Annotated in this window: 413 protein-coding genes and 6 tRNA genes (2 of these 419 running past the window's edge); 165 read left to right on the forward strand and 254 right to left on the reverse strand. The window is 68.9% G+C overall.

From position 1 onward, the window contains the following. The 8 genes from ACIOVG_RS03435 to ACIOVG_RS03470 all read right to left on the reverse strand — a co-directional run. Positions 1–726, reverse strand: the 5' portion of a protein-coding gene (locus tag ACIOVG_RS03435) for an ABC transporter permease (RefSeq protein ID WP_141873037.1). Its footprint begins 225 nt before the window's first position; only the first 726 of its 951 coding nucleotides appear in the window; the start codon lies at positions 724–726; its stop codon lies off the left edge, out of view. 34 nt (positions 727–760) lie between these two features. Continuing rightward, the gene (locus ACIOVG_RS03440) at positions 761–1765 is read right to left on the reverse strand and encodes an ABC transporter permease (RefSeq protein ID WP_400869055.1); all 1005 of its coding nucleotides are present in this window, start codon (positions 1763–1765) and stop codon (positions 761–763) included. 87 nt (positions 1766–1852) lie between these two features. Next, positions 1853–3526 (reverse strand): ABC transporter substrate-binding protein, encoded by a 1674-nt coding sequence (locus ACIOVG_RS03445; protein WP_400869057.1) that lies wholly within the window; start codon positions 3524–3526, stop codon positions 1853–1855. A 174-nt stretch (positions 3527–3700) separates the two neighbouring features. Further along, a complete protein-coding gene (locus ACIOVG_RS03450; RefSeq protein WP_400869059.1) occupies positions 3701–4585 on the reverse strand; it encodes a MurR/RpiR family transcriptional regulator in 885 nt (294 codons plus the stop codon). 13 nt (positions 4586–4598) lie between these two features. Further along, positions 4599–6083, reverse strand: a complete 1485-nt coding sequence (locus ACIOVG_RS03455) for a glycoside hydrolase family 3 protein (RefSeq protein WP_400869061.1) — start codon at positions 6081–6083, stop codon at positions 4599–4601. Continuing rightward, positions 6080–6913 carry a carbohydrate ABC transporter permease gene (locus tag ACIOVG_RS03460; protein ID WP_400869063.1) on the reverse strand — a complete coding sequence of 278 codons (834 nt, stop codon included), beginning with the start codon at positions 6911–6913 and terminating at the stop codon, positions 6080–6082. The genes ACIOVG_RS03455 and ACIOVG_RS03460 overlap by 4 nt, the downstream gene beginning before the upstream one ends. Then, a complete protein-coding gene (locus ACIOVG_RS03465) occupies positions 6910–7884 on the reverse strand; it encodes a carbohydrate ABC transporter permease (RefSeq protein WP_400869065.1) in 975 nt (324 codons plus the stop codon). Before ACIOVG_RS03465 ends, ACIOVG_RS03460 begins: the two co-directional genes overlap by 4 nt. A gap of 14 nt (positions 7885–7898) precedes the next feature. Continuing rightward, on the reverse strand, positions 7899–9185 hold the full coding sequence (locus ACIOVG_RS03470; RefSeq protein ID WP_400869067.1) for a sugar ABC transporter substrate-binding protein: 1287 nt from the start codon (positions 9183–9185) through the stop codon (positions 7899–7901). Positions 9186–9330: 145 nt separating this feature from the next. Here ACIOVG_RS03470 and ACIOVG_RS03475 point away from each other — a divergent pair, with 145 nt between their 5' ends. The 4 genes from ACIOVG_RS03475 (at position 9331) to ACIOVG_RS03490 (ending at position 12657) form a co-directional block, all read left to right on the forward strand. Continuing rightward, a complete protein-coding gene (locus ACIOVG_RS03475; RefSeq protein WP_400869069.1) occupies positions 9331–10587 on the forward strand; it encodes an LCP family protein in 1257 nt (418 codons plus the stop codon). Positions 10588–10624: 37 nt separating this feature from the next. Continuing rightward, on the forward strand, positions 10625–11491 hold the full coding sequence (locus ACIOVG_RS03480) for a spermidine synthase (protein WP_400869071.1): 867 nt from the start codon (positions 10625–10627) through the stop codon (positions 11489–11491). 94 nt (positions 11492–11585) lie between these two features. Beyond that, positions 11586–12113: a hypothetical protein gene (locus ACIOVG_RS03485; protein WP_400869073.1), complete on the forward strand. Its 528-nt coding sequence runs from the start codon at positions 11586–11588 to the stop codon at positions 12111–12113. Positions 12114–12168: 55 nt separating this feature from the next. Then, entirely contained in the window at positions 12169–12657 is a 489-nt protein-coding gene (locus tag ACIOVG_RS03490; protein WP_400869075.1) for a SprT-like domain-containing protein, read from the forward strand. A 34-nt stretch (positions 12658–12691) separates the two neighbouring features. Here the strand turns inward: ACIOVG_RS03490 and ACIOVG_RS03495 are convergent, their stop codons facing one another. The 10 genes from ACIOVG_RS03495 to ACIOVG_RS03540 all read right to left on the reverse strand — a co-directional run bounded on the left by ACIOVG_RS03495 (position 12692) and on the right by ACIOVG_RS03540 (position 21851). Beyond that, positions 12692–13195 (reverse strand): DUF3054 domain-containing protein, encoded by a 504-nt coding sequence (locus ACIOVG_RS03495; RefSeq protein WP_400869077.1) that lies wholly within the window; start codon positions 13193–13195, stop codon positions 12692–12694. 107 nt (positions 13196–13302) lie between these two features. Then, positions 13303–13926 (reverse strand): 2-phosphosulfolactate phosphatase, encoded by a 624-nt coding sequence (locus ACIOVG_RS03500; RefSeq protein WP_400869079.1) that lies wholly within the window; start codon positions 13924–13926, stop codon positions 13303–13305. 91 nt (positions 13927–14017) lie between these two features. Next, entirely contained in the window at positions 14018–15475 is a 1458-nt protein-coding gene (locus tag ACIOVG_RS03505) for an FtsX-like permease family protein (protein ID WP_400869081.1), read from the reverse strand. Beyond that, the gene (locus ACIOVG_RS03510; RefSeq protein ID WP_363551760.1) at positions 15472–16233 is read right to left on the reverse strand and encodes an ABC transporter ATP-binding protein; all 762 of its coding nucleotides are present in this window, start codon (positions 16231–16233) and stop codon (positions 15472–15474) included. The genes ACIOVG_RS03505 and ACIOVG_RS03510 overlap by 4 nt, the downstream gene beginning before the upstream one ends. A gap of 90 nt (positions 16234–16323) precedes the next feature. Continuing rightward, the gene (locus ACIOVG_RS03515) at positions 16324–16959 is read right to left on the reverse strand and encodes a response regulator (RefSeq protein ID WP_400869084.1); all 636 of its coding nucleotides are present in this window, start codon (positions 16957–16959) and stop codon (positions 16324–16326) included. Between the two features lie 28 nt (positions 16960–16987). Next, positions 16988–18181, reverse strand: a complete 1194-nt coding sequence (locus tag ACIOVG_RS03520; RefSeq protein ID WP_400869086.1) for a sensor histidine kinase — start codon at positions 18179–18181, stop codon at positions 16988–16990. A gap of 226 nt (positions 18182–18407) precedes the next feature. Beyond that, a complete protein-coding gene (locus tag ACIOVG_RS03525; RefSeq protein ID WP_400869088.1) occupies positions 18408–19568 on the reverse strand; it encodes an AMP-binding protein in 1161 nt (386 codons plus the stop codon). Positions 19569–19577: 9 nt separating this feature from the next. Beyond that, positions 19578–20489, reverse strand: a complete 912-nt coding sequence (locus tag ACIOVG_RS03530) for a 1,4-dihydroxy-2-naphthoyl-CoA synthase (RefSeq protein ID WP_400869090.1) — start codon at positions 20487–20489, stop codon at positions 19578–19580. After that, positions 20486–21517, reverse strand: a complete 1032-nt coding sequence (locus ACIOVG_RS03535; protein ID WP_400869092.1) for a permease prefix domain 1-containing protein — start codon at positions 21515–21517, stop codon at positions 20486–20488. The genes ACIOVG_RS03530 and ACIOVG_RS03535 overlap by 4 nt, the downstream gene beginning before the upstream one ends. A gap of 1 nt (position 21518) precedes the next feature. Beyond that, positions 21519–21851 (reverse strand): PadR family transcriptional regulator, encoded by a 333-nt coding sequence (locus ACIOVG_RS03540; RefSeq protein WP_400869094.1) that lies wholly within the window; start codon positions 21849–21851, stop codon positions 21519–21521. 151 nt (positions 21852–22002) lie between these two features. On the opposite strand from ACIOVG_RS03540, the gene ACIOVG_RS03545 reads away from it, so the two are divergent. Next, a complete protein-coding gene (locus ACIOVG_RS03545) occupies positions 22003–22983 on the forward strand; it encodes an o-succinylbenzoate synthase (RefSeq protein ID WP_400869096.1) in 981 nt (326 codons plus the stop codon). 18 nt (positions 22984–23001) lie between these two features. Here the strand turns inward: ACIOVG_RS03545 and ACIOVG_RS03550 are convergent, their stop codons facing one another. Continuing rightward, on the reverse strand, positions 23002–23622 hold the full coding sequence (locus ACIOVG_RS03550; protein WP_400869098.1) for a helix-turn-helix domain-containing protein: 621 nt from the start codon (positions 23620–23622) through the stop codon (positions 23002–23004). 77 nt (positions 23623–23699) lie between these two features. On the opposite strand from ACIOVG_RS03550, the gene ACIOVG_RS03555 reads away from it, so the two are divergent. Further along, positions 23700–25109, forward strand: a complete 1410-nt coding sequence (locus tag ACIOVG_RS03555; protein ID WP_400869100.1) for an MFS transporter — start codon at positions 23700–23702, stop codon at positions 25107–25109. A gap of 33 nt (positions 25110–25142) precedes the next feature. Here the strand turns inward: ACIOVG_RS03555 and ACIOVG_RS03560 are convergent, their stop codons facing one another. Further along, the gene (locus tag ACIOVG_RS03560; RefSeq protein WP_400869102.1) at positions 25143–25766 is read right to left on the reverse strand and encodes a TetR/AcrR family transcriptional regulator; all 624 of its coding nucleotides are present in this window, start codon (positions 25764–25766) and stop codon (positions 25143–25145) included. Positions 25767–25897: 131 nt separating this feature from the next. On the opposite strand from ACIOVG_RS03560, the gene ACIOVG_RS03565 reads away from it, so the two are divergent. The 3 genes from ACIOVG_RS03565 (at position 25898) to ACIOVG_RS03575 (ending at position 31383) form a co-directional block, all read left to right on the forward strand. After that, positions 25898–28693 (forward strand): efflux RND transporter permease subunit, encoded by a 2796-nt coding sequence (locus ACIOVG_RS03565; protein WP_400869104.1) that lies wholly within the window; start codon positions 25898–25900, stop codon positions 28691–28693. Then, positions 28690–30660 (forward strand): YhgE/Pip domain-containing protein, encoded by a 1971-nt coding sequence (locus ACIOVG_RS03570; RefSeq protein ID WP_400869106.1) that lies wholly within the window; start codon positions 28690–28692, stop codon positions 30658–30660. The genes ACIOVG_RS03565 and ACIOVG_RS03570 overlap by 4 nt, the downstream gene beginning before the upstream one ends. 144 nt (positions 30661–30804) lie before the next feature. Next, positions 30805–31383, forward strand: coding sequence for a 2'-5' RNA ligase family protein (locus ACIOVG_RS03575; protein WP_400869108.1), 579 nt, complete (start codon positions 30805–30807; stop codon positions 31381–31383). A gap of 14 nt (positions 31384–31397) precedes the next feature. Here the strand turns inward: ACIOVG_RS03575 and ACIOVG_RS03580 are convergent, their stop codons facing one another. The 7 genes from ACIOVG_RS03580 to ACIOVG_RS03610 all read right to left on the reverse strand — a co-directional run bounded on the left by ACIOVG_RS03580 (position 31398) and on the right by ACIOVG_RS03610 (position 38155). Continuing rightward, complete coding sequence (locus ACIOVG_RS03580; protein ID WP_400869110.1) at positions 31398–32966, reverse strand: alpha/beta hydrolase; 1569 nt, start codon at positions 32964–32966, stop codon at positions 31398–31400. A gap of 171 nt (positions 32967–33137) precedes the next feature. Next, positions 33138–33701 (reverse strand): hypothetical protein, encoded by a 564-nt coding sequence (locus tag ACIOVG_RS03585; protein WP_400869112.1) that lies wholly within the window; start codon positions 33699–33701, stop codon positions 33138–33140. Positions 33702–33729: 28 nt separating this feature from the next. Beyond that, complete coding sequence (locus ACIOVG_RS03590) at positions 33730–34134, reverse strand: SHOCT domain-containing protein (RefSeq protein ID WP_400869114.1); 405 nt, start codon at positions 34132–34134, stop codon at positions 33730–33732. A 77-nt stretch (positions 34135–34211) separates the two neighbouring features. Beyond that, complete coding sequence (locus tag ACIOVG_RS03595) at positions 34212–34472, reverse strand: SHOCT domain-containing protein (RefSeq protein ID WP_400869116.1); 261 nt, start codon at positions 34470–34472, stop codon at positions 34212–34214. Beyond that, positions 34469–34885 (reverse strand): hypothetical protein, encoded by a 417-nt coding sequence (locus tag ACIOVG_RS03600; RefSeq protein WP_400869118.1) that lies wholly within the window; start codon positions 34883–34885, stop codon positions 34469–34471. Before ACIOVG_RS03600 ends, ACIOVG_RS03595 begins: the two co-directional genes overlap by 4 nt. Before the next feature lie 25 nt (positions 34886–34910). Beyond that, positions 34911–36422: a leucyl aminopeptidase family protein gene (locus ACIOVG_RS03605; protein WP_400869120.1), complete on the reverse strand. Its 1512-nt coding sequence runs from the start codon at positions 36420–36422 to the stop codon at positions 34911–34913. Between the two features lie 71 nt (positions 36423–36493). Then, positions 36494–38155, reverse strand: a complete 1662-nt coding sequence (locus tag ACIOVG_RS03610) for an AbgT family transporter (RefSeq protein ID WP_400869122.1) — start codon at positions 38153–38155, stop codon at positions 36494–36496. Between the two features lie 88 nt (positions 38156–38243). On the opposite strand from ACIOVG_RS03610, the gene ACIOVG_RS03615 reads away from it, so the two are divergent. Next, positions 38244–39812 (forward strand): SLC13 family permease, encoded by a 1569-nt coding sequence (locus tag ACIOVG_RS03615; RefSeq protein ID WP_400869124.1) that lies wholly within the window; start codon positions 38244–38246, stop codon positions 39810–39812. 18 nt (positions 39813–39830) lie between these two features. Here the strand turns inward: ACIOVG_RS03615 and ACIOVG_RS03620 are convergent, their stop codons facing one another. The 7 genes from ACIOVG_RS03620 to ACIOVG_RS03650 all read right to left on the reverse strand — a co-directional run bounded on the left by ACIOVG_RS03620 (position 39831) and on the right by ACIOVG_RS03650 (position 46728). Continuing rightward, positions 39831–40466 carry a LuxR C-terminal-related transcriptional regulator gene (locus ACIOVG_RS03620; RefSeq protein WP_400869126.1) on the reverse strand — a complete coding sequence of 212 codons (636 nt, stop codon included), beginning with the start codon at positions 40464–40466 and terminating at the stop codon, positions 39831–39833. 84 nt (positions 40467–40550) lie between these two features. Then, on the reverse strand, positions 40551–41534 hold the full coding sequence (gene ccsB / locus ACIOVG_RS03625; RefSeq protein ID WP_400869128.1) for a c-type cytochrome biogenesis protein CcsB: 984 nt from the start codon (positions 41532–41534) through the stop codon (positions 40551–40553). Positions 41535–41538: 4 nt separating this feature from the next. Continuing rightward, on the reverse strand, positions 41539–43365 hold the full coding sequence (locus ACIOVG_RS03630) for a cytochrome c biogenesis protein ResB (RefSeq protein ID WP_400869130.1): 1827 nt from the start codon (positions 43363–43365) through the stop codon (positions 41539–41541). A gap of 19 nt (positions 43366–43384) precedes the next feature. Continuing rightward, positions 43385–44155, reverse strand: coding sequence for a cytochrome c biogenesis CcdA family protein (locus ACIOVG_RS03635; protein ID WP_400869132.1), 771 nt, complete (start codon positions 44153–44155; stop codon positions 43385–43387). Between the two features lie 16 nt (positions 44156–44171). Further along, positions 44172–44822 carry a TlpA family protein disulfide reductase gene (locus ACIOVG_RS03640; RefSeq protein ID WP_400869134.1) on the reverse strand — a complete coding sequence of 217 codons (651 nt, stop codon included), beginning with the start codon at positions 44820–44822 and terminating at the stop codon, positions 44172–44174. A 193-nt stretch (positions 44823–45015) separates the two neighbouring features. Then, a complete protein-coding gene (locus ACIOVG_RS03645; RefSeq protein ID WP_400869136.1) occupies positions 45016–45852 on the reverse strand; it encodes an alpha/beta fold hydrolase in 837 nt (278 codons plus the stop codon). Positions 45853–45999: 147 nt separating this feature from the next. Continuing rightward, complete coding sequence (locus ACIOVG_RS03650) at positions 46000–46728, reverse strand: YoaK family protein (protein WP_400869138.1); 729 nt, start codon at positions 46726–46728, stop codon at positions 46000–46002. Between the two features lie 160 nt (positions 46729–46888). Between ACIOVG_RS03650 and ACIOVG_RS03655 the strand changes: the two genes are divergently transcribed. Then, entirely contained in the window at positions 46889–48100 is a 1212-nt protein-coding gene (locus ACIOVG_RS03655; RefSeq protein WP_400869140.1) for a cupin domain-containing protein, read from the forward strand. 37 nt (positions 48101–48137) lie between these two features. On the opposite strand, the gene ACIOVG_RS03660 is transcribed toward ACIOVG_RS03655, so the two are convergent. The 4 genes from ACIOVG_RS03660 to ACIOVG_RS03675 form a co-directional block, all read right to left on the reverse strand. Then, positions 48138–49214 carry an FUSC family protein gene (locus ACIOVG_RS03660; RefSeq protein WP_400869142.1) on the reverse strand — a complete coding sequence of 359 codons (1077 nt, stop codon included), beginning with the start codon at positions 49212–49214 and terminating at the stop codon, positions 48138–48140. Further along, positions 49211–50824: an MFS transporter gene (locus tag ACIOVG_RS03665; protein WP_400869144.1), complete on the reverse strand. Its 1614-nt coding sequence runs from the start codon at positions 50822–50824 to the stop codon at positions 49211–49213. The genes ACIOVG_RS03660 and ACIOVG_RS03665 overlap by 4 nt, the downstream gene beginning before the upstream one ends. Positions 50825–50907: 83 nt before the next feature. Then, the gene (locus ACIOVG_RS03670) at positions 50908–51894 is read right to left on the reverse strand and encodes an NAD(P)H-quinone oxidoreductase (RefSeq protein ID WP_400869146.1); all 987 of its coding nucleotides are present in this window, start codon (positions 51892–51894) and stop codon (positions 50908–50910) included. A gap of 64 nt (positions 51895–51958) precedes the next feature. Beyond that, positions 51959–52510 (reverse strand): hypothetical protein, encoded by a 552-nt coding sequence (locus ACIOVG_RS03675; RefSeq protein WP_400869148.1) that lies wholly within the window; start codon positions 52508–52510, stop codon positions 51959–51961. Positions 52511–52740: 230 nt separating this feature from the next. Between ACIOVG_RS03675 and ACIOVG_RS03680 the strand changes: the two genes are divergently transcribed. Continuing rightward, positions 52741–55599 (forward strand): helix-turn-helix transcriptional regulator, encoded by a 2859-nt coding sequence (locus ACIOVG_RS03680; RefSeq protein ID WP_400869150.1) that lies wholly within the window; start codon positions 52741–52743, stop codon positions 55597–55599. On the opposite strand, the gene ACIOVG_RS03685 is transcribed toward ACIOVG_RS03680, so the two are convergent. The 3 genes from ACIOVG_RS03685 to ACIOVG_RS03695 all read right to left on the reverse strand — a co-directional run bounded on the left by ACIOVG_RS03685 (position 55596) and on the right by ACIOVG_RS03695 (position 58208). Next, positions 55596–56846 (reverse strand): NAD(P)/FAD-dependent oxidoreductase, encoded by a 1251-nt coding sequence (locus tag ACIOVG_RS03685; RefSeq protein WP_400869152.1) that lies wholly within the window; start codon positions 56844–56846, stop codon positions 55596–55598. The genes ACIOVG_RS03680 and ACIOVG_RS03685 overlap by 4 nt on opposite strands. Further along, positions 56843–57202, reverse strand: coding sequence for a UBP-type zinc finger domain-containing protein (locus tag ACIOVG_RS03690; RefSeq protein WP_400869154.1), 360 nt, complete (start codon positions 57200–57202; stop codon positions 56843–56845). Before ACIOVG_RS03690 ends, ACIOVG_RS03685 begins: the two co-directional genes overlap by 4 nt. A 64-nt stretch (positions 57203–57266) precedes the next feature. Next, positions 57267–58208 carry a Dyp-type peroxidase gene (locus tag ACIOVG_RS03695; protein ID WP_400869156.1) on the reverse strand — a complete coding sequence of 314 codons (942 nt, stop codon included), beginning with the start codon at positions 58206–58208 and terminating at the stop codon, positions 57267–57269. 203 nt (positions 58209–58411) lie between these two features. On the opposite strand from ACIOVG_RS03695, the gene ACIOVG_RS03700 reads away from it, so the two are divergent. From ACIOVG_RS03700 to ACIOVG_RS03710, 3 genes are read left to right on the forward strand one after another with little or no spacing between them, the layout of a single operon-like run. After that, positions 58412–59257, forward strand: coding sequence for a helix-turn-helix domain-containing protein (locus tag ACIOVG_RS03700; protein ID WP_400869158.1), 846 nt, complete (start codon positions 58412–58414; stop codon positions 59255–59257). Continuing rightward, entirely contained in the window at positions 59254–60573 is a 1320-nt protein-coding gene (locus tag ACIOVG_RS03705; RefSeq protein ID WP_400869160.1) for a PucR family transcriptional regulator, read from the forward strand. Before ACIOVG_RS03700 ends, ACIOVG_RS03705 begins: the two co-directional genes overlap by 4 nt. Positions 60574–60603: 30 nt before the next feature. Continuing rightward, entirely contained in the window at positions 60604–61797 is a 1194-nt protein-coding gene (locus ACIOVG_RS03710) for an MFS transporter (RefSeq protein ID WP_400869162.1), read from the forward strand. Positions 61798–61889: 92 nt separating this feature from the next. On the opposite strand, the gene ACIOVG_RS03715 is transcribed toward ACIOVG_RS03710, so the two are convergent. Then, the gene (locus ACIOVG_RS03715) at positions 61890–62294 is read right to left on the reverse strand and encodes a MerR family transcriptional regulator (protein ID WP_400869164.1); all 405 of its coding nucleotides are present in this window, start codon (positions 62292–62294) and stop codon (positions 61890–61892) included. A gap of 60 nt (positions 62295–62354) precedes the next feature. Here ACIOVG_RS03715 and ACIOVG_RS03720 point away from each other — a divergent pair, with 60 nt between their 5' ends. Further along, the gene (locus tag ACIOVG_RS03720; protein WP_400869166.1) at positions 62355–63260 is read left to right on the forward strand and encodes an NAD(P)/FAD-dependent oxidoreductase; all 906 of its coding nucleotides are present in this window, start codon (positions 62355–62357) and stop codon (positions 63258–63260) included. 108 nt (positions 63261–63368) lie between these two features. Here ACIOVG_RS03720 and ACIOVG_RS03725 read toward each other — a convergent pair whose 3' ends face one another. Together ACIOVG_RS03725 and ACIOVG_RS03730 are read right to left on the reverse strand one after the other, a co-directional pair. Beyond that, on the reverse strand, positions 63369–63998 hold the full coding sequence (locus ACIOVG_RS03725) for a histidine phosphatase family protein (RefSeq protein WP_400869168.1): 630 nt from the start codon (positions 63996–63998) through the stop codon (positions 63369–63371). A 1-nt stretch (position 63999) separates the two neighbouring features. Further along, on the reverse strand, positions 64000–64374 hold the full coding sequence (locus tag ACIOVG_RS03730) for a DUF5684 domain-containing protein (protein ID WP_247629214.1): 375 nt from the start codon (positions 64372–64374) through the stop codon (positions 64000–64002). Positions 64375–64516: 142 nt separating this feature from the next. On the opposite strand from ACIOVG_RS03730, the gene aspS reads away from it, so the two are divergent. Continuing rightward, positions 64517–66298, forward strand: a complete 1782-nt coding sequence (gene aspS, locus ACIOVG_RS03735; RefSeq protein ID WP_400869171.1) for an aspartate--tRNA ligase — start codon at positions 64517–64519, stop codon at positions 66296–66298. Positions 66299–66442: 144 nt separating this feature from the next. Here the strand turns inward: aspS and ACIOVG_RS03740 are convergent, their stop codons facing one another. After that, entirely contained in the window at positions 66443–67270 is an 828-nt protein-coding gene (locus ACIOVG_RS03740; protein WP_400869173.1) for a sulfite exporter TauE/SafE family protein, read from the reverse strand. 169 nt (positions 67271–67439) lie between these two features. On the opposite strand from ACIOVG_RS03740, the gene ACIOVG_RS03745 reads away from it, so the two are divergent. From ACIOVG_RS03745 to ACIOVG_RS03770, 6 genes are all read left to right on the forward strand, one after another. Continuing rightward, positions 67440–67952, forward strand: coding sequence for a GNAT family N-acetyltransferase (locus ACIOVG_RS03745; RefSeq protein ID WP_400869175.1), 513 nt, complete (start codon positions 67440–67442; stop codon positions 67950–67952). A 137-nt stretch (positions 67953–68089) separates the two neighbouring features. Further along, positions 68090–69232, forward strand: a complete 1143-nt coding sequence (locus tag ACIOVG_RS03750; RefSeq protein ID WP_400869177.1) for an ABC transporter substrate-binding protein — start codon at positions 68090–68092, stop codon at positions 69230–69232. Further along, positions 69229–70167 carry an ABC transporter permease gene (locus ACIOVG_RS03755; protein WP_400869179.1) on the forward strand — a complete coding sequence of 313 codons (939 nt, stop codon included), beginning with the start codon at positions 69229–69231 and terminating at the stop codon, positions 70165–70167. Before ACIOVG_RS03750 ends, ACIOVG_RS03755 begins: the two co-directional genes overlap by 4 nt. Continuing rightward, positions 70164–70955 carry an ABC transporter permease gene (locus tag ACIOVG_RS03760; RefSeq protein ID WP_400869181.1) on the forward strand — a complete coding sequence of 264 codons (792 nt, stop codon included), beginning with the start codon at positions 70164–70166 and terminating at the stop codon, positions 70953–70955. Before ACIOVG_RS03755 ends, ACIOVG_RS03760 begins: the two co-directional genes overlap by 4 nt. Beyond that, positions 70952–72043 (forward strand): ABC transporter ATP-binding protein, encoded by a 1092-nt coding sequence (locus tag ACIOVG_RS03765; protein ID WP_400869183.1) that lies wholly within the window; start codon positions 70952–70954, stop codon positions 72041–72043. Before ACIOVG_RS03760 ends, ACIOVG_RS03765 begins: the two co-directional genes overlap by 4 nt. Positions 72044–72146: 103 nt before the next feature. After that, positions 72147–72323, forward strand: coding sequence for a YegP family protein (locus tag ACIOVG_RS03770; protein ID WP_400869185.1), 177 nt, complete (start codon positions 72147–72149; stop codon positions 72321–72323). A 78-nt stretch (positions 72324–72401) separates the two neighbouring features. On the opposite strand, the gene ACIOVG_RS03775 is transcribed toward ACIOVG_RS03770, so the two are convergent. The 10 genes from ACIOVG_RS03775 to ACIOVG_RS03820 form a co-directional block, all read right to left on the reverse strand. Beyond that, positions 72402–73157 carry an amino acid ABC transporter ATP-binding protein gene (locus ACIOVG_RS03775; protein ID WP_400869187.1) on the reverse strand — a complete coding sequence of 252 codons (756 nt, stop codon included), beginning with the start codon at positions 73155–73157 and terminating at the stop codon, positions 72402–72404. Further along, positions 73154–73951: an amino acid ABC transporter permease gene (locus ACIOVG_RS03780; RefSeq protein ID WP_247629204.1), complete on the reverse strand. Its 798-nt coding sequence runs from the start codon at positions 73949–73951 to the stop codon at positions 73154–73156. The genes ACIOVG_RS03775 and ACIOVG_RS03780 overlap by 4 nt, the downstream gene beginning before the upstream one ends. Before the next feature lie 34 nt (positions 73952–73985). Next, a complete protein-coding gene (locus ACIOVG_RS03785) occupies positions 73986–74810 on the reverse strand; it encodes a basic amino acid ABC transporter substrate-binding protein (RefSeq protein WP_247629203.1) in 825 nt (274 codons plus the stop codon). A 148-nt stretch (positions 74811–74958) separates the two neighbouring features. Further along, on the reverse strand, positions 74959–75261 hold the full coding sequence (locus ACIOVG_RS03790; protein WP_247629202.1) for a Dabb family protein: 303 nt from the start codon (positions 75259–75261) through the stop codon (positions 74959–74961). Continuing rightward, positions 75258–75554, reverse strand: a complete 297-nt coding sequence (locus ACIOVG_RS03795; RefSeq protein ID WP_400869190.1) for a glutaredoxin family protein — start codon at positions 75552–75554, stop codon at positions 75258–75260. The genes ACIOVG_RS03790 and ACIOVG_RS03795 overlap by 4 nt, the downstream gene beginning before the upstream one ends. Further along, the gene (locus tag ACIOVG_RS03800) at positions 75551–75853 is read right to left on the reverse strand and encodes a rhodanese-like domain-containing protein (RefSeq protein WP_400869192.1); all 303 of its coding nucleotides are present in this window, start codon (positions 75851–75853) and stop codon (positions 75551–75553) included. Before ACIOVG_RS03800 ends, ACIOVG_RS03795 begins: the two co-directional genes overlap by 4 nt. An 83-nt stretch (positions 75854–75936) precedes the next feature. After that, complete coding sequence (locus ACIOVG_RS03805; RefSeq protein ID WP_003792170.1) at positions 75937–76035, reverse strand: 30S ribosomal protein bS22; 99 nt, start codon at positions 76033–76035, stop codon at positions 75937–75939. Between the two features lie 136 nt (positions 76036–76171). Continuing rightward, positions 76172–76363: a helix-turn-helix domain-containing protein gene (locus tag ACIOVG_RS03810; RefSeq protein ID WP_045279170.1), complete on the reverse strand. Its 192-nt coding sequence runs from the start codon at positions 76361–76363 to the stop codon at positions 76172–76174. A 75-nt stretch (positions 76364–76438) separates the two neighbouring features. Continuing rightward, complete coding sequence (locus ACIOVG_RS03815) at positions 76439–77362, reverse strand: cyclase family protein (RefSeq protein ID WP_400869194.1); 924 nt, start codon at positions 77360–77362, stop codon at positions 76439–76441. A 201-nt stretch (positions 77363–77563) separates the two neighbouring features. Continuing rightward, positions 77564–77980, reverse strand: coding sequence for an ArsR/SmtB family transcription factor (locus ACIOVG_RS03820; protein WP_400869196.1), 417 nt, complete (start codon positions 77978–77980; stop codon positions 77564–77566). Positions 77981–78083: 103 nt separating this feature from the next. Here ACIOVG_RS03820 and ACIOVG_RS03825 point away from each other — a divergent pair, with 103 nt between their 5' ends. Together ACIOVG_RS03825 and ACIOVG_RS03830 are read left to right on the forward strand one after the other, a co-directional pair. Further along, positions 78084–79514, forward strand: a complete 1431-nt coding sequence (locus ACIOVG_RS03825) for a TrkH family potassium uptake protein (RefSeq protein WP_400869198.1) — start codon at positions 78084–78086, stop codon at positions 79512–79514. Next, positions 79507–80178 carry a TrkA family potassium uptake protein gene (locus ACIOVG_RS03830; protein WP_042538973.1) on the forward strand — a complete coding sequence of 224 codons (672 nt, stop codon included), beginning with the start codon at positions 79507–79509 and terminating at the stop codon, positions 80176–80178. The genes ACIOVG_RS03825 and ACIOVG_RS03830 overlap by 8 nt, the downstream gene beginning before the upstream one ends. A gap of 14 nt (positions 80179–80192) precedes the next feature. On the opposite strand, the gene ACIOVG_RS03835 is transcribed toward ACIOVG_RS03830, so the two are convergent. Beyond that, on the reverse strand, positions 80193–80480 hold the full coding sequence (locus tag ACIOVG_RS03835) for a DUF1905 domain-containing protein (RefSeq protein WP_400869200.1): 288 nt from the start codon (positions 80478–80480) through the stop codon (positions 80193–80195). A 3-nt stretch (positions 80481–80483) separates the two neighbouring features. Then, positions 80484–81323 (reverse strand): pyrroline-5-carboxylate reductase, encoded by an 840-nt coding sequence (gene proC / locus ACIOVG_RS03840; RefSeq protein ID WP_400869202.1) that lies wholly within the window; start codon positions 81321–81323, stop codon positions 80484–80486. 59 nt (positions 81324–81382) lie between these two features. Here proC and ACIOVG_RS03845 point away from each other — a divergent pair, with 59 nt between their 5' ends. Then, a complete protein-coding gene (locus ACIOVG_RS03845; RefSeq protein ID WP_400869204.1) occupies positions 81383–82354 on the forward strand; it encodes a cation diffusion facilitator family transporter in 972 nt (323 codons plus the stop codon). A gap of 115 nt (positions 82355–82469) precedes the next feature. On the opposite strand, the gene ACIOVG_RS03850 is transcribed toward ACIOVG_RS03845, so the two are convergent. Beyond that, positions 82470–82925, reverse strand: a complete 456-nt coding sequence (locus ACIOVG_RS03850; RefSeq protein WP_400869206.1) for a nucleoside deaminase — start codon at positions 82923–82925, stop codon at positions 82470–82472. Between the two features lie 80 nt (positions 82926–83005). On the opposite strand from ACIOVG_RS03850, the gene upp reads away from it, so the two are divergent. Then, the gene (upp, locus tag ACIOVG_RS03855) at positions 83006–83638 is read left to right on the forward strand and encodes a uracil phosphoribosyltransferase (protein WP_400869208.1); all 633 of its coding nucleotides are present in this window, start codon (positions 83006–83008) and stop codon (positions 83636–83638) included. Positions 83639–83735: 97 nt separating this feature from the next. Here upp and ACIOVG_RS03860 read toward each other — a convergent pair whose 3' ends face one another. Together ACIOVG_RS03860 and nadE are read right to left on the reverse strand one after the other, a co-directional pair. Beyond that, on the reverse strand, positions 83736–87206 hold the full coding sequence (locus ACIOVG_RS03860) for a TM0106 family RecB-like putative nuclease (RefSeq protein WP_400869210.1): 3471 nt from the start codon (positions 87204–87206) through the stop codon (positions 83736–83738). Between the two features lie 132 nt (positions 87207–87338). Next, the gene (gene nadE / locus ACIOVG_RS03865) at positions 87339–88157 is read right to left on the reverse strand and encodes an ammonia-dependent NAD(+) synthetase (protein ID WP_400869214.1); all 819 of its coding nucleotides are present in this window, start codon (positions 88155–88157) and stop codon (positions 87339–87341) included. Positions 88158–88266: 109 nt separating this feature from the next. Here nadE and ACIOVG_RS03870 point away from each other — a divergent pair, with 109 nt between their 5' ends. Continuing rightward, positions 88267–88824: a nucleoside phosphorylase gene (locus ACIOVG_RS03870; RefSeq protein WP_400869216.1), complete on the forward strand. Its 558-nt coding sequence runs from the start codon at positions 88267–88269 to the stop codon at positions 88822–88824. A gap of 27 nt (positions 88825–88851) precedes the next feature. Here the strand turns inward: ACIOVG_RS03870 and ACIOVG_RS03875 are convergent, their stop codons facing one another. The 4 genes from ACIOVG_RS03875 to ACIOVG_RS03890 form a co-directional block, all read right to left on the reverse strand. Further along, entirely contained in the window at positions 88852–91842 is a 2991-nt protein-coding gene (locus tag ACIOVG_RS03875) for an AAA family ATPase (protein WP_400869218.1), read from the reverse strand. After that, positions 91842–93011 carry an exonuclease SbcCD subunit D gene (locus tag ACIOVG_RS03880; protein WP_400869220.1) on the reverse strand — a complete coding sequence of 390 codons (1170 nt, stop codon included), beginning with the start codon at positions 93009–93011 and terminating at the stop codon, positions 91842–91844. The genes ACIOVG_RS03875 and ACIOVG_RS03880 overlap by 1 nt, the downstream gene beginning before the upstream one ends. A 292-nt stretch (positions 93012–93303) precedes the next feature. Next, complete coding sequence (locus tag ACIOVG_RS03885) at positions 93304–93771, reverse strand: DIP1984 family protein (protein WP_400869222.1); 468 nt, start codon at positions 93769–93771, stop codon at positions 93304–93306. 55 nt (positions 93772–93826) lie between these two features. Continuing rightward, complete coding sequence (locus ACIOVG_RS03890; protein WP_400869224.1) at positions 93827–94135, reverse strand: GNAT family N-acetyltransferase; 309 nt, start codon at positions 94133–94135, stop codon at positions 93827–93829. Between the two features lie 325 nt (positions 94136–94460). Here ACIOVG_RS03890 and ACIOVG_RS03895 point away from each other — a divergent pair, with 325 nt between their 5' ends. The 3 genes from ACIOVG_RS03895 to ACIOVG_RS03905 all read left to right on the forward strand — a co-directional run bounded on the left by ACIOVG_RS03895 (position 94461) and on the right by ACIOVG_RS03905 (position 96499). Further along, positions 94461–95162, forward strand: a complete 702-nt coding sequence (locus ACIOVG_RS03895) for a winged helix-turn-helix domain-containing protein (RefSeq protein ID WP_400869226.1) — start codon at positions 94461–94463, stop codon at positions 95160–95162. A 147-nt stretch (positions 95163–95309) separates the two neighbouring features. Further along, positions 95310–96269, forward strand: coding sequence for a DNA-3-methyladenine glycosylase family protein (locus ACIOVG_RS03900; protein WP_400869228.1), 960 nt, complete (start codon positions 95310–95312; stop codon positions 96267–96269). A 23-nt stretch (positions 96270–96292) separates the two neighbouring features. Next, positions 96293–96499: a hypothetical protein gene (locus ACIOVG_RS03905; protein WP_400869230.1), complete on the forward strand. Its 207-nt coding sequence runs from the start codon at positions 96293–96295 to the stop codon at positions 96497–96499. Positions 96500–96508: 9 nt separating this feature from the next. Here ACIOVG_RS03905 and ACIOVG_RS03910 read toward each other — a convergent pair whose 3' ends face one another. From ACIOVG_RS03910 to ACIOVG_RS03925, 4 genes are read right to left on the reverse strand one after another with little or no spacing between them, the layout of a single operon-like run. Beyond that, the gene (locus ACIOVG_RS03910) at positions 96509–97264 is read right to left on the reverse strand and encodes an ABC transporter ATP-binding protein (RefSeq protein WP_400869232.1); all 756 of its coding nucleotides are present in this window, start codon (positions 97262–97264) and stop codon (positions 96509–96511) included. Beyond that, a complete protein-coding gene (locus ACIOVG_RS03915) occupies positions 97261–98286 on the reverse strand; it encodes an iron chelate uptake ABC transporter family permease subunit (RefSeq protein WP_400869234.1) in 1026 nt (341 codons plus the stop codon). Before ACIOVG_RS03915 ends, ACIOVG_RS03910 begins: the two co-directional genes overlap by 4 nt. After that, positions 98279–99265: an ABC transporter permease gene (locus ACIOVG_RS03920; protein WP_400869236.1), complete on the reverse strand. Its 987-nt coding sequence runs from the start codon at positions 99263–99265 to the stop codon at positions 98279–98281. The genes ACIOVG_RS03915 and ACIOVG_RS03920 overlap by 8 nt, the downstream gene beginning before the upstream one ends. Before the next feature lie 50 nt (positions 99266–99315). Then, positions 99316–100311: a siderophore ABC transporter substrate-binding protein gene (locus tag ACIOVG_RS03925; RefSeq protein WP_400869238.1), complete on the reverse strand. Its 996-nt coding sequence runs from the start codon at positions 100309–100311 to the stop codon at positions 99316–99318. A gap of 100 nt (positions 100312–100411) precedes the next feature. Here ACIOVG_RS03925 and ACIOVG_RS03930 point away from each other — a divergent pair, with 100 nt between their 5' ends. The 6 genes from ACIOVG_RS03930 (at position 100412) to ACIOVG_RS03955 (ending at position 108707) form a co-directional block, all read left to right on the forward strand. After that, a complete protein-coding gene (locus tag ACIOVG_RS03930) occupies positions 100412–101179 on the forward strand; it encodes a siderophore-interacting protein (protein WP_400869240.1) in 768 nt (255 codons plus the stop codon). Between the two features lie 69 nt (positions 101180–101248). After that, a complete protein-coding gene (locus tag ACIOVG_RS03935) occupies positions 101249–101653 on the forward strand; it encodes a VOC family protein (RefSeq protein ID WP_400869242.1) in 405 nt (134 codons plus the stop codon). A 268-nt stretch (positions 101654–101921) separates the two neighbouring features. Beyond that, positions 101922–103091 carry an RtcB family protein gene (locus ACIOVG_RS03940; RefSeq protein ID WP_400869244.1) on the forward strand — a complete coding sequence of 390 codons (1170 nt, stop codon included), beginning with the start codon at positions 101922–101924 and terminating at the stop codon, positions 103089–103091. Positions 103092–103257: 166 nt separating this feature from the next. After that, on the forward strand, positions 103258–105810 hold the full coding sequence (locus tag ACIOVG_RS03945; protein WP_400869246.1) for a LuxR C-terminal-related transcriptional regulator: 2553 nt from the start codon (positions 103258–103260) through the stop codon (positions 105808–105810). Positions 105811–106034: 224 nt separating this feature from the next. Continuing rightward, positions 106035–108251 carry a hypothetical protein gene (locus ACIOVG_RS03950; protein ID WP_400869248.1) on the forward strand — a complete coding sequence of 739 codons (2217 nt, stop codon included), beginning with the start codon at positions 106035–106037 and terminating at the stop codon, positions 108249–108251. 198 nt (positions 108252–108449) lie between these two features. Next, a complete protein-coding gene (locus tag ACIOVG_RS03955) occupies positions 108450–108707 on the forward strand; it encodes a hypothetical protein (protein WP_400869250.1) in 258 nt (85 codons plus the stop codon). A gap of 102 nt (positions 108708–108809) precedes the next feature. On the opposite strand, the gene ACIOVG_RS03960 is transcribed toward ACIOVG_RS03955, so the two are convergent. Both ACIOVG_RS03960 and ACIOVG_RS03965 read right to left on the reverse strand, forming a co-directional pair. Next, entirely contained in the window at positions 108810–110282 is a 1473-nt protein-coding gene (locus ACIOVG_RS03960; RefSeq protein ID WP_400869252.1) for an MFS transporter, read from the reverse strand. A gap of 52 nt (positions 110283–110334) precedes the next feature. Continuing rightward, the gene (locus ACIOVG_RS03965; protein ID WP_400869254.1) at positions 110335–111684 is read right to left on the reverse strand and encodes a M20/M25/M40 family metallo-hydrolase; all 1350 of its coding nucleotides are present in this window, start codon (positions 111682–111684) and stop codon (positions 110335–110337) included. Positions 111685–111833: 149 nt separating this feature from the next. Here ACIOVG_RS03965 and ACIOVG_RS03970 point away from each other — a divergent pair, with 149 nt between their 5' ends. From ACIOVG_RS03970 to ACIOVG_RS03990, 5 genes are all read left to right on the forward strand, one after another. Beyond that, a complete protein-coding gene (locus ACIOVG_RS03970; RefSeq protein WP_400869256.1) occupies positions 111834–112100 on the forward strand; it encodes a hypothetical protein in 267 nt (88 codons plus the stop codon). 52 nt (positions 112101–112152) lie between these two features. Further along, positions 112153–113163: an FUSC family protein gene (locus ACIOVG_RS03975; RefSeq protein ID WP_400869258.1), complete on the forward strand. Its 1011-nt coding sequence runs from the start codon at positions 112153–112155 to the stop codon at positions 113161–113163. A 38-nt stretch (positions 113164–113201) separates the two neighbouring features. Then, complete coding sequence (locus tag ACIOVG_RS03980; protein ID WP_400869260.1) at positions 113202–113600, forward strand: DUF1801 domain-containing protein; 399 nt, start codon at positions 113202–113204, stop codon at positions 113598–113600. Positions 113601–113667: 67 nt separating this feature from the next. Further along, the gene (locus ACIOVG_RS03985) at positions 113668–113940 is read left to right on the forward strand and encodes a thioredoxin family protein (RefSeq protein ID WP_247629171.1); all 273 of its coding nucleotides are present in this window, start codon (positions 113668–113670) and stop codon (positions 113938–113940) included. Positions 113941–113993: 53 nt separating this feature from the next. Next, a complete protein-coding gene (locus ACIOVG_RS03990; RefSeq protein WP_400869262.1) occupies positions 113994–114449 on the forward strand; it encodes a VOC family protein in 456 nt (151 codons plus the stop codon). 83 nt (positions 114450–114532) lie between these two features. Here the strand turns inward: ACIOVG_RS03990 and thrC are convergent, their stop codons facing one another. The 4 genes from thrC to ACIOVG_RS04010 form a co-directional block, all read right to left on the reverse strand. Then, positions 114533–115936 carry a threonine synthase gene (gene thrC, locus ACIOVG_RS03995; protein ID WP_400869264.1) on the reverse strand — a complete coding sequence of 468 codons (1404 nt, stop codon included), beginning with the start codon at positions 115934–115936 and terminating at the stop codon, positions 114533–114535. Between the two features lie 103 nt (positions 115937–116039). Continuing rightward, positions 116040–116534 carry a methylated-DNA--[protein]-cysteine S-methyltransferase gene (locus ACIOVG_RS04000; RefSeq protein ID WP_400869266.1) on the reverse strand — a complete coding sequence of 165 codons (495 nt, stop codon included), beginning with the start codon at positions 116532–116534 and terminating at the stop codon, positions 116040–116042. 46 nt (positions 116535–116580) lie between these two features. Further along, complete coding sequence (locus ACIOVG_RS04005; protein ID WP_363551666.1) at positions 116581–117183, reverse strand: response regulator transcription factor; 603 nt, start codon at positions 117181–117183, stop codon at positions 116581–116583. Next, positions 117180–118379, reverse strand: coding sequence for a sensor histidine kinase (locus tag ACIOVG_RS04010; protein WP_400869269.1), 1200 nt, complete (start codon positions 118377–118379; stop codon positions 117180–117182). The genes ACIOVG_RS04005 and ACIOVG_RS04010 overlap by 4 nt, the downstream gene beginning before the upstream one ends. Before the next feature lie 154 nt (positions 118380–118533). Here ACIOVG_RS04010 and ACIOVG_RS04015 point away from each other — a divergent pair, with 154 nt between their 5' ends. Continuing rightward, positions 118534–119076, forward strand: coding sequence for a small multidrug efflux protein (locus tag ACIOVG_RS04015; RefSeq protein ID WP_400869271.1), 543 nt, complete (start codon positions 118534–118536; stop codon positions 119074–119076). Between the two features lie 596 nt (positions 119077–119672). Here the strand turns inward: ACIOVG_RS04015 and ACIOVG_RS04020 are convergent. Next, positions 119673–120608: an alpha/beta fold hydrolase gene (locus ACIOVG_RS04020; RefSeq protein WP_400869273.1), complete on the reverse strand. Its 936-nt coding sequence runs from the start codon at positions 120606–120608 to the stop codon at positions 119673–119675. Positions 120609–120776: 168 nt separating this feature from the next. Here ACIOVG_RS04020 and ACIOVG_RS04025 point away from each other — a divergent pair, with 168 nt between their 5' ends. After that, on the forward strand, positions 120777–121112 hold the full coding sequence (locus tag ACIOVG_RS04025) for an ArsR/SmtB family transcription factor (RefSeq protein WP_400869275.1): 336 nt from the start codon (positions 120777–120779) through the stop codon (positions 121110–121112). After that, positions 121112–121777 carry a cation transporter gene (locus ACIOVG_RS04030; RefSeq protein ID WP_400869277.1) on the forward strand — a complete coding sequence of 222 codons (666 nt, stop codon included), beginning with the start codon at positions 121112–121114 and terminating at the stop codon, positions 121775–121777. Before ACIOVG_RS04025 ends, ACIOVG_RS04030 begins: the two co-directional genes overlap by 1 nt. A 29-nt stretch (positions 121778–121806) precedes the next feature. Here the strand turns inward: ACIOVG_RS04030 and ACIOVG_RS04035 are convergent, their stop codons facing one another. Next, a complete protein-coding gene (locus ACIOVG_RS04035) occupies positions 121807–122226 on the reverse strand; it encodes a hypothetical protein (protein ID WP_400869279.1) in 420 nt (139 codons plus the stop codon). Between the two features lie 45 nt (positions 122227–122271). Here ACIOVG_RS04035 and ACIOVG_RS04040 point away from each other — a divergent pair, with 45 nt between their 5' ends. The 5 genes from ACIOVG_RS04040 (at position 122272) to ACIOVG_RS04060 (ending at position 126295) form a co-directional block, all read left to right on the forward strand. Beyond that, positions 122272–122880 carry a hypothetical protein gene (locus ACIOVG_RS04040; protein ID WP_400869281.1) on the forward strand — a complete coding sequence of 203 codons (609 nt, stop codon included), beginning with the start codon at positions 122272–122274 and terminating at the stop codon, positions 122878–122880. Positions 122881–123000: 120 nt separating this feature from the next. Continuing rightward, entirely contained in the window at positions 123001–123615 is a 615-nt protein-coding gene (locus ACIOVG_RS04045) for a copper resistance protein CopC (RefSeq protein ID WP_400869283.1), read from the forward strand. A gap of 11 nt (positions 123616–123626) precedes the next feature. Beyond that, on the forward strand, positions 123627–124166 hold the full coding sequence (locus ACIOVG_RS04050) for a copper chaperone PCu(A)C (protein ID WP_400869285.1): 540 nt from the start codon (positions 123627–123629) through the stop codon (positions 124164–124166). Then, complete coding sequence (locus ACIOVG_RS04055; RefSeq protein ID WP_400869287.1) at positions 124166–125392, forward strand: Dyp-type peroxidase; 1227 nt, start codon at positions 124166–124168, stop codon at positions 125390–125392. The genes ACIOVG_RS04050 and ACIOVG_RS04055 overlap by 1 nt, the downstream gene beginning before the upstream one ends. 9 nt (positions 125393–125401) lie before the next feature. Continuing rightward, positions 125402–126295 (forward strand): SDR family NAD(P)-dependent oxidoreductase, encoded by an 894-nt coding sequence (locus ACIOVG_RS04060; RefSeq protein ID WP_400869289.1) that lies wholly within the window; start codon positions 125402–125404, stop codon positions 126293–126295. 76 nt (positions 126296–126371) lie between these two features. Here the strand turns inward: ACIOVG_RS04060 and ACIOVG_RS04065 are convergent, their stop codons facing one another. Both ACIOVG_RS04065 and ACIOVG_RS04070 read right to left on the reverse strand, forming a co-directional pair. Continuing rightward, positions 126372–127643 carry a hemolysin family protein gene (locus ACIOVG_RS04065; RefSeq protein ID WP_400869291.1) on the reverse strand — a complete coding sequence of 424 codons (1272 nt, stop codon included), beginning with the start codon at positions 127641–127643 and terminating at the stop codon, positions 126372–126374. Between the two features lie 94 nt (positions 127644–127737). After that, positions 127738–128751 (reverse strand): TerC family protein, encoded by a 1014-nt coding sequence (locus tag ACIOVG_RS04070; RefSeq protein ID WP_400869293.1) that lies wholly within the window; start codon positions 128749–128751, stop codon positions 127738–127740. A gap of 340 nt (positions 128752–129091) precedes the next feature. On the opposite strand from ACIOVG_RS04070, the gene ACIOVG_RS04075 reads away from it, so the two are divergent. The 3 genes from ACIOVG_RS04075 to ACIOVG_RS04085 are packed head-to-tail and all read left to right on the forward strand — an operon-like array spanning position 129092 to position 132402. After that, positions 129092–130459 (forward strand): PIN-like domain-containing protein, encoded by a 1368-nt coding sequence (locus tag ACIOVG_RS04075; RefSeq protein ID WP_400869295.1) that lies wholly within the window; start codon positions 129092–129094, stop codon positions 130457–130459. Next, on the forward strand, positions 130422–131840 hold the full coding sequence (locus ACIOVG_RS04080) for a hypothetical protein (RefSeq protein WP_400869297.1): 1419 nt from the start codon (positions 130422–130424) through the stop codon (positions 131838–131840). The genes ACIOVG_RS04075 and ACIOVG_RS04080 overlap by 38 nt, the downstream gene beginning before the upstream one ends. A gap of 55 nt (positions 131841–131895) precedes the next feature. Further along, the gene (locus ACIOVG_RS04085) at positions 131896–132402 is read left to right on the forward strand and encodes a hypothetical protein (protein ID WP_400869299.1); all 507 of its coding nucleotides are present in this window, start codon (positions 131896–131898) and stop codon (positions 132400–132402) included. Positions 132403–132437: 35 nt separating this feature from the next. Here ACIOVG_RS04085 and ACIOVG_RS04090 read toward each other — a convergent pair whose 3' ends face one another. Then, complete coding sequence (locus ACIOVG_RS04090) at positions 132438–132716, reverse strand: metal-sensitive transcriptional regulator (RefSeq protein ID WP_400869301.1); 279 nt, start codon at positions 132714–132716, stop codon at positions 132438–132440. 251 nt (positions 132717–132967) lie between these two features. On the opposite strand from ACIOVG_RS04090, the gene ACIOVG_RS04095 reads away from it, so the two are divergent. Then, positions 132968–134620, forward strand: a complete 1653-nt coding sequence (locus tag ACIOVG_RS04095; RefSeq protein WP_400869303.1) for an FAD-dependent oxidoreductase — start codon at positions 132968–132970, stop codon at positions 134618–134620. Positions 134621–134624: 4 nt separating this feature from the next. On the opposite strand, the gene ACIOVG_RS04100 is transcribed toward ACIOVG_RS04095, so the two are convergent. Further along, on the reverse strand, positions 134625–135032 hold the full coding sequence (locus ACIOVG_RS04100; protein ID WP_400869305.1) for an arsenate reductase ArsC: 408 nt from the start codon (positions 135030–135032) through the stop codon (positions 134625–134627). A gap of 26 nt (positions 135033–135058) precedes the next feature. Then, entirely contained in the window at positions 135059–136045 is a 987-nt protein-coding gene (locus ACIOVG_RS04105) for a metalloregulator ArsR/SmtB family transcription factor (RefSeq protein ID WP_400869307.1), read from the reverse strand. A gap of 81 nt (positions 136046–136126) precedes the next feature. Here ACIOVG_RS04105 and ACIOVG_RS04110 point away from each other — a divergent pair, with 81 nt between their 5' ends. After that, positions 136127–136300, forward strand: a complete 174-nt coding sequence (locus ACIOVG_RS04110) for a hypothetical protein (RefSeq protein ID WP_400869309.1) — start codon at positions 136127–136129, stop codon at positions 136298–136300. 70 nt (positions 136301–136370) lie between these two features. Continuing rightward, a complete protein-coding gene (gene nhaA / locus ACIOVG_RS04115) occupies positions 136371–137648 on the forward strand; it encodes a Na+/H+ antiporter NhaA (protein ID WP_400869311.1) in 1278 nt (425 codons plus the stop codon). A 56-nt stretch (positions 137649–137704) separates the two neighbouring features. On the opposite strand, the gene ACIOVG_RS04120 is transcribed toward nhaA (ACIOVG_RS04115), so the two are convergent. The 3 genes from ACIOVG_RS04120 to ACIOVG_RS04130 form a co-directional block, all read right to left on the reverse strand. After that, the gene (locus ACIOVG_RS04120; RefSeq protein WP_400869313.1) at positions 137705–138223 is read right to left on the reverse strand and encodes an RNA polymerase sigma factor; all 519 of its coding nucleotides are present in this window, start codon (positions 138221–138223) and stop codon (positions 137705–137707) included. After that, positions 138220–138855 (reverse strand): hypothetical protein, encoded by a 636-nt coding sequence (locus tag ACIOVG_RS04125; protein WP_400869315.1) that lies wholly within the window; start codon positions 138853–138855, stop codon positions 138220–138222. The genes ACIOVG_RS04120 and ACIOVG_RS04125 overlap by 4 nt, the downstream gene beginning before the upstream one ends. Positions 138856–138943: 88 nt before the next feature. Next, on the reverse strand, positions 138944–139408 hold the full coding sequence (locus ACIOVG_RS04130; RefSeq protein WP_400869317.1) for a MarR family winged helix-turn-helix transcriptional regulator: 465 nt from the start codon (positions 139406–139408) through the stop codon (positions 138944–138946). A gap of 93 nt (positions 139409–139501) precedes the next feature. Between ACIOVG_RS04130 and ACIOVG_RS04135 the strand changes: the two genes are divergently transcribed. Both ACIOVG_RS04135 and ACIOVG_RS04140 read left to right on the forward strand, forming a co-directional pair. After that, complete coding sequence (locus ACIOVG_RS04135; protein ID WP_400869319.1) at positions 139502–139873, forward strand: DoxX family protein; 372 nt, start codon at positions 139502–139504, stop codon at positions 139871–139873. Continuing rightward, the gene (locus ACIOVG_RS04140; protein WP_400869321.1) at positions 139864–140769 is read left to right on the forward strand and encodes a VOC family protein; all 906 of its coding nucleotides are present in this window, start codon (positions 139864–139866) and stop codon (positions 140767–140769) included. The genes ACIOVG_RS04135 and ACIOVG_RS04140 overlap by 10 nt, the downstream gene beginning before the upstream one ends. A gap of 15 nt (positions 140770–140784) precedes the next feature. Here ACIOVG_RS04140 and nhaA (ACIOVG_RS04145) read toward each other — a convergent pair whose 3' ends face one another. Genes nhaA (ACIOVG_RS04145) through ACIOVG_RS04160 form a run of 4 tightly spaced genes read right to left on the reverse strand, consistent with a single transcriptional unit; the run spans position 140785 to position 145020 of the window. Then, positions 140785–142647 (reverse strand): Na+/H+ antiporter NhaA, encoded by a 1863-nt coding sequence (gene nhaA, locus ACIOVG_RS04145; protein WP_400869323.1) that lies wholly within the window; start codon positions 142645–142647, stop codon positions 140785–140787. Then, positions 142644–143420: an SDR family oxidoreductase gene (locus ACIOVG_RS04150; RefSeq protein ID WP_400869325.1), complete on the reverse strand. Its 777-nt coding sequence runs from the start codon at positions 143418–143420 to the stop codon at positions 142644–142646. Before ACIOVG_RS04150 ends, nhaA (ACIOVG_RS04145) begins: the two co-directional genes overlap by 4 nt. Beyond that, positions 143417–144244 (reverse strand): SDR family NAD(P)-dependent oxidoreductase, encoded by an 828-nt coding sequence (locus ACIOVG_RS04155; protein WP_400869327.1) that lies wholly within the window; start codon positions 144242–144244, stop codon positions 143417–143419. The genes ACIOVG_RS04150 and ACIOVG_RS04155 overlap by 4 nt, the downstream gene beginning before the upstream one ends. After that, entirely contained in the window at positions 144241–145020 is a 780-nt protein-coding gene (locus ACIOVG_RS04160; RefSeq protein WP_400869329.1) for an SDR family NAD(P)-dependent oxidoreductase, read from the reverse strand. Before ACIOVG_RS04160 ends, ACIOVG_RS04155 begins: the two co-directional genes overlap by 4 nt. A gap of 122 nt (positions 145021–145142) precedes the next feature. Between ACIOVG_RS04160 and ACIOVG_RS04165 the strand changes: the two genes are divergently transcribed. From ACIOVG_RS04165 to hrpB, 4 genes are all read left to right on the forward strand, one after another. Further along, on the forward strand, positions 145143–146039 hold the full coding sequence (locus ACIOVG_RS04165) for an AraC family transcriptional regulator N-terminal domain-containing protein (RefSeq protein WP_400869331.1): 897 nt from the start codon (positions 145143–145145) through the stop codon (positions 146037–146039). A 282-nt stretch (positions 146040–146321) separates the two neighbouring features. Then, positions 146322–146750, forward strand: coding sequence for a MarR family winged helix-turn-helix transcriptional regulator (locus ACIOVG_RS04170; RefSeq protein ID WP_400869333.1), 429 nt, complete (start codon positions 146322–146324; stop codon positions 146748–146750). Between the two features lie 214 nt (positions 146751–146964). Continuing rightward, the gene (locus ACIOVG_RS04175) at positions 146965–148575 is read left to right on the forward strand and encodes an SPFH domain-containing protein (RefSeq protein ID WP_400869335.1); all 1611 of its coding nucleotides are present in this window, start codon (positions 146965–146967) and stop codon (positions 148573–148575) included. 202 nt (positions 148576–148777) lie between these two features. Then, a complete protein-coding gene (gene hrpB / locus ACIOVG_RS04180) occupies positions 148778–151330 on the forward strand; it encodes an ATP-dependent helicase HrpB (RefSeq protein ID WP_400869337.1) in 2553 nt (850 codons plus the stop codon). Between the two features lie 16 nt (positions 151331–151346). Here hrpB and ACIOVG_RS04185 read toward each other — a convergent pair whose 3' ends face one another. The 5 genes from ACIOVG_RS04185 to ACIOVG_RS04205 all read right to left on the reverse strand — a co-directional run bounded on the left by ACIOVG_RS04185 (position 151347) and on the right by ACIOVG_RS04205 (position 155870). Continuing rightward, positions 151347–152081: an ABC transporter permease gene (locus tag ACIOVG_RS04185; protein ID WP_400869339.1), complete on the reverse strand. Its 735-nt coding sequence runs from the start codon at positions 152079–152081 to the stop codon at positions 151347–151349. Next, positions 152078–152860: an ABC transporter ATP-binding protein gene (locus ACIOVG_RS04190; RefSeq protein WP_400869341.1), complete on the reverse strand. Its 783-nt coding sequence runs from the start codon at positions 152858–152860 to the stop codon at positions 152078–152080. The genes ACIOVG_RS04185 and ACIOVG_RS04190 overlap by 4 nt, the downstream gene beginning before the upstream one ends. A 39-nt stretch (positions 152861–152899) precedes the next feature. After that, complete coding sequence (locus ACIOVG_RS04195; RefSeq protein WP_400869343.1) at positions 152900–153496, reverse strand: TetR family transcriptional regulator; 597 nt, start codon at positions 153494–153496, stop codon at positions 152900–152902. 41 nt (positions 153497–153537) lie between these two features. After that, positions 153538–154290, reverse strand: coding sequence for an AAA family ATPase (locus ACIOVG_RS04200; RefSeq protein WP_400869345.1), 753 nt, complete (start codon positions 154288–154290; stop codon positions 153538–153540). Positions 154291–154367: 77 nt separating this feature from the next. Beyond that, complete coding sequence (locus ACIOVG_RS04205) at positions 154368–155870, reverse strand: L-serine ammonia-lyase, iron-sulfur-dependent, subunit alpha (protein ID WP_400869347.1); 1503 nt, start codon at positions 155868–155870, stop codon at positions 154368–154370. A 209-nt stretch (positions 155871–156079) separates the two neighbouring features. Here ACIOVG_RS04205 and ACIOVG_RS04210 point away from each other — a divergent pair, with 209 nt between their 5' ends. Further along, entirely contained in the window at positions 156080–156388 is a 309-nt protein-coding gene (locus ACIOVG_RS04210) for a hypothetical protein (protein WP_400869349.1), read from the forward strand. 93 nt (positions 156389–156481) lie between these two features. Here ACIOVG_RS04210 and ACIOVG_RS04215 read toward each other — a convergent pair whose 3' ends face one another. Then, the gene (locus ACIOVG_RS04215) at positions 156482–158212 is read right to left on the reverse strand and encodes an L-aspartate oxidase (protein WP_400869351.1); all 1731 of its coding nucleotides are present in this window, start codon (positions 158210–158212) and stop codon (positions 156482–156484) included. 77 nt (positions 158213–158289) lie between these two features. Between ACIOVG_RS04215 and ACIOVG_RS04220 the strand changes: the two genes are divergently transcribed. The 9 genes from ACIOVG_RS04220 to ACIOVG_RS04260 all read left to right on the forward strand — a co-directional run bounded on the left by ACIOVG_RS04220 (position 158290) and on the right by ACIOVG_RS04260 (position 169331). Next, the gene (locus ACIOVG_RS04220; protein ID WP_400869353.1) at positions 158290–159222 is read left to right on the forward strand and encodes a LysR family transcriptional regulator; all 933 of its coding nucleotides are present in this window, start codon (positions 158290–158292) and stop codon (positions 159220–159222) included. Positions 159223–159391: 169 nt separating this feature from the next. Beyond that, positions 159392–160864 (forward strand): GH32 C-terminal domain-containing protein, encoded by a 1473-nt coding sequence (locus ACIOVG_RS04225; RefSeq protein ID WP_400872673.1) that lies wholly within the window; start codon positions 159392–159394, stop codon positions 160862–160864. A 44-nt stretch (positions 160865–160908) separates the two neighbouring features. Further along, complete coding sequence (locus ACIOVG_RS04230) at positions 160909–162246, forward strand: ABC transporter substrate-binding protein (RefSeq protein WP_247629112.1); 1338 nt, start codon at positions 160909–160911, stop codon at positions 162244–162246. Between the two features lie 76 nt (positions 162247–162322). Continuing rightward, a complete protein-coding gene (locus ACIOVG_RS04235; protein ID WP_247630596.1) occupies positions 162323–163204 on the forward strand; it encodes a carbohydrate ABC transporter permease in 882 nt (293 codons plus the stop codon). Beyond that, complete coding sequence (locus ACIOVG_RS04240) at positions 163201–164121, forward strand: carbohydrate ABC transporter permease (RefSeq protein ID WP_400869355.1); 921 nt, start codon at positions 163201–163203, stop codon at positions 164119–164121. Before ACIOVG_RS04235 ends, ACIOVG_RS04240 begins: the two co-directional genes overlap by 4 nt. Beyond that, a complete protein-coding gene (locus ACIOVG_RS04245) occupies positions 164118–165140 on the forward strand; it encodes a LacI family DNA-binding transcriptional regulator (RefSeq protein ID WP_247629111.1) in 1023 nt (340 codons plus the stop codon). The genes ACIOVG_RS04240 and ACIOVG_RS04245 overlap by 4 nt, the downstream gene beginning before the upstream one ends. Before the next feature lie 8 nt (positions 165141–165148). Then, complete coding sequence (locus ACIOVG_RS04250; RefSeq protein ID WP_400869357.1) at positions 165149–166618, forward strand: glycoside hydrolase family 32 protein; 1470 nt, start codon at positions 165149–165151, stop codon at positions 166616–166618. A 98-nt stretch (positions 166619–166716) separates the two neighbouring features. Next, the gene (locus ACIOVG_RS04255; RefSeq protein ID WP_400869359.1) at positions 166717–168285 is read left to right on the forward strand and encodes a GH32 C-terminal domain-containing protein; all 1569 of its coding nucleotides are present in this window, start codon (positions 166717–166719) and stop codon (positions 168283–168285) included. 59 nt (positions 168286–168344) lie between these two features. Continuing rightward, the gene (locus ACIOVG_RS04260) at positions 168345–169331 is read left to right on the forward strand and encodes a carbohydrate kinase (protein WP_400869361.1); all 987 of its coding nucleotides are present in this window, start codon (positions 168345–168347) and stop codon (positions 169329–169331) included. Here the strand turns inward: ACIOVG_RS04260 and ACIOVG_RS04265 are convergent. Then, positions 169279–170316: a methionine synthase gene (locus ACIOVG_RS04265; RefSeq protein ID WP_400869363.1), complete on the reverse strand. Its 1038-nt coding sequence runs from the start codon at positions 170314–170316 to the stop codon at positions 169279–169281. The two genes, ACIOVG_RS04260 and ACIOVG_RS04265, sit on opposite strands and share 53 nt — an antisense overlap. 19 nt (positions 170317–170335) lie before the next feature. After that, a complete protein-coding gene (locus ACIOVG_RS04270) occupies positions 170336–171328 on the reverse strand; it encodes a DUF1852 domain-containing protein (protein ID WP_400869365.1) in 993 nt (330 codons plus the stop codon). A 126-nt stretch (positions 171329–171454) separates the two neighbouring features. Between ACIOVG_RS04270 and ACIOVG_RS04275 the strand changes: the two genes are divergently transcribed. Beyond that, complete coding sequence (locus ACIOVG_RS04275; RefSeq protein ID WP_400869367.1) at positions 171455–172396, forward strand: LysR family transcriptional regulator; 942 nt, start codon at positions 171455–171457, stop codon at positions 172394–172396. A gap of 66 nt (positions 172397–172462) precedes the next feature. Here ACIOVG_RS04275 and ACIOVG_RS04280 read toward each other — a convergent pair. Beyond that, positions 172463–172535, reverse strand: a tRNA-Arg gene (locus tag ACIOVG_RS04280). A gap of 66 nt (positions 172536–172601) precedes the next feature. Then, positions 172602–173183, reverse strand: a complete 582-nt coding sequence (locus ACIOVG_RS04285; RefSeq protein ID WP_400869369.1) for an asparagine synthase — start codon at positions 173181–173183, stop codon at positions 172602–172604. 130 nt (positions 173184–173313) lie between these two features. On the opposite strand from ACIOVG_RS04285, the gene ACIOVG_RS04290 reads away from it, so the two are divergent. Together ACIOVG_RS04290 and ACIOVG_RS04295 are read left to right on the forward strand one after the other, a co-directional pair. Beyond that, positions 173314–174153, forward strand: coding sequence for an SDR family NAD(P)-dependent oxidoreductase (locus ACIOVG_RS04290; protein WP_400869371.1), 840 nt, complete (start codon positions 173314–173316; stop codon positions 174151–174153). A gap of 58 nt (positions 174154–174211) precedes the next feature. After that, entirely contained in the window at positions 174212–174751 is a 540-nt protein-coding gene (locus ACIOVG_RS04295) for an MOSC domain-containing protein (protein WP_400869373.1), read from the forward strand. Positions 174752–174783: 32 nt separating this feature from the next. Here ACIOVG_RS04295 and ACIOVG_RS04300 read toward each other — a convergent pair whose 3' ends face one another. From ACIOVG_RS04300 to ACIOVG_RS04360, 13 genes are all read right to left on the reverse strand, one after another. Next, on the reverse strand, positions 174784–175656 hold the full coding sequence (locus ACIOVG_RS04300; RefSeq protein WP_400869375.1) for a hypothetical protein: 873 nt from the start codon (positions 175654–175656) through the stop codon (positions 174784–174786). Then, positions 175653–175898 carry a hypothetical protein gene (locus ACIOVG_RS04305; protein ID WP_400869377.1) on the reverse strand — a complete coding sequence of 82 codons (246 nt, stop codon included), beginning with the start codon at positions 175896–175898 and terminating at the stop codon, positions 175653–175655. Before ACIOVG_RS04305 ends, ACIOVG_RS04300 begins: the two co-directional genes overlap by 4 nt. 83 nt (positions 175899–175981) lie before the next feature. Further along, complete coding sequence (locus ACIOVG_RS04310; RefSeq protein WP_400869379.1) at positions 175982–178252, reverse strand: heavy metal translocating P-type ATPase; 2271 nt, start codon at positions 178250–178252, stop codon at positions 175982–175984. Beyond that, positions 178221–178430 (reverse strand): heavy-metal-associated domain-containing protein, encoded by a 210-nt coding sequence (locus ACIOVG_RS04315; protein ID WP_400869381.1) that lies wholly within the window; start codon positions 178428–178430, stop codon positions 178221–178223. Before ACIOVG_RS04315 ends, ACIOVG_RS04310 begins: the two co-directional genes overlap by 32 nt. 127 nt (positions 178431–178557) lie before the next feature. Next, positions 178558–179214: a GntR family transcriptional regulator gene (locus ACIOVG_RS04320; protein ID WP_400869383.1), complete on the reverse strand. Its 657-nt coding sequence runs from the start codon at positions 179212–179214 to the stop codon at positions 178558–178560. Between the two features lie 122 nt (positions 179215–179336). Beyond that, a complete protein-coding gene (locus tag ACIOVG_RS04325; protein WP_400869385.1) occupies positions 179337–179978 on the reverse strand; it encodes an NADPH-dependent F420 reductase in 642 nt (213 codons plus the stop codon). A gap of 73 nt (positions 179979–180051) precedes the next feature. Further along, positions 180052–180990, reverse strand: a complete 939-nt coding sequence (locus ACIOVG_RS04330; protein WP_400869387.1) for a GNAT family N-acetyltransferase — start codon at positions 180988–180990, stop codon at positions 180052–180054. 48 nt (positions 180991–181038) lie between these two features. Further along, complete coding sequence (sufU, locus tag ACIOVG_RS04335; RefSeq protein ID WP_400869389.1) at positions 181039–181482, reverse strand: Fe-S cluster assembly sulfur transfer protein SufU; 444 nt, start codon at positions 181480–181482, stop codon at positions 181039–181041. Beyond that, a complete protein-coding gene (locus ACIOVG_RS04340) occupies positions 181479–182786 on the reverse strand; it encodes an aminotransferase class V-fold PLP-dependent enzyme (RefSeq protein ID WP_400869391.1) in 1308 nt (435 codons plus the stop codon). The genes sufU and ACIOVG_RS04340 overlap by 4 nt, the downstream gene beginning before the upstream one ends. A 61-nt stretch (positions 182787–182847) precedes the next feature. Further along, positions 182848–184623, reverse strand: coding sequence for a malto-oligosyltrehalose trehalohydrolase (gene treZ / locus ACIOVG_RS04345; protein ID WP_400869393.1), 1776 nt, complete (start codon positions 184621–184623; stop codon positions 182848–182850). Beyond that, positions 184620–186968, reverse strand: coding sequence for a malto-oligosyltrehalose synthase (gene treY / locus ACIOVG_RS04350; protein ID WP_400869395.1), 2349 nt, complete (start codon positions 186966–186968; stop codon positions 184620–184622). Before treY ends, treZ begins: the two co-directional genes overlap by 4 nt. Beyond that, complete coding sequence (glgX, locus tag ACIOVG_RS04355; RefSeq protein WP_400869397.1) at positions 186965–189172, reverse strand: glycogen debranching protein GlgX; 2208 nt, start codon at positions 189170–189172, stop codon at positions 186965–186967. The genes treY and glgX overlap by 4 nt, the downstream gene beginning before the upstream one ends. Next, positions 189169–189453, reverse strand: a complete 285-nt coding sequence (locus ACIOVG_RS04360; RefSeq protein ID WP_400869399.1) for a hypothetical protein — start codon at positions 189451–189453, stop codon at positions 189169–189171. The genes glgX and ACIOVG_RS04360 overlap by 4 nt, the downstream gene beginning before the upstream one ends. A gap of 219 nt (positions 189454–189672) precedes the next feature. Here ACIOVG_RS04360 and ACIOVG_RS04365 point away from each other — a divergent pair, with 219 nt between their 5' ends. The 3 genes from ACIOVG_RS04365 to ACIOVG_RS04375 all read left to right on the forward strand — a co-directional run bounded on the left by ACIOVG_RS04365 (position 189673) and on the right by ACIOVG_RS04375 (position 191795). After that, complete coding sequence (locus tag ACIOVG_RS04365; RefSeq protein ID WP_400869401.1) at positions 189673–190569, forward strand: RNA polymerase sigma-70 factor; 897 nt, start codon at positions 189673–189675, stop codon at positions 190567–190569. Between the two features lie 53 nt (positions 190570–190622). Further along, a complete protein-coding gene (locus ACIOVG_RS04370) occupies positions 190623–190961 on the forward strand; it encodes a hypothetical protein (RefSeq protein ID WP_400869403.1) in 339 nt (112 codons plus the stop codon). 78 nt (positions 190962–191039) lie between these two features. Continuing rightward, positions 191040–191795, forward strand: coding sequence for an SDR family oxidoreductase (locus tag ACIOVG_RS04375; RefSeq protein WP_400869405.1), 756 nt, complete (start codon positions 191040–191042; stop codon positions 191793–191795). Positions 191796–191805: 10 nt separating this feature from the next. Here the strand turns inward: ACIOVG_RS04375 and ACIOVG_RS04380 are convergent, their stop codons facing one another. Beyond that, positions 191806–192186 carry a winged helix-turn-helix transcriptional regulator gene (locus ACIOVG_RS04380; RefSeq protein WP_400869407.1) on the reverse strand — a complete coding sequence of 127 codons (381 nt, stop codon included), beginning with the start codon at positions 192184–192186 and terminating at the stop codon, positions 191806–191808. 87 nt (positions 192187–192273) lie between these two features. Here ACIOVG_RS04380 and ACIOVG_RS04385 point away from each other — a divergent pair, with 87 nt between their 5' ends. Next, complete coding sequence (locus ACIOVG_RS04385) at positions 192274–192666, forward strand: nuclear transport factor 2 family protein (protein ID WP_400869409.1); 393 nt, start codon at positions 192274–192276, stop codon at positions 192664–192666. An 82-nt stretch (positions 192667–192748) separates the two neighbouring features. Then, positions 192749–193396: a LysE family translocator gene (locus tag ACIOVG_RS04390; protein ID WP_247629072.1), complete on the forward strand. Its 648-nt coding sequence runs from the start codon at positions 192749–192751 to the stop codon at positions 193394–193396. A gap of 3 nt (positions 193397–193399) precedes the next feature. Here ACIOVG_RS04390 and ACIOVG_RS04395 read toward each other — a convergent pair whose 3' ends face one another. From ACIOVG_RS04395 to ACIOVG_RS04430, 8 genes are all read right to left on the reverse strand, one after another. After that, positions 193400–194020 (reverse strand): GyrI-like domain-containing protein, encoded by a 621-nt coding sequence (locus ACIOVG_RS04395; RefSeq protein WP_400869411.1) that lies wholly within the window; start codon positions 194018–194020, stop codon positions 193400–193402. Positions 194021–194113: 93 nt separating this feature from the next. Next, complete coding sequence (locus ACIOVG_RS04400) at positions 194114–194977, reverse strand: GyrI-like domain-containing protein (RefSeq protein ID WP_400869413.1); 864 nt, start codon at positions 194975–194977, stop codon at positions 194114–194116. A gap of 112 nt (positions 194978–195089) precedes the next feature. Then, positions 195090–195224, reverse strand: a complete 135-nt coding sequence (locus ACIOVG_RS04405; RefSeq protein WP_400869415.1) for a methionine/alanine import family NSS transporter small subunit — start codon at positions 195222–195224, stop codon at positions 195090–195092. Continuing rightward, positions 195221–196837 carry a sodium-dependent transporter gene (locus ACIOVG_RS04410; RefSeq protein WP_400869417.1) on the reverse strand — a complete coding sequence of 539 codons (1617 nt, stop codon included), beginning with the start codon at positions 196835–196837 and terminating at the stop codon, positions 195221–195223. Before ACIOVG_RS04410 ends, ACIOVG_RS04405 begins: the two co-directional genes overlap by 4 nt. Positions 196838–196876: 39 nt before the next feature. Continuing rightward, entirely contained in the window at positions 196877–197761 is an 885-nt protein-coding gene (locus tag ACIOVG_RS04415) for an oxidoreductase (protein WP_400869419.1), read from the reverse strand. A 42-nt stretch (positions 197762–197803) separates the two neighbouring features. Further along, positions 197804–199189, reverse strand: a complete 1386-nt coding sequence (locus ACIOVG_RS04420; RefSeq protein ID WP_400869421.1) for an FAD-binding oxidoreductase — start codon at positions 199187–199189, stop codon at positions 197804–197806. Between the two features lie 16 nt (positions 199190–199205). Beyond that, the gene (locus ACIOVG_RS04425; RefSeq protein WP_400872677.1) at positions 199206–200069 is read right to left on the reverse strand and encodes an alpha/beta hydrolase; all 864 of its coding nucleotides are present in this window, start codon (positions 200067–200069) and stop codon (positions 199206–199208) included. A 5-nt stretch (positions 200070–200074) separates the two neighbouring features. Beyond that, complete coding sequence (locus tag ACIOVG_RS04430; protein WP_400869423.1) at positions 200075–201304, reverse strand: amidohydrolase family protein; 1230 nt, start codon at positions 201302–201304, stop codon at positions 200075–200077. Between the two features lie 97 nt (positions 201305–201401). Between ACIOVG_RS04430 and ACIOVG_RS04435 the strand changes: the two genes are divergently transcribed. Further along, positions 201402–201992: a TetR/AcrR family transcriptional regulator gene (locus ACIOVG_RS04435; RefSeq protein WP_400869425.1), complete on the forward strand. Its 591-nt coding sequence runs from the start codon at positions 201402–201404 to the stop codon at positions 201990–201992. Beyond that, a complete protein-coding gene (gene solA, locus ACIOVG_RS04440) occupies positions 201989–203206 on the forward strand; it encodes an N-methyl-L-tryptophan oxidase (protein WP_400869428.1) in 1218 nt (405 codons plus the stop codon). Before ACIOVG_RS04435 ends, solA begins: the two co-directional genes overlap by 4 nt. 24 nt (positions 203207–203230) lie before the next feature. Here the strand turns inward: solA and ACIOVG_RS04445 are convergent, their stop codons facing one another. From ACIOVG_RS04445 to ACIOVG_RS04455, 3 genes are all read right to left on the reverse strand, one after another. Further along, positions 203231–203617, reverse strand: a complete 387-nt coding sequence (locus ACIOVG_RS04445; protein WP_400869430.1) for a N,N-dimethylformamidase beta subunit family domain-containing protein — start codon at positions 203615–203617, stop codon at positions 203231–203233. Between the two features lie 85 nt (positions 203618–203702). After that, a complete protein-coding gene (locus ACIOVG_RS04450; RefSeq protein ID WP_400869431.1) occupies positions 203703–204539 on the reverse strand; it encodes an alpha/beta fold hydrolase in 837 nt (278 codons plus the stop codon). A 30-nt stretch (positions 204540–204569) separates the two neighbouring features. Then, entirely contained in the window at positions 204570–205391 is an 822-nt protein-coding gene (locus ACIOVG_RS04455; RefSeq protein WP_400869433.1) for an SDR family NAD(P)-dependent oxidoreductase, read from the reverse strand. Positions 205392–205560: 169 nt separating this feature from the next. Here ACIOVG_RS04455 and ACIOVG_RS04460 point away from each other — a divergent pair, with 169 nt between their 5' ends. After that, positions 205561–206286 carry a FadR/GntR family transcriptional regulator gene (locus ACIOVG_RS04460; protein ID WP_400869435.1) on the forward strand — a complete coding sequence of 242 codons (726 nt, stop codon included), beginning with the start codon at positions 205561–205563 and terminating at the stop codon, positions 206284–206286. A gap of 144 nt (positions 206287–206430) precedes the next feature. Here ACIOVG_RS04460 and ACIOVG_RS04465 read toward each other — a convergent pair. Beyond that, positions 206431–206519: transfer RNA gene (locus ACIOVG_RS04465), tRNA-Ser, on the reverse strand. 141 nt (positions 206520–206660) lie between these two features. Between ACIOVG_RS04465 and ACIOVG_RS04470 the strand changes: the two genes are divergently transcribed. The 4 genes from ACIOVG_RS04470 (at position 206661) to ACIOVG_RS04485 (ending at position 211843) form a co-directional block, all read left to right on the forward strand. After that, positions 206661–208037 (forward strand): hypothetical protein, encoded by a 1377-nt coding sequence (locus ACIOVG_RS04470; protein ID WP_400869437.1) that lies wholly within the window; start codon positions 206661–206663, stop codon positions 208035–208037. Positions 208038–208170: 133 nt separating this feature from the next. Next, positions 208171–209505, forward strand: coding sequence for a DUF2252 domain-containing protein (locus tag ACIOVG_RS04475; protein WP_400869440.1), 1335 nt, complete (start codon positions 208171–208173; stop codon positions 209503–209505). Beyond that, a complete protein-coding gene (locus ACIOVG_RS04480) occupies positions 209502–210236 on the forward strand; it encodes an ion channel (RefSeq protein ID WP_400869442.1) in 735 nt (244 codons plus the stop codon). The genes ACIOVG_RS04475 and ACIOVG_RS04480 overlap by 4 nt, the downstream gene beginning before the upstream one ends. Then, positions 210233–211843, forward strand: a complete 1611-nt coding sequence (locus tag ACIOVG_RS04485) for an MFS transporter (protein WP_400869445.1) — start codon at positions 210233–210235, stop codon at positions 211841–211843. The genes ACIOVG_RS04480 and ACIOVG_RS04485 overlap by 4 nt, the downstream gene beginning before the upstream one ends. Before the next feature lie 27 nt (positions 211844–211870). Here the strand turns inward: ACIOVG_RS04485 and ACIOVG_RS04490 are convergent, their stop codons facing one another. Continuing rightward, positions 211871–212875, reverse strand: a complete 1005-nt coding sequence (locus tag ACIOVG_RS04490) for a LacI family DNA-binding transcriptional regulator (protein ID WP_400869448.1) — start codon at positions 212873–212875, stop codon at positions 211871–211873. A 156-nt stretch (positions 212876–213031) separates the two neighbouring features. On the opposite strand from ACIOVG_RS04490, the gene ACIOVG_RS04495 reads away from it, so the two are divergent. The 5 genes from ACIOVG_RS04495 to ACIOVG_RS04515 all read left to right on the forward strand — a co-directional run bounded on the left by ACIOVG_RS04495 (position 213032) and on the right by ACIOVG_RS04515 (position 219033). Beyond that, entirely contained in the window at positions 213032–213430 is a 399-nt protein-coding gene (locus ACIOVG_RS04495) for an L-rhamnose mutarotase (RefSeq protein WP_400869451.1), read from the forward strand. Further along, entirely contained in the window at positions 213427–214593 is a 1167-nt protein-coding gene (rhaI, locus tag ACIOVG_RS04500) for an L-rhamnose isomerase (protein WP_400869453.1), read from the forward strand. Before ACIOVG_RS04495 ends, rhaI begins: the two co-directional genes overlap by 4 nt. Before the next feature lie 4 nt (positions 214594–214597). After that, positions 214598–215434 (forward strand): alpha/beta hydrolase, encoded by an 837-nt coding sequence (locus tag ACIOVG_RS04505; RefSeq protein ID WP_400869455.1) that lies wholly within the window; start codon positions 214598–214600, stop codon positions 215432–215434. 22 nt (positions 215435–215456) lie between these two features. After that, positions 215457–217493 (forward strand): bifunctional aldolase/short-chain dehydrogenase, encoded by a 2037-nt coding sequence (locus tag ACIOVG_RS04510; RefSeq protein ID WP_400869457.1) that lies wholly within the window; start codon positions 215457–215459, stop codon positions 217491–217493. A 139-nt stretch (positions 217494–217632) separates the two neighbouring features. Then, entirely contained in the window at positions 217633–219033 is a 1401-nt protein-coding gene (locus ACIOVG_RS04515) for a rhamnulokinase family protein (protein WP_400869460.1), read from the forward strand. A 127-nt stretch (positions 219034–219160) separates the two neighbouring features. Here ACIOVG_RS04515 and rhaS read toward each other — a convergent pair whose 3' ends face one another. From rhaS to ACIOVG_RS04535, 4 genes are read right to left on the reverse strand one after another with little or no spacing between them, the layout of a single operon-like run. Next, positions 219161–220204: a rhamnose ABC transporter substrate-binding protein gene (gene rhaS / locus ACIOVG_RS04520; protein WP_400869462.1), complete on the reverse strand. Its 1044-nt coding sequence runs from the start codon at positions 220202–220204 to the stop codon at positions 219161–219163. Positions 220205–220259: 55 nt separating this feature from the next. Next, positions 220260–221312, reverse strand: coding sequence for an ABC transporter permease (locus tag ACIOVG_RS04525; protein ID WP_400869465.1), 1053 nt, complete (start codon positions 221310–221312; stop codon positions 220260–220262). Beyond that, positions 221309–222340: an ABC transporter permease gene (locus ACIOVG_RS04530; RefSeq protein WP_400869468.1), complete on the reverse strand. Its 1032-nt coding sequence runs from the start codon at positions 222338–222340 to the stop codon at positions 221309–221311. Before ACIOVG_RS04530 ends, ACIOVG_RS04525 begins: the two co-directional genes overlap by 4 nt. A gap of 32 nt (positions 222341–222372) precedes the next feature. Next, the gene (locus tag ACIOVG_RS04535) at positions 222373–223899 is read right to left on the reverse strand and encodes a sugar ABC transporter ATP-binding protein (protein ID WP_400869471.1); all 1527 of its coding nucleotides are present in this window, start codon (positions 223897–223899) and stop codon (positions 222373–222375) included. 150 nt (positions 223900–224049) lie between these two features. Here ACIOVG_RS04535 and ACIOVG_RS04540 point away from each other — a divergent pair, with 150 nt between their 5' ends. Continuing rightward, positions 224050–225057, forward strand: coding sequence for a LacI family DNA-binding transcriptional regulator (locus tag ACIOVG_RS04540; RefSeq protein WP_400869474.1), 1008 nt, complete (start codon positions 224050–224052; stop codon positions 225055–225057). A gap of 176 nt (positions 225058–225233) precedes the next feature. Here the strand turns inward: ACIOVG_RS04540 and ACIOVG_RS04545 are convergent, their stop codons facing one another. Further along, positions 225234–227522: a glycoside hydrolase family 3 C-terminal domain-containing protein gene (locus ACIOVG_RS04545; RefSeq protein WP_400869477.1), complete on the reverse strand. Its 2289-nt coding sequence runs from the start codon at positions 227520–227522 to the stop codon at positions 225234–225236. Between the two features lie 94 nt (positions 227523–227616). On the opposite strand from ACIOVG_RS04545, the gene ACIOVG_RS04550 reads away from it, so the two are divergent. Next, positions 227617–228213 carry a TetR/AcrR family transcriptional regulator gene (locus tag ACIOVG_RS04550; RefSeq protein WP_400869480.1) on the forward strand — a complete coding sequence of 199 codons (597 nt, stop codon included), beginning with the start codon at positions 227617–227619 and terminating at the stop codon, positions 228211–228213. On the opposite strand, the gene ACIOVG_RS04555 is transcribed toward ACIOVG_RS04550, so the two are convergent. The 4 genes from ACIOVG_RS04555 to serS all read right to left on the reverse strand — a co-directional run bounded on the left by ACIOVG_RS04555 (position 228210) and on the right by serS (position 231770). Then, on the reverse strand, positions 228210–229448 hold the full coding sequence (locus ACIOVG_RS04555) for an LCP family protein (RefSeq protein ID WP_400869483.1): 1239 nt from the start codon (positions 229446–229448) through the stop codon (positions 228210–228212). The two genes, ACIOVG_RS04550 and ACIOVG_RS04555, sit on opposite strands and share 4 nt — an antisense overlap. 50 nt (positions 229449–229498) lie before the next feature. Continuing rightward, a tRNA-Ser gene (locus ACIOVG_RS04560) sits at positions 229499–229583 on the reverse strand. Positions 229584–229626: 43 nt separating this feature from the next. Beyond that, on the reverse strand, positions 229627–230448 hold the full coding sequence (locus ACIOVG_RS04565) for an HAD family hydrolase (protein WP_400869486.1): 822 nt from the start codon (positions 230446–230448) through the stop codon (positions 229627–229629). Further along, positions 230445–231770: a serine--tRNA ligase gene (gene serS / locus ACIOVG_RS04570; RefSeq protein ID WP_400869489.1), complete on the reverse strand. Its 1326-nt coding sequence runs from the start codon at positions 231768–231770 to the stop codon at positions 230445–230447. Before serS ends, ACIOVG_RS04565 begins: the two co-directional genes overlap by 4 nt. A 136-nt stretch (positions 231771–231906) precedes the next feature. Between serS and ACIOVG_RS04575 the strand changes: the two genes are divergently transcribed. Then, positions 231907–232287, forward strand: coding sequence for a YybH family protein (locus ACIOVG_RS04575; RefSeq protein ID WP_400869491.1), 381 nt, complete (start codon positions 231907–231909; stop codon positions 232285–232287). Positions 232288–232320: 33 nt separating this feature from the next. Here ACIOVG_RS04575 and ACIOVG_RS04580 read toward each other — a convergent pair whose 3' ends face one another. Then, positions 232321–232860 (reverse strand): RNA polymerase sigma factor, encoded by a 540-nt coding sequence (locus ACIOVG_RS04580; RefSeq protein ID WP_400869493.1) that lies wholly within the window; start codon positions 232858–232860, stop codon positions 232321–232323. A gap of 70 nt (positions 232861–232930) precedes the next feature. Here ACIOVG_RS04580 and ACIOVG_RS04585 point away from each other — a divergent pair, with 70 nt between their 5' ends. After that, complete coding sequence (locus ACIOVG_RS04585) at positions 232931–233929, forward strand: diacylglycerol/lipid kinase family protein (RefSeq protein ID WP_400869496.1); 999 nt, start codon at positions 232931–232933, stop codon at positions 233927–233929. A 15-nt stretch (positions 233930–233944) separates the two neighbouring features. Here ACIOVG_RS04585 and ACIOVG_RS04590 read toward each other — a convergent pair whose 3' ends face one another. Beyond that, a complete protein-coding gene (locus tag ACIOVG_RS04590) occupies positions 233945–234676 on the reverse strand; it encodes a hypothetical protein (protein WP_400869499.1) in 732 nt (243 codons plus the stop codon). A gap of 38 nt (positions 234677–234714) precedes the next feature. Continuing rightward, complete coding sequence (locus tag ACIOVG_RS04595; RefSeq protein WP_400869501.1) at positions 234715–235731, reverse strand: LacI family DNA-binding transcriptional regulator; 1017 nt, start codon at positions 235729–235731, stop codon at positions 234715–234717. 144 nt (positions 235732–235875) lie between these two features. On the opposite strand from ACIOVG_RS04595, the gene ACIOVG_RS04600 reads away from it, so the two are divergent. The 4 genes from ACIOVG_RS04600 to ACIOVG_RS04615 all read left to right on the forward strand — a co-directional run bounded on the left by ACIOVG_RS04600 (position 235876) and on the right by ACIOVG_RS04615 (position 241103). After that, positions 235876–237891 (forward strand): beta-galactosidase, encoded by a 2016-nt coding sequence (locus ACIOVG_RS04600; protein WP_400869504.1) that lies wholly within the window; start codon positions 235876–235878, stop codon positions 237889–237891. Next, positions 237888–238814, forward strand: coding sequence for a carbohydrate ABC transporter permease (locus ACIOVG_RS04605; RefSeq protein WP_400869507.1), 927 nt, complete (start codon positions 237888–237890; stop codon positions 238812–238814). The genes ACIOVG_RS04600 and ACIOVG_RS04605 overlap by 4 nt, the downstream gene beginning before the upstream one ends. Continuing rightward, positions 238811–239707: a carbohydrate ABC transporter permease gene (locus ACIOVG_RS04610; protein WP_400869509.1), complete on the forward strand. Its 897-nt coding sequence runs from the start codon at positions 238811–238813 to the stop codon at positions 239705–239707. The genes ACIOVG_RS04605 and ACIOVG_RS04610 overlap by 4 nt, the downstream gene beginning before the upstream one ends. Before the next feature lie 64 nt (positions 239708–239771). Continuing rightward, on the forward strand, positions 239772–241103 hold the full coding sequence (locus ACIOVG_RS04615; protein WP_400869512.1) for an ABC transporter substrate-binding protein: 1332 nt from the start codon (positions 239772–239774) through the stop codon (positions 241101–241103). A 307-nt stretch (positions 241104–241410) separates the two neighbouring features. Here the strand turns inward: ACIOVG_RS04615 and cls are convergent, their stop codons facing one another. Further along, the gene (gene cls / locus ACIOVG_RS04620) at positions 241411–242871 is read right to left on the reverse strand and encodes a cardiolipin synthase (RefSeq protein WP_400869515.1); all 1461 of its coding nucleotides are present in this window, start codon (positions 242869–242871) and stop codon (positions 241411–241413) included. A gap of 91 nt (positions 242872–242962) precedes the next feature. Then, positions 242963–243136 carry a hypothetical protein gene (locus tag ACIOVG_RS04625; protein WP_170198223.1) on the reverse strand — a complete coding sequence of 58 codons (174 nt, stop codon included), beginning with the start codon at positions 243134–243136 and terminating at the stop codon, positions 242963–242965. A gap of 124 nt (positions 243137–243260) precedes the next feature. Between ACIOVG_RS04625 and ACIOVG_RS04630 the strand changes: the two genes are divergently transcribed. Next, a complete protein-coding gene (locus ACIOVG_RS04630; RefSeq protein ID WP_400869518.1) occupies positions 243261–244397 on the forward strand; it encodes a DUF4192 family protein in 1137 nt (378 codons plus the stop codon). Here ACIOVG_RS04630 and lysS read toward each other — a convergent pair. After that, positions 244390–245931, reverse strand: coding sequence for a lysine--tRNA ligase (gene lysS, locus ACIOVG_RS04635; RefSeq protein WP_400869520.1), 1542 nt, complete (start codon positions 245929–245931; stop codon positions 244390–244392). The two genes, ACIOVG_RS04630 and lysS, sit on opposite strands and share 8 nt — an antisense overlap. Before the next feature lie 81 nt (positions 245932–246012). On the opposite strand from lysS, the gene ACIOVG_RS04640 reads away from it, so the two are divergent. Further along, the gene (locus ACIOVG_RS04640) at positions 246013–247863 is read left to right on the forward strand and encodes a DUF2207 domain-containing protein (protein ID WP_400869522.1); all 1851 of its coding nucleotides are present in this window, start codon (positions 246013–246015) and stop codon (positions 247861–247863) included. A gap of 30 nt (positions 247864–247893) precedes the next feature. Here ACIOVG_RS04640 and ACIOVG_RS04645 read toward each other — a convergent pair whose 3' ends face one another. The 10 genes from ACIOVG_RS04645 to hpt form a co-directional block, all read right to left on the reverse strand. Next, the gene (locus tag ACIOVG_RS04645) at positions 247894–248586 is read right to left on the reverse strand and encodes a DUF2520 domain-containing protein (protein WP_400869525.1); all 693 of its coding nucleotides are present in this window, start codon (positions 248584–248586) and stop codon (positions 247894–247896) included. 4 nt (positions 248587–248590) lie between these two features. Continuing rightward, positions 248591–250621, reverse strand: coding sequence for a PH domain-containing protein (locus ACIOVG_RS04650; RefSeq protein ID WP_400869528.1), 2031 nt, complete (start codon positions 250619–250621; stop codon positions 248591–248593). Further along, positions 250618–251199, reverse strand: coding sequence for a PH domain-containing protein (locus ACIOVG_RS04655; RefSeq protein WP_400869531.1), 582 nt, complete (start codon positions 251197–251199; stop codon positions 250618–250620). Before ACIOVG_RS04655 ends, ACIOVG_RS04650 begins: the two co-directional genes overlap by 4 nt. Then, a complete protein-coding gene (locus ACIOVG_RS04660) occupies positions 251150–251632 on the reverse strand; it encodes a DUF3180 domain-containing protein (protein WP_400869534.1) in 483 nt (160 codons plus the stop codon). Before ACIOVG_RS04660 ends, ACIOVG_RS04655 begins: the two co-directional genes overlap by 50 nt. Then, the gene (gene folK / locus ACIOVG_RS04665) at positions 251629–252168 is read right to left on the reverse strand and encodes a 2-amino-4-hydroxy-6-hydroxymethyldihydropteridine diphosphokinase (RefSeq protein ID WP_400869537.1); all 540 of its coding nucleotides are present in this window, start codon (positions 252166–252168) and stop codon (positions 251629–251631) included. Before folK ends, ACIOVG_RS04660 begins: the two co-directional genes overlap by 4 nt. Then, positions 252165–252560 (reverse strand): dihydroneopterin aldolase, encoded by a 396-nt coding sequence (folB, locus tag ACIOVG_RS04670; RefSeq protein ID WP_247629033.1) that lies wholly within the window; start codon positions 252558–252560, stop codon positions 252165–252167. The genes folK and folB overlap by 4 nt, the downstream gene beginning before the upstream one ends. 167 nt (positions 252561–252727) lie before the next feature. Further along, positions 252728–253549, reverse strand: a complete 822-nt coding sequence (gene folP / locus ACIOVG_RS04675) for a dihydropteroate synthase (protein WP_400869540.1) — start codon at positions 253547–253549, stop codon at positions 252728–252730. After that, complete coding sequence (gene folE / locus ACIOVG_RS04680; protein WP_400869543.1) at positions 253546–254181, reverse strand: GTP cyclohydrolase I; 636 nt, start codon at positions 254179–254181, stop codon at positions 253546–253548. The genes folP and folE overlap by 4 nt, the downstream gene beginning before the upstream one ends. A gap of 2 nt (positions 254182–254183) precedes the next feature. Continuing rightward, positions 254184–256184, reverse strand: a complete 2001-nt coding sequence (gene ftsH / locus ACIOVG_RS04685; protein WP_400869546.1) for an ATP-dependent zinc metalloprotease FtsH — start codon at positions 256182–256184, stop codon at positions 254184–254186. Between the two features lie 142 nt (positions 256185–256326). Continuing rightward, complete coding sequence (gene hpt / locus ACIOVG_RS04690) at positions 256327–256878, reverse strand: hypoxanthine phosphoribosyltransferase (RefSeq protein WP_400869549.1); 552 nt, start codon at positions 256876–256878, stop codon at positions 256327–256329. Between the two features lie 137 nt (positions 256879–257015). Here hpt and ACIOVG_RS04695 point away from each other — a divergent pair, with 137 nt between their 5' ends. Further along, positions 257016–257609 (forward strand): DUF937 domain-containing protein, encoded by a 594-nt coding sequence (locus tag ACIOVG_RS04695; RefSeq protein WP_400869551.1) that lies wholly within the window; start codon positions 257016–257018, stop codon positions 257607–257609. Positions 257610–257720: 111 nt separating this feature from the next. Here the strand turns inward: ACIOVG_RS04695 and tilS are convergent, their stop codons facing one another. Continuing rightward, positions 257721–258719, reverse strand: coding sequence for a tRNA lysidine(34) synthetase TilS (gene tilS / locus ACIOVG_RS04700; RefSeq protein ID WP_400869554.1), 999 nt, complete (start codon positions 258717–258719; stop codon positions 257721–257723). A gap of 76 nt (positions 258720–258795) precedes the next feature. Here tilS and ACIOVG_RS04705 point away from each other — a divergent pair, with 76 nt between their 5' ends. Both ACIOVG_RS04705 and ACIOVG_RS04710 read left to right on the forward strand, forming a co-directional pair. Next, a complete protein-coding gene (locus ACIOVG_RS04705) occupies positions 258796–259461 on the forward strand; it encodes a TMEM175 family protein (protein ID WP_400869557.1) in 666 nt (221 codons plus the stop codon). 82 nt (positions 259462–259543) lie between these two features. Continuing rightward, positions 259544–260035, forward strand: coding sequence for an inorganic diphosphatase (locus ACIOVG_RS04710; protein WP_105669436.1), 492 nt, complete (start codon positions 259544–259546; stop codon positions 260033–260035). Between the two features lie 102 nt (positions 260036–260137). On the opposite strand, the gene ACIOVG_RS04715 is transcribed toward ACIOVG_RS04710, so the two are convergent. Then, positions 260138–261511 (reverse strand): M23 family metallopeptidase, encoded by a 1374-nt coding sequence (locus ACIOVG_RS04715; protein WP_400869559.1) that lies wholly within the window; start codon positions 261509–261511, stop codon positions 260138–260140. A gap of 209 nt (positions 261512–261720) precedes the next feature. Between ACIOVG_RS04715 and ACIOVG_RS04720 the strand changes: the two genes are divergently transcribed. The 3 genes from ACIOVG_RS04720 (at position 261721) to ACIOVG_RS04730 (ending at position 262037) form a co-directional block, all read left to right on the forward strand. Further along, positions 261721–261793 (forward strand) — tRNA-Glu (locus ACIOVG_RS04720). A gap of 28 nt (positions 261794–261821) precedes the next feature. Then, positions 261822–261895 (forward strand) — tRNA-Asp (locus tag ACIOVG_RS04725). Positions 261896–261964: 69 nt separating this feature from the next. Continuing rightward, positions 261965–262037, forward strand: a tRNA-Phe gene (locus ACIOVG_RS04730). 102 nt (positions 262038–262139) lie between these two features. On the opposite strand, the gene ACIOVG_RS04735 is transcribed toward ACIOVG_RS04730, so the two are convergent. Then, positions 262140–262637, reverse strand: coding sequence for a hypothetical protein (locus ACIOVG_RS04735; protein WP_400869562.1), 498 nt, complete (start codon positions 262635–262637; stop codon positions 262140–262142). A 112-nt stretch (positions 262638–262749) separates the two neighbouring features. On the opposite strand from ACIOVG_RS04735, the gene ACIOVG_RS04740 reads away from it, so the two are divergent. Beyond that, entirely contained in the window at positions 262750–263670 is a 921-nt protein-coding gene (locus ACIOVG_RS04740) for an AEC family transporter (RefSeq protein WP_400869565.1), read from the forward strand. A gap of 20 nt (positions 263671–263690) precedes the next feature. On the opposite strand, the gene ACIOVG_RS04745 is transcribed toward ACIOVG_RS04740, so the two are convergent. After that, entirely contained in the window at positions 263691–265010 is a 1320-nt protein-coding gene (locus tag ACIOVG_RS04745; protein WP_400869568.1) for an FG-GAP-like repeat-containing protein, read from the reverse strand. 129 nt (positions 265011–265139) lie between these two features. Further along, the gene (locus tag ACIOVG_RS04750; protein ID WP_400869569.1) at positions 265140–265448 is read right to left on the reverse strand and encodes a hypothetical protein; all 309 of its coding nucleotides are present in this window, start codon (positions 265446–265448) and stop codon (positions 265140–265142) included. A 99-nt stretch (positions 265449–265547) separates the two neighbouring features. Here ACIOVG_RS04750 and ACIOVG_RS04755 point away from each other — a divergent pair, with 99 nt between their 5' ends. Beyond that, positions 265548–265853, forward strand: a complete 306-nt coding sequence (locus tag ACIOVG_RS04755; RefSeq protein ID WP_400869572.1) for a hypothetical protein — start codon at positions 265548–265550, stop codon at positions 265851–265853. Between the two features lie 233 nt (positions 265854–266086). Beyond that, positions 266087–267463, forward strand: coding sequence for a DivIVA domain-containing protein (locus ACIOVG_RS04760; protein WP_400869575.1), 1377 nt, complete (start codon positions 266087–266089; stop codon positions 267461–267463). A gap of 154 nt (positions 267464–267617) precedes the next feature. Here the strand turns inward: ACIOVG_RS04760 and ACIOVG_RS04765 are convergent, their stop codons facing one another. Beyond that, a complete protein-coding gene (locus ACIOVG_RS04765; protein WP_400869578.1) occupies positions 267618–268649 on the reverse strand; it encodes a fatty acid desaturase family protein in 1032 nt (343 codons plus the stop codon). Positions 268650–268871: 222 nt separating this feature from the next. Here ACIOVG_RS04765 and ACIOVG_RS04770 point away from each other — a divergent pair, with 222 nt between their 5' ends. After that, the gene (locus ACIOVG_RS04770) at positions 268872–269339 is read left to right on the forward strand and encodes a hypothetical protein (RefSeq protein ID WP_400869580.1); all 468 of its coding nucleotides are present in this window, start codon (positions 268872–268874) and stop codon (positions 269337–269339) included. Between the two features lie 30 nt (positions 269340–269369). Here the strand turns inward: ACIOVG_RS04770 and ACIOVG_RS04775 are convergent, their stop codons facing one another. From ACIOVG_RS04775 to ACIOVG_RS04785, 3 genes are all read right to left on the reverse strand, one after another. Next, positions 269370–269657 (reverse strand): hypothetical protein, encoded by a 288-nt coding sequence (locus ACIOVG_RS04775; RefSeq protein WP_400869583.1) that lies wholly within the window; start codon positions 269655–269657, stop codon positions 269370–269372. 212 nt (positions 269658–269869) lie between these two features. Continuing rightward, positions 269870–270844, reverse strand: a complete 975-nt coding sequence (locus ACIOVG_RS04780; protein ID WP_400869585.1) for an intradiol ring-cleavage dioxygenase — start codon at positions 270842–270844, stop codon at positions 269870–269872. An 84-nt stretch (positions 270845–270928) separates the two neighbouring features. Beyond that, positions 270929–272074: a low temperature requirement protein A gene (locus ACIOVG_RS04785; RefSeq protein ID WP_400872679.1), complete on the reverse strand. Its 1146-nt coding sequence runs from the start codon at positions 272072–272074 to the stop codon at positions 270929–270931. A 357-nt stretch (positions 272075–272431) separates the two neighbouring features. Between ACIOVG_RS04785 and ACIOVG_RS04790 the strand changes: the two genes are divergently transcribed. The 7 genes from ACIOVG_RS04790 to ACIOVG_RS04820 all read left to right on the forward strand — a co-directional run bounded on the left by ACIOVG_RS04790 (position 272432) and on the right by ACIOVG_RS04820 (position 283757). After that, a complete protein-coding gene (locus ACIOVG_RS04790) occupies positions 272432–273964 on the forward strand; it encodes a sugar transferase (RefSeq protein ID WP_400869588.1) in 1533 nt (510 codons plus the stop codon). 103 nt (positions 273965–274067) lie between these two features. Further along, positions 274068–275234, forward strand: coding sequence for a DUF1972 domain-containing protein (locus ACIOVG_RS04795; protein WP_400869591.1), 1167 nt, complete (start codon positions 274068–274070; stop codon positions 275232–275234). Next, positions 275231–276340, forward strand: coding sequence for a Gfo/Idh/MocA family protein (locus ACIOVG_RS04800; RefSeq protein ID WP_400869592.1), 1110 nt, complete (start codon positions 275231–275233; stop codon positions 276338–276340). Before ACIOVG_RS04795 ends, ACIOVG_RS04800 begins: the two co-directional genes overlap by 4 nt. Before the next feature lie 2 nt (positions 276341–276342). Next, positions 276343–277248, forward strand: a complete 906-nt coding sequence (locus tag ACIOVG_RS04805) for a hypothetical protein (protein WP_400869594.1) — start codon at positions 276343–276345, stop codon at positions 277246–277248. Next, positions 277245–278405, forward strand: a complete 1161-nt coding sequence (locus ACIOVG_RS04810; RefSeq protein ID WP_400869597.1) for a glycosyltransferase family 4 protein — start codon at positions 277245–277247, stop codon at positions 278403–278405. Before ACIOVG_RS04805 ends, ACIOVG_RS04810 begins: the two co-directional genes overlap by 4 nt. Positions 278406–278793: 388 nt before the next feature. Further along, positions 278794–279228 carry a DUF4352 domain-containing protein gene (locus tag ACIOVG_RS04815; RefSeq protein ID WP_400869600.1) on the forward strand — a complete coding sequence of 145 codons (435 nt, stop codon included), beginning with the start codon at positions 278794–278796 and terminating at the stop codon, positions 279226–279228. Between the two features lie 56 nt (positions 279229–279284). Beyond that, positions 279285–283757, forward strand: coding sequence for a PKD domain-containing protein (locus ACIOVG_RS04820; protein ID WP_400869603.1), 4473 nt, complete (start codon positions 279285–279287; stop codon positions 283755–283757). Between the two features lie 271 nt (positions 283758–284028). On the opposite strand, the gene ACIOVG_RS04825 is transcribed toward ACIOVG_RS04820, so the two are convergent. From ACIOVG_RS04825 to ACIOVG_RS04860, 8 genes are all read right to left on the reverse strand, one after another. Continuing rightward, positions 284029–286587 carry a right-handed parallel beta-helix repeat-containing protein gene (locus ACIOVG_RS04825; protein ID WP_400869606.1) on the reverse strand — a complete coding sequence of 853 codons (2559 nt, stop codon included), beginning with the start codon at positions 286585–286587 and terminating at the stop codon, positions 284029–284031. Positions 286588–286769: 182 nt separating this feature from the next. Beyond that, on the reverse strand, positions 286770–287354 hold the full coding sequence (locus ACIOVG_RS04830) for a CDP-alcohol phosphatidyltransferase family protein (protein WP_400869609.1): 585 nt from the start codon (positions 287352–287354) through the stop codon (positions 286770–286772). 128 nt (positions 287355–287482) lie between these two features. Continuing rightward, positions 287483–292828 carry a PKD domain-containing protein gene (locus ACIOVG_RS04835; RefSeq protein ID WP_400869611.1) on the reverse strand — a complete coding sequence of 1782 codons (5346 nt, stop codon included), beginning with the start codon at positions 292826–292828 and terminating at the stop codon, positions 287483–287485. Positions 292829–292909: 81 nt separating this feature from the next. Then, a complete protein-coding gene (locus tag ACIOVG_RS04840) occupies positions 292910–293524 on the reverse strand; it encodes a hypothetical protein (protein ID WP_400869613.1) in 615 nt (204 codons plus the stop codon). A 19-nt stretch (positions 293525–293543) separates the two neighbouring features. Continuing rightward, positions 293544–294854 (reverse strand): O-antigen ligase family protein, encoded by a 1311-nt coding sequence (locus ACIOVG_RS04845; protein ID WP_400869614.1) that lies wholly within the window; start codon positions 294852–294854, stop codon positions 293544–293546. Beyond that, positions 294838–296187 (reverse strand): hypothetical protein, encoded by a 1350-nt coding sequence (locus ACIOVG_RS04850; protein ID WP_400869616.1) that lies wholly within the window; start codon positions 296185–296187, stop codon positions 294838–294840. The genes ACIOVG_RS04845 and ACIOVG_RS04850 overlap by 17 nt, the downstream gene beginning before the upstream one ends. Before the next feature lie 58 nt (positions 296188–296245). After that, positions 296246–297457, reverse strand: a complete 1212-nt coding sequence (locus ACIOVG_RS04855; protein WP_400869618.1) for a lipopolysaccharide biosynthesis protein — start codon at positions 297455–297457, stop codon at positions 296246–296248. Between the two features lie 79 nt (positions 297458–297536). Continuing rightward, positions 297537–298706 (reverse strand): glycosyltransferase, encoded by a 1170-nt coding sequence (locus ACIOVG_RS04860; protein WP_400869620.1) that lies wholly within the window; start codon positions 298704–298706, stop codon positions 297537–297539. A gap of 224 nt (positions 298707–298930) precedes the next feature. On the opposite strand from ACIOVG_RS04860, the gene ACIOVG_RS04865 reads away from it, so the two are divergent. Further along, positions 298931–299386 (forward strand): adenylyltransferase/cytidyltransferase family protein, encoded by a 456-nt coding sequence (locus ACIOVG_RS04865; protein ID WP_400869622.1) that lies wholly within the window; start codon positions 298931–298933, stop codon positions 299384–299386. 33 nt (positions 299387–299419) lie between these two features. Here the strand turns inward: ACIOVG_RS04865 and ACIOVG_RS04870 are convergent, their stop codons facing one another. After that, on the reverse strand, positions 299420–299812 hold the full coding sequence (locus ACIOVG_RS04870; protein ID WP_400869624.1) for an SIP domain-containing protein: 393 nt from the start codon (positions 299810–299812) through the stop codon (positions 299420–299422). A gap of 84 nt (positions 299813–299896) precedes the next feature. On the opposite strand from ACIOVG_RS04870, the gene ACIOVG_RS04875 reads away from it, so the two are divergent. The 3 genes from ACIOVG_RS04875 to ACIOVG_RS04885 all read left to right on the forward strand — a co-directional run bounded on the left by ACIOVG_RS04875 (position 299897) and on the right by ACIOVG_RS04885 (position 303591). Beyond that, a complete protein-coding gene (locus ACIOVG_RS04875) occupies positions 299897–300160 on the forward strand; it encodes a glutaredoxin family protein (protein ID WP_400869626.1) in 264 nt (87 codons plus the stop codon). Between the two features lie 43 nt (positions 300161–300203). Further along, positions 300204–301583: an MFS transporter gene (locus ACIOVG_RS04880; RefSeq protein WP_400869628.1), complete on the forward strand. Its 1380-nt coding sequence runs from the start codon at positions 300204–300206 to the stop codon at positions 301581–301583. 241 nt (positions 301584–301824) lie between these two features. Then, positions 301825–303591, forward strand: a complete 1767-nt coding sequence (locus tag ACIOVG_RS04885) for an aldehyde dehydrogenase family protein (RefSeq protein ID WP_400869630.1) — start codon at positions 301825–301827, stop codon at positions 303589–303591. Positions 303592–303612: 21 nt separating this feature from the next. On the opposite strand, the gene pip is transcribed toward ACIOVG_RS04885, so the two are convergent. Both pip and ACIOVG_RS04895 read right to left on the reverse strand, forming a co-directional pair. After that, entirely contained in the window at positions 303613–304581 is a 969-nt protein-coding gene (pip, locus tag ACIOVG_RS04890) for a prolyl aminopeptidase (RefSeq protein ID WP_400869632.1), read from the reverse strand. Positions 304582–304648: 67 nt separating this feature from the next. Further along, entirely contained in the window at positions 304649–305527 is an 879-nt protein-coding gene (locus tag ACIOVG_RS04895) for a neutral zinc metallopeptidase (protein ID WP_400869633.1), read from the reverse strand. Between the two features lie 52 nt (positions 305528–305579). Here ACIOVG_RS04895 and ACIOVG_RS04900 point away from each other — a divergent pair, with 52 nt between their 5' ends. Together ACIOVG_RS04900 and ACIOVG_RS04905 are read left to right on the forward strand one after the other, a co-directional pair. Next, the gene (locus ACIOVG_RS04900; protein ID WP_400869635.1) at positions 305580–306569 is read left to right on the forward strand and encodes a malate dehydrogenase; all 990 of its coding nucleotides are present in this window, start codon (positions 305580–305582) and stop codon (positions 306567–306569) included. Between the two features lie 111 nt (positions 306570–306680). Next, positions 306681–307154, forward strand: coding sequence for a dehydrogenase (locus ACIOVG_RS04905; protein ID WP_400869637.1), 474 nt, complete (start codon positions 306681–306683; stop codon positions 307152–307154). Positions 307155–307169: 15 nt separating this feature from the next. Here ACIOVG_RS04905 and ACIOVG_RS04910 read toward each other — a convergent pair whose 3' ends face one another. The 28 genes from ACIOVG_RS04910 to ACIOVG_RS05045 all read right to left on the reverse strand — a co-directional run bounded on the left by ACIOVG_RS04910 (position 307170) and on the right by ACIOVG_RS05045 (position 345892). Further along, a complete protein-coding gene (locus ACIOVG_RS04910) occupies positions 307170–307871 on the reverse strand; it encodes a hypothetical protein (RefSeq protein WP_400869639.1) in 702 nt (233 codons plus the stop codon). A gap of 1 nt (position 307872) precedes the next feature. Then, positions 307873–309474 (reverse strand): alpha/beta hydrolase, encoded by a 1602-nt coding sequence (locus ACIOVG_RS04915; RefSeq protein WP_400869641.1) that lies wholly within the window; start codon positions 309472–309474, stop codon positions 307873–307875. Between the two features lie 71 nt (positions 309475–309545). Then, positions 309546–309842, reverse strand: a complete 297-nt coding sequence (locus ACIOVG_RS04920) for a hypothetical protein (protein ID WP_400869643.1) — start codon at positions 309840–309842, stop codon at positions 309546–309548. 85 nt (positions 309843–309927) lie between these two features. Then, the gene (locus tag ACIOVG_RS04925) at positions 309928–310215 is read right to left on the reverse strand and encodes a WXG100 family type VII secretion target (protein ID WP_028501988.1); all 288 of its coding nucleotides are present in this window, start codon (positions 310213–310215) and stop codon (positions 309928–309930) included. Positions 310216–310351: 136 nt separating this feature from the next. Then, entirely contained in the window at positions 310352–311017 is a 666-nt protein-coding gene (locus ACIOVG_RS04930) for a hypothetical protein (protein ID WP_400869644.1), read from the reverse strand. A gap of 159 nt (positions 311018–311176) precedes the next feature. Further along, positions 311177–311464 (reverse strand): WXG100 family type VII secretion target, encoded by a 288-nt coding sequence (locus ACIOVG_RS04935; RefSeq protein ID WP_028501988.1) that lies wholly within the window; start codon positions 311462–311464, stop codon positions 311177–311179. Between the two features lie 157 nt (positions 311465–311621). Then, positions 311622–312080 carry a hypothetical protein gene (locus ACIOVG_RS04940; protein WP_400869645.1) on the reverse strand — a complete coding sequence of 153 codons (459 nt, stop codon included), beginning with the start codon at positions 312078–312080 and terminating at the stop codon, positions 311622–311624. Then, on the reverse strand, positions 312077–312757 hold the full coding sequence (locus tag ACIOVG_RS04945; RefSeq protein ID WP_400869647.1) for a hypothetical protein: 681 nt from the start codon (positions 312755–312757) through the stop codon (positions 312077–312079). Before ACIOVG_RS04945 ends, ACIOVG_RS04940 begins: the two co-directional genes overlap by 4 nt. Before the next feature lie 33 nt (positions 312758–312790). Beyond that, the gene (locus ACIOVG_RS04950) at positions 312791–313399 is read right to left on the reverse strand and encodes a hypothetical protein (protein WP_400869648.1); all 609 of its coding nucleotides are present in this window, start codon (positions 313397–313399) and stop codon (positions 312791–312793) included. Between the two features lies 1 nt (position 313400). Further along, positions 313401–314717: a putative T7SS-secreted protein gene (locus ACIOVG_RS04955; protein WP_400869650.1), complete on the reverse strand. Its 1317-nt coding sequence runs from the start codon at positions 314715–314717 to the stop codon at positions 313401–313403. A 9-nt stretch (positions 314718–314726) separates the two neighbouring features. Beyond that, on the reverse strand, positions 314727–315089 hold the full coding sequence (locus ACIOVG_RS04960) for a hypothetical protein (protein ID WP_400869652.1): 363 nt from the start codon (positions 315087–315089) through the stop codon (positions 314727–314729). A gap of 75 nt (positions 315090–315164) precedes the next feature. Beyond that, on the reverse strand, positions 315165–315665 hold the full coding sequence (locus tag ACIOVG_RS04965; protein ID WP_400869654.1) for a hypothetical protein: 501 nt from the start codon (positions 315663–315665) through the stop codon (positions 315165–315167). Positions 315666–315733: 68 nt separating this feature from the next. Next, positions 315734–320233, reverse strand: a complete 4500-nt coding sequence (locus ACIOVG_RS04970) for an FtsK/SpoIIIE domain-containing protein (RefSeq protein WP_400869656.1) — start codon at positions 320231–320233, stop codon at positions 315734–315736. Positions 320234–320276: 43 nt separating this feature from the next. Further along, on the reverse strand, positions 320277–321698 hold the full coding sequence (locus ACIOVG_RS04975) for an RDD family protein (protein WP_400869659.1): 1422 nt from the start codon (positions 321696–321698) through the stop codon (positions 320277–320279). Continuing rightward, entirely contained in the window at positions 321695–322420 is a 726-nt protein-coding gene (locus ACIOVG_RS04980; protein ID WP_400869662.1) for a hypothetical protein, read from the reverse strand. The genes ACIOVG_RS04975 and ACIOVG_RS04980 overlap by 4 nt, the downstream gene beginning before the upstream one ends. Beyond that, a complete protein-coding gene (locus ACIOVG_RS04985) occupies positions 322417–324066 on the reverse strand; it encodes a serine/threonine-protein kinase (protein ID WP_400869665.1) in 1650 nt (549 codons plus the stop codon). The genes ACIOVG_RS04980 and ACIOVG_RS04985 overlap by 4 nt, the downstream gene beginning before the upstream one ends. Next, positions 324063–325472, reverse strand: coding sequence for an FHA domain-containing protein (locus ACIOVG_RS04990; protein WP_400869667.1), 1410 nt, complete (start codon positions 325470–325472; stop codon positions 324063–324065). Before ACIOVG_RS04990 ends, ACIOVG_RS04985 begins: the two co-directional genes overlap by 4 nt. Next, a complete protein-coding gene (locus tag ACIOVG_RS04995) occupies positions 325472–326284 on the reverse strand; it encodes a PP2C family protein-serine/threonine phosphatase (protein WP_400869669.1) in 813 nt (270 codons plus the stop codon). The genes ACIOVG_RS04990 and ACIOVG_RS04995 overlap by 1 nt, the downstream gene beginning before the upstream one ends. Further along, the gene (locus ACIOVG_RS05000; protein ID WP_400869672.1) at positions 326281–327618 is read right to left on the reverse strand and encodes an RDD family protein; all 1338 of its coding nucleotides are present in this window, start codon (positions 327616–327618) and stop codon (positions 326281–326283) included. Before ACIOVG_RS05000 ends, ACIOVG_RS04995 begins: the two co-directional genes overlap by 4 nt. Beyond that, positions 327615–330035 (reverse strand): transglutaminaseTgpA domain-containing protein, encoded by a 2421-nt coding sequence (locus ACIOVG_RS05005; protein WP_400869675.1) that lies wholly within the window; start codon positions 330033–330035, stop codon positions 327615–327617. Before ACIOVG_RS05005 ends, ACIOVG_RS05000 begins: the two co-directional genes overlap by 4 nt. Continuing rightward, positions 330032–331294: a DUF58 domain-containing protein gene (locus ACIOVG_RS05010; protein WP_400869678.1), complete on the reverse strand. Its 1263-nt coding sequence runs from the start codon at positions 331292–331294 to the stop codon at positions 330032–330034. The genes ACIOVG_RS05005 and ACIOVG_RS05010 overlap by 4 nt, the downstream gene beginning before the upstream one ends. Beyond that, the gene (locus ACIOVG_RS05015; protein ID WP_400869681.1) at positions 331294–332265 is read right to left on the reverse strand and encodes an AAA family ATPase; all 972 of its coding nucleotides are present in this window, start codon (positions 332263–332265) and stop codon (positions 331294–331296) included. Before ACIOVG_RS05015 ends, ACIOVG_RS05010 begins: the two co-directional genes overlap by 1 nt. Before the next feature lie 45 nt (positions 332266–332310). After that, positions 332311–338370: an Ig-like domain-containing protein gene (locus ACIOVG_RS05020; RefSeq protein WP_400869684.1), complete on the reverse strand. Its 6060-nt coding sequence runs from the start codon at positions 338368–338370 to the stop codon at positions 332311–332313. 170 nt (positions 338371–338540) lie between these two features. After that, positions 338541–339110, reverse strand: a complete 570-nt coding sequence (locus tag ACIOVG_RS05025) for a DNA-3-methyladenine glycosylase I (RefSeq protein WP_400869687.1) — start codon at positions 339108–339110, stop codon at positions 338541–338543. A gap of 74 nt (positions 339111–339184) precedes the next feature. Continuing rightward, positions 339185–340231: an NAD(P)-dependent alcohol dehydrogenase gene (locus tag ACIOVG_RS05030; protein WP_400869690.1), complete on the reverse strand. Its 1047-nt coding sequence runs from the start codon at positions 340229–340231 to the stop codon at positions 339185–339187. A 173-nt stretch (positions 340232–340404) separates the two neighbouring features. Next, positions 340405–342471: an acyl-CoA dehydrogenase gene (locus ACIOVG_RS05035; protein WP_400869693.1), complete on the reverse strand. Its 2067-nt coding sequence runs from the start codon at positions 342469–342471 to the stop codon at positions 340405–340407. Positions 342472–342821: 350 nt separating this feature from the next. Beyond that, positions 342822–344591 carry a glycoside hydrolase family 3 protein gene (locus tag ACIOVG_RS05040; RefSeq protein ID WP_400869696.1) on the reverse strand — a complete coding sequence of 590 codons (1770 nt, stop codon included), beginning with the start codon at positions 344589–344591 and terminating at the stop codon, positions 342822–342824. Positions 344592–344593: 2 nt separating this feature from the next. Further along, complete coding sequence (locus ACIOVG_RS05045) at positions 344594–345892, reverse strand: MFS transporter (RefSeq protein WP_400869698.1); 1299 nt, start codon at positions 345890–345892, stop codon at positions 344594–344596. Positions 345893–346025: 133 nt separating this feature from the next. Between ACIOVG_RS05045 and ACIOVG_RS05050 the strand changes: the two genes are divergently transcribed. Beyond that, a complete protein-coding gene (locus ACIOVG_RS05050) occupies positions 346026–347300 on the forward strand; it encodes a TetR/AcrR family transcriptional regulator (protein ID WP_400869701.1) in 1275 nt (424 codons plus the stop codon). A gap of 209 nt (positions 347301–347509) precedes the next feature. Here the strand turns inward: ACIOVG_RS05050 and recQ are convergent, their stop codons facing one another. Beyond that, positions 347510–349585: a DNA helicase RecQ gene (gene recQ / locus ACIOVG_RS05055; RefSeq protein ID WP_400869704.1), complete on the reverse strand. Its 2076-nt coding sequence runs from the start codon at positions 349583–349585 to the stop codon at positions 347510–347512. Between the two features lie 104 nt (positions 349586–349689). Here recQ and ACIOVG_RS05060 point away from each other — a divergent pair, with 104 nt between their 5' ends. From ACIOVG_RS05060 to ACIOVG_RS05070, 3 genes are read left to right on the forward strand one after another with little or no spacing between them, the layout of a single operon-like run. Further along, complete coding sequence (locus ACIOVG_RS05060) at positions 349690–350028, forward strand: GNAT family N-acetyltransferase (RefSeq protein WP_400869707.1); 339 nt, start codon at positions 349690–349692, stop codon at positions 350026–350028. Continuing rightward, on the forward strand, positions 350028–350963 hold the full coding sequence (locus ACIOVG_RS05065) for a pirin family protein (protein ID WP_400872682.1): 936 nt from the start codon (positions 350028–350030) through the stop codon (positions 350961–350963). Before ACIOVG_RS05060 ends, ACIOVG_RS05065 begins: the two co-directional genes overlap by 1 nt. Positions 350964–350968: 5 nt before the next feature. After that, complete coding sequence (locus ACIOVG_RS05070) at positions 350969–352096, forward strand: DUF6226 family protein (protein ID WP_400869709.1); 1128 nt, start codon at positions 350969–350971, stop codon at positions 352094–352096. Positions 352097–352115: 19 nt separating this feature from the next. Here the strand turns inward: ACIOVG_RS05070 and ACIOVG_RS05075 are convergent, their stop codons facing one another. From ACIOVG_RS05075 to ACIOVG_RS05100, 6 genes are all read right to left on the reverse strand, one after another. Next, positions 352116–353573, reverse strand: coding sequence for a cation acetate symporter (locus ACIOVG_RS05075; RefSeq protein ID WP_400869712.1), 1458 nt, complete (start codon positions 353571–353573; stop codon positions 352116–352118). Further along, the gene (locus tag ACIOVG_RS05080; protein WP_400869715.1) at positions 353570–353959 is read right to left on the reverse strand and encodes a heavy metal transporter; all 390 of its coding nucleotides are present in this window, start codon (positions 353957–353959) and stop codon (positions 353570–353572) included. The genes ACIOVG_RS05075 and ACIOVG_RS05080 overlap by 4 nt, the downstream gene beginning before the upstream one ends. Next, positions 353956–354675, reverse strand: coding sequence for a LytR/AlgR family response regulator transcription factor (locus tag ACIOVG_RS05085; protein WP_400869718.1), 720 nt, complete (start codon positions 354673–354675; stop codon positions 353956–353958). Before ACIOVG_RS05085 ends, ACIOVG_RS05080 begins: the two co-directional genes overlap by 4 nt. A 51-nt stretch (positions 354676–354726) precedes the next feature. Next, complete coding sequence (locus ACIOVG_RS05090) at positions 354727–355905, reverse strand: sensor histidine kinase (protein WP_400869721.1); 1179 nt, start codon at positions 355903–355905, stop codon at positions 354727–354729. Positions 355906–356039: 134 nt separating this feature from the next. After that, the gene (locus ACIOVG_RS05095) at positions 356040–356276 is read right to left on the reverse strand and encodes a YbdD/YjiX family protein (protein ID WP_400869723.1); all 237 of its coding nucleotides are present in this window, start codon (positions 356274–356276) and stop codon (positions 356040–356042) included. Positions 356277–356286: 10 nt separating this feature from the next. Beyond that, on the reverse strand, positions 356287–358587 hold the full coding sequence (locus ACIOVG_RS05100; RefSeq protein ID WP_400869726.1) for a carbon starvation CstA family protein: 2301 nt from the start codon (positions 358585–358587) through the stop codon (positions 356287–356289). Positions 358588–358887: 300 nt separating this feature from the next. On the opposite strand from ACIOVG_RS05100, the gene ACIOVG_RS05105 reads away from it, so the two are divergent. The 5 genes from ACIOVG_RS05105 to ACIOVG_RS05125 all read left to right on the forward strand — a co-directional run bounded on the left by ACIOVG_RS05105 (position 358888) and on the right by ACIOVG_RS05125 (position 363533). After that, positions 358888–359430, forward strand: coding sequence for an ECF transporter S component (locus ACIOVG_RS05105; protein WP_400869729.1), 543 nt, complete (start codon positions 358888–358890; stop codon positions 359428–359430). 92 nt (positions 359431–359522) lie between these two features. Beyond that, positions 359523–361244 carry an ABC transporter ATP-binding protein gene (locus ACIOVG_RS05110; RefSeq protein WP_400869732.1) on the forward strand — a complete coding sequence of 574 codons (1722 nt, stop codon included), beginning with the start codon at positions 359523–359525 and terminating at the stop codon, positions 361242–361244. Next, entirely contained in the window at positions 361241–362059 is an 819-nt protein-coding gene (locus tag ACIOVG_RS05115) for an energy-coupling factor transporter transmembrane component T (RefSeq protein ID WP_400869734.1), read from the forward strand. The genes ACIOVG_RS05110 and ACIOVG_RS05115 overlap by 4 nt, the downstream gene beginning before the upstream one ends. A gap of 11 nt (positions 362060–362070) precedes the next feature. Further along, positions 362071–362946, forward strand: coding sequence for a siderophore-interacting protein (locus tag ACIOVG_RS05120; RefSeq protein WP_400869737.1), 876 nt, complete (start codon positions 362071–362073; stop codon positions 362944–362946). Beyond that, positions 362943–363533, forward strand: a complete 591-nt coding sequence (locus ACIOVG_RS05125) for an ECF transporter S component (protein ID WP_400869740.1) — start codon at positions 362943–362945, stop codon at positions 363531–363533. The genes ACIOVG_RS05120 and ACIOVG_RS05125 overlap by 4 nt, the downstream gene beginning before the upstream one ends. A gap of 25 nt (positions 363534–363558) precedes the next feature. On the opposite strand, the gene ACIOVG_RS05130 is transcribed toward ACIOVG_RS05125, so the two are convergent. Then, entirely contained in the window at positions 363559–364062 is a 504-nt protein-coding gene (locus tag ACIOVG_RS05130; protein ID WP_400869743.1) for an Lrp/AsnC family transcriptional regulator, read from the reverse strand. Between the two features lie 160 nt (positions 364063–364222). Here ACIOVG_RS05130 and ACIOVG_RS05135 point away from each other — a divergent pair, with 160 nt between their 5' ends. From ACIOVG_RS05135 to ACIOVG_RS05155, 5 genes are read left to right on the forward strand one after another with little or no spacing between them, the layout of a single operon-like run. Further along, the gene (locus tag ACIOVG_RS05135) at positions 364223–365329 is read left to right on the forward strand and encodes a thiamine pyrophosphate-dependent enzyme (RefSeq protein WP_400872685.1); all 1107 of its coding nucleotides are present in this window, start codon (positions 364223–364225) and stop codon (positions 365327–365329) included. Then, on the forward strand, positions 365326–366297 hold the full coding sequence (locus tag ACIOVG_RS05140; RefSeq protein WP_400869746.1) for an alpha-ketoacid dehydrogenase subunit beta: 972 nt from the start codon (positions 365326–365328) through the stop codon (positions 366295–366297). The genes ACIOVG_RS05135 and ACIOVG_RS05140 overlap by 4 nt, the downstream gene beginning before the upstream one ends. A gap of 14 nt (positions 366298–366311) precedes the next feature. Next, entirely contained in the window at positions 366312–367664 is a 1353-nt protein-coding gene (locus ACIOVG_RS05145) for a dihydrolipoamide acetyltransferase family protein (protein ID WP_400869748.1), read from the forward strand. 19 nt (positions 367665–367683) lie between these two features. Beyond that, positions 367684–368823: an acyl-CoA dehydrogenase family protein gene (locus tag ACIOVG_RS05150; protein ID WP_400869750.1), complete on the forward strand. Its 1140-nt coding sequence runs from the start codon at positions 367684–367686 to the stop codon at positions 368821–368823. A 24-nt stretch (positions 368824–368847) separates the two neighbouring features. After that, complete coding sequence (locus tag ACIOVG_RS05155; RefSeq protein WP_400869753.1) at positions 368848–369603, forward strand: SDR family NAD(P)-dependent oxidoreductase; 756 nt, start codon at positions 368848–368850, stop codon at positions 369601–369603. Between the two features lie 37 nt (positions 369604–369640). Here ACIOVG_RS05155 and ACIOVG_RS05160 read toward each other — a convergent pair whose 3' ends face one another. The 3 genes from ACIOVG_RS05160 to speB are packed head-to-tail and all read right to left on the reverse strand — an operon-like array spanning position 369641 to position 372131. Beyond that, complete coding sequence (locus ACIOVG_RS05160) at positions 369641–370111, reverse strand: helix-turn-helix domain-containing protein (RefSeq protein WP_400869756.1); 471 nt, start codon at positions 370109–370111, stop codon at positions 369641–369643. After that, positions 370078–371163, reverse strand: coding sequence for a C45 family autoproteolytic acyltransferase/hydolase (locus ACIOVG_RS05165; RefSeq protein ID WP_400869759.1), 1086 nt, complete (start codon positions 371161–371163; stop codon positions 370078–370080). Before ACIOVG_RS05165 ends, ACIOVG_RS05160 begins: the two co-directional genes overlap by 34 nt. Next, positions 371160–372131 (reverse strand): agmatinase, encoded by a 972-nt coding sequence (gene speB / locus ACIOVG_RS05170; RefSeq protein ID WP_400869761.1) that lies wholly within the window; start codon positions 372129–372131, stop codon positions 371160–371162. Before speB ends, ACIOVG_RS05165 begins: the two co-directional genes overlap by 4 nt. 145 nt (positions 372132–372276) lie before the next feature. On the opposite strand from speB, the gene ACIOVG_RS05175 reads away from it, so the two are divergent. Continuing rightward, positions 372277–373329, forward strand: a complete 1053-nt coding sequence (locus ACIOVG_RS05175; protein ID WP_400869764.1) for a serine hydrolase domain-containing protein — start codon at positions 372277–372279, stop codon at positions 373327–373329. Positions 373330–373338: 9 nt separating this feature from the next. Here the strand turns inward: ACIOVG_RS05175 and ACIOVG_RS05180 are convergent, their stop codons facing one another. From ACIOVG_RS05180 to ACIOVG_RS05225, 10 genes are all read right to left on the reverse strand, one after another. Continuing rightward, a complete protein-coding gene (locus ACIOVG_RS05180) occupies positions 373339–374757 on the reverse strand; it encodes an aldehyde dehydrogenase family protein (RefSeq protein WP_400869766.1) in 1419 nt (472 codons plus the stop codon). Between the two features lie 38 nt (positions 374758–374795). Then, on the reverse strand, positions 374796–376352 hold the full coding sequence (locus tag ACIOVG_RS05185; RefSeq protein WP_400869769.1) for a GMC family oxidoreductase: 1557 nt from the start codon (positions 376350–376352) through the stop codon (positions 374796–374798). Between the two features lie 2 nt (positions 376353–376354). Next, entirely contained in the window at positions 376355–377491 is a 1137-nt protein-coding gene (gene menC / locus ACIOVG_RS05190) for an o-succinylbenzoate synthase (RefSeq protein WP_400869771.1), read from the reverse strand. Beyond that, on the reverse strand, positions 377492–378325 hold the full coding sequence (locus ACIOVG_RS05195; RefSeq protein WP_400869774.1) for a hypothetical protein: 834 nt from the start codon (positions 378323–378325) through the stop codon (positions 377492–377494). Beyond that, positions 378322–381651, reverse strand: a complete 3330-nt coding sequence (locus ACIOVG_RS05200; protein WP_400869776.1) for a serine hydrolase — start codon at positions 381649–381651, stop codon at positions 378322–378324. Before ACIOVG_RS05200 ends, ACIOVG_RS05195 begins: the two co-directional genes overlap by 4 nt. Further along, positions 381648–382460: an ABC transporter ATP-binding protein gene (locus ACIOVG_RS05205; protein WP_400869779.1), complete on the reverse strand. Its 813-nt coding sequence runs from the start codon at positions 382458–382460 to the stop codon at positions 381648–381650. Before ACIOVG_RS05205 ends, ACIOVG_RS05200 begins: the two co-directional genes overlap by 4 nt. Continuing rightward, a complete protein-coding gene (locus ACIOVG_RS05210) occupies positions 382457–384283 on the reverse strand; it encodes a dipeptide/oligopeptide/nickel ABC transporter permease/ATP-binding protein (RefSeq protein WP_400869782.1) in 1827 nt (608 codons plus the stop codon). The genes ACIOVG_RS05205 and ACIOVG_RS05210 overlap by 4 nt, the downstream gene beginning before the upstream one ends. Position 384284: 1 nt before the next feature. Beyond that, on the reverse strand, positions 384285–385301 hold the full coding sequence (locus ACIOVG_RS05215) for an ABC transporter permease (protein WP_400869785.1): 1017 nt from the start codon (positions 385299–385301) through the stop codon (positions 384285–384287). Next, on the reverse strand, positions 385298–386842 hold the full coding sequence (locus ACIOVG_RS05220; protein ID WP_400869788.1) for an ABC transporter substrate-binding protein: 1545 nt from the start codon (positions 386840–386842) through the stop codon (positions 385298–385300). The genes ACIOVG_RS05215 and ACIOVG_RS05220 overlap by 4 nt, the downstream gene beginning before the upstream one ends. A 160-nt stretch (positions 386843–387002) precedes the next feature. Then, the gene (locus tag ACIOVG_RS05225) at positions 387003–388616 is read right to left on the reverse strand and encodes a PucR family transcriptional regulator (protein WP_400869791.1); all 1614 of its coding nucleotides are present in this window, start codon (positions 388614–388616) and stop codon (positions 387003–387005) included. Positions 388617–388726: 110 nt separating this feature from the next. Between ACIOVG_RS05225 and ACIOVG_RS05230 the strand changes: the two genes are divergently transcribed. Beyond that, complete coding sequence (locus ACIOVG_RS05230) at positions 388727–389572, forward strand: M55 family metallopeptidase (protein WP_400869793.1); 846 nt, start codon at positions 388727–388729, stop codon at positions 389570–389572. Here ACIOVG_RS05230 and ACIOVG_RS05235 read toward each other — a convergent pair. Together ACIOVG_RS05235 and ACIOVG_RS05240 are read right to left on the reverse strand one after the other, a co-directional pair. After that, positions 389556–390719, reverse strand: a complete 1164-nt coding sequence (locus ACIOVG_RS05235; RefSeq protein ID WP_400869795.1) for a M20/M25/M40 family metallo-hydrolase — start codon at positions 390717–390719, stop codon at positions 389556–389558. The two genes, ACIOVG_RS05230 and ACIOVG_RS05235, sit on opposite strands and share 17 nt — an antisense overlap. Beyond that, the gene (locus tag ACIOVG_RS05240; RefSeq protein WP_400869798.1) at positions 390697–391938 is read right to left on the reverse strand and encodes an alanine racemase; all 1242 of its coding nucleotides are present in this window, start codon (positions 391936–391938) and stop codon (positions 390697–390699) included. The genes ACIOVG_RS05235 and ACIOVG_RS05240 overlap by 23 nt, the downstream gene beginning before the upstream one ends. A 233-nt stretch (positions 391939–392171) precedes the next feature. On the opposite strand from ACIOVG_RS05240, the gene ACIOVG_RS05245 reads away from it, so the two are divergent. Beyond that, positions 392172–392621 (forward strand): hypothetical protein, encoded by a 450-nt coding sequence (locus ACIOVG_RS05245; RefSeq protein WP_400869800.1) that lies wholly within the window; start codon positions 392172–392174, stop codon positions 392619–392621. 160 nt (positions 392622–392781) lie between these two features. On the opposite strand, the gene ACIOVG_RS05250 is transcribed toward ACIOVG_RS05245, so the two are convergent. Further along, complete coding sequence (locus ACIOVG_RS05250; protein ID WP_400869803.1) at positions 392782–393945, reverse strand: acyl-CoA dehydrogenase family protein; 1164 nt, start codon at positions 393943–393945, stop codon at positions 392782–392784. A 153-nt stretch (positions 393946–394098) separates the two neighbouring features. Next, entirely contained in the window at positions 394099–395028 is a 930-nt protein-coding gene (locus ACIOVG_RS05255; protein ID WP_400869806.1) for a M15 family metallopeptidase, read from the reverse strand. A 65-nt stretch (positions 395029–395093) separates the two neighbouring features. Between ACIOVG_RS05255 and ACIOVG_RS05260 the strand changes: the two genes are divergently transcribed. Continuing rightward, positions 395094–395900, forward strand: a complete 807-nt coding sequence (locus ACIOVG_RS05260) for an IclR family transcriptional regulator (RefSeq protein ID WP_400869809.1) — start codon at positions 395094–395096, stop codon at positions 395898–395900. Positions 395901–397285: 1385 nt separating this feature from the next. Continuing rightward, a complete protein-coding gene (locus tag ACIOVG_RS05265; protein WP_400869812.1) occupies positions 397286–397735 on the forward strand; it encodes an HTH domain-containing protein in 450 nt (149 codons plus the stop codon). A 316-nt stretch (positions 397736–398051) separates the two neighbouring features. Here the strand turns inward: ACIOVG_RS05265 and ACIOVG_RS05270 are convergent, their stop codons facing one another. Genes ACIOVG_RS05270 through ACIOVG_RS05280 form a run of 3 tightly spaced genes read right to left on the reverse strand, consistent with a single transcriptional unit; the run spans position 398052 to position 401498 of the window. Beyond that, complete coding sequence (locus tag ACIOVG_RS05270; RefSeq protein ID WP_400869815.1) at positions 398052–398801, reverse strand: helix-turn-helix domain-containing protein; 750 nt, start codon at positions 398799–398801, stop codon at positions 398052–398054. A gap of 40 nt (positions 398802–398841) precedes the next feature. Continuing rightward, the gene (gene alr / locus ACIOVG_RS05275) at positions 398842–400023 is read right to left on the reverse strand and encodes an alanine racemase (RefSeq protein WP_400869817.1); all 1182 of its coding nucleotides are present in this window, start codon (positions 400021–400023) and stop codon (positions 398842–398844) included. Next, positions 400020–401498 carry an amino acid permease gene (locus ACIOVG_RS05280; RefSeq protein ID WP_400869820.1) on the reverse strand — a complete coding sequence of 493 codons (1479 nt, stop codon included), beginning with the start codon at positions 401496–401498 and terminating at the stop codon, positions 400020–400022. The genes alr and ACIOVG_RS05280 overlap by 4 nt, the downstream gene beginning before the upstream one ends. Positions 401499–401789: 291 nt before the next feature. Here ACIOVG_RS05280 and ACIOVG_RS05285 point away from each other — a divergent pair, with 291 nt between their 5' ends. Beyond that, positions 401790–402845: a homoserine dehydrogenase gene (locus ACIOVG_RS05285; protein ID WP_400869822.1), complete on the forward strand. Its 1056-nt coding sequence runs from the start codon at positions 401790–401792 to the stop codon at positions 402843–402845. Next, entirely contained in the window at positions 402842–404251 is a 1410-nt protein-coding gene (locus ACIOVG_RS05290) for an aldehyde dehydrogenase family protein (protein ID WP_400869825.1), read from the forward strand. Before ACIOVG_RS05285 ends, ACIOVG_RS05290 begins: the two co-directional genes overlap by 4 nt. Before the next feature lie 57 nt (positions 404252–404308). On the opposite strand, the gene ACIOVG_RS05295 is transcribed toward ACIOVG_RS05290, so the two are convergent. Then, positions 404309–404776, reverse strand: coding sequence for an Lrp/AsnC family transcriptional regulator (locus ACIOVG_RS05295; protein ID WP_400869828.1), 468 nt, complete (start codon positions 404774–404776; stop codon positions 404309–404311). Between the two features lie 89 nt (positions 404777–404865). Here ACIOVG_RS05295 and ACIOVG_RS05300 point away from each other — a divergent pair, with 89 nt between their 5' ends. The 4 genes from ACIOVG_RS05300 to ACIOVG_RS05315 all read left to right on the forward strand — a co-directional run bounded on the left by ACIOVG_RS05300 (position 404866) and on the right by ACIOVG_RS05315 (position 407993). Then, on the forward strand, positions 404866–406068 hold the full coding sequence (locus tag ACIOVG_RS05300) for a trans-sulfuration enzyme family protein (protein WP_400869830.1): 1203 nt from the start codon (positions 404866–404868) through the stop codon (positions 406066–406068). A 69-nt stretch (positions 406069–406137) separates the two neighbouring features. Beyond that, on the forward strand, positions 406138–407178 hold the full coding sequence (locus ACIOVG_RS05305) for an Rv2578c family radical SAM protein (protein ID WP_400869832.1): 1041 nt from the start codon (positions 406138–406140) through the stop codon (positions 407176–407178). A 37-nt stretch (positions 407179–407215) separates the two neighbouring features. Beyond that, on the forward strand, positions 407216–407413 hold the full coding sequence (locus ACIOVG_RS05310) for a hypothetical protein (RefSeq protein ID WP_400869835.1): 198 nt from the start codon (positions 407216–407218) through the stop codon (positions 407411–407413). Positions 407414–407453: 40 nt separating this feature from the next. Further along, positions 407454–407993, forward strand: a complete 540-nt coding sequence (locus ACIOVG_RS05315) for a YaeQ family protein (protein WP_400869838.1) — start codon at positions 407454–407456, stop codon at positions 407991–407993. 82 nt (positions 407994–408075) lie between these two features. Here ACIOVG_RS05315 and ACIOVG_RS05320 read toward each other — a convergent pair whose 3' ends face one another. Beyond that, a complete protein-coding gene (locus tag ACIOVG_RS05320) occupies positions 408076–409407 on the reverse strand; it encodes a hypothetical protein (RefSeq protein ID WP_400869841.1) in 1332 nt (443 codons plus the stop codon). A 149-nt stretch (positions 409408–409556) separates the two neighbouring features. Continuing rightward, positions 409557–411770, reverse strand: a complete 2214-nt coding sequence (locus tag ACIOVG_RS05325) for a DEAD/DEAH box helicase (protein WP_400869844.1) — start codon at positions 411768–411770, stop codon at positions 409557–409559. Positions 411771–412125: 355 nt separating this feature from the next. On the opposite strand from ACIOVG_RS05325, the gene ACIOVG_RS05330 reads away from it, so the two are divergent. Then, positions 412126–413022 carry an aldose 1-epimerase family protein gene (locus tag ACIOVG_RS05330; protein ID WP_400869847.1) on the forward strand — a complete coding sequence of 299 codons (897 nt, stop codon included), beginning with the start codon at positions 412126–412128 and terminating at the stop codon, positions 413020–413022. Positions 413023–413140: 118 nt separating this feature from the next. Here ACIOVG_RS05330 and ACIOVG_RS05335 read toward each other — a convergent pair whose 3' ends face one another. The 4 genes from ACIOVG_RS05335 to ACIOVG_RS05350 form a co-directional block, all read right to left on the reverse strand. Further along, positions 413141–416347 (reverse strand): efflux RND transporter permease subunit, encoded by a 3207-nt coding sequence (locus ACIOVG_RS05335; protein WP_400869850.1) that lies wholly within the window; start codon positions 416345–416347, stop codon positions 413141–413143. A gap of 15 nt (positions 416348–416362) precedes the next feature. Next, entirely contained in the window at positions 416363–416950 is a 588-nt protein-coding gene (locus ACIOVG_RS05340) for a TetR/AcrR family transcriptional regulator (protein ID WP_400869853.1), read from the reverse strand. 87 nt (positions 416951–417037) lie between these two features. Next, positions 417038–417400: a fluoride efflux transporter FluC gene (locus ACIOVG_RS05345; RefSeq protein ID WP_400869856.1), complete on the reverse strand. Its 363-nt coding sequence runs from the start codon at positions 417398–417400 to the stop codon at positions 417038–417040. After that, positions 417397–417774, reverse strand: coding sequence for a fluoride efflux transporter FluC (locus ACIOVG_RS05350; protein WP_400869859.1), 378 nt, complete (start codon positions 417772–417774; stop codon positions 417397–417399). The genes ACIOVG_RS05345 and ACIOVG_RS05350 overlap by 4 nt, the downstream gene beginning before the upstream one ends. An 86-nt stretch (positions 417775–417860) precedes the next feature. Between ACIOVG_RS05350 and ACIOVG_RS05355 the strand changes: the two genes are divergently transcribed. Further along, entirely contained in the window at positions 417861–419390 is a 1530-nt protein-coding gene (locus tag ACIOVG_RS05355) for an FAD-dependent oxidoreductase (RefSeq protein WP_400869862.1), read from the forward strand. A gap of 24 nt (positions 419391–419414) precedes the next feature. Here the strand turns inward: ACIOVG_RS05355 and ACIOVG_RS05360 are convergent, their stop codons facing one another. The 3 genes from ACIOVG_RS05360 to ACIOVG_RS05370 form a co-directional block, all read right to left on the reverse strand. Next, positions 419415–420215: a nitroreductase family protein gene (locus ACIOVG_RS05360; protein WP_400869864.1), complete on the reverse strand. Its 801-nt coding sequence runs from the start codon at positions 420213–420215 to the stop codon at positions 419415–419417. Positions 420216–420219: 4 nt separating this feature from the next. Continuing rightward, positions 420220–420594: a hypothetical protein gene (locus ACIOVG_RS05365; RefSeq protein WP_400869867.1), complete on the reverse strand. Its 375-nt coding sequence runs from the start codon at positions 420592–420594 to the stop codon at positions 420220–420222. A gap of 162 nt (positions 420595–420756) precedes the next feature. Further along, positions 420757–421578 carry a MerR family transcriptional regulator gene (locus ACIOVG_RS05370; RefSeq protein ID WP_400869870.1) on the reverse strand — a complete coding sequence of 274 codons (822 nt, stop codon included), beginning with the start codon at positions 421576–421578 and terminating at the stop codon, positions 420757–420759. Between the two features lie 173 nt (positions 421579–421751). On the opposite strand from ACIOVG_RS05370, the gene ACIOVG_RS05375 reads away from it, so the two are divergent. Together ACIOVG_RS05375 and ACIOVG_RS05380 are read left to right on the forward strand one after the other, a co-directional pair. After that, a complete protein-coding gene (locus ACIOVG_RS05375) occupies positions 421752–422591 on the forward strand; it encodes a DUF4097 family beta strand repeat-containing protein (protein ID WP_400869872.1) in 840 nt (279 codons plus the stop codon). Beyond that, complete coding sequence (locus tag ACIOVG_RS05380; RefSeq protein WP_400869875.1) at positions 422588–423208, forward strand: PadR family transcriptional regulator; 621 nt, start codon at positions 422588–422590, stop codon at positions 423206–423208. Before ACIOVG_RS05375 ends, ACIOVG_RS05380 begins: the two co-directional genes overlap by 4 nt. Positions 423209–423460: 252 nt before the next feature. Here ACIOVG_RS05380 and ACIOVG_RS05385 read toward each other — a convergent pair whose 3' ends face one another. Next, a complete protein-coding gene (locus tag ACIOVG_RS05385; RefSeq protein ID WP_400869877.1) occupies positions 423461–424003 on the reverse strand; it encodes a universal stress protein in 543 nt (180 codons plus the stop codon). Positions 424004–424151: 148 nt separating this feature from the next. Between ACIOVG_RS05385 and ACIOVG_RS05390 the strand changes: the two genes are divergently transcribed. After that, positions 424152–424337, forward strand: a complete 186-nt coding sequence (locus ACIOVG_RS05390; protein ID WP_017204296.1) for a DUF3073 domain-containing protein — start codon at positions 424152–424154, stop codon at positions 424335–424337. A 100-nt stretch (positions 424338–424437) separates the two neighbouring features. Further along, positions 424438–425241 (forward strand): MOSC domain-containing protein, encoded by an 804-nt coding sequence (locus ACIOVG_RS05395; protein WP_400869880.1) that lies wholly within the window; start codon positions 424438–424440, stop codon positions 425239–425241. A gap of 108 nt (positions 425242–425349) precedes the next feature. On the opposite strand, the gene ACIOVG_RS05400 is transcribed toward ACIOVG_RS05395, so the two are convergent. Further along, complete coding sequence (locus ACIOVG_RS05400; RefSeq protein ID WP_400869883.1) at positions 425350–425874, reverse strand: DUF1772 domain-containing protein; 525 nt, start codon at positions 425872–425874, stop codon at positions 425350–425352. A gap of 64 nt (positions 425875–425938) precedes the next feature. Here ACIOVG_RS05400 and ACIOVG_RS05405 point away from each other — a divergent pair, with 64 nt between their 5' ends. Beyond that, positions 425939–426565 (forward strand): TetR/AcrR family transcriptional regulator, encoded by a 627-nt coding sequence (locus tag ACIOVG_RS05405; RefSeq protein ID WP_400869886.1) that lies wholly within the window; start codon positions 425939–425941, stop codon positions 426563–426565. Positions 426566–426714: 149 nt separating this feature from the next. Here ACIOVG_RS05405 and ACIOVG_RS05410 read toward each other — a convergent pair whose 3' ends face one another. Genes ACIOVG_RS05410 through purM form a run of 3 tightly spaced genes read right to left on the reverse strand, consistent with a single transcriptional unit; the run spans position 426715 to position 430680 of the window. Further along, on the reverse strand, positions 426715–428022 hold the full coding sequence (locus tag ACIOVG_RS05410) for a CynX/NimT family MFS transporter (RefSeq protein WP_400869889.1): 1308 nt from the start codon (positions 428020–428022) through the stop codon (positions 426715–426717). Positions 428023–428070: 48 nt separating this feature from the next. Further along, complete coding sequence (gene purF / locus ACIOVG_RS05415; protein WP_400869892.1) at positions 428071–429558, reverse strand: amidophosphoribosyltransferase; 1488 nt, start codon at positions 429556–429558, stop codon at positions 428071–428073. A 6-nt stretch (positions 429559–429564) separates the two neighbouring features. Next, complete coding sequence (gene purM, locus ACIOVG_RS05420) at positions 429565–430680, reverse strand: phosphoribosylformylglycinamidine cyclo-ligase (protein ID WP_400869894.1); 1116 nt, start codon at positions 430678–430680, stop codon at positions 429565–429567. An 85-nt stretch (positions 430681–430765) separates the two neighbouring features. Here purM and ACIOVG_RS05425 point away from each other — a divergent pair, with 85 nt between their 5' ends. Continuing rightward, complete coding sequence (locus ACIOVG_RS05425) at positions 430766–431371, forward strand: zinc-binding alcohol dehydrogenase (RefSeq protein WP_400869896.1); 606 nt, start codon at positions 430766–430768, stop codon at positions 431369–431371. Positions 431372–431386: 15 nt separating this feature from the next. On the opposite strand, the gene ACIOVG_RS05430 is transcribed toward ACIOVG_RS05425, so the two are convergent. Together ACIOVG_RS05430 and ACIOVG_RS05435 are read right to left on the reverse strand one after the other, a co-directional pair. Further along, complete coding sequence (locus ACIOVG_RS05430; protein WP_400869899.1) at positions 431387–431701, reverse strand: potassium transporter Trk; 315 nt, start codon at positions 431699–431701, stop codon at positions 431387–431389. A gap of 232 nt (positions 431702–431933) precedes the next feature. Continuing rightward, entirely contained in the window at positions 431934–436556 is a 4623-nt protein-coding gene (locus ACIOVG_RS05435; protein ID WP_400869902.1) for an HtaA domain-containing protein, read from the reverse strand. Between the two features lie 164 nt (positions 436557–436720). Here ACIOVG_RS05435 and ACIOVG_RS05440 point away from each other — a divergent pair, with 164 nt between their 5' ends. From ACIOVG_RS05440 to ACIOVG_RS05450, 3 genes are read left to right on the forward strand one after another with little or no spacing between them, the layout of a single operon-like run. Beyond that, positions 436721–437842, forward strand: coding sequence for a hemin ABC transporter substrate-binding protein (locus tag ACIOVG_RS05440; RefSeq protein WP_400869905.1), 1122 nt, complete (start codon positions 436721–436723; stop codon positions 437840–437842). Continuing rightward, entirely contained in the window at positions 437839–438912 is a 1074-nt protein-coding gene (locus tag ACIOVG_RS05445; RefSeq protein ID WP_400869908.1) for a FecCD family ABC transporter permease, read from the forward strand. The genes ACIOVG_RS05440 and ACIOVG_RS05445 overlap by 4 nt, the downstream gene beginning before the upstream one ends. Continuing rightward, on the forward strand, positions 438909–439682 hold the full coding sequence (locus tag ACIOVG_RS05450) for a heme ABC transporter ATP-binding protein (RefSeq protein ID WP_400869911.1): 774 nt from the start codon (positions 438909–438911) through the stop codon (positions 439680–439682). Before ACIOVG_RS05445 ends, ACIOVG_RS05450 begins: the two co-directional genes overlap by 4 nt. Positions 439683–439688: 6 nt before the next feature. On the opposite strand, the gene ACIOVG_RS05455 is transcribed toward ACIOVG_RS05450, so the two are convergent. The 3 genes from ACIOVG_RS05455 to ACIOVG_RS05465 are packed head-to-tail and all read right to left on the reverse strand — an operon-like array spanning position 439689 to position 440992. Continuing rightward, entirely contained in the window at positions 439689–440132 is a 444-nt protein-coding gene (locus ACIOVG_RS05455) for a GNAT family N-acetyltransferase (RefSeq protein ID WP_400869914.1), read from the reverse strand. 29 nt (positions 440133–440161) lie between these two features. Next, entirely contained in the window at positions 440162–440530 is a 369-nt protein-coding gene (locus tag ACIOVG_RS05460; RefSeq protein ID WP_400869917.1) for a sterol carrier family protein, read from the reverse strand. Between the two features lie 3 nt (positions 440531–440533). After that, the gene (locus ACIOVG_RS05465) at positions 440534–440992 is read right to left on the reverse strand and encodes a hypothetical protein (protein ID WP_400869920.1); all 459 of its coding nucleotides are present in this window, start codon (positions 440990–440992) and stop codon (positions 440534–440536) included. Between the two features lie 64 nt (positions 440993–441056). Between ACIOVG_RS05465 and ACIOVG_RS05470 the strand changes: the two genes are divergently transcribed. Both ACIOVG_RS05470 and purD read left to right on the forward strand, forming a co-directional pair. Then, positions 441057–441728 carry an NUDIX hydrolase gene (locus ACIOVG_RS05470; RefSeq protein WP_400869922.1) on the forward strand — a complete coding sequence of 224 codons (672 nt, stop codon included), beginning with the start codon at positions 441057–441059 and terminating at the stop codon, positions 441726–441728. Between the two features lie 243 nt (positions 441729–441971). Further along, a complete protein-coding gene (purD, locus tag ACIOVG_RS05475; protein WP_400869925.1) occupies positions 441972–443249 on the forward strand; it encodes a phosphoribosylamine--glycine ligase in 1278 nt (425 codons plus the stop codon). A gap of 120 nt (positions 443250–443369) precedes the next feature. Here the strand turns inward: purD and ACIOVG_RS05480 are convergent, their stop codons facing one another. From ACIOVG_RS05480 to ACIOVG_RS05500, 5 genes are all read right to left on the reverse strand, one after another. Beyond that, entirely contained in the window at positions 443370–444098 is a 729-nt protein-coding gene (locus ACIOVG_RS05480) for an amino acid ABC transporter ATP-binding protein (protein ID WP_247628866.1), read from the reverse strand. Then, the gene (locus ACIOVG_RS05485; protein WP_400869928.1) at positions 444095–445573 is read right to left on the reverse strand and encodes an amino acid ABC transporter substrate-binding protein/permease; all 1479 of its coding nucleotides are present in this window, start codon (positions 445571–445573) and stop codon (positions 444095–444097) included. Before ACIOVG_RS05485 ends, ACIOVG_RS05480 begins: the two co-directional genes overlap by 4 nt. A 181-nt stretch (positions 445574–445754) precedes the next feature. Then, positions 445755–446285 (reverse strand): GNAT family N-acetyltransferase, encoded by a 531-nt coding sequence (locus ACIOVG_RS05490; RefSeq protein ID WP_400869931.1) that lies wholly within the window; start codon positions 446283–446285, stop codon positions 445755–445757. A gap of 96 nt (positions 446286–446381) precedes the next feature. Beyond that, on the reverse strand, positions 446382–447941 hold the full coding sequence (locus ACIOVG_RS05495) for a DHA2 family efflux MFS transporter permease subunit (RefSeq protein ID WP_400869934.1): 1560 nt from the start codon (positions 447939–447941) through the stop codon (positions 446382–446384). Continuing rightward, positions 447938–448561 carry a PadR family transcriptional regulator gene (locus tag ACIOVG_RS05500; protein WP_400869936.1) on the reverse strand — a complete coding sequence of 208 codons (624 nt, stop codon included), beginning with the start codon at positions 448559–448561 and terminating at the stop codon, positions 447938–447940. The genes ACIOVG_RS05495 and ACIOVG_RS05500 overlap by 4 nt, the downstream gene beginning before the upstream one ends. A 137-nt stretch (positions 448562–448698) precedes the next feature. Here ACIOVG_RS05500 and ACIOVG_RS05505 point away from each other — a divergent pair, with 137 nt between their 5' ends. Together ACIOVG_RS05505 and ACIOVG_RS05510 are read left to right on the forward strand one after the other, a co-directional pair. After that, positions 448699–449577 carry a phosphoribosylaminoimidazolesuccinocarboxamide synthase gene (locus ACIOVG_RS05505; protein ID WP_400869938.1) on the forward strand — a complete coding sequence of 293 codons (879 nt, stop codon included), beginning with the start codon at positions 448699–448701 and terminating at the stop codon, positions 449575–449577. A 185-nt stretch (positions 449578–449762) separates the two neighbouring features. Next, a complete protein-coding gene (locus ACIOVG_RS05510) occupies positions 449763–451118 on the forward strand; it encodes a uracil-xanthine permease family protein (RefSeq protein ID WP_400869941.1) in 1356 nt (451 codons plus the stop codon). Between the two features lie 213 nt (positions 451119–451331). Here ACIOVG_RS05510 and ACIOVG_RS05515 read toward each other — a convergent pair whose 3' ends face one another. The 3 genes from ACIOVG_RS05515 to ACIOVG_RS05525 form a co-directional block, all read right to left on the reverse strand. Beyond that, positions 451332–452000, reverse strand: coding sequence for a TetR/AcrR family transcriptional regulator (locus tag ACIOVG_RS05515; RefSeq protein ID WP_400869943.1), 669 nt, complete (start codon positions 451998–452000; stop codon positions 451332–451334). A 262-nt stretch (positions 452001–452262) separates the two neighbouring features. Then, entirely contained in the window at positions 452263–453249 is a 987-nt protein-coding gene (locus ACIOVG_RS05520; protein ID WP_400869947.1) for a LacI family DNA-binding transcriptional regulator, read from the reverse strand. A gap of 56 nt (positions 453250–453305) precedes the next feature. After that, on the reverse strand, positions 453306–454643 hold the 3' portion of the coding sequence (locus ACIOVG_RS05525; RefSeq protein ID WP_400869950.1) for a GH1 family beta-glucosidase. The gene runs 114 nt beyond the window's last position; only the last 1338 of its 1452 coding nucleotides appear in the window; the start codon falls outside the window, past its right edge — the gene reads right to left on this strand; its stop codon occupies positions 453306–453308.

Genomic DNA, 454643 nt, shown 5'->3' on the forward strand with positions numbered 1-454643 from the left:
CGCGAGCGTCAGGGTTCCCTGCACGATCACGGGACCGATGGCGTTCGGGAGCACGTGCGACATGGTGATCGATCCGCGACCGAGGCCGAGGGTCTGGGCCGACAGCACGTAGTCGCTGGAGCGCTGCTGCAACATCGATGCCCGCAGCAGGCGGGCGAAGATCGGCACCTGCGAGGCCCCGATCGCGATCATCACCGCGTACGGGGTCTGCCCGAGGATCGCGGCGATCGACACCGCGAGGAGCAGGTTCGGCACCGACAGGATGATGTCGACGATGCGCATGATGAGCGTGTCGACCCATCCCCCGAAGGTTCCGGCGAGGAGGCCGAGGATCATGCCGCCCACCAGACCCATGGCGGTCGAGATCACGCCGATGAGCAGCGATGCCTGCGCGCCCCAGATGAGCTTCGACAGCACATCGCCGCCGAAGCGGTCGAGTCCGAGCGGGAACTCCGGCAGCTCACCCGGTCCGGGGATGTGCGTCGGGGTGATGAACTTCGCCCCGGGGAGCGCGGTCTCCGGATAGGGCGCGATCAGGGGTGCGAGCGCCGCGACCAGCACGAACAGCAGCACGATGCCCGCCCCGATCCAGGCGGTCGGGTTGCGACGCAGTCGGCGGAACACGTCGCGCCAGAAGCCGCCGGGGCCGTCCTTCAGATCGGCCTGGGCGATGGCGACGGTGTCGATGAGTCCGCCGCCCTGGGCGGGAGGAAGGGCGACGCTCATGACGCGACCTCCTGTGGAGCACTGGCGCGAGTCATCATTGGACCCTCACTCTCGGATCGATGAAGCTGTACGACACGTCGACGGCGAGGTTGATCAGGGCGTAGGCGATCGCGATGAAGATGATGAAGCCCTGCAGCACCGGGAAGTCGCGGGTGAAGATCGCCCGCGCGAGGAACGAGCCGATCCCCGGGAAGGCGAACACCGTCTCGGTGAGCACCGCCCCCGAGATGAGGAGCCCGGTCTGCAGTCCGATCGTGGTGATCACCGGGAGCATGGCGTTGCGCAGGATGAAGCGGTTGCGCAGCATCGAGGATCCGACGCCCTTGGCGCGGCCCGTGCGCACGTAGTCCGCGTTCTGCACCTCGAGCACACTGGCCCTGGTGATGCGGACGATGATCGCGAGCGGGATGGTGCCGAGTGCCAGCGCGGGCAGCACGAGATGCAGGATCGCATCCCACGCCGCGTCGAACTCCCCGGTGATGATGCCGTCCCACACGTAGAACCCGGTGGGATGCGTGGCGTCTATTCGTGGATTCTGGCGTCCGTCCGACGGCAGCCATCCCAGTTGCACCGCGAAGATGTACTTGAGGATGAACGCCAGGAAGAACACCGGGATCGTGATTCCGACCAGGCTCAGCACCACGGAGGCGTGGTCGCTGAACTTGCCGTGACGGCGTGCGGCCCAGTAGCCGAGCGGGATGCCGACGCCGATCGCGAAGATCAGCGCCATCACGCTCAGCTCGAGGGTCGCGGGGAACCGTCGCATGAACTCCTCGACGACGGGCCGGTTGGTCTGGATCGAGGTGCCGAAGTCACCCTGCAGGAGACGTCCGACCCAGATGAAGTACTGCTCGATGAGCGGCTTGTTGAAGCCGTAGAGCTCGTTGACTCTGGCGACGGCCTCCGGTGTCGCCTTCTCACCGAGAAGGGCGACGGCGGGGCCACCGGGGAGGGCCCTGACCCAGGCGAACAGCAGAATGCTGAGCCCGAACAGGGTGGGGATGAGGAATAGCAGTCGCCTGCCGATGGTGCGCAGCAAGAAGATCTCCGTTGATCAGAAGGTACGCCGTGCCCCCGGTCCCGCCGAGAACGCGGGACCGGGGGCCGACATGTCAATCGGTCAGACCTACTTGGTGAGGACGATGTCCGTGAAGACCTCGTCGTTCACCGGGCTGGCGGGGTAGCTCTTGACACGCGGGTCGAACGCGAGCGTCGGCGCCGGGTGCGCGAGCGGGATGCCCGGGATGAACTGGGCGACCATCTCGTTGATGTCCTCGTACAGCGCGGTCTGCTCCTCGAGGTTCGAGACGCCACGTGCCTCGGTCAGCTTCTGGAACAGCTCCGGGTTGTCGAAGCCCCACTCGGAGCTCTTCTGTCCGAAGAAGACGCCGACGAAGTTGTCGGTGTCGTTGTAGTCGCCGGTCCATCCCAGCAGGTGGATGCCGTGGTCGGAGGTCCCGGTGGTGCGGTCGAGGTACTCGACCCACTCCTCCGAGACCGGGGTGGTCTCGACGCCGACCTCGGACAGCTGCGACGACAGCACGGTGAAGATCTGCTCGGGGTCCGGCATGTACGGACGCGAGACGTTGACCGGGTAGTTGAAGGTCAGCTTCAGCGGGTTGGCCTCGTCATAGCCGGCCTCGGCGAGCAGCTCCTTCGCCTTCTCGGGGTCGTAGTCGTACGTCGTGACGTCGGGGTTGTAGCCGTTGACGACCTCGGGAACGAACTCGATCGCCTTCTGCGTGCCCTCCGGCAGCACCTGGGTGATCAGCGCGTCCTTGTCGACCGCGTACGACAGCGCCTCGCGGACCTTCGGGTCCTGAAGTTCAGGCACCGCCTGGTTGAAGGCGAGGTACAGGATCGTGAACGGCGGGCGCGACACCATGGTGAAGCCGTCGCCCTCGAGCGCCTTGGTGTCGGCGGGACCGACCAGGTCGTAGCCGTCGATCGACCCCGATTCGAGCGCCTGGCGGCGGGCGGTCGGGTCGTCGATCGTGCGGAAGATGATCTTGTCGACCTGGCCCTTGTCGCCCCAGTAGTCGGCGTAGGACTTCAGCGTGACCTGCTCACCCGGAGCCCACTCGTCGAACTGGTAGGGGCCGGTGCCGACCGGGTGCGCGGTCGCGTACTCGGAGAGCACCGGAGCCTCGGCGGAACCGCTCACGTCATCCGCTCCGAACTCCTGCATCGCCGACGGGCTCTGCATCGAGAAGGAGGGCAGGGAGAGCGACGCCACGAAGCCGGCGAACGGCTTGTTCAGTTCGATCGTGACCGAGTAGTCGCCGTCGGGCGTGCAGGACTTGTAGACGGCGTCGGCGGCATTGGAGGCGTAGCCCTTGAAGAGCTTGTTGTAGTAGTACCCGAAGGCCTCGGATGCCGCGAGACCGGTCCAGTTGTACCAGCGGTCGAAGTTGACGCAGACCGCTTCGGCGTTGAACGGAGTGCCGTCCTGGAACGTCACCCCCTCCTTCAGCGCGAAGGTGTGCGACATGCCGTCGTCCGACGACTCCCAGCTCTCGGCGAGCAGCGGTGCGGGGTCTGCCGTACCGGGCTTCGTGCCCACGAGTCCTTCGAAGATCTGACGCGAGACGCGGAAGCTCTCGCCGTCCTGGGCGAAGGCGGGGTCGAGGCTGGCGGGGTCGGATGATGCGGCGAACACGAAGGTGCCGTCGACATCCCCGGATCCCTCGGAACCCTCGTCTCCGCGGTCGCTGGCGACGCATCCTGCCAGGACGAGAGCCGCGAGCGTGGCTCCGGTGATGGCGATGAGTCCTCGCCGTCGCATGACTGATTGGTGCATTGTGTGTACCTTCCCTGTCGGGCGCTTCGTTGCGCGTTCCCGAGGCTTCGTCGCCTCTGGACACGGTGATGCCTCGACGCTACCCAGCGGATCCACAGATGCCAAACGCATCCAGGTTGCAATCCGGTATCGACGGCAGCAGACGCCTCAGGCAGCCGTCCGGATGCGGGGGCGTCAGTCCTGGGTGCTGGGCCGAGGCCGCTGCCGGGACGCCGCGGCATCGTGCGTACGCTGCAGCGGGATCACGACGGGCTCTCCGCGCAGCTGCACCACGCGCACGAACAGCACGTCGACCAGGGCGAGCTGCGCGATGCGACTCGACATCGCGGCCATGCGGAACGGCGACTCATGCGCGTGCGTGAGCAGCACCACGTCGGCGACCGCCGCGAGCGTGGACTCCTCCGCACTCGTCACGGCGACCACGAGCGCACCGGCGTCCCGGGCGACCTCGAGCGCCCGCACGGTCTCTTGCGTCTCACCGCCGTGCGAGAACGCGATCGCCACGTCCTCCGCGGTGCGCAGCGATGCCGTGGTGACGGCGAGATGCGGGTCGGCGGAGTGCGAGACCGAGCAGCCGATGCGCGAGAGCTTGAGCTGCAGGTCCTGCGCCGTCAGCGACGAGGCGGCCTGGCCGAAGAGGTCGATGTGCCGGGCGGCGACCACCGCGTGCGCGACACGGTCGAGGCCTGCGGCGTCGATGCCGAGCGCGGTCTTCTCGATCGCGTCGATCTCCTGGGCGGCGAGCTTCGCTGCGATCGCGGCCGGTTCGTCGCCCGGGTCGATCGCGGTCGTGTCGAGGCTGAAGCGTGCCTGCTGCGCCTGTTCGAGAGTCACAGTGCGGGCGACGGCGACGCGCAGCTCTCGATAGCCGCTGAATCCCAGCGACTGGGCGAACCGGGCCACGGTGGACAGCGACGTCTGGCAGAGCTTGGCCAGATCCGTGATCGCGAGATCGATCACGAGGGTCGGATCGGCCAGGATCGTCTCAGCCACGCGCGCTTCGGCGGCGCTCAGTCGTGAGACCGAGCGCCGCACCAGAGCGAGAACGTCTGCGTCCACCGTGCGGCCCGACTCAGCCGGCCCTGCCGAGCAGGCGCTCGCGGGCGATCTGCGCTCCGACCCGGCTCGCGGCGGCGACCTCGACGGTCGGCAGCGGCAGGGGCGTGCGTGCGGGGAGTCCGACGTTCACGACCACGGCATGCGGGTCGCGGACGGCGGCACGCTCCACGAGCGCGCGCTGGTCGGCGTCGGCATCCGGCCGATCGATGAGGATCACGGTGGTGCCGGCATCCGCCGTCATCTCGTCGAGCACACGATCCTGCTCCGCGACCTCGGTGCTCGCGACGTCGAGACGGATCCGCCGGTCCGCACCCGCCAGGGAACCGGCGACGTACGCGGCCGCGCTGTCCACCGCGAGCGTGGAGCGACGGCGAGCGTCGACCACCGCGAGGGCGCGAGCCGGTGCCGGCTGCTCCCCCGTGACCGTGATCACCCGACGGATGATCTCCGCCGCATCGAAATCGTCGGCCGGGGCTACCGCCGTGTCCGTGGCGGCACGGAGCTTGGCCGCCAGGGCCGCGACGCGACGCGACGCCTCCTCGACCCGCTCCCGAGAGAGCGATCCGTCCTGGAGGGCCGCGACGATGCCGTCGCGTGCGGCCAGGAAGTCACGCAGGTCCTGGTCGGGAAGCGCTGCTTCTCCGGGGTTGGTGGGGTTCCCGATGCAGAGCAGGTCGGCGCCGGCGGCCAGCGCCAGCGCGGCTCCTCCGCCGATGCCGACGGTCTCGCGGATCGCGGCCATGTCGAGCGCGTCCGTGATGATGACGCCGTCGAAACCCCAGCCGCGGAGGATGCCGAGGATACGCGGGTTCAGCGTCGCCGGGGCCTCGCCCCACGCGGGGACCACGATGTGCGCGGTCATGATCGAGTCGACTCCGGCCTCGACAGCGGCGCGGAACGGCTCGAGGTGCACGCGCTCGAACTCCTCGATGTCGAGCGATATCTCGGGCAGGGCGTGGTGCGAGTCGAGGTGTGTGTCGCCGTGACCGGGGAAGTGCTTGACGCACGCCGCGACGCCCCCGTCCTGGATGCCGTCGATCGCGGCGACCGCATGGCGGGACACCAGGTCCTCGTCGGAGCCGAACGAGCGCACGCCGATGACCGGGTTGCGCGGATCGGTGTTCACGTCGGCGACCGGGCCGAGGACGACGTTCGCCCCGACGGCCGCGACGCGTCGGGCGAGCTCGGCACCCGTCCGCTCGGTGGCGACCAGGTCGTCGAGCAGCCCGAGCTGAGCGGCGCCGGGGATCGTAGACCCCTCGGCCGACTCCAGACGGGTCACGCTCCCGCCCTCCTCGTCGACGCCGATCAGCGCATCCGGGTTCGCCGCCAGGATCGAGGCGCTCAGCGCCGGCAGCCCCGCACTGATGTTCTGCCCGAAGTACACGACACCGGCGAGACCGCCGCGCAGTTCGTCGAGCAGCCAGGCCGGAGCCTCGGTACCGAAGAAGCCCGGCCAGAGCACGCTGTTCGCGAGCCGCGTCAGATCCGCGCTCATCCCTTGACCGCCCCCGCCACCATGCCGGCGGACAGACGCCGCTGCACGATCACGAAGAAGATCATCACGGGGATCGTGATGATGGTCGACGCCGCCATGATGCTTCCCCAGTCGTTCGAGTGCAGACCGAAGAACGACTTCAGGCCGATCGAGACAGTGTACTGATCGGTCTGTGCGCCCAGGATCGTCATGGCGAAGATGAACTCGTTCCACGCCGTGATGAAGCTGAAGATGCTGGTCGCGACCAGACCGGGCATGACCAGAGGCAGCAGGATCGAGCGGAACATCCGCCACCAGCTGGCACCGTCGATGTACGCGGCCTCCTCGAGCTCGACCGGCACGGCCGCGACGAAGCCGCGCAGCATCCAGATCCCGAACGCGAGCGACAGGGCGACGTAGACGACCATCAGGCCGATGATGCTGTTGAGGAGCCCGAGGGTCTTGACCTGCAGGAACAGCGGGATCACGAGCGCCTCGAGCGGCACCATCTGCACCACGAGGATCATCATGAGCACCGTGGTGCGGAACTTGAACCGGAAGCGGGCCACCGCGACGGCGGCGAGCAGGCACACGACCGCGCTGACGAGGACCGTGACGAGCGCCACGATCGCCGAGTTGCGCAGGTAGGTGCCGAACCCGCCGTCGGTGAGCACGAACGCGAAGTTGTCGAACGTGAACTCCTGCGGCAGCAGGGACTGCCCACCGCTGGAGGCCTTCGCGTCGAAGGCACTGGAGATCATCCAGTACACCGGGAACAGGGTGAAGATCAGGACGGCGGCGACGGCGATGCCGACACCGATCCGCGAGGCGAGCGACGGGCGCGGGTTCACAGCTCGTCCTCCTTCATGAGCGATCGGATGTACACGATCGTGATGCCGATCAGCACGAGGGTCAGCAGCACGGCGAGCGCCGCACCGAAGCCGTAGCGGTTCTGACCGAACGACTCCACATAGGACCAGACACCGAGGTTGAGCACCGAGCGGTTGCCGCCGTTGCCTCCCGGCATCAGGTACACCTGGGCGAAGACCTTGAAGTCCCAGATCGTCGACAGGATGATCACCACCGAGAAGACGGGCTTCAGGGTCGGGAAGATGATCTTCCAGAAGCGGGTCCACGCGCCCGCGCCGTCGAGCGCCGCGGCCTCGAGCATCTCCTTCGAGACGCCCAGCAGGCCGGCGAGCACCGTGATGGCGACGAACGGGAAGCCGTGGTGCACGACGTTCAGAAGCACGATGGCGTAGAAGGACCACTGGTTCGTGAACCAGTTGACCGACCCGTCCATCAGGCCGAGGTCCTTGAGCACCGCGTTGAAGATGCCGCGGTCGGCATCGAAGATGAAGGTCCAGACGTAGGTGCCGGTCACCGCGGGCATCGCCCAGGCGACCATGATGCAGCTCGACACGATGACGCGCCAGACGCTGCCCAGACGGGCGAGCAGCAGGGCGACGAGCGTGCCGACGGCCACGGTCGCGAACACGGCGACGACCGCGAAGCCGACCGTGTTCGGCAGGACCACGGTCCACAGCGTCGGGTTGGTGAGCGCCTCTGCGTAGTTCTGGAGACCGATCCAGTTGTTCTCGCCGGTGTTGATCTCACGCAGGCCGTAGTCCTGCAGCGAGAAGATGAACACCTGGACGAGCGGCCAGAGCATGAGCACCGCGAGGATGATCAGTCCGGGGGCGAGGAGGAGCCAGGGGCGGGCCGTGAGGAGGGAGAACCCTCGCCGCGATCGGCCGCCGGCCACGGAGGCGGGGGTGGTCCCCGACTCCGTGGCCGGCAGTGGCGCTTGCACCATCGACATGAAGGGAATGTGCCTTACTTGTTGAGGAGGTCGGTCATCTCAGCCGCGGCATCCTTCGTCGCGGTCTCGACGTCCTTCTGACCACCGAGGATGGCCTGGATCATGGAGTTGGTCGTCTTCTTCGCCTGCACGGCGCCGAAGTTCGGGGTGACCGGCACGGATGCGCCGCCGTTGACCATCTGGTCGGCGAACGGTGCGACGAGCGGGTCGGTCGAGGCCAGGGCCTCCTCCATCGCGGACTGGACGCCCGGGAAGTAGCCGGTCTCGTCTGCCCACTGCTCGGCGAACTCGCCGGTGGTCATCAGCTGGACGAACTGCCACGCGAGGTCGGCGTTCTTGGTGGTGTTGAAGACCGAGAGGTGGGATCCGCCGAGCACGGACGGGGCGATGCCGCCATCCTGTCCGGGGATCACGGCCGCACCGATCTTGCCCTCGAGCTCGGGGTTCGCCTCGATGAGCGCCTTCGGCGTCCAGGAGCCGGACAGCATCATCGCGACGTTGCCCTGGGTGAACGCGTCACGCAGATCGGTCTCCTTCCACGTGGTGGCGCCGGCCGAGGAGAAGCCGTGCTTCGTCGCCAGGTCGGTGTAGAACTCGATGCCCGCCTGCGACTCGGCGCTGTCGAGCTCGCTCGTCCAGGTCTTGCCATCGAGCGTGGCGATCTCTCCGCCGGCGCCCCAGACCCAGGGGTAGACCTGGAACTCGGCGTCACCGGGCACCGGGAAGGGGAGCATGTCGGGGTGCGCGGCCTTGATCGCCTCGCCGGCTGCGACGATGTCGTCCCAGTTCTTCGGGGCGTCGAGTCCGAGCTCCTCGAACACGTCGGTGCGGTAGACCAGCGAACGGACGCCCGCATACCAGGGCATGCCGTAGAGCTTCTCGTCGTAGGTGCCGGCGACGGCGAGTCCCTCGACCAGGTCGTCGCGGAGGCCCTTCTCGGCATCGACGTAGTCGTCGAGCTCGAGCAGCGCGCCGGCGTCGGCGAACTCAGCGGTCCAGGTGGTGCCGGTCTCGGCGACATCGGGGGTCGTGCCACCCGCGATCGAGGTCACGAAGCGGTCGTGCGCATCGGCCCACTGGACCTCTTCGATATTGACCGTGGCGCCGGTCTTCTCTTCGAAGGCGGTCGAGACGGCATCGTAGAACGCCGACGAGTCGGGGTTGGTGCCCTTCATGATCCAGACGGTGAGCTCCTGGCCCTCTCCGTCGGTGCTGCCACCCGTGCTGCCGCCTGCGCAGGCCGCGAGACCGAGCGTGGCCGCGGCGCCCAGCGCCACGACCGGAAGAATGCGCTTGTGCATCAGAAAGATCTCCTCTTTGAAATGACTCGGCGGCAATCGAGTGCTCGCCCGTAGGAAAAGTATTTACGACTAACTAATTATCTGCAAGTTATTTCCGAGATTGTCATCCCCCCGTAACAATTTCTTCCAAAGGTAGGCTCGCGTCATGGCTCGCAGTAACGCGCGCGGTGATCGCACTCCGGTCGCCCGACACGCGCCACTCCCCACCCGCAGCGCTTTCTCGACGCTCCTGCGCTTCCTCGGCATCGCACTGGGAGTCGTGCTCGTCTCCGCGATCGCGGTCGGATCGTTCATCGTGGTAGACCTGCTCAACCGCGCAGGGCAAGATGCGGTCACACTCGAAGTGGCTCCCGAAGTCGATCCGCCGACCATCGGCGCCTACCCGGGGGACAAGGCGTTCAGCATCCTCGTCATCGGAACAGACGAGTGCAGCGAACAGACGACCGCGCTCCTCAAGGAGCGCTGCACCGAGGCCGACGGCGGCATCCTCAACGACGTGAACCTGCTCGTGCACGTCTCCGCCGAGCCGCGCAATGTCACGGTCGTCTCGCTTCCCCGCGACCTGATGATCCCCGTGCCGGAGTGCACCCGCGCAGACGGCTCTGTCGCGTCGCCGATGCAGAAGCAGTCGATCAACTCCCTCTTCCAGCACGCCGGCCTCTCGTGCGTGGTCAAGACCGTGAGCACCCTCGCCGACATGCCCATCGAGTTCGCCGCGAAGATGAGCTTCGATGGCGTGATGGCCATCACCGATGCGATCGGCGGTGTGGAGGTCTGCATCGCCGGCGACGGCATCCGCGATCCGTACACGAACATCGACTGGCCCGCCGGGCTGAAGACCATCTCGGGATACGAGGCCCTGCAGTTCATCCGCACCCGCCACGGCGTCGGCGATGAGAGCGACCTGGCCCGTATCTCGAACCAGCAGCAGTACATGTCGCGGCTCGCGAAGAAGGTGCTCAGCTCGGAGACGCTGACCGACATCCCCACGGTGCTGCGTCTGGCCGGTGCTGTCGCCGACAACATCGTGCCGAGCGAGGAGTTGAAGGATCCGCTGCGCCTCGCGCAGATCGCACTGGCCCTCAAAGACGTGCGCTTCAGCGACTTCGTGTTCGTCCAGTACCCGAACCTCACCGACCCGGATGACTCGAACAAGGTCGTGCCGAACTGGGATGCGGCCGAGGCCCTGTGGACCGCGGTCAAGTCCGGACAGCCGCTGGAACTCACCGGTGACGTCGCGACGCATGGCGGCGTCGAGCTCACGACGCCGGCTCCCGAGGAGACGACGGAGACCCCCGATCCGACCTCCACCGAGGTACCCGATGTCAGGACCACGTTGCCTCCCGACATCTCGGGGCAGACGCTCGAGCAGGAGACCTGCGCGGTCGGCAACCAGCGGTAGTCGATTCGGGAGGGATGCCACGGCGTAGGCTCGTGCCATGGGCCGGACGCGATCACGAGACACCGAGCATCCCGAAGCCCGGCTCGATCATGGCGGCCTGGCCCGGATCATGCCGTCGGAGTTCGCCGGCGGCTTCGAGCTGATCGTCGACGACACCCCGCAGTCGCACGTCGACCTCGACGACCCCACCCACCTGCATTTCGAGTACATCGTGCGCATGGGAGCCGTGATCGACCAGCTCACCTCCCCGGGAGAGGCGCTCACGGCCGTGCACCTGGGTGCGGGCGCGTTGACCATCCCGCGTTACATCGACGCCACGCGACCCGGCTCCCGTCAAAAGGTGATCGAGCTCGAGGCGCCGCTGGCACAGCTCGTGCGCGAGCACCTTCCGCTGCCGAAGGGCGCGGCGATCCGCATCCGCATCGGCGATGCCCGCGAGGGGGTCAAGCGGCTGCCCCCGGCTCTCGCCGGAAAGTGCGATCTGGTCGTGTCCGATGTCTACTCCGGTGCCCAGACCCCCGCGCATCTGACCAGCGTGGAGTTCTACCGCGAGCTGTCGGAGCTGCTCGGTCCGCGCGGCGTGCTGCTGGTGAACGTCGCCGACGGACCTGGTCTCGCCTTCGCCCGCCGACAGGTCGCGACGATCGCGGAAGTGCTGCCGGAGATCGGTGTCCTCGCCGACACCCAGGTGCTCAAGGGACGCCGGTTCGGCAACCTCGTGATCGCCGCCTCCGCTGCACCGCTGCCGACGGAGTGGCTCCCGCGCCTGCTCGCCGCCGGCCCGCACCCCGCCAAGATCGCGCAGGGTGCGGAGCTTGCGACCTTCGTGCAGGGGGCGCGGATCGTCACCGACGCGGACGCCGTGGCGTCACCCCGACCCGACGCCTCGCTCTTCCTGCGCTGACCTCGAAGCCGGGATGCCCGGTCACGGGCGCGCCGTCTGGGCGAGCGCGCACGGGCCAGGCACACTGGAGGAAGGGCGCTGCGGAAGGAGAGCAATGAGTTTCATCCGGGGATACGACCAGGAGAACCTCCGTGAGCTGGTCGACCTCAGTGAATGTGCGATGCGACTCGAGGAGATCGAGGGGCAGCGCAGTCTTCCCGCGCTGCTGGAGCGCGTCTGGCTGCTCAAGGTCCTCGGTCGGCTCGACGAGGCTCTGACTCTCGCCGACGAGGCCGTGCGGCAGGCCCGTATGGCGGGCACGCGCAAGGACCTGCTGCGGGCGCGAGTGCTGCACGCGACGATCCAGCAGTATCGCGGCCAGCATGCCGCCGCGGACCAGGAGCTGGCGATGTGCGCCGAGGAGGCGGAGGGCCAGGGATGGATCTCCATCGCCGCGTTCGCGCATCAGCACCACGGCAAGAACGCCTTCGACGCCGAGGACTACGACACCGCGCGTGAGAGCTTCAAGCGCTCGCTGTTCCTGCGGCGAGAGGCCGGCGCGGCCGATAGCGACCTCGAGACCGTGCTGCTCGCGATCGACGCCACCGAGCGCCGCCGCACGTCGCAGCTCGTCGCCGGCTGAGACTCCGCACCGACTGGTGCCACCCACTGTCGGTGGCATGGCTTACCCTGGGCCCATGGCGGATCTTGACCGTGTGCGCATCTGGGGCGAGGCGCTCATCAGGATGCATCTCGACGACACCTGGTCCTTCGGCTTCGACAATGCCAAGCGGCGTGCCGGGCAGTGCGACTACACGAAGAAGCGCATCTCGGTGTCGCGATACCTCGCCGCCCGTTTCGACGATGACGAGATCCATCAGGTGCTCCTCCACGAGGTCGCGCATGCTCTCGCCGGGCACGCTGCCGCGCACGGCTCCACGTGGAAACGGGTCGCGCGCGACCTGGGTTACGTCGGGGGCACGACGCACCGCGGCGAGACCGCGGTCGAGCTGGCTCCCTGGGTCGGCCGGTGCCCCGCCGGCCATGTGACCTATCGGCACCGACGTCCGACCAGGCCCACGTCCTGCGCGCGCTGCTCCCGCACGTACGATGCGCGGCACCTGTTCGACTGGACCCGTCGCGAGATCACGTCGGATGTGCGCCTCGCCGCACAGATGCCGCGCTGAGCCGCAGCGAGCAGGGCACTGCGACGACGTGAGATCAGGCGACGGGGTCGTCGTCTCTCCGCGTGGGCGCGACGTCATCGGGCGCGGTCTCATCGGGCGCGGTCTCATCGGGCGCAACGTCACCGGGCGCGACGTCCGTCGACGCGTCATCCGCGATCACGTCGTGCGTCGACGCGGCACGCGAACGGCTCCGGCGCACGAAGGCGGTGATGCCGCGCCACCCCACCAGGAAGACCCCGAGGGTCAGGGTGGCGACGATGATGAACGGCACCTGAGCCGTGTCGCCGCTGAGCACCCGCAACAGCATCCCGCCGCCGACGGTCACGACCCAGACGACGAGCCCCCACAGGAGCGACCACGGGCGACGCGGACGTGCGGGCAGCAACGCAGCCAGCAGATGCCCGAGCAGCAGCGCCACCAGGAACGGCCAGGCGGTGAGCAGGAATCCGGCAGGGCTCTCATCGTGCGATGCGCGGCCGATCGCCGCGAAGACGAGCACCAGCAGGGCATCGACGATGACGGCGGGAAGGTACCTCATGCCACGACCCTACGCGTGCGCCCCGCGGCCCGGAGGTTGCGCGCGGGCGTGGCGTCGCAGCATCACCCGATCATCGCCGCCGCGGCGTGGGGATCGCAGAGACGTCGTCAGGGGAAGGCGACGAAGACCCGGTCCCGGAGCACGGGGACCGTCGAGACGGCGTCCAGGCGCGCGGCCGCGGCGACCATCTCGGCATCCGCCCCATCACGCGCCGAGCCGCTCGCCGAGATGAGGTGCCCGAGCGCCCGTCGCAGAGCACGGAAGCCTTCGGCCGCGACGGCGGCATCCGGGGCGGTGTGGTCGATGCCGCGATCGGTCAGCGCGGCGATGATCGCCCCGGCGCCGAGGTGATCCTCGACGGCGAAGCGCAGGTCGTTCGAGCCGTCGCGCTCACCCGCCGCGATCACGACGACAGAGGTGCGTGCCTGACGCTGCTCCTGCACGACCTGCACGGCGCGTGCGACGGCGGAGGCGTTGCGGATGCCGCCGACCAGCACCGTCGCTCCCCCCGCGGCAGCCGTCACCGCGAGGGCCGGGGCGACGGCATCGACCGACCAGCTCGCCGCCTCGGCGAGGTCGACCTCGGCGCCGTCGAGCACGGCATCCGCAAGGCGCGAGGAGAAGTGCAGCACATCGACGATCACGACCACATCCGCGTCCGCGAGCCGCTCGAGGCCCGCGAGCCCCCAGTCGAGGCGAACCTGATAGATGGACTGATCGAACGGCGGCATCCGTCCAGCCTAGAGCGGTCGCCGCAGGCTCACGACCCGCCGCGAGCGGGTCGCACTCGCGGCGGGTCGTGGCTCCTCACACGTGCGGAACTCAGTCGGCGGCGAGCGCCTCGACCGGAGCCACGCGGGTCGCGAGCCGGGTCGGTGTGGCCGCGGCCACCAGCGTGAGCACGGCCGTGGCCGCCACGATGATCGCCACCGGCACCCACGGGATCTGCGGGGCGACCAGACCTGCCGGAGTGAAGTCGGGCAGCGTGGGCACCGAGCCCAGCAGCGACTGCGCCGCGATCCACCCGTAGGCGACGCCGAGCACGAGCCCGGTGAGCGTCGCTGCCACCGTGATGTGCGTCGCCTCGAGCAGGACCATCCGTCGCACCTGACGATTCGACAGCCCGATCGAGCGCAGCAGCCCGAGCTCCCTGCGGCGCTGCACCACCCCGATCGTCAGGAGGTTCACGAGCCCGACCGCGGCGATGACGGCCGAGACGGCGACGAGCAACATCATGATCGCGGCGAACGCATCGAACGGCGCGAAGAACTCCTCGGGCACATCGCCCGACTGGTTCATCATCAGCCGCTTCGCCGACTCCAGAGCGACCGCGAACATCGTCACGAGCGTCACGCCCATCACCACGCCGATCGCCATGCGCGAGGAGCGCTCCGGGTAGCGCAGCGCGTTCTCGGCGGCCAGACGCGCGGTCGCACTCGACCCGAACATCTTGCCCACCAGGCGCAGCACGGGCGGCATGAACAGCACCGCCCCCAGAGCCAGTCCGGTGAAGGACAGCAGTCCGCCCAGGAAGGCGACGACGACTCCGAGCGGAGTGATCAGGCCGATCACCACACCGGCGGCGAGCAGTGCGACCCCGGCGATCAGCAGCACCCACGCGCCGATGTGTCGTCCCTGGCGTCCGGCCACCTCGTCGTGCGCGCGCTCGACGGATCCGCCGAGGGCCTGCAGCGGGGTGACCGTGAGCACCCGTCGCGATCCCGCCCACGCAGCAGCCCAGGTCGTGAGCGCCACGCCGATGACAGGAAGAGCGATGAACGGCTGTGCGAGCGAGAAGCCCGAGGGGTCGTTGTCGAGCAGCATCGCCCCGATCTGCGCGCCGGCCACGGTGACCAGGAGTCCGGCCAGCAGACCGAGGCCGGCCCCGATGATGCCGACGATGAGCCCCTGACGCCCGACCTCGGCGCGCTGCGACCGCGCGGTGGCGCCGATCAGTCGCATGAGCGCGATCTGGCGCGTGCGGCCGGCGATGATCGTCGAGAAGGTGTTGGCGGTGACGATCGCGGCCACGTACATCGCCACAGCGGTGAGCAGCACCGACAGCAGTGCCACCACGAAGGCGAGCGTCTCGCTGTCGCCGATGAAGGGATCGGCCTGCAGCACGGCGCCGATGTAGGCGGTGACCTCGACCAACAGCACCCCGAACGCGGCCGAGAGGGCGGCGACCAGGATGCTCGCGCCCATACCCCGGTCGCGGAGCCAGGCCAGCCGTGGCGCGGTCGCCCGCGTCTCCGGGACGACCGTGGCGACGGCGCTCATGCCGCCACCTCGGCGGCGAGCATGTAGGCCGAGATCTCCTCGGCGGTCTGACGCGGGTGGTCGGCGACGATGCGGCCGTCGCCGAGGTACAGCACCCGATCCGCGTGGCTGGCGGCGATCGCGTCGTGCGTCACCATCGCGATGGACTGCCCGTGCTCACGGCTCGCACGAGCGAGCAGCTGCAGCACCTCACGGCCCGTCTGGGAGTCGAGGTTGCCGGTGGGCTCGTCGGCGAACACGAGGTCCGGCGCGGTGGCGAGTGCCCTGGCGATCGCGACGCGCTGCTGCTGGCCACCGGAGAGCTGGTGCGGGCGGTGGCTCAGCCGCGCGCCGAGGCCGAGGGTGTCGATGAGCCCGTCGATGCGGGCGCGCTCGATCGCGCTCGGACGACGGCCGTCGAGCTCGAACGGCAGCAGGATGTTCCCCAGCGCATCGAGCGTGGGGACCAGGTTGAACGCCTGGAAGATGAAGCCGACGCGGCGGCGACGCAGGATCGTGAGGTCGAGATCGGCGAGGCCGGTGATCTCGGTGTCGCCGATCCAGGCGCGCCCCTCGGTGGGGGTGTCGAGTCCGGCCATGATGTGCATGAGCGTGGACTTGCCGGAGCCGGACGGCCCCATGATCGCTGTGAACTGTCCGCGGCGGATGCCGACGCTCACGTCATCGAGCGCACGCACGGTGCCCTCGCCGCTGCCGTAGGTCTTCTTGAGGTGCTGGACGCGGGCGGCGAGCCCGAGGTCGGTGGTCGTGATCTCCATGCCTTCGACGCTACGGAGCAGCCATGCCACGGCGCGTCGCCCGCCCGACGCATCCCGCTACATCGCAAGGATGATTCGGGGAGGTCCGGGTCAGGCCAGACCGTGCTCGAACGCGAAGACCACCAGCTGCACGCGGTCGCGCAGCGCGAGCTTGGTCAGGATGCGGCTGATGTGGGTCTTGACCGTGGCCTCGCTGAGGAACTCACGGGCGGCGATCTCGGCGTTCGACAACCCCCGCGCGGCGAGGGCGAAGATCTCGCGCTCCCGCTCGGTGAGCGTGGTGTACTGCTCCGGAACCGGCTTCGGCGCCTCGGCGAAGTGCGCGAACAGGTCGCGTGTGGCGGAGGCGGCGATCACGCTCGAGCCGGCGTGCACGGTGCGGATCGCCGCCAGCAGGAACTCCGGGTCGGCGTCCTTGAGCAGGAATCCGCTCGCGCCCTGCCGGATGGCCCTGGCGGCGGCCTCGTCGAGGTCGAAGGTGGTGAGCATGACGATGCGCGGCGCATCCGGTTGCGTGAGGATCTCGGCGGTGGCGGTCAACCCGTCCATCACCGGCATCCGGATGTCCATGAGGACGACGTCGGGCCTGGTCGTGCGCACCACATCGAGGGCCTCGCGTCCGTCGCCGGCCTCGCCGACCACTTCGAGGTCGGGTTGGGAGGCGACGAGCATGCGGATGCCGGCGCGGAACAGCGACTGGTCATCGACGAGGACGACACGGATCATGCGGCAGAGCCTCCTGCGGGTGAAGACGTCATCCGGCGACGGACCCGCCGATCGGAAGGGAGGCGGCGACGACGAACTGCTCGCCGTGACGCTCCGCATGCAGGCTACCGCCCACCAGCTGGGCGCGCTCGCGCATGCCGATCACACCGTGCCCGCCGGCGGTCGGCGCGGCCTCGTGCCCGATGACGTTGCGCACCTGCAGGTCGACGCGGTCCGGCAGCCAGGCCAGGTGCACCGAGACGGTGCCGTCGCCATGACGGATGGCGTTCGTGAGCGCCTCCTGGAGGATGCGGTAGACCGCGAGCTGGATGGCGCCGGGCGGCTCCCCCGGGGGCATCGGATCGACCGTGATGCGCGGCTCCACCCCCGCCTGCCGCACCTGGGCGAACAGCGTCTCGAGGTCGGCGAGGGTCGGCTGCGGTCCGTCCCCCTGTCGATGACGCAACTGCGTGAGCAGCATCCGCACATCGGAGAGCGCACCCCGCGCCGTCTGGGCGATCGTTCCCAGGGCCTCCGACGCGATCTCCGGTTGTGCGGCGGCGGCGTAGCGGGCGCCGTCCGCCTGGGCGATCACGACCGCGAGCGAGTGAGCGACGATGTCGTGCATGTCGCGGGCGATCCGCACCCGCTCTTGCTCCTCCGCGGCGAGCATCTCGGCCTGCGCCCTGGCGACCTGGGTCTCGCGACCGTTCAGGATCACGCGCCACAGCAGACCCGCACCCCACGACATGACCATCGCGAGCACGAACACCGACGCCAGCAGTGCCGCGATCAGGGCGGCTCTGAGCGCGCTCGCGGCATCCGTCAGCAACTCTCCCGACCAGACCACGCCGAAGTACAGACCGCCGAGCACGCCGCCGCCGAGCGCCGAGATGCCGCCGATCCAGAGCAGTCTTCTGCTGCCCCACGCCGCGGTCGCGAAGAGCACGACCATGATCCCCAGGTCGTAGGCCGCGGGCGGCAGCCCCATGCCCATCTGGATCACGGCACCGAACCAGGCCACGCTGAGCGCGAGCGTGGGCGAGAGCCGCGCGATCGCGGCGGCACCCCACACGACGGCGCTCGCCACCACCGACGCGGTCACCGCCAGCGGCGACGTGCCACTCCACGCGCTCAACTGAGTGGCCGAGAAGAAGAGGGTCAGCGGTGTGGTGACGGCGAAACCGAGCAGCGCGCCGACGATGTCGACGATGAGCCAGGTTCGGGAGATCGGGCGGAACACCCTCTCACGCTACGCGAGCGGTGTGCGGGGCGCGTCCGTCTGCGGATGTATCCGCACGCTCAGACGCCGCCCCGCACGCGCCGCCTGTTCAGGCGCGGCAGAGGATCTCGCCATGCGGCACCAGGTACCAGCCGTCGTTCTCGACTCCCCTGCTCTCCGACTCATGATGTCCGTGCGTGTACGAGGCCATGATTCGTCCTGGCAGGTCGGCGCCGTCCGCAGATCCTCAGCGCAGCTCGGCGACTGCCCGGCGGATCGCCTCGCGGTCGGGCTTGCCCGATGCCAGCACCGCGAGCTCGTCGACCAGGATCAGCCGTGCGGGCCTGGCGTGCTTGCCCAGCTCCTCCGCCACGGCATCACGCGCCTGCACGAGCTGCTCGGACTCGCTGCGTCGCAGCACCTCCCCGCGGGCGGCGACGATGACGGAGGCCTCGCCCCAGCGCTCGTCGTCGACTCCCACCACGACCGCCTGGTGGAGCCCCGGCACCTGTCGCACCACGCGTTCGACGCGGCCGAGCGAGATGTTGATGCCGCCCGACACGATCACATTGTCGGCGCGGCCCTGCACCCGCACGACACCGTCCTCGACCATGCCGAGGTCGCCCGTGCGGTACCAGCGGATACCGTGCTCATCGCGCACGAATGTCCGCGCGGTCAGTGCAGGGTCATCGAGATAGCCGTCCGCGAGCATGGGCCCGGCCAGGCGGATCTCGCCCTCCACGACCCGCACGGCCACGGTGTCGAGCGGTACCCCGTCGTACACGCACCCGCCGCTGGTCTCGGTCGATCCGTACGTGCGCACGAGCCGCACCCCGAGATCCTCCGCACGCTCGCGTACGGGCTGCGGCAGCGCCTGACCGCCCACGAGAATCGCCTGATACGCCTGCAGCGCGGCCCGCACCGCCGTGTCATCCGCAGCATCGAGCAGCGTCGCCACCTGCGCCGGCACCAGAGACGTGTACAGGGCCGGGATGCCGGAGCCTGCGCCGGGCGCCGGGCGCAGCATCGACAGCGATGCCTCGGCGAAGGCGAGCGGTGAGAAGCGCCCCTCGAGCGACACCGGCTGCGTACCCGCGAGCACCGAGCGCACCAGCACCTGAAGGCCCGCCACGTAGCCGGCCGGAAGCGCCAGCAGCCAGCGACCGCTCCCGATGCGCTCGGCCGTGGCCTCGGCGCTCGCGCGCAGAGCCTCGCCGCTGAGCACCACGCGCTTCGGGATCCCGCTCGACCCGGAGGTCGCGATCACGGCCGCTGTCCCCTCCTCGACCGCGTCGGGGGTTCCGGCGACCATCCCGAACCCCAGGGCGGGTCCGCCGTCGAGCGCGCGGATGAGGTCATCCCGCAGCTGTGCCGGGTTCTCGGCATCCGTGGGGATCAGGGGGATCATGATGCGACCTCAGTAGTGCCAGGGGAAGGAGGACCAATCGGGGTCGCGCTTCTCGAGGAACGAGTCGCGTCCCTCGACGGCTTCGTCGGTGCCGTAGGCGAGCCGCGTGGCCTCCCCCGCGAACACCTGCTGTCCGACCAGCCCGTCATCGACCGCGTTGAAGGCGAACTTGAGCATGCGGATCGCCGTCGGCGACTTCGTGAGCACCGTGCGCGCCATCTTCAGCGCTTCCCGCTCGAGCTCCGCATGGGGCACGACGCGGTTCACGGCGCCCATCTCGTACGCGCGCCGCGCCGAGTACTCCTCGGCGAGGAAGAACACCTCGCGGGCGATCTTCTGCCCGGTCTGGCGAGCCATGTAGGCGGAGCCGTAGCCGGCGTCGAAGCTGCCGACGTCGGCATCCGTCTGCTTGAAGCGCCCGTGCTCCTCGCTCGCGATCGTGAGGTCGCAGACGACGTGGAGCGAATGACCTCCCCCGGCCGCCCACCCGGGGACCACGGCGATGACGACCTTGGGCATGAAACGGATCAGGCGCTGCACCTCGAGGATGTGCAGACGGCCTCCGCGCGCCGAATCGTGAACGGTCGTCTCGGAGTCGGAGTACTTGTAGCCGTCGCGTCCGCGGATGCGCTGGTCGCCGCCCGAGCAGAACGCCCACCCTCCGTCCTTCGCGCTGGGACCGTTGCCGGTGAGCAGCACGGCCCCGATCCGCGGATCCTGTCGCGCGATGTCGAGCGCGCGATACAGCTCGTCGACCGTGTGCGGTCGGAAGGCGTTGCGCACCTCGGGTCGGTGGAAGGCGATGCGCGCGACCCCGCCGTCGTGCGAGACATGCGCGGTGATGTCGGTGTAGTCCTCGGCGCCGGGCGCGAGAGTCCACTCGCTCGGGTCGAACAGGTCGGAGACGAATGCGGTGGTCACGGCATCCAGCCTATTCCTCGGCCTGCTCCGCCGACGGCGGACCTGCGGCGAGCGCGCGCCGCTTTGACCCAGCCGTCGACGATGTCCCACCCCACCCCGAGCGCGATGGCGAAGCCCAGCAGGACCGCGAGGATGCGGAAGATGCCGCCTTCGTCCGCCGCCTTCGCGTCGCCGGCGGCGAGCCCCTCTCCCCCGACGGCCGTGAGGTGCGAGAGGAAGTCCGGGTTGACGAGTCCGCCACGCAGAAGCAGGGTCAGCGCCCAGGCGAGGAAGACCAGCGCGAGCACGGTGTTCGCCACGGCGAGACCCACGCTCCATCGTCCTCTCATGAAGACGACGATCGCGAAGACCGCTTCCAGCGCGATCAGGGCGAACAGTGCCGAGATCCCCCACGGCCACAGCTGCGGATCGAGGATCGGGAGCGCCTCTCCGTCGACGATCACGAAACCGCGGAATCGGTCCCAGAGCAGGGCGCCCACCGCGATCCCGAGGAAGACCAGCGCGGCGATCAGCTCGCTCCGCCCGCCGCTGTTCTCCATCGGCTCGGGGAGCTTGTCGACGTTCCAGGTCTCGCCGGTGTCGGTGCCTGCCCGCTCCAGCACGACGAACACGAGCGTCGTCCAGAAGCACAGCTGGATGACCACCCCGCCGGCCGCGAGGATCGATGAGGAGATGATCTCGCCGACCGCCGCACCGGAGATGGTCTGGCCCAGCGCGACGACACCGAGCACGCTCACCGGCACGGCGAGCAGGAGCACCTTCAGCAGACGCCACCACGTCAGGTAGTACCGCGGGCCGATGAGGTGCAGCGGACGATCGGCGTAGCCGGCTGCCAGGATCCCCGGGTCGCCCAGCTCTGTGAGGACGGCGCGCTCCGCGTCGGCCGGGGCCTCGCCCTGTTCGAGGCGGGCCTCGACGGCGTCCGCGATGGATGCCTCCAACTCGGCTCTGACGTCGGCCTGCGCGTCGGGCTTCAGGCTGCGGATCGTCGCGCTGATGTATCGCTCGGTGAGCGTCGCGCTGGTCATGTCAGTTCTCCTCTGCGGTGAGGCCAGCGATCGCGGTGGTGAGCGATCGCCATTCTTCGGTGAGGGTGTCGGCGAGACGGATGCCGGCATCCGAGGTGCGGTAGAACTTGCGCGGTCTGGCCTCGTCGGTGTTCCACTCGCTGGTGAGATACTCCTGCTTCTCGAGTCTCCGCAGCAGGGGGTACAGGGTGTTCGCGTCTGTCGCGAATCCTCGCCGCTCGAGCTCTTCGAGCAGCCCGTAGCCGTAGCCCGGGGTCCGCAGCAGCTGCAGGCAGGCGAGCACGATCGTGCCGCGTCGCAGCTCCTGCAGATGCGTATCGAGGACTTCGTTCATGCCACAGACGATAGTGTGCGTCGCACACTATCGTCAATCGCACATTTATGTGGTGGACGCGTCTCGTGCAGCGGCCTCGGCCGAACGCGTCGGCGCGACTCGCCTCGGCGCGGGATGACGTACACGGGTGCGCAGAGAGCAGAATGGGCACATGATCCCGCCGCTCGCAGAACTGATCGACTCGGCCAGGGTCGTCGCCCTCCCGATGCACAGCCGCTTCCGCGGCGTGGACACCAGAGAAGCGCTGCTCTTCGAAGGCCCGCAGGGGTGGGCGGAGTTCTCCCCGTTCACGGAGTACGAGGATGCGGAGGCCGCGACGTGGCTCGCCGCCGCGATCGACTTCGCCTGGAACGTCCAGCCCGAGCCGCTGCGTGAGCGCATCGGCGTGAACGCGACGGTGCCGGCGATCGACGCCGCCCGCGTGCCCGAACTGCTGGCGCGCTTCGCCGGATGCCGAACGGCGAAGGTCAAGGTCGCCGAACCCGGCCAGACGCTCGCCGATGATGTGGCACGGGTCCGGGCGGTGCGCGAGGTCATGGGACCGGAGGGGCGGATCCGCATCGACGCGAACGGGGCCTGGAACGTCGATGAGGCCGAAAGAGCGGTGCACGCGCTCAACGAGTTCGACCTGGAGTACGTCGAGCAGCCCTGCACGACGGTGCCAGAGCTCGCCGAACTCCGTCAGCGCGTGAAGTACCTCGGCATCCCGGTCGCCGCGGACGAGAGTGTGCGCAAGTCGTCCGACCCGCTGGCCGTTGCCCGCGCCGGCGCCGCCGACCTGCTGGTCATCAAGGCGCAGCCGCTGGGCGGCGTGAGGCACGCGCTGCAGATCGTGACCGCCGCCGGGCTCCCCGTCGTCGTCTCGAGCGCCCTCGACACCGCGATCGGCCTCTCGCAGGGCGCGGCACTCGCCGCCGCACTGCCCCGTCTGGACTACGACTGCGGACTGGGCACGTCGTCACTCTTCCTCGACGATGTCGCCGAGCTCCGCCCGGTCGACGGCTCCATCCCGGTCGGCCGGCTGACGCCGGACCCTGCGGCGCTCACCCGTCTCGCCGCATCCGATGAGCGCAGGGAATGGTGGACCGCGCGACTCGCCCGCTGCCACTACGAGCTCGCCGCCGCGCACTGAACTAGCGCACTCCGCCGCTCACAGCTCCCCCAGCACCTCGGAGAGATGACGAGTGGCCAGCTCGGCGCTGCGGTGCTCGCGCTCACCATACGTGCCGAAGATCGTCAGGATCTCGGCATCCTGATCACCCGCCGCCCCGAACCAGTGCGGGGTCCGCGTGTCGAACTCCGCGACCTCTCCGCTCTCGATCACGACATCGCGGTCTCCCACGATCAGTCGGATGCGGCCACTCAGCACATACATCCACGAGGAGCCCTCGTGGGAGGTGAGGCGGGGCTCCTGCACCGAGTGCGGCACGAGGATCTTCCACGCATGCCTCTCCCCCGGCTGCCGCGTCAGCGCGACCACGGTGCGGCCGTTCACCGTGCGCGGCCGCAGTCGCACTCGGGGGTCCCCCGTCTCGGGTGCTCCGACGAGATCGTCCAGCGATACCCGGTACTCGCGGGCCAAGGGCAACAGGAGTTCGAGACTCGCGCGCCGCTGTCCGGTCTCCAATCGGGAGAGCGTGCTCTTCGAGATGCCTGTGCTGGCCGCGACCTCGGCGAGAGTCACGCCTCGGCGCAGACGCAGGGCCTGCAGCCGAGGCCCTATCCGCTCCAAGGTCAGATCGAGTTGTGCGGCCGTTTCCGTCTCATCCACGCGGCAACTCCAGCACATCATCCCTGTTTCAGCAACTCAAGTTGCCGAATGAGCACCGGCGCGAGGAAGCTCTGAGCATGGCCGAAGCCCCACCCACCCCTTCCCTCGTGCGCACAGGAGTCGGCGCACTCGCCCTCAGCGTCCTGGTCGCCTCACTGGGCACCAGCGCGGCGAACGTCGCCCTGCCGACGATCGCGGTCGACCTGGAAGGCACGTTCGCCCAGACGCAATGGGTCGCCCTCGCCTATCTGCTGGCGATGACGGCGACGAGCCTCACGGTCGGACATCTCGGCGACCTGCTCGGACGTCGGAGAGTCCTGCTCGGGGGGATCGCGGTGTTCAGCTTCTCCGCCGTCCTGTGCGCGATCGCCCCGACACCGGGGATGCTGGTCGCCGCCAGGGCGCTGCAGGGCATCGGTGCCGCCGTGATGATGACCCTGCCGCTCGCGCGCGCTCGCGACACGGTGCCCCCTGAGCGACTCGGCGCGATCATGGGGCTGCTCGGCACGACCGCCGCGGTCGGCACCGCCTCCGGCCCCGCGCTCGGCGGTCTCCTCATCACCGTTGCAGGGTGGCCGGCGATCTTCGCCGCCATGGCCCCGCTGGGACTGCTCGCCGCGCTCCTGGTCGGCCGGTCGGCGGGAGAGACCCCGCACACCACACCCCGCCAGGGCCGGTTCGACGTCGCAGGAGTCCTGCTGCTCACCGGCGCCGTCGCACTGTACACGCTCGGAGTGACCGATGCGGGAGCCGCCGACTCCTGGCCTTCCACTTTCCTGCTCGCCGGTGCCACGGCGATGGTCGCACTCTTCGCCGTCCAGGAGAGTCGCGCGGCGCACCCGATCCTGCCGCTCTCGCTGCTCAAGGTGTGCGCCGTCTCCCTCGGAGCCGTCCTCAACCTGATCGTGGGCACCGTCATGATGAGCACCCTGGTCGTCGGCCCGTTCTTCCTCGCCGGGGCGCTGCACCTGCCCCCGGCCGCGATCGGCGCGACCATGGCGGCGGGCCCCGTGGCCTCGATCCTGAGCGGAGTACTGGCCGGACGAGCCGTCGACCGATTCGGCGCTCGCGGCATGACCACGGTCGGACTCACCACGATGATCGCCGGCTCCCTCGCACTCGCGCTGCTGCCCGCCACGTGGGGGCTCCCCGGATACATCACCGGAACCGTGCTGCTGGCGCCGGGGTACCAGCTCTTCCTCGCGGCCAACAACACCGGCGTGCTCGGCGCGACTCCACCCGGACGTCGCGGGGTGACATCGGGACTGCTCGGGCTCTCGCGCAACCTCGGGCTCGTCACCGGCGCCTCGGTTCTGGCCGCGCTCTTCGCCTCGACGGCGGGTGCCACCGAGATCGACACCGCGTCAGCGGATGCCCTCATGACCGCCCTGCGCACGACATTCCTCACGACGACCGCGATGCTCGGGGTCGCCGTACTGCTGTCGCTCTCGCCCTCCCGGCCGGATCCGCAGGCCGTCGACCGCTGAGCTGATCCGCCGGTTCGCTACCGCTCGATACCCCTACGGCTCGATCAGCAGCTCCACGAGACGCGCGAGCTCCTCGCTGCCGGAGTGGCGAAGCCTCTCGTCGTCCTGACCCGCCATCGCTCCACGCACCGTCATGCCCTCCCACAGGATCATGAGCATTCGGGCTGCCGCGGCGGCCGGGATGCGCAGCCGCAGGGAACCGGCGACCACGATGTCCTCGACGATCTGAGCGACGCTCGCGACCAGCTCGTTCTCCTGGGCGAGGTAGGCCTCGCCGAACTCCGCGTCGCGCAGGGCGCGGATGCGGATCTCGCTCATCAGCATGACGCCGAGACGATCGTCGCCTCCGAGTTCCATGACCCGCTGCACGAGTTCGACCGGATCGCAGCCCTCTGCCAAGGCGCCCTCGGCGGTCATCTCCTCGACCCGCGTGCGCACCGCGCTCACGCGCACGTCGGCGACGCTCGCGGCGAGGGTCAGGAACAGCTCGTCCTTGGACTCGAAGTTCGAGTAGAACGCGCCACGCGTGAAGCCGGCTCGATCGCAGACCTCCTCGACGGAGGCGCCGTCGAGGCCGACCTCGGCGAAGACCTGAGCTGCCGCGTCGAGCAGGCGCGCCCGCGTGTTCTCCCGGCTGCGGGTTGCGGGTGTCGTCATCGAAACCTCCTGGCCCTTCACTCTCGCATGATTCACACCCCGCACACAGACTCCACCGCGCGGGTCACCTTACGATACATCTATGTATTGGATACACCTGTGTATCCGCATGGCATCCCTCGGAGGAACGCGTGTCCACATTCCTGTCCTCGCTCGGCCGCTGGTCTTTCCGGCACCCGTGGCGGGTCCTCGTCTCCTGGCTCCTCGCGCTCGGCATCGCCGGCGCGGGAGCACTCGTGCTCGGCGCGGGAACCGACAACTCGTTCTCCATTCCCGGCACCGAATCCCAGGCGGGACTCGAGCAGCTCTCCCGTTCCTTCCCCCAGGTGAGCGGCACGAATGCGCAGTTCATCGTGGTGGCCGCCGACGGCGACAAGATCACGGATGACGACTACCGCGAGCACATCGAGGATGCGGTCGACGAACTCGGCGATCTCGACGAGGTCCTCGCCGCCACCTCGCCGTACGACGAGATGGTCAGCGGCATGATCAACGACGACGACACCGCCGCGATCGTGCGGGTGCAGTTCGACGGAGAGTCGACCGACGTCTCCGAGGCGACCAAGGACTCTCTGCGGGAGGTCGTCAGCGACCTCTCGTCCGAGCTGCCGGACGGATCGCAGACGTCCCTCGGCGGCGACCTGTTCGCGATCTCGATCCCCGGCGTGACCCTCACCGAGGCGGTCGGCCTGCTGATCGCCCTGCTCGTGCTGATCGTGACGTTCCGCTCGTTCGTGGTCGCCGGACTTCCGCTGCTCACCGCGATCCTCGGCGTCGGCATCTCGATGGCCGGCATCTTCGCAGCCACCGCATTCGCGACGGTGTCGTCGACGACGCCGCTGCTGGCGCTCATGCTGGGGCTCGCCGTCGGCATCGACTATGCGCTGTTCATCATGGCGCGACATCAGGATCAGGTCCGGGAGGGCGTCGACCCCGAGGAATCCGCGTCGCGCGCGGTCGGCACCGCCGGATCCGCTGTCGTGTTCGCGGGCGTCACCGTGCTGATCGCGCTGATCGGCCTCGGCTTCGCGGGCATCCCGTTCCTCACCACCATGGGCATCGCGGCCTCCGCCGCGGTCGCGGTCGCCGTGGCCATCGCCGTCACCCTCACCCCCGCCCTGCTCGGATTCATGAAGGGTCGCGTCGTCGGTCGTCCCCCGAAGGCACCGAAGGTGAAGAAGTCCGGCCGCGGCCAGAAGTCCGATGACGCCGTGGTGTCGCCGACCCGGTCGAAGGGCAGCGAACGCTGGGTGCGCGGCGTCACGAAGCGTCCCGTGCTCGTCTCCCTCGCCGTCATCATCGGCCTGGGGATCGTGGCCGTGCCCGCCCTCAGCCTGAACCTCGCCCTGCCGAACGCCGGAGTACTGCCGAAGGACTCGGAAGCCCGCCAGAGCTACGACCTCGTCGGCGAGCAGTTCGGCCCGGGGTTCAACGGTCCGATGATCCTGACCGGCACGATCGTCACGTCGACCGATCCCGTCACCCTGATGGACGACCTCGGAGAGGCCGTGGCCAAAGTCCCCGGTGTCAAGGAGGTCGCTCTTTCGACTCCGAACGAGACCGCCGACACCGGCATCGTGCAGATCATCCCCGAGACCGCACCGGATGACCCGGCGACCGCCGACCTCGTGCGCGAGCTGCGCTCCCACCACGACGAGTGGCTCGAGGAGTTCGGGATCGACCTCAAGGTGACCGGCTTCACGGCCGTCGGCATCGACATCTCCGATCAGCTCGGAAACGCCCTGCTGCCGTTCGGCATCTTCGTGATCGGGCTCTCGCTGATCCTGCTGACCATCGTGTTCCGCTCGATCTGGGTGCCGATCACCGCCGCAGCCGGCTACCTGCTCTCGATCGTCGCCGCCTTCGGCGTCGTGGGGGCCGTGTTCGAGTGGGGCTGGTTCGCCGATCTGCTGCACGTCGCCAAGGTCGGCCCCATCATCAGCTTCATGCCGATCATCCTGATGGGCGTGCTGTTCGGCCTCGCGATGGACTACCAGGTGTTCCTGGTGTCCCGCATGCGCGAGGACTTCGTGCACGATCCCGACTCGAAGAGCCCCGACCGGGCGACTCGTCGCGCCGCCGCTCTGCGCACGGTGCGCAGCGGATTCACGGGTTCGGCGAAGGTCGTCACCGCAGCCGGACTCATCATGTTCGCGGTGTTCGTCGCGTTCGTTCCCGAGGGAGATTCCTCGCTCAAGCCCATCGCGCTCGGCCTCGCTGCCGGAATCGCGATCGACGCCTTCCTGGTGCGCATGACGCTGATCCCCGCGCTCATGGCGATCCTCGGCGAGCGCGCGTGGGAGATCCCGGCCTGGCTGGAGAAGATCCTGCCGAGCGTCGACATCGAGGGCGAGGCCGTCGAGCGCGAGCGGCACCTGGCCGCGTGGCCCGGCGACGAGTCCGTGGTCGCCGCCGACGACCTGACCCTCAGCGCCGACGCTCCCCTGCTCGACGGCGTCTCGCTGCGTGTCCAGCCCGGCGGCGCTCTCATCGCCACCGGAGGCGATAGCCGCGTGCGACGGGCGCTGGCGCTCGCGATCGCCGGCCGCGTTCCCGCCGAGTCCGGCCGACTCCGCGTCGTCGGACACCTGCTGCCCGGGCGCGCGGCCTGGGTCAGGGCCCACGTCGGCTGTGTGCTCGTCGACGACGCGGATGCCGCGCTGCTCGACCTCGCCGAAGCACTCCGCGGCCGGTCGGAACTGGTCGTGGTGGACGGTCTCGACCGTCTCGCCGGCGGCCAGCGCGATCAGGCGACCGCGATGCTCCGGGACGCCGCAGCTTCTCGTCCGCTCGCCGTGTTCGCCACCGCATCCGATGCCGACACCGCGCGCGCCATCCTCGCGGAGGCCGGCTGGCCGACCGCCGACATCATCGATACACGGATGCCCCGCCGGGCAGCTGAAGAATCCACCGAGGTGACCGCATGACCCTCTCCATCGAGCGCGCCCGCTCCCGCAAGCCGATCACGTGGCTCACCATCCTCGGTGTGCTGCTGCTGCCGGCAGCGGTCGGCGGCATCCTCGTCGCCGCTCTGCAGAACCCGACCGAGCGTCTGGACTCGATGACCGCCGCGATCGTCAACCTCGACGACCCGGTGACCATCGACGGACAGATCACCCCGCTCGGGCGCCAGCTCGCGTCCGGGCTCGTCGAAGGCTCGGACGACCTCGACTCGAACCTCACCTGGGTGATCTCGAACGAAGAGGATGCGGCAGACGGACTGGCCGACGGCTCGTACCAGGCCGTGATCACGATCCCCGAAGACTTCTCGGCCGCGGCCACTTCGGCCGGTCAGGCCATCGCGGACGGCGGCGGGAAGGCCGAGCAGGCCACCATCAAGGTCACCACGCCCGAGGACGGCCTCGTCGCCGACGACCTCATCACCGGCCAGATCGCGACCGTCGCCGCCTCCACACTCGGCACCATGCTCACCGAAGCGACCACCGAGAACATCCTGGTCGGTTTCACGACGATCGGCGATCAGATCGGCGAGGCCGCGGACGGAGCGGTGAAACTCGCCAGTGGCGCACGGGACGCCGCGGACGGCGCGGCAGCGATCCCCGACGGCGCCACCCAGCTGGCGTCGGGCGCGAGCGAACTCGGCTCCGGCGCCTCGTCGCTGGCCTCAGGACTCGACACCATCGCCTCGAAGACCCGTGAGGTGGCGAACGGAGCCGGCGCGCTCGGTGCGGGGCTCACGGAGGGCGGGGCGAAGCTGCAGCAGAACGTCGCCGGGATCTCTCAACTCGTCGGAGCACTGCAAGGTGCAACGGCATCAGCGAACCAGGCGGCCACGCAGACCAGCGGTCTCGCGACCACCCTCGGGACCATGGCGGCCACGTGCGACCCGGCGGTCTCCGGCCAGGCGATGTGCGACGACCTCAAGGCGGCCGCGGCGGACGCCGTCACCGCAGCGACCTCGGCGGGGACGGCCGCCGGCACCCTGAGCGCGAAGCAGGTCTCCGACGGCATCGCCGGGCTCCCCGGCACATTCAGCACCCTCGCGACGAGCATGAGCGAGGCAGGCGCCGGAGCCACCCAGATCGCGGGCGGCCTGAACCAGCTCGCCAGCCAGGGCATCGACCAGTCCGCGGCCGGCGCGCGCGCACTCTCCAGTGGCGCGACGCAGCTCAGCGACGGAGCCACACAGCTCGCCGACGGTGCGACCGAGCTCGCGACCGGACTCGACACCCTCGCCACAGGTACCGGCGACCTCGCCGGCGGTCTGCGCACGGCATCCGAGTCGCTCCCCTCGTTCAGCGAATCCGAGTCGACGTCGCTCGCCTCGGTGATGGCCGACCCGGTGACGACCAACTCCTCGATGAACACGATCTTCGGGCCGACCGCGATCCCGCTGCTCGCCGCGGTGGTGCTGTGGTTCGGCGGCCTGGCGTCGTTCATCGTGATGCGGGCGCACACCGCGCGCACCCTCACATCACGCCGTTCCTCAGCCTCGCTCGCACTGCGCGCTTTCGCTCCTGCCGCCCTGATCGGCGCTGGTCAGGGACTCCTGGTCGCGCTCATCGTGCAGTTCGTCGCCGCGTACGATGCGGCTGCGTGGTGGTCGTTCGCCGGCACCGCGGTCGTCGCCGGAGTCGCTTTCGCCGCAGTGAACCAGGCGCTGGTCGCCCTGTTCGGCGGGATCGGCCGCTGGATCAGTGCTCTCATGGGAGTACTGGCGGTCGCGACCGGTCTGATCTCGACCGTGCCCGGCTGGCTCGCCGGACTCGGTGCCGCACTGCCGACCGCTCCCGCGTTCGCCGGGCTCATCGCGGGAAGCGGCAGCGCGGTCGCCGCGCTGGTCGTCTGGGGCGTGCTCTCGCTCGTCGCCACGACCCTCGCCGTGACCGTCCGCCGCACCACCTCCACCAAGGCGGTGCTGGCGACGGCCTGATCCGCCCGCCCCCGCGCACAGCTTCGGAGATCACCGCCGACACGCCGCCCGCCAGCCCCGGCGGGCGGCGTGTCACGTCTCGGGTCCGAAGTTACGCGCGCCGCAGAGGCCACTCCGTATGCTCGACCCATGCGTCGACCGTTCATGGCTTCACCTGCTCAGCTCGCCTCACTGGAAGGACAGCAGTACCTCGTGCTGCGCCCGACCGACGCGGTCGCCGCGGAGTACCAGGCACTCCAGCGCGATACCCTCGCGGCGCTGGACACCTCGGTCACCTTCCCGCACACCGGACACATCACCCTGCGCGGATTCGCGGAGTCGGCACGTCGGGAGGAGCTGGTCGCGGCCATCCGGACCTGGGCGGCGCGACAGCATCCGATCACCGTGACCGCCGACGCGGTGGACACCTTCCCTGCTCCCTGGCAGATCGTGATCCTGCGACTCGCTCGCACCGACTCACTCGTCGCCGCCTACGCCGCGCTGACCGATCTCCTCGTCGAGACGGACTTCCGGAGACTCGGCGAGCTCGACCTGGAGGACTGGACCTTCCACCTCTCCGTCGTCTACGGCAAGACCCTCGATGCGAAAGCCTGGGACGAACTCGACCGCGCCGCGCGCCACCCCCTCCCTGCGCCGCCGACCGAGATCATCGCCGAAGCCGAACTCGTCTGGTACCAGGACGGCATCGAGCATGCGGAGGTCATCCCCCTCGGCCATCCCTAGCCGTCAGCTGCCCCTCACTCCTGGAACGGCTGAATCGGCGCGTAGCTCTCGATCTCGGTGCGGATGGCGGCGACCGCCTCCTCGCCCAGCCCGGCATCCCCGGTGACCTCGCGCCACCCCGAGGTGACGACGTCGCCGAAGTTGTGTCCATGACGCGCGGGCACCGCCTCCCCGCCGAGCATGTCGATCCCGACCTGCACCACCGTCACGACCGGGATCCACCGCATCGACGGGCTGACGTCCTCACCGCGCTGCCCCTGCTCCAACCACTCGGGCGCACGCCACAGCAGCTCCGGCGTCAGCCACGTCACCGGATCCGTCGGATGCTGCAGGTACAGCACCCGCGGATGCTCCCAAGGTCCGGAGAGCAGGCCCTGATCGCCGTCGCGTGACATCCACCGCACCTCACGCCCCTCGTCGAGCACGGGCCTCCACACCGGACTGCCGGGGTCCCGGGCATCCTGCAGGGACTGCCAGAGCGTCGATCCCGCCGGACTCCCCACGAACATCGCGCCGTCCGTGCGCGCGCGAACCGCGTCGAGATCGTCGAACACCGCCTGGCTGCCGTGTGCTCCGAGGCTGAGTCCGTAGCTGATGAGCTGAGGGCGGTCGTCCACCGGCAGCTGCATCCACCGCTCCTCCACCGCGTCGAACAGCACCCGAGCCGCCTCGACCGGAGCATCGGGGTCGAACAGGAACGACACCCAGCTCGGGGTGTACGCGTACTGGAGCGCGGCGATCGCCGTGTCGCCCGCGTGCAGGTACTCGATCGAGTCGACCGTCTGCGCCTCGAGCCATCCCGACCCGGTCGTCGTGGCGACCACCAGGACCTCACGATCGAAGGCGCCGGTGCGCTCGAGCTCCTCCACGACCAGCCGGGCGCGTTCCTCCACGGTGTCAGCGGATGCCAGTCCGGCGTACACACGGATCGGCTGCATCGCTGGCGCATCGTTGAGCGCGGCGATCTCGTCGGCCGTCGGTCCCCCTCCGACGAATGCACTCCCGTGCCTGCCGAGGTCTTCCCAGTCGATCGCCGAGTCCGGCCCCGCCGAACGGTACGTCGAATCCGGCTCCGCCAGCCCCGCTTCGGGTCCGGCGTTGAGTCCGGCGTAGATCGTGTCGACCGCGACCACTGCGGCGAGCGCGACACCTGCCGTGCCCGCGACCACGACGGTCGCGGTGCCGAGGATCGCCATCGGCGGTCCGCTCTTGCGCCGCAGAGCGAGGAACAACCGTCGATGTGCCTTCCCGATCGCGAGCAAGAGAACCGCGACCGGCACGAACCCCGTCAGGAAGGGGGCGAGGTCCGCACCGCCCAGCGGCGGCATCTCGACCAGTGCGCGCACCTCGTTCTGCCACGAGAGCGCCTGCACCGACAGGACGGCGACCGCGGCGAGCCAGATCGCGGCGTACGTGATCCACAGCACACTGCGCAGCGCCGGGGCGGGACGTCGGCGCACGAGCGAACGCGCCACTCGCCACACCGCGACGCCCAGCAGATATCCGATGGCGAACGCGACAGCGGTGACCACGCCCTGGAACAACGCGGGGCGCGGCAGCAGCGACGGTGTGACCGAGAGCACCGCGAGGCCGAGTCCGCCCAGCGCCCCTCCGGGGTCGAGGTGCCACCAGCGGCGAGAGGGAAGCGGGACGTCGTTCAGCTGGTCGGCAACGGAGGGAGTATCGATGGTCGTATTCCGGTCAGTGGTGGAGAGGGCGGTCAGTGCTGGAGAGGGCGGTCAGTGCTGGAGAGGTCAGTGGTGGATGAGGGCTTTGAGCGCGATCAGGATACCGCCGAAGGAAGCGGTCACCAGCGCCCCACCCAGCCGCGCCCACATGCTCGTGGTGCGGGTACCGGCGATGACCCAGCCGACGATCGCGAGCAGCAGGACGTCGACGCTCAGCGCCATCCACACGGCGAACCCGTCGTGCAGCAGGCCGGCGAAGCCGAGGAACAGGATCAGGACCGGCACCGCGGCGAGCCCGAGCAGGCCGACAGACTCGTTGAGCCCGTGACGGACGGCGGAGCCGATGCCCCCATCGCGCTCCGGATGCTCCGCCATCCACGACACCGCTGCGGCGTACACGTGCGCCGCGAAGAAGACGAGCAGCGTCGCGATCACCGACAGCAGCGCCTCGCCGGAACTGGCCGTGAGGTTGCGACTGACCACGATCATGCCAGCCACGATGATGAGGCCGTAGATGCCCTCCGCCGACGTGGCGAGCGTGCTGAGCCGTGCGGCACCTGATGCCGCGGCGCTCCCACCCGGAGGCAGGGGCTCCGCGCCGCCCGGCGCTGCGCGGGGCACGGGCGTCATCGGCCCGATCCTCGCGCGGCTGCTCGGCTCATGCCGTTGCGCGAGACAACGCCGCCTGCTTCAGCGACGCGAACTCGGCGTCAGTGATGGCGCCGGCGTCGAGAAGACGCTTGGCCCGCTCGATCTCGTCGGTCGGCGTCGCCGCCGAACCCGCGATCGAGCGCACGTAGTCCTCTGCCTGATGCTGCGCGGCGGCAGCCTGCTGCGCTGCACGCTCACCCATCCCCTTGCCACGGACGATCAGGTACACCAGCGCCGTCAGGAACGGCAGGAATACCAGGAACAGCAGCCAGACCGCCTTGGCGAAGCCGTTGAGCGCGCGGTCACGGAACAGATCGGTGATGATCGAGAAGAGCGCCATCAAGTAGGCGACGAAGACGAAGATGGTGAGGAACCACCAGATCACGTCAGCGATGGTTGACCAGAAAGACATTCGATTACTCCCCTTGCCGCCGGTGCGGCATCAATGAAGGATGCCGTGAGTACGACATCCGGCCTTTTCATGTCGTATCAAGACCCGAGCAGACGCTGCTTCTGGGCCGTGAACTCCGCCTCGGTGAGCACGCCGGCATCGCGCAGCTGACCCAGTTGCTGCAGCTGGCCGATCAGCTGCTGCGTGTCGACCGCTGACGGGGCCGCCGCAGGCGCGGGAGCGGCCGCTGCCGCCTGTGCAGCATCCTGCGCCGCCCACTGCTGGCGCTGCCGGCGTTGCACGTTCCCCACCACTCGTGTGGCCACGGATGCGCGTGCAGCTGTTCTCAAGAGGCTCATTCCCCTGCTCCTTCCTGCGGTGCGGACTCTTCGTCGAGGTCGGCGGCGTCGATCCCGCCCGACCAGATATTGCGACCGCCGAGCCCGCCGACCAGCCCGGCGACTCCGGCGAGGCTGCGGTCTTCATAGACCACCACGAGCGCGCGCTCTCCGGCGGCGAGCTCCCGGCCGATCTCGGCCAGGTCCTCGTCGTCGAGCAGGTCCGTCTCCGCCGCGTCGGCTGAGGCGTTCTCGAACGGCTCCCGGCGCACACCGCCATCCGCGCTGCCAGCGATCAGCTCGATATCGAGCACCTCGATCGCGTGTGCACGCTGGAGCGTCTCGAGCTCTTTGATGACGACCGTGAGGTCGACCCCGAAGGGAACGGCGAACACCGCGAAGTTGAGCGGTCCGACATACGTCCATGAAGCCATGGCACTCCTCGTTCTGTGATGGGTTTCAGGATGCGGGGGCGAAACCGCGCGCGACCTCGAGCAGGATGCGGGCTCCGAACCCGGTCGCCCCGGCGGTGCGCCAGGCGTCATCCTTCTCGGTCTGCATGGTGCCGGCGATGTCGAGGTGCGCCCAGGGCGTCTTGCCGACGAAGTGCTCGAGGAACAGTGCCGCCGTCGTCGCACCGGCGAACGGACCGCCGAGATTCGCGATGTCGGCGATCTGCGAATCGAGCTGCGTCCGGTACTTCTGCTCCAGCGGCAGCTGCCAGACCTGCTCGTCGACCGCCGCGGCCGCCGCCGTGACCAGGTCGACCGTGCGCTGATCGTTGCCGAAGACCGGAGCTCGCGCGGGGCCGAGCGACACGAGCGCAGCACCGGTCAGCGTCGCGATGTCGACGATCGCGTCGACGCCGTCCTCGTTCGCCAGCACGAGGGCGTCGCTCATCACGAGGCGTCCTTCGGCGTCGGTGTTCTTCACCTCGATGGTCGTCCCGCCGCGGGCGGTGAGCACGTCACCGAGCTTGTACGACGTGCCAGAGGGCATGTTGTCGGTGCACATCAGCCACCCGGAGACGGTCGCCGTCGTGCCGGCATCGCGCAGTCCGGTGAACGCGCCGAGCACCGCCGCGGCACCTCCCATGTCCATCTTCATCAGCAGGTGCATCGGATCGCTCGGCTTGAGGCTGATGCCGCCCGAGTCGTACATGATCCCCTTGCCCACCAGACCGAGGTGACCTGTGCTCGGGCCGGACGGGGTGTAGGTCAGCTTGATCATGCGCGGCTCTTCCGTCGACCCCTGGTTCACGCCCAGGAGTCCACCGCATCCGAGCTCGACCAGTGCGTCCTTGTCGAACAGCTCGACGGCGAATCCGAAACGCTCCCCCAGCGACTCGGCGATCTCGCCCATGTTGACCGCCGTGAGGTGTCCGGGCGGGGTGTTCGCGAGGTCGCGTGCCACCACCGCAGCACGGGCTCCGACGAACGCCTCGGCGACAGGCCCCTCGATCTCGCCGTACCCCGGGAGATCGAGCGTGAGCGCCCCCAGGGCGACGTGTTTGGTCGTGCTGTTCAGCACGGTGTAGCGGTAACGGGCCAGCAGCGCCCCCTCGGCGAGCGCCCGGATGGCGACCTCGAGCTCGACACCCGCGAGGTCGTCGATCCGCAGTCCCAGTCGCTCATGACGGGAGGCACCGCGTGCCAGCGCCGCCGCGGCATCACGCAGCGCATCGGTGGTGAGGTCGTTCCGGTCGCCCAGACCGATCACGACGAGCTCGGGCTGCCCGGCGCGGGGCACGGTCAGCACAGTCCCCGACTTCGCCGTGAACCCCGCCTCTTCCAGAGCGGCACGGTCGAACCCGACCGCGGCAGGCACATCACCGTCGGCGTAGACGCCGATGCCGATCGCCTGCACATCGGAGGGGATGGCTCCGACCTCGATCCGCGCGGCGTCGAGGTCGTCCAGCCCCGGCACCGTGGCCAGGTCGGCGGGGATGATCTTGTTCGGTCTGCGGTCCACGGGGGTTCTCCTTCGGTGTGGGAGGGGTCCTGGGTCGCCCGGCTGCGGAGCAGGGGGCGTGGGAAGGTCGGTCAACCGACCATGTCCACCGGGGAGCCGGGCCCCCACGGGATGCCGAGCAGGAACCACACGACGTAGAGCGCGACCCACGAGATGAGCATCCACATCGCGTACGGGATCATCAGGGCGATGATCGTGCCGATGCCCGCATCCTTCTTGTAGCGCTGGGCGACGGTGACCATGAAGGGCAGGTAGACCATCAACGGCGTCAGCACGTTCACCGGCGAATCGCCGACCCGGTAGGCGGCGAGCAGCGTCTGCGGTGCCACATCGAGCGAGGCGAAGATCGGGATGAACACCGGCGCGAAGATCACCCACTTGGGAACCAGCCCGGGGAGGATGAAGTCGAGGATCACGATCACGATGATGAACGCGAGCAGCAACACGATCGCCGGCACGTTGGCCTGCTGCAGCAGCTCCGCGGCCGACACGGCCGCCACCGTCGGCAGGTTGGTCCAGTTGAACAGGGCGATGAACTGGGCGATCATCAGGAACATCACGAGCAGGCCGCCCAGGCTCGCGAAGGTCTTCGCGATCGCTCCGACGGCAGCGGAACCGCCGCGGAGGGTGCGCGCGCCGGCACCGTAGGCGAGACCGCACACCAGGAACGCCAGCGAGATGATGAACACCAGGCTCGCCATGAACGGCGTGGTGCCGATGATGGCTCCGGTCTCGGGGTCGCGCAACGGCGCACCGGGAGGTGCCGTGAGCAGGGCGATCAGTGCCACATAGCCGAGCAACGCCCAGAACGAGAACCGCAGGCCGCGCGCTTCCGCGTCGTGGTCGATGTTCTCGGTCTCGTCCGCGATCGTGAGTCCACTGCGGTCGTAGGCGCCCAGCCGCTTCTCCGTGATGAACACGGTCACCAGCAGGGCGACGACGGCCAAGAGGATCGACGACACGATCCCGAAGTAGAAGTTCTGCGTGACCTCGATCGGCTCCATCCCCGCGGAGGTGAGCACCTCGTTGGTGATCTCCGTGAGCATGCTGTCGCTCGGAGTGATCAGCAGGTTCGCGCCGAAGGCCGCTCCGACACCGGCGAATGCGGCGGCGAGGCCGGCCAGCGGATTTCGCCCGACCGTGAGGAACGCCGCCGCAGCGAGCGGGACGAGGATCAGGTAGCCGGCATCCGTCGCCACCGAAGAGAGCACTCCGACGAAGATCAGGATGAAGGCCAGCCAGCGCCGCGGCGCGACCTTGACGACGCGACGGATGAGCGCTCCCATGAGACCGGCGTGCTCGGCGACGCCGACGCCCGCCATCGCGATCAGCACGACGGCCACCACTCCGAAGCCGGCGAAGTTATCGACGAACGACGTGAAGAAGAACCGGACGCCCTCGACCGAGAGCAGGTTGCGCACGTCGAAAGTGCGCTCCTCCACGATGTAGTCGGGGACCTCGGCAGGTTCGCCCGTGACGGAGTCGTAGATGCTCCACGTGCCGCCGAGGTGCTCGTTGATCTGCGAGAACTCGTCGCGCGGCACCGGGGTGACCACCTCGTCGGTCACCGACACCCCGACCCACGACAGGATCGCGGAGAGCACGGCGATCAGTCCGATCAGGTAGACGAACATGATCGTGGGGTCCGGCACCTTGTTGCCGACCTTCTCGATCCAGTTCAGGAACCCCTTGCTCTCGGCACCCGGGGTGCTCAGTTCCTTCGCGGCAGGCATGATCCCATCCTGGCGTGAGTGACCCGAGCATGACCCCCCCCAATATTGGGGGATGCCGGGTCGCGCACCGCCGTTTATGGTCAGCCCTATGGACCCGATCGTGACGACGCTCATCATTCTGCTGTGCGCGGTGATCGCGTTCGTGTCGAATCGCATCCCCCTCGGCGTCGTCGCCGTCGGCGTCTCGGTCGCCCTCTACCTTTTCGGAGTGCTGGATCTGCACAGCGCGCTGGCTGGTTTCGGCGACCCCACCGTGCTCTTCATCGCCGCCCTGTTCGTGGTGAGCGAAGCACTGGAATCCACCGGCATCGTCGCCTGGGCGGGGCAGGAGGTGATCGCCCGCACCGGCACGAACCGCAGCCGCCTACTGGTCACGATCGGTCTGCTCACCGCCGTTCTCACCGCGGTCATCAGCGTGAACGGAGCTGTCGCCGCGCTGCTGCCCCTGGTCGTCGTCGTCGCGGCCCGCGCGGGCATCGCCCCGTCGCAGATGCTGATGCCGCTCGCGTTCTCGGCACACGCGGGGTCGATGCTCGCACTCACCGGCACCCCGGTGAACATCATCGTGTCGGAGATCTCCGCCGACAACGGAGGCCGGGCCTTCGGCTTCTTCGAGTTCGCACTGGTCGGTCTGCCGCTCGTCGTCAGCACGCTCGCGATCATCCTGCTCTTCGGATCTCGGCTGCTCCCCTCGAGGGCTGCCGCCTCGGCACCGGTCGACCTCGAGAAGCTCGCCAGGACGCTGCGGGCGGACTACGCGATCACCAGCGAGCGCCCGCTGATGTCGGCGGCCAGAGGTGTGGCGGAGGTGGTCGTGCCCCCGCGCTCCTCCCTGATCGGACTGCATGTCTTCGCGGGAATGTGCACGCCGAGCGGTGACCTCGTGGTGCTCGGCGTGCGGCGCGGTGGCGAATCGCTCGACAGCGCCGGCGACCGGCTCCGCGCGGGTGATGCGCTGCTGCTCGACGGCTCGTGGGACGACCTGCAGCGCCACACCGCCCAGCGCGACGAGGTGCTGGTCGTCGATGCGCCGCTCACGCTGCGTCGGTCCGTCCCGCTCGGAGCCGGCGCCAAGCGCACGTCCGTGATCCTGCTCGTCATGATCGTCCTGCTCGCCACCGGCGTCGTGCCCGCCGCGATCGCCGGTCTCCTGGCCGCCGGTGCACTGATCCTGACCGGGGTCGTGCCGATCGCGCGGGCCTACCGCTCCATCTCCTGGACCACCGTGATCCTGGTGGCCGGCATGATCCCGCTGTCGACCGCGTTCCAGGAGACCGGTGCGGCGACGCTGATCGCCGAGACCCTGCGCACCTGGCTCGGAGACACCGGGCCCCAGGCCGCAGTGGCCGTGATCGTCGTCATCACGCTCCTGCTGGGCCAGCTCATCAGCAACACCGCCACCGTGCTGATCGTGGCTCCGGTCGCCGTCGCACTGGCGAGTGCGATGGATGCCTCGGTGCTCCCGTTCCTGATGGCGCTGACGGTCGCCGGTGCTGCCGCCTTCCTCACGCCGGTGGCGACTCCGGCGAACCTCCTGGTCATGGAGCCGGGCGGCTACCGGTTCGGCGACTACGCACGGCTCGGCCTGCCGCTGATGCTGTTGTTCTTCGCGGTCGCGGTGTTCTACGTGCCGCTGATCTGGCCGTTCGGCGGCTGACCCCGGCCGTGAACGGACTCAGCGCTCGGGCGAGACGAGCCCGTCCTCCACGGCGCGGCGGAAGAGGTCGACCTTGGTGGGGGCTGCCCGATCGACCGCGGCGTACTTGGCACGGATGCGGCGCACGTGATCGATGATGGTCTCCGGCGACAGGTACAGCAGCTGGGCGACCTGTTTGGCGGTCTCCCCCGAGGCGTACAGCGACAGCACCTCCGACTCACGGGGACTCAGCTGCGCCGACACGAACTCGCGATCCGACTCGAGGGCCGCGGCCCAATCCGCGCTCGCGACGATCTCGCCACGGGCGGCCCGGCGCACCGCATCCGCGATCAGATCGATCCGGTCCGACTTGCGGATCATCCCGGATGCGCCCGCTCGGGCAGCCTCGCGGATCAGGTGCGGTCTCTCGCCGGACGTGTACGCGATGATGGGCGCCCCCAGCGGCGCCAGCGCCTGGATGTTCTCGGCCGGGCCCGTGCCGTCGGCCAGCGACAGGTCGAGCAGCACCACGTGCAGCGGTCCGCCGTGGCGCACCACCGCCGCCGCCGTCGTCCCGTGGGCGACGACGCGGATGTCATCGCTCTTGTGGAGGATCGCGACGGTGCCGAGCAGCATCGCAGGATGGTCTTCGATGATTCCGATCTCGATGGTCACGGATCAGTCCTCCCGTTCACAGTGCCTCCCCCGCGATGAGCATACCTCTGCGCATCGGAGGGCAGTACCTCTGCTGCGGTGCGATCAGGACAGGCCGGAGTAGGCGTGCAATCCCTTGAAGAAGACGTTCACGATCGTGAAGTTGAACATGACGGCGGCGAAGCCGACGATCGCCAACCATGCCGAGGGGTTTCCCCGCCATCCGCGGGTCGCCCTGGCGTGGATGTATCCGGCATAGAGGACCCAGATCACGAACGTCCAGGTCTCCTTGACGTCGAAGCCCCAGAAGCGGCTCCATGCGTAGTACGCCCAGATCGATCCGGCGATCAGCGTGAACGTCCAGAGGATGAATCCGATGATCGTGAACCGGTACGCCATGCTCTCGAGTCGCTCAGACCCGGGGAAGGTGCGCAGGAAGCCGGGTCCCGTCTTCTCCGCGCCCTCGGACACGAGGCGCTCCCGACGAGACTGCATCAGCTGGATGACCGACAGCGCGAAGGCGAGCGCGAAGAACGCCGTGCCGAGCGATGCCACGAACACGTGGATGACCAGCCACACGCTCTTCAGCGGGTCCATGAGCGGCGACACGTCGATGTAGAAGTTCGTGGCCGCGAGTCCGAGCAGCACCACGACGAGGCCGGTGATGAACGTGCCGAGGAACCGCAGATCGACACGGAACAGCACGATCAGGTAGACGGCGATGATCAGCAGCGTGCCGATCATCGCGAACTCGTAGAGGTTCGCCCACGGGACGCGTCCGGCCGCGATGCCCCGGGTGAGGGTCGCGGCGAAGTGGAACAGGAACGCGAGCACCGTCAGCGAGGTGCCGATGCGGGCCATCACGAAGCGCTGCGGCGCGGCATCCGTGGTGCCAGGTGCGACCTTCGACGCCGCGGTACCGCGGGCGCCGACGGCTGCGCCCACGAGCTCGGCCTGAGCGACCGTCTGCGAGTCGGCGCTCAGCTGCGAACGACGCGCGAGGTCGAAGGCGTAGGCCACGAACGCAGCGGCGTAGATCGCGATCGCCGTCCACAGCAGGATCGGCGAGATCACGTTGAGGTCGAACATGGTGTCAGTCTACTTTCGGGGTGTCGGATGCGGGAGCGACGTCGGGAGCCGCCGAGCCCTCTGCCTGGGTCACTGAGCCCTCTGCCTGGGTCGCTGAGCCCTCTGCCCGGGTCGCTGAGCTCGTCGAAGCGTCCTGCGCGGCGACCGCTGCCGATCCGCCCTCGGCGTCGAGCAGGCGCCCGTGACCGGCGACCAGGTCGTCGAGAGCGATCGCAATAGTGGGATCCTCGCCGCGCGCGAGTCCGGCGTACTCGAGGGCGATGCCGTCGGCGGTCGCCGTGGCCTTGACCCACACGCGGCGGCGCGGCACGAAGAGCGCAAGCATGAGGCCGCCAAGCGCGAGCAGCGCGAAGCCGAGCACCCAGGGACCGGAGTCGTCGCGGTGGATCTGCAGCGAGGCGAACCGCTTGACCGACTGAGAGGCATCGGTCGCCCCCGCGGGCGAGTCGTCCTCGAAGGTCACGGTGCCCATGCCGTTCGGCAGGTCGGCGGTGTCGCCAGGGGCCAGCTGGATGGAGTCCTTGCCGACCGCGCGCCCGGTGAGCTGGGTCAGGTCCGACGTGTCGAGCACGTAGACGGACTTGGGGCTTCCGCCGTCGATGCCGAGGTCACCCGCGAACACATCGAGCGTCAGGGTCGGATTCGTGAGCGCAGGATAGGCCGAGAAGAACGCGCCCGAATCCAGGACGCCCGTCGTCGGATAGAACAACCCGCGGATACCGAGCTGCTCGGGCATGCCGTCCGTGATCTTGATGATCCCCAGGGAGAACATCTGCGCGTCCTGCGGCAGGAACGGAGTGCTGCCCGTGAACACGACATCGCCATCGGCGTTGCGCACCGTGATCCTCGGCGCGTAGCCGTTGCCGAGCAGGAAGACGTTGTCGTCGGCGACGCCGAGAGGTTCGTTGACCTTGACGGAGCCGGTGCGCTCCTCACCGTTCTCCTTCACCGTGACGTTGGCCGAGAAGTCTCCGGCCTGCCCCGACCCTGGCTCGCCGAAGGGCTGGTAGCTCACGTCGAAGGAGTCGAGCCGCATCGTGTACGGCGCCAGGGCGTCGTCGCCGACGAAGCGGCCACGGTTCATCGAGTCGTAGTCGACGAGGGTGTTCGCGAAGGTCTCACCCTCGACCAGCACGCGCTGTCCGGTGTATGAGAAGCCGCCACCGATGCCGACCGTGATCAGCACGCCGACCAGAGCCAGGTGGAAGAGCAGGTTGCCGGTCTCACGCCAGTAGCCGCGCTCCGCCGACACCGAGAACGTGCGGCCGCGGTCGTACCGCTCAACGCGGTAGCCCAGCGCCTTCAGCTGCGAGGTCGCGATGTCGACCGATGCGGCGGCAGCGGACTCGGGATCCGCGGCAGTGCGCTGCACGGCACGGAAGTCCTCGAGCCGCTGCAGTCGCGCGGGGGTGCGCGGCGGCCGCGCCCGCAGCGCCTTGGCGTGGTGCTTGATGCGCGGGATGACGCAGCCGACGAGCGAGGCGAACAGCAGCAGGTAGATCGCCGAGAACCACGGAGACAGATAGACGTCGAACAGCTTGAGCGCGTCGAGGATCGGGAAGATGTCAGGGTTGTCGCGCTGCCACTGGGTGACGCCGTTGGGGTCGGCCATGCGCTGCGGGAAGATCGAGCCGGGGATCGCGGCGATCGCGAGCACGAGCAGCAGCACCAGCGCCGTGCGCATCGAGGTCAGCTGACGCCAGCCCCAGCGCAGCCATCCGACCAGTCCGAGTCGCGGCTGGGCGATCGACTCGTCTCCGTCGATGTGATCCGAGGGGCGCAGCGGGTCGGACGTGTCGCTGTTCTTCTTGTTCACGGCGGCCTTGGTCATCTCGTCTGCGTTCTTCTCATCAGATGGGGAGCGGGACACTGCTGATCACCGCCGTCAGTCGCGACATGATGTCGGTCCAGAGGCCGGTAACCATGAGCACACCCAGCACGATCAAGAGCACTCCCCCGATGATGTTCACGACGCGGATGTGGCGGCGCAGGAACCCGATGGTCTTGGTCGCCCAGCCGAAGCCGAGTGCGACCAGCAGGAACGGGATGCCGAGACCGAGCGAGTAGGCGAGCCCGAGGAACCCGGCGCGCACCGGATCGCCGGCGTTGAAGGAGAGGGCGACGATCGCGGCGAGGGTCGGTCCCATGCACGGCGCCCAACCGATGCCGAGCGCGATGCCGAGCAGAGGCGCGCCGATCACGCCGAACCGGGAGTCGACGTGGAAGCGGAACTCGCGCTGCGCGAAACCGAAGAGTCCGAGGAACACCAGTCCCATCAGGATGATGACGACGCCGAGGATACGGGTGATCAGGTCGCCCCAGCGCAGGAAGAACACGCCCGCGGTGCCGCCGAGGACCGTCAGGGCGATGAACACCACGCTGAAGCCGAGGATGAAGAGCAGCACGCCGAGCACGAGTCGGCCGCGGCCGCTGCCCGCGGCATCCGTCGAACCTGCGGTGCTCGCGGACGGGCGCGCCGCGACCGCGCCGCCGAGGAACCCGAGGTAGCCGGGGACCAGCGGCAGCACGCACGGTGACAGGAACGAGACGAGGCCGGCGAGCATCGCCACGGGGATGGCGAGCCAGAGGGCACCGGATCCGATGATCGCTTCGGCGTTCACAACGCTCCCGCGCGGATCACGACGTCTCCGCGAGCGCGTCCTTGACGAGCGTGGAGAGGATCGAGGTCCCCTCGATCGGCCCGATGATGCGCGCGGCCACTCGGCCCTGCTTGTCGAGCACGAGGGTGGTCGGCGTCGCCGCGATCGGGACGGCCTCGGCGAACGCGAGCTTCGCCTCGGCCGTGTCGACGTCGATCAGGCTCGGGTACGTGACACCGAACTCGTCCGAGAAGGCCTTCGCCGTGTCGGCCTGGTCGCGCGTGTTGATGCCGACGAACGACACGCCCTGGTCGGCGAAGTCCTGCCAGACGCTCTCGAGGTCGGCGGCCTCCACCCGGCACGGGGCGCACCCGGCGTACCAGAAGTTGACGACCGTGACCTGGCCGGCCAGGTCGGCGCTGTCGAAGGACTCACCGTCTTCCGTGACGCCGCCGAAGTCGACGGCCTCGCCGCGGTCGGCGACGGGGATCTCGACGATCGCGCCGTCGGCGGCCACGTAGCCGGTGTTCTCGCCGCTCAGGAACGATTCGCTCACCGGATCGGGAGCGCAGGCGCTCAGACCGATCGCCAAAACTGCGGCGAGCGCGGCTCCGATCGCACGGCGTGAGGGCACGGGGCGGGAGGAGCGGCCGCTGCGGGGCGGAATGACCGTCGGGGCGAGTGGCACGATTCTCAGTTTACGCGCGGGTTCCTATGCATAGGCCGGACGCAGGGGCCCCTCAGCACGGCGCCAGGCCGTCGCCGACACCCGCGCGGAACCGGGCAGGTGGGTGTCGGCGACCAGCAGCGCGGAGCGTGCATGCGAGAGGGGCAGCGCGCCCGAGATCGTCGAACACGCTGCCCCCGGTCACCGATTCCCGCTACTGCTGGATGAACGCCAGGATGTCGGGGTTGATGACGTCGGCATGAGTGGTGAGCATGCCATGCGGGTAGCCCTCGTAGATCTTCAGGGTCGCGTCGCTCAGGAGCTCTGCCTGCTTGACCGCGGCGTCCTTGTAAGGAACGACCTGATCGTCATCGCCCTGCAAGACGAGCACGGGCACGGAGATCGCCTTGAGGTCATCGCTCTGGTCGGTCTCGGAGAAGGCCTTGATGCCCTCGTAGTGGGCGAGCGCGCTTCCGGTCATGCCCTGACGCCACCAGTTGGCGACGACGGGCTCCGATACCGTCACGCCGTCGCGGTTGAACCCGTAGAACGGACCGGAGGCGACAGCGTGGAAGAACTCGGCACGGTTCGCTGCCAGCGCTTCGCGGAAGCCGTCGAACACGGAGATCGGCGTGCCCTCGGGGTTCGCATCCGTCTGCACCATCAGGGGCGGAACGGACGACACAAGCACAGCCTTGGCGACACGCCCCTGGGGCTCGCCGTACTTCGCGACGTACCGGGCGACCTGTCCCCCGCCGGTCGAGTGACCGACGTGGACGGCGTTGCGCAGGTCGAGGTGCTCGACGACGGCGCTCGCATCACTCGCGTAGTGGTCCATGTCGTGGCCGACGCTGGTCTGCGAGGAGCGGCCATGACCCCGACGGTCGCTGGCGATGACGCGAAAGCCCTTGCCGAGGAAGTAGAGCATCTGAGCGTCCCAGTCGTCCGACGACAGCGGCCATCCGTGGTGGAACATGATGGGCTGAGCGTCACGGGGACCCCAATCCTTGAAGTAGATTTCCGTCCCGTCGTCTGTGGTCACGAAGGTCATGAGAGTCTCCCTGGGGTTGTCGAGCCGGGCAGAGCCCGGGTTCCGTCATGAGGTCTCCGCGTGGGTCGGCGGAGCTCCCTCTACGTAACCTCGGAGTCGATCCGTCGTGCTCCTACTTTTGACGAGTCTGCGTGCTCGTTCCTCCGGTCACGGGGTGGGATTGTTCTGCGACGGGTCGACGGATCCGCGATCGGCAGCCGCGAAGAGGAAGAGGACCAGCAGGAGCGCAGCGGCGACAGCGAGGGACGCTCCCTCCCAGAACTGGTCGATGGCGAACCCCACGCCACCACCGACGAGGAAGGCGATGAGAACGACCAGATACGCTCCGGCGGGACGCAGGTGCGGCTGCCCGTCGTCGGAGATCCGGCGTCCGAGTGCGCGCCCCACGAGGCTCGCGGCCATCTGGACGACGGATGTGACGGCGATGTTCCCGTAGAGCATTCCCGTCTCACGATGGAAGGCGTTTCCTTGGACTCCCGCGATGAAGCTCACCGCCCACGCGACGACCCACCCGCTGATCCCCGTCGTCGCGGTGAGGACGGCAACGATCGCGATGACGATGAACTCGAAGACGAGGACCTCAGCGGAATAGGCTCTGTTCTCCCGCGCTCGCCAGAGCACGTAGATGCTGCACACGAAGGCGCCGAACGCGAAGACCATGACACTGGTGGCGGCGAGAAGCACTTTCGCGTGGTCGCCTTCGGCGAGGAAGTAGCCGATGGACAACAGGTTCCCAGACTGGACCGTCGCGAACGTGCCCACCTGCGCGAACGTCCAGGCGTTGAGGAGGCCGGACGTGAGTGCGAGAGTCACCGCGGCACCGGCGGTCTCGAGCAGCGGGTAATGAAGTCTGGCGGTACGGACGGTCGACGACATGGAGCCTCCATCGGGCGGGCGGCTTCCCAGGGAAACGCGCTGCCGGCGACCGATCATCCGACGAGAGTCGAGAGAGCACTCGTCACTCCTCGGTGCGCCGTTCGGCCCCCCGTCGGCAGACTCCTGAGTAACGTCCGGAACCGTCACGAAGGAGCACCCCATGGACACGTCCGAGAGCGCCCAGCTGGGACATGAGACCCCCACGTTCGGAAACCCCGATCTTCCGCAGGAGGGCGAGGTGAACATCGCCGACCGCCCGCAGAGCAACGCCATGACCGGGCCGCAGAACGAAGCCGTCGAGTCGCAGTTCCCCAATCAAATGCACGCACCCGCGACGGACATCAGCACGCAGCCGTTCTTCTGGTCCTCGTTCAACATCTCCCCCCGCCGCGTGCAGCGCGGCGGATGGGCGCGCGAGCTCACGAAGCAGGATTTCCACATCTCCGACGAGATCGCCGGCGTCAACATGTACCTCGAGCCGGGCGGCATTCGCGAACTGCACTGGCACCAGACCGCCGAGTGGGCGGTCATGACCCGGGGCAAGGCGCGGGTCACCACGCTCAGCCGGTCAGGGCTCCCCGCCGTCGAAGACGTGGAGGAAGGCGACCTGTGGTTCTTCCCCGCCGGCACACCGCACTCCCTCCAGGGACTGGGGCCGGACGGCGCGGAGTTCGTCCTCGCGTTCGACGACGGCGACCAGTCCGAGTCGAACACGCTGCTGTTGACGGACTGGTTCGCGCACACGCCGCCCGAGGTCCTCGCCAAGAACTTCGGCGTGGCGCAGGAGGTCTTCTCCGACATCCCGTTGCACAACCTCTGGATCTTCCCCGGCGACGAACCGCCCGCGCTGGAGGTCGACCAGGCCGCCGCAGGAGTCGAATGGGGCATGGAGCCCGTGATCTTCCGACTGTCGCGGTCGAAGCCGCTGTATCAGAACACCGGAGGAAGCATCCAGATCGCCGACTCCTCCAACTACACGTACTCGAGCACGGTGGCTGCGGCCTTGGTGACGGTGGAGCCCGGCTCCATGCGCGAGCTGCACTGGCACCCCAACGCCGACGAGTGGCAGTACTACCTGCGCGGATCCGCGCGGATGACCGTGTTCAACACCGGTCCGCACGCGAACACCACCGACTTCCGTGCCGGAGACGTCGGTGTGGTGCGCAAGAACTTCGGCCACTACATCGAGAACACGGGTGACGACGTGCTGCAGTTCCTCGAGGTGTTCCGCACCGACAAGTACGAGGAGATCTCCCTCGCGAACTGGCTCTCCCATGTGCCGCCGCAGCTCGTCTCCGCGCACCTCAACATCGACCCCGCGGTGCTGGCGTCGTTCCCACGCGGCGCGCAGGGCATCACACCACTGCGCTGAGCGGGGAACCCCTCTCCGAAGGGGGTGTGACGATATGTCACACCCCCTTCGTCGCGCTCGGGGTTCGAGCGCCGCGCACGGCCCACCGGCGGCTGACAGCTGCTGCGCACAGCACGGCGCCGGCGACCGCACCCCCGGCGACGGTGTCGATGATCCGCGTACCCATGGATGCCTCGAGAAGCGGACGACTGCCGCCGGCCACCAGAAGCAGCGCCATCGGAGTCACCAGCATGAGCGCGAACATGAGGTTGCTGTGGAGGAAGAACACGAACCCGAAGACGAGGGCGCCGACGACGGCGACGAGCGCGAACCCCTCCGGTATCCACAGCAGGAACACGAGTGCGACGCAGACACCGAGAGACGTTCCGATGAGCCGCTGGGCCATCCGGAGCGTCCCAAGGTGCAGATCGGAGTCCTTCTGCAGGATGCCGATGACGGCGAGGAGCACCCATCCCCCGTGGTGGAGCCCCAGCGATGCGCTCACGAGCACCGCGAGGACGACGGCGACAGTGAGGCGTGCGAAGATGCGGACGGAATCCGGTCCCCGGGTGTACGTCCAGCGGTAGTCCGCGGGGAGCTTCGCATCCCCCGCGCGTGCGCGAGGGAGCGCGAGTGGCGCGACGATCACGAGGTACCCGGTCACAACGCCCAGCCCCACGACCGGGAGCACATGCAGCGGGTCCGCCCCGCCTCCCCCCGTCGACACGGGTGCCGTGAGCTGCCCCAGGGAACCGGCGGTGAGGACAGGGAAGATGGCGCCGGGCGGGCCCACATCGAACGTCAGGCTCAGGTACGAGAACCCGACGCCGATGATGCTCATGGCGAGCAGACTGGACGGCAGGGAGCTTCCGGTGCTGATGCCGGCGACGGCTCCCGCGAGGAAACCGGCAGCGATGACCGGCAGCTTCGCGGCGCGCTCGCGTCTGCTGCGCCCGGAGAGGTAGAGCACGATGAGTGCTCCGAACGACGCGAGCAGCCCCAGACGCAGATGTCCGACGGCGGCGAACACCGCGGGCGGACCGGCGACGGCGACGGCGGCCTGTGTGGCGGGAACCCACGCACCGGACGCGGGAGCGAACCGCACGAGCGCCCGTGCGATGCGGGCCGCGCTCATGTGTCGTGCTCGATGAGGTGGTTCACGTCCACCGACCGTGCGAGAGCGCTCGCCGTCTCGAGCACGACCTGGTCGTATCGCGTGAGTCTGGTTCGGTGCTGTTGGAGATGTTCGCTCCAGCTGCCGATGCCGAAAACCTCCACCCACGTGCCGTCCTCACGGTCCTGATACAGCGCCCAGGTGCGCGCGCCTGTGCGTCGTCGGCTGTGCTCGACGGCGCCCATCTGCTGCACGAACGCGGCCTCCTGCTCCTCGGCGACGTCGTAGCGGACCAGGACCAGGGTGGGGCGCGTGCCATCGACCTCCTGCACGGCATCCGCCAACGGAAGCGTGAAGGTCTCTCTCCTCTTGTCTGCTGTGTCGAGCAGTGGCCAGAGGAGTTGCGACGCGGCGACGAGGAGCGTCACCGCTCCCGCGATGGCGCTGGTGACGATCGCGCCGATCCACCCCGCGACGATTCCGCTCGCAAGACCACCGGTCGCCATGGCTCCGTAGAGCACCATCTGGTAGACGGACAGCCCCCGGGCGCGGACCCAGATCGGGAGGAACGACTGAACGGCGCCGTTCAGTGTGGCGACGACGCCTATCCACGCCGCCCCGGCAACCGCGAGGATCGGCAGTGTCAGCGCGATGTAAGGCGACGCCGCAACTCCGACTGTCGCGAGTCCGAACAGCGCCGATGACAGCAGCACCGTCCGATTGGCGCCGAGGGCGTGGAACCACGGGATCAGGAACGCGGCCGCGACGGATCCGATCCCGAGTCCGGCGAGCAGGAGACCGTACCCCGCGGAGTCGAGCTTCAGTCGCTGGGTGGCCAGGAGCGGCAACAGCGCGTACAGCACGCTGGCCGGGACGACGAACGCCCCCAGTCGCACATACATCCGCCGCACGACGGCGGCCTGGGCGACGTAGCGGAGCCCCGCACGCGCCGCGTCGACGAAGCGCTCGGCTTGATGGACGTCGGGGCGATACGTGCGCCAGGCGACCAGCACGACGAGGAACGCGGCGAAGGAGAGCAGGTTCATCCCGAAGACGAACGCGACTCCGAAGCTCGACAGGAGCACACCCGCGATCGCAGGTCCGATGGCGCGGGCCACGTTGACCGAGACCGCGCTCAGCGAGGCGGCCATCGGCACCATCCGCAGCGGGACGATCTCCGCCGACAGCGCTTGGTAGGCGGGCAACTGCACCGCCGTCGCCGCGCCGAGGAGCAGAGTGATGACCAGCAGCAGGTAGGGCGTCATCTCGCCCGTCGCAGTCAGCGTCACCAGCGCCGCGCTCAGCAGCACCTGCAGCGTCTGCATCCAGATGAGGACCGACCGACGATTCAAGAACTCACCGAGCACCCCTGCGGGAATGCCGAGAAGCAGGACGGGGGCGGCGGACGCCGTCTGGATGAGGGCGATGAGCAGCGGATGAGTGTGCTGCTCCACCATGAACCACTGCGCTCCGACGGTCTGCATCCACGTACCGACGTTGCTGACCAGGGCCGTCAGCCAGAGCGCCCGGAAGATGGGAACGGACAGCGGCGCCCAGATCGACTGCGGCGCGGCGGTGGAGCTCGGGGCGGTGGCGCCGCCGGGTGCCGGTCCCGGACCTGATGTGTTCATGATCTCTCCAGAAGTGAGGTGATCCGTCGGGAGCAGCACTCCCCGTTCGATGCCGCTGCCCGACAGATCCAGCCCCGGGCGGGCTACTGCTCGAGGGCGTTCAGCACGACCTTCCCCACGGTCTGCCCGCCTTCGAGAAGTTCATGGGCGCGGTTCGCCTCCGCGAGAGGGAACACAGCGTCGACGGCACCGCGGATCGCACCGCTGTCGACGAGCGGCAGGACGTCGCGTGTCACTCCCGCGACGATCTCCGCCTTCTGCGCCGCGGGGCGCGCCCGGAGAAGAGTGGCTGAGATGCTCGCTCGACGCGACATGAGTTCCCACAGATCCAGGGTGACGGGACCCGTGGATCCCCCGATGATGACCAGATGCCCATCGTCGGCGAGGCATTCGACGTTGCTTTCGAGGTACGGCGTTCCGACGATGTCGAGGATGGCATCGACGCCGCGCTCGTTCGTGACGGTGCGCGTGACCGACGCGAAGTCCTCGCTGCGGTAGTCGATGGCGACCGAGGCTCCGAAGCCGAGGACGGCGTCTGTCTTCGCCTTGCTGCCGGCGGTACCGATGACACGGGCACCGATGGCGGTCGCCCACTGCGTGGCGAAGGACCCGATGCCGCCGGCCGCACCGTGGATGAGGACGGTCTGCCCCGCCGTCAGCCCCGCGATCATGGCGAGGTTCGAGTAGACCGTGCAGGCGACTTCAGGAAGCCCGGCCGCTTCCAGCATGGTCAGAGTGGTGGGCTTGGGCATCACCTGGGTGGCGGGGACGACGACTTCCTCCGCGTAGCCGCCTCCGTCGAGGAGCGCGCAGACCTCGTCCCCCACCTTCCAGTCGGTGACCTCCGCGCCGACGGCGTCGATGACACCAGCGCATTCCAGCCCGAGCCCGGGAGGAGCCCCCGGCGGCACCGGGTAGTGGCCGCGACGCTCGAGTAGGTCGGCGTTGTTGATGCCGGCGGCATGGACGCTGATGCGCACTTCGTGCGGCGCGGGATGTGGGCGCTCCACCGAGATGAGGCGGAGCACGTCAGGGGGACCTGGTCGGGTGAAACGGACTGCTGAGGTCATGGGTTCCTTCGTCATCGAACGCGAGCGGGTGGAGGAGACAGTCTGCCTCCCCCACCCTGACGGGTCAGGCGGATGCGTTCGCCCTGGCGTACGCGACGATGCTCTGCGCGTAGTGCGGCGTCTCGAGCTCGCAGTGGCGGCCCGAGGCCTCCTGACGGGCGGCGGCGGCCTCTTCGAATGTCGCACCGCTGGCCGTGATGAACTCCAGGAACTCCTCCGTCGGGTGCGAGGTGACGGTGTTGACGTAGCGCAGCTGGTCGCCCTCGAGCTGCTCCATGCCCAGCTCCCAGATCACCTGCGTGGTGGTCCAACCGGTCGGGGTGAGGATGTCGGAGATCGACACCATCTTGCAGTAGTGCTTGCTCGCGACCTCATAGCGGTACTGCTGGATCACGAGGCCGGTGCCGATGACCTCGACGTTGATCGACATGGGCGTGCCGTCGTCGTCGACCGTGTAGCCGGCCGCCTTGTGGTCGCCAGGCGCGCAGCGCTGGTACTCATGGGTGGGGAGGTTCTTCAGCCATGCTTCGATGTCGATGTCATCGAAGTTGCCGGTCACGTCAGACGTGACCACTGCGTGCGAGAGCACGAGGTCGGGGCGAGGGGTTGCAGCCATGGGAGGCTCCTTCGTTTCATGCCGGCGTCCGGCGGGTGTGGATGTGGCACGATCCGCCGATCCGGCGTTCGCAGGTGCGACGCTATTCGGCGGTTTCCGCGGGCACATCCCCCGCTGCCGACCGACACATCGCATGCTCTATTCGCGCACCATCCGACCGGAGAGCGTTGCGACGATTGGCGAGACCCGCTTCGTCTCACGTCCAACCGTCGTCCGAGTATCGTGAGTGCGTGCCCCCGTCCGACAAGCCGCATCGTGCCAGCAGCCGCGACGCGCTTGCGGGCAGTGCAGCCGATCTCTACCTGATTCCCGTCCGCGGTCGGAAATCTGAGGTGCACGCGATCGAGCAGGGCTTCGACCTCGCCTTCGCCGGCCAGAACGCCGTCACGGTCTTCTCCGGCGACCCTGGCATGGGAAAGACCCGCCTGCTGCAGCATGCTCTGCAGCAGGCGAAGGGACGCGGATGGTCGACGCTCGTCGTCGCCCCGGATTTCGATTCGCAACTGTCGCCGTTGGGCGCTCTCATCGATGCAGTGACCGACACGGACCCCCCTCTGCTCAGCGCTGACGAGCTGTACACGGCGATTCGAGGAATGTCGCCGCAGTACTGGATCACACGCGCGATCGGAGACGCGCTGGAGGCTGCGAGTTCTCGGGCGGGCGTGCTCGTCGTCGTCGATGACCTGCAGTGGTTGGATTCCGGATCCCTCTCCGTGATCACCGCGCTGCTGCGAGCCCTTGACGGCCTCCCCGTGTACTGGGTCTTCGCGACACGCAGCGGAGCCTACGGTCTCGAGCATCGACGGTTCCTCATCCACCTTCGAGAGTTCGCGTCCGTCATCGATCTCGCTTCGCTCGGCGTCGACGCCGTCGATGCGATGGCCCGCGATGTTCTGGGCGCCGCACCTGGCCCGAAGGTCGAGGCCGCGATCCGCAAGACCGGCGGGTCGCCGCTGCTGATTCTCGAGCTGCTCCGCGGGATGGAGGAAGAGGGGCTTCTGCATCCGTCCCGCGGCATGGTCGATCTCCAGCAGAACACGGTTCCCGCAAGATACGGGGCGTCCGTGCGAGAACGCATCGCAGCGCTCGACGCTGACGCCCGTCGAATCGCTCAGATCGGCAGCCTCTACGGACGGGAGTTCCCTCTCAGCGGCGTCTTGGACGTCATCGGCCAATCCGCTGCGGAGGCCGTGCCGGCGATTCAGCAACTCCTCGACCTCGGATTCGTCGTCGACACGGGGAGCGGTTTCGCGTTCCGTCACGACACGATTCAGACGGCAGCGTACGACAGCCTGTCCCCGACGGTACGGAGAGCGGTCGCTCGTGAGGTTCTGCAGCGGCGGCTGAGGGCCGGGGAGTCGGTGTCTTCGCTCGCGTCCCCGATCTCAGCAGCGGCCGAAGCCGGAGACGACGCATCCATCGAGCTGCTCTTCACCGCGGCCAGGGAGCTCGCTCTTGCCGATGCCCGCGGCGCGGCAGAGTTGACGGTACGCGGAGCACAGCTCGCGCAGGGGCGGACTCACCACTCCACCCGCGTGGTCGAGCTGCTGCCACTGGTACTCGCCGGCGGTCTCCACGACGATGCGGTTCGCATACGCGAGTCGCTCACGCCCGGACTCAGCGCGGACGAACGTGCACGGGTCAGTCTCGCCTTCGCTCGGCAGCTGACAGAATCCGACTTCGGCAAGGCGATCGCGGAGACCGAAGCGGCGCTTGCCCTCGGCGGCGTGTCACAGGAGACTACGGTCCAACTGCTCGCGGTTCGGGCGCTCAACTACGCGAACAGCGCCGACGCCGTCGGTCTGCGCGACAGCCTCGCACGCGCCCGTCAGCACGCCGACGATGAACGCGATGTGCTCGCAGTCGCCACCGTGGACGCCACCGAATCGGTACTCCTGTTCAACGAGAACCGCTTCGACGAAGCCCAACGGCTGCAGACCTCGGCGCTCGAGAAACTCGAACGCGCCGGCAGGTCGGCGGCGCTCTGGGTTCCCGAGGGCCTGTGGATGGCTTTCATGGTCAACAGCAGGGGCGAGTGCGCCGACGCTCTGCGGCTCGTCGACGACGGTCTGCGCGATGCGAGAACCGCGAAGCACGTCGTCGCCGAGGCGTACTGGATGATGGTCCGCTCACGTGTCCTCTATGACCTCGGTCGCCTGGATCCGGCTCGCGAGCAGGCGGAGACCGTCCTCGACCTGGCCGAGCTGCTTCACCTGGGAGATTTCGCGAACGCGACGGCGGGCGTGGTGCTGCACCGGATCGCCTTGGACACTGGAGACGTCGAACTGCGACAGACTGTTCGGCCGCTCGTGCAGCAGCTGGCGGATGGCGTGAGCCTGACCCGCACCGGTCGTTGGAGCCTGGCGCTCGAAGCGTTCGATCTCGGAGACATCGAGGCGGCATACCGGCACACGGCGCTGGCCCGTGAGTGCGTCAGCGTCCCCGTCCCCTCGATGACAACCCCCGCGGACTTCTCCGACGACGTGTACCTCGCCTATCTGAGCAAGAGGATGGGCGACGACGCCGCTGTCGAGAAGGTCGCGCGACACGCGGCCCGTCGCGCTGCGCAGAATCCCGGCAGTGCGTACGTTGCGGCGGTGTCGTTGTCGGTGCAGGCCGTACGCGATGGATCGTTCGCGCACGTGATGGAGGCCGTGGCCCTGATGGCGGAGGTGGACCGGCCGCTCATTCGCGCGCGGCTGCTCGAGCTCGCCGGCAGCCTCGCCCCGACCGATGCGGAGGCGGCCGACTGCTATGTGCAGGGGATGCGACTGTTCGAGGAACTGGGCGCGGCCCGCGAAGTGAGTCGTGTGCTGCGAACGCTTCGGAACCGCGGAGTGCGGACCCGGGCGAAATCTGTCAGCGACGGCCCGATGGGGTTGTCGTCACGCGAGTATCAGGTCGCCGAACGTATCGCCGCAGGGCTGACGACACAGCAGATCGCCGATGACCTGATGGTGTCCCCGCACACGGTCGTCACGCACATCCGCCACATCTTCTCGAAGTGGGGCGTGAACACGAGGAGGGCGGCGGCACGCCGATTCCACGAGGAATCCGCGGTCTCGACGAACCCGTCGCGCCTGAGCTAGTCCGATTCCGCGAGATACCGATGCACGAGAGCCACCGCCATCGCGCCCTCACCCACGGCTGATGCGACGCGCTTGACGGAGTTCGCTCGCACGTCGCCGGCGGCGAAGATCCCGGGGACGGACGTCTCCAGATAGAACGGTGCACGCCTCAGCGGCCACCGTTCCAGATCAGCCGGCCCCAGGTCGACACCGGTGAGAACGAACCCGCCGCCGTCGAGGCGGACGTCGGTGGGTGCGGCCCATTCGGTGTTCGGAGCCCCGCCGATGCAGACGAACAGGTGCGTCGCGGGGATCCGCTTCGTCGCACCTGCCTGGTCGAGCGTGATCTCTCTCAGGTGCTCGTCCCCGTCGACGGCCACGACACGGGTGTGGACGAGGATGGTGACGTTCGACTTCGCCGCGAGCCGGTTGAGCAGGTAGGCCGACATCGTCGACGAGAGCGATGCTCCACGCACGAGAACGGTGACGTGCGCAGCGTGCGCAGCCAGGTTCATCGCCGCCTGTCCTGCGGAGTTCGCGCCGCCGACGACGTACACGTGCAGCCCGATGCAGGCGGAGGCTTCGCTGGTACCCGCGCCGTAGTAGATCCCCGCGCCTTCCCATTCGCGCTCCCTGTCGAGGCCGAGTCGCCTCCACTGCACTCCCGTCGCCGAGAGCGCCGCGCGCGCATGGATCTCCGACCCGTCCGCGAGCACGGCGCGCACATCGTGATCCTTGAACGTGCGATCCACGCCGTACTGCATGACGACGAGCTCGGCCCCGAAGGAGAGCGCCTGCCGACGGGCCCGCTCGGCGAGCTCTGCTCCGGAGACACCGCCGGGGAATCCGAGGTAGTTCTCGATGAGGCTGCTGAAACCTGCCTGACCGCCGACGGCGTCGCGCTCGACGACGGCGACGGCGAGCCCCTCGGATGCGGCGTACACGGCCGCGGAGAGTCCCGCGGGGCCCGCCCCATGGATGACGAGGTCGTACGTCGACCGCGATGGCGGCTTCACCCAGCCGAGGGCAGCCGCCACCTGAGCCGGCGTGGGGTGCTCGAGCAGACTCCCGTCGGCGAACAGCACCAGCGGAAGCCGCCGCCCGGCCAGGACCACACCTTCGACCTCCCGAGCGCCGATGGGCACGCTGACGGACAGGAACGGCACTTCGCTGCGTGTCAGATAGTCACGCAGCGCATACGAGTCTCGTCCGTCGACGTCTGCGATGACCTTGAGCGGCAGCTTCCCGCCGGCGGTGACGCTCGTCACGCGTCTCCGGCGAGCTGGTCTTCCCAGTCCCTCGGCACCCGGTTCGCCGGCCCGGGCGTGCTCTGGGATCGAGGGTGGCTTCGCGGCGGCGCGAGAAGCGGACCCTCGAACGTCGTCTCGGTGACGAAGTCCCAGAACCAGTCCTCGCCGGGTTCGAAGCTCTGTATCACTCGGTGACCGCTCTCGCGAGCGTGCTTCGTGGCGTGCTTGTGGAGGGAGTCGTCACAGCATCCGATGTGTCCGCAAAAGGCGCATCGGCGCAGGTGCAGCCACCAGGAGTCGATCTTCTCGCAGTCCACGCATCCGGGGCCGGATGGCGGAACGTCCGCACGGATGAAGTCACTGACGTCGTTCATGAGCGTTCTCCTGTCGTCGATGCACTGTCGGGGTCATGCGGCCTCGTCCGATCACTCGTCATCGTCACGCCGGAGAGCGGAACGAGGCGAGCACGTCCGCGCGAGGGGCGAAGAAGACGGAGCCGGTGAGGGCGGTGGAGAAGTCCAAGAGCCGGTCGTGCATGCCGGGCGGATCGCCGATGAACATGCGCTCGAGCATCTTCTGGATGACGGAGAGATCTCGTGAGTATCCGAGGAAGTACGTGCCGAACTCGCCGTGGCCGGGCCGACCGAAGGGCATGTTGTCGCGTTGGATGTCGTGCTCGGTGCCGTCGTCGTCGGTGATGGTCGCGAGCGTCTTGTGCGACTTCTGGCCCTGTTCCGCGTCATCGAGCTCGAGCCCCTCGAGCTTCGTCCGACCGATGATGGCCTCCTGCGTCTCCGTGGGGAGAGCTCGCCAGGACGCGAGAGGGTGAAGATACTTCTGCGTGACGACGTAGGTGCCTCCCGCATGAGCCGGCTCTTCCGCTCCGATCAGGACGGCGTCGTCGGCATCGGGGCCGACCGGGTTCGCGGTGCCGTCGACGAACCCGAGGAGGTCCCGGCGGTCGAACGAGCGGAATCCGACCGTCTCGTCCTCGACGGTGACGGCATCTCCGAAGGCCTCAAGCAGCTGCCGCTCGAACTCGAAGCAGACATCGGCCCGCTCCGCACGGATGTGGAAGAGCAGATCCCCCGGGGTCGCCGGGGCACTGTGGACGGCGCCGATGACCGGAGTGAAGTCTCGCAGCTGCGCGGGTGCCTGCAGTCCCGTGAGCTCCGCCCAGATGCGATTCCCGATCCCGACCGTGCAGGTGAGCATCGCCTCCGGGAATCGGAAGGTGAGGGCTTTGAGAGCATCAGCGAGGTCGACGACGACGTCGCGCGCCCTGTCCATGCCGCCAGGAACGACCGACACGATCAGGAACACCGCGTTCGCAGTCAGCGGCGTCGTCAGTGCCTGCACAGCCTCGGTCGTCTCAGACATGCATCCCTCGCTCTCGGCCCGCCCGGGCGGTCGGTCCTGGGGACAGTATCGAGGAAGAACGTGAAATCGTCATCCGACAGTTGTCGAGAGGACGCCCGACGCCGCACCATGCGATGTCCGGGTTCCGAACAGGTGATGTGACCGTCATATCGAGCCGATACATTGCATTCACAACGTTGGACACCGACCCCCGAGGACAACGCATGGACAGCTCTCTGACCGCACTTGGCGACTACTTTCGGGCGCGGCGTGCTGTGCTCTCCCCGGAAGATGTGGGGCTGCCTCGCACGCGCGGACGTCGCGTCGCCGGCCTGCGCCGCGACGAGGTGGCCGACCTCGCCGGCATCAGCAACGACTACTACCTCCGCATCGAGCAGGGCCGCGGAGCCCGGCCCTCCGACCAGGTCATCGGGTCCATCGCCCGGGCCCTGCGTCTGGACGTGGAATCCACCGCCTATGCGTTCCGGCTGGTGTCCGGGCAGATGCCGCGTGGCCCCGTCATGCGCGACACGGACACCCCCGACCGCATCTCTCGCACGCTCACCCAATGGACGCACACCCCCGCGTACGTGTCGGATCCGCACCGGGACATCGTCGCGTCCAATCCGCTCGCCACCATCTTCGGCGAAGGCGGTCTGGCCGCCGGATCGAATCAGGTCTCGGCCCTGTTCAACGAACGGATGCGTCGGAGCCTCGTCGAGTGGGAGGCGATGGCGCGCTCGGCGGTGGCGACGCTGCGCCGCGACGCGCACCCGGAATCGCCGCGCCTGCGAGAGCTCCTCCAGCAGCTGTCCGTGCACAAGGACTTCGTGCGCATCTGGGAGCGGCACGACGTGTCCGGACCGGAAGATGCGACGTTCCGCTTCCTCTTCGACGGCGTCGGCGAGATCGCCATCGATGCGCAGAACTTCGCGGTCCGCAGCATGCCCGGGTACCAGTTGACCGTGCTGTCGGCGCGACCGGGCGGCCCCGGTGCGGAGATCTTCGCGCACCTCGCCAGTTCGCTCCCCGGCGGACGTGCCGTCGGAATGACCGAGGCCAGAAGATGACCATCGACGCAGGGTGGTACAACGCGGACCTGGATACCGCGGCGGACCTCTCAGTAGCGTCGTCGGTGTGGCCAAATCAGCAGCAAGCAGCAGGTGAGGATCGCAGCCGAGTCCGCGCCGATCTGATCCCGCTCCCATCCGGCAGCGGCGCCACGACCCTGCAGGACCTCATCGACGAACTGTCCGAGGTCCTCGGTCGTTCGGTCATGATGCAGGACTCCGGTTTCCGGCTCGTCGCGGCCAGCGCCCAGGGCGAGGACATCGACGAGCTGCAGGTGCGCACGCTCCTGACACGAACCCTGGCCCATCGCGAACGGGAGTGGGCGGAGAAGTCGGGCGTTGCACGCACCCGCCATCCCCTCACCGTCGACTTCGCGGAGTTCGGAGCGCACGAGCGCTTCGTCATCCCGATCTGGGCTGACGATGAGCAACTCGGAACGATCTGGCTGATCACATCCGGTCTCCCGCCGCTCGGAGAAGACGACTTCCGGGCGATCGATGCAACCGTCGCCGTCGCCGGCACCTTGCTGCAGGCGCGGAAGCGGGGAGCTGCACGCACTGCGCGCGAGACGGTCTTTCATGCACTGCTCTCCGGGGATCCGAGCACGCGCCGCGAGGCACTTGCCGTAGCCGTCCGCAGCCACGGCATCCGCAGAGGCCCGGAGACGGTCGTGCGCGCGGTGACAGTCGGCGAGGACGCGCCGGTGATCCTGCGCGCCGCGCTCGGCCACGCACTGGAGTCCAGCGCCCGACAGGCGCTCACGTTCATCGGCGAGAGGGGAACGGCGCTGCTGTTCATCGGACGCCTGAGCCCCCAGGAGGGGATCGACGAGGTGATCCGCTCCGAGGCAGAACGCGCTGGCGTTCTCTTGAAGGGCGTCGGGGCAGCGGCACTGTCCGAGCACGACACGGATCTGCTCCCCGTCGCAGCACGCGCGGTGGCCACCGCGAAGGTCGTGGACCTGGTGCCCGAGTTGGGCTCGTGTGCGCTGCCGGACGACGTCGGTCCGTGGCTGCTGCTCGCCGACGTCCTCGCCGACCCCGAGCGGCTGCAATGGTATTCGCCCGCAGCACACGCCCTCCTGCACGACCCCGACCCGACGCGCAGGCAGACGGTGGAGGTGCTCCTGGACGCCGCGAACCACATTCGGGAGGTGTGCGACACCCTGCACATCCACCGGACCACCCTCTACTACCGGCTCGAGAACATGCCCGAGGTCGTCAGGAACGCCCTCGGCAACGGGATGCAGCGCAGTGCCCTGCATCTCGCTCTCAAACTCACACGGTATTGGGAAAGCGCCGGCCACATCCGGTGACTCCCTCCACCGCACCCGGAAGATGAAGCCATGACGACACCGACCAGCACGCGACCGCGCACCATCGGCTTTTGGGTGGTCGCCATCGCGTTCCTCCTCGTGATGGCGTACTCCACGGTGCCGACCCCGCTCTACCCGCTCTACCAGCAGGAGGACGGCTTCCCGGTCGCCACCATCACCGTCATCTTCGCCGCCTACGCCGTCGGTGTCGTCGCGAGTCTGTTCCTCCTCGGCCACGTCAGCGACTGGATGGGACGACGACGGATGCTCGTCATCGCGGTTCTGGTGTCGACCCTGTCCGCTGTGCTCTTCATGGTGTTCACCGACGTCGCCGGCCTCCTGGTCGCGCGGGTGATCAACGGGGTCAGCATCGGCGTCCTCACCGCCACGGCGACCGCACACCTCAGCGAGCTGCGCGCCCGTGCCCGACCGGAGGAGAACAGCATCGTCGCCGCGTCCGTCGCCGGCGGAGCGAATCTCGGAGGTCTCGCCCTGGGTCCTCTGCTCGGAGGCGTCTTCGCCGACTTCTTCCCCGACCCGCTGCATCTGCCGCACACGGTGTTCGCGATCGTCCTCATCCTCCTGGCCGTCGCCCTCACCCTCGTGCCCGAGACCGTGACCGTGGCACCGCGCGCGTACCGTCCGCAACGCATCGCGGTTCCGGCGACCTCCCGGAGCGCCTTCGTCGCTGCCGGCTTCGCAGCCTTCGCGGGCTTCGCACTGTTCGGGATGTTCACGTCCCTCGCCCCCAGCATCCTCATCGGCACGTTCGAGTTGACCGACCACCTCGTCGCGGGCCTGACGGTCTTCGCCGTCTTCGGTTCTGCCGCGGCCGCGCAGGTGGTTCTGGCGTCCGTGCCTCGCCGCACGCAGTTGCTGTTCGCGGCCATCGCCTGCGGCCTGGGGCTGGCGGCCATCGCCCTCGGCGCGGTGCTCGCGCTGTTCGCGTTGTTCATCATCGGCGGCGTCATCGGCGGCGCGGGGGTCGGGGCGCTCTTCAAGTGCTCCTTGGCCGTCGCCGGCGAGCTCGCTGAGGATGGACGCCGCGGTGAGACGCTCGCCGCGATCTTCCTCGTCGCCTACTGCGGACTCGCGTTGCCCGTACTCGCGATCGGCGCGGCGCTGTCCTTCGCGCCGCAGCTCGTCGTGCTGCTGGTCTTCGTCGTCGTGGTCGGGGTCGTCACGGTGACGGCGGCGCTGCGGATGCGTCACCAGTCGCGCTGAGCTCCCCGCGTCGGGGTCGGTCCGGTGGGCGCTCCTGCCTCACCGGTACCGGCCCGGCATCCGCCTAGGCCCAGCCCCTCAGCCGCGCTCTGTCAGAAACCCGCCAGCACGTCGGCGACGCCCGCGCGGAACCGGGGACAGGTGGCGATGTCGTGCGACCGGCAGCGCATCGCGTGCTCGGTCATCTCACGCGACCGCCGCATCTCCTCCATCCGCCTGTCGAGGTCGTCGAGGTGCTCCTGCAGCACGTGGTGGCGCCCCGCGCTGCCGTCGTCGAGCAGCACGCCGATCTGCTCGAGAGTCATCCCCGCCGCCTTGCTGCGCTGGATTACCGCGATGCGCACGACCTCGTCCTCGCCATATCTGCGGCGCCCGGCCGGGTCTCGCGCCGGTCGCAGCAGTCCGACGGTCTCCCAGTGCCGGAGCACGTTGGTGGGCAGGTCGAAGCGGGCCGCGACCTCGCCGACGGACCACGGACTCTCGGGACTTGACTTCATGTTGACATGAAGTCACAGACTGTCCGAGAACGCAACACCGAACGGCGGAAGGACCCTCCCATGTATGACGCGATCGTGATCGGCGCCGGCCCCGCAGGCCTCCAGGCCGCACTCACCCTGGGGCGGATGCACCGCTCGACCCTGCTCCTCGACTCGGGCGAGTACCGCAACGGCGCCGTCCTGCACATGCACAACGTGATCGGGAACGACGGCACCCCGCCCGCCGAGTTCCGCGCGACCGCCCGCGCGCAGCTCGGCGCCTACGACGACGTCGAGATCCGCGACATCCGTGCGGAGAGCGTGTCCGGAGCCGAGGGCGACTTCACCGTGACGCTCAGCGACGGCTCGACGGCATCGGGGCGGAACATCATCCTCGCGACCGGGGTGATCGACGACCTCCCCGACGTCCAGGGCCTGTCAGCCCTGTGGGGGACGCGTGCCTTCGCCTGCCCGTTCTGCGATGGTCACGAGCACGCGGGGAGACCGATCGCGATCCTCGGCGGTGCGGACCGTGCCGCGCACCTGATCGGCCTGCTCGGCCGCATCGTGAGGGAGATCACGGTGGTGCCCGTCGCCGAGACCTTCACTGCCGAAGAGGTCGCCTCCCTCGAAGCACAGGGCGCCCGAGTGAGCGGCTCCGCGGTCGTGGCGGTCTCGGCCGATGACGCCGGTGTCGTGGTGCGCACCTCCGACGCCGAGCACACCGTCGCCGGCGTGTTCGTCGCCTCGGGAACGATGCGTCAGCGCGCCCCCTTCGCGGCGCAGCTGGAGCTGCGCATGCGGGAGTCCGGCGCGATCGAGATCGACGACTTCGGCCGCACCTCGGCGCCCGGCGTCTTCGCGGCCGGCGACCTCGCCCACCGCGCCGAGCTCCCCGGCCCGATGGCGGCCGTGATGGTGGCGGCCACGGCCGGACAGCTCGCCGCCGTCGGCATCATCCAGTCGCTGCTGGTCGCGGAGCACTGACCCGGCGTCCTCTTCTGCGGCCTCCCGCACCTTCTGCGGCCCCTCCGCGCGGATCAGGCCGCGAAAGGCGCATGAGGCCGCAGAAGGTGCGGCCACAGCGGTCAGGATTCAGACGGCCCCGACATCCACAGCGCCCTCGGTGGTCGCCGGTTCCGCATAGGCGACCTCGCGCCACACGTCGCCGACGAGTTCGAACGAGGTGACGCTCGACAGCGCGCACCTCCGCGTGCGCGGGTCGTGCCGCAACGGCAGACCCGCGACGCGGAGGTGCGTGATCCAGATCGGCGCCTGGTGCGAGACCATCACGACGTCGCCACCCTCGGCTGCCCGCCAGGCCTCGCCCATGGCGCCCAGCATCCGTTCCGCGATCGAGGTGTACGGCTCACCCCAGCTCGGCAGCGAGGGCTGCCGCAGGTGCCACCAGTTCAACGGGTTCATGAGCGAGCGACGCATCTGGGTGCCCTCGAACACGTTGGTCGGTTCGATGATGCGGATGTCGATCTCTGGCACCAGGTCGAACCGCTCCGCGAAGGGCTCAGCCGACTCCTGCGCGCGCTCCAGGGGCGAGGAGTACAAGGCGACGACCGACCGGTCCAGCGACGCCACGTGATCGGCCGCCGCCTGCGCCATGCGACGTCCCGCGGTGCTCAGGTGGTAGTCGGGCAGCCGCCCGTAGAGCACGCGTGCGGGATTGTGCACCTCTCCATGGCGGACGAGGTGCAGTCGCGTCGCCGGCACGTCAGGCCTTGCTGTAGCGCGAGTCCCCGAACCCGAGGATCAGGTAGCCGATGTACGGGAAGACGAAGAGCAGGAAGAACGAGAACAGTCCTCCCTTGCCAAAGCGCTCACCGAGCTTGATGGCCACGATGATGCCGAACACGACGTTGACGATCGGGATGATGTAGAGCAGAGCGAGCCATCCGGACATGCCGGCGATGCGCACCAGGATGACGATGTTCACGATCGGGATGATCGCGAGGATGCCGGGATAACCCGCCTTGGAGAACACCTTCCACAGGCCGATGGCGACCAGGACGTAGAAGGCGAGTGCGATCAGACCGGTGGTTCCGGAGAAGATCGTCGCGTAGAGATCGTTGATGCCGTTGGTGTCCACGGTGCACCCTTTCTGTGTGATGGCTGTGTCGTGGCCGATCATACTGACGATCGGTGGCGACGCGGGGAACCCGCCGGAGGGGACCCGACCGCCCACGTAGACTGGGCGGGTTCACCCTTTCGCAGATCAGAAGGAATTCTCCGTGCTTCGCACCCACTCGGCAGGCTCACTGCGAGCCGAGCACATCGGTCAGACCGTCACCCTCGCGGGATGGGTCGATCGTCGTCGTGACCACGGAGGAGTCGCCTTCATCGATCTGCGGGACGCCTCGGGCATCGCCCAGGTCGTCATCCGCGACGAGGAGATCGCCCACCCGCTGCGCAACGAGTTCGTGCTCAAGGTCACCGGTGTCGTCTCGCAGCGCCCTGAGGGCAACGCGAACCCGAACCTGCCGACGGGCGAGATCGAACTGATCGCCGCCGACGTCGAGGTGCTCAACGAGTCCGCCCCGCTCCCCTTCCAGGTCTCGACGGCACTCGCCGACAGCGAGACCGTCGGCGAGGAGGCGCGCCTCAAGTACCGCTACCTCGACCTTCGTCGTCCGACACCGGCATCCGCTCTGCGTCTGCGCTCGACCGTCTACAAGGCGATCCGTGACGTGCTGCACGCCGAGGACTTCACCGAGGTCGAGACGCCGACGCTCACGCGCTCCACGCCGGAGGGCGCCCGCGACTTCCTGGTGCCCGCTCGTCTGAGCCCCGGCAGCTGGTACGCCCTGCCGCAGTCGCCGCAGCTGTTCAAGCAGCTGCTCATGGTCGGCGGCGTCGAGAAGTACTTCCAGATCGCACGCTGCTACCGCGACGAGGACTTCCGCGCCGACCGTCAGCCGGAGTTCACGCAGCTCGACATCGAGATGAGCTTCGTCGACCAGGAAGACGTCATCACGCTGATGGAGTCGCTCATCCAGGCGATGTGGGCGACCATCGGCGTCGAGGTCGCGCTGCCGCTGCCGCGCATGACCTACGCCGACGCCATGGCCAAGTACGGCTCCGACAAGCCCGACCTGCGTTTCGGACTCGAGCTCGTCGAGGCGACCGAGTACTTCAAGGACACCCCGTTCCGCGTCTTCCAAGCCGAGTACGTCGGTGCCGTCGTCATGCCCGGGGGCGCGAGCCAGCCGCGCAAGCAGCTCGACGCCTGGCAGGACTGGGCGAAGCAGCGTGGTGCCCGCGGTCTCGCCTACGTCCTGTTCAACGAGGACGGCTCGCTCGGCGGCCCGGCCGCGAAGAACCTGTCCGAGGCCGAACAGGCCGGACTCGCGGAGTTCGTCGGAGCGAGCGCGGGCGACTGCGTGTTCTTCGCCGCCGGTGCTACGAAGGAGAGCCGCGCGCTCCTCGGCGCCGCACGCGTCGAGATCGGTCGCCGCCTCGGCTACCTGAACCCGGACGAGTTCGCGTTCACCTGGGTCGTCGACGCCCCCATGTTCGAGCCGGCTGCTGACGCCGTGGCATCCGGAGACGTCGCGGTCGGCGCCGGCGCCTGGACGGCCGTGCACCACGCGTTCACCGGACCGAAGCCCGAGTTCCAGGACACGTTCGACACCGACCCCGGATCGGCCCTCGCCTACGCGTACGACATCGTGTGCAACGGCTCGGAGCTCGGCGGCGGGTCGATCCGCATCCACCGCGAAGACGTGCAGAAGCGCGTCTTCGAGGTCATGGGCATCAGCGACGAGCAGGCCGACGAGCAGTTCGGCTTCCTGCTCGAGGCGTTCAAGTTCGGCGCCCCGCCGCACGGCGGGATCGCGCTCGGCATGGACCGCGTGCTGCAGCACCTGACCAAGACCGAGTCGATCCGCGAGGTCATCGCGTTCCCGAAGTCCGGCAACGGCTTCGACCCGCTGACCTCGGCTCCGGCACCGATCACCGACGCCCAGCGCGCCGAAGCCGGCGTCGACTACGAGCCCGAGGACGACGACGCCTGACCCGCACCCCGGTTCTGCCGAGAGACCCCGCGCTGCCGTGCAGCGCGGGGTCTCTTCGTGTGCGCGTGCGTCGGAGATAAGCGCCTCGCTCGGCCGGATGTCGCGAGAACGGCCGCGGGAACTGCACGCGGCCGCGCGGACTGCTCAGCGCAGCAGAGCGAGAGCGGGCTGGATGTTCTCGTTCCACACGTCGACGCCGAGTTTCGCGATCAGCCCCATCACGACGATGAGGAACACCACCCGGATGAAGGTGGTGCCACGCGCGATCGCCATGCGTGAGCCGAGGTAGCTCCCCGCGACGTTCGCCACCGCGAGGATGCCGCCGAGCAGCCACAGCACGGATCCGTGCGGGATGAAAAGCAACAGCGCCCCGAGGTTCGTGGCGAAGTTCACGATCTTCGCCTTGGCGCTCGCCTGCAGGAAGTCGTAGCCCATCAGCGCGACGAGCGTGATGACGAGGAACGTCCCGGTGCCGGGCCCGATCATTCCGTCGTAGAAGCCGATCCCGAGCCCGGCGGCGCCGGCCATGATGTGGTGCTTGTGCCCGCTGAACCGCAGCTTCGTCGCGGCACCCAGTTGCGGGCGGAACGCCGTGAACAGCGCGACGGCCAGCAGCGCCACGACGATGATCGGCTTGAACGCGGCCGGCGGGAGGACCGTCGCCACCGCGGCTCCGCCGAACGAGCCGACCAGGGCGACCGCCGCCATCGGCAGGGCCGTGCGGATATCGGGTTTCGCCCGTCGATAGTAGGTGACGCTGCTCGTGGCCGTGCCGAAGACGGACGCGAACTTGTTGGTCGCGAGCGCCTGCACCGGCGCGATGCCGGGAATGAGGAGCAGCACGGGCAGCTGCAGCAGACCGCCACCACCGACGACGGCATCGATCCAGCCGGCACCGAACGCGGCGAGGATCACCAGCAGCAGCATGCCCCACGTGAGCTGCTCGAGCCCGAGCACTGCGCCGATGTCCATCCCGCCAGAATGCCAGACGACAGGCACCTCGAACGACGGCGCCCTCTCCGCAACTCAGGACGGCCGCAGCCGCCGCACGGGGCGATGCCCGACTTCCCGGCACCGGCACCCCGGCCCCGGCCCGATCCGCCGCCGATGTCCTGAGTTGCGACGCTGGCAGACTGGTGCCATGCTCGACGCTCTTCCCCTCCCCCACGCCTTCGACTCCCGCGCCGGCCGCGCGCTGCTGCGCAGGGCCACGCCCGCCGACGCCGATGCCGTGATCGCTCTGCTCGCCGATGACCCGATCAGCGCGGCCCGCGGTGATGTCGCCTCCGAGGCCGACCGGCCGGCCTATGCCGCCGCGCTGGTGGATATCCTCGCCGAACCGTCGAACGACCTGCTAGTGGTCGAGCTCGAGGGTGAGATCGTCGGCACCCTGCAGCTCACCTCGATCCCCGGCATGGCGCGACGGGGCGCACGGCGTCTGCTCGTCGAGGCCGTGCGGGTGCGCAGCGACCTGCGCTCCTCCGGCATCGGGTCGGCCGTGATGCGCTGGGTCGGCGAGGCGGCGGCTCCGGCGCTCGGTGCGGCGATGGTGCAGCTCACGTCCGATGCCGCCCGCACCGAGGCCCACCGCTTCTACGAACGCCTCGGCTATATCGGGTCGCACCTCGGCTTCAAGTACACGGTCGGTGGCTGATCGCACCGACCGCGCTCCCTCCCGCCACCAGCCGGACACCGCACGTTCACCCGACCCGCGACGACCGGTAACCCCCGCCCCGTAGCGTCCTCTCGCAACCCCGAACCGGCGATCGCCGGTCACCCGAGAGGACACTCATGGCACGCTTCATCCGCCGCGCACGCATCGGCGCCGGTATCGCCCTGGCCACCACGGCCGCACTCGCACTCACCTCCTGCGCCGGCGCGACCGACGCGCCCGCCTCCGGTGGTGACTCCGACGTGGATGCCACGACGGCCACCTCCGTCGCCGATTTCGGCACCTTCGCCGACCTCGAGGCCGCCGCCAAGGCCGAGGGCGCCCTCAACGTCATCGCCCTCCCCCGCGACTGGGCCAACTACGGCGAAGTCCTCGACCTGTTCGCCGAGAAGTACCCGGAGATCACGATCAACGAGGCCTCGCCCGACGTCTCCAGCGCCGAGGAGATCCAGGCGGCGGAGACCAACAAGGGCCTCGACACGGCCCCCGACGTGTTCGACCTCGGCCTGACGGTCGCCCTGCAGAACACCGACACCTTCGCCCCGTACAAGGTGCAGACGTGGGATGACATCCCCGACGCGCTCAAGGAGCCCACCGGCCTCTTCGTCGGCGACTACGGCGGATACATGTCGATCGGCTACGACTCCTCGAAGTTCGACGCCCCCGCCGAGCTCTCCGACCTGCTGTCGGCGGACTACAAGGGCGCGGTCGCGATCAACGGCGACCCGACTCAGGCCGGCGCCGCGTTCGCCGCGGTCGGCCTCGCCACCGTCCAGTCCGACGGATCGCTCGACGACTACCAGCCGGGCATCGACTTCTTCTCCGAGCTGCAGAAGGCGGGCAACCTGCTGAAGGTCGACGTGACCACCGCGACGATCACCAGCGGTGAGACCCCGGTCGTCTTCGACTGGGACTACCTGAACGCCTCGCACACGGCCGACAACGAGAACTGGAAGGTCGTCGTGTTCGACGGCACCGGCTATGCGGGCTACTACAACCAGGCCATCAACGTCGACGCTCCGCACCCGGCGGCTGCCCGCCTGTGGCAGGAGTTCCTCTACAGCGACGAGGTGCAGAACCTGTGGCTGAAGGGCGGTGCACGCCCGGCCCGCATGGAGGCCATGACCGAGGCCGGCACGATCGACGCCGACCTCGCCGCCGCGCTTCCCGAGGCGCCGGAAGAGACCGTCGTCCCGACCGAGGAGCAGTCCACCAACGCCGGCACCCTGCTCGGCGAGAAGTGGGCAGCGGCGGTCCAGTGACCACCCTCTCCGCACCGGGGACGGATGCTGCGGCATCCGTCCCCGCCACCTCCGCCGGGTCCTCGCACAGCGCGAGGACCCGGCGGTCCACGCCGTCTCCGGCCTGGCTGGGCCTGGTCCCGTTCGCGGCCTACGTCGTGCTGTTCCTGGCGGTTCCGACCGTGCTCGCGATCGGCTCCGGCTTCTTCACCGAGGACGGCTCCTTCACCTGGACGAACATCTCGGCGCTGGGCGACCCCGTGGTGCTGAACACCTTCGCCAACTCTGCCGGTCTCTCGCTGGGAACCGCGGTCGTCGGCGCTGTCGTGGGAGCCCTGGTCTGCTACGCCCTGCTGGGCATGAACCCCGAAGGCGCCGTCCGCGCGAGCGTCGATGCCGCGGCCGGTGTGTTCGCCCAGTTCGGCGGCGTCATGCTCGCTTTCGCCTTCATCGCGACGATCGGCATCCAGGGGATCATCACGGTCTTCCTGAAAGACACCTTCGGCCTCAACATCTTCGAGAACGGCACCTGGCTGTATGAGCTGCCCGGACTGATCCTGCCGTACATCTACTTCCAGATCCCTCTGATGGTGATCACGTTCATGCCCGCCCTCGCCGCCCTCAAGCCGCAGTGGGCCGAGGCCAACCTCACGCTCGGCGGCACGCGTGCCAGCTTCTGGCTCCGCATCGGCATCCCCGTGCTCGCCCCCTCATTCCTCGCCAGCCTGCTGCTGCTGTTCGCGAACGCGTTCTCGTCGTACGCCACGGCCGCCGCCCTCGCGAGCCAGGGGGCGCAGATCGTCCCGTTGCAGATCCGCACCGCGCTCACGAGTGAGACGGTCCTGGGCAGGGAGAATCTCGCCGGCGCACTCGCGCTCGGCATGATCGTCATCGTGGGAGTGGTCATGGCGCTGTACTCGCTCGTCCAGCGTCGGGCTGCGAGGTGGCAATCATGAACCGGCTCGCTCCCTCACTCGCGACGCGCTGGATCATCGGCATCCTCGTCGGGGCGTTCTTCGCGATCCCCCTGGTGTCGACCTTCCTCTTCACCCTCCGCGGCACGGAGGGGGTGTCGCTCGAGCACTGGATCGCGCTGTTCGATCCCGCCGCATCCGCAGCGATCAAGCCGATCTGGACCGGCCTCGGCAACTCCCTGATCCTGGCGGTCGTCACGGTCGCGATCGTGCTGCTCCTGCTCGCGCCGACCATGATCCTGGTGAACCTCCGCTTCGGCAGGCTCAAGCCGATGTTCGAGTTCGCTGTGCTGCTGCCGATCTCGATCCCCGCGATCGTTCTGGTGGTGGGTCTCGCGCCGATCTATCTGCAGATCGGCCGCACGCTCGGCACCGGCACCTGGACCCTGGCATTCGCCTACGGCATCACCGTGCTGCCGTTCGCCTACCGTTCGATCCAGGCCTCCATCGACGCCGCCGATCTGCGCACGCTGTCGGAGGCTGCCCGCTCACTCGGCGCGAGCTGGCCGACGGTGGTGCTGAAGGTGCTCGCGCCCAACCTGCGCCAGGGGCTCCTCTCGGCCTCGCTCATCTCGATCGCGGTCGTGCTGGGCGAGTTCACGATCGCCTCGCTGCTCAACCGCCAGGTGTTCCAGACGGCGATGGTGGTCGTCCAGAAGCAGGACCCCTACGCCCCGGCGATCTTCACACTGCTGGCGCTGGCCTTCGTCTTCATCCTGCTCCTCCTCATCGGCCGCGTCGCGCGTGGCAAAGGAAAGGCCCGCTCATGACCCTCGACCACCCGCTCCCCCGCACGGCGGACAACCTGCTGCTGGCCGAGGCCGGCGAGGGCACCCGCGTCGAGCTGCAGGGCATCGTCAAGAGCTACTCCGGCACCCGTGTGCTGCATGGTGTCGACCTCGACATCGCCCCCGGCGAGTTCGTCTCGCTGCTCGGCCCGTCCGGCTGCGGCAAGACGACCCTGCTGCGCGTGCTGGCGGGCCTCGAGGGGGCGGATGAGGGCGCGGTGCTGCTCGGCGGCCACGATGTCTCGCGCGTCCCGACCAACAAGCGCGACATCGGCATGGTCTTCCAGTCGTACTCCCTGTTCCCGCACCTCCGGGTCGCCGAGAACACCGCGTTCGGCCTGCGTCGTCGCGGTGTCTCCGCCTCCGAGTCCACGAAGCGCGCCCTCGATGCCCTGGCGCTGGTGGGCCTCGCCGACTTCGCCGACCGCTTCCCGCACCAGCTGTCCGGTGGCCAGCAGCAGCGCGTCGCCCTGGCCCGCGCCCTGGTCACCGAGCCGAAGGTGCTGCTGCTCGACGAGCCGCTCTCGGCGCTCGACGCGAAGGTGCGCGTGCAGCTGCGCGACGAGATCCGCCGCATCCAGCTGCGTCTCGGCATCACGACCGTGTTCGTCACGCACGACCAGGAGGAGGCGCTGGCCGTCTCCGACCGCATCGCGGTGATGAACTCCGGACGGATCGAGCAGATCGGCTCGCCCGAGCAGCTGTACACGACCCCGTCGACGGCGGGTGTGGCCGCATTCGTCGGACTCTCCAGCGTCGTCTCCGGTGTCGGCGAGGGCGACCATGTCGTGGTGTGGGGGCAGCGGCTGCCCCTGCAGTCCCCGGCGATCGGGCCGGTCGACGTGTATCTGCGCCCCGAGAACGTCTTCTTCGCCAGTGAAGCGGACGCCGCCACCGACGCCCTGGTGCAGGAGAGCACCTTCCTCGGCAGCATGCGGCGCACCCTCGTGCGCACGGAATCCGGAGAGCTCGTCCGGGTGCAGCACGCGCCCGGCATCCGCCCCTCCTTCGGCGATCGCGTCCGCATCGCCGTCGCCCCCGAACCCGTGGCCGTGCACCCGCGGGGCTGAATTCTCACACCCCCGAGACTTCGCTCTTCCCCCACCTGTAGGGGTCGGATAACGTGAGCGCGGAGGAGCATCGCTCCCTCGACCGACAGAGAAAGGACGCCTCATGGCAGGCAAGTTCGAGCTGTACACAGACAAGTCCGGCGAGTACCGGTTCCGTCTGAAGGCAAGCAACGGCGAGGTCATCGCGATCAGCGAGGGCTACTCCTCGAAGGCAGGAGCGCTGAGCGGCATCGAATCCGTACAGCGCAACGCGCCGGGCGCCGAGATCGTCGAGGTCTGACGCCGACATCCCCGCTTCGCCAAGAGACCCCCTGATGCAGTCACCTGCAACAGGGGGTCTCTTCGGTATCAGGCGGACTCAGAGCACGCGCGCGAGGAAGTCCTTCGTCCGGGGATGCTGCGGGTTGCCCAGCACCTCGCGGGGATCTCCCTCTTCGACGATGTGGCCGCCGTCCATGAAGATCAGGCGCGATCCGACCTCACGGGCGAAGCCCATCTCGTGCGTCACGACGAGCATCGTCATGCCCTCGTCGGCGAGCTTGCGCATCACCTGGAGCACGTCGCCGACGAGTTCGGGGTCGAGCGCCGAGGTCGGCTCGTCGAACAGCATCATGTCGGGGTTCATGCAGAGTGCGCGAGCGATCGCGACGCGCTGCTGCTGCCCACCGGACAGGTGTCCGGGATAGGCATCCGCCTTCTCGGCGAGTCCGACGCGGGCGAGCATCTCCTTCGCGACCTTCTCGGCCTCGACCTTCGGACGCTTCTTCACGCGCTGCTGCGCGATCATGAGATTGCCCATGACATCGAGGTGCGGGAACAGGTTGAAGCTCTGGAACACCATCCCGATCCGCGTGCGCACCCGGTCGATGTCGACGTCGGGGTCGGTGATGTCGATCCCCTCGATCAGCACCTTGCCGCCGGTGGGCTCCTCGAGCAGATTCACCGAGCGCAGGAGCGTCGACTTGCCCGACCCCGAGGGCCCGATCACGCACACGACCTCACCCTTGGTGACGGTGAGATCGATGCCCTTGAGCACCTCGTTGTCGCCGAACGACTTGACGAGACCCTGCACGTCGATCGCCGGGGCGTGGACATCAATCAGGTCGGTGATCATCGCTGCCTCGACATCCGTCGTTCCAGGTATGCGCTGAAGCGCGTGAGGGGGATCGTCACGATCAGGTACAAGATCGCCGCCATGATCAGCGGCGTCGCGTTGGTGTTCTGCGTCGACGCATCACGGGCGAAGTTCGTCAGCTCCTTCGACCAGATGAACGTACCGGCCACGAAGAGCAGCGAGGTGTCCTTCAGCAGCAGCACGAACTCGTTGGTGAGCGGGGGGATGATGATGCGGAACCCCTGCGGCACGATGATCCAGAACGTGGTCTTCATGGGAGACATGCCCAGCGAGCGCGCGGCCTCGGTCTGCCCCTTCGGAACCGCCTGGATGCCGGCGCGGATCGTCTCGGCCATGTAGGCCGAGGCGACCAGTACGAGACCGACCAGTCCCAGCACGACCGGACCACCGAGATCCTTGCCCGGGATGCCCGAGGCGATCGGCAGGATGAACGCCACGGCGAAGATCGTGAGGATCGCGGGAAGTCCGCGGAACAACTCGATCCAGGCCGTGGCGATCCACCGGAACGGTCCGATGCTCGACAGCTTCAGCAGCGCCAGCACGATCCCGAGCAGCAGCCCCGCGATGAACGCCACCGCGGTGAACCACAGAGTGTTCACGAGCGCTGTCGTGATGATCCCCGGGAACATCTTGATCGCGATCTCGGGGTTGAAGAACAGCGGTCCGATCTTCGCCCAGTCGGTGCCGACGATCGCCCAGACGAGGATCGCGATCAGCACCGCATAGACGATGTACCGGTACAGCTTGCTCTTGGTGGTGCGCCTCAACGCCATTGTCAAGGTCCTCCCGACCTACCGTGCCTGCCGATTACTTCGCGGTGAAGTAGTTGTCGTAGATCGTCTGGTAGTCGCCGCTGTCACGCAGCTCCTGCAGCGCGCCGTTGACGGCCTCGAGGAGCGCATCCTTCTCGCCCTTCGCGAAGGCGAAGCCGTAGGACTCGTCGGTGTTGTACGTCTCGACGATCTTGTAAGCGGAGTCGGCCTTCTCGTGCTCGAGGTTCACCGGCTGGTCCTGCAGGATCGCGTCGATCTGACCGGCCTGCATAGCCGGCCACAGCTCGCCGTCGGAGGGGTACTGCACGAGCTCGGCGCCCTTGGCGTTCTCACCGGCGTAGGTCTCGCCCGTGGTGCCCTGCTGCACGCCGACGTTCTTGCCGGAGAGGTCGTCGATCGACTCGATGCCCGAGTCGGTGCGGACCAGCAGCGACTGCAGCGAGTCGTAGTACGGGTCGGAGAAGTCGATGTTCGCCTTGCGCTCATCGGTGATCGTCATCGCCGAGGCTCCGACGTCGCAGGTGCCTGCGGCGAGAGTCGTGCCGGACTGCAGCGCGTCGAATCCGACGTCCTGCACGGCGAGCTTGAGGTCGAGCTTCTTGGCGATCGCGTCGAGCAGGTCGATGTCGAAGCCGGTGTAGCCGGTGCCGTTGTCTCCACCCTCGAACTCGAACGGTGCGTAGGGGATGTCGGAGCAGACCGTGAGCGTGCCGGCCTCGACCAGGCCGTAGTCGGCGCCCGCTGCCGGCTCTTCGGAGCCCGTGCCCGAGCCGGAGCCGGCGTTGGTCGCGCAACCGGCGAGAGCGAGAGTGGCGGTCGCCGCGAGCGCGAGCCCGGCGAAGATGGTGCGACGCTGCATGACAGCTCCTATGAGACGAGGGCTGAGACGCCCACGGACGGGTTAGGAGTTCATCTAAACACGCTGTTCGACGCGGCCACCAACGAGATCGGCCCCTGGCGGATCACGTTTGTGTTGCAAGTGTGACGAAAAGTGACGTTCGACGGAGTCAGAGATCGAAGTCGACGGCGACGCGCGAGGCGACCACCGTGCGGATGTACGCGGCGGCCTCTTCATGGGCCGGGTGCACCTGGTACTCCTCGAGCGCTGCGATGCTCTCGAAATCGGCGACGAGCGTGACATCGGCATTCGTCTCGGGGTAGGCGCTGTTCGCGCCGGCGGAGATCGACAACAGCTGGGGCACCACGCCGTCGAGGGCGTTGAGGCGTCGGGCGACCTCTTCCGCCTGCGCACGACGCTCCGCGGCATCCTCCGCGGCGAGCTTCCAGATCACGACATGGCGAACGGTCATCGCGACTCCTCCTGCGGGGTCAGTGCTCCGTCTCGGACGGCTTCTTCCAGAGCCTGGCGCAAGCGGTCGGGCGAGACCCGCCAGTGCGCGTGCAGTTCTCCGTCGATCAGGACGACCGGGATCTTCTCCCACCACAGCTCGTAGAGAGCGGGGTCGTCTTGGATCGACGCCTCGACGATCTCGATGTTCTCGGCGGCGGCATCCGGAAGCTCGGCGACGACGGCGTCGATCACGTCGGAGGCGACGTCGCAGAGATGGCAGTCGGGTTTGCCGATGAGCGTGAGGGTGGTCACGCCGACGGCACCTCCACCGCGCGCCCCTGGGCGATCCACTCGCCCGTCCCGCCTTCGACGTTCGTGGCGTCGTAGCCGCGAGCCTCGAGCGCCTCGACCACACGCGCGGAGCGCCCGCCGGCCTGGCAGATCACATCGAAGGCCTCGCTGGGGAGCTCGTCCAAGCGGTTGCCGATCACCGACATGGGGATGTTGACGGCGCCGGGCACATGGCCGGCGGCGAACTCATCGGTCTCGCGCACGTCGATGAGCGGCGTGCCGGAGCGCTCGGCGAGTTCGGTGACGGTGATCGACTTCATGACGTCCTCACGATGTTGCGGATGCTCACGCGGCGCAGAGACACAAAGCGCCCGTCCGAAGACAGGCGCTCGTGTCCGGCCGCTTACTTCTTGTTGCGGCGCTGGTGGCGAGTCTTGCGAAGCAGCTTGCGGTGCTTCTTCTTCGCCATGCGCTTGCGGCGCTTCTTGATGACAGAACCCACGGAAACCTCACTAAGTCAGTGGCTGGGTGTCGCACGGTGACGGACACCCGGGTACGGGCACGGAAAAAATGCCTCGGGTCAGTCTAGCAAACCGCAGAGCCCCGACTGTCACGACGGGGATCGCGGAAGGCAGGACCTAGCCGACGTCGGCGATCGGACGCTGCAGCGCGTCCGCGACGGCCGACTCGGGCACGCGGTAGCTGCGGCCGAATCGGATGGCGGGCAGTTCACCGGCGTGGACGAGTCGATAGACGGTCATCTTCGACACGCGCATGATGTCGGCGACCTCGGCCACCGTCAGGAACCGGACGTCAGGTACTTCGGGCATCCCACGTACCCCTTTCTCGATGTGCACACTCTATGGGGTAGCTGGGACGCATGTAAACCCGTGTGACCCGTGTGATCAGTGGGAACCGGGGACCGTCGCGAACGCCCGCACCGGGAAGGTCCCGAAGCCGCGCACCGCCGGAGGCGCCGCGGTGAACAGCGCGCCGCGCGCGGGCACCGCGGCGAGGTTGGTCAGGTGCTCTACGACATGGATGCCGGCGGCGAGCAGGAGCGTGTGCGCGGGGCGGGCGCCACCCCCGTCCTCGGTGTCGTCGATGTTCAGGGAGTCGATCCCGACCAGCTGCGCACCCGCGTCCACCAGGAACTGCGCGCCCCCTTCCGTCAGGAACGGTGCCCCGTGTGCGTATTCGGGAGTGCCGAAGCGACTGCTCCAGCCGGTATCGAGCAGCACGGCGGAACCGCGGAGGTCCCGGTCGGCCAGCGTCACCGCCTCGATGCCCCGACGGTCCGCGTTCCACGCATCGTGCAGATGGAAGACCTCCGTGCGCAGACCCACCAGAGTGCGCAGGTCGAGTGAGGCCAGATCTCCCCCGTCCGCATAGCGGTGGAACGGGGAGTCGAGGTAGGTACCGGTGTTGCCGATCATCGTGATGATGTCCATGGCGAACTCGGTGCCGGGAGCGTACCTGCCTCGAGAGTCCTCCCGCGTCAGGTGCGGCACGATCGTCGGGGCAGGCAACCCGGGGTACGTCACCAGCCCGGCTTCGATCGGGTGGCTGAGGTCGATCACCCGATCCTCGCGGTCCCGCCGGGTCTCGATGCCTCGACTCCCCCGGTGCGGCTCCTCCACGATGCGCAGGTCTCGCAGCGCAACATCGCTCACCAGGGCGAGCCCGAGGTGGGCGACGAGCAGAGCGCCGACCTCATCCGCCGTGACATCCTGGCCAGGCAGATCGAGACGGAAGCCCTCGCCGGTGAGACCTCCGCCATTGGCGAAGGCGATCGTGAAGTCGAAGTGCGCGCGGTACTCGGTGGTCATCCCCACATCATGACAACAGTCGCAGCCGTGCGCGCCCCCCGTCTCAGGGAAGACATAGCGCTCGTCCGAGATTCGCATAGCCGGCGCTGCGAGGCTGATAGCAGATCCAGGCCGGCACCGCCGGGATCTGCGCGAGCTGGGGCTCGCGGATCGCCCCTGATGACATGCCCCCTGTCGTCGGGGGCGATGTGCGTTCCGGTGTCAGGCGCCGAGCCGCTTGAGCGCCGTCGCGACCACGTGCTTGGCGGAGGCGGCGGCGCGACCGACGACCTCGGCGGCGTGCGCGGCACTGTCGGGAAGCGGCACGACCGGGTACTCGATATCGGGTGCGTCGTCTCCATAGGCGTCGACCAGGAACGGCACGAGCCAGTCGTCCACGGCCTCGAGCGGTTCGACCGCGAGGCTGTAGAAGCGACGCTGACCGTCTTCGCGGACGGTCACCAGTTCCGCATCGCGCAGCACCTTCAGATGCTTGGAGACCGTGGGCTGGCTGATGCCCAGATCCGCGACGATGTGACTCACGCTCGTGCCGGCGTCTCCTTCGGCGGTACGGCGCAGCAGGAGCTGGAGGATGTCGCGCCTCGTACCGTCTGCAATCACGTCGAAGATGTCCGTCATGAGTTCAGGGTAGTCGCCCCCGGCACGGAGTACCATGACGAAGGCTCGGCGATCAGCGTCGTGCGGCCGATCACCGCGGTCGAGATGTGCGAAGGGGGATGCGATGTCGGGCATGGTTTCGGCGTCGTCCCCGAAACAGCGCATCCGCGACTTCGGTTCCTGGTCGAAACACATCGTCACCTCGTCGCCCTCGCGGTTCGCGATCGTCATCTTCGCTCTGCTCATCCTCGTCTTCACGGTGCTGCTGTCGCTGCCGATCGCTTCGGCGACAGGAACCGTCACACCCCTGAGCGACGCACTGTTCACCGCGGTCTCCACGATCTGCGTCACCGGCCTCGCGACGGTCGACATGGCCAATCACTGGTCGCCGTTCGGCCATGTGCTCGTCTTCATCGGCGTCAACATCGGCGGCCTGGGCGTGCTCACCCTCGCGTCGCTGATGGGCATGGTCATCTCCAAGCGGCTCGGACTGCGGGCCAAGCTGATGGCGGCCGGCGACACCAACCCGTTGCGCGCGCACGGCGGCGTCGTCAACGAGAGCCAGACCGTCCGCCTCGGCGAGGTGGGGCAGCTGTTGCGCACCGTCGCCCTCTCCGCCCTCATCATCGAGGCGGCCCTCGCGATCCTCCTGTACCCCTCCCTGGTGATGGCGAAGGTCGATCCGATAGCCGCGCTCTGGGAGGCGCCGTACTTCGCCGCCATGGCCTTCACGAACACGGGCTTCGCCCCCAACGACGGCGGCGTCGCGGTGTTCTCCGACGACTACCTCGTGCTGGCGCTGCTGATGGTCGGCGTGTTCCTCGGCAGCATCGGATTCCCCGTGATCTACACGCTGGCCAAGCACGTCTGGCATGTGAAGCGTTGGTCGCTGCACACCAAACTCACGCTCGTGACGACCGTGCTGCTCTTCGTCCTCGGCGCCGTCGTGTTCCTGATCCTCGAGTACGCCAACCCCAAGACCTTCGGCTCCATGGACGCCGGCGACACCACATTCCAGGCGTTCTTCCTGTCGGCGATGACCCGCTCCGGCGGCTTCAACGTGATCGACATGTCCGACCTGAACGGATCGTCGCTGGTCGCGGCGAGCATGCTGATGTTCGTCGGCGGTGGTTCGGCATCGACCGCCGGCGGCATCAAGGTCACCACACTGGCGGTGCTGGCGATCGCCGTCTGGTCGGAGGCCAAGGGACGCCAGTCCGTCGAGGTCTTCGGCCGCCGCATCCCCAGCGACGTGCAGCGCGTCGCCCTGAGCGTCGTCGCGTGGGGAGCCACGATCGTCGCGCTCTCGACGATCATCATCGCCCAGATCACGAAGGCCGACATCAGCCATGTGCTGTTCGATGTCATCTCGGCGTTCGCCACCGTGGGGTTGTCGACCGGACTCACCGCCGAACTTCCCGACGCCGGCTCGTACGTGCTCGCGGCCACCATCTTCATGGGCCGCATTGGTACAGTGACACTCGCCGCGGCAGTCGCCGCGACATCGCGATCGCAGTATTACTCGCTGCCCGTGGAAAGGCCGATCGTTGGTTGAAGTGCTCAGGGGCGACGCTCCCGTACTCGTCATCGGCCTCGGACGCTTCGGCGCCGCCTGCGCCGGAGAACTCGATCGCCTCGACCGTGAGGTGCTCGCGATCGACGGCAACCTCGAGCTCGTGCAGAAGTGGTCGGACCGCGTCACCCACACCGTGCAGGCGGATGCGAAGAACATCGACGCGCTGCGGCAGATCGGCGCCCAGGACTTCCAGGTCGCCGTGGTGGCCGTCGGCTCCTCGATCGAGGCGTCCGTGCTGATCACGGCGAACCTGGTCGATCTGAAGGTGCCGCAGATCTGGGCCAAGGCGGTCTCGCAGTCGCACGGCAAGATCCTCGCGCGCGTCGGCGCGAACCACGTCATCTACCCGGAGCGCGAAGCCGGCGAGCGCGTCGCCCACCTCGTGAGCGGGCGGATGCTCGACTTCATCCGCTTCGACGACGACTTCGTGCTGGCCAAGATGTACCCGCCGAAGTTCATCCGCGGCGTGGGACTGAACGAGTCCGGCGTGCGTTCGAAGTACAAGGTCACCGTGGTCGGTGTGAAAAGTCCAGGCAAGCCGTTCCGCTATGCCGAGGCGAACACGATCGTCACGAACCACGACCTCATCATCGTGTCGGGAACCAACAGCGACATCGAGCGGTTCGCAGCCCTCGACCGCTGATCGGACGCACTCGATCAGGCGTCGATGTCGAGCGTGATCTCCACCACGTCGTCCACGCCGATGTTCTCGCGATCCTGCAGAGCCTTCTTGATCGGCACGATGTAGCCACCGTCCTTGGGCCAGAGCGCCGTCGTCACACTCGTGCCGCCGATCGTCACACTCGCCGGGATCATCCCCCAGCCGTACGTCACCACCGCGGCGACGTCATGGATCATCTCGCTCTCGGCAGGTGGCACCGTCACGAAGTGGTAGGGCGCGGGACCACGCCAGAACCAGATCTCACCGACGATGTGCAGCCGCATGCGTCATGCTCCGGCGGCGAGTTCCTTGGCACGGGCGAGAGCCGCGGCCGCCGCATCCGAGAACGTGCGATCGAGGTGCGCGTCCTGCAGCACGGCGACGGCCCGCTCGGTCGTGCCCTTCGGGCTCGTCACCCGGCGGCGGAGCTCGGCCGGGTCCTCTCCCGAGGCATCGAGCAGGGCCGTCGCGCCGATGAAGGTCTGCTCGACCATGAGGCGCGCAGCGGCGTCGTCGAAGCCCATGCCGATGGCCGCGCGGGTGAACTCCTCGATCAGCAGGTAGACGTAGGCGGGCCCGGAGCCGGAGATCGTCGACAGCGCGTCGATCTGCGACTCGGGCACCTCGACGACGGCTCCGACGGTCTCGAACAGTCGACGCACGAGGGCGAGGTCTTCGGCCGTCGCGGCGGGGCCGGCGGCGAGTCCTGTGACGCCCTTGCGCACGGTGGCCGGAGTGTTCGGCATCGATCTGATCACCCGGGCGTCGGCACCGAGGTTGTCGGCGAACGTCTGCAGGGTGACGCCGGCCGCGAGGCTGACCACGATGGCGTCGGGAGCGAGACGCGGAGCGATCTCCCGCAACAGCTCGGGCACCATCGGCGGCTTCACGCCGATCAGGATGATCCGTGCACCGGCGGCGGCATCCGCACTGCCGGAGGGCTGGGACTCGAGAGCGATGCTGGTCACACCGGCGAGGTCGGCGAAGACTTCCGCTTTGGCCGTGGTGCGGTTGGTGGCTGTGATGCCCCCGTCGATCGTGATGCCGGAGGCGACGACACCCCGGAGGATCGCTCCTCCCATCGAACCGGCACCGAGGAACGCGAGGGCGGGGAGGGATTCAGCCATGTCGTCATCCTACGGCGGGCTCCCCGACATCCGGAGGCGGGCGGTTCTAGACTCGCATCATGAGTGCATCCGGAGGCAACAAGGCCATCGTCGCAGCGTTCCTGGCGAACCTGGGCATCGCGCTCGCGAAGTTCGTCGCCTGGGCCCTCTCCGGCTCGGCGTCGATGCTCGCCGAGGCGATCCACTCCATGGCCGACTCCGGCAACCAGCTGCTCCTGATGCTCGGCGGCCGCAAGGCGAAGCGCGAGGCTGACCGCTCGCACCCGTTCGGCTACGGACGAGAGCGGTACGTCTACGCGTTCGTGGTGTCGATCATCCTGTTCTCGGTCGGAGGCCTGTTCGCGATCTACGAGGGCATCGAGAAGCTGCGCGAGCCGCACGCGCTCGACCCGAACTGGTGGTGGCTGCCGATCGTCGTGCTCGTGATCGCGATCGGCCTGGAGTCGTTCTCCCTGCGCACGGCCGTCAAGGAGAGCAATCTCGTGCGCGAGAAGGGGCAGTCCTGGGTGTCGTTCATCCGACGCGCCAAGGCCCCCGAGCTGCCCGTGGTCCTGCTCGAGGACGCAGGCGCGCTCACCGGCCTCGCGTTCGCCCTGCTCGGTGTCGGACTGACCGTGATCACCGGCAACTCGGTGTTCGACGCGATCGGCACCCTGATGATCGGTCTGCTGCTCGTGCTGATCGCGATCGTCCTCGGCGTCGAGACCAAGAGCCTGCTCGTCGGGGAGGGGGCGACCTCCGCCGACCACGACAAGATCGTCGACGCGATCAACTCAGGGCCCGAGGTCGAGAAGCTGATCCACATGAAGACGCTCTACCTCGGACCCGATGAGCTGCTCGTCGCTGCGAAGGTCGCACTCACGTCCGACAAGACGGTGCGCGAAGCGGCGGATGACATCGACGCGATCGAGGAGCGCATCCGCGAGGCCGTTCCGGTCGCGCGCGTCGTCTACATCGAACCCGACGTCTACCGTCCCGCGATCGACCCGGAGCCGTCGACCGACGTCTTCGTGCTCAAGTCCTCGGACTGATCGGGCCCTCCCCGCACACCTTTCGGCCTCGTGCACGTTCTGCGGATGATCCGCGCGATCTGATCCGCAGAACGTGCGGAGCGCCGCGGAAGTTGGTGCGCATCGCCCGGCGTGCTCAGCGACGCGACGAGAAGAACTCCCGCAGCAGCACGGTCGCGGCATCCGCCTCGACGCCGCCGACGACCTCGGCCCGGTACGGCAGCCGGCGGTCGCGCAGCACGTCGTACATCGAGCCTGCGGCACCGGCCTTGTCGTCCCACGCGCCGAACACGACCCGTGAGATGCGCGCCTGCAGGATCGCGCCGGCGCACATGACGCAGGGCTCGAGCGTGACGACGAGCGTATGACCGTCGAGGTTCCAGGAGCCGACGGATGCCGCCGCGCTCCGCAGCGCCTCGATCTCGGCGTGACCGGTGGGGTCGTGGGTGGCCTCTCGGTTATTGCGCCCCTCCGCGATGATCGCACCGGCGGGGTCGAGGACGACGGCACCCACGGGGATCTCGGATGCCGCGGACGCCTCCGCCGCGAGTGCCAGTGCTCGACGCATCGCGGAGACGTCAGCAGCGGTCATGCGTCGAGCCTACGACAGTGACGCGCGAGGGCCGCAGGGCCGATGTCGTGCCGAACCCCGCCGCCGACTACCCTGTATCCATGCGTGTTCACGTCGCCGACCACCCTCTCATCACCCACAAGCTCTCGGTGCTGCGCGATGTGCGCACCCCTTCGCCGGTGTTCCGACAGCTGACGGAAGAGCTGGTGACGCTGCTCGCGTACGAGGCGACCCGTTCCGTGAAGGTCAGCCCGGTCGAGATCACCACCCCGGTCACCACGACCATGGGTGTGAAGATCTCCGAGCCGCGCCCGATCGTGGTCCCGATCCTGCGTGCCGGTCTCGGCATGCTCGAAGGTCTCGTGAAGCTGCTCCCGACCGCCGAGGTCGGATTCCTCGGGATGGTCCGCGACGAGGAGACCTTCGAGCCGACGACCTACGCCGAGCGCCTTCCCGACGACCTCAGCGACCGGCAGTGCTTCGCGATCGACCCGATGCTCGCCACGGGTGGCTCGCTCGCAGCGGCGATCCAGTTCCTGTTCGACCGCGGCGCCAAGGATGTCACGGCGATCTGCCTGCTCGGCACCCCTGAGGGCGTGGCTGCGATCGAGGCGATGGCCGGAGACCGCGACGTCACCCTCGTGCTGGGCGCACTCGACGAGCGCCTCAACGAGAAGGGGTACATCGTGCCCGGACTCGGCGACGCGGGCGACCGGCTCTACGGCACGGTCTGAGGCTCCGCTCCCCTGCAGTTCCGTCGTGCGCCTGCCGTGACGGCGTTGCAGCCGGGGCTCCCGCACGTGGCGCGACGGATGCGGGCGGCTCTCCCCGTCACTCCACCGCGCCGACGAGACGCGCGAAGGCGCTCAGACGCGCGACACCGTCGGGGGTGAAGGGCAGATCGTCCAGCAGCGCCGGCGAGTGGATCAGATACGCGACGCACTGCGCGCGGGAGATCGCGACGTTGAGTCGGTTCTGCAGCAGTAGGAACTCCGGGCCACGAGGCGCATCCCGTCCGCTCGAGGCGGCGAGCGAGGTGATGGAGACGACGGCCTCCTTACCCTGGAAGTTGTCCACCGTGCCGACGGCGACGTCGGGGAACCCGGCTGCCGACAGGGCATCGTGCACGAGCTGACGCTGAGCGTTGTAGGGAGCGACCACGATGATGTCCGCCTGCTCCAGCGGCCGCGTGGTGGCTGGTTCGTCGTTGTCGGTGAAGGCGCGGCCCACGAGGTCTCGCACGAGCGCTACGACCTCGGTCGCCTCTTCGGCCGACTGCGTGGCGTTGCCGCGATGACGCACCGGCACGACGTGAAGCCCCGGGTCGATGCCCTCGATCGAGCGCCGCTCCGTTCCCGGCGCCGAGGCGAGCTTGCCCGCGTACGCGAGCCGTGACACGGGAGCGGCGACGAAGGGGTGCATCCGCCACGACTTCGCCAGGAAGTAGCCGTACTCCGGCCGGATGACGGCATCGCCGCCCATCACCCATCCGAGCGCCGAGGTGTCTACCGGCTCGGGATGGGCTCCCTGGCTCACCTGCGGGAGCTGCTGCGGATCGCCGAGCAGCAGGAGCCGCCGGGCGCCCGCCGCGACCGCGATCGTCGAGGCGAGCGAGAACTGGCCCGCCTCGTCGATCACGAGCAGATCGAGTCCGCCGCGATCGACGCGCGAGGTGTTGCTGAAGTCCCAGGCCGTGCCGCCGACCACGACGCCCTCGTTCGTGTGCTCGGCCAGGAACGCCGCCATCCCGCTCTTGGGGATCACGGTGTACGACGGATCCGCATCCGGGTTCTTCGGCGCCTTCCCCACCTGCGCGGGAGAGACGCCATGCGCGACCACACGGTCCAGGAGAGTCTCGATGATCGCGTGCGACTGCGCGACCACCCCGACCTTGAAGCCGTGCTCGTTGACCAATCGCGCGATCACCTGGGAGCCGGTGAAGGTCTTGCCGGTTCCTGGGGGCCCCTGCACCGCGAGATAGCTGCGGTCGAGGTCGAGGATCCCGCGCACGATCGCGTCGATCGCATCATCTCCGGCAACGGGAAGGGTCGCTTCCGAGAGCGTCCGCGGCGGCAGCCGCCGCAGGATGTCGGTCGCCGCATCGTCGGGGAAGGCCGGGGCGGCCGCGTGCACGGAGTCGGCCCATTCGTCGATCGCACCCTGCAGGGAGACCACCCGCGGCGGGGCAGCGGGCGTCAGCGCGAGCGGCAGCTCGTCCCAGGTCTGCCCCTGGATCGCGGTCTCGGTGATGAGATAGCCGTCGTCGAGCACGTCCGACACGGTCACGGTGTGGGGCACGTGCACCGCGCGCGACGGCACCTCGGTGTCGAATGGTGCGGGCACGGGGTACAGCGCGAACGGCTGGGCTCCGGCGCCGAGCGTGGTGCCGGGCGACACCTCGCCTCTGACCTCGATCTCACGCGACATCACCCGACGTCCCTCGGCCACGCTCCACTCCCGGCGGACCGTGGAGGTGGCACGATCGATCCGCACCACATCGCGCGTACCGTCCCACATCGTCACGGGTTCGCGGAGCCGCTGGAAGTGCGAGACCCAGAAGCTCTTCGCCTCGCGGGGGAAGTAGTCGATCGCGGCCGCGGCGATGCGGTGCACCTGGCCGTCGTTCCCCGCGGACACGGCGCGCTCGGCATCGGCCAGAAGCGCCACCGATCGCGGCGAGGGCTCGTAGATGACCTCGTCGGCCGCGTCCGGTGGAGCTGGATTCACGCCCTCGCGGCGCGCGATCTCGATCAGCCAGTTGCGCAGCGCCCGGGTGGATACGCAGTCGTACCGGTTGTAGTCGGCGAGATCCGCCAGCACGGCATCGGCGTCGTTCTGCTCGCCGGCGGCGGCGAGCTCGCGGGCCGCGACGTACTGCACGATCGAGTCGTCGCCCTTCTGCACGTCACTGGTGCGGACGTCGTCGCCCATGTAGAGCGGCTCGAGCTTCTTGATCGAGTACGAACGGGATCCCACGCGGACCGTGCGCAGCACCAGTGGATACAGATCGACGAACACGCCTTCGCGCAGCAGTCGATCGACCTCGCTCTCGCGCACCCCGTGGCGTGCGGCCATCGCCACCAGGTGCGAGGTCTCGTACGGCGCGTAGTGATAGATGTGCATGCCGGGGTGCGCCGCCCGGCGGGCGTTGACGAAGTCGAGGAACGTCTCGAACGCCTGGCGCTCCTCGGCGAAGGTGTGCGCCCAGAGAGCCGAGTACTGGTCGTCGTTGTCGACCCAGCCGAACAGGTAGTCGATACCCCAGTGCGCCTCGCCGTCGGGTGCAGGCTCGGTGTACAGCGGGTCGCCTTCGAAGTCGAAGAAGATGTCGCCCCTGCTCGGGACGGGCAGCGTGTGGATCGCGGCCGCGTAGTGCACGTCGTAGGTGGGCACACCTTCGGCGTCGGCGCGCAACTGCACCCGCGCCTGCGCACGCAGGTTCTCGAAGGTATCGACGTTCATCCCCTCAGGAGCATCGACCGCCGCCGCGAGCGCATCGATCGTCTCGATGCCTCCCGCACGAAGACGGGCACGCTGCACCGGGCGCATGCGCGCGACCATGAGCAGATCACGATGTGCGACGACCTGCTCCTCGCAGGTGGCGCACCGGCCGCACGCGACCACGTCCAGATCGCCCCGCGCGTCGCCCCACGCGAGCGGCGCCCCCGCCGCGCCGTCTTCGATCCGGCGGTCCGCGATGAGCGCCCGCAGCCGTGCCCTGCGCACGTGGAAGAGCGGGAGAAGGTCGTCGACGGCGTGCGTGCTGAGGGTCCCGTCGCCCAGGATCAGATCGACTTCGTCGGAGCGCGGGATTCCCAGGCGGTCGAGTTGATCGACGTATGCCGCCAACTGCATGAGCGCGGTGACTCTGGCTTTGCGGGCGAGTTTGGAGTCCTGCACGCGCCAGCGGCGCTGGTCATCTCGGCGGAGGAAGTCCGCGAAGCCGACGAACTCCTCGGTCGCGAACGCCGCCTGGAACACCACGAGTGCGTCCGAGCGCAGAGCGTCGACGGTCTCGGCCACGGCAGCGGAGAGGGCCTCGGCATCCACCGAGGACACCTTGTCGACCTGATGCACCTGCGCATCGCCGAGGTCGGCGACGTACCGGGCGAGGACGTTGCGCTCGTGCACGTCGCCGAGCAGCGCGGCACGGGCGAGCGTCGCGTCTTCGGGCTCTTCGACGGCGGGCACGCGACCCAGCTTCGCGTCGATCGCGCGACACCACGCGAACTCGCACTCGGCCGCGGCCTTGAGGTCGCTCGCGCTCCAGATGACGCGGTGGGCCTGAGTGTCTATCCGCACGATGCTCCATTTCCTCGGATGCTTCGACACTAGCCGCGGCATCCGACACCGCAGGCTCTGCGCGCGGAGGGACGAGGAGGGGTTCAGCGCGCGGGCGCGACGGAATCACCCATCCGAACGGGAACGGTGCGCTCAGCGCCACCAGGTGTCGTCGGGGGTCACCGGGAGGTGGCGCTTGTGCTGCGTGGCGAGGTACTTCGCCTCGATGCGACCGGCGACCTCCGGGGCCACCTCGTGCCCCTCGAGGAAATCGTCGATCTGCTCGTACGTCAGGCCGAGCTCGTCCTCGTCGGCGCGACCGGGCTGGCCGTCGAGCAGGTCGGCCGTCGGCACCTTGAACGCCAGACGATCCGGTGCGTCGAGGGACCGCAGCAGCGCGCGGCCCTGGCGCTTGCTGAGGCCGGAGAGTGGAAGGATGTCCGCAGCGCCGTCACCGAACTTCGTGTAGAAACCCGTCACGGCCTCGGCCGCATGATCGGTGCCGATCACCAGGAGACCGTCGTGACCGGCGAGCGCGTACTGCGTCACCATTCGCACGCGCGCCTTGATGTTGCCGCGGTTGAAGTCGCTGATGTCCGATGTCACGGCGAACTCGATGTCCTCCTCGACCCCGTCGACGCCGTTCTGGATGTTCACTTCGACCGAGGCATCCGCACCGATGAACTCGAGCGCCGCATCGGCATCCGCTGCATCGTGCTGCACCCGGTAGGGAAGCCGCACGGCGAGGAACTTCGCCTCGCCGCCCTCGGCGCGCACCCGCTCGACCGCGAGCTGCGCGAGACGCCCGGCGAGAGTGGAGTCCTGTCCGCCGGAGATCCCGAGCACGAAGCCCTTCGCCCCGGTCGCACGCAGATAGTCGACCAGGAACTGCACACGCCGCTGCACCTCGGCCTCGGGATCGATCTCGGCCGAGACGCCGAGTGCTTCAGAGATCTGCTTCTGCAGGGACACGGGATCCTCCACTCTTCCTGGAATCAGTATCGCCCCTCCGTGTTACGTCAGGATGACATCGACACCGCACGACCAGGATGCCGTCCGGCGGACCTGCGAGGATGGACGGGTGAAACTCCTCGTCGCCGCCATGGCCTCCGAACTCGAAGCATTCCCCGAGGAACTCGAAGGGTTCGATCAACTCGTCACCGGCGAGGGGAAGCTCCAGGCCACCTATGCCCTCACCCGGGCTCTCGACGCGAAGCCCTACACCGAGGTCGTCGTGGTCGGCACCGCGGGTGGGATCGACCCCGAGCTGGATGCCACGGCTCATGAGGTCGGCAGCGCGCTCCAGCACGACGTGTTCGACCTGGACGGCATCGCGGGACAGCACGTGTCGCTCCCCGCGCGCGTGTCGACGGGCCGCGAGGGCGTGCTGATCGCCACCGGCGACAGCTTCGTCGGCGATGCGGGCATCACGGCGGTGATCCGGCCGTCCGGCGCCGGGCTGGTCGACATGGAGACGTACGCGTACATCTGGGTCGCAAACCAGTTCGGTGTGCCGATCCGGGCGTTCCGCGCCATCTCCGACCGCGCGGAAGAGGGCGCGCTCGTCGACTTCCGCGCGGCGATCGCACGCTGCAGCGCCCAGTTGCGCGAGGTCATCCGTCGCGAGTACGGCGTCTGACCGGTTCGACCAGCCGGCGGAAGCGTCTCAGCGGGACTCGACGACGCTGGGACCCTCCGGGGTCGCCCGCACCGTGAGCTGGGCCGGGATCTGCTCCTGCATGGCCTCGACGTGACTGATCACGCCGACGGTGCGCCCACCCTGTCGGAGTTCGTCGAGGGTGCGCATCGCGATATCGAGAGTGTCGCCGTCGAGCGATCCGAACCCCTCGTCGATGAAGAGCGTGTCGAGGCGGATGCCGCCGGCTCGCGCCGTGACGACCTCGGCGAGCCCGAGTGCGAGAGCGAGAGAGCTGAGGAAGGTCTCGCCGCCTGACAGCGACTGCGCGGGACGGGTCTGTCCGGTGAAGGCATCGAACACCACGATCCCGAGGCCGGAGGCCGCCCCCCTGGCCGCGAGCGCGTCGGAGTGCCGCAACTGGTAGCGGCCGGTCGACATGTCACCGAGGCGCCGGTTGGCGGCCTCCACGATCTCCTCGAGCTCGGCGGCGAGCACGAAGGTCTCGAGCGTCATCTTGCGCGTGTTCGACCCCCGCCCGGCGATCGTGTCGGCGAGGCCGCGCAGCACGTCGAACTCGGCTGTCTGCGCGGCGGTCCTGGCGTGCTCGGCGGCGGCCGACGCGATGAGACCGTCGAGGCGCTCCACGATGCCGGCGGCCCGTGCCGCATCGTCGACGGCGCGGCTCCACGCGGCACGTGCCGTCGTGGACGCGGCCTCGGCCGGCGAGAGGTCGATCGGCTCCTCCGGAAGCGTGCGCAGTTCGAGCTCGAACAGGATCGCGCGCTCCTTCTCGCGCTGCACTGCGTGCGCGGTGATCCGCGCGTCCAGGGCCTCGAGCGCGGCGGCAGAACGCAGCGCCTGGTGCACCGCGGCCGCATCGGCGAAAGGCGAGGAGGCGAGCGCGGCCTCCTGCTCCGCCCGGGTCTCCTCGACCGCGGCCTCACGGCGCCGACGCTCGGCCAGGGCGCCGGCCAGCGCCCTGGCCGCGGCGACCTGCGCTGTGGCCTCGGCGAGGCGCTCTGCGACGGTCGGCGCGTCGCCGCGGGCCTCTGCGATGAGCGCCTGCGCATCGGCACGGCGCTGCGTCAGCACCGCCTGCTGTTCACGCGCCGTCGCGAGCGCAGCCAGATCTGCCGCCCGGTCCTGCTCGAGGCCTTCAGCGCGTTCCGCCAGCTCTCTGAGCCGCGCATCGAGCGCGCGCGACTCCTCGGCAGCGGCGACACTGTCCGCATGCTCGGCGGTGACCGTCGCCACCTCGGCCTCCGCCTGCGACCGGCTGCGACCGTCGGCGCGGGCCGTGGCGACAGCGAGCTCGGCACGAAGCTCCGAAGCCTTCTGCGACGCGGCTCGTTCGCGTGCTGCGGCGTCGTCCCGCGTCTGTTCGGCCGCGGCCACGTCGTCGGCCGTCACCGGGTCCGCATGCGCGGCGAGGGCCGGATGCTCATGCGAGCCGCACACCGGGCACGGGTCGCCGTCGGCCAGGACCGACGCGAGCTCACCCGCGAAGCCGTCCAACCGTCTCTTCCGCAGCTGCGCGAGGGTCGTCTGCGCGGTCGCGTGCTCTGCACTGGCGGACGCGAGGTCCTGCTCCGCCGCGATCTGCTCGGCTTCGAGGCGCGCGACCTCGAGGACGGCGGCGGCTCGCGCCTGCGCCTGATCGAGAGCCATGCGAAGGTCTGCTGCCCGGTCCGCACGCCGACGAGCGTCATCGCGCTGCGCGGTCAGCGCGGTCGTCTGCGCCGGGAGCGCCGCGCGCTCGTCCTCCCGCTCTTCGAGACGAGCGCCGATCACCGCGACGGCCGTCTCCGCCGCCTGCAGGTCATCGGCGAGCGTCTCGGCTTGCTGCTCGAGTTCGAGAGCGCGCTCCCAGGCACCGGTGGCCCTGGTGCGTTCAGCCGCCCAGTCCTCGAGATCCTCGGCCTCGATGTCGAAGGCATCCCAGGCCGCCTGCGCGCGCTGCGCGATCGCCCCCGCGCCCGCGAGTGCGACCTCCGCACGCTCAGCTGCGGTCAGCACCCCGCGGATGCTCTCCGCGGCACGAGCATCGGCGAGCTCGGCGCGCGCCTGCACGATGGCCGGTTCCTCGGCGTCGAGCCGCGCGAGCGCCGCCCGTGCCCGATCGCGCTCCGCCTGGTCGCGCTGCTCCTCGCGGGCCGCGGAGAGTGCCGTGTCGGCCGCCGCGGATCGCCGCTCCGCGTCTTCACGCTCGGATGCACGCCGCTCGGACCGGTACTCCGCCCGCGCCTGCGCGCGTCTCAGGTCGGCGAGGCGATCCTCGATCGAGGCGTCGCCGCGCGGCACGGCATCCGTGGCGACGGGCTCCTCGGACGACTCGCCCCACAGCTCCGCCTCGTCGACCAGACGCTCCGCTTCCTCCACGCGCGCGGTGACGGACGCAACCCGGGCACCCAGAGCCTGCTCAGCGGCACGACGCCGCTCATCGAACCGCGCCTGCACGTCTTCGAAGCGCTGCGTGCCGAACAGCCGACGCAGCAGCGCCTGGCGATCCTTGCTGTTCGCGAGCAGGAACTCCGAGAACCGGTTCTGCGCGAGCAGGATCACCTGCAGGAACTGCTCCCTGCTCAGCTGCAGGATCTCCTCGAGCTCGTTCGCGACGTCGACGGCCCGTGCGGCTCGGCCGATCCATCCGGCGTCCGTCCACTCGTCGAGTGCCACGGCCGACGCCTGCTTCGTCAAGCCGCCCCCGCGCTTCGCCGGGCGCAGGTACTCGGGCGAACGGGTGACACGGAATCGCCCGGCCGGGGTGCTGAACTCGACGACGACCTCGGACGGATCATCGGGCTCGCTGTGGTCGCTGCGCAGCCGCTTCTCGCCACCGTCGTAGCGTGGAACGCCACCGTACAGCCCGAAGCAGACCGCGTCGAGAATGCTCGATTTACCTGCCCCCGTGCGGCCGGCGATCAGGAAGATCCCGTCGTCGGCGAAGGCGTCGAAGTCGACGCTCTGACGGGCGCGGAACGGACCGAACCCCTCCACCTCGAGGCGATGGAGGCGCATCAGACCAGCGCGTCCGCACGCGCACGCTCGTCGAGCACGTCACGGATGAGTGCGCCTTCCGCGGCGCTCGCCCCCTGCCCTTCCCGCACGTGCTCGAGGAACGCCTCGACCCGATCGACGTCGGTGACCGCGGCGCGCAGCCGCTGCACATAGGAGCGCTCGTCCTTCGCCGCGGCGACATCCGGCTGGTGCTGCACCATCGCGCAGTACGGGAAGCTCTCACGCAGGCGGCGCATCGGCTCGGTCTGCGGCAGCACGTCGGTGTACACCGCGCACACCCAGTCCCCTTCGTGAGCTGCGACGTTCGCCTCGGAGAGGATCTCGGCGAGCGTACCGGTGAGCGTCACGAGCCGGCGCGGCACGGGCAGCTCGAGCCACGAGACCTCCGCGAGACCGGCGGAGTCGAGATCGACGAGCCAGGATCCGCGCGGCTTGTGCTGTTCTCCGAAGCTGTAGTGCAGCGGCGCCCCGGCGTAGCGCACGCGCTCGCTGAGCTGTTGGCGTCCGTGGATGTGCCCCAGCGCCACGTAGTCGGGACCGTCGAACACACCGAGGGGGACGACGTCGAGCCCACCCTGACGCACCTCGCGCTCCAGCCCTGCCGTCGCGTCGACACCTGCGGCGAAGCAGTGGGCGATCGCCACGGAGCGGCCCGCGTGGGTGCTCATGCCGTCGCGGACGAGCTGCATCGCGTGCGCCATGGTCTGCGCCTGGGTGCGCAGCGGACGCCCCTCGGCATCGCCGTCTGGCCAGTGCTGACGCACGATCGCGGGCTCGAGGTACGGGATGCCGAAGAAGTGCACGGGTCCATCGGCGTCGTCGATCGTCACGGGGGTTCCGATGCCGAGCAGGTCGGTGAGCACGTGGATGCCGTCGCGCAGGAGTCGTGCCTGGAAGCCCAGCCGGGCTGCCGAATCGTGGTTGCCGCTCGTGACGATGACACGGGCGCCGGTGTCGTGCAGCGCGACCAGGGCATCGCCCAGCAGCGTGTATGCGGCAGCGGAGGGCGTGGCGGAGTCGAACACGTCGCCCGCGATGACCACCACGTCGACGGAGTTCTCGCGCACCTGCGCCATGAGCGCTCCGAGGACCTCGGCCAGCGCGTCCATGGTCGACGTGCCATGGAAGGTGCGACCGATGTGCCAGTCGGAGGTGTGCAGGATGCGCATACTCACACGGTACGAACCCCCGCCGACATTCGGTCCGAGGCGTGCCGTGGCATCCGGTCCTGGCCTGAGATCACGGGGGTCCCGCAACCCCGACCTCCGTGAGCGGAAGGTCCCCTGACCCACCCTCGTCACGATGATCGACACGCGGTGATGCAGGGTGCGCGATGCGCGATCACATGTGCGGCGTGCGGGGCTGCGCGATGCGTTCCGGGCTGCCCTCCGCCCAACATGAGCCGGATTGCCCCTCCGGCAGGGGTTGTGTCCGCCTCGTCGTGACTACCGACTTCCGCTGCTACTCCTTCAGGTCGTTGCTCCAGTTCGCCTGCTGGATCCGGTTGTCGAGCTCGCGCAGCTCCTGCGCGACGCGGTCGGCGCGTGCGCGCAGCGCGCCGACGGGGAGCGCCGAGATCTGGCGCAGCTCCGAGCGCATCTGCCGCAGGAACTGGTCGTTCGCACCGGATGCCGCCGCCGCCGCATCCGCCAGCAGGGAGTGCTGGAGGCGGAGCACGTCGCGGGCGGCGAGCGCGTCGGTCATCGTGCCGTCCGCACCGAGATCGAGTCGTGAGTTCGTGGCGTTGATGCGGCGGATGAGCTGTCGCAGCTGCTCCAGCGCGGCATCCGCTTCGACGATCAGCGCGGCCGCGTCCTCGGCCGGCTCCTCGCCCTCCTGGTAACGGGCGTTGGCGGTGATCCGTGCGCGGAGCTGTTCGATGCGACGCTGCAGATCGGCGCGCGCGGTGAGGGCTTCGGCGAGTTTCATGCCCTCATCCTGTCAGCCGGACCTCGCGTAACACAGCGTCACACTCCCCACAGAGTCAGCGGACGCGCAGCAGCCCCGCATGTTCCGGGTGCGCGGCGAACCAGTCGGCGACGTACCAGCACACCGCGTCGACCTTGCGGTCGCCCCGCGCGATGATGTCGGCCACCGCCCCCTCCACGACGACACCCGCGTAACCGTGGCCGCGGAAAGTCGGGATGGTGAAGGCCCTGGTGAGTGCGATCGTGCGTCCGTCGTCGCGGTAGTCGAGCACGCTCACCAGCTGTCCGTCCCGGTGGAGGGTGTAGCGCGATGCATCCTTCTCATCGGTGAGCAGGAAGCCGGAGGCGAGCGTCGAGATGGTCACTCTGCCACGTTACGCCCGCCGCACGGGGGTGTCGTCGTTTTGACACGGACCGACACGATCCGACATAATCCCCCCATGACCACCAACGCACGCCCTTTGTCCGCCCAGGAGGCGAACAGGACTGCCGGGATGATGATGCCCGGTCGCGTTGGCATGTGTTGCCGAATGTGTCGCTGAACGAACAGCCACCCCGCCCGACTCGACTCTTCGCGATCTGCGAGGCCTGAGTCCCCGAGCATCCACCCTTGCTCGCTTTCCGGCTCGCCCGGTCATTCATGCAACGCATCAGAGCCACACCGGCTCACGTCCTGAGGACTCCATCATCATGTCGAACATCGCACTCCTTGAGCGTCCCGCCGTCACCTCCGTTCGCACCTCGCAGGATTCCGCCGCGCCGCTCGCCGCCGCCGCCGACCTCCCCGCCGTCCGCTCTCCCCGTGGCTTCGCCCTCTACGTCGGTCTCGACGAGATCAAGGCGGCCGAAGCCGGAGTGAGCCTCCCGCTCCTCGTCGACGCACTGCGCCGCACGCTCGCCGAGCTCGCCCCCGGGGCAGAGACGCACGCGACCGTCGCTCTCGCCCCGCACGGCTCCGGTGGTCGCGACCTCGACGTCGTGCGCCTCGCACTGCACGAGCCCGGAGCGATCGCGCGCACCAAGGCCGCAGCCGAAGAGGACACCACCGACGAAGAGGGTGGCGTCGTCGTCGACATCTCCCGCAAGCGCGTGCTGATCGACGGCGAATCCGCTGCGTTCACGTACAAGGAGTTCGAGCTGCTGCAGTACCTCGTGCTCCGCGAGGGACGCACGATCGAACGCAGCGAGCTCGTGTCCGCCCTGTGGCAGGCGCAGGATGACGAGACTCCGGGCGAGCGCACGATCGACGTGCACGTGCGCCGCCTGCGCGCCAAGCTCGGCCGCTACGAGGACATCGTCCGCACCGTGCGCGGCATCGGGTACCGGTTCGACCGGCACGCCGACGTCGTCATCCGCTACGGCCACGGAACGCCCTCGCCCGACCGCTTCTGACCCGAGTCCGCAGCCGATTGCGTCCGCCGCGCCTCAGAACGCCTGAGCGACAACACGCGGATTCCGACGCTGCACCCGCCGGTGGCGCGACTTCTTCCTCAGTTGTGGAGGCGCCCGAGTGTCGGGCCCTCCACGTAGTGTGGGCGCATGACCCTGACAGCGGATGCCGGAGCGGCCGACGCCGTGCTTCCGGAGCCGCCCAGGGAGACCGTGTACCGCCCGGCGCACCCCGTCGACCTGCTCGCCACCGTCGGCATGCTCCGCCGTGGCCGCACCGACCCCACCACCGTCATCGACGGCCCCGTCATCTGGCGCGCTCTCCGGACGCCGGCCGGTGTGGCGACGCTGGCGCTGCGAACTGTGAGCGGTGAGGTCCGCGCCTCGGCGTGGGGGCCGGGTGCCGAGGAAGCCCTGAGCCGCGTACCTCGCCTGTGCGGAGCGTACGACGATGCCGACGGCTTCGACGCCTCCTTGCACCCCCTGATCGCCGAGTCCGCTCGCCGCCACCCCGGACTGCGCCTCACGCGCACAGACGAGATCTTCGATGCCCTCGCCTGCGCGATCATCGAGCAGAAGGTCACCGGCATGCAGGCCTTCGGCGCGTGGCGCGCCCTCGTGTCGCGCTTCGGCGAGCGCGCCCCAGGGCCGACGCCGCGCCCGATGCACGCGCCTCCCCCCTCGTCCGTGTGGCGCGGCATCCCCTCGTGGGCCTGGCACCGCGCCGGGGTCGAGCCACCGCAGTCGAAGACGATCGTGCGTGCTGCCACGCGGGGCGACAGCATCGAACGTGCGGTGCGCGCCGCCACGACGGGAGTGGATCGCGACCGCGTGCTCACGAGCCTTCCCGGCGTCGGCGTCTGGACTTCGGCGGAGACCCGCATCCGCGCCCTCGGCGACCCCGATGCCGTGAGCGTGGGCGACTACCACCTCGCGCACGAGGTCGGCCATGCGCTCGCGGGGAAGCGCACGGACGACGACGGGATGATCGAGCTGCTCGCCCCGTGGAGCGGGCACCGGCAGCGCGTGATCCGGTTCATCTTCGCCAGTGGTGTGCACGAGCAGCGCCGCGGGCCCCGGTTGGCACCCGAGGACCACCGCGACCGCTGAGGGCGAGCCCCTAGGCTGGGGGCATGAACGCACCCCGGCGCCTCGGTCTCCGCCTGCTCGTCACCTTCGGCCTGCTCATCATCGGCGTCGTGGTGGGTCTGATCTTCCAGAACGTGTGGCTCGGCGTGCTGCTGGCCGCGATCGTCTGGCTGGGCTGGTTCCTCGGCTACGAGTCCCGCCGCGGCCACAACGCCGGCGTGAACGACGAGGACCACGGCATTGAGCTCTGAGTCCGCCGCTCAGTAGTACACGGCGAGGGGCCCGGACGGGCCGTCGACCACCTGCACGGCGGTGTCGAAGACACGGCTGAGCACCTCGTCCGTCATGATCTCGGACGGCGGCCCGAACTCCACGACCGCGCCGTCCTTCATGGCGCAGATGTGATCGGCGTAGTGCCCGGCGAAGTTGATGTCGTGCAGCACGATCACGATCGTGCGCCCCAGCTCCTCCGAGGCGCGACGCAGATGCTTCATCATCTGCACGGCATGCTTCATGTCGAGGTTGTTGAGCGGCTCGTCCAAGAGCACGAAGGCGGTGTCCTGCGCCAGCACCATGGCCACGTACGCGCGCTGCCGCTGGCCGCCGGAGAGCTCGTCGAGGTAGCGGCCCTCGAGCGGCGCGAGGTCGAGGAAGTCGATCGCGCGGCTGATGATCTCCTCGTCCGACCGGGTGAGCCGGCCCTTCGAGTGCGGGAACCGGCCGAAGCCCACGAGCTGACGCACCGTCAGGCGCGTCACGAAGTGATTCTCCTGGCGGAGCACCGACACGATCTTCGCCAGGTCCTTCGACCGGGTGGACGCGACGTCGTAGCCGGCGATCTCGATGGCACCGGCATCCATCCCGCTGAGCCGCCCGATCATGGTGAGCAGCGTCGACTTGCCCGCCCCGTTCGGCCCGATCAGCGCTGTGATGCCGCCGGCGGGGATCTGCAGGTCGACGGGGCCGATCGCGACCTCGCTGCTGTAGTCCTTGCGGACGCCCTGGAGTGTGATCACAGTCGGCCCTTTCTGAGGATGACGATGAGGAAGACGGTGCCGCCGACGAGCTCGATGAGGATCGACACCATGCCCTGCGCGTAGAAGATGTTCTTCATCACGAAGTACGCACCCGCGAGGATCGTGAACGCCGTGAGCACGGCCACGGGGAAGATCAGGCGATGGTCGTGCGTGTCCGAGAACTGATAGGCCAGCGTCGCCACCAGGAAGCCCAGGAACGTCATGGGTCCCACCAGCGCGGTGGATGTCGCCATGAGCACCGCGACCAGGAACAGCACGATGAACAGCTCCCTGCGGTGATCCAGGCCGAGCGCTCGGGCTGTGTCGCCGCCGAGGGCCATGAGGTTCAGTCGTCGGGCCCGCATCCACAGCAGTACCGAAGCGCCCACGCACAGCGGGATCGCCAAGGGGAGGTATGAGGCGTCGGCGTTCGAGACGTTGCCGAAGAGCCGTGCGGCGAGCACGTCGAATTCGCTGGGCGTGAGCAGACGCTGCATGAACGTGGAGATGGCACCGAGTCCTCCGCCGATGATGATGCCGATGAGCAGCATGATCTGCAGGTTCCCGTATCGGCCCGACAGCAGCCATCCGTAGAGCGCCATGGCGAGACCGACCATGATCACGACCTGCAGCCCGAACTGCCACAGGCCCTGGATCGCGACGAGTCCTGCCACACCGAACAGGTACACCGTGGAGGTCTGCACGACCCGGTACAGCGACTCGAAGCCCATGATCGAGGGCGTGATGATGCGGTTGTTGGTGACGGTCTGGAACGCGACCGTCGCCACCGCCTGAGCGACGGCCACCACCGCCATGACCGTCACGCTCGTGGCACGGTGCTTGGCGATGCGCCAGAAGCCGTCCGATCCGACCGGCATCGGGTTATCCCAGGCGAGCACCCCGAACCCGAAGAGCACCGCCGCGACGATCAGTGCGCCGAGCACGATCGCGTATCGTCGCCGCGCCCTCGGCGTCGTGAACGCACCGGCCGAACGCGAAGCCGTCGCCGGCGGGCTAACCACGACGACGCTGCCTGAGCAGGAGCAGGATGAACACCACGGCGCCCACGATCCCCAGGATCAACGACACCGGAACCTCGAACGGCATGATGATCGTGCGCCCGATGATGTCGCAGACCGTGACGATCGCGATGCCGAGCAGGCACACCCAGGGCAGGTTGCTGCGCAGATCGTCTCCACGCACCATCGACACGATGTTGGGGACGATGAGCCCCAGGAAGGGCAGATTGCCGACCACGACGGTCACGACGCCCGTGGTGATCGCGATGAGGATGGTGCCCAGCAGGATCACACGGTCGTAGTCCACGCCGACGTTGGTCGCGATCTCCTCCCCGAGACCGGCGATGGTCAGCCGGTCGGCGACGATGAACACGACGACGCCGACCAGGGCCACGATCCACAGCATCTCGTACTGCCCGCGGAGCACCGAGGTGAAGCTCCCGGCGAACCAGACCCCGAGGCTCTGGAGCGAGTCGGTGACCAGGGCGAAATAGGTCGACACCGCCCCGACGACCGAGCCGAGCATGATGCCGACGATCGGGACGATGAGCGAGGACTTGAGCGAGACGCGGCGCAGGAACGCGAAGAACACCATCGTCCCGATGAAGGCGGCGACGACCGCACCGGCCATCCGCAGGGGGATCGACGGATGCGGCACGAGCACCATGACAGCGAGCAGCCCGAGGCCCGCCCACTCGGTCGTGCCCGTCGTGGTCGGTTCCACGAAGCGGTTCTGGGTGAGCAGCTGCATCACGAGACCGGCCATGGCCATCGCGGCCCCTGCCAGCACGAGGGCGATCGTGCGCGGGACGCGGGTGATCTGGAACATCTCGGCGCCGTCGACGGCGCCCGCGATGTCGTACACCCCGGTGAACAGGGACAGCACCAGGAGTGCGGCGACGATGAGCACGCCGATGAGCAGCTTCACGTCGAACAGGCGCCCCGCGTATCGCGGCGGCGAGGTGACAGCAGTGGAGTTCATGATGACGGTGCGGCGGCACCCGCGCGCGTGTCGGGTGCCGCCGCGGATCCTCAGTTGCCCGCGCTCTTCTCGAGTGCGTCGGCGAGGTCGTTGAAGAAGGTCGTGTAGGTCTGGATGCCTTCGTTCAGGTACGTGTCTGTGGGCATGTAGACGATCTGGTCGTTCTTGACCGCCGTGACCCCGGCGAGCGCCTCGGAGTTCTCGAGGATCTCCGCCGCCTGCACGTAGTCGGGGGTCTCGGCGGCGAACACGGCGTCGCGGTCGAGCACCAGGATCCAGTCGGGGTTCGAGGCTGCGATCGCCTCGACCGAGATGTCGTCACCCTGGTGGTCGTCGGTCGCGTCGGCGACCTCGAGGGCGGGAGTGAGTCCGAGGATGTCGTAGACCGGACCGAGCGAGCGTCCGACGGTCGGCGCCAGGTAGCCGATCGCTCCGCCCGAGGTGTTCACCGCCATCACGGTGTCGGCATCGTCGTACGCGGCTTTCGCGCGCTCGACGGCAGCGTGGAAGTCGTCGACCAGCTTCTCGGCCTCGTCCTGCTTGCCGAAGATCTCGCCGAGCACGGTGACCTGACGGGTGAGCTCCTCGTCGAAGGGCTCGCCCTCGCGCGGCTCGAGATCGATGATGGTCGCGTCGGGCACGAGGTCGGCGATCGCCGCGTTGTGCTGGGTGAAGCGCTGACCGCTGATGATCAGGTCGGGCTCGACGGCGACGATGGCCTCCAGGTCCGGCTCGCTGTGCAGGCCGACGTCCACGATCGCGTCGTCATTCACGTACGACACGGTCTCGGGCATCAGGGCGACCGCCCCGGCCGACAGCTCCACCCCCCAGTCGGAGAGCGTCTGGAACGTGCGGTTGTCGAGGGCGACGACGGATGCCGGCGGCGTCGTGATCTCATGCTCACCGGTGTTGTCCTCGATGGTGACGGATGCCGCAGCGGCTTCCGTCTGCTCCGGTTCCGCGGTGCCGCCGGTGGCGCACCCGGAGAGGGCGAGAACGCCGACGAGGCCGAGGCCGGTGGCGCTGAGAGTTCTGGGCATGGACATGGAGAGACTCCTGTTCTGCGGGGATCGATGCGTCGCACAAGGGACGCCGTGGGTGAGTTAGGGTTGCCTACCCTCACAAAAATTAGGTTAGCCTTAATCCATGAGCGAGACGAAATCCGGCTTCACGATCGAGCGCCGCGGCCTGGAGCTGCGCTTCCGCACCGTCACTCTGACCGCGCGCGAGTGGCTCGCGCCCGACTTCGTCCGCGTGCGCTTGAGCGGTGAGGATCTCGCCGGCTTCGACTCCCCCGGCTCCGACGACCACATGCGCCTGTTCTTCCCCTCCGACCCGGTGGATTCGATCGAGGAGCTGCGGTCCGCTCCGAGCCGGGAGTACACCCCGTTGGCGTGGGGTGACGACTGGCTCGACGTGGAGTTCGCGGTGCACGGCGACCAGGGTGTCGCGGCACCCTGGGCGGCGACCGCTCCCCTCGGCTCCTCCATCGGCGTCGGCGGGCCACGAGGCTCCGCGGTGCTCACCGGCACGCCCGGGGCATGGCTCCTGGTCGGTGATGAGACCGCGATCCCCGCGATCCGCCGCTTCGCCGCACTCATCGCCCCCGGTGCGCCGGCCCGCATCGTCGTCGAGACCGTCTCGGCCGGGCGGGAGATCGACATCGATGCCCCGGTCGCTGTCGAGTGGCTGCATCGCGGCGAGGCTCCCGCCGGCTCCGCCCTCGTGACATTCCTCGAGGCGCTGACACCGGCAGACGTCGTGGGAGACGATCCGTTCGTGTTCATCGCCGCCGAACAGGGGATCGTCAAGCCGGGGAGGGCCCTGCTCGAACGGTGGGCGATCGACCCCGCGCAGGCCGTGGTCAAGGGCTACTGGAAGCGCGGCGAGTCCGAGTACCACGCCCCGCACTGAGCAGGCCGGATCGGCCGCACGCGCGCACGCAATCCCGCTGCCCCGCACGTCGGCCGGGAGACTGGACGCATGGCTCTTCTCGATCACCTGGGCATCACCGTCGGCGACCTCGCGCGCGGACGTGCGCAATTCCACCCGATCCTCACCGCCCTGGGCTACCAGAGCGGCGGGGAGGACGACCACTCGATCTCGTGGCACAACGGCGATGAGACCGAGATGATCCTCTACGCATGGGACGAGGACTCCGCACCGCACCGGCACGGCCGAGTCGGCTGGCAGCATCTGGCGTGGGCGGTGGACTCCCGCGACGAGGTCGATCGCCTGCACGCGATCGCCCTGGATGCCGGGTGGACCGCCGTGCGCGACCCGAAGGAGTACCCCCGCTACAGCGACCGGTACTACGCGTCTTTCGTCGAGGATGACGACGGCATCCGCATCGAGTTCATGTACAACCCGCCGCGCGATCCGGCTTGACTCCCGGGCGTGTCGCGCCCTAGTCTCGGAAAGCTGTGCCGACCGGCGCAGCGCCCAGCCGAGGAGACGACGGATGACCGCCCTGCGGAATCTTCCCCACGCGACGGCATTGCCGCTTCAGCAGAAGCGCAATGACCGTTTCGAGTCGTACCCTCCGGCACGCGCCGTGTGACAGCATCCGCTTTCGCGCAGCCCCGTACCGTCAGGTCCGGGGCTTTTCTCTTGAGCATCCCGACCTGTGGCTGAACACCACCCAAGGAAAGGAATCATGGAGAGGCTCTCCGCACGGCTGCTGTCGTGGGCGTCGCTGATCGACGAGAAGACACTCGATCAGGCGCACACCACGGCCCGCATGCCGTTCATCCACCCGCACCTGGCGCTGATGCCGGATGCACACCTCGGCAAGGGGGCGACGGTCGGCTCGGTCATCCCGACCCTCGGCGCGATCATCCCCGCGGCCGTCGGCGTCGACATCGGCTGCGGCATGATCGCCGTCCGCACGCAGTTCACGAGGAGCGACCTCGCTGGCCGCGACCTCGCAGAGCTCCGCGCGCAGATCGAGCGCGCCATCCCGCTGTCGGCCGGCCGGTACAACAAGAAGGTCGTCGCGACCGCGGAGCCGCGCATCGCCGAGCTCGAGGAGCTGGCCGCGAAGCACGAGTTCGACCCCGAGAAGTATGCGGGGAACTGGCGACTGCAGCTGGGAACCCTCGGCTCCGGCAACCACTTCATCGAGGTGTCGACCGATGAGCTCGATCGGGTGTGGCTGTTCCTGCACTCGGGTTCGCGTGGCGTCGGCAACCGGATCGCGGGGCACCACATCGGTGTCGCGCAGAAGCTGATGAGGCAGTGGTGGATCGACCTCCCCGACCCCGACCTGGCGTACCTGGTCGAGGGCACGCCGGAGTTCACCCGGTACATCCGGGAGCTGCGGTGGGCCCAGCACTTCGCCCTGCTGAACCGGGAGGAGATGATGGACCGGGTCATCCGTCAGGTCTCGGAGTTCCTCGGCACCGCGGTCGACGAACAGGAGCGCATCAACTGCCACCACAACTTCACCGAGTCGGAGAAGCACTTCGGCAAGCAGGTGTGGGTGTCGCGCAAGGGAGCGATCCAGGCGGATGCCGGTCGGCCGGGGCTCATCCCCGGGTCGATGGGCACCGCCTCGTACGTCGTGGAGGGTCTCGGCGACCCGCTGTCGCTGAACTCCTCTCCGCACGGCGCCGGACGGGAGTACTCCCGGTCTGCCGCGCGGAGGACGTTCACGCACGAGCAGCTGCGGGAGGCGATGGCGGGGATCGAGTTCCGTGACACCGATGCATTCGTCGACGAGATCCCGCAGGCGTACAAGCCGATCGACCAGGTGATGGCGGATGCCGCGAGCCTGGTGGCCATCCGGCACACGCTGCGGCAGCTGGTGAATGTGAAGGGCGACTGATTGCTGAGCGGGTGGCGGCTTCCCCGTCACCCGCTCAGAGCCTCCCCTGGCGCTGTGCGGCCAGAATACTGCGCGCCAGCCAGAGCTTTCATTACACTGTCGACCGAACCTGGAAGCCCGCGGACATCGCAGCGCAGATCCCGGTCGCAGCCATCAGGAGATACGGATGTTCGTTCGCGCTGACGATCTCGCCGCGGCGCTGAGGTTCATCGCTTCCGGCTCCTGCGTCAGCATCGTCGGACCTGACGGAAGCGGCCGGTCCGTGCTGTTGCGCGAGATCGCGGGCAGCCTGGAGCAGCGCGGCTACACGACCATTCGGATCGTCGGCGTCGAGGCGCTTCGGCGAGTCCCTCTCGGCGCGCTCGATCTCGCCGGAGAGGTCGCGAAGCCGTCGCCCACGCTCGCCGTGGGCCAGGTGGTCGCCGCGATCGCAGAGCATGTGGTGGACCGACGCTGCGTGATGCTCGTCGACGACGCCGAGTTCGTCGACGAGGAGTCCTGGGGTGCGGTGGCGGCGGTGCACGCACGCACGGGCGCGGTGATCGTGACGACATCGAGCTCTGCAGTCGACGGCGGCGCAAACCGCCTGCACGCGATCGCCAGTCAGGCGGCGGAACTGCGCCTACGTCCGATCAGCTTCGAAGCGGTGTCGGATCTGATCCACGAGCAACTCGGCGGAGCCGTCGATACCGGCCTCGTCGGACGCGTGTACACACGATCGGCAGGAATACCCAGTCTCGCGGTGGCGATGACCACCGCCGCCCAGGCGTACGGCCACATCGTGCGCACCGACGACATCTGGACCACGAACGGCGAGCTGTGGCACGACGCGATGTCGGGCGCCGTCGAACACCTGCTCGCCCCGTTGGATCCCACCCAGCTCGAGGCCGTCGAGACCCTCGCACTTGCCGGCGTCCTCGACATCGACACCGCGTCCGAACTGGTGGGGCGCGAACTCATCGAGACCCTCGAGGCCAGCGGACTCCTCCTGAGCATCGAGCCCTTCGGACGGCTGTCGGTCGCCGTCACTCCCCCGCTGATCGCCGACTACTTCCAGAACCGACCGACGTCCAGCCGGCGATCCCGGATCCTGAATCGCATCCAGAATCAGTTCGGCGCCGATGGACCGGACCCTTCGGCCGCGGGACTCGTTCCTCCCGCCGGTCTCGATTCCTCGCTCGAACCGGATGCTGCGGAGATGTCCGTGATCCGGCTGATCCGAGATCGACATGCTGCCCAGCTCTCGGCGCGGCGTCGTGCGTGGGAACGCGATCCTCATGCGGCGGCAGCGATCGAGTATCTCTTCGTCCTGTTCGATCAACGCCACGACCCCGACACCGCCCTGCGGGTGTTCGAGCGCACCGACACGACGGGCGGCGACGCCAGAGCGCTGGCGATGTTCCGTATCTTCCAGGCGCGGTGGTACGCGCTGGCTGCCGGCGACGTCGCCGAAGCACGGCACCTGCTCACAACCGCCGCACGAGAACAACCGCGCTATCGAACCATGTTCGACGTCTGGTCGACGCAGCTGGAGATCGGCATCGAGGGAACCCGACCCGAGCATGTCCAACGGCTCGCCGCGTTGACGGGACGGGACGCGACGACCGAGAGCTCGATCTTGGCTGTGCTCGTGACAGCGTTGATCCTGCGCGGCCATGCGCCGGCTGCGATGGAGAAGCTCGCCGGCTCGGATGACACCTCCACCAAGCTCGGGCGGGTGCTGGCGCTGCTGCGCGGGTGGGCGATGTTCGGCAGCGGTGCCGTGCGCGACGCATACGAGTGGGCTGTCGTCCACATCGAGCAGAGCCGTGTGGAGCTCGACCTGGAGAACCTGCGGGGGCACACGTACCTCGCAGCGGTGTCGGGCATCGTGCTCGGCAGATTCCGCACGGCAGAGCTGCATCTGGGGCGGTTCCTGGCGCTCGGGGAACCCGGACTGGGTCAGGAGGGGACCCGGATGGGTGCCCTCGCGCTCGCTGCGCTGCTGGCTGTGCGCGCGGGCCGACACGGCACCGCCGAGTCGCTCGCGTCGCAGGCCCTCACGACCGGCGTCAGAATCGGACCATGGCCGGGGATGGTCGCCGCCCTGCCGGAGATCGTCTCCGCCCTGCTCGCGGGAGAATCACGGCGGGCAGAAGAGCTGCTGCACGAACAGATCGTTCTCCTGCGCGCGCGCGGCTATCTGCTCGCTGCGGCGACATTGCGCATCATCACGACCGGACTCGGTGCATCGACGATCCCGCGGACGACCGAAGACCCAGAGCTCGGCGGCCTGGATGGGACGCTGGTGACGCCGGTCTTCGATTTGCAGAAGGCGATCCTCGACGAGAATCCCGCGGACCTGCGTCGGCTCGGCGCGTGGTTCGAGGGCGAGGGACGCGTCGAGCACGCCCTCATCGCGTTCACCCATGGGCGCGATGCAGCCGCTCGGCACGGAGATCAAGCCGCTGTCGACGTGTTGTCCTCCGACCTCGCGAACCTGCACGCACGCCGCGACCCGCTCGATCTCTTGCCGAGAGCGGGACGCGGCGACGCCCAGAAGCGACTTTCGACCCGCGAGCTCGAGGTCGCGCGACTCGCCGCCCACGGCCAGTCCAATCAGGAGATCGCCGAGCTCCTGCACATCAGCCCGAGAACGGTGGAGAGTCACCTTCTGAAGGCGTTCCGAAAGCTGCAGATCTCGGCGCGCGCGGAGCTCGCAGCCTTCTCCTGGGCCTGAATCTCTGCCTGCGCCTGCCCGAAGGATCGTGACCGGCCGATGCTCCGTGGTGCGCTACTGAGTCGCCGGCGGCATGCATGCGGGACGGTCGCGCAGGCACTGATCTCTTCGCGCTGATCACGGAGCTCGACGCGCAGCATCCGTCTCTCGCTGAAAACTGGGGGCATCGGACGGCGCGATCTCCCGAGTTCATCGCGTCCTGCCTCGAGAAAGGACATCGCCGCATGGCGCACCCGAACACCCACACATCACAGAAGTCCCCGCCGGGGGCGCGTCGACCGCGCGGGAGACGCGCAGGTCGACTCACCGTCGCCACCCTCGCGGGCGCGGCGATCATGATCCCTGGAGCGATGGTCGACACGGCCCCGGCGCACGCGGCCGAGCCATTCGACTGCTCGACGATCTACGCGATCAATGCCAACAGCGGCAACGGCAGCACGCTGTGGAGTCTCGACGCGATCAGTGGCGCCCAGACCACCATCGGGACGATCGATGAGGGGGCGGATCCCACCTCACTCTTCAACGGACTCGGTGTCGCGGTCACGCCGGAGCATCCCGACGGCGCGGCCTTCGCCATGCGATGGGACCCCTGGACCACGAACGACGCCGGCGCTCTGGCGACCTTCGACTTCGCGACCTCGACGACGACCACCTCGCCGGTGGTTCGCATGCCTGCCGGCTGGGGCGCGACTCAGACCCACGGGGCTTACGACCCTCACTCGCGGCTGTTCTTCCACGGGGCCGCGACCGGAGGCCAGCTCCACCTCGAGGTGCGCGACCCGTCCACCGGTGATCGCCAGGGCCGAATGGCCATCAGCTTCTCGGCAGCACCGGCCCCCGGCAGCAACGGCGACATCGCCTTCGACCGCGACGGCAACCTCTACATCGTCATGAGTTCGGCCAATGACGCGGCGATCTACTCGGTCGACGTGCACGACATCGCTCTCGCGTCGAGCGCTCCGTACCCGACGGTGCGCGCAACCCGCATCCAGTCCTTCCGCGTCGATGACACCGATGGACTCGGAGTCAACGGCATCGCCTTCGGCAGCGACGGCCACCTGGTCGTCAGCACCGGGCTGGAACTGCTCCGCGTCAACCCCATGTCGGGAGCCGTGACCAGTCACGTCACGTTCACCGAGCCCGGCATCGTGGACATCGCGTCGTGTTCCTCTCCCAGCCGCCTCACCCTGCAGAAGGACTTCCCCGAGGGCAGGCACTCCGAGGATCCCGCCGACCAGGTGCGCCTGTCCATCTCCGGCGCCGGACTCGCCGATCTCTCCGTCACCACCACCGGCACCTCTCCTGGGGTGCAGCAGCGACGGCTCACGCTTCCTGTCCTCCCCGGCGCGACGATCGAGATCGAGGAGACAGGTGCCGGTGCTGAGCAGGACCGGTACCGCTCCTCGTGGAACTGCGTCGACGATGCATCCGGCGCGATCCTCGCTTCCGGCGACGGCACCCGCGGGAGCCTCACGGTCCCCCGTGTGGCCGACGGTGTCGGGCTGCTCTGCACATTCGTCAACTCCCCGCGCGGCGACGGCGAGATCACTCTGACGAAGACGGCGGATGTCGCCGAAGCGCGTCAGGGCGACACCGTGACGTACTCCTTCGAGATCACCAACACTGGCACCAGTCCGTTGAGCGATGTCACGGTGGAGGAGGTGGCGTTCAGCGGGTCCGGCTCCACCCCCGAGGTGACGTGTCCCTCGCAACCGCTCTCGCTCGCCGTCGCCGAGACGGTCGTGTGCTCGGCGACCTACACGGTGCTGCAGGCGGATGTGGACCGCGGCTCGGTCGAGAACACCGCGACCGCCACGGGTACGACACCCGATACCGGACGCATCACGTCGCCTCCCTCACAGGTGGTCGTGAGCACCCCCGGGGCTCCGGGGCTGGCGATCGTGAAGTCCACGGATGCGGAAGCCTTCTGGAGCGGAAGCGTCATCGACTACACATTCGTCGTGACCAACACGGGCGAACTCACCATGACAGACGTGCGTGTCGACGAGACCGCCTTCAGCGGCGCCGGTCAGGTGCCCGAAGTGACCTGCCCTCCTGATGCTGCCGCACTCGCTCCCGGCGAATCGATGACGTGCACGGCGAGCTACACGGTCGAGGACGCCGACCTCGCGGCAGCGAAGATCGACAACGCGGCGATCGCCGTCGGGCAGACGTCGGGAACCACGGTGGAGTCATCTCCCTCGGAGGCGACCGTTCCGCGCGGCACCGGCGAGGTGTCCCCGGAGGAGACCGGCGAAGCGAAGACGCCGCCCGCGGAGGAGACTCCATCGGCAGAGAAGGAGATCACCACGGAGGCGCTCGCCCACACCGGTAACGACCTCACCTTCGCCGTGGTAGCGGCTGCTGTCGCTACGGCGATGGCGCTTCTCGGAGCGGCACTCGCTGTCGCCCGACGCCGAGCGGCAGCCGTCACGGACTGACCGCCGCACAGACCGCCCCGGGGCTCGACGCATTCCCACCCCACTCCCCTGTCGAGCCCCGGGGTTTCCCTGCCCGCACCCGCACTGCACACGACAGCCTCCGCCGTAGCTCTCCACGAACCTGCGGGCAGGCGCGTTCCCCCATGTCCGGCGGTGGCAGACTCCGAAGATCGATGCCAGCATGAGGGAGTGGGATTCATGAACGACGCGCAGATCTGGACCATGATCGGAGCGTTCAGCGCCCTCATGATCGGCACGCCGACCGTGGTCTCCACGCTCTTCGTCCGGGTCGTCCGCAGTGAGATCGGCGGGCTCCGCAACGAGATGAACGGGCAGATCGGCGGGCTCCGCAACGAGATGAACGCGAGGTTCGACGCCGTCGGCACCCGCATCGACGGGCTCGATCGGGACGTGCAGGCGCTCGCGAAGCGCACCTTCGGCTTGGATCGCGAATGACGCCGCTGCCGTTCCGTTCTGCGGATGATCCCGCACCACGACGCTGACGATCCGCTGGTTCGGAGATGTCGGGCGGCCCCCCTCCCCCCCGATGAAGTGCCGCTAGCGCGGGTCTGAGACGATCGGCGGGAGCTCGGTGTCGACGGGAGGATCTGTGAACGCGGTCTTCGGCACGAACACGAGCAGCACGGCCGCCGCGAGCGCTGTGACGCCGCACACGATCCAGACCGTGAAGTAGCCGGCCAACGACCCCGCCGTCCCCTCGGCGGCACCCGCGGTCGCACTGACGCCGTGGAGGAGTGCGATGCCGAAGACGCACGACGCGATCGCGCCACCGACCGTCTTGACCGAGTTGGTGAGGCCGGTCGCGACACCGGTCTGCGTGGCCGGAGCAGCCGAGGCCGCCGCCGCCGGCAGCGCAGCGACCAGCGCTCCGGAGCCGAGCCCGACGATGACCATGTTGGTGATGACCTGGGCGTACGCGTCGTGGAACGGCAGGAACATCAGGAATCCCACTCCGACCAGGACCGAGGCTCCCATCAGGGTGATCCGCGGCGAGATCCGGCGGGCGACGAACGGGAACGACAGCGCTCCGGCGATCATCGCGATCAGATACACGCCGATGATCAACGACGTGGCGAAGCCGGTGGTACCGAGACCGTAGCCGTACACCGACGGATCGGTGCGAGCGAAGGTCGACAGCGGCGCCTGGGCGCCGAGCACACTGACCCCGAACAGACCGGCGGTGAGGAAGACCGGGCCAAGCGCGGGAGAGCGGAACATGCGCACATCGATGAGCGGGTCGTCGTGACGCAGCTCCCAGAGGGCGAACGGGATCACCAGCAGCACCCCGAACACGACGACCGCCCACGACCAGGGGTTCACCAGACCGCCGTCGAGGCGCAGCAGGCTGAGTCCGCCGGTGAAGCAGATCAGCGCCAGCGAGATCAGTATGAGGCCGACCGTGTCGAAGACACCACCCGTCGGCTCCGGCGACTCCTTGACCCCGAACAGGATCACGAAGAAGCACACGACGATGAGCACCGCCGGCACCAGCAGCACGATCGTGAGCGGGAGCACATCGATGAGCGCCCCACCCACCAGGGCGCCGATGATCGCACCGCCTTCCAGCGCGGCGACCAGCAGCCCCGCAGCCTTGGCGGTGATGCTCGCCCGGCCCTCCATCCGACGGGACCGCGACCAGATGAGCGCGATCTCCAGCGGCAGCCAGACCACGTAGAAGCCCATCAGCGCCCACGCCGCGAGGAAGACGGGGAACGAGTCGGTGAACGGCAGCACGAGCGCGGCCGCCGCGGTCAACGCCGTCGAGATCAACAGCATCCGCTTGTGCCCGACCATATCGCCGAGCTTCGCGAATGCGGGCACGACGAGTGCCGACAGCATGAGCTGCGCGCCCTCGAGCCAGTTGACGTCGGCGTCGTGGATGCCCAGATGACGGGCGATGTCGGTGAGCATGGGCGTGTAGTAGCCCTGCAGCACACCGCTCGTGAACTCGACGAAGGCAAGGAAACCCACGACGACCGCGAGGGTGCCCAATGTCCGACTGCGCGTCATCGCGTCTCCTGCTTCTCTCGCGGCCGCGAAGCGCGCCGAAGGACGGGTGAGATCACACTAGCCGTTCGAGGAGAGCCCGATGGAACCGCTCCCCGCGCTCGAGGGCGGCGATCTCGACGTTCTCATCGACGCCGTGGATCGACGCCCGCTGGGCATTCGACATCTCCAGTGGCGCGAACCGGTAGACCGCCGGCGAGAACCGGTGGAAATGGCGGGAGTCGGTGGCCGCCATCATGACGTAGGGCACGGCGGGCACGCCGGGATGCGACACGGCGAGCGCGTCGGCGAGCAGGGCGAACTGCGCGTTGTCGGTCGAGGACTCCGGCGACGGCTCGCTCGCCTCGATCACCTGCACCGTGACGAGCGGATCTCGGATGCGGCGTCGTACACGCAGCACGGTCTGCTGCGTCGTCTCGCCCAGCGCGATGCGCAGGTTGACGGTGGCGGATGCCTGCGACGGGAGCACGTTGGCCGCGGTGCCGCCGGACTGCATCGTGGGGGCGACCGTGGTGCGGACCAGGGCTGCCGGCTCTCCGCCGAGAAGCGCGAACAGCCGTGCCGTCACCAGCGGCGCCGCCCCGAGGAATCGCAGCAGATGGCGCGCGGGGCCAGGCGTCTCTGCGGACAGCCGCGTCAGCATCCGCAGGATCGCCGTCGACGCCCGGGGCCGGAACGTGGCAGGACCGAGGCGGTCCACGGCCCGCGCGATTCGTCGGACGGCTGTGAGAGACGGTGGTGCGGACGCATGGCCGCCCTCGCCGCGCGCCGAGAGCGTCACCGTCATGACGCCCTTCTCGCCGACGCCGATCATCGCCGCACGCCCTGGCACGAACGGCAACGGTGCATCGACCACGGCGCCGCCTTCGTCGACCACGAGCCAGGGCACGATGCCGCGTTCACGGAACACGGCTGCGATCTCCTGCGCCGCGCGCCCGTAGGTCTCCTCGTTGCCGCCGAACGAGAGGTACACGTCGCGCGCGGGGACGAAGCCGTCGCTCAGCAGATTCTCGACCGCTTCGAGCACGACGATCAGCGGTCCCTTGTCATCGAGCGCACCCCGACCGTAGACGATGCCGTCGGCGATGACCCCGGCGAACGGCGGATGGGTCCAGGCGTCGCTCTCGTCGACAGGGACCACGTCGTAGTGGGCCATCAGCACGACAGGCCCCTCCGACGATTCGGCCTTCCCCGCCCAGCGGAACAGCAGACCGAAGTCGGTGTGACGCTCCACCGTGAGGTGCTCGTGCGTGAGCGGGTAGAGCTCGGCGATCAGCGCGACGAAGCGCTCGAACGGTTCGGCGCCGCGCTCCTCGAGCTCGGCGGACACGGTGGGCAGCTGGATCATCCGCGAGAGTCGTTCGTCGATGCCGGGGCGCACGGTCACTGAGGTCACGTTCGCCATCGTAGCGACGAGCGGCGCGCATGCCCCCTGTCTTCCTGCACCGCTCGGCAGTGCCGCCCGGTGTCCACGTATCGGGCTCTGGGAGCGCTGCACGGCGCTGCCCCCTTGGCAGGATGGAGGCTCGCGATGAGAATGAGGAGATGATCTCGATGACCGAGCCCCAGACCTGGACGATGATCGGTGCGTTCATCGCCCTGATGTTCGGGATGCTCACCGTCGTGTCGACACTGTTCATCCGCGTGCTGCGCGCCGAGATCGGCGGCCTTCGATCCGAGATGGTCGCACGCTTCGCCTCCGTGGACGCCCGCTTCGACGCGGTCGATTCCCGCTTCGAAGCGGTCAACACCCGCATCGACGGCCTGGACCGTGATGTGCAGGCACTGGTGAAACGCACGTTCGGACTCGACCGGGAGTGACGGTGACGCGTCCCCGCGCGGGGCGAGGTCTGCGGCGGCGCACAATGGAAGGGTGAGTCTCTTCGCCTTCGCGCCGTCCCGCGGCCCCCGCTGGCCGCTGGCGACCCAGGCGGCGCTCGGCATCGCGGCGCCGATCGCGGTGATGACGCTCCTCGGCAACGCCTCCCTGGGATACATCGCCGCCTCCGGTGCGTTCACGGTGCTGTTCGCCGGCTCCGCGGCCGTGGTCGATAGAGCGCGCGTCCTTCCGTTCGTCGCCCTCGGGCTCGTCGTGTGCGCCGCACTCGGGGTGCTGGCGTCGGGCAACGACTGGCTCGTCAGCATCGGCGTCGTGCTCGTCGCGATCGCCAGTGCGGCGCTCGCCTTCGGCTTCCGGCTCGGACCACCAGGGCCCCTGTTCTTCGTGCTCGTGTTCGGGCTGTCCGCTCACGTGGTCGCCGCCGGGTCGATCTTGCCGGTCGCGTACGTCGCCGCACTGACCGCGGGGTGCCTGTTCTCCTACATCGTGGCGATGACGCCACTGCTGCTCCCCCGCGTGCGCGCCATCTCGGCGAAACCCCTGCGCGAGCTCCTGCCTGGTCCGGCGTTGAGCGCAGATTCCCGCCTGCTGCTGGTGCGCGTCGCCATCGTCGCCGTGCTCGGCGTGCTGCTCGGGCTGATCATCGACCCGGAGCGCACCTACTGGATCGTCGGCTCGGCGGTCGCAGTGATCGGAGTCGCGGCCGCGCGGCGGGCGGCGTTCCAACGCGGACTGCATCGGATGCTCGGCACGGTCGTCGGCGCGGGCGTGTACGTGCTCCTCTCGCTCCTGCATCCGTACGGGCTGTGGCTAGCGCTGCTGTTGGGCGCACTGCAGTTCGCCATCGAGCTCGTCGTCGTGCGCCACTACGCGCTCGCGCTCGTGTTCATCACCCCGTTGGTGCTGCTGCTGACGGGAGCGGCGACCGGCAGCATCGGATCGGTCGACGTGGCGCTCGAGCGCATCGTCGACACGATCGTCGGGGCGGCGCTCGGAGCGGCATCCGGACTGCTGCATCCGCGCGCGATCCCCCCGCGCGACTGACCCTCGCGTTTCTCTCGGCGCACCGACATACTCGGTTCATGACACGCCCCGCCGAGATCGACGAGTACCACCGCAGGCTCTCCCCGTCGGATCAGGAGATCTGCGCCGTGCTCGCGACCGAGATCGAGCGAGGCCTCCCCGAGGCGGCGAGCAAGATCTGGCACGCGCATCCGGTCTGGTTCCTCGGTGGCAATCCGATCGTGGGCTACCACCGGCTGAAGGATGCGGTGCGGCTCATGTTCTGGAGCGGTCAGTCGTTCCCTCTCCCCGGGCTCACGGCGTCCGGCACCTTCAAGGCCGCCGAGGTGCGCTACGACGACGTCTCCGAGATCGACACCGACGCTCTCGCCGCGTGGCTCGCCGCCGGGCGCGACATCCAGTGGGACTACGAGCACATCCGCACGAACCGCGGCCTCGTCAAGCGCACCGCGTTCTGACGCCGGGAACACCCGGCGCTCTCGCCCGGTTGCATCACTGAGCAGGCAACCGAGGAAAGAGGCATCGATGGAACTGACGCTGGTCACCTCCGCGTTCTGCGGGGCGTGCTCTCGCACCCGGGCGGTGCTGGCCGATGCCGTCCGCTTCCTGCCGGATGCGACCGTCACCGAGATCGATGTCGCGCGTGATCCCGATGCCGCCGAGGCGCTCGACATCCGCTTCACCCCGACCGTGATCATCCGCGACGACAGCGGAGCGCAGGTGTTCCGCGCCGAGGGAGTGCCGACGGTCCCGCAGGTGCTCACCGCCGCAGTCAGAGCGCTCCCCCGTTCGACCTAGGGGACTTCGCACGATCGGTCTTGTGGGGACGTGGTCGCAGTCGGAGACTGAGCATGAATCGGGTCGAGCACGGCCCGCCACTCATCCCGGGAGTTCTCATGGCCAACCTCAACCCGTATCTCTCCTTCCGCACCGAAGCCCGTCAGGCGATGGAGTTCTATCAGAGTGTGCTCGGCGGTGAACTCGAGATCACCGTCTTCGGCGATTTCCCCGACATGGTCCAGGACCCGAGCCAGAAGGACCTCGTGATGCACGCCCAGCTCACCACCGCCGACGGCCTGGTGCTGATGGGCTCGGACTCGCCCGACGGCATGCCGTACGAGATCCCTCAGGGGTTCTCGGTATCGCTGAGCGGCAACACCCGGGCTCGCACCCAGGAGGTCTGGGACGGACTCGCCGACGGCGGCACCGTCACGATGCCGCTCGACGTGCCGCCGTGGGGTGGGACTTTCGGCATGCTGATCGACCGCTTCGGCATCCCGTGGATGCTGCACGGCGACCCCGAGTGACGACGCGCGGACTCAGAACGGACGAGACCCCGTTCCGCTGACGTCAGCGGGACGGGGTCTCGTCGCGAGTGGAAGTGTTCGAGTCAGCGCAGGGCGTGGGCGGCGATGAACGCACGCAGTGCGTGCTCGTCGTCGGCCATCTCGGTCACGTGCTGCGGAGCGTCGAGCATCTGCCGGAGTTCCGGCGAGTAGTCGAGCTCGACACCGATCGCCTCGAGGATCGTCTCGGCGAACTTCTCGGGCTTGGCCGTCTCGAGCACGAGCATCGGCACGCCGTCTTCGACGTGCTCGCGCGCGACTTTCACGCCATCGGCCGTGTGCGGGTCGATGATCTCGCCCGAGGACTCGTGCACCGAGCGGATGGTCGCGAGCCGGTCCGCATGTGTGCTGGTGCCGCTGACTATGCCGAACTCCTCGGCGAAGCGGGGCTGCTGGTCGCTGAAGTCGAAGAAGCCCTGGTCATCGAGCTCCTGCCAGGCGCCGACGACGCGCTCGGGGTCACGATCGACGAGCCCGAAGATGAAGCGCTCCAGGTTCGAGGCCTTCGAGATGTCCATGGAGGGGCTGGAGGTCGCCAACGTCTGTGCGGCGCTGCGCGGGCGGTAGATCCCGGTGCGGAAGAACTCGTCGAGCACGTTGTTCTCGTTCGCGGCGAGCACGAGACGGCGGATCGGCAGACCCATCTGCTTCGCGAAGAAGCCGGAGAGGATGTTGCCGAAGTTTCCAGACGGCACCGTGAAAGACACCTCGGTCGCGCCGTGCGCATCCGTCGCCCGCAGCCAGGCCCAGAAGTAGTAGACCGTCTGCGCCGTGATGCGGGCGAGGTTGATCGAGTTCACCGCACCCAGGTTCTGCGAGCGCTTGAACTCGAGGTCGCCGGCGAGGTGCTTGACCAGGTTCTGGCAGTCGTCGAAGACGCCCTCGACCGCGATGTTGTGCACGTTCGCATCGTCGAGCGAGAACATCTGCGCCCGCTGGAACGCGCTCATGCGGCCCTGCGGCGACAGCATGAAGACCGAGATGCGCTCCTTGCCGCGCAGCGCGTGCTCGGCTGCCGAGCCGGTGTCACCCGAGGTGGCGCCGAGGATGTTGAGCACCGCGCCCTTGCGCTCGAGCGCGTACTCGATCACCTGGCCGAGGAACTGCATCGCCATGTCCTTGAAGGCCAGAGTCGGCCCTTCGGACAATCCGACGAGCGTGAGTCCATCGCCGATCGGCCGCAGCGGCACGACGCTCTCGGGGAAGGAGGCGTAGGCCGCATCCGTCATGCGCGCGAGGTCTTCCCGCGGGATGTCGGTCGCGAAGAGTCCGAGCACCTCGGTCGCGAGCTGCGGGTAGGTCAGAGCCCGCCAGCGCTCGAGCGTCTCGGTGCTGACGGCGGGCATCACCTCGGGAACGGCGAGCCCCCCATCGGGCGCGAGGCCCTCCAACAGCGTCTCGCTGAACGGCTGCGGCTGCATACCGCCGCGGGTGGAGATGAACTGCACGTTGGCTCCTCGGCTCGGGACTCGGCGTGTCCATTCTCTCAGGCCGGGCCGACGCCCGATGACGGGATGACGGATACTCACGCCGTGCTCAGCGCCACCGCACTCAGAACAGGGAGGTCGGCAGCGCGCCCTCGTGCTCCAGGAGCCACCGCTTGGTCACGAGCCCTTCGCCGGGATCGCCTCCGGAATAGCCACCCAGCCCGTCTCCGGCGACCACCCGGTGGCAGGGCACGATCAGCGGCACCGGATTCGCGCCCATGATCGACCCGATCCCGCGCGCCGGCACCGTCGTGCCGCTTCGGGCCGCCAGGCCGCCGTAGGTGATGGTCTCGCCGTGGCCGACCGTCTCATACAGCGCCATCAGCACCGCCCTCGTGGCGACGGTCTGGTCGCCGAGGTCGATCGGCACGTCGAAGGTGCGCAGCCGCCCGTCGAAGTACGCGCTCAGCTGGGCGAGGGCCTCGTCCACCAGTGCATCCGGTTCTGCTGCGACACCATCCGGGGCCTGTGATCGCCAGGTCACCCGCGTGATCGCCGAGCCGTCGCTCACGACGCCGACCACACCCACCGGCGTCGACAGCGATCCGAACGAACTCATGCGATGAGGCTACCCCGGCATGCGGACACCGCGGCCGCCCCGACGATCAGATCCAGCCGCGCTCCTCGGCGATCAGCACCGCCTGCTGGCGCGTGCCGACCGCGAGCTTGCCGAGGATCGCGGAGATGTGGTTGCGCACGGTTCCCGGCGCCAGGGCGAGCGCGCGAGCGATCTGCCCGGTCGTCTCTCCCCGTCGTCCGGCACGCAGCACGTCGAGTTCGCGATCGGTCAGCGGCGAGCGCTCGTCGCTCAGGGCATCGGCGGCGACCTCGGGGTCGACGTAGCGTGCACCGGCGGCGACGCGACGGATCACGGCGGCCACCTCATCGGCACCGCGGGACTTGGGGAGGAACCCCGCCACGCCGGATGCCAGCGCCCGACGCAGCACGCCGGGGCGGGCATGACGGGTGACGACGATGCAGCGTGTGGCGATCGCCCGGTTCAGGCGCTCGGAGACCTGCACCCCGTCGAGTCCCGGCATCTCCAGATCGAGCAGGCAGACATCGGGCTGCAGTCGCAGCGCTTCCGCGACCGCCTGCTCCCCGTCCTCGCACTCCGCGATGACCTCGATGTCGTCTTCGAGTCGCAGCAACGCGGCGAGCGCCGAGCGGATCATGGCCTCGTCATCGGCGAGCAGCACGCGGATCATCGCGCCTCCTCCGCGTGCGCCGGCACCGTGACCGTGACCGTGAACTCCTCGGCCTCGCGACCGACGTCGAGCGTGCCGTGCGCTTCGTCGATGCGTCGTCGGATGCCGTCGAGCCCGGACCCTGCCGCATCCTGGGGGGCATCGCCGACCGCGTCGTTCGAGATCGTGTACCGCCACGCGTCGCCCGCCCGGACGAGCACGAGCCGTGCCCGGTGACCGCCGCCGTGACGGAGCACGTTCGTCGTCGTCTCCCGGATCACCGGGCCCAGGGCCGCAGCCGGGGCCTCATCGGCGTCGGCGGGGATCACCGCCTCGACCTCGAGCCCGGCGGCGCGGAGCAGATCGCGGGCGTTCGCGATCTCATCGCCGAGCGGGACCGAGCGGAACCGCAGTGCGAGGTCGCGTGTGCCCTGGCGTGCGTCATCGACGCTCGCGCGCGCAGCACGGAGCTGCTCCATGCCGGCAGCGGCATCCTGCGGCATCAGACGTTCGGCGAGCTCCAGCTGCAGCGCCACCACCTGGAGATGGTGGCCCTGCAGGTCGTGCACATCGGTCGCGACGCGCAGTCGCTCCTGGGTCGCGGCCAGGCGAGACTCCGAAGCCCTCGCCCTGTCGAGCGTGATGAGCACGTCCCACCACCACAGCGAGCTGACCGTCATGATCGGAAGCAGCACCGTGTAGGCGATGGGGAACAGCAGCGGGATCTCGTCGGCGACGTCGACGGTCGAATCCACCACGGCGAGGCAGATCATCGCGATCGTCACGGCGATGACCACTCGGTAGCGCACCCCGCGCGGCCAGTTCAGCAGCACGAGAGACTGCGCGATCGGCATCAGCATCAGCTGCCAGCTCCCGGCGACGGCACCCGCTGCGATCCCGTACGCGACGGCGACCAGGAGCGGCACGACAAGCCGCGCCCAACGAACACCCGGCTCTGCGTCGAGCCGGTGCCGATAGTCGACCAGCAGCGGGATCGTGGAGGCGATCCAGAGCAGACCGCCACCACCCACCACGACTCCGACGAATGCCCTCAGATCGACCGCCATCGTGATGACCGTCCAGGCACCGACGATCGCGAGCTCGAAGAAGATGACGGCCGTCGCGGTGTACCACCAGGTCGCGGTGACGCCACGGGACAGCTGTCGGGCCCCCGGCGTCGGTGCGGCGGGGGCGAGGGGCGCGTCGGGGCTGCTCACCCCACCACGATACGGGCGTGACAGTTGTCACGGATGGCTCATGCGATCCACCCGGAAAGTGGTGACAGCACGGCACTGCCGCTTGCCGCACCATCCCGATGAACTGGAGTCATCGCAGCGGGGAGACCGCTGCACCGACCCCAGGAGCATCACCATGAACCTCATCGGAACCTTCCAGGACCTGGTCGCGCAGGTCCCGGATCTCGTGCAGCCGCTCATCGTCGCTCTCGCCGGCGCGATCCCCTTCATCGAGGGCGAGGGCGCCGCGGGGATCGGGATCATCGGCGGCATCCCTCCCGTGATCGCCGCGATCGCCGCGATGATCGGGAACTTCGTGTGCGTCGCCATCCTCGTGCTCGCCAGTTCAGGAGCCCGACAGGCGATCGTCAACCGCTCACGCATCCGCGAGTCCGTGGTCGCCGGCGGTGGAGCGCCGCTCGTCGACGAGACGCCGTCTGCGGATGCCGGTCACCGCAGCGCCCGCAAGGAGAAGTTCCAGCGCGCATTCGAGCGCTACGGCGTTCCCGGAGTGAGCCTGCTCGGCCCGCTCCTGCTCCCCACGCACTTCACCGCGACGATGCTCGCCGCCGCCGGAATCGGCAAGGCGCGCATCCTCCTCTGGCAGGCGGTCGCGATCATCGGCTGGACCACGATCGTCGCCGTGATCGTGGGCGGCGCGGTCTACGCCGTGAGCTGACCCGCACGCGAACCAGAACACCCCCGTCAGGTCGACGGGGGTGTTCTGCGCAGGCGGGCACGAGGGCCGCTGCGCCCGACATCCGTCGTCAGCCTCCGCCGCGCCGGGGGTGGCGCCGACCGATCACGGTCAGACACGGCATCCCCGGCGGGTCCGGCCGACGCCCCCGGCCGTCGAATCACGGAGACGATGACGGACAACGGACTGATCCGTGGACATTCCTCCGTCGATCGTCACCGGCTCCGTCATCCGTCCGGGCGGGATGCCGCGGGCTCGGCATCCCGGATGAGTCCGACCGACGCCCCCGGCCGTCGAATCACGGAGACGATGACGGACAACGGACTGATCCGTGGACATTCCTCCGTCGATCATCACAGGCTCCGTCATCCGTCGCGGCGGCATGCCGCGGGCTCGGCACCCCGGATGAGTCCGACCGGGACCCCCGGCTGACAAATCACGGAGACGATGACGAACCACGGACTGATCCGTGGAGATTCCTCCGTCGATCGTCACAGGTTCCGTGATCCGTCGCGGCGGGATCCCGGGCACACGAGAGCGCTTGCCGACCCCGGGAGTCGGCAACCGCTCTCACGACGTCAGCGATCCAGCGCGGAGAGGAATGCGGCCGTTCCCTGAGCGATCTCCGCCGACAGTTCGTGGTGCAGGTAGTGCGGGCCATCCAGGACCACGACCTCTCCGTGCTCGACGCTCGCCGCCTGCTGCTCGTGGATGTCGACCCACTCCGCGGTGTCCTGCCCGCTCACGAAGCTCAGCACCGGCAGATCGGCCGGGAAGACCTCCCCGCTCACCGCGGCGAAGTTGCCGGGAGTGTGCTCGACCTCGTCGACCATGGTGGGCGCCCCCGCGTTCTTCGCGCTCAGCATCACCATCTGCCGTCGGGACTCGTCGTCGTAGGGCAGCCCGTCGTAGGGGTCGCCCGCGATCGCGGCGAGCAGACGCGTGATCCCGAGGGTGCGCAGCACCACCATGGCGTCCGTCGGGATCGGCTCGTCGGAGCCCGCGTGATCGGGCACGCTGTTGTCGATGCCGATGAAGGCCGTGAGCTCGTCGGGGTATGCCGCACTGTAGGTGAGCGCGTAGATGCCGCCGATCGAATGCGCCATGAGCGCGTACTTCGTGACGCCGAGCTGCTGGAGGGCTTCATGGATCTCCGCTGTGATGTTCTCACCCGTGCGCGGGGTGACGGTCGCGTCGCTGAGCCCGGTGCCGAACGGCTCGACGACGATCACGCGGTATTCCTTCGCCAGCTCGTCGGTCAGGGGGTGGAAGTCGCGACCCGGTGACGCGGTGCCGAGACCGGGCAGCAGGACGATCGTCTCCTCACCACTGCCGGCGACGACGACGTTCATGGTCTTGCCGTCGACCTCCACACCCTGCCCGTAGGCGGTGATCTGCGCGGACTCCACCTGCGTGGCGATCGCGTTGCCGATCGCGGTGGACGTGACCGCGAGCACGGGGATGGCGACGATGACGCCGACGGTGATGAGCAGGGATTTCGCGAACTTCCGCATAGGTTCCGTTCAGGTCGGGGACCGATGAAGACAGGTCCGGGAGTGTCCTCTCAGCCCACCACCGACGGCATCCGGCGAGAAGTGTCGGCCCGTCATCGATCGCGGTGACAACTGTCATGAGGCGAGTACAGACTTGAGTGAATTCAGATATCTCTGTACTCTCAAAGAGTGATCACCGCTCCTGCCTCCCTGACGCACACGGCCGCCGTCGCCCGACTCGGACACGCGCTGTCCGATCCCACGCGCGCCGGCATTCTGCTCGCGCTGCGCGAGAACGCCGCCTATCCCGCCGACCTCGCCGAGTCGCTGGGCGTCTCGCGTCAGGTGATGTCGAACCACCTCGCCTGCCTGCGCGGGTGCGGTCTCGTCGAGAGCGTTCCTGACGGCCGCCGCAGCCGGTACCAGCTGACCGATGAGCACCTCGCTCCGGCACTGAACGAGCTCATGCGCGTGGTGCTGATCGTCGAACCCGACTGCTGCTCCGGAGAAGGCTGCACCTGCTGATGTCGGCCGTCGTCTCCTCGGCACGGCGCGAGACCCTGCACCGCCGCATCCGCCTGATCGTCGCGATCACGATCGGGTACAACCTGATCGAAGCGGTCATCGCGATCGCCGCGGGCTCGGTGGCGTCATCCGCCGCGCTGATCGGCTTCGGCCTGGACTCCACGATCGAGGTGCTCTCGGCCGCCGCCGTCGCATGGCAGTTCACGCGCCGCGACCCCGAGCGGTGGGAGAAGCCGACCCTGCGGGTGATCGCCGTCGCCTTCTTCGCGCTCGCGATCTACGTCGCTGCGACCTCAGTGCTGTCATTGGTCACCGCGCAGCGTCCGGAGCACAGCACAGTCGGCATCGTGTTGACCGCGATCAGCGTGGCCGTGATGCCCTTCCTGTCGTTCGCGGAGCGGCTGGCCGGGCGGGAGATCGGATCAGCGACCGCCGTCGCCGACTCCAAGCAGACGCTGATCTGCACCTACCTGTCGGCCGCGGTGCTCATCGGCCTGGTCGTGAACTCGCTGTTCGGATGGTGGTGGGCGGATGCCGTCGCCGGACTCGTGATCGCGGCCTTCGCCGTCCGTGAGGGGCTGGAGGCGTGGAGGGGCGATACGTGCGCCACGTCGGTGGGGATGCTGCTCGAGGAGGGCGACCACCACGAGCACCCCGAGCGCTGACGAGCACGGGCGACCGATCCGCCTGGGGGCTAGGAGATCTCCCCGTCGCCCTGTCGGGGCTCTGTGCGGGCGAACAGTCGCCGCACGCCGCCGCGCGACAGCATGAGCACGACGATGAGCAGTGTGACGAGGAAGAAGCCGCCGAGCTGCACGGCGTCGCCGAAGACGAGGTCGACGAGTTCCAGCACCAGGAACTTGCTCCCCGGGAGCACCAGCACGAGCACGACGACGCCGATCACCCGAGAGGCGACGGCCCCCTCCGAGCGGATGCGGGCGAGCGCCTTCGCCTTCACCCACACGACGATCTCGAGCACGATCTTGAGCAGGATCGCGGTGAGCAGAGCCAGCAGGAACGTCTCCGATATCACCGCGGGGAAGAGCTGGCTGAACGCACCGAGGACCACGAGATACACCAGGACGTCGACGAGATCGATCGGGCGGATCCGCATGCGTGGAGTCTATCGAGCGGGCATCCGCCTGACAGAATGGGAATCGTGCATCAGTCCAGGAGGCCCGCGGTCCTGCGCGGGTTCGCGGCGTCGTCCGTGGCGATCTTCGCCGCGCTCGCCGGCCACGTCTCCGCCGGTGGCGCGATGCCGGGCCTGCTGGGCATCGCGGTTCCCTGGGTACTGTCGTTCATGGTGTGCGTACTGCTCGCCGGGCGCCGTCTCTCCGCGCTGAGGCTCGCACTCTCGGTCGTGATCAGCCAGTTCCTCTTCCACGTGCTGTTCGTGCTGGGAACGGTCCCCTCCTCGGGCACCGCGGCGCCGCACGTGCACGGTGCCCCCGTCGTCCTTCCCGCGATCGCGGGGAGCGCCGACACCGTCGTCGCACTCGACGCCACGATGTGGATCGGCCACGCCTTCGCCGCCCTGGTCACGATCGTCGCCCTGCACCGCGGCGAGCGCCTGCTCCTCGGTCTGCGTGACCTGGCGCAGCAGAGCGTGCGCTGGGTGCAGCAGCGGATCGACGCCGTCCTCGCCGCACCGCATCCGCACCGCACGCCCCGCGCGTTCATCGGCACACATGTCGATGCGCTGTACAGCGCCACTCTGCTCGCGACACTTCGCGGGCGCGCTCCGCCCGCTCTCCGCACGGTCTGATCCACGCCCCCGGCTGTCCTGGCCGGCGGTGATCCGCGCTCGCCCGGAGGCTCCTCCGCGCGAGCGTTCCGAACGCACGTGCGGCGTCGATCGACGACGCCTGTCGAGAGGTCCTTCATCATGTCTCCTGTCCACCGATGGGCGGTGGGGGTGACGGTGGCCGCGGTCGCGACTCTCGCGACGGCTCTGCCGGCATCCGCCCACGACGCCCTGGTCCATAGCACCCCGCAAGTCGACGAGCGGCTGACCGCCGCTCCCGAGCACATCGTCCTGACGTTCTCGGGAGAGCTGCTGACGCTCGGCGACTCGACCACGGGGGCCGTGGTGCTCGTGATCGACGAGAACGGCCGCGACTGGGCCGGCGACGATGTCGAGGTCGCGGGCAACACCGTGACCGTCGACGTCGATCCCGGAATGCCGGATGCCGGATACCAGGTGCGCTGGCAGGTCGTCTCGGAAGACGGGCATCCGATCTCGGGCATCGTCCCGTTCACGATCGGGGACGCCGAACCGATGGCGTTGCAGGGAACCGGCGGCCGAGAATCCGTCGCAGACGCCGAGGACCCTGCGGATCAGACCACTCAGGAACAGAGCGGCGTGCCGCGCGCGCTGCTCATCGGCGGAGGCGGGGCGGTCATCGCCGCCGCCGCGTTCGCCCTCTATCGATTCCTTCGCCGTCCGCGGACGGCAGCTGCGGCGGCCGAGAACGACGGCACCGCAGAACGAGAACTGTGAAAGGTCATTCCATGAACACCACCACTCTGAAGCCCCTCCCGCGATTCGCCGCCCTGGTCGCGATCTCGCTGCTCGCACTCACCGGATGCGCCGGCACGACCGCTCCGGCCGAGTCGGAGTCCGCTCGGGCCGGCGATTCGGTCACGATCGAGGACGCGTGGGTGAAAGCGGCCGACGAGGGCATGTCGGCCGCGTTCGGCACCCTCACCAACACCGGATCGGATGACGTCACCGTCGTCTCCGCCGAGACCGCCGCGTCGACCATGGTCGAGCTGCACGAGACCGTGGAGAACGAGTCCGGCGAGATGGTCATGCGCGAGATCGAGGGCGGATTCGTGATCCCGGCCGGCGGCACCCTGGTGCTGGAGCCGGGCGCGAGCCACATCATGCTCATGGATCTCGCAGGGCCGCTGCAGGCGGGCGCCGAGGTCACCGTCACCCTGACGTTCTCCGACGACTCGACGTACGAATTCACGGCTCCGGTGAAGGACTACTCGGGCGCGAACGAGAACTACGAAGACGGCGACGAGCACGAAGGCATGGATCACTGATGCCGGCGCCCGCTGAGGGCGCGCGCTCCGATCGCACCGGGTCGACCCGGCGGCAGTTCCTCCTCGGAGGAGCTGTCGCCGGCGTCGGCGCGGCCACGGCGATCGGTGTCGACTACGCGCTCACTCGACAGGACGCACCGGCGACCGCACCATCGACGCCCCTGAACGGCGACGAGACGGTGCCCTTCTTCGGCATCCACCAGGCCGGGATCGACACCCCGGCGCAGGCTCACGGCCTGTTCCTCGGGCTGGACCTCCTCGACACGACCGACCGCGAGGGGCTCACCCGCCTGCTGCGCATCGTCACCGACGACGCCGCCCGTCTGACCCAGGGCGTCCCCGCGCTCGCGGACTCGGAGCCCGAGCTCGCCCTGGCGCCTGCGCGGCTGACCGTGACCTTCGGCTTCGGGCCCCGGCTGGTGGCACGTGCCGGCGGCGCCGGGCCGTCGTGGCTCACGCCGCTCCCGGCCTTCACGGTCGACCGGCTCCAGCCCGAGTTCAGCGACGGCGACCTGCTGCTACAGATCGCCGGAGACGATCCGCTGACCGTGGCACATGCGGCGCGCATGCTGCTGAAGGACACCCGCAGCTTCGCGAGCCTGCGCTGGAGCCAGAACGGGTTCCGCCGCGCCCACGGCACCGAACGAGCGGGCACGACCATGCGCAACCTGTTCGGTCAGGTCGACGGCACCACGAACCCGCAGCCGGGGACGAAGGACTTCGACGCCGTGGTGTGGTCGGATGACGACTGGCTGGCCGGTGGCACGAGCGCCGTGATCCGCCGCATCCGGATGGACCTCGACAAGTGGGATCGACTCGACCGCAGCGGACGAGAGGCGTCGGTCGGACGGAACCTCGCGAACGGCGCTCCCCTGACCGGGAAGGAGGAGTTCGACGAACCCGACTTCGAGGCGACGACGGCGATCGGCTTCCCCGTCATCCCGCAGTTCGCTCACATCCGTCGCGCCCGGGGCGATGACGGGGAGAAGATCTTCCGTCGCGCCTACAACTACGACGAGAGACCGACCGGGAGCAGCGTCTCGGAGTCCGGACTGATCTTCGTGTCGTTCCAGGCCGACGTCGACCGGCAGTTCACCCCGATGCAGCGACGGCTCGACGAACTCGACCTGCTCAACGAGTGGACCACCCCGATCGGTTCCGCCGTCTTCGCCGTTCCACCCGGGTGCCGCGAGGGCGGCTTCATCGGCGACACTCTCCTCACGTAGGTTGAGGGGATGGATGCCTCGACCGAGCTGCACGGCCGCACGATCCTCGTCACGGGTGCGAATGCGGGGATCGGCTACTGGTGCGTCGAGCAGCTGGCGGCGCGGGGCGCCCGCGTCGTGCTGGGCTGCCGCTCCCCTGACCGTGCGCGACAGGCCGTGGCTGCGGTCAGGTCGCAGGTGCCGGCGGCTGATCTGGGCATCCTCCCCCTCGACCTCGGATCCCTCGCGAGCGTCGCCGAGGCGGCATCCGGTGTCGACGAACGGCTCGATGCCGTCATCTGCAATGCGGGGGTGAAAGCTGCGCAGCGCGACGCCCGCACGCGCGATGGGCTCGACCTGATGGTCGGCACGAACTTCCTCGGACACTTCGCGCTCCTCGCCCGGCTCGAGCATGCCCTCACGCAGGATGCCCGTGTGGTCGCGGTCGGGTCGCTCGCCCACCGCTTCGCTGACATCGACCCCGCCACGCTCTCCGACCCGTGGCGGGGCTCCTCCCTCCGGCAGTACGGGCGCTCGAAGGCCGCACTCATGGCCTTCGCGTTCGAGCTCGACCGCCGCTGGGCCGACTCCCCTCGCCTCGCCGTGTGCGCGCACCCGGGCTACGCGGTCGATCCGCTCACCCCGCAGCGCCCGGGTGCGGTCGAGACGCCGGCCATCCTGCGCGCCCTCGCCGCGCCGACACGCGTCGTCGTGCAGGGAAAGGACGGCGGGGCGCTGCCGATCGTGCACGCCGCCACCGGCGCCGATGTCGTCGGCGGCGACTACTGGGGTCCGAGCGGCGCGCTGGAGTTCCGGGGCGCCCCGGCCCGTGTCAGCGCATCGGACCAGGTGCACTCCCCCGCCACCGGTGCCGCGCTGTGGGACGCGGCCGAGCGGATCACCGGGGTTACCTTCTCGGCCTGAGCACGGAGCCGCCCCGTGTGCACGCGCTCACGGGGCGGCTCATCTCGCAGGAGGCCGGCAGCCTCACTCCGGCGCGTCAGTCGGAGTCGCTGTGTGCGGTCACCCGCACCCGGGCGATGCGGCGCCGGTCGAGCTCGGCCACCTGGATGGTGGCCCCCTCGACCTCCACGACATCTCCGACGACCGCCAGGCGTCCGAGCTGCTCCGTCACGAATCCGGCGATCGTGTCGGAGGACCCTCGAGGCAGCTCGATGCCGGTCGCCTCCTCGAAGTCCTGCAGATTGAGGCGTCCGTCGAGAGCGCCACCGGGAACCTCCAGCTCGGCGGTGTCGTACTCGTCGAAGATCTCGCCGACGACCTCCTCCACGAGGTCTTCGAGTGTGACGAGCCCATCGGTCCCGCCGTATTCGTCCACGACGACGGCGATGTGGTGCCCCTCGGCCCGCAGGCGCGTGAGCGTCGGCAGCACCCGCGCCGTCGACGGGATGTAGAGGATGGGGCGCACCAGAGTCGAGAGCGCCTGGGTCGGATCCTCGGCGACCGCCTCGAACAGGTCGCGCACGTGGACGAAGCCGGTGATGTCGTCGATGGACTTGTCCGACACGGGGTACCGCGAGAACGGCAGCTCACGTGCCTGCGCGATCGCCTCGCCGACCGTGAACGTCTCGTCGAGTGCGACGACCTCAGGACGAGGGCGCATGACCTCGCTGATCTGCCGCCCGCGCAGAGACAGCACGTCGTCCAGGATCCGTCGCTCGTCATCCGGAAGACCCTGGTGGCTGGCGACGATCTCGCGCACCTCCTCGTCGGTCATCTCATCGGCGGTCTTGTGCGGATCGCCGCCGAGCACGCGCACCAGCGCGTTGGTCGATACCGACAGCAGCCAGATCACCGGACGCATCACGGTCGCGAAGCCGTTCAGGGCAGGAGCGACGGCGTACGCGAACTGCGCGTTGCGCTGGATCGCCAGACGCTTCGGCACGAGTTCGCCGAGCACGAGCGACAGGTACGCGATGACCAGCGTGAGCACCAGCGTCGCGACGGTGAGCGACAGCGGAGCCGCCATCCCCCACGACTCGAAGACCGGAGCCACCGAGGGCGCGATCGAGGTCGCCCCGTACGCCGCCGACGCGAAGCCGGCAACGGTCACACCGATCTGCACGGCGGAGAGGAAGGTGTTGGGGTTGCGGGCGAGGGCGGCGACTTTCGCGCCGCGGCGCCCGCGCTGGCCGATCGCGGTGATCTGGCTCTCACGCAGTGTGACCAGCGCCATCTCCGTGGCAGCGAAGACACCGCCGATCAGCACGAACGCGAAGACGAGAGCGATGTTCCAGAGCAGGTCGCCCATCAGCGGACGGCCCTGTCTGTCGTGGGGTGAGCGCCCGGTGCGAACCGGACGCTCGTACTGTCAGAGTCCGAAGAGTCAGAACAGCGCTGCGCGCTCAAGAGTGCTCCTTTGTGGTGGGGGTTTCGGTGGCGGAAGTGACGGCGGCGGGGTCGCGTCGCGTCTTCATGAGGCTGGCGACCGTGGCGACCGCGATGGTCGCGGCGATGAAGAGCAGCGAGAACCAGATGGGGATCTCGGGGGCCCAGAGCACCGGCTCACCGCCGTTGACGAACGGCAGCTCGTTGACGTGCAGAGCGTGGAACACGAGCTTGACGCCGATGAACGCGAGGATGACAGCGAGGCCCTGGGCGAGGTACACCAGGCGCTCCAGAAGGCCGCCGATCAGGAAGTACAGCTGACGCAGACCCATGAGCGCGAAGGCGTTCGCGGTGAACACGATGTACGCCTCGTCGGTCAGGCCGTAGATCGCGGGGATCGAGTCGACCGCGAAGACCAGGTCGATGAAGCCGATCGCGATGATCGTCAGGAGCATCGGTGTGACGAAGCGCTTGCCGTTCTTGACGACGGTCAGGCGGTCCTTGTTGTACTCGTCGCTCACCGGCAGGTGGCGGCGCACGAAGGTCATGAAGCGCCCGTTGGCGGGGTCGCTCTCGTGGTTGCTGAAGGCCTGACGGTAGGCGAGCACGAGGAGCAGCGCACCGAACAGGTAGAAGATCCAGGAGAAGTTCTCGATCAGCGTCGCGCCGACCGCGATGAAGATCCCGCGCAGGATCAGCGCGATCACGATGCCGATCATCAGCACCTTCTGCTGATAGATCTTCGGTACCGCGAACCCGGTCATCACGATCAGGAACACGAAGAGGTTGTCGATAGACAGCGCCTTCTCGGTCAGATATCCGGCGAAGTACTCCCCGCCGAACGTCCACCCGGAGAAGATGCCGATGCCGACACCGAACAGCAGCGCGAGGCTGATGTAGAAGATCGACCACCGCGCGGACTCGGCGATGGTCGGCTCGTGCGGTGTGCGCACGTGCGCGAAGAACTCATAGACGAAGAACGCGATCGTGACCGCGATCGTGATGACCCAGATGAGGGGCGTGATTTCCAAGAGAGGCTCCAGACTCGGCGTAGCAAAAAGCAGCGCCAAAGTCTTCTCCATTCCTGAGATCAGGAACCGGTGGGCCGGGATGCGACTGCATCCGTAATGACGAACCCACCGTGTCGGAGTACTCCCCTTGGTTCCCCCAGTCTAGGGGGTCGCAGAGGGTGCTCTCTGACGGTTCGCCGGGAACCTCGTGACGGTCACAGACTCGACCACTGAGCACCGCCTGCTCGCTGTCGTCGTGCGAGTGCTCCCCGGAGTCGACGGGCACACGTCGCGCGAGCTCATCGGTCCGATACGGTGAAGTCAGGATGACTCTCGCTCCGACGAAGATCAGTGGGGAAGAATGCTCGACGGCTTTGAGAAGTGGCAACCGCCCACCGACGCGCTGACGGACGAGGGGGTGCGGAGCGGCATCATCGTGCTGGACGCGAACATTTTGCTGAATCTGTATTCACTCGATGAGGACGCCGTTCAACAGTGGATGGCAGCGCTCGACAGAGTCCTCGACCGCCTATGGCTGCCACATCAGGTCATGGAGGAGTTCTGGCGCAATCGGCACGCCGCAGTCGTCTACCCCGTCGAAGCGAACCAGGCGCAGAGTGCGATCTCCCGCCACATCAAGGAGATCGAGGACACCTATCGGCATTGGTCGATGAAGCGGCGCCTCGGGGGCGGCGATCAGCGCATCTCGCCCATGGAACTCAGCAGCCGTTTGCGTGAGGCCGCGCGGGTATTCAGCGACGAACTGGATACCGCGATCGACTCGCACAATGAGCGGTTCTCAGTGAATCCTGAAGACGACGCGATCGTGACCGCGCTCCGCAACCGGTTGACGGGTCGAGTCGGGATCCCCTACTCACCGGATGAAGCGAGTGCGCGGCGCAAGGAGGCGGACCAGAGATTCTCTCGCCGCGTTCCTCCAGGGTTCTTGGACGACAAAACCACGGAGGGCGCTGATCGCGGGAAGTCCGGGGACACCAAGTACGGCGACGCGCTGATCTGGATGCAGACTCTCGACTACATGAGCGGTCGGGTCGGCTCTGAGAGCTCGCCGCGTCATCTCGTCCTCGTCACAGATGACCGCAAGGAGGACTGGTGGCAGACGCTCAAGGTGCCCGGCGACCAGCCCATCCGCATGCCTCACCCGGGCCTCGTTGAAGAAGCACGCCGCGTCGCCGCCGTGTCGTACGTTCAGCTGGACCCCGCGAGCTTTCTCGATGCCGTCGCCCGCGTCTTCGGTGGTGATTTCGACTCCGCCCGCGAGAGCGCAGCACCGGCCCCGGAAGGACGCATCGAATCCGACCGCCTCGATCGCCGCGAGTTCAGGATCGCCCGCCGCGGAACCGTGCATGCGCGCGGCATCCTGTCTGACGACGGGCGCGGGATCACTGTGCTCGAGGGCAGCACGGCTCGGGTCCGCCAAGCGCCCACGATGCCCGCGCACGCGAAAGCGCTGACAGATCGGCTCATCTCCGAGGGAATCCTGGCCGAACAGCCAGACATCGCGACGTCGGATGCGCGCAGAGTCTTCACTCGAGACTATGCTTTCGACTCCACGTCAACTGCGGCGACGGTCATTCAAGCTGCGAACGTCAGCGGCCCGTCGACATGGGTCTCCACAGAGAACGGCGAATTGCTGCGCGATCTGACTAGTGACAGTTCTTCCATCGCGGGTGTTCACGAAGCGGCTGACGATGAACCGGCCGACTGATTCGACTCGGTCGGGCGAAGGCGTGAAGCACCCCTTCGCCAGCGGACGAGCGTTGCTGCTTCACGTGGACGCCGACCTGGACCGCTTCCTCGGCGCGCTTCCTGGCGGTGGGTGGAATCTCGGCCCCCTCGTCTTCGGCATCCGCGAGTCGGAGCGCAACGAGTACATCAATTCCGTGCACTTCGACGAAGCAGAACGGCGCGAGAACTTCTCCTCCGATCTGGCGAGAACCCTGTACGGCTCCAGCTCGAAGACACTGTCGATCCGGTCTCATTGGATCCCGCAGGTACCCTTCCGCATCGGCCCCCAGGACGCGAGCAGCCCCTTCCACGTCGTCGGCATCGAACTCCTGCTCGCGCCGAAGGAGATACACACTCACGACGACGTCGCCGGCCATGCGGGGATCCTCATCGTGCACCTGCACCACGACCATGCCCTGACGGAGCCGGATGCAGAATGGATGGGTTCGCAGTTCGGCGTTCCGCGTGACCGCATAGGCGTGCTCGACGATCTGCAACGCGTCCTTCCGCACTCTCTCGATCTGCTCGGGCTCGACTTCCGGAATACCAATGCTGCGGGCGCGCTGCGGGATCGACCGATCTATCCCGTCCTCACTGAGCTGGAGCTCGCTGACGATGACGGATCCGAACTCCTCCTCATCCGAGCGCTGGCGACGCTGTCGCCAGCGGCGGCGGCGGGAGAGAGCGCCAGCGCCGAGCGCAGAGACCGCGCGCGGCGAGATGTGCACGCGCTCAGCGCATCGTGGAGCGTCATGGTGACCCCACGCGGCATGGTCTTCCACCGCGCAAAAGCGAGCCAAGCGCAGTTCGAGCAGGCGCGGCTGTACGTCTCGGGGCTTTACGTGGACGTCGTAGCTGCAACGCTGTTGGAGCGGCGGCTATTGGAGCGCCAATCCGCGGCGGCGCGGGCGATGTCGGCGCGCTCGGAGCTTGATCTGGACATCATGCTCGATCTGCGTCGCGCGCTCGTCGTTCTGCGGACGTCGTTCGATCGGGCCACGCGACATGAAGGAGCCGCGACCACGACGATCGTCGGTGCTCTTCGACGAGAACTGCGCTCGGAGGAGATTCGCCAGTCGGTGGAGAACGAACAAGATGCGCTGATCGAGATCAGCGATATGGAGCACCAGCGTCGAACGGAGCGGTCGCAGCGACTGACCGATCTTCTGCTCGGACTCATCGCGATCGTCACCCTGCCGCTCACAGTGCTCTACGGCGCGCTGGAGCTGCTGTGGTCGGAGGAAGGACGCACGTCCTGGTTCTGGTGGGGCACCGCCATTTCGGTCGTCGTCGGTTTCAGTGTGCTCGCCGCGCTCACGCTCCGAAGGTCTCACCGGTCCGACCGACCACGGCGCGTGTGATGCATCCGCCAGAGCCCGATTACGCTGGATCCGCCCCCACAGAGCGGAGACCGATATGGCTCACGAGATCGACGATGCCGAACGAGCTGCGCGCGCTGCGCATCTGAAGGAGCGGATCTACCTCACCTTCGCCGCCCTCGCGGTCGTGATCACCCTCTCCAGCCATGGCCATGCAACCGCCGGTCAGTCCGCCACGACGTTGATCGTCACCGTGCTGGGCACGCTGCTCGCGGTGTTCACCGCCGATCTCGTCTCGCACCTGGTGGTGCACGGACGCCTGTTCACCCGGGCCGAGCTGCGCCACGCGGTCGGGTCGAGCTTCGGAGCGCTGAGCACCGTGGTGCTGCCGTTCCTCTTCCTCGGCGTCGCCGCGCTCGACGTGTGGAGCACCGAGGCGGCCCTGCGCGCGAGCGCGATCGCCCTGCTCGCCTCCCTGATCGTGATCGGGTGGGTCGCGGTGCGCCGCATTCCGCTGACCTGGTTCCAGCGACTCATCGCGCTCGGCGCCGAGGCCGCGCTCGGCCTGGCCGTGATCGGACTGCAGGTGCTGGCCCACGGGTAGGGCGCGCCGGAGGGCACCCCGTCGCGAAGCCGCGGTCAGGACAATGACAGGAAGAGCTTCTCGAGTTCTGCCAGCGACACGCCCTCCGCGTTCTGCGCACCGTCGTCGGGGTCGGCGAGGCACTCCTTCATCGCGGTCGCGATGATCTGGAAACCCGCCCTGTCCAGGGCGGAACTCACGGCAGAGAGCTGGGTGACGACGGTCCGGCAGTCGCTCTCCGTCTCCACTGCGGCGATGACCGCCGCCAGCTGCCCCTGAGCGCGCTTGAGCCGGTTGAGGATCTTTCGTTGCGCGTCTGCGTTCTCGATGATCATCGTCTCTCCCTGTGTGTGGACTGAACTTCCACGATACCCCCTAGGGTATAGTTCTAAATACCCACCGGGGTATAAGAAGAGGAGATCGATATGTGCCGAGCCGTCAGTTGTCGAACCTGCGGGAAGACCACATGGGCGGGGTGCGGTCAGCACGTCGAGTCCGTGCGCCGCTCGGTCCCGTCGTCTCAGTGGTGCCCCGGGCACCCGAAGCAGCCGAGCCAGGGCGGTTTCTTCTCGAGGCTCTTCCAGCGATGACCGCGCCCCGCAGGGTCCTGATCGTCGGAGGGGTGGCCGGCGGAATGTCGGCGGCGACCAGGCTGCGCAGACTCGACGAATCCGCCGAGATCACCGTGATCGAACGCGGGCCCGAGGTCTCGTATGCCAACTGCGGCCTGCCCTACTACGTCGGGGGCGTGATCCCGGAGCGGGCATCGCTGCTGCTGCAGACACCGGACTCCCTGCACAGACGCTTCCGCCTCGACGTGCGCGTACGGCATGAGGCCTCGCGGATCGACACGGCTCGGAAGACGGTCGACGTGATCGACCTCGAAAGCGGTCGGCGCACCGTCGAGACATACGACGCTCTCGTGCTCGCGCTCGGCGCCTCCCCCCGACGAGCCGAGACGGGATCGAGCATCCCCGTCCTCTCGCTGCGCACGGTCGCCGACGCCGACGCGATCCACTCCTCGCTCACGCGGCCCGGCATCCCCGTCGTGGTCATCGGCGGTGGCTATACCGGGCTCGAGGCTGCCGAGAATCTCGTCAGCCGAGGCGCCGCCGTAACACTGGTGCAGCGCGGTGAGCAGTTGCTCTCGCCGTTGGACATCGAGATGAGCGCCCCGATCCTCGCCGCCGTGCGCTCACACGGGGTGGATGTGCGGCTCGGCGTGACGATCACCGGGACGACGGACGGCGCTGTCGCGCTGAGCGATGGCACGTCGGCTCCTGCCGAACTCATCGTCGATGCATCCGGTGTCACCCCGGAGACGCAGCTCGCGACCGCGGCGGGGATCGCGATCGGCGAGACAGGCGGAATCCGCGTCGACGCATCCTGCCGCACCAGCGCCCCCGATGTCTTCGCTGTGGGTGACGGCGTGGAGAAGACCGAGCTCGTCGGTGGGGGCACCGCGCTGATCACGATGGCCGGCTTGGCGAACCGGCACGGTCGAATGGTCGCCGACATCATCGCCGGTCGCGCTCCGTCGTCGCGACCGGCTCTCGGCACAGGCATCGTGAGCGTCTTCGGAACCGTCGCCGCGAAGGTCGGCTGGAGCGAGAAGCAGCTGACGACCGCCGGCCGCGACTTCTACACGGCGCACGTGCACCCCGCATCACACGCCGGCTACTTCCCTGGCGCGGAGACGATGTCGATGAAGCTCCTCGCGGACCCCCTGACGGATCGCATCCTCGGCGCGCAGATCGTCGGTCGCGAGGGGGTCGACAAGCGGATCGACGTGATCGCGACGGCGATGCACGCGGGGCTCCCGGCCTCCGAGCTGTCCCAGCTCGAACTCGCCTACGCGCCGCAGTTCGGCTCAGCCAAGGATGCCGTGAACATGCTCGGATACGTCGCGGAGAACACCCGATCCGGCACGACCCCGACGCTGCAGTGGCACGAACTCGATGACGCGCTCACCGTGGGAGCAGCGCTGATCGACGTGCGGACACCGGCGGAGTTCGCAGCCGGGGCCATCCCCGGAGCGATCAACGTGCCGCTCGACGAACTCAGAGAGCGTCTCGACGAGCTTCCCGACGGCCCGCTCATCGTCCACTGCCAGGTCGGGCTGCGGGGACACGCCGCCACCCGCCTGCTCGCACAGCACGGCTTCGCCGTGCGCAACCTCGACGGAGGCTACCGCACCTGGCACGACGCCCGGAGTGCGAGATCCGGCAGCCGGACCTGATCGCTCAGATCAGTTCGCTCACCAGCTGTTCGATCCGCGCACGGATGTCGTCCCGGATCGGGCGCACTGCATCGATGCCCTGGCCGGCCGGGTCGTCGAGCTTCCAGTCTTCGTAGCGCTTGCCGGGGAAGATGGGGCAGGCGTCGCCGCATCCCATCGTGATCACCACGTCCGAGGCCTGCACGGCTTCGGCGGTCAGGATCTTGGGCTGCTCTGCGGTGATGTCGATGCCGACCTCGGACATGGCCTCGACGGCGATCGGATTGATCTGGTCGGCGGGCATCGAGCCTGCGGAGCGCACCTCGATGCGGTCACCGGCGATGTCGCGCAGGAAGCCGGCGGCCATCTGCGAGCGGCCGGCGTTGTGCACGCAGACGAAGAGGACGGAGGGCGTGGTGGTCGTGTCGGTCATGAGTGCTCCAGGTGCGAGGGATGTGATCAGGGAAGAAGGTCGTCGACGAGCGCGCGCACGCGGCCGGCGATGTCGTCGCGGATGGCCTCGACGCCTTCGCGCGAGGCGAGGGCCGGGTCGCCGACAGCCCAGTCGTCGTAGCGCACCCCGGGGATGATGGGGCAGACATCGCCGCACCCCATCGTGATGACGACGTCGGCGGCCCGGACGGCGTCGTCGGTGAGCGGCTTCGGGAACCGCTCGGCCGCAGTGTCGCCTTCGATCTCGGCCAGCAGCGAGCGCACATGCAGGTGGATGACGTCCGCCGGGCTCGATCCCGCCGAGCGTGCCACGACCCTGCCACCGGCGAGCTGGTTGACGAGCGCCGCGGCGAGTTGCGAGCGTCCGGCGTTGGCGACGCAGACGAACAGTACCTGCGGCACCGCCGTGGCCCGGTCGCGGGTGAGGTCGCTGAGGCGCTGACGGGCGAAGCGCTCGGTGAGGGGAACCAGCGCCGAGGTGACGCGGGCGGTCCGCGCGAGGGCCGTGTAGGACTCGCGGACGGTCGTGAGCACGACGTCGGCATCGAGCTCTGGGACCTCCGCCGCGAGCTCCTGCGCGAGACGGGTCACCCGTGCATCGAAGTCGGGCCTGAGCTGTTCCCCGTCGCTGCTCCAGGGCGCGACGCTGGCGGGCGCGAACGAATCGAGCAGTGCCGTGACGGCGCTCCGTCGGCTCGGGTTGATGCGGTACCAGACCCAGGTTCCGCGCCGCTCGGAGGTGAGGACGTCGACGTCCTTCAGCACCTTGAGATGGTGCGAGACGGTCGGCTGCGAGACATCGGCGAGCTCGGCGAGATCGCAGACGCACGACTCGCCGCGGGGGTCGGATGCGATGGCCGACAGCATCCGCAGCCGCAGCGGATCCGACAGGGCTTTCAGCGTGGCCGCGACCGAGGAGGCGGCCTCCAGCCCGATGGCGTGGGTGGTGACGGGACTGCAGGTGTCCTCTGCGGGGGAGAGCGAGAGCGTCATGGCCGGATCCAGTCCTCTTATATTGAAGTTCTTCTATATTGACTCAGGTCGATGCCGGAAGCAAGCGATTAGGCTGGCCTGATGCCCGTTCTCTCGATCGCCGGCTCGACGCGCGCTCCGCATGAGCTGCGCTCGGCGACCCCGATGAGGGAGTGGATGCGCGTCGTGCTGCACCCCGGCACGAACGGATGGACCAGCGTCTGGGGCACGCTCTCGCACGGCGAGATCGCCGGCTGCCCGCCGCCACGCACCTAGGCCACGCCTCGAAGCACGGGGCGGTGGTCTTCTGCGCCATCCACCCCTTCTCCCCTGTGAGGTTTTCGCCGTGCCTGCTTTCCCTGTTCCCTCCCGCTTCCCTCTCGCTCCGCACGAGCTGTGGCGGGGCATCCGCTCCAACGCCCGCAGCGACATCCTCGGAGGCTCTCTCCTCCTTGCGGCGACGGTGGCCGCCCTCATCCTGGCGAACAGCCCGGCGGCACCCTGGTACGAATCGGTGCGCGACTTCACCTTCGGCATCCCCGAACTGCATCTCGAACTGAGTGTCGGGGCCTGGGCCGCCGATGGGTTGCTGGCGATCTTCTTCTTCGTCGTGGGGCTCGAGCTGAAGGAGGAGTTCGTCACCGGACGCCTCCGCGACCCGCGCCAGGCCGCCTTGCCGATCGCCGCGGCTGTGGGCGGCGTCGCGGTGCCGGCGTTGATCTTCGTGATGATCAATGCGAACAGCGGAGCGGATGTGCTGCGCGGATGGGCGATCCCCACCGCGACGGACATCGCCTTCGCGGTCGCCGTGATCGCCGTGGTCGGGAAGTTCCTCCCTCCCGCACTCCGCGTGTTCCTGCTGACGCTCGCGATCATCGACGACTTGATCGCGATCACCATCATCGCGACCTTCTACACCGAGACGATCAGCTTCCCCTGGCTCGCTCTCGCGCTGCTGCCGCTGGCCGGATTCGCGCTTCTCGCCCAGAAAGGGGTGCGCGCCTGGTGGATCCTGTTGCCGCTCGCGATCGCGGTGTGGGTGTGCATCCACACGGCGGGCGTGCATGCCACGGTCGCCGGCGTGCTGCTCGGCTTCGTCGTGCCCGTCGTGCCCACGGAGCGTGCGCGGGTGCGCAGCGGAAGCGATGAGTCCGGCGAGCCGCTGTACGACGGCATGGCCCCGCACTTCGCGGACCGCTGGGGTGTCGTCGCGACGCTCTTCGCCGTGCCGATCTTCGCCTTCTTCGCCGCGGGGGTGACCATCGGCGGCATCGACGGCCTCCGCTCCGCATTGGTCGACCCGATCACGATCGGCATCATCGTCGGTTTGGTCGCCGGAAAGCCCATCGGGATCCTCGTGACGACGTTCCTCCTCAGCCGGCTCCCCGCATTGCGCCTGGACGAGACGCTGCGCTGGCCCGACCTGGTCGGGATGAGCTTCGTCGCCGGTATCGGATTCACCGTCTCTCTCCTGGTCGGCGAGCTCGCCTACGGATCGAGCTCGGTCGCCGACGAGCATGTGAAGATCGGCGTGCTGCTCGGGTCGTTCCTCGCTGCGGTGATCGGCGGAGTGATCCTGGCCCGCCGCAACGCTCGCGCACGGCGCGCTCAGCTCCTGGGCTGAGCCGACTCCCCACAGAGCCGGCCGCATGGATCGGGCATCCGTTCCGTGCGGCCGGCTCACTCCGCCTCGAGCACGGCCCGCAACACCGCGCGCGCTCGGCTGTAGCGACTGCGGATCGTTCCCGCAGGCCTGCCGAGGTGCTGCGCGATCTCGCCGAGGCCGAATCCGTCCCAATGAAGCAGACGGATGATCTCGGCATCGAGGGGGTCGAGTGACGCGAGCGCCTCCCGCAACCGGTCGCTTTGCGGCTCCGTCGCCGGCGGTCTCGTCAGTGCGTCCTCGCGCAGGCGATCGGTCAGCGCCTGACGGCGCACTCCGCTGCGTCGACTCGTCATGAGCACACGCCGAGCGACTCCGAAGAGCCACATGCGGGCTTCCTGCTCGTCTGCGGGCACCGCCGAGACCCGACGCCATGCGATCAGCAGCGCCTCTCCCAAGAGGTCGGCGGCGTCGTGAGGAGTGCTCCGGCGCTCGAAATAGGCCAGCAGCGCCGGGGCCTCGCGTCGGACGATGGATTCGATCCGCTCGGCGTCAGCGGTGATGTCGGGCACCGGCGTGCGCAGCTTGGGCGTCATTCGCCGGACTCGAGACCGTCGAGATCGTCGCGGCACAGCTGGGTGACCGACGCCAGATGCGGATCACCCGGCTCGAAGGACTGGCCGGGAGTCGCGGCCCCCCACTCGATGCCGGGGATCACGTGATCGAGCACGGCGAGGCTCTGCTCGACCACCGCCCAGGACTGGATCGACTCCGGGGAGCCGACGTCCTGGGGGCGAGGGTGCTGCATCCGCTCCTGAACGGCCGCAGCGAACGCCGCAGGGTCCGCCGATGCCCAGTAGTCGCCGACCGCTGCGCGCTGATCGTCGGTCAGACCGCCCAGATCGACGTAGATCCTGCACTGCTCGCCACGGTCCGGCCCTTCGGTCGGGACGAACGCCAGACCGGCCGACGGACGGAAATCGGCTCCGTGCTCGAGACCGGCGAACGGAGGGACCGAGAGCAGGAAGCTGTCGAGATCGGTCGCCGCGGCGAGCGCGCCCACCAGCACCAGAGTGCCGCCGACTGCCACGACCGGACGCCAGCGCCGGCGCGGGCGAGCGACGAGTGGACGTGCGACCAGCTGGTCTATCGTCGCGTCGAGCGACTCCGGGGCAGGGCCAGCCGGATCAGCGCGGTGCAACCGCTCATCGAGTTCCTGATCGTTCATGATGCTCCTCGTCCATCGTGGTTCATCAAGAACATGGCCGGCACACGAGGAAACGTTGCAGCCGGAGAGAAGTCGCTGAGGCGACGCGTCAGTCGCGGCCGGGCGGGCACGCTCCACCGGCAGTCAACCGGTCGGTGATCGACTCGGCGATCTCGGCCAGCGCGTCCAGCTGCGCGGGGGTCAGCGCGTCGATCACGAGGCGTCGGGCGGTCGCGATATGGCCCGGCATCGCGCGGATCAGCATCCGGCGCCCGTCGGTCGTGAGCCGGACGTCGGTCGCCCGCCGGTCGTCGGGAGACGGTGTGCGCTCCACCATCCCGCGCTTCTCCAGGCGGGTGCAGACGTGGGAGAGCCTCGTGAGCGTCGCGTGGGTGGCGTCGGCGAGCGCGGTCATGCGCAGCGTGCTCTGCGGCGCGAACCGGAGCACCGTCAGCACCATGAACTCGAAGTGCGTCAGGTGCGCGTCGCGTTGCAGCTGCGAATCCAGAGCGGCAGGAAGCAGCTGCGTCACGGCCACCAGCCCGAGCCAGGCGCGCGACTCACGCTCATCCATTCTCGGAACCTGGAATGCCATGCGACCAGCGTACGTTAGTTGAAGCAACAACCATTCCGGATTCGGATGACAGGACCTCAGAAGGGGATCACGATGTTGATCGCATATTGGATCGTCGCGGGGCTGCTCGCACTCGCCTATCTCGGCGCTGGTGCGATGAAAGTCGTTCGTCCTCCGGCCACGCTGGCCGAATCCGGCCTGACCTGGGCTCCCGACTTCCCGCTGTGGACGGTCAAGGCGATCGGGATCGTCGAGGTGCTCGGCGCCCTCGGTCTGATCCTTCCCCCGCTCACCGGTATCGCCACGATCCTGGCCCCGCTCGCCGCCGTCGGTCTGGTGCTGGTGCAGCTCGGCGCGATCGTCACCCACGTCGTGCGCGGCGAGGTCAAGACGCTCGTCGTGAACATCGTGCTGCTGGTTCTCGCCATCGCCGCCGCCTGGCTCGGATTCGCATCATGGGCGTGACGCCCTCGGCCGGGGCCTGGCGGGCGGCACCGACCGCGACCACCGGGGCCGCGCCCGACGGCACGCAGATGGACACCGTCGAGCTGCTCGTCCGCGACCTCGACACCATGACCGCCTACTACCGTGACGCCGTCACGCTCGATGTGCTCGAGCAGTCCGGCGCCTCCGCCGTGCTCGGGCGCGGCGCGCAGAAGATCATGACCCTGCGGCAGGAACGGGACCTCCCGACCGCGAATCCGCGCGGCGCCGGGCTCTACCACACGGCCATCCTCTTCCAGGATCCACAGCAGCTCGCATCCTCGCTCTTCCAGATGGCCCAGCGGGTGCCGCAGACCTTCACCGGTTCAGCCGACCACCTCGTCAGCGAGGCGTTCTACTTCACCGACCCCGAAGGCAACGGCCTCGAGCTCTACCATGACCGCCCTCGCGGCGAGTGGCAGCGGACGCCGGGCGGCGGCGTCGTGATGGACTCCCTCCCCCTCGACCCGAATGCGTTCCTACGGCAGTGGTTCGACGAGGATGCGACCAGCGCCGGAGACACCGCGGCGATCGGTCACGTGCACCTGCAGGTGGGCGACATCCCCACCGCGAAGCGGTTCTACGTCGACGTGCTCGGCCTCGACGTCACGGCCGATCTGGGATCGGCCCTGTTCGTCTCCGCCGGCGGGTACCACCATCACATCGGCATGAACACCTGGCAGAGCGCCGGGGCAGGACCGCGCGCTGCCTCCCTCGGACTCGGCGACGTGCGCATCCAGGTGCCGACCCGCGACGACGTCGAGGCGATGGCGGAACGGGTGCGCGGTCACGGGATCCACGGCGCCGATGACGGTCGCAGCCTCCATCTCGCCGACCCCTGGGGCACGCGGTTGGTGATCTCGCCGGAAGGGCGCTGAGTCACGAGCACCGGGTCAGGGGCGCCTGGCCCGGTCGACCGTTGCCGCAGCGGCCTGCGCGGCGGCGAGGGCTTGCGCAACGGCGCTGTTGACCGAGTCCGGGTCGATGGCGCCGGTGTACCGACGTCCGTCGATGAAGAAGGTGGGAGCCTGGGTGAGATGCATGGCGCGCGCCTCGTCGATGTCCTGGTCGACGCGCTCCGACCCGATCATGCGCATCCAGTCGTGCTCGAAGCGACGTAGGTTCAACCCCGCCGCGGCCGCAGCCCGCCGGATCTGGCGATCGTTGCGGATGGGCGCCTGGGCGAGGAGCGCGTCGCGCATCTCCCAGAACCGTCCCTGGGGGACCGCCGCTTCAGCGGCGAGGGCCGTCGACCGCCCCAGCGGCTCCTCGAGCGGGAGGTGGCGGAACGCATGACAGACGTCGCCGCCGAACCGGCCGACCATCTCCTGACGCATCTCGGTCGATCCGGCCAGGAACGGGGTGGTGTGGTTTCCGTACTCCACCACGGTGATGACGGCGGTGGACGGGTCACCCAGCACGGGGTCCCTGTCGGGATCGAGCGGGCGCAGGAGTCGGTCGCGGTCAGGGAATCGCCGCCGCTCTCGGTTGTTCAGGACCGAGAAGGCGATCGCACCGAGCGCTGCCGCGAGCACGGTGGCCGCGAGTACCCCGATCTGAGCGCGGCTGACATCGATCGGATCGTCGAAGGCGAGCTCGACGACGAAGAGCGAGATGGTGAAGCCCATGCCGGACAGCAGGCTGACGCCGAGGATCTGGGACATCCGCAGTGAGGGGCTCAGAGCGTCCGGGCGCAGCCGCGCCATGATCCAGGTGGCCCCGGTGATCGCGACGGTCTTGCCGAGGACCAGCCCGATGATGATCCCCCAGGTGAGGCGGGAGGTGAAGGCGTCCTGGAGCGAGTCAGGGGTGATCCGCACTCCCGCGTTGGCGAGGGCGAAGATCGGCAGGATGAACCACGAGACGTACGGGGTGAGCGTGTTGTACGCGCGGTCGTTGATCGACACGGCGCGGGCCAGCGAGTTCTCCGCGGTCCGCGCGTAACCCGCGGTGGGCGCCATCTGGAAGGCCCGGACATGATCCTGGGCGCGGCGGATGTCGTCGAATCGCGTGGCGAAGATCGGCAGCAGCACGGCGATCGCGACGCCGGCGAGGGTGGCGTGCACACCGGACAGCAGGAACCCCACCCAGACCAGCACCGACGGCACCAGGTACGCGACTCCTCGCCACACCCGGGCGAAACGCAGCAGCGCGATGACGCCGAGGCCGACCGCAGCGAGCAGCAACGGCGCAGGCGTGAAGTCATCGGTGTAGGCGAACGCGATGACGGCGAGGGCTCCGACATCATCGGCGACCGCGAGGGTGACGAGGAAGACGCGCAGTGCCGGCGGCATGGCTCGTCCGACCAGCGCGAGCATGCCGAGGACGAACGCGGTATCGGTGGACACCACCACGCCCCACCCGCCTACGGAACCGGAGCCCCAGGTGACCGCCACGTAGAGGAGTGCGGGGACGATGAGGCCGGCGACGGCGGCGACGAGGGGGACGCTGGCACGGCGCCAGTCGCGCAGTTCGCCGAGCTCGAGCTCGCGGCGCACCTCGAGGGTGACGTGGGCGAAGAACAGCGCCATGAGCGCATCGTTGACCCAGTGCAGGAGATCGAGGTCGAACGTGAAGGAGCCAATGCCGAAGCCGAGCGGGAGGTGCCAGAACTCTTCATAGTTCGAGTCGGGGAGGTTGGCCCAGACGAGCGCGATGATCGTGCCGGCGAACAGGACGAGTGCGCTACGGAGTGCGTGCGGGCTGTTCCGCAGTCGGGCGAAGGCCGAGCGTCTCTCGGCGGGCGGGGTGTTCATGAGAGGACCTGCTCGGTCGGCAGGAGGAGGACTTCGGCGAGATTGGCGCCGGGCGGCAGGCTCGCTGCGAGAGCGACCACCGCCGCGATCGTCTGCGGCGTCACCGGCGATGACTCTCGGGGTCGGGGTCGCGCAGGCCTCGAAGCGAGTTCCTCCCGGCTGACGTGATGGGGGTCGACTCCGAACCCGGGCTCGATGATGTGGACCCGCATGCCGCGAGGACCGTACTCGTATCGCAGTGTGCGTGCGAGCTGCTTGATCGCGGCGGACACCGCGTTGAAGACGGCGAACCGCGGCGCACGGACGTCGGTGCTGACTGCGCCGATCAACACCATGTCCGCCGCGCCGCCCTGCGCGGCTGCGGTGAGCAGCGGCTCTGCGAAGGTCTGCGAGGCGTGGAGGAGGCCCCGGAGATTCACGTCGATCATCTCGGCCCAATCGGCTGGCACACCGTCTTCGAAAGCGGAGCCGCTGATGACTCCGGAGGAGACCACGAGCAGATCCACATGCCCGAACCGCTCGACGGCTGCACGTCGCACGTCATCGACGTCGAGCGGTGAGATGACATCCGCGACCACGGCCATGATCTGATCGCCTCCGCCGAGCTGCCGCCGCACCTCTTCCAGTCGTTCGCTGTCGCGACCGACCATCACGACGCTCGCCCCGGATCGGACGAACTCCGTGCAGATCGCTCGTCCGATCCAGCCGGTCGCCCCGAACACCACTGCCACCCGGCCTGCGAGCAGAGTCCCCGGTGCGCTCGCGCCGCTCATCGGGCGGCTCGTGACGACGCGACGAACGGGGCCAACCGGTGCCAGTACAGGCGGGCCAGCTGTTCCCGGTTGCGGGGATCGAGCACCTCCGCGCTGGGAGCGACGACCCGGTCGTCTTCCAGGTAGGAGCCCGACGGCACCTCGGCCGACGCGGCGAACAGCACGTGCGCTGCCCCGCGGGACGGCGGGCCTCCGGTCCCGCCCGTCATCGACGCGCTGAGAGGGGTGTCGTTCAAGCCAGGACAGAGGGAGACGACCGTGGTGTCGCTCCCGGCCTCCTCTTCGGCCAGCAGCGAGGACCACGTCACCATCGCGAGTTTGGCTCGGGCGTACGCGGTGATCGGGCTGTAGTCGCGGTCGACATCGGTGTCGGTGAAGTCGAACCGCTCGATGCGGTGTGCGGAGGAGCCGACGTTGACGATCCTGGCGCCCTCGGCGAGCGCGGGAACGAGGAGTCGTGTGAACAGGGCAGGGGCGAGTGCGTTCACCTGCAGTGTGCGTTCGAACCCGTCCGCGGTGATCATCCGCGCCGGAGCTCCCGGCACAGCGGCGTCGTTGATGAGCAGGTCGATCGACACGGCTGACGACCTGATCCGGCGTGCCGCGTCGACGACATCCTGCAGACGCGTGAAGTCCGCCGCGATGTAGTGCACATCCGCCCCACCGGCGTCGTCGATGCCGCGGATGACACCGGCGACCTGCGGCTCGGGCTCGACGCCGAGGATGATCAGCGTGTGGCTCATCGCGGCCAGGCGTCGCGCTGTCGCTTCGCCGATGCCGCTGGTGGCACCGGTGAGGACGACGGTTCCGAAGCGAGCGCTCACAGTGCGTACCCTCCGGATGCCTGGATGTCCTGTCCGGTGATCCAGGCGGAGTCATCCGAGACGAGGAAGGAGATGACCTTTCCGATGTCGGCGGGTTCGCCGATGCGTCCGAACGCGGTCTTGGCTGCAAGCGGCGCGATCACCTCCGGGTACCTCTCGAAGCCGTTGTCGCCGAGGCGCGTGCGCGTGGGGCCGGGGGCGATCGAGTTGACGCGGATGCCGCGACCGCTGAGTTCCTTGGCCAGGAACCGCGAGGCCACGACGAGGCCGCCCTTCATCGCCGCATAGCCGGAGTACCCCGGTTCGGTGTCTCCCGGTCCGACCGCGCTGCTGGCCACGTTCACGATAGCTCCGCCATCCTCGACGAGCGGCAGAAGCGCTTGAGTGAGGAAGTACGGCCCACGCAGCAGCACCCGGTAGTAGTCGTCGAAGGCGCTCTCGGTCATGTCCTCGAACGCCAGGCCACCTCCGAAGCCGGCATTGTTGACCAGGCCGTGGATACGATCCGCGTTCCACTCGCTCCGCAGCACGCCGGCGAGCGCATCGGCGAAACCGCCGAAGGTCTCGCTGCGACCGATGTCCAGCGGCAGAGCAACGGCGCTGCCGCCGTTCCGACGGATCTCCTCGACGGTCTCCTCGGCCCCTTCGGGACGCGAGTTGTAGGTGATGACGACGCCCATGCCGCGGGCGGCGATCTCGATGGCGGCACCGCGGCCGATACCGGAGCTCGCTCCGGTGACGACGACGATCTTCTGCTCAGTTGTCTGTTCGCTCATGATTCCAGCCAACCGTCAGACCCGTGTGGACAGGTATCGCAATCCCCGCGACTGCTTGCACGATCCTGCCGATTTCGCGAGGAATAGATGCCCGGGCGGCGTCTGACTGGTTCACTCGTCACATGTCGTATGAAGAGTTCCGCACGCTGGTCGCCCGCCATGCCTCGAGCGGCATCAGCAGGACCCCGATCCCTGGCGTCGTCGTGTCGCGGATGGACCACGGAGGGTCGCAGGACGAGTCCACCACCGGAACCATCCTGGCGGTGGTGGCGCAGGGCACCAAGCGGCTCTCCGTCGGCGGAACGATCCACGACTACGGCGCCGGGCAGTACCTGGTCGCCTCCGTGGACCTCCCGGTGTCAGGCCACTTCACCGACGCCACTCCGGAGCGCCCAGCGCTCGGATTCGGACTGGAGCTGAGGCCTGAGGTCATCGCGGAACTGATGCTCACCGCCGCAGCCGCGGATTTTCCCCGCCCGGCCCGCGGCGAGTCCTCCCCTCCGGCGGTCGCCGTCGGCGAGGTCTCCGCGCGGCTGCTCGACGCCACGCTCCGCATGCTCAGGCTTCTCGACCACCCTCGAGACATCCCCGTCATCGCGCCGATGATCGAGCGGGAGATCCTGTGGCTGATCATGTCGGATGAACAAGGTGCCACGGTCCGCCACCTGGGTCTCGCCGACAGCAGCCTCAGCCGAGTCCGCCACGTCGTCCACTGGATGAGAGAGCACTTCGCCGAGAGCCTCCGCGTCGACGAGCTCGCAGAGCTCGCCCGCATGAGCTCCTCCGCGTTCCATCGCGCATTCCACGCGGTGACATCGATGAGCCCGATCCAGTATCAGAAGAGCATCCGGCTGCAGGAGGCGCGGTTGCGGTTGATCGCCGATCCGCGCGACATCGGCGCCACGGCCTATGCGGTGGGCTACGAGAGCCCCTCACAGTTCAGCCGCGAGTACCGCCGCGAGTTCGGGGCCTCCCCCAGCGAAGACGCCGCGGCTCTGCGACTCGGAGGGCGGCCGTAGCCGAGAACCCTCACGCCTGGGACGCCAGCAGGTCTCCGATCAGGCGGGCCAGGTTGCCCGAGAGTCGCGAGTGGTGGTCGGTCGGGGCGGGTGTCCGTCCGATCTCAAATCTCCGTGACCAAACCGTTGCATTCGTTACCTCGCCGTTATACAGTGATCACACGGTGAATGTTTGCTGTGGCACTCACCGCATGTGATTGCAGGACACTCTTGGTGCAAGGGACAAGGGCCGGTCGGGAGCCTCTCCGACCGGCCCTTTACTGTTCGCACTATTCTGTGAGGATGACCGATCGCAAGCTCGCCCTGGAGGCCTGGGAGAGCCTGTTCCGGGCGCAGCACGAGCTCTTCACCGAGATGATGGCGGACTTCGAGCACGGCGACCTCGCTCAGGCCGAGTACGACGTGCTGCTCACCGTCACTCGCTCCCCCGACATGACCGCGCGGCTGCGCGACGTGACGGCGAACATGCTGATCAGCCAGCCGAGCGTCTCGCGGCTCGTCGACCGCATGGTCACGCGCGGACTCGTGTCGAAGTGCGCCGATCCCGACGACGGGCGGGGCTCCCTCATCCGAGCCACGGAGGCCGGTGCGCGCGCGTTCCGCTCACTCGCCACCGTGCACGGCCGCTCCATCGCCGAACGGATGTCGACCCTCGGCGACGACGAGCTGCGCACGCTGCGCGACCTCGCCGAGAAGCTCCGCCAGGGCTGAAATCCCGCCGCCGCGGCGCAGCGACCGCCACGCGTCGGGAGGAGTTCTCCGTGTCGGGCGGATGATCCCCCGTGACGTTCTCCGCCCGAGAGCGAGTCCTCCTCCCGAGCACCTCCCCGGAACGGCAGAAGTACTTTTCTGACAGGGTGGAGTGAAGGCGCGCACCACGGCGCGCTCGAGACCGCCCCCTCGGGGGGAACCAGGGAGGTCATCCATGGAGATCGCCGGAGCAGTCGGCATCCTGATCATCGTCGGCGTCGCGATCGTCGCCGCCGTCATCATCCTGCTCATCCTGCTGCTGTTCGCACGCAGCTGGATCAAGGTGGCGCGCGCCGATGAGGCGCTCGTCATCTCGGGACGCAAGCAGAAGGTGCAACGCGCCGTCATCGCCACCGACGGATCGAGCACATCCGAGATGTCGGAGTCGCCCGTCACCGTCATCGTGAACGGCAAGTCGCTCGTCAATCCGATCACGCAGCGCCACGAGATCATCTCGCTGCGCTCCCGCCAGGTCTCCCTCAACGCCGAGGCGCAGTCGCTCGACAGCGTCACCCTGAACGTCGACGGCGTCGCGATCGTGAAGATCGGCTCCGATCCCATCCTCGTCCGCCGCGCAGCAGAGCGATTCGCCTCGCAGGACAAGGCCATCGAGCAGTTCACGACCGAGCAGCTCGAAGGTGCCCTCCGCGGCATCGTCGCGACGCTCTCGGTCGTCGAGCTGATGCGTGAGCGCAAGAAGTTCTCCGACCAGATCGCCGCCGACGTCTCGCAGGAGCTCGCCGAGCAGGGTCTGATCCTCGACTCGTTCCAGATCAAGGGCATCACCGACAAGGTCGGCTACATCCAATCGCTCGGTGCTCCCGAGATCCAAGCGAAGCGTCAGTCCGCGGAGATCTCGCAGACCAACGCCGACCGCGCGATCAACCAGAAGAACATCGCGAACCAGGAAGCGAACCTGATCGAGCAGACCGCGCTCGACACCAACACGGCGAACTCCAACGCCGGCATCGGCCGGGCGCGCGCCGAGGCCGAGCAGGCCGAGAACCTCGCCCGCGAGCAGGCGCAGCAGGCCGTGCTGCAGCAGCAGGCCGAGAACCGCCAGGCTCAGCTCGATGCAGACGTCAAGCGCGTCGCCGACGCCCAGCGGTACGAGGCGGAGACCCGGGCTCAGGCCGAGCTGTACACCCGTGAGCGTGCGGCCGAGGCCGCCGCGATCGAGCAGGTCAAGCAGGCAGAGGCCCGCACCCGCATCGCCGAGCAGCAGGCGCAGGCCGACAAGGCCCGTGCCGATGGTGAAGCCGCAGCAGCCGTCGCGAAGGCGCAGGGTGAAGCAGACGCACTGCGATCCCAGGCCGAAGCCGAGGCCGAGGCACGCCGACTGCGCGCCAACGCCGAGGCAGATGCCATCCGTGCCGAGGGTGACGCGCGAGCAGCCGCCCTCGAGGCCGAAGCGAAGGCCATCGCCTCGAACCAGGATGCGTTCCTCTCGCAGCGTGTGCTCGAGGTGCTGCCGTCGATCATGGCCGAGTTCTCGAAGGGCTACGCCACGATCGGCAACGTGTCGATCATCGGCGGCTCGGGCGACGAGGGCGCGTCGCAGGTCGTCGGCGCCGACAACGCGATCGCGATGCGGTCGGTGTTCGACAGCGTGCACTCGGCCACGGGGCTCGACCTCGCGGGGATCATCCAGGGCCAGGCCGTCGGCCGCGGCATCGGCGAGGGTGTGGCCGCGGCCACCACTCCGGCGCAGGCGCCCGCTCAGCCCCGGGTTCCGGCACCGACCACTCCCCCACCGCCCGCCGCACCGGCAGCCGACGCGGAGTAGTCTCCCCACCCAGAACAGCGGGTGCCGCGGCCGATCTCGGTCGCGGCACCCGCTGTTCTCGTGCCGGCTGAGCCGGTCGCCGTCCGCAACTCAGGCGATCCGTCGCCGTCGACGCGCAGAGAAGCCGTTTCGTGCCGCATCAGACACAGTTCTCCTGAGTTGGGGACGACCCCGGACACCGCCGACCGGGCAGACTGGGACGATGACGTCCGCCGCCTTCGACCTCGCCGCCATCGGCGCGGGACTCTCGTTCGCGGCCGCCGTCGATGAGCTCGCGACGACGCTCGACACCAGCACGTCCGCAGTGGTGAGCGCACCCCCTGGCACCGGCAAGACCACGCTGGTGCCGCCACTGCTCGCCTCGCGCTCGACCGGCCGCGTCATCGTCACGCAGCCGCGCCGCGTCGCCGCCCGGGCCGCCGCGCGTCGACTCGCGCAGCTCGACGGCTCGCCGCTCGGCACGCGGGTCGGGTTCACCGTCCGCGGCGAGCGTGCGGTCGCAAAGGAGACGCGAGTCGAGTTCGTCACCGCCGGAGTGCTGCTGCGCCGCCTGCTCGACGATCCGGGACTCCAGGGCGTGGACGCCGTGATCATCGACGAGGTGCACGAGCGCGCGCTCGAGACCGACCTCCTGATCGGCCTGCTCTCGGAGGTGCGCGAGCTGCGCGACGACCTCGTGCTCATCGCCATGTCGGCGACCCTCGACGCCGCCCGCATCGCCTCCGTCCTCGGCACCGACGACCGGCCGGCCCCGATCGTCGATCACGACGTGCCCGCGTTCCCCCTCACCGAGCGCTGGGCTCCGAGCTCCGCCCCACGCCTCGACGAACGCGGAGTCACCTGGGCGTTCCTGGATCACGTCGCCCGCACCACGGCATCCGCCGCGCAGGAGCTGCACCACGACGACCCGGCGGCCGACGTGCTGGTCTTCGCGCCTGGCGCCCGCGAGGTGTCGGAGATCGCCCGCCGCGTCCGCGACGCGACCGACGCCTTCGACGTGCGCGAGCTGCACGGGCGGATGCCCGCCGCCGAGCAGGATGCCGTGATCCGCGGCCGCCGCGCCGATGAGCGGCCGCGCATCATCGTCACGACCTCGCTCGCGGAGTCGTCTCTCACAGTGCCCGGTGTGCGGCTGGTGGTCGACACCTGCCTGGCCCGCACTCCGCAGCGCGACGCGGCACGCGGGATGACGGGACTGGTGACCGCGGCGGCCTCTCGCTCGTCATGCGTGCAGCGCGCCGGCCGCGGCACCCGCCAGGGGCCGGGAACCGTCGTCCGCTGCGTCGATGAGCGCACCTACGCCGCCGCGCCCGCCCGTCCGACGCCGGAGATCGCGTCGACCGACCTTGCGGACGCCGCCCTGCTGCTCGCGTGTTGGGGCGCCCCAGGCGGAACCGGCCTGCGGCTGATCGACCCACTTCCCGCCGACAGCCTCTCCGACGCCGTCACGGTGCTCCACGGACTCGGCGCGATCGACGACGACGGCCGCGCCACCGCTGAGGGTCGGGCTCTGGCCCGCATCCCCACGGATCCGCGACTGGCCCGCGCCCTGCGTGACGGTGGTCCGACGGTGGGAGCTCGACTCGCCGCCGAGGTCGTGGCGCTGCTGGGCGGCGACCTGCGCACCGCGGACTCGGATGTCGCCCAGGCGCTCATCGCACTGCGAGGCGCGCGCACGCCGGATGCCCGTCGCTGGCGCAATGACGCGGACCGCCTCGAGCGTCTGAGCACGGCGACCCCGGGCGTGCGCTCCGACCTCGACGGCGTCGGTCTCGTGATCGCGCTGGCCTTTCCCGAGCGGGTCGCCCGCCGTGTGGAACAGACCTCCGGCGGGGCGACGTTCCTGCTGGCTTCCGGTACCCGCGCGGGGGTGACCGGTCCACTCGCGGCGGTCGAGTGGCTGGCCATCGCCGACGTCGCTCGCGCCTCCGGGCGTGCGGCGGCCGGGTCCGGGGCGGTCGTCCGGTCGGCGGCCGCGCTCACCGAGGAGCAGATGGAGCAGGCAGCGAGCCATCTGCTCACCGACCGCATCGAGGCGGAGTTCGTCGCCGGTCGCGTGCAGGCCAGGCGCGAGCGCCGCGTGGGCGCGATCCTGCGCTCCTCGGCACCCGTGCGCGCATCGGCCGAGGAGGGCCGCGATGCCGTGCGGCGCACGCTGCAGCGTGACGGGCTGGGCATGTTCACCTGGTCGGCGTCGGCCACCGAACTGCGGTGTCGCCTGGCGCTGCTGCATCGCGAGCTGGGAGCGCCCTGGCCCGACGTCTCGGACTCCGGGCTCCTCGCCGCCCTCGACACCTGGCTCGCGCCGGAGCTCGACTCCCTGGCATCCGGCACCCCGGCAGCCCGACTGGATCTGACGTCGGCGCTGCGCCGGCTGCTGCCGTGGCCCGAAGCCGCGCGCCTCGATGAGCTGGTGCCCGAGCGACTCGAAGTGCCCAGCGGGTCCCGCATCCGCATCGCGTACCCGGCACCGGACGATCCCGACGCCCGCCCCGTGGTCGCCGTGAAGCTGCAGGAGTGCTTCGGCTGGGCCGAGACGCCGCGGCTGGTCGACGGACGCGTACCGGTGCTGTTCCATCTGCTCTCCCCCGCAGGCCGACCACTCGCGGTCACGGACGACCTCACCTCGTTCTGGTCGGGCCCCTACGCGCAGGTGCGGGCGGAGATGCGCGGCCGGTACCCGAAACATCCCTGGCCGGAAGATCCCTGGGTCGCCGCGCCGACCAGGCACACCAAGAACCGCGCCGCGCGCTGAGCACGCGGCCGAGGGATCAGCGCGTGCGCCGGCGCAGCGTCAACGACGCCAGCACGAGCGCGCCCACCGCGAACGCCAGCACCACGAGCAGCGGACCGAACACGTCCCAGCCCTCGTCTCCCGCCGCGACGGCGTTGATCGTGTCGATCGCATAGCTCAGCGGCAGCCAGTCCGAGATCGCGTGGAGCACGTCGGGCATCTGGTCGCGCGGCATGAACAGCCCACCCAGGATGATCTGCGGGAACACCAGCAGCGGCATGAACTGCACGGCCTGGAACTCGGTCTGAGCGAACGCGCTCGCGAGCAGTCCGAGCGCAGTGCCCAGCAGGGCGTCGACGATCGCGACCAGCCCGAGCTGCCAGAGCGGACCGTCGACGTCGAGACCGCACACCCCCACCGCGAACGACACCGTGATCACGGCCTGCAGCAGCGCCATGAGCCCGAAGGCGAGCGCATACCCGAGGATGAAGTCGGCCTTGCCGAGCGGCGTGGTCATCAGCCGCTCCAGCGTGCCGGACCGGCGCTCCCGCAACGTGGTGATCGAGGTGATCAGGAACATCACGATGAACGGGAACAGCGCCAGGATCGCTCCGCCGAACTGATCGAACACCCCCTCCTGATCGCTGAACAGCCACGCGAACAGGCCGACCAGCAGGCTCGGCGCGATCAGCATCAGCGCGATCGAGCGTGGATCATGCCGCAGCTGCGTCAGCACCCTGCCGGCTGTGGCGAACATCCGCAGCCCGTTCATGCCGGCGCCTCCCCCTCGTCCGGGCGCGCTTCCCTGCGCGATCGCCGTGTCGCCCCGGAGGCGGATCGGTCGCGCTCGATCAGGGCCAGGAACGCGGCTTCAGGATCGTCCGTACCGGTGTCGACCAGCAGGGCGTGCGGGGTGGTGTCGGCGATGATCCGCCCGTCGCGCAGCAGCAGCAACCGGTCGCACCGGAGCGCCTCGTCCATGACATGGCTCGAGACGATGAGGGTGACGCCGCGGTCGGCGAGGCTGCGGAACAGCGCCCACAGCTCGGACCGCAGCACCGGGTCGAGCCCGACCGTCGGCTCATCCAGCACCACCAGCTCGGGGGATCCGATCAGCGCCATCGCGAGCGAGACCCGCGTCGACTGCCCACCGCTGAGCGAGTCGACCAGCTGACCGGCCTGCGGTCCGAGTCCGACCTCGGCGATCACGCGGTCGACGTCGCCCTTCGGGGCCTTGAGCAGGGAGGCGAAGTACGACAGGTTCTGGCGCACGCTCAGATCGCCGTATAGCGCGGCACCCTGAGTGCCGTAGGCCACGCGATGCCGCAACTGCCGGGATCCGCCGGGCTCGCCCAGCACGATGACCTCGCCGGACGCGATCCGCTGCACGCCGACGATCGAGCGCATGAGCGTGGTCTTGCCGCATCCGGAGGGACCGAGCAGTCCGGTGATCTGTCCCCGCGGGATCGCGAGGTCGATCCCGTCGAACACCGACGTCTTCCCGCGCTGCACCCGCAGCTGCGAGACCTCGACCGCGAGATTATTCATCATGCGATGAATTATGCGCCTGCGCGCGAACGCCGTCAACGGTCAGTCGAAGAGGTAGCGCTGGACGGTCGGCCCGACCCGCGCCACGAGGTCATCGACAGATGCGGTGGCGAGCGCCGGCAGCCTCAGCACGTAGCGGGCGATCAGCATCCCGGCGATCTGCGAGGCGACGAGCGATGCGCGCAGCTCCGCATCGTCGACGTCGAGACTCTTCGCCACCCGCGAGAGAAGCTCCCGAGACAGGAAGCCGGCCAGCAGCGGGGTCGTCAGCTTGCTGCCGATCGCCGTGCGCAGCAGCATGACCCCGCGGCGGCGGATCTCCGGCTGTTCGAACGCCTGCAGCACGTAGCGGATCAGTCGCTCGCCGATCTCGTCGCGGGGTCCGGCGAGGATCCCCGGCACATCGATATCGGGTCGGAGCGGGATGCCGATGGCCTCGGCGAAGAGGTCGGCCTTGGTGCCGAAGTAGTGGTGTACGAGCGCCGAGTCCACTCCTGCTCGCGCGGCGATGAGCCGGATGGTCGCCGCCTCGTAGCCGTGCTCGCCGAACTCCTCGACGGCCGCGGCGATGATCCGCTCCCGTGCGTCGGACACTCCCCGTGGGCGCCCGCGCCGCTTCGGGGGTGTGTGCTCGGTCATGCCCGCCAGCCTACGACTTCCGCCACGGACGGGCGCGGGTGCTAGTCGAGCAGATGACGCAGGTAGCGCGGTGGCGAGTCGAGGAACGACCGCCAGTGGTTCACGAGCTCGAGGTCGTTCCACTCGGCGGGACGGATGCCCCAGTCCCCGACCTCGAGGATGCGCGCACCGGGGAGCGCGGCGAGCACCGGCGAGTGCGTGGCGCAGAGCACCTGGCCGCCTTCATCGACGATGCGCTGCAGCACCGCGACGAGTGCGAGCGTCGACGAGAACGACAGCGCCGCCTCAGGCTCGTCGAGACAGTAGAACCCCGGTTCGTCGAACCTGCTCTCCAGCAGTGCGAGGAAGGACTCGCCATGACTCATCTCGTGGAACGCGACATCTCCGCGGGGTGACGGATTCTCTTCCAGATACGTGTAGAACGAGTGCATCGTCTCGGCGCGCAGGAAGAAGCCCCACCGGTTCGCCCCGACTCCGCGCTGGAGCCGCAGCCACTCCGACAAGGGCGACTCCGTGGGACGCGTGCTGTGCTTGGCTTGGCGTGAGCCACCCTCGGGCGAGAGCCCGTACGCGATCGCGACGCCCTCGACGATGGTCGATTTGCCGCTGCCGTTCTCGCCCACGAGGAACGTCACGCCGGGGTGGAGGTCGATGCCCTCCTGCAGCACCTGTGCGACGGCCGGGATGCTCGTCGGCCACTGCGCGCCGGGTGTGGGGGCGTCGTCGGTCGGACGCACGGCTACGACCGGCTGCTGCCGCCGTCGCCGACTGTTCGGGTCCCAGAACGGATCCATCGCACTCCCCTGCGTGTCATGCCTGTCGGCAGGCTACCGGGAGCTCCCGACACCGGGTTCAGGCGATCCCGGCGCCCTCAGCACTCGATGACGTTCACCGCGAGGCCGCCCTCGCTGGTCTCCTTGTATTTGGTCGACATGTCGGCGCCGGTCTGACGCATCGTCTCGACCACGGCATCCAGCGAGACGTAGTGGCGGCCGTCGCCGCGCAGCGCGAGGCGTGCCGCGGTCACGGCGGTCGAGGCGGCGATCGCGTTGCGCTCGATGCAGGGGATCTGCACGAGCCCGCCGATGGGGTCGCACGTGAGGCCGAGGTGGTGCTCCATCGCGATCTCGGCCGCGTTCTCGATCTGCCGGTTCGTCCCGCCCATCACCGCGGTGAGACCCCCGGCGGCCATCGCGCACGCGGAGCCGACCTCGGCCTGGCATCCGCCCTCTGCGCCCGAGATCGAGGCGTTCGCCTTGAACAGCGAGCCGAGCGCGGTGGCCGTGAGCAGGAATCGACGGATGCCCCGGCGACGGTTCGCCTCGGCGGTCTGCTCCGGATCGAGGCCGGCATCCACCTGCGCCGCGAGGCTGCGACCGTCGGGGCCGAAACCCAGCAGCGCGCTGCCGACCAGCTCGCCGTAGGGCGTGACCGCGTTGCCGGCACCGAGTCCGGAGTCGGCGAGGAAGCGCCACCAATACATCGCCACCGCGGGCAGGATGCCGGCCGCGCCGTTCGTCGGTGCGGTGACGACTCGTCCGCCCGCCGCGTTCTCCTCGTTGACGGCGAGCGCGAAGGCCCCGAGCCATTCGCCGGGGAGTTCGCGATGCCCGTCCGCTTCGACCTCTTCGAGCTGCGCGCGGATCGTGCCCGCCCGCCGCTTCACCTTGAGCATGCCCGGCAGCACGCCGTCGGAGTGCAGACCTGCGTCGACGCAGGCCGACATGGCATTCCAGATGGCATCCAGCCCCGCAGCCACCTCTTCCTCGCTGCGCACGGCGGTCTCGTTCAGCCGCGCGACCTCGGCGATCGACAGTCCGCGCTCATCGCACAGTGCGAGCAACGACGCCGCATCCGTGTAGGAGTAGGGGAATCCCGCAGCCGCGATCGACGTGCCCTCCCCTTCGCGCCGGATGAAGCCTCCGCCGATCGAGTAGTACGTCTCCTCGGCGACCGTTGCGCCGGCGGCATCCCACGCGGTGAGGGTCATGGCATTCGGGTGGCCCGGCAGGCGGGTGCGCGGGGCGAAGACGATGTCGGTCTTCGCGAACGGGATCTGCTGCCTCCCATCGAGCGTGAGCAGCTCGCCGGCCGGGTACTCGGTCCAGGCGGAACGCACCTCCGCGGGGTCGCAGCTCTCCGGCGACAGCCCGCGCAGACCCGCCACGACGGCATCCGGCGTGCCGTGTCCGATGCCGGTCGCACCCAGGGAGCCGAACAACGTGCACTCGACCCTCGACACGTCGGCGAGCGTCTCGCTCGCACCGAGCCGGTGGACGAAGTCCAGGGCCGCGCGCATCGGACCCACGGTATGGGAGCTCGATGGCCCCACTCCGATGGAGAACAGGTCGAAAGCCGAGACGTACGCAGTCACGCGTCCAGGTTACGCCGCCTTCCCCGTTTCGGTTCACCCCCATTAACCTGATCGCATGAGTGATGACACAGGGATCCTGCGGTTCCTGTCGGCGGGCGCACTCGTACGGCACCCTCAACCAGGTGCATTTCTTAAGCGGCGTCAAGCCCCTTCATGCGGGGCGGTTCCGACGGCATCCTGATCGCGAAGACATCGCGAAAGGGACGATCATGACCAACAGCACACCGGAGCAGGAACCGTCTCCCGAGACCCAGGCTCCCACCCCCACTCCCGCATCGGGCGCCGACGCAGGCGAGCTGACGGCGGAGTCGCCCGAACCGGACGCCTCCGCCGCGCAGGAAGAATCGGCCGAGCAGGCAGACCCCGAAGAGGTGCCGAGCACCGAGCAGTTGCAGGAGCCGAGCACCGAGAAGGACCCGGGTGAGGAGCCGGTCGCGCCCAAGCGCGACGAGCCCGAGCCCGACCACGAGGCCGTCGGGATCGGCGTGATCGACACCGAGGAACCGCAGGCCGGCTGACATTCCCGGTGAGGGGTCAAGACACGCCGCACGGAGCGGCCGGCGAGCGGCGCATCTTGACCCCTCGGCCCCGTCGGGAGTCGCGGTCGGGAGCTACTCGACGAGCTTGCCTGCGGTGTCGACCTCGCGCATGAGCTCGGCGATCTCGGCGGGGATCTCAGGGATGGCCTCGTGCGTGATGCCGTCCCGCGGGCTCCACACCAGGTTCACCTGCAGGGTCGGATCGGTGTCGGGGAAGTCGCTGCGGTTATGGCATCCGCGGGTCTCACGACGCTCCAGCGCTGCCTCCATCGTCGCGCGCGCAGCGAGCGCCGATGCCTTGAGGTCGAACGCGTGTGCGAGGTCCTGGAACCCGGCGATGTCGGGGTGGATGCCGATGTCCTCCATGCGGCCCTCGATCATGTCGAGTTCGGCGAGGCCGGCGCGCAGCCCCTGCTCGTCGCGGACGACGCCCGCATGCTCGGTCATGGTGTTGCGGATGGCGCGCTGCAGCGCCCGCACGTTCTCCCGTCCGTCCGCGGCCAGGAGATCGGCGATCTCGGCCCTGGCGACGGCGACGGCTTCGGCCGACCGCTGCTGCGCTTCCAGCCCGGCCGCGTGGGCCATCGCCGCCTGCCCGACGATGCGCCCGTACACGAGCAGTTCGATGAGCGAGTTGCCGCCGAGGCGGTTCGCGCCGTGGAGGCCGCTGGACGCCTCGCCGATCGCGTACAGCCCCTCGACATCGGTCTGGTGATCTTCGGGGCGCACCCACACCCCGCCCATCGAGTAGTGCGCCGTCGGCGCGATCTCGATCGGATCGGTGGTGATGTCGAGCATCTGCAACTCCATCATCGTCTGGTAGACGCGCGGCAGACGGGTCATGATCGTCTCGCGCGGCAGGTGCGAGACGTCGAGCCAGACGCCGCCGTTCTCGGTGCCGCGTCCTTCCTTGATCTCGGTGTACGCGGCGAGCGCGACCCGGTCGCGGGTCGACAGCTCCATCCGCTCCGGGTCGTACTTGGGCATGAACCGCTCGCCGAGCGCGTTGCGCAGGATGCCGCCCTCACCGCGCGCCGCTTCGGAGATGAGCGTGCCGGCGGCGTTCTCGGGCTCGATGATGCCGGACGGATGGAACTGCACGAGCTCCGGGTCGCGCAGGCGGGCACCGGCGTCGACCGCGAGGCGGAAGGAGTCACCGGTGTTCTCGTCGCGGCGGGAGGAGGTGCGGCGCCAGATGCGGTTGTGTCCGCCGGCGGCGAGGATCACGGCGTCCGCGTGGATCAGGTAGCGCGTGCCGTCGGCCTGGTCGAACCCGTAGGCGCCGAAGATGACGTTGTCGCGCACGAGCAGACGCGTGATGTAGACGTTGTCGAGGATCGGCACCTCGAGCTGCTCGGCCTTGCGCACGAGGGTGCGCTGGATCTCGAGGCCCGTGTAGTCGCCCGAGAAGGCCGTGCGGCGGAACGTGTGCGCGCCGAAGAAGCGCTGCGAGATGCGGCCGTCGTCTTCCCTGGCGAAGTCCATGCCCCAGCGCTCGAGGTCGCGGATGCCGCGCTCGGCGCCCTGCGTCACGATCTCGACCGTGTGGGGGTTGGCGAGCAGGTAGCTCTCCTTGATGGTGTCGGCGGCGTGCTGCTGCCAGGTGTCGTCGGAGTCCATGGTCCCCAGGGCCGCGTTGATCCCGCCGGCTGCCAGGGAGGTGTGTGCGTCCTGGCGCGGACGTTTGCCGACGGCGAGGACGTCGACACCGTGTTCGGCGATCTCGATCGCCGCTCGCAGGCCGGATCCTCCGGTGCCGATGACCAGGACCGTGGTGGAGATCTGACGTTCGCGTGTACTCATGCCTTCGACGCTAGTTAGGCGATCCTAATAACTCCAATGCATAGTTGGCGTCGTAACGATGCGGGTAGGCTATGGTCATGAACCTCGAGCAGCTCCGCGGGTTCGTCGAAGTCGCCCGCCTCGGACACTTCACCCGCGCCTCCGAGCACCTCCACCTGGCACAGCCCTCGCTGAGCCGGCAGATCTCCACGCTCGAGCGCGAACTCGGCGCCGAACTGTTCCACCGCGCCCGCGGCCACATCGCGCTCACGGCCGCCGGCGAGACACTGCTCCCCCGCGCGCAGCGCATGCTCGCCGAGGCCGAGGCGATCCGCGAGGAGATGGGCGAGCTCGCCGGGCTCCGCCGCGGTCGGGTCCGCCTCGGGGCGACTCCGACCCTGTGCATCAGCCTCGTCGCCGAGGCGATCAGCGTGTTCCATGCCGCCCATCCCGGCGTCGAGCTGCAGCTCACCGAAGCGGGGTCGCGCACGCTCGTCGAACAGCTCGCGGTCGGCGCGCTCGACATCGCCCTGGTCACCGCGTCGGAGGGGCAGCCGCCGGCCGGAGTGAGCCTGACGCGGATGCCGCTGCTGACGGAAGAGCTCGTCGTCGTCTCGTCGGCCGCTGAGCCTCCCGTGACCACGGCCCCCTCGCTCGACCTCCCGGGGCTCGCCTCCCTGCCGCTGATCGCCTTCGACGAGAGCTACGAGCTGCGCGCCACGACAGACGCCGCATTCCGCTCCGCCGGCCTCGCGCCCGTGCCGCTGCTGGCCGGCGCCGAGATGGACGCGGTGCTGCGCTTCGTCGAGCGCGGCCTCGGCGTCGCCGTCGTGCCCGCCATGGTGCTGCTCGACCGTCCGGCGCTGCGGTCCGTGCGCCTCTCGCATCCGATGATGACGCGCACCGTGAGCCTCGCGCACCGGTCCGACGTGACCCCCGCGATCGCGGTCGCCGCCATGCGCCGCGTGATCGTGTCGACCGCGGCCGAGGTCGCCCGCCGCGACCCCGCGATCACCTCGCTGATCGACTGAGTTTCGACCGCGAGGGGACGCCGTCCGGCCACGCCCTCCGACGGCTCGCAGGGCTCCCGATGACACATCGGAGAAGTTCTGGTGGTTAACGTGATTAACCGCTTGACCAGCGCCACTGCCTGCGGCTATCGTCATGCGTAACCGATTAACCATCAACGAAGAGGTGACGATGAGCCAGCGAGGGTTCTACCGGCCGGACGGCGCATGGGTGGGGGATGTCATCCCGTACCAGGAGGATGGCGTGTTCCATCTCTTCTACCTGCACGAGACGCGTCGCACGCCGAAAGAGGGCATGCCCTGGCAGCGGGTGGTGACCGAGAACCTCGTCGACTTCCACGAGACCGGCGTCGCCATCGCCTCGGGCGGGAACCAGGCTGCGGACTTCAACATCTACACCGGCAGCATCGTGCGCGACGACGACGGTGTCCACCACGCGTTCTACACGGGGCAGAACCCCGACCGCCTCGGGGCGGACGGGCTCCCGCTGCAGCTCGTGCTGCACGCGACGAGCCTCGACGGCATGCAGTCCTGGCAGCGCCACGCAGCCGACACCTTCGGCGCGACGGCCGGATACGAGACCGGCGATTGGCGCGACCCCTACGTCTTCTGGGATGCGGACGCAGAGCTGTGGCGCATGCTCATCACCGCCCGCCACACCGAAGGGCCGCTCCGACGCCGTGGCGTCATCGCACAGTGCACGTCGCGCGATCTCACCCGCTGGGAGCCCGCGGCTCCGTTCTGGGATCCGCGCCGCACGGTCGCCTACGAATGCCCGGAGGTGTTCCAGTGGGGCGACTGGTGGTATCTGGTCTCATCCGAGTTCAGCGACGCCTTCACGACCCGGTACCGCATGGCCCGCAGCCTCCACGGCCCGTGGATCGTGCCCGCGTACGACACTCTCGACGGTCGCGCCTTCTACGCGGCGAAGTCCGCCGCGCGCGGCGACCGACGTCTCTTCTTCGGGTGGATCGCGACACGAGAAGGCACAGCCGACGACGGCGCCTGGCAGTGGGCCGGCACGATGTCGGTGCTCGAAGCGGAGCAGCGTTCCGACGGCACTCTCGCCTTCCACCCCGCCGCCGAGCTCCGCGAGACCTTCGAGGAAGCGATCAGCAGCATTCCCGCCGGCACGATCCTGAGCGCACCGGACGGATACGCCGATGCGCTCAGCCCCGACGACAGCCCCGACTCCTTCCGCGTCGTGGCCCGCTTCGACATCGCAGAGGGCACACGGGAGTGCGGCGTGCTCCTGCGCGCGAGCGCCGACGGCGACGAGGGCTACGTGCTGCGACTGGAGCCGCAGCGAGATCGCCTCGTTCTCGACCGGTGGCCCCGGCGCCAGACCGGCACGGAGCAGTGGCAGATATCCGGTGACGTCCCCTTCGTGATCGAGCTCGAGCGCCCCGTGCCGCTCGGCGACGGTCCACACACCCTCGAGGTGATCGTCGACGGAGACATCTGCGTCGCGACCGTCGACGATGCCGTGGTGCTGAGCACGCGAATCTACGACCGACCGGTCGGCCGCATCGGCGCGTTCGTCGGTGAAGGCACCGTGACGGTCACCGAGTTCTCGGTGTCGACGCGCGACGCCGCCGCCGAGGCCGCTCCCCTGACGCACGACCTCCTCACGTCCACGAACTGACCCGAATTCCCGCTGCACCGCACATGATCAAAGGAGATTCCGACATGCACACCACCCCCCGCGCAGTGGCACTCTTCGCCGCACTGGCCGTCACCGCTCTCGCACTCACCAGCTGCACCGGTACGTCCGGCAGCGCCGACCCCACCGATGTCGATCCGGACGGCGACATCGTCCCCCGCGAGATCTCCTGGCTGCTCTCCCGGCCCGCAGACGGCGGCGTCATCACGACGATGGAGAAGATCGCCGACGAGTACGCCGCAGAGCACCCCGGATTCGCGCTCAACCTCATCACGACGCCCGACCGCCCCTCGTACATCCAGAAGTACGAGACCCTGGCAGCCGCGAACAAGCTCCCGGAGCTCTTCGACACCGATGCCACACCGTTCGCGCAGAAGCTCGCAGGGCAAGGGCGGATGGTCGACGTCGACCTGCTGCTGGAGGACCTCGGGCTCAGCGACGAGTACCGCGAAGCCGCGCTCAACTACCAGCGCTTCGACGACGGCTCGCTCTACATGGTGCCGTTCGAGTTCCAGCTCGAGTTCTTCTGGTACAACACCGCGCTGTTCGACGACGCCGGCGTGACCGTGCCGGCGACGCTCGACGACTTCCCGCAGATGTGCGAGGCGCTCCGCGCCCAGGGGATCACACCGATCGCCCTGGACGGTCAGGACCAGTGGCCGCTCGAGCGCTACATGGCCTACTACCCGTTCCGCATGGCCGGGCCGGAGTACATCCAGGATCTCAAGAACGGAGACGCATCGTTCGCCGATCCCGCCGGTCGCGCCGCCGCGGAGTGGCTGTACAGCCTCGGTCAGGCCGGATGCTTCCAGGAGGGCTTCTCCTCGACGGGCTACGCCGACGCGCAGGCGCTCTTCACCTCCGGACGCGCGGCCGTGTACAACATCGGCACCTGGGAGCTCGGCAACCTCGCGACCGATTCGCTCGACGCCGCCGTGCGCGACGATGTCGACTACTTCACCCTGCCGACCATCGACGGCGCCGTCACCGCAGACAATGAGTACGTGACCCCGTCCGGCATCGGCATGGCCGTGAACGCGCAGACCTACGACCCGCTCGTCCGGGACTTCCTCGCGTTCGCACTCGACCGCTACCCGGAGCTGTATGCGGCGACCGGTGCGCTCTCGCCGACCACGAACGTCGAGACCACGATCCCCGACAACGCCACCGACCTCTACTCACGGGCGGTGACGGAGGCCGACAACGTCGGGCCGAAGATCGCGATGCCCTGGGACACGCAGCTGGACCCGGCCACGAACACGCGCCTGCAGCAGGAGCTGACACTGCTCGTCCAGGGTGACATCACCCCCGACGAGTTCATCAAGACCATGGATGCGAGCCTCGCGGAGAACCTCGATGACTGATCTCGCACAGCCCGGGGTGGGCGCGGCGTCGCCGCGCTCACCCCGGGCGCGGAAGCCGAAGAGCGCGCTGACCTCGATGCTGCCGCGTCGCTCTCGCCTCTCGGTGGCCGTGTTCCTCATTCCCCCGCTGCTGCTCTACGGTGTGGCGGTCCTGCTGCCGATCCTGCAGTCACTCGTCCTGAGCTTCTTCCGCTGGGACGGCATCACCGAGATGGGCTTCGTCGGCCTCGACAACTACGTCAAGATGCTCACGCGCGACGACGTGTTCTGGACGGCGTTCTCGAACGCGCTCGGCTACCTCGCGATCTGCCTCGTCCTGCAGCTCGGAGGCGCTCTGGCCGTCGCCGGGCTGTTGACGGCGCTCCCCCGGGCCCGCGAGCTGGTCAAGACGCTGTACCTGCTGCCCGCCGTGATCTCGACCGTGGCGATCGCCTTCCTCTTCCAGCGCATCTACTCGCTCGAGCCCGTCGGCCTGCTCAATCAGCTCCTCGCCTGGCTCGGCCTCGAACACCTGCAGACGGCCTGGCTCTCGAACGTGCAGACCGTGCTGGCCGCGGTGTCGATCCCGGAGGGCTGGCGCTTCACGGGGCTGTACATGCTCATCATCTACGCCGCCCTCATCGCGGTACCCAAAGATCTCGAAGAGGCAGCGAGACTCGACGGCGCATCCTGGTGGCAGGTGTTCTGGCGCATCCGGTTCCCCTACATCCGCCCGGTCTGGATCACGACCACGATCATGGCGACGACCTTTGCGCTGCGCGGCTTCGACATCCCCTACCTGCTCACCAACGGCGGTCCCGGCCAGTCGTCCGAACTGCTGACGACCTACATGTACAAGACCGCGTTCGTCCACACCGACTACGGCTACGCGAGCGCGATCTCGGTGTTCATCGTCGTCGAGTGCCTCATCGCCGTCGGCCTCATCTTCCTGCTCCTTCGTCGAAGGGACGACTCATGACCGCGCCAGTACTCACCGCCCCCGTTCGGTCGACCGAACCGGCGCCCCCTGTGACGCCGCGCCGTCGAACGACCTCCTCCGGTTCTTCCCGGGTGCGCGTCCAGAGAACCCTCCTCAGCGTCACGGTCGTGCTGATCGTGATCGTGCAGGTGTACCCGCTCCTGTGGCTGCTGCTCACCAGCTTCCGCACCGCCAGCGATTTCGCCGGCGGCAACCCGTTCGCGCTGCCGACCGAGTTCACCCTCGAGAACTACGCGCGAGCCTTCGCCTCGGGGAACCTGTGGCTCAACATCGTCAACAGCCTGATCGTCACGCTGGGGGCGAGCATCCTGATCGTGATCGCCGGCATGATGGCCGCGTTCGCGCTGCAGGTGCTCGGCTTCCGGTTCAGCGCTCTCGTCCGATCGCTGTTCCTGCTCGGCATCATCGTGCCGGTGCAGATCGCCCTGGTGCCGCTGTTCATCGACTACTCGCAGGTCGGACTGCTGGACACGCATCTGTCGATGATCATCCCGCTCGCCGCGTTCTCGCTCCCCATGGCGGTGTATCTGTTCTCGTCGTTCTACGAGTACATTCCGCGGGAGATGTACGAAGCCGCGTCCCTGGACGGGGCAGGGCCGTACCGCATCTTCGCGCAGATCACCTTCCCGCTGTCGGTCAACACGATCATTACTGTGGTGCTCGTGAACAGCATCTTCATCTGGAACGACTTCATCTTCGCGAACACGTTCGTGCTCTCCGACGGATTGAAGACGATTCCGCTCGGCCTGCAGAACTACATCGGGGCGATGGGCAACACCGACTGGACGGCGACGTTCGCCGCAGTGTGCGTGACCGTGACGCCGCTGCTGCTGGTGTTCCTGGTGCTGAACAAAGCCATGATCAACGGACTCGAGAGTGGAGCGACCAAGGGATGAGTACCTCCGAGCACGGCAAGCACACGCCCTCGGTCACGATGCGCGACGTCGCGAAGGCCGCGGGAGTCTCGGTGGCGACGGTCTCGCACGTCGTGAACGACAAAGCAGGTGCCCGCATCGGCGCCGAGGCTCGCCGGCGCGTGCAGGAGGCGGTCGCGGCGCTCGGCTACCGGCAGAACGCGCTGGCGAAGACGCTCTCTCAGGGCACCTCGCGCTTCATCGGCCTCGTCGCAGACGCGATCGCCACGACCCCGTTCGCCGGCCAGATCATCCACGGCGCCCAGGACGAAGCGTGGAAGCACGGGTACGTGCTGCTGGTCGCCAACACCGACGGCAACACGGCGGTCGAGAACGACGCGATCGCGATGATGCTCGAGCACCAGGTGCACGGGATCCTCTATTCGACCTGGTACCACCGGGAGATCGTCGTGCCGGAGGCGCTGCACCAGACCGATGCGGTGCTCGTGGACTGCTTCGCCGACGGCAGCGGTCTGCGCTCCGTGGTCCCCGACGAGGAGCAGGGCGGACGCACCGCCACCGAGGAGCTGCTCGCCGCCGGCCACCGGAGGATCGCGTTCATCAACACGACGACGCCGTCGCCGGCCCAGTCCGGGCGGCTCGCCGGCTACCGGTCCGCACTGACGGCGGCAGGGGTCGGTTTCGACGAGTCGCTCGTCTTCCCCTCCGAGCCGGCGCAGGAGGGCGGGTACGCGGCGACGTCGCGCGTGCTGGCATCCGGCGCGACGGCCGTGTTCTGCCACAACGACCGGGTGGCGATGGGGCTCTACGACGGCCTGCGGGAGCACGGTCGACGCATCCCCGAGGACATCGCCGTGATGGGCTTCGACAATCAGGATGTGATCGCCGCGCACCTGCGCCCGCCGCTGTCGACCGTCGCCCTCCCGCACTACGAGCTCGGAGCCGCCGGCGTACGGGTGCTGCTGGGGATCGAGGAGCCGCCGGCTCCGTCGTTGCAGCTGCGTGTCGCGTGCCCCCCGATCCAGCGAGAGTCGATCTGAGGGACCCCATGTCTTCACCCATCACTGCGACGCGGACGATCGTGCCGCGTCCCGCGTTCCATTTCACGCCGCGACGGAACTGGATGAACGACCCCAACGGCCTCGTCCACGACCGGGGCGTCTGGCACCTCTACTTCCAGTACAACCCGTCGGGCTCGGACTGGGGCAACATGAGCTGGGGACACGCGACGAGCTCCGACCTGCAGCACTGGAGAGAGCATCCGGTCGCCCTGTCGCACCGGGACGGCGAGCAGATCTTCTCGGGATCGGTGGTCGCCACGACCGACGGAGACGAGACGTCGCTCACGGCGTTCTACACCAGCGCGTTCCACGACGATCACCAGGCCCAGTCGACCGCGAGCAGCCGCGACGGCGGATACACCTGGCTGCCCGACCCGGCGAATCCGATCCTGGACCGGGGCACGAGCGCGTTCCGCGACCCGAAGGTGGTCCGATTCGACGACCCGACGGGCCGATCCCGCTGGATCATGCTCACGGTCGAGGCCGATGATCGGCAGGTGCTCATCTACTCATCGACGGACCTCCGGTCCTGGAGTCTGCAGAGCACCTTCGGCCCCCTGGGCGATGTCGGTGTGGTGTGGGAGTGTCCCGACCTGGTGCTGCTCCCCCTCGACGGCGACCCGCACGACCTGCGCTGGGTCCTGCTGCTGAGCACGAACCCGGTGGGCGAGGATGCAGACGCAGACGGTTCGTCCATGCACTACATCGTGGGTGCGTTCGACGGTGCCGTGTTCACACCCGACAGGCCGGAGCTCGAGCGCCTCGACCATGGGCGCGACCTGTACGCGGGAGTGACCTTCGACAGCGCTCCCGGCGGCGAGGCGATCATGCTCGGCTGGATGAGCAACTGGAGGTACGCGCACGTCTTCCCCTCGACGCCCTGGCGAGGGGCGATGTCGCTGCCACGCAGACTGAGCCTGCGGACGGTCGATGGCGCGGCTCGGCTCGTACAGGAGCCCGCGCCGTTCGTCGGTGAGCTGCTCGCGCAGGGGTCGGAGACGACGGTCGCGGACACGGCGCATCCGTCGACGATCATGCTCGGCACGCACGCGATCCTGCAGGCATCGTGGGATCCGGCATCGACCGGTGCCGTCCGGTTCGCCTTGTCGGGCGATGCGGATGCCACCGTCGAGCTCGACCACGATCCACGCGGCGGCGAGCTGCGCGTCACTCGGAGGGGGCGTGCGGCCGAGGCCGTGCATCAGGACTTCCCCTCGACGAGTGCCGTCCCTCTCGTCGGCACCTCCCCCGTCACGCTGCTGATGAGTCTCGACGGGCCTCTCCTGGAGGTCTTCGTCGGCGACGGCAGTGCGACGGCATCGAACCTCGTCGTCCTCGGCGACGGTCCGATCACACTGATCCTCACGACGGATCACGGCGGTCCGATCACGATGACGGTCGCCGACGTCGAGAGCCCGGAGAGAATGACCGCATCCGCACGGGACGTGTCGACCTGACCCGAACCGCCCGCTTCCTCTGACCAGATCCTCCTCCTGCCGTCTCACGATCCGGCGGTCGCATCGTCGCGCCCGTCGACCCCTGGAAAGGAACCGAAATGACCTATCCCCTCTCACGCCGCAGCGTCCTGCAAGGCGCCGGCGCTGGTGCGCTCGCGCTGTTCCTGGGCGGCGCTGCCCCTCTTGCGGCGCGCGCTCAGAGCCCGGCGGGCTCCCTGCGAGCGAACTTTCACATGACACCACCCGCGGGTTGGCTGTGCGACCCGCAGCGACCGGTCACCACCAACGGTGCGTACCAGCTGTACTACCTGCACTCCGGACAGAACAACGGACCAGGTGGCTGGGACCATGCGACCACCAGCGACGGTGTCGCCTTCACCCACCACGGCACGGTGATGCCGTTGCAGCCGGACTTCCCGGTGTGGTCGGGGTCCGCGGTCGTCGACACGGCGAACACCGCAGGATTCGGAGCAGGGGCGGTCGTGGCGCTCGCCACGCAGCCGACCGACGGCATCCGCAAGTTCCAGGAGCAGTACCTGTACTGGTCGACCGACGGAGGGTTCACGTTCACGGCACTCCCCGATCCGGTCATCGTCAACACCGATGGACGGGCTGCCTCGACACCGGCCGAGATCGAGAACGCGGAGTGGTTCCGCGACCCGAAGATCCACTGGGACACCGCGCGCAGCGAATGGGTCTGCGTGATCGGCAGGGCGCGATACGCGGCGTTCTACACATCGTCGAACCTGATCGACTGGGTGCTGCGCCGCAACTTCGACTATCCGAACCACGCGCTCGGCGGCATCGAATGCCCCGACCTGTTCGAGATGACGGCGAATGACGGCACCCGCCACTGGGTGCTCGGCGCGAGCATGGACGCCTATGGGGTGGGGCTGCCGATGACCTACGCCTATTGGACGGGCACGTGGGACGGCGAGGAGTTCCACGCCGACGACCTCACTCCGCAATGGCTCGACTGGGGCTGGGACTGGTACGCCGCCGTCACCTGGCCCTCCATCGACGCACCCGAGACGAAGCGGCTCGCGATCGCGTGGATGAACAACTGGAAGTACGCTGCCCGCGACGTTCCCACGGATGCCTCCGACGGCTACAACGGCCAGAACTCGATCGTCCGCGAACTGCGTCTCGAGCACCAGAGCGGCGGCTGGTACTCACTCCTCAGCCGCCCCGTCGAGGCTCTGAGCAACTACGTCACAGCGACGACGACTCTCCCACCCCAGACCGTCGACGGCAGCGTCGTGCTGCCGTGGAGCGGACGCGCCTACGAGCTGGAGCTCGACATCGCGTGGGACGCCGCAGCGAACGTCGGCGTGTCGGTCGGGCGGTCGTCAGACGGCTCACGCCACACCAACATCGGCAAATACGGGGCGGAGCTCTACGTCGACCGGGGGCCCTCGGACCTCAGCGGATTCTCACTGGTGCCGTACACCAGAGCGGCAGCGCCGATCGACTCGAATGCTCGCTCCGTGCATCTGCGCATCTTCGTCGACACGCAGAGCGTCGAGGTCTTCGTCAATGCCGGGCACACCGTCATCTCGCAGCAGGTCCACTTCCGCGAGAGCGACACCGGTATCTCGCTGTACGCGGATGGCGGACCCGCGACCTTCTCCGGCATCACGATCCGCGAGTTCGGCACCCCGATCTGAGCCACTCACCCGCCCGCACGGCAGGTCCGCTCCTCATCGTCCTCACCTGGGAGTTCCACATGGTCCGCTTCGAACCGCATGCACCCCGACGGCCCGACATCCTCGTCGTCGGCGAGGCACTCGTCGACATCGTGCACCGTGCCGACGGCTCCGTCGACGAGCGGCCGGGTGGCAGCCCGGCGAACGTCGCCCTGACGCTCGGCCGGCTCGATCGCAGTCCGCGGCTGCTCACCGCGATCGGTGACGATGCCCACGGACGCCTGGTCCGCGCCTGGCTCGCCGAATCAGCGGTCATCCTCGAGGGCGCGGCGAGTGCCCGCACCTCGCTCGCGTCCGCGCATCTGGATGAGCAGGGTTCCGCGCGCTACGACTTCGCGATCACCTGGGAGATCGACACCGCCCGCACGAGGCGCGCCGACGCGCTGCACGTCGGCTCGATCGCGGCCGTGCTCGATCCCGGCGCGCACGCGGTCGCCGACCTCGTCGATACGCATCACCGACGTGCTCTCGTCAGCTACGACCCCAACGTCCGCGCGGGGCTCATCGACGACGAGGACGCAGTGCGGTCCCTGGTCGCTGCCCTGAGGACGCAGGCGGATGTCGTCAAGGCCAGCGACGACGACATCGCGTGGCTGCATCCCGGCGAGGATGTCGTCTCCGTCGCGCGGCGCTGGGCGGCCGAGGGTCCGGCACTGGTCGTCGTCACGCTCGGCGCACGGGGCGCGATCGCCGTGGTCCGCGGGGAGGTCCTGCGCGTTCCGGGCGTTCCGGTGGAACTCGTCGACACCGTCGGCGCCGGCGACACCTTCATGGGCACCCTGATCGATGGTCTGCTGCAGGCGGGGGCGTATGGCGCCGAGGCTCGGCGCGTGCTCGCCGACCTGAGCACCGGCCGGATCGATTCGATTCTGCGGCGGAGCGCCGCCGCAGCGGCAGTGACGGTGTCGCGACCGGGCGCCGACCCGCCCCGTCTGGCAGAGCTGGATCAGGCGGTCAGCGCTGCGCGGCAGCGAGCTCCTCACGAACGAGAGCCGCGCCGGCGCTGAGCGCCCCCAGCTTGCCGCGGGCGACGTCGCGGGGCAACGGCGCCATGCCGCAGTTCGTGCTCGGGATGAGCTTGTCGGCATCCACGAAGGCGAGCGCCCTGCGCAGGGTCTCGGCGACCTGCTCGGGCGTCTCGATCGCCTCGTTCGCGACGTCGATGGCACCGAGCATGACCTTCTTGCCTCGGACGAGCTCGAGCAGATCGATCGGCACATGGGAGTTCTGAGACTCGAGCGAGATGACGTCGATCGCGGAACGCTGCAGGAGCGGGAACGACTCCTCGTACTGGCGCCACTCCGATCCGAGGGTCGCCTTCCAGTCGGTGTTCGCCTTGATGCCGTAGCCGTAGCAGATGTGCACGACGGTCTCGGCGCGCAGCCCCTCCGCCGCCCGCTCCAGCGCCGCCACTCCCCAGTCCTGCACCTCGTCGAAGAAGACGTTGAAGGAGGGCTCGTCGAACTGGATGATGTCGACGCCCGCGGCTTCGAGCTCCCGCGCCTCCTGATTGAGGATCGTCGCGAACTCCCACGCCAGCTTCTCGCGGCTCTTGTAGTGACGGTCGGCGAGAGTGTCGATCATCGTCATCGGACCGGGGAGCGCCCACTTGATCGGCTGGTCGGTCTGCTGGCGGAGGTACTTCGCGTCATCGACGAACACCGGCTTCTGTCGGCTCACCGCGCCGACGACGGTCGGCACGCTGGCGTCGTAGCGATTGCGGATGCGCACGGTCTCGCGCTGATCGAAGTCGACGCCATCGAGGTGCTCGATGAACGTGGTGACGAAGTGCTGACGGGTCTGCTCGCCGTCGCTGATGATGTCGATGCCGCGCTGACGCTGCTCCTGGACGGCGATGCGCAGCGCATCCTGCTTGCCCTCGATCAGCGCGTCGCCTTCGAGCTTCCACGGGGACCAGAGGGTCTCCGGCTGCGCGAGCCAGGAGGGCTTCGGAAGACTGCCGACGATCGAGGTGGGGAGAAGAGTGGTCATGCTCGTGGTGCTCCGCAGCTCAGGCGACCGGAGTCGGGTAGTCGGCGGCCCAGCGATCGAGCACGTCCTGGTGCGGCTTCATGAAGTGCTCTTCCGTGTACTTCCCCTGTGCGCTGGCGAGCTGGCTGCGCTCGACGCGGTCGTAGCCGATCTGCGTCGACGAGAAGTTCTGCTGATCGAGGGTCGGCCGATAGATGTGCGCCGCCGCCGCGTTCGCGTTGTAGATCTCCGGACGGTAGATCTTCTGGAACGTCTCCATCGTGCTGATGGTGCCGGCCAGCTGCAGGTTCGAGTAATCGTTCAGCAGGTCGCCCTGGAAGTAGAACGCGAGCGGTGCCACGCTTCCGGGGGGCATGAAGTACCGCACCTTGAGCCCCATCTTGCCGAAGTACTCATCGGTGAGCGAGTAGTCGTTCTGCTGATACTCGACACCGAGGACCGGGTGGTGGTTCGCGGTGCGCTGATACTCCTTGCTCGTCGAGACGCTGATACAGATGACGGGCGTCGTGGTGAACCGCTCGCGGTACGCGTCGGAGGCGAGGAAGTGCTGGAACAGCTTGCCGTGCAGCACGCCGAACTCGTCGGGCAGAGTGAACTTCCCCGCGGCCTCGGTGGTCGCCGGCAGCAGCACGCTGAAGTCGTAGTCGCGCACGTACGACGAGAAGTTGTTGCCCACGATCCCGTGATGACGCGCGCCGGTCGTGCGGTCGACGATCGTGATGTCGAGGACCTCGAGCAGCGGGAACTCCTTGTCCTCATCGCCTGCGGTGAACTCCAGCTCGACCGAGACGATTTCGAGCTCGACGCCGTAGCGGTCCTGGGTGGGGTTGTCCCAGTGCGCGAGCGCGTTGAATCGACGCTCGATCATCGTCAGCGCGTTGCGGAGATTCTGCTGGCGGTGCTCGCCTCGGGCCAGGTTGGCGAAGTTCGTGGTGATGCGCGAGTTCTCGGAGGGCGCATAGTCCTCGTCGAAGCGGGTGGTGGAGATGCTGAACGTGAACTCGTTCGCCATGAGGGGCCCATCTGGTTGCTGTGATCGGCCGGAGTCGGCCGCGGGAAAGTCTGTGTCTCCATCGTGCAGCCGTTGAGCGGATATCGGGTAAGTCGTCGGGGCTATGCGTTGATATAGGCTCTGCCTATGGCCCGCGGATCGAACGGCATCACCCTGCAGCAACTCGTGTATTTCATCGAGGTCGCCGCAGAGGGGTCGATCAGCGCGGCCGCCGATCTGCTCTACGTCGCCCAGCCGACGATGTCGGCGGCGATGAAGGACCTCGAATCGCGGGTCGGCCGCACCCTCTTCCTCCGCTCCGCCCGCGGAGTGACCCTCACCGCCGACGGCACGGAGTTCCTCGGATATGCGCGACAGGTCACCGAGCAGGTGGCGCTCCTCGAGCAGCGCTACCTCGGGCGGCCGCCGTCGCGGCGCCTGCTCGGCGTCTCCGCGCAGCACTACTCCTTCGTCGTCGACGCGTTCGTGCGCATGGTCAAGGGCAGCAACGCGGCCGAGTACGAGTTCTCCCTGCGCGAGACGCGTACCTGGGACATCATCGAGGACGTCCGCACGCTGCGCAGCGAGCTCGGCATCCTCTACCGGAACGACTTCAACAGGAACGTCATCGACAAGCTCCTGCGAGATTCAGGACTCGCGTTCCATCCGCTCTTCCTCGCCGACCCGCACATCTTCATCTCCCGGAAGAACCCCCTCGCCGCTCGCGATCACGTCACGCTCGACGATCTCGCCGAGCTCCCGCGGCTCACGTTCGACCAGGGCGCGAACAACTCGTTCTACTTCGCCGAGGAGATCCTCTCCACCCTGTCGAGCAAGCAGGAGATCAGGGTCGCCGACCGCGCCACCATCTTCAACCTCATGATCGGACTCGACGGCTACACGATCTCGACCGGAATCATCAGCGACGACCTCGACCCCGAGATCGTCGCGATCCCGCTCGACATCGACGAGCGGATCGAGATCGGATGGATCGACCACTCCGCGATCCCGCTCACCGAACAGGCCCAGCGCTACCTCGCGGAGCTGCGCGCGGTGGTGGCGGGGTTCGGAGTGGAGCTGCTCGGGTAGCTCACTGGAGAGGAGCCGTCGACGCAGAAACGGCACCCACCGAAGTGGATGCCGTTTCTGGTTCTGTGCGCCCGAAGGGACTCGAACCCCTAACCTTCTGATCCGTAGTCAGATGCTCTATCCATTGAGCTACGGGCGCTCCTGGACCGCTCAGCGGGCCGTAGAACAGCCTACAACAGTCGCGACGGGAAAGCGAAACGAGGCCTCACTCGGCCTCGGCCTCGGCCTTCTGCTTCTTCTTGCGCTTGGCCTTGGCGCGCTGCAGCGACGACAGCGCCTGCAGATCCACGAGCCGCAGCGCCTGCATCCGCGCCTCGCGCATGCGGTCGTAGTCGGGGTCCTGATCCGGTCGCATGCCCTCGACCCGCAGTCGGCGGTCGAGGTTGTGGCGCACGTCGGCCCACGCCGCCTCTCGCGCCTCCTCGACGATGACGCGCAGCTGCTCGCGGTCCTCCATCATGGCGCGCAGCTTGGCGGCGACACCGCTGGACTGCTTGGCACGGCGGCGGAGATTGCGCACATCACGGTCGCGGTAGTCGTGCGTGCCGGACGGGTCGGAGTGGCGACCGCGCGCCCGCTTGCGCAGGGCGGTCACGTTCGCCGCAGCCTCTTCCGACTCCTCGGCCATCGCGCGCAGCGCCTCGCGGGCATCATCGATGTACTTGTCGGTGTCGAAGACCCCGTTCTCGGCGATCGTGCCGACGAGGATGTGGTTCTTGACAGCCAGGCGCGCCGCAGCGGTCGCGATCGCGACACCTTCAGCGATGGCATCCGCTGTCCGTCCCACCGGTACCTCCTCCCACGAGCGTACCGGTATCGCTCGTCGGAAGCGTCGGCCAGAATAGTTCGGATCGGGATCTCACCCGGCCCGACGACCGCCCAGACGGTGCGCACCGCCGCGCGCCAGAAGGAGAAGCATGAAGCACCTCCACCTTGCCGGGAGCACGACCGTGATCACCGGTGCGGCGAGCGGCATGGGCGCGGAGATCGCGCGGCTGCTCGCGGCCGAGGGCGCGCATCTCGCCCTGATCGACCACAACGCCACGGCCCTCGCCGAGGTCGCCGCAGAGCTGACCGGCATCACGGTGACCACGCACGTGGTCGACCTCCGCGACGATGACGCCGTGTTCGAGACCGCCGCCGAGATCACGGCCGCACATCCGCGGATCAACGCCCTCATCACGTGCGCCGGGTCGTCGATGCTCGGCAACCTCGATCAGCTGACGATGGAGGAGATGCGCTGGTTGACCGACGTGAACCTCTGGGGAACGGTCTCGATCACCAAGGCCCTGCTGCCGGCACTGCGGAAGGCACCGGCCGCCCATATCTCGCACCTGGCCAGTGTCTATGCGCTCGCCTCTCCCGCAGGGCGTATCCCGTACGCGATGAGCAAGTTCGCCGTGCGCGCGTTCTCGGAGGCGCTGCGGCACGAGCTGGAGGGAACCTCGGTATCGGTCGGCGCGGTGTATCCGGCGGGCGTGCGCACCGGCATCATCCTGCACGGACGGTACGCCGCCGCGATCGATCCCGCCGTCGCTGCACGAGCCGCCGAGGCGCAGGCGGCGATGTACCACACGGAGCCCGCTGACGCCGCGGCGCGGATCGTGCAGGCGACCGCGCGCCGACGCGCTCGCACGATGGTCGGGCGCGAGGCGCGGCTCATCGACGTGCTGGTGCGGCTGGCGCCTTCGGCATACTGGCGCGTGATGCGCGGCCCGCTGCGTGAGGCGATCGACACCACCACGCCGATTCGCTGATCCTGGTGCCGAACACGGACAGGTCGAGAGTCCCGATGTTTCGTGGAACGATCGAGGTATGGCTCCTCGGGTTGTCGCTGTTCATTCCCACGACTCACACACCTTCAGCAAGCTGACGCGTGAGTCGATCACACTCCTCGAGGGGCTCGGCGTCGACGGGGATGCGCACTGCGGCGCAACCGTGCAGCACCGCTCACGGGTGGCTGCAGACCCCTCGCAGCCGAACCTGCGACAGGTGCATCTGATCCCTGCAGAGCTGTTCGACGAACTGCGCGCGAGCGGTCACGGCGTCGCACCCGGCGAGCTCGGAGAGAACATCACCACGCGGGATGTCGACCTGCTGGCACTTCCCGTCGGCGCCCGCCTTCACTTCGGCGACGCGGTGGTGACGATCACAGGTCTCCGTAACCCCTGCCAGCAGATCAACGACTTTCAGTCCGGCCTGCTCAAGCAGGTGGTCACGACCGATGACGACGGGCGGGTCATCCGACGCGCCGGGGTCATGGGGATCGTCTCCCGCGGTGGATCCGTGGCCGCCGGAGACACGATCGACGTCGAGCTCCCGCCGACACCGCACTTTCCGCTCACACGCGTCTGATCGCGGCTCGACGGGACGAAGCCGGGCCTCCGTCAGCGCACCGCGCCGACCCAGATCCCCGACGCCCACGCCTGCTGGTCGCCGTTGCACCCCACACCTCCGGGATAGCCGCGCACCACGGCCATGCAGTTCGCCAGGAACTCGGGATCGCCGCCGAACATCGACCGATAGGTCCCCGACGAGTTCAGCGCTCCCCACACCCGGAACTGGTAGATGTGGGCGAGCTCATGGGCCATCGCCCAGTTCAACCGGCCCTCGCTCCAGTTCACGATGTCGGCGCGGTACTTGATGTAGCCGCCGCTGTTCGCGCATGCGGGCGCAATTCCCCCTGCACAGGAGGCGGACTCGTAGAGCCCGATACCCCCGCCGCCGACGCGGTCGAGAGCGGCGCGCACCCGTGCGTAGCCGTCGGGTCCGCTCGTACTCCAGGCAGGACCGCCGGGGCCCGCGCTCTGGGCGAGCTGGGTGGCCTGCCACGTCGCTACCTGCTCACCGACTTTCGCGGTGAGCGCATGCACGGTTGCCGTCGCATTCTTCACGGTGTCCGGGTCGACCCGCTCGTCGAGCACGGCCTGCTGTGCCGAGAGCGCCGCGGCCCGATGAGCCGAGGTGTCGACCTTGTCCTTCGCACCGGCCAGGGCGGTACCCAATGCGGTGATCTCCGCGAGGAACGCCGGACGCACCTCGAGCACCGCCGCCCGATCAGCCGTGTCCTCCTCGGCACGCTCGACGGCGCCTTCGAGGTAGTCCGTGCGCTGCAGCGCCGTCCGAGTGGTGTCGGCCAGTGCCGTCAGCTCGGCCACGGCCTGCGCCCGCTCGGCATCGAGACCGTTCGCCCGCTCCATGACGCCCACCGAGAGCATCATCGCGGCCGCGACGGAGACCGAGACGAGACGACGGATCACGGGAGGAACCCCGTGGCATCCGAGAGCGCCGCGTCCTGCTCAGCGATCTGAGACCTGAGGGCGGTGAGCTGTTCGGCCAGCCGGAGGTTCTGCGCACGGGCGTCGGCGAACAGCCGCTCGGTCGTGACGACCTGGGCCTTGACCGCTTCCAGCGCCGCGACCCGCTCTTGATCGGCGACCACGACGAGGACCGCCCCGCCCACCAGCAGCAGGCCTCCGACAGCGACAGCAAGACCCCGCATCTCGCTCCCCAGGACAACGCGACAGTTCCGGAACGATTCCGATACGCCTCAATATATAGCGATCGCCGCGTCGCGTCCCCTCCCTAGATTCGGGGTGCGGCGCTACGGAAGCGGCGCAGGCGCAGACTGTTCAGCACGACGAACACGCTCGAGAACGCCATGGCCGCGCCGGCGAGCATCGGATTCAGCAATCCGAGGGCCGCGAGCGGAATGGCCGCCACGTTGTAGGCCAGCGCCCAGAAGAGGTTGCCGCGGATGGTGCCGAGCGTGCGACGTGCGAGCCTGATCGCGTCGACCGTGCCCCACAGATCCCCCCGGACGAGGGTGAGATCGGATGCCTCGATCGCCGCATCCGTGCCGGTTCCCATCGCGATGCCCAGGTCGGACTGCGCGAGCGCCGCGGCGTCGTTCACGCCGTCGCCCACCATCGCCACCGAGCGGCCGGCACCCTGCAGCGCGAGAACCTCCGCCACCTTGCCCTCCGGCAGCACTCCGGCGCGCACTTCGGTGACCCCGACGGCTGCGGCGACCTGGGCGGCCGCCTTGGCGTTGTCGCCGGTGAGCAGGATCGGCGTCAGACCGAGGCCACGCAGCGCGGAGATCGCCGCCGCACTGCTGGGCTTGATCTGGTCGGCCACGACGACGACGCCGCGGACTCTCCCATCCCAGGCGACGGCGACGGCGGTGCGAGCCGCGTCCTCCGCGCGATCGAAAGCCGCGAGCAGATCGTCGGGCAGGCGCAGCGCCCACTCCGCGAGAAGTGCGGGGCGTCCGACGATCACCGCGTGGGAATCGACCACGCCGGTGACCCCTCGTCCCTCGATGTTCTGGAAGTCGTCGACGTCGGCGACGTCCCCGAAGCGCTCGACGGCGGCCCGCACGACCGCCTGGGCGATCGGATGCTCCGAGGCATCCTCCAGTGCCGCAGCGAGGCGCAACACCTCGGCGGCATCCTCTCCCTCTGCGGCGATCACGTCGACGAGCGTCATGCGTCCGGTCGTGACGGTGCCGGTCTTGTCGAGCAGGATGGTGTCGACGCGACGGGTGGACTCGAGCACCTCCGGCCCCTTGATCAGGATGCCGAGCTGCGCCCCGCGCCCCGTGCCGACCAGCAGAGCCATCGGTGTGGCGAGGCCGAGCGCACAGGGGCAGGCGATGATGAGCACGGCGACGGCGGCGGTGAACGCGGCAGCTGCCCCGCCTCCGGCGAGCAGCCACGCGACCAGGGTCACGGCGGCGATCCCGAACACGATCGGCACGAACACCGTCGACAGCCGATCCGCCAGCCGCTGGGCCTCCGCCTTGCCGGACTGGGCCTCCTCCACCAGCTGCGCCATGCGGGAGAGCTGGGTGTCCGCGCCCACCCGGGTGGCCGCGACGACCAGCCGACCACCGATGTTCACGGTGGCGCCGGTGACGGCATCGCCCGGTCCGACCTCGGTCGGCACGGACTCGCCCGTGAGCATGGAGGCATCGACGGCCGAGGATCCTTCCCGCACGATGCCGTCGGTGGCGATCTTCTCGCCGGGGCGCACGACGAACTCGTCGCCCACGGCCAGATGCGCCAGCGGCAGCCGCTCCTCCACACCGTCGCGGAGGATGGCGACATCCTTCGCGCCCAGCTCCCCCAGCGCGCGGAGCGCCGCACCGGCACGCCGCTTGGAGCGCTGCTCGAGGAAGCGCCCGAGCAGGAGGAACATCGTGACGCCGGCCGCGACCTCGAGGTAGATGCTGCCGAGCCCGTCGCCGCGCTCGATCACGAAGCGGAACGGATGCGTCATCCCCCACATCCCCGCGGTGCCGAAGAACAGCGCGTACAACGACCACAGATAGGCAGCCGCGACACCGACCGAGATCAGGGTGTCCATCGTGACCGCGCGGTGGCGCGCGTTCATCCAGGCGGCCCGATGGAACGGCCACGCCGCCCAGGTGACGACCGGGGTCGCGAGCACGAGCGAGGCCCACTGCCATCCGGGGAACTGCAACGGCGTGGCCATGGCGAGCACGATCACGGGGATCGCGAGGACGCTCGCGACGATCAACCGCAGACGCAGGAGCCGGTAGGCGGGGTCGACCGTCTCGGACCCCTCTTCCCGAGGGAGGGCCGCGGTGTATCCGGTGCGCACCACCTCGGAGATCAGCTCGTCGACCGCAACGCCCGGCATCAGCTGCACGTGCGCCTTCTCGGTCGCGTAGTTCACGGAGGCGGAGACGCCATCGAGCTTGTTGAGCCGCTTCTCGATCCGCGCCGCGCACGACGCGCACGTCATGCCGCCGATCTCGAGATCGTAGGCGACTCCTGCGTCTGGAACGGTCACGACGTCACGCGCGGACGGCGCTGTAGCCGGCCTCATCGACGGCCGCGAGGATGGCGGCATCGTCGAGGGCGACGTCTGAGCTCACGACCAGATTCCCGGATGCGGCGCTGACGTCGATAGCGGTGACGCCGTCGATCTTCGCGACCTCGGCCCGCACGGAACCTTCGCAGTGCCCGCAGGTCATCCCGGTGACCGCGTACGTGGTGGTGTTCATGATGCTCTCCTCTTCAGCGGCACAGCGCCGCTCATCGCTCTCACTCCGATAGGTGAATACCCCCAGGGGGTACCTGCTCATGCACAACGATACGTCTTCCCGAGTCATTCCCCAAATGTGATCTCGGTCAGATCTGGTAGCCGTTGGCGAGCCGACGCTCGGCGACAGCCTGTCCATTGGCCAGATGCTGCGGGATGAGAGTGCGGATCCCGTCGACGTCGCGCGCGGCCAGTGTCTCCAGGATCACACGATGTTCCTCCGCCATCGCCGGCAGATCGTCGTGCTGGCCGAAGAGCCAGCGCAAGCGGGTGATGAACACGGCGATCAGCTCGCCCAGCATCTCGTTGCCCGCCAGTTCGGCCGCGATCTCGTGGAAGTCCGCCGCGGCGATGCGCGCGCCCTCGGCATCGTCCGCCTCCGCCGCATCCCGCTCGCGCTCGTACGCAGCCCGCAACCGCGCGATCCCCGCCTCATCGTGGCGTTCGGCGGCGAAGACGAAGATCAAGGTCTCGATCGCCTCGCGCACCTCCGCGAAGTCCTTGATGTCACGGTGCGTGAACTCGCGCACGACCGCCCAGGTGCGCGGACGCGCGACCACCACGCCTTCACTCACCAGAGCGCGGATGGCCTCACGCACCGGCAGCCGGGAGACATTCAGTTCGGCAGCGATGTCACGCTCGACGAGTCGGGATCCGGGCGCACGCCGTCCCAGGATGATGTCATCGCGCAGAATTCGCGTGACCCTGGCCGACTCGAGTTCGCCGGTAGCCCCCGCCGCCGTCATCCCGCGATTCTCCCACTCGTCGACACCCGGGACAAGTTTTGGTATCCCATCCCACCCTCGCACTGACGCACGGAGGGGAGGGCGACCGCCATCGACGGCCCCTTCCCTCCGGCGCAGCGAGCTCAGGGAAGGCGGTTCGCGATCGCGAGGTTGGCCTCGAGCTCCGCAGCGTTCTGACGCACGACGTAGGCCGGGCGGTCGCGCTCGACGCGCCACGACTCGCTCAGCGGCCCGACGTTGACCGTGTCGAATCCGATCTCGTCGTAGAAGCGGGTCACGAAGGCCACGGCGTCGGCGTCATCGCCCGCGGTCGCGAGCGCGCGGCGGTTCTCGGTGCCGGCGGGCGCGCCGTCCGTGGTGATGTCGGCCGCGTAGATGTGGTTGAACGCCTTGGCGATCTTCGACGTCGGCAGGTGCTGCTGCAGGAGCTCCGATGTCGTGGTCTCGCCCTTGTCGAGCGCTTCGATGTGTCCATCGCGCTCGAAGTAGTAGTTGTTCGTGTCGAGCACGATCTTGCCGGCGAGGGGCTCGACCGGGACCTGGTCGAGCGCGCGCAGCGGCACCGTGACCACGACCACGTCGCCCGCTTCTCCGGCCTCGGCGGCCGTCGCGGCACGTGCCCGCGGCCCGAGTTCCTCCACGAGCGCGGCGAGCGTCTCCGGGCCGCGCGAGTTGGAGATCACGACGTCGTAGCCGTGGGCGACCGCCACGCGCGCGACCTGTGATCCGATGTGTCCTGCACCGATGATTCCGAGAGTTGTCATGTGTCGGACCAACGCGGCGCGCGCAGGGGTATTCCCGCACCGACACCGAGAGTCACAACTCCCCTGCGTCGGATCAGAGATCGAGGATGAACTGCTCCTCGAGCCGCCGGTAGCCCAGCCCCTCGTACATCGTCACCGCCGCGTCGTTGAATCCGAACACGTGCAGCCCGACGGAGTCGGCGCCCAACCGGCGCGCTTCGCGTTCGGTCGCATGCATCAGCTCGCGCCCGTATCCTTTCCGCCGCTGATCCGCGGCGACCTCGATGTCGAGGATGAAGGCGTGCGGTCGACCTCCTCGGTCCCGCATCCCGATCCAGAGGATGCCGACCTCGACCCCGTCGACCGTGGCCGTGAACAGCTCTTGTCCCGGCGTGCTCAAGCCCGCGGGCAGCTCCTGCAGGAACTGCCGCCGCGATTCCACCACGGCCTCATCGGCCGTGTAGCGGCCCGACGCCGCGAGGTCCTCCGCGAATGCCGCTTCGGACTCGCGGGCGAAGCTCGGGTAGCGCTCCTCGGTCATCGGCGCCACGACCACATGATCGGCGACGGCACGATCAGGAAGCGGTTCGAGCAGCATCTGGATCGAGGCGACGCGGAAGCCCCGTCCGTCGACGAGGCGATGCCCCTCGGCATCCTGCCGGAAGAGCGCGATGCTGATCGTCGACGCCTCTTCGCCCTTCGCGATGGCCCGCAGAGCTGCCACGATCTCGTCGAGCTGTGACGCCGAGGGCGAGACCGTGAGCGCCAGATCGATCACGAACACGCGCCCGGCGTTCGCACCCAGCCAGAGCGTGCCGAGCTCGTCGGCGCCATCGGCGATCCGCAGCACCTGCGAGGCCGTGGACTCCAGCCCGTGCGGCAGCAGTTCACTGAAGTACTGCCCCGCCTGCGCGACCGCCTCGTCGCCGAGGCGCAGTCCGGACTCCTGGCGCAGGCGGATGAGACGCTCCCTCGTGGCCGCGCTCCAGTCGTCGAAACGTGCGGCGGGCAACGGAGTCAGGCGTACGGTCATACCTCCATCCTCCGCCCTCCCGACGGAGCGGGCGACCGCGCAGGCCGATCAGGCCGACTTGTGCAGCGCGTCCTCCGCGGCCACCCAGGCGAGCATCGCGCACTTCACCCGTGCGACATAGCGGGAGACCCCGCCCAGCGCTGCCGCGTCTCCGAGCAGCTCCTCGTCCGGTTCGATCTTGCCGCGCGAGCGCATCGCCTCCCGGAACGCAGCGATGCGCACCTCCAGATCGGCCACCGAGAGCCCTTCGGCGAGCTCTGCCAGCAGAGACGCCGATGCCTGCGAGATCGCACAGCCGTGCCCCTCCCAGGCGATGGCCTCGACCGTGCCGTCGGCCGCGCGGTGCACCTGCAGCGTGACCTCGTCGCCGCAGGTCGGGTTGACCTGATGCGACTGCGCGGCGATGGTCTCGCGCAGCCCGAAGCCGTGCGGGGTGCGCGAGTGATCCAGGATGAGCTCCTGATACAGGTTCTGCAGATCGCCGGATGTCATGCGTGCACTCCGAAGAAGTCGATGGCCCCGGCGACGCCGTCGATCACGGCCTCCACCTCGGCCTCGGTCGTGTAGAGGTAGGTGCTCGCCCGCGTGGACGAGGTGATGCCGAGCCGGCGGTGCAGCGGCTGCGCGCAGTGGTGCCCGACGCGCACCGCGATGCCGCGGTCGTCGAGGAACTGCCCGACATCGTGCGAGTGGATGCCGTCGACGTCGAAGCTCGCAAGCCCCACGCGCGGCAGCTGGATGCCGGCACCGAGCACGCGCACGCCGTCGATCGCGCTCAGTCCCTCGACCAGGCGGCGACCGAAGGCGGCCTCATGGGCGGCGATGCGCGGCATGCCGACCGCGGTGAGGTAGTCGACGGCTGCGGCGAGCGCGATCGCCTGCGACACCCGCTGCGTACCCGCCTCGAAGCGCTGCGGCGGCGGCAGGTACTCGGCCTGCGTCGTCGTGACGGTCGTGATCATCGATCCGCCGGTCAGGAACGGTGGCATCGCCGCGAGCAGTTCGCGGCGACCGTAGAGCGCGCCGATGCCGGTGGGCCCGAGCATCTTGTGGCCGGAGATCACCGCGAAGTCGACATCGAGGGCCCGCACGTCGAGCGGCAGGTGAGGGGCGGATTGGCAGGCGTCGAGCAGCACGAGGGCGCCGACCTGACGTGCGAGCGCGATGATCTGCTCGACCGGGTTGATCACGCCCAGCACATTCGAGACGTGCGTGACGGCGACGATCTTCGTGCGGTCGCCGATGAGCGCGGCAGCCTCGTCGAGTCGAAGCGCACCCTCGTCGTCGAGCGGGATCACGCGCAGCGTCGCTCCGGTACGCGCGGCGAGCTCCTGCCAGGGGATCAGATTGGCGTGGTGCTCCATCTCGGTCGTGACGATCTCATCGCCCTCACGCAGCCGGAGACGATCGGCTTCCGCCCCGCCCCGCCCGAGCGAGGCGTTCGAGAGCGAGTAGGCGACCAGGTTGATCGCCTCGGTCGCGTTGGAGGTCCAGACGATCTCGTCGTCGTCGGCGCCGAGGAAGCGGGCGACCGTGGCCCGTGCGTCTTCGAACAGCTCGGTGGCCTCGGCAGCCAGGGTGTGCGCACCGCGGTGCACGGCGGCATTCGTGGTCGCGGCGTAGTCACGCTCGGCATCCAGCACTGCGAAGGGGCGCTGCGAGGTCGCACCGGAGTCGAGGTAGGCCAGCGGATGCCCGTTCACCCGGGTCTGCAGGATCGGGAAGTCTTCGCGGATGCGCCGAACCTCGTCTTCGCTCAGCGGTGCGAGGACGTCGACAGCAGGGGTGGTGCTCATCCTTCTAGCTTCTCATCTGGCGACGAGGCGCGGGTCGCGACGTCGCGCTCCGTGTCCGTGGTCAGGGCAGCGGCGGCCCCACCACGACTGCCGCCTCGGACGGGACCAGGAGCCGACCGGCAGCCGGAGTCACGGCGGCCGTGGCCAGCAGTACGGCGTCGTCGGGGTCGATGTCGAAGACGATTGCGTCAGCGGTGAGGTTGACCAGCACCGCGCAGGGCCCCCGGTCGATCCGATACGCGCGCAGGCTCGGATCATCGTCGCCGTCGTCCGCCGTCACGGTTGCGTGCGTGCGGGTCATGTCGGGATCGGTGAGCTCGGGGCGCGCGCGGCGCAGCGCGATCAGCTCACGGTACAGAGCCAGCAGCGGGGCGTGGCCGGGGGCATCCGTCTCGCTCCAGTCCAGGTGCGAGCGCTCGAACGTCGCCGGGTCCTGCGGATCTGGCACGTCGGCGGGATCCCATCCCATCCGTGCGAACTCCGCCACCCGGCCTTCGCGCACGGCGCGGCCGAGCTCAGGCTCGGGGTGCGAGGTGAAGAACTGCCAGGGCGTCGAGGCACCCCACTCCTCCCCCATGAAGAGCATGGGTGTCCCCGGGCCCGTCAGGGTGAGCACGGCGGCGACCGCGAGACGGGCGGGCGACAATGATGCGGAGAGGCGGTCGCCCGCGGCCCGGTTGCCGACCTGGTCGTGATCCTGCGCGAAGGTGACCAGCCGCCAGCCCGGCACCGCGTCGGGGATCGGGCTGCCGTGCACCCTGCCGCGGAACGATGAGTACGTCCCGTCGTGGAAGAAGCCGTGTCGCGACACCTTGGGCACGGCATCCGCCGCGGCGAAATCGGCGTAGTAGCCCGTGGTCTCCCCCGTCAGTGCCACATGCACGGCGTGGTGCCAGTCGTCGGACCACTGCGCCGTCAGGCCGAAACCGCCCGCCTCCCGCGGCAGGATCAGCGTCGGGTCGTTCAGATCGGACTCGGCGATCAGGCTCAGCGGCCGATTCAGCCCGGCCGACAGTGCATCGGTGCGCTGCGCGAGCTCCTGCAGGATGTGCGTGGGCGACTCGTCGTGCAGCGCGTGCACGGCATCGAGCCGCAGACCGTCGACATGGAAGTCCCGCATCCACATCTCCGCGTTCTCGAGGATGTACTCGCGCACCGCCGTCTCGCCGAGATCCACGGAGTCGCCCCAGGGGTTGCCCTCGCCCGCGCGGAGGTAGGGGCCGAACTCCGGCAGGTAGTTGCCGCTGGGGCCGAGGTGGTTGTAGACCACGTCCTGGATCACGGCGAGGCCCCTGGCGTGCGCGGCATCCACGAAGCGCTGATACGCGCGCGGGCCGCCATAGCTCTCCTGCACGGCGTACCAGAGCACGCCGTCGTAGCCCCAGTTCCATGCGCCGTTGAACGCGTTGACCGGCAGCAGTTCGACGTGGGTGATGCCGAGCTCGGCGAGGTGGTCGAGCTTGCCGGTCGCCGCGTCGAGGGTGCCGTCGGGGGTGAATGTGCCGATGTGCAGCTCGTAGAGCACGCCGCCGCCGAGCTGGCGTCCCGTCCACGCGCCGTCCGTCCAGGCGAATCGGCGCGCATCGAAGACCGCGGACGGGCCGTGCACCCCGTCCGGTTGGTGTCGTGAGCGCGGATCCGGGCGCACCTGGCCGCCGTCGTCGATCAGGAATCCGTAGCGCTCGCCGTCGTCCAGATCGAGATCCGCCGACCACCAGCCGGCGACGCCGTCGCGCGCATGCGGACCGGTGAGTTCGTGCTCGGCGATCGGGGTGCCGTCGTCGGTCAGGGTGCGCACCCGCATCCTTCGCGCGCGAGGGGCCCACACCTCGATCATCGATCATCCACCAGCAGCGCCACCGGGTAGTCAGCCAGCAGTTCCGCCAGCCGCACCGGCCCCGGCTCGATCCGGCGACCGGTCAGCACATCGACCGCGGCGACGTCCCGGCGCAGGAGCTGCGTCTCGCCCCATCCGCCGAGCCGCGCGAGCGCCACGGGCAGCCTCGTCGCCACCACCGTCACACCTCCCCGATCCACCGCGACCGCATGAGCGGATGCCGGGCCCACCGCGACCGCGGGGCGGTACAGCGCGAACAACTCGGGGTTGTCGCGGCGCAGCCGCAGCGTGCGCGAGGTGACGAGCAGCTTCGCCCGTCCGGAGTCGTCGATCGGCGGCAGCACACCGCGGGCGACGTCGACGTCGAGTTCCCGCAGCAGACGCGCCCGCGCCGCGAAGTCGACCGGACGGCGATTGTCGGGATCGACCAGCGAGTGGTCCCACAGCTCGGTCCCCTGATACACATCCGGCACCCCGGGGCCTGCGAGCTGCAGCAGCTTGGCCGACAGCGAGTTCGAGCGACCGAAGCCGTCGATCTCGGCGACGAAGCGATCCACCGTGGCGCGCGCGGCTGCGCCGGAGGCGTCGGCGATCGCCGCCAGCCCCTCCTCGAAGACCGCGTCCGGATGCTGCCACCCCGTCGCCTCCGCCGCTTCCCGCGCGGCCTTCTGCGCATAGGCGAGCACACGGTCCGGAGCGATCGGCCATGCGCCGACCACAGCCTGCCAGAGCAGGGCATCGAGCGGTCCATGACCAGTCGATGCGATCGCACGCAGTTCACCCAGCACCTCGGACCAGCGTTCCGGGATCTCCGACAGCACGCTCAGGCGGGCGCGCACGTCTTCCGAACGCTTGGTGTCGTGCGTGGAGAGGGTCGTCATCGCGTGCGGCCAGGACGTCAGTCGCGCCTGCTGCGCATCGTGGAACTCCGCGATCGACAGCGCCGCGATCGAGGGGTCACCGCCCACCTCGGTCAGGGTTCCGAGCCGCGTCCAGCGGTAGAACGCGGTGTCCTCCACGCCCTTCGCCATCACGGCACCCGTCGTCTGCGGGAACCGGACGCCGACCTCGGTGCGCTCGTCCACGACCAGGGGCCGCAGTTCGTCGAAGGTGTCCGCGAGGTCGGGACGCCGTTGCCGTGCTGCCGCGAACGCCGCGCGCAGATGCTCGCGCCCGGCCGGAAGGTAGGAGCGATACACCGGGAAGCAGGCGACCAGTTCGGCCAGCGCATCCTCGGCACCCACGACCCCGTAGGGAAGACTGCGCACGAGTCGACGGATCTCGGACTGCAGCAGCCCATCGGCGATCATCCGCTTGGTCGTGTGGATGAGCTCGGGCCAGCTCTGCGCCTCGGCGAGACCGGTCTCGGCGCGCAGGCGCGCATCCAGGTTCGACAGCGCTGCGACGCCGTCGGGATCGACGAGGACACGATCGATCTCGCCGAGCGCGTCGTACCCGGTGGTCCCATCGGTGCGCCACCACGACGGCAGCGCCTCCCCAGGCTCGAGGATCTTCTCCACGAGCGTGTACACGGCTCCCGTCGCGCCGGCGAGTTCCTCCAGGTACGCGCCGGGGTCGGCGAGACCGTCAGGATGATCGACGCGGATGCCGTCAGCCAGCCCCTCGGTGATCCACCGCACGATCTCGCGGTGCGAGGAGGCGAACACGTCGGGCAGCTCCACCCGGATGCCCGCCAGCTCCGATACCGCGAAGAAGCGACGGTAGTTGAGTTCGGCGTTCTGGTCCTGCCAGAACCGCAGCTCGTAGTGCTGGGCGGCCAGCAGCGCCGGCAGGTCGGACGCCAGCTCTGCCGAGCCGGGGGCGAGCGGCAGCACGTGCTCGAAGTACGACAGCGTGCCGTCGGGGGCGTCGTCGGATGCACCCGTGTCGACCACGAAGTCGCCGTTGTCGAGTGCGGCCTCGACGACCGATCCGAGGATCGGCAGCCGGAGCTTGCCGTTCCCATGGCGCCAGTCGATGTCGAACGCGGTGGCGTAGTGGGACCCACGGCCCAGGCGCAGCACGTCCCACCACCAGGGGTTCTCGCGCGGCACCGCGACACCGACGTGGTTGGGCACGATGTCGACGAGCACGCCGAGCCCCGCCTCGTGCGCGGCGTCGGCGAACCGGCGCAGCCCGGCCTCTCCCCCGCGGCTGGGGTCGACGCGGGAGTGGTCCACCACGTCGTAGCCGTGGTCCGAACCGGGCACGGCGGCCAGCAGCGGCGACAGGTACGCCCATGAGACGCCGAGCTCGGCGAGGTAGGGCACCAGACCGGCGGCATCGTCGAGGGTGAGCTGCGAGCGGATCTGCAGCCGATACGTCGACAGCGGTCGCCACGTCATGCGCGGTGCTCCGCGGTCGGCGCGGGAGACGCGATGCCGGCCTGCTCGGTCTGGATGCGCAGCGACGCATCGACCGAATCGTCGGGCACGACCTCGACCCCATCGGTCGCGCGCAGCACCACGAGGGCCCGCGCGTCGAGCATGAACCCGGCTCCTGCGGCGAGCGCGGGCTCATTCCCGTGCTCGCCTGCGGTGTCGACCATGACCTGCCAGCGCGGCGCGTAGCGGTCATCCGGAAGCGTGATCTCGACCTCGTCGCCGCTGTTGAAGTACACGAGGAAGTTCACGTCGGTGACCGGACGCCCGCGCAGATCCCGCTCACGGATCCCTCCTCCGTTGAGGAACATCCCCACCGCGAGGCCGAACCCCGAATCCCAATCCTCCGGAGCCATGGGCTCGGCGTCCGGCCGCAGCCAGGCCACGTCGGGGACGCGCTCTCCGTCCGCCGCGCGCACCGGACGCCCGTTGAAGAACCGGCTGCGTCGGAACGTCGGATGCGCCCGCCGCAGACGCGCCACCGCCGCGGTGAACTCGATCAGCGGCGCATCCGCGGACTCCCAGTCGATCCAGGTGATCTCGTTGTCCTGCGCATAGCCGTTGTTGTTGCCGCCCTGCGTACGCCCCAGCTCGTCGCCGTGCGCGATCATGGGCACGCCCTGCGACAGCAGCAGTGTCGCGAGGAAGTTGCGCTGCTGACGCGCTCGACGCCGGTTGATCTGCTCGTCGTCCGTCGGGCCTTCCACTCCCTGATTGTCGGAGCGGTTGTGCGATTCGCCGTCGTTGTTGTCTTCGCCGTTCGCCTCGTTGTGCTTCTCGTCGTACGAGACCAGGTCGCGCAGCGTGAACCCGTCGTGCGCGGTGACGAAGTTGATCGACGCCACGGGGCGGCGACCCGAGTGCTCATACAGGTCGGCCGATCCGGTCAGCCGCGACGCGAACTCGCCCAACGCCTGCGGCTCTCCGCGCCAGAAATCGCGGACGGTGTCGCGATACTTTCCGTTCCACTCCGTCCACTGCGGAGGGAAGTTGCCGACCTGATAGCCGCCGGGTCCGACGTCCCACGGCTCGGCGATGAGCTTGACCTGCGACACCACCGGATCCTGCTGCACGAGCTCGAAGAAGGTCGACAGCCGGTCGACGTCGTAGAACTCCCTGGCGAGAGTCGACGCGAGGTCGAAGCGGAAACCGTCGACGTGCATCTCCGTGACCCAATAGCGCAGCGAGTCCATGAGCAGTTGCAGCGCGTGCGGGCTCCCGGCGTTGAGGCTGTTCCCGGTGCCGGTGTAGTCGGTGTAGTAGCGGCGGTCCTCCTCGAGGCGGTAGTACGCCTCGTTGTCGATACCTCGCATCGACAACGTCGGACCGAGGTGATTGCCCTCCGCGGTGTGGTTGTACACGACGTCGAGGATGACCTCGATGCCCGCGGCGTGCAGTGCGCGCACCATGGCCTTGAACTCCTGCACCTGCTGTCCGTGCTGACCGCTCGAGGAGTAGGGCGCGTGCGGGGCGAAGAAGGCGAGCGTGTTGTAGCCCCAGTAGTTCGACAGCCCCTTGTCCTGCAGCGTCGAGTCGTTCACGAACTGGTGCACCGGCATCAGTTCGAGGGCGGTGATGCCCAGATGCACGAGGTGCTCGATGATCGCCGGGTGGGCGACGCCGGCGTAGGTGCCGCGCAGATCCTCGGGGATGTCGGGGTGGGTGAAGGTGAGTCCCTTCACATGCGCCTCGTAGATGACGGTCTGCGCGTACGGGGTCTTCGGCAGACGGTCGCCCGCCCACTCGAAGAACGGGTTGATCACCACGCCCTTGGCCATCGCCTCGGCGGAGTCGTCGTCGTTGCGCGAGTCGGGGTCGCCGAAGTCGTACCCGAACAGCGACTGCCCCCAGTCGATGTCGCCGGCGACCGCCTTGGCGTAGGGATCGAGCAGCAGCTTGTTCGCGTTGAAGCGCTTGCCCTCGGCGGGCTCGGCCGGACCGTGCACGCGGTAGCCGTAGAGCTGTCCGGGCTGCACGGACGGCAGGTAGCCGTGCCAGACGAACGCATCCACCTCCGAAAGCGGCACACGCTCCTCTTCGCCGTGCTCGTCGAACAGGCAGAGCTCGACCCGCTCTGCGCCCTCGCTGAAGAGGGCGAAGTTCGTGCCCTGCCCGTCGAAGGTCGCACCCAGCGGATACGGGGATCCTGGCCAGACCTCGTGGCTCACAGAGCGCGTTTCCGGGAGGCGTGGTCGAGGACCAGCTTCACAGCCTCATCGAACCCATGCGTCTGCGCGATCTCCTCGGAGTTCCGATACGGGTGCCCCGCGTAGCAGACGAACACCGGCGCCACCCATTCCACGTAGCCGACCGGGGCGTCGATGACCACGACGTAGCGGTCGAGATCGACGCGTTCCGTATGCGGTGCGTCAGGGGCAGCGTGCTCCTCCACCTGGTCGGCAGGGCACTCTGAGTCGAATTCAGGAGCGATGGGGGCTTTCGCAGACATGCGGACTCCTCTTTTCGTCGGTGCCGCCCACGCTAGACGCACTGATCGATCAAGAGAACGGCGTTGCCAGAACGGTCACACAGCGGTTACCATCCGGAAACATCGCGCCCCTCGTCGGCCAGAGCGGCGACACGACTTCGCCCCGAGACGTCACAACCGAGGCCTCTGTCCAGTCAGAGATGCGAGGACACTCTGCGCACCGCGCAGCGAGGAGGAGCGATGAGCGGCGAGACAAGGGCCCGCGACGACCTGCACGACGCGATCGCCGCGTTCGACGGACAGCGCCGGCGACTGTTGGGCATCGCGTATCGGATGCTCGGCAGCGTGGCCGATGCCGAGGACGTCGTGCAGGACACGTGGATCCGCTGGCAGAACACCGATCGCTCGGACATCAGGGAACCAGGGGCGTTCCTGGCGACCATCGCGACCCGACTCTCGATCACGGTGCTGCAGTCGGCCAGGGTGCGACGTGAGACCTACATCGGCCCGTGGCTGCCGGAGCCGGTGAACACGGAGGACGACCCGGCGTTGGGCGCTGAGCGTGCGGAGGCATTGCAGTTCGCGGTGCTGCTCATGCTGGAGAAGCTGACCCCCACCGAGCGCGCCGCCTATGTGCTGCGCGAAGCGTTCGACTATCCGTACCCGCGCATCGCCGAGGTCATCTCCGTGAGCGTGGTGGGTGCACGGCAACTCGTCAGCCGTGCCCGCGCCCATCTGTCCTCGGAGCGGCGGATCGCGGTGGAGCCGTCGGCACAGCGCACCCTGCTCGAAGCATTCCTCGTCGCCGCGCAGGAAGGAGACGCCGCACAGCTCGAGAAGCTGCTCGCCGATGACGTCGTCAGCTACACCGACGGCAACGGCGTCGCGCTCGCGGCGCGGATCCCCGTCAGCGGACGCGGTCGCGTGGCGAAGTTCATCGCGGCGTTCTCACACCACTTCTGGTCGGGCAAGTCGATCGGCTGGGTGCGGGTCAACGGTCAGCTGGCCGCGACGCTGGTCGAGAACGGCGTCGTGACCACGATGATCACCGTCACGGCCTCGGATGACGGCATCCGTCAGCTGCTCTGGGTGATGAGTCCGGACAAGCTGCGCCACGTGCGTGCGGCCCAGGCATGAGCCGGCCGGCGGCCTGGAGGCGCCGGCGCAGTTCGCAGACACCGGGAACGGACGTGATCACGATGCTGGCGATCGCCCTGGCCGCCGCGGACGCGGAGGGAATACGGCGGTTGCTGCACACCGCGGTCGTGACCGTCGTCGACAGCGGAGGAGCCACCGGCGATGCCCCCACCGGCGTCTTGCACGGACCGGATGCCGCTGCGGCCGCACTGCAGCACAGCGCGGTCTCAGCCGCTGTCACGACGGCCTCGGTCAACGCCGCACCCGGCATCGTCATCCGCCACCAGGGCCGGATCACGGCCGTCGTCTGCGCGAACACGCGCGCCGGACAGATCGTCGAGCTGTGGATCATCCGCAACCCGGAGAAGCTGCGGCGGTGGGATCGGTCGTGAGCGTCACAACGGCGGGGACCATCCGGTCATAGCTGATGACGCCGCTCACGGTGCGGCGCAGACAGAGGAAGGCTCGACATGTCAAAGATCGTCGTCATCGGCGGAACGGGGCTCATCGGCTCCCAGGTCGTCGCGAAGCTCGCAGCCCACGGGCACGAGGCCATCGCGGCATCGCCCAACACGGGAGTGAACTCGATCACGGGCGAAGGTCTCGCCGCGGCACTGGCGGGCGCCGACGTCGTCATCGACGTGTCGAACTCCCCGTCGTTCGAGAAGGATGCCGTCCTGGCGTTCTTCACGACTTCGACGAGCAACCTGCTCGCCGCGGAGAAGGAGGCGGGAGTCGGCCACCACGTCGCCCTCACGATCGTGGGCACCGACCGTCCGCAGGACATCGACTACTTCCACGCCAAGGCCGCCCAGGAGAAGCTGATCGCCGCCTCCGGCGTGCCCTACTCGTTCGTGCACGCCACGCAGTTCTTCGAGTTCATCGGCAGCATCGCCTCGACCGTCGCCGCCGGCGCGGAGGTCCGACTCCCCGGCGCGCTCATCCAGCCGATCGCGGCGGCCGATGTGGCCACCGCGGTCGCACGCACCGCGGTCGGCGCACCGCTGAACGGGGGGATCGAGATCGCCGGACCCGAGGTCTTCACGATGGACGAGTTCATCCGCCGCGGACTCGCGTTCCGCGGCGATGACAGGGTCGTGGTCCAGGACCCCGAGGCGCAGTACTTCGGGGCGCACATCGAGGAGCGCACGCTGCTGCCGGTCGAGGGGGCGCAGATCTTCGCGACCACTCTCGCGGAGTGGCTGCCGGCGAGCCCGCCGCGCTGAGCAGGGGCGATCAGCGGCCGTCGAGCACGCGCTCGTCGGCCGCGTCGTCGTAGCGGTCCTGTGCCTCGCGCACATCATCCACGTGGGACTCCGCCCAGACCTGCAGCGCCTGGAGCGGTTCGTGCAGGGTGCGGCCGAGCGACGTGAGGCGGTACCGCGCATGGCCGTCGGGGTCGACGCCGTGTGTGAGCATGCCGTCGCGCTCCAGGGCGCGGAGGGTGTCGGCGAGCACCTTCTTCGCGATGCCGTCCACGCGCTGATGCAGCTCCCCGAACCTCAGCGGCTCCTCGTGCAGGAGCACCACGATCATCGCGGTCCACTTGTTGGCGATCCGGGCGAGCGAGGCGCGGGACGGACACTTGGCCGAGAACACGGTCCACTCGGCGCTCATGCATCGCTCCGTCCGGTGACGTTGAAGTAACCACGCCCCGATCGAGACGCTGGAAGCTCAGAATACCGAGCCATCAGGAGGAACATCATGTCGGCGATCGACGTCGTGGGACAGTACGGAGCGGCCATGGCCGCAGGAGACATGGCCGCTCTGGCCGCCACCTTCCGCCCGGATGCCGTGTGGCACCAGCCCGGTGCGAACCAGGTCTCGGGCGACCACGTCGGGCCCGATGCGATCCTCGCGCACCTGGGCCGGTTCATGGAGCTCAGCGAAGGCACGTTCGCGCTCGAGACCGAGTCCGCCACCGAGAGCGGCGACCTCGTGTCGGCGACCGTGCGGTTCCGCGCGCAGCGTGCGGGCCAGCCGGATCTCGACCAGCACGGTGTCGACGTGTTCCGTGTCGTGGACGGGCAGATCGCCGAGGTGTGGCTGATCAGCGAGGACCAGGCGGCGGAAGATCGGTTCTGGGGCGCGGCCTGATACCACCGGGGCGTGGGCGGTCGCCCGGTCGTCCACGACCCGGTCCTGTCACTCGCGCCCGCCAACCCCCTAGGCTCGCTTCATGATCGCCACGCCCACGCTTCTCGCGTTCATCGCCGCTGCATTCATCATGGTCGTGATCCCCGGGCCCACCGTGCTGTTCACGATCGGACGCGCGATCGCACTCGGGCGGTTCGGCGGGTTCCTCAGCATCGTGGGAACGGCCGTCGGCTCGATCATCCTGGTGCTCGCGGTCGCGCTCGGAGTCGGCACCGTGATCGCACAGTCCGTCGTGCTGTTCACGATCGTCAAGGTCGCCGGAGCCGGCTACCTGATGTTCCTCGGCATCCAGGCGATCCGGCATCGGAAGGATGCGGCTGCCGCCGTCACCGGCGCTGTGCAGCGCAAGTCAGGGTGGCGCCTGCTGTTCGAGGGGTTCGTCGTGGGCATCACCAACCCGAAGTCGATCGCGTTCTTCCTGGCGATCCTCCCCCAGTTCGTCGACCTGCACGCCGGATCGGTGCCGCTCCAGCTGTTCGTGCTCGGCTCGATCGTCGTCGTCATCGGTGTCACGTGCGACGCGGTGTGGGTGCTGCTCGCGAGTGCGGCCCGCGACTGGTTCGGCCGGTCGCCGCGGCGGATCTCGGCCATGTCGGCCACCGGCGGCGGCATGATGATCGGCCTCGGAGCTTTCCTGCTGGTGTGGAGCGAGAAGCCGGCAACGGCCTGACCCTCAGCCCACGCGCGACACCGGCTGCCGGAGGATCGTGCGCAGCTTCGCCGGCTCGACGCGGCGCGCATCACTGAGGTAGATCTCGTGGTGCAGTCCGCGCATCGCGAGGCCCTGCTCCGGGATGAAGCGGTCGTGCAGGTCGGCGAGCACGGGAGCTTCGTCGTCGTAGGAGCCGACGTGCAGCGTCTGCACGCAGAGCCCCTCGTCGAGCGTCTCGAACCTGACCGACGACAGGCTCGGCGACGCATCCTTCTTCTTCGCCACCGCATCGACCGCCGCCGCGAACATCTCGTCGGTCACGTGATCGGGCACCATGATCATCAGGGTCCAGAACCAGGCCGACTTGTCGCGGTGCGTCGTGAACGACTCCATGTCGGGTGCATGCCACTGGCCTTCGAGCGGCATCACGACCGTGTCGATGCCGAGCTGCTTCTTGCTCGCGAATTTCAGCGTGTACGCCAGCGAGAACAGCGCGGTGACGGCGTGGGAGTACTCCGGCGCGGAGTTCGGGTCTCCCGCACCGTCGATCATCAGGTACTGCATCGCGGGGATCTCCACGATGCGGAAGACACCCCTCTTCGCCTGATATGCGTCGAGGGACTTCTTCAGATCGATCGCCATGCCGTGGCCTCCTCTGTTGCTGGAGTCAGTGTGGCACGGGGCGCGGACACCGGTGGGCGCGCCCCGAAGGACGCCACCCACCGGGTCGGGCACTCACGCCGGCTCGACCGGGAGCCAGAGTTCGCACGACGCGTGCGTGCCGGTGAACTCGAGATAGCGCACGATCGACGGACCGGGGCGCAGCCGCCAGGGATTCGACGGGAACCACTCGGTCGCGGTCGCCGCCCACAGGTTCTGCAGCGTCTCGGGGAACGGTCCCTCCGACGCGAACACGGCCCAGGCGCCGGCCTCGAGAGGTATCCGGTCGAGGTCGTCCGGCACCGGTGTGGATGCCTGCAGTGCGACGCCGTGCAGGTAGGTGAGGGGCGACCCCTCCGGCGCATCCGGCTCGATGTCTGCGGTGACCGCCAGGATGCCGCCGGGCTCGGTGTCGGAGAGCGATTTCAACCGGACGTGCTCCTCTGCGGGGATTCCGGCGATGTGCTCCTGGATCTGCGGATTGACCCCCTCGTGGATCAGCGGCACGGTGGCGGCATGACCGGCGAGCACGAGCTCGGGTCGGGTGGTGAGGGTGACGTGCATCGGGGTACTCCCTTCGACGCTCAGGCGGAACCGGAGCGTGGGTTGTGTGCGGAGAGGACCACCGTCTCGGCGCGCATCCGCCGGCCCGATGCCGTGCACGGCCCGGAACGCGCGGCCGAACGCCTCGACCGATCCGTACCCATGGCGCACGGCCACGTCGAGCAGGCTGGGCGCCCCGGCGACGAGCTCCGCTCCGGCGCGCGTCATCCGGCGACGACGCACGTACTCCGACAGCGGCATACCGGCCAGCGACGAGAACATCCGGCGCAGGTGGTACTCCGTCGTCGCGTGCTCGCCGGCGAACGCGGATACGTCGATCTCGTCATCCATGCGTTGCTCGACGAGATCGACGAGGGCGTTGAGCGTTCCGATCATGCGGTCCTCCTTACCCCTCCATCGTCGCGAGGAGGGTATGCCGCAGACCCGATCGTTCACGACCGATCCGATCGGGTCTGCGCCGACGGGAGCCAGAGAGGACGAGACGCCGTCAGAGCTCGACGGGCGGCGCCGGCTCCATCTCGGACTCCTCCGGATGACGGGCGAGGTTGACGATCGCGGCGATCAGCCCGCCCCAGACGGTGACCATGGCGATGATCATCATGACGATGGCTGTCGTGGTCATGCGCGCGTCTCCTTCTCGGTGAACACGGGAACCGATGCCGTCTCGGGGTCGGCGGGGTAGCTCTCCTCTTCGAGGAAGTCGTCGTACTCGGGATCGTCCTTCGCGTGCGAGCGACCGCCCCACGGCAACGCGGAGAGCAGGAAGGCGATGATCACCAGAGCGATCACCATCCCCCAGCCGAACACTCCGACGAACCAGGAGGGGTACCCGCCGTAGGGCTCGGAGATCTTCTCGATGAGCCCCGTGATCAGCAGGTAGCCGAGGACGAGCGGGGCGAGCACACCGATCAGGATCTTCCAGAGTCGACCGACGGGGAAGCTCGAGCGCCGGTTGAGATGTTCGGTCAGCGCCGGGAGCTTGTGCAGGAACCAGGCGACCACGATCACGGCGACCAACGCGACCGCCATGATCCCGAAGGCGTTCACGAACGCATCCGCGGTGTCGAGCACCGAGAGCGCCGTCGTCGTCGAGAACAATGCCATCGAGATCACCGCCAGCGGGATCGACACGATGAGCGTCGTGCGGATACGCCCCCAGCCGAGCTTGTCCTGAAGCGCGGCGACGATGACCTCGAGGATCGAGATGAGCGAGGTGACACCGGCGAAGACCAGCGCACCGAAGAACAGCACGCCGATGATCGACCCGCCCGCCGCCTGCGACACGATCGTCGGGAAGGCGATGAAGGCGAGCCCGATGCCGGATGTCGCGACTCCCGCGACATCCGTCCCCTGCGCCTGCGCCATGAAACCGAGCGCCGCGAACACACCGATCCCGGCGAGGATCTCGAAGCCCGAGTTCGCGAAGGCGACGACGAGACCGGAGCCGGTGAGGTCGGTCTTGCGCTTCAGATACGAGGAGTAGGTGACCATGATGCCGAAGGCGACCGAGAGCGAGAAGAAGATGTGGCCGTAGGCCGAGGCCCAGACGGCGGGATCGGCCAGCGCCTCCCAGTTCGGGGCGAAGAAGGCGTTGAGTCCGTCCACCGCTCCCGGAAGGAACAGCGACTGCACCACGAGGATCGCGAACATGACCGTCAGCAGGGGCATCAGGATCATGTTCGCGCGCCCGATGCCGCGCTTGACCCCCAGCGCCATGATGCCGATGACGACGAGCCAGACGACGACGAGCGGGATTCCCACCTGAGGAACGAAGTCGGTCGACACCCCGACCTCCGCGACGTCGGCCGAGCGCAGGAAGTCGGTGAAGAAGAAGTCGTTCTCGTTCCCCGGGCCCCACGTGAGCTGTGCGGAGAACCAGGTGTACATGCCCGCCCAGGCGATGATCACCGCGTAGTACACGGCGATGACCACGCAGATGAGAACCTGCCACCATCCGAGCGGTTCGGCGGCGCGATGCATCCGCCGGAACGCGAGGGGCGCAGAACCACGGAAGCGGTGACCGATCGCGTAGTCGAAGAACAGCAGCGGGATGCCGGCGGTCAGCAGAGCACAGAGGTACGGGATGAGGAACGCTCCGCCCCCGCCCTCATAGGCGACGTACGGGAATCGCCAGATGTTGCCGAGCCCGACGGCGGAGCCGATCGCCGAGAGGATGAACACGTTCCGCGACCCGAAGGCCTCGCGTCGTGGTGTCTGCGTCGTTGCGGTCGCCATGCTACGACGCTACCGGAGCCCCGTCCCCCTGGCCATGCGTCACCCCGGCCCGTCGCTCGTCGCGGCGAGGAGCGTGGTGACGACGTCGCTGATCGGCGTGGGGATGCCGTGCGCACGGCCGAGTCGGGAGATGACGCCGTTGCGGGTATCCCACTCCAGTGCGCGACCGGCCTCACGATCGGTCAGTATCGAAGTGCTCAGGTCGGCGGGGGACGACCGGAAGCCGGCGAGGACCTCTTCGCGAACCTCGTCGCCGAGGTGTGCGCCCTCGGCGCGAGCCACAGCGAGGCCCTCTCGCAGGTACTCCAGAGTCAGCTCGGCGATGTCCTCCCTGGCGAACATCCCCGCCCGCCGCCCGGTGAGCGCCATGAGTCCGGCCGCGGCATTCTGCAGGAGTTTGCGCCACGCGACCGACGTGAAATCCGACGCGACCTCGACGGTACAGCGCGTTCCGCGCAGGACCTCGACGACCCGATCGGCCCCCGCCCCCTCCGGCAGCGTCAGTCGCGCCGCTCCGCGCAGCCGCACCGCTCCGTCGGCGTGCGTCTGCGCGGGGAACCAGACGACGGCGGGGACGACCGTGACCCCCTCGGGAACAGACGCCGAGACCATCGCCCGCTGTTCGACGCCGTTCTGCAGGACGCACAGCACGGTGCCCGGCCCGCAGAGCTTCGCGAGCCAGGGGGCGGCGCTCTCGATCTGCGTGGCCTTGACCGCAAGGAACACCGTGGCTGCCGCGCCGGCGACCTGATCCGGGTCGGTGCGCACGGGGCCGGGCACGTGGATGACATCGTCGCCGACGAGCACCTCGAGGCCCGCGCGTGCGGTGCGACCGTACAGACCGGGAGTCCTTCCGGCCTCGTGGAGCAGGGCCGCGACGGTCGAGCCGATCGCACCGGGACCGACGATGACCACATCATTCATGTGCAGGTGAGTCACTCTCAGAAAGTACCCCGGATCCGCTGGTCACCCGACGACCTTGCCGGGGTTGAGTATCCCGGCGGGGTCGAGGGCCGCCTTGACCGCTCGATGCATCTCGGCCACAGCGGGCGAGAGCTCGGAGAGGAGTCCGGCGCGCTTGAGCAGGCCGACGCCGTGCTCGCCGGTGACCGTGCCTCCGAGAGAGAGTGCGGCGTCGATGATCTCGGTGAACGCGTTCTCCGCCCGAGCGCGGGCATCGTCATCCCCGGCGGGGACGACGAGAAGCGGATGCAGGTTCCCGTCGCCGGCGTGCGCGATGTTGGCGATGAGCACGTCGTTCGCCAGCCCGATGGACTCGATGCGGCCGAGCATCTCCGGCACCGCTCCCTTCGGGACGCACACATCTTCGGTGAGCACGGGGCCGAGGCGTTCGAGCGCCGGATACGCCAGTCGACGTGCCGCGAAGAGCGCCTCCCCCTCGGCCTCGTCCGTGCTGCGGTCAGCCCACGTCGCGCCACCCCGCTCGAAGGCCGCCAGCAACGCCGCCGCCTCCTCCTCTCCCGCAGCGCCGGGAGAGTCTACGCGTCCGAGCAGGACGACCGCGGCTTCGTCCGAGAGCCCCATCTTCTTCCAGTCGTCGACTGCCCGCAGACAGTTCCGGTCGATCAGCTCGAGTGCCGACGGGGTGAGGCCGGCCGCCGCGACCTCGCGCACGGCCTCCCCTGCGGCGACGAGCGAATCGAAGAACCCCGCGACCGTCTGCTCCGGCGGGCGCATCGGTCGGAGTCGCACGGTGATCTCGGTGACGATGCCGAGCGTGCCCTCGGACCCGACGAGAAGACGCGTGAGGTCGTAGCCCGCGACGCCCTTCGCGGTGCGGCGTCCCAGCCGGACCAGCTCTCCCGTTCCGGTCACGACCTGCATCCCGAGCACGTAGTCGCCGGTGACGCCGTACTTCACGCAGCACACGCCACCGGCGTTCGTCGCCACGTTGCCGCCGATCGTCGACCAGGGCGAGCTCGCCGGATCGGGGGGATACCAGAGCCCGTGCGCCGCGACGCGCGTGCGGAGGTCGTCGTTCACGACGCCGGGTTGCACGACCGCCAGGCGCTCGAGCTCGTCCACCTCGAGCACGGCATCCATCCGCTCGAGCGAGATCACGACGCAACCGGTGACGGCGTTGGCGCCGCCCGAGAGCCCGGTTCCCGCTCCGCGGGCGACGACAGGTGTGTGGTGACGCAGGCACGCCTGGACCACGACCTGCACCTCTTCAGGCGTGCGCGGACGCACAAGACAGACCGGCAGCGACCACTCCGCCCATTCGGCGTCATCGTGCGCATACCCCGCCAGCACATCCGGATCCGTCGTCAGCCGGTCGGCGGCGAGGACCTCCGCCAGATCGGAGAGAAGCGCGGCCCCGCTGACGCTCACCGCCGCCACCGACGGATCACGAGCGCGTGTGACATGTCTTCAGATAGCTGAGGAACGATGCCTGCAGCCCGGTGAGATGGGTCTCGTGCAGGAGGGCCTTGGTGACCTCTCCCGCGCGCCCCTTCGCGTCCAGCTCCTCCACGACCGTGAGCAGGTTGCGACCGATCTCGCGATAGATCGGAATCGCCCCGAGCAGTTCGGCTTCGTTCAGCGTGACGTGCAGGCGCCGGGCAGCGGCATCCGGACCGTGCTCTGGCAACGCGGCGATCAATGGGAACACCTGGCTGTCCGTGGCGGCGACACCCGGGCTGCCGGCACCGAACGTCGCGAACGGAGACGTTTCCTGCAGCCACGCGTAGAGCGCGAAGAGGCCTCCGTAGGAGTACCCGAAGAGACCGTGCCCGGTTTCGCTGACCCGTACCTTCGACTGCACGAGCGGATGCAGCTCCTCGGTCAGGAACGACAGGAACACGTCGGCGTGCGTGTCTGCCAGGTGGGCGAGGTAGGCATCCATGTGCTCCTGGGTCATGGCCCCGGAATCGCGGGCGGACGTGAGCGTCGTCAGCATCTGCTCGCTGACGGGCTCTCCCGGGGGCACGAGATCGCGATTGCGGAGCTGTGCCCACTGTTCGGCCTCTTCGCCGGCGTACCCGACGCTGACCTGGATGTAGGGTCCGATGGCGAGATAAGGATCCGCCTGGGTGACGATGAGTGGGGCGGTCAGGCCGACAGCCCAGTTGCCGTCCACCACGTAGATCAGCGGCAGGGGATCGCTGGACTCCGCATAACCGGGAGGTGTCGTGACCCAGACGGCGTAGCGATGCCCCGATCGCGCCGTGACCTCGAGGTACTCCGTGTCGGCCAAGCAGCCGTTCAGCATCGCGCTCACTGGGTGTCTCCCTTCATGATGTGGCCGTCCTTCACGACGAAGGCGGCCATGTCCGGATCTGCGAAGATGCGGGGGTCGTCGAGCGGACTCCGCTTCCAGGCGACGATGTCGGCGGCCATGCCCACCCGGAGCATCCCGACCGTGTCGCCGATGCCGAGGATGTCGGCGTTGACGCTCGTGGCCGAGACGAGCGCCTGCATGGGCGACTCCAGTTCGGCGCGCAGACGCAGTTCCTCTCCGCGGCGATGCTGGCCCGAACCGAGCAGGTCGGAGCCGAGCCCGATCCTCAGGCCGGTCTCGCGCGAGATCCGCAGAGCCTGGACCATGCGCCGCCGGGTACCGGCGATGCGCTCGCGCGCCGAGGGATCGACGTCCAGAGAGCTCTCGGGGTCCAGCACCTGGTCGATCACCGCGAAGGTGGGGACGAGCGCCACGTCGTGCTCCCGCATCAGCCGTGCGGTCGGTTCGTCGATGTCGGTGCCGTGCTCCACGCACCGCACGCCCGCTCTCACGGCGTTGCGGATGCCGGCGTTGTTGTGCGCATGCACGGTCACATACGTGCCCCGTGCCGCAGCCTCCTCCACCGCGACCGCGATCTCCGCCGTCGTGAACTGGGTGTCGTCCAGACGGTCATGGCCTCCGACGACGCCGCCCGTGACGCACAGCTTCAGGAACGTCGCGCCGCGACGGAACGACTCGCGCACATTGCGCCTGAGTTCGTCGGCGTTGCCCGACATGAGCGACAGGGCGGCGAGGCCGGGGATGTGGTGCTCCTCCCACAGCTCGGTCGGCTCCCACGCGGCACCGTAGTAGCCGTGCCCGCCGGTCTGACATTGCACGGGGCCGCACGACAGGACTCGGGGACCGCGCACTTTGCCCTTCGCGATGACGTCGACGACTCCTCCGTCGATGCCGCCGGTGTCGCGCACCGTGGTGAAGCCGGCGTCGAGGGTGCGGCTCGCGGTGGCGAAGATGTCGGCGGCGATCTCGGCGGTCGACAGCTGGAACCCGAACTGCGCGCGGATGGGGCTGGAGAGTCCGAGGTGCACGTGCGCGTCGATCAATCCGGGCGTCAGCAGCATCCCATCGAGATCGACGATCTCCGCTCCGGCGGGCGCGGCACCGATCCGCGTGATGATGTTGTTCTCGACGCACAGGTCCGCGGCGGAAGGCTCTGCGCCGGACCCATCCGCGATGACGCCGCCGGCGAACCAGATCTCGGCCATGCAGCCTCCCTTCCGGAGAACAGCCGTGTCCTAAACAGTGGTGAGTTCGGTGTACGATACCGTACTCAACAGTGGTGAAGGTGTCAACGGAGGAACCATGCGAGCATCGGTCGGCGAAGGAAAGGTGCGTCTCCTGCAGGCGCTGTTCGACGAGTTCGGCGAGACCGGGCCGAGCCCGAACCTGTCGATGAGGCAGGTGGCAGAGCGTCTCGGCGTGCATCACACGCTGCTGACCTATCACTTCGGATCACGACCGGGTCTGCTCAGCGCCGTGCTGTCAGAGGCGCGTCGCCGCGACAACCTCGTCATCGCGGCGACCGGCGACGACCTCGGCTTCGTCGACATGCTCCGCGCCATCTGGGGGTTCTACGCCAACACCGAGCATGAGGAGCGCACCCGCGCCTTCTTCCACCTGATCGGCTTGGCGGTGTACGAGCGCGGGGCGTTCGACGGCTTCGTCGCCGACCTCGATGACCTCACCCACCTCCTCCGCGCGGCAGCCTGCCGCGAAGGGCTCGGCTCGGCGGAGGCCGCGCAGCGGAGCCTCATCGCCATCGCCTGCGTACGCGGGCTGCTGCTGCAGCGGCTTTTGAGCCCGTCCGAGGAGGTGGATGCCGCGGCCGAGCGCTTCATCGGATCGTTCGCGATGGCCCCGCTCGAGGAGCCTCGGGAGAAAGGAACGACGTGAACCACGGCTATTCGCATATCGTCATCGGCGCCGGAGCCATCGGTTCCGCCGCCGCCTACTGGCTGGCGCGGGCGGGCGCAGAACGTGTGCTCGTGCTCGAGCAGTTCGAACTCGGTCATGCCCTCGGATCCTCCGGCGACCACTCCCGGATCATCCGTCGTGCCTATCATCGCGACGACTACACGAAGCTCACCGACGCGATGTTCGCAGCATGGGCAGAAGTCGAGGAGCGCTCCGGCCTGAAGGTGTACACGCAGACGGGAGGCATCGACCTCGCGGCCGCGAACACCTCCGGCGCGGCGGAGATCGACGAATACCGACGAGCGATGGATGCCGCCGGCATCCGCTACGACGAGTTGACGATCGACGACATCCGGGCCCAGTACCCGCAGTGGAACGTGTCGGACGACACGATCGGGATCCATCAGGCGGATGCCGGCATCCTCGACATCCGCCGGTCAGTGTCCGCCCACGTGTCACTCGCGCGCGCCGCCGGGGTGGAGTTCCGCTCCGGGGTCGTCGTGACCGGCGTGCGTGTCGACACCGACGGGGTCACCGTCTCGACGTCGGACGGATCGTTCGACGGCGGCCACCTCGTCGTCGCCGCCGGATCCTGGCTGGCCGATCTCATGCCCGATCTCGGCCTGTCCTTCGCGCTCACACTGAGCCAGGAGCAGGTGGGGTACTTCTCCTCGCGGAATCTCGCCCGTTTCACTCCCGACCGCTTTCCCATCTGGATCCACCACAGCGACGAGGTGCACTACGGATTCCCCGTGTACGGCGAAGCGGCCGTCAAGCTTGCGCGCGACATGCGCGGCCATTTCATCTCCCCGTCGGAGCGGTCGTTCGTCCCGGACGACGAGGAGCCGGAGAGGCTCCGGGCCTTCCTCCGCGCGCATCTGCCGGACGCCGACGGACCGCTGCTGCTGAGCAAGACCTGCGTGTACGACATGCCCGCCGACCGCGACTTCGTGCTCGACACGGTGCCGGATCACCCCCACGTCGCCGTGTTCAACGGCGCGGGGCACGCCGGAAAGTTCGCGAGCCTGGTCGGACGCATTCTCGCCGACCTGCTCACGGTCGGCCGCACCGAGCACGACATCTCCGCGTTCAGCCTGCGACGACCGGCGATCGTCGACCCCGACTTCGTGCCGCTCTTCCGGCTCAGAACCGGCGATGGGACCGTGAGCACGACGCCAGGCGCAGGGCGATAGCAGCCACCGGCAGGAAGGGCCTGTCTACGATGGCCGCGACGCCACCCGCCGCCCCGGCCGTGACAGCATCTCGTCGAGCGCATTGGCGACGACCCTGGAGCTGCTGTTGTGGTAGCCGTCGTGCGAGAGCGACCCGAGGAAGCAGATCGACCCGACACTGAAGACCGCCCCGCCGCCCGGCTTCTCGAGCCACGTCATGTCCGAGCGCACGTCAGGGCTCGCCGTACCGCCGAGGCCGGCGCGCGACGCCATCACGTCCTCCCCGGCAAGGAGGTAGAAGTCGCTGTGCCCGGTCGAGGTCGCGAGCACGACGGTTTCCTCGGGGCGCCCCCGGCCGTCGAACGCGACGCGCCTGATCTCGTCATGTGTCGTCTGCCGGGGACGCCCGGTTGCATTCGCCTTCGCTGTCACGCGTCCATCATCCCGCGCTTGCGCAGATCGAGGTGCTCGCCCCCTGCGTTCGTGTCGCCGGCGCAGTCCGTGTGAACAGTTGCCGTCACCCGGCGTTCAGGAACTCCTCGACGAGCGCGTTGAAGGCCGCAGGGTTCTCCAGGAACGGGAAGTGCGAGTTCGCGACCTCCCGCGGGAAGATGTGCACCCGCGCATCCGGAATCCTCTCGGCGATGTATCGCTGCGAATCCGGGTTCACATGACTCCCTTCGCAGCCGATCACGAGCGTCGGGCGATCGATCCGCGGAAGAACATCACGCCAGTCCTGGGCGGCGTGATCGAAGAGCAGCGGAACGCCCGCGTAGGCGGGGACGGTCGTGATCTCCTGCGCCACAAGGCCCCAGACCTCCGCATCGGGCTCTCCGGAGAACATGCTGCGTACGAACGCCTCGGTGACGGCGGACCCATCGGGACCGCTCAACTGCGCCCCCAGCTCCAGAAGTCCGTCGACGCCGAAGATCGCACCGCTCTCTGCTTGTTCTGCCTCGGTGAGCCACGGAACGGCGGCGACGGCCGCCGGTTGATCGACGGCGACGAACCTGCGGATGCGCCCCGTGCCCCTCTGGTCGATGTGACTCCAGAGCACGGAGACCCCCATCGACCATCCGAGCACATCGACGACATCCAGCTCGAGATGGTCGAGGAGGTCCGCGAAGTCCTGCGCGAATCGCGCGATCCGGTAGCCGTGATGCGGCTTTTCGGATCGCCCGTGCCCGCGCTGGTCCAGCGTGATGATCCGCCGAGTGGTCCCCCATCCGTCGGATTGGTGCCGGAACATCTCCTGCGTCTGTCCCCACCCGTGCAGCATCACCAGGGGGACGCCGTCGCCGCCCGTGTCGCGGTAGTCCAGTGACACGCCGTCGTTGGTCGTGAATGTACTCATCGTCGAGCCTCCTGCTGTCTTCCTTGATTGTCAGTGCGAACGCATGTGCTGGCCACCGTCGACCGGGAGGATCACGCCGTTGATGAAGTGCGCGGCATCCGAGGCCAGGAAGAGCGCGGCTTCGGCCACGTCCCACGGAGTGCCCATGTGACCGGTCGGACTCATCTCGTTGCGGGCGTCGCGCATCTCCTGTCCCGTCGCATACTGCGAGGAGATCTGGCGATACATGAGGGGCGTCTCGATGAGGCCGGGCGCGACGGCGTTGACCCGTATGCCGTCTCTGGCGTAGTGCAACGCGAGCGTCGCGGTCAGTTGATTGACGGCCGCTTTCGAGGCGCTGTAGGCCGGATAGGGGTAGCCCGTATCGCGGGACGCGGCAAGTGACGAGATGTTCACGACGGCACCCGCCCCCTGCGACACCATCACCGGGAGCACGTACTTGCAGCTCAGGAAGACGGAGTTGAGGTTGACGGACAGAGCGGAGTTCCACGCATCGAGGCTGAGTGCGGGCGGCAGGCCCATGAGTGTGGCGCCGACATTGTTGTGGAGCACGTCGATGCGTCCGTGGGCCGCTGTCGTCGCCTCGACGACGTGCCGCACGTCGTCTTCGTCGGTGACGTCGCCGATCAGCGCGGATGCCTGCCCGCCGTCGACATGGATGAGGGCGACCGCTTCCTCGGCGGCCGCCTCGACGCGATCGACCACGACGACTCGGGCACCCTCGCGCGCGTAGGACACGGCGGCGGCGCTGCCATTGGAGTGCGAGCCGTCGGCGTCGAGGCCACCCCCGAGAAGCAGCACGGTCTTTCCCGCGAAGCGCGGTGCACCGCCGACCACCCGTTCGCTGCTCACAGCGAGGCGATCGGCTCGGGCCCGACGCTGGGCTTCACGGCAAGGGACAACATGATCCAGCGAAGTTATCATACCTTTCCAATCTCAGGTACTACCAATTACGCACACGCGACGCGACCTCGCTTGCTACCCTCGGGCTCGTGCCCATTTCGATCGCGAGGAGGCCGCGATGACTCCGGACCTCCCCGACCGCGCGACAGCACCCGCACTCCCGGTGCTCGACGAGCAGGACCCCATCACCCGCTCTCTCATCGATCTGATCGTGCGAACCGGACTCGGCGGCCGCCTCCCGAACGAACGCTCACTCGCGGAAGAGCTGGGAGTGTCGCGCACTCTGCTGCGCGATCGACTCACCCTGCTGGAGGCCCTCGGCGTCGTCGGACGGAGAAAAGGGCACGGCACGTTCGTGCAGCCCTTGGACGCGAGGCGCTGGGGTGATGCTCTCGACATCGGCCTCCGACTCACGGATCACACGACCGAGTCACTGCTGTCGGTGCGCATCGCGCTCGAGCGTCAGGCCGCAGGCGAAGCAGCGCAGCGGATCGACCGGCTGAACGTCGCGCGCATGCAGCTCGCGCTCGACGTCATCCGGGCCGAGCCGTCGAGCGCGGAGGTCGAACAGGCCGACTTCGACTTCCACGCCGCCCTCATGCGCGCGTCAGGGAACAGCTCGATCGAGTTCTTCGCCGACGCGCTCAGCGTGCCGCTGCGCCGCTCCTTCGCCGAGCGCCGGAAGGTGCTCGAACGCATCCCGCACCATCATGAGCTCACGGTCGACGTGCACGAGGGCATCCTCGAAGGCGTCCAATCACAGGACCCTCGACTCGCGATGCAGTCGGTCGACGCGCACTTCGAGCGATTCGATGAGGCCGTGCGCGACCTCGACATCGGGTGAACTTCTCTCCCGACCTGTCCGGGCGAGCCGCGGGGAGATCCCGGGCCGTCATCTGGCAGGACTGATCGAATACCTGTTCAGAGCGATTGCGAACAGGAGGAGGCCCCACCGAAATGAGGCTTCTCCGTTGAGGAGGGCTACGTGCGGAGACGAGGGGATTTGAACCCCTGGTCCCCTTGCGGGGACTCCACCTTAGCAGGGTGGTGCACTCGGCCGGACTATGCGACGTCTCCAGGCATCCGACCCGAAAGCACGGATGCACCTAGCCATCATAACGGGTTCGAACGGGACGATCGAACCACGGGCCATTCTCATCGCCCTCACGCCCTGCCATACTGGCCCTGATCCCGCCGACTCACGGATCGGAGCACCGGATGGCCTCGACGACGGAGGAGCTGCAGCAGCGACTGCGAGCACTGGAGGCGGAGAACGCGGCACTGCGGGCCGACATGGCATCCGACGCCCCCGGGGAACGACGCCCCCGTCGCACCTGGGGACGCACGCTCCTGGCCACGGTGCTGATCACGCTCGGCGCTCTGCTCGCGCCGGTCGCCGTCGTCGCCACCTGGGCGAACGTGCAGCTGACCGACACCGAACGATTCGTCGCGAGTTACGCACCGTTGGCCGATGACCCCGCCATCCAGTCGCTCATCACGACCCAGGTGATCGCGGTGATCGACGAGCAGGTCGACATCCCGACTCTGACGTCCGATGTGATCGACGGGATCATCGACCTCGGGACCGGCGACAGGGCGACCCGCGCGCTGGAGCTGCTGAAGGGGCCGGCGAGTCAGGGCCTCCAGTCCCTCGTCGCCACCGTCGTCGCGAGGTTCGTGGAATCGGAGGCGTTCGCGAACGTGTGGGCTTCCGCTCTCCGGGTGAGCCATGCCCAGCTCACCGGCGCGCTGCAGAATGACACGACCGTGGCGCTCGACCTGGGCGCCGAAGGCACGATCGGCATCCAGCTCGCGCCGATCATCGACGCCGTGAAGGACGCACTGGTCGAGCGCGGCGTGGGCTTCGCTGCGGCGATCCCGACGGTCGATCGCACGATCGTCGTCGCGACCTCCGATGCCCTCCCGACGGTGCAGCTCACCTACGGACTCGCGGTGGCGGCGGGCGTGTGGCTGCCGTGGATCTCGCTCCTGCTGCTCGCCGCCGGAGTCATCGCCGCGCATCGCCGCTGGACGGCCGGGATCACGGCCGCCCTCGCACTGGCCGGGTCCATGGTGATCCTGCTCGCCGGATTCGCGATCGGTCGCGTCTTCTTCGACGCCGCGATGCGCTCGGGGCCGGTACCTCCCGACGCCGGGGGCGTGATGTTCGAGACCTTCACCGGAGCGATGCGCGATACGGCCATCGCCGTGCTGGTCCTCTCCCTCGTGGTCGCCGTCGTCGTCTGGTTCAGCGGCCCCTTCGCCGTGCCCACCCGGCTGCGCGCCGCGACCAACGCCGGTGCCGCACGGCTGCGCGCGGGGTGGGAGCGTCACGGGGTGACGACGGGCCGCGTCGGCCGGTGGCTGTATGCGCAACGTACTCTGTTGCGTGTCGTGGTCGCGGCGATCGGCGCAGCGGTGGTGCTGCTGGTGCGGCCGCTGACGCCGAGCCTCGTGATCTGGACGCTGGTGCTCGCTGCGCTGGTCGTGCTGCTGTTGGAGCTCGCGGAGCGGCCGCCTGCGGAGGTCGATACCGCAGCAGAGGAATCCGACGAGCCGCCGGTGGGTGCCGCCGCCGCAGGTCAGGGGAGCTGACGTGACCGCCGGGGCGAACAGGGACGCGCACGACCTCGACGCGCCCGATCCGGTCGCCCCGAGCTTCGTCGCGCGCAGGAACAGAGGGCGCGAGGGCAGAGCCCGTGTTCCCCGGTCAGCGCACGGTCCCTGGATGCCGCCGCAGGATCGTGCCGATCCGGTCGCGCTGCTGGAGGAGCAGGCAGCGACCCGCGTCCCAGAGCTGGTTCCCCTGCGGTACGCGCGGATGTCCGAGTCACCGTTCGCGTTCTTCCGCGGAGCCGCCCTGCTGATGGCGTCCGACCTCGCGAGCGCACCGCACAGCGGCGTCACGGTGCAGCTCTGCGGCGACGCGCACCTGTCGAACTTCGGCCTGTTCGGCACACCGGAGCGGCAGCTCATCTTCGACATGAACGACTTCGACGAGACGTTCCCCGGCCCGTTCGAGTGGGATCTCAAGCGTCTCGCAGCGAGCTTCGCAGTGGCCGGACGACTGCGGGACTTCACCCCGCAGGAGATCGGCGAGTGCGTCACCTCCGCGGTGCGGGGGTACGAGGTCACGATTCGCCGAGCAGCGGATGCACCGGTCCTCGACGCCTGGTACGACCGTTTCGACGCGGACCGCGCGCGCCAGCGCATCCGCGCGGAACGCTCCCGACGCCGTGCGGACGACGAGGCGGTGGAACGACTCGACATCGCCCTGAAGAAGGCGCGCAAACGCGACCGGATGCGTGCCTTCGCGAAGCTGGTCGGCGTGGTGGACGGGCAGCTGCGGATCCTCGCCGACCCTCCGCTCATCGTGCCGGTCGAGGACCTCATCGCGCAGGCCGAAGGCTCCGTCGACGATGCCACGGCCATGCGCGAGATGCTCGACTCGTACCGGCAGACCCTTCCCGGACGGCGGCACCCGCTGTCCGAGTACCGGTATCGCCATATGGCGCGCAAAGTGGTCGGGGTCGGCAGCGTGGGCACCCGCGCGTGGGTCATCCTCCTCAGCGGCCGCGACGACGGCGATCCACTGCTGCTGCAGGCGAAGGAGGCACAGCCCTCGGTGCTCGAGCGCTTCCTGGGTCCGGGGACGCAGGCGAACGAGGGCGAGCGGGTGGTGGAGGGGCAGCGCGCCATGCAGGCGTCCAGCGACATCTTCCTCGGATGGCAACAGGTCACGGGACTCGACGGGCGCACCAGGGACTTCTACCTCCGTCAGCTCCACGACTGGAAGGGCGGGATCGATCCTCTGACGATGACGCCGCGCGGCGCCGCGCTGTACGCGCGTGTCTGCGGCGAGACGCTCGCCCGCGCCCACGCGCGCAGCGGCGATCGGCTCGAGATCGCTGGGTATCTGGGGCGCGGCCATGCGTTCGAGAGGGCGATCAGCGCCTTCGCGCATTCGTATGCCGATCAGAACGAGCGCGACTTCGGCGACTTCCGACGCGCGGTGGTATCGGGGCGCCTGCCGTCGTTCCCCGCCACGGAGGTAGAGCCGTGAGCGCGCCCGCGCTCCGCGACCGGGCGCGGCGGCGGTTCGTCACACGTCTCCGCGCCGACGGGGCGCGCACGATCGGCTACACGGTGCTCCTCGCGCTGCTCATCGCCTGCTATGCGCTGTGCGCGAGACAGCGCACCACCGATCCGAACCCGGTCGCGTTCCTCGTGATCCTCGCGACGGTCGCCGTCGTGTTCCGCGTCACCGATGCGCGCCCGTTCGTGCAGCACGTCGCCTGGGCCGTGCTCTCGGTCGCGGCGGTTGCGACGATCGTGGCCACACTGCTCGGCGCCGAGGGGCATGCGCTCGACGTGGTGCTCTCATCCGCGTCGATGCTCGCCCTCCTCGTGGCGCCCGCGGTGATCATCGGTCATCAGGCGACGCGTCGAGGACTCAACCTCGAAGCACTGCTCGCCGCGATCACGGCCTACGTGCTCGTCGGGCTCTTCTTCGCCTTCGCCCTGAACCTGCTCTCGCTGACGTCATCCGCCCCGATCTTCGACGGCGCCGAGGGGGATTCGCTCGCGAATCAGGTGTTCTTCTCGTTCACCACCCTGACGACCACCGGCTACGGCAACCTCGTGCCGGTGAGCACCGGCGCCCAGACCGTGGCGGTCGCCGAGGCGATCACGGGACAGTTCTTCCTCATCACGGCCGTCGCCCGCATCATGCGGGGCGCGAGCGGTCCGGCCACGGCACACGACGCGTTGCGCAGCCAGAAGGACACGCCGTGAAGAAGTGGACCGTCGTCGGGGTGCTCGGATGCGCGCAATTCGTGATGGTGCTCGACGGCACCGTGATGAACGTGTCGATCTCGACCGTCGTCACCGATCTCGACACGAGCGTCTCCGCCATGCAGGCCGCCATCACCTTCTACACGTTGACCATGGCGGCGTTCATGCTGCTCGGCGCCAAGCTCGGCGATGTCTGGGGGCGCCGCCGGGCGTTCGTGGTGGGCTCGTGCATCTATGCGGTCGGTTCGCTGATCACCGCTCTGAGCCCGAACGTGCAGTTCCTCTTCCTCGGCTGGTCCGTGATCGAAGGACTCGGCGCCGTGCTCGTGATCCCCGCGATCGCCGCCCTGGTGGCCGATAACTACCGCGGCGCCGACCGCGTCACCGCGTTCGCGATCATCGGCGCGGTGTCGGGAGCGGCGGTCGCGGCCGGTCCGCTGATCGGCGGGGCGGTGACGACGTACTTCGACTGGCGCTACGTGTTCGTGGCGGAGGTGGTGATCATGCTCGCGGTCGTGGCCTGCGCACGGATCATCACCGACGCCGGCACCAGGCAGAGCGCGCGCATCGACGTCCTGAGCGTCGTGCTCTCCTCGGTCGGGCTGGTGTTCGTCGTGTACGGCATGCTCCAGAGCAAGACCTGGGGCTGGATCGTTCCGCTGGCCACGCCCGAGATCGGCGGCGTCCCCGTCGCGCCCCTGGGGATCTCGATGAGCGCCTGGTTCATGACGCTCGGCGGGGTCCTCATCGCGGTGTTCGTCATCCGCCAACGCCGTCTGGCCGAGCAGGATCGCGCGCCCCTCGTGGACGTGCGGATGTTCTCGATCACCTCGCTCCGCAGTGGCCTGTCCGTGCTCGGCGCGCAGTACGCGGTGACCGCGGGGCTGTTCTTCATGGTGCCGGTCTACCTGCAGATGACCCTCGGGCTCGACGCCCTGGAGACCGGCATCCGCATCTTCCCGCTGTCGGTGTCGCTGGTGCTGTTCTCGATCGTCGGCACGCGGCTGTCGCATCGGATGACGCCGCGTGCGATCGTCCGCATGGGCCAGGTGCTGCTCGTGGTCAGCGCCGTCGTGCTGCTGGGCTCTGCGACGAGCGACCTGCGCAGCGGACTCTTCGCCGTCGGGATGTTCCTCGCCGGCAGCGCGCTCGGACTCCTGGCATCGCAGCTGGGGAACGTGAACATGTCGAGCGTCTCGGAGTCGCAGACCAGCGAGGTGGGCGGACTCCAGGGGGTCTTCCAGAACCTCGGCTCGTCGCTCGGCACCGCGCTCATCGGGTCGATCCTGATCGGTGCGCTGTCGACGTCTTTCGCCTCGGGCGTGGCGCACAGCGACCTCCCGGCCGAGACCAGGGCCACCATCAGCGCGGCCACCGAAAACGGCGTCACGATCGTCCCGGCGAGCACCGTCACGACGATCGCGGAGGACGCGGGTCTGAGCGACGAGGACGCGAGCACCCTCGCGCACATCTATCGCGACTCGCAGCTGTCGTCGCTGCGGGTGTCGTTCTTCGGGCTCATCCTGATCAGCCTGCTGTCGCTGCTGTTCTCCCGCGGCATCCCGACCGAGATCGCGGTCAGACGGCGGGCGAGCGCGAGCCCCTGACCCGGGTGCGGGCGGAGTGACGCGTGCTCAGGATCCGAGCGTGGAGGCCCGCGCGATGAGCTCGGGGCGGAACAGCACGTGCTCTCGCACCGGCGCATCCTCACCCTGGCTCCGCAGCAGCAGGTCGACGGCGGTCGATCCGATGAGAGCGGCCGGCTGGCGCACCGAGCTCAACGGGATGACGGCGGCGGCGGCGAAGTCGATGTCGTCGTACCCGATCAGCGCGATGTCCTGCGGCACGCGGGCGTCGCCCGTCATCACCAGGCTCTGCAGGATGCCGAGGGCGAGCAGATCGTTGGCGGCGAAGATCGCGTCGGGGCGGTCCGCAGGCTCCCGTTCCAGGATGTGCCGCCCGATCCGGCGCCCCTCCTCGACGCTGAGCACCGTGGTCGCGATGAAGTCGAGCGCCGCACCCGCCGCGTCCGCTGCGGCCTTCGCCCCCGCCTGGCGATCGGACACCTGGCGCAGAGACGCCGGCCCTCCGACGAAGGCGATACGGCGGCGTCCGAGCGCGAGCAGGTGCTCTGTCGCGAGCCGGCCGCCCTCGGCGTCGTCCACGGAGACGGCGGCGAACGCCCCATCGACGGACTCGCGGTCGACCAGCACGACCGGAGTGCCCCGGTCGCGGATCTGCGCCAGTTGGGGCGATGCCTCACTCAGCGGGGTCACGAGCACACCGGCGACCCTCTGCTCCTCGAAGAGGTCGAGGTGCATCAGCTCCCGCTGCTGCTGCTCGTCGCTGTTGGCGATCAGCACGGAGAGGCCGTGTTCATCGGCGCGCTCCTCCGCCCCCCGGGCGATCTCGGCGAAGAAAGGGTTGCGGATGTCGAGCACGACGAGACCGATGGTCCTGCTGCGTCCTGCCCGCAGCTGCCGGGCTGCGTCGTTGCGAACGAACCCGAGTCGTGCGATCGATGCCTGCACGCGGGCGACCGTGGCCGGGGACACCTTATCGGGTCGGTTCAGCACGTTCGAGACGGTACCGACGGACACTCCTGCATCTTCGGCGACCTCGCGCACGTTGACCGCCATGGAACTCCTTGCCGCCCTCTCGAGATGCGCGGTGAAACGGATCATCTCGGCACGCCCATCCAGCGTCTCACGCCACCTTGACAGCCGTCAACGTATCGCTTATCGTCGATCACGACCGACTTTTGAAACGATTCATTCCTTCGACGGAGATGTGACATGACCCGCGTCGCCTTCCAGCTCCAGGTGCGCCCCGAGCTGCTCGACGAGTACCTCGCCCGGCACTCGCCGGTGTGGCCGGAGATGCTGGCGGAGATCGCCGCCGCCGGCCGTCGCAACTACTCGCTCTTCCTCGGCGACCACGGCACGCTCATCGGCTACTACGAGACCGATGACGACGCCGCCGCCCAGGCGTATCTCGCAGCATCCCCCGTCGCCGCGCGGTGGGAAGCCGAGATGAGCCGCTTCTTCGCCGGGCTCGACGGCCGCCCCGACCAGGCCGCCGCTCCGCTCTCCGAGGTGTTCCACCTCGAAGATCAGCTCGCCGCCGGAGGCGAGCACGCCGCATCCGACACCGACTCCGCACCCCACACCGACTCAGAAGGCAGCGCATCGTGAGCATCCTCTCCCCCGAACACCTCTCCGCTCTCGAGCAGCAGGGCATCGAGCTCCCCAGCTGGGCGTTCGGCAACTCCGGCACCCGCTTCAAGGTCTTCGGCACGCCGGGCACGCCGCGCGACCCGTGGGAGAAGATCGCCGACGCAGCCCAGGTGCACAAGTACACGGCGCTCGCCCCGTCCGTCGCGCTGCACATCCCGTGGGACGTTGTCGACTCATACTCCGACCTGCGCAGGCACGCCGAGGACCTGGGTGTCGAGCTCGGCACCGTGAACTCCAACACCTTCCAGGACGACGACTACAAGTTCGGCGCCCTGACGCACGAAGACGCCGCCATCCGCCAGAAGGCGATCGACCACCACCTCGCCTGCATCGACGTGATGGACGCCACCGGCAGCCGCGACCTCAAGATCTGGCTGGCCGAGGGCTCGAACTACCCCGGGCAGGCCGACCTGCGCGGCCGCCAGGACCGCCTGCAGGAGTCGCTGCAGCAGATCTACGCCCGCCTCGGCGACGACCAGCGCCTGGTGCTCGAGTACAAGTTCTTCGAGCCGGCGTTCTACCACACCGACGTTCCGGACTGGGGCACCTCCTACGCACAGGTGAGCTCGCTCGGCGACAAGGCCATGGTCTGCCTCGACACCGGCCACCACGCGCCCGGCACCAACATCGAGTTCATCGTGATGCAGCTGCTGCGCCTCGGCAAGCTCGGCTCCTTCGACTTCAACTCGCGCTTCTACGCCGATGACGACCTCATCGTCGGCGCTGCCGACCCGTTCCAGCTGTTCCGCATCCTGTTCGAGGTCGTGCGCGGAGGCGGCCTGAACAACCCCGACGTCGCCTTCATGCTCGACCAGTGCCACAACGTCGAGGACAAGATCCCCGGCCAGATCCGCTCCGTGCTGAACGTGCAGGAGATGACGGCGCGTGCGCTGCTGGTCGACCGCGACGCGCTCACCGCCGCGCAGAAGTCCGGCGACGTGCTCGCCGCGAACGCCGTCTTCATGGACGCGTTCTACACCGACGTGCGCCCCGCCCTCGCCGAGTGGCGCGAGTCGCGCGGCCTCGCGAGCGACCCGATGGCGGCGTACGCGGCATCGGGCTACCAGCAGCAGATCGCCGCCGACCGTGTGGGCGGCGTGCAGGCCGGCTGGGGTGCCTGAGCCGATGACCGACATCGTCGTCGCAGGTCCGCACGGTCCGCTCGGACTGCGCGTCTATGCCGCGCCGGAGCCTGCCGGCCCCGGACTGGTCTGGGTGCACGGCGGTGGGTTCGCCGGCGGGGATCTCGACATGCCCGAGGCGGATTGGGTCGCGCACAGTTTCGCCGAGCGCGGGATCACCGTGGTGTCGGTGGACTACGCCCTCGCCCCTCTCCCCGCTGCCTGGGCCGCGGACGCCGGGAGCAGCCCCCGCGACGGAGTTCACTATCCGGTCGCCTCCGAGGAGATCGAGTTCGCGTTCCGCTGGGCGGTGGATTCCGGGCTCGCCCTCGGCCCCTGGTCGCTCGGCGGCGCGAGCGCCGGCGGCAACCTCGCGGCGGGCGCTGCGCTGCGGCTGGTGCACGGTGACGGCCCCGTTCCGGCACTCGCCGTGCTCGCCTACCCGACGCTGCACGCCGTGCAGTCGACGCCTGACGCCGCGCTGCGGGCTGCGCTCGACGCGGACCCGTCCGCAGACCTCTTCTCCCCCGAGGCCGTGCGGGGCATGTACGAGAACTACCTCGGTGGCCCGGTGGACTCCGCCGACATCTACGCGGTTCCCGGAACAGCGTCGGTGGCCGAGCTCGTCGGCTTCCCTGCGACGATCATGATCAACGGCAGCGTCGACGAGCTGCGCGTCTCCGGTGAAGACTTCGCCCGAACGCTGCGCGCCGCCGGTGTCGAGGTCGACGTATCCACCGAGCACGGCACCACCCATGGCCACCTCAACCGGCCGGAGCACAGTGCGGCGGCCGCCTCCATCGAGCGCTTCGCGGCGCGCATCCTCTCCCCCTCTGCCTGATCGAACCAAGGACACGACTCTGATGACGAACCCGACCGCCGCCGCTCTGATCGCGCGCAGCAACCGCCTGGGCGCCGACCCGAAGAACACCAACTACGCCGGCGGCAACACATCGGCGAAGGGCACCGAGACCGACCCGGTGACCGGGCAGCCGGTCGAGCTGCTGTGGGTGAAGGGGTCGGGTGGCGACCTGGGCACGCTCACCGAACAGGGCCTCGCGGTGCTGCGTCTGGACCGCATGCGCGCCCTCGTCGACGTGTACCCGGGCCTCGACCGCGAAGACGAGATGGTCGCAGCGTTCGACTACTGCCTGCACGGCAAGGGCGGGGCCGCGCCGTCGATCGACACCGCGATGCACGGACTCGTGGATGCCGCGCACGTCGACCACCTGCATCCGGACTCCGGCATCGCGATCGCGACCGCCGCTGACGGCGAGGATCTGACCTCGACGATCTTCGGCGAGAAGGTCGTGTGGGTGCCGTGGCGCCGCCCCGGCTTCCAGCTCGGACTCGACATCGCCGCGATCAAGGCGAAGAACCCGCAGGCGATCGGCTGCATTCTCGGCGGACACGGCATCACCGCGTGGGGCGACACCTCGGAAGAGGCTGAGGCGAACTCGCTGTGGATCATCGACACCGCGGCCTCGTACATCCAGGAGAACGGCAAGGCCGACCCGTTCGGCGCAGTCCGCACCGGATTCGAAGCCCTGCCGGAAGCCGAGCGCCGCGAGCGCGCCGCCGCCCTGGCCGGCACCATCCGTGGCATCGCCTCGACCGACAAGCCGATGGTCGGCCACTTCACCGACTCCGACGTCGTGCTCGACTTCCTCGCCTCGGAGCGCGCTCCCGAGCTCGCCGCCCTCGGCACCAGCTGCCCTGACCACTTCCTGCGCACCAAGGTCAAGCCGCTGATCCTCGACCTCCCCGCGACCGCGACCGCCGAGGAGCAGATCGCCCGCCTGCACGAGTTGCACGCCGAGTACCGCGCCGACTACCAGGCGTACTACGACGCGCACGCGACCGCCGAGTCTCCGGCCATCCGCGGTGCCGACCCGCTCATCGTGCTGGTGCCGGGCATCGGCATGTTTTCGTACGGCGCGAACAAGCAGACGGCGCGCGTGGCCGGCGAGTTCTACGTCAACGCGATCAACGTGATGCGCGGCGCCGAGTCGCTCTCGACCTACTCCCCCATCTCCGACGCCGAGAAGTTCCGCATCGAGTACTGGGCGCTGGAAGAGGCCAAGCTGCAGCGGATGCCGAAGCCGAAGTCGCACCAAGGGCGCATCGCGTTCGTGACCGGCGCCGCGTCCGGCATCGGCAAGGCCATCGCCACTCGTCTCGCGGCCGAGGGTGCCTGCGTCGTCATCGCCGACCTCGACCTCGAGAAGGCGCAGGCCGCCGCGGCGGAGCTCGGAGGCACCGACGTCGCGATCGGCGTCGCGGCGAACGTGGCGGATGCCGACGCGATCCAGGCGGCTCTGAACGACGCCGTACTCGCGTTCGGCGGCGTGGACCTCGTCGTCAACAACGCCGGCCTCTCGCTCTCGAAGCCGCTGCTCGAGACCACCGAGAAGGACTGGGATCTGCAGCACGACGTCATGGCGAAGGGCTCGTTCCTCGTGTCGAAGGCCGCCGCGCGTGTGCTCATCGACCAGAAGCTCGGCGGCGACATCATCTACATCTCGTCGAAGAACTCGGTCTTCGCCGGCCCGAACAACATCGCCTACTCCGCGACCAAGGCCGACCAGGCGCACCAGGTGCGTCTGCTCGCGGTCGAGCTCGGCGAGTTCGGCATCCGCGTCAACGGCATCAACCCCGACGGCGTCGTCCGCGGCTCCGGCATCTTCGCCTCGGGCTGGGGCGCGAACCGCGCCGCGACCTACGGTGTCGCCGAAGAGGACCTCGGTCAGTTCTACGCCAACCGCACGATCCTCAAGCGCGAGGTCGTGCCCGAGAACGTCGCGGATGCCGTGTACGTGCTGACCGGACCCGAGCTCAGCCGCACGACGGGTCTGCACATCCCGGTGGACTCCGGCGTCGCCGCGGCCTTCCTGCGATGAGCCCCCACCACTGCCGGCACCACCACTGCCGGCACCACCACCGAGTGCACGGCCTGGCGTCGAGTGCACGACCTGCCGACGCTGCGGACCCGTGCACTCGCGCGGATGCCGTGCACTCGACGAACGACGCGGCACTCGCATGAGCACCCGCAGTGTCGCCGCGGTCGACCTCGGCGCGAGCAGTGGACGCATCATGATCGGGCGCATCGGCGAGGGCGTGCTCGACCTCGAACTCGTGTCGCGCTTCCCGAACGGTCCTGTCGAGCGTGCGGACGGCCTGCACTGGGACTTCGGCGCGCTGTACGAGCACGTGCTCGACGGGCTCGCCGAGGCGGTGCGCCGGGAGCCGGGCATCGAGAGCATCGGCATCGACTCATGGGCCGTCGACTACGGCCTGGTGAAAGACGGCGAGCTCCTCGCCGAGCCTTTCCACTACCGCGATGAGCGCACCGTCCGCGGTGTCGAGGAGGTGCACTCCATCGCGCCCTTCCCCGAGCTGTATGCGCGCAACGGACTGCAGTTCCTGCCGTTCAACACGCTGTACCAGTACCGGGTCGAGACGCACCTCGCCGAGGCCGACACCGCACTGCTGATCCCCGACCTCCTCGCGTTCCTGCTCACCGGCACTGCCGCCGCAGAACGCACGAACGCCTCGACCACCGGCCTGCTCGGTGTCGCGGACAGCGAGTGGGACGCAGCGCTGGCTGACCGACTCGGAATCCCCTCGCGCATCCTGCCGACGTTGATCGACCCGGGCGCGACCGTCGGCCGCCTGCGCCCCGAGCTGGCCGCGCGCATCGGCAAGGATCTGCCGGTGATCGCGGTCGGCTCGCACGACACGGCATCCGCCGTGGTCGCCGCTCCCCTGTCGACGCCGCACTCGGCGTACATCTCGTGCGGCACGTGGGGGCTGGTCGGCATCGAGCTCACCGCGCCGGTGCTGACGGATGCCGCCCGCGAGGCCAACTTCACGCACGAACTCGGCGTCGACCGCCGCTACCGCTTCCTGCACAACGTCACCGGGCTGTGGCTGCTCAGCGAGACCGTGCGCGCGTGGGAAGCGGAAGACGGCTCGGCGATCGACCTCCCCGCGCTCCTCGCCGCCGCCTCCGAGGTGAGCGGCGAGGTGCCGCTCTTCGATGCCGACGACCCCAGCCTCAGCGCGCCTGGTGACATGCCCGCACGCATCGCGGCATTGCTCGGCGTCGATGCCCCCGCCTCGCGGCCGGCGTTCGCCCGGTCGATCGTGGAGTCGATCGCGAGCGCATTCGCGCAGGCCGTGCAGACCGCATCCGACCTTTCCGGCCGCGAACTCGACCGCATCCACCTGGTCGGGGGCGGCTCGCTGAACCGCCTGCTCTGCCAGGCCACTGCGGACCGCACCGGACTGCCGGTGCTCGCGGGGCCGGTGGAGGCCACCGCACTGGGCAACGTGCTCGTACAGGCCCGCGCCCTGGGCGCGGCGCCCTCGTCGCTCGAGGAGCTGCGCGCCCTCGTCGCCGCGACGCACGAGCCGGAGCGCTTCGACCCGCGGGCCTGACGGCGGCCGCCACCGGCGCTGGCCGGCGCTGATCCCGGTGCTGCCCCCGCCGGCATCCGTCACCGTCCGCCGGCACGAGAAAGGGGCGCCGGGGCCGAAGCCCCGACGCCCCTCAGAGGCGCTCGACTCAGAAGTCGAACTCGCCGATGTTGTCGGCGTTGAACTCGAACGGGTCGCCGAGCAGCACGACGCCGTCGGCTCCGACGGTGTACTCGCCGAGGTCGCCCGCCTCGAAGGTGTCACCCTCGGCGCCGGTGATCTCGCCCTCGATCAGAGCCTTGGCGGCGAAGGCAGCCAGGTAGCCGAGGTCGGCCGGGTTCCACAGCGCGAACGCGGTGACGGTGCCGTCCTCCACGTACTCACGCATCTGGTTCGGCGTGCCGAGACCGGTGATGGCGACCTTGCCCTTGAAGTCCGAGGTCGACACGTAGCGTGCGGCAGCGGCGATTCCGACCGTGGTGGGCGAGATGATGCCCTTCAGGTTCGGGTGGCTCTGCAGGAGCGCTGCGGTCTTGTCGAACGAGGTCTGGTCGTCGTCGTCACCGTAGACGGTCTCGACGATCGTGATGTCGGGGTACTCGCTGGCGACGTACTCCTTCATCAGGTCGATCCAGGCGTTCTGGTTGGTCGCGTTGGCGGATGCGGACAGGATCGCGACCTCGCCCGCGCCACCGATCTGGTCGGCGATCAGGTCGACCTGAACCTTGGCGATGCCCTCGGAGTCGGCCTGGTTGATGAACAGGTCGCGGCACTCGGGGTTGGTGTCGGAGTCGAAGGTGACGACCTTGACGCCGGCGTCGCGTGCCTCGTTCAGCGCGTCGCAGATCGCCTTCGGGTCATTGGCCGACACGACGAGCGCACCGACAGCCTGCTGCGTGGCGGTGTTGATGTAGCTGACCTGTGCGTCCGGCGTCGCCTCTGCCGGGCCGACCTCGGCGAACGTGCCGCCGAACTCGTCGACGGCCGCCTTGCCGCCCTTGCTCGAGGTGTCGAAGTAGGGGTTTCCGAGGTTCTTGGGCAGGAACGTGATCGACAGGTTGTCGGACCCGCCGCCTTCGCCCTCGGTGGATCCGCCCGAGCCGCTGCCGGTGTCGGCGCAGCCGCTCAACACGAGCGCTGCGGCGACGGCGACCGCCGCGAACGCAGCGATCTTCTTACGTGCAAACGTCATTGTTCTTCCTTTCGTGATGATCACCGCTGGCGGGTGCCGGCGATGAGAGGCTGCCTCATGGTGCGGGAGAGGCTGCGACGCGGGGCGGCGGACCGGCCTTCGCACGGACGCGCTGCACCCAGGCGAGGACGCTGGCTGCGACGACCGAGAAGATCAGCAGACCGCCGGTGATGATGTTGATGACGTCGGAGGTGACGCCGGCGAGGCGCAGGCTGCTGCCGAGCACCCCGATCAGGAGCACGGCGGCGACGACGCCGTGCAGGTGTCCTCGTCCGCCGAACACCGAGACCCCGCCGAGCACGACGGCGGCGATCACCTGGAGCTCGAGCCCGGTGGCGTTGTCGCCGCGGGCGCTGCCGAATCTCAGCGTGTAGAAGATGCCCGCGAACGCGGCGACCACACCCGAGAGCACGAACAGGATGAACTTCGTGCGCTCGACGTTCACGCCGGAGAAGCGCGCGGCATCCTTCGACAGACCGATCGCGAACACTCCACGCCCGAACGGGGTGAAGTGGAGCAGCACCACGAACAGCGCGAGCAGGATCAGGAACGGGATGACGATGTACGGGATCGTCGTGCCGGCGATCTTCGCCTTCGCGAGAGCCGTCCATGCCTCGGGGAAGTCGGTGACCGCCGTGGTACCGAGCAGCCCGACCGCCAGCCCGCGGAACAGCGCGAGCGTACCGATCGTGACGGCCAGCGAGGGCAGTCCGACGACGGTGACGAGGAATCCGTTGAACGCCCCTCCGACGACCCCGACCAGGAGAGCGGCGAGAGCCGCGACCTCGAAGGGAGCGCCCGACTGGGTGAGCACGCCCGTCACGACGCTGGCGAGTCCCACCATGGAGCCGACCGAGAGGTCGATCTCGCCGGTGATCATGACGAGCGTCATCGGCAACGCGATCAGCAGGATCGGTGCGACGTCGAGCAGCAGATAGTTCGCGGTGATCGGCTGCGCGAACCCGCGGATGGAGACGGCGGCGACGATCGCCACGAGCACCAGGAGCGCGATGATCGCGAACTCGCGGTTGATGAAGATGCGACGCCAGAGCGGACGGTCGTAGTCGCGGATGACGCGCGTCGACGCGGTCGTCGTTGTCGTGGTCATGATTCGTCCCTCGCCTCGATGAGCTGGCGTCTCTGTCTGACCGCGAGCACCCGGTCGAGCACGATGGCCCCGATGATGAGCACGCCCACCACGGCGCGCTGCCAGAAGTCCGGGATGCCGAGGATCGGCAGCGCACGGTTGATGGTCATCAGGAGCATCGCGCCGATGGCTGCACCCCAGACCGTTCCGACCCCGCCGGTGATCGCGATGCCGCCGATGACGGCGGCGCCGACCGCGTCGAGCTCCCAGCCACTGCCGGCCTGCGAGCTGATCGATCCGTAGCGGGCCGCGTAGAAGACGCCCGCAAGCCCGGCGAGTGCGCCGGAGAGGACGAACGCCGAGAGCACCCGGCGGGTGACCTTGAGGCCGTACAGCTCTGCGGCTGCCGGGTCGGATCCGATCGCGTAGTACTCGCGACCGCCCCGGGTGTTTCGCAGGTACCAGGCGGCGACGGCGAGCACGATCACCGCGACGATGGACAGCACGGGGATGAACGCGATCTGCTGAGTGCCGAGCCCGAGGAAGTCCTTGGGCATGTCGGAGGCGTTGATGCGGTCGCTGCCGGTCCACAGCACGTTGATGCCGCGATAGGCATACAGCGTGCCGAGGGTGATCACCATCGCCGGAACCTTCGCGAACGCGACCAGCGCGCCGTTCACGAGTCCGAGCAGGGCGCCGAGCAGCACGGCGGCGATCACCACGACCACGATCGGGATGCCGGGCACATCGACGAACAGCCGCCCCGTCAGATACGCCGTCAGGCCCATGACCGATCCGACCGAGAGGTCGACGTTGCGTGTGATGATCACGATCGCCTGACCGACCGCGACGAGCATGAGGATCGACGGCGTGAGCAGCAGGTCGCGCCAGCCGTCGGCGCTGAACAGGAAGTTCGGGTTCTTCACGGTGGCGGCGATCACGACGACCACGAGAGCGGCGAGGATGCCGAACTCGCGCGCGCGACCGATCCCGCCGGGCTTCTTCGCGAACGCCGGAGCGGCGTCCGCGGGTGCGATGGTGAGGCTCACTTCGTCTCTCTTCGTTCTCTCAGCGCGGCGCATCAGTGCTGCTCCGATGAATGAGTGGCGGCGAACATGACGTTCTCGCTGGTGGCGTCGTCGCGGGTGAGCTCGGCGGTGATGCGCCCTTCGCGCATCACGAGCACCCGGTCCGCCATGCCGAGCACCTCGGGAAGCTCGGACGAGATCATGAGGATGCCCATCCCCTCACCCGCCAGCTGCGAGAGGAGGCGGTGCACCTCGGACTTGGTGCCGACGTCGATGCCGCGGGTCGGCTCGTCGATGATCAGGACGCGGGGGTCGGTGGCGAGCCACTTGGCCAGCACGACCTTCTGCTGGTTTCCTCCGGAGAGGGTGGATGCCACGGTGTCGAGCGCGTGCGTCTTGACCTCGAGCCGGGATGCCCATTCCTTGGCCGCGCGGTTCTCGATTCCACTGGTGATCAGGCCCCACTTCGACAGACGCCGACGGATCGCGAGGGTGATGTTGCCCCCGACGCCGGCATCGATCACGAGGCCCTGCTTGCGGCGATCCTCCGGCACGAGAGCGAGCCCGCTGCGCATCGCGGCGGTGGGGTTGCGCCGCGCGACGGCGGTGCCGAGCATCCGCACCTCGCCCTCGCTGTACGGGTCGACGCCGAAGACGGCGCGGGCGACCTCGGAACGACCTGCGCCGACCAGACCGGCCAGGGCGACGATCTCGCCGGCTCGCACCGTGAACGAGATGTCATGGAAGACACCGGGGCGGTTCAGCCCGGTGACCTCGAGCAGCGGCTCGCCGATGGCTGCCTCCTGCTTGGGGAAGAGTTCGGTGACGTCGCGGCCGACCATCTGCCGCACCAGGTCCTCGACCGTGGTCTCGGCGATGGGCGTGGTGTCGATGTACGCACCGTCGCGCATGACCGTGACCGTGTCGCACAGATCGAACACCTCGTCGAAGCGGTGCGAGATGAACAGGATCGCTCTGCCTTCGTCGCGCAGGCTCCTGGCGACGGCGAACAGGCGGTCGACCTCGACGCCGCTGAGTGCGGCCGTCGGCTCGTCCATGATCAGCACGCTCGCATCGAGCGAGATGGCCTTGGCGATCTCGATGATCTGCTGGTCGGCGATCGAGAGGCCCTCCGTGATGCGGTCGGGGTCGAGCGCCACACCCAGACGACGGAAGATCCGGTCCACCTCCGTGCGCATCGCTTTGCGGTCGATGCGTCCGAGGAGGCCGGTGGGCTGACGCCCCATGAAGATGTTCTCGGTGACCGAGAGGTCGGGGAACAGCGTCGGCTCCTGGTAGATGACCGCGATGCCCGCGGCCTTCGACTGGGCGGTGCTGGTGAAGTCGACCTCCTCGCCGTGCAGGCGGAAGTCCCCCGAATCGCGGCGGTAGAGACCGGCCATGATCTTCACGAGTGTCGACTTGCCCGCGCCGTTCTCGCCGATGAGGGCGTGGATCGATCCGGGGCGGAGCGTCAGGCTGCCTGAGCGGAGCGCGACGACGGGGCCGAAGGACTTCACGACCCGGTGCAGCTCGAGCGCGGTGGGGGGAGCGCTGCGGGCGGAGGCTGCGTCTACCACTGGCTTTCCTCTCCGTTGAGGGGGATGATGATCGGAATGAACTCTATCTGAATCGATTCAAGCTCGTTTCAGGCTAGTGTATGTGATGCCGGTCTCAGGTCAAGCCCCGATGCCGAAGCGTGATCCACCCGACGACGAGAGGACAACCAGATGCCCGTCAGCATCCGTGACGTCGCCCTCCGCGCCGGTGTCTCCGTCGGCACGGTCTCGAACGTCCTGAACCGCCCCGACGAGGTCTCCAGCGACTCGGTGGAGCGGGTGAGCCAGGCCATCGACGAGCTCGGCTACGTGCGCAACGACGCCGCGCGCAAGCTTCGCGCCGGCGTCAGCACCACCGTCGGCTTCGTGGTGCTCGACGGCCAGAACCCCTTCTACAACGACGTGGTGCGCGGCGCGGAGGACGAGGCGTCCAGCCACGGCATCGCGATCCTCTACGGCAACACCGACGATGATCCGTCGCGCGAGAAGGTGTATCTCGATCTCTTCCGCGAACAGCAGGTGCGCGGACTTCTCATCGCCCCCTACGGCGACGTCATGACGCAGCTGCGCCGCTTCCGGGCGAGCGGGATCGCCACGGTGCTGGTCGATCGGTTCAGCGCCGACAGCGGCTTCTCGTCCGTCTCCGTCGACAGCGTCGCGGGCGGACGTCTCGCAGTGGAGCATCTGATCGAGGGCGGCAGAAGGCGTATCGCCTTCGTCGGCGGCCCGTTCGACATGCGCCAGGTCACCGACCGCCTCGCCGGTGCTCGCGCCGCGGCCGAGAACGCCACGGTGCATGTGGAGCTCGAAGTGGTGCCGACCTCGGCGATGACCGTCGAAGAGGGAGTCATCGCCGGCACCAGGCTGCTCACGCGCCCGCGTCGCGAGTGGCCGGATGCCCTCTTCGCCGCGAACGACCTGCTGGCGCTGGGACTCCTGCAGTCGCTGGTCTCGGGAGGACGCGTGCTGGTTCCCGACGAGATCGCCCTCATCGGCTTCGACGACAACCCGTTCGCCGCGGCCGCAGCCGTGCCTCTGTCATCCATCCGCCAGCCGAGCCGGATGATCGGACGCACCGCGCTGCGGATCGTGCTGGAAGAGGCCGCCGATCCCGACAGCATCCCCCGCCAGACGGTGTTCCCGCCCGAGCTCGTCGTCCGCCGCTCGACCGCCGGCTGAGCCCGTCACCCGCCGCGCGCCCGCCGTCCGCCGCGCGCCGAGACCCCTCACCGCCGCCGAGACCCACCACGACCGACGCTCGGCGTGATGGGTCTCGGCGCTCGCGGGAGTCTCGGCGAGCCGGCGCGGAACAGGGCCGGCGCGGCACTGACCCGGGACCGGGGCCGGAACCAGGGCTACTGGGCGGGCGCGACCCCCGCGTTCGCGGCGGCGATCAGCTGCTCGACCTGCTCGTAGGTGACCTCGACACCCGGGAATCCGACGAGGCGTCCGATCGGGAACGACGCCATCATCTTCTGCATCGCGTCGTCGTCCGGCATCATGGACGCCGCCGACGAGTCCGCCCCGCTGAGCTCGCTCATGAAGCCGCCGAGCGCGCCCATCACGATGGGGCCGGCGACCGGGTGGGCGACCACATCACCGACCGAGGAGTTCATGGTCAGGTCCTGCTGCACCTCGTCACCGGCGACCTCGACCGAGACGGACGAGCGGATGTCACGGCTCGACGCGGCCACCTCGACCGTGTACGCGCCGCCCTCGACGACCCAGCGGTCCACGCGCACGTCCCAGTACGCCAGGTCTTCGCGGCGCACGACCAGCTCGACCGTACGGGTCTCGCCCGCAGCGAGCGCGACCGACGAGAACGCCTTGAGCTCGCGCGGGGCGCGCTGCACGATCGACTGTTCGGGGGCGACGTACACCTGCACGACCTCGCGGCCATCGCGGTCTCCGGTGTTGCTCAGGTCGAACGACACGACGATGTCGCCATCCGCGGCGACCGATGCGGTGGCTGCGCCGTACTCGAAAGTCGTGTACGAGAGTCCGTGGCCGAACGGGTACGTGACGGCGAGGCCCTTGGCGTCGTACCAGCGGTAGCCGACGAGCAGCCCCTCGCCGTAGCGGACGTGCCCGAACTCACCGGGGAAGTTGCCGAAGGAGGGGTTGTCCTCCAGGCGCACCGGAACGGTCTCGGTCAACTTGCCCGAGGGGTTCACCTCGCCGTAGAGCACGTCGGCGACCGCTCCGCCGCCGGCCTGACCGAGCAGCCAGGTCTCGACGATCGCGGGCACCCGGTCGGCGAACGGCAGTGCGACGACGCCGCCGTTGGAGAGCACGACCACGGTGCGCGGGTTGGCCGCGATCACGGCGTCGAGCAGTGCCAGCTGGTCGGCGGGCAGATCGATGTGGTCGCGGTCGAAGCCCTCGGATTCCTCGGCGGCAGGCAGTCCGAGCATGACGACGGCGACATCGGCGGCAGCTGCCACGGCCACGGCCTCCTCGCGCAGGTCGTCGGCGCTGCGTCCGGATGCCGCGACGGCACCTCCGGCGACCGCGAAGCCCGCGGCGTACGTGACGTTGTCGCCACCGACCGCGCGCAGCTCGTCGAGTGCGGCATCCACCTTCGTCGGGTTGATGAGTGAGGAGCCGGCGCCCTGGAACCGCGGCTCGGTCGCGAACGCCCCGATCACGGCCACCTTCTGCGTGGCGGACAGCGGGAGCACTCCCCCGTCGTTCTTCAGCAGCACGATCGAGCGGCCGGCCGCCTCACGGGCCAGGGCGTGGTGCGCGTCCACGTCGAGAGGTCCGGACACGGCCGGGCGCTCGCCCGCCTTGCGCACCAGGTCGATCGCCCGAGCGGCGGCGGTGTCGAGAACGCTCTCGGCGAGGGTCCCGGCACGCACGGCATCCACCAGCTGGGCGTCGGTCCGCCCGCCGGATGCCGGCATCTCCAGGTCGAGGCCGGCGGCGACGCCCGTGACGCGGTCGTTCACGGCGCCCCAGTCCGAGACGACGAGACCGTCGAAGCCCCAGTCGTCGCGCAGCACGCTGGTGAGCAGCCACGGGTCCTCCGAGGTCCACACCCCGTTGAGCTTGTTGTACGAGCACATCACCGTCCACGGGGATGCCTCCTTCACGACGCGCTCGAAGCCGCGCAGGTAGATCTCGCGCAGCGGACGCGGGTCGACGTCGGAGCTCGCGCGCATGCGGTCGAACTCCTGGTTGTTCGCCGCGAAGTGCTTGAGCGACGTACCCACGCCCTGCGACTGCACTCCGCGCACGGAGGCGGCTCCGAGCACGCCCGAGACGAGGGGATCCTCCGAGAAGTACTCGAAGTTACGGCCGCACAGCGGCGAGCGCTTGATGTTGATGCCAGGGCCGAGCACCACGGCGACATCCTCGATCGCCGCCTCCACGCCGATCGCTGCGCCGACGCGCGCGATGATCTCGGGGTCGAACGAAGAGCCGATACCCACGGCCGGGGGGAAGCAGGTGGCGGGGACGCTGCTGGCGAGCCCGAGGTGGTCGGTGCCACCGGCCTGCTTGCGCAGGCCGTGCGGGCCGTCGGTCATCATGACCGACGGGATGCCCGCCCGCTCGACGGCCTTGGTGGTCCAGAAGTCAGCGCCGCTGGTGAGCGACGCCTTCTCCTCGAGGGTCAGATCGGATGCCGAGATGTCGGTCATGGTGGTCCTTTCGCGGACGACGGCGGTGTCTCTGCGAAAACTATATGTCCTTCAGTATTAGATTTCAAACGGTGTTCAGGATTAGTCTCGAGGCATGGCACGACGTGGCTCATATGCGAAAGGCGTCGCTCGACGCGAGGAGATCCTCGAGAGCGCCCTCGACGTGATCGGACGCAAGGGATACCAGAACGCCTCCCTCAAGGAGATCGCCGAGGTCGTCGGCGTGACCCCTGCTGCGCTGCTGCATTACTTCGGCTCGAAGGAGGAGCTCTTCACCGAGGTGCTGCGCAAGCGCGACGAGCACGACGGGCTGGACCCCGCGTTCCTCGATCCCGACGCGGCGCGAGCCGGTTTCATCGATGTGATCCGGCACAACACGCAGGTCCCCGGACTCGTGGCTCTCTTCTCACGCCTCTCGGTCGACGCGGCCGACCCCGCTCACCCGGCTCACCAGTACTTCCTCGACCGCAGCGAGCGCCTGCGCGAGACCGTCGTGGAGAGCTTCGGTCCCGGCGGTCAGGGGCGGCCCGTGCTCGACCCCGACACACTCGCCCGCGTCATCCAGGCGGCATCCGATGGTCTGCAGCTGCAGTGGATGATCGACCCCACGATCGACATGCCCGCGATCATGGAGGCGCTGATCGACGCCCTGTACCCGGCGGCGTCTCCGGCCGACCGACCGGCGATCTAGCGGACGTTACCGTTCGAGCAGGTCTGCTGGGCGGCCGAGTTGCCCTTGATCGTGTCAGGCAACGCCACGACGTTCTCCGGGGTGGCCGTGGGGTCCGGCGTCACCTCTTCGGTCGGGGCCGCGGGCTCCTCGACGACCACGCCGTCGTTGCTGGTGTTCTCGTGCGTGATCTGTAGCTGGGCGTTGGCCTCGATCGCGTCCCAGAGCGCCGTGGCCGCTTCGGTGTTCGGCACGACCTTGTTCGGGTCGGCGTAGTCCGCACCGGTCGGGTACTGCACGAAGACGATGTCCTCGAACGGCACCTCCTTGACCGCGAGGGCGATCTGCACGATCGTCATCGGGTTGTTGGCGAGCGAGGTGCTCGCCTCGAGGTTGCTCAGCGCGGTGTTGGCCAGCTTCAGCATGACGGGCACGTTGCCGAGCACTTCGCCGCTGATGAGCTTGCGCGACAGGCTCGACATGTACTGCTGCTGGTTGCCGATGCGGCCGAGGTCGCTGCCGTCGCCGACACCGTGACGCGTGCGCAGGAACTGCAGCGCCTGCAGCCCTTCCACCGTGTGGGTACCGGCCGACATGTCGAGACCCGTGTAGCGGTCCCTGATCGGGTTCGCCAGGCACACGTCGACGCCGCCGATCGCGTTGGTGATCTCGATCACGCCGCCGAACGTGACGGATGCCGCGAACTGCACCTCCTGGCCGCTGAGCTGCGAGATGGTCTGCACGACGCAGTTGAGACCGCCGTCGCTGTATGCCACGTTGAGCGGCTGCTTGCTCATCGCCGAGTGGACGTTGCCCTCGTCGTCGGTGCACTCCGGGATCGGGATCATGAGGTCTCGGGGGAAGCTGACAACGGTGATCCGGCGCGGCTCCTCCGAGACGTGCACCAGCAGGTTCACATCGTTGAGCGAGCCCTCGGAGTCGCTGCCGCTGCACCGCTCGCCGAAGAGCGACGCATACTTCTCCTCGCAGGTGTCGACGCCGGCGAGGACCATGTTGAAGCCACCCTCGTACTCGCCGATGTTCGGCGGCACGGCTTCCTGCCCGTCGAGGTCGACGGCGTTCGCTGCGACCGTGCTCGAGAAGTCGTAGGCGATGTATGCCGCCACGCCGACACCACTGACGAGGACCACGGCGAGGCCGATCGCGATGAACTTGAGCAGCTGGCTGACCGGTCCGGGGGTGCGGAGCTGGCCGTGCCGTGCGATGGTGCGACGGCGTCGGGTGGATTCGCTCACTCGGGGCCTTTCGGATCAGCGTGCGGTGCGGAGTCACCGTGCTCGGAATGCGGAGGGTGTGGGATTCGAACCCACGAGACATCTCTGCCCACTGGTTTTCAAGACCAGCTCCATCGGCCGCTCGGACAACCCTCCTCGACAGACGCATCTGTCGACAAGGCGTGAGTCTAGCCGAGTTCTATTCTCCCGCGCGCACCTGAGCGGGTGCTGGAAGCGTGTCCAGGGCCACTGCCAGGCCTCCATCGGCGACATCGCCGGTGACCTCGGTGGCGGCATCCTTCACCACATCGGGCGCCTGGCCCATGGCCACCGCACGTCCGCCCCGCGCACGCGCCCAGCCGAACATGCCGATGTCGTTGCGTCCGTCACCGGCGACAAGCACCCGCTCCTCGGAAAGGCCGAGCTCGGCACGCACCTGCTCCAGCGCCGTACCCTTGTCGACGCCCTGCGGGGCGATGTCGAGCCACGCCGTCCAGCCGATCGCGTATGAGACCTCGTTGAGGCCGGCGTCTGCCACCAGCCGGTGGAAGTCCTCCTCGTCGTGCCCTGGTGAGACGACCACGACGCGCGACACGGGCTCCGCGGCGAGCTCGTCGAAACTCACCCGGCGGCCGCCGTCGAGCGTCCAGTCGTCGAGCTGCTCGGTGTACAGCCGCTGTCCCGAAGCGAGCTCCACCATATAGCGGGCCTCGGGAAGGCGGTCGCGCAGCAGAGCGAGCACCGGCGACGGGTCGAAGGTCTCGACGTTCCAGCGCTCCCACTCGTCACCCACGCGCCGCATCGTGACCGCACCGTTGGAGCACACGACGTACTCCGCGGTCAGCCCGAGCTCCTCGACGTAGCGCCGGGTCGCCATCCAGCTGCGACCGGTGGCGATCGTCACCTCGTGTCCGGCATCCCGCACGCGGGCGACGGCCTCGGGCACGCCGGGGCTCATCGTCTCATCCTGCAGCAGGATCGTGCCGTCGACATCGAGTCCGACCAGCCAGGTGGCCGTCATTTGGAGCCCTGCGCCGGGCGTCGGGTCGGCTCGATCACTTCGAGCCCGCCGAGGTACGGACGCAGCACCTCGGGCACCCGCACGGAACCGTCCGCCTGCTGGTGAGTCTCGAGCAGGGCGACGATCCAGCGTGTGGTGGCCAGCGTGCCGTTGAGCGTGGCCACCGGCTGGGTCTTCGCCTCGCGGGGCGCGGTCGCTGCGTCCGTCGGGGCGTCGACGACGGGGCGGAACCGCACGTCGAGTCGGCGCGCCTGGTAGGTCGTGCAGTTCGACGTCGAGGTGAGCTCGCGGAACGCGCCCTGGGTCGGGACCCATGCCTCGATGTCGTACTTGCGCGCGGCGCTGGATCCCAGGTCGCCTGCAGCCACATCGATCACGCGGTAGGCGAGCCCGAGCGAGGTCAGCATCTCCTCCTGCAGCGCGACGAGCCGGAGGTGCTCCGCCTCGGCGTCTGCGGGGTCGATGTAGACGAACATCTCCAGCTTGTTGAACTGGTGCACGCGGATGATGCCGCGGGTGTCCTTGCCATGCGACCCCGCCTCGCGGCGGTAGCAGGTCGACCAGCCGGCGTAGCGCAGGGCTCCATCGGACAGGTCGATGATCTCGTCCTTGTGGTAGCCGGCGAGCGCGACCTCGCTGGTGCCGACCAGGTACAGGTCGTCGCCCTTGTCGAGGTGGTAGACCTCATCGGCGTGCTCGCCGAGGAACCCGGTCCCCTGCATGATCTCCGGGCGCACGAGCGTGGGCGTGATCAGCGGGACGAACCCGTTCTGCAGCGCCTTGTCGAGCGCGAGGTTCATGAGGGCGATCTCGAGACGCGCGCCGATGCCTCGGAGGAAGTAGAAGCGGGCGCCGGAGACCTTCGCTCCGCGCTCCATGTCGATCGCGCCGAGGATCTCCCCCAGCTCGAGGTGATCGCGAGGCTCGAAGTCGAACGTCGGCGTCTCGCCGACGCGGCGCAGCTCGACGAAGTCCGCCTCTCCACCGGCCGGGACGCCGTCGATGACCACGTTCTCGATGCGGCCGAGCGCCGCCGCCGCCTCGTCCGCCGCCGCACCGGCCGCCTGCTGGGCGAGCTTGACGCGCTCGGCGAGGTCCTTCACCTGCGCGACGAGCGCGGCCTTCTCCTCTTTCGGAGCCTTGGCGACCTGCTTGCCGAAGGCGTTCTGCTCGGCCCGCAGCTCCTCGAAGGCGGCGAGCGCCGCGCGGCGCGATCGATCGGCCTCGAGTGCGACGTCGACGGTGCCCTGGTCGTTGCCACGGGCTGCCTGTGAACGGCGGACGATCTCCGGGTGTTCGCGGAGGAGTGCGAGGTCGATCATCCATCGATTCTACGGTGCCAGCCTGTGGCCGATCCCCGGCCCGAGCGCCCCGCGGCACCGGATGTCACACCTTCGTCGCGGCGTCGTCTTTCTCCTCAGCGGTCGTCATCCCGCCGACCCGCATGAAAGGACGCACATGAGCACTCCCGTCACCTCCCTGGACCAGCTGAACCTGGCTTTCGCCGACCGGTTCAACGCCCGCGACCTCGATGGGCTGATGGCACTGAACGCCCCCGCCGTCGTCTTCGTCCCCGCTCCGGGGCAGCCCGTCATGGGCGACGATGCCGTGCGCGGCGCGCTCGAGCAGTTCCTCGGCCTGAACCTGCCGATCGTGATGACCGTCCGCCACGTGTTCGAGAGCGACGGCGTGGGCCTCGCTGTCGCCGACTGGACGATCGACGGCACCGCGCCCGACGGATCGCCGATCGCGCTCGCGGGCACGACCGCCGACGTCGCGGTGCACGATGAGACGCACGGATGGCGCTACGCGATCGACAACCCCTTCGGCACCGCGTGACCTGCAGGGAGGCCGTCCGCCGGTCGGTCTCCCTCAGCCCGCTTCCATCCCCGTCTTCCGGCAGGCCGACATCGCCTTGCGTGCGCGGGAGATGCGCTGCCGCGCGGCTGCCGGTTCGATGCCCAGCCGATCCGCCACCTCGGTGGTCGACAATCCGTCGACCACCGTCAGCAGCAGCGGGGTGCGCAGCGATTCCGGCAGAGCGCGCAGCGCCGACAGGGCACCGTCGAGCAGCACTCTGATCTCGACGACCCCGGCCACGCTCCCGGGGTCGGGTGCCGCCTCATCGAGCACGGCCTCCGGATGCCGCGCCCGGTGTCGCGCGAGGTCGATGGCGACGTTGCGCGCGATCGTGTCGAGCCACGAGCACAGGCGTCCCGGCTCGGGCATCTCGAGGTGCTCGATCGAGCGCCATGCCCGCATCAGCGCGGTCTGAGCCGCATCGTCGGCGTCGTCCACGGGCACCCCGAGCGAGATGCTGCGGCGCCGAAGCCGCTGCGGCTCGTCGGTGATCATCGTCGAGAGCAGCGCGCGCCCCTGATCCGCGTCCGCGTGCGGTGTCCGCTCGTCCATCTGCCTCTCCTCCTGCCGCGCCCGGCCGACCGTGAACGGGTGGGGCCGGGTGCGGGTTTAGAGTAGCGCCATGACGAAGCGCGCTTCCGCTCGACGCCAGGCGGCGCTCGTCTACAACCCCATCAAGGTCGACGAGAAGCAGCTGCGGGCGACCGTGCGGGATCTGAGCCGCGAGGCCGGGTGGGAGCATCCCGCGTTCTACACGACCACGATCGAGGATGCCGGGCAGGCCGCCACCGCCGAAGCACTCGCCCGCGGGGTGGATGTCGTCCTCGTCGCGGGCGGCGACGGCACGGTGCGCGCGGTGTCCGAGGCCATCGCGAACACCGGGGTCCCGCTGGCGATCCTGCCCAGCGGCACGGGCAACCTCCTCGCCCGCAACCTCGGCCTGCCCCTCGCCGACCCCGCGGAGATGATCCGCGCGGCGCTCGGGGACTATCGACTCCCCATCGACATCGGCTGGGCGCGGATCACCCGTGAAGACGGCAGCGAGTCCGAGCACGCCTTCGTGGTGCTCGCCGGCATCGGCCTGGATGCCGACATGATCGCGAACACCCGGTCGGATCTGAAGAAGTCGGTCGGCTGGATCGCATACGTCGACGGCGCTGCGCGGTCGTTGGCCGGCGCGAAGCCCTTCCGCGCGGTCTACCAGATCGATGAAGGGCGCCTGCACAGCACGAAGGTGCACAGCATCCTGTTCGCGAACTGCGGCACGCTCCCGGCGGGCATCGCGCTGATCCCCGACGGATCGATCACCGACGGCACGCTCGACATCGCCGTCATCCAGCCGACCGGTGTGCTCGGCTGGCTGGGCGTGTGGCGCAAGATCTGGTGGGACAACTCAGTGCTGCGCCGGTTCCGGGCCGGCCGCCGCGTGCTGGAGCGCCGCGGGAAGGACGCTTCGGTGCACTACTTCCGCGGCCTCGCCGCCGAGGCCGCTGCGTCGACGCCGATCCCCATCGAACTCGACGGCGATGAGTTCGGCGAGGCCGGGCGCATCACGTGCCGCGTAGACCCTGGCGCGCTCCTGCTGGCGCTCCCGGCCGGGCACCGGATCATCTCGTTCTGACCCGCGCGACGCGGGTCAGCTGACCTTGACGTCGCCCTCGAGTCCACCGCCGACGAGCGTGAGCGTGAAGCCGTCGTCGTCGATCTGGTCGTCGCCGAAGCTGATGATCGTGGCGCGCGGAGCCATGTCCATGGTGCAGGCCTTGGTGTCGTCGGTCGCGAACGTGACCGTGCCCGTGCTGCCGGAGCCTTCCAGCGACTCGACCACCGGAGGGCACGACGACGATCCCCAGGTCAGCAGCACGAGGTTGCTGTCGTCGACCCATCCGGCCGACGGCGTGTACTCGGTCGATGATCCGGGCGTGCCGGCGAAGGCGGCGTTGCCGTCCAGATCCACATCCTCGACCAGATCCCCGTAGGTGACCTGCAGCGTGACGTCCGACGTCGGGTCGACGCCCTCGGGCAGCGCGCCCACGCTCGCCCGCGGGGCCATGTCGGCGGTGCACGCCTTCTCGGCGCCGTCGTCGCCCTCCGGCTCGACCAGCGTCACGCTCACGTTCTGACCGGATCCGGTGACCTCGTCGACCTGCGGCACGCACGTCGACGAGCCCCACGTGACGACGGCGAACATGCGCCCGTCGTCGAGCATCGTGCCCTCGATGTCGTTCGCATCGTCGTTGCTGTCAGCGCTCGGCGCCGGGGAGCTGGTCGGGGTCTGAGAGCCGGGACCGGCGGTGCAGCCGGCGACGAGCAGCGCCGCCGCGAAGACACCGGCGACGGATGAGAGGACACGCAGCGGGGAGGTCATGCCACCAGGGTACTGGCGGGGTCTCCTCGGCGCATCCTTCAGGCGGACTCGCGCCACACCACGGCGCACTCCAGGATCCTGCTCTCCGTCGAGGGCGTCTCCCCGCGCAGTTGCGCGAGCACGGATTCGGCGGCGGCACGGCCGAGCTCGTTCGCCGACTGCCTCATGGTGGACAGCGGCGGGTCGCAGCGCAGCGCCCACGAGCTGTCGTCGAACCCGACGATCCCCACATCCTCGGGGATGCGCTTGCCTGCGGCCTGGAGCACGTCCATGGCCCCCGCCGCGACCGCATCGCTCGCGGCGAAGACGCCGTCGATGTCGGGGCAGGTCTCCAGCAGCGCGCGCATGCCGGCCTGCCCGTCGGCGTAGGAGTACAGCGGAACGCGCTGCACGAGGCGAGGATCGAAGTCGTTGCCCCTGGCGTCGACGAAACCGGCCAGACGGTCCGCGCCCGAGTCGCGATCCAGTGCGGCCGCGATCATCCCGATGCGCTGCCGTCCGGTGGCCGCGAGTCGGCGGGTGATCTCACGCGCGGCTCCTCTGTTGTCGATCGCGACATAGGCCGCGTCGCCGATGTCGTGCGGATGACCGACGAACGTCGCGGGAAGGTCGAGCTGCGCGATCGCCTTGGTGATCGGATCCCCCTCGCGGGCGGACACGACGATGACCCCGTCGATCAGGCCGCCGGTGAGGTAGCGGGCGAGCCGCTCGATGTCACGAGCCGAATCGGCGATGAGGAAGGAGAGCTGGTAGTCGGCCTCGGACAGCGCCGCATTGGCGCCCAGCAGGATCGCCCCGATGTTGGGATCTTCGATGAAGAGCGAGTGCGGCTCGTGCACGATCAGACCGATCGCCTGCGTGCGCTGCATCACCAGACTCCTGGCCGCGCGGTTCGGTACGAAACCGACTTTCGCGATGGCCGCCTCGATCGCCGCGCGGGCCTCGCTCGACACGTAGGGCTGACCGTTGAGCACACGACTGACCGTGCCGCGGGACACTCCCGCCTCGGTCGCCACGTCCTTGACCGTCGCCCGGTGCCTGCGCTCGTTGCTCATCACGACTCATCGTATGTGCACGCGCACACTCGGAGGTTGTTGTTGACACCGCGGAGTGGGGATGTTTAGTCTGTACACGTTCACAGAGTCTCAGCGCCGAGAATTAGCGCTCCGAGCTGTGCACGTTCACAGATCGAGGAGCGCATGACCACCCCCGCACGGCCCTTCACCCACGACGGCATCGCCTTCGGCTGCGACTACAACCCGGAGCAGTGGACTCCCGAGGTGTGGGATGAGGACATCGCCCTGATGCGGGAGATCGGCGTCGACCTGGTCGCGATCAACATCTTCGGATGGGCACACATCGAGCCCCGCGCCGGCGAGTACGACTTCTCCCGCCTCGACGACATCATCGCGCGGCTGCACGCCGGTGGTATCCGGGTCAACCTGGGAACCGGCACCGCCTCTCCCCCGGCCTGGCTCACCACCGCGCACCCCGAGATCCTGCCCATGGTCGAAGACGGCACACGGCGCTACCCCGGCGGGCGTCAGGCGTTCTGCCCCAGCTCGGCGATCTTCCGCACCGCAGCGCTCGCGCTGGTCGAGCAGGTGGCCCGCCGCTACGGCGACCACCCCGCCGTGGAGCTGTGGCACGTGTCGAACGAGCTCGGATGCCACAACGCCCTCTGCTACTGCGACGAGAGCGCCGCAGCCTTCCGCCTCTGGCTGCGCGAGCGGTATCAGGACATCGACGCCCTCAACGCGGCGTGGGGCACCTCGTTCTGGAGCCAGACGTACCGCGAGTGGTCGGAGATCCTTCCCCCGCGCGCCACCCTGTCGCTGCGCAACCCCGGGCAGACGCTGGACTTCCACCGCTTCAGCTCGGACCAGTTGATCGACTACTACCGGGCAGAGGCCGAGGTCATCCGCCCGCTCAGCCCGCGACCGATCACGACCAATTTCATGGTCACCACGCACATCGAGAACCTCGACTACTGGTCCTGGGCCGATGACATGGACATCGTGGCGAACGACCACTACCTCGACCACCGCCTCGCCGACCCCACGTCCGAGCTCGCCTTCAACGCCGATCTCACGCGCGGGCTCGCCCAGGGCGCACCGTGGCTGCTGATGGAGCACTCCACCGGTGCCGTGAACTGGCAGCCGCTCAACCTGCCCAAGGGCGATGGCGAACTGCTGCGCAACTCCCTCACCCACGTGGCCCGCGGCGCGGACGGCATCTGCTTCTTCCAGTGGCGCGCCTCGGTGCAGGGCAGCGAGAAGTTCCACTCCGCGATGCTCCCGCATGCCGGTACCGACACCGCCGTGTGGCGTGAGGTGTCGGAGCTCGGCGCCACGCTGGGACGCCTGTCAGAGGTGACCGGCTCGCGCGTCGAGGCGCACGCGGCGATCGTCTTCTCCTGGGAGTCCTGGTGGGCGACCGACGCGGACGCCCGCCCCAGCCACTCGATCGGCTACCTGGATCAGATGCACGCCGCCTACACGGCGTTGCACGACCTCGGCATCACGGTCGACATCGTGCGCCCCGGCAGCGACCTCGACGGCTACCGGCTGGTGGTCGTGCCAGGTCTGCACCTCGTACGCACGGAGGAGGCCGCCGTGATCACGGACTGGATCGCCGCGGGCGGAACCGCCCTGGTCACGTTCTACAGCGGCACGGTCGACGAGCAGGATCGCATCTTCACCGGCGGCTACACCGGCCCCTTCCGCGACGCCCTCGGCGTGCGCATCGAGGAGTTCGCCCCGGTCGCCGCGGGCACGGTCGTGCACCTGAGCGACGGCTCGGACGCGCGCCTGTGGTCGGAGCGGGGACGCGCGACCACCGCCGAGGTCGTGGCCTCGTTCACCGGAGGCGCCGCCGACGGCTCCCCCGCGATCGCGCGCAACAGCTGGGGCGGGGGGACCGCCTGGTACCTCGCCACTCTCCCCGCCGCAGACGCCTACCGCGACCTGATGGCGCGCATCGTCACCGAGGTCGGCCTCACGCCACCGGCATCCGTCATCGGCGAACTCGGCGCGCTCGAGCTCGTGCGCCGCCGCAGTGCGGACCAGTCCTATCTGTTCATCGTCAACCACGGTGCCGCGGAGGTGACCGTCGACGCCACCGGCCTCGACCTCGTCACCGAGACCGCGATGGACGGGCACGTCGTCGTGCCGGCCGGAGCCGTGCGCATCATTCGAGAGGAGTCGATCGCATGACCGCCACACAGCTGCTCGTCACCGAGTCGGGGAGGGGGCGAAAGCAACAAGGTCGTCGATTCACCCCGCACAAGGGCGCGATCACGTTCTTCGCCGGCCCGTTCGGCGTGCTGTTCCTGCTCTTCTATCTGATCCCGATCGGTTACGCGATCTATCAGTCGCTGCTGGTCGTCGAGCGCGAGGGCACCTATGGCGAGCCCCAGCAGGTGTTCGGCGGGCTCACGCAGTATGCCAACGTCTTCGCGAACGCCCCGTTCTGGGAATCCGTGGGCCGCGTGCTGTTGTTCGGCGTCGTCCAGGTACCCGTGATGCTCGGACTCGCCCTGCTGTTCGCCCTGCTGCTGGACTCCCCCGTGCTGAAGGGCAAGAAGTTCTTCCGCCTCGCCTTCTTCGCACCGTACGCGGTGCCCGGTGTGATCGCCGCGATCATGTGGGGGTTCCTCTACTCCCCCAACCTGTCGCCGTTCACCGACGTGACCCGCTCGATCGACTTCCTCTCCCCGGAGATGGTGCTGTGGTCGATCGCGAACGTCGTCACCTGGGTCTTCGTCGGCTACAACATGCTGATCATCTACTCCGCGCTGCTGGCGATCCCCGCCGAGGTCTACGAGGCGGCGCGGCTCGACGGCGCCGGCCAGATCCGCATCGCCTGGTCCATCAAGATCCCGATGGTCGCCCCCGCCCTCGTCCTCACCACGGTGTTCTCGATCATCGGAACCTTCCAGCTCCTCGCCGAACCCCAGGTCTTCCGGTCGTTCAGCGCTGCCGTGTCGAGCACCTTCACGCCGAACATGACCATCTACGCCACCAACTCGATCCCGAACACGAACCTCGCGGCCGCCTTCTCCGTCGTGCTGGCGCTGGCGACGTTCGTCCTGTCGTTCACGTTCCTGAAGATCTCCCAGCGGAAGGCTGAGCAATGAGCATGCTGACTCTGAAGCGCGGCGCGACCGCCGACGATCTGAGCCCACGCGGGCCTCGCGAGAGCCTCATCTCCCGCGGCGCCGCGATGCTGATCATGGGTGTGTTCACCCTCTACTTCCTCACCCCGATCTGGTGGCTCTTCATCGCGTCCACCAAGGACCGCGGCGATCTGCTCACCACGGCTCCGCTCTGGTTCGCGGACTGGAACCTGCTCGAGAACATCGGCGACCTCTTCACCTACGACGGCGGCATCTATCTGCGCTGGATCCTCAACAGCATCGGTTACGCCGGTCTCGGCGCCCTGCTCGCGACGGTGTTCGCCGGCATGTGCGGCTATGCGCTGGCGAAGTACACGTTCCCCGGACGCGAGCTGTTCTTCAACGTGGTGCTGGGCGGCGTCCTGGTGCCGGCCACGGCACTCGCGCTGCCGCTGTTCCTGCTGTTCAGCCAGGTCAACCTCACGAACACGTTCTGGGCGGTGCTGCTGCCGAGCATCGTGAGTCCGTTCGGCGTGTACCTGACGCGCATCTTCGCCTCGGCGTCGGTACCTGACGAGCTGATCGAGGCGGGCCGTCTGGACGGCGCCGGTGAGGTGCGCACGTTCTTCACGATCTCGGTCCGACTGATGACCCCTGCGCTGATCACCGTGTTCCTGTTCCAGTTCGTCACCATCTGGAACAACTTCTTCCTGCCGCTGATCATGCTGCGCAGCCAGGAGCTGTTCCCCATCACGTACGGGCTGTTCGCGTGGAACACGCAGCTCAACCAGATCCCCGAGCTGCGCACCTACGTGCTCGTCGGGTCGTTCCTGTCGATCATCCCGCTGATCATCGCGTTCCTGATGCTCCAGCGGTTCTGGCAGAGCGGCCTCGGCAACGGCTCCGTGAAGTGACCTCCGCCGCCGGGCCCCGGCGGTCTCCCTGTACACCCGAAACACCCACCGAAAGAGGAAGATCATGCAGCACACCAAGAGGGCAGTCGCCACCGGCGTCGCACTGCTCAGCGCCATCGCGCTGGCGGGATGCGCGGCAGGCAGTGGCACGGACGGCAGCGCGGATGCTGCCACCTGCACCCCCGCAGACGGCAAGGTCACGCTCGAGTTCACGTCGTGGATCCCCGGCATCGAGGATGTCGCCGCGATGTGGAACGAGGAGAACCCCGACATCCAGGTGAAGGTCCAGACCGGACCGAACGGCAACTCCGGCACCTACCAGAGCTTCTTCAGCCAGCTCAAGGCCGGAAACGCTCCCGACCTCGGCCAGATCGAGTACGACGCGCTGTCGAGCTTCCGCGTGCAGGACGGCCTCGCCGACCTCTCCGCGTGCGAAGACGTCGTGGCCGCCGAGGACGAGTTCATCCCGTGGACCTGGGGTCAGGTCACGCTCGGCAGTGAGGACGGCGTGTACGGCATCCCGCAGGACTCCGGTCCCATGGCGCTGTTCTACCGCTCCGACCTGTTCGAGGCGAACGGGATCGACGTCCCCACGACGTGGGAGGAGTACAAGGCCGCCGCGGTGAAGATCCGCGCAGCCGGTGGCTACATCACCAACTTCTCCACCGCCGACATCAATCAGTTCGCCGGCTTCGTGTGGCAGAACAACGGCGGATGGTTCGCGAACGACGGAGAGAAGTGGACCGTCGACCTGACCGACGACGCCACCACCCAGGTCGCCGAGTACTGGCAGGAGCTCCTCGACGAGGACCTCGTCTCGACCTATCCGGCCTGGACCGAGGAGTGGAACAACGCCTACAACTCCGGCGAGGTGTGGTCGTGGAACTCCGCCGTGTGGGGTGCGAACTCCATCGCGAGCGGCGCTCCCGACACCGCGGGCAAGTGGTCCGTCGCCGCATCCCCGCAGTGGGAGGCGGGCGGCACGAGCTCGGGCAACTGGGGCGGTTCCTCTGTCGCGGTCTTCAAGGGCAGCGAGCACCTCTACGAGGCGACGAAGTTCGCGCTGTGGCTGAACACCTCGGATGAGGCGCTGACCGCGCTGAACAAGTCGGCCAACATCTACCCGGCCACCACCGACGGGCTCAACCTCGCGTCGCTCAAGGAGGGCGTCGAGTTCTACGGCGGCCAGCCCATCTACGACGTGTTCGCCGAGGCGGCGGCGCAGGTCAACCCCGACTTCGTGTGGGGTCCGACCATGACGCAGACGTACGCCGACGTGTCGGACGGCTTCCAGAAGGCCGTCACGGGACAGGGGACGCTGCTGGAGTCGCTGCAGTCCGCACAGGAGTCGACGATCTCGACCCTGAAGGCACAGGCGATCCCCGTCGCCGAGTGATCTGATCCACCACCGCGATGCCGCGGGAGTCAGCCGAGTGCTGGTTCCCGCGGCATCGTCGCATCCGGGGTGCTCCTCACGGCGGGGTGAGGTCTGGGGAGAGGTCGCATCTGGTCGCATCCCTGCGCGTGAGGCGACCATTCGCGACGTGTCTCCGCCAGGAGAGGTCGCGTGTGGTCGCGTGCGAGGCACGGATGCGACAGTTCGCGACGCCTCCCCGCGCGCTGACGCAAACACAGTCCAGCGACAGCCTGCTCGGTTCAGGAGGATGCCGGCCCCGCGCAGGCGCGGCCCCTCGCCCCGCGGCCTACTGCAGGGCGGAGGTAAGCCGGGCGAGGTTGTCGAGCACGGTGGAACGCAAAGGCTGCTGCATCCACTCCTCCAGCGTCAGCTCGCGGCTCAGGGAGCGGTACTTGTCTTCGACCTCGCGCATCTCCGAGACGAACTCCTCTCCGCGGACGAGCATCGATACCTCGAGGTTCAGACCGAACGAGCGCATGTCCATGTTGCTGGACCCGATCACGGCGACCTCGTCGTCGATCGTCAGGCTCTTGGTGTGCAGGATGTACGGCTTGCGATACATCCAGATGCGCACGCCCGCCTTCAGCAGCACTTCGTAATAGCTCCGCTGAGCGTGGTAGACCATCGCCTGGTCGCCCTCCTCCGAGACGAAGAGCTCGACGTTGACGCCGCGATCGACGGCAGCGGTGACGGCCAGCAGCAGCGCCTCATCGGGCACGAAGTAGGGGCTGACGATCATGATGCGGTGCTTCGCCGCGTACAGAAGTCCGAGGAACAGGCGGAGGTTGTTCTCAACCTCGAAACCCGGCCCCGATGGCACGACCTGGCAGTCGAGGTCGCCGGAGCCGATGTCGGCGTGCGTGATGTCGATGCCCTCCAGCACCGTGTCGGTCTCGCTGTACCAGTCGGCGACGAAGATCGCGTTGACGCTCAACACCACGGGACCGTCGAGACGGACCATCAGATCGACCCAGTGCAGGCCCCGCTTGATGTTCTTGGGGAGGTTGTAGGTCGAGTCCGTCACGTTCTGCGAGCCGAGGAACGCCACGATGCCGTCGACCACCAGGAGCTTGCGGTGGTTGCGCAGGTCGGGACGCTGCATGCGCCCCTTCAGTGGCTGCACCGGCAGCATCAGATGCCAGTCGGCGCCCATCGCGTCGAGACGACGGATGGTCTCGCGATAGCGCGGCTTCCATCGGTTCGCCCAGTGGTCCAGGAGCACGCGAACCTCGACGCCGCGCGCGCAGACCTCCTCGAGAGCGCGGAAGAAGTTGTCGGTCGCATCATCGGACTGCAGGATGTAGAACTCGACGTGCACGTACGCCTGCGCCGTGCGGATGGCCTCTGCCATCTCGTCGAGCGACTCCTGGTAGTCCGAGATGAGGTGCGCGCCGTTGTCACCGGACAGCGGGAGCGCCCCGAGCTTCTGGTTCATCTGGACCACCGGACCGAACCACGCCGGCGCATTCGGACGCAGCGTACCGAAGTGGAGGTGCTCGCTGGTCTCGGCGATGTACTCGTTGATCTGGTCCTGCTTGCGACGCCTTGCACGAGGCAGACGGGGGTTTCCGATCAGGAGGAAGAGGAACACGCCGACGAACGGGATGAAGAACACGGCCAGCAGCCAGGCCATCGCGGCGGTGGGACGACGATTCCGCGGGATCACGATGATCGCCGTCACTCGGATGACGAGGTCGAGCAGCAGCAGGAATGCGGCGAACCACCATCCCCAGGTCTCCGCGGTCATCGTGTCCCCTCACCCCTGCGTCGACGATCGCGCCAGGCCGGCACGGGCTCCCGTGCGCTGGCTACACAGTAGCCGATGCGTGCGACGGCGCTCAGGAGCGGGGAGGGAGGCCGCGCGCTGCGCGCTCTTCCGCCTCGATCTGCGCGTGCACTTTGCGCTCGGTGCGGTCGAAGCGGAGGATGCCGCGGACGACCATGAAGAAGACGATGCTGACACCGACGGTCGGCAAGAGCGACCATGCCACTGCGAGCCAGAAGTTCTCCATACCCCCATGGTACGCGGCGTTCGCCCTTCCCGACTCTTCGTCCCCACCCGCAGCGTTCGACCGATTCCATCCACATCGCCCGATTCCGCCCCGCCCGCCCTGCCACCGCCCCGACACTCGGTGCATGACCACAGTTCTCCGCGCTTCAGATTCCGCCGACTTCCTCGGCATCGTCCCTGCCCTCGCCGGATTCACCCCGCGCCGCAGCCTCGTACTCCTGCCGTTCCAGGGCTCTCGCACGCACGGCGCGATGCGTCTCGACCTCCCGTCGGGCGACACCGACCTCGAGGCGTACGCCGACGCGGCGGTCGGCCTCATCGCCCGTGTGACCGGAACGGATGCCGTCGCGGTCGTCGTCTACTCGGACGATGACCCGGAGCAGACCGTCGACGGGCTCGTGCTGCCGGTCGCGGTCGCCGTCGACGAACTGCTCTGGCGCGCGGAGGACGCGGGGCTGCGCATCGTCGACGCCCTGTCCGTGACTCCGGGCGGATGGTCGAGCTATCTCGCAGACGAACCGCGTCTGGGCGATCTCGGCGAGCTCGGGTCGGTGCCGGAGGTGCCAGGGCTCGGCGATGTCGCGGGCGACCAGCTGGCGGGAACGGCCCTGCCGGTCGCCGACCTCGCCAGAAAGGAGCGGGTCGCCCGTGCCCTGAACGAGATCGGCGAATTGCTCGATCACGACGCGATCGGCCCGCTGACCGGCCGCGAGAGTCCGGCGGCGCTCGCAGGCGTCGCCGCGCTGGCCGACATCCCGGCGTTCTTCGAGTCGATGCTCGAGAACCCGGAAGAGGCACTGCCCACGGCGACGGCAGCCCTGCTGTGGTGCCTGGATCGCCCGGTCTTCCGCGATGTCGCGCTCGCGCAGTGGGCCACGGGAATGGACGGGGGAATCCGCACGCTCCAGGCCCAGCTGTCGTTCGCGCGCGACGGCCGCATGGTCTCGGACGATCTCGGAGCCGTGTTCCTGGGCATGGGACCGGCACCCGACGCCGATCGCCTCCGACTCGCGCTCGGAGTGGTCCGGCATGCAGCCGCCGCCGCGCCTCGCGCGTCGCGGCCGGGCCCGCTCACGGCTGCCGCATGGCTGTCCTGGGCTTTGGGCCGCTCCAGCCACGCGGGTCACTACCTCGACCTCGTGCACGAGATCGACCCGGACTACGGGCTGGCCGCGCTGTTGCGCACCATGATCGAAGCCACGCTGCTGCCGGAATGGACGTTCCGGCGCACCGCGACTGCTCCCGAAGACTCGGCTACTTGACCAGCGGGAAGAGGATCGTCTCGCGGATACCGAGTCCCGTGATCGCCATCAGCAGCCGGTCGATGCCCATGCCCATGCCACCGGACGGCGGCATTCCGTGCTCAAGGGCCCGCAGGAACTCCTCGTCGATCGGCATCGCCTCGACGTCACCGCGAGCGGCGAGCTTGGCCTGCTCCACGAAGCGCTCGCGCTGGATCACGGGGTCGACGAGCTCCGAGTACCCGGTCGCGAGTTCGAACCCGCGGATGTACAGGTCCCACTTCTCCACGACACCGTCGATCGAGCGGTGCTCACGCACCAGCGGGGAGGTGTCGACAGGGAAGTCCATCACGAACGTCGGCCGCACGAGGTCGCCCTTGACGAAGTGCTCCCACAGCTCTTCGACGAGCTTGCCATGCGTGGCCTGCGGTGGCACGTCGACGCCGTTCGCCTCGGCGAAGGCGATCAGGTCCTCGACCGCGTCCTGCGGCGTGACGGTACGCCCCGACGCCGCGGAGAGCGACTCGTACATCGAGATGCGGTCCCATTCGCCGCCCAGGTGGTATTCGGTGCCGTCGGCCCACGTGACGGTGGTCGAGCCGGACACCGCGATCGCGGCATTCTGCACGAGTTCCTGGGTGAGTGCGGCCATCTGGTTGTAGTCACCGTAGGCCTGGTACGCCTCGAGCATCGCGAACTCCGGGCTGTGCGTGGAGTCGGCGCCCTCGTTGCGGAAGTTGCGGTTGATCTCGTAGACCCGCTCGATGCCGCCGACGACGGCGCGCTTCAGGTACAGCTCGGGCGCGATGCGCAGGTACAGCTCGGTGTCGAAGGCGTTCGAGTGGGTGACGAACGGGCGAGCGGAGGCGCCGCCGTGCTGCACCTGCAGCATGGGCGTCTCGACCTCGAGGTAGTCGTGCGAGGTGAACGTCGCCCGCAGGCTCGCATTGACGGCAGCGCGGGCGCGCACGGTGGTGCGGGCCTGCTCACGCACGATCAGGTCGAGGTACCGGCTGCGCACGCGGCCCTCTTCGCTCAGCTCCGAGTAGGCGTTCGGCAGCGGGAGGATCGCCTTCGCGGCGATGGCCCAGGCATCCGCCATGATCGACAGCTCGCCGCGGCGGCTGGAGATGACCTCTCCGTGCACGAAGACATGGTCGCCGAGGTCGACGTACTCCTTCCAGTCCGCGAGGGACTCCTCGCCGACGTTCGCGAGCGAGATCATGGCCTGGATGCGCGAGCCGTCTCCGGCCTGGAGCGTCGCGAAGCAGAGCTTGCCGGTGTTGCGGCTGAAGACCACGCGTCCGGCGATGCCCACCACGACACCGGTCTCGGCCCCGGCCTCGAGCTCGCCGTACTCGGCACGGAGCGCCGGGATCGCGTGCGTCACCGGAACGGCCACGGGGAACGCTCCTCCGGCAGCATCCGCGCGCTTCTCGATCAGGCGCTCGCGCTTGGCGAGCCGCACGGCCTTCTGCTCGTGGATGTCGTCGTCACCCGCGCCCGTGGAGGGGTCGTTCGGGTTCTGCTCGGGCGCGGCGGACGCGTCAGTCATGTGCGGGGCTCCTTGAAAAGTCGTGTCCAGTTTACCGAGGTCGCGTACCGCCCCGCGGCGTCGCCTGGGTAGCCTCGAAGTATGGTCGCCACACGGATCGCCCGCACGCTCGCCGCGCTCGCCCTCGCCGTCTCCGGCCTCGCGCTGATGCCGTCCGCGGCAGCGGCCGCCGCACCGAGCCCCCCACCTCTCGCCTCTGCGACTGTCGCCGACGAGGAGGACGTCGATGCCTTCTCCTACGCCTCGTGGGATGCGCGCTACGAGATCGGACTGGACGACGACGGCCGTTCACGGATGCACGTCACCGAGACCCTGGTCGCTCGTTTTCCCGACTTCGACCAGAACCGAGGGATCGTGCGTGGCCTCGCCACCAGCTACGAAGGCGCCTGGACCGACACCACGGTGTTGTCCGTCACCGACGAGACCGGTGCCGATGTGCCGTTCGAGACCGAGACCGACGACGGCGTGCTCTACATCCTCACCGGCACGGACGACTACGTACGGGGCCTGAACACCTACGTGATCGAATACTCGATGCGCGACGTGATCCTGGCCGCCGACAACGGCGTCGATGAGTTCTACTGGGATCTCCTCCCCCTCGACAGCACGCAGGCGATCGAATCGTTCAGCGCCGATATCGTGCTCGATGCCACCATGAGCGGCCACCTCACCGGATCGGCCCGCTGCTATTCCGGGTTCTCCGGCTCCTCCACCGAGTGCCCGATCCAGGGACCGGAGGTCGACGGCGACACCGCGGTGTTCCACGTCGAATCCGGCGAGCGCGCGGCCGGAGACGGGGTGACCGTCGCGATCGGCTTCGATCCGGCAACGGTCGCACAGGCGCCCGCACGGCAGCCGAACGCGATCACCGACATCGGTCCCGCGATCGCCGCGGTGGGCGCGGTGGGGCTCTCCGTCGGCGGCTGGATCGCGGTGACCGCCACCGCGCGACGCCGCCGCACGGCCGACGGCGTCATCGTCGCGCAGTACGACGTGCCCGATTCGATGCCCCCGCTGCTCGCGGCCGCGATCGTCCCGGGTGCGAAGGATCCGATCCCCGCCGAGATCGTGCATCTCGCCGTGCGAGGAACCCTTCGCATCGAAGAGGGCTCGGACGTCGAGCAGCCGCGTCTGCGCCGGCTCCCCGGCACGCGGATCCCCGACCAACTCGATGTCGAAGCGCTCGACGCGCTGTTCGTCGGGGCGGACAGCGACGGCGTCGCCGCCGTCCCCTCGTCGAGCGAGACCTTCGCCGGGCGCATGGCCGCGCTGCAGCAGAGTGGCAAGGCGGCTGCGGAGACCCGCGGGTACACCACCACCGCGCGCAGCCGCAGCGCGATGATCCTGCAGTGGTGCGCGATCGCCGTCGGGGCGGTCGGCCTCGCGATCGGTCTGTCCGGCGTGATCGGCGGGCGCCTTTCCGCGATCCCCGCGATGGTCGCGATCAGCTTCGGAGTGGTGCTCGTGCTGATCTCGAGCTTCTACACGTTCTCGAAGCACACCGTGCTGACGGTCGAGGGGGCCAGGCAGTTCGAGTACCTGAAGGGCGTCGAGGAGTTCATCCGCGTCGCCGAGGAGGACCGTCTGCGCATGCTGCAGTCGTACAGCAGGGCCGAGCGACGCCAGGACGGCTCTGCCAACGTCATCCTCGTGTACGAGCGCCTTCTCCCCTACGCGATGCTGTTCGGGATGGAAGACGAGTGGGGTCGCGTGCTGGAGTACGCCTACTCCGTGGAGCAGCGCGGTCCGGGCTGGATCGGCGACCCGACTGCCCCCTTCGTGCGGGCGCAGCTCGCCGCGTTCGCGATGACGTCGCACCAGGCCGCGACCTATACGGCGCCGTCGACGAGCAGCTCGTCGAGTTCGGGCGGATCCTTCGGCGGCGGCTTCTCCGGAGGCGGTGGCGGTGGCGGATTCTCCGGCGGTCGCTGACCTGCCCGCGCCGCGGTCACCGAGTGCGGATCAGAGGAGCGGCGGCGGGTCGGATGCTTCGCGCAGCGCCCGCTCGACCGTCGACTGCACCAGGGCCGAGAGGTAGCCGCCGGGGTTCTCGACGCCGATCTCCCGCAGCCGCGCCGTCGACTGCCCGATGATCGAGCGGGAGAAGTCCGCAGCGGTCTGGATGGCGTCGGCGTAGACGGCCCGGTCCTCCTCCGCGATGACGACCGGCTCGCATCCCATCTCCACGGCGAGAGCCTGGGCGATCGGCAGCACGGCCGCCGGCGCGGTCACGGCCGCGAAGCTCGCCGGGAGCTGCCGGAGGTCGATCGACGTGCCCGTGAACGTGATCGCCGGGTGGACGGCCAAGGGGATAGCCCCGCGCTCGGCGGCGGGGCGCAGCACCTCGATGCCATGGGCCGGGTCGGTGTGCAGCACGAGCTGGCCGATCTGCCACCCGCCGACCTCGGCGATGCCGGCGACGAGCGACGGCAGCTGGTCATGCGGCACGGCCAGGATGATGAGTTCCGCACGGCGGACGACTTCGAGGGCGTCCAGCACGGGCACATCCGGCAGCACGGCCGAGGCACGCTCGTCATCCGAGCCGCTCGTGATGCCGACGACGGCGTGACCGGCACCGCCGAGTGCCGCACCGATCACCGGCCCGACGCGACCTGCGCCGATGATGCCGACGCCGAGACGTCCGTCCCGCACCATGCGCTCAGTCCCCCGTCGGGGGCGAGACCGGCGGCACCGGGGGCACCGGGGATGCGGGCCGGGCGGGCGGAGTCGCTGGGGGCACGGGCGGTGCCGCCGTCGGAGCAGGCTGCGCGACCGGCGGAGCAGGAGGCATCACCGGCGGAGCAGGCTGCACGACCGGAGGAGCAGGCGGTGCCGCCGGCGGAGCAGGCGGCGCGACCGGCGGAGCGGGAGGCGCGACCGGCGGAGCGGGAGGCAGCACAGGAGGTGCCGGAGGCGCCGACGGAACCGGAGCCCCTCCGAACGGTGCTGCGGGCGGTGCCGGCGGCATCTGGGCACCCGGGATCGGGGGCGCCGGAGCCACGGGATACGCGACCGGAGCCGCGTCCGCCGCCGCGCTCCAACGATGGGTGGTGTCGCGGGCAGCCGCGGCCGCGGCCAGGCGGCTCACGTCATCCAGCAGCGAGAGCGCATCATCCCGCTCGAGTCCGGAGAGCAGTCCCGTGATCGGCCCGGGCGCCGTGTGCACCTGGGCGCCCGAGACGCGCTGCGCGCGATCGATCGGCCCCTGCGACAGCGAGACGCCCTGCAGACGAGCGAGGGGGAACACCGCGAGCTTGCGCCACACGATGCCGCGGCGCAGCAGCAGACCGAACTCCGTGACTGCGAAGCCGTGGCGCTTCCATGACACGGGACGGCGCCACCACGCACGCTTCGGGATCGTGCGATACGGATCTCCCTCGACCGGTCCGAGAACGCCGTGCTCCCAGATCAGGGGGATATCGCTCGCGGGCACGTCGGGGAGGATCAGTCCCAGCACACGCTCGACATCCGGACGCTTGCCGACCGGGAGCACCACGTTGAACTGCTGGGCGCTGCCCGACTGCTGCGCCGAGGCGCTCTTGCCGCTCATCCGGTTGATCTTGATCGTCCACCAGCCGAACGGCCGCCACAGCAGCGACTGCGAGACCTCGACCGCGAAGATGCGTCCGGGCGGAAGGGTCTCGGTGACCGTGGTGAGCAGACCGTAGGTGATGCGCACCCCGTCGGGAGTCGGCGCGATCGAGTACCGCAGCGACTTCGAGATCTGCGCCCACGTGATACCCACGACGGCGATCACGAACGGGATGCCCATGCCGAGCACGAGACCCAGACCGATGAATCCGCTCGCGGCCTGTCCGTCGAGAAGCGCACCGATCGAGATGCCGCCGATCGCGACCGCGACGATGAGCCCGAAGAACACCACCCAGAGCACGCCCGAGATCAGCTGCGAGCCGACCAGGCGACCGGTGGGGATCTTGACGACGCTCTCCGGAGCGACGTCGGCCAGATCGACGCCGGTGATCATGCCGGTGACACCGTCGTTCATCGATCCGACGAGCTGGGCGCGAGCGGTCGCCGGGGCGGCCGGAACGCCGGAGGCCGCATCCGCCGCGGTCTGTCGCGCCGCACGCGCACCCGAGGCGAGGCGGAGGATGTCGGAGCGCACGGACTCGGCCCGTCCGGTCGCCAGGTACTCGAGCTCGACGTTCGCATCGGTGCCGGCACCCACGACCTCGAGCTTGGCGAGGCCGATGATGCGGGCAGGGAACGGGCGGGTCAGGTTCACACCCTGCACGCGGTCGAGCGGGGCACGGCGGTGCGAGCGGAAGACGAGCCCCTTGCGCACCTCGACGTGATCGCCCGTGATGCGGAACTGGTGGAAGCGCCAGATGACCCAGAAGACCAGGATCAGAACGATCAGCAACCCGAGCACGCTGAGCAGCGCGATCAGGATGAGGTTGTTCTCGAGCACCCAGTCGACCGGGTCGCCGCCGGTGTAGTCGCCGTAGTGCGCTTCGGGCTCGAAGAGGTCGACGACCCACGCGATGACTCGGTCGCGCATGTTCGCGATCACGATACCCGCGATGACGATGAGCACCAGCCCGCCCTTGAAGAGCGGGGTGAGCGGGTGCATCCGGTGCCACTCGCCGTCGGCGAGCGTCAGCGAGGCGTCAGCGGGCGCACCCGGCGCGGCGGAGGGCGTCGACGGCGACGGGAACTGCTCGCTCACAGGCCGGTCCGGCGGGTCTCGGCCACTTCGATCAGGGTGTCGCGCAGCGCCTCGGACGCACGCTGGGTGAGGCCGGGGATCTGCACGCCGGTCGTGGCGGCCGCGGTGACCATCTTGAGCTGTGTGATGCCGAATGCCCGGTCGAGCGGCCCCTGCGTGATGTCGACCAGCTGCATGCGACCGTAGGGCACGGCGATCATCCGCTGCCACAGGATGCCCTTGCGGAAGACGATGTCGTCGGCGCGGAGCATGTAGCCGATCGCCTTCGCCTGACGCGGAAGGATGATCAGCGTGATGAGGGTGATCAGGATCACGACACCGGCGGGGATCCAGACCCATTCCTGTGAGAGGACGACGTTGAGCACGACGGCGGCGATCACGACGATGACCAGGAAGATCGCGTTCTGCACGAACTGCGACACGACATAGCGCGGCGAGATCTGGTGCCAGGTGCCGTCGAGCTCCAGGCGGGCCTCATTGCGAGCCGTCCGCAGCTGCGTGTAGGTGCCCTGGTCGAGCGCGGCGAGGTCAGTGCCCTCTGCCGGGTTCAGGGGCGAGGTCTCTGGGTTCTGAGTCATCAGGATCCTTCGGCAGGGTACAGAACTGTTCGGCGATGAGCGCGGCGATCACGAGCACGATCGCGCTCCCGATCAGGGCCAGCATGGCCACTGTCGACCCTACCGGGGGATCGATGGGACGTGACAGCAGGAACACCAGGAGCCCTGCCCCGAAGCCGGCCATCAGCGCGCCGACCAGGCTGGACGCCCGCGCGAGCGTCGCCGCTCGCAGCGCACGGAAGGGATCGATGCGGATGCCGGAACGCACGCTGCGCCGTACCGGCCATGCGACGCCGAGCGCTGCGGCCGCGATCAGCAGCAGGAGCACCGGAAGCAGCAGGGAAGGAGTGAAGGTCGCGCGTCCGCCCGCGGTGAGCAGCTGATCGAGCAGATACCCGCCACCGGCCGCGAACAGCGCGAGCACCACGAGCAGCCCGGCCGATGTGCGTTTCATCCGTCGCCTCGCGCCCGCAGCTCTTCGGCGAGGTCGGCCACGCGGCCGTGCCCCTGCAGTTCGGCGTCGGGGTCGAGATCCAACCAGGGTTCCAGCACGAAGAGCCGCTCTGCCGCCCGAGGGTGCGGAAGCTGCACCCTCGGATCGTCGGAGACGACGTCGCCGTACGTGATGAGGTCGAGGTCGAGCGTGCGGTCACCCCACCGCTGGTGACGCTCGCGCCCGTTCTCGTCCTCGATGGCATGCAGCATCCCGAGGAGGATCTCGGGCGCGAGACGCGTGGTGACCAGCGCGACCGCGTTCACGTAGCCGGGGGCCTCCGGGTCGGGGCCGTCCGGGCGCACGGCGACGGTCTCGAAGAGGTTCGAGAGCCGCACCTCCGTGACGAGGGGAAGGCGGGCGATGCGCTCCGCCGCTGCACGGATGGTCGTCTGCCGATCACCGAGGTTGGCACCGAGGGCGACGACGGCGACCGTCTCGGCGCGGCCCCCGCGGGACGGCGGGATGTTCGGCGGGATCGTCAGGTTGCGGCTCATGCGGTGATGTCCTCCAGCGCGGCAGGCCTGCGCCCTCGGTGCACGGAGACCGCGACATCGGTGAACGTGAGCGGGATCGGGGCGTGCGGCTTGTGCACGGTGACGGTCACGAACTGTACCCGCTGGTCCTCCAGCGCGACATCGGCGATCCGCGAAGCGAGCGTCTCGATGAGGTCCACCGGTTCCCCCGCGACGACGGCGGCCACCTTCTCGGCCAGCTCTCCGTAGTGCACGGTGTCGCGCACGTCATCGGTCGCAGCGGCCTGCTCCAGCGACAACGACAACTGCAGGTCGACCGTGAACTCCTGCCCGTTCTCGCGCTCGTGGTCGTACACGCCGTGTCGACCGAACACGGTGAGGCCGGTCAATGCGATCTGGTCGAGGGAGTCCATGCCCCTAGCGTACGGCGGACCCCCGACCGCCGCGCCTGTTCGCAACTCAGGAAGAGCCGCAGCCCGTGCTCGGCCTCCTCCGCAGGAGCACGCGCGCCACCCGCCGCCCCGCCCGAATCGTCCTGAGTTGTAGACACGCGACCCGCCGGCCGTGACGAGAGGACGGCTCAGCGACCGTCCCAAGCGTGCGTGATCGCCAGGGCATCGCGGGTGGCGGCGACGTCGTGCACGCGCACAGCCCATACGCCGGCGCGGGCCGCGAGGGCGCTGGTGACCGCCGTGGCGAGATCGCGTCTCTGCTCCGACACATCCGCATCGGCGGTCGTCGCGCCGGCCGACTGCCGCAGGGTCTCGGCCAGGAAGCGCTTGCGCGAGGTGCCGATCAGCACCCGCAGCCCGAGCGCGACGATCTCGTCGAGCCCGCGCAGCACGTCCCAGTTCTGGTCCCCGGCCTTCGCGAAGCCGATGCCCGGATCGACGATCAGTCGGGAGGGCGCGATGCCGGATGCGGCGGCTTCGCCGATGCGCTCCTGCAACTCCCCCGCGACCTCTCTGGCGACGCGGCGGTACTCCGCGTGCGCGTACATGTCATCGGAGAAACCGCGCCAGTGCCCGATCGCGAAGTCGGCGCCGGACTCGGCGACCGCGGCGCGCATGTCCGGGTCGGCGAGGCCGCCGGAGACGTCGTTCACGATCCGCGCCCCGGCCCGCACCGCGGCGGCGGCGGTGGACGCGTTGATCGTGTCGATGCTGACCGGCGCACCGGCAGCGACCAGCTGCTCGATCACCGGGAGCACGCGCTGCTGCTCGACGGCCGCGCTGACACGCTCGGCGCCGGGACGCGTCGATTCTCCGCCGATGTCGAGCACGGTCGCACCATCCGCGCGAAGCTGCAATCCCTGTGCGACTGCGCGGTCGACGTCGAGATAGCGCCCGCCGTCGCTGAACGAGTCCGGGGTGACGTTGACGATGCCCCAGATGCCGGTCATCCCTGGAACCCTGTCCCCTGGAACCCTGCCCCCTGGGCCCCTGCGCCCGACGAAGGGCCGATCAGCGCGATGAGCTCGGCCCGCGCGACCGGATCCGTGTATTCCCCGCGCGCGGCGATCGTGAGGGTGGAGGCTTCGGGCTGGCGTCCGCCGCGCATCGTGACACAGCCGTGGCTGGCGTCGAGCACGACGAGCACGCCGCGGGTGTCGAGGTGCTCCGCGATGGTGTCGGCGATCTGCTCGCCGAGCCGTTCCTGCACCTGCGGGCGCGAGGCGAGGATCTCGACCACGCGCACCAGCGCTCCCAGCCCTACGACCTGTTCGCCCGGGAGGTAGGCGAGGTGCGCGCGACCGGCGAAGGGCAGCAGATGGTGCTCGCACACCGAGCGGAACCGGATGTCGCGCAGCAGCACCGCTCCGGACGGGAGGGTGTCGGGCGCGGGACCCCGAGTGACGCTGATGGTGCGCGCCAGCGGCTCCGCGGCATCCTCACCGACCCCGGAGAAGAACTCCGAGTACAGCTCCGCCATGCGTGCAGGTGTCTGCTTCAAGCCGGGCCGGTCGGGGTCCTCCCCGATCGCCTCGAGCAGTTCACGGGTGAGCCGTTCGACGCGACCTCTGTCGACGGCCACGCTCAGGCCGTCGCTGGTCGCGCCTGACCGGCGCCCGCCGATCCCGTCTGCGTGCGCGCGGTCGCGGCCGGCGCCTCGACGGAGGCGGCGAGCGAGACGTCCTTCTTCGGCACCTCGATCGGAGGACGCTCCGAGACCGGGCGGTCCTCGCTCGACAGCCACAGCGGCCGCTCGGGGAGCTTCTTGATCTCGGTGAAGATCTCCGCGATCTGGTTGTGATCGAGGGTCTCCTCCTCCAGCAGTGCCAGGGCGAGTCGGTCGAGGATGTCACGGTTCTCGCTGATCACCGTGTAGGCCTCGTTGTGCGCCTGCTCGATGAGCGCGCGCACCTCGGCGTCGACCCGCTCTGCGACCTTCTCGGAGTACTCGCGACCACGACCCATGTCGCGGGCCACGAACATGTCGCCGCCTTCGGTACCGAGCTTGACCGGACCGACCTGCGTGGTCATGCCGTACTCGATGACCATCTTGCGGGCGATCGACGTCGCCTTCTCGATGTCGTTCGAGGCGCCGGTGGTGGGGTCGTGGAAGATGATCTCCTCCGCGACGCGGCCGCCCATGGCGTAGGTCAACTGGTCCTGCAGCTCGTTGCGGGTGACCGAGTACTTGTCGTCCAGCGGCAGCACCATCGTGTAGCCGAGCGCCTTGCCACGGGGCAGGATCGTGATCTTGGTCACGGGGTCGGTGTAGTTCATCGCCGCCGCCGCCAGAGCGTGTCCGCCCTCGTGGTAGGCCGTGATGAGCTTCTCCTTGTCCTTCATCACGCGCGTGCGCCGCTGCGGACCGGCGATCACACGGTCGATGGCCTCGTCGAGAGCGCGGTTGTCGACCAGCTGCGCGTTCGAGCGAGCGGTGAGCAGCGCGGCCTCGTTCAACACGTTCGCCAGGTCGGCACCCGTGAATCCGGGGGTCTTGCGGGCGACGACCTCGAGGTCGACGCTCTTCGCGAGCGGCTTGCCCTTGCTGTGCACCTCGAGGATCTTCTGGCGGCCCTTGAGGTCGGGGGCGTCGACGCCGATCTGACGGTCGAAACGACCGGGGCGCAGCAGCGCGGGGTCGAGGATGTCGGGACGGTTCGTCGCCGCGATGACGATGACGTTCGCGTTGGGATCGAAGCCGTCCATCTCGACGAGCATCTGGTTCAGCGTCTGCTCGCGCTCGTCGTTCCCGCCGCCCATGCCGGCACCACGGTGACGACCGACGGCGTCGATCTCGTCGATGAAGATGATCGCCGGCGCGTTCTCCTTCGCGACGTTGAAGAGGTCGCGCACACGCGAGGCACCGACACCGACGAACATCTCGACGAAGTCCGATCCGGAGATCGAGTAGAAGGGGGCACCGGCCTCGCCGGCGACGGCGCGGGCGAGGAGGGTCTTGCCGGTTCCGGGAGGGCCGTAGAGCAGCACACCCTTCGGGATGCGGGCGCCGATCGCCTGGAACTTCGCGGGGTCCTGCAGGAACTCCTTGATCTCGTGGAGCTCCTCGATGGCCTCGTCGGCGCCGGCCACGTCGGCGAAGGTGACGGTGGGCGTCTCCTTGTTGACGAGCTTCGCCTTCGACTTGCCGAACTGCATCACCTTGCCGCCGCCGCCCTGCATCGAGGAGAGCAGCCACCAGAACAGCAGCCCGAGCAGCACGAGCGGGAGGAGCAGCGAGATGAAGCCGTCGAACCAGGTGGCGCGCGGCACCGCGTCATTGAAGCCGTCCTTGGGATCGGCGTCGTTGATCGCCGCGACGACCTCGTCGGCCCGGGCATCGACGTAGTAGAACTGCACCTTCTCTGCGCCCTCGAACGCCTTCGACAGCGTCATGTCGACGCGCTGGTCGCCGTCGGTGGTGACGACCTCGGTGACCGTGGTGCCGGCGAGCAGTTTCAGACCCTCTTGCGTGGTGATCTGCTTGGGCGCACCGAGGTTCGAGATCAGCAGGAAGCCGCCGAACAGCAGCAGACCGATCAGCGCCACGTAGATCAGGGGGTTCCTGGTGATCTTCTTCACATCCATGATCGGATCAGCGTATCGCGCCGTCCTTTGCCGCTAGCTGTGATTCGCCCACGGCGTACCCTTCACCTCCCTCCCCGGTTCCTGAGCGAGGAGCGCGAGGGACGAGACGAAGGGCTCCCGGGTCGCTGAGCGTGTCGACGCGTCAGCTGTAGACGTGCGGCGCGAGCACGGCGACATCGCGCAAGTTGCGGTAGCGCTCGTCGTAGTCGAGGCCGTAGCCGACGACGAAGTCCGTCGGGATGTCGAAGCCGACGTAGCGGCAGTCGATGACGACCTTCGCCGCTTCGGGCTTGCGCAGCAGCGCGAGCACCTCGATCGACTCGGCGCCGCGCGACTCGAAGTTCTCCAGCAGCCAGCTGAGGGTGAGGCCGGAGTCGATGATGTCCTCGACGATCAGCACGTGCTTGCCGTTGAGGTCGGTGTCGAGGTCCTTGCGGATCTGCACCACACCACTCGACTTTGTGCTGGCACCGTAGCTCGACACGGCCATCCAGTCCATCGGTGCGTGGAAGGGCAACGCCCGAGCGAAGTCGGCCATCACCATGACCGCGCCCTTGAGCACGCCGACCAGGATCAGATCCTTCCCGGCGTAGTCCGCGGCGACCTGCGCCGCCAACTCGTCGAGCTTGGCGAGGATCTCCTCCTCTGTGACGAGGATCTGTGCAAGGTCATCCTGGATCTCCGCGGCGCGCATGGATCGATTTTAGGCGACGGGATCGGATGCTCGGTCCTCGGTGCCGGTCATCCCCCACAACTGCTCCCCGCACCCGGGGCATCCGCACTACTGTGAGCGGTGGGACGGGCTCGCGCCCACAGACGGAAGGATTCACCATGGCCCTTGACGACATCCTCACGCAGGTGCCGATCGATGACATCGCCGCGAAGCTCGGCGTCTCCCCCGAGGTCGCCAAGGCCGCGGTCGAGCAGGGCGGCGCCGTGCTGCTGGGCGGTCTGGCCAAGAACGCAGAGACCGACGAGGGCTCCTCCGCGATCCAGGCAGCGCTGAAGAAGCACGAAGGTGCCAAGAGCGTCTCCACGGTCGACGACATCGACGAGACCGACGGCGGCAAGATCGTCAGCCACATCCTCGGAGCGAACGAGAAGCAGGTCACCCAGCAGCTCACCGAGTCGAAGGCGACCGCCGGTATCGACTTCGGCAAGCTGCTCCCGATCCTCGCGCCCATCGTCATGGGTCTGATCGCGAACGCCAACAAGGGCAAGGCGGACAAGGCGGATGCCGGCTCCGACAGCTCGGGCGGCATCGGCGACCTCATCGGCGGACTGCTGGGTGGCGGCAACAGCGGCTCCGGCGGCGGCATCGGCGACGTGCTCGGCGGGCTGCTCGGCGGCGGCAACAGCAGCGGCTCCGGCGGCGGCATCGACCTGGGCGGCCTGCTCGGCGGCCTCCTCGGCGGCAAGAAGTAGCCACCCGCTTTCCGGGTCGCCACGACGGCGGCCATTCTTAACTTCTGCGGCCTCCTCACCCACGAGAGGCCGCAGAAGTCGTCTTCGGCCGCAAATGTGCGAGCGAGAGAGTCAGTCGCGCGCGGCGAACACGACCTGTCCGCCACGGCGCGCGGCGGAGCATCCGGGCAGGTCGATCGGTCCCTGGCCAGACCAGTCCGTCACCAGGCGCGCCACCTCCAGGGTCTGTGCGCGGGTGAGGCTCACGCCGAACTCGCTGTCGACCACCAGACGGATGATGCGGTTCCGCAGTGCCGCCGGGTTCGCGGCGAGCGCGGCCACGCTGACCGAGATACCGGCCTCCGCGTGCTCCACGATGTCCTCGATCGTCTCGTGGATCATCTCGTCGAACGCTTCGGCATCCTCCCGCAGCTGCTCCGCCGTGCGGGCGAGGGCCTCGGCGATGCCAGGGCCGAGCTCGGCCTCCAACACCGGCAGCACGCTCTTGCGTGCTCGCACACGCGCGAACCGGTCGTCGAGATTGTGAGGGTCATCCCAGAACTCGAGAGCGGATGCCGCGCAGAACGCCCTGGTCGTCTCCCGACGCACCCCCAGCAGCGGGCGGATCCAGCGAAGGCCGTCCTCGTCCTCTCGCGTCGGAGCCATGCCCTGCAGGCTCGTCGCGCCGGAACCCCGGGCGAGACCGAGGAGCACGGTCTCCGCCTGGTCGTCGAGGGTATGCCCGAGCAGCACGGCCGCTGCTCCTTCCGCGCGCGCGACACCGGCGAGCGCGGCGTACCGGGCGTCGCGCGCGGCCGCCTCGACACCGGCACCGGATGACAGGTCGACCTCGACACGGGTCTGCAACGCGTCGTCGACGCCGATGCCCTCTGCCGCGACGGCGGCAGTGCTCGCGATCAGCGATGACCCCTCCTGCAGTCCGTGGTCGACGGTCAGACTCAGCACGCGGATGCCCCGGTTCCGCGCCTCGAAGACGGTGGCGGCGGTCAGCGCGAGCGAATCCGCGCCTCCGGAGAGGCCCACGATGACGGTCGCCTCCTCGGGAAGGTCGGCGAGCGCGATGCGCACGGCCAGACGGAGCTCGGCGATGACGGGTGGGAGTGACGGCACCCCTCCACGGTAGGACACGCACCGGGTTCCGTGCGCACCGGTCGACCGCGGATGACGGGAGGTCTATCCTGGCGCCGTGGCAGATCACTCGGGCGCACGTCCGTTCCGGACCGAACGGTTCAAGGCGTTCGTCGACGCGGTGGTGGCGATCGCCATGACCCTGCTGATCCTGCCGCTCATGGAGTCGGTGTCGGATGCGGCCTCGGGGCACATCGGCACGGCCGACTTCCTCGCCGAGCACTCCGGGCAGCTGCTGAGTTTCGGGCTGAGCTTCGTGCTCATCGCGACGTTCTGGATGGGACACCACCGCCAATACCGCGACGTTGAGTGGATCACGGGTCCCCTGCTGTGGATAAACGTCGCGTGGATGGCGACGATCGTGTGGCTGCCCGTGCCCACGGCCATGATCGGCCAGATGGATGCCGACCCGCTGCAGGCGGTGGTCTACATCGGCACGCTCATCATGACGCAGGTCACGACCCTGGCCGGCTGGCTGTATCTGGGGCGTCACCCCGAGCTGACCACGGCTCTGCCCCAGACCATCCGCGCCGGCGTTGTCGGCGACCTCGCCGCGATCCTGCTGTTCGCCGCAGCACTCGCGATCGCCGTGGCGGCATCCCCGGACGGCTACTGGGGGCTGCTGCTCCTGCTGCTGAGCGACCCGATGAGCCGTCTGCTGAATCGTCTCTTCCGGCAGCGCGCGCCGGAACAGCCCCCTCCTCCCGCCCCACTCACGACCTGATCGGTCGACACCCGCGGGCGTTCAGCGGCCGCGACTAGGCTAGTCCGCGGCATCCAACCGAACTTTCCTGAGGAGCACACGCATGGGCGCACACGACGCCGTCATCGAGATTCCGCGCGGCAGCCGCGTGAAGTACGAGGTCGACCACGAGACCGGACGAGTGCATCTCGACCGCGTGCTCTACACGACCTTCGGCTACCCGGCCGACTACGGCTACTTCGACAACACGCTCGGCGAGGACGGCGACCCGCTCGACGTGCTCGTGCTGCTCGACCACGCCATCTACCCCGGCGTCGTCGTGGAGGTCCGTCCCGTCGCTGTCCTGAAGATGAGCGACGAGGCCGGCGGAGACGACAAGCTCGTGGCCGTGCTCTCCAAGGACCCGCGCTGGGCGCACATCCAGGACATCGAGGACATCGCCGAGTACACGAAGAAGGAGATCTCTCACTTCTTCGAGCACTACAAGGACCTCGAGCCCAACAAGTGGGTCAAGGTCGACGAGTGGGGCAACGCCGCTGAGGCGCAGCGCATCCTCGACGAGGCCATCGTCCGCTTCGGCGAGCAGGGCCACTGACCCCACCACGACGCACAGCGGAGCCGTGCCTGCGGCGCCAGCGCACGAGAAGACCCCCGGTACCGCTCTGCGGCCGGGGGTCTTCTTCGTATCGCGACAGGCTCAGACCGAGATGCCCTTGCCCGCCATGAAGTTGATCGGGTTCGTGTAGGCCCCGTTGATGTACACCTCGAAGTGGAGGTGGCATCCGAACGAGCCTCCAGTGTTGCCGGCGTAGGCGATCACCTGTCCGGTGTTGACCCACTGGCCGCTGCGGACCGCGAACTGGCGGATGTGCGCGTAGCCGGTGGCGATGCCGCCGCCATGCTGGATGCGCACGTAGTTGCCGTAACCGCCGTTATAGAACGCCGCATCGACGGTGCCGGAGTGCGCGGCGTAGATGGCTGCGCCGCAGCCGTTCGCCAGGTCGACGCCGTAGTGCCAGCTCGAGGAGCAGCCGTTCGCGTTGCACTGCTGCGAACGGGGGCCGTAGCCCGAGCTGCGGTAGCCGCCGTGCGGACGCACCCAACCGCTCGCCGCGGGCGCTCCGCCGCCACCGCCGCCTCCACCGCCACCGCCACCTGCGGCGGCCGCAGCCGCAGCAGCCGCAGCAGCCTCTGCGGCCTCGCGGCGCTTGCGCTCCTTCTCGCGCTCCTCCACGCCCTTCTGGTACTGGGCGACCGTCTTGTCTGTGGTGTCCTTGAGCGCGGCGAGCTGCGCCTGCATCGTGGCGAGGTTCGCGGACTGCTCGTCGAGCGCGGCCTGTGCCGCATCCGCCGCCTGCTGCGCCGCGACCATCTTCTGCTCCGCGATCTGCTGCAGACGGTCGCGCTCGGTGCGTGCGACGACGGCCTGATCGCTCAGAGACTGTGCGGAGTTGCGCGCGGCGACCGCATCGTCGTAGACGGACTGGTTGAACTCCAGGAGCTTGTCCATCGTGCCCAGGCGCGACAGCAGCTCATCGGCGTTGCTGGCGGACCCGGCGAAGAACAGCTCGAGAGACGTGTCGTCGCCACCGTTGCGGTACAGCTGCGCCGCGACCTGACCCGCTTTGCGAGCGGATTCGTCGGCGATGCCGGCCTGCTCGTCGGCCTTCGCCTGCAGCTCCTCCGCCTTGGCGATCGCGGCGAAGTACTCCTGCTGCGCGGCGTAGAAGTCGTCGGAGGCGACCTTCGCGGCAGCCTGCGTCTCGGCGACCTTCTGCGTGAGCGACTGGATGAGGCCCTCGATGCGAGTGACCTCTGCCGCCTTGGCCGCCTGGTTCTTCTTCGCCTTCTGCACGTCGTCCCAGCTGGGGTACGACGCAGCGTAGGCGGCGGACACGCCGGAGGTGACACCAAATGCGCTCAGCGCGACGACGCTCAGAGCGCCCAGTCCGAGGGCGCCACGGCGCGTGATGCCGCTCTTGCGGAGCGCGATGCTCTCCGCCGGGCTCGGCGCACACCCGCATTCCGCGGATGCCGCTGCTGCTGCATCCGCTGTGGTCAGATCGTTCACACGGCCCCTTCCGCCGGTTTCACACATGTCACACTAACAACAACTTTCACATCCGCAACAGGTGAGATCGCATGTTCGTGCGCATGGGCGACACCTCCATCGTCCCCCTGAACACGCCCGGGAGGAAGCCGCCGCGCCCTCGATTCGCGATTTGCCTCAGACATCCCTTATGCTTGAGCGTCGGCAAGGAAGTCCCCCGGGACTGACTCGGCCCCATCGTTTAGCGGCCTAGGACGCCGCCCTTTCACGGCGGTAGCACGGGTTCGAATCCCGTTGGGGTCACTCGTCCGATACAATTGAAAACAAGTATGGCCCTGTAGCGCAGTTGGTTAGCGTGCCGCCCTGTCACGGCGGAGGTCGCGGGTTCAAGTCCCGTCAGGGTCGCTCCGTGCGACGGGCTCTTTCTTCGGAGAGGGCCCTTCGTCTAGGACGCGACAGGTTCGCCGGTCGCGCGGCTCTGTAGCTCAGTTGGTAGAGCGCACGACTGAAAATCGTGAGGTCACGGGATCGACGCCCGTCGGAGCCACAAGGACCGTCGTTACAACGGTCCCAGAAACCCTCGCCTAGCTTCTACATGGCGGGGGTTTTGCTTTGCCCTGGTGAGAGCCGGTTCCGCGCCGCGACCGCATCACCCGGCGGCGCCATCCTCCCCGCGGATGATCGCCTGGACCTCATCCTCCGACAGCCGTTGGACGGAGGCCGCTGCCATGCCGAGATCCGGATCGCTGGGCGAGCCGCCGATCGTGCACGCGGCCTCCCCCTCGTAGCCGTTGGTCTGCACGGGCACGAGCACCAGCCATTCGGGACTCACCGCGCGCTTCTCGATACGGGTATTGCCGTCGTCGTACACCACGTCGGCGTCGAACTGGGGCCTGGTGGCGTCGATGCAGATCTGACGCAGCTCCCCCTCTGTGAAGACCGCGGGCGTCTCGGGCTTCTGCGTGGGCTCTTCCGCCTCCGTCCCCGGCTCCGTCGCCACCGGGGTCGGGCTCGCGGGCGCGACCGTGCGCGTCGGAGTGGGCGCGGGAGTGGGCACCGCGGCCTCCGGGGCGCACCCGGCGAGCGCCACCCCGGCGATGAGCGCCACGACGGCAGCGGACCAGCGGGCTCTCGGAAGGGAGGTCATGGTCTCATCGTAGAGAGGTGCACGCGAGCGCAGCTGCTCCCCCTCGGTCATCCGCCGTCATCGATGTCGCCTGCGGTACCTCGCGCGTCCACCTGCTCGATACGCTCGAGTCATGATCGACGCGCTCACCGGGTTCGCCGTGGTGGCCGTGGCGATCGCGGTCGGTTATCTCATCGCGCGCATCGACCTGCTCGGACCGCACGCCCGACACGTGCTGGGCCGATTGATCTTCTTCGTCCTGTCGCCGTTCCTGTTGTTCTCGGTGCTCGCGCACGCCGACGCGAAGATGCTGTTCTCCGCCCTGCTGCCGGTCTCCGCGATCGCCGCCGTCGCCGTGATCGCGATCTACGCGCTCATCGCCCGCTTCGCCTGGCACCGCCCGATGGGCGAGACGGTGATCGGAGCCCTGTCGGCCGGACAGGTCAACTCCAACAACATCGGTCTTCCGCTCTCGCTCTACCTGCTCGGCAGTGCGGCGTACCCGGCGCCCGTCATCCTGATGCAGCTGCTGATCTTCACCCCGATCTCGCTCACGATCCTCGACGCCGTCTCCAGCGCACGCGTCTCGATCCGACGCACGCTGCGGCGCACGGCGACGAATCCGCTCATCATCGGCTCACTGCTGGGGACGATCGTCTCCGCCACCGGCCTCGCTGTCCCCCCGATCGTGATGGATCCCGCGCAGTTGATCGCGGATGCCGCCGTCCCCGTGCTGCTGATCAGCTACGGCATGTCCCTGCACGGGCAGCGTGTTCTCGGAGCGCGGGGGCACCGGCGCGACGTGCTCCTGGCGAGCGGACTCAAACTCCTCGTGATGCCGGCCCTGGCCTGGATCGCGGCGACTCTCGTGTTCGGCCTGTCGGCGCACGAGGTGCTCATCGTCACCGTGCTCGCCGCCCTCCCGACCGCGCAGAACGTCTTCAACTACTCGCAGCGATACGGGGTGGGTGAGACGATATCGCGCGACACGGTGTTCCTCACCACACTCGGGGCGCTTCCGGTGCTCGTCCTCGTGATGGTCCTCCTAGGCTGAGGGAGGCCGGGGACGAGCGGCTACTCCAGCTGGAGGTAGCCAGCCCACCCTGAACCGACCAGCTTCCGGGTGCCGAAGGACCCCGTGCCGGTGCCGGGGTAGAGGTAGAGGTCCCCGGCTGCCGAGCGTGCGATCAGATCCGGGTTGCCGTCGCCGTCGTAGTCGACGCCACCCGTCAGCGCCGTGAACGGCGCCCACCCTCCGCCGATGAGCGATCGCGTGCCGAACTTGCCGCCCGTCCCCGGGTAGAAGTACAGCGTGCCACCGGCATCGACGGCCATGAGATCGCCGAGTCCATCGCGGTTGAAGTCACCGCCGACCAGGTAGCGGAAGCTCTGCCATCCTCCGCTCACGGAGATGCTGGGACTGGAGAACCCGCCCGTCCCGTTCCCGGGATAGATGCTGAGCGCCCCGGACGGGGCGACCGCGACCACATCCTGCTTGCCGTCTCCCGTGTAGTCGGCGCCCGAGGTCACGTGGAGCATGTCATACCAGCCGGTGGCCACTGTGCTCTGGCTCCCGAACCCTCCACCCTTGATGCCCGTGTAGAGCTCGAGGACACCGTCGTTGCGCACGACCAGGATGTCGGCCACACCGTCGCGATTGAAGTCGGCGTGAGTGAGGTGCTTGTGCGCGCCCCACGCTGCGGTGATCACCGACGCGGCGGAGAATCCGGAGCCGGTGCCTCCGCGGAAGTGCAGGTCGCTGTCTCCTGCGACGCCGAGCAGATCGGACTTGCCGTTGCCGTCGTAGTCCGCACGGAAGACGGTGGCAGGAGGAGTGGTGGCCAGACCGGGGAAGGTCATCGGGATGCGCGCCCCCCGCGTCACGTTGGACAGGCACGTGAACCCCTGGTTGATCGCGGAATACACGGAGCCGTTCCGCCAGACCTCGAAGTGCAGGTGGAAGGCCGTCGTCGCCCCGGTCTTGCCGATCACGCCGATCTGCTGCCCCCTGACCACGCGGGCGCCGGGCGCGACCGTGCCCTGCGCCGCCATGTGGGCGTACCGGGTGACATATCCGCCGGCGTGCTGGATGTCGATGTAGTTGCCGTAGCCGCTTCCGTACGCACGGGTCTTGATGACGCCGTCATACGCGGCCAGAATGGGCGTCCCGCCCTGGCCCGAGATGTCGATGCCGTCGTGCGCGCGGTAGTTGGAGCGGCACCCGTCGCCCACCTTGGACTGGATGTTGCCCGACGCCGGATGGACCATCTGTCCGTCTGTCGCAGCGGATGCCGACGCCGCCGGCCCCAGCGACGGAACCAGCACAGCGACCAGAAGGGCCACGGCGGTGACCATCGCGACGCGCACGAGACGCAGCCGTGACGTTCGCTTCATGTCGAGTTCTCTCCAGCTCGGCCGGCCCCAGGGACGCGATGTCCACCGTCGTCACCGTACCAGCGCGGCCACCGCGGCGGTACGATCCCGTGCGCGCGCGGCGTTACGGTGAGGTGCGAGGCACCCTCGTCAGAGCATGTCGAACGCGCCGCTGAAAGGAGAGGAGTCGTCTCCGTTGTCTCGCGCATCGAACTCCACGGTCTCCACAGAGATCACGATGTGACTCGACGAGGAGATCAGAACGCTGACCGAGCGATTGCCGACCGCGATGAAATCCACGAATCGACCACCCGCTTGGGCAGCGAATTCGATACGGCGCTTCAGGTCGGGGACGTCCTGGCCTTGTGCCAGGAAGAATCCGACCTCGTTGACTGCGACCTGGGTGCGAACCATCGTCGGCGTCTCCTTCGTCTCATTCTTCTCGTCCATGTCGTCCATGTCGCGACGCTAGGCCTCTGCGCTCTGTTGCAGAAGGGGATTGCGTCGCGAGCGATTCCGATGCAGGGGACACCTGCGGATGGGCGTACGGTTCTGGGTATGGGAAGACTCAGGTATGACGGCACCTCGGATCCGATCCTCATCGAGGACGCCACGCTCGCGCATCTCAAGATCGTCATCTCCACCAAGCTGCGTCGCCAGGAGAGCTTCATGATGACGTGGCGGCCGGTGGGCAAGGGGCCGGACCAGCGAGCCACCGTGTGGATCCACCCCGCGATCCCGCTGCAGTTCGGTTTCGACGACGCCGATCAGCCGCCGATCGATGCCAAGCTGATCGCCGAGATGATGCGCGTGCTCAATGCCACCGGCGAACTGGTGCTCGATCACCTCATCCACACCCCCTGACGCCGCGAGCGCCCGCTCGCACCGGGCCGCGGTGCACGGAAAACTGGGGCGCATCTCTCAGCAGACGCAACTATGCTGTTAGCGCGCCACCGCTCGGCCCGGCTTCCGGCAGGTCGCTGTCGTGGCACCAGTCCCTTCACGACATTCTTCGGCCGCGTGATCCCGCCGCCCCGCTCTGCGGATCGGTGCCTCTCTCCTCACGACGTGGCCCCGCCAGAAAGGCAGGAACCGCCATGAGCGAATCCTCCGGAACCGCCGATCACGGCGGCCAGCGATCGCCCGACTTCTTCGACCAGCTGATCGAGACGAACCCGCAGGACCCCTCCTCCTTCACCGTGGGCTTCCGCGGGTACGACAAGGCCGAGGTCGATGCGGCACTCGCGACGCTGCGCACCAAGCTCCAGCAGGCGACCGCGGACCTGGCCGACGCCGACGAGCGTCATGCCGCGGCCCTCGAGTCCATCCGCGACGAGGAGCGCGCGTCGCGTGAGGCGGTCGAGAGCGAACTCATCGCCGCCAAGGCCCAGGCCAGCGAGGCCGAGCAGCAGATCGCCACGCTGACGTCCGAGCTCGTCGACGCCCCGAAGGCCGAGGGCCAGGAAGCGCCGTCGCGCCAGCAGTTCGAGGCCATCCTCCGGGTCGCCGAGGAGCAGGCGAACGTGCTGATCCAGAACGCGGCCGTGCAGGCCGACCGCCTCATGGCCGCCGCGCGTGAAGAGGTCGCCGCCCAGCGCGCCGAGGCCGAGGCCGACGCCGAGCGGATCACCTCGCAGGCGCAGCGCGAGGCCGACCAGGTGCGATTGAAGATGGACACCGAGTACACCGCACATGAGGCGCGTCTGGAGCGCGAGGCGAGCCATGCCGCCGAGAAGGTGAACCAGGCGTCCCAGGAGGCGACAGCCATCCGCACCGAGGCGGAGAAGGGCGCCGCCGCACTCCGGTCGCTCGTCACGCGGGAGACCACCCAGCTGCGCGCCGACGCCGAGCGCGAGGTGCGCGAGATGAACGCGCGCGTGCTCGAGTTCGAGGAGACGCTCACCCGCCGCCAGGACGACGCCCAGCAGGAGTTCCTGGTGCTGCACAATCAGGCCGTCGCACATGCCGAGCGCATCACGAACGACGCGAACGAGCAGGTCGCGGCCTCTCTCGAGCACGCCCAGCGCATCTCGGCCAAGGCCGAGGACTACGAGCGACTGATGCGGTCGCAGGCGCAGTCCATCGAAGCCGACGCCCAGGTGCGCGCCCGCGAGACCCTGGAGCGTGCTCGCGTGAAGTCGCAGAAGATCGTCGACTCCGTCACGAACCACACCTCCTCCGTGCTGCGCGACGCCGAGGACCGTACCCGCCAGCTCCGGTGGCAGCAGCAGCAGCTCACGAGCTTCATGGCCGAGGTGCGCGAGCTGATCCGCCCCGACGGCGTGTTCTCGGACGAGAAGTCCACTGCATCGGCTCCGGCCGTGATCGCAGAGCCGGCCGACGAGGACGACGTCGCCCCGGTCGAGGAGTTCCTCGGCGACGAGGTGCTCGACGACGAGATCATCGACGACGACAGCCCGCTCGAGAAGATCACGATCGACGTGGTCGAGACCGAGAAGAGCAACAAGCGCTGAGCCACCGGTTCCTCGAGAGGGCTGGCACGGATCATCCGTGCCAGCCCTCTCTGCGTTCTCGCCCGGTCTGCCTTCTTCGTCGACGCATCCCGTAACGACGAATCGCCCAACCCCTCTCTGCAGAGGGACTGGGCGATCCGGAGAAGCGTGGTGACTACGCGCGGCCGAACTGCGACACGGCAGGGCAGTCGAACGGGTCCGCACCGGCGGAGAGCCCGACGCGGTTGAGGTACTGGATCACGATCGCGTACGACCGGATGAGGTTGGTCTCGGTGTACGGCACGTCGTTCGCGAGGCAGTAGTCGCGCACGACCTCGCGTGCCTTCGACAGGTTCGGACGCGGCATGTTCGGGAACAGGTGGTGCTCGACCTGGTAGTTCAGGCCGCCCATGAACGAGGTGACCCACCATCCGCCGCTCACGTTGCGCGAGGTGCGGACCTGCTTCGAGAAGAAGTCCAGACGAGCGTTCGGATCGATGATCGGCATGCCCTTGTGGTTCGGCGCGAAGGACGCGCCCATGTAGACGCCGAAGACGGCCAACTGCACCCCCATGAAGGCGAAGGCCATTCCGAGCGGAAGGATCATGAACACCGGCACGAGGATGATGATGAAGCGTGCCGCGATGATGCTCAGCTCGATCCAACGCCCCTTGACGTTCTTCTTGGTCGTGAGGTGCTTGAGACCGAGGTAGTGCAGATTCAAGCCCTCGAGCGTGAGAAGCGGGAAGAACAGCCATCCCTGCTTGCGGGTGATCAGCCGGATGAGACCACGGGACTTCGCCGCGTCCTCCTCGAGGAACGAGATCGTGTCGACCTCGATGTCGGGATCCTTGCCCACCTGGTTCGGGTTGCCATGGTGCTTGGTGTGCTTGGAGTCCCACCAGGCGTAGCTCATGCCGATGCTGGCGGCGAGGATGCGCGCCAGGCGGAAGTTGGCGGGACCTGAGCTGAGGATCTGACGGTGGGCCGCCTCGTGCGTCAGGAAGGCGATCTGCGTGAAGACGATGCCGAGGGCAGCGGCGATGAGCAGCTGGAACCAGCTGTCGCCGAGAAGGATGAAGCCGGCGATACAGCCGGCGAGCGCGACGGCGATGCCGACGCTGACCCAGATGTAGAACCAGCTCGCGCGCTGGAGCAGGCCCATCTCTCGGACGACCTGCGACACCTGCTTATATGCCTGCGCCATCGGGGGGAAGTCTGCGTTACCGGCATACGTCTGACGTACCGGCCCGAGCGTTGCGGTTGATTCGATCTCTGAAGTGGAGATGATGCTCTCCCGTCCATCGGAGCCCTGCGGCTGTGAAAGCCCAAGGCGGATGCCCAACGCTTACCTCAGGGTAGCCCCGGCCACATACGCCGAACGGAATACGACAGAGGTGTTTTCGCGACTCCGTGCCATGATCGGCTCATGCCTCGACACGCCCGGGCGGCCGCCGCCGCAGCCGCGCTTCTCGCCCTCGCCACGACCACGGGATGCGCGGGTTCACCGTTCGTCAGCTCCGAGACGTGCATCGACTGGGTCTGGTTCGAGACACCGGCCGACGCCGCCGCGGAAGCCGATGCGGTCGCGCTCGGCCACGTCATCGATCAGGCCGGATCGTCGAGCTACATGGGCATCCCCGCGACGACCTGGAATGTCGAAGTGGACTCCTGGCTCGTAGGTAGCGGCGCCGCGGAGATCGTCGTGACATCGCTCCCCCGCAGCTGCGGCGACACGCACGACGACATGTCGGAGGAGCAGGGCGGCGAAGCGGTGGTGCTGTTCCTGCGCGACGCCTCGTTGGGATGGGAGACCGTCACTCCCCTGCAGGGTGTCGTCCCGGCGACCTCTGAGGGCGGGATCCCCGCCGCCTGGCCCGACGAGACCGCGAACTGACCGACCCATCGGATTGGCCGGGAGCCCTGATCAGGCGCGGGCGCGGCGGAGTCCCCGGCGGAAGGCGCGAGGGAGCGTCAAGGGTGCCCGGCGGCCCCAAGCGGCGCGGGAAGCGGAGATGTTCTCGAGCGCGCCCTGGGCGTCATCGAGGGTCTCGAACGCGCCGAGATCGGTGCCGCGCTCGTCACGGACGAGGTGGGCGGAGCCGTCGAACTCGACGAAGCCGGCGAACTCGCCGTTGCGGGTCGCGACGTGCACGTCGGTGTCGGCCTGCTTCCAGGTCAACGGGTCGGTAGGAGGGAAGGTCGTGATACTCATGGTCATGCTCATTGCTGTGGGGCGGGCGCACGTCGGCGCCTCGCTGATGTGAGATCGAGGGCGGATCCCGCGCGCATCGACGTGCGCGGTCCGTAATGGCCCTGATCAGTGGCGACGTGACGGCCGAGAGGGGCGAATCACTCACGTTGCATCAGACAGTCTAACAGATCGCGCAGTCGACGTCGCGGGAGCGCCCCGCAGTCCCTCCCAGCTCAGCCTGCGGGCGGTTCCCCGCCGCCTCCCGCACTGCCGCCGGGAGCTGCTCCCGCGGTCGGCGTCGTGGTGGTATCGACTCCGACGACGAGGGTGGCCGCGTATCCGCTCGCGACGTCGCCCGTCACCGTGGCCAGCTGCAGCGCTCCGGAGTCGTCGCCGAACACGTTGTCGCTCGCGAGCGTGATGGCGTCGAGGTTGCGCGTGGAGCCGTCGTAGCCGGACTGCGCGTAGACCTCGCTGCATTCGGCTTCGGGGAGCGCGATCTGCGAGGTGGCGATCGCGTTCGATGCATCGGTGATCGACGCCAGATCGGGGTACACCTCGAAGTGGATGTGCGGCCAGCGGCCGGAGTAGCACCCGGGGAAGATCGAGGTGAACGCGACCTTGCCGTCCGCGTCGGCCACCTGCACCCCACGGAGATAGGTCACGTTCTCGAGTCCTTCGGAGTACATCGAGTACTCCCCCTGAGCGGTGCAGTGCCAGGCGTAGACGGCGACTCCCTCGAAGGGCACGCCGCCGCCTGCCAGATCCAGGATCTGGAGCTCGAACGTGAGGGGGACGCCTTGCGCAGTGGCGGATCCATCGATCGACGAGCGGATGTCGGCGCGCACGATGCCGGAGTCCTCGAGCACATCGGGCCCGTTGGAGCCGTCCCCGGGGTACGGGCCGGCGGTCTCATCGGGGATCTCCCCCTCGACGGTCGCTGTCGGAGAGGCGGTGGGGGTCGTCGGGGTCGTCGCACTGGGGGTCGCCGTCGCCGCCGTGCCGCCCGAGGACGCCGGCGTGCACGCCGCCAGGACGACCGCACCGAGGCTGATGCCGGCGAGGCTCAGCATCCCTCGCCTGCTGACCAGGGTGCGGAGATCGAACGCTGCGCCCTGATCGACGACTTCCTCATCGGCTCTGTCGAGGAGGCGACCTTCATACGCCGGTCCGTCGGGAGTCTGGACCGGTTCGGGGATGCGGCTCATGATCTGGCTCCTTTCGCGAACCATCGGGGATCCCCATGGTCGCCGCGCGGCCGATCAAGAGTCTTTGCGCCCCCTTTGCCTCCGCTATGAATCGAGGCGGTCCTTCTCCCTCACGACGGGCGGGCGGATGACGAGCACCACCACGATCCCGATCAGGATCACCGCAGTGAGGGCGACGGGGATGGGAAGCACCGGGTCGAGCAGCACGACGAGCGCCCCGATCGGGACGACTGTGTTCACCACACGGTCCGCGTTCTCACGAATGGCGATCCACCAGATGCCGAGCAGGAAGATCGCGATCGGGATCGTGACGGTGAAGGAGGCGGCCGCGCTCGACAGCTCGCTCTTGCCGGTGAGCACGTCGATCTCGACCTCGACGCCCGCCGAGAACGCCGCCGCAGCCGCGAAGACGAAGTAGTGCGTGTAGCCGTACCGCAGCGTTCGACCGAACGAAGTGATCGCGCGGTGATGCGGCGGCCAGAAGTAGATCCACCACAGCGACGCGGTGACGACCAGCGTGAGCACCGAGATCGCGATGAGCGGTCCGAGGGATTCGACTTCCTTCAGCGCATCGATGATCGCGTTCGCCGAGGCGAGCAGGCTCTCACCGAGGACGATCAGGGTGAACAGGCCGTAGCGCTCGGTGATGTGGTGGGGATGCCACGGCGTCTGCTTCCGGCGCTCCGCGAAGACCGGGACGCTGACCTCGATCAGGGCGAACGCGACGAAGGCGACGATCTGCAGCGGTCCCCCCGGGATCAGCAGGAACAGGATCCACAACACCTGCACCCCCGCGATTCCGAAGGCGTAGCGGCGGGTGGCCGCCCGCAGCTCGCCGGCGGAGCGCGAAGCCCGCAGCCACTGCGCGATCATGGCGAACCTCATCACGATGTACCCCAGGACCGGGATCGTGAAGTTGCCGTGCTCGAACGCGTCGGGGATGCCTGCGGCCATCACCAGTACGCCGCCCATCTGCACGATCGTCGTCACGCGGTACAACCAGTCGTCGGTGTCGAAAGACGTCGCGAACCACGTGAAGTTCATCCACGCCCACCAGATCGCGAAGAAGATCATCGCGTACGACGCGACGCCGTGCACGAAGTCCCCGTGACTGAGCGCATGATGCAGCTGCGCGGAGGCGATGCTCACCGCCACGACGAACACGAGGTCGAAGAACAGCTCGAGCATGCTGGCCGCGCGGTGCGGCTGGGCGGGATCGCGCGGCAGCATACGGCGGAGCTGGAAACGCGCGGGTGCGGTGTTGTCGATCACGGGGGTCAGAATAGCCCCGCGATCAGCCGTGACGACCCTGTTGACCCCCGATTGATCCACACGCACGAATTATCTTCCCTCCGCCCGAACGTTCCGCTATGCTGTCGAGAGTCTGCAGTGCCCGCTGCAAGCACCGCCGTGTGGGACGGCGATCGCAATCCGTGGTGTGGGATCACGGAAATGGCAGCGGGAACCCGAGGGGTCGGGAATGCGGACGAACGCCGCGAGCGTTTTGCTCGCGGTCTGGGGAAAAACTGGGGAAACCATGTCGCACTGGGGAATTCTGCGTACATCAACGGCTTTCGGGGCCGGGGCATGACCTCCGTCGAGGATGCCCTGAGCATCACTCGCACGGGAGCCGGCTACGTGCCGGTCGCCGCACCGAGAGCCACCAAGTCGGTGACGCGCACCGTGGTCACGCCGCGCGCATCGGCAACGTTGGAACGACGCCGTCAGTGGGAGCGTCGCTACCGGATCAGACTGCGAGTCACGGATGCAGCTGTCATCCTGTTCGCCGTCGGTCTGACCGCGACCGTCCAGCTGATCAACGGCGTCGCCCTGCCTGAGGTCCTGCGTGCCGGCGCCCCCCTCGCCGCGCTCTGGTACCTCATGCTCAGCGCACTCCACACGCGGGACGCCGCGCTCTTCCGTGCGAGTGCCACCGAGTACCGGGGCGTCGTGCACGCCAGCGGTCTCGCCTTCGGGATCATCGCCATCGTCGCGGTGCTCCTGAGCTGGGAGTCGATGCAACTGACGCTGCTGCTGGGGCTGCCGCTCGGTGTGTTGACCCTGCTCGTGACCCGCTGGATCTGGCGCCACTGGCTCCAGATCCAGCGGAGCCACGGACGCTTCGCATCGCGCACGCTCGTCGTCGGCAACAAGGACGATGTCGAGTACGTGGTGCGCACACTCCACCCGATCGGCGCATCGGGCTACCAGGTGGTCGGCGCGACGCTGCTCGACGGCAACGCCCGCGACATCGAGATCGGCGATGCGCTGTTCCCCGTCCTGGGCAACGTCAACACGGTGTCGACGGTCGCCGCCGAGCTCGGCGCCGACACGATCATCGTCGCCAGCCGCCCGGAGGGCGACCCCGAGTTCGTCAAGCGGCTCAGCTGGCAGCTCGAGGGCACCGCCGCCGAGCTGGTGCTGTCGAGCCGACTCACCGACGTCGCCGGTCCTCGGATCTCGTTCGCACCGGTCGAGGGTCTCCCCCTGATCCAGGTGCAGATCCCTCGCTACGAGGGCGGCCAGCACATCCTCAAGCGCGCGCTCGACATCGCCGTCGCGACGCTCGCCCTGATCCCGATCGGTCTGATCACCCCGGCGCTCGCGCTGCTGGTCAAGATCGACTCCCCTGGTCCTGTCTTCTTCTTCCAGGAGCGCGTCGGCCGTGACGGTCGCCGCTTCAAGATGGTGAAGTTCCGTTCCATGAAGACCGACGCGGAGCAGCAGCTCGCGGCGCTGAAGGAGCAGAACGAGGGCGCAGGCCTGCTGTTCAAGATGAAGGACGACCCTCGCGTCACCCGCGTGGGTCGGATCCTCCGCAAGCTGTCGCTCGACGAGCTGCCGCAGTTCTGGAACGTGCTGATCGGCGACATGAGTGTCGTGGGACCGCGTCCTCCGCTCCCCAGCGAGGTCACGGCGTACGACGGAACCGTGTTCCGCCGCCTGTACATCAAGCCGGGCATCACCGGCCTGTGGCAGGTCTCCGGACGCAGCGATCTCTCCTGGGATGAGAGCGTGCGTCTCGACCTGCGCTATGTCGAGAACTGGTCCGTCGTGAACGACCTGCAGATCATGTGGCGCACCGCCAAGGTCATGGTGCAACCGAGCGGGGCATACTAGACCCAGACGCGGTTGCTCGGTGTCGCCGGAAGAGGCGGTGGCACCGAGAGGTAACACAGTGAGAAGGGTGCTGAGGGGCACCCGCAATGAGGGGAAAATCATCGTGCCGTCGACTGTCCGAATACTCGGGACCCATGGGGTGCCCGCCGCGTACGGAGGCTTCGAGACCGCCGCGGAGAACGTGGGACTCTATCTCCGCGACCGCGGGTGGAACGTCATCGTCTACTGCCAGATCCCCGGCGAGGGCCCGACGACGGTCGATCGATGGAACGGTCTCGAGCGCGTGCTCATCCGCGAGCCCCTCGAGGGATGGCGCGGTACGTCGTCGTTCGATCTGAAGTCCATCCGTCACGCCACGAAGGCGCACGAAGAGGGCGATGTCTGGCTGACGTTCGGCTACAACACCGCGATCTTCGACGTGATGCCGCGTCTGCGCAGGATCCCGAACGTCATCAACATGGACGGCATGGAGTGGACCCGCAAGCGCTGGGGTGTGCTCAAGCAGGGCATTCTGCTCGCGAACGAGCGCATCGCCGGCTGGATCGGCGACGTGCTGATCGCCGACCATCCCGTGATCGCCACCTATCTGCGGCGCCACTTCGGTCGTCGGCGCGTGACCACGATCACGTACGGCGCGCACGAGGTCACAGGAGCGTCCACCGCCCCGGTCGCCGAGCTCGGTCTCACACCCGGGCAGTACGCGATCATGGTCTGCCGGCCGATTCCGGAGAACTCCGTGCTCGAGATCGTGACCGCCTGGTCGCGGCACCGCCGCGGCATGCCCCTGGTGGTCGTCGGCCCGTACGACCGCAGCGACCCGTATCACGCCGAGGTGATGGACGCCGCCTCGGACGAGGTGCTGTTCCCCGGAGCGATCTTCGAGCCGGAGCGCATGCAAGCGCTGCGCTTCCATGCGACCGCTTATCTGCACGGGCACACCGTGGGAGGAACGAACCCCTCCCTCGTCGAGGCCATGGCGGCGGGTAACGCCGTGATCGCCCACGACAACCAGTACAACACCTGGGTCGCCGGCCCCGAGAACGCCTACTTCTCGGATGCCGACGACCTCACTCCGCTGCTCGACAGCATCATCGGCGACGAACAGCGCCGGGAACGCATGGGCGCAGCCAGCCGGCAGCGCTTCCGCGAGGAGTTCACCTGGGAGAAGATCGGCAGCGAGTACGAGGCCGCTCTGCTCACCGCGAGAGACCGTCGCAAGCCGAAGAGCGCGACACTGCACAACGACACAGGAATAGAGGTATCGAAGTGATCGACGTCGCCGTCGTCGGGCTCGGGAAGATGGGACTCTCCCATCTGTCCATGATCAAGGCCCACCCGGACGTGAATCTTGTCGGCGTCTGCGATGCCACCGGATATCTCCTCGACATCCTGGCCAAGTACACCGGAGTCACCACCTACAAGGACTTCGTCAAGATGCTCGACGAAGCCAAGCCGGGGGCCGTGATCATCGCGACCCCGACTCACCTGCACGCGGGCATGATCCGCGAAGCGCTCCGCCGCGGCATCCACGTCTTCTGCGAGAAGCCGCTCGTGATCGACCCGGCCGAGAGCGTGGAGCTCACCGCACTCGCCGCCGAACAGGGCGTCGTGACCCAGGTCGGGTACCACAATCGCTTCGTCGGCGCGTTCCGCGAGGTCAAGAAGCTGCTCGACGCGGGCGCACTCGGACAGGTGAACACGGCCCTCGCCGAGGCGTACGGTCCCGTCGTGCTCAAGGCATCGGGCACGACGTGGCGCAGCCAGCGCGCGACCGGTGGCGGCTGCCTCTACGACTACGCAGCGCACCCGCTCAACCTGCTCACCTGGTACCTGGGCGAGCCGGAGTCCGTCAGCGGAAGCCAGCTCACCAGCATCTTCTCGGCTCAGATCGACGATGCGGTGGCGAGCACGCTGCACTACCCGAACGGCACGGCGCAGATCATCGCGAACTGGTCGGACGAGTCGCAGCGCAAGATGACGACCAAGATCACCCTGTGGGGCGAACACGGCCGCATCTACGCCGACCGCCAGGAGATCCAGGTCTACCTGCGCGACACCGCGCCGATCCCCGAGGGCTACACCGCCGGCTGGAACGTGCGGTACACGACCGAGCTCACCGAGGCTCCCTGGTTCTACCTGCGTGGCGAGGAGTACAGCGCTCAGCTGGACGCCTTCGTGCAGCGCGCACAGGGCCGCGAGAGCCGCGGCGAGAACGACTTCGCATCCGCTGCGGTGACCGACGAGGTCATCGCGATGATCAGCCAGGACGCCGTACGCGACGACGCTCGTCTGCAGAGCGCCGCCGCCGGCACCGCGACCGCGGAACGACCCGGTCGTGTCAAAGAAGCATGGCGCGTGCTGCGCGGAGGGAAATGACGATGACCGAGACCGCCGCACCGAAGATGGACCGCCTGCTGTTCGGAGACAACCAGTTCTTCGGCGTGAACCACATGTCCGAGGAGAAGGCTCGCGCTCAGCAGATGCGCTTCCAGAACCTGGACGCCATCATGAACGTCCTCGACGCCGCCTATGACGAGGGGGTGCACACGTTCATGTGCACCACGCACGAGCGCATCGGCGAGGTCGCAGACCGTGTCCGCGCGAATCCGGACCGCTACCCCGAGATGAAGTTCTTCCCCGGCATGCCGTACGCGCACAAGTACGCGAACGCCGTGACCGAAGACGGCTTCCTGGGCGCCATCCGCAAGTTCCTGCCGGAGGACGGCCTGCTCGACAGCATCGCCCGCGGCACGTCGTCGCTGGCGCGCAAGGACATCGAGGGCATCTCCACCCTGCTCATCGACGCCGAGCTGAAGATGTTCACCGGGCTCTCCACTCCCGTGATCTGGATGCAGAACGTCGTGGTGGACCTCCTGTCCGGACTCGGATTCCGCGATGCCTTCCGCATCTTCGCCGACCACGTCCGCAAGCGGTACAACGCGGAGCCCGGCTTCATCACGATGAACCTGCCCCGCCTGCTCGACGACCTGGACGCCGTCGGGGTGGAGAACCCGATCGTCTGCTCGAACATCAACAAGATCGGCTTCCGGATGTCGGGCGGCGTCGAGGCCTATCTCGACGCGATCGACAAGCGCCCGTTCCGTGCGGTCGCCATGTCGGTGTTCGCCAGCGGTGCGGTGCCCCCGCGCGAGGCGATCGAGTGGGTGTGCGGACTCCCGAACCTCGAGTCGATCGTGTTCGGCGCGTCCAGCCGTGCCAACATCGCCTCCACGGTGAGCCTGGTCGACGAGTACTGGCCGAGCGCGAGCACCCCGGCGCGATGACAGACGCCGTCGCGCCCAGCGGGCGGACCATCCTCGTCGCGAACCCCTCCGCGGACCTCTACGGCTCGGATCGCATGGTCCTGGAGGCCGTGCGAGCGTTCCGCGCAGCGGGCGACCGGGTGGTGGCGACCTGCTCGGTCGACGGACCGCTGATTCCGTACCTCCGCGAGGCCGGGGCGGAGGTACGGGTGCTTGCGGCGCCCATCATCCGCAAGAGCATGCTCTCGCCCCGAGGGATGATCGAGCTGCTGCGGACGACGTTATCGGCCCTCCCCCGCATGCGTCGACTCATCCGCGACGTGAACGCGGACATCGTCTTCGCCAACACCCTCACGACACCCTTCTGGACCTTGGCTGCACGCCTGTCGCGGCGGCCGGGAGTCGTGTACGTGCACGAAGCGGAAGCCTCGCTGTCACCCGCATCGCGCCGACTCCTCACCGCGCCATTGCGACTCGCGAACGGCATCGTCTTCAATTCGGAGACGAGCCTGCGGGTGTGCCGTCCGAAGGCGCGTGCCGGCACCGGCGATGTGTGGGTCGTCCACAACGGCGTCGAAGGTCCCGCTGTCGTCACGCCGCCGCGTGAGAGCATCGACTCGGCCCTTCGCGTGGCATACGTGGGCCGCCTCTCGCCGCGCAAGGGCGTGGACCTGGTGGTCGATGCGATCGCGCAGCTGCGCGATCAGGGCGTCGATGCGCGGGCCGACATCGTCGGTGATGTGTTCCCCGGGTACGAGTGGTACGAGGCCGAACTCCGCCAGCGCGTGACCGCCCTCGCACTCGAGGATCGCGTACGCTTCGTCGGCTTCCTCCCCTCCGTCTGGGAGGCGGTGGCGGCGGCCGACGTCGCGATCGTCCCCTCTCGCGCCGATGAATCGTTCGGCAATGTCGTGATCGAAGCCATCCTCAGCGCCCGCCCCGTCGTGGTCGCCGACCACACCGGCCTGCGCGAAGCGGCATCCGGATTCGATTCCGCCGTGATGGTCGCCATGGACGACGCTCCGGCGTTGGCGGAGGGCATCCGCCGGATCCGTGACGATTGGCAACGGTTCCGCGCCGTCGCTCTGGCCGACGCGGCCGAGGCGAGTGCTCGGTTCAACACTGCGCGCTATCAGTCGGAGATGCTCGCCGTGATGTCGCGCTTCTCGACTCGCTGAGGGGTCCTCGCCCCGGGCGGGGACCAGTTCGCAGATTTCGCTGGCTTTCCTGAGCGCGACACGCTACCCTGATCAAATCTGGGGAATGCGTGTCATAGGGGTATGACACCGATCGGCGGAATCCGTACACGGATCCGACGGCTTCCCCCATTGGGGAAAACTGGGGATAGCAATCGTGGGGATTGTTCGAGCGTACGCGTGCGTCGCAACATTGGTACTCTGCGCGGCTCTTGTCGCGTGTTCAAGCACAGGTGAGCCGCAGGGCGGCGCCACACCGAGTCCGTCGGCGCACACGTCGACGAGCGCACCGAGCGGGTCGACGGAGGGTTCTCCATCGCCATCGACGACGTCGGACGCCACCGATCCCGATCAGCCGATCGCGAAGGTCGTGCGCGACGGGAAGGTCTCGAAGCCGACGCAGACCGCCGAACCGGCATCCACATCCGGGGCGGTGTCCTACCAGGACAGCGTGAAGGTCGAGATCGCCGACGTGTCTTTCGACAAGGAGACCTCGGAGGGCCCCGGCAGCTTCCCCGGACGCGAGTATGCGCGTCTCACCATCACCATCACGAACGGTTCTGACGACGCCATCGACCTCGGCACGGCTGTGCTGACCCTGCTCGATGCCGACGGCACCCCGCTGACGAAGGTCTACGCCGCCGATGCCGAGACCGTCGACTTCGCGGGCGCCCTGAAGCCCGGCGCGACCGCGAAGGCCTACTACGCGTTCGCGGTTCCGACCGACGCGCGATCCGAGATCACGTTGGTCGTCGACTTCGACGCCATCCACACGTCCGCCGTCTTCCGGGGCGGTCTGAGCTGATGATGCGCAGACCGGCGACCGCCCCTCACTTCACACCCTCTCACGAAGGAACCGTCATGACCCGAACGACCGGTGCACAGCGCCTCCGTCGGACACTGGCCGCATTCGCCACGGCAGCGACGATGCTGACAGCGCTGCTGGTGTTCGTCGGGCCCGCGCAGAACGCCTCCGCGGCGGAGACACCCGCACTGCCTGAGACCGTCACCGCCGACGCCCTGCCGACCTGGCAGATCAACGGCGTCGTGTGGAGCCAGGCCGTCGTGGGCAACACCGTGTACGTGACCGGCAGCTTCACGAAGGCGCGCCCGCCGGGGGTCGCCGCCGGCGGCGCGGGTGAGATCGACGCGAACAACATCTTCGCGTTCGACATCCGCACGGGGAACCCGATCGCGAACTTCAGCCACACCATGGACGCGCAGGGACTTGTCGTCCGAGCCGCACCCGATGGAAAGACCGTCTACTTCGGCGGCGACTTCACCACCGTCGACGGCCAGGCGCGCGCGCACGTCGCCGCCTTCGACGTCGCAACGGGAGCCATGCTCGACTGGGCCCCGCGCGCAGACGGACAGGTCCGCGGCTTCGCCTTCGCAGGCGACACGGTCTACGTCGGCGGCAACTTCCGCTCCAGCGGCGGCAAGCCCCGCAGCGAGCTCGCGGCGTGGAACACCACCACCAAGGCGATCACCGACTGGGCGCCATCCGCGGGTGGCGACGGCTTCGTCTGGGACATGGTGACCAGCCCCGACAGCAGCCGCGTGATCATCGGCGGCTCCTTCACGCAGCTCAACGGAGCATCCGTCTACGGCATGGCCTCGCTCGATGTCGCGACCGGAGAGCCGCTGCCGTGGGCCGCGACCGGCCGTATCAGAACCGCGGGCCTGAACGGCGCGATCTCCAGCCTGAGCACCGACGGCGTCCAGGTGTACGGCACCGGCTACGCGTTCGGCACCGGCGCGAACTTCGAAGGCTCGTTCGCAGCAGATCCGTACACGGGACAGATCAACTGGGTCAACGACTGCCTCGGCGACTCCTACGCGAGCTTCCCCCAGGGTCAGGTGCTCTACACGGCGAGCCACCGGCACGACTGCTCGGTCATCGGCGCCTTCCCTGACACCGACCCGCGCTCGCGCTGGCAGAAGGCGACGGCGGAGCCGACGTTCCCGACGGGAACGACGACCAAGAAGGATGCCTACGGCTGGGACTTCACCGGACTGCCCTACACGGGCCTGCTGCACTGGTACCCGGACCTCGAGTTCGGCACCTACACGTCAGCCGGACAAGCAGCATGGTCGGTCACCGGCAATGCGGACTACGTGGTGCTGGGCGGAGAGTTCCCGAAGGTGAACAACGTCGCACAGCAGGGCCTGGTGCGCTTCGGCAAGCGGACCGTGTCGCCGCACACGGTCGGCCCGATCAACACGGCCGCATTCACCCCTGCTCCGTACTCCGATGAGGCCGGTGTCGTGCGCGTGCCGTTCAGCAGCGTCTGGGATCGCGACAGCGCGGCCATCACGTACGACGTGTTCCGCAGCCCGGCGACGAAGATCGCCACCTTCACCCGGACCGACGGAGAGTTCTGGAAGCTCCCGAGCCTGAGCGCGACCGACACCGGGCAGACGCCCGGAACTCAGGTGCGCTACCAGGTGCGGGCGAAGGACTCCGACGGCAACGTGCAGTGGAGCGCATGGTCGCCGTACATCACGGTGTCGGGCACTCCCGCATCGACGTACCGCTCGGCGGTGCGCACCAGCGGCGCCACGCACTACTGGCGCCTGGGCGAGACCACAGGCACGCGCTACGCGGATGACGTCGGAGACGCTCCCGGCACCTCCACCACCCTCACGCAGGGGGCGAACGGCGCTCTGACCAACGACAGCGACAAGGCGGTCACCTCGGCGGGCGGAAGCAACCCGAAGATGACGACCAAGGATGCGTCGGCGGCAGACTCCTCCGTCACGGTCGAGGCCTGGGTGAAGACCACCAGCTCGCGCGGCGGGCGCATCGTCGGCTTCGGCGACTCGGCGACGGGGACGTCCACCGCGTCCAACACCGACCGTGTGCTCTACCTCGACAGCTCCGGCCGGGCGAACTTCGCCATCAACGACGGCTCGTACCGGACGGTGTTCAGCCGAGGCAGCATCAACGACGGCCAGTGGCACCACGTCGTGGGCACCGTCGGCGCATCCGGCATGCAGCTGTTCGTCGACGGCGTCCGCGTGGGCCGCGATCAGAGCTACACGACGCCCAAGTCGTACGTCGGCTACTGGCGCATCGGCGCCGACCAGACCAGCGGCTTCACCAACCGCCCCTCCGACGCCTCGCTGTCGGGGACGATCGATGACGTCGCCGTCTACGACAAGGCCCTTCCGAAGAGCGAGATCCAGGCGCACTACGTCTCCAGCGGGCGCTCGTCCGCCTGGACGGCATCGCCCACCGACGCATACGGTGCCGCGGTGTCGACGGACTCCCCCGACCTCTACTGGCGCCTGAACGAGACCACGGCCGGCACCATCCGGGACTCCGCGGTCGGCGGGACGACGGGCAACCTGGCCGGCTCCGTGACTCGGAATGTCACGGGCGCGGTCACGGGAGACTCCGCCACCACTTTCAACGGCACCAACGCTCAGATCGTCGCCCAGGAGGCGTGGAACGCCCCCTCCGCCTACAGCGCCGAGCTGTGGTTCAAGTCGACCTCGAACAAGGGCGGAACGCTCATCGGCTTCGGCAACACGACGAGCGGGCTCAGCAGCAATGCGGGCAGCATCGACCGACAGGTCACGATGCAGTCGAACGGAAAGCTCGTGTTCGGTGCCAACAACGGCACCCAGACCACGATCACCTCGTCCACCGCGTTCAACGACGGTCAGTGGCATCACGTCGTCGCCACGCAGAGCAGCGCCGGAATGAAGTTCTGGGTCGACACCCAGCTCATCGGAAGCAACGGGGTCACCGGCGCTCTGAACCAGCGTGGATACTGGCGGATCGGCGCAGACCGCACGTGGGGAGGCACGACGAGCAACTACCTCGCGGGCACCCTCGACGAGGTGGCCGTCTACCCCGTCGCTCTGAGTGGCGACCGGATCCGGGCGCACTTCGCCGCAGCCGGACGCACGCCCGCGAACCAGGCACCGACCGCAGCGTTCACGCCCACGGTCACGGACCTCGGCGTCGCGGTCGATGCCGCGGCATCGGCCGACCAGGACGGCGCGATCACGGGCTACGCCTGGCAGTTCGGCGACGGCGCGACCGGCACGGGGGTGACGGCCACGCACACCTACGCCGCAGCCGGCACCTACACCGTGACGCTCACCGTCACCGACGACAGCGGCGCATCGACCAGCACCACGCGCAGCGTGACCGCGACGGAGCCGGCCAACCAGCTCCCCACGGCCGCCTTCACGGCGACCAGCGATCAGCGCGATCTGAGCGTGGACGGATCGACCTCGGCCGACCCTGACGGAACCATCGCCTCCTACGCCTGGGACTTCGGCGACAGCACCACCGGGACCGGCGCGACAGCGACGCACACCTACGCGCAGACGGGCACCTACACGGTGCGCCTCACGGTGACCGACAACCGCGGCGGAACGCACTCCACCACGCAGGACGTCGTGATCACACAGAACGCCGCACCGACGGCCGCCTTCACGTCGACCGTGACCGATCTGAGCGTGGCCTTCGACGGGTCTGGTTCCTCGGACCCGGACGGCACGATCGCCTCCTACGCCTGGGACTTCGGCGACGGCACCACGGGCACCGGAGCCACTGCAACCCACGTCTACACCACGGCGGGGACCTACACGGTCACCCTCGAGGTCAAGGACAACCGCGGCGCATCGGCGACCACCTCGGCGCAGGTCGCCGCGACCGCTCCCGCGGTCTGGGCCACCGACACCTTCGATCGCACGGCCACCAACGGCTGGGGCAACTCCGGAACCAGCGGTTCGTGGACCATGCTTCCCGGCACGGCGACGGCGCTCAGCAAGTTCTCGGTCGCCGATGGGGTCGGCAAGGTGACGCTCTCGGCAGGGAACAACTACTCCGCCGTGCTGGCCGGCTCGACGCCTTCGACGAACACGGAGGAGCGGTACACCGTCGCGTTCAACCAGCCGTCGACGGGCGGAGGCTACTACTTCTCCGCGATCGGACGTCAGATCGACAGCGCCAACGACTACCGCGCCAAGTTCCGCGTGGCAGCGAACGGCACCGTCGCGCTCTGGCTGACCAAGACCGTGGCCGGCACCGAGACGGTGCTCGCCTCGACGACGATCTCCGGTCTGACGGTCACCGGTCCGGATTCGCTCAACGTGCGGTTCCAGGTGACCGGCACGAACGCGACGACGCTCAAGGCGAAGGTGTGGCGCACGGGCACCACCGAGCCGGCTGCCTGGGCCTCGACGATCACCGACAGCACTGCGGTGCTGCAGGCACCCGGCTACGTCGGCGTCAACAGCTACCTGTCGGCGAGTGCGACCTCGGTGCCGCTGGTGTACAGCTACGACAACCTGTGGGCGGGTCCCGCCCAGTAGGACGAGTCAGAACCCTGAGGCCACGGGCCTCAGGGTTCTGACCAGGGCATCCCCCGGGGGTTCCGGGGCGAACCGCGCGGGATCCGTCAGACGGACCCCGCGCGGTTCTGTGTCGGCACATGCTGCGGGCAGTGCGACATCCACAGCTGCCGTCAGGGCCTGCCGTCGGACCTCGTCGCCCGAGGCGCCCAAGGCACCCAAGGCACCCAAGGCACCCGTATGACGTTGGCCTGGCCGGGGCAAACCTGGCCAGGCCATCGTCAGCGCGGGGTCAGGGGAAGATCGCCCCCAGGCGCGCCTGCGTGGTGCCGATCAGTCCGGTCACACTGCTCGCCGGGGCCGTGGGAACGGCGGCGAACGCCGCCGCGTCGGCCGGCAGGAGTGCGCCGTTGGCCCCCGTGATCGCCCGCGCATCCACACTGACCGACCTCTTGTCCTGCTGGGTCGCCGTCGTGTAGGCGCTCAGCGAGGTGTAGATCGCCGGGTTGGGGTTCACCGAACCACGCGACCAGATGACGAGCCATGACGGGGTGGCCGCCGAGGTGCGCTGGAAGACGTTCCCGTTCGAGACGATCTTCAGCTGCGCACCCGTGTACTTCGCGGTGTAGTCCTCGACGCACAGCGTGCAGTTCCCCGAGCTCTGGGCGATGACGTTGTTGCCGATCGTGATGTCTTTGATCAGCCACGGCATCCCCGGATCCCCCAGAGGACGTCGGGGGTCGTGCCCCGGCACCGAAGGGTCGAGGGCCGAGCGGGAGTCCTGCACGATGTTCACCGTGCGGTTTCCGCCGACGATCGTGTTGTTCCACATCTGCACGCTGCCCGTGTTGTTGATCTTCACCCCGTTACCCTTGTTGTTGAGCACCAGGTTGTTGACGAAGTCCACGCGATGCGAGAGCTCCAGGAACACGCCGGCTCCCGTGTTGAACGCGAAGTCGTTGCGAGCGATGTCGATGTCGGAGACCGACTGGTCGGTCCACAGCCCCGGCCCGTTGTTACGGAGGAAGGCCGAGTCCGTGACGCTGAAGGCCTGGGTCTTGGCGATCTTCAGACCGCCGGAGACCGGGGAGGTGTTGAAGCCCTCGGAGTTGTTCTCCACCGCCAGCAGCCCGGTGACCTTGAGTCGATCCGCATAGTTCGCACCGATGCCCATGAGGCCGTTGCGTGCCACGGTGACGTTCTTCAGGGTGGCATCCGCCGCCCCGACGAACAGACCGGTGGACGCATTGTCGTAGAGCGCGACGTTCTCGATCGTCGCCTTCGGCGCCTCGACGGTCACGGCACCCATCATCCAGACCGAGGTGGCGTAGCCGCGCACACCGATCCCTCGAACGACGGTTCCCTCCGCACGCACGGACATGGCCTTGGTGAGGGTGGAGGCCCGCACCTCGCCCTTCGCCGGATCGGAGCCGATGTAAAGGCGGTCCGCCGCGGTGTCCGTGAAGAACGTACCGGCCTTCAGCTGCGCAAGCGAACCGACTTCACGCAGCGGCGCGCCGGCGATCCAGACCTGCTCCGGGTGCGCCGCCATCGGATGGTCCGCATTGAGCCAGCGCCAGCCGGCGGCAGTGCCATCGGCCTCGCCCTTCGTGAAGCTGGGGGTCGAGTCGAAGTCCTGCGTCCAGCCGCTGACGTACCACGCAGCCCCGCTGGCCTTCCATCCGGTGAGCTTCTCGGATCCGTCGAGCCACACGGCCTCGCCGGGGTACGACTGGATCGTGACGCGCTTGCCTGCCGGCACGGTGACGTTCTCGTGATACGTGCCGCCGCGCACGACGATGGTCGATCCGGCGGGGCTCGCCGTGACCGCACGCTGCAGAGTCGAGTAGGGCGATGCCGCGGTGCCCGTACCGGACGTCGTCGCCGACGCTTTCACGAAAACGGCGCCGGCCGGGACCGCGTAGGACGTGGCGCCGGGCACCGCAGCACCCGGCTTGATCCGGGAACCGGTGAGGTTCCAGGCCGGCATCGACGAGGACGTCGCCGGAGTCGTCGGCGCGGTGGGAGTCGTCGGAGATGTCGGAGTCGTCGGATTGGTGGGGGTGGTGGGGGTGGTCGGCGTCACCGGAGGCTTCGGCGCCGTCGGGGGCGCCGGCGGAGCGGCCACGTTCTCGGTGATCCGCAGGTCATCGAAGGCGACGGCCTGCGCCGGTGTGGAACGCGACACGTACACACGGGCTCCTGTACGACCCGCTTCTGTCAGCCGAGCGTCGGCCTTGTCGGCGACCGACAGCTTCCATCCCGCACCCGGGGCAGCAGCAGTCGCCGTCACACGAGCGTCGATGGTGACGGCACTCGAGCCGGTGATCCGCGTCTCGAGGGTGAGCGGAACTCCGGCCTTGACCTTCAGCTCAGGCACGTTGACATGCCCGAGCGAGGTCTGCGTGCTGCCGTTCACGCGCAGCGCCTCCAACAGCACGACGCCGCGAGGATCGACACGCACCTGCACCTGATAGAAGCCCGATGAGGTGAGCCGGGATTGGAGGCTGAGGTACACACCAGACCCCGACTTCGGCAGCGCCGGCAACGTGAAGACGACCGACTGCGTGGAGTCGGTGAGCGACACCGCCTTGGGGCGTAGAGTCGCGGTCGCCCCCGAGGCGATCGGCGCGAGTTTCGCGACGCCGCCGGCGACGGAGAAGGATGCGGCAGGCACGGCGTCGTAGGTGACGCCGGCGGCTGACGAGCCCAGACCGCGACTGACCGTGCGGTTCATGTCGTCGGAGAGGGTGAGGGGATCGTCCGTGGCGGCCAGAGCGGGGGTTCCGATTATCAGCGGGGCGATGAGCGCGCCGAGCACGACGGCAGTGGACAGGGATCGAGTTCGCATGGAGGGGGAGGCTTTCTCGGGTTCGCAGTCGTCCGCACCTTCTCGCGCCAGTGGGGGGCGGCGTGAGAACGCGCGATGGTACCCGGCTACAGCGTCGGGTTGCGATGGACCGTATAAGCGCTTGCTGAGTAAGTCCTGGATAATCAATCGAATCGATTGACTACGCTCGGCCCGCATGATAATCAGCCGAGTGACTTCATCTTACGGAACCAGATGATGACAGCCGCGCCCAGATAGAGCAGCGCCGCCAACGCGAGAAGCGTATAGAACACCATGAAACCGGCGGTCCAGCCCCACAGTACGAATGCGAAGCACCACGTCCCGTAATCGGTCGGAATCCCCAGGATCGCGCGCAAAGGCGAGGATCCGCCGGCCTGGGCGGCTTGTGGAACACCCTGCCGTGCACGCAGCAGATCATTCAGGATCATCCCGAAGAACGTCGTGGTGGCGACGATGCTGAAGACGAGCGGGACCAGGATCCAGAGCGCGGAGTCGAGGTCGAAGAAGCGATACGCCCCGATGGCCACCGCGATGTGCAGGGAGACGAGCTTCGCGGCGTCGAAGATGTGGTCGAGCCACTCGCCGACGAGCGACCCTCCCCCGCGCAGGCGGGCGACCTGTCCGTCCGCACTGTCCCACGCGTACCCGAGCGCGAGCAGCAGCCAGACGGCGATGCCCAGACCGATCGACGGTGGCACCGTGGCGAGCAGCACGATGCCGGTGAAGGTGAAGACGGCGCTGACGATGGTGACCTGGTTCGGGGTCATCCCGATCGTGTGCGCGAACGCGGCGAACACACGACCCACCGGCCTGTTGACGTAGAGAGAGTATGCCGGCGCACCCTTCGCACGACCCTTCTGGGCCGTGCGAAGGCTGCGGTACGACTCTGCGAAACTCAGGGGAGAACCTTCACTGCCTTGTAGTTGTCCACGTAGACACTGTAGGGCAGTGGGCCATAGCCGCTACTGGAATATGTCGTGACTCCGGTATATCCCGCGGTCTGCAATGCAGCCGTGGCATCCGTCGTCGACAGCTGCCAGTTCTGCGGCTCCGTCTGACCATCCGCCCAGATCTTGCTGCGCAGAGTGGTCGTCCCGGTTCCATACACCTGCACGCGCACGTTGTACACGGTGCCCGGTGTGATCGTGATGCCGGTCATGTCGACCCAGCTGAGCACGGTGCCGCCGCGCGACAGCTGCGCCTGGACGGAGCCGTTGGGGGCGATGAGCCACCGCGCCCTATAGTCGTCCGCGCCGACGACGCGACCGAGGGCCGAGACGTACATACGCCCTGCCGTGACCGCTGTCGACGTCGAGAACGAGAACGTCAGGTCCGTGCTGTCGGAGGTGGTGGTGTTCAGCGTCGCCGAGCGCGTCTGGCTCGCCGCCGCCGTCGTGAGACGTGCACGGTTCGCATCGATGCCGACGTTCGCCGCCCCGGCGGTCTGCGTCCAGGCCCCGCCGAGCGGCGCGGCCCCGAGCAGACCGTCGGCCCGGTTGAAGTCGTCCTGGACGAGCCCGGCCGCGGCCGGAGCCGTCACCGTGACGCTGCGCGTCGTGGTCGCCGTGGCTCCGCCGTTGTCGGTCACGGTCAGGGTGATCGTGTACGTCCCCGCCGTCGCGTACGGGTGGCTCGCGGTCGCCCCGGTGCCCGTGGTCGAGTCGCCGAAGTTCCATGCGTAGGAGGCGATGGTGCCATCGGGATCGGTCGAGGTCGAGGCGTCGGCACTCACCGTGAGCCCGGCGACGCTGGTCGTGAACGCGGCGGTCGGAGCCTGGTTGCCCGGCGCCGGGGCCGTCACGGTCACCGGGTGCGAGATCGTCCCGGTGGCGCCGTCGTCGTCCGTCACGGTGAGCTTCACCGTGTAGGTGCCTGCTGCCGCGTAGGTGCGGTTCGCCGTGGCTCCCGTTCCGGTGGTCCCGTCGCCGAAGTCCCAGGCGTAGGAGGCGATGGTTCCGTCGGAGTCGCTCGAGGTCGATCCGTTGAAGGCGACCGCGAGACCGTTCGGCGTGGCGACGAACGCAGCCGTCGGAGCCTCGTTGGCCGGCGGCACCAGCCCGCCGTTGCTCGAACCGGCCCAGAAGTTGTCGAAGCCCGTCTGGAACGGCACGTTCGTGACGCCGCCGCCGAGGTAGACACCGAGTCCGACGTCGCCGGCAGCCTGCAGACCCGCGGTCGAATCCGTGGTGGACGCCGTCCAGCTGGTGGGCTCGGCCGAGCCGACCTTCCACACCTTCACGCGAAGGTTGGTCGGCGAGGTGCCGGTCGCCTCGGTGCGGACGTGGAGCTTGTCACCCGCGGCGACCGTGAGGGACGTGGGCACGTTCACCAGGATCGTCGTGGTGCGCTGCAGCTGCACCGTCACGGCACCGTTCGCTGCGACGACCACACGAGACCGGTAGTCATCGGCACCCACGCGGCGGACATGCGACGTGTAGTACGCGCTGCCGCCGACGGGACGCTGCGGCAGTGCCACATCGACGTCGATCGCGGTGTCGGTGGACGAGACGGACGGGAGGTACGCGTATCGCTGCGCTCCACCCGCCGACTGCACGAACACCCCGGACGAGCCGTCCACCCGGTAGTTGGATGCGGTGTTGGACAGCGTCCAGGCCCCACCGACGTTCGCCGAGCCCAGGCCGGTGGCCAGGGTGCGGTTGAAGTCGTCGCGGGCGTAGGTGACCGCACCGACGGGAGCCGCGACAGTGACCGAGGCGGTCTTCTCCGCCGTGGCGCCCTCGTCGTCGGTGACCGTCAGCGTGATCGTGTACTGGCCGTCGGCCGCGTACGCATGGGTCGTCGTGCGGCCGGTGGTGGCCGGCGAACCGTCACCCCAGTTCCACGAGTAGCCGGCGATCGTGCCGTCGGTGTCGTTGCTCGCCGAGGCGTCGACCGCGACCGTGAGATCGGTCGTGGAGGTCGTGAACGACGGGACGGGGAGCTGGTTGGGAACCGCGGTCACCAACGCCGTGGACGTCGCGGTGGCACCGCTGTTGTCCGTCACCGTCAGCGTGACGGTGTACTGCCCGCCCTCTGCATAGGTGTGCGTGCTGGTCTCCCCGGTGGTGGCGGGCGAACCGTCACCCCAGTTCCACGAGTAGCCGGCGATGGTGCCGTCGGAGTCGGCGGATGCCGAGCCGTCGACGTTCACCTTCAGCTTGTCCACCGTGTTGGTGAAGCTCGCCGTGGGCGGCACGTTCGCGGGAGCTCCGGTGGAGCCGAGCGCGTAGTGCTGCGAGATGTCGGCTGCCGACAGCGGCGCGAGATACACGGCGACCTCATCGAGTGCGCCGTCGAACTCCCAGTCGCCCGGGCCCCAGGTGACGTCGCCTCCGACGTGCCAGTAACCGGTGTAGTCCTGCGCATCGGTGTTGGGGTTCGTGCCCTGCAGCTGACCGTCGACGTAGAGCCGCATGCCCTGCGCGCCCTGCGTCGCGACCACGTGGTGCCACGTGTTGTCGTTGAACGAGGCGTCCGTGCGGATCGTCTGCTCCTGACCGGTCCACACGCCGAACACCAGCTTGCCGGCATCCGTCATGTAGACGTGGCGGTCGTAGTTGTTGGAGTTGCCGTCAGGGCTGTTGCCGAAGCCGATCAACTTCCCGCCGGAGGTGGTGCTCGTCTTGAACCAGGTCTCGAGCGAGTAGGAGCGCGGGTTGGAGAAGGAGTTCTGGCTGATCACCTGTCCGCCGCTGAACGTCGCCGCCGTGTTGGAGACGCCGCTCAGGGCACCGTTCGCTCCCTTGGTCACCGAACCGAAGTAGGTTCCCCGTTGCGAGTAGCCGGAGCTGTCAGCCGCCGTGCTGCCCGAGGACTCGCCGAGCCGCCAGTACAGCGCCGGCTCGAGGCCGTACACCGCAGCGCCGTAGGCGTCCGAGGGAGCGGTGGCTCCTTCGAGCGTGCGTCCGGATGCCGTGTAGTGCGAGGCGACCTGGGTCTTGCTCAGCGGCGCCGCGTAGATCGCGACCTCGTCGATCTGACCGACGAACCGGTCCGATCCCGCCCAGGGTGAGTCACCGCCGATGCGCCAGTAGCCGTTGTAGCCCTGCGCGGAGGTGACGTCGCTGCGCTGAGCGACGCGGATGCCGTCGATGTAGAGGACCATGCCCTCGGAGCTGAGTCCGGCCGAGACGTGGTGCCACTGCCCGTCGTTCAACGCCGTCGACGACTCGATGGTCTGCGAGGACCCCGGGTATACGCCGAACGTGACGCGACCGTTGGGAAGCATGTAGACGTGCCGGTCGTAGCTGCCGGAGTTGCCGGTCGAACTGCTGCCGAAGCCGACGATCTTGCCACCGTCGGTCGTGGTGGTCTTGAACCAGGCCTCGATGCCGAACGTCTGCGGACCGGCGACCGCGGTGGTCGTCGATGCGAAGCCGTTGCTGCCGCCGTTGAAGCTGGCCGCCGTGCGGCTGTCGCCGAGGATCGCACCGGAGACGCCGCGGCTCACGTTGCTGTTCACCGTGAGGTCGGATGCCCCGGCCCAGTCGTACGAGACGGATCCTGCCGTGTCGTCGAGGGGCCAGAAGTCCAGCGGGCTGTCAGCGAGAACCGCGCTGCGGTACGTGCTGCTCGTCGCGGTTCCCGACGCCGTCGCCGTGACGGCGCCGCCCAGGATGTTGTGCCCCTCGTTGTCCGTCGCCCGGATGCGGTACGTGTACGAGGTGCCGCTGACCACGGCGGAGTCGACGTAGGTCATCGGAGGCAGACCCCAGTCCTTGGACTTGGAGCGCACGTTCTCGAACGTCTTGATCACGACGTTGTTGCGCAGCACCTCGTACTTGAGGAACTCGCTGTCGCGGTCGTAGTTGAGCGGCCACGTCACGCGGATCGATCCGTCGAGCGGCAGTGCGCTGGCCGGCCAGTCCGTGTTCCACAGGATCGGTCCCTGTGCGTTCGTGGACTTGGAGGGCACGGCGAAGCGCACGAGCCCCTGTTGCCCGACGTTGTTCACGCGGGTGAACTCACCACCGTAGACGAGGTACTCGGAGTTGCCGTTGACCGTCCACGGGCCCTGGTACGCGCCGCTCACGGTTCCGGTGTTGAGGCTCGGGAACCAGTGCAGCATCTTCGGCGCCGGGTTGCCCCCGAAGTCGTAGTAGCCGAGGTTCAGGCCGTTCGGCGTGATGCGCGAGGGCTCCTTGGTGACCGCGATCGCGCGGTAGAAGCTCCACGGGTCGCTCTGCGGGAATCCACCTTCGAGGCTTCCGCAGTAGTGCGAGTGACCGGCCGCGTACACGGCCTCACCCATGGGCTGCACGTCGTACTGGTCGCCGTGGCAGTCGTTCACCCAGCTCAGCGCTCCGGTGTTCCAGGACGCACGGAAGCTGCCCTCGAGGTTTCCGCCCGAGCCGAAGACGTAGCCGGTTCCGTAGAACGAATCGGCGTCGGACTTGAGCGACAGGATCGCGGCGTCGTTGCCGGCGTTGCGGATGATGTTGTTGGTCTGGAAGGGCACGATCAGCGAGCCGTCGGTCGCCGACACCATGCCGAGCCCGTAGCCCGGGTTCGAGCTGCCGTTCAGGGTCGGGAAGTCTCCACCGAGCACCACCTTGGTGCCGTCGGGCGAGACGACCACCACGCGGCCACGGCGCTCACCGAGGACCGGGGCCCACGGCAGCAGCGTTCCGTCGCGGTTCACGGCGGCGGCACCGAAGCGGTCCTGGCCGGAGACGCGGCCGAACGTGCCGGTGAAGTACACGGCCGAGTTCGTGGCGTCGACACCGATCGTGGTGCCGTTCGAGTTCGGGTTGAACGACGAGAGCGTTCCGCTGGGCAGGTCGAATGCGGCGATGCGGTTGCGCGTCTGGCCGTTCACCGTGGTGAAGTCGCCGACGATGTACAGGCGCGTGCCGTCGGGCGAGGCTTCTATCGATCGCACCTGCGCGTTGATGGTCGGCGCGAACGATGTGATGAGCGCACCGGTCTGGATGTTGTAGGCCAGCAGGTTGGAACGAGGAGTCTCGTTCGTCCCTGCGGCCGCACCCGCGGGGCGCGCGCTCGAGAAGGATCCGGCGGCGTAGACGACGTTGCCCACGACCTCCTGGTCCCACACGATGCCGTTGATCTGCACGGTGGGCAGCGCATCGGCCGTCACCGTGGATGGATCACCCGCCGGCGGACTCACGTCCGCTGCTGCGGGCGCCATCGCCACGAAAGAGCCCGCGATGATCGCGAGCATGGTCACGAGAACAGTGACAAGGCGGCGTACGTAGCCGCGCTTGAATTCCCCAGAATTCATCAGACTCCCCAGTCCATGATCGACCGAACCCTACGGCGTTCCCCTCAACGCCCGGGCCGGTGATTTCCCCTCAACCGGCGCTTACGGTCGCGCTCCCACGAACACGACGTCTGATTCTGCAGCCAGTATATCGACCATGATACGGATATCGCCGTCGGACGCAACAGGTACCGCGAAATAAAACGACGCCTCCGCGCTCTCGCCCGGCGCGATCGAGGCGGGGAGGACCGTGGCATCGTCCGCGCTGACGGCGGGCGCCGGGGTCCGGTCGTCGCCGTCGTAGGTCAGGTTGACGCTCACTCCGCCGGTGTCGAGAGGCTTGTCTCCGGTGTTCGTCACACTGAGGACCACCTTGACGGCGGGGCCGCTGCTCTCGCCGGGGATGTCGCGGCCGGCGGTGACGGCTTCGACCGACACCAGCTTGATCGACGCGCCCTGATCGAGCTCGACGACCTCGTCGAGCGGGGTCTCGGTGGCATCGTCCGGCTTCTCGACGGGCGCCGTGGCTCCGGGAGTCGGCGTCTCGACCTCGGTGGGCTGCGGCGTCGGCGTCTCCGAGGCCGTGCTCGAGGGCGAGGCAGCCAGCTGCCCCGCGGTGAATGCCCAGACACCCACCGCGACGGCGATCGCCACGACCGCGACCGCGACCCAGATCCAGATGCGCCGCGTTCGCGGTGCGCTCTCCGACTCCGACATGCTCGTCTCCCCTCGCTCTTCAGTTCTCCCGCGCACCGGCTGCGCGTACTGCCTGCCGATCGGCGATCGCGTCCCACTGCCACGTCGCCGATTCCGTGCCCTGATGAGCGCTCACGCTACCACCGTGCCGCGAGCGATGAGTGAGGACGGACGCCAGCACCATCAGCGTCAGGAACGGCAGTGCGCTGTCGACGAGTCCGCTCTCGGTGGTGGAGCGGAAGATCACGAGCACCAGCAACGGCAGGACCAACCACCGGCGGCTGGCCGAGATGCAGGCGGTCACGACGCACCAGAGCAGGAGCGCTGCCACGAGGGTGACGCCGATGAGCCCTGACTGCGCCAGGATCGACACCCAGCTGCTGTCGAGCACCTGCTCGTCGCGCCACTTGATGTCGACGGGCACGGTCTTGGCGGAGAGCCCGAGCCCGATCCACTTCTGCCATTCGTCCCACCCCCAGCCGAGCACGACCTTCCAGGCGTCGAAGCGGGAATCCAGCGCCGAGGTGGTGTCGGTGGATCCGGCACGCGTGGCGAGGCTGCCGAAGACGTTCGTGAACGAGGCGATGGCGTAGCCGAGCGGGAGGCAGCCGAGCAGCGCGTACACGACGCTGCGGTCGCGGATGCCGTTCACGAGCACGGCCACGACGATGCCGAACACGATCGCGGCGAGGCCCGTGCGCGAGCCGGTCGCGACGGCGATCGTGAGCAGGATGACGGAGGCGACGAGCGTGTTGAGGCGCACTCCGCGTCGGAGCATCACGATGACGAGACCGATCAGCGGCGCGCCGGCGAGACCGGCCAGCTCGTTGGGATGGATCTCGGGGATGCCGCCGCCGAGCCGCCCCGACGAGACGAGACCGGGAAGACCGGTCACCGCCGCGACCACGCCGACCAGCGCCATCCCGGTCAGGAGGCTGCGGATGCTGACCGTCCACGGGACGGTCGTGAGCAGGATGAGGATGGTCGCCATGACCAGGAACACGCGGAGCACGAGCACGATGGTCGCGGCCCCGTTGCCCGCCACCAGGGCCCCCAGCGCGCTCACCAGCATGACGATGGTCATCACGGCCGCCGGTCCGATGCCGATCGAGATCCGGTCCCTGGTGCGCACCGCCAGCAGGGTGGCGGAGCCGAAGGCGATCAACGCGATCAGCGCCTTCGCGACCACCACGAAGTCGAGTCCTCCGCTGTAGATGGTCTGACTGCGCCACGGGATCACGCTGGCGATCAGCAGGATGTAGAGGGTTCCGACCGCGACGAGTCGTGCACGGCTGGGCGTGTGCGCCGAACCGTGCAGGTGGTTCACCGGGGCGTCAGCCTCGATGCGCACGCGTGGCTCCGCCGGCGTCCTCGTGCAATCCGCCGTGCCCTCGGTCCGACACCCGCCAGGACTCCGCGATGGAACCGAGCGCCCCGTGCCCCGTGCTGATCATGAGCACTCCGACGGGACGGATGCCCATCACGCGCAGGCGCGTGGCGACAGCGACGAGGTCGGGTGCCGATGTGCTGTTGTGCTTGACCGTGACGATGATGCCGGCACCGCTGCCGACGAGAGCCTCCAGCAGCGCGGACTCGGTGGGCTCGGCGATGATCATGACGATGTCGAAGCTCTCGTGCAGACGCTCGACAGCGGCGGGCAGCCGCCGCAGCAGTGTCTCCGTCGCGACCGGCTCGTGCGCGACGATCACAGCACGGTCGTCGATGTCGTCGCGGCGCGCGTCGGTACCGTCGACTTCGTGGTCCAACAGGGCATCGAGACTGTAGGCCCCGCCTGTGACGTGCTCCTTGCGGGTGTCGACGACGCAGGCGCTGCGGCCGACGACCTCCTGCGCCTTGAGGAGTCCGAGCACGGTGTCATCGTCGATGGCACCCGGCGATGACGGGACGAGCAACTGCGTGCGCAGCCCGTCGCCGGCGAGAGCCGCCAGGTTTCCGACGGTCTCCTCATAGGCCATGAGCGTCGTGGACTCCGGCTCGGGGCGCACGCGACGGCGACGAGGGATCTGGCCGACGACCGGGAGTCCCGTCGCCCGACGGACGTCGGAGATCGTGCGGAGCCGGCGGTTGGTCGTGGTGCGGTACACGGCGACGATCGCGCCCAGGGCGAGCCCGGCGACACCACCGAGACCGGTGATCGCGGTGACCTGCGGCGAGATGGGCGACTGCGGTTCGACGGCGGGAAGCACCTGGTCGAGGTTGACCGTGTAGCGCGTATCGCCCTTGACGTTCTCCGTCGTCTTGATGAGCTCGGAGAGGTGCGTGGCCGCCGAGTTCGCGACATCGGTGGCCAGGCTCGCCGAGGGCGCATCCGCCTGCACCACGAGGAGCACGGTGTCGGCGGTGTTCTCCGCCGACAGCATCCGCCGGATGTCACGGTCGGAGTAGTCGTCCTCATCGAGGGCGAGGTCGCTCCGCACGGCGTCGATCACCTCGGGGCTGTCGATCAGCGCGGGATACGACTTGATGCGCGCGAGGCTGAACTGGTTGCGCTCGAAGAGCGACGCCTCACTCGAGTCGACGCGCAGCAGCATCGTCGACGTGGCCGCATACGTCTCCGGCAGCGCCTTGGCGACCAGCCATGCTGCGCCCGCGCCGAAGATCGCGAGCGCGACGATGATCAGCCACCCCTCGCGCAAGATCCGTCCGTAAGGAACGTCCTCCATCGTCAACCCCTCCCCCGCACACTGCGACCAAACGTATCATTCGGGCGTGTCTCGCCCATCAGCTTTCCGGGTGCCGTGGTCCCGTAGACGCCACCACGAGCCACCGCAGGGCGAGGCCGCCGAGCATCGACGCGAAGGCCAGTCCGAACGGGAGCGCCGAGACCGGAGCGTCGAGCATCAGCATGACCACGGCGATCAGCACCGCCAACACGGTGTCCGACAGTCGGATCAGGAACACCGCGATCTGCTTGCCTCCGACCGCCCCGAGTGCGCCGTAGGGCGTCACGATCGCCACGGACAGCCCGTAGGCCAGCCACGCGACGACAGCCAGCGGATCGACCTCGACGCCGAACGCGAGCGGGCTCGCCCACGGGATCAGGACCACGGCGATGACGCTCATCACGACGGTGCCCGCCAGCAGGAAGACGACGGCCCGGTCGGCTTCACGCACGGAGTTCGTCGCGCCGCCGCCGCGTCGCTGGTCCGCGAACCGCACGAACAGGAAGGACGACAGGCCGCCGATCACGAGGATCAGGGGCGAGGTGTAGGTACGGGCCGCTTCGAGCAGACCGACCGCGGTGATGCCGGCGGCGGCGAGCGACAGCAGCCGCACGGTCGTGAACAGGCTCGGCCGCAGCACCTGCTGCAGCCCGCGCCACACCCCGTACCGCCAGACCGCCGCGATGTCGGCGCCACGCAAGCTCACCAGCACGCGGTCGTTCTTCGGCACCAGGAACCATCCGACGACGGAGGCCACGACCTGTCCTGCCGCGATCGCTGCCAGGAAGAAGCTCAGTGTGAGGATGCCGGTGAGCTGGGCGGCGAGGATCACTCCGAAGGCGACGACGAACCCGCTGACGTCGGTGATCGCCGCACGGATGAACGACATGTGCGCGATCAGCAGTCGCCGCACGATCTCCTCGATCGAGAAGGCGGCGAGCGCGACCGCGAACAGCAGGGCCTCCAGGGCGCTGCTGAATCCGGTGCCCCACGCGACCAGGAAGGCGGCGACGCCGAGCACGACGGACGAGGCGAGCAGCATCGCCTCGAGACCGGCACGCACGGTGCGCTGCGAGCGGTCGAGCACGACGAGCGAATCCCCGACGAGTCCGGTCACCACCGCAGTGGCCAGGATCACGACGCCGTACAGGATCGCGAAGCGTCCGTAGTCGTCGATGCCCAGCAGGCGTGCGACGAGGATCTGGATCAGCAGTCCGATCAGAGCCTGCACGGCCTGCGCGATGATGGCTCCCACAGCCTGGCGTTTCATGTCGCCCTCCCGGAGACATCCTCGCACGCGGTGCCGCGGCTGCTCGCGCAGCGCCGCGGCGCACCCCGGCGACAGGCGGCTAGAGCTCGCCGGGCTTCATGGCCTCGGCATCGATCGCGCGGATGACGCGCAGCGTCGCGGTATCGGGCTTCGGCTCACCCGCCTCGGCCGCGCGACGCCGCGGGGCGTAGACGACGAGCGAGTGGAAGAGGAAGCGGGCGAAGAACGCCACGATGAGCGTGAGCCCGGTGGCCAGCACGCTGGAGATGTGCCAGCTCTCCACCATCAGCGCCATCACCGGGATACGCACCGCGGCTTCGACGTTGTTGAACGTGAACGAGGTCGCGAAGCGAAGACCGAGACCGCGGGCATCCGTGCGCATGTCGGCGAAGACGAACCGCTCCTGCAGGATGAAGTTGCCGATGATCGTGACCTCTGCCCCGATGATCGCGGCCCAGATGTAGGGCACGCCGAGCGCGACCAGGAGCCACATGATGCCGATGTTGGCCACGGCTCCGATCACGCCGATGAGCGCGAACAGCGACATCTTGCCGAAACGGAGGCGGGCGAGGTGGGCGACGAACGTGACTCCCTGGCGCAGGCTCGCCTTGGAGGTGCCGTGGCGGCGCTCGGCGAACTCCATCGGGATCTCGGCGATGCGCAGGTCGGTGCGGGCGAGGATCTCGAGCAGGATCTTGAACCCCTGCGGACGGAGTGCCGCCACGTCGACGCGGCGGCGATCCACGAGGAAGAAGCCCGTCATGGGGTCGGTGCTCCGTGCCAGGCGGATGGGGAACATCGCCCTCGTCAGCCAGGTCGCCGCTCGCGACACCCCGAAACGCACCGCGGTGCCCAGTCCGCTGGTGTCCCCGCCGCCCACGTAGCGCGAGGCGGCGACGACGTCGGCGTCGCCGTCGGCGAAACGGTCGAGCAACGCGGGAAGCAGCTCGGGCGGATGCTGCAGGTCGCCGTCCATCACGATGCAGATGTCGGAGTCCGCGGCGGCCAGTCCGACGACGACGGCCCCACCGAGCCCTCCGGTGTTCTCCTCGCGGTGGATGACCCGCACCGGCACCGGCGCATCGGGGGCCACGCGGGCGACCTCGGCGGCCGTGTCATCGGTGCTGTCATCCACGAACAGGATCTCGGCGTCGCGTCCACGCAGTGCCGCGGCCGTGCGCTCCACGAGCTCCGCGACATTGTCTCGCTCGTTGAACGTCGGCACGATGACCGTCACCGCTGTCCCCACGCGCCGTCCTCCCCCTGCTGCCTGGCCTGCGGCACCATCGTCGCACGGGTTCCTATGGGCCGAGAAACCCGCGCGACCGCGTACGACCTGCGGCGAACAGCGACGACGGCGCCGGATCAGGGGTCGCATCGACGCCCGCGCGTCCGCTACACTGATCCGATGCGGCTGTGGGAGTCGCTGGCGGATGGGGATCCGCTCTGGGGAAATTCTGATCTGGGGAGATCATGGGGACGCGTATCGGCTACGCCGCGGGAGCTTTCGACCTTTTTCACGTCGGGCACCTCAACCTTCTTCGTCACGCCAAGCAGCAGTGCGACATTCTGATCGCCGGCGTCGTGAGTGACGAGATGCTGCGCCAGGTGAAGGGCATCGAGCCTGTCATCCCGACGGCGGAGCGCGCAGAGATCGTCAGCCACATCTCCTTCGTCGACGACGTCTACGTCGAGACGAGCCCGTCCAAGATGGACGCGTGGGAGGACGTGCGCTTCACGCACTTCTTCAAGGGCGACGACTGGCGCGGAACCGAGAAGGGCCTCCGTCTCGAGCGCGAGTTCGCCGAGGTGGGTGTCGAGGTCGTGTACTTCCCGTACACCGCGCACACATCCAGCTCGTCGCTGCGGCGCGCACTCGATGCGATCACCGCGGGCGCGAATACGCAGACGGTCGCCGCCTCCCGCTGATCCGGAGACGCGTCCGCAGGCGGGAGCGAACAGTCAGTTCGCGACGCCCAACAGACTTCGGGCCATGCGCGCCACGTGGGGTGGCGTGTGTGGCCCGAGCCATACCGTCCAGTGGGCGGGCGGCTCGGCGCAGGTCCACTCGACGCACCACGCGTGCACGGCGTTCGCGAGACGCTCCCCCTTCGTGTGCGCGCGGATGCCGTCGCCGCGCAGCAGCCACCGCACCGAGACACCCGCGGGGACGTCGATGTGGCGGTACTGGACCCGCGCGGCGGCCTCGAGCACGATCGCGCCCTGGGCGTCCCACGGCAGGCGTGCTGCGATACCGGCGATGACGGCCGCGTCCGCGGCGTCGCCGGCGATCAGGACCGGACCCTCGATGTCGTCCCAGACCGGATCGCTCAGATGTTCGCACGCACCATTCATGCCACCAAGTATAGGTAAGGCTACCCTTACTGACAATCCCGAAACGGCGAAGCCCCTCCTCTTCTCCGGGCATACCCTTGATGTATGACTTCTCCGAACGAATCCACGATCACCGTGTTCGGCGCCGACTGGTGCCGCGACTGCATCCGCACCAAGAAGCAGCTCGATGAGCTCGGCGTGGAGTACACCTACGTCGATCTGGTCGCCGACCCGTCTGCAGCGGATGTGGCCAAGGAGATCTCGGGCCGCACCAACATCCCCGTGGTCGTCTACCCCGACTCCACCCACCACGTCGAGCCCGCGAACTCCGACGTCGAGTCCAAGCTCCGCGAGCTGTCGCTGATCTGACGCGCACCGTCGCACCGCTCGCACGCGCCGATACACTGGCGCGATGAGCACCGAGGCTCCCCCGGAACACGCATCCGTCCGCCTGTCCGCCCGCACGATCGTGCTGTACGCGATCGGTTCGCTGGGCACCGGCGGCTACGCCACATTGCCAGGGCTGGTGCTGACGTACTTCCTCACCGACAACCTCGGCGTCGCCGCCCTCGCAGCCGGGCTCATCGTGACGGCAGCGAAGATCTGGGACGTCGTGATCGATCCGCTGATCGGCGCGGCCTCCGACCGGCAGCTGGCTCGCACGGGCTCCCGCCGCGGCTTCATGATCACCGGCGCGATCGCGCTGCCGGTGTTCTTCGCGCTCACGTTCGCGGTGCCGCCGTCGTGGGGCCCCGCGACCGGCGCCGTCTGTGTACTTCTCGCCTTCCTGGGCACGGCGACCGCGTTCAGCCTGTTCCAGGTCCCGTACGTCGCGCTGCCGGCAGAGCTCACCGACAGCTACGACGAGCGCACCCGCCTGCTCGGCTGGCGCGTCGTCGTGCTCACCGCTTCGATCCTGCTGTTCGGGGCCGGCGGCCCTGCGCTCCGCGAGGCCGGGACCGATCAGGTCACCGGGTACCTCGTGATGGGCATCGTCGCCGGACTCCTGATCGGCATCGGCATGTTCGTCGCCGCCCGCACGGCCGACACCGCCGCAGCGCGCACCTCACCCGCCGCCCGACCCGCCACCGCCCCGAGCGGCGTCCGCGAGCAGTACCTCTCCGGCTTCCGGGCCCTGCGCCGCAGTCAGCCCTTCCGCGCCCTGCTGGGTACGTTCCTCCTGCAGGCGCTGGCGACGGGAACGATGCTCGCCGGCGCGCAGTACCTGGCGACCTGGGTGCTGCGCTCGGAAGACGCGGTGACCTTCGTCTTCATCGCCCTCGTCGGCCCTGCACTGTTGGCCACCCCCGGGTGGACCGTGATCGCCCGCCGCGTCGGAAAGGAGCGAGCGTTCCGGCTCGCGAGCGTGCTGTTCACTCTGGCGGCCGCCTCGATCACGGTCGCCGTCTGGGCACCCGGCGACTGGATCTACGGCTCGGTCGCCGTCGCCGGCATCGCCTATGCCGGACTGCAGTCGCTGCCGATGGCGATGCTCCCCGACGTCATCTCGCACGACGAGCGCACGAGCGGCCGCGGGCAGGCCGGCACCTTCACCGGCATCTGGACCGCGGGCGAGACGGTCGGCTTCGCTCTCGGCGCCACCACGGTGTCGCTGACGCTGGCCGCCACCGGATACATCTCCACGGTCGCCGGTGCCGCGGTCACGCAACCTGCCGAGGCCATCACGGGCATCGTGCTGAGCTTCAGCATCCTGCCCGCCGTGCTGATGCTGGCGAGCCTGCTCCCGCTGCAGCGCTACCGCCTGCGTCGCGCCGACATCGAGGGCGCGTGAGTCGCTCACCCGCGGGGACTCACGATGCCGTCACCGTCGCGTGTGCGTGCCGAAAGATCACCACCCGAGGCCACGAGTCTCGCGACATGCAGGAGGTTTCGCGACATGCAGGAGGAGACCGGGGCGGACGCTCCCGCAACTCGCACTTCTTCCTGCACGTCGCGCGTTCACGGCGGCGTCCGCCCCGCGGACTCGCCCAGGCCCGCCGCCTAAGCTGGGATCCCGTCCGAAGGAGACTGCGATGACTTCTGCGACCACCACGGCCCGTCCGGCAGCCGAGAGCGCGCCGGCGAACGAGCTGAGCGCCGGCGAGCGCGAGCGGCTCGACTCCGCGATCGCCGAACTGCACACCGGATCCCGCACCTGGACGGCACTCGCCCTCGCCCAGCGCGTGACCCTGCTGCGCGCCGTGCGCACGAGCGTCGCGCAGGTGGCTGAGGACTGGGCCAACACCGCCGCGGCCTCGAAGGGGCTCGACGCGCGCCACCCCCTCCGTGGTGAGGAGTGGCTCAGCGGACCGTACAGCGTGCTCGGCGCACTCGACGCGTACATCGAGACACTGTCGCGACTGGCCGCGGGGGCCAACCCGCTCGAGGGGATCACGATCGATCGGGCGCCGGGCGGCCGTGCCCGCGTGCACGCCTTCCCGCTCACCGGCATCGACAGGTTCCTGCTCTCCGGCTACACCGGTGAGGTCTGGCTGGAGCCCGGCGTCACCCCGAACGCCGCCCGCGCCGCCGCGGGTCTCGCGCAGCGCACGCCGACCGTCTCGGGAGGAGTCGGCCTGGTGCTCGGGGCCGGCAACGTCACCTCGATCCCGGTGCTCGATGTGCTCTACGAACTCCTCGCCCACAACCGCACCGCGCTCCTCAAGGTCAACCCGACGCAGGATGCCCTGGTGCCGATCTACAAGCGGGCGTTCGCGCCCCTGATCGAACCCGGTCTGGTGCGCATCGTGCGGGGCGGCCCTGCGGTCGGCGGGTACCTCACCGCGCACCCCGACCTGGCTCACGTGCACATCACCGGGTCTGCTGCCACCTTCGACGCGATCGTCTGGGGCACCGGAGCCGCGGCGAAGCGCCGCCGCCGCGAGATGCGACCGCAGCTGAAGAAGCCGATCACCGCCGAGCTCGGCGGCGTCTCGCCGATCATCGTCGTGCCGGGCGACTGGAGCGACGCCGATCTCACCTATCACGCCGAGCACATCGCCACGATGCGACTCCAGAACAGCGGACACAACTGCATCGCCGGACAGGTCGTGATCCTCTCGTCCGACTGGGCGCAGGGCCCCGCCTTCCGCGCCGCACTCCGCCGCGCCTACGCGAACGCGCCGGAGCGGCCGATCTGGTACCCCGGCTCCCCCGCGCGCATGCACCGCGCCGCGGACGACTACCCCGATGCCCTCGTGCTCGGCGATCGCGTACTGGTGGAAGTCGACCGCGACGACGACCCGACGGCGCTGCAGAACACCGAGTACTTCGCTCCGGTGCTCGGCGTCGTGTCGGTGGCCGGCACGGGCCAGGCGTTCCTCGATGCCGCTGTCACGTATGCGAACGACCAGCTCCAGGGCACGCTCGGCGCGAACCTGATCATCGCGCCGGCCACCGAGCGCGCACTCGGTGCGGGTTTCGAACGGGCGATCGCGAACCTCCGCTACGGCTCCATCGCGATCAACGGATGGACCGCCTTCGGGTTCATCACGCCGACCATGACCTGGGGCGCGTTCCCCGGCAACACGATCGACGACGTGGGCAGCGGGATCGGCGTGGTGCACAACGCACTGCTGCTCGACAGCGTCGAGCGCTCCGTCATCCGCGGGCCGTTCCGTCCGCTGCCGAGATCGTTGCCTCTCCTCAACGGCGGGGGTCGCCTGACCATCCTGCCGAAGCCGCCGTGGTTCGTGTCATCCCGCACCGGGGCGTCCGTGAGCGAGGGCCTGACCCGCTTCCGCGCGAAAGGTGGAGTGCTCGGCCTCGTGAAGACGCTGACGAAAGCACTGCGGGCCTGATCCGCGGCGCCGCGGCCGACGTCAGAAGGAGAACAGGTCGGTCGCGTCGCGCAGTGCCTGCTGGATGCCGGGCTCCGTCGCCGAGTGTCCAGCGTCGTCGACCACTACGAACTCGGCCTCCGGCCAGGCCTTGTGCAGATCCCAGGCCGTCATCATCGGCGTGCAGACGTCATGCCTGCCCTGCACGATGACGGCAGGGATGTGCCGGATCGCGTCGATGCCGGCGAGCAGCTGCCCCTCGGCCCACCAGCCTCGGTTCACGAAGAAGTGGTTCTCGATCCGGGCGAACGCGGTGGCGGTGCGCGGGTCGGACATCGCGGCGATCTGCTCGGCATCGGGACGCAGCGTCACGGTCGAGGCCTCCCACGTCGACCACGCGATCGCGGCGGGCACGTGCACCGCGGGGTCGGGGTCGAAGAGCCGCCGGTGGTACGCGTCGATCATGTGCGAGCGCTCCAGCACCGGGATCGGCGCGATGAAGCTCTCCCACAGGTCGGGGAACAGCGCCGCGGCCCCGCCTTCGTAGAACCACTCCAGCTCCATGCGCCGCAGGGTGAAGATGCCGCGCAGCACGAGCGCCGAGACGGCATCCGGATGCGCCTGCGCGTAGGCGAGCGCCAGCGCGCTGCCCCAGGAGCCGCCGAAGACCTGCCACTGCTCGACGCCCAGGTTCTTGCGCAGCAGCTCGATGTCTGCGATCAGGTGCGCCGTGGTGATGTGGCGCAGATCCGCACCGGGCTCTCCCGCATGCGGGGTGCTCTTTCCGCAGCCGCGCTGGTCGAACAGCACGATGCGGTACTTCTCGGGGTCGAAGAAGCGACGCTGCCACGGCGAGGTGCCGCTGCCCGGGCCCCCGTGCAGGAAGACGACCGGCCGGCCCTCGGGGTTCCCGCTGACCTCCCAGTACAGACGGTGGCCGTCGCCGACGAGGAGCTCGCCCGACTCGTACGGCTCGATCGGCGGATACAGCGCATCCAGGTTCATCGTCATTGTGCCCCCAGCCCGGAAAGAAGACTACGGATGCCACGCTACCCCGGGAGGACCCGGTCAGCGGGGATTACAGGTCGCCGTCGCTCCGCGTGAAGGTCTCCGCGCAGACGTTCAGCCCGTTCTCGTAGCCGTTCGCGAACCAGTACTGACGCTGGTCGCTGGAACCGTGCGTCCAGCTCTCGGGATTCACGACGCCGGACTGCTCCTGGATGTGATCGTCGCCGACCGTCGCGGCGGCGTTGAGCGCATCCCTGAGCTCCGTCTCCGTCGGAGCGACCAGGAAGGGATCGCCGTCGGCATCCTCCGGCTCGGTGATGCGTCCGATCCAGGCGCCGGCGTAGCAGTCGGCCTGCAGTTCCATCCGCACGCCATTGCTCCCGGGTCCCGTCCCGTTGTTCGGGTACTTCTCCATCGTGCCCGTGATGTTCTGGATGTGGTGGCCCCACTCGTGACCCACGATGTAGAGCTGGGCGAGGTTGCCAGCGGATGCTCCGAACTGCTGCTGCATGAGCTGGAAGAACGTCGGGTCGACGTAGACGCCCTCTTCGGGCGGGCAGTAGAACGGGCCGACGGCATTCGAGGCGGTCCCGCACTGCGTCGAGGTCGCCACGTCCACGACGGTCATCGTGGGCTTGCGGTAGCCGTCGACGTTGTCGGCCCAGAACGCGTCGAGAGCGACCTGGGCGCCGGCCATGCGGCAGTCGACGTTCTCATTGGCGTCCTGCCCGGTGTCGCAGTTCTCGATCACCGAGCCGCCTGAGCCCGAGTCGCCGCTCGGCTGCGAGACGCCCCCGAGCAACCCCGTGAGGTCGATGCCGAGCAGCGGGCCGGCGATGAGCGCGATGAGGGCGAGCACGCCGACACCCGCACCACCGGCGACGGCGGCGGTGCGCCCACGGCGACGCGTCGTGTTGCCGGAGAGGTCGGCGTCGGGGTTGAAGGTCATGTGACAGAGGGTACTCCGACAGCCGACCCCGGAACGGACGTAGGCTCGGGGCATGACGACCACGATCACCCTCACCGGCGCCGGCGGACAGATCGGCTACGCACTCCTGTTCCGGATCGCGGCGGGCGACCTGCTCGGCCCCGACGAGAAGGTGCGGCTGCGGCTGCTCGAGATCCCGCAGGGCCTCGGCGCCGCGGAGGGCGCTGCGCTCGAGCTGCAGGACGGCGCGTTCGACCTGCTCGAGCACGTCGAGGTGACCGATGACGTCGCCGTCGGCTTCGACGGCTGCGATCTGGCGCTGCTCGTCGGCGCCCGACCCCGTGGTCCCGGCATGGAGCGCGGGGACCTGCTCGCCGCCAACGCCGGCATCTTCGGACCGCAGGGCGCCGCCATCGCCGCGAACGCGGCCCCCGGCGTGCGCGTCACGGTGGTCGGCAACCCCGCGAACACGAACGCGCTGATCGCCGCGGCATCCGCTGACGGAGTGCCCGCCGAGCGGTTCACCGCCCTCACCCGTCTCGACGAGAACCGCGCCAGGGCCCAGCTCTCGCAGGCGCTGGGCGTTCCCGTCTCCACGATCCGTCGCCTGCCGATCTGGGGCAACCACTCGGCCACCCAGTTCCCCGACATCTCGCACGCCACGGTCGGCGGAGAGTCGGTCACCGACGCGCTCGAGGCGATCGTGGGCGACGTGCCGACTTGGCTGGACGAGACGTTCATCCCCCGGGTCGCGAAGCGCGGTGCCGAGATCATCCAGGTGCGCGGGTCGTCATCCGTCGCCTCGGCGGCCAACGCGACCATCGAGCACGTGCGCGACTGGGTGCACGGCACCGAGGACTGGACGTCGGCCGGTGTCGTCTCGCACGGCGAGTACGGCGTGCCCGAGGGCCTCGTCTCGTCGTTCCCCGTGCGCTCCGTCCACGGCGAGTGGCAGATCGTCGAAGGCCTCGAGGTCAGCGACTGGGCGCGGAGCCGGATCGACGCCTCCGTCGCCGAACTGGTCGAGGAGCGCGACGCGGTGAAGGCACTCGGGCTGCTCTGAGACCGGTCGGCGGCGGGCGGGCGAAGGGCCGGGGCCGGGATCGTCGTCGAGCCCGGGATACCGGTCGCCGATCCGTGGCAGAACAGGGCAGAATGGGGGCGGAGGTGCGCGATGAGCGAGACGATCGATCCCACGAAGGTGGCGGCATCCGTCGATGACGCCCTCACCAGCCCGCTGCACCTGCCGCACGACGCAGCGCAGTGCCCGAAGTGTTTCACCGAGCTGCAGCAGAATCGCAATTTCTGGACCGCGCGCCCAGACGGCTCGCGCCTGGTCGGCCTCGTGGTCGCACGCGAGGGGATGCCGTCGGTCGTCGAGCAGCGTGACGACCTCACCCGGTTCGGCGTGCCGATCGAGGGCTTCCGCCACCCGGCGCCCGACATCCTGGAGAGCTGGAACGACCGCCTCGCCCGCCTCATCTCGACCCTGCGAGAGGGTGATGTCGTGGTCGTCGCGAACATCAAGGCACTCGGCCTCGACGCCGACGAGGGGGCTCGCACGGCCGCGGAGCTGCGCCGTCACGGCATCATCGTGAAGGTCCTGAACCACGACGCGCGGCACCTGGCCGACGCTGCGGCGCGCTGAGCGCCCTCCACCGCCTCAGCTCCCGTAGGGTGCCTTCGGCGGGTCCGTGACGACAGGCTGCGGGATGACAGGTGACTCGTCCTCGTTGAAATACACCGGGCCACCGGCGGGGAAGTAGAACTGCGGCACCGAATCCACGCCTTCTGTTGCCGGGATCGAACGCCACGTCAGGATGTCGTCCCCGCGGTTCTCGTCATCGCCGACCATCGCCGAGAGAGCATCAGAATCTCCCGGCGTGCACGGGGTGTCGGCCGATGCCGTCACCGTGCCCTCTGCCGGCCGGATGGTCACGACGGCTCGGCCCACCGCGTCGTCCTCGGCGATGACATTCCACTCGGCGCGGTCCCCCTCGCCGTAGACGGCCGTCTCCGACTCCAAGCCGGCATCCGCGAACGCCTTGACGGCCGCGTCGCTGAGGGCCTGTCCGTCGACGTCAGACAACGCCACGGAACGTCGGTACGCGAAACGGTAGCCATCGTCGGCATGGCCGAGATCGCACGCGATCGGGAAGGCTCCGTAGCCCCCGATCGGCACGTCCCACACGCCCTCGTGCACACCCATCAGGACGGTGTGCATCGTGTTCGCCATCGTGAGATAGCGCTTCTCTCCGTCGCGATACAGCTCATCGCCTTCGGGAGCCGCCTGCGCAGCACATCCGGTCATCACCAGCACCAATCCGGCGGCCACGACCGCCCACGCGTAACGCATGGCTGCCACCCTAGTATCCATATATCCCGGGAGACGAAAGCCCTCGGGCGATCAGCTCCCACATGCCGTCCTCGCTTCCCTCGCCACCCACCTCGGTGCCGAGTTCTCCGGTCGTCACGATCGACCTCACGTTGTAGAACGACTCGCTGCCCAGTTCGAGATAACCGCCCGCCTCGTGCTCCCACGGGAAGTTCGCACCACCGTGGGCACTGTGACCCGGCGTCGGGAGCAGATCCCCGCCCCCGGCGTCGATTCCTCCGTCGCTGTCGAACACCGTCACACCGTCGAGGCTCGTCGGCGAGGTGCTGTGCCCCCACCCGGTGAGCTTTCCGATCGGTGCCCAGAAGTCGTTCTCCGACGTCGTCGCGAAGATGCGCGGCGCCTCGGACGATTGCAGGTTGGCGAGCACGTCGGCGTCATCGGGAAGGCCAGCGGACCCCACGACGATGAATCTGTCGACGCCGAGCCCGTCGGGGGCGGAGCCGATCGCCAGGCCGGCCGTCGTGCTTCCGTAGGAGTGGGCGATGACGTTGATCGTCCTCTGCCCCGACTGCGCATCCAGGCCCAACAGGAAGGAACGCAACGCCGGCGCCCCGTCCTCGGCACGAGACATCGACGGCTCCTCCACGAAGTCGGGAGAGTCGTATCCGAACCAGGCGATCGCCGCATCCCCCGTCTTGTCGATCAGGTCACGCGCAGACTGCCCGAACTCGCCGATCCCTGTCACGTCGGAGAGCATCCCTGGCACGAGTGTCGATACGTTCTGCGCGTCGAGAGGGCCGTACCAGACGGCGGCCGTCAGCTGTTGCGAACCCGTCGGGTCGAACGCGATGAGCTTGCCGCCGTTCCTTTGAACCTCGGCCCACAGCTTCGTGACCTCGGTCTTGAGCGGATCCGCGAGGGAATCCACGCTGGCGTGCAGCGCCGTGAGCCGACGCAGGTTGGCTTCCGCGCGGACATCGAACGGGACGCCATCGAGGTTCCCGATGATGTCGGGGTACTGCTCGGCGAGAGCATCGCGCAGCGCGGGATTGTCGTTCCACAGTGCCAGCACCGCCGCCGGGTCATTCGCTGCGAGCAGGGCGTCGAGCAGAGCGCGCTCGTCGTTCGTCAGGTACACCGAGGTGCCGGCCGCGAGCGAGGCGAGCGCCGCGTCGTACGCCTCGTCCCAGGCAGTGTAGTGCCGCTCCCATGTCTCCCAGAGCTCGTCGAGGGCCGCTTTCGCGGCATCCCGCGTGGCGATCGCGTCACGCGCGTCCTGATTCGCCGTCGCGACCTCGGTGTCTGTTCCCGAACGCGAGGTCCACAGCGCATTCGACCCCGCCTGCTCGGCCTCTCCGGCCGCACGCTTCCAGGCTTCGTGGGCGTCTTCGATCTCGTCGATCATGCGGTTGGCCGGTTCGGCGGACGCGGTGTAGGCATCGGCGTACGCGGCGAGCACCCTCGAGAGCAGTTCTGCCTCGGCAATGCCGGAGCGGACGGGGGCGAGGAGCGCCTGCGCATCCGAACGCGCTCTCCCGATCGAGTCGCCGACACCCGGCAGCTCAGTCACACGCTGCGCACGAGTCCGGAGGTCTCCGAGTCCCTCGGCCACGAGATCGAAGGTACCCACCCACGTTCCCATGGATCCCGGGCTGCCTTCGAGTTTCTCCAACGGATATCCGAGGTTCGGCGATGTCAGGCTCACGGCTGCTCCGCCCCGGTCAGCTCGACGTCGAGATCGGAGAACCTGCCCGAGATCGCCTGGAGGCGCATGCTGATGTCGGATGCATCACTGATGCACGTGCCCACCGTGTCTTGCAGCGCATCGAACCGCCGGCGCATCTCCAGTCGCAACGACGGCCGGTGCGCGGGGTTCTCGATGCCGACATCGTCACCCTGCAGAGACCCTTCGACGCTCATGAGCGTCGTCACCGAGTCGTTCAACGCAGCGGTCTCGTTGATGAGGTCGGTGTAGAAGACCTGAACTTCGTCTGCCATGCTCGCCCCCCGCGATCCTGACAATGGATGAGGCGGGGCGCCCGGTGATCATCACACCGACCGCCCCGTTCCGGAGTACTGTGTGTCAGCTGCCGGCGAGCTGCTGGTCCAGGTCCTGGATCGCACGCATCATGCCCAGCAGCGACTCGGACATGTCGTTGATGCCATCGACCGCGGTCTTCAGACCCGTCGTCAGCTCCGTGTAGCCCTCACCGAACTTGCCCGACGCGTGCTGCGTCTTGAAGTCCTCACCCAGCAGGGTGTCCACCTGACCCTTCAGCGTGTCCAGCTGACCCTGAATGTCATCACGAGCCTGCGACAGCGACGACGCCACCTGCTCCATCTCTGCATAAGACGCACCGAAATCGGCCATCGTCCACACCTCCGGAAATCGTTGGGAACGGACCCCTCCGGCCCGAATAACTCCACCCTACGGACGAACCGCACCGGCCGTCGATGGGGACAAGTCCCCATCGCCCTCCTCATTCCGGGATATCGACCCGGCGGCATCAGTTCCGGCCGAACGCGGATCGGATCCGCACCCACAACGGATCCGCCTCCGCGAGAGCCGAGACCAGACGCATCACCCCACCGATCTGACCGACACCCGCGATCAGGGCGACGAGGCTGACGACCGCCGATGCGAGAGTCATCGACGTGAACTGCCAGGTCAGATCACGCACCACCAGCGCGGCACCGCCGATAGCCAGCAGCAGCGCCAGCGTCCCGGATATGAGCCGTGCGAGCACCCGTGGTTCGAGATTCACCGCACGCGCCTGCACCCATCCACCGAAGCCTCGCCGGGCGCCGCTCCGCACGGAGGGAAGTCGGATCCAGGAGAAGGCTGCGTTCAGCAGCTGTCGCCCCGAGGACCACAACGCGATCAGCACGGCGATGCCGGCGACCCCGATGGCAGCCGATATCGCGATGGCGATGAGGTCGACCGCGTGCGGCACACCTCCGAGCATCCGCACCGTCTCCGTCAGCCCGACCGCGACGAAGGTCCCGCCGACCGCGAGCAGGAATGCCAGCAGGCCGAGCAGCCACCGCGACCAGCGCTCGTAGTCCGCGCGCAGCGCCACCGCCGCACGTTGCGAGTCGGACGTGCGGGCATCGGACTCCTGCGGGGTTCCGAGGTAGAGACGCGACTCTGGTCGGATCAGCGCGAAAGCCATGCCCTCAGGCTATTCGCCAGCTGCGCCTCAGATCGTCCACCTGCTGTTCCTCGCAGGAGCACCGCACCGACCTCACTGCGGCGCGACGGGAAGGACACCCGCAGATGCGAAGAGGGCCGACCGTCATGGTCGACCCTCTTCGTGAAACCGTGCCGCGTGTCAGCTGCCGGCGAGCTGCTGGTCCAGGTCCTGGATTGCGCGCATCATGCCGAGCAGCGACTCGGACATGTCGTTGATGCCGTCCACCGCGGTCTTCAGACCCGTCGTCAGCTCCGTGTAGCCCTCACCGAACTTGCCCGACGCGTGCTGCGTCTTGAAGTCCTCACCCAGAAGGGTGTCCACCTGACCCTTCAGCGTGTCCAGCTGACCCTGAATGTCATCACGAGCCTGCGACAGCGACGACGCCACCTGCTCCATCTCTGCATAAGACGCACCGAAATCGGCCATCGTCCACACCTCCGAAAATCGTTGGGAACGGACCCTTCCGGCCCGAATAACTCCACCCTACGGACGAACCGCGACGCCCGTCGATGGGGACAACTCCCCATGCCGCTCGACACTGCCCGCCGCGCTCTCTCCGAGAACGGCGACGATACGTCGCCGCTCACCCACGATGAGGCGTGGAACCGCGCCGACGCACCGCATCGCTCCGGACCACGATCCCGATGATCAGCAGTACGCTCACGCCGGCCATCGGAATCCAGGCCGCGAGATCCTGATCACCGAAGCCTCGGGTGTCCCCGACGCCCACCGCCAGCCGGAAGCCGAGGATTCCGGCGCAGACGATCCCGACCAGCACGGCGAGAGTCTCACCGGTCCGCGCGCTCTCGGGGTCGGGAACCCGAAGGGCCAGCACGATGACCAGGATGGGGATCGCGATCATGCCCGCGACGAGGGCCATGGCGAGCGCGTGAGCCGGATCCAGAAACGCGTTCTTCCGGTCGGCGGGTCCGAGCATCACGGCCTGGACCAGAGCGGCGACGAGCCCGATGCCGAGCAGCACGCCCCAGACTGCGCGATACGACGTGCCAGGCTCCCGCTCCCGCGACGATGCCGGCTTCACTCGTCGGCGTCCGCCTCGTCGGTATCCGTCGGCCCCTCTGCGGGGGTGGCGACCGCGGTCTCCAGCGCTTCCTGCTCCCAGGCCACCGTCGAGATCATCAGATCGCTGAGCACCGTCATGCCGCGGATCGCGCTCTCCGAGATCGCCGCGCTGTCCGGCGTGAGGATCGTCGTGGTGAACACCAGGGCACGTGCTCTGTTGGTGGCGGGCACCGGCAGGACGTAGGTGAGTGTGCGTCCGGCCACCGCGCCGATATCCGACCCGCCGGGCATCGCCGAGGACTCCGCCTCCCATCGCACGATGTGCTTGGCGTCCTCGAGGAAGTCCGCGCCCCTGGTGCGGAACGCCTCCGAGATCCACCCGTCGAGGTTCGCTCCGCCCTCTCCGTCGACCGCGGATGCCGTGATCGTCATGGGAAGCAGCTCCTCAGCCTCGACCTCCTCCTGCCGGAAGATCGCGAAGACCTTGGACCGCGCCATGCCCTGGCGCACGCGGGCCATCATCGCCCGGTACTGCGCCTCGAGGTCGGGGCGACCCGCCTGGCGGAACAGCTGCGCCGCGCGCTCGAGGTCCGATCTCTCCGTCTCGGAGGATGCCGCCTTCCGACGCCACCCCGGGGGGAGCGCGATGCGGAACGGCGGGATCCCGTACTGCAGCTCGACGCGGAGATCATTCATAGGACCATCCTCACAGATGCCGTGCGCGCGAACTCACTTCGCATCGGTCCCGGAGCCGGCGGGGAGCACGATGCCCTCGACGAGCCCCATCAGCTCCTCCTCGAGCCGCGCGAACACGGGGAGGGTCGTGCCCATCGCGTTGATCGCGATCAGGACGGCACCGTTCTGCAGGAGCAGATCCCACTGCGCGACCAGCAGCGCCCGCCCGTCCTCCGGCTGCACGCCGGTGGTGCGACGGACCAGGATGCCCGAGCCGTGCGAGTCGGTCTCCACAGCGACGCCATCCGACGCCGTGGACTCCGGCGAGGCGGTGACCTCCGCGATGATCTCGCGGGCCGAGTCTCCCTCGAGGTCGGTGACCACGACGCTGACCAGGACGTCGCTGTAGACACCGGGCGGCGCGAACCACAGGCGCGTCACGAACGGCTCGATCATCGTGAGGAGGGCCTCAGCCGTGACGGCGAGCCCCTGACGATCGCCATCGGTGAGCGGCGCGGAACTCTCGTAGTGGGAGATGACCGTGTCGATCCAGGCGCGGGCTCCGTCCGGATGCTCCGCGCCCTCGCCGGCAGCGGGCAGCGGGATGAACTGTGCCGCGTCGTAGTCCAGCCCCCAGGTGATCGCGGGTGTGGCAGCGGCCATCTCAGAACACCCCGTTGATGGCGCCCGCGGGCGACAGGGCACCACTGGGGCGTCCTCCTGTCACGGAGATGCCGCGGTCGATCCACTTGTAGACGTTGAAGGCCTGCTCGAACGCGGTCGGCGCACCGCCCACCACGTTCTGCAGTGCTGTCGGCAGCTGGCTCAGGAGCTGCGTCCCCATGGCCTGCTTGGGTGCCGAGTTCACCGCATTCGTGAAGGCGATGGTGAACGACCGATTGGTGCCTCCGACGAGACGGTCGAGCATCCCCGTCAGCGAGAACGGACCGGTCATCTTGACCCCCGACACGCGACCGGCGAAGGCGTCGAACTTCGGCAGCCAGTCCGCCCGCCATCCGGAGCGGGGAGCGAACTGAAGGTTGTTGAGCCCGCGGATCTGCTGGAAGGGCTTCGTGATGCCCTTGCCGATCTCTCCGAGGAACTTCAGCTGGCCGCCCTTCTTGAAGAGCATCCCCAGTTTTCCGATCGGGAGGATGCCGACGACCGACCAGAGGAGATCGCCGATGCCCTTGCGCCCGTCGAACATCAGCGCCACCGTCAGCACGAGCGACACGACCGCCACGATCACCGCCAGCGCCGCGATGAAGGGGCCGCCGATGATGAGACCCAGCACCGCGAGCCCGAGCCCGACCCAGCTGAGGATCTCGGCGATCACGGCGATCACCCCCGCGATGTTCTCCCAGGTCGAGTCCTCACCGATCTTGTTCGCGTCTTCCAGGTCGTTGACCGCCGTCTCGTACGCGCTCTCCCACGAGTCGTAGACGGTGTCGAAACGACCGAGGTTTGCATCGTGGGCCTCACGGGCCTGCGCGAGCGCCGTGGCGGCACTGGCCGCGGCCTGCTCGAGACGGTCGCTCTCGCGAGTGCTCGCGTCCTCGGCATCCGGGGCCGGCGGATTCCACGCGAGCGCCGTGGTGTGACTGTTGAAGTCGCTCTGAGCATCGGCGGCGGCGGTCTGACGTGTGCTGAGCGCGCTCAGAGAGTCCTCGCAGTCGCTGACGATGGTCGACATCTGCTGCTGGGCTGTGCTGAGGGCATCGGCATACCTTCCGAGCACGGTGCCCGCCGGCTGGTATCGCTCCCCCGCCTCCTTGAGATCCTTGTGCGAGTCTTCGACGACCTCGCGGATCTTGTCCATGGCATAGCCCTTGCCGCGAATGCTCCCGTCGCCGATGCCGCGCAACACCACGGCCGCGGAGAGCATGTCCTCGGCGAGCTCGGAGATCTGTGTCGCACGGGCGTCGATCGCGACCGGGTCTCCCGCGATGACTTCGACGTTTCGCCCTCTCGTGGTCTGCATCACTGCCTCCTAGTTGGCGTACGGCTGGCCGCGACCGGCGCTCGGCGCTGCTGCCTGCGGCGTCGCCGCAGCCTGCTCCATCTGACCGGCGAGATCCAGGTCCGCCGCGGTCGTCTCGTCGATCGTCCCCTGCACGCGCTCGCTCACCGAGCGGAGCTTGGTGAGCAGCTTGTCCCGACTGTCGTTCCAGCTGCCTTCGAACGCATGGCAGCGGTCGCGGAGGCGACCGTCTCCGGCGGGGCGGCCGACGGCATCCTGCACATCGCCCTGCCTCGCGCTCGCGGACTCGAACTCCGAGATGATCCCACTGATCTGCTGCGCCATCGTCTGCAGCTCTCCCATCGGGAGCAACATGCCGTCATTGCCTGCCACGACACCCTCCTCTTCCCGGTCCGACGATATCCCCTCGTCACCACGTGCTGCGATGGGGAGAAGTCCCCACGTCGGTCACCCGTTCCGCGAACGGACGACCTTGAGCAGATCCTCCATCGCCACCGCACCGAGCGCCGTGAGCGCAGCCGCACCGAGACCACGCTTCGCGAACCGCTTCGACTCCTTTCGGAAGAGCTCCCGCGGGTCGTGGGCCACGACCGCTGCCGCATCGTTCCAGCGGTCGAGCGGCACCTGCGCCAGCTCGTGCCTGTGGGCGCGGCGGATGCGCGCCAGTCCCCGCGCCGCCTTGCTGCGCTCCCACGCGGCGTCGGCGAACGGCTCGTTGGCACGGGCTTTGAGCGCACGGTCCTGGCTCTTCGCGGCCTCTCGCACCAGCTCGGCCACTGCAGTGGCGTAACCCGGCATCCTCCCCAGAAGGGACTTCTCCTCGGACTCCCAGGCGCGCAGAGCGCGATCGCCGCACGCGTAGCAGAGTCGCGCGGGCAGGACCCCTGATTCCAGGTATCCGCAATCGCACTGCGTCGACTTCGCGCGCTTGCCCGCGTTCCCGCTCATCCCGCCATCCTCGTCGATCGGTTCCGTCTCTTCGCCCCGCCGTGGCCCGCCGTGATCACGACCATCTCTCAGCCCTCCACCAGTGGCATCTGCAGCGTGACCTGACGCCCCGCCTGCACGAAGATACCCCGACCGTCGGGGAAGTCGGTGCGCTTGACCTTGGGGAACGGCACCTTGAAGACCGCGTCGCCGTCGAACGCATCCGGCTTGAGGATGATGCCCTTGCGACCGGCCTTGAAGTCGCCGATGAAGCCGAAGCCGCTCGTGACCTGCGTGACGTCGGCATCGCCCACCAGCAGATGATCGCTGCGGTTGATCGCCTGGAAGAGCGCCTTCATCTCGCGTTCCGCTGGGCCGTCGGCGAACTGGGGCACGTCCTCGACCACGATGAGCATCCGCACCGGCAGGGTCTCGTCGACCGCGATCTCGGTGATCTCCTTCGCGAGCTCCTTCGCGTCCTCCGGGGTGACCGCGCTGCGCGTCCAGTCCACATAGCCCTTGAGCTGCGCGCGCCGCCCGCCGAAGTGGAACAGCTTGATCTGGGGGTCCAACCGCCGCATCGACGTGATGATCGCCTTGAGGGCCGTCGTCTTGCCGGACTGCGGCGGACCGGCCACCACGAACGTCCCCACCGGGTCGAACTCGCGAGGCGCCAGCGTGTCCTCGGCGACGCCGAGAACCGGGAACTCGCCGATCCGGTCCGGGAGGTCGCGCACGGACAGCCGTGTCGGGAGGGCCCCGATCTCGGCCACCTCCCGCGCACCGCTCGCCCGGAGCTGCGCGGCGAGCTGGTCGAGGAGCTTGGTCTGCTCGGCGACGTTGGGCGTGCCGCCGAGCGTCGCGATCTGGGTCTCGAGACCGTCGACGATCGCGCGCCCGGGGGCGGACCGCTCGTCGAGCACGTCCTTCGGGGCGTTGAGCATCGCGTAGCCGGACTCATCGGCCAACCGCAGCACGACGCGGCGCGAGACGTTCGCGCTCACCGCTGTCGGCACCGAGCCGGAGCGATCGGCGCTGGCGACCACATGCACGCCGAGCGGTCGCCCCTCGCCGAGGATCCGCATGAAGGTCTGGTAGAACGGCATCCGCGCGGTCGTCGACTCCCACTCTCCGCGGAACTGCGGGAAGCCGTCGATCAGCAGCAGGATGCGCGACTCGGCCGTGCCGGTGATCTCCCGGTACTCCGTCAGGCTCGACGCGTTCGCCGCGCTGAAGCGCTTGCCGCGGTCATCGAGCACGCGGGCGAGCGATCGGAGGATGCGCTGCACGCGTTCCGCGTCGTCGCCGGAGATGATCGATCCGACGTGCGGGAGCACCTCCAGGCTCTTGAGCGAACCGGATCCGAAGTCGAGCCCGTACACCTCGACGTTCGAGCGGGCGCCGTCGAAGCCGGCCGCGATCGCCAGGGTGCGCAGCACGGTGGACTTGCCCGATCCGCTGGTGCCGTAGACGAGCAGCGAGCCGTCCTTGTCCGGGTGGAAGTACGCCGGCTCCTGCAGCTGGCGCTCGGGGACGTCCATCTTGCCGAGCAGGATGCGACCGTCGCCGTGCACCGGCAGATCGCGGATGTCGACCGCGCGCTCCAGGTCGTCGAGCCATGGCCGACGCGGAGCCGGGATGGCGGCCTGACGTGCCGCCCGCACGAGCGTCGCGACGATGCGCTTCTGGTCGTTGGGCCCGAGGTCCTCGTCGTGCGAGTCCGATTCCGGCGCCTGTTCGGCCTCCCAGGTCTGGATCGATCCGAACCGCAGCTCCGCCACCCGCACCTCGGCGATCTGGGCTTCATCCGTGGTCCATCCGCCGGCGTAGGCCGACTGGAACGGCACGAGGCGCCCTGGCCCGGTCTTCGCGATGCCGCGACCGGGAAGCGACGGCGGGAAGGACGCGGCCACCGGGTCGTCCACGACATCCTTCGAGTCCGACTCGTCGGCCATGCGCAGCGCGACGCGCAGGTTGGTGTTGGCGCGCAGGTTGTCCTTGATGACGCCCGCGGGACGCTGGGTGGCCATGATCAGATGGATGCCGAGCGAGCGGCCGCGCTGGGCGATGTCGACCACGCCGTCCACGAACTCGGGGACCTCGCCGGCGAGCGCGGCGAACTCGTCGATCACGAGCACCAGGGCGGGCGGCGTCTCCGGGTCGCGGCGCTTCTCGAGCTCGAGGAGGTCCTTGGCCTTCTTGCGGTTGAACAGGTGCTCGCGGTGGTGGAGCTCGGCGCGCAGGCTGGTCAGAGCGCGCCGCACCAGGTGCGGACTCAGGTCGGTGACCAGGCCCACCGTGTGCGGCAGGTCGACGCAGTCCGCGAACGCGGATCCGCCCTTGTAGTCGACGAACAGGAACGTCACGCGGTCGGGGCTGTGCGCCGCCGCCATCCCGAGCACCCAGGCCTGCAGGAACTCGCTCTTACCGGCACCCGTCGTGCCGCCGACGAGTGCGTGCGGCCCCTGCGAGCGCAGGTCGAGCGTCATCGCATCGGTCTTCGACTGCCCGATGATGGCGCGCAGGTTGCCGGACTTCTTGAGCCGCGACTGGGGAGCGCCGGAACGATCGATGATGGTGTTGTTCTGTCGCCAGCGGTCGATCACGGCGTTCGCGTCCTCCGCGACCTCGGAGCCGACGAGCGACAGGAAGCTCACCGAGTTCGGGATGTCGGATGAGTCCTCGATGACCGTGCTGGAGTCGACGACCGGCGCGAGGCGCTTGGCGAGCATGGTCATGTAGGCGTGCGACACACCCTCGACCTGCACATCGCGGTAGCCGACGCCGCTGCGCACGGTGCCGACGACGGCGTGCTCGAGGCCGGCGCTCACGTCGACGAAGGTGCGGCAGGCGGCAGGCAGAGCTGCGACGACCGGAGCGACGAAGAGACCGTAGACCCCCACATCCGCTCCTCGTTCGAGGATCTGCGTCAGCCGGGCCCGATCGACGGGCGCATCGTTCGTGACGATCACGAGGATGGCCGTCTGTCCGGGGAAGGTCGCGTCCTCCGCGGCGCGCTTGACATCGGTCCCGTACAGCATCGGGTCCCAGTCGTCCCCGTAGGGCGGACGCTGCGACTTCGCCTCGCGCGATCGCCGCAGCACGATCTCCTCGAGACCGCTGAGCAGGGCAGTGCCGGTGGAGGCGGAATCGGCGAGCGAGACATCCTTGAACGGGCTCCGCTCGCTGGAGGTGTGCGGCAGCCATTTCAGCCAGTCGAGCTCGTTCGCCCAGCCCGGCTCGGTGAGCGCGACGGTGACGAGCTCGTTGGGCGAATGCATGCCGAACAGCTGGACCGCGATCCCGCGCAGGGCATCGCTCGCGAGCGAGGTGGGTCCGGCGACACCGATCGACCCGACGCTCTGCAGCGACTCCAGGATCGGCACATCGGGGATCATCTTGTAGCGCTCTTCCAGACGGTCGACGCGCTCCACGTACTCGACGAGCGCCTCCGGCGTCTCGGTGCGCTTGATGCGGGTGCGCGATTCGTCCTCGCAGACCCCGAGCCGCAGCGCCAGGAAGTTCCAGTGCTCAGGGCGCCGCGTCCACAGCAGCGGGCCGAGCCGCATCGCCTCGTCGAACACGACGGCGACCGCCGGCACCTCGTTGTGACGGACCTCCCGCTCCCGGGGGTGCGCGTGGTAGAGCTTCTCCTCCAGGCGCTCGAACTGCTCTTCGAAGGACTCCTCCTCCTTACGCAGACGCTGGCCGAGGTTGGTCTTCTGGGAGATGAAGTTCCCGAGCATCATCAGCGGGGACATGAAGACGATGAGCAATGACCGCGGGTTCCCGCTCATGGCGAAGATCGCGAGGCCGAGCAGGATCGGCGCCACCAGCATCGGCCAGGGGAACAACCGCTGCACCTGATCGCGCGGGTAGCGCGGCTCGTCGAGGTCTTCTCCGGTGAACCGCTCCTCCACCCGGGGGCTGCGGTTGAACATGAGAGCGCCGCCTCGCTCGAGCACGGGATCGCCGTCGGCCGAGCCGTCGAAGTCGCTCACCAGGTGCACCACGAACTCGCAGTCGCCCAGCGTGAACCGCTGGCCGGGGATCACGCGCAGGCGCTGCACGAGCCCGCCGTCGACGAGGATGCCGTTGGCGGAGTTGAGATCGACCAGCTCGACGAAGGTCGAGGCGACCTCGATGCGGGCGTGACGCTTCGACACGAGCGGGTCGGCCACGGTGACGTCGTTGGCCGCATCACGACCGATCAGGAAGTGGCCGATGGGCAGGGGGAACTCCTGCCCGGACGCGGGTCCGGACACGACGCTGAGCAGCGCAGCGGGGCGGGCACCGATGGTGCCGGTCGAGGCGCGATGAGGCCCGACGTTGACGACCTCGGCGAGGAACCCGGAGCCGATCGGGGCGTCGCCCACGAGCAGGTCGGGGCTGAGCATCGTGAGCTGGTCGCTCGTCGGCGGCGCCACGGACAGCGTGAGCACGTCGGCGGGACCCGCCGCGATGCTCCGCTGCGGATCGGTGGACGCGATCTGGCGGGCGACGTCGGCGATCGTCGCCGTGGAGTCCGCCATCACCACCACATCCGTCAGGGGGGCTGCGGGTCGACGCAGGGTCAGCTTGACTCTCATCGTCCGTCCTCACCGCGCCGGGGGCGCGTCTCATCGTGTGCGGTCATACCCATTCCACCGTCAGCGTCCGATCGCCGAAGCGCACGGTGTCACCGATCTGCAGCTCGGCCGGATGACCGGCGACCAGCGGGGTCTCGGCTCCGTTCCGGATGATCGCGCTGCCGTTGGTCGACGCGCGATCGACCGCGAAGACACCGCGTCTGGCGGGCATCACGGCCAGGTGGGTCTTGGACACGGAGCGGGTGTCGTCTGCCACACGCACCAGCTGCGCCTCGCCTTCGCCGGCGGCAGCGGCGGGCGCGCGTCCGAACAACGTCGTGCCGCGGACCTCGATCCGCTGCCCGGTGTCGAGGATCAGCACAGCGCGCGTCCCCGCCGGCGCAGGGCTCTGCGCGGGGGCGGGCGTCGGGGTCGGCGTCGACGGTTGCGGCGCCGGGGCAGGTGTCGCCGGGGCGGGGGCCGCGGCAGGTGCCTGCATGGCCGGAGCAGGGGCGACCGGGGCAGGGGACGGGGCGGCCGGTGGCGCGAACGAAGCCACCGGGGCGGGGGCGACCGGGGCCGCAACCGGCGCCTGCACGGCCGGGGCGGGGGCCGCGGCCGCAGGCGGAGCGAAGGTGGGCGCGGGCGCGCCGGTCGCGAGCGACGGCGGAACGGCCGAGACGACCGCTGCCGCCGCAGGTTCCTCCTGCTGCGGACCCGACGCCGTCGCGGTGCCGCCGCGGTGTGCGCCGATCACGCCGCCGGATTCGCGCGCACTCGGCACGTAGGCGGCGGGAGCATCGCGGTCGACCGGGGTCGCGAGGGACGGCAGCGGCGCTTTCTCCTCATGCTCCGGCGTCTTCACGCGCTTGCGCGCGATGCGCATCCGCTTCTGGTCATAGGGGTTGAGGCCACGGCGGGCATCGATGAACCAGGTGCCGGCAGCGAGGTCGAGCCATCCGCGTCCTCGGCGTTCGATGTCGAACAGCGGCGAGAGAGCGACGACCAGCGCGGGGCCGATCACCGGGATCAGGAACGACGCGCACGCCACGAGGTAGCGCACGACCGCCCCGCGCCAGAAACCGGGGCGTTCGAGGGTGCGCACATTGATCGAGCGGATGCCGCACACGGCCTTGCCGAGAGTGACGCCCTTGCGTCCGTGCAGCACCAGCTGCACGACGATGTAGGCGATCATGAGGCCCTGCGAGGCTGCGACGGCGACGATGATCCAGATCAGGTCAGCGCGCGCGAAGAGCTCCTCCGTGTCGAATCCGCCGAGGGCGGCATCCATCAGGATCGGAGTCACCGTGAGGATCGCCGGGAGGGCGATGACCACAGCCAGCGCCCACTCCAGCAGCGCCGCGGCCACGCGGGCGCCACGCCCTGCGGGGATCAGGCCGAGCGATGCGGCGTACGCCGGATCCGGCCGTCCGTTCTTGTCGAGTCCCTCGATCTCAGGAGCGTGATCGTCGATCTCCCAGATCACTCCTGCTCTCCTTCTGCTTCTTCGTCGTGGGAGGCGTCCAGCAGCGGAAGATCCGCTCGGGTCACCAGGCGGGAGGCGATCACGTGCTCCACCAGCCGGGCCCGCCTGTTCGTGGCGAAGCTGCGCTGGCCGCCGCGCATCCCCGGAACGCCGATGCGGTCGAACTTGTCGCACACGTTGTCGAGCTTGCGGTTGAAGCGCGTCACGGTCCACCCCAGTCGCTCCGCCGCCTTCGCGGAGGTCGGGATCTCGCTCATCCCCGTTCCGTCGCGGCGCAGCTGCGGCTCGGCGAGGGCGAGGATCAGCAGGCGCTGGCTGAGAGTGAGCGGCATGTCGCCGATCGTGGAGGCCCCGCCGTCGTCGTGCTCGCGTTGGGTCGCTCGGAACGTCGGCTCTGCGGCGTGCAGGGTCAGCTCGTACGTCGTGGGACCGGCGCTGAAGACCACCGTGGTCTTCTCGAACACGAGGGGAAGACGAGCGCCCGGCGCCAGCCAGGCCTGCACGCCTCCGGCCGAATCCGTCACGGTCGCCGTCAGCCGGGTGCCGACGTTCGACAGCCACCACAGCCCGTCCGCATCCGTGATCTCGAGGAAGTGCCGATGCAGGAACAGGTTGTCGTCGAGTTCGAGGTCGCCCTCGCGCCCCACGATGAATCGTCCTCCGGCACTCACGGGGAAGTACTCGCCCGCGAACTCGACCGTGACGCCCGCGCCCGCACTCATCCGCACACCTTCACCACGTCGGAGGCCGTGCCGTTCGCGCGACGCAGCATCACCTCGATGCACACCTGCCCCGCTCCGGTGACGGTCGCCGTCTCCTCCGCCACCTGGTTCACGGCGCCGTCGCCGGCGGGATCCAGGTTCACCCAGAGGTAGCTGTCGCCCTCGAGCGGCTTCGGGTTCTTCCAGGTGAACGTGACCTGATCGCCGGTGCGAGTGGCCGCGGCGTCGGCGACCTTGGGCACGGCTTCGGAGATCGGGTCCTGCGGGGTCGCCGTCGGCTCATCCGAGGCCTGCGGGTTCGGTTCCGGAGTGATGCCGGCGACGAGGGCGTTGAGCCCGAAGATCCCGCCGACGACCAGCACGACTCCTGCGGCGATCAGCGTGATCCACAGCCCCGTGCGACGGCGCGGCGCCGACGGCGTCTCGCTCGCCGGCGGCGGGGGCGGCGTCGGCGATCCCGGTACCCCCGCCGTCGGAGCCGTCGGGAACGGCGTCACCGCATCAGGGGCGACCACCATCGGAGCGCGCAGGATCGTACGCTCATCAGCGTCGGGAGCAGGCGTCGCCGGCCGCGGCGGGCGGATCTGCGTCGCCTCCACCGCGGGCTCCGCCGCCGGCGGCGCGTCGAAGCGGGGGATGTCGGTCGGGGCCCACTGCGAGCCGCGCGGCTGCGTCGCGGCGGACGGCCGTGTGAAGGAGGCGGCATCGGGGTCGATGCTCACGATCTCGCGGACGCGGGTCAGTCCGTCCCCGTCATCCTCGAGCTCGTCCTGTGACGGGTGCTCATCGACGATGTCGATCGGCGTCACCGAGTGCGACAGCTCGATCTGCACCTTCTGCAGCGCGCGAGCGAACGCGACGGCGCTCGGGAACCGGTCGTCGGGGTTCTTCGCCATGGCGCGGTCGAGCACGCGCTGCAGACTCTCGGGAGAATCCGGACGGTTGAGGGGCTGCAGGGCCGCCCGCTCGATGCGCTCGATCAGGTCGGCACTCGAGTTGCGCTCGCCCGGCCGTTCGAACGGGGACCGACCGGCCAGCAGCGTGTACAGCGTCGCCCCCAGCGCCCAGACGTCGGTGCGGGGACCGCTCTGCGGAGGCTCGGCGAACGACTCCGGCGGCGACCACGGGATCGACATGCCGGAGGCCTCGCCCGTCGCGCCGGTGGTCGACGCGATTCCGAAGTCGGTGAGGGCCGGTCGGTTGTACTCCGTGACCAGGATGTTGGCGGGCTTGATGTCGCGGTGCAGGACGCCGGCGCGGTGCGCGGTCTCGACGGCACCGGCGACCTGCACTCCGACGCGCAGCGCCTCAGCCACCGAGAACGGCTCCTTGCGCGCGCGCAGCTGCAGGTTCGGCCGCGGGCAGTACTCCATCACCAGATACGGTCGACCGTCGCCGGCCACTCCCGCCTGGTAGATCGTGACGATCGCGGGGTGCGTCGACAGCATCGCCATGACGTTCGCCTCGTCGGTGAACTCCTGGGCGGCGCCGCTGGAGATGCGGTCGGCCAGCAGCACCTTCACGGCGACGCGACGGCGCGGCATCTCCTGCTCGTAGAGGAAGACGTCGGCGAAGCCACCCGTGCCCAGCGGCTCCACATACGTGAAGCCGGGCAGGTCGGGTGGCGGAGAGGGACGACGACTCACGGCAGATCCTCGAAGGCGACCGTGACGCCGTCACCGAGGTCGACCACATCGCCCGAGAGCACGAGCGTCTGCTCACCCGGGTGGAGACGCATCGGGTCGGCGCCCGGACGCAGCAGCGTCGATCCGTTGGTCGTGTGCAGGTCGATCACCACGACCGTGTCGCCCTCGGGGCGGACTTCGAGGTGGCTGCGCGAGATGTCCTGCTGCGGGCTCTCGACCGCGACGAGATGCGGCAGGTTCGCGCCGCTCGCCCTGGTCGAACGGGGACGACGACCGATGATCACCGTGCGATCGAGTGCGACGACCTGCCCGGTGGAGACGCGGATGCGCCCGGCCAGCGGCGCGTCGGTCACCGGGAGCACAGCGGTCGCCACGTCATCGGCGACCGGCGCCTGCTGGCGCAGCGCACGGAGCTCGGCGGCGGAGATCGTCGCGCCGTCGTGATCTCCTTCGGCCGCGGGGGCCGCCACAGCACCGGGGGCGGCCGGAACCGAGTGCACCGTGGCGCCCCAGAGCTGATCGAAATCCTCATCGGCGGGGGGAGCGAGCGTGACCTCGGGCGCGTTCAGGAGGGACTCGATCACGGCGACAGCGTCGGTCTCGGCCTCGGGGTCGGATGCCGGCCCAGGGACGGGCTCGGGCTCCGGCGCCGGGACGGGCTCAGGCTCAGGCTCGGGCTCCACGACGGGCTCAGGCTCAGGCGCCGGGACGGGTTCCGGCTCGACGACCGAAGACTCCTCCTCGGCCGGCTCGACGGACGAGGGCTCCGTCAGGACGGGCGGATCGAGGGGAGTCGCGACCGCGTCGGGCACCGGAACGGGCGCTGCGGACGAGGGCGCGGGGGCGCCGAGTTGCACCAGCGCCGGCACCGCTCTCCCTGAGAGAACCGCGGCGGACACACCTGCTTCCGCGACGTCGATCCGCGGCGCCGGTCCCAGTGCGGACGTGAGCTCTGCGGCATCGCTGGGCTCGAGCTCGGCGCTCACCGCGGCCGCGCGGACGATCCCGCTCTGTGCGGGCAGGGCCGCGGCGGATGCCGAGTCCTCGACCGTGATCTCGATTCGGCTCGCGCGTCCGACGAAACGCTCGCTCCACGTCGTGACGTCTGCACCGGACAGGTCGTGGGACTCCCCCGATTCCGTGCTCACACGCGCGACCACACCACCGCGCAGGGCGATGCGCACGTCGTCGCCCTCCGCCACGGCGGCGACGAACGGCGGGAGCGAGGCGAACGAGCCGCCGGCCTGCGCCGTGAGCACATCGACCACGGTCGCCAGGGTCTTCTGCGCGGGCAGCTGGGCCCAGAGCCGGTCGATGACATCGGCGGGCGCGTCCGGGGGCAGGGCGACCAGGGCGCCCGGAATCACGATCAGGTACCAGGTCCCCGGTCGGTAGATGGTCTGCATCAGTGAACCCCTCCTGCAGCTTCTCGCGGACGCGTGTCCATGTCGATGTCTGTGTCGGTCTCGAGCAGCGTTCCCGGCCGCGAGGCGACCGAGACGGCATCGATGACGATGACCGTGATGTTGTCTCGGCCCCCGGCGCTCACGGCGTCGGCGACCAGCACGTCCGCCGCTGCCTGCGGATCCGGTGTGCTGTGCAGCACCTCGCGGATGCGGTCGTCAGACACTTCCGAGGTGAGCCCGTCCGAGCACACCAGGAGCCGGTCGCCCAGCTCGGCGGGGAACATCCAGTAGTCCGCGTCGCCCGTGCTGCTCGCGCCGATCGCCCGGGTGATGATGTTCCGGCGGCGATCCGTGAGCGCGCCCTCGGCGGTCAGCTCACCCGATTCGATCAGCTCCTGCACCACCGAGTGGTCGACGCTGATCTGCTCGAGCTGGCCGTCTGCGAGGCGGTAGGTACGGGAGTCGCCGATGTTGAGGGCCAGCCAGTAGCCCATGCCGTCGACGGATGCGATCACGACGCCGCTCAGCGTCGTCCCGGCTCGGCCGTTGCCCGTGGTCGAGAGCTCCTCGACCCCTTCCCGCGCTCGGGACAGCGCGAAGCGCACGTCGTCGAGCTCGAGGGCGGATCGACCGATGAAGCGCGCGAACTCGGCGATGACGGTCGCGCTCGCCCGCTCCCCCGCCTCGTGCCCGCCCATGCCGTCTGCGACGATGAACACGGGAGCACCGGCGAGATGCGCATCTTCGTTCAGGGCGCGCCGGAGTCCCGGATGCGTCGCCGAACCGGTCGAGACGACGAGCCCTGGCCTCACGCGTAGCCGCCGATCGTGACGATGCGGTCGCCGATCTCGATGGCGTCGCCCAGTCGCACCGGAACGCGTTGGCCGGCGGGGCAGGCGATCCGCTGTCCATCCCTGACGATGGTCATTCCGTTCGTGGAGTGCCGGTCGAGCACCCAGCCGCCCGAGGCCTCGGCCGCTGCCTCGAAGTGGGTCTTCGAGAGCGACAGGGTCTCATCGCGCACCGAGACGATGATCGCGCCGTCCTCCGGGCCGGGATTGCGGCCGAAGATCGTGCGGCGCGAGACCGACACGCGCGTGCCGTCGTCCCAGGTGAACACCAGACGGTGACCAGGGATGCTGATGCGGGTGTCCTCGACGTCGGACTCCTCCGCCTCGAACGCGGGAGTCGACACAGCGGGAGCCGGAGCAGCAGGCACCGACGGAGCCGGTGCCGGTGCGGCAGACGCGGCAGCGGCGGGAGCCGAAACAACCGGAGCAGGAGCCGCGGGAGCGGCGGGAGCCGGAGCCGGAGCCGGCGGCGCCTGCTCCGGTGCCGGTGTCGCCCGCGCGGGCGCCGAGTCCTGTGTGATCCCGGGCACGAAGGCGATCAGGTCGCCGGCGTCGGGGATCGGTGCCGCCGGTGCGGCCGGAGCCGCCGGCGCAGGAGCAGGTGCAGGTGCGGCGGAGGCAGGAGCGGGGGCGGGGGCCGGCGGCGACGCCACGACGGGCGCGGCCGGGGTCGGCTGTCCGAATCCGGGCGCCGGGAGCGAGGCGGGAGGCGCGAACGGCGCTCCGGCGCGAGGGGACGGATGGGGGAGGCCGGGAACCACGGGAGCAGCCGAGGTCGCGGGCGCGGCGGAGGCGAGCGACGTCGGGGCGCCGGGGGCCAGCATCGTGGAGGGCGCGGACGCCTCGACACGAGCATCCAGCATCAGGGCGTTCCCGACCTTGTCGTGCCAACCCTGGAAACGTCCGGAGCCGTCGAACAACGGGCTGAAGTAGCCGACGACGATCGCACCGGCGAGACCGAAGATGATGTTGCGCAGGAGGGCGCGTCCGAAGCCCAGCGGCTTCCCGTCGGTCGCCGATGCCAGTCGCAGACCCTGCGCGCGCATGCCGATCGAGCCGTTGCCCGCCTGCATCAGGGTGTACACGACGAACCACGCCAGCAGTACCAGACTGACGATCGGACCGCCGATCAGCAGCGTGGTCAGAGTCCCTTCGATCCCTCCGGCGAGCGAGGCGGCGACCAGCAGGCCACCTCCGAGGACGATCCCGAGGCCTCCAGCGATCAGCGCGTCGATGATGTAGGCCACCGCACGCCGGGAGATCGGCGCGACCTGGCCGAACGGTAGCAGTGTCATGGGGTCTCGCTCTCGGGTGAGGTGGACGTCGTGCGGGTGTCGCCGGTCGGGCCGGCGTTGTTCTCGATCGTGCCAGGTTCGCGGCGTACGCGCGCGGTCGCGGCATCCTTCAGATTCTGCAGACCGTTCGAGACCGCTGTCCCTCCCAGCAGGGAGCGCAGACTGAGGCGCGCCTTCGTCCTCTTCCAGAAGCCGGCCTCTTTGCCGAGGCCCCCGACGATGCCGTCGACCTCCTGCCAGAAGGCGTCGACCTCTTCGGGCGTCGGGTCGGCGGGACCGAAGACCTCGCGGTCCGCCCGCTCCGCCAACGCGGTGACCTGCGGCACCGCGAGACTGCTCGCGACGACCGTGGCCTCCTCGACCCGGGTGCCGCCGGAACCGACCTGCGCACCGTAGTCGATCGCGCGGTCGGTCAGCTCGTCCCAGCCGCCGCTGATCCGGTCCGATGTGCGAGCAGCGGAGCGCCGCGCGCGGCGCTTGGCCGCCTTCCAGGCGCCGATCACGATGAACGGCGACGCGAGGATCGCGAGGATGGCGAGGGAGATCCCTCCGATGAGGAGGATCGCGCCGATGATCCCGGCGAGGTTCAGGTTCTCATCCTCCGACTCGCGGTCGTCGGGCAGCGTCGGCGGCAGGTCGACCGGCTCCTGCGGCGGGGGCGGCGGCTGCAGCACCTGCGGCTTCGGGTCGACCCGCGGCTTGGTGTTCGTGTCGTTGGGGACCTGGTCCTCGGGCGGGGTGGGGCTGAAGGGCACCCATCCGACGCCCTCGAAGTTGATCTCGACCCAGGCGTGCACGTTGTCGCCGGTGGCCTCGAAGACGGCCTCGCCCGCCTGCTCCTCATCGGGGTAGTAGCCCATCACGACGCGGGCCGGAATGTTGATCTCCCCCGCGAGCAGCGCCATGGCCACGGCGTACTGCTCGTCGTCGCCGATCATCTGGTCGCCGCCGACCAGCGTCGAGATGCGCTCGGCGGTGTGACCGGCGCGCGAGAGCACCTCACCCTCCAGCCCATGGCTGAAGAACCCGCCCTCGGAGAGGTAGGACTCCAGGGCCCTGGCCTGCTCGATCGCGGTCTCCGCGTCGGACACGGTCTCGGCGGCGAGGGTGGTCAGCTCCTCGGGGACGTTGCTGGGCTTCGGCATCGGAACGGTCCCGAACGCCAACTCGGCGAGCTGCTCGTCGGTGTACTCGTTCGGCATCACGGCATCGACCGTGTACTGATCGCCCTTCGTGAGCACGGGCGTGGCGACGGCCGTCTCGGTGGCGGTGTTCACGTAGGTGCTCCGTCGCAGCTCCTCGGCGCGGGCACCGTCGAACTCGATGTCGCTGAGGATGCCGGCCGTGGGCATCCACACACCGCGATAGTCCTCGATCGCGATCTTGAGGGTCACCGGAACACCCTCGGCATCCGGCGCCATGTCGGAACGCAACGGGGTGAACGCGCTCGAGGAGGTCGGGCCGCCGTCGGTGACGTTGTAGACCATGCCGTCGTACTGGTCCATCACTGCGGTGCGGATGCGCGCCCCCTTGGGCAGCCCCTGCACCGTGAAGAGCGTCTCCTCCGCCTCGTCCCGCACGTTCTTGCGGAAGGCCTGCAACGGGCTCGGGTAGTCGCGGATGTTGAAGGGCGGGATGATCACGTCGCGGAACACGTGTCTGCTCTCGGCCGGTGCTGCGATCGCGCTCGTGGCGACGCCCGCGCCGCCGGCGATGGCCAGCACCGCGACACCGGCGAGCAGCCGGCGCAGGCGCATGTGCGCGGCACGGGAGGGATCGACATCGCTCACCGAGACGGCCGCGTTCTGCGGAGCCCAGATCTGACGCAGCGCGAGCCAGGCGACGGCGACGACGGCGAAGACCAGGCCCTGCACGATCGGGAAGGCCGGCTCCGGGGTACCGAGTGCGATCACGAGCATGAGCAGTGCCGCAGCGGGGATCAGCGCCCAGGCCACCTGCGCGAGACGCAGGGCGAGCGACGCCGTCAGCGCCGTCACCACCAGCGCGAGCAGGAACGGGACGACGAGGTGTCCGTCGCTCGCCGCGACCGGGGCCACGGTCGTCAACAGCTGCTTCCATGCGGTGACCGGGGCCAGCGCGAGTCGCTGCAGCGTGTCGAGTGACGGGATGACCCCGATGATCGCGGTCTGCGGCAGCGCGAGCGCGCCCCCGAACACGAAGTAGGTGGCGATCACGAGGCCCGTGGTGATCAGGATGCCCCAGCGCCGCCAGGCGGTGACGGCCGCGATCCCGAGGCCGAGGACGACCCCTCCGATGGCGGCGGGCAGGAACGAAGGCCCCCCGAACGTCGGCCAGAATCCGACGAGCGAGACGACGACGAGCGCCATGGTGGCACCGAGGTCGAGGATCCAACGGCGCAGGGGGAGCGTGGGGGACGCGGTGGCCGGAGCGGTCATGCGAGTACCTTCTGCAGAGCGAGCGGGACCTGTGCGAGTTCGCCGATGGTCATGACGTCGGCGTCACCGATGCGCTGCAGCGCCGGCGACGACACGGAGCCGTCCGCGACGACCGCGAGGACGCGCGCGCCGTAGGGCAGGCGGGAACAGGCGAGTCGGAGATCGTCGGCGCGCACCTTGGAGCCGCACACCAGCACCACGACGCTCGCGAGGGGCATGGTGCGGGACAGCACACCGGCCAGCTCCGCGATGCCTCCTTCGCGCGGCTTGCTCTCCTCGATCGCGGCGAGCGAATCGAGCAGCTGCTTTCCGGTGCCCGCGGGGAGTTCACGGCCCTGGACGCGCACATCGACGCGCTGTGAATCACGGATCGCGCGCAGACCGATGGATCCGGCGATGGAGATGGCGAGTTCGAAGTCCTGATCGGAGGCGTAGTCGCCCGTCGAGCGGGAGAGACCGATCACGAAGTGCGACCGACGGGTCTCCTCGTACTGACGCACCATCATGGTGCCCGTGCGCGCGGTCGACTTCCAGTGCACGTGGCGCAGGTCATCACCGGGCTGATACTCCAGCAGCGCGTGGAACGAGACATCATCGCGCGACAGGTCCGCCGCCGGGAGTCCCTCGAGATCGCGCAGGTATCCGAGCGACTGACCGTCGAACAGCACAGTGCGCGGATGCACGTACAGATCCACCGGGTCGTCGCGGCGGTGTGCACGCTCGAACAGACCGAGCGGGTCACCGCGGACGACACTCACCGGCCCCACCTTCACGACCCCGCGCTTCTGGGTGGGGATCGCGAACAGCTCCTCCGCCTCCTCGCCGGCGGCGAGCCGCTGGATGCCGAACTCGCCGCGCCCCGCGCCGACGGGCAGCACCACGCGCGAGGGCAGGATGGCCCGTGTTCCGCGGTTGGCGAGGGTCAGCGCGCCGACCGCCCGCTCCCCCACCACGACCCGGGTGCGCGCGAGGTCGAGCGACACGTCGTAGGCCGTGCGCCCGATCAGGAACAGCGAGCACAGCACGAGCGTGATCGCGATCACGACCGCGGCGACCGTGAACTCCGACCAACCGGCGACCTGGCCGAGGATCCAGAAGCCCACCACGAGCGCGAGCAGCACCCACGCCAGGGGGCGGACTGCCGCCGCGATGAGTCGGAGGCGCGTCAGGACGCGCGCGCCGATGACGGCCGCGATATCACGCCATCCGGCGTCGCGTTCCGTCTGCGCCGGCGGCGCCTGAAGTGCCTCCGCGGTCATCAGGCCGCCGTTCGCGCCTGCGGTGCAGCGACGGCGTCGAGCACGCGGGCGATGACCGCGTCGCTGCTGGTGCCGGCGAACTCCGCCTCGGCGTCGAGCAGCAGTCGGTGCTGCCAGACCGGGCGGGCCAGGGCCTTGATGTCATCCGGGAGCACGAAGTGGCGTCCGTGGGCCGCTGCCCACACCTTCGCCATGCGGATCATCGCGATCGCACCACGCACCGAGACGCCCAGGCGGATCGCGGAGTCGGCACGCGTGGCCTCGGCCAGTTCGGCGACGTAGCGCAGCACCGCCGGTTCGACGTGCACGGATGCCGCGAGGTCGGCCATGTCGGCCACCGCGCTGGTCGTGATGATGGCCGAGAGTGCCGCGGAGGGGTTGCGGTCCGAGGCACCGGCGAGGATGCTCTCGGTGATCGCGAGGTCGGGGTAGCCGATCGACGTCTTGATCAGGAAGCGGTCGAGCTGTGCCTCGGGGAGCTTGTACGTTCCCGCCTGCTCGATGGGGTTCTGCGTCGCGATCACGAGGAACGGACGACCGGTCTCGTGCGTGACGCCGTCGACCGTGACGCGCGACTCCTCCATCACCTCGAGCAGCGCGGACTGCGTCTTCGGGGAGGCACGGTTGATCTCGTCCGCGAGCACGATCGACGCGAAGATCGGTCCCTTGTGGAACTCGAACCTGTGCGACTGCTGGTCGTAGATCGTCACACCGGTCACGTCGGACGGCAGCAGGTCGGGCGTGAACTGGATGCGGGCGCTGGTGCCCTGCACGGTCGCTGCGAGCGCCTTCGCCAGGCTGGTCTTCCCGGTCCCGGGAGCATCCTCCAACAGCACGTGTCCCTCGGCGAGCATCGACGAGAGCACGAGGCCGACGATCTCCTTCTTGCCCTGCACCGCCTTGTCGATGTTGTCGACCAGACGCTGGAAGGTGCCCTGGAACCAGGCAGCCTGTTCGGGGGTCATGCTCATGGGGTGTTCTGCTTTCTGTGAGAAGAGGGGAAGGGCGCCGAACCGCTACCAGTTGCTGCGTTCGTAATCCGTGCCGTTGATCGTGACCCACACCTGGTAGCCGCGACCGCCGTTTCCGTGGAAGCAGCCGATCTCGACCGATCCGTTGGCCGGAATGTTCCAGCTCGAGCCTCCGGCGAAGCGCGGGCCGGCGGTGGGCGCATTGCTGTTGCAATAGACCTGGTACCTGCCCGCGGGGAAGTTCGAGGTGTTGATGACGAACTTCGCGCAGGTGCCGTCGGTGCACTGACCGGGCCAGTTGCCGGGAGTTCCTCGCGTGACCCAGGCGCGCGGCTGCGGGCGTGGGCTGGACTGCGCGCTGTAGGTCGGGCTGACGTCCGACCAGGCGCCGGTCGTGTCCTGCGCCCTGACCCGGATGTTGTGGGACTGGTCGTAGTCGTTGCCGACGTCGGTGGAGCCGCTGATGCCGACGTTCTGCCAGCCGCCGCCGTCGATGCTGATCTGGACGACGGCGATGTCGCGGCCGTTCGGCGAGCCGAGCGCATTCCAGCTGAGGCGCACCTGGGTGGTCAGCTGCTGCGCACCCCCGCTCGGGGTGTGCGGCTTGCCGTGCGGATTGCCCGAGGCCGTGTTCGACGCCGCACCGGCATACGTGGTGCCGTCGACCGTGGCCACACCGCGCACCTGCACGTTGTAGTTCGTGCCGTTGCTGAGACCACGGATCACGTTGTCGCCGGGGATTCCGGCCCAGTTGCCGTTGCCGAGGCTGTACTGGTACGCCACCTCACCCGCCCTGGCTCCGTTGCGCGAGCCCGGGTTGTACGCGATCGTGAGCTGCTGGTCGCCCTCGTTCGTGACCCTCAGGCTGGTCGGGGCGCCGGGCGCGGTGACACCGCGACGCGGCGCCGACTGCGCACTCCACTCGCCCCAGCCCGCCTTGTTGTAGGCACGGATGCGGTAGGTGTACGCGGCCTCGGATGTCGGAACGACCACGGCCTGGCTGGTCGCCTGCGCTCCCGGCGTGATGGTTCGCACGACGTTGCCGCCCTCGAGCACCTGCAGCTCGTAGCTGCGGATCGCGTCGCCGTTCTTGTCGGGTGCGACCCAGTTCACCTGCATCTGGGCCTGGTTGCCGACCGGCTCGAGCTCCTGCGTGGTCGGAGCCCCTGCCGCGAGCGGCGGTCCCGCCGGGATCTCGGAGGCCGACCAACCACTCCAGCTGGAAGGGTCGGGCGCGCGGTTGTGCGCCTGCACCCGCACCTGGTAGTCGGACCCGTTCTCGAGGCCCTCCCACACCAGGGAGTTGCCGGTCACCTCCTTCTGCGTGATGCCGGACGGCGGCGCCGGAGAGATCTCGAGCGTGTAGCGGTCGACCGGGGACCCGGGGGTCGTCGGGGTCGTCCACGCCACCTTGAGCGACTTGTCTCCGAACACGAGGGTCGGCGGGTTGGGAGTGTCGGGACGCGCATCCGGACGAGCGATCTCCGAGGTGCCCGAGGGCGCGGATTCGCCGACGCGGTTGGTGGCCGTCACCTGGAACGCGTACTCGACGTTGTTGGTCAGCCCGTCGAGCGTGCAGGTGGTCGACTGGCATTCCTTCGAGTAGGCGCCGCCGGTCACCGACTTCACGGTGTACTTGGTGATCTCCGCTCCGTTGTTGGTCGGGGCCGAATAGGAGATGACCACGGTGCGGTCCTGCACGCTGGTGACGGTCGGGGTACCCGGCGCCCCCGGCACGTCCTGCACGGTGACCACGATCTGGCCGTTCACCTCGCGATCGGCATCCTCGGTCGCATCCTGGATGCGGTAGCGCACCACGAGCGTGCCGACGAAGCTCTTCGCCGGAGTGATGGTGACCTCGGATGCCGTGTTCGACACGTTGGCGTCGCCGGATTCGGTCACGGCCGAGACGATCTTCAGCGGCGTCTCGGGGAACGGATTGACGTCGTTCGCGAGCGCGGGAACAGTGATCGTCTTGCCGGCATCGGCCTCGGAGATCGTGTCCGTGTTGGCTGAGGCCAGGTTGCGGGTCGATGCCGTCACGAGAGCGGTCACCGTCCCCTCGATCGGCTCCGTCTCTCCGTCGCTGACGCGGATCTTCAGCGTCGCGGTCGCGCCCTTCTTGGCGTTCGAGGAGGCCTCGACGTACAGGCGATCGCCATCGACTCGCGCAGAGATGCCGTTGGCCTCTCCGCCGATGAAGGAGTACTCGTGCTTGCCCTTGTCCTCGGGGTCTGGGTCGTCGGTGAGCGCGGCCAGGTCGAGCGGAACCGCGTCCTCACCGGGCGCGACATTCACCTGCCCCTGCAGGAACGTGGGCTGCTGGTTCTCCGGCGGTAGCACGTTGATCGGGATGCTGAGCGTCGCCTTGCGTCCCTCAGGGTCATCGGGACCGGTGCCGTCCGTGACCTCGAAGGTCAGCGAATCCGGTCCGAAGAACCCGTCCGCCGAGGTGTAGACGAGGGTGCTCGCGTCGAGCAGCAGATCGTCGCCGTTGGCGTGGTTCGCGGTGATCTTCGCCTTCTCGGTGATCTTCACCTCGCCCCCGCCCGCCACGGTCACGTACTTGTCGAGCGGCAGCTCCTTGGTCTCGCCGCTGACGACCTCGACCGGCTTCGTGGAATTCAGCGTCGGGCGCAGGTCGGCGCGCGATGGCACGAAGATGAACGCGGATGCCTGCAGCCCATCGGGGTCGGTGAGCGTGTAGCGGATCAGCTGCAGCTCCTCGGTGACGGTGACGCGGACCAGGCCGCCCTCGAGGAGCGTCCCGCCCTCGCCGACCTCGATCTCGAGCTTGTCCTTGGTGCCGTCCGGGTCCTCGTCGTTCTTGAGGATCTCGAGATCGGCCGACAGACTGCCGTCCTTCAGATCAGAGGGCTGGAGCCGGTCGTCACGCGCGACAGGGGCCTTGAGCGGCACATCCTCGTCGACCGTGATCTGCAGCGTCGCGGTCGCCGTGGCGCCACGGGTGTCGACCACCGTGTACTGCAGCGAGGTCTCCATCTCCTCGTTCGGCGCCTGCACGAGCACGCGATCGCCCGAGACCCGCGCGGTCAGGGCTTCAGGCACCTCGAGGCCGTTCTTGACGAGCTGGAGCTTGTCGCCCTCGGGATCCGAGTCGTTGTCCAGCACGGGAACCGCGATCTCGCGACCGGGGCGCACGACCACGGCATCCTTCACCGCATAGGGCGCCTGGTTGATCTGCTCCGCGGGGGCGACGCCGACGCGGATGGTCGCCGTCCCCTCCTTGCCGAGGCGGTCGCGGACGCGGTACGTGAAGGCGTCGACTCCGGCGGATCCCTCGGCCGCCTCGTACGTGAAGTAGTTCGGGCCGACCTTCGTGATGCGCCCCTTGGCCGGGCTCGAGTCGATGCCGATGAGCTCGACGGAGTCACCGTCCGTGTCGATGCCGTCGAGCGGCACGGCGATGTTCACCTCGCTGCCGGCGAGGGCGCGAGCCGTGAGGTCCTGCGGACGCGGAGAGGCGTTCTTCTCCACGTCGATCGGCAGGATCTGGATCGTGACGAATCCGGCCGCCTTCTGCTGCCGGGAGTCGACGGCCTCATACGTGAGGTAGACCGTCTTCGCCTCGGGACCGGCCTTGAAACGCACCTCGTCCTGCGAGACGAAGGCCTCCCCGTCCTCGGGGTCGACCAGCGGCTCGATGAGATCGGGCGAGAGGTGCAGCACGTCATCGCTCGGGTGGGTGTCGTTGTCGAGCACGGGGATGGTGACGACGTCGCCGGCGCGCACGGTGGCGGTGTCGGCGTTGGCGGTCGGCGGCAGGATCTCGTCGGGAGCGGGGATCGGGATCACCACGACCTCGCCGTCGGCGGACTTCGATCCGTTCGAGATCCGGTACGCGATGCGCACCTCGTTCTGGAGGGCGCCCTGGTCGGTGATGCGCAGCGTCTCGTGGTTGAGCACCGAGACCGAGATGCCGCTTCCCGGGTCCAGCGAGACGGACTGCACGACGAGGATGCCGCCAGCAGGGTCGGTGTCGTTGTTGAGCACGCCGAGCAGCACGTCGCCGCCCGTGGGCAGCAGCGCCACGTCGCGCACCGCGACCGGGGGCAGATCCGTCTCGCTCTCCGGCATCACATCGACGCGGACCAGCCCCTCGCCGTTCTTCGGACCGGTCGTCACCTGGTACTGCACGTAGTAGACGCCGGGCTCCGGCGCGACGAACGTGAACGTCTTGTTCTGGGTGTTCGGCTGGATCGTCGCACCCTGCGTGTCGAGCACCCGGCTCAGACGCAGCGGTTCGCGACCGGCGCTCGTGTCGTTGACCAGCGGCGCGACGGTGACCTGCTCCCCTGCGCGCGTGACCACGTGGTCGGCGTTCGTCTTGGGGTTCGTCGATCCCTGCGGGCGCACGTCGAGCGTGAGCGTCGAGGTGGTCGTGAGCCCGGAGGCATCCGCCACGACGACCTGGACTTCCTTGCGCCCCTGCAGGCTCGCGGTGGCCTTGTAGGTCATCTGACCGTCTTTGCTGAAGTCGACCTCGTCGCCCTCGGCAGGCGTGACGCTCTGCAGGTAGATGTCATCGCCATCCGGGTCGATCCAGTCCGGAAGGATGTTGTACGAGATCGTGCCGCCGGTCTCCACCGCCAGCGCCGTCTTGCGCTTCGCCACCGGGGCGTCGTTCTCGTCCCAGGGGCGCACCGTGAGGGTCACCGTCGCGGTGTCCTTGCCCTTGCGCCCGTCGTCTGCCTCGTATGTGAACGTGGCGGTCCCGGACGCGTCCTTGTCGACGGCGATCTGCAGCGACCCCCCGTTGTTCACGGCCTGCACGGTGCCGATCGACGGCTGCTTCTCGGCGAGCGCCGCGACGAGCACATCGCCATCCGCGTCGTTGTCGTTGTCGAGGACGGGGAGCATCGTCGTGGCGCCGGGGCGCACCCCGTACGAGTCGTCCTCCGCGACGGGCGGGGTGTTGATCTCGCTGCGCTCCGGCAGCGTGGTCTCCACCGTCTCCTCGGTCGAGTCGTCCTCGTTCTCGGTCTCTCCGTCGGGAGGGGTCAGGTCGTTCCAGTTGTCGACGCGCTGCAGGCTGTCGTCGGCCATCCAGGCCGCGCCGCCGACGGCGTCGTTGAGGATGATGACATCGCGGTTGACGCGGAAGACCAGGCTCGTCGCATCCTCAGCACCATCGACGACCGCATTCACGTCATTGGCAGCGCCGGGGCATTCGCGCACGAACTTCGCCGAGCCCGCCCAGGCGCCGTACGTGCAGCCGCGCAGCCACACCGGGGCGGCTGCCGTGCCGTTCGCGCCGACGGCGGTCTCGGTCACCTCGCTCCCGTCGAGCGGTACCTCGAGAAGTGTCGAGGCCGTGGCGACGGCCACGGCATCCGTCTCCGCCGACGCCTGCTGGAGCACCGCATCCGCGGCGCCGTCGATCTCGGTGCGGAACCCGCCGGGCGTCATCACGACTCCTGCAGCAGCGTCGAGCACGACCGGCGTGCGTCCGACGGCCGTGATCGTGGGGCGTACCGCCGCGTCGATCTCACCGACCGATGCCGTCGACGGCTCACCCGCCTCGCCCTCGTTGTCGACGGGGACGGTGACGACCTCACCGCGCTCGGCCGACAGCGCGAACACGGTGCCGTCGTGCGCGACGGCCACGTCGGCGTTCTCGCCGAGCTCCACGAGCGGTTCTGCCGCCTCGATCTCGAAGCCGGCGATCCCCCGCACCGGCACGACCCAGAGGTCGCCGGACTTCTCGTCGAGGACGGCGGCGGTGCGGTTGCCGAGGGCGACCTTCGCGGTCGTGGGGATGGCGGCGGAGTCGCCGAGTGAGATGCGGGCGGGATCGACCGCGGTGACGGTGGAGGCGCTGTCATCGACCACGAGGACGGTGGACGCCGCCTGGAGGATGTCGTAATCCTCGCCCGTGGTGCGCAGTCCGCCGTCGAGAACGGTGGACTCGTGGTTGAAGTGACCGACGAGCAGGCTCGACGTCTTGGTGATCCAGACGCCGCCGTCGTTCAGGTCGACCTTGGTGGTGGGGAAGCCCTCATACGTGAAGGCCATGGTCGTGATGGCGATCACGCCCACCGTGACGCCCGCGGCCGAAGCCAGCGTCTTGGGTCGCGCACGCATCCATGACAACGCCTTCATACCCGGTTCCCCCCAGGGTCGTATCCGACTCTCACCACCAGCCGAAAGCCCGCGGCGTACCGGTCCATCCTAACCGCGCTGTGGTAGTGCTCTCGATGGGGAGAACTGCCCATGAACGGTGTCAGCCGGGATGCTCTCGGCGTCGCGGCGGATCAGGCCCGCCAGCACCCCTGGATGTGGTCGTCGACCATGCCGGATGACTGCATCAGGGCGTACATCGTGGTGGGTCCGACGAAACGGAACCCTCGGCGGCGCAGCTCTTTGCTCATCGCGGTCGATTCGGGGGTCACCGGGGGTACCTCGCCCATCGTCGCCGGTCTCGACGCCGATGCCGGAGGGGCGAAGGACCACATCAGGGCGTCGAGCTCTCCCTCTGCCATCCCTCGCACGATCCGGGCGTTGCCGATCGTCGCCTCGATCTTCGCGCGGTTGCGGATGATCCCGGCATCCGCCATCAGGCGCTCCACATCGTCCTGATCGAACTCCGCGACCGCCTCGGGCTCGAATCCGGCGAACACCTCGCGGAAGTGCGGGCGCTTGCGCAGGACAGTGATCCACGACAGCCCCGCCTGGAAGCCCTCGAGCGCCATCTTCTCGAACAGCGCACGATCGCCGTGCAGCGGGGTGCCCCACTCCTCGTCGTGATAGCGGCGGTACTCGGCGTCGTTGCCCACCCACGCGCAGCGGGCGCGCTCGTCGGGGCCGTTGATCAGGGAGGTCATCTGCTCAGGCTATCCGCCGGCGCCGACATCGCGTCCGGTCCCGGCGCGCGGCTGTGCGTCAGGGCGTCAGGAGGTCACTCGCGGATGGTCGCCGCGTCGATCACGAAGCGGTACCGGACGTCCGACGCGAGCACCCGCTCATAGGCGGCGTTGATCTCGGACGCGGAGATGACCTCGATCTCCGAGGCGATACCGTGTTCGGCGCAGAAGTCGAGCATCTCCTGGGTCTCCGCGATGCCGCCGATGTTCGAGCCGGCCAGCGAACGGCGTCCGCCGATCAGCGAGGAGACCCCCACCGCGAGCGGCTCTGCCGGCGCACCGACGCAGACCATAGTGCCGTCGACGTCGAGCAGGCTCAGGTAGGAGCGCATGTCGAGCACGGCGCTCACGGTGTTCAGGATCACGTCGAACGAGGAGCGCAGTTCGCGGAACGTCGTGCGGTCGCTCGTGGCGAAGTACCGGTCGGCGCCGAGGCGGAGACCGTCGTCCTGCTTGCTCAGGGTCTGCGACAGCACCGTGACCTCGGCACCGAGCGCGTGGGCGATCTGCACGCCCATGTGCCCCAGACCGCCGAGCCCCACGACCGCGACGCGGGTGCCGGGGCCGACGTTCCAGTGCCGCAGCGGAGAGTACGTGGTGATGCCGGCGCACAGCAGCGGCGCGGCGGCGTCGAGCGGGAGCGCGTCGGGGATCCGCAGCACGAAGGCCTCGGTCACGACGACCTGCTCGGAGTACCCGCCCTGCGTGATGGTGCCGTCACGGTCGGTGCCGCCGTAGGTCATGACGGCACCTTCGACGCAGAACTGCTCGAGTCCGCGCGTGCAGTTGCGGCACCGACCGCAGGAGTTCACCATGCAGCCCACTCCGACCCGGTCGCCGATCGCGAACGACGACACCTCGGCGCCGACCGCTGCGACGGTGCCGGTGATCTCGTGCCCCGGCGCGAGCGGGTAGCTCTGCGGGCCCCAGTCGCCGCGGACGGTGTGGATGTCGGAGTGGCAGATGCCGGCGAAGGCGATGTCGATCAGGACGTCGCGCGGGCCGAGTTCCCGGCGCTCGATCGTGGTGCGCTCCAGCGGTGCAGCCTCGCTCGGTGCGGCGTAGGCGTGGACAGTGCTCATGCGGTGCTCCTCTTTCTCAGACGTCGGCTCGACCCTACCGACCGCGAACACAGTGTTCGCTGGGTGCCGACGACATCCGGTTCACAACTCCTCAAGATTCGGCGGCCGAAGACGGATCCAGGGCGGAATCGACTGATTCCACCCTGGATCTGAGGAGTTGTGAACGACCGCGGTCAGCGCTTCTGCTTCTTGAGCGCCTTCTCCTGGATCGGAGCGGCGCCGGATGCCGCGAGGTCGGCGTAGTACGCACGGGCCTCGTCCTGACGCTCCCGCTCGGCGCCGGACGCGATGGGTGCGCGCACGTGCTCGGGCTCGTAGCCGAAGGCCTTCACGAGGTCGAGCGCGTGCGGGCGCAGACGGGCGCAGAGCCGGTCGATGTAGCTCGACACCGCTGCGGCGCGCTGCGTGGACAGGCGTCCGTTGATGAGGTGCCAGGCCAGATGCTTCTCGATCAGCTGAAGCCCGAACAGGTCGCGCAGCCAGGTGAGCACCTGCTTGCTCTCGCCGTCCTGCATGCCATGGATGGCGTCGGTGAACGCCTCCCACTGCAGCAGCTCGCCGTGCGCACGGGCGGCCTCGATGAGCTCGGCCTGGTTCTCGTTGAACAGCCGGGCGCCGAGGGCCTTGTCCTTCGCTCCGGCACGCAGGCGACCGGCGATGTCGGCGACCATCTGCTGCACACGGTCGGCGAGCAGCTCGTGCTGCTGCCCCTCACGCAGACCGTTCTCAACCGAGCGCGACACCTGACCGAAGTCGGCGACGGCCTGTCCGAACTGACGCAGTCCGGCGCCGTGGAACACCTTGCCCGCGGTCTGGCCCACGGCGAACTTGGCCAGAGCGGCCGCATCCTTGCCGCGGAACTGGTTCGCATAGTCGGTGAGCAGCCGCTTGCCCACCAGCTGCAGCAGCACGTTGTTGTCACCCTCGAACGTGACATAGATGTCGAGGTCGGCGCGCAGGCCCACCAGACGGTTCTCGAACATGAAGCCGGCACCACCGCAGGCCTCACGCGCCTCCTGCAGCGTGTCGAGCGCGTGCCAGGTCGACAGCGGCTTGAGGGCGGCCGCGAGCGTCTCGAGGTCCTCGCGGTCGGCCGGGGTGTCGGTGCGGCCCGAGAACACGCCGTCGAACTTCTGCAGGAACTCGTCGTGCGCGAAGATCTGGGCGTACGTGGTCGCGAGCCGTGGGAGCAGACGGCGCTGGTGCTTGCCGTAGTCGAGCAGCACGACCTCTTCTCCGTCGGCGCCGTCGAACTGGCGGCGCTCGGTGGCATAGGTGATCGCGATGTCGAGTCCGAGCGCGGAGGCCCAGGACGCCGCCCCGTCGAGCGAGACGCGCCCCTGAACCAGGGTGCCGAGCATCGTGAAGAAGCGACGGCCGGGGCTGTCGATCGCGCTGGAGTAGGTGCCGTCAGGAGCGACATCGCCGTAGCGGTTGAGCAGGTTCGTGCGGGGGATGCGCACGTGGTCGAACGACAGGCGTCCGTTGTCGATGCCGTTCAGGCCGCCCTTGAGTCCGTCGTCCTCACGGCCGATGCCGGGCAGGTCCACGCCGTCCTCACCGCGCAGCGGCACGTAGAAGCAGTGCACGCCATGGCTCACGCCGTTGGTGATCAGCTGCGCGAACACGGTCGCCGCGATGCCGTGCAGCGCCGCGTTACCGAGGTACTCCTTCGTCGCCCCGCGGAACGGGGTATGGATGACGAACTCCTCCGTCTCGGGGTCATAGGTCGCGGTGGTGCCGGCGGATGCCACGTCGGAGCCGTGCCCGATCTCGGTCATCGCGAAGGCGCCGGGGATGGAGAGGTCCATCACACCGGGCAGCCACTTCTCGTGGTGCTCCCTGGTGCCGAGCTGCAGGATCGCAGAGCCGAACAGCCCCCACTGCACACCCGACTTGATCTGCAGGCTCGGGTCGGCGACGACCAGCTCCTCGAAGCCGGCGATGTTGGCGCCGTTGTTCTCCTCGCCGCCGAGCCACTTGGGGAACGCGCGGTGCACGGCCTTGTTCTCGACCAGCAGGTGGAGCTGGCTCAGCACGCGTTCGCGGTGCTCGTCCTTGCCGAGCTCGTCCTTGCGCCAGAACGCGGAGTCCTTGATCATCTCGCGGGCCTGGCGGCGGGTGTCGCCCCAAGTGCCCATCAGCAGCTCGTTGACCTGCGCCACATCGATGTGCGGCGTATTCAGGGCGTCGTTCGACGGGGTGGGTGTCGCGGAAGAACGGACGGCGGCGTCGACCATGGGCATTCCTCTCGAAGAGAAGCAGGGATGCTCACATGGTAGGTCTGCGACAAACCAGGGCGAAGCCGCCTGTCGTCATCCTCCAACAGCATCCCGTCACGGGCCCGCCCCGCCTTGTCGCCAGGCGACAGGATGCCCCCGTGAGGGCCACAGGCCGGTGGGAGTGGCTGCCTGCCCCTGGGACCGACCACCTCTCACCCGGGAGTGGTCGCAAATGGTCGCCTGCGCACGCGGGAGGCGACCAGATGCGACAGGTCCCCCGCGGGAGTGGTCGCATCTGGTCGCTTCAGCACACGCGAAGCGACCAAATGCGACGCCTGCCGTGCAGGACGGCGCGAACAGCAACCGCGCTAGAGCGTCAGCCCGTGGCCGAAGCGGAACAGCGGATCGGCGGTGTCGAACGGCACATCGGGGGCGGATGCCTCGACAGCCGCCATCGACCGCGGCAGGTCGAACGGCAGCGCGCCCTGCGCCGGGGCCGCGCCACTGAGCACGTCGAGCAGTGCCGCACCGGATGCGCCCCAGTTCACGGTCACGGCGGCCGCGACGTCGACGAGCGGGGTCAGGATCGGCGGACGATCCGCGAGCACGTCGACCACGGTCGGGACGACAGCTGCGACCTCCCGCACGTGCGCGACCACCTCGGCATCGAAGTCGAGTGAGCCGGCGTGGAAGAAGTTCTCGAACATCGTCTCGCGCTCCTCGAACGGAGCCTGCAGGCGGATGATCGCGAGGTCGGCCTCGGCGGGGGTCGCGACGACCTCGCCGTACGCCGAGGCCACCGCGGAGTCGATGCCCTCGACGTAGAGCCTGCGGCCCGGTGCGAACGGCAGCGCGCCCTGGTTCGTGAGCACCGTGATCGACGCCCGCTGAGCCTGCTCCCCGGCCGCGCGGAACTCCGCACGACCGACGACCTCATCGGCGGCATCCTCGTCGACGAACGGATTCTCGAACAGACCGAGCTCGAACTTCTCGCGCAGCAGGCGTCGGGCCGACACGTCGAGACGCTCCTCGGTGATCTCGCCGTCGGCGACGAGCGCGACCAGCAGCTCGGGGCAGTCCTCGCCGCCGAACTGATCGGCGCCGGCATCCAGCACCTTCTTCATGCGCTCGCGCGGCGTCAGCTCCTCCACGCCCCAGGCGCGCGCCGGGAACGGCTGCCCGAAGATCTCGGAGTCGTTGATCAGACCCCAGTCGGTGCAGACGATCCCGTCGAACCCGTAGCGCTCGCGCAGCAGGCCGGTGATCACGGACTTGTTGAAGCCGAATCCGACCTCCTCATACTCGGTTCCGACCGGCATGCCGTAGTACGGCATCATCTGACGGGTCCCGGCGGCGAGCGCGTCCTCGAACGGCGCGAGGTGCAGCTCGAACTTCCCACCCGGGTACACCTGCTCACGGCCGTACGGGAAGTGCGGGTCCTCGCCATCCTTCTGCGGACCACCCCCGGGGAAGTGCTTGGTCATGGTCGAGACAGAGCCGGGGCCGAAGGACGCGCCCTGGAATCCGCGGATGTACGCGGCCCCGAGCACGCCGGACAGCTCGGCATCCTCCCCGAAGGTCGCGGTCTGGCGTGCCCAGCGCGGCTCGGTGGCGAGGTCGACCTGCGGGTGCAGTGCGACGCGCAGCCCGACCGCCGTGTACTCCTGGCGGGCGATGTCGGCGAAGCGCTCCACGAGCTCGGGGTCTCGCGTCGCCGCGAGCCCGAGGGTCTCGGGCCACTGCGAGAAAGGACCGGCGAGGATCGACGCGCCCGGGTTCTCGCTGAACGAGTGGCGCGGGTCGGTCGACAGCGTCACCGGGATGCCGAGGCGCGTCGAGGCCGCGAGCCGTTGCACCGCGTTCTGCCACGCGGCGATCTCGCGTCCGGTCGGCGCGGCGCCGAGCAGGTTGAAGTGCGTCATCTGCTTCTTCTCGAGGAAGTCGCGGGCGCTGGGCGTGCTGAAGGTCGGGTTCGGCTCGTCGAGGTCGCCGATCGCGATCATGGTGTGGAAGAAGAGCCCGGCCTTCTCCTCGATCGTCATCTCGTCGAGCAGCAGCTGCACCCGCTCGTCCACGGGCAGACTCGCGTCGAGCCAGGGACGCGTCGCGGTCGCCGTCGCGATGGTGGTGTCCGTCATGGTCACTTGACTCCCTTGATGCGGTAGACGAGAACGGCGCCGGCCAGGGCGACGAGCGCGCCGAAGAGGTACCAGGTGGTGTAGCCGCCGAGCGGGGTGGCGGCGCCGAGAGCGATGATGCCCGGAGCGATCGCGGGCGCGATCGACTGCGGCAGCGCATTGGCGATGTTGAGCACGCCGAGGTCCTTGGCGGTGTCGTCGGGGTTGGGCAGCACCTCGGTCGCGAGGGCGAGATCGACCGAGAGGAAGGAACCGGCGCCGAGGCCGATGATCGCCTGCGCGATGATCACGGTGGTGACGTCGGGGGCGATCGCGAGGATCACGAGGCCCACGACCATCACCACACCGGCGATCGCGACGAACGGACGGCGCTTGCCGATCCGGTCGGAGAGGAACCCGCCCAGCGGAGACGAGATCGCCATCGCCGCCATCGAGGCGAGGTTGGCGATCAGGATCGTGCCGACCGCGCCCTGCTCATCGAGCGAGAACTTCGTGATCAGGTACAGCGGGAGGAAGGTCGCGATGCCGGCGTACCCGAACATCACGAAGAACTTCGTCAGCCAGGTCCAGCCGAAGTCGGGGTGCTTACGGGGGTTGAAGACGAAGGAGCTGAAGAACATGCGCGCCGTGAAGCGGTCGGCGGGCTTCTCGGCCAGACGGCGGTCCTTCAGGGTCAGGACGAACACGACCGCGAGGATCAGGGCGATCACGCCGGGAACCACGAAGCGCTCGAAGTCGCCGGGCAGGAAGTTCACGATGAAGCTGCCGGCGAGGATGCCGATCGGAGTCGTGATGCCCACGATGCCCGAGACCCTGCCGCGGCTGCTGACCGGCACCTGATCGGGGAGCGTGGCGTTCGCGGCGGCCAGCACCGCGTTCATCGAGGTCTGCACGAGGCACCAGGCGAGGAGCACCACCCACACCGAGCTTGCGGCGCCGATGATCGCGAAGCCGCCGAGGCCGACGATCGCTCCGCCGAGGATCCACGGACGGCGCATGCCCCAGCGCGAGGTGGTGCGGTCGGAGAGGCGTCCGACCAGCGGGTTCGCGATGAGCGCGAATGCGGCGCCCACTCCCATGACGAGCCCGAGGCTGCCCTCGGTGTTCGTGGGATCGAGGTGCTGGATCTTGAAGGCCATCGACACCATCACCGGGGTGAGGAGGGCGAGGTAGACGCCGAAGTTCACCGCGGCGAGGCCGGGCGCGTAGCCGCGCGGGGTACGGGGCGGTGTCGTTCCTGGAGCTTTGAAGCCGGTGGTGCCGACGGCAGCGGCGTTGGCGGCGGATGACAACTCTGTCATGAGGTCCCTTTCGACGTGCGCACGTCTTCGGGCGACGTGGCTCTGGGAAGACGATACACGAAACCCGACCGGTTGGTAAGTGAATCTAGACCGATTGGTAATGAGCGAGGATAGGATGCAGGAGGGGCATGCGATGATGACGACGACGACCGGATCACGGCACGCGCAGGCCTCCGCCACGCGGCAGCGCATCCTGACATCGGCGCACGACCTCTTCGTCAGCCACGGATACCGCTCGACGTCGCTGCGCGACATCGCCGCCGCCGCGTCCGTCAGCCACCCCGGCCTGCTCGGCCATTTCGCCTCGAAGGACGAGCTGCTCGCCGAGGTGGTGGCCGAGTTGGAGGCCGACAACGAGGCGGTGTTCAGCGAGCTGGCCGCCGCATCGGAGCCCGGCGATCTCATCTTCGCCGCGCTCGCCGAGCGCAATGCGCGCACCGAGGGGTACCTCGAGCTGTTCGCCGCCCTCACCGGAGAGGCATCCGCTCCCGCCCACCCCGCACACGCCAGGATGCGGGAGCGCTACGCCCGGTTGCGCGCGCTCAGCGCCGACGTGCTGGAAGACGCGAAGTACCACGGCGTGATCGCCTCCGACCGCGATGTCTACGGAGAGACCGTGCGTCATACCGCCGGGTGGGACGGACTGCAGCTGCTGTCGCAGTATCTGCCGGGGCACGTCGACGTGGTCGAGATGCTCGAAGAGCGCGAGAGCCTCTGGGCGATGCCGCTCGGGTGGCGGGATCCGGATGACGACATCGATGCGCCAGCGGAACCGGCCCGGCCCCTCCCCGAACTGCCGACACCGGCAGCCGTCGGGACGGATCCGGGATACGCGGTCGGCCGTCGCCGCCGCACGCAGATCGTCGCGGATGCCATGCGCCTGTTCGCGCGCGACGGCTACGGTGACACCAGCCTGCGCGACATCGCCGACGCCGTGGGGGTGTCGAAGTCGACGCTCCTGCACCACTACCCCTCGAAGGACGTCCTGCTCAGCGCCGTGCTCGCCGAACGCGACGGCGCGATCAGCCTGCACCGGGAGGCCACCGGCGTCTGCTCGGCCGGAGACCTGCTGCGCAGCCTCCCCGACGGGGCGGCGCGCAGTTATCGGGATGAACCGGGGCTGATCGAGGTGTATGCGGTGCTGTCGTGCGAGGCGGTGCCGGCCGGTCATCCCGCCCACGACTACTTCACCACCCGCTTCACCGGCGTCATCGCCTACTTCACGGAGCTGTTCCGCCTGGCCCAGGTCGACGGCGATCTCCCCGCGCACCGCGACCCCGCGCACGAGGCGCTGTGGCTGATCGCGATGTGGGATGGTCTGCAGTACCAGTGGCTCTACGACCGCGAGGTGGTCGACATCGCCGAGCAGCTGCGCGCCCACCTCGACGACGTGCTGCCCCCACGCTGACCGCTGTGGGTGGTGGTGGTGGCGAGAGGTCACACTTTGTCGCATCGGCCCCGCCGAAGCGACAACTCTTGGCGCCCCGCAAGCCGCACAGGTCGCAAATGGTCGCTTTAGCAGCCCCGAAGCGACCATTTGCGACGTCTGCGATGCGCGGCGCCGCATGACCCGTACGACGAGCAGGATGCACGCGGCACGAGTCCGCGTGAGGGGACTCAGTTCGCGGCGACCACGGCGATCACACCGTCGCCGTACGCCTCGCGCTTCTTGGCGCCGATGCCGGTGATGCCGTCGAGGTCGGCGAGGGATGCCGGACGATGCTCGGCCAGGGCACGCAGCGTCGCGTCGCCGAACACGATGTAGGCGGGCACGCCCTGCTCACGCGCTGTCTCGGCACGCCACGCGCGCAGCGCCTCGAACAGCGGTCGGTCGCCCTCGGCGAGCGCATCGGCTGCCGAGGCCTTGCGCGCACGAGCCGGGGTGGTCGGACGCCCGATCGTGTCTTTGCGCAGGGGCACCGGGGTCTCGCCGCGCAGCACTCCGGCCGCCTGCTCCCCGGGCGCGAGGGTGCCGTAGTCCCCCTGGGCGACGAGGATGCCGCGGGCGAGCAGCTGCCGCACGACGCTGCGCCAGTCCTGGTCGGACAGGTCGGCGCCGATGCCGTAGGTCGCGAGCTTGTCGTGGCCCTGCTGACGAATACGCTCTGTCGAGGCTCCGCGGAGAATGTCGATCAGGTGCCCGGCGCCGAAGGACTGATTGCGCTCGCGCTTCAGTCGCACGATCGTCGACAGCAGCTTCTGGGCGGGCACGAGCCCGTCGAAGGTCGCGGTGTCCTCCAGGCACGTGTCGCAGTTGCCGCAGGGCTGCGACTCCTGCCCGAAGTAGCCGAGCAGGTTCTGCCGGCGGCACTCCACCGTCTCGCACAGCGCGAGCATCGCGTCGAGGTGCTGCCCCATCCGCATCTTGAACGTGCGGTCGCCGGGGCTCTGGTCGATGAGGCGGCGCTGCTGCACGACATCGCCGAGCCCGTAGGCCATCCAGGCGATCGACGGTTCGCCGTCTCGGCCGGCGCGACCGGTCTCCTGGTAGTACCCCTCGACGGATTTCGGGAGGTCGATGTGCGCCACGAACCGGACATCGGGCTTGTCGATGCCCATGCCGAACGCGATAGTGGCGACCATCACGATGCCGTCCTCCCGGAGGAACCGCGCCTGGTTCGCGGCACGGACCTCGGCCGGAAGACCCGCGTGATACGGCAGCGCGTCGAACCCCTGGGCGACGAGATAGCTCGCCGTCTGCTCGACCGATTTGCGACTGAGGGCGTAGACGATGCCGCACGGCTGGGTCCCAGAGCCTGTCGACCGGGCCCCTGAGCCTGCCGAAGGGTCCTGCGAGCGGATGAAGGCCACGAGCTGCTTGCGCGGATCGACCTTGGGCACGATGCGGTACTGGATGTTCGGGCGGTCGAAGCTCGCCACGAAGTGCTTCGCATCGCCGAGACGCAGGCGCTCGGTCATCTCCTGGTGCGTGGCGCGGGTCGCGGTCGCGGTGAGCGCCATGCGCGGGACGCCGGGGAACCGCTCGCCCAGATCGCCGAGCATCAGGTAGTCGGGACGGAAGTCGTGGCCCCACTGCGACACGCAGTGCGCCTCGTCGATCGCGATCACGCTGAGCGTGCCCCGCTGCAACAGCGCGGTCGTCGAGGCGTTCGACAACCGCTCCGGGGCGACGTAGATGAGATCGAGCTCACCGGCAACGTACGCGCGCTCGACCTCGGCGCGCTCCTGCGAGGACTGCGTCGAGTTCAGATACGCGGCCTTCACGCCGTTGGCGCGGAGCGCGTCGACCTGGTCGTGCATCAGCGCGATGAGCGGGCTGATCACGAGCCCCGTGCCTTCGCGCACGAGTGCCGGCACCTGGAACGTGATGCTCTTGCCCGCTCCGGTGGGCATGAGCACGATGGCATCGCCGCCGCCGATCACCTGGTCGACGATCGCGGCCTGCTCGCCGCGGAACTCGTCGTAGCCGAAGACCGTGTGCAGCGCCTCGCGTGCCGTGGCGTACCGGCTCGGCGTGGCCCGACGAGTGGCGGGAGCGACAGGCGGCGCGACCAGGGTCGTGGGTCCTGGACCCCAGTCGAGGGGAGGTTCGTACCCGGCTCCCTGGGGTTCCCAGTCCATCGGCTCCGGCGGCGCGGACGGCTCCCAGCCATCGTCGTACGGCTCATCGGCGTACCCTTCGACAGGCTCAGGGACCCAGCCTTCGTACGGGTCACGGGGAGTCTGCGGCATCCCTCCAGCGTAACGACCCTCACCGACCTCGGCGGCAGTCCGTCCACAGCCCTCCGCCTCCCCCGCCGGGCGTAGGTTGGACGAAGACGCCAGAAGGAGCCCCGATGACCGACATCACCGTCACCCGCAACGACGACGCTTCGCGCTACGAGATCCGCTCCGACGGCACGCTCGCGGGCTTCGCAGAGTACGACCTGCGCCCCGGATCGATCCGCTTCACCCACACCGAGGTCGATCCCGCTTTCCAGGGCCAGGGTCTCGCCGGAAAGCTCGCTGCCTACGCCCTGGCGGATGCCGCGGCATCCGGAGACGCGATCGTGCCGCTGTGCCCCTACATCGCCCGCTACCTCGAGACGCACGAGATCCCCGGCGCCGAGATCCGCTGGCCACGCACGCCGGATGCCGCCGCACCGGACGACAGCGTCGAGGCCGCGGGCGCGTGATGATCGGCCCGCACCGGCTCGTGCTCGAGCCCCGCGAAGTACCGCTCGGCGGAGTCCGCGGTATGACCGTGCTGCGCGCGCTGCCGCACCGCAACCTGCCGACGATCGGCGCCTGGTGCTTCCTCGACCGGTTCGGCCCCGCCGAGACGCGCATGCGCGTGGAGCCGCATCCTCACATCGGGCTGCAGACCGTGACCTGGCCGCTGGTCGGAGAGATCCGGCACCGCGACTCGCTCGGCAGCGACGCCGACCTGCGCCGCGGACAGCTGAACCTGATGACGGCCGGGAACGGCATCTCGCACTCGGAGTACTCGATCGGCGAGGAACCGATCCCCCTCGACGCGCTGCAGTTCTGGGTCGTGCTGCCGGAGTCCGTCCGCCACGGCGCCGCCGGGTTCGAGCGGCACGTCGACCTTCCCGGCCTCACTCTCCCCGCCGATGAAGGCACGGATGCCGACGCCACGGTCGTGCTCGGAGAGTTCGCCGGCGTCGCCTCACCCGCGACCGTGCACACGCCGATCGTCGGCGCCGAGATCGTGGTTCCCGCGGGGACGCGCGTGCGACTGCCGCTGCGGCCGGAGTGGGAGCACGCCGTGATGCTCGTCGAGGGCGACGTGGTGGTGGCAGAGCATCCGATGCCGCGCAACGAGCTGCTCTATCTGGGCGACTCGCGCGACGAGGTCGAGGTGTCGTCGGCCGATGGCGCGCTGCTGTTCCTGCTCGGCGGCGAGCCCTTCGAGGACGAGATCGTGATGTGGTGGAACTTCGCCGGACGCACGCACGACGAGATCGCCGCCGCCCGTGCGGACTGGGAGTCCGAGTCGTCTGCCGGCGCCGAGCCGACACGGTTCGGCGCCGTCGACGGTCACGAGATGCGCATCCCCGCCCCGCCGCTTCCCGATGTGCGGCTGATGCCCCGCGGACGCCGGATCTGACCCGGATGACGATGTCTGACCTCTTCCCCGGCATCCTGGCGCCGATGCCGGATGCCGCCGCATCCGCCATCCTGATCTGGCCCAGCGCCGATCCGGTCGCTCCCCCACGCTTCGTGGATGGTTTCGCCCCCTTCGTGGCCTTCGCCCGCGACGCCGGCGCCGACCCGGCCGTCCTCGCCGCCGACCTCTTCGCGCTGTGGGATTTCGTCGCCGCGCACCCCGACCTCCTCGCGTCCGCGGAGACGGCGGATGCGGCGGCGCGGTTCCTGGGGAACGCGATCGCCGTGGTGCATCCGGCGGCGACCTGGCGCATGACGAGCGAGCCCGAGGTGGGCACCTCGACGATGTCGATCCCGGTGGCCGGCCTGCTGCGGACGATCGTGGAGCACCCCGAGCATCGCGAGCCGTTCCGGGAGATGCTCGCCTCCTGGCCGCAGACCGACCGCGACGACCAGGAGCTCGCAGCTCTCGCGCACGACGACATCGACGACGTGGACTTCGTGGTCGCGCCGGTGCCCTTCGCACGCCCCGCGCTCTCGCTCCCGGAGTTCGTCGACGACGACGGCCACGTCATCGACTACGGGTCCCGCTGGTCCGGCGGCTCCCCGCCGGACGACGCCTACTCGCGCACCTCGCATCTCGAGCGCTTCGCACCGGTGCTCACCGTCGTCGACGCCCTGGTCGACCATCTCGAGAGCTGGTACGTCGTCGACGTCGACCGTGGGATCGACGCGCAGGGAGCGCGCGTCTTCCACCTGCGGCCGACGACGGGAGCGGCGATCACGATCACCGCGACGGCCGAATCGGTCGGCATCGAGGCCGGAGCCCTGTTCCACGACATCGCACCCGGCTGCACCTGCGATGCCTGCGACGAGTCCGCCCTGACCGTGGCCGATCACGTCGAGGAGACGCTGCTCTCGATCGCCGCCGGCGGGCTGCGGGAAGTGTTCCCCGTCGGTCAGCGGCGCTGGCTGCACACCCGGATCCGCACCCAGGACGGCGGGGGACGCTCGAGCGGCGGCGAACCAGGGCCGTCGGTCCCGCCGGAGACGCTGGAAGCGGCGACGGAGATCCTCGCGGGCCTCCCCGAGGGCTGGTGGCCGGCCTGGTCGCTGCGCGCTCCCCGGAACTGAACGCGGCGCGTCCTCCCACTCAGGCGCGATCGGGCGTGTGCAGGCGTGCGAGGAACCGGTCGGTGCGCGGCGATGCCCCTCGCGGATCGAGCAGTGAGACGACGACCGTGACCGCGGTGGCGAGCGGGATGGTCCAGGCCGCCGGCTGCGCGAGGTAGGGCGCGGCCACCCCGACGCCGTCGACCGCGGCATGCACGAGCAGTGCGAGCCCGGCCGCGAGGCCGCCGGACACCATGCCGGCCACCGCCCCGCGGGCCGTGAGACCGCGCCACCAGACGCCGAGCAGCACGACCGGGGACAGGGTGGATGCCGCGATGACGAAGACCACGCCGACACTCGAGCCGAGACCGGCCGGAGCCGTGAGCAGCGCGACCACGAGCGGCACCAGTGCGCAGAGCACAGCCGAGAGCCGGAACGAGCGCACGGAGCCGGAGAACACGTCCTGGCTGATGACTCCCGCGAGCGAGACCACGAGCCCGGCCGAGGTGGCCAGGAACGCCGCGAAGGCCCCGGCCACGATCAGTGCCGTCAGCAGCTCGCCGAAGACACCGGGGAACACCCGCGAGGGCAGCAGCAGCACGACCGTGTCCGCGACACCCGGCACGGCCAGGTCGGGCGCCGCGATGCGCGCCAGCAGACCCATCGTGCTCGACACCGCGTAGAACGCGCTCACCATCGCGATCACGATCACCGTGGTGCGACGAGCGGATGCCCCGGTCGGACTCGTGTAGAACCGCACCAGCACGTGCGGCAGGCCCATGGTGCCCAGCAGCAGCGCGAGCAGGAGTGATGCCGATTCATAGGCGTCGAACCCGGACGGTCCGGCCTCTGCCGGGAACACCAGCGCGGGGTCGAAGTCGTGCGGGCCGTTGCTGAGCGCGAAGGCGATGAAGACGACCGGCACCAGCAACGCCGTGAGCTTGAGCCAGTACTGGAAGGCCTGCACATAGGTGATCGCACGCATGCCACCGGCCGCGACGGACGCGGCCACCAGCACCGCGACCGTCACCGCCCCCACCCACTCCGGCAGCCCGGCGACGACCACGAGCGTGATGCCCGCGCCGTGCAGCTGCGGCACGATGTACAACCAGCCGATGATGAGCACGGCCAGGCTCGTGACCCGCCGCGCCGCGGTCGATTCGAGCCGCGCCTCCATGAAGTCGGGGATCGTGTACGCGCCGCTGCGGCGCAGGGGCGCGGCGACGAACACCAGCACCAGGAGATAGCCGGCGGCGTATCCGATCGGGAACCAGAAGCCGCGGGCGCCGTCGAGCAGCACCAGCCCGGAGAGGCCGAGAAAGGTACCGGCCGAGAGGTACTCACCGCTGATCGCCGAGGCGTTCCACACCGGCCGCACGGTGCGCGACGCGACGAAGAAGTCGCCGGTCGTGCGCGAGACCTTCAGCCCGTAGACGCCGATGAGCAGCGTCGCGACGATGACGAGCGCGACGCCGATCAGGTCCATGACCGCGTTCATTCGCGGTCCCGGAGGGCGCGGTACCGACGCTCGTTCCGCGCAGCGGTGCGGGCGTACAGGATCGCGAAGACGAGGATGACCGGGTAGAACGCGTACGCCTGCAGCAGCCAGGACAGCGGCACGTCCCAGAGCACGATCCGATCCATCTCCGGGATCAGCGCGATCGCCAGCGCCATGGCCACCACGACCAGCACGAAGCCCGCGATGGTGCCGAGCGCCAGACGCAGCTGGCTGCGCAGGAGGGCACGGGCGTAGACGGCATCCGCCTCATCCGCCGGAGCTCCCGGGAGGGCGATCCCGCGTGTGAGGGCGGCGGGTCTCCGCGCCGGGACGTCGGCGGTCACACGCACGCGCTTGGGCACGTCGCGCTGGGGGAGGTCGTTCATGCCGGGCTCTCCCCGCGCAGCAGCGCATCGCGCACGGTGGGCACCAGACGACGGCTGACGGGCAGGGCGATCGCGCCGACCGAGACCGACGGCTCCGCACCCGACAGCCGCACCTCGGTCACGGCCGCGCTGCGCACCATCCAGGAGCGGTGGATGCGGATGAACCCGGCATCCGTCCACCGTGACTCGAGCTCGGAGATCGGGATGCGCACCAGATGACCGGACCCGTCGTCGGTGTGCAGCCGCGAGTAGTCGCCCTGCGCCTGCACCCAGCGCACGTCTCGCCGGTGCACGAAGCGCACCGCGGACCCGACCGTGACGGGGATCGCCTCCTCGTCACCGGAGACGGCGGTCTCGCCGAGTTCGACCACGCGATCGATCGCCCGACGCAGACGCTCCGACCGCACAGGCTTGAGCAGGTAATCCGCCGCACGCAGCTCGAAGGCCTCCACAGCACGGGCGTCGTCGGCCGTCACGAACACCACAGCGGGCGGCTCGGCGAGCGCGAGGAAGGCGCGCGCGAGCTCGGTGCCGAGGAGCCCCGGCATGTGGATGTCGAGGAAGGCGATCTGCACGACGCGCTCCGACAGCTGACGCAGGGCATCCGCTCCGCTGCTCGCCGTGAGGATGTCGCCGATGCGGTCGTCGCCGCGCAGCAGGTGCACGAGCTCGTCGAGGGCGGGCTGTTCGTCGTCGGCGACGAGGACGTCGATCATGAGCGCACCCCACTCGTCGTCCGCAGCATCTCAGTCGTCGTCCGGATCATCTCAGTCGTTGTCCGGGTCGTTCAGCGGCTGCGACTTCGGCACCCGCATGCGCACCAGGGTACCCGCGCCGGTGTTGGTCTCGACGACCAGTCCCCCGTCGGTGCCGTAGAGCTGCCGCAGGCGCGTGTCGACGTTGCGCAGGCCCACGTGCAGACCGTCATCGCCTGCGGTGAGCACCGCTCGCAGGCCCTCCGGATCCATCCCGATGCCGTCGTCCTCGACCGTGATCTCGGTGTGGGTGCCGTCGTCGCGCGAGGAGATGCGGATCTCGCCTCCCCCTTCACCTGGCTCGAGCCCGTGCCGCACCGCGTTCTCGACGAGCGGCTGCACCGAGAGGAACGGGATGACGGTGGCCAGGGTCTCCGGCGCGATCTGCAGCGTGACCCGCAGCCGTTCGCCGAAGCGCGCTCGTTCGAGTTCGAGATACGAGTGGATGCTGCCGAGCTCTTCGGCGAGCGTCGTGAACTCCCCCTGGCGACGGAAGGAGTAGCGCGTGAAGTCGGCGAACTCGAGCACGAGCTCCCGGGCGCGGGCTGGGTCGGTGAGGATGAACGAGGCGATCGCGGTGAGGGCGTTGTAGATGAAGTGCGGGGAGATCTGGGCGCGCAGCGAGCGCAGCTCCGCCTCGGCCAGCTGGGTGCGCGAGGCGTCGAGTCCGCCGAGCTCGACCTGGGCGGCGCACCAGTCGGCGACCTCCTCGGCCGCCCGCACGAGTGCGGCGCGCACGGGCGCCGCAAACGCCACGACGACGCCGATCACCCGCCCGTCGACGAGGATCGGTGCCCCGACCCCTCCCAGCAGGTCTTCCCCGGATGCGGGGAAGACCTGCCTGCGACCGGATGCCCTGACCCGTTCGGCGATGCGCACCGCGCTGGACTCCAGGCCGTCGGAGGCGCCGTCGAAAGCGACGGCCTCGTCGTCGCCGACGATCGCGACGGCCGCGCTGCCGAGCAGCACCCGCAGATGGCGTGCCGCCTTCACGACCTCGGGAGTCGAGAGCCCTCCGCGCAGGTGCGGCGCGGCCAGGCTCGCGTGGTGCAGAGCCCGCAGTGCGGCCTGCTCCGCATCGCTGCCCAGATCCGCCGCCCCGCGCGCGAGACGCCGTGCGAGCAGCAGCAGCACCGTCAGCACGATGCCGCCGAGCACGCCCAGCACAGCGGCGAGAACGACGTCGGTCATGGGTTCAGCCTAGGTTCGCGTGGCCCGACGGGCCCTGAAGTTCTGCGGCCCCGCGCAGGTTCTGCGGCCAGACAGGCAGAATCTGGCCGCAGAACCTGAGATGGGCCGACATATCGGTGAGGCCCCCGGCCGGGTCAGCAGCAGCGGGCACCGGGGTTGCGGTCCTGGTCGTCCATCCGCTGCCGCCAGAACCGACGTTCCGTCATCGGCTCCTCGTCGGGGTGCGCACGCTGATGGTGCGCCACGTAGGTCGCATAGGCGGTGTCGCCCATCAGCGTCGTCATGTACCAGCGGATGCCGCGGCCGACCCGTGCCACGGCGCTGAGCAGCGCGCGCAGAGGGGTGGCCACGGCATCCGTCCGGTTCGTCATGATGACCATCTCAGTGCGTCGACGCCTTGCGCTCGTCCGCGAGGATCGGCTCCCACTGCTTCTCGAGCTCGCGCTCGGTGGCGTTGGGCAGGAATCCGGCCGGAGCGAAGCGGCGCGAGGCGACCGGTGTCTCCTCGGTGTTCTCGCCGCCGCCGTTGCGGATCGCCCTGATCGTGACGACCACTGCGGCCACCATCACGATGATCGCGAGCGTGACGAAGATGATCGAGAGCGTGCCCTGCACCGCGGTGTTGCGGATGACGGCATCAAGCACCTCGGGCGCTCCGAGCGAGGTGTCGCCGCTGTCGCGGGCCTCGACGTAGCGGAAGTGGTTCGCCCAGTAGCCGATCGCCGGAACGGGCGAGGCGATCTTGTACAGCGAGGCGGTGATGGTGACGACCGCGGTGAACGCGAGCGGCAGCCCGATGATCCACAGCCACTTGATGTAGCTCCTGCCGCGCTTGGCGACGATCGCCATCACCACGGCGAGCGCGATCGCGGCGAGCAGCTGGTTCGCGATGCCGAACAGCGGGAAGAAGGTGTTGATGCCGCCGAGCGGGTCGGTGACGCCGAGGATGAGGATCGCTCCCCAGCCGGCCACCATGATCGCGGTGCAGATCCAGACGCCGGGACGCCAGGAGACGTCGCGGAACTTGGGGAACCAGGCGCCGATCGAGTCCTGCAGCATGAAGCGGGCCACGCGGGTACCGGCATCCACGGCGGTGAGGATGAACAGCGCCTCGAACATGATCGCGAAGTGGTACCAGAACGCCATGAGCGCCTGGCCGCCGAGCGCCTGCTGCATGATGTGAGCGAGTCCGAGCGCCAGGGTCGGCGCGCCACCGGTGCGCGAGACGATCGACTCCTCGCCGACCGCCTGCGCCGTGCCGGTGAGCATCTCGGGTGTGAGGTTCACCCCGGTCAGCCCCAGCGAGTTCACGAAGGCGACGGCCCCTTCGACCGTGCCGCCTGTCGCTGCCGTCGGTGCGTTCATCGCGAAGTAGATGCCCTGGTCGATCGAGATCGCGGCGACCAGTGCCATGATCGCGACGAACGACTCCATGAGCATTCCGCCGTAGCCGATGAAGCGCGTCTGGCGCTCCTTCTCGATGAGCTTGGGCGTCGTGCCCGAGGCGATCAGCGCATGGAAGCCCGACAGTGCGCCGCACGCGATCGTCACGAACAGGAACGGGAAGAGCGGACCGGCGAACACCGGACCCATGCCGTTCTCGCCGAAGATGCTGACCGCGGGGACCGTGATCTCGGGGCGCACCAGGATGATCGCGCCCGCGAGCATCACGATCACGCCGATCTTCATGAACGTGGAGAGGTAGTCGCGCGGAGCGAGCAGCAGCCAGACCGGGAGCACGGCGGCGATGAAGCCGTAGATGATGATGCCCCACGCGATCGTGGTGCGGTCGAGGTGGAAGATCGCCTGGCCCCAGTCGGTGCCGGCGACCCAGCCGCCGCCGATGATCGCGGCCATCAGCAGCACGAACCCGATGATCGAGACCTCGGTCACCTTGCCGGGACGCAGGAAACGCAGGTAGATGCCCATGAAGATCGCGATCGGAATGGTCATCGCCACCGAGAAGACACCCCAGGGGCTCTCGCCGAGCGCGTTCACGACCACCAGCGCGAGGATCGCGACGATGATCAGCATGATCAGCAGCGAGGCGATGATCGCCGCGGTGCCGCCGATGCGGCCGAGTTCCTGGCGCGCCATCTGACCGATCGTGCGTCCGCCACGGCGCATCGAGAAGAAGAGGACCGTGTAGTCCTGCACGGCACCGGCGAGCACGACGCCGACGATGATCCAGATCGTGCCGGGGAGGTACCCCATCTGCGCCGCGAGCACGGGTCCGACGAGTGGACCGGCGCCGGCGATGGCGGCGAAGTGGTGGCCGTAGAGCACACGGCGGTCGGTGGGGACGTAGTCCTTGCCGTCCTGCTTCACCTCGGCGGGGGTGGCCCGGCGGTCATCGGGTCGGGTGATGTACTTCTCGATCACCTTCGAGTAGAAGCGGTACCCGATCAGGTACGTGCAGACGGCCGCGAACACGAACCAGATCGCGTTGACGGTCTCCCCGCGGACGATCGCGAGCATGGTCCAGGCCACAGCGCCGAGCAGGGCGATCGCCGACCAGATGAGGATCTTCGGCAGAGTCCAGCGGTTCGCCTTCTCGTGGTGGTCATCGGTCAGAGCGACCGGGGGGAGTTTCGGGTCGGTGACGATGACGGGATCGCCGTCGACGAGGCCGCTCTGGGCCGCTGAGCCCGTCGATGGACGGCGCGACGAAGGTGCAGTCATGGGGTTCTCCTCGGTGTGCGCATCATTGCGTTGTCCCACGCTAGGAAGCTCTCGCGCGGGGGCGAGCGGTGAAGAGCGGATGCTGCGACGAGCGGCACGGACGACGCGACGAACGGCGCTGCGCCCTTCGTCTCGCTGCGTCCTTCGTCTCGCTGCGCTCGCTCAGGGTACGGCCCCGAACCGCCGTCCCCTGAGCGAGGAGCGCAGCGACGAGACGAAGGGCGCGGACGACGGCTGGTCCGGGGTTTTCCCCGGTGCCCAGGGGCGTCCACGCCGCGCCCGCGCAAGTAGGCTGGAGCCGTGGCCCGAACCCCCGTCCTGTCGACACGCGTGCTGCTCGTCTGCGCAGCGATCGGCGTGGCGACCGGCATCATCGGCGGCATCGCCGGGCTGCTGACCCCGGTCGTGCTGATCGCGGCCCCCTGGGCCTACGGTCTGCTGCTCGGCTCGCACGTGCTGCCCGGCATCATCGCGCAGGAGGTGCTGCGTCGCCCGCTCGTCGCCCTGGTCACCCACCTGATCGCGGCGCTCGTGGCGAGCGCGTTCAACCCGGCCTGGGCGCTGCGCTTCATCGGCACCGCGCTGCTGTTCGGGGCGATCCAGGAGGGAGTGGCCGCCCTCACCCGCTACCGGGCCTGGGGTCCGTGGCGCTTCTTCATCTCCGCCGCGGTGATCGGCGTCATCGTGGCCGTGGTCGTGTTCTTCGCCGCACATCTGGGAACGCTGCCTCTCTGGGCGCAGATCGCGTACCTGGCGCTCTCGGTGCTGGGGCCGATCGGGTGGACGGCCGTGGGCCTCGGCGTCGGCACCGCGCTGAGCCGCGCGGGCGTCGCGCGCCGCTGACCCGGCGATGATCGCCGCTTGATCCGGCGTGGCAACCCAGGTAAGGCTCAGCTAAGTTAGAAGGGTACGTTCCACCGACCCGGGGTTCCGCCGTGCGCTCATCCGCGCCTCTTCTCCGCGTGCGTGATGTCACACTCACCCACGCCGATTCCGCGCACCCCTCGCCGCGTGAGGTGACCTTCGACATCGAGCAGGGCGAGGTCGTGCTGCTGCTCGGCCCCTCCGGTTCCGGCAAGTCCACGCTGACGCTCGCGCTCAACGGGCTGATCCCCCACGCGGTCCCGGCGACCATGACGGGCACGGTCGAAGCGGGAGGGCTCGACACCGCGACCACCCCCACGGCGACCCTGAGCACGCAGGTCGCGATGGTGTTCCAGGACCCCGACGCGCAGATCGTCACAGGCACCGTGTACGACGAGGTCGCGTTCGGCCCCGAGAACCTGCGGCTGCCGCTCGACGAGGTGCGCGCCCGCGCCGAGGACTCCCTGCGCCGCGTCGGCCTGTGGGAGCGACGGGACGAGAATCCCGACCGGCTCTCCGGCGGTGGACGCCAGCGCCTCGCGATCGCCTGCGCACTCGCGATGGGCTCCCCGCTGATCGTGCTCGACGAGCCGACGGCCAACCTCGATCCTCAGGGCATCGACGACGTCTACGCCGCACTGACGGATGTCGTCGCCGCCGGCGATCGCGCGATTCTGCTGGTCGAGCACAACCTCGACGCCGCCATGGGCTTCGTCACACGGGCGATCGTGCTGGACCGCGCGGGCGCTGTGGCGTTCGACGGCCCGGCGGACGAGATCATCCGCACACACGCCGATGAGCTGCTCGCGATGGGCGTCTGGCTCCCCGCCGCGACCCTCGCCGCCCTGCGGATGCGGGGTGACGGCATCCGCCTCGATCCGCTTCCGCTCACCCCGGTCGAGCTCGCGACGGCCCTCAGCGCACAGGAGGTCAGCGCACAGGAGGTCAGCGCTGCCGCAGTACCGGCCGCCCCCGCCGCGTCGGATGCCGCCCCGGTCATCCGCGCGCGGGGGCTGACCGTGACACGCCATCGCACCGAGATCCTGCACGGCATCGACCTCGACATCGCGCCGGGAACGCTCACGGCGATCGTCGGGGCGAACGGCGCAGGCAAGACGACGCTCATCCAGGCGCTCGCCGGAGTGGTCCCGCCGCCGAAGCGGCAGGTCGATGTCGCCGGGCTCGACCCGGCGACCGCCGCTCCGCGCGACCTCGCAGCTCGCATCGGGTTCGTGTTCCAGAACCCCGAGCACCAGTTCATCGCGCACACCGTGTTCGACGAGCTCGCGCACGGGTTGACCCTTCGCCCTTCGACAGGCTCAGGGACCCAGGTTCAGGGACCCAGAGATCGACGGATCACAGATACCGAGATCGCGGAGCGCGTGCAGGAGATGCTCGCCCGCTTCGGACTCGAGCACAAGGCCGACGTGCACCCGTTCCTGCTCTCGGGCGGCGAGAAGAGGCGCCTCTCGGTCGGCACCGCGCTCATCACCCGCCCGCAGGTGCTCGTGCTCGACGAGCCCACGTTCGGACAGGATCGCGCCCGCGCCTCCGAGCTGCTCGCGCTGCTCCAGGACCTGCGCGCCGAAGGCACGACGATCGTCATCGTGACGCACGACCTGCAGCTGGTCGCCGAGCACGCCACGCACACCGTCATCCTGAGAGGCGGCCGCGTGCATGCGTCGGGTCGCACCGTCGATCTCTTCGCCAACGAGGAGACGTTCAGCGTTGCCGGTCTGCGCCTTCCGGCGCTGCAGCGCGTGCTGGCATCACGGCCAGGGGCCCGGTCATGAGCGCCGTCGTCTTCGACCCCTATGCCGCAATGGTCGCGACGTCCCGACGCCAGTTCCTCTACGCCCTGAACCCGCTCTCGAAGGTCGCGGGCGTCGCCCCGGCGATGTTGCTGCTGGTCTTCGTGCGTGATCTGGCGACCCCCCTGGCGTTCCTCGCGCTCGCGTACCTCCTGATCCTGGTGGGCGCTCGCCTCACCGTCCGGCTGCTGCTCCTGCTGCTGGTGGCGTTGCCGCTCGGGGTGGCGGCGATCGGCGTCGGCTTCTCGCTGTGGGTGGATGCCGGGCTGGTCGCCGGCACCGCGCCCGTGCTGAGCATCGGCGACTGGACGCTGTTCAGCGGTGCGCTGGAGATCGGGTTCGCCACCGCGCTGCGCCTCGGCGCGATCGTGGCCCTCGCGCTCATCGGCGGACTCACCACGAGCGGGCCGGATCTGGTGCGCGCCAGCATCCAGCAGCTGCGCGTACCGTATCGGATCGGCTACACCGCGCTCGCGGCGTTCCGATTCGTGCCGCGATTCGGGCATGAGCTGTCGGTCATCCGTGCCGCCCACCGCGTGCGCGGGCACCACGGCGGACGCGGGCCGTTCGCCCGCATCGCGCGCGGTTGGGGATACATCGTGCCGCTGCTGGCAGGAGCCATCCGGCACGCCGAGCGCGTGGCCCTGGCGATGGACTCGCGGGCCTTCGGCGCGCATGCGACCCGCACCGAGCGGCACCTGGTGCCGTTCCGGGTGCGCGACACCGTGTTCATGGTGCTGTGTCTCGCGGCATCCGCGGTGATCTTCACCGTGTTCTTCCCCTGGCAGCTCTCCTGAAAGGCGATTCCGTGGCGTTCAGCAAGATGGTCAAACCCGCATCCGCAGAGCTCATCCACCTCACGGTGCTGCGCTCCGAGCGGCTGTCGACGCACTGGATCCGCGTGACGCTCGGCGGAGGTGAGATCGAGAAGTTCCACCCGATGGGCTTCGACCAGTGGTTCCGCCTGTTCCTGCCGATCGGCGGCGACGCCGGGCTCGAGCGGGTACCCGCGAAGGCGAACAAGGTGTTCGGCTATCTGAAGTTCCTGCGCATCCCCGACGGCGAGCGGCCGGTCATGCGCAACTACAGCGTGCGGGCGTACCGGCCCGCGACCGCCGAGACCGGGGCGGAGCTCGACGTGGACTTCGTGCTGCACGGATCCGCCGCCGACGGCACAGCGGGTCCGGCGTCGCGCTGGGCCGAGACCTGCTCCCCCGGCGAGCACGTGCTGATCATCGACGAGGGCCTGACGTTCAACCCGGAGCGCGGCACGCAGCGCGTGGTGCTCGTGGGTGATGAGACGGCGCTGCCGGCCATCTCGTCGATCTGCGCGTCTCTCCCGGCGGATGCGACGGGGACCGCGATCATCGAGGTGCCCGCGGCGGAGGATGCGCTGGAGTTCGCGCATCCGTCCGGTATCGAGGTCGTCTGGATCACGCGTCCGCACGAGGAGAAGCCGGGCGCGCTCGCCCTGGCGGCCCTGCGTACGACGGCGCTGCCCGAGGAGCCGTTCCACGCCTACGCCGCGGGCGAGCAGGCCCTCGCCTCCGGGGTGCGCAAGCACCTGGTCGGCGAGCGCGGCGTCGACAAGAACGCGGTCAGCTTCTGCGGATACTGGAAGATCGGTGCGGCGTCGCCCGCGTCGAAGGCCGCCCGTGAAGCTGCGGCGGAGCCCCTCGCATGAGCGGGGCGGATGCCGAGAGCGTGCGCACGGATGCCGTACGGGTGACGCGCGGACGGTTCCGCTTCCCGACCGCGATCCTGCTGACCTGCGCCGCGCTGGGGGTGGCTGGTGCCGCGCTGCTCGCGCCGATGAACTGGGCGTCGACGATCCTCACCGGCCCGCTGCCGTTCCTGGGCATGGCACTGGCCGGGCTGTGGCTGCTGCCGTCCGTGATCGCGCTGCGGTTGCTGCGGCGTCCGCTCGTGGGGCTGCTGGTCGGTCTGATCTCGGGGCTCGTGCTGGTGCCGTTCTCTGGCCATGGCTTCGGCAGCGTGGCGACGAACCTGTGGTGGTCGGCCTTCACCGAGCTGCCGTTCCTGTTCGTGCTGTGGCGCTACTGGGGCACGTGGATGCACTACCTCGGCGCGCTCGCGATCGGCATCGTCTATCCGATCTCGGCGTGGGCCTGGTTCAACCTCGGGGCGATGTCGCTGCCTTTGCAGATCGCGTTCTTCGCCGTGACGATCGCCAGCTGCGTCGGCGGCACCGCCCTCGGCATCCTGATCGCCGATCGGTTGCGGCGCGCGGGCGTGGGCGGGAAGCGCTGAGGCGCAGCACCGCCGAAGAGTGCCGCTAGTCCGGCGCGGGAGTGGAACGGCCGAACCCCGCCTCCGCGGTGAGATGCTCCAGCAGCGGCTGTGTCCGCAGCGGTAGCGGAGTCGACACGATCATGGTCGTGACGGTGCTGCGCACCCCCTCGATCTCGATCATCCGAGTGATAGCGCCCTGAAGGTCGCGGTGCGTGACCGCGCCGACGCGCACGAGCAGGTCGTCCCGTCCTGCCTGCGTGTTGATCTCGAGCACGTGGGCGATCTCGGTGAGCTGTTCGACGACCCGAGGGAGCCGTCGCTGATCGAGCTCGAGGGCGACGAAGGCCTGCACCGCCACACCGACCGCTTCCAGGTCGACGATCGGGTGGAGCCCGGTGAGCACACCCGCTTCCTCCAGACGGCGCAGGCGCGACTGCACCGTGTTCCGCGCGACCCCGAGGGCACCGGCCAGCTCCGCGATTCCCGGCCGGGCGTGGCTGGTCATCCTTCCGATGATCTCCGAGTCGAGTCGATCGATGCTGATCATTGTCACCACTTCCGTTGTGGTCGACGGGCCGTAGCTATACAGACCGCTTAGTTGGATAAGAGTCAATTGCGCTTATGGACGTGCTCACGACAGTGTAGCTTCACAACATGATCACCTGAGGAGTCGTGTTGACCGCTTCGAAGGAGATGGCGACGTGACGATGCTGCACCCAGAGGCGACCGAGGTCGCCCCGAACGACGAACTCTTCACGTGCCTCGGCCCAGACGGGGTGCTCCACCGGGAGACCACCGCAGGCGGCGATCTCTTCGTGATGTACCGCGACATGGTGCTCAGTCGCCGCGTCGACACCGAGGCGATCGCCCTCCAGCGTCAGGGTGAGCTCGGCCTGTGGCCGTCGATGCTCGGCCAGGAAGGCGCGCAGGTGGGCGCCGGGCGCGCGCTCCGCCCTCGCGACATCGCCTTCCCCACGTATCGCGAGCATGCCGTCGCCTGGTGCCGCGGAGTCGATCCTGTGCAGTTGCTCGGCCTGTTCCGGGGCACCACCCTGGGCGGCTGGGATCCTCGCGAGAACAACTTCTCCCTCTACACGCTGGTCATCGGGGCGCAGACCCTGCACGCCGTCGGCTACGCGATGGGCATCGTGCGAGACGGCGACGTCGGCACCGGTGACCCGGATCGCGATCGCGCTGTACTCGTGTTCCTCGGCGACGGAGCGCTCAGCGAGGGCGAGACCAACGAGGCCTTCGTGTGGGCGGCGGCGCAGAATCTGCCGATCGTCTTCTTCTGCCAGAACAACCAGTGGGCGATCTCCGCTCCCTACTCCGTGCAGAGTCGAGTCTCGGTCGCCCAGCGCGCCCAGGGATTCGGCTTCCGCGGGGTACGCGTCGATGGCAACGACGTGGTCGCCAGTCACGCCGCGACCGTCGATGCGCTCGATCGAGCGAGGGCCGGAGAAGGACCCACGCTGATCGAGGCGATGACGTATCGACGCAACCCGCACACCACGTCCGACGACGACGGCCGCTACCGCGATGCGGCACTGACCGACCAGTGGAGCGCGCTGGATCCCATCGCCCGTCTGCGTACCCACCTGGAGAACAGCGGCGTCGCCGAGGACTTCTTCGCCGGAGTGGCCGCGGAGGAGGAATTGCTCGCGGAGCGCGTGCGGGTCGGCTGCCGCACGCTCCCTGACCCCGACCCGGCATCCCCCTTCCTGCACACGCTCGCCGAGATGCCGACGGAGCTGGCGCAGCAGCTGGACGCGCACCTCGCCTTCGTCGCCGCCGGCGAGGAGGTGGCCTCGTGAGCACCGCGATCGCCCGCGCCCTGAACGACGGACTCCGCTCGCTGCTCGCCGAGCACGACCGGGTGATGCTCATCGGTGAGGATGTCGGACGCCTGGGCGGCGTCTTCCGGGTCACCGACGGGCTGCAGCAGGAGTTCGGTGAGCTGCGGGTCGTCGATTCGCCTCTGGGGGAGGCCGGCATCGTCGGCAGCGCGATCGGCCTCGCGATGGCCGGATACCGACCGGTATGCGAGATCCAGTTCGACGGATTCGTGTTCCCCGCGATGAACCAGATCATCACCCAGCTCGCCAAATACCGGCATCGCTCCGAGGGCACCGTGTCGCTTCCCGTCGTCATCCGCATCCCCTTCGGCGGCGGCATCGGCGCGATCGAGCACCACTCGGAATCGCCGGAGGCCTACTTCGCCCACACGGCGGGGCTGCGCGTGGTGTGCCCCTCGTCTGCGCAGGAGGCGTTCGACCTCATCCGGCTCGCCGTGCAGAGCGAGGACCCGGTGGTGTTCCTCGAGCCCAAACACAACTACTGGCTCAAGGGCGACGTCGATCGTGACGCGACTCCGCTGCCGCTCGGCACAGCCAGAGTTGTCCGCACAGGACACGATCTGACGCTCGTCACATACGGCGCGCTCGTGCCGACGGCCGTGAAGGTCGCGGAGGAGGCAGCACTCGACGGCCGCTCGGTGGAGGTCATCGATCTGCGCAGCCTCTCTCCGATCGACGATGCCACGATCCTCGCCTCCGTCGAACGCACGGGTCGGCTCGTCGTCGCTCACGAGGCCTCGCAGACCGCCGGCCTCGGCGCCGAGATCATCGCCCGCGTGCAGGATGCCCTCTTCTACTCGATGGCTGCCCCCGGCATCCGGGTGACCGGGTACGACACCCCCTACCCGGCCAGCCGACTCGAACGCGACTGGCTCCCCGGTGTCGACCGCATGCTCGACGCCATCGATCGCAGCTTCACCTACTGAACATCGAGGAAGACATGGCAGAGATCCAGCAGTTCGCCCTCCCCGACGTCGGGGAGGGGCTCACCGAGGCCGAGATCGTCTCCTGGGCCGTGCAGCCGGGAGACACCGTCACCACCAATCAGATCATCGTCGAGATCGAGACGGCGAAGTCGCTCGTGGAGCTGCCCTCGCCGTTCGCGGGCGAGGTCGTGGCACTGCACTTCGCCGAGGGAGACACCGTCGACGTCGGCGAAGCCATCATCAGCATCGCGTCCGGCGCACTCACCCGGGTACCGGATGCGGGTGCGGGAGTGGGTGCGGATGCCGAAGCCGATGTCGATGCCGGCGAAGCCATCGATGCACGCCCCGAGGCGGACGAGAGCCCCGAGCAAGAGCCGAAGCTCCTCGTCGGCTACGGCCCAGGAGCACCGCGCCCGCGGCGACGGCGCGGCACCGCCGATCAAGCGGTCGCCGTGGCGGCCCCGATCGAGCCCGCGACGCCCGCCCCCGCAGAGGCGGCGGCACCGATCCGCTGCGCCCCTCCGGTGCGGAAGCTGGCGAAGGATCTCGGTGTCGACCTCGCCACCGTCACACCGACCGGAGCGGCGGCGACGATCACCCAGGACGACGTCCTGTCTGCAGCCGGCACGCGCCGCCCGTCCGCATCGACGCCCCCGTCATCCTCGGAGATCCGAGTGCCGATCCGAGGTGTGCGCAAACACACCGCGGCGGCGATGGTCAGCTCGGCGTTCACCGCTCCGCACGTCTCCGAGTTCGTGACCTTCGACATCACCGCCACCATGGAACTCCGTGCGCGCCTCGCCGCCCGGCGGGAGTTCGCCGACGTCAAGCTCAGCCCTCTGAGCCTGATCGCCCGGGCGTTCCTGCGCGCCATCGAACGCACCCCTGCGGCGAACTCACGGTGGGACGACGCGGCGCAGGAGATCGTGCAGTTGTCGGAGGTGAACCTGGGCGTCGCCGCCGCGACACCACGGGGGCTCGTGGTACCGAACATCCGCAGCGCGCAGCGTCTCGGCCTGCGGGAGCTCAGCGTGGCGATCGCCGAACTCGCCGCCACGGCGCGCGCCGGCAAGACAGCGCCGGAGGACATGGCCCACGGCACCGCGACGATCAGCAACTTCGGGGTGTTCGGGGTCGATGCCGGAACACCGATCCTCAATCCGGGCGAGACCGTGATCCTCGGTGTCGGCAGCATTACGCGCCGCCCCTGGGTCGTCGGCACCGGCGATGCCGAGACCATCGCGCCGCGGTGGGTGACGACCCTGTCGCTGTCGTTCGACCATCGAGTGCTCGACGGCCAGCAGGCATCCGAACTCCTGTCCGACACCGCTGCGTTCCTGAGCGAGCCCGAGCTCGCCGTTCTCTGACCCCCATCGAGGAGCCACCATGCCCGTCCCCCGCATCATGCCCACGGAGGAATCCGCCGAGCTCATCGAGCTGACGCGCGAGATCGTGGGCAAGGAACTGCGCCCCATCGTCTCGGAGCTCGACGCGACGGCCTCCTTCCCCCGTGACGTGTTCCGCACTCTGGGCCGAGCGGGGCTGCTGAGCCTGCCGTACCCGGAGGAGTTCGACGGCGGCGGGCAGAGCTACGAGGTGTACCTCCAGGTGCTCGAGGAGGTGGCATCCGCATCCGCCTCCGTCGGTGTCGGAGTCAGCGTCCACATCCTCTCCTGCTTCGGCCTCTTCACCTCGGGCAGCGCCGAGCAGAAGGAGCGCTGGCTTCCGCAGATGCTGTCGGGCGACCTGCTCGGCGCGTACTGCCTGTCCGAGGCGCACGCCGGCTCCGACCCCGCGGCGATGCGCACCCGCGCGGTGCGCGACGGCGACGAGTACGTGATCAACGGCGCCAAGGCGTGGACGACCCACGGCGGCAAGGCCGACTTCTACAAGGTCATGGCGCGCACCGGCGAGGGCAGCCGCGGCATCTCCTGTTTCCTCGTGCCCGCCGACACCCCCGGCCTCTCCGCCGACAACCCGGAACGGAAGATGGGGCTCATGAGCTCCACCACCGCCACGATGATGTTCGAGGATGTACGCATTCCGGTCGAGCGTCGGCTCGGCGCGGAGGGACAGGGGCTGCCCATCGCGCTGTCCGGCCTGGATGCCGGAAGACTGGGCATCGCCGCCGTGGCCACCGGCCTGGCTCAGGAAGCCCTCGACGTGGCGGTGAAGTACGCCCGCGAGCGGGAGACCTTCGGGCGGTCGATCATCGAGCACCAGGGACTGGCCTTCCTGCTCGCCGACATGGCCGCCGCTGTGGCGTCGGCGCGGGCCACCTACCTCGCCGCTGCGCGCCTCAAGGATGCCGGCCGCCCGTACTCCCACGAGGCGTCGATCGCCAAGCTCGTGTGCACCGACAACGCGATGAAGGTCACGACCGACGCCGTGCAGGTACTCGGCGGCGCGGGCTACACCAAGGACTTCCCCACCGAGCGGTACATGCGCGAGGCGAAGGTCATGCAGATCTTCGAGGGGACGAACCAGATCCAGCGCCTCGTCATCTGCCGCGGCCTGGCGCGCTGAGCGCTCATCGAGAGGACCACCATCATGCAGTTGAACGGCTCTTCGGCCATCGTCACCGGGGGCGCCTCCGGGCTCGGGGCGGCGACCTCCCGCGCCCTGGCCGCCCAGGGCGCGGAGGTCTTCGCCCTCGATCTCCCGGCCGCGATCGCCGCGGCACCGGCTGTCGACGGGGTCACCCTCGTCGCCGCCGATGTCACCGACGCCGCCCAGGTGCGCGCCGCCGTGCAGGTCGCCGGCGCCGGGGCGGCTCTGCGCACCGTCGTCAACTGCGCCGGCATCGCGCCCTCCGCTCGCATCCTCGGGCGCTCGGGGGTGCACGATCCCGCGCTTTTCGACACGGTCATCCGCGTGAACCTGCTGGGCACCTTCCTGGTCATGTCGACGGCCGCCGAGGTCATCGCCCAGCAGACACCCGATGCGCAGGGGCAGCGCGGGGTCGTCGTGAACACCGCCTCGATCGCCGCGTACGACGGCCAGGTGGGCCAGGTGGCGTATGCGGCATCCAAGAGCGCCGTCGTCGGGATGACGCTCCCCGCCGCGCGCGACCTCGCCTCGCACGGCATCCGCGTCTGCACCATCGCCCCCGGGATCGTGGATACCCCGATGCTGGCGACGGTCAGCGACGAGTACCGGGCAAATCTCGCCGCGAGCGTCCCCTTCCCGCAGCGACTGTGCGATCCGATCGAGTATGCGCAGCTGGTGACGATGATCGTCGAGCACGACTACTTGAACGGCGAGACCATCCGCATGGACGGCGCGCTCCGCATGGGCCCCCGATAACCGAGGGAACCTTCTGCACCCGCCGGATGCGGCGCCGTCAGATCAGGTCATCGGCGGCCAGCAGCGCGATCTGCCAGGACCGGCTGTCCGGATCGTCGCGGTCGTGCGTATCGGCGGCCGCCGAGATCACACCCTCGATCCGCGTCACCAGGGCGTCGAACTCCGCAGCGGTCAGCCGCACGGAGCGCTGCGTGAACGCCGTGTGGACCTCGGCAGGGGGACGGACCGCCCAGACCCGGTCCCGGCGGTCGCGGGCGTACTGGGGAGCCTCCTCGATCACGCCCGCATCGGCGAGCACCCGCAGATGGAAGCTGGCCGTGCTGGCTGCGACGCCCAGCGCCTCGGCGATATCGACAGCCCGCAGATGATCCCGCCGACGGAGCAACGACAGCATCTCTCGGCGCGTCGAATGCGCGTAGGCCTTGAGACTCGCGGACGTCGTCCTGGTCGGATCCGGTCGCCTCTGCTCGTCTCTCACGCCGGACCGGACCACGGCACGCTGATCCACTCGACGACCCCCGGCTGCCCCAGCGCGAATCGGGCACGGGTCTCGTCTTGGCCCATCTCGAACAGGGCGCCGCAGAAGGTCTTGCTCATCCGCGGCGGGCGAGGTGTCACGCACACGCCCGAGTCGCGCGAGGCGAACACGGTCTCGAGCTCCGCGGCATCTCGGATCTGCGGCACCGCGACGCTCAGGTAGTTGTATCTCGACCGCGTGCCGGAGAGCTCGAGCTCGTCGGGTCTCGCCGCGAGCTCGGCCGATCCCGCCGTCCACAGCGGATGGTTCGTGTGCACGAGGTTGGGACCCGCGATCGGGCGGGCCGAGACGCCGGCGGCGGAGCATTCGTAGGAGTCGATGCCGCGCCGATCGGCGATCGCGTAGTTCTGCCCTGACGCATGGTGGACGGAGCGCAGGTACGCGCCGGCTTCCGCCCGCGTGCGTCTGCGGAGGACTTCGCGGATGAGGAAGGCGACCGGCATCCCCTCGAGAGCGCTGGGGAGTTGCGCGAGTGTGTTGACGCAGCAGCCGACGCCGTCGCGATTGATCCCCAGAACGCCGATCATCCCCGCAGCGCTCGCGACGAACTGCTCGGGGTCGTCACCCTCGCGGATGTGCAGGAGCACCTGCGAGCCGTCCATGCTCGCGGGGAGATCCATGTTCTGGCCGAGGATGACGCCGCTCTCGCCCTCGATGCCGACGACGCTGCAGCCGATCGCTGAGACGCCCGCGTACCGCCACTCCTCGTCCATGAAGTTGTACGCGAACACGTCGTCGAGAGGTTGGCCGCTGGCCTCCGCGATGCCGAGCACCTCGTCATGGAGATCGGGAGACCCCACGCGCACCGCGTCGATCAGTCGCGACGCGCCCAGAAACCGTGCCACGTGGTCGTCGGATGAGCGTCCGGTGAGCTGCTCGATCCGGTCGCGCCAGCGCTCCATCGACGTGGCGATGAGGTTCCCTGCTTCTTCGCCGTGCGTGCGCCCCCGGGTGCGCCCGTCGCCGCTCAGCTCGATGACCGGCGCTGCGCCCCCGGCGACCACGTCCGACTGTGGCCTCACCTCGTGGCCTTCGCCATCATGGCGAGGAGGTCGAAGGTGACGCCGGCGGCGGCGAGCGCGGTGATCTGCGCGTGATCGTACGCGGGGGCGACCTCCACGACGTCGGCGCCGATCACGCGGAGATCGGCCAGCCCATACAGGATGAGCTGCAGCTCTCTGGTCGAGAGTCCGCCGGGCTCGGGGGTGCCGGTACCGGGGGCGTGAGCCGGGTCGAGCACATCGATGTCGATGCTGACGTACACCGGACGATCGCCGACGCGTGTCCGGACGCGGTCGACGATGGCGTCGACCCCTCGGCGCGCGACATCGAGTGTGGTGAAGGTCGCGAAACCGAGTTCTGCGTCGTCGCTGAAGTCCTGTGCGGAGGGCGTGGTGCTGCGGATGCCGACATGCGCGGAGCCGCCGACATCGAGCAGGCCCTCTTCGACCGCGCGGCGGAAGGGCGTGCCGTGCACCATCGGGGCCCCGAACAGGTTGTCCCAGGTGTCGAAGTGGGCGTCGAAGTGCACCAGCGCCACCGGGCCGTGCTGGGCGTGGGCCGCGCGCAGCATCGGGAGCGCGATCGTGTGGTCACCACCGATCGCGACGATACGGTCTGCTCTCGTGGAGAGAGACCGGGCGGCCTGCTCGATCCCGGCGATCGCCTCGGCGATATCGAAGGGGCTCACCCCCACATCACCCGCGTCGGCGATCTGCATCGTGACCCACGGCTCGACTTCGAGCCCGATGTGGAACGGACGCAGCAGCTTCGACGCAGCCCGCACCGCCTCCGGACCGAATCGCGCGCCCGGACGGTAGCTGGTGCCGGAGTCGAACGGCACGCCGAGCACGGCGACGTCTGCGCGGTCGACGTCGTCGATCCGTGGCAGCCGGGCGAAGGTCGAAGCTCCTGCATACCGCGGCACCGCCTGAATCGAGTTGGGCGGCATGATGATCGTTCGCTTCTCGGTGGCGGCATCCTCGGACATAGCGGTCACTCCTTCTCGGTGGGCGGGCTTTTCCCAAGATAGGGAGGACGCTCGGGGCGAAGATCGGCCGATCGACTGAGATCCGCGTGCCCCAGTCGGTCCCTCGTACCATGCGGAGCGCGAGCAATCGCGGCAGGATCGGAGCATGACAACCTTGCGTCGCGATCTCTCGTCCACCGCCGCAGCGATCCTCGCCGAGGTCGACGCGGAGCGGAAGCGGCTCGACGTCCCCGGCGTCGTGCTCGCGGTCCGTGCTCCGGACGGAGAACGCTGGTCGGCCGCGCTGGGCACCCGCGACGTCGCCACCGGGGAGCGGCTCGCCGCCGACGCCGTGCTGCGCATCGGCAGCGTGACCAAGACGATCGTCGCCACCGTGATCCTGCGTCTGACGGAGACGGGCGAGCTCGGCCTCGACGATGAGGCTCAGATGCACCTGCCACACCTGAATCTGCCGAGCGGGGTCACCGTGCGCCGCCTGCTCGGAATGACGGCCGGCCTGCCGGAGTACACGACCGAGGAGTTCCTCACCGCATTGCTCGCCGCACCGGAGCGGGTCTGGCGGCCACGGGAGCTCGTGGAGTTCGCGCAGCGCGGTCCGCAGCACTTCGCGCCGGGCGCGTCGTGGGAATACAGCAACACCGGCTACATCCTGCTCGGGATGCTGGCCGAACACGCCACCGGCGTGCTGGTGGAGGATCTCGCGGCCCGTCTCGTGTGCGAGCCGCTGGGACTGGAGAACACATCGCTGCCTCCGCGCTCCCCCGAGGGGACCGCACTGCCCGACCCCCGGGTGCGCGGTTACCTCCGCGATGACACGGCGCTCGTCGACGCGACCGACATCAACCCCTCGTGGGCCTGGACGGCCGGCAACGCGCTCTCCACCGCCGACGATCTCGTGGCCCTGGTCGAGGCGCTCGTGCGCGGCGACCTCCTCGCGGAGCAGACGCAGCGGGTACGCATGACAGCCCTCCCGATCGCCGGAACCGACTGGGCCTACGGGCTCGGCATCGCCGACTTCGGCGGCATCTGGGGCCACAACGGCCAACTGCCGGGTTTCCAGACCTTCACCGGCCACGACCCGTCCACCGGGGCGACGATCGTCGTGCTCGCCACCGCGAACGAGTCGATCGAACACACCAATCCCGCCGACGCCCTCGCGATGCGCGTCCGCGAGCTGCTCGCATCCGCGACCGCCTGAGCGCGGCGGTCAGGCGGTCGCGGCCCGGAGCAGCGAGACGGGTCGCGTCGCGGCATCGAAGTCGGCGACGGAGCCCGCGGCTCCGACGCCGCTGAGTCCCCAGGGCTCGGAGACGGCGTTGACACCACCCTGCTGCCATCCGTTGATCCAGATCACGGCGGCGTGGATGTCCCCCGCGCGCTGCTGGTGGGCGGGGTCGTGCGTGTACACGGTCGCGGCGAGTCCGAAGCCGGTGCCGTTCGCGAGCTCGACCGCCTCGTCGAAGGAGTCGACGACGACGACGGGAGCGACGGGGCCGAAGGTCTCCTCACGCATCACCCGCATCTCCGCCGTGACCCCGATGAGCACCGTGGCGGGGTAGCCGAACCCCGGACCCTCCGGGAGCGCACCGCCGCGCAGCACCGTCGCACCGCGCTCGACCGCCTCCGCGACGTGCGCGTGCACATGGGCACGCTGTCGGGCGTCGACAAGAGGACCGAGGCCGGTGCCCTCCCGGTCGGCGGTGAGCTCATACGAACCGGCCGCCGCGACCAGGGCCGCGACGAAATCCTCAGCGATGTCTCGGTGCACGTAGATGCGCTCCGACGACGTGCAGATCTGCCCGCTGTTGACGAACGACGACATCGCCACCGCCTCCGCGGTCGCCACCACATCGACATCCGCGTCGACGATCACCGGATCGTTCCCGCCGAGCTCGAGCACCGATCGCTTCAGACGTGATGCCGCCGCGACCCCGACCGCGCGGCCGACCTCGACCGAGCCGGTGAAGTGCAGCAGGGCCACGTCGTCGTGGGCGGCAAGCGGTCTGCCCGCGCGCGCATCGCCGAGCACGAGGTTCACGACTCCCGGCGGCAGGTCGAGCAGCTGCACGAACCGGGCTGCCGACAGCGGCGACTTCTCCGAGGGCTTGAGCACCACCGTGTTGCCTGCGGCGAGGAGCGGAAGGAGGCTTCCGAGGATCGAGGCGACGGTGAAGTTCCACGGGATGATGAGCCCGACCACTCCTACGGGCCGACGCTCGACCACGGTCTGTCCTGGTTCGCCCGGCACCGTGACATCGGCCACGAAGGGGTAGGAGCGCGCGAGGTCGAGACCCTGCCGCCACCCCGCGATCCCGCCCTCGATGAACTGCTCGGCGAGTGGAACGGGTTTGCCCATCTCGTCGCTCTCGATCTGCGCGAGCTCCGCGAGGTGCCTTTCCACGGTGTCGGCGACCCCCGCGAGAAGGTCGATGCGCTCGCTCAGCGCGCGCAGGGACCAGTCGCGTTGCGCCACCACCGCCGAGCGGACCGCCGCATCGACGTCGTCTGCGGAGCCGACGGGGATGCGGGCGATCACCTCTTCCGTCCACGGGGAGACGACCGGAAGGGTCTGCGGATCGGTCGATACGACGGCGACACCGTCGATCACGTGGCACTGGCTCTCCATGGCGGCTCCTCGGCAGCAGGTCTCAGGTCAGGCAGGTCTCAGGTCAGGCGTGCGGCCAGCATCTCGCCGACCAGGACGCTCGCCAGATGGGTGTTCGCTCGGGGGACGAACGGGAAGATCGACGCATCGGCGACGCGTAGCCCGTCGATGCCGAGAACGCGGCCCTCCGGGTCGACCACGGTGGTTGCGGCGGCGGGGTCCCCCATGCGGCACGTGCTCGTCGCGTGCTGAGTGTCGACCGCGGTGTCGCGCAGGTAGGCCCGGAGTGCATCTTCCGGCCCGTCGAGCGCGGCGCGCAGTGCCGTGTTGGCCTCCCAGACATCCGACGCGGTGATGCCGGCGAACGCCTCATGCTCCACCAACCCGGCCAGCTGGTGGACCCCCTCCGTCAGCCGGTCGACGTCGAGCGCCACGTCGAGCATGTTGAACGACAGGAGCGGCTGGGTCTGAGGATCTCGACCCTGCAGGCGCAGCGTGCCACGGGAGTAGGTGCGGTTGACGAAGACCCCGACCGCGCCGGCGCCCGCACGAGGATCCGCCGAGGCCATCGCGAGCGCGTTCTGGTTGAGAGCGACCATCATCATGTCGTTCGTGTCGGAGGTCATCCCGCTGGAGTAGCGGATGCAGCAGTTGGTGTGACGGTCCCAGGGGCCGGCCGTGGCCTCCGGGGTGAGCGGGATGCCGATGAGCACCATCGGGTGATCCTGCATGCCCTCGCCGACGGGCAGATCGGCGCGCACGGCGATCCGCTGCTCCACCAGATGCCGGGCGGGGCCGATCCCGGAACGCATCAGGATCGAGGGCGTCGCCGTGGCGCCGGCGCAGAGGACGACGAGATCCGCACTCAGCACCTCGCCGTTCGCGAGACGCACCCCCACCGCGCGCTCCCCCTCGAACACGACGCGGTCCACCAGCGCCTCTCCCCTGATCGTGAGCAGGGGGTCGCCCCGCAACGGCTCGAGGTACGCGTCGTTGCAGGAGACCCGCCGCCCGTCGATCGAGTTGACCGGATAGGGCGAGACTCCGCTCGCACCGGGTGCATTGACGTCCGGCGCCCAGGGCTGACCCGCCGCCAGCGCGGCGTCGCGCAGCGCACGATCGACCGACCCCCACACCTCCTGCGGGTAGCGGTGCACCGGGATCGGCCCGTCTGCGCCGTGGTGCGGGCGGTCACCGTACTCCTGGTCGGATTCCAGAGCGGCGAGCACCGGGAGCACGTCCTCCGCGGACCACCCCGTGCAGCCGTCGGCGGCCCAGTCGTCGAAGTCCTCCATCGGCGGGCGGATCGCGATCTGCCCGTTGATGGCCGAGCTCCCGCCCAGACCCTTCCCCCGCCAGTACAGCGATGGCTCCTGCGTCGCCGTCCGCGACGCGAGATGCTCGGCCCACAGCAGCGACGCGCTCCCCGCTTCCTCCATCGCCGCCATCGGGTTCGGCAGGCGCCACGCCTCCGGGAGTTCGGATGCCGGAGCGTCTCTCCCTGCTTCCAGCAGCAGGACGCGACGCCCCGACTGCACGAGTCGTGCTGCCAGCGCCGACCCTGCCGAGCCCGCGCCGACCACGATGACGTCGGCGTGAGACCCTCGGGCGTGCACGGTCAGCTCCGGCGTGCCGCGATGTCGACCGCGTCGATCGTGACCGCGGCCAGCACGTCGGCGAGCGGCTCGACGCCGAAGCCCGGCCCGTCCGGTATCGCGACGACGCCGTCCTTCATCACCACCGGCTCGGTCACATCCTGCGCGTAGAACCGGTTCGACCCCGACACGTCACCGGGCAGCGTGAAGCCGGGCAGACCGGCGAGGGCGATGTTGGCCGCGCGCCCGATTCCGGTCTCGAGCATGCCACCGCACCACACGGCGACCCCGTTGGCCTCGGCGAGATCATGGATGCGGCGGGCCGCGAGGTATCCGCCCACCCGGCCCGGTTTGATGTTGATGACGCTCGCGGCTCCCATCGCGATCGCGTCGGCCGCCGCCTCGACCGAGACGATCGACTCGTCGAGGCAGACCGGGGTCGCGATCTGCTGGGCGAGCAGAGCGTGCTGACGCAGATCGTCCTCGGCGAGGGGCTGCTCGATCAGAAGCAGGTCGAAGGGGTCGAGCCGGCGCAGCAGCGGCGCATCCGAGAGCCGGTAGGCCGTGTTGGCATCCACCTGGAGAGGCACGTCGCCGAACTTCTCGCGCACGGCGCGGACCGGCTCGATATCCCAGCCCGGCTGGATCTTGAGCTTGATGCGCGCGTATCCCTCGTCGAGGAATCCCCCGACCTGCGCGAGCAGGTCGGGGATCGACGACTCGATCCCGACGCTGACCCCCGACGGCACGACCGCACGCGTGACACCGAGGTAGTCGGCGAACCGTCGGTCGTCGAGGCGGAGGCCGGCATCGAGCACGGCCATCTCCAGCGCCGCCTTGGCCATACGGTGTCCGACGACGTGCGCGGTCGCTGCCGCCACGGTCTCGGCGGTCACCGTACGTCCGGCGTCCTGCCATTCCAGCAGCGAGGGAACCAGGAACCGTCGCAGCATCTCCCTGGCTCCGTCGAGATACTCCGGGGAGTACGAGGGGTCGAACAGCGCCACGCACTCTCCCCACCCCGTCACGGTGCGACCGTCTCGCGACGCGGTGATGCGCACGAGAAGCGGACGCCGTTCCGTCTGGGTCGAGAAAGAGGTGGTGAACGGATGGACCAACGGCATCCGTACCGTGATCAGCTCGACGCGATCGATATGCATTCAGGAACTCCTCGTGAGTGTGTAGTGGCCACGGCGGTCGAAATCGGAGACGCTCCACCCCTCGGCGAGCAGCCCGCCGAGCGCGTGCCCGAGAGCGACCCGCCAGCGGGCGGCGAGGTCGGGGGCGACCCGCCGCATCTTCTCGATGTCGCTCGGGATGTCGATACGACAGATCTGCAGCTCGCGCGCGCGGTCGAGATCGAGCACCGGCTGCTCGTCGTCCGCCCACAGGACCGCCGGTGGTGTGTCGACGCCGGTGGTCGCCGCCGTGCGCGGGCCGGCCGGTCGCTCGAGATCCCACACCACGAGCGCCCGGTCGCTGCGCTGACCGCCGTTCACACCGTCGCCCAGGTCACCGTAGAAGTCGAGCAGATAGCTGTCGATCGAGCACCCGAGCTTGTGCAGGTTGAAGTAGGCGTTGCGGGCGACGAGCGGATCGTAGGTCCACGTGACGCGCGTGACTCCGCGCTCGAGGCACCACGCGCGCTGATGGCTCTTGATCGCGTGTCCCCACCCCTGGCCGATCGCGTCGAGACGAACCCCCGCGAGGTGGGAGTGGAGCGCGCGGTCGAACGGCGGATGGAAGAACCCGACGCAGACCGCCATGAGCTCGTCACCGAGAAAGCCACCGGCGACGTAGTTGCCGGCGTGCGCGAGCGCGGTGAGGAGACCGGGGTTGACGTGTGCACGCTCGACGTCGACCTGCCACACTCCGGCGACGAGCTCCGTCGCGGCCACCATCTCGGACGGCAGGCGGAGCATCCGCAGTTCCATCCCCGCCTCCGTCGCTCCGGCTCCCTCCTCGAGCGGTGTCGCATCGATCGTGCCGCTCATGAGGCCGTCTCTCGCAGGAAGCGGTAGCCGAGGTAGAGGCCGCCCGGCACCGGCCGCACCTGCTCCCACCCCGCGATCTCGTCGCTCGTGTACGCATAGACCCCCGGCACGGTCGACGCGAACAGCTCGACCTCCTGCACCTCGTCGGGCGAGACGGCGTCGACGTAGCTCTTGCGCTCCCGCAGCACGAGGCGCAGGCCTCCGTCGCGCGGGGCGATCTCGGCCACGAACCCTGCCGACTCCCAGGTGCCGGTCAGCGGCTCCGGCGTACGCGCGCGGTCGGGGAGCAGCACGGGGTGGATCCCGCCGCCGTCGAACGCCCGCGCGGCATCGTCGAAGAGTTCGCGGTAGAGCCCGTCCGGCTGCCCGCCCGATGTGAGCAGCGCCACCGCGAGACCCGCCTCCGGGAAGATCCGCAGGTAGGCGCGCTGGCCGATCGTGCCGCCGTCGTGCCCGTACACACGGCTCCCCTGCCAGTCCTGCAGGAACCACCCCAGGCCCCATCCGGAGGTGGCACCGACGCTCGCGCGAAGGTCGACGTGCTCAGTCGTCATCAGACGAGCACTCTCCGCGGAGAGCACCCGGGTTTCCTCGGGTGTCAGCCCCTCACGCAGAGCGGTCTCGGCGAAGACCAGCAGGTCGCCGATGCTGGCCGAGATCAACCCCGCCGGTCCCATCGAACGCGGTATCCCCCACTTGCGCGTCGGCACCGCCGCGGCGCCGAACCCGGTATGCCCCGTCGCCGTGGCAAACCGGGGCGCGTCATCGGTCAGTGTGAACGTGTGCTGCAGGCCGAGCGGGTCGATCAGGCGCGTCTTGAGCGCCTCGTCCCAGGTCGTCCCGCACAGCACCTCGATGATCCGCCCCGCGACGACGAAGGCGGAGTTGCAGTACGAGAACCGCTCGCCGCGCGGGTGCAGACGCTCCGTTCCCGCCAGCAATTCCACGTACGCGGCGACGCAGTCATCCCCCCGTCCGGTGTCGGTGAACACGTCGCCGTCGAGGCCGCTCGTGTGATGCAGCAGCTCGCGCACCGTCACGGTGGGCTCCGGATCGTCGGCGAGGCGGAAGTCCGCCAGGATGCTGCGCACCGGGGCGTCGAGGTCGAGCTTCCCCTCCTCGGCGAGCTGCAGGATGAGCATCGTCGTCCACACCTTGCTGATCGACCCGATCTGGAAGACGGCGTCGTCGGTCACCGGCACCCCCGTCGAGGCGTCGAGCACTCCGGACGAGACCGTGCACCGATCGAGGACGGTCCCCTCGCCGGTCAATTGCAGGATGCCGAACTGCGCCCCCACCACGCCGTACCTGCGGCGCAGCAGGTCGAGTCGGTGCTGCCACTCCGCCACATCCCGCGCGGCGGGCTCGACGGCGGCCCGATGAGGCTCTGCTCCCGTCATCCGTGGGTCGGTGTACCGCTCGACCCACTCGATCAGGCGTCGCTGGTAGTCGATCCGATGCTCGACCGGTCCGGTGACGATGAACAGGTGCCCGCCGCCGGGGTAGACGACGAGTCGACTGGGCACACCGGTGATCCGCAGAGCCGAGTACCATTCCCTGGCCTGCGCGCTCGGGCACGTCTCATCGAGCTCGCCGTGCAGCACCAGGCTCGGAGTCCTGACCCGACTCGCGCGGGCGATCGGCGACAGTTCGGCGAGACGGACGATCTCGGTGGGCTCCAGGCCCGCCGTCGACTCTGAGAAGAAGCCCTCCGGCTCGAGCCGCTGACCGGCCAGAGACGCGAAGTCGCAGAGAAGCCCGCCGGGAACGGCGGCCGCGAACCGGTCGGTGTGCGCCGTCAGTGCGCAGGTCAGCAGTCCGCCGTAGCTGTAGCCGGCCACCGCGAGACGCTCCGGATCGGCCAGGCCCTCGGCGACGAGCGCATCGACGGGCTCGAGGAAGTCCGGCAGATCCACGCGCGCCCAGGCGCCGTGGACCGCGGTCATGAAGTCCTCGCCGTAGCCATCGGAGCCGCGCGGATTGAGGGTCAGGACCCGCCAGCCGCGACTCGCCAGCACCTGGTGGGACAGGTGGACCTCGTCGGCCACTCCGCTCCATGCGTTGTGGGGGCCACCGTGGATGTCGAGCAGCAGCGGTGCGGCACCCGTCGTTCCGGGCGCGGACAGGATCCACCCGTGCACGACGGTGCCGTCGCTGATCGTGAAGACGCGCGGCTCGGGGTGCAGCAGCTCGACATCGGGAAGAGCGTCGCGCGTCAGCGTCGTCAGTTCGCGGTGTTCTCCGGTCTCGAGGTTCACGAGGGCGACCTCGGCGAAGGAGTCCTGAGTGGTGACGACGATCGCGGCGAAGGGACTCGCCGTGGCGACCGACAACGCCGACACGACGCGGTGCTCCGACGCCACCACCGGACGCATCGTGCCGTCGGCGAGATCGAGCGCGTAGAGGTGGGTCCAGCCGCGGTCACGCGCGCAGAACAGGATCTGCGTGCCGTCATGCGTGAGCGCGGGCCGACCCCCCGGGTACCCGACGGCACCCGGCATGACGTTGAGGTCGAACCCCGCGGTCAGGTCATCGTCCGCTCGGCCATCCAGATGCAGACGCAGCAGGCGGGTGTGGCCGATCCGCATGCGGCGAAGGCCGACGGCGACGACGGACTCACCGTCCGGCATCCACAGGAGAGGACCGGTGATGCCGGTCGCTGCACCGACCCGGCGGGCGGGGATGAGGAGATCATCGACGTCGATGACGTGCACGGCACGCTCGCGCTCGACGTCGGAACGGGGGAAGGTCGCCGCCGCATAGGCGAGCCGGGTGCCGTCAGGAGACCATGACGGCTCCCCCACGTCGGACGAGCCGTCGGTGATCTGACGGATGCCGCCCTCGGCGAGGTCGAGCAGCAGGAGGTGATGGCGGATGCTGCCGGTCCACCCCGCACCGTCGATCTTGTGATCGAGAGTGTCGATCACGATCGGCGCAGTCGGATCGCCCGACCCGCGCTCGACCGGTGCCAGGAACGCGACGCGGTCCCCTGCCGGACTAACGAACGGCCGCCCCACTCCCGAGGGCACCGAGGTCAGCGGCACGGGCTCGCCGGTCTCGGGGAGCACATGCAACTGCGGCACCCCGTCGACGAGGCGTCGGAACAGCAGCCCCGCCGCAGAGAACTGCGGGGCGTCATCCCCCGGTCCGTGGGTCAACGCCCTGGTCGCACCGTCACGGTCGACGCTCCACAGAGAGGTCACCGTGCGCGCGTCTCGGACGTCGCGCCGCGTGAACACCACGACGCCGCCGTCCGGCGAGACCGCGGTCTCTGTGGCGGTGACGACGCGGTGCAGGTCGTCGAGCCGAGCGGTGCGCGATGTCATCGGGGGTCTCCTGACCGGGAAAGGGGCGTCTCGGCGAGCGGAACACCGAGTCGGGGGACGGCGCGCACCAGTTCGCGCGTGTAGGGATGCTCCGGCGCATCGATCACCCGGGTCGTGGGTCCGCTCTCGACGAGGAGCCCGCTCTTCATGACGGCCACCTCGTCGCAGAGCTGGCGCACGACGGCGAGGTTGTGGCTGATGAACAGCACCGTCAGGTCGAGCTCCTGCTGCACTTTGCGGAGCAGGTTGAGCACGGTGCCCTGCACCGAGACGTCGAGCGCCGAGGTGATCTCGTCTGCCAGCAGCACCCGGGGCGCGGCGGCGAGGGCGCGGGCGATCGCGACGCGCTGGCGCTGTCCGCCGGAGAGCTGCGATGGCAGATCGCCGAGCCGCGCCGGGTCGAGTTCGACGACCTCCAGCAGCCGCGCGACCTCAGCGCGACGCGCCTTCCCGTCCTTCAGGTCGGGCCGCCGCACCTCCAGCGCCTCGGCGATGGAAGCACCGACATTCATCCGCGGATCGAGCGACGAGCTCGCATCCTGGAAGATCATCTGCACATCGCGGCGCAACGCGGCTGTGCGGCCCGTGGCGCGGACGACATCCGTGCCGTCGACCAGGATGCGTCCCTCGTGAGGTTCGTGAAGTCCCACGATGGCCCGCGCGATGGTCGACTTCCCGGACCCGGACTCGCCGACGAGGCCGACGGTGCGCCCGCTCGCGACGGTCAGGCTCACGCCCTTCACGGCCTCATGGGCGGATGCTCCGCTGCCGTACCGTACGCGCACGTCCTCAAGCACCAGCTCTGTCATGATCGACTCCCCACGGGCTCGGTCGGGAACTCCGCGTCTTCGGCGATCGTGTCGAACGCTGTACCCGGCTCCGCTTCGAGATGCGGGATGGCCTCGACGAGGGCGCGGGTATACGGATGCCGGGCACGGCCGGCGGCGAGATCGGCGGCGGTGAGATCCTCCACGATCGCGCCTCGATACATCACGAGCACACGCGTGCAGAACGACGACACCAGGGCGATGTCGTGCGACACGAACAGCAGCGCCGTGCCCTTGACCTCGTTCACCTCCGCAAGCAGGCTCATGACCTCGCGCTGCACCGTGACGTCGAGCGCGGTCGTCGGCTCGTCGGCGATAAGCAGCGCCGGCTCTCCCATCAACCCCATCGCGATCATGGCGCGCTGGCGCATACCTCCGGAGAACTCGTGCGGGTATGCCTGCGCCCGCTGGGCGGCATCGGGGATCCGCACCGCGTCGAGCCGGTCGACCGCGCGGCGGTGGGCCGACTTCCGGTCGAGTCCGCCGTGCAGCAAGCCGACCTCGGCGACCTGCGTGCCGACGTGGAGGGCGGGATTGAGCGATGTCGCCGGATCCTGGAACACGAAGGACATGCGGGCGCCCAGTTGATGCGCCACCCCGGCCGACGAGATCCGGCTCGACACCCGTCCGCCGGCCGTCAGCTCCGTCCCCTCGAACTGCACGGTCGACGCCGAGACCTCGATCGGTTCCTCAAGCAGCGCCGCGACGGCCATGCAGGTCAGGGACTTGCCCGACCCCGACTCCCCCACGACGCCGACGATCTCCCCCCGGCCGATGTCGAAGCTCACCCCGTGCACGGGGTCGGCCCAGCCGTCACCGCGCGGCACACGCACCTGCAGATCACGCACCCGCAGCACCGGATCGTCCACCACATGCAACGGTGCGACCTCGAGCTTCGCCGCTCCCCGACGGCGTCGCTGCCGTCGCGGTGAACGGTTCAGGCCGAAGGCACGCGCGAGCGTCTCCCCTACCAGGGCGAAGGTCACACCGGCGAACACGATCGCCGCAGACAGCCCGAGAGTGGGGGCCGCGTTGACGAAGATGCCATCGAGGCTCTCGTTGAGCATCCGCCCCCAGTCGTAGTCCGGTGCCTGCACGCCCAAGCCCAGGAACGACAGCCCGGTCGAAGCGACCAGCGCCGTGCCGGCGCCGATGCTGGCGTTGACGATCAGCGGGTCGCGGACGTTGGGGAGCACATGCCGGGTGAGGATGCGGAAACGCGAAACCCCCAGAACTCGCGCCGCGTCCACGTAGTCCCGCCCGGCGGCGGAGGCGCCGAGCGTCTGCGCCAGGCGGGCGTAAGCAGGTGCCATCGCCAGCCCGATCGCCAGGGTCACACTGACCACGCCCACTCCCACGATGATCGAGACGACGATCGCGAGCAGCAGCGAGGGAAAGGCCAGCGCGACTCCGAGGATGCTGTTGACCACGCGGGCCACCCAGTTCGGGGCGACGGTCGGGAGCAGGCCGAGGAGAACGCCGAGCGTCACGCCGATCGCCGTCGCGAGCACGGCTGTCACGACCGAGATGCGCGTCGCGCTCAGCAACCTCGCGAGTACGTCGCGTCCCCCGGCGTCGGTGCCGAGCGGGTGCGCGGCGCTGGGCGCCATCGACAGCTGGGTCAGGTCGGCGACCTTGGCCGTCTCGCCCCAGATGACGGGTCCGAACGCCGCGAGCAGGATCAGTGTCACGAGCAGCAGCGAAGCGACGAAGCCCAACGGCGAGCGCAGCGCGGCCACCAGCGCATGCCGCGAGGACGACGACGCGGTGGGCGCCGTGGGGAGCGGAGGAGGAAGAGTGGTCATGTCAGGCGTCCTTCAGCGTCGAGCGTGGGTCGAGACACACCAGGACGAAGTCGATGAGGAGGTTCGCGACGAGGACGATCAGCCCGTACACGAGCACGATGCCCTGCGCGAGCGGGAAGTCCTTGCTCCGCACCGCGTCCACGATCGTGAGCCCGAGTCCCGGCCACGAGAAGATCGTCTCCACGAGCACGGTGCCGGCGACGAGCGAGCCGAGCACGAGGCCGCCGACGGTGAGGGCGGGGGTCACGAGGTTGGGCAGTGCGTGATTGAGGTAGAGCCGACCCCGCGACATGCGCTTGGCTCGGGCGGTGCGGATGTAGTCCTGCGAGAAGACCGTGAGCGCTTCGACGCGCACGATACGGGAGACCCCCGCGATGAGCCCGATCGACAGCGCGAGCACGGGCAGCACGTAGGAGTTCGCCCCGTCGCGGCCGGCGACCGGCAGCAGTGTCGTCTGCACGGCGAACAGGTACACCAGGGCGACGCCGATCACGAACTCCGGGATGACGGCCACCAGTCCGCTGACCGAGGTGTAGGCCACGTCGAGGCCGGGACGGCGGCCGCCGCGGGTCAGCGCGGCGATCACGATGCCCAGCGGGATCGAGACCACCAGCACGGTCGCGAGCGACAGGAACGCGAGTTCGAGCGTCGCCGGTAGGCGCTGTTCGAGGATCGTGGTGACCGGGAGGTTCAGCGAGAACGAGTCGCCCAGATTCCCCGTCAGCAGTCCTTTCCAGAAGGAGAGGTACTGCTGCCAGAGCGGGTCGTTGAGCCCGAGGCTCTCACGACGGGCCTCGACGACGGCGGCGGTCGCGTTGGTGCCGAGCGCATTGCGCACCGGGTCGCCCGGGATCATGCGCACCATGAGGAAGACCACGGTCACGAGCGCGACCACCGACCAGAACAGGCGGATGACCCGCCGAAGGAGGAAGGCCCCGACGGCCCCGCCCCTGGAGGAGCGGGACCGCCGACCCCGGACGGTCGCCAGGGCATCCGTCCGGGGCAGCGTGGTGGTCATGAAAGGACGCGGATCGCCGCACCGGGCAGGTATCCGCCGACCGGCCGGACGATCGACTCTGCCCCGTTGAAGTACATCTTGAACGGCGTCATCGAGACCGGGACGAGGTCTGCGGCGTCGAACAGTGCGGCCTCGGCGTCGCGCCAGGTGTTGCACGCCTCCTCACCCGCCAGGTCGGCGGCTGCGGTGGCGGCCTTCACGTAGTCCTCGTTCTGGATCCCGGCGAAGTTCGTGCCGTCGGGGGGCACCGGACCACTGAGGTACTGGGGGAAGATCGCCGGTGTGCCCGACTGCAGGATCAGGCCGAGGCTGGCCGTCCATTTGGTCGGGTCCTCTGCGGCGAAGGTGTTGGCGAGGACGTAGTTCTCGTCGCCGCCGTCGAGGGTGACCGTGACTCCGGCGTCCTCCCACTGCGTGGCGACATACTCTGCCGCTGCACTCCGCGAGGCCGTGCTGTTGTCGTAGATGAGGGTGATCTCGGCGCCCGTGACCCCGGCCAATGCCGTGGCTGCAGCCTCGGGGTCGTAGGTCGGCAGAGTCCCGTCGATCGAGTCGTAGCTGCACAGGCTCGGTTCCTCACCGAGCAGCGATTTCGCTCGCTCGCCCTTGCCCTCGGTGAGGATGTCGGTGAGCGTGTCGAGATCGATCGCCTGTGTGAGAGCTCTGCGCACGTCGGCATCGGCGGTGGGCATCTCGGCGTTGTGGTTGTAGATGATCATGCCGGAGATCGTCGGGGAGGACAGCGACGTCAGCTCGCTCAGTCGTTCCTCGTCCTTCCCACTGACGACCGCCGCGTTGAGGCCGCCCGAACGCAGCAGGTTGGCCGCCGTCGACGGGCTCGGCACGATCTTGATGGTCACCGTCTTCGGAACGCCCTCGGTCGTGCTCGTCGTGTCCTTGGGACCCCACTCGTATCCGTCACGACGCGTCAGCGTGATCGAGTCGCCGGCCACCACGTCATCGATCTGGAAGAGACCGGTGCCGTTGCTGCCGGCGGAAAGGCTGGAGGGGTCCGCGAGACCCGCGTCGCACACCATCTGCTGACTGCCGAGGTCGTAGAGCATGAAGGGACGAGGCGACGTGGTCGTGACCGTGAGGGTGTTGCCCTCGGCCGTGATCGTGGCGTCGGCGGGCACCACCGACTCCAGCCGCGGCGACTCGTTGGCCGGATCGAGGATCCAGTTCAGGTTCGCGGCAGCGGTCTCCGCCGTGAACGGCGTTCCGTCGGCGCAGGTGATGCCGTCGCGCAGTGTGTAGGTGACCTCGGTCGGGCTCTCGGTCCAGCTCTCCGCGAGATAGGCCTCGGGCTTCACCGTCTCCGGATCGACATACAGGAGCGAGTCGTAGGAGTATGCGCCCACGATCTGCGCATTGACGATGTTCGTCGTCAACGGGTTCAGATCGCCGGGATCCGAGTTGATCGCGACCGCGAAGGTGCCGTTCTTCGCGAAGCCCTCCGACGACGAGGAAGGGGCGCTGCACGCGGTGGTACCGAGCGCCACGGCGAGGAGGAGCGGGAGTGCATAAGTTCGGGTTCTCATGATTCGGGACCGCCATTGTTCTGAATGGACTGATGGTCCTCACAGTTTCACCCGCGCCCCCGCACCACTCATCGTGCATTCAACTGATGAATCAGGCACGCAGTTGGACGATCAACCTAGTCGACGGGACGCCTGCCCCGGCCACCGGGGGGCGACGCTGTCAGCTCGCCGGGCCGAGCGCCTCGATCCGCAGCTGCAGCAGCAAGCCGAAACGTGTGTCGGGATCGCGAAGGTCCACCCCGGTGATCGTCTCGATGCGCTCGAGCCGATATCGGAAGGTGTTCTTGTGGATATGGACGTCGCGAGCGGCGGCGAGCACGTCGCCGAAGTGCTCGAGCCACGCGCGCAGAGTCGCGACCAACTCGGTGCGGTGCGTCGCGTCGTACTCGCGCAGCACGACGAGCGGCCCGTCCAGCGTGACGCCGTCGGCTGCGAGAAGGTCGCCGATCCGGAACATCAGCGCGTCGATCTGGACATCGGCGAACCTCGCGGCGCGGCGCCCGCGCTGAGGTCGTGAGCGCAGAACCCGCAGCGCCGCCTCGGCGTTGCGTCTCGAGAGCGACAGACTGCTCACCTCGGTCACGACGTCACCGAGGCCGGCGCAGAACTCCGTCGAGGTGTCGAGCCGCCCGACGAACTCTGTCGCGAGGCGTTCGACTGCCGCGACCGCGTGCTCGTCACTGCTGCGGAGGGGCACGACCGCGTAGACGAGGCCTCCCAACGGGACCGCGATCGCGCGGGGGTGTACCGAGCGCAGATGCATACGGAGCGCCGCGGCGGCACGCTGCGTGTCCGACACCGTGCGGATCTCGTCCTCGTCCTGGAGGGGCCCCAGCACCATCACGCACGCGGCCGCTCTTTCGAACCCGAGCTGTTGTGCGGCGTCACGTGCCGACGGGCCTCCGTCGAGAAGCATCATCCCCAGGGACTCGGCCACCCGCTCCGCTGCATCCGCGCTGACCCGTGCGCGCAGCATGGCGAGCCCCACCAGTTGCGCAGCCTCGACCATGCGCAGCTCGCGTTCGGCGTCGAAGGGTTCGGGCGTCACCGCCCAGATGGAACCCAGCACCTCGTCACCCGCCGCGATGCGCATTGCGACTCGCGGCAACGTGTCCGGGGCCGGCTTGGCGAGGAAGATGGGGCGCTCCGAGCCGTAGATGAGGGGGAAGACGCCCTGCGTACGCTGATGATTGCTGTACACCTCCGGCACCTGGAGACCGAGGATGGTGAGACGGCGCGCCTCATCGGTGCCGAGCTGGTTGGCGGAGAATGCCACGACCCGGGAGGAGCGGTCCTCGATCGTGACCGGCGCGCCGAGCAACGCCGACACCGAGTCGGCGAGAGTGAAGAGATCGCGCGCGGTGTCATCGGCTCCCTGTTCGGCGCCGGCCGGACCGAGATTGAGCGCGTTGATGAGCAGGGTCGCGACCTGGACCCACGATGCCCCTCGAACCAGACCGAAGAGAGAGACCTGGCATTGCTCTGCGATCGCCGCGACCTTGCGACTCACCGGGAGCGACTCGCGGACGATCAGCGCTGCGGCCCGCGCCTCTCCTGCCTGGCGCACGAGTGCGGCGAGGTCGTCATCGGTCGCCACCGCCACCGCCAGCACGATCGCGTCCTGCGTGATCTCCGGCGGCTCCAGAGGGTCGTGCAGCACGACGCTCGACACGGGACGCGCGGCCTGTGCTCGCCCCGCTTCGAGCGTGAGCAGAGTCGTCCCCAGTCGCTCGGTGAGCTGCCCCAGGTTGGTCGTGGAGGTCGCGGCCGACATGGGATGAGCGTACAGCAGGAGCCCCTCGATACTGGTCGATCGCACGATCGCCCGTGCGGTCGCCGAAGCGAGAATGGCTAGAGTCCGCCTATGAGCATGAGGAGTCAAGGGTGAAGGTCTACATCTCGATCGATATGGAGGGCATCGCCGGTGTGGCAACCCTCGACCAGGTCGTCCGCGGCGGCACAGGATACGCCAGAGCCCAGGAGCTCATGACGCACGAGGCCAATGCGGCGATCGCCGGAGCCTTCGAGGGCGGGGCGACCAGTGTGCTCGTCAACGACTCCCACGGCACGATGGACAATCTGCTGCACGACCGGCTCGACCCGCGCGCCCGCCTCGTCTTCGGCTCGCCGAAGGCGCAGTGCATGGCTGAGGGCCTCACCGAGGACTGCGATGTCGCCCTGTTCGTGGGTTACCACGCGCCGGCGGGGGCACCAGGCGTTCTGGCCCACACCTTCTCCGCCCATTTCGGCGAGGTGCGAATCAATGGAGCCCGCGTCTCGGAGGCCGAGGTCAACGCGATCTATGCCGCATCTCTCGGCGTGCCGGTCGGACTCGTCACGGGCGACGACGTGATCGGCGCGATCGCCTCCGACGTGTTCGCAGGTGCGACGATCGTGACCGTCAAGACAGCCCACGGATTCTCCGCCACCGACACGGTCGCGCCGAGTGTCGCCCGCGAGCTCGTGCGTGAAGGAGCTGCCCGCGCGGTCGCCGACGCGGCGTCGCTCCATCGCCCCGTCACCGCGCTCCCCCTCACCCTCGAGGTCGACATGCCGTCGCCCGTTGCCGCCGAGCTCGGCGCCTGCATCCCCGGGTGCCTTCGCACCGCGGATCGCACCATCACCGCGGTGCTCGACAACGCCGCGGACCTGTTGGGGCTCATCACCGTTCTCTACGAACTGGCGCAGGGCAGCGAGAACGCTCGGCAGGTGCTCACGAACCGTCGCTGATCAGGTCGCGCACCAGGGCTGCCAGCAGCTCGGTGCGCGGCCGAATCGCGCTGACCTCGGCGTGTTCGTCGCGGGAGTGCGCGCCTCCGCCGACGGCGCCGAGTCCATCGAGGGTGGCGACACCCGCACCGGCCGTGAAGTTGCCGTCCGACGCTCCTCCCACCGCGATCCCCGTGAGCGGCGGATGACCGAGATCGGCAGCGAGCTTCGCCGCACGGGCGAAGAGAGCGGCGGATGCTGCCGCCTCGAGTGGCGGCCGGTTGACTCCGCCGTGCACGGCGAGGGTCGCCCCCTCGACGCCGGGGCGCAATGACCGGATCTCCGCGTCCACCCGCTCCTGCTCGGCGACGGTGGCCGCTCTGACATCGACCGCGACCGTGGCCCGGTCGGGCACCGTGTTCCCTGTCGTGCCGGATGACAGGAGCGTGGGCGTGACTGTGGTGCCGACGGTGGGATCGGCAAGGTCTGCCAGAGCGATGACGAGGTGCGCGACACCGACGGTGGCATTGATCCCTCGTTCGGGCTCCAGCCCGCTGTGCGCCGCCCGCCCGCGCACCTCGAGTTCGTACAACGACACTCCCTTGCGCTCGGTCTTGAGCGCCCCGCCGGGTCCGGCGGCCTCGAGCACGAGGGCGGCACGGCACCCGGCGGCCCTCGATTCGATCAGATCGCGTGAGGTGGCGGATCCGACTTCCTCGTCACCGGTCACCAGGACGGTGACCTGGTCGAGCACTTGGTCACCATGACGGTGTCGGAGCATCGCGAGCGCGTGCACGATCTGCACGACCCCTACCAGCATGTCGAAGCATCCGGGGCCCCGGATGATCCCGCCCTCCACCGTGAACGGCAACTCCGCCAGACTTCCGATCGGCCAGACCGTGTCGTGGTGGCCGAGCAGCAGCACGCGGCTCTCACGGCCCTGCAGCACGACGTGGTCGACCCCGTCGATCCGCAGGATCTCGGGACGCCTGCCCAACCGGCGCTGGATGACGTCGGAGAGGACCACGGCAGAGCGGGCGACTGCATCATGATCGGCCGACGGCGACTCGATCGTCACCAGGCGCTCCAGATCCGCGAGGAAGTCCGCGAGGTCGAAGCGTGAATCCTCGAGGATCTGGCCCGGATCAGAAGTAGGTACGGACGGCATCTGTCACCTCGTATGTGTCTGTGACGACCGGAATGAGCCGCCACTTGTCGAAAGTCGTGCAGGGGTGGGAGACGCCGAGACCCACGAGGTCGCCGACCTCGAGCGAGACGTGCTCCGGGACGGAGACCATCGCGTGCTGGTCGTTGACCCCGGTGACCTGAAGCCCTTCGACAGGCCGTGTGCGGCCGTCGCGGCGGACGGCGAAGGGCAGCGGCAGATCCGCGTCGGTCGAGACGTCGCGACGCCCGGCACCGAGGACCGCGCGCCCCGGCTCCGGGAGCGACAACACCTCGGCCCACACTTCGAGCGCCGGCAACGGCGCCGGATCGTGCCCGACGAACGGCGAAGTGCGTGCGTAGAGGCCGTGGTCGTGCGTGATGTAGCACCCACTGCGCAGCATCACCTCTATGCGACCCCCGCTCCAGCGTTCTCGGAACTCCTCGACGACGAGGTCGAAGTACGAACTGCCGCCGAATGACGCCAGGGAGCCGTGCGCAGGGAGCAGCCCGCGGTCCACGAGAGCGTGGAGCACGCTCGCGGACCACTCGAGGAACTCCGCGGCGTGGCGTCGACGCTCGGGGAGGTCGGCTCCGGGCACGAGTCCTTCGAATCCCTCGATGCCGACGAGCTCGAGGGTGTCGGCGTCGTGAACACCCTGCGCCACGCGAACGGCCTCGTCCATGGAGCGCACCCCTCCCCGTCCGCCGACGTAGCCGAGCTCGATCATCACGCGTTGGGGGCCGAGGTCGCCGTGCGCAGCTCTCGCCCGGTCGGCGAGGACGGCCACCGTCTCGACGGAGTCGACCAGCAGCAGCACCTGGAGCTCGGGGTCCGCCTGCTGGCAAACGGCGAGGTAGGCGAGATCAGCGGGGCCGACGACCGGATTGGCGATGAGGATGCTCCGCACTCCCGCCGCGATGAAGACCCTCGCCTGCTGGACGTTGGCGACCGTCACTCCCCACGCCCCGACGGCGAGTTGCCGTTCGACGAGCGCCGGGCTCATCGTGGTCTTCGCGTGCGGCGCGATCAGCACGTCGTGGCGCCGGCAGTAGTCCCGCATCAGCGCGAGATTGCGCTCGATGGCGGTCTCCCGCAGCGCGGCGACCGGCAGATGGAAGTCGCCCTTCAAGAGGTTCCACCCCTGCGCCCCGGCCTCAGCCAGCGGCACATCGCAGTCGGGGAAAGCGCGATCACGCCAGGTGACCGTGTCGTCCGTCATACCCACTCCTCGCTGTCGCACGTGTCTGTGCATCCGCTCCCAGCCTCCCGCGAAGGAGCCGGCGTGGATTGGTTCGCGAGGCTGAACCCTCGCGCCTCGGTTCGGTCATCCGGCCTATCCCACTCGCCCACTGCAGACAGGCGCGAGGGTCACGAGGAAAGCCGTGTCATACACTCGCCGTGACGGCGAAGCGCCCCGCCGGGCTTCCGCAGCGGCGTGAGGGAGGGGTCAGGATGTTCGGTTCGAAGAAGAAGAAGAAGGCCAGCCTCGAGCAGCTGATCGAGCAGCTCCGACCTGACCTGAGCCGGGAATCCCTCGGCGTCGGACCCGACTTCCCCGGCATCGCCCCCAACCCGCACCTGAGCCGCGCCGCCTCGGAGCGCAACGCGGAGCTGCGCGCAGGGGCGCTCGCGCTCGGCGTTCTCGTCGACTGGCGCGAGATCAACAGCAACCCCCGCGTGGTCATGATGTTCGACGTGACGACCGCCGACGGCGTCGCCTTCCGCGGTATCGCAGACGAGACCCTCACGATCACCGAGCTCACCCGACTCGCTGCCGGGCAGACGATGCCGGTGCGCTATCGGCCGGCCGTCATGGACCACTACGTCGCCCTCGCCCGGGACGCGGACCCGGCCCGCGTGCAGCAGCTCGCCGACGAGATCGCGAGGCGCACGCAGGCCTGACCCCGGTCGGTCGCCGCCCAGTCATCCGCACCCCGCCCGAGCACAACTTCGGATACAGACGGCGACACGCCGCCTCCCCCGTGGGGAACGCGGCGTGTCGCCGTTCATCTCCGAAGCTGTGCACACCCGGCCGAGACACCGGCCCGGCGTGCGGAAACCCCTACCGCTTTCCGGCGATCTGACGACCGACGATCTCGCGCATGATCTCGTTCGTACCGCCGTAGATGCGGTGCACGCGGGCGTCGAGGAAGGCACGGGCGATCGGGTACTCGGTGATGTAGCCGTAGCCGCCGTGCAGCTGCACGCCGGTGTCGAGCACCTCCCACTCGCGCTCGGTCGCCCAGAACTTGACCTTCGCCGCCTCTTCGGCAGAGAGCTTGCCCTGCGAGTAGGCGAGCAGCGCGCGGTCGATGTACGCCCAGAGAGCGTCGACCGTCGTGGCCATGTCGGCGATCTTGAAGCGGGTGTTCTGGAAGTCGATGATCCGCTCTCCGAACGCCTCGCGGTCCTTCGTGTAGGCGACGGTCCAGTCGAGCGCGGCCTGAGCGGCGGCGGCACCGGCGACGCCGATCGACAGACGCTCGAGCGGGAGGTTCATCATCAGCTGCACGAAGCCCTTGCCCTCGACCCCGCCGATGAGGTTCTCCTCGGGGACGAAGACGTCGCTGAACGAGAGCTCCGCGGTGTCGTGCCCCTGGAAGCCCATCTTGTGCAGCTTCTTGCCGTGGTCGAAGCCCTCCATGCCGTTCTCGATCAGCACCAGGCTGAACGCATCCGGACGGTTGCCCTCGCCGGTCTTGACGAAGGTGACGACGAGGTCGGCGGTCGCGCCGGACGAGATGAACGTCTTGGCGCCGTTGACGATGTAGCCGCCGTCGGTCTTCTTCGCCGTGGTCTTGATGCCGCGCAGGTCGGAACCGGCACCGGGCTCTGTCATCGCGAGCGCGCCGATGACCTCACCGGTGGCCATGCGGGGCAGCCACTTCTCCTTCTGCTCCTGCGTGCCCATGTGCACGAGGTAGGGCACGGCGAGGTCGTCCTGGATGCCGAAGGCGCCGGCGAGCGACCCCGCTCCGGCCGCGATGATCTCCTCGTTCACGACCGCGCGGAAGCGGTAGTCCTGCAGCATCCCTGCGCCGCCGAACTCCTCGGGGACCGACAGCCCGATGATCCCAGCCTCGCCCGCCGCACGCATCGTGTCGCGGTCGACCTCGCCGGCGGCGTCCCACCGCTCGATGGCCTCACCGGTCACGTAGCGCTTGACGAAGTCCTTGACGAGGTCGCGGAAGGCCTCGTGATCCTCTTCGTAGATGTCGCGTTCCATCGCGTCCTCCTGAACGTCTCGTGCGTCTTTGCTCCCGAGAGTCTATGTCCGGAGCACGGTCGAGGACAGGTCATTGTGAGAATGCATCCCACATGTGGTGACACTGGGTACCGCGATTGTCGGATGCCGCAAAGCGGCCTCGTGCGCCGGGATTCAGTGCCCGTAGTCGGGAGCGGCGGGGAGCCCGAAGAACTCCTCGAGCGTGTGGAACCCGCCCTCGTGGTAGGCCGCGGCGAGCTCGACGCCGACGTAGCGGAGGTGCCAGGGCTCCGGTGCGTACCCGGTGACGGCGGTGCCGACGTCTTCGTAGCGCACCACGAATCCGTACTCCCACGCGTGCTCGGCGACCCAGGCGCTCTGCGCGGTGGCCCCGAAGCCGTCGAGCCCTCCGCACTGCGCATCGCACGCGACGACATCCAGCGCGAGGCCGGTCTGGTGCTCGCTGTGGCCGGGGCGAGCGGATCCGGCATCCGCCTCCTGCTGCCCCTGCGAACGCACGTGCGCGTCGTAGGTCGACACCTGCAGCCCGTACGAGCGATAGCCGTTGTTCGCACCGACCCTGCCGACGCCCGCGGCGGTCGCGCCCTCTGCCATCGCGCCCACGGCACCGGCGACATCCGCGCGCACCTGACCCGAGAGCGTGGTCATCTGCAGCGGCACGCTGTCGAGGTTCTCCGGCGTGTAGTCCGCCGGCTCCAACGGACGCGCCTTGTTCACGACGACCCAGATCCGTGCGGGATCGCTCAGCGAGATGCAGGGCGCATTGCCGGCCACGACCGCGTCGCGGAAGCTCGCTCCCCCGCCGAACCCGGCGATCACCGCGGCATCATCGCCGTCGCCGAGCGCCTTCTGCACCGCGGGATCCGTGCAGGGGTCTGCGGCCGTGGTCGCCCCGACGACTACGGAGGGCACCTGCATCGCCGTCACGGGTTCGGGCATGGTCGGCTCCGCCGCCGACATCACCGGCGTGGAGGCGATGGACAGCAGCATGCCGATCGCGGTCACCGCGATGCCGATCGGCAGGGCGGGTCCGCGGATCGGGGAGCGCGGGGCCGCATGCTGAGCGTGCGGCGTGAAGGGCATTGACCCATTGTCTCCCGTCCGCGCGGATGACACCACCGCGGCCAGCGCAGCGGTAGCCTCGATTCATGCCGTCCCGCTCCGATGCCCCTGCGCCGTCGAGCAGCATGGGCCGCGGTCTCGACGTGCTCACCACGCTCGCCGCGCTGGTCAGGGACGGGCAGCAGACCACGGTGAGCGAGATCGCCCGCGCGCTGGGACGCGAGCGCTCCCAGGTGTCGCGCACGCTCGCGACCCTCGACCGATCCGGTCTGGTCGAGCGGCGCGCCGACCGCTCGTTCGCTCTCGCCTGGGGCTGGTACGCCGCCGCCCAGGAGCTGACGGCGCAGAGAGTGCGCACGCACGGACTCGCGGTGCTGGAGAGCCTCTCCTCGCAGCTCGGCGAGGCCGCGTTCCTGAGCGAGCTGCAGGGCGACGCGACGCTCACGACGCTGGAGAGCCTGCCGTCCGCGTCCCGCATGATCGGATCGTGGATCGGCCGCGCGTACCCGGCATACTGCAGCGATGCCGGGCGCGCGTCACTGTGGGATGCCTCGGAGGACGAGGTGCGCGCCGTGTTCGCCTCGACAGAGTTCACTCCCCAGGGTCCAAACACCCCGACGTCGGTCGATGACTTCCTCGCCCGCCTCGACGACGACCGCCAGCGCGGATTCTCGATCGTCGACCAGGAGGCGGAACCCGGCCTCTACTCGGTGGCCGCACCCGTGTGGGATTTCCGCGGCGAGGTCGTCGGCGCGGTGCAGGTGGTCGGCACGCGCGCGGCGCTCCATGCCCGCACCGCCGAGTGCGGAGATGCCTGTGCGCGCGCCGCCGCTGACCTGTCGCGACAGCTCGGCGCACCCGCATCACAACGCTCCTCAGCGGCCGCCCGCTGACGCTCGAGGGCCGCCGCACGATGATCGCGTTCCTCGATATGCATCATCACCGCGGACGGTACGCGGATCGCGCCAACACCCGGTTCCGGCGCTGCTCGCCATGACAGATGGGTCCGTCCAAGAAGCGGAGCTGGCGCTGGGAGACATGCTGATCTTGTCGGCGGCGCACCCCTACGCCCCGCGGATGTCGTTCTGGAACGAGACCTCGGTTGCGACAAGGCAGTTGCTATCAAGGATTAGTGCTAGCACGTCGAGGCTCGTGTAATGCCATACGAGCCGCCCTCGAGGGCGGCTCGTTGACGGGCGTCGCTCTGAAACCAAGACCCGCCCCCGCGACGCCATCCACAATTTCTTGATCTGCCACACCATCGTCACGACAGCAAGAACGACGGAGAGAATATCGAGGATGCTCGCGGGGTCGGCACGACTTTTGAACATGGACCCGGAGTGTTCTGAGCATGGACCCAGAATGATCAGTGATCCCTTTGTGATCGTCTGGACCACCTGTCTGGAATCGTCGCCCCTGATTCCTGAGAATGGCACGCCAGTCCATGTTCGGATGGCACACCCTGTCCCCCAAAAGGCCTACATACTCGCGGTCCGGCCGCGTCTAGGTTTGGGCGGAAGGCAGATCTACCGGCACAAATTGGTGGCCCACTAGTGCGACCCTCGCCAACCAATCGAGGAGTGGAAGACGATCCTGGGTCCGCCCGGTCTTGCTGTTGTGCATTGCGGCACAGCAGCTCCGCACGAAGGAGAACCATGAAAAGGAAGAGATCAATCCTCGTAGTCGTGGGCGTTGCTGCCCTCACATTCTCAGCGTGGATACCTACCGCTGCAGTCGCTTCCGCAAAGGGCCCCGCTTCGCCCACGCTAGCGTCGGAGTCGAGCGGAGAGGGTGTTTACGACCTTGTCGTCAACGGCCAATCCAAGAGCCTCGACGAAGGGGAGGTGGCTATATTTCCCCTCCAAGCGATTCAGCCGGCAACGTCGCCGGGCACAGTCTCGCCGATGGTGGTCTACCCAGGAAACGGAGGAACAATCACAGTGACGGCCAGCAAGGGTACCTACAAGTGGAAAGTGTCTGCTCCGTGCGCTACCAGCTTCCTGGGCTCATTTAGTGTCACAGATCTCTCCAGCGGATTCGGCGGCGGAAAAACCCTAGCAACCAAATTCTCGGGATCCGCTCCCACAAGCAGGCTCTGGAACCACAGGTACTCGGGTACGTTGACGGGCACGGCCTCCAACGTCTGGGGCCCCTGTGCCTTCACGGGGCCGAACAACACTCTCTACACGTATCAGGGCGGCTAAGTTGTAGCGGGGGACATGTAGGGTCAGACCCATCACGTTCCCCCCGCGAACCGTCATGCGAAGAAGGGACTGGAATGACGATGCAGGGACCGGACATCGCGGCCGAGTTGAGACAACTCATCGCGACAGAGCACATCTCAGAGGATGCTCTGCACTCCTTGACGCAGATTCAGCAAGGACGGCTGCAGGTTTTCCTGAGAGAAGACTCGCCGAGTTCTCGAGGTCTGACGGTCGATGAGCAGCCTCTTTCGCCGGAGGAGAATGGTCGCATTGCGACTCTCGTTGCGCAATTGACCTTCGGACTCGACATCGACGATGATGAGCGTCTTCGAGCGATCATGGAGACGCTGACGACCGTGTGCAGCCTCACCGTTCACAACATCGCCAATCTAACGAGGCTGGATGTCGCAGATCTCCAGCAATGCCTCAAGGCACCCCGGTCGCTTCCGGCCGAAGCAAAGTACGCGATTGCTTTGAGGACCTCTTACCTGATTAGCGCTGCCACTCAGGCACGTGCGCAGTAGAGAGAGTATCGACCCGACGGCGAAAGGCCCAGCGGGTGCGCCGGATCATCTCGGAGTCGTTTCAGGTCGCCGCAGCCAATGGCTGGTGGTGTCGATGCGCTGCTCGATAGGCGCTGGCGCGAGAATTGTTGAATAGACCGGCGACCTCGAGAACGGTGTCAGTTCGCCGTCCTCGAGGTGGCGCGCGTGATAGCACTTCGAGCTCGTCGGCGCCACGGGAGCGTCGGCCGTGCATGAGGTGGCGCTCGAAGTCGGTGGAGACGGCCTTCATGCGCCCGTTCAACCAGGCCATGAAGCCATCCGTCGCGGGCTGACCCTACTCGACGTCGGCCGCGGTCGTGAGCTCGCACGCGAACTGCGTCAGCAGTGCACGGGTCTCGCGCGTCGCACCCTTCGGCCGGTGCCGTCCGCGCACCGCGAGCGAGGCGATGACCTCGTCCCCGCGGCGGATCGGGAGGGCGAACTCGTCGATCCCCTCGTCGTACTCCTCGGATGCCGAGATCAGGCCGTCGGCGAGATCGCGCTCCTGCATCGCGCGCACCTCGTGGGTCGAGCGCGCAGCCGTCGGGCCGCCGACGCCGATGAACTGCACGCCGTCGAGCAGGCTCTCCAACTGCGCGGGCGTGTGGTCCCACAGCAGCGCGCGCCCGGCCCCCGTGCACCAGATGGGCGTCACCAGGCCCGCGCGGATCGAGCGGTCGGAGCCGTCAGCCGACCGCTCGTAGCGCAGCAGCACGCCGCGCGCGCCGTCGGCGACCGTGATCAGCGCATTGACCCCGAGCTGCGAGGCGAGCGCGCGCAGGGCGACCCGTGATGCGCGGAGCCAGGCCGCGTTGAGCACGGCAGCCGTGCCGAAGAACTCCGGCCCTGCCGAGAACAGCGAGTCGTCGTCGCGGCGGAGGAACTGCCGCGACCGCAGCTCCTGCGTGAGCCGCGAGACACGGCTGCGCTCGATGTCGGTGTGCTCGGCCAGCCGAGAGGCGTTGAGACCCGGTCGGGCGCGGCGCTCCTGCTCGACCGCCGCGTCGAGAAGGCTCAGCCCCTGCACAAGAGAAGAAGACGCCACCGCCACCCCTCCTCTTCTGCCGGTCGAGACCTCGGCCATCCTATCCGGCAGCCACGGCGACCCCGACAGCCACGGAGGGCCCGGCGGCCCCGGCAGGCCCGGCGCCCCCGACGGCCCGCCGCGGCAGGAGCCGCCCCCACGCGACGTAGAGGTCGGCGGCGATGCTGCCGTGCGCACGGGCGACATCGGCGGAGGTGATCGCCTGGTCGCGCTGTGCGCCGAACAGCACGACCTCATCACCCGGCGCGGCCCCGGCGATGTGCGAGACGTCGACGAGGAAACCGTTCATCGCGATGCGGTCGACGATGCGCGCCCGTTCTCCCCGCACGAGCACCTCACCGGTGCCGCTGAGGCTGCGGTGGAAGCCATCGGCGTACCCCAGCGGGATCAGCGCGAGGCGCGCATCCGCGTCGAGGCGGTGCCAGCGGTCGTACCCGACGGTGCTGCCACGCGGGTAGGAGTTGATCGCAGCGACGCGCGACACGACCCTCATCGCCGGGCGGAGCGCGCCACCCAGGGCGTCCGTGTCGCCGTAGATGCCGGCCCCGATCCGCGCGAGGTCGAACCGGGACTCCGGTGCGTGCAGCGCCGCGAAGGTGGTGGCGCAGTGCCGGGCCACCGCGTGCGCGGCGGATCCGTCGAGCACGGCCCGAGACTGCGTGTCGAAGCGCGCGCTGCCTGCGACGACATCCGCATCGTCCTCGCACGGGAAGTGAGAGCAGACGCCGACGATGTCCAGCAGCGGATCCGCGAGCACGCCGCGCGCCACACGAAGCCCCTGCGGATCGCCCACCTCCAGCCCGTCGCGGCCGAGTCCGGTCGAGTTGAGCGAGAGGTGCCCGCGGATCCGGGTGCCCCGCGCGGCCGCGACACCGCTCACGATCCCGGCGTGCTCAGCCCCGCCGATCCACTCCTCGATGCCGAAGCGGATGCCGTCGTCGACCTCGTCGCGACCGGCGGGCCGCACCCGCATCAGCCGTCCGGCGAAGCCGCTCCTCCGAACCGCAGCGGCGTCCTCGTTCGAGGCGACGCCGATCATGCCGACCTGTGCTGCCGCGAGCAGCGGTGTCACGATGTCGATCCCGTGCCCGTAGGCGTCGGCCTTCACGACCGCGCAGAACTCGACCTGCGAGCCGAGCGCTGCGCGGATCGTGCGGACGTTGTGGGCGATCGCACTGCGGTCGATCTCCACCCACCCGCCTGCGGGCACGGGAGGTGTCATGCGTCGACGGGTGCGGCTTCGCGGTCCTCCACCACGTCACGCCGGCCCTTGCGTCCGTGCCGCCACCAGAAGTAGAGGTAGCAGGCACCGACGAACGGGATACCGAAGTAGAGAGCGGCGACCTGGTTCGGGTCGAACGCGATCGCGATGATCGAGATGAACAGCAGCGCGAAGGCGACGATCGGCAGCGCCGGATACAACGGCGTGCGGTAGGCGAGGTCGGCCACGCGTCCCCCCTCGCGCACGAACGTGCGGCGGTGGAAGAACTGCGAGGCCACGATCGACATCCACACCGCCACGACCGCGAATCCGGCGATCGAGACCAGCACCAGGTACACGGTTCCGGCCGCGATCACGCTGGTGAGCAGCGACACCAGGCCGATCAGGATGCTGACGCTGAGGGCGATGAGCGGCACACCGCGCTTCGTGAGGCGCGTGAACGCCTTGGGCGCGTGACCCTCCTCCGCGAGCGAGAACAGCATGCGCGCGCAGGAGAAGAGTCCGCTGTTGCCGGCGGAGAGGAGGGCGGTGATGATGACGAAGTTCATGATGTCGGGCGCGTACGGCACGCCGACGTACTGGAAGACATCGACGAACGGGCTGCTGGTGACGCTGGCCTGGTCGTAGGGGAGGATCGCGGCGATCACCGCGATCGCACCGACGAAGAGCACGACCAGGCGCAGCACGGTCGAACGCAGCGCCCGCGGGATGTTCTTGGCCGGGTCCTTGGTCTCACCCGCGGCGACGCCGATGAGCTCCGAGCCGCTGAAGGCGTAGAACACGGCGAGTGCGGTGACGATCACACCGCTGACCCCGTTCGGGAAGAGCCCGCCGGGGGTCTCGAAGTTGCTGAACAGGATCGCGGGCGGATGCTCGGCCGACAGGGGCGTGAAGCCGAAGATGGCCGCGCCGCCCAACACGATCAGGGCGACGATCGCGACGACCTTGACGAGCGAGAACCAGAACTCGGCCTCACCGAAGACGCGCGCCGAGATGGCGTTGAGGAGGAAGAGAACGGCGGCGAAGATCAGGCACCACAGCCAGACCGGAACCCCGGGGAACCAGCGCTGCATGAGGATGCCGGATGCCGTGAACTCGGAGCCCAGCGCGACCACCCAGCACAACCAGTACAGCCAGGCGGTCGTGAAGCCGGTCGCCGGCCCGATCGACCGCGCCGCGTAGATGTGGAAGGCGCCGGAGACCGGGTAGGCGACGGCCAGCTCGCCGAGGCACGCCATGACGAGGTACACGACGAATGCGCCGATCAGGTACGCGATGATCGCGCCGAGCGGGCCCGCCTGCGAGATGGTGTAGCCGGAGCTGAGGAACAGACCGGATCCGATCACCCCTCCCAGCGCGATCATGATCAGGTGCCTGGCGTCCATGGTGCGCTGGAGGCGCCGCAGGGGCACCTGCGTCGCGGTCGTGTTCGGCAGGGCGTTGGGGAGGGACTTCTCCCCGGGAAGTGGCGTCATCAGAACTCTCAATCGGGTTTGATATGTGCATCATATTCACATCAATGTGCCAATGACGCATTGCTTCGGTCGGATGCCGGGACACTATCCCGTCCGTGAACCGCTCCACAAGAGGCCATCAGCGGATTCATGCGCTGCGCGGCGAGCGCGGGCGATCCGTTCGCCGCGCAGACATTCCGGCAGTCCTCCCTGCCGTTCTGACAGGCGCGCACGGACACGACCCGAATCGAGGATGGTTCCATGTCCGCGCGGCGACGCCGGCGACAGCCCCTGCAACGAAGGAGAACCCCGGTGACTCACCACGACCTCGCCCTCATCGGCTTCGGAGGCGTCAACCGCGCCCTCGCCGAGATCATCCGCGACCGCGGCGAGACTCTCGCCGACGAGCTCGGCTTCAGCCTGCGCGTGGTCGCGATCACCGACCTGCGCCTCGGCTCGCTCATGCAGAGCGACGGCATCGACCTGCACGCAGCCCTCGCGATGACGGGCTCCGACACCTTCGCCGGCATGCCGGGCGGCGATGCGGAGCCGCGCAACGACCACGTCATCCGCCACACGACGGCCGATGTCATCTCCGAGGCCACGTTCACGAACCCGATCGACGGCGAGCCTGCGATCTCGCACGTGCGCGCGGCCCTCGAGAGCGGCAAGAGCGTCACCACGACCAACAAGGGCCCGGTCGCGCTCGCGAGCGCCGAGCTCAACCGCCTCGCCGAGGAGAACGGCGCCCGCTTCGAGTACGAAGGCTCCGTGATGAGCGGCACCCCGGTCCTCCGGCTGGCCGGCGAGACCCTCAAAGGCCTCCGCATCTCGCGCATCCAGGGCATCCTCAACGGCACGAGCAACTTCGTGCTCGGCCAGATGGAGGCGGGCAAGTCGCTCCAGGATGCCGTCGCCGAAGCCCAGGCGCTCGGTTATGCCGAAGCAGATCCCACCGCCGACATCGAGGGATCCGACGTGCAGCTGAAGGTCGTCATCCTGGCCAATGAACTCCTGGGCGCCGACCTGACCACGGCCGACGTGCCGCGCACCGGCATCACCGGCATCACGGCGAGCGACGTCATCGCGGCGGCCGCCGCCGGCGAGCACTGGAAGCTCATCGGCACGGTCGAACGCGATGAGTCGGGCGTCGTCACCGCGTCCGTGCGGCCGCTCTCGCTGGGCGCCGACCACCCGCTCTCCGGCATCTCGGGCGCCACGAACGCCGTCGCCTTCACGACCGACCTGCTCGGCACCGTCACGATGTCGGGCCCAGGCGCTGGGCGCATCGAGACCGCGTACGCCCTGCTCTCCGACATCATCGCGATCGACGCCCACCAGAAGTCCTTCGCCGGAGCACTGCGATGAGCGTCGCGACGATGGAGGCGCCGGTCACGCAGACCCCGCTGCTGGAGGTCCTCGACCCGTACAACGGCGAGGTCATCGCCCGCCTGGCGCAGCACTCGGTCGACGACGTCGAATCGATCATGGCACGCGCCCGGGTCGGCTCCTCGCTGTCGCGCGGACTCACCCGGTTCGAACGGCACCGCATCCTCGATCGCGCCGCCCGCATCCTGGAGGGACGCGCGGAGGAGGCGGCGACACTCATCGTGCGCGAAGCAGGCAAGACCATCACCCAGGCGCGCAAGGAGGTACGCCGCGCGGTGACCACGATCTCGTTGTCGGCCGAGACCGCTCGCGCCTTCGACGGCGAGGTCATCCCGTTCGACGCCTACGAGGGCGCAGCGAACCGGCGCGGCTGGTACACCCGCGAGCCGCTCGGCGTGATCCTCGCGATCACTCCCTACAACGACGCGCTCAACCTGGTGGCGCACAAGATCGGCCCGGCGATCGCGGGCGGGAACGCGGTGATCCTCAAGCCGTCGCAGTTCACGCCGCTGACCGCACGGTTCCTGGTCGAGGTGCTGCTCGAGGCCGGACTCCCCGACGAGATCATCACCACGGTGCACGGCGACCGCCACGTGGCGCAGGCGCTCGTCGCCGTGCGCGACATCCGCATGGTGTCGTTCACCGGAGGGTTCGCGACCGGAGAGGCGATCGCCCGCACCGCCGGGCTCAAGAAGCTCGCGATGGAACTCGGCGGCAACGCCCCGGTGCTGGTCTTCGCGGATGCCGACATCACGGCCGCGGTCGAGGCGTGCGTGTCGGGAGCATTCTGGGCGGCAGGGCAGAACTGCGTCGGCGCGCAGCGCATCCTGATCGAGCGCTCGGTCTACGACGAGTTCCGCGACCGTTTCGCCGCGCGCACCTCGACTCTGCGCGCCGGCGATCCCACCGATCCGGCGACCGATGTGGGGCCGATGATCTCGGAGGCAGCGGCGATCCGCGCCGAACGCGTGGTCGACGACGCCGTGCGCTCCGGCGCGCGCGTCCTCGCCGGGCACCGCCGGGAGGGCTCGGTGTACTGGCCGACCGCGGTCGAGAACGTGTCGCTGACGTGCGAGCTCTGGAGTGAGGAGGCGTTCGCGCCGGTCGTGATCCTGACGCCGTTCGACACCGAGGCCGAAGCGGTCGCCGAGGCGAACAGCATCGACTACGCGCTGCACGCCGGAGCCTTCACGTCTGACCTCACCCGCGCGCTGCGCGTCGCCGAAGCGCTCGATGCGGGCGGCGTGATGATCAACGACTCCTCGGACTACCGCATCGACAGCATGCCTTTCGGCGGTTCCAAGTACGGGAGCATGGGCCGCGAGGGCGTGCGCTTCGCATACGAGGAGATGACGCAACCGAAGGTCACCTGCATCACCACCTGAGATCCCCTCGGGGAGGGGCGGGGGTCCAGGGGGATACCCCGACCCTCCCCGAGGTTCTCAGGCGCGGTCGATCACCCGCGTCAACGAGACGGCCGTCACGGTGTTCGCCACGCCGGGCACGGCGGCCAGGAGCTCCCAGATCTCGCCGATGCGGTCCATCGAGTCCGCCTCGAGGGTCACCAGCAGGTCGAAGTCGCCCGACATCACATCGCATCGGCGCACTTCAGGGATCTGCGAGATCGCGGCGATCACGCCCCCGCCGCGCATCCGATCGCTGCGGTAGACCAGCACGATCGCCGAGACCGGCGACGCTCCTGCGCGTCCAGGAGTGACGGTGTAGCCGGCGATCACGCCCTGCCGCTCCATGCGGTCCATCCGCTGCTTCACCGCGTTGCGCGACAGGTGCACCTGCGCCGCCAGAGTCACCAGAGGCACACGGGCATCTTCCGTGAGTGCAGCGAGGATGCGGCGATCGATCTGATCGAGGGGGACCCGCTCCATCGTGGCCTCCTGACATGTCGTCATATATGCATGATTGACAATTGCGTGTGTCTATTATGCACTCTAGGCTGAGGAATGGCACCCCTGGCGGGTGCAGTAACGAAGGAGTCATCATGAGCGCTCGACCCGACCGCAAGGACCTGCTCACCCTGTCGGACCTCAGCCTCGCCGTGCACGCGGGCAATCAGCTCGACTCGACCATGGCGCTGCGCACCCCGCTCGTGATGGCGAACTCCTATCAGCTGCCCGACGATCCGAGCGAGATCAGCTGGTCGGCGACCGCTCCGGGCCTGTACACGCGCAACACCGGCGTCAACCAGGCCGCGCTGGAGCAGAAGCTCGCCGCCCTCGACGGCGCGGAAGACGCGGTCGCCCTCGCCTCCGGCGTCGCCGCCCTGCACGCGGTGTTCTTCACCCACGTGCGAGCCGGCGACCACGTCGTCGTGAGCGACGTCGTCTACGAGGCGACCTGGCGCCTGTGGACCGAGCTGCTCCCCCAGCGATACGGACTCGAGGCCACCTTCGTCGACATCAGCGACATCGAGGCCGTGCGCGCGGCGATGCGCCCCGAGACCCGCCTCGTCTGCATCGAGGCGATCGCGAATCCGACCACCAAGGTCGCCGACGTGGCGGCCATCGCCGAGATCACCCACGCGGCGGGCGCGATCCTGATGGTCGATTCCACCTTCTCGCCGCCGCCGTTCTACCGCCCGCTCCAGGACGGCGCCGATCTGGTCGTGCACTCGCTCACCAAGTACCTCAACGGACACGGCGACGCCATGGGCGGCTCGGTCGCCGGACGACGCGACCTCATCGAGCCCATCAAGGCCGACGCGATGGTCGACGTCGGCGGCATCATCTCGCCCTTCAATGCGTGGCAGATCCAGCGCGGCACCGTGACCCTGCCCCTGCGCCTGCGCCAGCACTTCTCCTCGGCCGCCCTCATCGCCGAGATGCTCGACGCCGACCCCCGCGTGGAGTACATCGTCTACCCCGGCCTCGCCTCGCACCCCGATCACGATCTCGCCGTACGTCAGTTCGACGGACGAGGGTTCGGCGGCATGATGGCCTTCGCCGTGAAGGGGTCACCCGACGTGCAGAACCGGTTCGTGGCGAACCTGCGACTGATCACCTCGGGCTTCTCGCTCGGGCACGACGACTCGCTCATCGTGCACACCGGCACCGAGGGCGGCCGCGTGGCCACCTACCCTGAACCTTTCCGGAAGTTCGGCCACCTGCGCCTGTCGGTCGGACTCGAGGACGCCGACGACCTGCTGGCCGACCTGAGCGCGGCCCTGGACGCGACATTCGGTTGAGTTCTCGGATTTCGTAGCTAGTTTCGATTCTGGGTTGACAAGGCTTCGTCTTTTTGTTCGAATTGCTGCATGCGGTGGCAGGGGCAGAAGGTCGGAGATGTGGATGCCGCTGCACTGCCGGGACTGGAGGATCGCAGCAGCGTCCTCCGCACGGTGACGACCCCGGAGTTCGCCGGCATGACCTTCCACGAGGTGCTGTCGAAGTCGGCGCTCAACCACGTGCCCGGCGCCTCGCGCATGCCCTTCGCCTGGACGATCAACCCCTACCGCGGCTGTTCACATGCCTGCACCTACTGCTTCGCCCGCGGGACGCACGAGTACCTCGACCTCGACGGCGGGGCGGACTTCGACTCGCAGATCGTGGTGAAGGTCAATGTGGTGGAGGTGCTCGAGAAGGAGCTGCGCCGCGGCAGCTGGCAGCACGAGACCGTCGCGCTCGGCACCAACACCGACCCGTATCAGCGGGCGGAGGGCCGGTACAAGCTGATGCCCGGCATCATCGAGACGCTCGCGGCATCAGGCACTCCGATGTCGATCCTCACCAAGGGCACGCTGATCCGGCGCGACATCCCGCTGCTCGTGAAGGCCGCCCAGCGCGTGCCCGTCGACGTGCAGATGTCGATCGCGATGTACGACGACGAACTGCAGAAGGCGATCGAACCGGGAGCACCGACCACCCAGGCGCGGCTCGACACCGTACGGGCTCTGGCGGATGCCGGTTTCCGGGTGACCGTCTTCCTCATGCCGATCATGCCGCACATGACCGACTCCATCGCCGCGATCGACGCCGCCCTGACCCGCATCAAGGCCGCCGGTGCCCGCACGGTGATCTACGGCGCACTGCATCTGCGCGCGGGCGTGAAGCCGTGGTTCTTCCAGTGGCTCGGTGAGGCGCGCCCCGACCTGGTGTCGTCGTACCGCGGCCTCTACCCCGGCGCCGCGGCCGAGGCACCCAAGCCCTACCGACAGTGGCTCGCGAAGCGCGCTCGCCCGCTCATCCGCGCGCACGGGCTCGACGGCCGCCACGAAGACGACTACCCGCAGCGTGTGCGGCCCGTGCGGTTCGAGCCGGCCACGGCATCCCCGGCACCACAGCCGATGCTCTTCTGATCCGACGCGATCGACGCGCAGGCGTTAGGTTGAAGGCATGTTCCGTGGATACGTCGCCCTGCTGTTCCTCGGTGGTCTCGCCGCCACGATCGTCGGCACCGTCCTTCCCCAGGGCGGTGGCACCACGCTCGCAGTCGTCGGGGCCGCGGCGCTCGGCGCCTCCCTGGTACTGATCGGCATGGTGCTCCTCCGCGACCGCGACGAGGCCGCATCCCACCCGACCGCCCGACGCTGACGCACCGGCACGCCTCCGCGGACGCGTAGGCTTCTCGGTTATGGCTATCGGCTCCACCATCCACACGTTCGACGTTCAACTGGCGGACATGGATCGCGGGGTCTACGACGACTTCTCGCTGCGTGTCGCCCGCCACCCGTCCGAGACCGACGCCTACATGCTCACCCGCATCCTGGCACTCGGACTCGAGTACACCGAGGGGATCGTCTTCGGCGACGGCATCTCATCGACCGAAGACCCGGCTGTGCTGGTGCGCGACCTCACCGGGCAGGTCACGGCCTGGATCGAAGTCGGCGCGCCCGACGCCGAACGCCTGCACTACGGCAGCCGCCTCGCCGAGCGCACGGTGGTCTACACGCACCGCGACCCCGCCAAGGTGATGGCGCCGTGGGCAGGCAAGAAGATCCACCGCTCCGACGCGATCCGCGTGTACAGCTTCGACCCCGGATTCATCGACGCCGCAGTGCCGCTGATCGCACGCCGCAACACGATCACGTTGACCGTGACCGAGCAGGTGCTCTTCCTCGACCTGAACGGCACGTCGTCGACCACGACGATCCACGAGCACGAGCTGTCCTAGTACCCCACGAGAGGTCAAGACACGCCGCAGCCGACACAGGGGCCGCGGCGTGTCTTGACCTCTCAGCGACCTGCGGCCGCGCTCAGAGGTCGGGCGCGTCGTTCCAGGCCTCGACGAAGGCGTCCTCGTCGCCGTACCCGTTCACCAGATTCACGTGCAACTTGCCGGTGACGTCGAACGAGTAGAGCGCGCGGTCCTTCTCCGGTCCCCAGCTCGTCGAGCCGAAGATCTCGGCCTCCTGGTCGCGCAGCGCCGCCGCTTTGATCGCCGGGGCCACTGCCGCCGCATCGGCTCCGTGCTCGAGCACCACGTCGAGCTCGAGCGGACCGATCGCGGCGGATCGTACGCCCTCCGTGCCGGCGAGTGAGAGCGCCCGCTCGAAGTTCTCGACGAAGCCCCTCTCCTTCATGGTCTTACCCGTAGCCCACGTGCCGGGTTCGTCCTGCTTCAGCACGAACAGCTGGAGAGAGTTGAACGCCTGCAGGTCGGGTGTCGCGAGGAGCGCCTGCTGCACCGTCGCCGCAGATTCGGCATCGGTCGTGGTCACCGACAGGTGCAACGCCGCGGGCCCATGCGTATCGATCGAAGCCCCGATGACACCGTCGATCGGGGTGAGGATCGCGCTGAGGCGGGCAGCGAGGTCCTGCTGCGCCGCGGGGGCACTGATGATGCCGCTGATCAGGCTGACCCCAACCCCCGAGTCACCGGCATTCAGCGCATCGACGACCGGTGTTGCGGCGGCGGCCCCTTCGACGGAACGCATGCGCAGCGACAGCGACTCATCGTCGAGCGAGTACCTCTGAATCGGGGCGAGCGCCGCCACCTCGACGACAGCCTCGAGCGCGGGCTTCACTTTTTCGGGATTCCTCGTCTCCACGGTCGACCGTTCGTGTACATCCGAGACCTTGAGCTGCAGTCCACCCGTCAGAGGTCCCGCGGCAGCCGCATCCGCCAGCGGCATGACCACGGACACCGGCTCCACACCCGCTTCCGCGACCGCCTCGATGCCGAGCGCATCCTCGGAGGACCAGACCCTGCCCTGCAGGATGCCGTCCACTCCGACGAGTTCACTCACCGCTTGCGCGAGATCCGCTCGCTCACCCGCATCACCGCTGAGCGTCCACTGCCAGGCGCCGGCCCGCAGCCGCAGCACGACATCGTCATCGGTCACGGACTCGGTGAGATCGTTCAGCCGTCCGGCGATATCGGCGAGGTCATCGGGCGGCGTCGAGTCGTCCAGCGTCACCTGGTACTCGCCGTCGGCCGTCTCCTCGATCGACGAGACGGCCGGGTCCTTCGCGACCTGCTCCTCGAGGTCTTCGGACTTCCTGGCGCACCCGGCCAACGCTGTCAGCGCGATCACCCCTCCGAGCAGCAGTGACACACCACGAACGATCCCCCGGTTCTTGCGCATTACTCCAGACTATGTGGATATCTCGCCGACCCTGGTGGGGAGGAATACCCATCGCCCCGTCCGCAACTCAGGATGCACGACGCCGAAAGGGCCCGAAACGCGTGGTTCCGGGCCCTTTCGGGTGTGATGTCCTGAGTGGGGAAGGCGGCTCAGCTCGTGAGCTGCGCGGCGGTCGGCACGCGACCGGTGATCTCCTCGATGATGTCGTCGTTCACGCGAGCGTTCTCGAACGGCGCATCGATCTCGGCGCGGTCGAGCAGCTCGGTCATGCGGCGCTGGCGCTGACGCGTGATGAGCGTCACGACGCGGCCCGTGCGACCGGCGCGGCCGGTGCGACCAGAGCGGTGCAGGTACGTCTTGTACTCGTCCGGGGCGTCGGCCTGCACGACCAGGTCGATGTCGTCGACGTGGATGCCGCGGGCGGCGACATCGGTCGCGACCAGCACGTTCACCCGTCCCGAGGTGAGGCGCTCCAGGTTGCGCGTGCGCTTGGCCTGGTTCAGGTCACCGTGCAGCGAGACCGCCGGGATGCCGGCATCGTCGAACTGCTCGGCGAGCATGTCGGCGTAGGCGCGGGTGCGGGCGAAGACCAGCGTCTTGCCCTCGCGGTCGACGAGCGAGGTGAGGATGTCGGCCTTGTCCCGGTGCTCGATCACGAGCACGCGGTGCTCGATCGTGCTGGATCCCTGGTCCTCGCCGGCGACCTCGAACACCGCCGGCTCCACGAGGAACTCGTCGACGAGAGCCGCGACCTCACGGTCGAGCGTCGCCGAGAACAGCAGTTTCTGGCTGCCGTCGGCCGTGTGACGGAGGATGCGCTGCACCGGCTCGACGAACCCGAGCTCGCACATGTGGTCGGCCTCGTCGAGCACCGCGATGCGGCAGTCCGAGAGGTCGAGCTTGCCCTGGTTGACCAGGTCCTCGATGCGGCCGGGCGTGCCGATCACGATGTCGACGCCCTTCTTGAGTGCTCCGACCTGCCGCCCCTGGGGGACACCGCCGTAGATCTGCGTGGTGAACAGACCCACGCTGCGGGCGATCGGCTGGATCGTGCGGTCGATCTGCAGCGCGAGCTCACGCGTCGGTGCGAGGATGATCGCGCGCGGGGAGCGACCGAACTCGCGGCGCTTGCCGGCCTGCGACTGCAGCACGCGCTCGACGAGCGGGGCGCCGAAGGCGATGGTCTTGCCGGAGCCGGTGCGGCCGCGGGCGAGCACATCGCGTCCTTGCAGGACGGCGGGGATGCTGGCCGCCTGGATGGCGAACGGCTTCGCCGCGCCCAGCCCCGCGAGGGTCTCCACGATGTTCGAGCCGAGGCCCAGGTCGCCGAAGGTCACATCGGCGACCTCGACGGCCTGCACGGCCTGCGCCTCGAGGCGCTCGTGCACGACGTCCTCGGTCTGCTCGAACTTCGCTCCGCGGCTCGGAGCACTCGGGGCGGCGTTCCAGTTGTTGCGGCTCGGACGCTCGTTGTGCGCCGGCCGACCACGGGTGTCCGAGGTCAGCGGACGCACGCGCTCCGTGCGGTAGGCGCCGCCGGTCGCGGGGCGGCTGCGCTCGCCGGTGCGGGGACGCTCGTCCCGGCCACCGTCGAACGACCGCTGCGTGCGGTCACGGTCGAAGGAACGGCGCGCGCGATCGGCGTCGAACGAACGATCCGAACGCTCGGCACCACGGTTCGGGCGGTCACCGTAGCCACGGCCCTGGGCTCCGCGGTCGTCGCGACGCGGACGGTCGTCACGGTCGAACCGCTGGCCGCCGCGGTCGTCGCGACGCGAGCTGTCACCGGAGCGGTGGTCGCCGTCGCGGAAGCCACGGCGCTGATCGCCGGCACTCGACGGGCGCTCGTCGCGACCGAAGCGCTGACCGCCGCGGTCGTCGCGGTACGTGCCGGGACCGGTGGGGCGCTGAGCGGCGCGATCGTTGTAGCGGGGACGCTCGGCGGCGCGGTCGTACGACCCGCCACCGGTGCGCGGACGCTCGTCGCGGTGGTGCGGGGCGTCACGGCGACCGGACTCCGCGCGGTTGCGGATGCCGCGGGCTTCGTCGCGCCCGGCGCGCTCCTGCGCGCTCCAGCGCTGCTTGGGCGCGCCACCCTCGGCTTCAGCCGGGCGGTAACCGCGGTGTCCGGCGCTGCGGCTGCCGGGGCGACGGTCGTATCCACCGGCTGCGGGCGCGCTGCGGCGCTCGCCGGCATCCGACCGTCCGCCGCGGCCATCCGTGCGTCCGCCGCGCTCGGGGCGCGCACCGTCACGGGCGGGTGCGCCGTGGTGACGGTCGTGGAACGACGTCTTGTTCGCGCCGTAGCGCGGTTCGAAGTTGCGGGCCGGACGGCCGCCCTGGGGCTTCTTGCTCTTAGGCATGGGTCTGTCTTTCGTTCTCGCACGAGAACAGCGCCGCGCGCACGCGCGCACCTGGGGAACGACTCAAGGGCCGGTCGGTGAGGAGCTGGGGCTATTCATGTGATGGTTCATGCGCGTCGATGGACGCTCACCATCGGCCCCTGGACTCACACTTCAACAGGAAAACGTCCGCGCACTGCGCGGCTGTCCGAAGCCGACCGGACCACTTTAGCCGACGCGGCTGAGAGAGTGCCCGATGCGCACGGTTCACAACTCCTCAAGAACCCGCGTCGAGGGCGCGATCCGGGGCCGGTTCGGGCCGAGGGCGCCGGTTCTTGCGGAGTTGTGAACGCACCGAGGGCCCTACGATGACGGAGTGAGTACCGCATCCCCCACCGGCACCCAGATCGCCCTCCAGCTCGGCGAGGTCACCGCGCAGATCGCCCAGGTCGGCGCGTCGCTGCGCTCGCTCCGCGTCAGCGGCGTCGACCTCGTTCCCCCGTATCCGCTCGCCCAGCCGACTCCGGCATGCTCCGGCGTGGTGCTGGCCCCCTGGCCGAATCGCGTGCGCGACGGTCGCTGGGACGACGAGGGCACCCCGCGCCAGCTCGCGATCACCGAGCCGAAGCTGTCGAACGCGAGCCACGGCCTGCTGCGCTTCACCGCGTACGAGATCGCGCAGAGCGAGTCGGCCGTCACGCTCAGCGCGACGATCGTGCCCCAGACCGGCTACCCGTACCTGATCGAGACGACCGTGACCTATGTGCTGACGGCCGACGGGGTCGAGGTCACACACACCCTCACCAACCGGTCGGACACGGCGGCGCCGGTCGCGCTCGGCACCCACCCGTTCGTCACCATCGGCGACGTCGACCCGCACGACCTGGTGCTGCGCGTACCGGCCGCGACGCAGTTCGAGACCGACGACCGGATGCTCCCGACGGGCACCGCCGCCGCACCGCAGAGCCTGCGCGACGGGGTGCGGCTCGGCGATGTCACGCTCGACACCGGCTTCACCGACCTCACCCGCGACGCCGACGGTCTGGTGCGGCACTCGCTCACCGCACCGGACGGCCGCCGCGTCACGCTCTGGCAGGGCGAGGGCTTCGACTTCGTGCAGGTGTACACGACTCCCCTGTACCCCGGGCAGCCGCTCGCGGTCGCGATCGAGCCGATGACGGCACCTGCCGACGCCTTCAACAGCGGCCTCGGCGTACGCCGACTCGCCCCGGACGAGAGCTGGATCCTGCGCTGGGGCATCACTCTGGACTGAGCACGCCCGGGCCGGCCGCCCGCATTCACAACTCAGGACAGTCCGGCCCCGCCGCCCCGCAGACAGGGGTCTGCAGAGGCACGAGGCCGGATCATCCTGAGGCGCGTACGACCGGGGACTACTCCCCGCGCTCGCGCAGCTCGCGGCGGGTCAGCTGGTGCGCCTCCGACGGCGCCTCCGACGACCCCTCCGACTGCGGGCCGTGCACGGCCGCGACCGCGGCAGCCGCATCCGCACCGGCGAGCGCGGGCACGGGTGCGCCGTCGGAGCGCCCGGCCCTGCGCGCCTGACGACGCTCCTTGGCACCTTCGACGAGGTTGTAGAGCGTCGGCAGCACGATCAGCGTCAGCACGGTCGACGAGATCAGACCGCCGATCACGACGATGGCCAGCGGCTGCGAGATGAACCCGCCGTGTCCGGTGATGCCGAGAGCCATCGGCGTGAGCGCGAAGATCGTGGCCAGAGCCGTCATCAGGATCGGACGCAGACGCTTCTCGCCACCGGCCTTGACCGCGTCGATGGTCGACAGCCCCTTCTCGCGGTACTGGTTCACGAGGTCGACGAGCACGATCGCGTTGGTGACCACGATGCCGATCAGCATCAGCACACCGATCAGCGAGGCCACGCCCAGCGGCACACCCGTGACGATCTGCAGCAGGATCGCACCGGTGGCCGCGAACGGCACCGAGACGAGCAGCAGCAGCGGCTGGCGCAGCGACTTGAAGGTCGCCACCATCACCACGTACACGATCAGGATCGCGGCCAGCATCGCGAGCCCGAGCTGCGAGAACGAGTCGGCCTGCTGCGAGGCGACGCCGCCGACCTCGGCCGAGGCGCCGTCTGGCAGGTCCACAGCGGCGAGAGCCTCGCTCACGGACTGCGTCGCGACCGCGAGGTTGTCGGTGCCCGGAGGCACGGTGATCGTCGAGGTGCGGCGACCCTGCTCCGTCGTGATGGAGGTCGGGCCGTTGCGCTGCTCGACCGTCGCGATGTCCTGCAGCTGCACCACGCCGAGCGGCGTCGGGATAGCGAGCTCCTTGAGCGCGTCCACGGTGGTCGGCGGCTCTGGCGTGACGAGGTACACCGTCAGGGCGGTGTCGTCGATCTCGACCGAGCCGAGCTGCTGCGGACGCATCGTGTTCGACACGATCGACCCGACGGCGACCTCCGAGAGTCCGCGCTGTGCGGCGGCCTCGCGGTCGACCACAACGGCGATGTACGGCAGGGCCGCCGCGAGGTTGTCGGTCACCTGGCTGATGCCGTCACGCCCCTTGAGCTCGTCGACGACGGCCGAGGTCGCGGTGTTCAGGTCGTCGGCGTTCGAGGCGGACACGGTGATCTCGATGTCGCTCGAACCGAAGCCGGCCGACGCCGCGACCGCGATATCTCCGACGTCGTCGCCGAGTCCGTCGATCGCGTCTTGCACCTTCGCGCGCAGTGCCTCCTGGTCGGCGTCGCCGTCGGTCAGGACCGAGTAGGTGATGCCGGCGCCACCGGAGAAGGCGTCGCGCAGCGCGGAGCCGCTCGATCCGATCGAGGCCTGCACGTGCTCGATGCCCTTGATGTCGAGCAGCGCGTCCTCCACCGACACCGCGGCGTCGGACTTGGCCTGCAGGCTCGCGGACGGGCCGAGGTCCTGGGTGACGGTCATGGTGTTCTGACCGCTGTCACCGAGGAAGTTGATCTTCATCAGCGGCGCGGCGGCGAGGGTCGCGCCGAGCACCACGACCGCCAGGATCACGGTGATGCCGGAATGCTTCAGCGTCCAGCCGAGGATCGGACGGTAGCCGCGCTGCAGCCACGTCGGCGGTGCATCCGGGTGCTCGGGATCGATTGCGGTACCGCTGTCGTCGAGCAGCTCCTTGCCGGGCTTGAGGAACCAGTACGCGAGCACGGGCACGATGGTCAGGGCGACTAGGAGCGAGGCGACCATGGCGATCGTCACCGTCATCGCGAAGGGCCGGAACAGCTCGCCCACCATGTCGCCGACGAACATGATCGGCAGGAACACGGCGACCGTGGTGATGGTCGACGCCGTGATCGCCGCCGCGACCTCGCGCACCGCCAGACGGATGGCATCGCCCTTGTCCGCGTCGCCGACGTAGTGCCGTTTGATGTTCTCGATCACGACGATGGAGTCGTCGACGACGCGACCGATCGCGATCGTGAGCGCGCCGAGCGTCAGCACGTTCAGCGAGTACCCGAACGCCTGCAGACCGATGAACGTGATCAGCACCGAGGTGGGGATCGAGATCGCGGTCACGAGCGTCGAGCGGATCGACAGCAGGAACACCAGGATGACGATCACCGCGAACACGAGACCGAGCAGGCCCTCAGTGGCCAGGGTGTCGATCGACTGCACGATGAACGGCGCCTGATCGAAGATGATCGTGAACTCGGCATCCGGGAACGCCTTGCCGATCTCGTCGAGAGCCGCGATCACGCCCTGCGACACCTCGACCGTGTTGGCCGCGGGCAGCTTGGTGATCGAGATCGACAGCGCATCCTTGCCGTCGACGCGCGAGATCGAGGAGATCGGGTCGGACTCCTGCTCGACCGTCGCGACATCGCCGATCGTCAGGGTCGTGCCGACCAGCGGGAGAGCGGCGATCTCGTCGACCGAGGTGATCTTCGCGCCGGTCTGCACGGTGAGCGTCTGACCGTCCTGAGTGATGTCACCACCGGGGAACAGCGTGCCGTTCTGCTCCAGCGCCGAGCTGATGGCCTGCGTGCTCTGGCCTGCGGCGGCGAGCTTCGCGACATCCGGTGTGATGCTGATGCGCTGGCCGATGCCGCCGACGATCTGCGCGGCGTTGACGCCGTCGACGTCTTCGAGTTCGGGGATCGCGATGCTCTCGAGCTCGGCCTGCGCGTTCTCGGCGTCGTCGAATCCGGTCACCGCGACCTGGATCACCGGGAAGTCGTCGATCGCCACCGCGAGCACCTGCGGGGTCACGTCATCCGGGAGATCGGAGGAGATGCGGTTGATCGACTGCTGGATCTTCTGCTCGGCCGTCGCGAGGTTCGTGCCGTAGGCGAACGTCGCCTGCACGATCGAGGCGTTGGTGGTGCTCGTCGCGCTGGTGCCCTCGAGACCGGGCACTCCCTGGATCGCGGACTCGATCGGCGTCGAGACGTCGTTCTCGACGACCTCGGGCGAGGCGCCGGGGTACGTGGTCATGACCACGAGGTTCGGCAGCTCGAGCGAGGGGATGAGCTCCTGCTTCAGGCTCGTGAGCGCGAGACCGCCGAACACCGCGGCGACGATCGTGATCAGGGCGATGAGCGCGCGGTTCTTCAAGCTCAGGACGGCGAGATTCGACAAGGCTGTTTCCTCGGTTCAGGGTGCGGGCTGCGCGGCAGGACGGACGGATGCGGGTTCGCCGAGGATGCGCTGCAGTGCGGTCTCGATGAAGGGACGGTCGAGCGGGGCGTCACGGATCTGCGCGCTCCACATCACCCCGTCGATGAAGATCGTGGCGGCCGTCGCGCGCTCGGTGCCGTAGCTCGGCTCCAGCATGGCGGTGAGCTGCTCGGAGAGGTGGCGGGCGAGTTCGCGGAGGCGGGGGTCGTGGACGGCGGCCGTGACGACGGCGCGATCGGCCTGGACGGCACGGGCGTCCTCGAGACCTTCGACGATGAGGGCGGCGAGCACGGCGGGGCTCACCCCCTGGGCGGCGAGCACAGCACGCACGCCCTCGAGCCGTCCGTCGACCTCGTCGGCGAGCACTCCGAACGCGGCGGTGCGCAGGTCGTCGAGCGTGTCGAAGTACTGCGTGGTCGCGCCCAACGGGACTCCGGCTCTGGCGGCGACCAGGCGGTGCGTGATCGCGTCGGTGCCGACTTCGACGATGAGCTCGGCTGCCGCCTGCGCGATCTCCCGGCGGCGCGCCTCAGGGTCGCGGCGGCGACGCGCGACTTCCCCCATGACCACCCCCGGAACAGCTGTACATGTACGTTTGTACATTCTTGCGGTGAAAGGATGCTGGGAGCCCGGTGCCGCCAGCCTCCGCACTCAGCGCAGACCGGCTCCGAGCGCGAGACCCAGCCCTGCGGCGACGAGCCCGAGCACGAGCATCCCGATCGCGTTGACGGCGGCCGCCCGTCCCTCGCCGTCGCGCCAGAGCGCGACCGTGTCGAGCATCGCCGTGCTGAACGTGGTGTAGCCGCCGAGCAGCCCCGCACCGAGCACGAACGCCCCCTCGGGCAGCGCCGTGGTCACGACTCCCAGGGCGAAGGAGCCGGAGATGTTCACCAGGAGGATGCCCCACGGAAACCGCCTCCCCGCGAACCGTGCGACGCCGAGGTCGGCCAGGTAGCGCAGAACCGCGCCCGCTCCGCCGGCGAGCGCGGCGGCGAGGAACAGCAGCGGGTTCATGCCGCCGCCCCTCGGTGCCGACGGCGTCCCAGCCGCAGCCCGAGGGCCGCGGCACCGAGTCCGAGCACGAGCGAGCCGAGCGCGTAGGCGACCGCCACGATCGGCGCGTCCGTCCACAGCGCGAGGGTCCCGGTCATGAAAGCGCTGTATGTGGTGAAGCCACCGAGCACGCCGGTCCCGATGAGCACGCGCAGCTCGTGCGACGCCGGCAGACGCGCGGCGAGCACGCCGATCAGCAGCGCGCCGAGGAGGTTCGCGATGAGCACCGCCGTGGGGAACCCGCCGTTCTCGGGGATCAGCAGCCCGAGCCCGAGCCGGGCCGCCGTGCCGATGGTGCCGCCGAGGGCGACGAGCAGCACGCGGCGGAGGTTCACGGTGGCCACTGTAGTCCCCACTGCCAGCGCGCCACGGGAATGTCAAGGCGTTGGGTGTCGGCCCGTCGGGGGCGTTGACTGAGCACATGAACCCTCTGTGGAAGACCGGCGCGCCCCTCCCCCTCGGCTCGGACTTCTCGCCGGGATCCCGGCACGACGTCGTGGTCGTCGGCGCGGGGATCACCGGACTGACGACCGCGGTCATGCTCGCCCGCGCCGGGCGCGACGTCGCCGTGATCGACGCGGGAGAGGTCGCCGAACTCGCCACCGGCGGGAACACCGGCAAGCTCTCACTGCTGCAGGGCCACCAGCTCGCCGAGATCCGCCGCCATCACCCCGCCGCGCTGGTGCGGGCGTACGTCGAGGCCAATCGCGCGGGGATGGACTGGCTGACCGCTTTCGCGGACGGCGCCGGCGTCTCGTACACGCGCCGCACGGACCACTCCTATGCGCAGGGGCGCGGCGGACTCGAGACGCTGCAGGCCCAGCACGACGCCGCGCAGGAGGCGGGGCTGCCGACGCGGATGCTCACGCCGGAGGAGCTGCCGTCCGTGCCGTTCCCGATCTCCGGCGCGGTCGCCCTCGACGACCAGGTGGCGATCGACCCTGTGCAGATCGCACGGGCATTGGTCGAGGAACTGCTGGCGGCAGGAGGGACGCTGCACACCGGAACCCGGGTCACCGGCGCCCACGCGCTGCCAGACACCCGCGTCGAGACGGCGCACGGGCCGCTGTTCGCCCACCACATCGTGATCGCGACGGGCACCCCGATCCTGGACCGCGGCCTCTACTTCGCGAAGATCCGCGGACTGCGCTCGTACTGCGTCTCGTTCCGCGTTCCCGGCGAGCTGCCGGAGGGGACGTTCCTCTCCGTCGACGGCCCGACCAGGTCCATCCGCTCCGTGACCGACGCCGATGGACCGGCGGCCGCAGCGCAGCTGGTGGTGGGAGGGAACGGCCATCCGGTCGGCCGCTCGGACGGCGAGAAGGCGGCGGTCGAAGACATCGTGTCGTGGACGCAGGCGCACTTCCCCGGCGCCGAGGAGACGCACCGATGGTCGGCGCAGGACTACGAGTCGCACAACCTCATCCCCTTCGTCGGTGCGATGCCGCGGGGCCTCGGGCGCATCCGCTTCTCCACCGGCTACGCGAAGTGGGGCCTGTCGAACGCACCGGCGGCCGCGATGCGTCTGACGGCCGAGATCCTCGGAACCAGCTGGAACGACCGCCCGCGGTGGATGAACACGTTCGCCACCCGCCTGACCATGGCCGCCGACCTCGTGCGCGGCGCGACAGAGGGCGGCAAGGTCGCGGTCGCGCTGGCGTCAGGGTGGTCGGAGGCCGAGTCCCGGTCCGTGCCGGTCCCTCAGCCGGACGAGGGCGAGGGCGTCGTCGCCAACCGCGCCGGGCTCCCGGTGGCGATCTCGACCGTCGACGGCGTCACCCGCGCGGTCGACGCCGTCTGCCCGCACCTCGGCGGGGTGCTGGAGTGGAACGACGCGGAGTGCACGTGGGACTGCCCGCTGCATGCCTCACGGTTCGCCCCCGACGGCACGCGCATCGAGGGACCCGCGCTGCGCGACCTGAAGGAGCTGCCCCGCACGGGTCGGCGCTGAGCCGCACTCCCGCAGCGAGTCCGGTCACTCGATCGGAGCATCCCACCCCTGCTGCGGGGTCTCGCAGCTCTCCCGGAAGACGTACTGCGAGGCGAGGCGGCGCTGGCTGCTCGACCAGTCGATCGCCGGCCGACGCTGCTCGGGCGGCAGATAGCCGAGCCGGTAGACCGCCATCAGCTCCAGGTCGTCCGGCACGTGGAGCAGGCGCACGATCTCGTCCCAGCGTCCGGGCACCTCCATCGGGAACGAGATGAACTGGATGCCCATGCCCAGCTCGACCGTGGTGAGCCAGATGTTCTCCATGGCCGCTCCCATGCTGAACACCGAGTAGAACGACGACAGCTGCCCCGGCCGGTACTCGCTGCGGTCGAGCATCACTCCGAGCAGCAGCGGCGACCCCGCCACCAGTTTGCGGTTCTCCGCCCCCAGCGTCTTGGGGACCCCGAAGGTGTTCATGAGGGTCTGCCCACGCTTGGTGAAGACCTGACTCGTGAAGGGCCGCAGCGCCGCGGGGAGCTTGTCGAACAGCATCCCGTTGCGCTTCTCGTCCATCTCGGCCTGGCTGAAGCGGAAGTACGGCTTGTAGCGCTCGAAGAACGTGCCGTTCGACATCGCCTCCGTCATGCTCTCGCCGGAGATGCGGGCGATCTGGTCGATCGTGTCCCTGCTCTCGATCACGACGAAGCGCCACGGCTGACTGTTCAGCTGCGACGGCGCGCGCCCCGCCGCCTCGAGCAGCACCCGCTGATGCTCCTCCGAGACGGGGTCGGGCAGGAAGGGCCCGTTCGTGGTCTTGCGGCGGCGGATGGCATCGAGCAGTTCCATGCGGTCACTTCCGATCGGCGGGACGCCACGCGCACACCAGGCCCGCGACGATGAAGGGGGCGGCGGCGAGCGCCGTGAGCGGATGCCGCCGGCTGCGGCTTCCGAGGTAGGGGATCGCGGCGAGCGGCACCGCTGCAGGGGCCAGCGCGAGGGCGGCCCTCCGGCTCGTGTCCTTCGGTCGCCCCCACAACACCGCGGAGAACGCCGCGGCGGATGTCACGCAGGTGGCGATGTACATCGCGTGGTGCAGCCAGCGGAAGCCGCTCGTGTCGATGATCCTGGCGGCGACGGCCGAGCCGAGAGCGACGTTCGCGGTGTAGGCGGCCGCAGCCGCCGCGAAGAGCGGTGCGGCATCGGTGCGTCTGCGTCGGGCGGCCATGGCACGACACTACGCCCAGGGTCGGCATCCGATCTCGGCCTTGCCGTGACGTCTCGATCTGTGCGAAGCGAGGCGCGGCCGGAAGAGCACCGGCCGCTCCGCGCGGGGCCGGAAGCGCACCCGAATCGATGGACTCCGATGCGTTCCCGACCCCGCAGCGGGCTACAGGTTGCCGTCCGCGTAGATGCGGAGCGCGTCCCGGACGAACTCCGCGCCGCGGGTGTCGCCGTCGGCGGTGGCGTAGTTGGCGCCGAAACGCGGGTCGGCGACATACATCTCGCCGAGTCCGATCACGTAGGCCTTCACGTCGCCGCCCGGCGCACTCGCCGGAGTACCGGGGATGCCCGTGAGCCACTCGATGTGACGCCGCGCGACATCCTGCGCCTCGGCGGATGCCGGGTCGACGCCGCTCTCCGCGGCGGCGATCCAGTCGCGGCCGAGGTCGGACACGCGCTGCTGCCAGGCGGCGCGCTCGGTATCGGTCATGCCACGCCACCAACGGTCGCCGTCGGCGTAGGCCTTCGTGCCCCAACGCTCCTCGACCTCCTCCCTGTACTGCGTGTGGTCGAAGCCGTCGAACATGTTCTCTGCCATGAGTTCTTCACCTCCTCTCAATGCCTCGATGGTGGATTCGACCGAGGCGATCTGCCGCCGCAGCCGGTTCTGCTCCTCGCGCAGCAGCGCGAGGTGGGTCTCGAGAGCGGATGCCTCGGCCGCCGCGGTCCCTGAGCCTGTCGCCTCCTGGGTACCTGAGCCTGTCGACGGGCCGAGCACGTCGGCGATCTGCGGCAGGCCGAGTCCGAGCTCGCGCAGCAGCAGGATGCGCTGCAGCCGCACCAGCGCCCCGGCGTCGTAATGCCGATAGCCGTTGGGCGCGATGCGCGTGGGCGGCAGCAGCCCGATGTCGTCGTAGTGGCGCAGCGTACGACTGGTGGTGCCGGCGAGCCGCGCGATCTCCTGGATCGACCAGTCCGCGTCATCCATGGTGTTCTCCTTCCGTGGTTCCGAGGATGTCTTCACGATAGAAGTTGACGTTGCGTCAATGTCAACTCCCCGAAGCTGGCAGAGCCCTGGCAGCCTCTTGACAGAGTCGAGATATATCGTGTTACTGTTCTCAAACACGATATATCGTGACCATCGACACAGGAGAAGCAGACATGACCGAGAAGTGGCTCATCGCCCCCGGCGAGGAACGCGTGATCGACATCGAATCCGTCACCCGACTCAAGGTGGGCCTGGTCGGCGGTCAGGTCGACATCATCGCCCACGACGAGCCGAGCATCCGCATCGAGGTGCACGGCGTCACCATCAAGGACCTCCGCGTGGAATCCCACGACGGCGAGGTCGAGATCGACCACCCTCAGCTGGGCTGGGACAACTTCCTCGAGGTGTTCCGCAACTTCGGCTCCGGCGGGCCCCGCGCCGAGGTGAGCGTCGCCGTCCCGCGCGCGATCGCCCTGAACCTGGGCGTCGTGAGCGCCGGGGCACTCGTGTCCGGCATCCGCAACGACGCCCGCCTCAACACCGTGTCCGGCGACCTCATCGTCGACACCCTGATCGGCGACCTCACCGTCAACTCCGTCTCCGGCGACGTGCAGGTGCGTGGCCTCACGGGCTCGATCAGCGCGAACAGCGTCTCGGGCGACGTCGCCGCCACGGGCACGATCCGCAAGGCGACGGTCGACAGCGTCTCCGGAGCGACCCTGATCGACGCCGCGGGAGACGTGAACACCATCAACGTGAACACCGTCTCCGGCGCAACCACGGTGCGGCTCGACGAGTCACTCGCCGCGAACTACGTCATCCGCTCGCTCAGCGGCCGCCTCCTCATCGATGGCGTCGAGCGCAGCTCCTCGGGCCCGAGCAACTACACCGGCTCCACGGGCGAGCTCGCCGGACGCTTCGTCGATCTGCGCGCGAACTCCGTCTCCGGCGGCGTCACCGTGCTGCGTCGCACGCCGGCCACCATCACCGAAGACGCGGAGTGGGAATCATGAGCCCCGCCGTCTTCTCCCACGGCGATCTGCGCCTGTACCTGCTGTCGCTCCTCGCGGAGTCCCCTCAGCACGGCTACGGGATCATCCAGGCGCTCACGGACCGCACCGGCGGCACCTACACCCCCAGCGCCGGCACGATCTACCCGCGGCTGGCGAAGCTCGAGGAAGAGGGCCTGGTCACCAAGACCGTCGACGGCCGCACCACGATCTACGCGATCACCGACACCGGACGCGCCGAGCTGGCATCCCGCGAAGGAGACCTCGCCGGCATCGAGTCCGGTCTCGCGGATTCGGTGCGCCTGATCGCGAACGAGGTGCGCCAGAGCGTGCAGGACGCGATGAAGAGCCTTCGCGCCGACCTCGCCGCCGCAGAGCAGGGCGAGCGCAGCACCGCGAAGTCCCGACCGCGCGCAGCCTCCGACGACGCGCGCGCCACCAGCCGCGAGGAGCTGCACCGTGCGGATGCCCTCATCAACGCCTTCCGCGCTCAGGTGCGCACCGACCTGCGCACGCACGTGGCGAAGGGCGGCACCCTGCCGACATCCGTCGTCACCGAACTCGAGCACGCGCTCGACGCGGCATCCCACGCGGTGACGGCAGGCCTGTCGCGCCTCTGAGACGGGGTTGCGGCTCTCGCGCACGGCGCAATCCGTCGCATCACCCCTCGCGTTGCGACCATTCGCGACGTCTGCCGAACAGCGGACGTCGCGAATGGTCGCCTACCGCGGGGGGAAGCGACGCTATGCGCCCACTCGCGGCGGAGCGGCGGTCGCGCGAGAGCGCCCGACGTGCGAGAGAGCCCGTCACCCAAGCAGGCCCGTCACCCGAGAGAGCCCGACGCGCGAGCAGAACCTGCCGAGCAGGACTGCCTACTCCGGCCAGATCTCCTTCTGGGTGTCCGGCACGGACTCCCCCAACGGCACGACCAGCACCGAACGGTGCTGACGGTGCGTGAGCCGCGCGGCCACCGATCCGGTGAAGAACTCCCGGATCGACTCGCCGATCCCGCGCTTGCGGGTGCCCACCACGATCAGCTGGGCATCGAGCTTGTTGGCGAGCTGCTTGATCGCCAGGGCCGGATCCCCGACGAGCTGGCGCGCCGTCCAGGTGATGCCCGAGTCGTCGAGCACCTCCGCGGCAGCCGCCTGCACGGCCTCGAACTCGGCAGCTCCGGCGTCGAAGTTGATGTCGATCGGCGCCGAGTGCACGTAGCCGTCCGGGTCCTCGTACGTGACGAATCGCGTGACGTCGACGTGCACCACGACGAGGGGTACGCCGAGCAACCGGGCGAAGCGCAGCGCCTCATCGAGCACACGGCGTTCGTGATCCGGCTGGATGCCGACGATCACGGCTTTCTGCAACGAGGCGTTCTGTGCCGCCTCGTCGGACGGTGTGGAGGTGTTGTCGGTCATGATGATCGTTCCCTTCACCAGCCTGGCCTCAGCCAGAGGGGTCTACCCGCGTGCTATTCTGAATGCTACTCTTACCGGCTTTATCCGGTGTCGTGAAATGCCTCGGGCTCCTGTCGCCCAGAGCTGAACTCGTGAGGGGGTCTCGCGCATGGGCCGTGGCCGTCAGAAGGCGAAACACACAAAGATCGCCCGCGAACTCAAGGCGTACAGTCCGTCGGTGAACTACTCCGCGCTCGAGCGCGAATTGGCTCACCCGACCGACGAAGACGCCTACGTCGACAAGTGGGCTGATGACTATGCCGACGAAGATGAGGATGAACTAGAGAAGGCCTGACCGCCTGATCTGTTGAAACCCCCGTGCGACCCACGGGGGTTTCAACGTGCCCGGATGCCTGTCCTGCCCGGATGCGTCCGCTTCCTGAGAGGATCGCCTCATGCCTCGCGTCGTCGCCCTCACCCGCTACCCGATCAAGGGATTCACTCCCGAACCGCTCGAGTCGATGCTCGTGCAGCCGGATGGCCGTGTCGTGGGCGACCGGGTGCTGGCGTTCCGATTCGCGGATGCCGCCGAGCCCGAGGACCGCGACGGTCTCGACTACTGGCCGAAGGCGAAAGGACTCGCCCTCCAGGACTTCCCCGCACTGGCGGCGCTGCGCACGAGCTATGACCACGCGTCGGCGCGGGTCAGGGTCGAGCTCGACGGCTCGGTGCTCGTCGAAGCCGGACTCGACGACGCCGGCCGGGAAGAGCTGGCGCAGGCCATCACCGATTTCGTGCTGACGACATCGGATGCCCGTCGCCTCCAGCGGCCGGGTCGGCTCCCCCTGGTGCTCGTCGGCGACGGCGAGACCTCCCGTTTCCAGGACCGCCCGCAGGGATACCTCTCGGTGCACAGCCGCGCCAGCGTCGCAGCTCTGGGAGAGGCACTGCCGCTGCGCATCGATGATCGCCGCTTCCGCTCCAACATCGTGATCGACGGTGTCGACGCCTGGGAGGAGCTCGACTGGACCGGCGACGTGCGCATCGGGGAGGTGACGCTCCGCGCGGCCGGCCCGATCGTGCGCTGCCTCGCCACGCATGCCAACCCCGACACCGGGGAGCGCGACGCGAAGGTACTCACCACGTTGACCCGGGCGTTCGATCAGCAGGAGCCCACGCTCGGTCGCCTCCTGCTCCCCGGATGGTCCACGACCGGCGGCGGTGTCATCCGCATCGGCGACGAGGTGCACGCGCACTGAGCGCCCCTCCCCCGGCCTCCCGCGAGTGCACGGGATGCCGTCGAACACACGACTTGTCGACGCGATCAGGCCGTGCAGTCGGCAGGATGCCGTGCACTCGGCGGAGGCTCAGCGCGAGAGCACCCGCACCAGCGCGAGGCAGCTCAGCAGGAGGCTCGTCCCGGATGCGACGGTGCGGATGACGTTGAACAGCTGCCACCTGCCGGAGTAGGCCGACCAGATCTCCGCCGCCTCCTCGCGCGACGCCGGAATGGCGATGGCCGCCAGCGCCTCGTTCATGGGCACGTTGACGAGCTGGGTCAGCAGGACCGCGCCGCCGACGTAGATCACGGTCGCCGCGCCGAGCAGGATGGCCGCGCGACGATGGCGACTCCGTGCTGCGGCGACGGATGCCGCCGCCAGCACGACGACTGTCCCGAAGAACACCGGAGCGAACACCCCGTTGCGCACCGACGCGTTCATCGCGTTCATGGCCGTGATCGCGACCGCCGGATCGACGGCGTCGAGCCCCCACATCGTGGAGCAGATCCACGCATAGAAGAAGCCGAAGATCGCCCCGGTGAAGACGATCGCGACCACCGCGAGTGCGAGGGGGACGCTGACACGGCGGCGGTGGAGAGCGGCGGAAGACATGAGCACCTCGACAAATCGAACCAGTGAGTACGGTTATATTCGTACCATGGATTACGATTAGTCCATGAGCGATGAGATGACCGCACGATCCCGTCGCGGCCGTCCCACCGCGGGCGAATCCACCGCCCGACGTGCGTTCGTGCTGGACGCGACCTTCGCCGAGCTGGTCGACCACGGCTACCAGAACCTGACGATGACCGCGGTGGCTCGCCGCGCCGGCGCCTCGAAGGAGACGCTCTACTCCTGGTTCGGCAACAAGCAGGGCCTCATCGCCGCTCTCGTGCACGACCAGGCCGCTGACACCGAGGCGCGCCTGATCGAGGTGCTCGATGAATCCGCCGACGTCCGCGAGGTGCTCACCCACTTCGCCACCCGATTGCTCGTGCTGCTCACGGGAGACCGCTCGGTCGCCCTGAACCGCGCCGCGATGACGGATCCGGAGCTCGCCTCACTGCTGCTTCGGGAAGGACGCCACCGTACGGGGCTCCTCGTCGAGCACTACCTCGCGCAGGCGCATGCGCGAGGCGAACTCCGCGCGCCGCGTCCTGACGAGTCGTTCGAGCTGCTCTACGGCCTCATCGTGCGCGACACCCAGATCCGCGTGCTGCTCGGAGAGCCCGCGCCGCCGCGCGATGCGCTCGAGCGGCGGGCGGTGGCGGCGGTGCGCCAGTTCCTGGCAGTGGCTCCCTGACACTCCGCGCGCGAGTGCACGGGCTGCTGTCGAGCGCACGACTTGTCGACGCGATCACGCCGTGCAGTCGGCAGGATGCCGTGCAGTCGGCAGGATGCCGTGCAGTCGGCAGGATGCCGTGCAGTCGGCGGAAGGCGGTCCAGCGGCGGTCACCACCGGCCGTTGCGCAGCTCCCACTCGTCTTCGATGGTCCGACGGCGCCCCGCGATGATGCCGGCGGGGATCGACGCCACCAGCACAGCGGCGACCACGACGAGCGGCACCTGCCACCCTGCGGTCGTCTCGTGCAGCAGACCGATCAGCAGCGGGAAGATCGCAGCGAGCGCATAGCCGATGCTCTGCACGAACCCGCTCAGCGCGACGGCGCTCTCGGGCGTGCGGGCGCGGATGCTGAGCAGCACCAGGCTGAGCGGGAACATGATGGCGGTGAGGCCGAAGATGCTGACCCAGAGCGGAAGTGCCACGGTCGGCGCGAGCAGCATGCCGAGCAGGCCGATGAGGCCGGCGCCGACCGCGACGAAGAACAGCGGACGCGTCGCCTGGAACCGCACGATCAGGATCGGCACGAGCATGGAGCTCGGCAGACCGATCAGGGCGAACAGCGAGAGCAGGAACCCGGCGGTCGCCGGCGTCACCCCGCCGATGTCGACGAGCATGGTCGGCATCCAGGCGAACGACACGTAGGCCATGGTCGAGGAGGTGCCGAAGACCAGCGCCAGGGCCCAGGGCAGCGGCAGACGCCACAGCCGTCCGAAGTAACGCGGATTCGCGGGGACGGTCGAGATCGGACCGGTCGCGACGGCGACGGCATCCTGCATGTCGTGCACGCCGTCTGTCGGATCGAGGACGTACTCCTCCTCCGAGACCGGCGCTGCACCGCCGGAGCGCTCGCGGATCAGCAGGGTCAGCCACGGCACCAGAGCGATCGCCGCGAACACTCCCCACATGCCCAGCGACACCCGCCAGCTGAGCGAGTCCGCGACCGGCACCGCGACCAGCGGCGGCAGGAACGTCGAGACGGCCAGCGTCGTGGAGTAGACCGTCATCATGATGCCGATGCGGTCGGGGAAGTACTTCTTCACCAGCGGCGGGAGCAGCACGTTGCCTGACCCGACTCCGGCGAACACGACGACGGTCGCCGCCAGCAGCGTCGATGAGTCCGTGGCGAAGCCGCGCAGCAGCATCCCGAGCGCCATGAGCGCGATCGCGGTGACGGCGACCCGCTCCAGCCCGAACCGCCGCTCGAACAGCGGAGTGACCAGGCCGAAGATCGCGAAGCAGACGGGCGGCGCTGCGCCGATCAGACCGACGACGACCGGGGACAGCGGGAAGTCGACCGCGATGTTGTCGATGACCGGCGACAGCGAGGCGACAGCGGATCGCAGCGAGAACGCGACCAGCACGATCCCGATCAGCGCGAGCGTCCGCCCCTGCCAGAGCGGCCTGACCTCACCCACGGCGATTCCTGGGCGCGCGCGACGAGTCGAAGGGCAGGGACCCGGACACTATGACGTCTGCGTCCCCTCCACCCACGCGAGGTACTCGTCGGAGACCGTGCCGGTGACGTAGCGTCCGTCGAAGCAGCTCATGTCGAGGTCGGTGATGGCCGTGCCCTCGGTGATCGCGGCCTTGAGGTCGTCGACCTCCTGGTACACGAGGTGGTCGCAACCGAGCTCTTCGGCGATCTCGGGGATCGTCCGTCCGTGCGCGATGAGCTCCTGGCGCGACGGCATGTTGATGCCGTAGACGTGCGGGTGACGCACGGGCGGTGCGGCCGAGGCGAATGTGACCGAGGTGGCACCGGCATCCCGGGCCATCTGGATGATCTCCTTCGACGTCGTGCCGCGCACGATCGAGTCGTCGATCAGCAGCACGTTCTTGCCGCGGAACTCCGTCGACATCGCGTTCAGCTTCTGACGCACGCTCTTCTTGCGCACGGCCTGGCCGGGCATGATGAAGGTGCGTCCGACGTAGCGGTTCTTGTAGAAGCCCTCGCGGTACTCGATGCCGAGCTTGCGGGCGACCTCCATCGCCGCGGGGCGTGAGGAGTCGGGGATCGGCATGACGACGTCGATCTTGTCCATCGGCACGTGCTTGGCGATCGTGTCGGCGAGACGGTCTCCCATGCGCAGACGCGATTCGTACACCGAGACGCCGTTCATGACGGAGTCGGGACGCGCGAGGTAGACGTACTCGAACGCGCACGGCGCGAGAGTCGTGTCCGTGGCGCACTGCTTGGAGTGCAGCTCGCCGTCGTTCGTGATGAACACGGCCTCGCCGGGCTCGATCTCGCGCACGACCTCGTAGTCGCCGTTCTCGAGCACGAGCGACTCGCTCGCGACGACCCATTCGTCGCCGGGCTGGGTCGCTGACCCTGTCGAAGCGTCGCTGCGGCTCTTGCGGTGGCCGAGGATCAGCGGACGGATGCCGAAGGGATCGCGGAACGCGAGCAGACCGTACCCGGCGATCACGGCGATCACGGCGTAGGCGCCTTCGATGCGCTCGTGCGTGCGCTTCACGGCCTCGAACACCCGCTCCGGGTCGAGGTCGACCGTCGAGGTGGTGTTCTGCAGCTCACCGGCGAGCACGTTCAGCAGCAGCTCGGTGTCGCTGGAGGAGTTCAGGTGGCGACGGTCGCGCTGCGCCATCTCGGCCGTGAGCTCACGGGTGTTGGTGAGGTTGCCGTTGTGGATGAGGATGATGCCGTACGGCGCGTTCACGTAGAACGGCTGCATCTCCTCCTCGTTGGAGGCGGTGCCCTTGGTGGCATAGCGCACGTGGCCGAGGCCGACGTTGCCGAGCAGCGCTCGCATGTCGCGGGTGCGGAACGCCTCGCGGACCATGCCCTGCGCCTTGGCGTTGTGCATCACCCCGTTCGACTCCGCCGTCGCGATGCCCGTCGCATCCTGGCCGCGATGCTGCAGCAGCAGGAGTGCGTCGTAGATGTCCTGATTGACCGGGGCTGTCCCCACCATTCCGACGATGCCGCACATGGGGTATTACTTCGCTCCGTCCGCGTATGCACCGACGAGGCGCACCGCTCCGCCGTCGACGCCCTTGGCGCCCTGTTCGAACTCTCCTGCCGGACGCGCGCCGAAGCCGACGGTGCCGACCTGCCACGAGGGCATGCCCTCGGCGTTCAGCGCCGCGATCGCCGCGTCCTTCTTGTCTGCGGCGATCACCGCGAGGAAGCCGATCCCCAGGTTCCAGGTACCCTCGGCGGACTCCAGCGTGGAACCGGCGATGTCACTCAGCACACGGAAGACCGGGCTGGGCGACCAGCTGTTGCGATCGACCTCGGCCCAGCTGCCCTGCGGGAGCACGCGGGCCAGGTTCGCCGCGATGCCGCCACCGGTGACGTGGCTGAGCGCGTGCACGCCGCCGCCGAGCTGCTCGATCAGGCGGAGCAGCGGAAGGGTGTACAGGCGGGTCGGCTCGAGAAGGGCCTCGCCCCAGGTGGTGCCGAAGTCGGCGGCGTTGTCGCCGTAGCCGATGCCGGCGTTCGTGATGATGTGGCGCACGAGCGAGTAGCCGTTGGAGTGCAGTCCGCTGGACGACACCGCGATGACGGCGTCGCCGTCCTGCACGCGGTCCGCACCGAGGATGGCGTCGGCCTCGACGACGCCGGTCGCGGCACCCGCGACGTCGTAGTCGCGCGGACCGAGCAGACCGGGGTGCTCCGCGGTCTCACCGCCGACGAGCGCGGTGCCGGTGGCGGAGCACGCCTCGGCGATGCCGCGCACGATGTCGGCGATGCGCTGCGGGAAGACCTTGCCGCACGCGATGTAGTCGGTCATGAAGAGCGGCTTGGCGCCCACCACGACGATGTCGTCGACGACCATGCCGACCAGGTCCTGGCCAATCGTGTCGTGCTTGTCGATCGCCTGCGCGATCGCGACCTTGGTGCCGACGCCGTCGGTGCTGGTCGCGAGGAGCGGTCGGCGGAAGTCGCGCAGCGCACTGGCGTCGAACAGGCCGGCGAAACCGCCGACACCGCCGAGCACTTCGGGGCCGTGCGTCGCGCGCACGGACGACTTCATCAGCTCGACGGCGAGATCGCCTGCAGCGGTATCGACGCCGGCTTCGGAATAGGGATTGGTGGGGGAGGCAGCCACACCTCCAGCCTACCGCCCGCAGCGACCCCGACTCTCCGCACGACGAGACTCGGATGCCGAGGCCCCAGCGCCCTACGATGGGGCCATGGCCGACAAGCCGCAGTGGCTCATCCGCGAAGACGCGAGCGTTCCCGTGCTGCTCGCCCTCGCGCTGCGCCAGGCCATCGGCATCCGGGTTCCGGAGGACCTGCCGAGCCTCCGCGACCTGCCGGTCCGCGCACCGGATGCCGTCGACCCCGTTCCGGCGCTCGAGGCGCAGTGGCGCGACTACTGGGACATGACCGTCGAACCGCGTGCGCATCCGTCCGATGTGCCGCTCGAGCTCGTCGACGGATTCGACACCCTGGTCGCCCTCCCCGCGTCCGGCGCCGAGCAGCTCGCCGAGGCGATCGCCCCGCAGGCATCCGAGGCGCTCCGATACGCCCGTGCCGCCCACGACCGCTACGTCAACTCCATGAAGAGCAACACGGGCGGCGACGCCTACCGTGCCTACGCCAGCGCGATCGCGGAGTTCGAGCGCGAGGTGGGACGCCGGGCGCATTCGTTCGAGCTGAACGTGCAGGTGCTGCCGTTCTCACAGCGCGGCATCTGGTGGATCGGGGCGCTCACGGTCGCCGTGACCGACGGTCTGCGGCGCGACGTGGTCGCCTTCGACGCGGCCATCCGACCGATCATCGCCGAGCTGGCGTGACCGCAGAACCGAGGATCAGTCGACTTCGATGATGGTCTCGCGCTCGACGCGCACGACGCGGTCGTGCCGGCGGGCGATCCGTTCGAGGACGAGCCCGGCGATGCCGCCGAGCGCGATGCCGATCGGCACCGTCCACAGCAGCAGGAAGCCGAAGACCTGGCCGGGAGGGTAGACGACATCGAGGACGCGGGATTCCTCGAAGCTGCCGATCCAGGTGAGGATGCCGGCGGCGATGATCCCGACCACCACGCCGATGCCCATCAGCACGCCGTACCGCGGCACGTGGCGCACGGTCGCTTCGACGGTCTGGTGGGAATCGGTGGAGGACATGCCTCCATTGTCCCACCGACCGGGCACGCTGTGCACCGGGGTTCCCCCGCGACCCCGGCGACGCGCAGGAGGATGTGCGACGTGAAGGAGGAATCCGGGGGGATCGGTCCTGCATCCCGCACTTCCTCCTGCAGGTCGCACCGCTCGACCCGACCCCGACCGCACCCGGCACGCAGAGAACCGCCCTCCCCACGTCCGCTGCGGGGAGGGCGGTTCGGTCCTGCGTCCGAGGTCAGACCTCGGTGGTCACCTCGGCCGTCTCGTGCTTCTTGTTGCGACGGGCGATCAGCACACCACCGGCTGCAGCCACGGCGACGACGACCAGGCCGCCGACGATCCAGGGCCACACCGGGGCACCCTCGGAGTCGGCCGGAGTCGTCACCGCGGTGACGGTGGTGGATGCCTCAGCCTCGGCCTCGGGCTTCTCCTCCACCGCGACGCCGCACTCCGCGTCGACCGGGATCACCGCGGTCACCGGGTCGAGGGCTTCGCCCGCGGCGTAGGTCCCGAACGCGGCGGCGCCGGCCTCGGTCAGGGTGGTCGGGATCGCGTCGAACGACAGCACCCCGTCGACGACGGCGGCGTCTCCCCGTGCGAACTCCGCGAGGCGCACATCCTTCTGGTCGACGCTGGCGCCGTCCTGGGTGGTGCCGGTCACGTCGAACACGAGGTAGCCGGTGTCGCCGGCCAGCTCGATGCGGGCGTTCGCCAGCGTCGTGTTCAGCGCGCCGTCGTGGCCCGTGAAGGTGATGCTGCCGCCGTACGTCACCAGCCCCGCGAGGGACTCGTCGTCGAACGAACCGGTGCCGTTCTCCCACACATAGTCGGGGTACTGGTACGCGACGTCGGTGAGAGTCCAGCCGCCCTTCGCGATGCCCTCGATGTAGGTGCGGAACGACTCCTTGTAGCCCCACTTGAGCGTGGCGCCCTCGACCGTGCACGCGCCGATCACGGCCGTCGCGCGGGTCAGCGTGAACGCCAGTCCGCGGTCGACCGACCCCTGCAGGGTCAGCGTGTGCGGGCCGTCTTCCAGGCTCGCGGGCAGCGCGCCCGTCCAGGTGGCGACGCCATCGGCATCCGCCTTCACCGTGTCGAGCAGCACCGGCGTCGAGTAGACGACGACCTTGATGCCCTCTTCGTTCGCCTGGAACCCGGATGCCGAGATCGTCGCCGGGAGTCCGGACTCGAGAGCGGCAAGGTTGTCGTCGTCGATCACGATGCCCTCGGCACTCGGCGGGGTGGCGGGGAGCGTCTGCTTCACCTTCACCGCTGCCGCAGCCACCGTGCCTGTCGTGCCCGAGGGCGCCGCCGCCACCGAGCCGATCGTGAAGGTGACCGGGTTCAGCACGGTCGAGTAGCCGGACAGCACCCGGTCGCGACCGGCATCCGTCAGCGCGGTCGGCGCCGCCGTGTAGGTCACCGCACCGTTCGCCGTCGTGCGCACGGCCCGCGAGAGGTCGACCGTGGCGAACGCGACCTGCGATCCACCGCTCGAGACGTACAGCGTCGCGGCTCCGGCCGACGTGATGCGGATCTGCGGATTCGCGACCGTGACGTCGAGGACGCCGTTGTGGCCGGTGAACCGCACCGAGCCGCGGTACACGACCGAGCCGAGTCCCGTCTTGGTGTCGTAGTCGCCACCGACCGTCTGACCGAACTGGAACTGACCGCCCGAGCGGGTCGCGCCGTTCGACACATCGATGGCGCCCTTGGCGATGGCGCTCGTGATGTAGCTCGTGAACGACGAGGAGATCGCCCAGCGGAGCGAACCGCCCGGCACGCTCGCCGGCGGGGTCACCGGCTTGCTCGGCGTCTCGGGCACCGTGACGTCGAGCAGCCTGTCCCACTGCGCCGGGGTGATGGTCACCGTCGAACGCGCGTAGATCGTGTCGGCGGTGGGCAGGGAGTGCTGCTGCCACACGATGACCTCGTACGTCTTCGTGCGGTCCAGCGTCTTCGCGGCGGTCGTGAGGTGGACCGAGAACGCGCCGAACGCGACCTTCTGCACGTACTTCATGGCGAGGAATCCACCGCCGGCGGTGACGTCCGCCTCCGTACCCGACTCGATCAGTGCGACATAGGCGCCCGCGATCCCGCCGAGGTTCGACGCCGCGGCCGTGACCGTGAGGCCGTCCTTCGCGGTCGCCGTCTTGACCTTCGTCTGCACCGCAGCGGAGTCGTCGTCGAGCAGAGCCGACCACTGCGCGTCGCTGATCGTGACCGCGCCGCGTGCGTAGATCGTGGTCGCGTTCGGGAAGCTGTGCTGCTGCCAGGCGATCACCTCGTACGACTTCGCGCGGTCGAGCGTGTCGGCCGCAGCCGTCAGGTCGATCGTGAAGGCGCCGCCGGCGACCTTCTGGACGTACTGCATCGCGAGGTATCCGCCACCGGAGGTGACATCGGCCTCGGTGCCGGACTCGATCAGCGCGACATACGCGCCCGTGATCGCGCCCAGATTCTTCGCGGATGCCGTGACCGTCAGCCCGTCCTTCGCCGTCGCCGATTTCACCGAGGTCGTGAGCGCAGGACCGGGCGCAGGCTGCAACGCCGTCCACTGCGCGTCACCGATCGTGACGGTGGAGCGGGCGTAGATGGTCGATGCGGTCGGCAGCGTGTGCTGCTGCCACGCGATCACCTCGTACGACTTCGTGCGGTCGAGCGTGTCGGCCGCCGCGGTCAGGTCGACGCTGAACACGCCACCCGAGACGTTGCGCACGTACTGCATCGCGAGGAAGCCGCTGCTGCCCGTGACATCGGCCTCGGTGCCGGACTCGATCAGCGCGACATACGCGCCCGTGATCGCGCCCAGGTTCGTGCCGGATGCCGTGACCGTCAGCCCGTCCTTCGCCGTCGCCGACTTCACCGAGGTGGAGACGGCGGGCGCCCTGGCGTAGTCGAGGGCGACGCTGCGTTCCTGGTCGGGGTTGGAGACGCCACCGGCCGGATACGTGTACACACCGTACGAACCAGGAGTCGCCGCGGCATCCTTCAGGGTCAGGGTCGCAGTGAACGTGCCGTCATCGGCGATGTCGACCCACTGCGAGCGGATCGCGTTCTGGTACTGCGAGGGCACCTGCTCCAGCACACCCTCCGACAACGCCCACACCTGCGCGCCCACCGACCGGGCAGACGACGCCGCCCCCGCGGACGGCTGCCACGTCGAGGCGAAGTTGCCGAACACCACATACGTGCCCTGCGGAAGATTCGCCGGGATCGGAACACCCCGACCACCCACATTCGCCGTCGGGTCATACCCCGACCCCTTCACCACGACCTTGTCGCCCGCCTTCAACACCACACCCGCAGCCGGCGTCACACCATCCGCCAGGAACACCGCGATCGACGCGTCAACCGGCTCCGGCTCGACCGGGGCGATCTCGTCCCAGTCGGCGTCACTGATCGCGACGGCGGCACGCGCGAGGATCGTCTCGGCAGTGGGCAACGTGTGCTGCTTCCAGACGAGGACCTCGTAGGTCTTGGTGCGGTCGAGCGTGTTGGCTGCTGCGGTGAGGTCGACGCTGAACGCGCCGCCGGTGATCCCCCGCACGTACTGCATCGCGAGGAAGCCGCCGCCGGCCGTGACACCGGCCTCGGTGCCGGTCTCGATCAGAGCCGCGTACACGCCCGCCGCCGCACCGAAGTCGGTGCCGGTGACGCTCGCCGTGATCCCGGGCGTCGGGGCGGAGACGGCCGAGGTGACCGCGATCTTCGGGGTCTTGGCGTAGTCGAGGGCGACGCTGCGTTCCTGGTCGGGGTTGGACACGCCACCGGCCGGATACGTGTACACACCGTACGAACCGGGAGTCGCCGCGGCATCCTTCAGGGTCAAAGTCGCGGTGAACGTGCCGTCATCGGCGATGTCGACCCACTGCGAGCGGATCGCGTTCTGGTACTGCGAGGGCACCTGCTCCAGCACACCCTCCGACAACGCCCACACCTGCGCGCCCACCGACCGGGCAGACGACGCCGCCCCCGCGGACGGCTGCCACGTCGAGGCGAAGTTGCCGAACACCACATACGTGCCCTGCGGAAGATTCGCCGGGATCGGAACACCCCGACCACCCACATTCGCGGTCGGGTCATACCCCGACCCCTTCACCACGACCTTGTCGCCCGCCTTCAACGCCACACCCGCAGCCGGCGTCACACCATCCGCCAGGAACACCGCGATCGACGCATCGACCGGCTCCGGCTCGGTACCGGGATCCGTGCCCGGCTCTGTGCCGGGGTCCGTGCCGGGATCGGTTCCCGGATCGGTTCCCGGATCGGTTCCCGGATCGGTTCCCGGGTCAGTGCCCGGGTCCGTGCCCGGATCGGTACCGGGGTCCGTGCCGGGATCGGTTCCCGGATCGGTTCCCGGGTCCGTGCCCGGCTCGGTGGTCTCTGCGCCGAAGACGGCATCCCACTGTCCCGAGGAGATCGCGACGTCGCCGCGCCCGTAGATGGTCGATGCATCGGGGTTCGAGTGCTGCTGCCAGATGAGCACCTCGTAGACCTTCGTCCGGTCCAGCGAACCGGCGGGCGCGGTCAGCGTGAACGACGTCGCCCCTGCCGCGACCGTTGGGAACGGAACGGCGAAGGCCGCATATCCGCCGCCGCCTGTGAGTCCGCTCTCGGTGCCCTTGACGATGAGGGCGGCGTACGCGCCGGCGACATCGGGAAGGCCATCCGCCTGCACCTGCACGCTCACGCCCGAGGAGCTGGCGGAGGTGACGCTGGCGGTGACCGTACCTCCGGCCGCATGTGCGGGCGGAGCGATCACCGCGCCGGCGGCGACGAGGAGGAAGGAGACGAAGGCAGCGAGCAGGACGCGTAGGCGACTGCTCCCTGAGGATGCGATGGCTGTGTCGTTCACGATTCTCCACGGCCCGCTGGCACGCGGCTGAGGACGCGCGCCGGCGGTGCCGCAATGCAGTCGGGCGAAGGTAGGGTTTTGGTTAGGCTTAGCTAAGCAAGCCGCCATTCCCGAGCGTAGGGGTGCACGGGAGAGCGCGTCAAGTTTTAGGATAGCCTTGCCTAATGCGTCGCGTTCTCTCCGTCCTCTTCGTCGCCGCTCTCGCCGTCGGTCTCACCGCGTGCGCGGAGCCGGGCGCGACCGCAGCGCCCCCGTCCGCCGGGGAAGACAGCTGCCCGCAGGCATCCGTCCCGCTCGCCTCGCTCGACCTGGTCGACGACGTCCGCGGGCATGCCGGACCCTCGACCGCCTGCCTCTCCAGCCATGCCATCGCGCCGGTCGATGACGACACCGCTCCCGTGCTGCCGGTGACCGTGACCGACAGCGAAGGCCGCGAGATCGAGATCACCGATGTCGACCGCATCCTCCCGATCGACATCTCCGGCACCATCGCCTCGACTGTGTTCGCTCTCGGGCTCGGCGACCAGGTCGTCGGCCGTGACTCGTCCACCGTCTTCGTCGGCACCGAGGACCTGCCCGTCGTGACCAAGACCGGGCACACGCTCAACGCCGAGGCCATCCTGGAGCTCGCGCCGACCGTCATCCTCACCGACACCACGATCGGCCCGAAGGAGATCCGCCAGCAGCTGCGCGATGCCGGCATCGCCGTCGTCGTGATCTCCAGCGACCGCCGCCTCGACACCACCGACGAGCTCGTGACCGAGATCGCCACGGCACTCGGCGTGCCCAGCCGCGGAGAAGCGCTCATCGCGCGACTCGACACCGCGGTCGACGAGACGCTCGCCGAGATCGCAGCGGTCATCCCTGCCGCCGAAGAAGACCGCGCGCGGATGCTCTTCCTCTACGTGCGCGGCAGTGCGAACGTGTACTACATCTTCGGCGAGGACTCCGGTGCCGACTCCCTCATCGACGCCGTGGGCGGAGTGGATGTCGCCGCCGAGATCGGCTGGGAGGGCATGAAGCCCATGACCGCCGAGGCGCTCGTCGCCGCTCGTCCCGACGTGCTCGTGATGATGACCGACGGGCTCGAATCGGTCGGCGGTATCGACGGCCTGATCGAACGCGTGCCCGCCGTCGCCGAGACGCCCGCCGGCATCAACCGCCGCGTGATCGACATGGCCGACAGCGAGATCCTGAGCTTCGGACCCCGCTCGGCCGACGTGATCGGAGCGATCGCCCGCGCGCTGTACGCCCCCGAGTCCTCGACTCCCGAGCCCGCGAAATGACCGGAGAGGTCGTCACCTCCACGCCCGCCACGCACCGCACGCTGCGGTTCACCCTGGTCACGAGTGGACTGCTCGTCGCGCTCGTGATCACCTGCATCTTCTCGATCACGAGCGGTCAGTACTCGCTCTCACCCACCGATCTGATCGGGGTGCTGCTGCGCGGCATCGGCATCGACACGGCCTGGGCTCCGACCTCGGCGACCGACTACGGGGTGATCTACAACCTGCGCCTCCCCCGGCTGGTGCTGGGCCTGCTGGTCGGCGCCGCGCTCGCGGTCTCGGGCGTGCTCATGCAGGCGATCTTCGGCAACCCGCTCGCGGATGCCGGTGTGGTCGGCGTCTCCTCCGGCGCCGCGCTGGGCGCTGCGGCCAGCATCACGTTCGGCATCGCCGCGCTCGGGATGTGGACGACGCCGCTCTTCGCTTTCCTCGGCGGTCTCATCGCGGTGCTCGCGGTCTACTTCATCAGCAGATCGGGCGGACGCACCGAAGTCGTCACCCTCCTGCTCACCGGCATCGCCATCAACGCGATCGCGGGTGCCGGCATGGCCTTCCTCACGTTCCTCGGCACGACCTCCACGCGCGAGCAGATCGTGTTCTGGCAGCTCGGCTCGCTCAACGGCGCGCTCTGGTCGAACGTCGCGCTCGTCGCTCCGCTGGTCGCGATCGGCATCGTGATCGCGCTGATCGTCTCGCCACAGCTCGACCTCTTCGCCCTCGGTGAGCGCACGGCCAGACATCTGGGTGTGAACGTGGAGCTGCTGCGCATGGTCGTGATCGTGACGGTCGCGATCCTGGTGTGCGCGGCGGTCGCCTTCGCCGGGATCATCGGTTTCGCCGGCCTCGTCGTGCCGCACCTGATGCGCATGATCATCGGCCCCGCGCACCTGCCGCTGATGATCGCCTCGGCGTTCGGTGGAGCGCTGCTGATCGCGGTCGCCGATCTCGTCGCCCGCACCGCCGTGCCCCTGGCCGACATGCCGATCGGCATGATCACCTCACTCGTCGGCGGACCGTTCTTCCTCTGGCTGCTCGTGCGCACGCGGCGTCGTTCGGGAGGGTGGGCATGAGCGTGCGGTTGCGCGGCACCGGGCTCACGGTGCGCGTCGGCGGAGGCAGGGCCATCCTCGACGACGCCTCGATCGACATCCGCGCCGGAGAGATCCATGCGCTGGTCGGTCCGAACGGCGCCGGCAAGTCGACGCTCTTCGGGGTGCTGGCCGGCGACGTCACCGCGCAGACCGGAGCGGTCACCCTCGACGAGACGCCGATCGCCGGCATCCGCCCCCAGGCGCTCGCTCGCGCGCGGGCCGTGCTGCTGCAGGAGAACGCGGTGTCGTTCCCGTTCACCGCCGAGCAGGTCGTGCGGATGGGGCGTGCGCCGTGGGCGCGAACCGAGTCCGCCGAGCAGGACGATGAGCTCGTCGCCGCGGCGATGACCGCGACCGAGGTCGCGCCCCTCGCGTCGCGCCCGGTGACCTCGCTGTCCGGCGGCGAGCGCGCCCGCGTCGCCCTGGCACGCGTGCTCGCCCAGGACACCGGCATCCTGCTGCTCGACGAGCCGACAGCGGCGCTCGACCTCAAGCATCACGAAGACGTCATGCGGCTGATCAGAGCGCAGGCGGATGCCGGGACCGCCGTGGCCATCGTGCTGCACGACCTCAACGCCGCTCTCGCCCACGCCGACCGGGTCACCCTGCTCGCGGACGGCAGGGTCGCGGCCTCAGGGACGGCGGAGGAGGTGCTCACGGCGGAGCGGATCGAGGCCGTGTACGGCCAGTCCGTCGACGTCTTCCCGCACCCCGCGACCGGCGTGCCGTTGGTGGTCGCGCGGCGCTGAGCAGCGTCAGCGGTCGGCAGGCGCCTGCGTCGGGTGGACCGGAAGCGCCGGCGCCGGACGCACCAGTGCGGTGCGGTCGGGAGCCTCGAAGCCGAACTGCTCGTAGAGTCCGTGGGCATCGCTCGTGAACAGCGTCCACCGGAAGTGCGCGCCGGGGCCGTCGTCGATCATCGCCTGGACGATCCGCTTGCCCAAGCCGTGCCCCCGGTGCCCCTCGGCCACGATGACGTCGGCGAGATACGCGAAACCGAGGCCGTCCGACACCGCACGGGCGAACCCGACCTGCGCGCCGGTCTCCTCGTCGTACACGCCGATGACCCGCCACGCCTCACGGATCTGCGTCTCGACGTCTTCCCGGCTGCGCCACTTCCCCCAGTACGCCTCGCGCAGCGCAGCCCAGACGGCGTCCGGGTCGATGCGGTCGGGGGAATCGTCGACGAGATAGCCCATCCGTCAACTCTAGAACCGGTCGCGACGCGCTACGGCCGCAGCGGGAGGACGTCGGAGAGGTCGGCGCGCGTCCCCGACGCATGGATGCGTCCGGCGGTCGCGACGTCGCCCCAGGCCTCTTGCCCGGTCGCCACCGCGATCCAGGTCGCAGCATCCATCTCGACGACGTTCGGCGGGGTACCTCGCGTGTGCCGAGGACCCTGGATGACCTGCACCGCGCCGAACGGCGGAACCCGCACCTCGACGCTGTTGCCCGGAGCCTTCTCGTCGAGCAGCTGCAGGAGGTACCGCACCGCGGTGGCCAGGTCAGTGCGCGCCGGCTTCTCGTCGGCGGCCTGCGCCGCGCGCACCGCATCGAGCGCGGTACGGCCGTCGATGATGTCGATCTTCTTCGCCATGCGTCAGTCCTCCCCGACCACGACAGCCGACCAGGCGCCCTGACCGTCGGCGCTGAGCCCATCGATCAGGACCTTCGTCGCCGCGTGCTGCACCTGCTCGATCGTATGCGGGCTGTCGGCGCAGACGAGATCCTCCGTACGGAGGCCGCGCGCCAGCTCCGTCTCGGACTCCTGCGCGCTCATCGTGACATCGACGCTCATCTTCTCCGGACCGACGCAGGAGAACACGATCTTCGTGACGGCCGTCGGCTTCTCGAAGGTGATCGCGATCCCGTGAGCATCGATGGCATCGGTGGCCTCGGACGCCAGGCCGCTCATCGACCCGAGCGCACCAGGGACCTCGACGGACTCCTGCTGCTGCAACCACTCCTGCACCGCGTCCTGGTCGATCTCGGGCGACGCGCATCCGCTCAGCCCCATCACCAGCAGCGCACCGAGCGCCGCAGCCTGCCATCGCCTCATCCGCCGAGCCTATCCTCGACGCGACAGCAGGCCCAGCCGGGCGTGCGGCGTCTAGGCTCGTGCCATGAGCACGCAGTATCCGGAGGGCGCACGCGCCGAGCTGCTTGCCGGCGTCGCCGCGCACTCCTGGGGCGGACCGTTCCCTCCGCTCGCCGATCCGGCCGCCGCGCACGACGCCTCGGTGCTGATCCTGTTCGGGGTGCTCGACAGCATCCCCGCCCCCACCGCAGACGCCGCCATCGCCCGTGACCTCGACGTGCTGCTGCAGCGGCGCGCGGAGACCCTCTCGTCGCACCCCGGTCAGGTCTCGTTCCCCGGGGGTCGCGCGGAGCCCGACGATGCCGATGCCGTGGCCACCGCACTCCGCGAAGCCCAGGAGGAGACCGGACTCGACCCCTCCGGTGTCGAAGTCCTGGCCACCCTGCCCGAGATCCCGCTCGCCGCGAGCAACCACCGGGTCACCCCGGTGCTGGGCTGGTGGCAGAAGCCGTCCCACGTCGCCGCGGTGGACCACGCCGAGACCGTGGAGGTCTTCCGCGTGCCGGTCGCGCAGCTGCTCGACCCCGCCACCCGCTACACCTCGGTGCGACGCTACGGCGACCTGACCTTCCGCGCACCGGCCTTCGACGTCGACGGCACGATCGTGTGGGGCTTCACCGCCATGGTGCTCAGCGGCCTGTTCGACGCCGCCGGATGGACGGTGCCCTGGGACGTCGAGGACGAGCGGCCGGTCTGAACTCCACCCGGTCTGGGAGTGGCGGCGTCCGTAACTCAGGAGAACCGGTGGGTATCGGCCCGATTCCGTGCCTCCGGGCCCCATCCGACCCGATCTTCCTGAGTGGTGGACACCGCTGCCCGTTCACAACTCCTCAGATTCGGCCGGCCCTGCGTCCGGATCCGGCCCAGACGGCCCGCAGGCACGCTTTCTTGAGGAGTTATGAACAGAAACCCCGCGTGCGTCCGTCGGTAGTCTGGACCTGTGAAGATTCTCGTCCTCGGTTCCGGTGCCCGTGAGCACGCGATCATCCTCTCCCTGCGGGCAGAGCAGACGGAGCACGAGATCTTCGTCGCTCCCGGCAACGCCGGCATGGCGACGGATGCGACGCCCGTCACGCTCGACCCCCTCGACGGCGGTGCGGTGACCGCGTTCGCGAACACCCACGCGATCGACCTCGTCGTGATCGGGCCCGAGGCTCCGCTGGTCGCCGGGGTCGCGGATGCACTGCGCGCCCACGGAATCCCGGTGTTCGGCCCCGGCAAGGCGGCCGCCGAGCTCGAGGGCTCGAAGTCGTTCGCGAAGCGGATCATGGACGAGGCCGGAGTCCCCACCGGACGCGCGGTCCGCGCCGCCACCGTCGCCGACGTCGAGGCGGCGTTCGACGACCTCGGCGCCCCCTACGTCGTGAAGGCCGACGGTCTGGCGGCGGGCAAGGGCGTCATCGTGACCTCCGACCGCGCCGAGGCGCTCGCCCACGCCGAGCACTACCTGCCCGCGGGCCCGGTGCTGATCGAGGAGTTCCTCTCGGGGCCCGAGGTCTCGCTGTTCTTCCTCAGCGACGGCGACACCGTGCGCGCGCTGAGCCCGGCGCAGGACTTCAAGCGCGCGCTCGACGGCGACGCCGGGCCCAACACGGGCGGCATGGGGGCGTACTCTCCGCTGCCCTGGCTCGCCGAGCAGTTCGGCAGCGAGCAGGAGTTCGTGGCCGAGGTCACCCGCGATGTCGCGCTTCCCGTCATCCGCCAGCTCGACGCCGAGGGCACCCCGTTCATCGGGCTGCTGTACGCCGGGCTCATCCTGACGCCCGCCGGCGTGCGGGTGATCGAGTTCAACGCGCGCTTCGGCGACCCCGAGACGCAGATCGTGCTGCCGCGCCTGGTCACCCCGTTGTCGGAGCTGCTGTTCGCCGCGGCATCCGGCACGCTCGAGGACCAGCCGGAGCCGGAGTTCAGCGACGACGTCGCGATCACGGTCGTGCTGGCGAGCGAGGGCTACCCGGAGGCACCGCAGACCGGTCGTCCGATCGAGGGCCTCGCCGCGGCTGCGGCCGTGGAGGGTGTGCGCATCGTGCATGCCGCGACCGCGTCGCCCGACGCCCCCGGCGGATCGCTCATCGCGACCGGTGGACGTGTGCTGAACGTGGTGGCCGTGGCATCCGACTTCCGCACGGCTCGCGCCCGCGCGTACGAGGCGATCGCGTTGATCGGACTCGACGGCTCGCACTACCGCACCGACATCGCCGCCCGCGTCGCGGAGTAGTCCCGCGCCGAGTGCACGGCGCAACGACGAATGCACGGCTTCTCCACGTGGAGAAGCCGTGCATTCGTCAGTAATCCGTGCGCTCGGCAAGAGCACGAGAGCGGGCGCAAAAGCGCGCGCTCAGAGCACCTTGGAGAGGAAGTCCTTCAGGCGCTCGTTCTTCGGGGCGCCGAACAGCTCGGCGGGCGGAGCCTCCTCGACCACGACGCCGCCGTCCATGAAGACCGTGCGGCCGGAGACCTCGCGGGCGAAGCCCATCTCGTGCGTGACCAGCACCATCGTCATGCCGCCGGATGCCAGGTCGCGGATGACCTGCAGCACCTCGCCGACCATCTCGGGGTCGAGCGCGCTGGTGGCCTCGTCGAAGAGCATGATCTCGGGGTCCATCGCGAGTGCACGGGCGATCGCCACACGCTGCTTCTGACCGCCCGAGAGCGATGCCGGCTTGGCATCCGCCTTCTCCGCGAGACCGACGCGCTCGAGCAGGGCGGTCGCGCGGGCGCGCGCATCCGCCTTCGAGAGCTTGCCCAGCTCGATCGGCGCGAGCGTGATGTTCTCCAGCACGGTCATGTGCGGGAACAGGTTGAAGTGCTGGAACACCATGCCGATGCGCTGGCGCACCTCATCGAGCTTCACGCTCTTGTCCGTCAGGTCGACGCCGTCGATCACGACGTGTCCCGAGGTGGGCTCCTCGAGCTTGTTGAGGCAGCGCAGCAGGGTCGACTTGCCCGAACCGGAGGGGCCGATGACCGCGATGACCTCGCCGTCCTCCACCGTGAGGTCGATGCCCTTGAGCACCTTGTTGTCTCCGAAGGACTTGTGCAGGTCCCGGACTTCGATCTTGCTCATGCGTTGAACTTCCTCTCCAGGCGGTTCGCGAGCAGCGTCAGCAGCGTGATCACGACGAAGTAGATCACGGCGACGATGGTCAGCACCTGTGCAGACAGGTAGGTGGAGGCGATGATCTGGCGCGACACGAACGTGAGCTCGGCGAGGCCGATCACGCTGATCAGCGACGTGTCCTTGAGGGTGATGATGCCCTGGTTCACGAACGAGGGGATCATGATGCGGAACGCCTGTGGGAGCACGACCTTCTGCATCGTCTTCCAATGCCCGAGGCCGAGCGAACGAGATGCCTCGTTCTGCCCGGGGTCGACGGCCTGGATGCCACCGCGGATGATCTCCGTCATGTAGGCGCCGGTGTTGAGCGAGAGCGTGATCGCGCCGGCGACGAACGGGTTGAACGTCAGGCCGGGGAACAGCTGCGGGATCGCGAAGAACACGAAGAACGCCTGCACCAGGATCGGGGTGCCGCGGAACACGTAGACGTAGGCCGTGGCGACCCACCGGAACGGGGCGAACTTCGAGATCCGTCCGAACCCGAACACGATGCCGAGGATGAACGCGGCCACGATCGCGACGATGGTCGCGAGGATGGTGAGCCACAGGCCCTCCATGAGCGCGGGCCAGTACTGCACCGCGACCGAGATGATGTCGGTCGGCTGTGTGCTCTCCTCGCCGCCGCTCAGGTACCGGTCGACGATCGTGTCGTACTCGCCGGATGCCTGGAGGTTCGCGAGGCCCGCGTTGAACATCTCGAGCAGTTCGGGGTTCAGCCCCTTGTTCACCGCGAAGCCGTACTCGCCGCCCAGCTCCGGTTCGCCGATCAGGCGGAAGCCCGACCCCTGCTGGATGCCGTAGGCGAGCACCGGGAAGTCCTCGAAGTAGCCGACGGCCTGGCCGGCCTTGACCGCATCGACCATGTCGGTCGTGTCCTGGTACGGAGTGACCCGGAAGCCGTACTTCTCCTGGTTCTCCTCGGCGAAGGTCTGGCCCTGGGTGCCCGTCTTGACGGCGACGGCCTTGCCGTCGAGGTCGTCGAGGGACTGCACGTCGCTGGATGCGAGGACGCCGAGCTGGATGCCGCTGGTGAAGTACGGATCGCTGAAGTCGAAGGCCTTCTTGCGCTCGTCCGTGATCGACATGCCGGCCATGACGGCGTCGACCTGGTTGGCCTGCAGCGCCTGGACCGCGGCGTCGAAACCGAGCTGGCGGATCTCGACCTCGAAGCCCTGGTCCTTCGCGATCGCGCGGAGCAGATCCATGTCGATGCCGACGAGGTCGCCGTCCTTGTCGGTGAACTCGAACGGCGCGAACGTGGTGTCCGTGCCGATCACGTAGGTGTCGGGGGCGTCTGCGGCAGACGCGGCGGATGCTCCTCCGAGCAGGGCACCGGCCGCGACGAGGGCGGTCAGCGCGGTGGCGACGGCGGTGCGCCCGAACAGGCGCAGCCGCGCGAGCGCGGGGGATGGATTTCGGATCACGACGGATGCTCCTCGGATCGGCGAGGACGACCGGACAGTCGCCGAGGATCAACCTTAGTAAACGCCAGGGAATGCTCCCGGCCCGCTCCGGTCGTGCTCACGGACGGCTCCGGTCGCGACGACGCCCCCGCATCGGCCCCGGAGGGGTGCTCTGCTGCGACCGGAACGGAGGATGACAGGGCTAGAGCTGCACCCAGTAGCGGCGCAGCAGCGCATGGCCGCGCGCGGACTGGTCGCTGACGTCCTGCAGCACCCCACCGGCACGCTCGATCGTGCGGGCTGAGGCGATGTTGTCGTCGTCGCACGTGATCAGCACGCGGTCGAGTCCGATCTCGCGAGCCCGGTCGAGGCCGAGCGCCAGGGCGGCCGAGGCGTACCCGCGGCGGCGCCGGGACTCCCGCACCGCGTAGCCGATGTGCCCGCCCACCTCGCGCAGCCACTCGTTCAGCTCGTGCCGGAAGGAGAGGAAGCCGATGACCTCGCCCTCGTCGACGATCCAGTAGAGGTCGTTGTGCACGAATCCGTCCGGCAGCACCGCCGATGTGTCGGCGACCCGCTCGGCCTTCTCGATCAGCGCGTCGAGCGTCGCCCGGTCCGGAGCGACCGGTGAATCGAGCCCTGCGCCGTCGATGTGACCGTCACCGAACTCGGAGACCGCCTCCGCCCAGGACTCGAAGAGGTCGGTGGTGGGTCGGATGAGCTGAACGGACATCGGCCCATGAAATCAGACCTGTGCGCGGGTCGCAAACCTCGGCCGGATACGGCTCCGCCCCCGGCACCCGGAGGGGCAGGGGGCGGAGCCGCGCGGTCACTCCGCCGGAGCGGGTGCGGATGCCGGGGCAGGAACCTCGGCCGCGGTGGGGCGCTTCTGCGGAGCGCCACGCAGGAACAGCGCCGCGATCAGTCCGATCACGATCACGCTGGCCGGCAGCAGGATGGCCTGCGACATGGCGGCCGCGAAGCCCTCGGCGACGGGGGCCGGAAGCGTTCCCCCCGAGCTGATGGAACCGGTGGCATCGCCCATGCCCGGAAGGTTCGCCTCGAGCCGCGCCTGCATGAAGGTCGCGATCGCGGCGGAACCGACGACGGAGCCGATCGTGCGGGTGGTGTTGTAAATGCCCGCACCGGCACCGGCCTGGCGCATCGGGAGCATCCGGGTGGCGGTCGTCGCCAGCGGACCCCACATGCCGGCGCTGCCGATGCCCAGGAGTGCGGACGGGAACAGGAACATCCAGATCTCGGTGTCCATGTTCACCAGCGCCGAGTACCAGAGCAGTGCCGCGGCGAAGAAGATCAGTCCGGGGATGAGGATCAGACGCGGATCGGTGCGGTCGAGGATCTTCCCGGCAAGTGGCGCGAGCACGCCCGAGAACACCGCCATCGGGATCATCAGCAGCGCGGCCTCGGTCGGGGTGAGCCCCCGGGCGATCTGCAGGAAGAACATCAGGGGCAGCGACATGCTCGTCACCGCGAAGCCGACCGTGGCGATCGCGATGTTGGCGCCGGAGAAGTTGCGGTCGCGGAAGAGTTCGAGCGGCACGAGAGCCTCGCTCTTGGTCTTCCACTGCTGCACGACGAACAGTGCGAGCACGACGATGCCGGCGATGATCAAGCCCCAGACCGAGATGGGCCCCCAGATGACGCCCCAGTCGTACTTCTCTCCCTCCTGCAGGCCGAACACCACCAGGAAGATCGCGACGGCGCTGAGCGCGACGCCGAGGATGTCGAAGCGGTGCGGATGCGTCTTGAGCTTGGGCACCAGGATCCAGGCGGCGATGAAGGCGATCACACCCACCGGCACGTTGACGAAGAAGATCCACTCCCACCCGAGACCGTCGACCAGCACGCCGCCGAGCAGCGGCCCGACCAGCGTCGCAACACCGGCCGTGGCACCCCACAGGCCCATGGCCGCACCGCGGCGGTTCGGCGGGAACGTGCGGGTGATGACGGCCATGGTCTGCGGCGTCATGAACGCCGCGCCGAGCCCCTGCACCGCGCGAGCGGCGATCAGTCCTTCGAGAGAGCTCGACAGACCGCACCAGAGCGAAGCGGCGGTGAAGATCGCGAGACCGATCAGGTAGATGTTCTTCGGGCCGAAGCGGTCACCGAGACGCCCGGTGATCAGCAGCGGCACGGCATAGGTCAGCAGATAGGCGCTGGTCACCCACACGACGTTGTCGAGGTTGTTGGTGTTCGGGTCGAGCGCGGCCTTGATCGCCGGGTTCGCCACCGACACGATCGTGGTGTCGACGAGGATCATGAAGAATCCGATGACGAGTGCCCAGAGGGCGGGCCAGGGGCTCTTCGGCGTCTGCCCTACGGCGAAGGGGCCGGTGTCGGGGCCGGCCTTCTGGCGTGAGTCGGTCATTGCTGTGCAGCCTTTCGCTGAGCGAGATAGCGGTCTGAGTCGGGGAACGCCGAGGGCCCCCAGGGGAGGCTGTCGGCGTCGAGGCGGGAGAGAAGGGAGTCGAGCCAGCGCAGCTCGGCGTCGAGGAGCACCTCTTGGCGCTCGATCTCGACGAGGACCTGGGCGGGGACGTCCTTGGCCCTGGCCCTGACGAGGCCGTCGCGATGCAGCGCGTGCTCCTCGACGAGCGCGATGCGGCGTTCACCGAGCAGCGCGACCACATCGTCTCGTTCGAGGTTGTGCGCTTCGGCGAGCGCGATGCGGAAGTCGGTGGGGCGATCGATCCGGGGCAGCTCGCGCTGCACCCAGGCGATCACGGCACAGCGCCCGGCATCCGTCAGCGTGTACGTCGTGCGCTCGGGACGGTTGCCCTCGCGGTCGATGCCCACCTCGTCGAGCAGCCCGGCCTTCTGCAGGCGTGAGACCGTGTGATACAGCGTGCCGTTGGTGATCGTGAGGAGCCGATCGTCGTGCCGCGCGCGCAGCAGACGCACCATCTCGTAGGGGTGCATGTCGCTCTCACGCAGCAGCGCGAGCACCATCACTCCCATGGGCGTCAACGTGTCCACCGGGTCCTTCATCACCTACTCCATCCCAATTAGTCCACGTGGACTATACGCCTGTTCCTGCAGAGGGGTCAACCGCCTCTGGGAGATCCGCTCCCGCCGAGGACGACACGGGGCCACGGAGCGGGTCGGATCACCGGGATAATGGGCGGGTGAGCACTCCTTCAGAAGGCACGGCACAGAGCATCCCCGGATGGCGGCACATCTACTCGGGCAAGGTCCGCGATCTGTACGCCTCGGAGGATCCGGCAGACACCCGCATCCTCGTCGTGGCGAGCGACCGGGTCAGCGCCTTCGACTTCGTGCTCTCCCCCGGCATCCCCGAGAAGGGCGCCCTGCTCACCGGCCTGAGCCGCTGGTGGTTCTCGCAGCTGGATGACGTGCCCAACCACCTCGCCGATGGCGAGCTCCCCGCCTCCGTCGCCGACCGCGCCATGCTCGCCCAGTCGCTCGAGATGCTGCCCATCGAGTGCGTCGTGCGTGGATACATCACCGGGTCCGGTTGGGCCGAGTACACCGAGAGCGGCACCGTCTGCGGCATCCCCCTCCCCGCCGGCCTGCAGAACGGCGACCGCCTTCCCGAGCCGCTCTTCACCCCCGCGTACAAGGCGCCGATGGGCGAGCACGACGAGAACATCACGTTCGAGCAGACCGTGGAGCTGGTCGGCGCCGAGCGGGCGAACGAGCTGCGCGACGCCTCGCTGTCGATCTACTCCCGCGCCGCCGCGATCGCCGAGGAGAAGGGCCTGATCCTCGCCGACACCAAGTTCGAATTCGGGACGGATGCCGACGGCGTGCTGCGCCTGGCCGACGAGGTGCTCACGAGCGACTCCTCGCGCTACTGGGACGCGGAGGCCTGGAAGACCGGCGCCACTCCGAGCGAGCGGATGGCGAGCTTCGACAAGCAGATCGTGCGCGACTGGCTCGCCGCGAACTGGGACAAGCAGGGCGAGCCCCCGCTGCTCCCCGACGACATCGTCGGCCGTACGGCCGACCGCTACCGCGAGCTGCTCGCCCGCCTCGGCGTCTGACGCCCTTCGTCTCGCTCCATGCGGTGCGGACACCCGCAGTTCCTGAGCGAGGAGCGCATCGACGAGACGAAGGGTGGTTCCTGAGCGAGGAGCGCAGGGACGAGACGACGGGCACCCAGGGAAAACTCAGGAATCGATAGGGTTGCTCCAGCACTCCCGACATCCCCCGAACCTGAGGAGCCCGCATGGCCCTGTGGAAACTGCACGGAGACGGCCGCACCGTCGAGCCCGGCGCCGTCGTCCGTCCCGATGAGCGCCTGAACTGGCCCGCCACGATCGCGATCGGCCTGCAGCACGTGATCGCGATGTTCGGCGCCACGTTCCTGGTGCCGACGCTCACCGGTTTCCCCGTCTCGACCACGCTGCTGTTCAGCGGTGTCGGCACGCTGATCTTCCTGCTCATCACCAAGAACCAGCTGCCCAGCTACCTCGGCTCCTCGTTCGCGTTCATCGCCCCGATCACCGCCGCGGTCGCCGCGGGCGGCACCGGCTCCGCTCTTGCCGGCGTGGTCGCGGTCGGCATCCTGCTCACGGTCGTCGGCCTGGTCGTGCAGTTCGCCGGGCTCCGCTGGGTCGACGCACTGATGCCCCCGGTGGTCGCCGGCGCGATCGTCGCCCTGATCGGCTTCAACCTCGCCCCGACCGCCTGGAACAACTTCCAGCTCGACCCGGTCACCGCCACGATCACCCTCGTCGCGATCATCCTGTTCGCCGTGCTGTTCCGCGGTTTCCTGGGACGGATCTCGATCTTCCTCGGCGTCGCGGTCGGGTTCATCTACGCCGCATTCACCGGTTCGTTCGAGGTGCCCAACGCACTGCGCGGCGGCAAGACCCCCTCCGAGCTCATCGCCGAGGCGCCGTGGATCGGCCTGCCGCACTTCCAGCTGCCCGACTTCATCGCCCCCGGCACCTGGTCGACGATCGCGATGTTCCTGCCCGTCGTGCTCGTGCTCGTCGCCGAGAACGTGGGCCACGTGCGTGGCGTCGCCACCATGACCGAGGACCCCGCGATCAACAAGCACACCGGCCGCGCGCTCATCGCGGACGGCGTGGCCACCACCATCGCCGGCGGCTTCGGTGGCTCCGGCACCACCACCTACGGCGAGAACATCGGCGTCATGGCGGCGACCCGCGTGTACTCCACCGCCGTGTACTGGGTGGCCGGGCTCTTCGCGATCCTGCTCGCGTTCTCCCCGAAGGTCGGCGAGGTCTTCAACTCGATCCCCGCCGGCGTGCTCGGCGGCGCGACCACCGCGCTCTACGGCCTCATCGGCATCATCGGCATCAAGATCTGGGTCGACAGCAAGGTGGACTTCTCGCGTCCGGTGAACCAGTACACCGCCGCGGTCTCGCTGGTCATCGGCATCGCCGGGTTCTCGATGCAGCTCGGCGACTTCGCGTTCGGCGGCATCGTGCTGGGCACCGTCGCAGCTCTTCTCATCTACCACCTGGGCAACCTGATCGCCCGGGCCCGCAAGACCGGCGCAGACGACCCGAAGCCGCTCGAAGCGGTCGGCCCCCTCGGCGGCGACCCCGCCTGATCGGCACACCGCAGAACCGATCCCGGATGCCTGGCTCGTGGCATCCGGGATCGCTGCGTCCGGCGGCCGCAGGCATCCGCGCCGTGCCGAGATTTCGGAAGCGCACGCCTTCTGCGGCCATCCACCGCCCAGGAGGCCGCAGAACATGCATGGGTCCGAGATTGCGGCCCGCCCGACAGCGCACGAAGGCTCAGGGAGCGCGTCCGCGGGCCCTCAGCTCAACGGCTCGCGCACCGCGCCCATCGCCCGCAGCCGGATCGGCTTCGCGCGCGAAGGGGCGTCGAGCGGCAGGGGACCCGCGGGTTCGGGGAGCGCATAGTTGCGGTACATCCAGCGACGCGCATCCTCGAGCGGGAACGTCGCCCCGTACACCGCGGACTTCACCAGGATGCCTTCGAGCGTGCTGCGCAGCATGATCTCCTCGACCTCGGGATCAGCCGCCCCCCGCTCGCGGAACATGTCGCGCACCGACTCCTCGGCCGTCGACGCGCGATCACCGTAGCGTTCCTCCGCCTCAGCGAACAGGCGGTGGGTCGACGGCTGCAGCTGCATCGCCAGCACCGCGCGCTGCAGCGGCAGTGCGTAGCCCGTCGCCATGATGACGGTGTCGATCAGCCCCGCCAGGCGCTCATCGGCCGTTCCGTCGACGGAGGGAAGGCCGAACAGTGCGTCGAACCATCCGTCGAACACGGCGGCGATCAACTGCTCCTTGCCGCCGAAGTGATAGTTCACCAGGCCCTGAGCGACCCCGGCCCGTCGCGTGATCTCGGCGATGCTGGCACCGGAGACACCCCGTTCGGCGAACAGTTCGATCGCGGATTCGAGGATCAGCTCACGCGCCCGCTCGCGGGCGAGGCGGTTCTGCTCTTCGGAGCGCGCCACGATCACCTCTTTCTCCGGCATCGACCGACTTCCGGTTTGGCTACCTGCCCTATAGATTAATGACTGAACGTTTCTTCAGCCTAAGAATCTGCGTCACGCCGGGGGGCATGACGACGTTCGACCGGTCGCCGGCCACCGCTGCGAAGATCCGGCGGTGCCGCGGCCACAGACGCACGGGACCGTTCCTGTCCGGAGGGGCGACAGGGCCGGTCCCGTGTTCCATACCCCGCCGGGTGGGGTCTCGACGCGCGCCGAGACGCGCTCACGCCGAGGCGCGCACCACCAGCTCGGTGGGCAGGATCGTGGTGTGCGGCGGGTCTCCGCCGCCCAGACGCGACAGCAGCACGCTCGCCATGGCCTCGCCCTGCGCATACATGGGCTGGCGCATCGTGGTGAGCTGCGGGTCGGTGGTGGTGGCGACGGAGGAATCATCGAATCCGACCAGAGCGACATCCTCCGGCACCCGCAGGCCTGCGGCACGGAGCACGGTCAGCGCGCCACGCGCCATGAGGTCGCTCGCCACGAAGATCCCGTCCGGCCTGCCCGCTGCGAGGATGCGCCGCGCGGCATCCACCCCGCTCGCCTCGCTGTAGTCGCCGGCCTCCTCGGCGAACGGGGCGAGCCCGGCGTCTGCCAGCGCATCGCGGAAGCCCTGCATACGGTCTCTCGACGAGAGCATGGTGGGCGTCCCCGAGATCGTGGCGATGCGGGTGCGGCCGATGTCGATCAGGCGTCCTGTCGCCGCTCTGGCACCGAGGACGTTGTCGACGTCGACGACGTAGTCGCCCTCGCGCCGGCGCCCGCCGTAGACCACGGGGATCGCGTCGGCGATCCGCTCGATGTAGGCGTCACTCGTGTGGTGCGACACGATCAGCGCGCCGTCGACACCGCCGTTGCGCACGAAGCTCGTCATCTTGTCGCCAGGGTCATCGCTCGCGATGAGCAGGTTCAGCAGGTAGTCGGAGTTGCGCAGCACTCCCGTGATACCGGCGATGATGGCCGCGAAGAACGGGTCGCCGAAGACGCGCGTCGTGTCCTCCGGGATGATCAGGGCGATCGCCTGCGTCTGGTTCGATGCGAGCGAGCGCGCCGCACGGTTGGGCACGTAGCTCAGCCGCTCGATCGCGCTGCGCACCGCGATCAGCGCCTCAGGGCTCACGGCCGTCGAGCCGTTGACCACACGCGACACGGTCGACCGGGACACCCCGGCAGCGGAAGCCACCTCTTCGATGGTCGCTCGTGACGACACAGTTCTCCCTCTGATCCGACAGCGGGCCGGATGCTCCGGACCCGAGCCGCCCGAGCTCAGAGGCTGCGTGCGGCGATGATGCGAGCGTACTCCCGGCCCGAGTCCTTCACGCTCCGCTCCTGTGTGTCGTAGTCCACCCGCACGATGCCGAAGCGCTTGTCGTAGCCCCAGGCCCACTCGTAGTTGTCGAACAGCGACCAGTAGAAGTAGCCGCGCACGTCGACGCCGGCGTCCACAGCATCCAGCACGGCGCCCAGGTGCAGGCGCAGGAACTCGGTGCGCTCGACATCGTGCACGCGCGTCTCTCCGCGGTCATCGAGCTCCGACGACGCCTCCACCACCGCGACGTCGTCGTAGGCGGCACCGTTCTCGGTCATGTAGAGCACGGTGCCTGCGGGCTCGGCGTACTCGGTCCACACGCGCTGCAGCAGGCGGGTCAGCCCCTCGGGCTGCACCTCCCAGTTCTGCGCCGTGCGGGGCAGGCCCCGCTCGACGTTGTGGATGTTCTCGAACGACGGATACGGGCTGCGCACCTTGCGCTCGGTGTCCGGCACGCTCTCGACGGCCGCCTCCGCCGGCGCCGTGCCCGACAGGAGGTCGCCGTGGTAGTAGTTCACACCCTGGGTGTCGATGTGCTGCGAGATGGTCTCGAGGTCGCCCTCGTGGATCGCGGCCTCGAACTGCGCGACGGCATCCGCATCGACCGCGCGGATGTCCTCCACGATGTCGGCCGGGTACGCGCCCCGGTAGATCGGGTCGAGGAACCAGCGGTTGAACTGTCCGTCGATGCGGCGCACGGCGTCGAGGTCACCGGCGTTCTGCGGGTCCGCCGCATCCGCGACCGTGTGGTTCAGGGTGATCCCCAGGTCGAGCGAGGAGTCGCGACGACGCAGCTCGCGCACCGTCTCGCCGTGGGCGAGCAGCAGGTGATGCGAGGCGAGCAGCCCCTCGGCGACGCTGGTGTGCCCCGGGGCGTGCTCGCCGCCGGTGTAGGAGAGGAAGGAGGAGCACCACGGCTCGTTCAGCGTGGTCCACACGTTCACGCGGTCGCCCAGCGCGTCGTGCATGGTGCCCGCGTACTCGAGGAAGCGGTCGACGGTGTCGCGGTTCGTCCATCCCCCCTTCTCCTGCAGGGCCTGCGGCATGTCCCAGTGGTACAGCGTGAGCCAGGGCAGGATGTCGGCGTCGAGCAACGAGTCGACCAGGCGCTCGTAGAAGTCGACGCCGGCGGGGTTCACCGCGCCGCCGTCCGGACGCACCCGCGACCACGACGTCGAGAAGCGGTAGGTCTGCAGTCCGAGGCGGGCCATCAGCGCGACGTCATCCGCATACCGGTGGTAGTGGTCGCACGCCACATCGCCGTTGTCGCCCCCGATCACGGCACCGGGCACGCG

This window comes from Microbacterium sp. NPDC087591 (genome assembly GCF_044743625.1).
GTDB lineage: Bacteria > Actinomycetota > Actinomycetes > Actinomycetales > Microbacteriaceae > Microbacterium.

Bases quoted from the DNA above. Each gene is read 5' to 3' on its own strand.
- ACIOVG_RS03445 (WP_400869057.1), bottom strand. From the start codon at position 3,526: ATGCACCAATCAGTCATGCGACGGCGAGGACTCATCGCCATCACCGGA.
- ACIOVG_RS03455 (WP_400869061.1), bottom strand. From the start codon at position 6,083: ATGAGCGCGGATCTGACGCGGCTCGCGAACAGCGTGCTCTGGCCGGGC.
- ACIOVG_RS03465 (WP_400869065.1), bottom strand. From the start codon at position 7,884: ATGTCGATGGTGCAAGCGCCACTGCCGGCCACGGAGTCGGGGACCACC.
- ACIOVG_RS03470 (WP_400869067.1), bottom strand. From the start codon at position 9,185: ATGCACAAGCGCATTCTTCCGGTCGTGGCGCTGGGCGCCGCGGCCACG.
- ACIOVG_RS03475 (WP_400869069.1), top strand. From the start codon at position 9,331: ATGGCTCGCAGTAACGCGCGCGGTGATCGCACTCCGGTCGCCCGACAC.
- ACIOVG_RS03480 (WP_400869071.1), top strand. From the start codon at position 10,625: ATGGGCCGGACGCGATCACGAGACACCGAGCATCCCGAAGCCCGGCTC.
- ACIOVG_RS03485 (WP_400869073.1), top strand. From the start codon at position 11,586: ATGAGTTTCATCCGGGGATACGACCAGGAGAACCTCCGTGAGCTGGTC.
- ACIOVG_RS03490 (WP_400869075.1), top strand. From the start codon at position 12,169: ATGGCGGATCTTGACCGTGTGCGCATCTGGGGCGAGGCGCTCATCAGG.
- ACIOVG_RS03495 (WP_400869077.1), bottom strand. From the start codon at position 13,195: ATGAGGTACCTTCCCGCCGTCATCGTCGATGCCCTGCTGGTGCTCGTC.
- ACIOVG_RS03500 (WP_400869079.1), bottom strand. From the start codon at position 13,926: ATGCCGCCGTTCGATCAGTCCATCTATCAGGTTCGCCTCGACTGGGGG.
- ACIOVG_RS03505 (WP_400869081.1), bottom strand. From the start codon at position 15,475: ATGAGCGCCGTCGCCACGGTCGTCCCGGAGACGCGGGCGACCGCGCCA.
- ACIOVG_RS03510 (WP_363551760.1), bottom strand. From the start codon at position 16,233: ATGGAGATCACGACCACCGACCTCGGGCTCGCCGCCCGCGTCCAGCAC.
- ACIOVG_RS03515 (WP_400869084.1), bottom strand. From the start codon at position 16,959: ATGATCCGTGTCGTCCTCGTCGATGACCAGTCGCTGTTCCGCGCCGGC.
- ACIOVG_RS03525 (WP_400869088.1), bottom strand. From the start codon at position 19,568: ATGATCCCCCTGATCCCCACGGATGCCGAGAACCCGGCACAGCTGCGG.
- ACIOVG_RS03535 (WP_400869092.1), bottom strand. From the start codon at position 21,517: ATGACCAGCGCGACGCTCACCGAGCGATACATCAGCGCGACGATCCGC.
- ACIOVG_RS03540 (WP_400869094.1), bottom strand. From the start codon at position 21,851: ATGAACGAAGTCCTCGATACGCATCTGCAGGAGCTGCGACGCGGCACG.
- ACIOVG_RS03545 (WP_400869096.1), top strand. From the start codon at position 22,003: ATGATCCCGCCGCTCGCAGAACTGATCGACTCGGCCAGGGTCGTCGCC.
- ACIOVG_RS03555 (WP_400869100.1), top strand. From the start codon at position 23,700: ATGGCCGAAGCCCCACCCACCCCTTCCCTCGTGCGCACAGGAGTCGGC.
- ACIOVG_RS03560 (WP_400869102.1), bottom strand. From the start codon at position 25,766: ATGACGACACCCGCAACCCGCAGCCGGGAGAACACGCGGGCGCGCCTG.
- ACIOVG_RS03570 (WP_400869106.1), top strand. From the start codon at position 28,690: ATGACCCTCTCCATCGAGCGCGCCCGCTCCCGCAAGCCGATCACGTGG.
- ACIOVG_RS03575 (WP_400869108.1), top strand. From the start codon at position 30,805: ATGGCTTCACCTGCTCAGCTCGCCTCACTGGAAGGACAGCAGTACCTC.
- ACIOVG_RS03585 (WP_400869112.1), bottom strand. From the start codon at position 33,701: ATGACGCCCGTGCCCCGCGCAGCGCCGGGCGGCGCGGAGCCCCTGCCT.
- ACIOVG_RS03590 (WP_400869114.1), bottom strand. From the start codon at position 34,134: ATGTCTTTCTGGTCAACCATCGCTGACGTGATCTGGTGGTTCCTCACC.
- ACIOVG_RS03595 (WP_400869116.1), bottom strand. From the start codon at position 34,472: ATGAGCCTCTTGAGAACAGCTGCACGCGCATCCGTGGCCACACGAGTG.
- ACIOVG_RS03600 (WP_400869118.1), bottom strand. From the start codon at position 34,885: ATGGCTTCATGGACGTATGTCGGACCGCTCAACTTCGCGGTGTTCGCC.
- ACIOVG_RS03610 (WP_400869122.1), bottom strand. From the start codon at position 38,155: ATGCCTGCCGCGAAGGAACTGAGCACCCCGGGTGCCGAGAGCAAGGGG.
- ACIOVG_RS03615 (WP_400869124.1), top strand. From the start codon at position 38,244: ATGGACCCGATCGTGACGACGCTCATCATTCTGCTGTGCGCGGTGATC.
- ccsB (WP_400869128.1), bottom strand. From the start codon at position 41,534: ATGTTCGACCTCAACGTGATCTCGCCGATCCTGCTGTGGACGGCGATC.
- ACIOVG_RS03630 (WP_400869130.1), bottom strand. From the start codon at position 43,365: ATGACCAAGGCCGCCGTGAACAAGAAGAACAGCGACACGTCCGACCCG.
- ACIOVG_RS03645 (WP_400869136.1), bottom strand. From the start codon at position 45,852: ATGACCTTCGTGACCACAGACGACGGGACGGAAATCTACTTCAAGGAT.
- ACIOVG_RS03650 (WP_400869138.1), bottom strand. From the start codon at position 46,728: ATGTCGTCGACCGTCCGTACCGCCAGACTTCATTACCCGCTGCTCGAG.
- ACIOVG_RS03655 (WP_400869140.1), top strand. From the start codon at position 46,889: ATGGACACGTCCGAGAGCGCCCAGCTGGGACATGAGACCCCCACGTTC.
- ACIOVG_RS03660 (WP_400869142.1), bottom strand. From the start codon at position 49,214: ATGAGCGCGGCCCGCATCGCACGGGCGCTCGTGCGGTTCGCTCCCGCG.
- ACIOVG_RS03665 (WP_400869144.1), bottom strand. From the start codon at position 50,824: ATGAACACATCAGGTCCGGGACCGGCACCCGGCGGCGCCACCGCCCCG.
- ACIOVG_RS03670 (WP_400869146.1), bottom strand. From the start codon at position 51,894: ATGACCTCAGCAGTCCGTTTCACCCGACCAGGTCCCCCTGACGTGCTC.
- ACIOVG_RS03675 (WP_400869148.1), bottom strand. From the start codon at position 52,510: ATGGCTGCAACCCCTCGCCCCGACCTCGTGCTCTCGCACGCAGTGGTC.
- ACIOVG_RS03690 (WP_400869154.1), bottom strand. From the start codon at position 57,202: ATGAACGACGTCAGTGACTTCATCCGTGCGGACGTTCCGCCATCCGGC.
- ACIOVG_RS03695 (WP_400869156.1), bottom strand. From the start codon at position 58,208: ATGTCTGAGACGACCGAGGCTGTGCAGGCACTGACGACGCCGCTGACT.
- ACIOVG_RS03700 (WP_400869158.1), top strand. From the start codon at position 58,412: ATGGACAGCTCTCTGACCGCACTTGGCGACTACTTTCGGGCGCGGCGT.
- ACIOVG_RS03705 (WP_400869160.1), top strand. From the start codon at position 59,254: ATGACCATCGACGCAGGGTGGTACAACGCGGACCTGGATACCGCGGCG.
- ACIOVG_RS03710 (WP_400869162.1), top strand. From the start codon at position 60,604: ATGACGACACCGACCAGCACGCGACCGCGCACCATCGGCTTTTGGGTG.
- ACIOVG_RS03715 (WP_400869164.1), bottom strand. From the start codon at position 62,294: ATGAAGTCAAGTCCCGAGAGTCCGTGGTCCGTCGGCGAGGTCGCGGCC.
- ACIOVG_RS03720 (WP_400869166.1), top strand. From the start codon at position 62,355: ATGTATGACGCGATCGTGATCGGCGCCGGCCCCGCAGGCCTCCAGGCC.
- ACIOVG_RS03740 (WP_400869173.1), bottom strand. From the start codon at position 67,270: ATGGACATCGGCGCAGTGCTCGGGCTCGAGCAGCTCACGTGGGGCATG.
- ACIOVG_RS03745 (WP_400869175.1), top strand. From the start codon at position 67,440: ATGCTCGACGCTCTTCCCCTCCCCCACGCCTTCGACTCCCGCGCCGGC.
- ACIOVG_RS03750 (WP_400869177.1), top strand. From the start codon at position 68,090: ATGGCACGCTTCATCCGCCGCGCACGCATCGGCGCCGGTATCGCCCTG.
- ACIOVG_RS03760 (WP_400869181.1), top strand. From the start codon at position 70,164: ATGAACCGGCTCGCTCCCTCACTCGCGACGCGCTGGATCATCGGCATC.
- ACIOVG_RS03765 (WP_400869183.1), top strand. From the start codon at position 70,952: ATGACCCTCGACCACCCGCTCCCCCGCACGGCGGACAACCTGCTGCTG.
- ACIOVG_RS03770 (WP_400869185.1), top strand. From the start codon at position 72,147: ATGGCAGGCAAGTTCGAGCTGTACACAGACAAGTCCGGCGAGTACCGG.
- ACIOVG_RS03775 (WP_400869187.1), bottom strand. From the start codon at position 73,157: ATGATCACCGACCTGATTGATGTCCACGCCCCGGCGATCGACGTGCAG.
- ACIOVG_RS03780 (WP_247629204.1), bottom strand. From the start codon at position 73,951: ATGGCGTTGAGGCGCACCACCAAGAGCAAGCTGTACCGGTACATCGTC.
- ACIOVG_RS03785 (WP_247629203.1), bottom strand. From the start codon at position 74,810: ATGCAGCGTCGCACCATCTTCGCCGGGCTCGCGCTCGCGGCGACCGCC.
- ACIOVG_RS03790 (WP_247629202.1), bottom strand. From the start codon at position 75,261: ATGACCGTTCGCCATGTCGTGATCTGGAAGCTCGCCGCGGAGGATGCC.
- ACIOVG_RS03800 (WP_400869192.1), bottom strand. From the start codon at position 75,853: ATGAAGTCGATCACCGTCACCGAACTCGCCGAGCGCTCCGGCACGCCG.
- ACIOVG_RS03810 (WP_045279170.1), bottom strand. From the start codon at position 76,363: ATGCCCGAAGTACCTGACGTCCGGTTCCTGACGGTGGCCGAGGTCGCC.
- ACIOVG_RS03815 (WP_400869194.1), bottom strand. From the start codon at position 77,362: ATGACCACCGAGTACCGCGCGCACTTCGACTTCACGATCGCCTTCGCC.
- ACIOVG_RS03820 (WP_400869196.1), bottom strand. From the start codon at position 77,980: ATGACGGACATCTTCGACGTGATTGCAGACGGTACGAGGCGCGACATC.
- ACIOVG_RS03825 (WP_400869198.1), top strand. From the start codon at position 78,084: ATGTCGGGCATGGTTTCGGCGTCGTCCCCGAAACAGCGCATCCGCGAC.
- ACIOVG_RS03835 (WP_400869200.1), bottom strand. From the start codon at position 80,480: ATGCGGCTGCACATCGTCGGTGAGATCTGGTTCTGGCGTGGTCCCGCG.
- proC (WP_400869202.1), bottom strand. From the start codon at position 81,323: ATGGCTGAATCCCTCCCCGCCCTCGCGTTCCTCGGTGCCGGTTCGATG.
- ACIOVG_RS03845 (WP_400869204.1), top strand. From the start codon at position 81,383: ATGAGTGCATCCGGAGGCAACAAGGCCATCGTCGCAGCGTTCCTGGCG.
- ACIOVG_RS03850 (WP_400869206.1), bottom strand. From the start codon at position 82,925: ATGACCGCTGCTGACGTCTCCGCGATGCGTCGAGCACTGGCACTCGCG.
- upp (WP_400869208.1), top strand. From the start codon at position 83,006: ATGCGTGTTCACGTCGCCGACCACCCTCTCATCACCCACAAGCTCTCG.
- ACIOVG_RS03875 (WP_400869218.1), bottom strand. From the start codon at position 91,842: ATGCGCCTCCATCGCCTCGAGGTGGAGGGGTTCGGTCCGTTCCGCGCC.
- ACIOVG_RS03880 (WP_400869220.1), bottom strand. From the start codon at position 93,011: ATGCGCATCCTGCACACCTCCGACTGGCACATCGGTCGCACCTTCCAT.
- ACIOVG_RS03885 (WP_400869222.1), bottom strand. From the start codon at position 93,771: ATGAAACTCGCCGAAGCCCTCACCGCGCGCGCCGATCTGCAGCGTCGC.
- ACIOVG_RS03895 (WP_400869226.1), top strand. From the start codon at position 94,461: ATGTCGAACATCGCACTCCTTGAGCGTCCCGCCGTCACCTCCGTTCGC.
- ACIOVG_RS03900 (WP_400869228.1), top strand. From the start codon at position 95,310: ATGACCCTGACAGCGGATGCCGGAGCGGCCGACGCCGTGCTTCCGGAG.
- ACIOVG_RS03905 (WP_400869230.1), top strand. From the start codon at position 96,293: ATGAACGCACCCCGGCGCCTCGGTCTCCGCCTGCTCGTCACCTTCGGC.
- ACIOVG_RS03920 (WP_400869236.1), bottom strand. From the start codon at position 99,265: ATGAACTCCACTGCTGTCACCTCGCCGCCGCGATACGCGGGGCGCCTG.
- ACIOVG_RS03925 (WP_400869238.1), bottom strand. From the start codon at position 100,311: ATGTCCATGCCCAGAACTCTCAGCGCCACCGGCCTCGGCCTCGTCGGC.
- ACIOVG_RS03930 (WP_400869240.1), top strand. From the start codon at position 100,412: ATGAGCGAGACGAAATCCGGCTTCACGATCGAGCGCCGCGGCCTGGAG.
- ACIOVG_RS03935 (WP_400869242.1), top strand. From the start codon at position 101,249: ATGGCTCTTCTCGATCACCTGGGCATCACCGTCGGCGACCTCGCGCGC.
- ACIOVG_RS03940 (WP_400869244.1), top strand. From the start codon at position 101,922: ATGGAGAGGCTCTCCGCACGGCTGCTGTCGTGGGCGTCGCTGATCGAC.
- ACIOVG_RS03945 (WP_400869246.1), top strand. From the start codon at position 103,258: ATGTTCGTTCGCGCTGACGATCTCGCCGCGGCGCTGAGGTTCATCGCT.
- ACIOVG_RS03950 (WP_400869248.1), top strand. From the start codon at position 106,035: ATGGCGCACCCGAACACCCACACATCACAGAAGTCCCCGCCGGGGGCG.
- ACIOVG_RS03955 (WP_400869250.1), top strand. From the start codon at position 108,450: ATGAACGACGCGCAGATCTGGACCATGATCGGAGCGTTCAGCGCCCTC.
- ACIOVG_RS03960 (WP_400869252.1), bottom strand. From the start codon at position 110,282: ATGACGCGCAGTCGGACATTGGGCACCCTCGCGGTCGTCGTGGGTTTC.
- ACIOVG_RS03965 (WP_400869254.1), bottom strand. From the start codon at position 111,684: ATGGCGAACGTGACCTCAGTGACCGTGCGCCCCGGCATCGACGAACGA.
- ACIOVG_RS03970 (WP_400869256.1), top strand. From the start codon at position 111,834: ATGACCGAGCCCCAGACCTGGACGATGATCGGTGCGTTCATCGCCCTG.
- ACIOVG_RS03980 (WP_400869260.1), top strand. From the start codon at position 113,202: ATGACACGCCCCGCCGAGATCGACGAGTACCACCGCAGGCTCTCCCCG.
- ACIOVG_RS03985 (WP_247629171.1), top strand. From the start codon at position 113,668: ATGGAACTGACGCTGGTCACCTCCGCGTTCTGCGGGGCGTGCTCTCGC.
- ACIOVG_RS03990 (WP_400869262.1), top strand. From the start codon at position 113,994: ATGAATCGGGTCGAGCACGGCCCGCCACTCATCCCGGGAGTTCTCATG.
- ACIOVG_RS04000 (WP_400869266.1), bottom strand. From the start codon at position 116,534: ATGAGTTCGTTCGGATCGCTGTCGACGCCGGTGGGTGTGGTCGGCGTC.
- ACIOVG_RS04005 (WP_363551666.1), bottom strand. From the start codon at position 117,183: ATGATCCGCGTGCTGCTCGCCGATGACGAGGCCATGATCCGCTCGGCG.
- ACIOVG_RS04015 (WP_400869271.1), top strand. From the start codon at position 118,534: ATGAACCTCATCGGAACCTTCCAGGACCTGGTCGCGCAGGTCCCGGAT.
- ACIOVG_RS04020 (WP_400869273.1), bottom strand. From the start codon at position 120,608: ATGCGGAAGTTCGCGAAATCCCTGCTCATCACCGTCGGCGTCATCGTC.
- ACIOVG_RS04030 (WP_400869277.1), top strand. From the start codon at position 121,112: ATGTCGGCCGTCGTCTCCTCGGCACGGCGCGAGACCCTGCACCGCCGC.
- ACIOVG_RS04035 (WP_400869279.1), bottom strand. From the start codon at position 122,226: ATGCGGATCCGCCCGATCGATCTCGTCGACGTCCTGGTGTATCTCGTG.
- ACIOVG_RS04045 (WP_400869283.1), top strand. From the start codon at position 123,001: ATGTCTCCTGTCCACCGATGGGCGGTGGGGGTGACGGTGGCCGCGGTC.
- ACIOVG_RS04050 (WP_400869285.1), top strand. From the start codon at position 123,627: ATGAACACCACCACTCTGAAGCCCCTCCCGCGATTCGCCGCCCTGGTC.
- ACIOVG_RS04055 (WP_400869287.1), top strand. From the start codon at position 124,166: ATGCCGGCGCCCGCTGAGGGCGCGCGCTCCGATCGCACCGGGTCGACC.
- ACIOVG_RS04060 (WP_400869289.1), top strand. From the start codon at position 125,402: ATGGATGCCTCGACCGAGCTGCACGGCCGCACGATCCTCGTCACGGGT.
- ACIOVG_RS04065 (WP_400869291.1), bottom strand. From the start codon at position 127,643: ATGGGCGACCTGCTCTGGAACATCGCTCTCGTCTTCGCGTTCGTGCTG.
- ACIOVG_RS04075 (WP_400869295.1), top strand. From the start codon at position 129,092: ATGCTCGACGGCTTTGAGAAGTGGCAACCGCCCACCGACGCGCTGACG.
- ACIOVG_RS04085 (WP_400869299.1), top strand. From the start codon at position 131,896: ATGGCTCACGAGATCGACGATGCCGAACGAGCTGCGCGCGCTGCGCAT.
- ACIOVG_RS04090 (WP_400869301.1), bottom strand. From the start codon at position 132,716: ATGATCATCGAGAACGCAGACGCGCAACGAAAGATCCTCAACCGGCTC.
- ACIOVG_RS04095 (WP_400869303.1), top strand. From the start codon at position 132,968: ATGACCGCGCCCCGCAGGGTCCTGATCGTCGGAGGGGTGGCCGGCGGA.
- ACIOVG_RS04100 (WP_400869305.1), bottom strand. From the start codon at position 135,032: ATGACCGACACGACCACCACGCCCTCCGTCCTCTTCGTCTGCGTGCAC.
- ACIOVG_RS04105 (WP_400869307.1), bottom strand. From the start codon at position 136,045: ATGACGCTCTCGCTCTCCCCCGCAGAGGACACCTGCAGTCCCGTCACC.
- ACIOVG_RS04110 (WP_400869309.1), top strand. From the start codon at position 136,127: ATGCCCGTTCTCTCGATCGCCGGCTCGACGCGCGCTCCGCATGAGCTG.
- ACIOVG_RS04120 (WP_400869313.1), bottom strand. From the start codon at position 138,223: ATGACGCCCAAGCTGCGCACGCCGGTGCCCGACATCACCGCTGACGCC.
- ACIOVG_RS04125 (WP_400869315.1), bottom strand. From the start codon at position 138,855: ATGAACGATCAGGAACTCGATGAGCGGTTGCACCGCGCTGATCCGGCT.
- ACIOVG_RS04130 (WP_400869317.1), bottom strand. From the start codon at position 139,408: ATGGATGAGCGTGAGTCGCGCGCCTGGCTCGGGCTGGTGGCCGTGACG.
- ACIOVG_RS04135 (WP_400869319.1), top strand. From the start codon at position 139,502: ATGTTGATCGCATATTGGATCGTCGCGGGGCTGCTCGCACTCGCCTAT.
- ACIOVG_RS04140 (WP_400869321.1), top strand. From the start codon at position 139,864: ATGGGCGTGACGCCCTCGGCCGGGGCCTGGCGGGCGGCACCGACCGCG.
- nhaA (WP_400869323.1), bottom strand. From the start codon at position 142,647: ATGAACACCCCGCCCGCCGAGAGACGCTCGGCCTTCGCCCGACTGCGG.
- ACIOVG_RS04150 (WP_400869325.1), bottom strand. From the start codon at position 143,420: ATGAGCGGCGCGAGCGCACCGGGGACTCTGCTCGCAGGCCGGGTGGCA.
- ACIOVG_RS04160 (WP_400869329.1), bottom strand. From the start codon at position 145,020: ATGAGCGAACAGACAACTGAGCAGAAGATCGTCGTCGTCACCGGAGCG.
- ACIOVG_RS04165 (WP_400869331.1), top strand. From the start codon at position 145,143: ATGTCGTATGAAGAGTTCCGCACGCTGGTCGCCCGCCATGCCTCGAGC.
- ACIOVG_RS04170 (WP_400869333.1), top strand. From the start codon at position 146,322: ATGACCGATCGCAAGCTCGCCCTGGAGGCCTGGGAGAGCCTGTTCCGG.
- ACIOVG_RS04175 (WP_400869335.1), top strand. From the start codon at position 146,965: ATGGAGATCGCCGGAGCAGTCGGCATCCTGATCATCGTCGGCGTCGCG.
- hrpB (WP_400869337.1), top strand. From the start codon at position 148,778: ATGACGTCCGCCGCCTTCGACCTCGCCGCCATCGGCGCGGGACTCTCG.
- ACIOVG_RS04185 (WP_400869339.1), bottom strand. From the start codon at position 152,081: ATGAACGGGCTGCGGATGTTCGCCACAGCCGGCAGGGTGCTGACGCAG.
- ACIOVG_RS04190 (WP_400869341.1), bottom strand. From the start codon at position 152,860: ATGATGAATAATCTCGCGGTCGAGGTCTCGCAGCTGCGGGTGCAGCGC.
- ACIOVG_RS04195 (WP_400869343.1), bottom strand. From the start codon at position 153,496: ATGACCGAGCACACACCCCCGAAGCGGCGCGGGCGCCCACGGGGAGTG.
- ACIOVG_RS04200 (WP_400869345.1), bottom strand. From the start codon at position 154,290: ATGGATCCGTTCTGGGACCCGAACAGTCGGCGACGGCGGCAGCAGCCG.
- ACIOVG_RS04210 (WP_400869349.1), top strand. From the start codon at position 156,080: ATGACCAACAGCACACCGGAGCAGGAACCGTCTCCCGAGACCCAGGCT.
- ACIOVG_RS04215 (WP_400869351.1), bottom strand. From the start codon at position 158,212: ATGAGTACACGCGAACGTCAGATCTCCACCACGGTCCTGGTCATCGGC.
- ACIOVG_RS04220 (WP_400869353.1), top strand. From the start codon at position 158,290: ATGAACCTCGAGCAGCTCCGCGGGTTCGTCGAAGTCGCCCGCCTCGGA.
- ACIOVG_RS04225 (WP_400872673.1), top strand. From the start codon at position 159,392: ATGAGCCAGCGAGGGTTCTACCGGCCGGACGGCGCATGGGTGGGGGAT.
- ACIOVG_RS04230 (WP_247629112.1), top strand. From the start codon at position 160,909: ATGCACACCACCCCCCGCGCAGTGGCACTCTTCGCCGCACTGGCCGTC.
- ACIOVG_RS04235 (WP_247630596.1), top strand. From the start codon at position 162,323: ATGCTGCCGCGTCGCTCTCGCCTCTCGGTGGCCGTGTTCCTCATTCCC.
- ACIOVG_RS04240 (WP_400869355.1), top strand. From the start codon at position 163,201: ATGACCGCGCCAGTACTCACCGCCCCCGTTCGGTCGACCGAACCGGCG.
- ACIOVG_RS04245 (WP_247629111.1), top strand. From the start codon at position 164,118: ATGAGTACCTCCGAGCACGGCAAGCACACGCCCTCGGTCACGATGCGC.
- ACIOVG_RS04250 (WP_400869357.1), top strand. From the start codon at position 165,149: ATGTCTTCACCCATCACTGCGACGCGGACGATCGTGCCGCGTCCCGCG.
- ACIOVG_RS04255 (WP_400869359.1), top strand. From the start codon at position 166,717: ATGACCTATCCCCTCTCACGCCGCAGCGTCCTGCAAGGCGCCGGCGCT.
- ACIOVG_RS04260 (WP_400869361.1), top strand. From the start codon at position 168,345: ATGGTCCGCTTCGAACCGCATGCACCCCGACGGCCCGACATCCTCGTC.
- ACIOVG_RS04265 (WP_400869363.1), bottom strand. From the start codon at position 170,316: ATGACCACTCTTCTCCCCACCTCGATCGTCGGCAGTCTTCCGAAGCCC.
- ACIOVG_RS04270 (WP_400869365.1), bottom strand. From the start codon at position 171,328: ATGGCGAACGAGTTCACGTTCAGCATCTCCACCACCCGCTTCGACGAG.
- ACIOVG_RS04275 (WP_400869367.1), top strand. From the start codon at position 171,455: ATGGCCCGCGGATCGAACGGCATCACCCTGCAGCAACTCGTGTATTTC.
- ACIOVG_RS04290 (WP_400869371.1), top strand. From the start codon at position 173,314: ATGAAGCACCTCCACCTTGCCGGGAGCACGACCGTGATCACCGGTGCG.
- ACIOVG_RS04295 (WP_400869373.1), top strand. From the start codon at position 174,212: ATGGCTCCTCGGGTTGTCGCTGTTCATTCCCACGACTCACACACCTTC.
- ACIOVG_RS04305 (WP_400869377.1), bottom strand. From the start codon at position 175,898: ATGCGGGGTCTTGCTGTCGCTGTCGGAGGCCTGCTGCTGGTGGGCGGG.
- ACIOVG_RS04310 (WP_400869379.1), bottom strand. From the start codon at position 178,252: ATGAGGCCGGCTACAGCGCCGTCCGCGCGTGACGTCGTGACCGTTCCA.
- ACIOVG_RS04315 (WP_400869381.1), bottom strand. From the start codon at position 178,430: ATGAACACCACCACGTACGCGGTCACCGGGATGACCTGCGGGCACTGC.
- ACIOVG_RS04320 (WP_400869383.1), bottom strand. From the start codon at position 179,214: ATGACGGCGGCGGGGGCTACCGGCGAACTCGAGTCGGCCAGGGTCACG.
- ACIOVG_RS04325 (WP_400869385.1), bottom strand. From the start codon at position 179,978: ATGACAACTCTCGGAATCATCGGTGCAGGACACATCGGATCACAGGTC.
- ACIOVG_RS04330 (WP_400869387.1), bottom strand. From the start codon at position 180,990: ATGACCGTACGCCTGACTCCGTTGCCCGCCGCACGTTTCGACGACTGG.
- sufU (WP_400869389.1), bottom strand. From the start codon at position 181,482: ATGACATCCGGCGATCTGCAGAACCTGTATCAGGAGCTCATCCTGGAT.
- ACIOVG_RS04340 (WP_400869391.1), bottom strand. From the start codon at position 182,786: ATGAGCACCACCCCTGCTGTCGACGTCCTCGCACCGCTGAGCGAAGAC.
- treZ (WP_400869393.1), bottom strand. From the start codon at position 184,623: ATGATCGAGGTGTGGGCCCCTCGCGCGCGAAGGATGCGGGTGCGCACC.
- treY (WP_400869395.1), bottom strand. From the start codon at position 186,968: ATGACGTGGCGACCGCTGTCGACGTATCGGCTGCAGATCCGCTCGCAG.
- ACIOVG_RS04360 (WP_400869399.1), bottom strand. From the start codon at position 189,453: ATGTCTGCGAAAGCCCCCATCGCTCCTGAATTCGACTCAGAGTGCCCT.
- ACIOVG_RS04365 (WP_400869401.1), top strand. From the start codon at position 189,673: ATGAGCGGCGAGACAAGGGCCCGCGACGACCTGCACGACGCGATCGCC.
- ACIOVG_RS04375 (WP_400869405.1), top strand. From the start codon at position 191,040: ATGTCAAAGATCGTCGTCATCGGCGGAACGGGGCTCATCGGCTCCCAG.
- ACIOVG_RS04380 (WP_400869407.1), bottom strand. From the start codon at position 192,186: ATGAGCGCCGAGTGGACCGTGTTCTCGGCCAAGTGTCCGTCCCGCGCC.
- ACIOVG_RS04385 (WP_400869409.1), top strand. From the start codon at position 192,274: ATGTCGGCGATCGACGTCGTGGGACAGTACGGAGCGGCCATGGCCGCA.
- ACIOVG_RS04390 (WP_247629072.1), top strand. From the start codon at position 192,749: ATGATCGCCACGCCCACGCTTCTCGCGTTCATCGCCGCTGCATTCATC.
- ACIOVG_RS04395 (WP_400869411.1), bottom strand. From the start codon at position 194,020: ATGGCGATCGATCTGAAGAAGTCCCTCGACGCATATCAGGCGAAGAGG.
- ACIOVG_RS04400 (WP_400869413.1), bottom strand. From the start codon at position 194,977: ATGATCGGAACGCTCAACGCCCTCGTCGATCTCGTCGAGCAACGCATG.
- ACIOVG_RS04405 (WP_400869415.1), bottom strand. From the start codon at position 195,224: ATGACCACGACAGCCATCGTCATGATGATCATCGCCATGGTCACCGTC.
- ACIOVG_RS04410 (WP_400869417.1), bottom strand. From the start codon at position 196,837: ATGGCGACCGCAACGACGCAGACACCACGACGCGAGGCCTTCGGGTCG.
- ACIOVG_RS04415 (WP_400869419.1), bottom strand. From the start codon at position 197,761: ATGAATGATGTGGTCATCGTCGGTCCCGGTGCGATCGGCTCGACCGTC.
- ACIOVG_RS04425 (WP_400872677.1), bottom strand. From the start codon at position 200,069: ATGCTGAACGGCTGCTTGGCCGACACGGAGTACCTCGAGGTCACGGCG.
- ACIOVG_RS04430 (WP_400869423.1), bottom strand. From the start codon at position 201,304: ATGGCCGAGATCTGGTTCGCCGGCGGCGTCATCGCGGATGGGTCCGGC.
- ACIOVG_RS04435 (WP_400869425.1), top strand. From the start codon at position 201,402: ATGCGAGCATCGGTCGGCGAAGGAAAGGTGCGTCTCCTGCAGGCGCTG.
- ACIOVG_RS04450 (WP_400869431.1), bottom strand. From the start codon at position 204,539: ATGAGTACATTCACGACCAACGACGGCGTGTCACTGGACTACCGCGAC.
- ACIOVG_RS04460 (WP_400869435.1), top strand. From the start codon at position 205,561: ATGACTCCGGACCTCCCCGACCGCGCGACAGCACCCGCACTCCCGGTG.
- ACIOVG_RS04470 (WP_400869437.1), top strand. From the start codon at position 206,661: ATGGCCTCGACGACGGAGGAGCTGCAGCAGCGACTGCGAGCACTGGAG.
- ACIOVG_RS04475 (WP_400869440.1), top strand. From the start codon at position 208,171: ATGCCGCCGCAGGATCGTGCCGATCCGGTCGCGCTGCTGGAGGAGCAG.
- ACIOVG_RS04490 (WP_400869448.1), bottom strand. From the start codon at position 212,875: ATGGCGGTCAACGTGCGCGAGGTCGCCGAAGATGCAGGAGTGTCCGTC.
- ACIOVG_RS04495 (WP_400869451.1), top strand. From the start codon at position 213,032: ATGACCCGCGTCGCCTTCCAGCTCCAGGTGCGCCCCGAGCTGCTCGAC.
- ACIOVG_RS04505 (WP_400869455.1), top strand. From the start codon at position 214,598: ATGACCGACATCGTCGTCGCAGGTCCGCACGGTCCGCTCGGACTGCGC.
- ACIOVG_RS04510 (WP_400869457.1), top strand. From the start codon at position 215,457: ATGACGAACCCGACCGCCGCCGCTCTGATCGCGCGCAGCAACCGCCTG.
- ACIOVG_RS04515 (WP_400869460.1), top strand. From the start codon at position 217,633: ATGAGCACCCGCAGTGTCGCCGCGGTCGACCTCGGCGCGAGCAGTGGA.
- rhaS (WP_400869462.1), bottom strand. From the start codon at position 220,204: ATGACGTTTGCACGTAAGAAGATCGCTGCGTTCGCGGCGGTCGCCGTC.
- ACIOVG_RS04525 (WP_400869465.1), bottom strand. From the start codon at position 221,312: ATGACCACGACAACGACGACCGCGTCGACGCGCGTCATCCGCGACTAC.
- ACIOVG_RS04540 (WP_400869474.1), top strand. From the start codon at position 224,050: ATGCCCGTCAGCATCCGTGACGTCGCCCTCCGCGCCGGTGTCTCCGTC.
- ACIOVG_RS04545 (WP_400869477.1), bottom strand. From the start codon at position 227,522: ATGACCGACATCTCGGCATCCGATCTGACCCTCGAGGAGAAGGCGTCG.
- ACIOVG_RS04550 (WP_400869480.1), top strand. From the start codon at position 227,617: ATGGCACGACGTGGCTCATATGCGAAAGGCGTCGCTCGACGCGAGGAG.
- ACIOVG_RS04565 (WP_400869486.1), bottom strand. From the start codon at position 230,448: ATGACGGCCACCTGGCTGGTCGGACTCGATGTCGACGGCACGATCCTG.
- serS (WP_400869489.1), bottom strand. From the start codon at position 231,770: ATGATCGACCTCGCACTCCTCCGCGAACACCCGGAGATCGTCCGCCGT.
- ACIOVG_RS04575 (WP_400869491.1), top strand. From the start codon at position 231,907: ATGAGCACTCCCGTCACCTCCCTGGACCAGCTGAACCTGGCTTTCGCC.
- ACIOVG_RS04580 (WP_400869493.1), bottom strand. From the start codon at position 232,860: ATGGACGAGCGGACACCGCACGCGGACGCGGATCAGGGGCGCGCGCTG.
- ACIOVG_RS04585 (WP_400869496.1), top strand. From the start codon at position 232,931: ATGACGAAGCGCGCTTCCGCTCGACGCCAGGCGGCGCTCGTCTACAAC.
- ACIOVG_RS04590 (WP_400869499.1), bottom strand. From the start codon at position 234,676: ATGACCTCCCCGCTGCGTGTCCTCTCATCCGTCGCCGGTGTCTTCGCG.
- ACIOVG_RS04595 (WP_400869501.1), bottom strand. From the start codon at position 235,731: ATGAGCAACGAGCGCAGGCACCGGGCGACGGTCAAGGACGTGGCGACC.
- ACIOVG_RS04600 (WP_400869504.1), top strand. From the start codon at position 235,876: ATGACCACCCCCGCACGGCCCTTCACCCACGACGGCATCGCCTTCGGC.
- ACIOVG_RS04605 (WP_400869507.1), top strand. From the start codon at position 237,888: ATGACCGCCACACAGCTGCTCGTCACCGAGTCGGGGAGGGGGCGAAAG.
- ACIOVG_RS04610 (WP_400869509.1), top strand. From the start codon at position 238,811: ATGAGCATGCTGACTCTGAAGCGCGGCGCGACCGCCGACGATCTGAGC.
- ACIOVG_RS04615 (WP_400869512.1), top strand. From the start codon at position 239,772: ATGCAGCACACCAAGAGGGCAGTCGCCACCGGCGTCGCACTGCTCAGC.
- cls (WP_400869515.1), bottom strand. From the start codon at position 242,871: ATGACCGCGGAGACCTGGGGATGGTGGTTCGCCGCATTCCTGCTGCTG.
- ACIOVG_RS04625 (WP_170198223.1), bottom strand. From the start codon at position 243,136: ATGGAGAACTTCTGGCTCGCAGTGGCATGGTCGCTCTTGCCGACCGTC.
- ACIOVG_RS04630 (WP_400869518.1), top strand. From the start codon at position 243,261: ATGACCACAGTTCTCCGCGCTTCAGATTCCGCCGACTTCCTCGGCATC.
- lysS (WP_400869520.1), bottom strand. From the start codon at position 245,931: ATGACTGACGCGTCCGCCGCGCCCGAGCAGAACCCGAACGACCCCTCC.
- ACIOVG_RS04640 (WP_400869522.1), top strand. From the start codon at position 246,013: ATGGTCGCCACACGGATCGCCCGCACGCTCGCCGCGCTCGCCCTCGCC.
- ACIOVG_RS04645 (WP_400869525.1), bottom strand. From the start codon at position 248,586: ATGGTGCGGGACGGACGTCTCGGCGTCGGCATCATCGGCGCAGGTCGC.
- ACIOVG_RS04655 (WP_400869531.1), bottom strand. From the start codon at position 251,199: ATGACTCAGAACCCAGAGACCTCGCCCCTGAACCCGGCAGAGGGCACT.
- ACIOVG_RS04660 (WP_400869534.1), bottom strand. From the start codon at position 251,632: ATGAAACGCACATCGGCCGGGCTGCTCGTGGTGCTCGCGCTGTTCGCG.
- folK (WP_400869537.1), bottom strand. From the start codon at position 252,168: ATGAGCCGCAACCTGACGATCCCGCCGAACATCCCGCCGTCCCGCGGG.
- folB (WP_247629033.1), bottom strand. From the start codon at position 252,560: ATGGACTCCCTCGACCAGATCGCATTGACCGGCCTCACCGTGTTCGGT.
- folP (WP_400869540.1), bottom strand. From the start codon at position 253,549: ATGACCGGCATCTGGGGCATCGTCAACGTCACCCCGGACTCGTTCAGC.
- ftsH (WP_400869546.1), bottom strand. From the start codon at position 256,184: ATGGATGTGAAGAAGATCACCAGGAACCCCCTGATCTACGTGGCGCTG.
- hpt (WP_400869549.1), bottom strand. From the start codon at position 256,878: ATGCGCGCCGCGGAGATCCAGGATGACCTTGCACAGATCCTCGTCACA.
- ACIOVG_RS04695 (WP_400869551.1), top strand. From the start codon at position 257,016: ATGGCCCTTGACGACATCCTCACGCAGGTGCCGATCGATGACATCGCC.
- ACIOVG_RS04710 (WP_105669436.1), top strand. From the start codon at position 259,544: ATGGGCGCACACGACGCCGTCATCGAGATTCCGCGCGGCAGCCGCGTG.
- ACIOVG_RS04735 (WP_400869562.1), bottom strand. From the start codon at position 262,637: ATGACCTCCCTTCCGAGAGCCCGCTGGTCCGCTGCCGTCGTGGCGCTC.
- ACIOVG_RS04740 (WP_400869565.1), top strand. From the start codon at position 262,750: ATGATCGACGCGCTCACCGGGTTCGCCGTGGTGGCCGTGGCGATCGCG.
- ACIOVG_RS04745 (WP_400869568.1), bottom strand. From the start codon at position 265,010: ATGAAGCGAACGTCACGGCTGCGTCTCGTGCGCGTCGCGATGGTCACC.
- ACIOVG_RS04750 (WP_400869569.1), bottom strand. From the start codon at position 265,448: ATGGACGACATGGACGAGAAGAATGAGACGAAGGAGACGCCGACGATG.
- ACIOVG_RS04755 (WP_400869572.1), top strand. From the start codon at position 265,548: ATGGGAAGACTCAGGTATGACGGCACCTCGGATCCGATCCTCATCGAG.
- ACIOVG_RS04760 (WP_400869575.1), top strand. From the start codon at position 266,087: ATGAGCGAATCCTCCGGAACCGCCGATCACGGCGGCCAGCGATCGCCC.
- ACIOVG_RS04765 (WP_400869578.1), bottom strand. From the start codon at position 268,649: ATGGCGCAGGCATATAAGCAGGTGTCGCAGGTCGTCCGAGAGATGGGC.
- ACIOVG_RS04770 (WP_400869580.1), top strand. From the start codon at position 268,872: ATGCCTCGACACGCCCGGGCGGCCGCCGCCGCAGCCGCGCTTCTCGCC.
- ACIOVG_RS04775 (WP_400869583.1), bottom strand. From the start codon at position 269,657: ATGAGTATCACGACCTTCCCTCCTACCGACCCGTTGACCTGGAAGCAG.
- ACIOVG_RS04780 (WP_400869585.1), bottom strand. From the start codon at position 270,844: ATGAGCCGCATCCCCGAACCGGTCCAGACTCCCGACGGACCGGCGTAT.
- ACIOVG_RS04785 (WP_400872679.1), bottom strand. From the start codon at position 272,074: ATGCTGCCGCGCGATCCCGCCCAGCCGCACCGCGCGGCCAGCATGCTC.
- ACIOVG_RS04790 (WP_400869588.1), top strand. From the start codon at position 272,432: ATGACCTCCGTCGAGGATGCCCTGAGCATCACTCGCACGGGAGCCGGC.
- ACIOVG_RS04805 (WP_400869594.1), top strand. From the start codon at position 276,343: ATGACCGAGACCGCCGCACCGAAGATGGACCGCCTGCTGTTCGGAGAC.
- ACIOVG_RS04810 (WP_400869597.1), top strand. From the start codon at position 277,245: ATGACAGACGCCGTCGCGCCCAGCGGGCGGACCATCCTCGTCGCGAAC.
- ACIOVG_RS04820 (WP_400869603.1), top strand. From the start codon at position 279,285: ATGACCCGAACGACCGGTGCACAGCGCCTCCGTCGGACACTGGCCGCA.
- ACIOVG_RS04825 (WP_400869606.1), bottom strand. From the start codon at position 286,587: ATGCGAACTCGATCCCTGTCCACTGCCGTCGTGCTCGGCGCGCTCATC.
- ACIOVG_RS04830 (WP_400869609.1), bottom strand. From the start codon at position 287,354: ATGACCCCGAACCAGGTCACCATCGTCAGCGCCGTCTTCACCTTCACC.
- ACIOVG_RS04835 (WP_400869611.1), bottom strand. From the start codon at position 292,828: ATGAATTCTGGGGAATTCAAGCGCGGCTACGTACGCCGCCTTGTCACT.
- ACIOVG_RS04840 (WP_400869613.1), bottom strand. From the start codon at position 293,524: ATGTCGGAGTCGGAGAGCGCACCGCGAACGCGGCGCATCTGGATCTGG.
- ACIOVG_RS04850 (WP_400869616.1), bottom strand. From the start codon at position 296,187: ATGGAGGACGTTCCTTACGGACGGATCTTGCGCGAGGGGTGGCTGATC.
- ACIOVG_RS04855 (WP_400869618.1), bottom strand. From the start codon at position 297,457: ATGAAACGCCAGGCTGTGGGAGCCATCATCGCGCAGGCCGTGCAGGCT.
- ACIOVG_RS04865 (WP_400869622.1), top strand. From the start codon at position 298,931: ATGGGGACGCGTATCGGCTACGCCGCGGGAGCTTTCGACCTTTTTCAC.
- ACIOVG_RS04870 (WP_400869624.1), bottom strand. From the start codon at position 299,812: ATGAATGGTGCGTGCGAACATCTGAGCGATCCGGTCTGGGACGACATC.
- ACIOVG_RS04875 (WP_400869626.1), top strand. From the start codon at position 299,897: ATGACTTCTCCGAACGAATCCACGATCACCGTGTTCGGCGCCGACTGG.
- ACIOVG_RS04880 (WP_400869628.1), top strand. From the start codon at position 300,204: ATGAGCACCGAGGCTCCCCCGGAACACGCATCCGTCCGCCTGTCCGCC.
- ACIOVG_RS04885 (WP_400869630.1), top strand. From the start codon at position 301,825: ATGACTTCTGCGACCACCACGGCCCGTCCGGCAGCCGAGAGCGCGCCG.
- pip (WP_400869632.1), bottom strand. From the start codon at position 304,581: ATGACGATGAACCTGGATGCGCTGTATCCGCCGATCGAGCCGTACGAG.
- ACIOVG_RS04895 (WP_400869633.1), bottom strand. From the start codon at position 305,527: ATGACCTTCAACCCCGACGCCGACCTCTCCGGCAACACGACGCGTCGC.
- ACIOVG_RS04900 (WP_400869635.1), top strand. From the start codon at position 305,580: ATGACGACCACGATCACCCTCACCGGCGCCGGCGGACAGATCGGCTAC.
- ACIOVG_RS04905 (WP_400869637.1), top strand. From the start codon at position 306,681: ATGAGCGAGACGATCGATCCCACGAAGGTGGCGGCATCCGTCGATGAC.
- ACIOVG_RS04920 (WP_400869643.1), bottom strand. From the start codon at position 309,842: ATGGCAGACGAAGTTCAGGTCTTCTACACCGACCTCATCAACGAGACC.
- ACIOVG_RS04925 (WP_028501988.1), bottom strand. From the start codon at position 310,215: ATGGCCGATTTCGGTGCGTCTTATGCAGAGATGGAGCAGGTGGCGTCG.
- ACIOVG_RS04930 (WP_400869644.1), bottom strand. From the start codon at position 311,017: ATGGCTTTCGCGCTGATCCGACCAGAGTCGCGTCTCTACCTCGGAACC.
- ACIOVG_RS04935 (WP_028501988.1), bottom strand. From the start codon at position 311,464: ATGGCCGATTTCGGTGCGTCTTATGCAGAGATGGAGCAGGTGGCGTCG.
- ACIOVG_RS04945 (WP_400869647.1), bottom strand. From the start codon at position 312,757: ATGAATGATCTCCGCGTCGAGCTGCAGTACGGGATCCCGCCGTTCCGC.
- ACIOVG_RS04950 (WP_400869648.1), bottom strand. From the start codon at position 313,399: ATGGCCGCTGCCACACCCGCGATCACCTGGGGGCTGGACTACGACGCG.
- ACIOVG_RS04955 (WP_400869650.1), bottom strand. From the start codon at position 314,717: ATGCAGACCACGAGAGGGCGAAACGTCGAAGTCATCGCGGGAGACCCG.
- ACIOVG_RS04965 (WP_400869654.1), bottom strand. From the start codon at position 315,665: ATGAGCGGGAACGCGGGCAAGCGCGCGAAGTCGACGCAGTGCGATTGC.
- ACIOVG_RS04970 (WP_400869656.1), bottom strand. From the start codon at position 320,233: ATGAGAGTCAAGCTGACCCTGCGTCGACCCGCAGCCCCCCTGACGGAT.
- ACIOVG_RS04980 (WP_400869662.1), bottom strand. From the start codon at position 322,420: ATGAGTGCGGGCGCGGGCGTCACGGTCGAGTTCGCGGGCGAGTACTTC.
- ACIOVG_RS04990 (WP_400869667.1), bottom strand. From the start codon at position 325,472: ATGCAGACCATCTACCGACCGGGGACCTGGTACCTGATCGTGATTCCG.
- ACIOVG_RS05000 (WP_400869672.1), bottom strand. From the start codon at position 327,618: ATGACACTGCTACCGTTCGGCCAGGTCGCGCCGATCTCCCGGCGTGCG.
- ACIOVG_RS05005 (WP_400869675.1), bottom strand. From the start codon at position 330,035: ATGACCGCTCCGGCCACCGCGTCCCCCACGCTCCCCCTGCGCCGTTGG.
- ACIOVG_RS05010 (WP_400869678.1), bottom strand. From the start codon at position 331,294: ATGACCGCGGAGGCACTTCAGGCGCCGCCGGCGCAGACGGAACGCGAC.
- ACIOVG_RS05015 (WP_400869681.1), bottom strand. From the start codon at position 332,265: ATGAGCATGACCCCCGAACAGGCTGCCTGGTTCCAGGGCACCTTCCAG.
- ACIOVG_RS05020 (WP_400869684.1), bottom strand. From the start codon at position 338,370: ATGCGTGCGCGACCCAAGACGCTGGCTTCGGCCGCGGGCGTCACGGTG.
- ACIOVG_RS05025 (WP_400869687.1), bottom strand. From the start codon at position 339,110: ATGACCTCCCTGATCAACGGCCCCGACGAGCGCGCCCGCTGCGCGTGG.
- ACIOVG_RS05030 (WP_400869690.1), bottom strand. From the start codon at position 340,231: ATGAGCACTGTCCACGCCTACGCCGCACCGAGCGAGGCTGCACCGCTG.
- ACIOVG_RS05035 (WP_400869693.1), bottom strand. From the start codon at position 342,471: ATGGTCGACGCCGCCGTCCGTTCTTCCGCGACACCCACCCCGTCGAAC.
- ACIOVG_RS05040 (WP_400869696.1), bottom strand. From the start codon at position 344,591: ATGACGGACACCACCATCGCGACGGCGACCGCGACGCGTCCCTGGCTC.
- ACIOVG_RS05045 (WP_400869698.1), bottom strand. From the start codon at position 345,892: ATGACAGAGTTGTCATCCGCCGCCAACGCCGCTGCCGTCGGCACCACC.
- ACIOVG_RS05050 (WP_400869701.1), top strand. From the start codon at position 346,026: ATGATGACGACGACGACCGGATCACGGCACGCGCAGGCCTCCGCCACG.
- recQ (WP_400869704.1), bottom strand. From the start codon at position 349,585: ATGCCGCAGACTCCCCGTGACCCGTACGAAGGCTGGGTCCCTGAGCCT.
- ACIOVG_RS05060 (WP_400869707.1), top strand. From the start codon at position 349,690: ATGACCGACATCACCGTCACCCGCAACGACGACGCTTCGCGCTACGAG.
- ACIOVG_RS05065 (WP_400872682.1), top strand. From the start codon at position 350,028: ATGATCGGCCCGCACCGGCTCGTGCTCGAGCCCCGCGAAGTACCGCTC.
- ACIOVG_RS05070 (WP_400869709.1), top strand. From the start codon at position 350,969: ATGACGATGTCTGACCTCTTCCCCGGCATCCTGGCGCCGATGCCGGAT.
- ACIOVG_RS05075 (WP_400869712.1), bottom strand. From the start codon at position 353,573: ATGAACGCGGTCATGGACCTGATCGGCGTCGCGCTCGTCATCGTCGCG.
- ACIOVG_RS05080 (WP_400869715.1), bottom strand. From the start codon at position 353,959: ATGAACGACCTCCCCCAGCGCGACGTGCCCAAGCGCGTGCGTGTGACC.
- ACIOVG_RS05085 (WP_400869718.1), bottom strand. From the start codon at position 354,675: ATGATCGACGTCCTCGTCGCCGACGACGAACAGCCCGCCCTCGACGAG.
- ACIOVG_RS05090 (WP_400869721.1), bottom strand. From the start codon at position 355,905: ATGACCGACGTCGTTCTCGCCGCTGTGCTGGGCGTGCTCGGCGGCATC.
- ACIOVG_RS05095 (WP_400869723.1), bottom strand. From the start codon at position 356,276: ATGACGAACCGGACGGATGCCGTGGCCACCCCTCTGCGCGCGCTGCTC.
- ACIOVG_RS05100 (WP_400869726.1), bottom strand. From the start codon at position 358,587: ATGACTGCACCTTCGTCGCGCCGTCCATCGACGGGCTCAGCGGCCCAG.
- ACIOVG_RS05115 (WP_400869734.1), top strand. From the start codon at position 361,241: ATGAGCGCCGTCGTCTTCGACCCCTATGCCGCAATGGTCGCGACGTCC.
- ACIOVG_RS05125 (WP_400869740.1), top strand. From the start codon at position 362,943: ATGAGCGGGGCGGATGCCGAGAGCGTGCGCACGGATGCCGTACGGGTG.
- ACIOVG_RS05130 (WP_400869743.1), bottom strand. From the start codon at position 364,062: ATGATCAGCATCGATCGACTCGACTCGGAGATCATCGGAAGGATGACC.
- ACIOVG_RS05135 (WP_400872685.1), top strand. From the start codon at position 364,223: ATGCTGCACCCAGAGGCGACCGAGGTCGCCCCGAACGACGAACTCTTC.
- ACIOVG_RS05145 (WP_400869748.1), top strand. From the start codon at position 366,312: ATGGCAGAGATCCAGCAGTTCGCCCTCCCCGACGTCGGGGAGGGGCTC.
- ACIOVG_RS05150 (WP_400869750.1), top strand. From the start codon at position 367,684: ATGCCCGTCCCCCGCATCATGCCCACGGAGGAATCCGCCGAGCTCATC.
- ACIOVG_RS05155 (WP_400869753.1), top strand. From the start codon at position 368,848: ATGCAGTTGAACGGCTCTTCGGCCATCGTCACCGGGGGCGCCTCCGGG.
- speB (WP_400869761.1), bottom strand. From the start codon at position 372,131: ATGTCCGAGGATGCCGCCACCGAGAAGCGAACGATCATCATGCCGCCC.
- ACIOVG_RS05175 (WP_400869764.1), top strand. From the start codon at position 372,277: ATGACAACCTTGCGTCGCGATCTCTCGTCCACCGCCGCAGCGATCCTC.
- ACIOVG_RS05180 (WP_400869766.1), bottom strand. From the start codon at position 374,757: ATGGAGAGCCAGTGCCACGTGATCGACGGTGTCGCCGTCGTATCGACC.
- menC (WP_400869771.1), bottom strand. From the start codon at position 377,491: ATGCATATCGATCGCGTCGAGCTGATCACGGTACGGATGCCGTTGGTC.
- ACIOVG_RS05195 (WP_400869774.1), bottom strand. From the start codon at position 378,325: ATGAGCGGCACGATCGATGCGACACCGCTCGAGGAGGGAGCCGGAGCG.
- ACIOVG_RS05200 (WP_400869776.1), bottom strand. From the start codon at position 381,651: ATGACATCGCGCACCGCTCGGCTCGACGACCTGCACCGCGTCGTCACC.
- ACIOVG_RS05205 (WP_400869779.1), bottom strand. From the start codon at position 382,460: ATGACAGAGCTGGTGCTTGAGGACGTGCGCGTACGGTACGGCAGCGGA.
- ACIOVG_RS05210 (WP_400869782.1), bottom strand. From the start codon at position 384,283: ATGACCACTCTTCCTCCTCCGCTCCCCACGGCGCCCACCGCGTCGTCG.
- ACIOVG_RS05215 (WP_400869785.1), bottom strand. From the start codon at position 385,301: ATGACCACCACGCTGCCCCGGACGGATGCCCTGGCGACCGTCCGGGGT.
- ACIOVG_RS05220 (WP_400869788.1), bottom strand. From the start codon at position 386,842: ATGAGAACCCGAACTTATGCACTCCCGCTCCTCCTCGCCGTGGCGCTC.
- ACIOVG_RS05225 (WP_400869791.1), bottom strand. From the start codon at position 388,616: ATGTCGGCCGCGACCTCCACGACCAACCTGGGGCAGCTCACCGAGCGA.
- ACIOVG_RS05235 (WP_400869795.1), bottom strand. From the start codon at position 390,719: ATGCCGTCCGTACCTACTTCTGATCCGGGCCAGATCCTCGAGGATTCA.
- ACIOVG_RS05240 (WP_400869798.1), bottom strand. From the start codon at position 391,938: ATGACGGACGACACGGTCACCTGGCGTGATCGCGCTTTCCCCGACTGC.
- ACIOVG_RS05245 (WP_400869800.1), top strand. From the start codon at position 392,172: ATGTTCGGTTCGAAGAAGAAGAAGAAGGCCAGCCTCGAGCAGCTGATC.
- ACIOVG_RS05250 (WP_400869803.1), bottom strand. From the start codon at position 393,945: ATGGAACGCGACATCTACGAAGAGGATCACGAGGCCTTCCGCGACCTC.
- ACIOVG_RS05255 (WP_400869806.1), bottom strand. From the start codon at position 395,028: ATGCCCTTCACGCCGCACGCTCAGCATGCGGCCCCGCGCTCCCCGATC.
- ACIOVG_RS05260 (WP_400869809.1), top strand. From the start codon at position 395,094: ATGCCGTCCCGCTCCGATGCCCCTGCGCCGTCGAGCAGCATGGGCCGC.
- ACIOVG_RS05265 (WP_400869812.1), top strand. From the start codon at position 397,286: ATGACGATGCAGGGACCGGACATCGCGGCCGAGTTGAGACAACTCATC.
- alr (WP_400869817.1), bottom strand. From the start codon at position 400,023: ATGACACCTCCCGTGCCCGCAGGCGGGTGGGTGGAGATCGACCGCAGT.
- ACIOVG_RS05280 (WP_400869820.1), bottom strand. From the start codon at position 401,498: ATGACGCCACTTCCCGGGGAGAAGTCCCTCCCCAACGCCCTGCCGAAC.
- ACIOVG_RS05290 (WP_400869825.1), top strand. From the start codon at position 402,842: ATGAGCGTCGCGACGATGGAGGCGCCGGTCACGCAGACCCCGCTGCTG.
- ACIOVG_RS05295 (WP_400869828.1), bottom strand. From the start codon at position 404,776: ATGACGACATGTCAGGAGGCCACGATGGAGCGGGTCCCCCTCGATCAG.
- ACIOVG_RS05300 (WP_400869830.1), top strand. From the start codon at position 404,866: ATGAGCGCTCGACCCGACCGCAAGGACCTGCTCACCCTGTCGGACCTC.
- ACIOVG_RS05305 (WP_400869832.1), top strand. From the start codon at position 406,138: ATGCGGTGGCAGGGGCAGAAGGTCGGAGATGTGGATGCCGCTGCACTG.
- ACIOVG_RS05310 (WP_400869835.1), top strand. From the start codon at position 407,216: ATGTTCCGTGGATACGTCGCCCTGCTGTTCCTCGGTGGTCTCGCCGCC.
- ACIOVG_RS05315 (WP_400869838.1), top strand. From the start codon at position 407,454: ATGGCTATCGGCTCCACCATCCACACGTTCGACGTTCAACTGGCGGAC.
- ACIOVG_RS05320 (WP_400869841.1), bottom strand. From the start codon at position 409,407: ATGCGCAAGAACCGGGGGATCGTTCGTGGTGTGTCACTGCTGCTCGGA.
- ACIOVG_RS05325 (WP_400869844.1), bottom strand. From the start codon at position 411,770: ATGCCTAAGAGCAAGAAGCCCCAGGGCGGCCGTCCGGCCCGCAACTTC.
- ACIOVG_RS05340 (WP_400869853.1), bottom strand. From the start codon at position 416,950: ATGGGGGAAGTCGCGCGTCGCCGCCGCGACCCTGAGGCGCGCCGCCGG.
- ACIOVG_RS05345 (WP_400869856.1), bottom strand. From the start codon at position 417,400: ATGAACCCGCTGCTGTTCCTCGCCGCCGCGCTCGCCGGCGGAGCGGGC.
- ACIOVG_RS05355 (WP_400869862.1), top strand. From the start codon at position 417,861: ATGAACCCTCTGTGGAAGACCGGCGCGCCCCTCCCCCTCGGCTCGGAC.
- ACIOVG_RS05360 (WP_400869864.1), bottom strand. From the start codon at position 420,215: ATGGAACTGCTCGATGCCATCCGCCGCCGCAAGACCACGAACGGGCCC.
- ACIOVG_RS05365 (WP_400869867.1), bottom strand. From the start codon at position 420,594: ATGGCCGCCCGACGCAGACGCACCGATGCCGCACCGCTCTTCGCGGCG.
- ACIOVG_RS05370 (WP_400869870.1), bottom strand. From the start codon at position 421,578: ATGGATGACGCGGACTGGTCGATCCAGGAGATCGCGCGGCTCGCCGGC.
- ACIOVG_RS05375 (WP_400869872.1), top strand. From the start codon at position 421,752: ATGACCGAGAAGTGGCTCATCGCCCCCGGCGAGGAACGCGTGATCGAC.
- ACIOVG_RS05380 (WP_400869875.1), top strand. From the start codon at position 422,588: ATGAGCCCCGCCGTCTTCTCCCACGGCGATCTGCGCCTGTACCTGCTG.
- ACIOVG_RS05385 (WP_400869877.1), bottom strand. From the start codon at position 424,003: ATGACCGACAACACCTCCACACCGTCCGACGAGGCGGCACAGAACGCC.
- ACIOVG_RS05390 (WP_017204296.1), top strand. From the start codon at position 424,152: ATGGGCCGTGGCCGTCAGAAGGCGAAACACACAAAGATCGCCCGCGAA.
- ACIOVG_RS05395 (WP_400869880.1), top strand. From the start codon at position 424,438: ATGCCTCGCGTCGTCGCCCTCACCCGCTACCCGATCAAGGGATTCACT.
- ACIOVG_RS05400 (WP_400869883.1), bottom strand. From the start codon at position 425,874: ATGTCTTCCGCCGCTCTCCACCGCCGCCGTGTCAGCGTCCCCCTCGCA.
- ACIOVG_RS05405 (WP_400869886.1), top strand. From the start codon at position 425,939: ATGAGCGATGAGATGACCGCACGATCCCGTCGCGGCCGTCCCACCGCG.
- purF (WP_400869892.1), bottom strand. From the start codon at position 429,558: ATGTGCGGCATCGTCGGAATGGTGGGGACAGCCCCGGTCAATCAGGAC.
- ACIOVG_RS05425 (WP_400869896.1), top strand. From the start codon at position 430,766: ATGGCCGACAAGCCGCAGTGGCTCATCCGCGAAGACGCGAGCGTTCCC.
- ACIOVG_RS05430 (WP_400869899.1), bottom strand. From the start codon at position 431,701: ATGTCCTCCACCGATTCCCACCAGACCGTCGAAGCGACCGTGCGCCAC.
- ACIOVG_RS05440 (WP_400869905.1), top strand. From the start codon at position 436,721: ATGCGTCGCGTTCTCTCCGTCCTCTTCGTCGCCGCTCTCGCCGTCGGT.
- ACIOVG_RS05445 (WP_400869908.1), top strand. From the start codon at position 437,839: ATGACCGGAGAGGTCGTCACCTCCACGCCCGCCACGCACCGCACGCTG.
- ACIOVG_RS05450 (WP_400869911.1), top strand. From the start codon at position 438,909: ATGAGCGTGCGGTTGCGCGGCACCGGGCTCACGGTGCGCGTCGGCGGA.
- ACIOVG_RS05455 (WP_400869914.1), bottom strand. From the start codon at position 440,132: ATGGGCTATCTCGTCGACGATTCCCCCGACCGCATCGACCCGGACGCC.
- ACIOVG_RS05460 (WP_400869917.1), bottom strand. From the start codon at position 440,530: ATGGCGAAGAAGATCGACATCATCGACGGCCGTACCGCGCTCGATGCG.
- ACIOVG_RS05465 (WP_400869920.1), bottom strand. From the start codon at position 440,992: ATGAGGCGATGGCAGGCTGCGGCGCTCGGTGCGCTGCTGGTGATGGGG.
- ACIOVG_RS05470 (WP_400869922.1), top strand. From the start codon at position 441,057: ATGAGCACGCAGTATCCGGAGGGCGCACGCGCCGAGCTGCTTGCCGGC.
- ACIOVG_RS05480 (WP_247628866.1), bottom strand. From the start codon at position 444,098: ATGAGCAAGATCGAAGTCCGGGACCTGCACAAGTCCTTCGGAGACAAC.
- ACIOVG_RS05490 (WP_400869931.1), bottom strand. From the start codon at position 446,285: ATGTCCGTTCAGCTCATCCGACCCACCACCGACCTCTTCGAGTCCTGG.
- ACIOVG_RS05495 (WP_400869934.1), bottom strand. From the start codon at position 447,941: ATGACCGACTCACGCCAGAAGGCCGGCCCCGACACCGGCCCCTTCGCC.
- ACIOVG_RS05500 (WP_400869936.1), bottom strand. From the start codon at position 448,561: ATGAAGGACCCGGTGGACACGTTGACGCCCATGGGAGTGATGGTGCTC.
- ACIOVG_RS05510 (WP_400869941.1), top strand. From the start codon at position 449,763: ATGGCCCTGTGGAAACTGCACGGAGACGGCCGCACCGTCGAGCCCGGC.